General features: G+C 53.7%; 413 protein-coding genes, 3 tRNA genes, 2 pseudogenes and 1 riboswitch (2 of these 419 running past the window's edge). Of the genes and pseudogenes, 206 read left to right on the top strand and 212 right to left on the bottom strand.

Translation table 11 applies throughout. The features are described from left to right. A protein-coding gene (locus tag WJU16_RS14940; protein WP_341834290.1) for an MBL fold metallo-hydrolase crosses the window boundary here: on the bottom strand, positions 1-257 show its start. The gene continues 406 nt to the left of window position 1, outside the view; 257 of the gene's 663 nt are visible here — the first part of the coding sequence; the start codon lies at positions 255-257; its stop codon lies beyond the left edge, outside the window. Between the two features lie 101 nt (positions 258-358). Between WJU16_RS14940 and WJU16_RS14935 the strand changes: the two genes are divergently transcribed. Then, entirely contained in the window at positions 359-3,682 is a 3,324-nt protein-coding gene (locus tag WJU16_RS14935) for a hypothetical protein (RefSeq protein WP_341834289.1), read from the top strand. Positions 3,683-3,737: 55 nt separating this feature from the next. Here the strand turns inward: WJU16_RS14935 and WJU16_RS14930 are convergent, their stop codons facing one another. From WJU16_RS14930 to WJU16_RS14920, 3 genes are read right to left on the bottom strand one after another with little or no spacing between them, the layout of a single operon-like run. Continuing rightward, positions 3,738-4,094, bottom strand: a complete 357-nt coding sequence (locus WJU16_RS14930; protein WP_341834288.1) for a diacylglycerol kinase family protein — start codon at positions 4,092-4,094, stop codon at positions 3,738-3,740. Beyond that, positions 4,094-4,390 carry a transcriptional regulator gene (locus tag WJU16_RS14925; RefSeq protein WP_341834287.1) on the bottom strand — a complete coding sequence of 99 codons (297 nt, stop codon included), beginning with the start codon at positions 4,388-4,390 and terminating at the stop codon, positions 4,094-4,096. The genes WJU16_RS14930 and WJU16_RS14925 overlap by 1 nt, the downstream gene beginning before the upstream one ends. Positions 4,391-4,402: 12 nt before the next feature. Continuing rightward, positions 4,403-5,065 (bottom strand): hypothetical protein, encoded by a 663-nt coding sequence (locus WJU16_RS14920; RefSeq protein WP_341834286.1) that lies wholly within the window; start codon positions 5,063-5,065, stop codon positions 4,403-4,405. 341 nt (positions 5,066-5,406) lie between these two features. Here WJU16_RS14920 and WJU16_RS14915 point away from each other — a divergent pair, with 341 nt between their 5' ends. Continuing rightward, the gene (locus WJU16_RS14915; RefSeq protein WP_341834285.1) at positions 5,407-7,248 is read left to right on the top strand and encodes a DUF5686 family protein; all 1,842 of its coding nucleotides are present in this window, start codon (positions 5,407-5,409) and stop codon (positions 7,246-7,248) included. 2 nt (positions 7,249-7,250) lie between these two features. After that, positions 7,251-7,913 carry a DUF5686 family protein gene (locus WJU16_RS14910; protein ID WP_341834284.1) on the top strand — a complete coding sequence of 221 codons (663 nt, stop codon included), beginning with the start codon at positions 7,251-7,253 and terminating at the stop codon, positions 7,911-7,913. On the opposite strand, the gene WJU16_RS14905 is transcribed toward WJU16_RS14910, so the two are convergent. From WJU16_RS14905 to WJU16_RS14885, 5 genes are all read right to left on the bottom strand, one after another. After that, positions 7,910-8,335: a helix-turn-helix transcriptional regulator gene (locus WJU16_RS14905; protein ID WP_341834283.1), complete on the bottom strand. Its 426-nt coding sequence runs from the start codon at positions 8,333-8,335 to the stop codon at positions 7,910-7,912. The genes WJU16_RS14910 and WJU16_RS14905 overlap by 4 nt on opposite strands. A gap of 211 nt (positions 8,336-8,546) precedes the next feature. After that, a complete protein-coding gene (locus tag WJU16_RS14900) occupies positions 8,547-8,921 on the bottom strand; it encodes a VanZ family protein (RefSeq protein WP_341834282.1) in 375 nt (124 codons plus the stop codon). A 53-nt stretch (positions 8,922-8,974) separates the two neighbouring features. After that, on the bottom strand, positions 8,975-9,355 hold the full coding sequence (gcvH, locus tag WJU16_RS14895; protein ID WP_341834281.1) for a glycine cleavage system protein GcvH: 381 nt from the start codon (positions 9,353-9,355) through the stop codon (positions 8,975-8,977). An 87-nt stretch (positions 9,356-9,442) separates the two neighbouring features. Continuing rightward, entirely contained in the window at positions 9,443-10,111 is a 669-nt protein-coding gene (locus WJU16_RS14890; protein WP_341834280.1) for a peptidylprolyl isomerase, read from the bottom strand. A gap of 80 nt (positions 10,112-10,191) precedes the next feature. Then, positions 10,192-10,527, bottom strand: a complete 336-nt coding sequence (locus tag WJU16_RS14885) for a hypothetical protein (protein WP_341834279.1) — start codon at positions 10,525-10,527, stop codon at positions 10,192-10,194. Between the two features lie 259 nt (positions 10,528-10,786). On the opposite strand from WJU16_RS14885, the gene WJU16_RS14880 reads away from it, so the two are divergent. Genes WJU16_RS14880 through rsgA form a run of 5 tightly spaced genes read left to right on the top strand, consistent with a single transcriptional unit; the run spans position 10,787 to position 15,690 of the window. Beyond that, on the top strand, positions 10,787-11,788 hold the full coding sequence (locus tag WJU16_RS14880) for a MoxR family ATPase (protein ID WP_341834278.1): 1,002 nt from the start codon (positions 10,787-10,789) through the stop codon (positions 11,786-11,788). A 27-nt stretch (positions 11,789-11,815) separates the two neighbouring features. Next, complete coding sequence (locus WJU16_RS14875; protein WP_298715911.1) at positions 11,816-12,682, top strand: DUF58 domain-containing protein; 867 nt, start codon at positions 11,816-11,818, stop codon at positions 12,680-12,682. Between the two features lie 27 nt (positions 12,683-12,709). After that, complete coding sequence (locus WJU16_RS14870; protein WP_341834277.1) at positions 12,710-13,714, top strand: hypothetical protein; 1,005 nt, start codon at positions 12,710-12,712, stop codon at positions 13,712-13,714. Between the two features lie 8 nt (positions 13,715-13,722). After that, the gene (locus WJU16_RS14865; RefSeq protein ID WP_341834276.1) at positions 13,723-14,733 is read left to right on the top strand and encodes a VWA domain-containing protein; all 1,011 of its coding nucleotides are present in this window, start codon (positions 13,723-13,725) and stop codon (positions 14,731-14,733) included. Between the two features lie 24 nt (positions 14,734-14,757). Next, complete coding sequence (rsgA, locus tag WJU16_RS14860) at positions 14,758-15,690, top strand: ribosome small subunit-dependent GTPase A (RefSeq protein ID WP_341834275.1); 933 nt, start codon at positions 14,758-14,760, stop codon at positions 15,688-15,690. On the opposite strand, the gene WJU16_RS14855 is transcribed toward rsgA, so the two are convergent. From WJU16_RS14855 to WJU16_RS14845, 3 genes are read right to left on the bottom strand one after another with little or no spacing between them, the layout of a single operon-like run. Beyond that, positions 15,687-15,857 carry a hypothetical protein gene (locus tag WJU16_RS14855; RefSeq protein ID WP_341834274.1) on the bottom strand — a complete coding sequence of 57 codons (171 nt, stop codon included), beginning with the start codon at positions 15,855-15,857 and terminating at the stop codon, positions 15,687-15,689. The two genes, rsgA and WJU16_RS14855, sit on opposite strands and share 4 nt — an antisense overlap. A 12-nt stretch (positions 15,858-15,869) precedes the next feature. Then, positions 15,870-16,019 carry a hypothetical protein gene (locus WJU16_RS14850; RefSeq protein WP_341834273.1) on the bottom strand — a complete coding sequence of 50 codons (150 nt, stop codon included), beginning with the start codon at positions 16,017-16,019 and terminating at the stop codon, positions 15,870-15,872. 44 nt (positions 16,020-16,063) lie between these two features. Further along, entirely contained in the window at positions 16,064-16,585 is a 522-nt protein-coding gene (locus WJU16_RS14845) for a gamma carbonic anhydrase family protein (RefSeq protein ID WP_341834272.1), read from the bottom strand. Positions 16,586-16,619: 34 nt separating this feature from the next. Between WJU16_RS14845 and WJU16_RS14840 the strand changes: the two genes are divergently transcribed. Further along, positions 16,620-17,801 carry an aspartate aminotransferase family protein gene (locus WJU16_RS14840; RefSeq protein WP_341834271.1) on the top strand — a complete coding sequence of 394 codons (1,182 nt, stop codon included), beginning with the start codon at positions 16,620-16,622 and terminating at the stop codon, positions 17,799-17,801. Between the two features lie 140 nt (positions 17,802-17,941). On the opposite strand, the gene WJU16_RS14835 is transcribed toward WJU16_RS14840, so the two are convergent. From WJU16_RS14835 to prfA, 4 genes are all read right to left on the bottom strand, one after another. Then, positions 17,942-18,625, bottom strand: a complete 684-nt coding sequence (locus tag WJU16_RS14835; protein ID WP_341834270.1) for an OmpA family protein — start codon at positions 18,623-18,625, stop codon at positions 17,942-17,944. Between the two features lie 135 nt (positions 18,626-18,760). Continuing rightward, positions 18,761-19,177 (bottom strand): hypothetical protein, encoded by a 417-nt coding sequence (locus WJU16_RS14830; RefSeq protein WP_341834269.1) that lies wholly within the window; start codon positions 19,175-19,177, stop codon positions 18,761-18,763. Then, positions 19,174-19,326, bottom strand: a complete 153-nt coding sequence (locus WJU16_RS14825; RefSeq protein ID WP_341834268.1) for a hypothetical protein — start codon at positions 19,324-19,326, stop codon at positions 19,174-19,176. The genes WJU16_RS14830 and WJU16_RS14825 overlap by 4 nt, the downstream gene beginning before the upstream one ends. 130 nt (positions 19,327-19,456) lie before the next feature. Then, entirely contained in the window at positions 19,457-20,533 is a 1,077-nt protein-coding gene (gene prfA, locus WJU16_RS14820; RefSeq protein WP_341834267.1) for a peptide chain release factor 1, read from the bottom strand. A gap of 169 nt (positions 20,534-20,702) precedes the next feature. On the opposite strand from prfA, the gene WJU16_RS14815 reads away from it, so the two are divergent. Both WJU16_RS14815 and WJU16_RS14810 read left to right on the top strand, forming a co-directional pair. Beyond that, a complete protein-coding gene (locus WJU16_RS14815) occupies positions 20,703-21,869 on the top strand; it encodes an amidohydrolase family protein (protein WP_341834266.1) in 1,167 nt (388 codons plus the stop codon). Positions 21,870-21,881: 12 nt separating this feature from the next. Beyond that, positions 21,882-22,979: a mechanosensitive ion channel domain-containing protein gene (locus WJU16_RS14810; protein ID WP_341834265.1), complete on the top strand. Its 1,098-nt coding sequence runs from the start codon at positions 21,882-21,884 to the stop codon at positions 22,977-22,979. A 70-nt stretch (positions 22,980-23,049) separates the two neighbouring features. Here the strand turns inward: WJU16_RS14810 and WJU16_RS14805 are convergent, their stop codons facing one another. From WJU16_RS14805 to WJU16_RS14795, 3 genes and pseudogenes are all read right to left on the bottom strand, one after another. Then, entirely contained in the window at positions 23,050-23,538 is a 489-nt protein-coding gene (locus tag WJU16_RS14805; RefSeq protein ID WP_341834264.1) for a hypothetical protein, read from the bottom strand. Between the two features lie 13 nt (positions 23,539-23,551). After that, positions 23,552-23,826 (bottom strand): annotated as a pseudogene (locus WJU16_RS14800) (MerR family transcriptional regulator). A gap of 354 nt (positions 23,827-24,180) precedes the next feature. Then, the gene (locus tag WJU16_RS14795; protein WP_341834263.1) at positions 24,181-25,152 is read right to left on the bottom strand and encodes a M23 family metallopeptidase; all 972 of its coding nucleotides are present in this window, start codon (positions 25,150-25,152) and stop codon (positions 24,181-24,183) included. A gap of 292 nt (positions 25,153-25,444) precedes the next feature. Here WJU16_RS14795 and alaS point away from each other — a divergent pair, with 292 nt between their 5' ends. Then, positions 25,445-28,057: an alanine--tRNA ligase gene (gene alaS / locus WJU16_RS14790; protein WP_341834262.1), complete on the top strand. Its 2,613-nt coding sequence runs from the start codon at positions 25,445-25,447 to the stop codon at positions 28,055-28,057. Between the two features lie 122 nt (positions 28,058-28,179). Further along, positions 28,180-29,142, top strand: a complete 963-nt coding sequence (locus WJU16_RS14785) for a PDZ domain-containing protein (RefSeq protein WP_341834261.1) — start codon at positions 28,180-28,182, stop codon at positions 29,140-29,142. Between the two features lie 83 nt (positions 29,143-29,225). Here the strand turns inward: WJU16_RS14785 and WJU16_RS14780 are convergent, their stop codons facing one another. Then, positions 29,226-29,630: a hypothetical protein gene (locus tag WJU16_RS14780; RefSeq protein ID WP_341834260.1), complete on the bottom strand. Its 405-nt coding sequence runs from the start codon at positions 29,628-29,630 to the stop codon at positions 29,226-29,228. Between the two features lie 343 nt (positions 29,631-29,973). Then, positions 29,974-31,347 carry an aldehyde dehydrogenase gene (locus WJU16_RS14775; RefSeq protein WP_341834259.1) on the bottom strand — a complete coding sequence of 458 codons (1,374 nt, stop codon included), beginning with the start codon at positions 31,345-31,347 and terminating at the stop codon, positions 29,974-29,976. Between the two features lie 90 nt (positions 31,348-31,437). Between WJU16_RS14775 and gatB the strand changes: the two genes are divergently transcribed. Together gatB and WJU16_RS14765 are read left to right on the top strand one after the other, a co-directional pair. Continuing rightward, positions 31,438-32,895 carry an Asp-tRNA(Asn)/Glu-tRNA(Gln) amidotransferase subunit GatB gene (gene gatB, locus WJU16_RS14770; protein WP_341834258.1) on the top strand — a complete coding sequence of 486 codons (1,458 nt, stop codon included), beginning with the start codon at positions 31,438-31,440 and terminating at the stop codon, positions 32,893-32,895. Positions 32,896-33,061: 166 nt separating this feature from the next. After that, on the top strand, positions 33,062-34,213 hold the full coding sequence (locus tag WJU16_RS14765) for a TlpA disulfide reductase family protein (RefSeq protein ID WP_341834257.1): 1,152 nt from the start codon (positions 33,062-33,064) through the stop codon (positions 34,211-34,213). Between the two features lie 81 nt (positions 34,214-34,294). On the opposite strand, the gene WJU16_RS14760 is transcribed toward WJU16_RS14765, so the two are convergent. The 8 genes from WJU16_RS14760 to WJU16_RS14725 all read right to left on the bottom strand — a co-directional run bounded on the left by WJU16_RS14760 (position 34,295) and on the right by WJU16_RS14725 (position 52,287). Continuing rightward, positions 34,295-35,746 carry a RagB/SusD family nutrient uptake outer membrane protein gene (locus WJU16_RS14760; RefSeq protein WP_341834256.1) on the bottom strand — a complete coding sequence of 484 codons (1,452 nt, stop codon included), beginning with the start codon at positions 35,744-35,746 and terminating at the stop codon, positions 34,295-34,297. A gap of 17 nt (positions 35,747-35,763) precedes the next feature. Next, positions 35,764-38,889, bottom strand: coding sequence for a TonB-dependent receptor (locus WJU16_RS14755; protein ID WP_341834255.1), 3,126 nt, complete (start codon positions 38,887-38,889; stop codon positions 35,764-35,766). 371 nt (positions 38,890-39,260) lie between these two features. After that, positions 39,261-40,658, bottom strand: a complete 1,398-nt coding sequence (locus tag WJU16_RS14750; protein WP_341834254.1) for a RagB/SusD family nutrient uptake outer membrane protein — start codon at positions 40,656-40,658, stop codon at positions 39,261-39,263. A 15-nt stretch (positions 40,659-40,673) separates the two neighbouring features. Continuing rightward, the gene (locus WJU16_RS14745) at positions 40,674-43,523 is read right to left on the bottom strand and encodes a SusC/RagA family TonB-linked outer membrane protein (protein ID WP_341834253.1); all 2,850 of its coding nucleotides are present in this window, start codon (positions 43,521-43,523) and stop codon (positions 40,674-40,676) included. 188 nt (positions 43,524-43,711) lie between these two features. Next, entirely contained in the window at positions 43,712-45,145 is a 1,434-nt protein-coding gene (locus tag WJU16_RS14740; protein WP_341834252.1) for a SusD/RagB family nutrient-binding outer membrane lipoprotein, read from the bottom strand. A gap of 45 nt (positions 45,146-45,190) precedes the next feature. Then, positions 45,191-48,421, bottom strand: coding sequence for a SusC/RagA family TonB-linked outer membrane protein (locus WJU16_RS14735; RefSeq protein ID WP_341834251.1), 3,231 nt, complete (start codon positions 48,419-48,421; stop codon positions 45,191-45,193). A gap of 518 nt (positions 48,422-48,939) precedes the next feature. Further along, the gene (locus WJU16_RS14730; RefSeq protein ID WP_341834250.1) at positions 48,940-49,638 is read right to left on the bottom strand and encodes an IS1595 family transposase; all 699 of its coding nucleotides are present in this window, start codon (positions 49,636-49,638) and stop codon (positions 48,940-48,942) included. Positions 49,639-49,884: 246 nt separating this feature from the next. Continuing rightward, complete coding sequence (locus WJU16_RS14725) at positions 49,885-52,287, bottom strand: efflux RND transporter permease subunit (protein ID WP_341834249.1); 2,403 nt, start codon at positions 52,285-52,287, stop codon at positions 49,885-49,887. Between the two features lie 84 nt (positions 52,288-52,371). On the opposite strand from WJU16_RS14725, the gene WJU16_RS14720 reads away from it, so the two are divergent. Both WJU16_RS14720 and recO read left to right on the top strand, forming a co-directional pair. After that, positions 52,372-54,567 carry a two-component regulator propeller domain-containing protein gene (locus WJU16_RS14720; protein WP_341834248.1) on the top strand — a complete coding sequence of 732 codons (2,196 nt, stop codon included), beginning with the start codon at positions 52,372-52,374 and terminating at the stop codon, positions 54,565-54,567. Positions 54,568-54,584: 17 nt separating this feature from the next. After that, positions 54,585-55,319 (top strand): DNA repair protein RecO, encoded by a 735-nt coding sequence (gene recO, locus WJU16_RS14715; protein WP_341834247.1) that lies wholly within the window; start codon positions 54,585-54,587, stop codon positions 55,317-55,319. Here recO and WJU16_RS14710 read toward each other — a convergent pair. The 4 genes from WJU16_RS14710 to rsfS all read right to left on the bottom strand — a co-directional run bounded on the left by WJU16_RS14710 (position 55,316) and on the right by rsfS (position 59,329). Then, positions 55,316-56,089 carry a UDP-2,3-diacylglucosamine diphosphatase gene (locus WJU16_RS14710; protein WP_341834246.1) on the bottom strand — a complete coding sequence of 258 codons (774 nt, stop codon included), beginning with the start codon at positions 56,087-56,089 and terminating at the stop codon, positions 55,316-55,318. The genes recO and WJU16_RS14710 overlap by 4 nt on opposite strands. An 83-nt stretch (positions 56,090-56,172) precedes the next feature. Beyond that, positions 56,173-56,808, bottom strand: a complete 636-nt coding sequence (locus WJU16_RS14705; RefSeq protein WP_341834245.1) for a lactate utilization protein — start codon at positions 56,806-56,808, stop codon at positions 56,173-56,175. A gap of 5 nt (positions 56,809-56,813) precedes the next feature. Then, positions 56,814-58,856 carry an ATP-dependent zinc metalloprotease FtsH gene (gene ftsH / locus WJU16_RS14700; RefSeq protein WP_341834244.1) on the bottom strand — a complete coding sequence of 681 codons (2,043 nt, stop codon included), beginning with the start codon at positions 58,854-58,856 and terminating at the stop codon, positions 56,814-56,816. A 68-nt stretch (positions 58,857-58,924) separates the two neighbouring features. Beyond that, entirely contained in the window at positions 58,925-59,329 is a 405-nt protein-coding gene (gene rsfS / locus WJU16_RS14695) for a ribosome silencing factor (RefSeq protein ID WP_341834243.1), read from the bottom strand. Positions 59,330-59,484: 155 nt separating this feature from the next. On the opposite strand from rsfS, the gene WJU16_RS14690 reads away from it, so the two are divergent. Further along, on the top strand, positions 59,485-60,225 hold the full coding sequence (locus WJU16_RS14690) for a biotin--[acetyl-CoA-carboxylase] ligase (protein ID WP_341834242.1): 741 nt from the start codon (positions 59,485-59,487) through the stop codon (positions 60,223-60,225). A gap of 594 nt (positions 60,226-60,819) precedes the next feature. Further along, complete coding sequence (locus tag WJU16_RS14685; protein WP_341834241.1) at positions 60,820-61,803, top strand: aldo/keto reductase; 984 nt, start codon at positions 60,820-60,822, stop codon at positions 61,801-61,803. Between the two features lie 70 nt (positions 61,804-61,873). Here the strand turns inward: WJU16_RS14685 and WJU16_RS14680 are convergent, their stop codons facing one another. The 4 genes from WJU16_RS14680 to WJU16_RS14665 form a co-directional block, all read right to left on the bottom strand. Next, a complete protein-coding gene (locus WJU16_RS14680) occupies positions 61,874-62,206 on the bottom strand; it encodes a translation initiation factor (protein WP_341834240.1) in 333 nt (110 codons plus the stop codon). Between the two features lie 11 nt (positions 62,207-62,217). Then, on the bottom strand, positions 62,218-63,105 hold the full coding sequence (locus WJU16_RS14675; RefSeq protein ID WP_341834239.1) for a diacylglycerol kinase family protein: 888 nt from the start codon (positions 63,103-63,105) through the stop codon (positions 62,218-62,220). A 16-nt stretch (positions 63,106-63,121) separates the two neighbouring features. Next, on the bottom strand, positions 63,122-63,976 hold the full coding sequence (gene nadC, locus WJU16_RS14670) for a carboxylating nicotinate-nucleotide diphosphorylase (protein WP_341834238.1): 855 nt from the start codon (positions 63,974-63,976) through the stop codon (positions 63,122-63,124). 92 nt (positions 63,977-64,068) lie between these two features. Then, the gene (locus tag WJU16_RS14665; protein WP_298717542.1) at positions 64,069-64,464 is read right to left on the bottom strand and encodes a DUF4783 domain-containing protein; all 396 of its coding nucleotides are present in this window, start codon (positions 64,462-64,464) and stop codon (positions 64,069-64,071) included. 243 nt (positions 64,465-64,707) lie between these two features. Here WJU16_RS14665 and gpmI point away from each other — a divergent pair, with 243 nt between their 5' ends. The 3 genes from gpmI to uvrC all read left to right on the top strand — a co-directional run bounded on the left by gpmI (position 64,708) and on the right by uvrC (position 68,900). Beyond that, the gene (gpmI, locus tag WJU16_RS14660; protein WP_341834237.1) at positions 64,708-66,231 is read left to right on the top strand and encodes a 2,3-bisphosphoglycerate-independent phosphoglycerate mutase; all 1,524 of its coding nucleotides are present in this window, start codon (positions 64,708-64,710) and stop codon (positions 66,229-66,231) included. Positions 66,232-66,480: 249 nt separating this feature from the next. Then, a complete protein-coding gene (locus WJU16_RS14655) occupies positions 66,481-67,071 on the top strand; it encodes a hypothetical protein (RefSeq protein ID WP_341834236.1) in 591 nt (196 codons plus the stop codon). Beyond that, positions 67,068-68,900, top strand: coding sequence for an excinuclease ABC subunit UvrC (gene uvrC, locus WJU16_RS14650; RefSeq protein ID WP_341834235.1), 1,833 nt, complete (start codon positions 67,068-67,070; stop codon positions 68,898-68,900). The genes WJU16_RS14655 and uvrC overlap by 4 nt, the downstream gene beginning before the upstream one ends. A 496-nt stretch (positions 68,901-69,396) precedes the next feature. Here the strand turns inward: uvrC and WJU16_RS14645 are convergent, their stop codons facing one another. The 9 genes from WJU16_RS14645 to WJU16_RS14605 all read right to left on the bottom strand — a co-directional run bounded on the left by WJU16_RS14645 (position 69,397) and on the right by WJU16_RS14605 (position 79,707). Beyond that, on the bottom strand, positions 69,397-70,023 hold the full coding sequence (locus tag WJU16_RS14645) for a DinB family protein (protein ID WP_341834234.1): 627 nt from the start codon (positions 70,021-70,023) through the stop codon (positions 69,397-69,399). A 73-nt stretch (positions 70,024-70,096) separates the two neighbouring features. Then, the gene (locus WJU16_RS14640; protein ID WP_341834233.1) at positions 70,097-70,669 is read right to left on the bottom strand and encodes a Crp/Fnr family transcriptional regulator; all 573 of its coding nucleotides are present in this window, start codon (positions 70,667-70,669) and stop codon (positions 70,097-70,099) included. Between the two features lie 81 nt (positions 70,670-70,750). Further along, positions 70,751-71,785 carry a gliding motility protein GldN gene (gene gldN / locus WJU16_RS14635; protein ID WP_341834232.1) on the bottom strand — a complete coding sequence of 345 codons (1,035 nt, stop codon included), beginning with the start codon at positions 71,783-71,785 and terminating at the stop codon, positions 70,751-70,753. A gap of 22 nt (positions 71,786-71,807) precedes the next feature. Further along, the gene (gene gldM / locus WJU16_RS14630; protein WP_341834231.1) at positions 71,808-73,346 is read right to left on the bottom strand and encodes a gliding motility protein GldM; all 1,539 of its coding nucleotides are present in this window, start codon (positions 73,344-73,346) and stop codon (positions 71,808-71,810) included. A 57-nt stretch (positions 73,347-73,403) separates the two neighbouring features. Next, entirely contained in the window at positions 73,404-74,138 is a 735-nt protein-coding gene (gene gldL, locus WJU16_RS14625) for a gliding motility protein GldL (protein ID WP_298717514.1), read from the bottom strand. A 122-nt stretch (positions 74,139-74,260) separates the two neighbouring features. Further along, positions 74,261-75,364 (bottom strand): SUMF1/EgtB/PvdO family nonheme iron enzyme, encoded by a 1,104-nt coding sequence (locus tag WJU16_RS14620; RefSeq protein WP_341834230.1) that lies wholly within the window; start codon positions 75,362-75,364, stop codon positions 74,261-74,263. 584 nt (positions 75,365-75,948) lie between these two features. Continuing rightward, entirely contained in the window at positions 75,949-77,994 is a 2,046-nt protein-coding gene (locus WJU16_RS14615; RefSeq protein ID WP_341834229.1) for a thioredoxin domain-containing protein, read from the bottom strand. A 79-nt stretch (positions 77,995-78,073) separates the two neighbouring features. Next, positions 78,074-78,853, bottom strand: coding sequence for a uroporphyrinogen-III synthase (locus WJU16_RS14610; RefSeq protein WP_341834228.1), 780 nt, complete (start codon positions 78,851-78,853; stop codon positions 78,074-78,076). A gap of 35 nt (positions 78,854-78,888) precedes the next feature. Next, a complete protein-coding gene (locus WJU16_RS14605; RefSeq protein WP_341834227.1) occupies positions 78,889-79,707 on the bottom strand; it encodes a DUF4271 domain-containing protein in 819 nt (272 codons plus the stop codon). Positions 79,708-79,994: 287 nt separating this feature from the next. Between WJU16_RS14605 and hemW the strand changes: the two genes are divergently transcribed. After that, positions 79,995-81,119, top strand: a complete 1,125-nt coding sequence (hemW, locus tag WJU16_RS14600; protein ID WP_341834226.1) for a radical SAM family heme chaperone HemW — start codon at positions 79,995-79,997, stop codon at positions 81,117-81,119. Here the strand turns inward: hemW and WJU16_RS14595 are convergent. From WJU16_RS14595 to WJU16_RS14550, 10 genes are all read right to left on the bottom strand, one after another. Continuing rightward, positions 81,116-82,135 (bottom strand): NAD(P)H-dependent glycerol-3-phosphate dehydrogenase, encoded by a 1,020-nt coding sequence (locus WJU16_RS14595; protein WP_341834225.1) that lies wholly within the window; start codon positions 82,133-82,135, stop codon positions 81,116-81,118. The two genes, hemW and WJU16_RS14595, sit on opposite strands and share 4 nt — an antisense overlap. 139 nt (positions 82,136-82,274) lie before the next feature. Then, complete coding sequence (locus WJU16_RS14590) at positions 82,275-83,675, bottom strand: efflux RND transporter periplasmic adaptor subunit (RefSeq protein ID WP_341834224.1); 1,401 nt, start codon at positions 83,673-83,675, stop codon at positions 82,275-82,277. Between the two features lie 30 nt (positions 83,676-83,705). Further along, positions 83,706-85,160 (bottom strand): TolC family protein, encoded by a 1,455-nt coding sequence (locus WJU16_RS14585; protein WP_341834223.1) that lies wholly within the window; start codon positions 85,158-85,160, stop codon positions 83,706-83,708. 150 nt (positions 85,161-85,310) lie between these two features. Continuing rightward, on the bottom strand, positions 85,311-85,973 hold the full coding sequence (locus WJU16_RS14580; protein WP_341834222.1) for an ABC transporter ATP-binding protein: 663 nt from the start codon (positions 85,971-85,973) through the stop codon (positions 85,311-85,313). 32 nt (positions 85,974-86,005) lie between these two features. After that, positions 86,006-87,550, bottom strand: a complete 1,545-nt coding sequence (locus WJU16_RS14575) for an FtsX-like permease family protein (protein ID WP_341834221.1) — start codon at positions 87,548-87,550, stop codon at positions 86,006-86,008. Then, positions 87,495-88,418: an ABC transporter permease gene (locus WJU16_RS14570; protein ID WP_341834220.1), complete on the bottom strand. Its 924-nt coding sequence runs from the start codon at positions 88,416-88,418 to the stop codon at positions 87,495-87,497. The genes WJU16_RS14575 and WJU16_RS14570 overlap by 56 nt, the downstream gene beginning before the upstream one ends. 27 nt (positions 88,419-88,445) lie before the next feature. After that, entirely contained in the window at positions 88,446-90,806 is a 2,361-nt protein-coding gene (locus WJU16_RS14565; RefSeq protein ID WP_341834219.1) for an ABC transporter permease, read from the bottom strand. Between the two features lie 28 nt (positions 90,807-90,834). Continuing rightward, the gene (locus WJU16_RS14560) at positions 90,835-91,056 is read right to left on the bottom strand and encodes a hypothetical protein (RefSeq protein ID WP_341834218.1); all 222 of its coding nucleotides are present in this window, start codon (positions 91,054-91,056) and stop codon (positions 90,835-90,837) included. A gap of 20 nt (positions 91,057-91,076) precedes the next feature. After that, positions 91,077-91,766, bottom strand: coding sequence for an ABC transporter ATP-binding protein (locus WJU16_RS14555; RefSeq protein WP_341834217.1), 690 nt, complete (start codon positions 91,764-91,766; stop codon positions 91,077-91,079). Between the two features lie 37 nt (positions 91,767-91,803). Further along, positions 91,804-93,051, bottom strand: coding sequence for an efflux RND transporter periplasmic adaptor subunit (locus WJU16_RS14550; protein WP_341834216.1), 1,248 nt, complete (start codon positions 93,049-93,051; stop codon positions 91,804-91,806). A 314-nt stretch (positions 93,052-93,365) separates the two neighbouring features. Between WJU16_RS14550 and WJU16_RS14545 the strand changes: the two genes are divergently transcribed. Genes WJU16_RS14545 through WJU16_RS14520 form a run of 6 tightly spaced genes read left to right on the top strand, consistent with a single transcriptional unit; the run spans position 93,366 to position 100,907 of the window. After that, positions 93,366-94,712, top strand: a complete 1,347-nt coding sequence (locus tag WJU16_RS14545; RefSeq protein ID WP_341834215.1) for a sigma-54 dependent transcriptional regulator — start codon at positions 93,366-93,368, stop codon at positions 94,710-94,712. A gap of 1 nt (position 94,713) precedes the next feature. Further along, entirely contained in the window at positions 94,714-96,045 is a 1,332-nt protein-coding gene (locus WJU16_RS14540) for an ATP-binding protein (RefSeq protein ID WP_341834214.1), read from the top strand. A gap of 32 nt (positions 96,046-96,077) precedes the next feature. After that, positions 96,078-96,743 (top strand): lysoplasmalogenase, encoded by a 666-nt coding sequence (locus tag WJU16_RS14535; RefSeq protein ID WP_341834213.1) that lies wholly within the window; start codon positions 96,078-96,080, stop codon positions 96,741-96,743. Between the two features lie 6 nt (positions 96,744-96,749). Further along, the gene (locus WJU16_RS14530; protein ID WP_341834212.1) at positions 96,750-98,378 is read left to right on the top strand and encodes a serine hydrolase domain-containing protein; all 1,629 of its coding nucleotides are present in this window, start codon (positions 96,750-96,752) and stop codon (positions 98,376-98,378) included. A 27-nt stretch (positions 98,379-98,405) separates the two neighbouring features. Then, the gene (nadB, locus tag WJU16_RS14525) at positions 98,406-100,007 is read left to right on the top strand and encodes an L-aspartate oxidase (protein ID WP_341834211.1); all 1,602 of its coding nucleotides are present in this window, start codon (positions 98,406-98,408) and stop codon (positions 100,005-100,007) included. Between the two features lie 18 nt (positions 100,008-100,025). Next, positions 100,026-100,907: a lysophospholipid acyltransferase family protein gene (locus tag WJU16_RS14520; RefSeq protein ID WP_341834210.1), complete on the top strand. Its 882-nt coding sequence runs from the start codon at positions 100,026-100,028 to the stop codon at positions 100,905-100,907. 56 nt (positions 100,908-100,963) lie between these two features. On the opposite strand, the gene WJU16_RS14515 is transcribed toward WJU16_RS14520, so the two are convergent. The 7 genes from WJU16_RS14515 to WJU16_RS14485 all read right to left on the bottom strand — a co-directional run bounded on the left by WJU16_RS14515 (position 100,964) and on the right by WJU16_RS14485 (position 106,156). Then, positions 100,964-101,338, bottom strand: a complete 375-nt coding sequence (locus WJU16_RS14515) for a LysM peptidoglycan-binding domain-containing protein (protein WP_341834209.1) — start codon at positions 101,336-101,338, stop codon at positions 100,964-100,966. Positions 101,339-101,377: 39 nt separating this feature from the next. Continuing rightward, the gene (locus WJU16_RS14510; protein ID WP_341834208.1) at positions 101,378-101,869 is read right to left on the bottom strand and encodes a BON domain-containing protein; all 492 of its coding nucleotides are present in this window, start codon (positions 101,867-101,869) and stop codon (positions 101,378-101,380) included. 373 nt (positions 101,870-102,242) lie between these two features. Then, the gene (locus tag WJU16_RS14505; RefSeq protein WP_341834207.1) at positions 102,243-103,646 is read right to left on the bottom strand and encodes a rhodanese-like domain-containing protein; all 1,404 of its coding nucleotides are present in this window, start codon (positions 103,644-103,646) and stop codon (positions 102,243-102,245) included. 122 nt (positions 103,647-103,768) lie between these two features. Then, positions 103,769-104,050 carry a helix-turn-helix transcriptional regulator gene (locus tag WJU16_RS14500; protein WP_209145680.1) on the bottom strand — a complete coding sequence of 94 codons (282 nt, stop codon included), beginning with the start codon at positions 104,048-104,050 and terminating at the stop codon, positions 103,769-103,771. 371 nt (positions 104,051-104,421) lie between these two features. Next, entirely contained in the window at positions 104,422-105,108 is a 687-nt protein-coding gene (gene tsaB, locus WJU16_RS14495; RefSeq protein ID WP_341834206.1) for a tRNA (adenosine(37)-N6)-threonylcarbamoyltransferase complex dimerization subunit type 1 TsaB, read from the bottom strand. Positions 105,109-105,113: 5 nt separating this feature from the next. Further along, positions 105,114-105,770, bottom strand: a complete 657-nt coding sequence (locus WJU16_RS14490) for a 3-hydroxyacyl-CoA dehydrogenase family protein (protein ID WP_341834205.1) — start codon at positions 105,768-105,770, stop codon at positions 105,114-105,116. 5 nt (positions 105,771-105,775) lie between these two features. Next, positions 105,776-106,156: a RidA family protein gene (locus tag WJU16_RS14485; protein WP_341834204.1), complete on the bottom strand. Its 381-nt coding sequence runs from the start codon at positions 106,154-106,156 to the stop codon at positions 105,776-105,778. A 102-nt stretch (positions 106,157-106,258) separates the two neighbouring features. On the opposite strand from WJU16_RS14485, the gene WJU16_RS14480 reads away from it, so the two are divergent. Continuing rightward, complete coding sequence (locus tag WJU16_RS14480; RefSeq protein WP_341834203.1) at positions 106,259-107,077, top strand: type II CAAX endopeptidase family protein; 819 nt, start codon at positions 106,259-106,261, stop codon at positions 107,075-107,077. Here the strand turns inward: WJU16_RS14480 and WJU16_RS14475 are convergent, their stop codons facing one another. From WJU16_RS14475 to WJU16_RS14460, 4 genes are all read right to left on the bottom strand, one after another. Then, positions 107,078-108,559, bottom strand: coding sequence for a L,D-transpeptidase family protein (locus WJU16_RS14475; RefSeq protein ID WP_341834202.1), 1,482 nt, complete (start codon positions 108,557-108,559; stop codon positions 107,078-107,080). Between the two features lie 257 nt (positions 108,560-108,816). After that, a complete protein-coding gene (locus tag WJU16_RS14470) occupies positions 108,817-110,364 on the bottom strand; it encodes an Rne/Rng family ribonuclease (protein ID WP_341834201.1) in 1,548 nt (515 codons plus the stop codon). A gap of 447 nt (positions 110,365-110,811) precedes the next feature. After that, positions 110,812-111,660: a tetratricopeptide repeat protein gene (locus WJU16_RS14465; protein ID WP_298711613.1), complete on the bottom strand. Its 849-nt coding sequence runs from the start codon at positions 111,658-111,660 to the stop codon at positions 110,812-110,814. A gap of 28 nt (positions 111,661-111,688) precedes the next feature. Then, entirely contained in the window at positions 111,689-111,976 is a 288-nt protein-coding gene (locus WJU16_RS14460; RefSeq protein WP_029464490.1) for an HU family DNA-binding protein, read from the bottom strand. Positions 111,977-112,210: 234 nt separating this feature from the next. On the opposite strand from WJU16_RS14460, the gene mutY reads away from it, so the two are divergent. From mutY to WJU16_RS14430, 6 genes are all read left to right on the top strand, one after another. Continuing rightward, a complete protein-coding gene (mutY, locus tag WJU16_RS14455; protein WP_341834200.1) occupies positions 112,211-113,260 on the top strand; it encodes an A/G-specific adenine glycosylase in 1,050 nt (349 codons plus the stop codon). A gap of 165 nt (positions 113,261-113,425) precedes the next feature. Further along, the gene (locus WJU16_RS14450; protein ID WP_341834199.1) at positions 113,426-113,902 is read left to right on the top strand and encodes a single-stranded DNA-binding protein; all 477 of its coding nucleotides are present in this window, start codon (positions 113,426-113,428) and stop codon (positions 113,900-113,902) included. Between the two features lie 155 nt (positions 113,903-114,057). Beyond that, the gene (gldE, locus tag WJU16_RS14445) at positions 114,058-115,392 is read left to right on the top strand and encodes a gliding motility-associated protein GldE (RefSeq protein ID WP_341834198.1); all 1,335 of its coding nucleotides are present in this window, start codon (positions 114,058-114,060) and stop codon (positions 115,390-115,392) included. Further along, a complete protein-coding gene (gldD, locus tag WJU16_RS14440) occupies positions 115,392-115,985 on the top strand; it encodes a gliding motility lipoprotein GldD (protein ID WP_341834197.1) in 594 nt (197 codons plus the stop codon). The genes gldE and gldD overlap by 1 nt, the downstream gene beginning before the upstream one ends. Before the next feature lie 7 nt (positions 115,986-115,992). Beyond that, complete coding sequence (locus WJU16_RS14435) at positions 115,993-116,571, top strand: DUF3109 family protein (protein ID WP_341834196.1); 579 nt, start codon at positions 115,993-115,995, stop codon at positions 116,569-116,571. 92 nt (positions 116,572-116,663) lie between these two features. Further along, entirely contained in the window at positions 116,664-118,043 is a 1,380-nt protein-coding gene (locus WJU16_RS14430) for a LutB/LldF family L-lactate oxidation iron-sulfur protein (protein ID WP_341834195.1), read from the top strand. Positions 118,044-118,095: 52 nt separating this feature from the next. On the opposite strand, the gene WJU16_RS14425 is transcribed toward WJU16_RS14430, so the two are convergent. The 7 genes from WJU16_RS14425 to WJU16_RS14395 form a co-directional block, all read right to left on the bottom strand. Continuing rightward, positions 118,096-119,529, bottom strand: a complete 1,434-nt coding sequence (locus tag WJU16_RS14425) for a carboxypeptidase-like regulatory domain-containing protein (protein WP_341834194.1) — start codon at positions 119,527-119,529, stop codon at positions 118,096-118,098. Beyond that, entirely contained in the window at positions 119,530-120,099 is a 570-nt protein-coding gene (locus tag WJU16_RS14420; RefSeq protein WP_341834193.1) for a sigma-70 family RNA polymerase sigma factor, read from the bottom strand. It lies immediately after the preceding gene. A 416-nt stretch (positions 120,100-120,515) separates the two neighbouring features. Beyond that, positions 120,516-122,033, bottom strand: coding sequence for a bifunctional phosphoribosylaminoimidazolecarboxamide formyltransferase/IMP cyclohydrolase (purH, locus tag WJU16_RS14415; protein ID WP_341834192.1), 1,518 nt, complete (start codon positions 122,031-122,033; stop codon positions 120,516-120,518). Between the two features lie 12 nt (positions 122,034-122,045). Further along, the gene (locus WJU16_RS14410) at positions 122,046-124,085 is read right to left on the bottom strand and encodes a ComEC/Rec2 family competence protein (protein WP_341834191.1); all 2,040 of its coding nucleotides are present in this window, start codon (positions 124,083-124,085) and stop codon (positions 122,046-122,048) included. Between the two features lie 140 nt (positions 124,086-124,225). Continuing rightward, on the bottom strand, positions 124,226-127,042 hold the full coding sequence (gene carB / locus WJU16_RS14405) for a carbamoyl-phosphate synthase large subunit (RefSeq protein WP_341834190.1): 2,817 nt from the start codon (positions 127,040-127,042) through the stop codon (positions 124,226-124,228). Between the two features lie 172 nt (positions 127,043-127,214). Then, entirely contained in the window at positions 127,215-127,646 is a 432-nt protein-coding gene (locus WJU16_RS14400; protein WP_341834189.1) for a hypothetical protein, read from the bottom strand. 241 nt (positions 127,647-127,887) lie between these two features. Next, entirely contained in the window at positions 127,888-128,421 is a 534-nt protein-coding gene (locus tag WJU16_RS14395) for a helix-turn-helix domain-containing protein (protein ID WP_341834188.1), read from the bottom strand. Positions 128,422-128,585: 164 nt separating this feature from the next. Here WJU16_RS14395 and WJU16_RS14390 point away from each other — a divergent pair, with 164 nt between their 5' ends. From WJU16_RS14390 to acs, 5 genes are all read left to right on the top strand, one after another. Then, complete coding sequence (locus WJU16_RS14390; protein ID WP_341834187.1) at positions 128,586-128,831, top strand: hypothetical protein; 246 nt, start codon at positions 128,586-128,588, stop codon at positions 128,829-128,831. Positions 128,832-128,926: 95 nt separating this feature from the next. Then, positions 128,927-129,211, top strand: coding sequence for a hypothetical protein (locus tag WJU16_RS14385; RefSeq protein ID WP_341834186.1), 285 nt, complete (start codon positions 128,927-128,929; stop codon positions 129,209-129,211). Positions 129,212-129,324: 113 nt separating this feature from the next. Further along, positions 129,325-131,742, top strand: coding sequence for a mechanosensitive ion channel domain-containing protein (locus WJU16_RS14380; RefSeq protein WP_341834185.1), 2,418 nt, complete (start codon positions 129,325-129,327; stop codon positions 131,740-131,742). 54 nt (positions 131,743-131,796) lie between these two features. Next, positions 131,797-132,939, top strand: coding sequence for a tetratricopeptide repeat protein (locus WJU16_RS14375; protein ID WP_341834184.1), 1,143 nt, complete (start codon positions 131,797-131,799; stop codon positions 132,937-132,939). A 167-nt stretch (positions 132,940-133,106) separates the two neighbouring features. Beyond that, positions 133,107-135,020: an acetate--CoA ligase gene (gene acs / locus WJU16_RS14370; RefSeq protein WP_341834183.1), complete on the top strand. Its 1,914-nt coding sequence runs from the start codon at positions 133,107-133,109 to the stop codon at positions 135,018-135,020. Positions 135,021-135,098: 78 nt separating this feature from the next. On the opposite strand, the gene WJU16_RS14365 is transcribed toward acs, so the two are convergent. The 5 genes from WJU16_RS14365 to WJU16_RS14345 form a co-directional block, all read right to left on the bottom strand. Continuing rightward, positions 135,099-135,653 carry a L,D-transpeptidase gene (locus tag WJU16_RS14365; protein ID WP_341834182.1) on the bottom strand — a complete coding sequence of 185 codons (555 nt, stop codon included), beginning with the start codon at positions 135,651-135,653 and terminating at the stop codon, positions 135,099-135,101. A 203-nt stretch (positions 135,654-135,856) separates the two neighbouring features. Beyond that, positions 135,857-136,189 carry a hypothetical protein gene (locus WJU16_RS14360; RefSeq protein WP_341834181.1) on the bottom strand — a complete coding sequence of 111 codons (333 nt, stop codon included), beginning with the start codon at positions 136,187-136,189 and terminating at the stop codon, positions 135,857-135,859. 121 nt (positions 136,190-136,310) lie between these two features. After that, positions 136,311-137,246 (bottom strand): outer membrane beta-barrel protein, encoded by a 936-nt coding sequence (locus tag WJU16_RS14355; RefSeq protein WP_341834180.1) that lies wholly within the window; start codon positions 137,244-137,246, stop codon positions 136,311-136,313. Positions 137,247-137,279: 33 nt separating this feature from the next. Then, a complete protein-coding gene (locus tag WJU16_RS14350) occupies positions 137,280-138,317 on the bottom strand; it encodes a hypothetical protein (RefSeq protein ID WP_341834179.1) in 1,038 nt (345 codons plus the stop codon). 25 nt (positions 138,318-138,342) lie between these two features. Next, positions 138,343-138,828, bottom strand: a complete 486-nt coding sequence (locus WJU16_RS14345; protein WP_341834178.1) for an RNA polymerase sigma factor — start codon at positions 138,826-138,828, stop codon at positions 138,343-138,345. Between the two features lie 388 nt (positions 138,829-139,216). Here WJU16_RS14345 and kbl point away from each other — a divergent pair, with 388 nt between their 5' ends. The 5 genes from kbl (at position 139,217) to WJU16_RS14320 (ending at position 144,095) form a co-directional block, all read left to right on the top strand. Next, a complete protein-coding gene (kbl, locus tag WJU16_RS14340; protein ID WP_341834177.1) occupies positions 139,217-140,419 on the top strand; it encodes a glycine C-acetyltransferase in 1,203 nt (400 codons plus the stop codon). A gap of 143 nt (positions 140,420-140,562) precedes the next feature. Continuing rightward, positions 140,563-141,327, top strand: coding sequence for a penicillin-binding transpeptidase domain-containing protein (locus WJU16_RS14335; protein ID WP_341834176.1), 765 nt, complete (start codon positions 140,563-140,565; stop codon positions 141,325-141,327). 108 nt (positions 141,328-141,435) lie between these two features. Beyond that, positions 141,436-142,476, top strand: a complete 1,041-nt coding sequence (locus tag WJU16_RS14330) for a VWA domain-containing protein (RefSeq protein WP_341834175.1) — start codon at positions 141,436-141,438, stop codon at positions 142,474-142,476. Next, entirely contained in the window at positions 142,473-143,231 is a 759-nt protein-coding gene (locus WJU16_RS14325) for a tetratricopeptide repeat protein (RefSeq protein WP_341834174.1), read from the top strand. The genes WJU16_RS14330 and WJU16_RS14325 overlap by 4 nt, the downstream gene beginning before the upstream one ends. A gap of 27 nt (positions 143,232-143,258) precedes the next feature. Beyond that, complete coding sequence (locus WJU16_RS14320) at positions 143,259-144,095, top strand: YitT family protein (RefSeq protein ID WP_341834173.1); 837 nt, start codon at positions 143,259-143,261, stop codon at positions 144,093-144,095. Positions 144,096-144,257: 162 nt separating this feature from the next. On the opposite strand, the gene WJU16_RS14315 is transcribed toward WJU16_RS14320, so the two are convergent. Then, the gene (locus WJU16_RS14315) at positions 144,258-145,118 is read right to left on the bottom strand and encodes a helix-turn-helix domain-containing protein (protein ID WP_341834172.1); all 861 of its coding nucleotides are present in this window, start codon (positions 145,116-145,118) and stop codon (positions 144,258-144,260) included. A 282-nt stretch (positions 145,119-145,400) separates the two neighbouring features. On the opposite strand from WJU16_RS14315, the gene ispG reads away from it, so the two are divergent. Together ispG and WJU16_RS14305 are read left to right on the top strand one after the other, a co-directional pair. After that, entirely contained in the window at positions 145,401-147,338 is a 1,938-nt protein-coding gene (gene ispG / locus WJU16_RS14310) for a (E)-4-hydroxy-3-methylbut-2-enyl-diphosphate synthase (protein ID WP_341834171.1), read from the top strand. Positions 147,339-147,640: 302 nt separating this feature from the next. Continuing rightward, entirely contained in the window at positions 147,641-148,207 is a 567-nt protein-coding gene (locus WJU16_RS14305; RefSeq protein WP_341834170.1) for a hypothetical protein, read from the top strand. Positions 148,208-148,259: 52 nt separating this feature from the next. On the opposite strand, the gene metH is transcribed toward WJU16_RS14305, so the two are convergent. Together metH and WJU16_RS14295 are read right to left on the bottom strand one after the other, a co-directional pair. Beyond that, the gene (gene metH / locus WJU16_RS14300; RefSeq protein WP_341834169.1) at positions 148,260-150,959 is read right to left on the bottom strand and encodes a methionine synthase; all 2,700 of its coding nucleotides are present in this window, start codon (positions 150,957-150,959) and stop codon (positions 148,260-148,262) included. Positions 150,960-150,977: 18 nt separating this feature from the next. After that, on the bottom strand, positions 150,978-151,994 hold the full coding sequence (locus tag WJU16_RS14295; RefSeq protein ID WP_341834168.1) for a homocysteine S-methyltransferase family protein: 1,017 nt from the start codon (positions 151,992-151,994) through the stop codon (positions 150,978-150,980). Between the two features lie 450 nt (positions 151,995-152,444). Between WJU16_RS14295 and WJU16_RS14290 the strand changes: the two genes are divergently transcribed. After that, the gene (locus tag WJU16_RS14290; protein ID WP_341834167.1) at positions 152,445-152,633 is read left to right on the top strand and encodes a hypothetical protein; all 189 of its coding nucleotides are present in this window, start codon (positions 152,445-152,447) and stop codon (positions 152,631-152,633) included. Between the two features lie 248 nt (positions 152,634-152,881). Here the strand turns inward: WJU16_RS14290 and WJU16_RS14285 are convergent, their stop codons facing one another. Continuing rightward, the gene (locus WJU16_RS14285; RefSeq protein WP_341834166.1) at positions 152,882-153,568 is read right to left on the bottom strand and encodes a ComF family protein; all 687 of its coding nucleotides are present in this window, start codon (positions 153,566-153,568) and stop codon (positions 152,882-152,884) included. Positions 153,569-153,609: 41 nt separating this feature from the next. Beyond that, on the bottom strand, positions 153,610-154,977 hold the full coding sequence (radA, locus tag WJU16_RS14280) for a DNA repair protein RadA (protein WP_341834165.1): 1,368 nt from the start codon (positions 154,975-154,977) through the stop codon (positions 153,610-153,612). A gap of 537 nt (positions 154,978-155,514) precedes the next feature. Between radA and WJU16_RS14275 the strand changes: the two genes are divergently transcribed. The 6 genes from WJU16_RS14275 to pyrH all read left to right on the top strand — a co-directional run bounded on the left by WJU16_RS14275 (position 155,515) and on the right by pyrH (position 160,135). Continuing rightward, complete coding sequence (locus WJU16_RS14275; protein ID WP_333862054.1) at positions 155,515-156,204, top strand: zinc metallopeptidase; 690 nt, start codon at positions 155,515-155,517, stop codon at positions 156,202-156,204. 246 nt (positions 156,205-156,450) lie between these two features. After that, entirely contained in the window at positions 156,451-156,894 is a 444-nt protein-coding gene (gene rplM / locus WJU16_RS14270; protein ID WP_298710471.1) for a 50S ribosomal protein L13, read from the top strand. Between the two features lie 13 nt (positions 156,895-156,907). Further along, entirely contained in the window at positions 156,908-157,297 is a 390-nt protein-coding gene (gene rpsI / locus WJU16_RS14265) for a 30S ribosomal protein S9 (RefSeq protein ID WP_298710469.1), read from the top strand. Between the two features lie 45 nt (positions 157,298-157,342). Then, entirely contained in the window at positions 157,343-158,338 is a 996-nt protein-coding gene (gene rpsB, locus WJU16_RS14260; RefSeq protein WP_341834164.1) for a 30S ribosomal protein S2, read from the top strand. A 125-nt stretch (positions 158,339-158,463) separates the two neighbouring features. Continuing rightward, positions 158,464-159,288, top strand: coding sequence for a translation elongation factor Ts (gene tsf / locus WJU16_RS14255; RefSeq protein ID WP_341834163.1), 825 nt, complete (start codon positions 158,464-158,466; stop codon positions 159,286-159,288). A 133-nt stretch (positions 159,289-159,421) separates the two neighbouring features. Continuing rightward, the gene (gene pyrH, locus WJU16_RS14250) at positions 159,422-160,135 is read left to right on the top strand and encodes a UMP kinase (protein WP_341834162.1); all 714 of its coding nucleotides are present in this window, start codon (positions 159,422-159,424) and stop codon (positions 160,133-160,135) included. A gap of 722 nt (positions 160,136-160,857) precedes the next feature. Here the strand turns inward: pyrH and WJU16_RS14245 are convergent. The 3 genes from WJU16_RS14245 to WJU16_RS14235 form a co-directional block, all read right to left on the bottom strand. Further along, positions 160,858-161,451, bottom strand: coding sequence for a hypothetical protein (locus WJU16_RS14245; protein WP_341834161.1), 594 nt, complete (start codon positions 161,449-161,451; stop codon positions 160,858-160,860). A gap of 2,863 nt (positions 161,452-164,314) precedes the next feature. Further along, positions 164,315-164,911, bottom strand: coding sequence for a hypothetical protein (locus WJU16_RS14240; RefSeq protein ID WP_341834160.1), 597 nt, complete (start codon positions 164,909-164,911; stop codon positions 164,315-164,317). Positions 164,912-165,476: 565 nt separating this feature from the next. Further along, positions 165,477-167,231, bottom strand: coding sequence for a HAMP domain-containing sensor histidine kinase (locus WJU16_RS14235; protein WP_341834159.1), 1,755 nt, complete (start codon positions 167,229-167,231; stop codon positions 165,477-165,479). A 584-nt stretch (positions 167,232-167,815) separates the two neighbouring features. Here WJU16_RS14235 and WJU16_RS14230 point away from each other — a divergent pair. From WJU16_RS14230 to WJU16_RS14205, 6 genes are all read left to right on the top strand, one after another. Then, positions 167,816-168,088, top strand: a complete 273-nt coding sequence (locus WJU16_RS14230) for a hypothetical protein (protein WP_341834158.1) — start codon at positions 167,816-167,818, stop codon at positions 168,086-168,088. Between the two features lie 70 nt (positions 168,089-168,158). After that, complete coding sequence (locus WJU16_RS14225) at positions 168,159-168,383, top strand: hypothetical protein (protein WP_341834157.1); 225 nt, start codon at positions 168,159-168,161, stop codon at positions 168,381-168,383. Between the two features lie 149 nt (positions 168,384-168,532). Further along, positions 168,533-169,303: an exodeoxyribonuclease III gene (locus WJU16_RS14220; RefSeq protein WP_341834156.1), complete on the top strand. Its 771-nt coding sequence runs from the start codon at positions 168,533-168,535 to the stop codon at positions 169,301-169,303. Next, positions 169,300-169,602 (top strand): DUF4286 family protein, encoded by a 303-nt coding sequence (locus WJU16_RS14215; RefSeq protein ID WP_341834155.1) that lies wholly within the window; start codon positions 169,300-169,302, stop codon positions 169,600-169,602. The genes WJU16_RS14220 and WJU16_RS14215 overlap by 4 nt, the downstream gene beginning before the upstream one ends. Before the next feature lie 295 nt (positions 169,603-169,897). Beyond that, positions 169,898-170,167 carry an HU family DNA-binding protein gene (locus WJU16_RS14210; protein ID WP_298710446.1) on the top strand — a complete coding sequence of 90 codons (270 nt, stop codon included), beginning with the start codon at positions 169,898-169,900 and terminating at the stop codon, positions 170,165-170,167. Between the two features lie 130 nt (positions 170,168-170,297). Then, positions 170,298-170,417, top strand: coding sequence for a 30S ribosomal protein THX (locus WJU16_RS14205; protein ID WP_341834154.1), 120 nt, complete (start codon positions 170,298-170,300; stop codon positions 170,415-170,417). Between the two features lie 90 nt (positions 170,418-170,507). On the opposite strand, the gene pdxH is transcribed toward WJU16_RS14205, so the two are convergent. Further along, positions 170,508-171,152, bottom strand: coding sequence for a pyridoxamine 5'-phosphate oxidase (pdxH, locus tag WJU16_RS14200; RefSeq protein WP_341834153.1), 645 nt, complete (start codon positions 171,150-171,152; stop codon positions 170,508-170,510). Positions 171,153-171,253: 101 nt separating this feature from the next. Between pdxH and WJU16_RS14195 the strand changes: the two genes are divergently transcribed. The 10 genes from WJU16_RS14195 to WJU16_RS14155 all read left to right on the top strand — a co-directional run bounded on the left by WJU16_RS14195 (position 171,254) and on the right by WJU16_RS14155 (position 184,050). After that, entirely contained in the window at positions 171,254-172,390 is a 1,137-nt protein-coding gene (locus WJU16_RS14195) for a DUF3298 domain-containing protein (RefSeq protein ID WP_341834152.1), read from the top strand. A gap of 52 nt (positions 172,391-172,442) precedes the next feature. Further along, positions 172,443-173,456, top strand: a complete 1,014-nt coding sequence (locus WJU16_RS14190; RefSeq protein ID WP_341834151.1) for a hypothetical protein — start codon at positions 172,443-172,445, stop codon at positions 173,454-173,456. Further along, positions 173,432-173,590 carry an RsiV family protein gene (locus WJU16_RS26115; protein WP_404980203.1) on the top strand — a complete coding sequence of 53 codons (159 nt, stop codon included), beginning with the start codon at positions 173,432-173,434 and terminating at the stop codon, positions 173,588-173,590. The genes WJU16_RS14190 and WJU16_RS26115 overlap by 25 nt, the downstream gene beginning before the upstream one ends. Beyond that, a complete protein-coding gene (locus WJU16_RS14185; protein WP_341834150.1) occupies positions 173,587-176,742 on the top strand; it encodes an ATP-dependent DNA helicase in 3,156 nt (1,051 codons plus the stop codon). The genes WJU16_RS26115 and WJU16_RS14185 overlap by 4 nt, the downstream gene beginning before the upstream one ends. A gap of 55 nt (positions 176,743-176,797) precedes the next feature. Beyond that, the gene (locus tag WJU16_RS14180) at positions 176,798-178,273 is read left to right on the top strand and encodes an Ig-like domain-containing protein (protein WP_341834149.1); all 1,476 of its coding nucleotides are present in this window, start codon (positions 176,798-176,800) and stop codon (positions 178,271-178,273) included. 22 nt (positions 178,274-178,295) lie between these two features. Next, positions 178,296-178,919, top strand: a complete 624-nt coding sequence (gene recR / locus WJU16_RS14175) for a recombination mediator RecR (RefSeq protein ID WP_341834148.1) — start codon at positions 178,296-178,298, stop codon at positions 178,917-178,919. Positions 178,920-178,995: 76 nt separating this feature from the next. After that, positions 178,996-179,520 (top strand): glutathione peroxidase, encoded by a 525-nt coding sequence (locus WJU16_RS14170; RefSeq protein ID WP_341834147.1) that lies wholly within the window; start codon positions 178,996-178,998, stop codon positions 179,518-179,520. Between the two features lie 25 nt (positions 179,521-179,545). Further along, positions 179,546-180,682: a hypothetical protein gene (locus WJU16_RS14165; RefSeq protein WP_341834146.1), complete on the top strand. Its 1,137-nt coding sequence runs from the start codon at positions 179,546-179,548 to the stop codon at positions 180,680-180,682. A 371-nt stretch (positions 180,683-181,053) separates the two neighbouring features. Next, on the top strand, positions 181,054-182,526 hold the full coding sequence (gene ricT / locus WJU16_RS14160; protein ID WP_404980202.1) for a regulatory iron-sulfur-containing complex subunit RicT: 1,473 nt from the start codon (positions 181,054-181,056) through the stop codon (positions 182,524-182,526). A gap of 63 nt (positions 182,527-182,589) precedes the next feature. After that, a complete protein-coding gene (locus tag WJU16_RS14155; protein WP_341834145.1) occupies positions 182,590-184,050 on the top strand; it encodes a rhomboid family intramembrane serine protease in 1,461 nt (486 codons plus the stop codon). Positions 184,051-184,053: 3 nt separating this feature from the next. Here WJU16_RS14155 and WJU16_RS14150 read toward each other — a convergent pair whose 3' ends face one another. Next, positions 184,054-185,106 carry a nucleoid-associated protein gene (locus WJU16_RS14150; RefSeq protein ID WP_341834144.1) on the bottom strand — a complete coding sequence of 351 codons (1,053 nt, stop codon included), beginning with the start codon at positions 185,104-185,106 and terminating at the stop codon, positions 184,054-184,056. A gap of 57 nt (positions 185,107-185,163) precedes the next feature. On the opposite strand from WJU16_RS14150, the pseudogene WJU16_RS14145 reads away from it, so the two are divergent. After that, positions 185,164-185,880 (top strand): annotated as a pseudogene (locus tag WJU16_RS14145) (SMP-30/gluconolactonase/LRE family protein); the annotation flags it as partial. Between the two features lie 155 nt (positions 185,881-186,035). Here WJU16_RS14145 and WJU16_RS14140 read toward each other — a convergent pair. From WJU16_RS14140 to lptB, 4 genes are all read right to left on the bottom strand, one after another. Further along, positions 186,036-187,565 (bottom strand): sulfatase, encoded by a 1,530-nt coding sequence (locus WJU16_RS14140; protein WP_341834143.1) that lies wholly within the window; start codon positions 187,563-187,565, stop codon positions 186,036-186,038. Positions 187,566-187,694: 129 nt separating this feature from the next. Continuing rightward, a complete protein-coding gene (fabG, locus tag WJU16_RS14135; protein WP_298707450.1) occupies positions 187,695-188,444 on the bottom strand; it encodes a 3-oxoacyl-[acyl-carrier-protein] reductase in 750 nt (249 codons plus the stop codon). Positions 188,445-188,504: 60 nt separating this feature from the next. Then, positions 188,505-190,028 (bottom strand): GH3 auxin-responsive promoter family protein, encoded by a 1,524-nt coding sequence (locus tag WJU16_RS14130; protein ID WP_341834142.1) that lies wholly within the window; start codon positions 190,026-190,028, stop codon positions 188,505-188,507. A 29-nt stretch (positions 190,029-190,057) separates the two neighbouring features. After that, a complete protein-coding gene (lptB, locus tag WJU16_RS14125) occupies positions 190,058-190,825 on the bottom strand; it encodes an LPS export ABC transporter ATP-binding protein (RefSeq protein ID WP_341834141.1) in 768 nt (255 codons plus the stop codon). Positions 190,826-190,973: 148 nt separating this feature from the next. Here lptB and metF point away from each other — a divergent pair, with 148 nt between their 5' ends. Next, the gene (gene metF / locus WJU16_RS14120; RefSeq protein WP_298707444.1) at positions 190,974-191,927 is read left to right on the top strand and encodes a methylenetetrahydrofolate reductase [NAD(P)H]; all 954 of its coding nucleotides are present in this window, start codon (positions 190,974-190,976) and stop codon (positions 191,925-191,927) included. Between the two features lie 201 nt (positions 191,928-192,128). Here the strand turns inward: metF and WJU16_RS14115 are convergent, their stop codons facing one another. The 4 genes from WJU16_RS14115 to WJU16_RS14100 all read right to left on the bottom strand — a co-directional run bounded on the left by WJU16_RS14115 (position 192,129) and on the right by WJU16_RS14100 (position 196,031). After that, positions 192,129-192,830, bottom strand: a complete 702-nt coding sequence (locus WJU16_RS14115; RefSeq protein WP_341834140.1) for a porin family protein — start codon at positions 192,828-192,830, stop codon at positions 192,129-192,131. A 308-nt stretch (positions 192,831-193,138) separates the two neighbouring features. Next, a complete protein-coding gene (locus WJU16_RS14110; protein ID WP_341834139.1) occupies positions 193,139-193,753 on the bottom strand; it encodes a porin family protein in 615 nt (204 codons plus the stop codon). Between the two features lie 81 nt (positions 193,754-193,834). Further along, positions 193,835-194,533, bottom strand: a complete 699-nt coding sequence (locus tag WJU16_RS14105) for a porin family protein (protein WP_341834138.1) — start codon at positions 194,531-194,533, stop codon at positions 193,835-193,837. Between the two features lie 97 nt (positions 194,534-194,630). Beyond that, positions 194,631-196,031 carry a redoxin domain-containing protein gene (locus tag WJU16_RS14100; protein WP_341834137.1) on the bottom strand — a complete coding sequence of 467 codons (1,401 nt, stop codon included), beginning with the start codon at positions 196,029-196,031 and terminating at the stop codon, positions 194,631-194,633. 17 nt (positions 196,032-196,048) lie between these two features. On the opposite strand from WJU16_RS14100, the gene rlmD reads away from it, so the two are divergent. The 7 genes from rlmD to WJU16_RS14065 all read left to right on the top strand — a co-directional run bounded on the left by rlmD (position 196,049) and on the right by WJU16_RS14065 (position 203,944). Next, entirely contained in the window at positions 196,049-197,479 is a 1,431-nt protein-coding gene (gene rlmD / locus WJU16_RS14095) for a 23S rRNA (uracil(1939)-C(5))-methyltransferase RlmD (protein WP_341838669.1), read from the top strand. Between the two features lie 61 nt (positions 197,480-197,540). Next, on the top strand, positions 197,541-198,368 hold the full coding sequence (locus WJU16_RS14090) for a rhomboid family intramembrane serine protease (RefSeq protein ID WP_341834136.1): 828 nt from the start codon (positions 197,541-197,543) through the stop codon (positions 198,366-198,368). Between the two features lie 18 nt (positions 198,369-198,386). Then, on the top strand, positions 198,387-199,349 hold the full coding sequence (locus WJU16_RS14085; RefSeq protein WP_341834135.1) for a rhomboid family intramembrane serine protease: 963 nt from the start codon (positions 198,387-198,389) through the stop codon (positions 199,347-199,349). Positions 199,350-199,423: 74 nt separating this feature from the next. Continuing rightward, the gene (locus tag WJU16_RS14080) at positions 199,424-200,494 is read left to right on the top strand and encodes an endonuclease/exonuclease/phosphatase family protein (protein WP_341834134.1); all 1,071 of its coding nucleotides are present in this window, start codon (positions 199,424-199,426) and stop codon (positions 200,492-200,494) included. A 181-nt stretch (positions 200,495-200,675) separates the two neighbouring features. Next, positions 200,676-201,740 (top strand): endonuclease/exonuclease/phosphatase family protein, encoded by a 1,065-nt coding sequence (locus tag WJU16_RS14075; protein WP_341834133.1) that lies wholly within the window; start codon positions 200,676-200,678, stop codon positions 201,738-201,740. A gap of 86 nt (positions 201,741-201,826) precedes the next feature. Further along, entirely contained in the window at positions 201,827-203,323 is a 1,497-nt protein-coding gene (gene cysS, locus WJU16_RS14070) for a cysteine--tRNA ligase (RefSeq protein WP_341834132.1), read from the top strand. Positions 203,324-203,332: 9 nt separating this feature from the next. Then, positions 203,333-203,944, top strand: coding sequence for a DNA-3-methyladenine glycosylase 2 family protein (locus WJU16_RS14065; protein WP_341834131.1), 612 nt, complete (start codon positions 203,333-203,335; stop codon positions 203,942-203,944). 7 nt (positions 203,945-203,951) lie between these two features. Here WJU16_RS14065 and WJU16_RS14060 read toward each other — a convergent pair whose 3' ends face one another. Beyond that, complete coding sequence (locus WJU16_RS14060) at positions 203,952-204,587, bottom strand: hypothetical protein (protein WP_341834130.1); 636 nt, start codon at positions 204,585-204,587, stop codon at positions 203,952-203,954. Between the two features lie 298 nt (positions 204,588-204,885). Between WJU16_RS14060 and WJU16_RS14055 the strand changes: the two genes are divergently transcribed. From WJU16_RS14055 to WJU16_RS14045, 3 genes are all read left to right on the top strand, one after another. Continuing rightward, a complete protein-coding gene (locus WJU16_RS14055; protein WP_341834129.1) occupies positions 204,886-207,978 on the top strand; it encodes a TonB-dependent receptor in 3,093 nt (1,030 codons plus the stop codon). 12 nt (positions 207,979-207,990) lie between these two features. After that, complete coding sequence (locus tag WJU16_RS14050) at positions 207,991-209,769, top strand: RagB/SusD family nutrient uptake outer membrane protein (RefSeq protein WP_341834128.1); 1,779 nt, start codon at positions 207,991-207,993, stop codon at positions 209,767-209,769. Between the two features lie 386 nt (positions 209,770-210,155). Then, complete coding sequence (locus WJU16_RS14045) at positions 210,156-210,626, top strand: hypothetical protein (protein ID WP_341834127.1); 471 nt, start codon at positions 210,156-210,158, stop codon at positions 210,624-210,626. A 134-nt stretch (positions 210,627-210,760) separates the two neighbouring features. On the opposite strand, the gene WJU16_RS14040 is transcribed toward WJU16_RS14045, so the two are convergent. Then, a complete protein-coding gene (locus WJU16_RS14040; RefSeq protein ID WP_341834126.1) occupies positions 210,761-213,754 on the bottom strand; it encodes a glycoside hydrolase family 3 N-terminal domain-containing protein in 2,994 nt (997 codons plus the stop codon). Between the two features lie 362 nt (positions 213,755-214,116). Here WJU16_RS14040 and WJU16_RS14035 point away from each other — a divergent pair, with 362 nt between their 5' ends. From WJU16_RS14035 to WJU16_RS14025, 3 genes are all read left to right on the top strand, one after another. After that, positions 214,117-214,704: an adenylate kinase gene (locus tag WJU16_RS14035; protein WP_341834125.1), complete on the top strand. Its 588-nt coding sequence runs from the start codon at positions 214,117-214,119 to the stop codon at positions 214,702-214,704. A gap of 112 nt (positions 214,705-214,816) precedes the next feature. Next, positions 214,817-215,884, top strand: coding sequence for a GTPase ObgE (obgE, locus tag WJU16_RS14030; RefSeq protein WP_341834124.1), 1,068 nt, complete (start codon positions 214,817-214,819; stop codon positions 215,882-215,884). 62 nt (positions 215,885-215,946) lie between these two features. Then, positions 215,947-216,020: transfer RNA gene (locus WJU16_RS14025), tRNA-Thr, on the top strand. Here the strand turns inward: WJU16_RS14025 and WJU16_RS14020 are convergent. Then, positions 216,020-216,730, bottom strand: coding sequence for a hypothetical protein (locus WJU16_RS14020; protein WP_341834123.1), 711 nt, complete (start codon positions 216,728-216,730; stop codon positions 216,020-216,022). The two genes, WJU16_RS14025 and WJU16_RS14020, sit on opposite strands and share 1 nt — an antisense overlap. Beyond that, positions 216,682-217,152, bottom strand: coding sequence for a J domain-containing protein (locus WJU16_RS14015; protein ID WP_341834122.1), 471 nt, complete (start codon positions 217,150-217,152; stop codon positions 216,682-216,684). The genes WJU16_RS14020 and WJU16_RS14015 overlap by 49 nt, the downstream gene beginning before the upstream one ends. A gap of 87 nt (positions 217,153-217,239) precedes the next feature. Between WJU16_RS14015 and WJU16_RS14010 the strand changes: the two genes are divergently transcribed. Beyond that, the gene (locus WJU16_RS14010) at positions 217,240-217,833 is read left to right on the top strand and encodes a Crp/Fnr family transcriptional regulator (RefSeq protein WP_341834121.1); all 594 of its coding nucleotides are present in this window, start codon (positions 217,240-217,242) and stop codon (positions 217,831-217,833) included. A 229-nt stretch (positions 217,834-218,062) separates the two neighbouring features. Here WJU16_RS14010 and WJU16_RS14005 read toward each other — a convergent pair whose 3' ends face one another. From WJU16_RS14005 to WJU16_RS13980, 6 genes are all read right to left on the bottom strand, one after another. Beyond that, a complete protein-coding gene (locus tag WJU16_RS14005) occupies positions 218,063-218,647 on the bottom strand; it encodes an NAD(P)H-dependent oxidoreductase (RefSeq protein ID WP_341834120.1) in 585 nt (194 codons plus the stop codon). Positions 218,648-219,059: 412 nt separating this feature from the next. Then, complete coding sequence (recA, locus tag WJU16_RS14000) at positions 219,060-220,070, bottom strand: recombinase RecA (protein WP_298707406.1); 1,011 nt, start codon at positions 220,068-220,070, stop codon at positions 219,060-219,062. 301 nt (positions 220,071-220,371) lie between these two features. Continuing rightward, positions 220,372-220,542, bottom strand: a complete 171-nt coding sequence (locus WJU16_RS13995) for a hypothetical protein (protein ID WP_341834119.1) — start codon at positions 220,540-220,542, stop codon at positions 220,372-220,374. Then, a complete protein-coding gene (locus WJU16_RS13990) occupies positions 220,542-221,042 on the bottom strand; it encodes a hypothetical protein (protein ID WP_341834118.1) in 501 nt (166 codons plus the stop codon). Before WJU16_RS13990 ends, WJU16_RS13995 begins: the two co-directional genes overlap by 1 nt. Beyond that, on the bottom strand, positions 221,039-222,466 hold the full coding sequence (gene rpoN / locus WJU16_RS13985) for an RNA polymerase factor sigma-54 (RefSeq protein WP_404980347.1): 1,428 nt from the start codon (positions 222,464-222,466) through the stop codon (positions 221,039-221,041). The genes WJU16_RS13990 and rpoN overlap by 4 nt, the downstream gene beginning before the upstream one ends. 76 nt (positions 222,467-222,542) lie before the next feature. Then, positions 222,543-223,154 carry a ribonuclease HII gene (locus tag WJU16_RS13980; protein ID WP_341834116.1) on the bottom strand — a complete coding sequence of 204 codons (612 nt, stop codon included), beginning with the start codon at positions 223,152-223,154 and terminating at the stop codon, positions 222,543-222,545. 107 nt (positions 223,155-223,261) lie between these two features. Here WJU16_RS13980 and WJU16_RS13975 point away from each other — a divergent pair, with 107 nt between their 5' ends. The 3 genes from WJU16_RS13975 (at position 223,262) to typA (ending at position 228,619) form a co-directional block, all read left to right on the top strand. Next, positions 223,262-224,299, top strand: a complete 1,038-nt coding sequence (locus WJU16_RS13975; protein ID WP_341834115.1) for a COX15/CtaA family protein — start codon at positions 223,262-223,264, stop codon at positions 224,297-224,299. Positions 224,300-224,345: 46 nt separating this feature from the next. Then, complete coding sequence (locus WJU16_RS13970) at positions 224,346-226,595, top strand: patatin-like phospholipase family protein (RefSeq protein WP_341834114.1); 2,250 nt, start codon at positions 224,346-224,348, stop codon at positions 226,593-226,595. 209 nt (positions 226,596-226,804) lie between these two features. Then, entirely contained in the window at positions 226,805-228,619 is a 1,815-nt protein-coding gene (typA, locus tag WJU16_RS13965; RefSeq protein WP_341834113.1) for a translational GTPase TypA, read from the top strand. Between the two features lie 66 nt (positions 228,620-228,685). On the opposite strand, the gene WJU16_RS13960 is transcribed toward typA, so the two are convergent. After that, positions 228,686-229,000: a YbaB/EbfC family nucleoid-associated protein gene (locus WJU16_RS13960; RefSeq protein ID WP_341834112.1), complete on the bottom strand. Its 315-nt coding sequence runs from the start codon at positions 228,998-229,000 to the stop codon at positions 228,686-228,688. A 64-nt stretch (positions 229,001-229,064) separates the two neighbouring features. Between WJU16_RS13960 and WJU16_RS13955 the strand changes: the two genes are divergently transcribed. Next, on the top strand, positions 229,065-230,303 hold the full coding sequence (locus WJU16_RS13955; RefSeq protein WP_341834111.1) for a geranylgeranyl reductase family protein: 1,239 nt from the start codon (positions 229,065-229,067) through the stop codon (positions 230,301-230,303). A gap of 3 nt (positions 230,304-230,306) precedes the next feature. Then, on the top strand, positions 230,307-231,395 hold the full coding sequence (locus WJU16_RS13950) for a DUF2891 domain-containing protein (protein WP_341834110.1): 1,089 nt from the start codon (positions 230,307-230,309) through the stop codon (positions 231,393-231,395). A gap of 183 nt (positions 231,396-231,578) precedes the next feature. Here WJU16_RS13950 and WJU16_RS13945 read toward each other — a convergent pair whose 3' ends face one another. Continuing rightward, complete coding sequence (locus WJU16_RS13945; RefSeq protein WP_341834109.1) at positions 231,579-231,896, bottom strand: hypothetical protein; 318 nt, start codon at positions 231,894-231,896, stop codon at positions 231,579-231,581. Between the two features lie 110 nt (positions 231,897-232,006). Here WJU16_RS13945 and WJU16_RS13940 point away from each other — a divergent pair, with 110 nt between their 5' ends. Continuing rightward, on the top strand, positions 232,007-232,708 hold the full coding sequence (locus WJU16_RS13940) for a DUF2569 family protein (RefSeq protein WP_341834108.1): 702 nt from the start codon (positions 232,007-232,009) through the stop codon (positions 232,706-232,708). Here WJU16_RS13940 and WJU16_RS13935 read toward each other — a convergent pair. The 4 genes from WJU16_RS13935 to WJU16_RS13920 form a co-directional block, all read right to left on the bottom strand. After that, complete coding sequence (locus tag WJU16_RS13935; protein WP_341834107.1) at positions 232,695-233,015, bottom strand: Dabb family protein; 321 nt, start codon at positions 233,013-233,015, stop codon at positions 232,695-232,697. The two genes, WJU16_RS13940 and WJU16_RS13935, sit on opposite strands and share 14 nt — an antisense overlap. 69 nt (positions 233,016-233,084) lie before the next feature. After that, on the bottom strand, positions 233,085-234,275 hold the full coding sequence (locus WJU16_RS13930; RefSeq protein WP_341834106.1) for an ABC transporter permease: 1,191 nt from the start codon (positions 234,273-234,275) through the stop codon (positions 233,085-233,087). A gap of 1 nt (position 234,276) precedes the next feature. Then, positions 234,277-234,927, bottom strand: coding sequence for an ATP-binding cassette domain-containing protein (locus tag WJU16_RS13925; RefSeq protein ID WP_341834105.1), 651 nt, complete (start codon positions 234,925-234,927; stop codon positions 234,277-234,279). Between the two features lie 97 nt (positions 234,928-235,024). After that, positions 235,025-236,743 (bottom strand): DUF4836 family protein, encoded by a 1,719-nt coding sequence (locus WJU16_RS13920; RefSeq protein ID WP_341834104.1) that lies wholly within the window; start codon positions 236,741-236,743, stop codon positions 235,025-235,027. 181 nt (positions 236,744-236,924) lie between these two features. On the opposite strand from WJU16_RS13920, the gene WJU16_RS13915 reads away from it, so the two are divergent. Further along, the gene (locus WJU16_RS13915) at positions 236,925-237,206 is read left to right on the top strand and encodes a YciI family protein (protein ID WP_298711682.1); all 282 of its coding nucleotides are present in this window, start codon (positions 236,925-236,927) and stop codon (positions 237,204-237,206) included. Positions 237,207-237,322: 116 nt separating this feature from the next. On the opposite strand, the gene WJU16_RS13910 is transcribed toward WJU16_RS13915, so the two are convergent. Further along, positions 237,323-237,880 carry an SRPBCC family protein gene (locus WJU16_RS13910; protein ID WP_341834103.1) on the bottom strand — a complete coding sequence of 186 codons (558 nt, stop codon included), beginning with the start codon at positions 237,878-237,880 and terminating at the stop codon, positions 237,323-237,325. Positions 237,881-238,004: 124 nt separating this feature from the next. After that, positions 238,005-238,370 carry a peptide-methionine (R)-S-oxide reductase MsrB gene (gene msrB / locus WJU16_RS13905; RefSeq protein WP_341838668.1) on the bottom strand — a complete coding sequence of 122 codons (366 nt, stop codon included), beginning with the start codon at positions 238,368-238,370 and terminating at the stop codon, positions 238,005-238,007. A gap of 368 nt (positions 238,371-238,738) precedes the next feature. Between msrB and mutL the strand changes: the two genes are divergently transcribed. Then, entirely contained in the window at positions 238,739-240,604 is a 1,866-nt protein-coding gene (gene mutL, locus WJU16_RS13900; RefSeq protein WP_341834102.1) for a DNA mismatch repair endonuclease MutL, read from the top strand. A 312-nt stretch (positions 240,605-240,916) separates the two neighbouring features. Here the strand turns inward: mutL and WJU16_RS13895 are convergent, their stop codons facing one another. Next, positions 240,917-242,401, bottom strand: a complete 1,485-nt coding sequence (locus WJU16_RS13895) for a gluconokinase (protein ID WP_341834101.1) — start codon at positions 242,399-242,401, stop codon at positions 240,917-240,919. Positions 242,402-242,506: 105 nt separating this feature from the next. On the opposite strand from WJU16_RS13895, the gene WJU16_RS13890 reads away from it, so the two are divergent. Both WJU16_RS13890 and WJU16_RS13885 read left to right on the top strand, forming a co-directional pair. Then, positions 242,507-244,240, top strand: coding sequence for a GMC family oxidoreductase (locus tag WJU16_RS13890; RefSeq protein ID WP_341834100.1), 1,734 nt, complete (start codon positions 242,507-242,509; stop codon positions 244,238-244,240). Between the two features lie 5 nt (positions 244,241-244,245). Next, the gene (locus WJU16_RS13885; protein WP_341834099.1) at positions 244,246-244,929 is read left to right on the top strand and encodes a gluconate 2-dehydrogenase subunit 3 family protein; all 684 of its coding nucleotides are present in this window, start codon (positions 244,246-244,248) and stop codon (positions 244,927-244,929) included. A 64-nt stretch (positions 244,930-244,993) separates the two neighbouring features. Here the strand turns inward: WJU16_RS13885 and WJU16_RS13880 are convergent, their stop codons facing one another. Beyond that, on the bottom strand, positions 244,994-246,637 hold the full coding sequence (locus WJU16_RS13880; RefSeq protein WP_341834098.1) for a peptide MFS transporter: 1,644 nt from the start codon (positions 246,635-246,637) through the stop codon (positions 244,994-244,996). 211 nt (positions 246,638-246,848) lie between these two features. Between WJU16_RS13880 and WJU16_RS13875 the strand changes: the two genes are divergently transcribed. Beyond that, positions 246,849-248,291: a Gfo/Idh/MocA family oxidoreductase gene (locus WJU16_RS13875; RefSeq protein ID WP_341834097.1), complete on the top strand. Its 1,443-nt coding sequence runs from the start codon at positions 246,849-246,851 to the stop codon at positions 248,289-248,291. A gap of 161 nt (positions 248,292-248,452) precedes the next feature. Here WJU16_RS13875 and WJU16_RS13870 read toward each other — a convergent pair whose 3' ends face one another. Together WJU16_RS13870 and WJU16_RS13865 are read right to left on the bottom strand one after the other, a co-directional pair. Beyond that, positions 248,453-248,899, bottom strand: a complete 447-nt coding sequence (locus WJU16_RS13870) for a hypothetical protein (protein ID WP_341834096.1) — start codon at positions 248,897-248,899, stop codon at positions 248,453-248,455. A 22-nt stretch (positions 248,900-248,921) separates the two neighbouring features. Then, positions 248,922-249,407, bottom strand: coding sequence for an META domain-containing protein (locus WJU16_RS13865; RefSeq protein ID WP_341834095.1), 486 nt, complete (start codon positions 249,405-249,407; stop codon positions 248,922-248,924). Positions 249,408-249,552: 145 nt separating this feature from the next. On the opposite strand from WJU16_RS13865, the gene WJU16_RS13860 reads away from it, so the two are divergent. After that, complete coding sequence (locus tag WJU16_RS13860; protein WP_341834094.1) at positions 249,553-251,694, top strand: S46 family peptidase; 2,142 nt, start codon at positions 249,553-249,555, stop codon at positions 251,692-251,694. A gap of 74 nt (positions 251,695-251,768) precedes the next feature. Here the strand turns inward: WJU16_RS13860 and WJU16_RS13855 are convergent, their stop codons facing one another. The 3 genes from WJU16_RS13855 to WJU16_RS13845 all read right to left on the bottom strand — a co-directional run bounded on the left by WJU16_RS13855 (position 251,769) and on the right by WJU16_RS13845 (position 255,590). Then, positions 251,769-253,064, bottom strand: a complete 1,296-nt coding sequence (locus tag WJU16_RS13855) for a D-alanyl-D-alanine carboxypeptidase (protein ID WP_341834093.1) — start codon at positions 253,062-253,064, stop codon at positions 251,769-251,771. Between the two features lie 98 nt (positions 253,065-253,162). After that, entirely contained in the window at positions 253,163-254,509 is a 1,347-nt protein-coding gene (locus WJU16_RS13850; RefSeq protein WP_341834092.1) for a Gfo/Idh/MocA family oxidoreductase, read from the bottom strand. Between the two features lie 121 nt (positions 254,510-254,630). Next, on the bottom strand, positions 254,631-255,590 hold the full coding sequence (locus WJU16_RS13845) for an SUMF1/EgtB/PvdO family nonheme iron enzyme (RefSeq protein WP_341834091.1): 960 nt from the start codon (positions 255,588-255,590) through the stop codon (positions 254,631-254,633). A gap of 207 nt (positions 255,591-255,797) precedes the next feature. Here WJU16_RS13845 and WJU16_RS13840 point away from each other — a divergent pair, with 207 nt between their 5' ends. Then, positions 255,798-256,730, top strand: a complete 933-nt coding sequence (locus WJU16_RS13840; RefSeq protein ID WP_341834090.1) for a TIM barrel protein — start codon at positions 255,798-255,800, stop codon at positions 256,728-256,730. Positions 256,731-256,854: 124 nt separating this feature from the next. Here the strand turns inward: WJU16_RS13840 and WJU16_RS13835 are convergent, their stop codons facing one another. From WJU16_RS13835 to WJU16_RS13815, 5 genes are all read right to left on the bottom strand, one after another. Beyond that, complete coding sequence (locus WJU16_RS13835) at positions 256,855-257,739, bottom strand: alpha/beta hydrolase (RefSeq protein ID WP_341834089.1); 885 nt, start codon at positions 257,737-257,739, stop codon at positions 256,855-256,857. Between the two features lie 18 nt (positions 257,740-257,757). Beyond that, a complete protein-coding gene (locus WJU16_RS13830) occupies positions 257,758-258,651 on the bottom strand; it encodes a YitT family protein (RefSeq protein ID WP_341834088.1) in 894 nt (297 codons plus the stop codon). Between the two features lie 35 nt (positions 258,652-258,686). Further along, positions 258,687-259,826: a formimidoylglutamase gene (locus tag WJU16_RS13825; RefSeq protein ID WP_341834087.1), complete on the bottom strand. Its 1,140-nt coding sequence runs from the start codon at positions 259,824-259,826 to the stop codon at positions 258,687-258,689. Between the two features lie 285 nt (positions 259,827-260,111). Next, complete coding sequence (locus tag WJU16_RS13820) at positions 260,112-260,360, bottom strand: hypothetical protein (protein ID WP_298709195.1); 249 nt, start codon at positions 260,358-260,360, stop codon at positions 260,112-260,114. Between the two features lie 5 nt (positions 260,361-260,365). Continuing rightward, entirely contained in the window at positions 260,366-260,578 is a 213-nt protein-coding gene (locus WJU16_RS13815; RefSeq protein ID WP_341834086.1) for a hypothetical protein, read from the bottom strand. Positions 260,579-260,721: 143 nt separating this feature from the next. Here WJU16_RS13815 and WJU16_RS13810 point away from each other — a divergent pair, with 143 nt between their 5' ends. After that, positions 260,722-261,804 (top strand): glycosyltransferase, encoded by a 1,083-nt coding sequence (locus WJU16_RS13810; RefSeq protein ID WP_341834085.1) that lies wholly within the window; start codon positions 260,722-260,724, stop codon positions 261,802-261,804. Between the two features lie 32 nt (positions 261,805-261,836). Here the strand turns inward: WJU16_RS13810 and WJU16_RS13805 are convergent, their stop codons facing one another. Further along, positions 261,837-262,187 carry an ArsC/Spx/MgsR family protein gene (locus WJU16_RS13805; protein ID WP_341834084.1) on the bottom strand — a complete coding sequence of 117 codons (351 nt, stop codon included), beginning with the start codon at positions 262,185-262,187 and terminating at the stop codon, positions 261,837-261,839. A gap of 43 nt (positions 262,188-262,230) precedes the next feature. Between WJU16_RS13805 and polA the strand changes: the two genes are divergently transcribed. The 3 genes from polA (at position 262,231) to WJU16_RS13790 (ending at position 266,968) form a co-directional block, all read left to right on the top strand. Continuing rightward, the gene (gene polA, locus WJU16_RS13800; protein WP_341834083.1) at positions 262,231-265,062 is read left to right on the top strand and encodes a DNA polymerase I; all 2,832 of its coding nucleotides are present in this window, start codon (positions 262,231-262,233) and stop codon (positions 265,060-265,062) included. A gap of 155 nt (positions 265,063-265,217) precedes the next feature. After that, a complete protein-coding gene (locus WJU16_RS13795) occupies positions 265,218-265,742 on the top strand; it encodes a GNAT family N-acetyltransferase (protein WP_341834082.1) in 525 nt (174 codons plus the stop codon). Between the two features lie 71 nt (positions 265,743-265,813). After that, entirely contained in the window at positions 265,814-266,968 is a 1,155-nt protein-coding gene (locus tag WJU16_RS13790; protein ID WP_341834081.1) for a C1 family peptidase, read from the top strand. 456 nt (positions 266,969-267,424) lie between these two features. Here the strand turns inward: WJU16_RS13790 and WJU16_RS13785 are convergent, their stop codons facing one another. Beyond that, entirely contained in the window at positions 267,425-267,946 is a 522-nt protein-coding gene (locus WJU16_RS13785; protein WP_341834080.1) for a DUF6934 family protein, read from the bottom strand. A 38-nt stretch (positions 267,947-267,984) separates the two neighbouring features. Next, positions 267,985-268,602, bottom strand: coding sequence for an L-threonylcarbamoyladenylate synthase (locus WJU16_RS13780; RefSeq protein WP_341834079.1), 618 nt, complete (start codon positions 268,600-268,602; stop codon positions 267,985-267,987). 112 nt (positions 268,603-268,714) lie between these two features. On the opposite strand from WJU16_RS13780, the gene mtgA reads away from it, so the two are divergent. Continuing rightward, positions 268,715-269,422 (top strand): monofunctional biosynthetic peptidoglycan transglycosylase, encoded by a 708-nt coding sequence (mtgA, locus tag WJU16_RS13775; protein WP_341834078.1) that lies wholly within the window; start codon positions 268,715-268,717, stop codon positions 269,420-269,422. A 147-nt stretch (positions 269,423-269,569) separates the two neighbouring features. On the opposite strand, the gene WJU16_RS13770 is transcribed toward mtgA, so the two are convergent. From WJU16_RS13770 to WJU16_RS13755, 4 genes are all read right to left on the bottom strand, one after another. After that, positions 269,570-270,091: an ATP-binding protein gene (locus WJU16_RS13770; RefSeq protein ID WP_341834077.1), complete on the bottom strand. Its 522-nt coding sequence runs from the start codon at positions 270,089-270,091 to the stop codon at positions 269,570-269,572. Next, positions 270,088-270,711 (bottom strand): nicotinamide riboside transporter PnuC, encoded by a 624-nt coding sequence (gene pnuC, locus WJU16_RS13765; RefSeq protein ID WP_341834076.1) that lies wholly within the window; start codon positions 270,709-270,711, stop codon positions 270,088-270,090. The genes WJU16_RS13770 and pnuC overlap by 4 nt, the downstream gene beginning before the upstream one ends. A 45-nt stretch (positions 270,712-270,756) precedes the next feature. Beyond that, positions 270,757-272,427: a PNGase F N-terminal domain-containing protein gene (locus WJU16_RS13760; RefSeq protein WP_341834075.1), complete on the bottom strand. Its 1,671-nt coding sequence runs from the start codon at positions 272,425-272,427 to the stop codon at positions 270,757-270,759. A gap of 102 nt (positions 272,428-272,529) precedes the next feature. Beyond that, complete coding sequence (locus WJU16_RS13755; protein WP_341834074.1) at positions 272,530-273,111, bottom strand: NifU family protein; 582 nt, start codon at positions 273,109-273,111, stop codon at positions 272,530-272,532. 95 nt (positions 273,112-273,206) lie between these two features. On the opposite strand from WJU16_RS13755, the gene WJU16_RS13750 reads away from it, so the two are divergent. After that, positions 273,207-273,659, top strand: a complete 453-nt coding sequence (locus tag WJU16_RS13750) for a methylglyoxal synthase (RefSeq protein ID WP_298713334.1) — start codon at positions 273,207-273,209, stop codon at positions 273,657-273,659. A gap of 64 nt (positions 273,660-273,723) precedes the next feature. Here WJU16_RS13750 and WJU16_RS13745 read toward each other — a convergent pair whose 3' ends face one another. Next, the gene (locus tag WJU16_RS13745) at positions 273,724-274,767 is read right to left on the bottom strand and encodes a DUF3500 domain-containing protein (protein ID WP_341834073.1); all 1,044 of its coding nucleotides are present in this window, start codon (positions 274,765-274,767) and stop codon (positions 273,724-273,726) included. A gap of 99 nt (positions 274,768-274,866) precedes the next feature. On the opposite strand from WJU16_RS13745, the gene WJU16_RS13740 reads away from it, so the two are divergent. The 5 genes from WJU16_RS13740 to WJU16_RS13720 all read left to right on the top strand — a co-directional run bounded on the left by WJU16_RS13740 (position 274,867) and on the right by WJU16_RS13720 (position 284,921). Continuing rightward, positions 274,867-276,408 carry a family 10 glycosylhydrolase gene (locus WJU16_RS13740; protein WP_341834072.1) on the top strand — a complete coding sequence of 514 codons (1,542 nt, stop codon included), beginning with the start codon at positions 274,867-274,869 and terminating at the stop codon, positions 276,406-276,408. A gap of 289 nt (positions 276,409-276,697) precedes the next feature. Further along, a complete protein-coding gene (gltB, locus tag WJU16_RS13735) occupies positions 276,698-281,227 on the top strand; it encodes a glutamate synthase large subunit (protein ID WP_341834071.1) in 4,530 nt (1,509 codons plus the stop codon). A gap of 36 nt (positions 281,228-281,263) precedes the next feature. Further along, positions 281,264-282,739 (top strand): glutamate synthase subunit beta, encoded by a 1,476-nt coding sequence (locus tag WJU16_RS13730; RefSeq protein ID WP_341834070.1) that lies wholly within the window; start codon positions 281,264-281,266, stop codon positions 282,737-282,739. A 773-nt stretch (positions 282,740-283,512) separates the two neighbouring features. After that, on the top strand, positions 283,513-284,361 hold the full coding sequence (locus WJU16_RS13725) for a neutral zinc metallopeptidase (RefSeq protein WP_341834069.1): 849 nt from the start codon (positions 283,513-283,515) through the stop codon (positions 284,359-284,361). Further along, the gene (locus WJU16_RS13720) at positions 284,358-284,921 is read left to right on the top strand and encodes a putative glycolipid-binding domain-containing protein (protein WP_341834068.1); all 564 of its coding nucleotides are present in this window, start codon (positions 284,358-284,360) and stop codon (positions 284,919-284,921) included. The genes WJU16_RS13725 and WJU16_RS13720 overlap by 4 nt, the downstream gene beginning before the upstream one ends. Here the strand turns inward: WJU16_RS13720 and WJU16_RS13715 are convergent. Further along, positions 284,903-285,976: a lipase family protein gene (locus WJU16_RS13715; RefSeq protein WP_341834067.1), complete on the bottom strand. Its 1,074-nt coding sequence runs from the start codon at positions 285,974-285,976 to the stop codon at positions 284,903-284,905. The genes WJU16_RS13720 and WJU16_RS13715 overlap by 19 nt on opposite strands. Positions 285,977-286,059: 83 nt before the next feature. Here WJU16_RS13715 and WJU16_RS13710 point away from each other — a divergent pair, with 83 nt between their 5' ends. The 7 genes from WJU16_RS13710 (at position 286,060) to corA (ending at position 290,853) form a co-directional block, all read left to right on the top strand. After that, complete coding sequence (locus tag WJU16_RS13710; protein ID WP_341834066.1) at positions 286,060-286,557, top strand: GNAT family N-acetyltransferase; 498 nt, start codon at positions 286,060-286,062, stop codon at positions 286,555-286,557. An 8-nt stretch (positions 286,558-286,565) separates the two neighbouring features. Then, positions 286,566-286,940, top strand: a complete 375-nt coding sequence (locus WJU16_RS13705; protein ID WP_341834065.1) for a septal ring lytic transglycosylase RlpA family protein — start codon at positions 286,566-286,568, stop codon at positions 286,938-286,940. 60 nt (positions 286,941-287,000) lie between these two features. Beyond that, positions 287,001-287,531 carry a hypothetical protein gene (locus WJU16_RS13700; RefSeq protein WP_341834064.1) on the top strand — a complete coding sequence of 177 codons (531 nt, stop codon included), beginning with the start codon at positions 287,001-287,003 and terminating at the stop codon, positions 287,529-287,531. An 89-nt stretch (positions 287,532-287,620) separates the two neighbouring features. Beyond that, complete coding sequence (locus WJU16_RS13695; RefSeq protein WP_341834063.1) at positions 287,621-288,877, top strand: DUF3472 domain-containing protein; 1,257 nt, start codon at positions 287,621-287,623, stop codon at positions 288,875-288,877. Positions 288,878-289,019: 142 nt separating this feature from the next. Further along, the gene (locus WJU16_RS13690) at positions 289,020-289,532 is read left to right on the top strand and encodes a hypothetical protein (protein ID WP_341834062.1); all 513 of its coding nucleotides are present in this window, start codon (positions 289,020-289,022) and stop codon (positions 289,530-289,532) included. Continuing rightward, the gene (locus tag WJU16_RS13685) at positions 289,441-289,641 is read left to right on the top strand and encodes a helix-turn-helix transcriptional regulator (protein WP_341834061.1); all 201 of its coding nucleotides are present in this window, start codon (positions 289,441-289,443) and stop codon (positions 289,639-289,641) included. The genes WJU16_RS13690 and WJU16_RS13685 overlap by 92 nt, the downstream gene beginning before the upstream one ends. Positions 289,642-289,824: 183 nt before the next feature. Beyond that, complete coding sequence (gene corA, locus WJU16_RS13680; RefSeq protein ID WP_341834060.1) at positions 289,825-290,853, top strand: magnesium/cobalt transporter CorA; 1,029 nt, start codon at positions 289,825-289,827, stop codon at positions 290,851-290,853. Here corA and WJU16_RS13675 read toward each other — a convergent pair whose 3' ends face one another. Together WJU16_RS13675 and WJU16_RS13670 are read right to left on the bottom strand one after the other, a co-directional pair. Then, positions 290,854-291,357, bottom strand: a complete 504-nt coding sequence (locus WJU16_RS13675) for a DUF2480 family protein (RefSeq protein WP_341834059.1) — start codon at positions 291,355-291,357, stop codon at positions 290,854-290,856. Positions 291,358-291,461: 104 nt separating this feature from the next. Continuing rightward, a complete protein-coding gene (locus tag WJU16_RS13670; protein WP_341834058.1) occupies positions 291,462-293,570 on the bottom strand; it encodes a SurA N-terminal domain-containing protein in 2,109 nt (702 codons plus the stop codon). A gap of 821 nt (positions 293,571-294,391) precedes the next feature. Between WJU16_RS13670 and nadA the strand changes: the two genes are divergently transcribed. Next, a complete protein-coding gene (nadA, locus tag WJU16_RS13665; protein WP_341834057.1) occupies positions 294,392-295,342 on the top strand; it encodes a quinolinate synthase NadA in 951 nt (316 codons plus the stop codon). Positions 295,343-297,110: 1,768 nt separating this feature from the next. Here nadA and WJU16_RS13660 read toward each other — a convergent pair. Next, positions 297,111-297,341, bottom strand: coding sequence for a FeoA family protein (locus WJU16_RS13660; protein WP_341834056.1), 231 nt, complete (start codon positions 297,339-297,341; stop codon positions 297,111-297,113). Between the two features lie 131 nt (positions 297,342-297,472). Here WJU16_RS13660 and ybeY point away from each other — a divergent pair, with 131 nt between their 5' ends. From ybeY to WJU16_RS13640, 4 genes are all read left to right on the top strand, one after another. Then, positions 297,473-297,898, top strand: coding sequence for an rRNA maturation RNase YbeY (gene ybeY, locus WJU16_RS13655; protein ID WP_341834055.1), 426 nt, complete (start codon positions 297,473-297,475; stop codon positions 297,896-297,898). A gap of 3,189 nt (positions 297,899-301,087) precedes the next feature. After that, positions 301,088-302,956, top strand: a complete 1,869-nt coding sequence (gene mnmG / locus WJU16_RS13650) for a tRNA uridine-5-carboxymethylaminomethyl(34) synthesis enzyme MnmG (RefSeq protein WP_341834054.1) — start codon at positions 301,088-301,090, stop codon at positions 302,954-302,956. Positions 302,957-303,337: 381 nt separating this feature from the next. Further along, positions 303,338-303,916, top strand: a complete 579-nt coding sequence (locus WJU16_RS13645; protein WP_341834053.1) for a sigma-70 family RNA polymerase sigma factor — start codon at positions 303,338-303,340, stop codon at positions 303,914-303,916. Continuing rightward, entirely contained in the window at positions 303,913-305,298 is a 1,386-nt protein-coding gene (locus WJU16_RS13640) for a porin family protein (protein ID WP_341834052.1), read from the top strand. Before WJU16_RS13645 ends, WJU16_RS13640 begins: the two co-directional genes overlap by 4 nt. A 6-nt stretch (positions 305,299-305,304) precedes the next feature. On the opposite strand, the gene WJU16_RS13635 is transcribed toward WJU16_RS13640, so the two are convergent. Together WJU16_RS13635 and WJU16_RS13630 are read right to left on the bottom strand one after the other, a co-directional pair. Next, a complete protein-coding gene (locus WJU16_RS13635; RefSeq protein ID WP_341834051.1) occupies positions 305,305-305,838 on the bottom strand; it encodes a CopD family protein in 534 nt (177 codons plus the stop codon). Positions 305,839-305,900: 62 nt separating this feature from the next. Then, positions 305,901-307,202, bottom strand: a complete 1,302-nt coding sequence (locus tag WJU16_RS13630; RefSeq protein ID WP_341834050.1) for an MFS transporter — start codon at positions 307,200-307,202, stop codon at positions 305,901-305,903. 72 nt (positions 307,203-307,274) lie between these two features. Between WJU16_RS13630 and WJU16_RS13625 the strand changes: the two genes are divergently transcribed. Continuing rightward, positions 307,275-307,442: a hypothetical protein gene (locus WJU16_RS13625; protein WP_341834049.1), complete on the top strand. Its 168-nt coding sequence runs from the start codon at positions 307,275-307,277 to the stop codon at positions 307,440-307,442. Positions 307,443-307,464: 22 nt separating this feature from the next. On the opposite strand, the gene WJU16_RS13620 is transcribed toward WJU16_RS13625, so the two are convergent. The 7 genes from WJU16_RS13620 to WJU16_RS13590 all read right to left on the bottom strand — a co-directional run bounded on the left by WJU16_RS13620 (position 307,465) and on the right by WJU16_RS13590 (position 315,865). Beyond that, on the bottom strand, positions 307,465-308,532 hold the full coding sequence (locus WJU16_RS13620) for a winged helix DNA-binding domain-containing protein (RefSeq protein ID WP_341834048.1): 1,068 nt from the start codon (positions 308,530-308,532) through the stop codon (positions 307,465-307,467). 173 nt (positions 308,533-308,705) lie between these two features. Further along, complete coding sequence (locus WJU16_RS13615) at positions 308,706-310,115, bottom strand: Gfo/Idh/MocA family oxidoreductase (RefSeq protein WP_341834047.1); 1,410 nt, start codon at positions 310,113-310,115, stop codon at positions 308,706-308,708. A gap of 21 nt (positions 310,116-310,136) precedes the next feature. After that, positions 310,137-310,892 carry an SDR family NAD(P)-dependent oxidoreductase gene (locus WJU16_RS13610; protein ID WP_341834046.1) on the bottom strand — a complete coding sequence of 252 codons (756 nt, stop codon included), beginning with the start codon at positions 310,890-310,892 and terminating at the stop codon, positions 310,137-310,139. Between the two features lie 5 nt (positions 310,893-310,897). Next, positions 310,898-312,274, bottom strand: coding sequence for a putative oxidoreductase C-terminal domain-containing protein (locus tag WJU16_RS13605; RefSeq protein WP_341834045.1), 1,377 nt, complete (start codon positions 312,272-312,274; stop codon positions 310,898-310,900). A 10-nt stretch (positions 312,275-312,284) separates the two neighbouring features. After that, complete coding sequence (locus tag WJU16_RS13600; RefSeq protein WP_341834044.1) at positions 312,285-313,145, bottom strand: ThuA domain-containing protein; 861 nt, start codon at positions 313,143-313,145, stop codon at positions 312,285-312,287. Between the two features lie 143 nt (positions 313,146-313,288). After that, a complete protein-coding gene (locus tag WJU16_RS13595) occupies positions 313,289-314,413 on the bottom strand; it encodes a hypothetical protein (protein WP_341834043.1) in 1,125 nt (374 codons plus the stop codon). A 12-nt stretch (positions 314,414-314,425) separates the two neighbouring features. After that, a complete protein-coding gene (locus WJU16_RS13590) occupies positions 314,426-315,865 on the bottom strand; it encodes a hypothetical protein (protein ID WP_341834042.1) in 1,440 nt (479 codons plus the stop codon). Positions 315,866-316,082: 217 nt separating this feature from the next. Between WJU16_RS13590 and WJU16_RS13585 the strand changes: the two genes are divergently transcribed. Further along, a complete protein-coding gene (locus tag WJU16_RS13585; RefSeq protein WP_341834041.1) occupies positions 316,083-316,274 on the top strand; it encodes a hypothetical protein in 192 nt (63 codons plus the stop codon). 40 nt (positions 316,275-316,314) lie between these two features. Here WJU16_RS13585 and WJU16_RS13580 read toward each other — a convergent pair. From WJU16_RS13580 to recQ, 3 genes are all read right to left on the bottom strand, one after another. Next, positions 316,315-316,387 (bottom strand) — tRNA-Phe (locus WJU16_RS13580). A 61-nt stretch (positions 316,388-316,448) separates the two neighbouring features. Next, positions 316,449-317,216 carry a DUF3050 domain-containing protein gene (locus WJU16_RS13575; RefSeq protein ID WP_341834040.1) on the bottom strand — a complete coding sequence of 256 codons (768 nt, stop codon included), beginning with the start codon at positions 317,214-317,216 and terminating at the stop codon, positions 316,449-316,451. Then, positions 317,206-319,407 (bottom strand): DNA helicase RecQ, encoded by a 2,202-nt coding sequence (gene recQ / locus WJU16_RS13570; RefSeq protein WP_341834039.1) that lies wholly within the window; start codon positions 319,405-319,407, stop codon positions 317,206-317,208. Before recQ ends, WJU16_RS13575 begins: the two co-directional genes overlap by 11 nt. Before the next feature lie 174 nt (positions 319,408-319,581). Between recQ and WJU16_RS13565 the strand changes: the two genes are divergently transcribed. After that, complete coding sequence (locus WJU16_RS13565) at positions 319,582-320,556, top strand: KpsF/GutQ family sugar-phosphate isomerase (RefSeq protein WP_341834038.1); 975 nt, start codon at positions 319,582-319,584, stop codon at positions 320,554-320,556. 39 nt (positions 320,557-320,595) lie between these two features. Then, positions 320,596-321,651: a mannose-1-phosphate guanylyltransferase gene (locus tag WJU16_RS13560; protein ID WP_341838667.1), complete on the top strand. Its 1,056-nt coding sequence runs from the start codon at positions 320,596-320,598 to the stop codon at positions 321,649-321,651. Positions 321,652-321,724: 73 nt separating this feature from the next. On the opposite strand, the gene WJU16_RS13555 is transcribed toward WJU16_RS13560, so the two are convergent. The 3 genes from WJU16_RS13555 to WJU16_RS13545 form a co-directional block, all read right to left on the bottom strand. Beyond that, positions 321,725-322,396 (bottom strand): carbonic anhydrase family protein, encoded by a 672-nt coding sequence (locus tag WJU16_RS13555; RefSeq protein WP_341834037.1) that lies wholly within the window; start codon positions 322,394-322,396, stop codon positions 321,725-321,727. A 12-nt stretch (positions 322,397-322,408) separates the two neighbouring features. Then, on the bottom strand, positions 322,409-324,055 hold the full coding sequence (locus tag WJU16_RS13550; protein WP_341834036.1) for a SulP family inorganic anion transporter: 1,647 nt from the start codon (positions 324,053-324,055) through the stop codon (positions 322,409-322,411). 263 nt (positions 324,056-324,318) lie between these two features. Continuing rightward, positions 324,319-324,618 carry a hypothetical protein gene (locus WJU16_RS13545; RefSeq protein WP_298707644.1) on the bottom strand — a complete coding sequence of 100 codons (300 nt, stop codon included), beginning with the start codon at positions 324,616-324,618 and terminating at the stop codon, positions 324,319-324,321. A 366-nt stretch (positions 324,619-324,984) separates the two neighbouring features. Here WJU16_RS13545 and WJU16_RS13540 point away from each other — a divergent pair, with 366 nt between their 5' ends. From WJU16_RS13540 to WJU16_RS13525, 4 genes are all read left to right on the top strand, one after another. Next, a complete protein-coding gene (locus WJU16_RS13540; protein WP_341834035.1) occupies positions 324,985-325,326 on the top strand; it encodes a PadR family transcriptional regulator in 342 nt (113 codons plus the stop codon). A gap of 35 nt (positions 325,327-325,361) precedes the next feature. After that, the gene (locus WJU16_RS13535; RefSeq protein WP_341834034.1) at positions 325,362-327,149 is read left to right on the top strand and encodes a PspC domain-containing protein; all 1,788 of its coding nucleotides are present in this window, start codon (positions 325,362-325,364) and stop codon (positions 327,147-327,149) included. A gap of 207 nt (positions 327,150-327,356) precedes the next feature. Continuing rightward, positions 327,357-329,480 (top strand): ferrous iron transport protein B, encoded by a 2,124-nt coding sequence (feoB, locus tag WJU16_RS13530; RefSeq protein ID WP_341834033.1) that lies wholly within the window; start codon positions 327,357-327,359, stop codon positions 329,478-329,480. A 107-nt stretch (positions 329,481-329,587) separates the two neighbouring features. Continuing rightward, complete coding sequence (locus WJU16_RS13525) at positions 329,588-330,478, top strand: M20/M25/M40 family metallo-hydrolase (protein WP_341834032.1); 891 nt, start codon at positions 329,588-329,590, stop codon at positions 330,476-330,478. A 51-nt stretch (positions 330,479-330,529) separates the two neighbouring features. Here the strand turns inward: WJU16_RS13525 and WJU16_RS13520 are convergent, their stop codons facing one another. Together WJU16_RS13520 and WJU16_RS13515 are read right to left on the bottom strand one after the other, a co-directional pair. Next, the gene (locus tag WJU16_RS13520) at positions 330,530-331,963 is read right to left on the bottom strand and encodes a S41 family peptidase (protein ID WP_341834031.1); all 1,434 of its coding nucleotides are present in this window, start codon (positions 331,961-331,963) and stop codon (positions 330,530-330,532) included. Between the two features lie 89 nt (positions 331,964-332,052). After that, the gene (locus WJU16_RS13515) at positions 332,053-332,667 is read right to left on the bottom strand and encodes a hypothetical protein (RefSeq protein ID WP_341834030.1); all 615 of its coding nucleotides are present in this window, start codon (positions 332,665-332,667) and stop codon (positions 332,053-332,055) included. 116 nt (positions 332,668-332,783) lie between these two features. On the opposite strand from WJU16_RS13515, the gene paaA reads away from it, so the two are divergent. Genes paaA through nadD form a run of 5 tightly spaced genes read left to right on the top strand, consistent with a single transcriptional unit; the run spans position 332,784 to position 336,023 of the window. Then, positions 332,784-333,779, top strand: coding sequence for a 1,2-phenylacetyl-CoA epoxidase subunit PaaA (gene paaA / locus WJU16_RS13510; RefSeq protein ID WP_341834029.1), 996 nt, complete (start codon positions 332,784-332,786; stop codon positions 333,777-333,779). Positions 333,780-333,796: 17 nt separating this feature from the next. Continuing rightward, positions 333,797-334,183 carry a hypothetical protein gene (locus WJU16_RS13505; protein ID WP_341834028.1) on the top strand — a complete coding sequence of 129 codons (387 nt, stop codon included), beginning with the start codon at positions 333,797-333,799 and terminating at the stop codon, positions 334,181-334,183. Continuing rightward, positions 334,170-334,934 carry a 1,2-phenylacetyl-CoA epoxidase subunit PaaC gene (paaC, locus tag WJU16_RS13500; protein ID WP_341834027.1) on the top strand — a complete coding sequence of 255 codons (765 nt, stop codon included), beginning with the start codon at positions 334,170-334,172 and terminating at the stop codon, positions 334,932-334,934. Before WJU16_RS13505 ends, paaC begins: the two co-directional genes overlap by 14 nt. 6 nt (positions 334,935-334,940) lie before the next feature. Continuing rightward, positions 334,941-335,426, top strand: a complete 486-nt coding sequence (gene paaD, locus WJU16_RS13495; RefSeq protein WP_341834026.1) for a 1,2-phenylacetyl-CoA epoxidase subunit PaaD — start codon at positions 334,941-334,943, stop codon at positions 335,424-335,426. Between the two features lie 27 nt (positions 335,427-335,453). Continuing rightward, the gene (nadD, locus tag WJU16_RS13490; RefSeq protein WP_341834025.1) at positions 335,454-336,023 is read left to right on the top strand and encodes a nicotinate (nicotinamide) nucleotide adenylyltransferase; all 570 of its coding nucleotides are present in this window, start codon (positions 335,454-335,456) and stop codon (positions 336,021-336,023) included. A 1-nt stretch (position 336,024) separates the two neighbouring features. Here nadD and WJU16_RS13485 read toward each other — a convergent pair whose 3' ends face one another. Further along, positions 336,025-337,098 carry an AI-2E family transporter gene (locus tag WJU16_RS13485; RefSeq protein ID WP_341834024.1) on the bottom strand — a complete coding sequence of 358 codons (1,074 nt, stop codon included), beginning with the start codon at positions 337,096-337,098 and terminating at the stop codon, positions 336,025-336,027. A gap of 213 nt (positions 337,099-337,311) precedes the next feature. On the opposite strand from WJU16_RS13485, the gene WJU16_RS13480 reads away from it, so the two are divergent. The 3 genes from WJU16_RS13480 to WJU16_RS13470 are packed head-to-tail and all read left to right on the top strand — an operon-like array spanning position 337,312 to position 338,326. Beyond that, positions 337,312-337,506, top strand: coding sequence for a hypothetical protein (locus WJU16_RS13480; RefSeq protein ID WP_341834023.1), 195 nt, complete (start codon positions 337,312-337,314; stop codon positions 337,504-337,506). A gap of 23 nt (positions 337,507-337,529) precedes the next feature. Continuing rightward, positions 337,530-337,940 (top strand): hypothetical protein, encoded by a 411-nt coding sequence (locus WJU16_RS13475; protein WP_341834022.1) that lies wholly within the window; start codon positions 337,530-337,532, stop codon positions 337,938-337,940. 17 nt (positions 337,941-337,957) lie between these two features. Then, positions 337,958-338,326: a hypothetical protein gene (locus tag WJU16_RS13470; RefSeq protein ID WP_341834021.1), complete on the top strand. Its 369-nt coding sequence runs from the start codon at positions 337,958-337,960 to the stop codon at positions 338,324-338,326. A 33-nt stretch (positions 338,327-338,359) separates the two neighbouring features. Here the strand turns inward: WJU16_RS13470 and WJU16_RS13465 are convergent, their stop codons facing one another. Further along, on the bottom strand, positions 338,360-339,391 hold the full coding sequence (locus WJU16_RS13465; protein ID WP_341834020.1) for a radical SAM/SPASM domain-containing protein: 1,032 nt from the start codon (positions 339,389-339,391) through the stop codon (positions 338,360-338,362). 121 nt (positions 339,392-339,512) lie between these two features. Between WJU16_RS13465 and WJU16_RS13460 the strand changes: the two genes are divergently transcribed. Next, positions 339,513-340,280, top strand: coding sequence for a GH25 family lysozyme (locus WJU16_RS13460; protein ID WP_341834019.1), 768 nt, complete (start codon positions 339,513-339,515; stop codon positions 340,278-340,280). A 9-nt stretch (positions 340,281-340,289) separates the two neighbouring features. After that, positions 340,290-340,544, top strand: coding sequence for a hypothetical protein (locus WJU16_RS13455; protein ID WP_341834018.1), 255 nt, complete (start codon positions 340,290-340,292; stop codon positions 340,542-340,544). A 4-nt stretch (positions 340,545-340,548) separates the two neighbouring features. On the opposite strand, the gene WJU16_RS13450 is transcribed toward WJU16_RS13455, so the two are convergent. Beyond that, positions 340,549-341,097: a CAP domain-containing protein gene (locus tag WJU16_RS13450; RefSeq protein ID WP_341834017.1), complete on the bottom strand. Its 549-nt coding sequence runs from the start codon at positions 341,095-341,097 to the stop codon at positions 340,549-340,551. 198 nt (positions 341,098-341,295) lie between these two features. Next, positions 341,296-341,847: a CAP domain-containing protein gene (locus WJU16_RS13445; RefSeq protein ID WP_341834016.1), complete on the bottom strand. Its 552-nt coding sequence runs from the start codon at positions 341,845-341,847 to the stop codon at positions 341,296-341,298. Positions 341,848-342,640: 793 nt separating this feature from the next. On the opposite strand from WJU16_RS13445, the gene WJU16_RS13440 reads away from it, so the two are divergent. The 3 genes from WJU16_RS13440 to WJU16_RS13430 all read left to right on the top strand — a co-directional run bounded on the left by WJU16_RS13440 (position 342,641) and on the right by WJU16_RS13430 (position 343,894). Continuing rightward, positions 342,641-342,805 (top strand): hypothetical protein, encoded by a 165-nt coding sequence (locus tag WJU16_RS13440; RefSeq protein WP_341834015.1) that lies wholly within the window; start codon positions 342,641-342,643, stop codon positions 342,803-342,805. A gap of 162 nt (positions 342,806-342,967) precedes the next feature. Next, positions 342,968-343,675 carry a DUF4377 domain-containing protein gene (locus WJU16_RS13435; RefSeq protein WP_341834014.1) on the top strand — a complete coding sequence of 236 codons (708 nt, stop codon included), beginning with the start codon at positions 342,968-342,970 and terminating at the stop codon, positions 343,673-343,675. An 87-nt stretch (positions 343,676-343,762) separates the two neighbouring features. Beyond that, positions 343,763-343,894 (top strand): hypothetical protein, encoded by a 132-nt coding sequence (locus tag WJU16_RS13430; protein WP_262509823.1) that lies wholly within the window; start codon positions 343,763-343,765, stop codon positions 343,892-343,894. 88 nt (positions 343,895-343,982) lie between these two features. Here the strand turns inward: WJU16_RS13430 and WJU16_RS13425 are convergent, their stop codons facing one another. The 8 genes from WJU16_RS13425 to WJU16_RS13390 all read right to left on the bottom strand — a co-directional run bounded on the left by WJU16_RS13425 (position 343,983) and on the right by WJU16_RS13390 (position 350,545). After that, a complete protein-coding gene (locus WJU16_RS13425; protein ID WP_341834013.1) occupies positions 343,983-345,047 on the bottom strand; it encodes a hypothetical protein in 1,065 nt (354 codons plus the stop codon). Positions 345,048-345,170: 123 nt separating this feature from the next. Continuing rightward, complete coding sequence (locus tag WJU16_RS13420; RefSeq protein ID WP_341834012.1) at positions 345,171-345,644, bottom strand: hypothetical protein; 474 nt, start codon at positions 345,642-345,644, stop codon at positions 345,171-345,173. Positions 345,645-345,663: 19 nt separating this feature from the next. After that, positions 345,664-346,197 carry a hypothetical protein gene (locus WJU16_RS13415; RefSeq protein WP_341834011.1) on the bottom strand — a complete coding sequence of 178 codons (534 nt, stop codon included), beginning with the start codon at positions 346,195-346,197 and terminating at the stop codon, positions 345,664-345,666. Positions 346,198-346,330: 133 nt separating this feature from the next. Further along, the gene (locus WJU16_RS13410; protein ID WP_341834010.1) at positions 346,331-346,762 is read right to left on the bottom strand and encodes a hypothetical protein; all 432 of its coding nucleotides are present in this window, start codon (positions 346,760-346,762) and stop codon (positions 346,331-346,333) included. 252 nt (positions 346,763-347,014) lie between these two features. Further along, on the bottom strand, positions 347,015-347,407 hold the full coding sequence (locus WJU16_RS13405) for a hypothetical protein (RefSeq protein ID WP_341834009.1): 393 nt from the start codon (positions 347,405-347,407) through the stop codon (positions 347,015-347,017). A gap of 350 nt (positions 347,408-347,757) precedes the next feature. Continuing rightward, on the bottom strand, positions 347,758-348,444 hold the full coding sequence (locus WJU16_RS13400) for an NrtR DNA-binding winged helix domain-containing protein (protein WP_341834008.1): 687 nt from the start codon (positions 348,442-348,444) through the stop codon (positions 347,758-347,760). Positions 348,445-348,519: 75 nt separating this feature from the next. Beyond that, positions 348,520-348,900, bottom strand: a complete 381-nt coding sequence (locus WJU16_RS13395) for a hypothetical protein (protein WP_341834007.1) — start codon at positions 348,898-348,900, stop codon at positions 348,520-348,522. A 22-nt stretch (positions 348,901-348,922) separates the two neighbouring features. Then, positions 348,923-350,545 carry a M20/M25/M40 family metallo-hydrolase gene (locus WJU16_RS13390; protein ID WP_341834006.1) on the bottom strand — a complete coding sequence of 541 codons (1,623 nt, stop codon included), beginning with the start codon at positions 350,543-350,545 and terminating at the stop codon, positions 348,923-348,925. 160 nt (positions 350,546-350,705) lie between these two features. Between WJU16_RS13390 and gcvT the strand changes: the two genes are divergently transcribed. From gcvT to WJU16_RS13375, 3 genes are all read left to right on the top strand, one after another. After that, a complete protein-coding gene (gcvT, locus tag WJU16_RS13385) occupies positions 350,706-351,794 on the top strand; it encodes a glycine cleavage system aminomethyltransferase GcvT (RefSeq protein ID WP_341834005.1) in 1,089 nt (362 codons plus the stop codon). A gap of 87 nt (positions 351,795-351,881) precedes the next feature. Continuing rightward, a complete protein-coding gene (locus WJU16_RS13380) occupies positions 351,882-352,355 on the top strand; it encodes an SRPBCC family protein (RefSeq protein ID WP_341834004.1) in 474 nt (157 codons plus the stop codon). 13 nt (positions 352,356-352,368) lie between these two features. Further along, positions 352,369-353,094: a 2-phosphosulfolactate phosphatase gene (locus WJU16_RS13375; protein ID WP_341834003.1), complete on the top strand. Its 726-nt coding sequence runs from the start codon at positions 352,369-352,371 to the stop codon at positions 353,092-353,094. Positions 353,095-353,174: 80 nt separating this feature from the next. Here the strand turns inward: WJU16_RS13375 and WJU16_RS13370 are convergent, their stop codons facing one another. Then, positions 353,175-353,621 (bottom strand): DoxX family protein, encoded by a 447-nt coding sequence (locus WJU16_RS13370; protein ID WP_341834002.1) that lies wholly within the window; start codon positions 353,619-353,621, stop codon positions 353,175-353,177. Between the two features lie 273 nt (positions 353,622-353,894). On the opposite strand from WJU16_RS13370, the gene WJU16_RS13365 reads away from it, so the two are divergent. Further along, on the top strand, positions 353,895-357,629 hold the full coding sequence (locus WJU16_RS13365; protein WP_341834001.1) for an SNF2-related protein: 3,735 nt from the start codon (positions 353,895-353,897) through the stop codon (positions 357,627-357,629). Here the strand turns inward: WJU16_RS13365 and WJU16_RS13360 are convergent. Both WJU16_RS13360 and WJU16_RS13355 read right to left on the bottom strand, forming a co-directional pair. Beyond that, a complete protein-coding gene (locus tag WJU16_RS13360; RefSeq protein ID WP_341834000.1) occupies positions 357,622-358,320 on the bottom strand; it encodes a response regulator transcription factor in 699 nt (232 codons plus the stop codon). The two genes, WJU16_RS13365 and WJU16_RS13360, sit on opposite strands and share 8 nt — an antisense overlap. Next, positions 358,317-359,810, bottom strand: a complete 1,494-nt coding sequence (locus WJU16_RS13355; RefSeq protein ID WP_341833999.1) for a HAMP domain-containing sensor histidine kinase — start codon at positions 359,808-359,810, stop codon at positions 358,317-358,319. Before WJU16_RS13355 ends, WJU16_RS13360 begins: the two co-directional genes overlap by 4 nt. Before the next feature lie 118 nt (positions 359,811-359,928). Between WJU16_RS13355 and WJU16_RS13350 the strand changes: the two genes are divergently transcribed. From WJU16_RS13350 to WJU16_RS13340, 3 genes are read left to right on the top strand one after another with little or no spacing between them, the layout of a single operon-like run. After that, positions 359,929-360,774 (top strand): hypothetical protein, encoded by an 846-nt coding sequence (locus tag WJU16_RS13350; protein WP_341833998.1) that lies wholly within the window; start codon positions 359,929-359,931, stop codon positions 360,772-360,774. A 30-nt stretch (positions 360,775-360,804) separates the two neighbouring features. Beyond that, on the top strand, positions 360,805-362,172 hold the full coding sequence (locus WJU16_RS13345; RefSeq protein WP_341833997.1) for a TonB-dependent receptor: 1,368 nt from the start codon (positions 360,805-360,807) through the stop codon (positions 362,170-362,172). Next, a complete protein-coding gene (locus tag WJU16_RS13340; protein ID WP_341833996.1) occupies positions 362,169-363,533 on the top strand; it encodes an outer membrane beta-barrel protein in 1,365 nt (454 codons plus the stop codon). The genes WJU16_RS13345 and WJU16_RS13340 overlap by 4 nt, the downstream gene beginning before the upstream one ends. A 108-nt stretch (positions 363,534-363,641) precedes the next feature. Here the strand turns inward: WJU16_RS13340 and WJU16_RS13335 are convergent, their stop codons facing one another. After that, on the bottom strand, positions 363,642-363,944 hold the full coding sequence (locus tag WJU16_RS13335; RefSeq protein ID WP_341833995.1) for a hypothetical protein: 303 nt from the start codon (positions 363,942-363,944) through the stop codon (positions 363,642-363,644). A 221-nt stretch (positions 363,945-364,165) separates the two neighbouring features. Here WJU16_RS13335 and WJU16_RS13330 point away from each other — a divergent pair, with 221 nt between their 5' ends. Next, complete coding sequence (locus WJU16_RS13330; RefSeq protein WP_341833994.1) at positions 364,166-365,059, top strand: TIM barrel protein; 894 nt, start codon at positions 364,166-364,168, stop codon at positions 365,057-365,059. A gap of 13 nt (positions 365,060-365,072) precedes the next feature. On the opposite strand, the gene WJU16_RS13325 is transcribed toward WJU16_RS13330, so the two are convergent. The 3 genes from WJU16_RS13325 to mqnC form a co-directional block, all read right to left on the bottom strand. Then, the gene (locus WJU16_RS13325; protein ID WP_341833993.1) at positions 365,073-365,624 is read right to left on the bottom strand and encodes a GNAT family protein; all 552 of its coding nucleotides are present in this window, start codon (positions 365,622-365,624) and stop codon (positions 365,073-365,075) included. A gap of 108 nt (positions 365,625-365,732) precedes the next feature. Beyond that, positions 365,733-366,386, bottom strand: coding sequence for a hypothetical protein (locus tag WJU16_RS13320; RefSeq protein WP_341833992.1), 654 nt, complete (start codon positions 366,384-366,386; stop codon positions 365,733-365,735). 220 nt (positions 366,387-366,606) lie between these two features. Further along, complete coding sequence (gene mqnC, locus WJU16_RS13315) at positions 366,607-367,731, bottom strand: cyclic dehypoxanthinyl futalosine synthase (protein WP_341833991.1); 1,125 nt, start codon at positions 367,729-367,731, stop codon at positions 366,607-366,609. A 134-nt stretch (positions 367,732-367,865) separates the two neighbouring features. On the opposite strand from mqnC, the gene WJU16_RS13310 reads away from it, so the two are divergent. The 4 genes from WJU16_RS13310 (at position 367,866) to WJU16_RS13295 (ending at position 372,109) form a co-directional block, all read left to right on the top strand. Then, a complete protein-coding gene (locus WJU16_RS13310) occupies positions 367,866-369,083 on the top strand; it encodes an aspartyl protease family protein (protein ID WP_341833990.1) in 1,218 nt (405 codons plus the stop codon). A gap of 80 nt (positions 369,084-369,163) precedes the next feature. Further along, positions 369,164-370,402 carry a pitrilysin family protein gene (locus WJU16_RS13305; RefSeq protein ID WP_341833989.1) on the top strand — a complete coding sequence of 413 codons (1,239 nt, stop codon included), beginning with the start codon at positions 369,164-369,166 and terminating at the stop codon, positions 370,400-370,402. 4 nt (positions 370,403-370,406) lie between these two features. Continuing rightward, positions 370,407-371,687 carry a pitrilysin family protein gene (locus tag WJU16_RS13300; protein ID WP_341833988.1) on the top strand — a complete coding sequence of 427 codons (1,281 nt, stop codon included), beginning with the start codon at positions 370,407-370,409 and terminating at the stop codon, positions 371,685-371,687. A gap of 68 nt (positions 371,688-371,755) precedes the next feature. Continuing rightward, complete coding sequence (locus WJU16_RS13295) at positions 371,756-372,109, top strand: phage holin family protein (protein ID WP_341833987.1); 354 nt, start codon at positions 371,756-371,758, stop codon at positions 372,107-372,109. 2 nt (positions 372,110-372,111) lie between these two features. On the opposite strand, the gene WJU16_RS13290 is transcribed toward WJU16_RS13295, so the two are convergent. Both WJU16_RS13290 and WJU16_RS13285 read right to left on the bottom strand, forming a co-directional pair. Next, positions 372,112-373,686: a D-aminoacylase gene (locus WJU16_RS13290; protein WP_341833986.1), complete on the bottom strand. Its 1,575-nt coding sequence runs from the start codon at positions 373,684-373,686 to the stop codon at positions 372,112-372,114. 12 nt (positions 373,687-373,698) lie between these two features. Further along, positions 373,699-374,127, bottom strand: coding sequence for a nuclear transport factor 2 family protein (locus WJU16_RS13285; RefSeq protein ID WP_341833985.1), 429 nt, complete (start codon positions 374,125-374,127; stop codon positions 373,699-373,701). A 490-nt stretch (positions 374,128-374,617) separates the two neighbouring features. On the opposite strand from WJU16_RS13285, the gene WJU16_RS13280 reads away from it, so the two are divergent. The 5 genes from WJU16_RS13280 to WJU16_RS13260 all read left to right on the top strand — a co-directional run bounded on the left by WJU16_RS13280 (position 374,618) and on the right by WJU16_RS13260 (position 378,669). Further along, entirely contained in the window at positions 374,618-375,811 is a 1,194-nt protein-coding gene (locus WJU16_RS13280) for a DegT/DnrJ/EryC1/StrS family aminotransferase (RefSeq protein WP_341833984.1), read from the top strand. Between the two features lie 15 nt (positions 375,812-375,826). Beyond that, on the top strand, positions 375,827-376,564 hold the full coding sequence (kdsB, locus tag WJU16_RS13275) for a 3-deoxy-manno-octulosonate cytidylyltransferase (RefSeq protein ID WP_341833983.1): 738 nt from the start codon (positions 375,827-375,829) through the stop codon (positions 376,562-376,564). 23 nt (positions 376,565-376,587) lie between these two features. Next, complete coding sequence (locus WJU16_RS13270; RefSeq protein WP_341833982.1) at positions 376,588-377,664, top strand: iron-containing alcohol dehydrogenase family protein; 1,077 nt, start codon at positions 376,588-376,590, stop codon at positions 377,662-377,664. Between the two features lie 85 nt (positions 377,665-377,749). Next, positions 377,750-378,247, top strand: a complete 498-nt coding sequence (locus tag WJU16_RS13265; RefSeq protein WP_341833981.1) for a hypothetical protein — start codon at positions 377,750-377,752, stop codon at positions 378,245-378,247. 44 nt (positions 378,248-378,291) lie between these two features. After that, positions 378,292-378,669 (top strand): group III truncated hemoglobin, encoded by a 378-nt coding sequence (locus WJU16_RS13260; RefSeq protein ID WP_341833980.1) that lies wholly within the window; start codon positions 378,292-378,294, stop codon positions 378,667-378,669. 111 nt (positions 378,670-378,780) lie between these two features. Here the strand turns inward: WJU16_RS13260 and WJU16_RS13255 are convergent, their stop codons facing one another. Beyond that, positions 378,781-379,992: an MFS transporter gene (locus WJU16_RS13255; RefSeq protein WP_341833979.1), complete on the bottom strand. Its 1,212-nt coding sequence runs from the start codon at positions 379,990-379,992 to the stop codon at positions 378,781-378,783. Positions 379,993-380,124: 132 nt separating this feature from the next. Here WJU16_RS13255 and WJU16_RS13250 point away from each other — a divergent pair, with 132 nt between their 5' ends. Further along, positions 380,125-380,352 (top strand): hypothetical protein, encoded by a 228-nt coding sequence (locus tag WJU16_RS13250; protein WP_341833978.1) that lies wholly within the window; start codon positions 380,125-380,127, stop codon positions 380,350-380,352. Here WJU16_RS13250 and thiH read toward each other — a convergent pair. The 5 genes from thiH to WJU16_RS13225 form a co-directional block, all read right to left on the bottom strand. Then, positions 380,313-381,428, bottom strand: a complete 1,116-nt coding sequence (gene thiH / locus WJU16_RS13245) for a 2-iminoacetate synthase ThiH (protein WP_341833977.1) — start codon at positions 381,426-381,428, stop codon at positions 380,313-380,315. The two genes, WJU16_RS13250 and thiH, sit on opposite strands and share 40 nt — an antisense overlap. Further along, positions 381,425-382,213 (bottom strand): thiazole synthase, encoded by a 789-nt coding sequence (locus tag WJU16_RS13240; protein WP_341833976.1) that lies wholly within the window; start codon positions 382,211-382,213, stop codon positions 381,425-381,427. Before WJU16_RS13240 ends, thiH begins: the two co-directional genes overlap by 4 nt. Next, complete coding sequence (thiE, locus tag WJU16_RS13235; RefSeq protein ID WP_341833975.1) at positions 382,198-382,815, bottom strand: thiamine phosphate synthase; 618 nt, start codon at positions 382,813-382,815, stop codon at positions 382,198-382,200. Before thiE ends, WJU16_RS13240 begins: the two co-directional genes overlap by 16 nt. Before the next feature lie 119 nt (positions 382,816-382,934). Next, positions 382,935-383,702 (bottom strand): hydroxymethylpyrimidine/phosphomethylpyrimidine kinase, encoded by a 768-nt coding sequence (locus tag WJU16_RS13230; RefSeq protein ID WP_341833974.1) that lies wholly within the window; start codon positions 383,700-383,702, stop codon positions 382,935-382,937. A 34-nt stretch (positions 383,703-383,736) separates the two neighbouring features. Beyond that, positions 383,737-384,438 (bottom strand): thiamine phosphate synthase, encoded by a 702-nt coding sequence (locus WJU16_RS13225; RefSeq protein WP_341833973.1) that lies wholly within the window; start codon positions 384,436-384,438, stop codon positions 383,737-383,739. A 232-nt stretch (positions 384,439-384,670) separates the two neighbouring features. On the opposite strand from WJU16_RS13225, the gene WJU16_RS13220 reads away from it, so the two are divergent. Beyond that, positions 384,671-384,799, top strand: a complete 129-nt coding sequence (locus WJU16_RS13220) for a hypothetical protein (protein WP_341833972.1) — start codon at positions 384,671-384,673, stop codon at positions 384,797-384,799. Here WJU16_RS13220 and thiC read toward each other — a convergent pair. The 3 genes from thiC to thiS all read right to left on the bottom strand — a co-directional run bounded on the left by thiC (position 384,768) and on the right by thiS (position 387,660). Next, on the bottom strand, positions 384,768-386,579 hold the full coding sequence (gene thiC, locus WJU16_RS13215) for a phosphomethylpyrimidine synthase ThiC (protein ID WP_341833971.1): 1,812 nt from the start codon (positions 386,577-386,579) through the stop codon (positions 384,768-384,770). The genes WJU16_RS13220 and thiC overlap by 32 nt on opposite strands. Before the next feature lie 231 nt (positions 386,580-386,810). Beyond that, a complete protein-coding gene (locus WJU16_RS13210) occupies positions 386,811-387,179 on the bottom strand; it encodes a hypothetical protein (RefSeq protein WP_341833970.1) in 369 nt (122 codons plus the stop codon). Positions 387,180-387,456: 277 nt separating this feature from the next. Next, positions 387,457-387,660, bottom strand: a complete 204-nt coding sequence (thiS, locus tag WJU16_RS13205; protein ID WP_341833969.1) for a sulfur carrier protein ThiS — start codon at positions 387,658-387,660, stop codon at positions 387,457-387,459. Between the two features lie 51 nt (positions 387,661-387,711). After that, positions 387,712-387,813, bottom strand: a riboswitch (TPP riboswitch). Positions 387,814-387,947: 134 nt separating this feature from the next. On the opposite strand from thiS, the gene WJU16_RS13200 reads away from it, so the two are divergent. Beyond that, positions 387,948-388,433 (top strand): lipocalin family protein, encoded by a 486-nt coding sequence (locus WJU16_RS13200; RefSeq protein WP_341833968.1) that lies wholly within the window; start codon positions 387,948-387,950, stop codon positions 388,431-388,433. Positions 388,434-388,706: 273 nt separating this feature from the next. Here the strand turns inward: WJU16_RS13200 and WJU16_RS13195 are convergent, their stop codons facing one another. The 3 genes from WJU16_RS13195 to dnaN all read right to left on the bottom strand — a co-directional run bounded on the left by WJU16_RS13195 (position 388,707) and on the right by dnaN (position 391,249). Then, positions 388,707-388,961, bottom strand: a complete 255-nt coding sequence (locus WJU16_RS13195; protein ID WP_341833967.1) for a hypothetical protein — start codon at positions 388,959-388,961, stop codon at positions 388,707-388,709. A 33-nt stretch (positions 388,962-388,994) separates the two neighbouring features. Continuing rightward, positions 388,995-389,834 (bottom strand): sterol desaturase family protein, encoded by an 840-nt coding sequence (locus tag WJU16_RS13190; RefSeq protein WP_341833966.1) that lies wholly within the window; start codon positions 389,832-389,834, stop codon positions 388,995-388,997. A gap of 296 nt (positions 389,835-390,130) precedes the next feature. After that, positions 390,131-391,249 (bottom strand): DNA polymerase III subunit beta, encoded by a 1,119-nt coding sequence (gene dnaN, locus WJU16_RS13185; protein WP_341833965.1) that lies wholly within the window; start codon positions 391,247-391,249, stop codon positions 390,131-390,133. A gap of 291 nt (positions 391,250-391,540) precedes the next feature. On the opposite strand from dnaN, the gene WJU16_RS13180 reads away from it, so the two are divergent. The 6 genes from WJU16_RS13180 (at position 391,541) to WJU16_RS13155 (ending at position 400,756) form a co-directional block, all read left to right on the top strand. Further along, entirely contained in the window at positions 391,541-392,800 is a 1,260-nt protein-coding gene (locus WJU16_RS13180; RefSeq protein ID WP_341833964.1) for an aminotransferase class I/II-fold pyridoxal phosphate-dependent enzyme, read from the top strand. Positions 392,801-393,878: 1,078 nt separating this feature from the next. Then, positions 393,879-394,463 (top strand): TetR/AcrR family transcriptional regulator, encoded by a 585-nt coding sequence (locus WJU16_RS13175; RefSeq protein ID WP_341833963.1) that lies wholly within the window; start codon positions 393,879-393,881, stop codon positions 394,461-394,463. Position 394,464: 1 nt separating this feature from the next. After that, positions 394,465-395,073 carry a TetR/AcrR family transcriptional regulator gene (locus WJU16_RS13170; RefSeq protein WP_341833962.1) on the top strand — a complete coding sequence of 203 codons (609 nt, stop codon included), beginning with the start codon at positions 394,465-394,467 and terminating at the stop codon, positions 395,071-395,073. A gap of 21 nt (positions 395,074-395,094) precedes the next feature. Beyond that, the gene (locus WJU16_RS13165) at positions 395,095-396,456 is read left to right on the top strand and encodes a TolC family protein (protein WP_341833961.1); all 1,362 of its coding nucleotides are present in this window, start codon (positions 395,095-395,097) and stop codon (positions 396,454-396,456) included. A gap of 8 nt (positions 396,457-396,464) precedes the next feature. Further along, positions 396,465-397,529: an efflux RND transporter periplasmic adaptor subunit gene (locus WJU16_RS13160; RefSeq protein WP_341833960.1), complete on the top strand. Its 1,065-nt coding sequence runs from the start codon at positions 396,465-396,467 to the stop codon at positions 397,527-397,529. A gap of 32 nt (positions 397,530-397,561) precedes the next feature. After that, positions 397,562-400,756: an efflux RND transporter permease subunit gene (locus WJU16_RS13155; RefSeq protein ID WP_341833959.1), complete on the top strand. Its 3,195-nt coding sequence runs from the start codon at positions 397,562-397,564 to the stop codon at positions 400,754-400,756. Positions 400,757-400,876: 120 nt separating this feature from the next. On the opposite strand, the gene proC is transcribed toward WJU16_RS13155, so the two are convergent. From proC to dusB, 3 genes are all read right to left on the bottom strand, one after another. Then, on the bottom strand, positions 400,877-401,677 hold the full coding sequence (gene proC / locus WJU16_RS13150) for a pyrroline-5-carboxylate reductase (RefSeq protein ID WP_341833958.1): 801 nt from the start codon (positions 401,675-401,677) through the stop codon (positions 400,877-400,879). Positions 401,678-401,814: 137 nt separating this feature from the next. Then, the gene (locus tag WJU16_RS13145) at positions 401,815-402,384 is read right to left on the bottom strand and encodes an HNH endonuclease (protein ID WP_341833957.1); all 570 of its coding nucleotides are present in this window, start codon (positions 402,382-402,384) and stop codon (positions 401,815-401,817) included. A 33-nt stretch (positions 402,385-402,417) separates the two neighbouring features. Continuing rightward, positions 402,418-403,488 carry a tRNA dihydrouridine synthase DusB gene (dusB, locus tag WJU16_RS13140; protein ID WP_341833956.1) on the bottom strand — a complete coding sequence of 357 codons (1,071 nt, stop codon included), beginning with the start codon at positions 403,486-403,488 and terminating at the stop codon, positions 402,418-402,420. Between the two features lie 81 nt (positions 403,489-403,569). Here dusB and WJU16_RS13135 point away from each other — a divergent pair, with 81 nt between their 5' ends. The 5 genes from WJU16_RS13135 (at position 403,570) to WJU16_RS13115 (ending at position 406,653) form a co-directional block, all read left to right on the top strand. Then, the gene (locus WJU16_RS13135) at positions 403,570-404,493 is read left to right on the top strand and encodes a CPBP family intramembrane glutamic endopeptidase (RefSeq protein ID WP_341833955.1); all 924 of its coding nucleotides are present in this window, start codon (positions 403,570-403,572) and stop codon (positions 404,491-404,493) included. 4 nt (positions 404,494-404,497) lie between these two features. Further along, positions 404,498-404,728: a putative signal transducing protein gene (locus WJU16_RS13130; RefSeq protein WP_341833954.1), complete on the top strand. Its 231-nt coding sequence runs from the start codon at positions 404,498-404,500 to the stop codon at positions 404,726-404,728. A 39-nt stretch (positions 404,729-404,767) separates the two neighbouring features. Next, entirely contained in the window at positions 404,768-405,628 is an 861-nt protein-coding gene (locus tag WJU16_RS13125) for a phosphatidate cytidylyltransferase (RefSeq protein WP_341833953.1), read from the top strand. Positions 405,629-405,689: 61 nt separating this feature from the next. After that, the gene (locus WJU16_RS13120) at positions 405,690-406,346 is read left to right on the top strand and encodes a phosphatidylserine decarboxylase family protein (protein WP_341833952.1); all 657 of its coding nucleotides are present in this window, start codon (positions 405,690-405,692) and stop codon (positions 406,344-406,346) included. A gap of 61 nt (positions 406,347-406,407) precedes the next feature. Further along, entirely contained in the window at positions 406,408-406,653 is a 246-nt protein-coding gene (locus WJU16_RS13115; RefSeq protein ID WP_341833951.1) for a hypothetical protein, read from the top strand. A gap of 64 nt (positions 406,654-406,717) precedes the next feature. Here WJU16_RS13115 and WJU16_RS13110 read toward each other — a convergent pair whose 3' ends face one another. Further along, positions 406,718-407,413 (bottom strand): YjjG family noncanonical pyrimidine nucleotidase, encoded by a 696-nt coding sequence (locus WJU16_RS13110; RefSeq protein WP_341833950.1) that lies wholly within the window; start codon positions 407,411-407,413, stop codon positions 406,718-406,720. A gap of 106 nt (positions 407,414-407,519) precedes the next feature. Between WJU16_RS13110 and WJU16_RS13105 the strand changes: the two genes are divergently transcribed. The 4 genes from WJU16_RS13105 to WJU16_RS13090 all read left to right on the top strand — a co-directional run bounded on the left by WJU16_RS13105 (position 407,520) and on the right by WJU16_RS13090 (position 411,047). Next, the gene (locus tag WJU16_RS13105; RefSeq protein ID WP_341833949.1) at positions 407,520-408,227 is read left to right on the top strand and encodes an SDR family oxidoreductase; all 708 of its coding nucleotides are present in this window, start codon (positions 407,520-407,522) and stop codon (positions 408,225-408,227) included. Positions 408,228-408,340: 113 nt separating this feature from the next. After that, the gene (locus WJU16_RS13100) at positions 408,341-410,263 is read left to right on the top strand and encodes a BatD family protein (protein WP_341833948.1); all 1,923 of its coding nucleotides are present in this window, start codon (positions 408,341-408,343) and stop codon (positions 410,261-410,263) included. 20 nt (positions 410,264-410,283) lie between these two features. Further along, positions 410,284-410,874 (top strand): tetratricopeptide repeat protein, encoded by a 591-nt coding sequence (locus tag WJU16_RS13095; protein WP_341833947.1) that lies wholly within the window; start codon positions 410,284-410,286, stop codon positions 410,872-410,874. Continuing rightward, positions 410,787-411,047, top strand: coding sequence for an SH3 domain-containing protein (locus tag WJU16_RS13090; protein ID WP_341833946.1), 261 nt, complete (start codon positions 410,787-410,789; stop codon positions 411,045-411,047). The genes WJU16_RS13095 and WJU16_RS13090 overlap by 88 nt, the downstream gene beginning before the upstream one ends. Here the strand turns inward: WJU16_RS13090 and WJU16_RS13085 are convergent. The 7 genes from WJU16_RS13085 to WJU16_RS13055 form a co-directional block, all read right to left on the bottom strand. Further along, positions 411,042-411,785, bottom strand: coding sequence for a LytTR family DNA-binding domain-containing protein (locus WJU16_RS13085; protein ID WP_341833945.1), 744 nt, complete (start codon positions 411,783-411,785; stop codon positions 411,042-411,044). The genes WJU16_RS13090 and WJU16_RS13085 overlap by 6 nt on opposite strands. A 56-nt stretch (positions 411,786-411,841) precedes the next feature. Continuing rightward, positions 411,842-412,708, bottom strand: a complete 867-nt coding sequence (locus WJU16_RS13080) for a histidine kinase (RefSeq protein WP_341833944.1) — start codon at positions 412,706-412,708, stop codon at positions 411,842-411,844. 121 nt (positions 412,709-412,829) lie between these two features. Continuing rightward, positions 412,830-413,540 carry a response regulator transcription factor gene (locus WJU16_RS13075; protein ID WP_109695708.1) on the bottom strand — a complete coding sequence of 237 codons (711 nt, stop codon included), beginning with the start codon at positions 413,538-413,540 and terminating at the stop codon, positions 412,830-412,832. A 74-nt stretch (positions 413,541-413,614) separates the two neighbouring features. Further along, positions 413,615-414,631 carry an ATP-binding protein gene (locus tag WJU16_RS13070; protein WP_341833943.1) on the bottom strand — a complete coding sequence of 339 codons (1,017 nt, stop codon included), beginning with the start codon at positions 414,629-414,631 and terminating at the stop codon, positions 413,615-413,617. A 2-nt stretch (positions 414,632-414,633) separates the two neighbouring features. Beyond that, entirely contained in the window at positions 414,634-415,131 is a 498-nt protein-coding gene (locus tag WJU16_RS13065; RefSeq protein WP_341833942.1) for a gliding motility lipoprotein GldH, read from the bottom strand. 8 nt (positions 415,132-415,139) lie between these two features. Continuing rightward, positions 415,140-416,015: a YicC/YloC family endoribonuclease gene (locus WJU16_RS13060; protein WP_341833941.1), complete on the bottom strand. Its 876-nt coding sequence runs from the start codon at positions 416,013-416,015 to the stop codon at positions 415,140-415,142. Positions 416,016-416,079: 64 nt separating this feature from the next. Further along, positions 416,080-416,667 carry a pseudouridine synthase gene (locus tag WJU16_RS13055; protein ID WP_341833940.1) on the bottom strand — a complete coding sequence of 196 codons (588 nt, stop codon included), beginning with the start codon at positions 416,665-416,667 and terminating at the stop codon, positions 416,080-416,082. 72 nt (positions 416,668-416,739) lie between these two features. Between WJU16_RS13055 and WJU16_RS13050 the strand changes: the two genes are divergently transcribed. From WJU16_RS13050 to WJU16_RS13040, 3 genes are all read left to right on the top strand, one after another. Further along, entirely contained in the window at positions 416,740-417,444 is a 705-nt protein-coding gene (locus tag WJU16_RS13050; RefSeq protein WP_341833939.1) for a Crp/Fnr family transcriptional regulator, read from the top strand. A gap of 359 nt (positions 417,445-417,803) precedes the next feature. Continuing rightward, on the top strand, positions 417,804-418,745 hold the full coding sequence (locus WJU16_RS13045; protein WP_341833938.1) for a UDP-3-O-(3-hydroxymyristoyl)glucosamine N-acyltransferase: 942 nt from the start codon (positions 417,804-417,806) through the stop codon (positions 418,743-418,745). A 10-nt stretch (positions 418,746-418,755) separates the two neighbouring features. Continuing rightward, entirely contained in the window at positions 418,756-419,451 is a 696-nt protein-coding gene (locus WJU16_RS13040; RefSeq protein WP_341833937.1) for a hypothetical protein, read from the top strand. Positions 419,452-419,461: 10 nt separating this feature from the next. Here the strand turns inward: WJU16_RS13040 and WJU16_RS13035 are convergent, their stop codons facing one another. The 3 genes from WJU16_RS13035 to pheS form a co-directional block, all read right to left on the bottom strand. Then, the gene (locus tag WJU16_RS13035; protein ID WP_341833936.1) at positions 419,462-420,451 is read right to left on the bottom strand and encodes an NAD-dependent epimerase/dehydratase family protein; all 990 of its coding nucleotides are present in this window, start codon (positions 420,449-420,451) and stop codon (positions 419,462-419,464) included. A gap of 34 nt (positions 420,452-420,485) precedes the next feature. Beyond that, entirely contained in the window at positions 420,486-421,346 is an 861-nt protein-coding gene (locus tag WJU16_RS13030; RefSeq protein WP_341833935.1) for a 3-hydroxyacyl-CoA dehydrogenase NAD-binding domain-containing protein, read from the bottom strand. A gap of 76 nt (positions 421,347-421,422) precedes the next feature. Then, positions 421,423-422,451, bottom strand: a complete 1,029-nt coding sequence (gene pheS / locus WJU16_RS13025; RefSeq protein WP_341833934.1) for a phenylalanine--tRNA ligase subunit alpha — start codon at positions 422,449-422,451, stop codon at positions 421,423-421,425. 94 nt (positions 422,452-422,545) lie between these two features. On the opposite strand from pheS, the gene WJU16_RS13020 reads away from it, so the two are divergent. Further along, on the top strand, positions 422,546-423,040 hold the full coding sequence (locus WJU16_RS13020) for a hypothetical protein (protein ID WP_341833933.1): 495 nt from the start codon (positions 422,546-422,548) through the stop codon (positions 423,038-423,040). 478 nt (positions 423,041-423,518) lie between these two features. On the opposite strand, the gene purU is transcribed toward WJU16_RS13020, so the two are convergent. Next, complete coding sequence (purU, locus tag WJU16_RS13015) at positions 423,519-424,346, bottom strand: formyltetrahydrofolate deformylase (protein ID WP_341833932.1); 828 nt, start codon at positions 424,344-424,346, stop codon at positions 423,519-423,521. A gap of 421 nt (positions 424,347-424,767) precedes the next feature. Between purU and WJU16_RS13010 the strand changes: the two genes are divergently transcribed. The 12 genes from WJU16_RS13010 (at position 424,768) to lpdA (ending at position 444,710) form a co-directional block, all read left to right on the top strand. Continuing rightward, positions 424,768-425,229 (top strand): TonB-dependent receptor plug domain-containing protein, encoded by a 462-nt coding sequence (locus WJU16_RS13010; RefSeq protein ID WP_341833931.1) that lies wholly within the window; start codon positions 424,768-424,770, stop codon positions 425,227-425,229. Continuing rightward, positions 425,226-427,511 carry a SusC/RagA family TonB-linked outer membrane protein gene (locus WJU16_RS13005; RefSeq protein ID WP_341833930.1) on the top strand — a complete coding sequence of 762 codons (2,286 nt, stop codon included), beginning with the start codon at positions 425,226-425,228 and terminating at the stop codon, positions 427,509-427,511. Before WJU16_RS13010 ends, WJU16_RS13005 begins: the two co-directional genes overlap by 4 nt. An 18-nt stretch (positions 427,512-427,529) precedes the next feature. After that, on the top strand, positions 427,530-429,176 hold the full coding sequence (locus WJU16_RS13000) for a RagB/SusD family nutrient uptake outer membrane protein (RefSeq protein ID WP_341833929.1): 1,647 nt from the start codon (positions 427,530-427,532) through the stop codon (positions 429,174-429,176). Between the two features lie 21 nt (positions 429,177-429,197). Continuing rightward, entirely contained in the window at positions 429,198-432,251 is a 3,054-nt protein-coding gene (locus tag WJU16_RS12995; protein WP_341833928.1) for a TonB-dependent receptor, read from the top strand. Between the two features lie 18 nt (positions 432,252-432,269). Further along, positions 432,270-434,018 carry a RagB/SusD family nutrient uptake outer membrane protein gene (locus WJU16_RS12990; RefSeq protein WP_341833927.1) on the top strand — a complete coding sequence of 583 codons (1,749 nt, stop codon included), beginning with the start codon at positions 432,270-432,272 and terminating at the stop codon, positions 434,016-434,018. A 26-nt stretch (positions 434,019-434,044) separates the two neighbouring features. Further along, positions 434,045-434,365, top strand: a complete 321-nt coding sequence (locus tag WJU16_RS12985; RefSeq protein ID WP_341833926.1) for a hypothetical protein — start codon at positions 434,045-434,047, stop codon at positions 434,363-434,365. A gap of 109 nt (positions 434,366-434,474) precedes the next feature. Continuing rightward, positions 434,475-435,044 carry an RNA polymerase sigma-70 factor gene (locus tag WJU16_RS12980; protein ID WP_341833925.1) on the top strand — a complete coding sequence of 190 codons (570 nt, stop codon included), beginning with the start codon at positions 434,475-434,477 and terminating at the stop codon, positions 435,042-435,044. A 64-nt stretch (positions 435,045-435,108) separates the two neighbouring features. Beyond that, positions 435,109-436,227 (top strand): FecR domain-containing protein, encoded by a 1,119-nt coding sequence (locus WJU16_RS12975; protein ID WP_341833924.1) that lies wholly within the window; start codon positions 435,109-435,111, stop codon positions 436,225-436,227. A gap of 238 nt (positions 436,228-436,465) precedes the next feature. After that, a complete protein-coding gene (locus WJU16_RS12970) occupies positions 436,466-439,858 on the top strand; it encodes a TonB-dependent receptor (protein WP_341833923.1) in 3,393 nt (1,130 codons plus the stop codon). Positions 439,859-439,875: 17 nt separating this feature from the next. Next, positions 439,876-441,660 (top strand): RagB/SusD family nutrient uptake outer membrane protein, encoded by a 1,785-nt coding sequence (locus tag WJU16_RS12965; RefSeq protein ID WP_341833922.1) that lies wholly within the window; start codon positions 439,876-439,878, stop codon positions 441,658-441,660. Positions 441,661-441,720: 60 nt separating this feature from the next. Next, positions 441,721-443,208, top strand: coding sequence for an arylsulfatase (locus tag WJU16_RS12960; protein WP_341833921.1), 1,488 nt, complete (start codon positions 441,721-441,723; stop codon positions 443,206-443,208). Between the two features lie 95 nt (positions 443,209-443,303). Then, positions 443,304-444,710 (top strand): dihydrolipoyl dehydrogenase, encoded by a 1,407-nt coding sequence (gene lpdA / locus WJU16_RS12955; protein ID WP_341833920.1) that lies wholly within the window; start codon positions 443,304-443,306, stop codon positions 444,708-444,710. Positions 444,711-444,767: 57 nt separating this feature from the next. Here lpdA and WJU16_RS12950 read toward each other — a convergent pair whose 3' ends face one another. After that, positions 444,768-445,004: a hypothetical protein gene (locus WJU16_RS12950; RefSeq protein ID WP_341833919.1), complete on the bottom strand. Its 237-nt coding sequence runs from the start codon at positions 445,002-445,004 to the stop codon at positions 444,768-444,770. Then, entirely contained in the window at positions 444,938-445,834 is an 897-nt protein-coding gene (locus WJU16_RS12945; RefSeq protein ID WP_341833918.1) for a mechanosensitive ion channel family protein, read from the bottom strand. The genes WJU16_RS12950 and WJU16_RS12945 overlap by 67 nt, the downstream gene beginning before the upstream one ends. A 420-nt stretch (positions 445,835-446,254) precedes the next feature. Here WJU16_RS12945 and WJU16_RS12940 point away from each other — a divergent pair, with 420 nt between their 5' ends. Beyond that, complete coding sequence (locus WJU16_RS12940; RefSeq protein WP_341833917.1) at positions 446,255-446,710, top strand: hypothetical protein; 456 nt, start codon at positions 446,255-446,257, stop codon at positions 446,708-446,710. A gap of 56 nt (positions 446,711-446,766) precedes the next feature. Here the strand turns inward: WJU16_RS12940 and WJU16_RS12935 are convergent. Continuing rightward, positions 446,767-446,840: transfer RNA gene (locus tag WJU16_RS12935), tRNA-Ile, on the bottom strand. A 130-nt stretch (positions 446,841-446,970) separates the two neighbouring features. On the opposite strand from WJU16_RS12935, the gene WJU16_RS12930 reads away from it, so the two are divergent. After that, positions 446,971-447,594, top strand: coding sequence for an HAD family phosphatase (locus WJU16_RS12930; protein ID WP_341833916.1), 624 nt, complete (start codon positions 446,971-446,973; stop codon positions 447,592-447,594). A gap of 3 nt (positions 447,595-447,597) precedes the next feature. On the opposite strand, the gene WJU16_RS12925 is transcribed toward WJU16_RS12930, so the two are convergent. The 3 genes from WJU16_RS12925 to WJU16_RS12915 are packed head-to-tail and all read right to left on the bottom strand — an operon-like array spanning position 447,598 to position 448,499. Next, positions 447,598-447,870 (bottom strand): DUF4834 family protein, encoded by a 273-nt coding sequence (locus WJU16_RS12925; protein WP_341833915.1) that lies wholly within the window; start codon positions 447,868-447,870, stop codon positions 447,598-447,600. A 49-nt stretch (positions 447,871-447,919) separates the two neighbouring features. After that, entirely contained in the window at positions 447,920-448,285 is a 366-nt protein-coding gene (locus WJU16_RS12920; RefSeq protein ID WP_341833914.1) for a TM2 domain-containing protein, read from the bottom strand. Next, complete coding sequence (locus tag WJU16_RS12915) at positions 448,278-448,499, bottom strand: DUF2752 domain-containing protein (protein WP_341833913.1); 222 nt, start codon at positions 448,497-448,499, stop codon at positions 448,278-448,280. Before WJU16_RS12915 ends, WJU16_RS12920 begins: the two co-directional genes overlap by 8 nt. A 238-nt stretch (positions 448,500-448,737) precedes the next feature. Between WJU16_RS12915 and rimP the strand changes: the two genes are divergently transcribed. The 8 genes from rimP to WJU16_RS12875 all read left to right on the top strand — a co-directional run bounded on the left by rimP (position 448,738) and on the right by WJU16_RS12875 (position 459,932). Continuing rightward, positions 448,738-449,202 (top strand): ribosome maturation factor, encoded by a 465-nt coding sequence (rimP, locus tag WJU16_RS12910; RefSeq protein ID WP_341833912.1) that lies wholly within the window; start codon positions 448,738-448,740, stop codon positions 449,200-449,202. Positions 449,203-449,215: 13 nt separating this feature from the next. Next, entirely contained in the window at positions 449,216-450,463 is a 1,248-nt protein-coding gene (nusA, locus tag WJU16_RS12905) for a transcription termination factor NusA (protein ID WP_298709093.1), read from the top strand. Positions 450,464-450,590: 127 nt separating this feature from the next. Next, the gene (locus tag WJU16_RS12900; RefSeq protein WP_341833911.1) at positions 450,591-452,225 is read left to right on the top strand and encodes a hypothetical protein; all 1,635 of its coding nucleotides are present in this window, start codon (positions 450,591-450,593) and stop codon (positions 452,223-452,225) included. Next, positions 452,108-453,961 carry a translation initiation factor IF-2 gene (gene infB, locus WJU16_RS12895; RefSeq protein WP_341838666.1) on the top strand — a complete coding sequence of 618 codons (1,854 nt, stop codon included), beginning with the start codon at positions 452,108-452,110 and terminating at the stop codon, positions 453,959-453,961. The genes WJU16_RS12900 and infB overlap by 118 nt, the downstream gene beginning before the upstream one ends. A 119-nt stretch (positions 453,962-454,080) precedes the next feature. Next, a complete protein-coding gene (locus WJU16_RS12890) occupies positions 454,081-455,475 on the top strand; it encodes a peptidylprolyl isomerase (RefSeq protein WP_341833910.1) in 1,395 nt (464 codons plus the stop codon). Between the two features lie 308 nt (positions 455,476-455,783). Further along, positions 455,784-457,511 carry an amidophosphoribosyltransferase gene (locus tag WJU16_RS12885; protein WP_341833909.1) on the top strand — a complete coding sequence of 576 codons (1,728 nt, stop codon included), beginning with the start codon at positions 455,784-455,786 and terminating at the stop codon, positions 457,509-457,511. Positions 457,512-457,694: 183 nt separating this feature from the next. Then, entirely contained in the window at positions 457,695-458,198 is a 504-nt protein-coding gene (locus tag WJU16_RS12880; protein ID WP_341833908.1) for a histidine phosphatase family protein, read from the top strand. A gap of 213 nt (positions 458,199-458,411) precedes the next feature. After that, positions 458,412-459,932 (top strand): serine hydrolase, encoded by a 1,521-nt coding sequence (locus WJU16_RS12875; protein WP_341833907.1) that lies wholly within the window; start codon positions 458,412-458,414, stop codon positions 459,930-459,932. On the opposite strand, the gene WJU16_RS12870 is transcribed toward WJU16_RS12875, so the two are convergent. Next, on the bottom strand, positions 459,929-460,315 hold the full coding sequence (locus WJU16_RS12870) for an acyl-CoA thioesterase (protein WP_341833906.1): 387 nt from the start codon (positions 460,313-460,315) through the stop codon (positions 459,929-459,931). The genes WJU16_RS12875 and WJU16_RS12870 overlap by 4 nt on opposite strands. 522 nt (positions 460,316-460,837) lie before the next feature. On the opposite strand from WJU16_RS12870, the gene WJU16_RS12865 reads away from it, so the two are divergent. Next, positions 460,838-461,326: a hypothetical protein gene (locus WJU16_RS12865; protein WP_341833905.1), complete on the top strand. Its 489-nt coding sequence runs from the start codon at positions 460,838-460,840 to the stop codon at positions 461,324-461,326. Between the two features lie 3 nt (positions 461,327-461,329). Here WJU16_RS12865 and WJU16_RS12860 read toward each other — a convergent pair whose 3' ends face one another. Continuing rightward, positions 461,330-461,373 carry the final stretch of a hypothetical protein gene (locus WJU16_RS12860; protein WP_341833904.1) on the bottom strand. 58 nt of this gene lie beyond the right edge of the window, so the window shows 44 of its 102 coding nt (coding positions 59-102); its start codon lies off the right edge, out of view; the stop codon is at positions 461,330-461,332.

Genomic DNA, 461,373 nt, shown 5'->3' with positions numbered 1-461,373 from the left:
TCGAGCCGGTGGATTTCCGGGGCTTTGCCAAACATTTTCTGTACCAGCCTGTTGCTGAAGATGTGGTCCAGATGGCAGTGGGTATTGAGGAGGCGGGCAACGGTCAACCCGTTGTCGGCCATGAATTTGAGAAACCCGTTCCGTTCTTCTTCATAATAAAATCCCGGGTCTATAATGATACACTGCTTTTTTTCGTTAATTAGTACGTATGTGTTCTCCTGAAAAGGATTGACCGTAAAGCACCTGATTTCGAACATTGTTGACGTTTTTTACTAATTTTAATTCGCAACACAATATTATCAATACTTTCCGTATGAACCGATTTATTACCAGGTCAATTATTCCATGCTTATGCCTATTGATCGGATTTGTTGTTAACGCCCAGGCGCAGGTGAATACCGTGGAATTTGGCCAGAACCGGGTGCAGTACAAGAATTTCAAGTGGCGGTTCTATACGACCCGGCACTTCAATACGTACTTTGCCCAGAACGGCCTCGAGCTTGGCAAGTACGTGGCGCAGGCTGCGGAAAGGGAGCTGCCCCAGCTGGAGGAGTTCATGGAGTTCACCTTCCGTCAGAAAGTGAATATTATTGTGTACAATAACTTCGCGGAGTTCAAGCAATCCAATGTGGGTATCGGGGTAGACTGGCAGAACACCGGCGGGGTGACGAAGCTCGTCGGCAATAAGCTCCTCGTTTATTTCGATGGGGACCATGCCAACCTGCGCCGCCAGATCCGTCAGGGTATCGCCCGGGTGATGCTCGAAACCCTCCTTTTCGGGGAGGATATCGGTGAGTTTGCGGGGAATGCGGTATTGATGGATTTCCCTAACTGGTTCACCGACGGGTTTATCGCATATGCCGCCGAAAACTGGAATCCCCAGCTCGACGACCAGCTGAAGGCCGCCCTCAACTCCGGCAAATACAATACTTTCAACCAGCTTACTTTCGACAAGCCCCTGCTGGCGGGCCAGGCGTTCTGGTATTATGTCGAAAGCAAATACGGGAAAGACGCTGTTCCCTACCTCATGTACATCACCCGCATCAACCGCGGCCTGAAAAAGGGCTTCGAGCAGGTGCTGCATATGAAACCCAAAGCCGCGCAGGCCGATTTCATGCTCTGGTGGCGCAAGCGCTTCCAGGAAGACGGCCGCCGCCGCCGGCAGGTGACCCGCGGCACCGGTGTCATCTCCAACGAAATCGGAAAGAAAGATTACTACCGCTACGCCCCCAATCCCAAGAACAGCATGTACGCCGTGGTGGAATACAGCAAAGGAACGTACAAAGTGAAGATCAACCTGGGCTGGACCACCAATAAAGTGCTCCTCAAATCCGGCGTGAAGCAGCTCACTTCCAAGCTCGACCCCAACTATCCGCTGCTGGCCTGGAACCATAAAGGCAACCGCCTGGCCGTGGTGTACGAGCACGAAGGCAAAACGCGCCTCATGGTCTACGATCTGATTTCCAAGATCACGATCAAACAGGACCTGCCTATGTTCGACCGGATCATCGATATGAAGTTCTTCTTCGAATTCGACAACTCCCTGCTGCTCTCCGCGGTGCGCAACGGTCATACCGATATCTTCACCTACAGCATGACCAACAGCAAGGTGGACCAGATCACGAATGACGTGTGGGACGATCTCGATCCTTCCTTCGCGGCATTCCCCGGCAAGAGCGGGATCATCTATTCATCGAACCGCCCGGGCCCCAAAGCCCGCACGTCCGATACGGCGCTGCCGCATAACCGGTATAATGTTTTCATGGTCGACAACTGGAACAAATCTTCAGAAAAGCAGATTTCCCAGCTGACGGACCTGCCATATGGCAATGCGCGCCTCCCGGTGCAGTACAATACCACGCACTTCACATTCGTGAGCGACGCCAACGGCGTTTCCAACCGCTATGCCGGCTTCTTCCGGGCGGAGCGTGCGGGTGTGGATTCCCTGTACTTCATCGGTGCGGAGATCCTTCACAACCCCGACAAGGAAGAGCTGGATTCGGCGTTGATGGATTATGGCGCTACGGCTCCCGATTCCATCCAGGCTGTGGCCATCACCAACGACTCTACGTACGTTTTCCCCGTAACCAATTACCAGTACGGTATTAAGGAATCCCGGATCGCGGGGGACCAGGGAATGGTATCGGAAGTGGTGCAGATTGGCGACTGGAAGCGGTTGTATAAGTTGAAGGTAGATACGAACACGCTCCGCAGGCGGAATGTTTCGGCCCGTCCCACCAACTACAGGCTGCAGCAGATGCGCGACGACTCCCTCCGCCTGGGGCTGCCGAGTTATTACGCCAAACCGGATACATCGAAACAGGCCAACTTCTTCCAGAACGAGTTCGGCAACGAACCTGCTGAACCTGCCGCACAGGAAGACCAGCCGATGATCGCGGAGCGGAAAGAACCGCCGGTGCTGAAAAGCGCGCGCCTCAGCAATTACAGGCTCAAGTTCAGCTCCGACTACCTCGTAACACAGATCGACAACTCCGTGCTCATGAACCGCTATCAGCCCTACTATGGCTGGCCCCAGGGCCCTATCCGGCTGACGGACCCCGTGAACGGCCTGATCCGTATCGGCGTGAGCGACCTCATGGAAGATGTTAAATTCTCCGGCGCCTTCCGCGTGCCCCTGGCGCTCGACGGTACGGAGTACATGTTCTCCATGACCTATCTCAAAAAACGCTTCGATTATAAACTGACATACTACCGCAGGATGGAAAAGTTGTTGTTCAGGAATGAAAACTCCCTGTTCGCCGGCTATCCGTCCAAAAACATCACCAATATCTACCAGGGCGAGGTGCGCTATCCGTTCGACCAGGTACGCAGCATTCGCCTCTCCGCCGGCCTTCGCCGCGACGAAACGCTGGTACTCGGTAACGACAGCGTATCCATCAAGCAGCCCAATTACAAAGAAAACGCGGTACTGGCGCGCCTGGAATACGTGCACGACAATGTGCTCAATCCCGCCATCAACATCTACAAAGGCACCCGCTTCAAGATTTACGGCGACCTGATCGCCCAGGTATCCAGCAGCGACGCGTTCTTTGACCAGCGGGCCGCGAAGGGCAAGTTTACCTACAACATGGGTATCGACGCGCGCCACTACGTGGAGATCCACCGGAACTTCATCTGGGCTACCCGCATCTCCGCTGACCTCTCGTGGGGCTCGCGCAAGCTGATTTATTTCCTCGGCGGTGTTGATAACTGGATGATCAAACCGGACATTTACTATAACCGCGCGCCGAACCAGAACGAGAACTACGCTTACCAGACGCTGGCGGTGAACATGCGCGGTTACAAACAGAATATCCGCAACGGTAATAACGTGTTGCTGATGAATACGGAACTCCGCCTCCCGGTGTTCACCACTTTCATCGACAAACCGATCAACAGCGCGTTCCTCCGCAACTTCCAGCTCACCACCTTCCTGGACATCGGTACCGCCTGGAACGAGAAATTGAAATTCAAAGACGCCAATTACACGGAATACGTAACGGCGGAAGGTGTGGTCATCCGCATCAAGGAAGGGTTCCTCGGGCCTTTCGTGGGTGGTTACGGCTTCGGCGCCCGCACCACGTTGCTGGGTTACTTCGTCCGCTTCGACGCGGGCTGGCCCATGACCGGTTTCTTCCGCGGCAAGCCGCAGCTGACCTTCGGTTTGGGGGTTGACTTCTAAACGAATAAAAAACTTCGATACACAAAAAAGCCGGCTACACGATAGCCGGCTTTTTTTATAAAATCTTGGGAAGGAAGATGCACCCTGCGGCTACGACCGCCGCGATAGCTGCCAGGAGAACAGCGCCGGCGGCGATGTCTTTAATATTTTTCACGAGGGGGTGATGATCGGGATGGAGCAGGTCCATGGATTTTTCGATGGCGGTATTGAGCAGTTCGGCGGTCCATACGAAGCCGGTGGCGATGGCGATCACGGCCCATTCGCCCGGGGAACACCGGAACCAGTATCCCGCGGCGATAACGGCGCCCGTGGCGGCGAGGTGGATGCGGGCGTTTGGTTCGCTCCGCAGTGCGGTGGCGATGCCACGGAAAGCGTTGCGGAAGCTGCCGGCGAGGCCTGTTCTGCGGTTCATCACTGTGTAAATTTGATCATGGCTTCCAGCGCGGCGAGGTGGCCTTTGAAGGCTTTTTCACCGGCTTTGGTGATGGAATAGGTGGTATTGGTTTTCCGGCCCACAAATCCCTTGTGCACTTTGATGTATGCGTTATCCTCCAGTGTGGAAAGGTGCGAGGCCAGGTTGCCGTCTGTCACGTCCAGCATAGCTTTGAGGTCGTTGAAGCTAACTTCTTCATTGACCATCAGCACGCTCATCACGCCCAGCCGGATGCGGCTTTCAAAAAGTTTATTCAGATGCTCGATCGGATTCATGCAAACCGGGGTTTAAGCTCCCTGTGGGGCGCGTTCGTATTTCCACCACATGATAGTGCCGTAAAGAATATGTACCACCCCAAAACCCAGGGCCCAGAAGAAGAGGCCGTGCCCGAGCCAGAAGGTGGCGAAGATGCCGAGGCCTGTTTCGATGAAGCCGACGTACCGGAGCTCTGGCATGGTAAACTTGCTGGCGTTGATGAGGGCCAGGCCATAAAACACCAGGCAGGCGGGCGATACGAAGCCGTAGAAACCGTTGTAAATCATGCCGAGGATGAAAAAACCGCCGGCGACGAGGGGAACAGCGAGGTTGAAGACAACTTTCCGGGCGGTGGCGTCCCAGATGGGGAGGCCTTGTTGCCGGGCCTTGCGCCAGGTGAAGTAACTCCCGGTGGTGAGGGCGCCCAGCAATACGGCCGCGGCGATGAGCAGTAGTTTAAGGATGAGGACGTTCAGGTTGCCGGTACCGTCGTAGGCGGCGCCATCGTAGGCATCGGCGGGAACCGTGGCTCCATTGCGGTAATCGTCCAGGATGCGCCAGGCGAACCATGCGCCGATGAGGCCGCTCAGCCCCGCGCCCACACCGCCCAGTCCGCTGAGCGACATGAAACGGGTGCTGCGTTCCATGATGCGCTTGATGTCTTTAAGGGTATCGAGATGTTGTTGCTCGTTCATAGAGAAAGCACTTTGTGTATCAAAGCTAGTTATAAATTATGGAAAAAAGGGCATGGAAGGGGGATGTTGAAAATCTGGCATGTTATTCCCTTGTCATAGGGGTAACGGGCATGGACGTGCGTTTATAGGAAGGCAGGGGTTTCCGGGGTTTCCCGGGTGCGGCGGGGCTGGATAAAAGCGGGGAAGGTTTCCGCTGCGGGGGGCTCGTAGCGGGATTCCGGGGGAACCTCCGCCCGGAGGGGCTTCCAGGCTGAACACACGCGCCTCCTGATTGTTATAAAACGGTCCCATTTATCAACGGCCCAAGTAATTCGTCCGAAAATATCTAATTTGCCTCGCAAATGAACGGCTGGAAACGAACCATAGCTTTAGTAATAACGATCATCAGCTTCTTACCCCTCCATGCGCAGCATAAAATAAAGGGAATTGTTAAAGACGCGCACACCCAGGAACTGATCCCATTTGCCACATTGCAATTTGTGGGCACCAATACCGGCATGGTCACCGACGCCGAAGGCGCCTTCCTCTTCGAACTCCCTTCCATCCCTTCAGACTCCCTCCTCGTCCGCGTCATGGGTTACGCCAGAACCGTCCTGTTCGTAGACCGCAAGCTCCCCGAACAAACCCTCATCTTCGAAATCTCCCGCGGCGACGTTTCCCTCAAAACCTACGAGGTAAAAGCGAACGTCAACTTTGCGCTGATACTGCTGCGCAATATCGTCCGCCGGAAACCTTACAATAATTACGACCGCCTCGAAAGCTACAAATACGAAATTTATAACAAGCTCGAACTCGACATCAAAAACCTCAATACCGTTAAACTCGCCAGAAACCGCTTCTCCAAACCTTTCGCCTTTATCCTGAAGAATATTGACAGCACCACGGAAAACCAGCCCTTCCTGCCTGTTTTCCTCACCGAGAGCATTTCCGATTACTATTTCCAGCGGAACCCGAAAAAAACGAAAGAAATCATCAAGGCGTCGCGCACTTCCGGGCTCGACAACGAGAGCGTGACCAAGTTCCTCGGCGGCATGTACCAGAACATCAATGTGTACGACAACTTCATCCCGGTGTTCGACAAAAGTTTCGTGAGCCCCATCGCCAACAACGGCAACCTGTTTTATAATTACCGCATCACCGATACGCAATACATCGCCAATCACCGCTTCATCCGCATGAACTTCGAACCGCGCCGAAAGGGTGAGAACGCTTTCATCGGCGACCTCTGGGTGATGGATTCGACGTTCGCCATCCAGAAGATGAGCATGGCCGTACCGAACGACGCGAATATCAACTTCGTCCGCAAAATCTCGCTGGTGCAGGAGTTCAAACCGTTCCCCGACAGCAGCGGATGGTTCCTGGCGAAAGATAAATTCGTGGTCGACTTCTGGACGCCCAGTCCCAAGCCGACAAAAACCCTCGAGTTCATCGGCCGGAAAACGACGACGTACGAAGACCTCGTGTACAACGACACCGCTGTCACCAACCTGTTCTCCGAAAAGCGGTATCCGCAGAACATCGTGGTGGCCGACAGCGCGCGCGCGCGTACGGATTCGTTCTGGGCCGGGCACCGGCACGAAACGCTGAGCCACAACGAGCAGGCCATTTACAACATGGTGGACACGCTGCAGAAGATGCCCCTGTTCCAGAAGTATTCCAACACCATCCGCTTCCTGGCAACCGGATATAAACCATTCGGACCGATTGAATGGGGACCGTACTGGTACCTCTTTTCCCAGAACCGCCTGGAAGGTTTCAGGGCTCGCCTCGACCTCGGCACCACGCCGCAGTTCCATAAAGACCTTTACCTCAACGGGTACCTGGCCTACGGCTTCGGCGACGACCGTTTCAAAGGAAAAGTGTCGGCGCTCTACCTGCTGAAGCGCCATCCCCGGATGTACGTGTACGGCTCGTTCGTCCGCGACCTGGATAACGGTGCGAGCTATTACGACGAAGTAGGGACGGACAACATCTTTACCCTGGCCATCCGCAAGCCCGGCGTTCCGCAGAAGTTCATGCAGATCGAAGAGAAGCGGGCGGAGTTCTACAAAGAATATTTCAGCGGGTTCTCGCATCACTTTTCGGTGGTGCACAAACAATTCATGCCTTACGATCCCTTGCCCGGGGGGCTACTTTCCCGCACAGCGGCGGCAAAACCGATCCGTACACGAACCTGGAAGTAGCGGTGAAACTGCGTTATGCTTTCCGGGAAGAGTTCCTGGAAGGCAACTATTACCGCTTCAGCCTGGGCAGCAAATATCCCATCGTGGAATTGAAATATGCGCTGGGCGTGAAAGGCATCTGGAAAAGCAATTACAGTTACCACAAAACCTCGTTCACCGTGTCGGATTACCTGAAGGTGGCGCCGTTCGGACAGTTGTACTACAATTTCTTCGGCGGCAAGATCTTCAACACCACGCTGCCTTATCCGCTGCTGGAAATCCATCCCGGCAACGAAATTTATTATTACAACAAGTATGCGTTCAATATGATGAACCGTTACGAGTTCATCAGCGATCAATACGCCGGCTTCAACCTGGAGCATACCCTCGGCAGCGGGATCTTCAATTACATTCCGTTGGTCCGCAAACTGAAGTTCCGCCAGTTCTGGACGGCGAAAGGAGTGATCGGCAGCCTGTCGGACAACAACCGCGCGCTCAATTTCCAATCTACCTATCCGTTCAAAACGCTGGAGGGCAATCCCTACATCGAGCTGGGAACGGGCGTGGAGAATATCCTGAAGTTCATCCGGGTGGACTTTGTATGGCGGGTGGCGCCCAAGCCTTTGCCGGCGGAAGTTAACAACAAGAAGTTCGGCATCTTCGGCAGTTTCCGGTTGCAGTTCTAAGCGTCGGAGGCTTTGGCGCGGCGGGTGGTTTCCCGGGCGAGCGGTTTGAGCACGGTCTGCATGATACGCAGGTGCTCATTCATCATATGGTCGAGCTTCTGCGCGGAGTCCCGCAGCGAAGTGACCATTTCCTTCATCAGCAATTTATCCTGCCGGAAGTACGCAAGGAGATCCTGGAGATCTTTCTCCGGGAGACCTTTCTTCAGCTGCCGCTGCTCCGGCGGCTGCTCGCTGAACAGCTCCGTAAAATGTACGTCCAGCACCTCCGCGATCTGCATCAGCCGCTCGATCGTCAGGCGCTTGGTGTCATTCCGCTCTATGTTGCCATAGGCCGTTGAGCCGATATTCAGCCGTACTGCCATGTATTCCTGCGTCAGGTTGCGGAACTCCCGCAACCGGCGGATCGTTTTACCTACGTTCATATGGAAGGTCTTTGTGTATCGAAGCGGGTTAACAATTTCTTCTCCGCAATATTAACGCGTCGGGGAACACCCACCAAACAATCTCCGGAAATGCAAGAACTTCTCTTCTAACTCGGAGAATATCCCCGAAAATGAAAGATTTCGGGAAATAAAAATGCGCCCGTTTCAAGGCGCATACATTTTCAATCAGTCGCTATTTCCAGCCGGAAATCTACTTGAGGAACCGTTTTCCGATGTACCGGAAAATGAGCGCGCCCACTATAGCGCCCGCCGCATCCGCGGCCACGTCCAACATATCAAAGCTCCGGTTTACCACCAGGTATTTCTGGATAAACTCAATCCCCAGCCCGTAAGCTGTCACGCAAAAAACGATCAGCCACAACATCCCAGCCCCAATATACCCGTGATGCCGGTAATACCCGAACGCCAGCAGCAGCACCATCCCCCCGAAAAGGAAAAAATGCGCCACTTTATCCACGTGCAAAAAATCCAGAAAACCGATCTGGGGAACCGCCTTGCCGGGAAGGGTGCACAAAAATAGTATGAGGAGGATCCATCCCGCTGCGGGCAGATAATAACGGATCATCCTCATACTAAATTTGTCTTTATGCTTGGTTTGCTGTGTCTCTGGCATATTAATTATTCGCCCACCAGCGCTTTGTACTGGTCAGCCGTCAGCAGGTCTTCCACGTCGGCAGGGTTGTTAACGGTGATCGTCACCATCCAGCCTTCACCATAAGGATCCGTATTCACCAGATCGGGGCTGCCGTCCAGCGCGGGATTCACCTCGCCGATGGTACCGGCTACGGGCAGGAACAGATCTGAAACGGTCTTTACCGCCTCTACCGTGCCAAAAACCTCTTCGGCACCCAGCGATTTGCCGGTCGTGGAAATATCCACGAACACGATATCGCCCAATTCACGTTGTGCGAAGTCGGTAATACCGATTTTCGCTGTGTTCCCTTCTAATAATACCCACTCGTGGTCTTTGGTGTAACGCAGTTGCGACGGAAAATTCATGTCAAGTTTGATTTTGAGCGGTAAAAATAAAGATTACCGCCAGAATTATAAAAAGTTTGTCATTTTCTAAACGTTAAAATGACATGCCTAGAAGAAAAAGAACTTCTTTTTCAACCGCATTTTCATGCGGATGTCCTCCACCGGCCGGTCGCCCGGCTTTTTCGTGGGCTGCGCAGCGATGCTGTCGATCACATGGAGCCCCTTCACCACCTGTCCGAAAACGGTATAGCTCTGGTCCAGGTGCGGGGAGCCGCCCCATTCCTTGTACACCTCCCGCTGGTCTACCGGCAGCTTGCGCCCGCCGAGCCGCGTCTGCTCCAGGGTATCCAGCCCGCCGTCGGTCCACTTCTTACCCTGCACGATGTAAAACTGGCTGCCGGAAGATTCTTTCGCCGGGTTATTGTCCCGCGCCGCGCCCAGCGCGCCCCTCCTGTGATACAGATCCAGCTGGAACTCCGCCGGGATGCGGTACTCCGGCCCGCCGTTGCCCAGCGCCACACCGGGCTGCGCCCGCCGGCTGTCGGGGTCGCCGCCCTGGATCATGAAATGTTGGATCACCCGGTGAAACAGCAGGCTGTCGTAATAATGCTGCTTCACGAGCTTGATAAAATTGTCGCGGTGCTTCGGGGTCTGGTCGTACAACCGGATCACCATTTTGCCGTAAGGCGTGTACAGCTTCACTTTTCGGTTGCGCTGCGCCTGCGCGGCCAGGGAGACCAGCAGCAACAGCCATAAAACGGGTAGTTTTCTATGCATGGGCTTGATGATGTATTCGTCTTCCGGTCAGGGCCGGGCCGCCGTTGCGTCGCACACTTCAGCCGCGGTGCGGGGCCGGGCTATTCTTCCTCGAAATAATCGATGATATGCTCTTTGATGAACCGCTCCTGCTCTTCCAGCCCCATTTTGGGCACGGGCTGCATCTCCTTGAAATGCGGCCATCCGTCCTTATCCCGGCCTTCCGGCTCAAAATAACCGCTCCGGCTCAGCAATGCGCACATGGCGATGTGCATGAGGTCCTGCTTCTGCTCTTTCGTGAATTTCTTTTTCGGGCTGTTCAGTTCCTGGATCCCGATAATCATTAACATCGCCTCCATGTTCGGGGTTTTCCCGAATCTTTCGGTCAGCATGTCTTCCACTTGTTTCCAGCGTATATTGAAATCGTCGTTGTTCATTATTATTGGCTTTTATACCGCCAGCCCCTGTCTGGCATTCGTATTGCAGGGCTAACGGACAACAAATGTACGGTTTAGATAAAAAATTGATGTAAATATCATCCCGTATTCTTAAATTGGAAATTTTTATAAACCATATCTGCTTTTGCCAAACAGCTCCCCTGCGCCCGATTTAACAGGTTTTTAACTGCGCAATCCCGCCATGGGAGTAGGTTTAAACAGCAGAATCCTTATTTTAGCAACCTTGAAATAACAATTCATGGAAAATACCTCGTACGACATCCGTCAGATCAATGAAAAGATTCACCAGGCCAGTGCCTTTGTAGACCTCCTGAATTTGGAGATCAACAAAGTGATCGTGGGCCAGAAATACATGGTGGAGCGCCTCATGATCGGCCTGCTGGCCCAGGGCCACGTGCTGCTCGAAGGCGTGCCCGGCCTCGCCAAAACCCTTTCCATCAAATCCCTGTCGAGCGCCATCGATGCCCGGTTCTCCCGCATACAGTTCACGCCCGACCTGCTGCCGGCCGACGTCGTGGGTACCATGATATACAACCAGCAACGCAATGAGTTCATGGTCCGCAAAGGGCCCATCTTCGCCAACTTCATCCTGGCCGATGAGATCAACCGCGCCCCCGCAAAGGTGCAGAGCGCCCTCCTAGAAGCCATGCAGGAAAAACAGGTGACCATCGGCGATACCACCTTCAAACTCGAAGAACCGTTCCTCGTGCTCGCCACGCAGAACCCCATCGAGCAGGAAGGTACCTACACCCTTCCCGAAGCGCAGGTCGACCGTTTCATGCTTAAAGTCGTGATCGGCTACCCCACCAAGGAAGAGGAACGCCACATCATCCGCCAGAACCTCGCACCGGAAGGCCAGGCGAAAATACACCCGGTGGTGCGCCCCGAGGATATCCTCGAAGCCCGCAAACTCGTGCGCCAGGTGTACATGGACGAAAAAATCGAACAATATATCCTGGACGTGGTGTTCGCCACCCGCAACCCGGAAGATTATAAACTCGCCAAGCTGAAACCGCTCATCGCCTACGGCGGATCTCCCCGCGCCTCCATCAACCTGGCCCTCGCTTCCAAAGCGTACGCCTTCATGAAGCGCCGCGGTTACGTGATCCCCGAAGACGTGCGCAGCGTTTGCTTCGACGTCATGCGCCACCGCGTGGGGCTCACCTACGAAGCCGAAGCCGAAAACGTTACCAGCGAAAACATCCTCAGCGAGATCCTCAACGCCGTAGAAGTGCCATAAGATCCTAAACCCGTCCAGCAACAACCGATGGATACAGCAGAAATATTAAAAAAGGTCCGCCAGCTGGAAATCAAAACCAAAGGGCTGACCAACCACATCTTCGCCGGCGAGTACCATAGCGCCTTCAAAGGCCGCGGTATGTCGTTCAGTGAAGTGCGCGACTACCAGTTCGGGGACGACGTAAGGGCTATCGACTGGAACGTGACCGCACGCTTCAACCATCCCTTCATCAAAGTTTTCGAAGAAGAACGCGAACTGACGGTGATGCTGCTGGTAGACGTGAGCGAAAGCGAAACCTTCGGCACCACGCGCCAGACCAAACGCAGCCTTGTTACCGAGCTCTGCGCCGTGCTGGCATTTTCCGCCATCAAGAACAACGATAAAGTAGGCGTCATCTTTTTCAGCGACGGGATGGAGAAATATATCCCGCCCAAGAAAGGGAAGTCGCATATCCTTTTCATCATACGCGAGCTGCTCTCGTTCGAGCCGAAGAAAAAAGGCACCAACATCGCTGAAACGCTCCGGTTCTTCAACAATGCCACCAAGAAGAAAAGCATCGTCTTTTTGCTCAGCGATTTCTTCTCCGGCAATTACCAGGATGCGCTCAACATCGCCGGCAAACGGCACGATGTGGTGGGCGTCCAGGTGTACGACCGGCGCGACAAGGAACTGCCGGACGCAGGGCTCATCCGCATGACCGACGCCGAAACGGGCGTTTCGCAGTGGGTGGATACCAGCGACCGGAAAGTACGTGAGTATTACGACCGCCAGTTCCAGCAACACGCGCAGTACTGCCGCAACGCATTCATGAAGAGCGGCTCCGAACTCATCAGCATCCGCACGGATGAAGATTATGTAAAAGCATTACAGACCTTTTTCCTGAACAGGGTTTAACGAAAAAAGAAGCACGATCAAGACCGGATGAAATTCATCAAGCACATATTCACCACCGCCCTGCTTTGCTGCCTCATGGCCGGCGCCTTTGCGCAGGAGCAGGAGGAAAAGGTGGAATACCAGGATTACTTCAAGGCAACGGCGAAAGCGGATACAACGAGCATCCGCATCGGGGAACCCGTGAAAGTGACCCTCGACGTGAAAGTGATGCTCTATGCACTGAAAGGCGCACAGATCAAAGTCATCTTCCCCAACATCCCCGACTCCGCCAATCACATTGAGCTGGTGAACCGCAGTCCGCTGGATACTACCGGGACCGACGAAAACCAAAAGCTTTGGAAACAGACCGTTACCTTTACCAGCTTCGATTCCGGCCGCTGGGAACTGCCGCCCATGAAGTTTGAAGTGTATTCGATGACCGACGGGTCTTACGATTCCGTGTTCACCGAATCAATCTTCATCGACGTAAATTCCGTGGCCGTGGATACCACCAAAGCTTTCAAGCCCATCAAGCCTTTGCGGGCAGTGAACATCAACTGGCTGGATTACTGGTTCTGGATCCTGGGGAGCTTTTTGCTGATCACGGCGATCGTGTTGTTCCTGACCATGCGCAATAAGAAGAAAGCGCCGAAACCCGTGCCGGCGGTACCTTCCAAACCGCCCTTCGAACGCGCGCTCGAAGCGCTGGACAAGCTGGAGAAAGAACAACCCTGGCATACCGACGTAAAAGGATATTACACACAACTCACGGACGTGCTGCGCTTGTATTTCGAGCAGCAGTTCAATATTCCCGCCATGGAACAGACGACAGCCGAGCTGATGAACGACATCAAGCCGGTGACCATCCTGAACCAGCAACGGAACGAAATTTACAGCATCCTCAGCCTGGCCGACCTCGCCAAGTTCGCCAAGCTCCAGCCCACGCCGCAGGAGCATGAGGACTCGCTGCGCAAGGCCAGGGCAGTAGTGGAATGGACGCGCGCCGCCGCCATGCCTAAAACCGAACAGCCGGCTACCGGCACAAATTCGTAAAACGACACATGAACGCGGAACTCTGGAAAAATATTGAATTCGCACATCCGGCCTTCTTCTGGCTGCTGCTGCTCATCCCCGTCTTAATCTGGTGGAGCGTGAGCGCCGGCCGCAAGTTCCAGGGATCGGTGAAAGTCTCCTCGCTGCAAGGCCTCAAAAGCATCCCCGTATCCTGGAAAATCCGTTTCCGGCCCCTCCTCCCCGCCCTGCGCATCATCGCATTCGCGGCGCTGGTAGTGGCGATGGCCCGGCCGCAAACTTCCAACACCTCCGAAAATATCGACAGCGAAGGCATTGACATCGTGCTGGGGATCGACATCTCGGGGTCCATGCTCGCGGAAGACCTCAAGCCCAACCGCATGGAAGCCGCCAAGAAAACGGCCATGGACTTCGTAGACAGCCGCATCAGCGACCGCATCGGCCTGGTGATTTTCTCCGGCGAAAGCTTCACGCAATGCCCCATCACCACCGACCACGCCGTGCTTAAGCAACAGCTCATGGCCATCCGCAGCGGCATGCTGCAGGACGGGACGGCCATCGGCATGGGGCTCGCCACTTCAGTGGACCGCCTCCGCGAAAGCAAAGCCAAAAGTAAAGTCGTAATCCTGCTGACCGACGGTGTGAACAACACCGGCCTGGTAGATCCGCTCACCGCACTGGAAATCGCCAAAGCGTATAAAGTGAAAGTCTACACGATCGGTGTCGGCACCCAGGGCAAGGCGCCCTCTCCCGCCACCATGCCCGACGGCAGCGTGCAAATGCAGATGGTGGACGTGCAAATTGACGAGCCCCTCATGAAAAAGATCGCCAGCGAAACCGGCGGGCGTTATTTCCGGGCTACCAACAATACTTCCCTGCAAGACATCTACCACGAAATCGATAAGCTGGAGCGCACCAAAGTAGAAATCACTTCCTACAAACGCTTCAAGGAGCATTTCTTCCCTTTCGCTATGATCGCCCTGGCGGCGCTGTTGCTGGAGGTGGTGCTGCGGTACACGCTTTTCAAGCGGTTGCCCTAGCCCGATTTGCTTTATCTTTACACCGTGCAAGCAACGATTTACAAATCCACCGGCAGTTGGTACACCGTGAAAACGGATGACGGCGACCTTTACCAGGCGCGGATCAAAGGCGTATTCAAGATAGATGAGCGCATCACATCCACCAATCCCATCGCCGTGGGCGACCATGTCGAAATCCAGCTGGAAAGCGGGGAGGAGGGCACTGCCGTGATCACCGGCATCAGCGACCGGAAGAATTACATCGTCCGCAGCTCGCCCCAGGGCAAGCACAAAAAGCATATCGTAGCCGCTAATCTCGACCAGGCGGTGCTCGTTGCCACCGTCAGGGAGCCGCGCACCTCGCAGGGCTTTATCGACCGGTTCTTGGTGACGGCGGCAGCATACCACATTCCGGTAATCCTCGTTTTCAATAAAATGGACGTGTACCGCCCCAAAGAAATGGAGCAGTTCGAGCATTGGCAAGCCGTGTATGAAGATATGGGCTACACCGTGTTGCTGACAGCGGCGGCGGAAGGGAAAGGGATCGGGGAACTGGAAGAATTGTTGAAAGATAAGACCACACTCATTTCCGGGCATTCCGGCGTAGGCAAGAGCACCATTATCAATGGACTTATACCGGGATTGCAGTTGAAAACGAAACAGGTGAGCGGATGGAGCGGGAAAGGTTTACACACTACTACTTTCGCGGAGATGTTCGACCTGCCTTTCGGCGGCCGACTCATCGATACGCCAGGCGTTCGGGAATTCGGCATCGTGGATATTCCGAAAACGGAATTATCGCATTACTTCCTGGAAATGCAACCTTACATCCAGCAGTGCCAGTTCAATAACTGCCAGCACCTCGACGAGCCCGGCTGCGCGGTGAAAGCCGCCGTGGAAGCGGGCGACATCGACCTGGACCGTTACGTCAGCTACGCCACGATCCTGGCCACCATCAACGAAAACGATTACGATTAATTCCTTCTCAGGAAACCGAAGACGCCCTTCTTCCTGGGCGCATTCATCTCATCCATCACTTTTTCCGCCCCCAGGTTGCGCGCGGGCGTAGGGCATCCCGTTTTCTGGGACCTGCAGGCCATGAACATTACCGACAAAACAGACAGGCAAACGAATATATTCCGCATAAACAGGGGATTTTAGAAGAGTTTCATTTGCTTGCCGGCTTTGCTGTTTTGCTTCATATTACCGGAATTGTAGAATGTACTGCCGGGGCAGCCTTGTTTTTGGGAGGCGCATCCAATCAGCAGGAACGACGCCCACAATCCAATCATCCATTTTGATTTCATAGGTCCGGGATTAGACCGCAATATAATGATTTTTTATAAGATGTCTATACCTGGTCGCGGAACCAATCCGCGTACATGATGTAATTATTGGCGATGCGGTCGATTTCGCTGGAGATCAGCTCCTGGGAGATGGTTTTGACTTTTTTGGCGGGCACCCCTGCATAGATGCACCCGGCTTCCACCAGCGTATTTTCCAACACCACGGCGCCGGCGGCAATGATCGTATTGGAGCCGATGTGGCAATTATCCATCACGATGGCGCCCATCCCGATAAGCACGTTATCTTCCACCGTACAGCCGTGCACAATAGCGTTATGGCCGATGGAAACATTGTTGCCGATGTTGGTTTTCGTTTTCTGGTAGGTGGCATGGATCACGGCGCCGTCCTGGATATTGACTTTATCGCCCATCCGGATGCTGTTCACATCTCCCCGCACCACGGCATTGAACCATACGCTGCAATCTTTTCCCATCACCACATCGCCCACGATGGTGGCATTTGGCGCAATGAAACAATTGTCGCCCATTTGCGGGTGTACACCCTTTACTGGTAATATTACTGGCATGATACAAATATAGAACTTCACTAACTTCGCCCCAATGAATAACAGGCAGCTTTTTTTACAGCACGTGGCGCAAACCTCAGACGCCCCCCTGGCGCTGGAGATGGTAAAAGCGCAGGGAATGTATATGTGGGACGCCTCCGGCAAGCAATACATCGATATGATCGCGGGCATCAGCGTCTGCAATATAGGGCATTGCCACCCGGCGGTGGTGCAGGCCATCCGCGAGCAGGCTGAAACGTACATGCACCTCATCGTGTACGGCGAATTCGTGCAGTCGCCCCAGGTGCAGTATGCCACTTTTCTCACCCAACATCTTCCCGCATCCCTCAACTCCGTATATTTCACGAATTCCGGCAGCGAAGCCACAGAAGGCGCCATGAAACTGGCCAAACGCCATACCGGGCGCACCGGCATTATCGCGTTTAAAAACAGCTACCACGGCTCCACACAGGGCTCGCTGAGCATCATCGGGGATGAATACTGGCGCAACGCCTACCGCCCGCTCCTCCCCGACGTGTTGCACCTGCAGCACAACGATATGGGCATGCTGGAACAGATCACGGAGCGCACCGCCTGCGTAATCGCGGAAACGGTGCAGGCAGAAGCCGGCGTGCTGGCGCCGTCCGTGGAATGGATGCAGACCCTTCGCGCAAGGTGCACCGAAACGGGCACGCTGCTCGTGCTCGATGAGATCCAGTGCGGGCTGGGGCGCAATGGAACGCTCTGGGCCTTCGAACAATACGGCGTGGTCCCCGACATTCTCCTGGCGGGTAAAGCCCTCGGCGGCGGCATGCCCCTGGGGGCGTTCATCGCCAACCGCGATATCATGTGGAGCCTCACCAACCAACCCGTCCTCGGCCATATCACCACGTTCGGCGGCCATCCCGTGGCCTGCGCCGCGGGGCTCGCAGGCATGAAGGCCCTGCTGTCCGAAAAAATGATGGACGGGATTTCCGAAAAAGAGCAGCTTTTCCGCAGCCTGTTGCAACACCCCAGGATTAAGGCCGTACGGTCGCGGGGGCTGATGCTGGCCGTGGAAGTGGAAGATTTCCCCGCCTGCAAAAAAGTGATCGATTACTGCATCGCCAACGGGCTGATCACCGACTGGTTCCTTTTCGCCTCCAACGCCATCCGGCTGGTCCCGCCGCTGATCATTTCAGAAGAAGAAATCCGCAAAGCCTGCGCCATCCTCCTGGCAGGGCTGGATACGTTGTAAAGTATTATTTATGAACAACGGAAAGCCGCCACGGACAATGTCTATGGCGGTTTTTGACATAACGGCTTGGCAAAAAAAATCCTCCCGGAAAGCCGGGAGGACCGTTTCAAACTGCTTATGAGAAAATTCAACTAAAAAGCTTATTTCTGACCAGCTTCGTTCTTCGCTTCGGATTTCATTTTATCATTAGCGAAGATGGAGAATTCCACACGACGGTTTTTAGCGCGATTGGCTTCGCTGTCGTTGGGGAATTTAGGCTGGGTTTCACCATACCAGAAGGTTTGCAGGCGGTTAGCGGAAACCCCACGGCCAACGAGGTAGTTGGCTACGGATTTTGCCCGGCGTTCGGACAGGCCGTAGTTATACGAATCGGAACCGGTGTCGTCGGTATGGCCTTCCACACGAACGTGGGTGTCCGGGTATTTGTTGAGCACTTGCGCGAGTTCCTGGATGTTGCTTTGCGCGGTGGAAGTGAGGTCGGATTTATCGAATCCGAAAAGCACGCCTGAATCGAAGGTAACGTTGATGCCTTCGCCTACGCGTTCTACGGTGGCGTTGGGCACTTCGTTCTTGATTTCTTCTGCCTGCTTGTCCATTTTCTTACCGATCAGTACACCTGCAGTACCGCCTACGGCTGCGCCAATAATGGCACCCAGGGCAGTGTTACCGGCAGCTTTACCGATCACCGCGCCGGCAGCGGCGCCGCCACCGGTACCGATCACGGCTCCTTTTTTAGTGTTGTCCATGCTCTGCCACGTGCTGCAGGAGCTAAAAACAAGAATACCTGCCATCGCTATCGCCACAAATGCATTCATTCTTTTCATCTTAATAAGTTTTATTGGTTTGAGTGTTCTAGCTAAATCAAAATCTTTGCCAACAATTTTTTACTGCTGGTAAATTTTTGTGTATCAATGCATAAGGGATAACAGTTATATAGATATAGCGTAATTCCCGATTCGTTACTTTCCGAACAAACCGCCCAGCAAACCACCCAGGCCGCCGCTGTTTTGTTGTTGTTTGGCGCCGTTGGAGATCATGGCGGAGAGATCCTGCATGTCTACATCGCCATCGCCGTCTTTATCCAGTCCGAATTTGCCCAGCAGGCCGCCGAGGTTGAATCCGCTGGAGGAACCGCCGGTGAGGGAACCGATGATGCTGTCGAGGGAAAAAGAGCTGTCGCCGGGGTCGTTGGTTTTCTTCACGAGGGAGCCCAGCACGGAAGGGATGAGCGATCCTGCGAGCGAAGCTGCCGCGCCACTGTTGAGGTTGAATTTGTCCATCAGGTTTTTGATGAAGTTACCCTGGATGCCGTTCACCAACGGATTGGCGCCATCCGGAGCACTGCTGCCATTGAAAAGGCTCATTACTTCCTTCACGTTGCCGCTTGCCAGGGCGGATTGCAGGCCGTCTGCGATGGAGTGGCTTCGCCGATCACGGCATCGTTTTGTTCGTTGGGGACGGCAGGGTTGGCAACCACTGTTTCCTGCGCATTTTCGCGGACCAGTTGGACTAATTGATCTAACATTTTGTGAAGTTTAGGGTGGATAAATATTGTAACCCGATAGATTCAGGAAGTGTGCAGGATTAATAACATTTCCCTTCCGCAAATTGTTGCGAAAGGAAAATGCCTTTGCCGGGGGAAGGCAGCCGGGTGATTACATGCCCAACTGGTCGCCGGTCTTCATTTTTTCTGCGTTTTCCGCGAACTGCAGAGCCTGTACCATTTCATCGATGTCGCCGTTCATGAACGCGTCGAGGTTATAGACGGTCATGCCGATGCGGTGATCGGTCACGCGGCCCTGCGGGAAATTGTACGTGCGGATTTTCGCGGAACGGTCACCCGTTGAAACCAGGGATTTCCGTTGGGAGGCGATGGCATCTTCATGCTTGCGCACGGCCGCTTCGTAAATGCGGGTCCGGAGCATGCGCATGGCGATATCGCGGTTAGAGTGCTGGCTGCGGCCTTCCTGGCATTCCACCACCACGCCGGTGGGAACGTGGGTGAGGCGCACGGCGGATTCCGTTTTATTTACGTGCTGGCCACCCGCGCCGGAAGAGCGGAAGGTGTCCATTTTAATATCGGCATCCCGGATTTCCACGTCCACTTCTTCCGCTTCGGGCAATACGGCCACGGTGGCGGCGGAGGTGTGTACACGGCCGGAGGCCTCAGTGGCGGGCACACGTTGTACGCGGTGAACGCCGGATTCGAATTTGAGGGTACCGTAAACATCATCGCCGGAAACTTCCACGACTACTTCCTTGTAGCCGCCCGCGCCACCGGCGTTTTCGTTCATGATAGACGTTTTCCAGCCTTTTACCTCGCAATACCGGAGGTACATGCGGAGGAGATCGCCGGCGAAAAGGGCAGCTTCGTCGCCCCCGGTACCGCCACGGATCTCGAGGATGGCGTTCTTCTCGTCCTGCGGGTCTTTCGGAATCAGGAGGTTCCGGATATCGGCCTCCATCTGCTCCTTTTGTTCCGCCAGGCCTTCGGTTTCTTCCTTGGCCAGTTCGCGCATTTCCTCGTCGCCGCTGTCGAGTACTTCGCGGTTGAATGCGATGGCTTCCAGCAGTTTGCGGTAAGCGTCGTAGGCCTTTACGATCTTTTCGAGCTGGCGGTATTCTTTACTCAGCTTGCTGAATTGTTTGTTATCGCTTACCACTTCGGGGTTGGTCAGCGCCAGGGAAACTTGTTCGTACCGGCCTTTAATGGCGTCGAGTTTATCTATCATATTCGGTTATCCGGATTAATTATCAGCAATTTCGGCGCGGGTTTGGCGTTAATACGCCATTATTATCCCTGCCTGCCTTGCCGGTTCGGGTTGCAAAATTACGTTTTTGCCGGTTATTTTAAACGCGGGAAGGGAGCGCTTCCGGCGAACATTCCCTAAATTCACCCTTATGATCAAGATTACAGCAGACGATATATTTGACGGAAGAAAGTTTCACGGCCCCGACCGGGCGTTGGTGCTGGACGATAACGCCACGGTTTCGGCGCTCGTTCCGCTCTCCTGGGTCGGGGAGGATTTTATCACGGTGGAGGGTATCCTCAGCCCCGGTTTCATCAATACGCATTGTCATCTTGAACTGTCGCACATGAAAGGCGTGATCCCCCCCGGCACCGGCCTCCCCGCTTTCCTGACGGCCGTCATGGAAAACAGGCAGCCCCCCGCCGCGGAAGTCCTCGCTTCAGCGATCGACTCCGCCGCTGAAGACATGCGCATACGCGGCATCGTAGCTGTCGGCGATATCGCCAACACCGCCGCCACCGCAGCCGTCAAAATCCGGACGGCCCCACACCTCGAATGGCGGACTTTCGTGGAATGCATGGGCGTATCCGACCAGTTCGCCCCCCAGCGCCTGGAACACTCCCTGTCTGTACTGGCCCAATTCCGCCAGCACCGCCTCCCCGCCAACCTCGTCCCCCACGCCCCCTATTCCGTTTCTCCGACCCTGTTCCGCCTCATCAACGGCCTCCAGCATAACGATTTCATTTCCATCCACAACCAGGAATCCCAGGCAGAAAACGAACTGTTCCGGCACAAAACCGGTCCGTTCCTGGATTTTTACCGCCATTTCAACATGGACGCTTCCAGCATCGGGGGCGCCGGCGCCAACAGCCTGCCCGCTTACATCGGGTATTTCGACAAAGCGCAAACCGTACTACTCGTCCATAATACTTTCACCATCCGGACCGACGTGGAAGCCGCGCTTTCCCGCACCGGCGATACTTACTGGTGCCTCTGCCCCAACGCGAACCTCTACATCGAAGGCATGTTGCCCGATGTGCCCATGCTCATGGACACGCCCGGCGTTAACATTACACTGGGGACAGACAGCCTCGCATCCAACCACCAGCTTTGCATCTGGAGCGAAATCGCCACCCTCCGCGACAAGTTCCCTGCCATCCCGCTGGAAACCCTGTTGCAATGGGCTACCATCAACGGCGCCGAAGCACTCGGGATAGCAGACCGCTTGGGCAGCTTCGAAAAAGGAAAATCCCCCGGCATTGTACAGATCGTAAATAACGAAGCCAGGTTACTCAACATGCAATCGCTTATTGTGTAGATTTGCACCGTTATGAACGAATTCCTGAACCAACATTTCCTCGAAAATTCCGTCCGCAACTACCTCATCGTGGCGGGCATCATCTTTTTCATTTTCCTCATCCGGCGGTACCTTTCCAAAAGCCTGGCCGCAGGCTTTTACAAACTCATCCGCCACTGGTCGCCCGGCATCCAGCAACAGGCTTTTGTAGCGCTGCTGCTGAAACCGATCGAATATTTCCTGCTGATGACGGCCGTAATCATGGCCAGCAACCACCTCGTGTTCCCCGAAGCGTTGAACATCGTGATATTCAATCGCGCGGTGGAGCCTTTTACGATGAAAATGCTCCTGGCATTTGTGCTGAAGATCGTGCTGAGCATGACTTTCATCATGATCCTGCTGCGCCTGATCGATTTCTTCGCGCTCATCCTCGAACAAAAAGCCGGCCTCACCAGTGATAAAACCGACGACCAGTTCGTCATCTTCTTCCGCGATTTCTTCAAAGCCATCGTGTACATCATCGGGGCCATGATCCTCATTAACATCCTTTTCGGAAAAGAGCTGGTCAATAAGCTGGTGGCGGGCCTTGGCATCGGTGCGGCCGCCCTCGCACTCGCCGCAAAGGAAAGCATTGAGAACCTCATCGGGTCGTTCATCATCTTCTCCGACAAACCTTTCCGTGTAGGCGACAGCGTTAAAGTTGACAATTTTACGGGAACGGTGGAAAAGATCGGGCTGCGCAGCACGCGCATCCGTACGCTGGAGAAAACATTCGTGACCGTGCCGAATAAAAAGATGGTAGACAGCGTGCTGGATAACCTTTCGCTCCGCACGCAGCAGCGCGTGGCACAGAAGCTGGAGCTGTCGGGCGATACGCCCCCTGGCTCCGTACTCGCCGTAGTGAAAGACATTCAGGCTTACCTCGGCAAGCAACGCGAAGTGGAAGCGGGCTTCAACGTGAACCTGCACGATTTTGGAAAAGATTCCCTCATGCTGCAGATCATCTACATGACCAACATCCTCGAAGGCAGTCCGTACCTGGAACTGCGCGAGCGTGTGAACCTGGAGATGCTCGCCATCCTGGAAAAACATAACGTCCGCCTGGCCACCAAAGAAGCCGGCGCCGCCTGATACGTCGGGCTGCAAATAAAAAATCCCCCCATGGTCAGGCCATGGGGGGATTTTCGTTATATGAAAATACTTATTTCGCGTTCATCTTCATCAGAATCTGCGCCAGGTCGTCTTCCACCTTGTTCTGCGCTGCGCCGGAGATACGTCCGGCCTCTTTCCCGTCGCGCACCACGATGATGGCGGGGAATTTCTTCACTTTGTAACCATCGGCTTTGGCATCGCCGGTGGCGCCGGAACCGTCTACCGCGTACATGTGGATGCTTTCTTCGGGAACGCTGGCCAGGATCATCACTTTATAGAATTCGGAAAGCAGCGTGCGGCTGGCTTCTTCGGAAGGGTTTACCAGGGCCACCAGCTGGATTTTGTCCTTATTGGACTTGATATAATTCACCATGGTGGCGTTGGCGTTGTAGCGGTTGATACCGGTATGGAACCAGGCGTAGGAAGAATCGTTGACGAGCTGCTTCATATCGAACTTGCCTTTGAGCGGCTGACTCTGGGCCATGGTCACGGTTGACAGCAACAATCCGCATCCCAGTAAAACTGTTTGTAAACGCATAATGTCCTATATTTTATAATTGATCTTTTAACTCCGTTAAGAACGACCTCACTTTTTCGAGGGATTTCACCATTTCGAAGTTGCGGGAAGCGATGCGTTTATCTTCCCGGAGCTTTTGTTTGGCGCCTTCGATGGTGTACTTCCTTTCGCGCAGGAGGTGGTAGATGAGTTTGAGGTGCTGGATATCTTCTTGTCTGAAGAGGCGGTCTCCTTTCCGGTTTTTTTCGGCTGGAGGATATCGAACTCATTTTCCCAGTAGCGGATGAGCGAGGTATTGACGCGGAACATGCCCGCTACTTCGCTGATGGAATAGTACTGTTTGTCGAGGGTCAGTTTTTCCAGTTCCTGGATGACATGCGGATCGCCGGACAGCTCTTTGAGACTTTTACGCCCCCGTTTTTTGCCTTTAACCGGAGTTTCGCCTGCGGGAAGCGGTGCTCCCGGCGCCGGAGGGGCGCCGTTTTCCAACCCGGGCTCGCCGGGCGCTGGCTGTTTTACGGTCTGGGGCTGCGGCGGGAGGCCGAATAAGTCCAGATTGCTGCATCATAACCGAAACTAATTGATAATGAAAAAGATTACGGATACAATATTACGGAATCCATCCCATGAACTGAACCGCCATTTCCTTCAATAATCATTCCATTAATCGAAAGACTGGTTGCCGGAGCGGGCGATCTTCAACATACGGTCGAACTCCTCGGGCGTAAGATCATTATAAAAGAAGTAGACAGGATCCACTTTCACACCGTTTTTCATCACTTCGTAATGGCAGTGCGGACCGGTAGATTTACCGGTGCTGCCCACCCATCCGAGCACATCGCCGCGTTTGACGGACTGGCCGCGTTTGGCTTTGATGCGCACCATGTGGCCGTAAAGTGATTTGTAACCATATCCGTGGTTCACGACCACATGGTTGCCGTAGCCTACGTCGCTGAGACTGGCGTCTTCGATGACACCGTCACCCGTGGCGTAGATAGGCGTGCCGGAAGGTGCGGTGAAGTCGAGGCCGGAGTGGAATTTTACGGTTTTATAGATAGGGTCGATGCGGTAACCGAATCCGGAAGCGATCCGGTCCAGGTCTTTGTTCGCCACCGGCTGTATGGCCGGGATAGACGCGAGCATTTTTTGTTTGTTCTTGATAAGATCTTCGATCTGGAGGTATGATTTTTCCTGGAGGGCCACGCGGGAGGCGATTTCGCCCAGCATTTTGCGCGTAGCGGCGATGATCTCGCTTTCGGGTTTGGCGGCGAGCGCCAGGTTTTCCTTCGTTTTCTCGTCTTGCCCGGCCCTCACGCTATCAGGGATGGGGGCGGCTTCGAAGATGACGCGGTATATTTCGTTGTCGCGGTGCTGGAGTTCGCCCAGCTGGGATTTGAGTTCCTTCACCTGTTCTTGCAGGTTGCCGTATTCTTCCTGCATATTGTCGAGATCGCGGCGGAGCATGGTTTCTTTGGGGGAATCCAGGAAGCGGTAGGAAACGGTGAGGAACAGAATGCCGGTCACGATGGCGGCCGACAGAAAGCCGAGGATCCGCAGGATTTTTACCTTGACGGACACTACGAGCTTTTCGTATTTCAGCGTTTGAGTATTATAAAAATATTTGACTTTCTTCATGCACCAGTAAGGGTTGATAGCAGCGAACCATAGAACGCCCCCCGTTAAAATTTATTATGAGCCTGACCAGGCCCGGTTTTTCCCCGGAAAATGGCGATTAGCTAGTTATGATTATTTCGATATTTTTGCACCGCATTCCACTTTGCGTTAAAAATTGAAAGGGTTTTTGCCGTGGGTCCGCAAACCTAAGCGAAATAGGCTAAAACGTCAACCTTTTGAACAAATTAACACCAATTTCAGGACGGATGCAATTATAACTATAAAATCAGATATTAATACCGACTAATATTTTATGACCGCAGCCCAGATCAGGCAACAGTTCCTGGATTTTTTCGCCTCCAAGGGGCACCACATCGTCCCTTCGGCGCCCATCGTAGTGAAAAACGACCCCACCCTGCTGTTCACCAACGCGGGGATGAACCAGTTCAAAGACATTTTCCTCGGCAACAAGCCGGCGCAATGGCCCCGTGTGGCGGACACCCAGAAGTGCCTCCGCGTGAGCGGGAAGCATAACGACCTGGAAGAGGTAGGGATCGACACCTACCACCACACCATGTTCGAGATGCTGGGGAACTGGAGCTTTGGGGATTATTTCAAGGAAGAAGCCATCGCCTGGAGCTGGGAGCTGCTGACGGAAGTGTACAAACTTCCGAAAGACCGCCTGTACGTGACCGTTTTCGAGGGCGACGCCTCCGAAAACCTGCCGCCTGATTCGGAAGCCCTGGAATTCTGGAAGCGCCATATCCCGGAGGACCGCATCCTCATGGGCAATAAGAAAGATAACTTCTGGGAGATGGGCGACACCGGTCCCTGCGGCCCCTGCACCGAAATCCACGTCGACTGCCGGACGGACGCTGAAAAGGCCGCCGTTCCCGGAAAAGACCTCGTGAACAACGACCATCCGCAGGTGATCGAGATCTGGAACAACGTATTCATGCAGTTCAACCGCATGAAAGACCGCTCCCTCGTTCCCCTGCCCGCCAAACATGTCGACACCGGTATGGGCTTCGAGCGCCTGGTAAGGGTGCTCCAGAACAAGCAATCCAACTACGACACCGACGTGTTCATGCCCCTTATTCATGCCACGGTGAAACTCTGCGGCAAGAAATACGGTGAAACCGAAAAAACCGACATCGCCTTCCGCGTGATCGCCGACCACATCCGCGCCATCTGCTTCACCATTGCAGACGGCCAGCTGCCTGCCAACAATGGCGCAGGCTATGTGATCCGCCGCATCCTACGCAGGGCCGTGCGTTATTATTTCTCTTTCCTCGACGTGAAGAAACCGCTGCTCCATGAGCTGGTGCCCGCCCTCGCGGAAGAATTCAGGACCGTTTTCCCCGAACTGGCCAACCAGCTGGATTTCGTGAAGAAAGTGGTGTTTGAAGAAGAAAACGGATTCCTCCGCACGCTGGAAAGCGGGCTGGGCCGTCTCGAAACCATTACCGCCAGCGCGGATAAAACCATCGAAGGCGCCGTCGCTTTCGAATTGTACGATACTTACGGCTTCCCGATCGACCTCACCATGCTTATCGCTTCCGAAAAAGGATTCAAAGTGGACGAGGCCGGCTTTACCGCAGAACTGCAAAAACAAAAAGACCGCTCCCGCGCCGCCACCAAGCTCGACATGGGCGACTGGACCATCCTCGACGAGCAGCCTTCCGGCATTTTTATCGGCTACACTGAGCTGGCGGCTGATGCCAAAGTGCTGAAATACCGCAAGATCACGGCAAAAGGCAAAGACCAATACCAGATCGTGCTGGACAAAACCCCCTTCTACGCCGAATCCGGCGGGCAGGTGGGCGACACCGGCATCCTGTACTTCGGCGCGGAAGCCATTGCCGTTACCGATACCAAAAAAGAGAACGACCTCATCGTGCATTTCACCGACGTGCTGCCGGCGAACCCGGAGGCAGCCGTGAAAGCCGAAGTGGATGCTGATAAACGCAGGGATATTGCCCGCCACCATTCCGCCACGCACCTCCTGCATGCGGCGCTTCGTCAGATCCTCGGGACGCACGTAGCGCAGAAGGGCTCGCTGGTAAATGCGGATTACCTCCGCTTCGACTTCTCCCACTTCTCGAAAGTAACCGACGAGGAACTAGCCGCGATCGAAATGATCGTAAACCAAAAGATCCGCGAGAACATCCCCGTCATCATCCGCGAAATGCCCCGCGACGCCGCGATGGAACTCGGCGCAATGGCGCTTTTCGGCGAGAAGTATGGCGAAACCGTTCGCGTGGTGACCATCGATCCGTCTTATTCCCTGGAGCTTTGCGGCGGCACGCACGTGGGACACACCGGCGAGCTCGGCCTCTTCAAATTCCTCTCCGAAGGCGCGGTAGCGGCCGGCGTGAGAAGGGTGGAAGCCGTCACCGGCGCGAAAGCGGAAGCATATATCAACGAACAGATCGCGCAGCTGAAAGAAGTGAAAGCCGCCATCAAGAACCCGAAAGAGCCCGCCAAAGCTGTGGAAACGCTCGTAGCCGAAAAAGCCGCCCTCGAAAAGCAGCTCGCGGCCATCGAGCTGAAGCAAGTGCAGCAGGGCGCGGCAGCGCTCCCGCAGCAGGCGGTTTCCATCAATGGCGTACAATTCCTTGGCACCGAGCTGGAGGTTTCCAGCGGCGACATGCTGCGGCAATACGCCCTCGCGCTGAAAGACCTCCTCACCGCGCCCTTCGCGGCCGTGCTTTGCGCCAATGCCGGCGGTAAAGCGCAGGTGGTAGTGCTCCTCTCCGACGATCTTGCGAAAGACAAGGGCCTCAACGCGCAGAAGATCATTAAAGAACAAGTAGCCGGCCTCATCAAAGGCGGCGGGGGCGGTCAGCCTACGCTGGCAACGGCCGGCGGGCAAGACGCCAGCCAGTTCGCGACGGTGATCGAAAAAGTGAAAAACATCCTCTAGATAAAAAGGCTCCTCCGGGAGCCTTTTTTTAACATTCCCTTATCTACTGCTACCCTTTTTTAACATTTTTTTACCCGCTCCCACGCTTACATTTGCCGTGTCACAAAAAATATAGACGATCTATGCGCAAACTTCTTTTTTCCGGCAGCTCGCTTCTCCTCGCCTTTACCCTGGCTTCGACAGCGGTATCCGCCCAGGACGCCCGTAGCCAGAAGCTGGGAGAATATGATGAAATCATCATCAAGCGTAAAGGCGAAGCAAAAGACGCGAAAGTAACGGTGGAGATCAAAGACGGCGACGTTTTCGTAGACGGCAAGCCCATCCGCGACTACCAGGGAGAAAACATCTCGGTAAAACGCCGCATCATTACACCCCGCAACGGCAATTTCACGGACGAAGCCCCCGCATTTTCTTTTGAAAACGATATTAGGCCTGGTCCGGCGGTGCTAGGTGTCATCACGGAGAAATCTTCCGCAGAAGGCGCTACCATTACGGAAGTGGCGGAAGGCAGTCCGGCGGCCAAAGCGGGCCTCAAAACCGGCGACGTGATCACGAAAATCAACGATACGAATATCACCGAGCCGCAGGAGCTTTTCGAAACCATCGGTAAACTCCAACCCGGCAACGAAGTGACCGTCACCTATTTACGCGATAAAAAGGAACAGAAAGCCAAAGCCACCCTCCAACCGCGCAACACGGCCGAAGACGAAATGAGGGGCCGCCGCTTCCGCACACCCCGTATGCCAGACGAACCCCGGACATTCACCATGCCCCGCGGCTTCGATGAGCTCTTCAACCCGAATGCCCAACCCAAACTGGGCCTCCAGGTGCAGGACCGTGAAGAAAACGACGGCGCTACCGTGCAATCTGTAGAAGCAGGATCAACAGCCGAAAAAGCCGGCTTCAAAAATGGTGACATCATTCTTTCATTAGATGGAAAACCGCTGAAAAACGCCCGCGAAGTTTCCACAGGTTACCGCGAAGCGAAAGATAAAACCACCCTCACTTTCGGCATCCGCCGCAACGGCAAAACCGAAACGCTGACGGTAAAAGTACCGCGCAAACTGCGCTCCGAAAATTTGTAAACAGTAAGGCAGATATAGTTTAAGTGTAAAGCAAAGAGAAGCGGCCCGGGTTCATCCCGGGCCGTTTTAATTGTGTACGAGTGTTAGCGTACATTGTCTTCCGCATTCTTTATTGCTTCTATCTGGGCCAGTTTGTCATCAATAATCGACAACTGGATGGACGTTCGCATTTCCTCCAGAAAGGTCATTACCTCTGCGGAGCCAGGTTCTTCTAACTTTTTGTTTATCCGGGCCACAAGGTTCACTTTTGGTCTATTTACGCGAAAGTGCCGGATATAATTTAGGGCTACCGGCGAGCACATGCCAAAAACGAATTTCAGACCGATAGTAATCGGAGGTGCCAACAAAACCAACCCGGTTTTAAAAGTGTTTCCATCTGCAATGTTCTGGCATAGACTAACTAATACCATCCCGCTTCCCGCTCCCACCAAACTTCCCAGTTCAATGGAAATTATGGTACCGGATGGTATCCGTACTTTCTTATCCATACAACTTTTTTACTTGCGGCCTTCAAGTATATCGCGAAATTCTTCCAATGTTTTGCGATCCTACTTCTTCCTGAAATCAATTTCGATCGTTTCTCCATTCTTCGTGGTGAACGTCTTTACGCTACCATAATAATGTGTTTTAAGTGAACAATTCAATTAAAACAATTCATCAACGAAACTTTTTCATCAACATTTATTCAACTTATCCCCCCGCGCCACAATTTCCTAATATGCTGATAAAAAAAGCGTTTGGCGAATTGTTACATCCAATACTAACAATTCTCCAAACGCAAAACTTTTTCGCCGCCTTTCTTTATGAAATGGTGGAAAGGAAATTCTCACATTATTTCTGCATCATCTTCAACACTTTCAGCTTGTTGCCGAACGGTGGGTATTTCACCGGAACATCCAGCCAGGTGCCGGTTTTCATCACGCCTTTGATGTGCGAGAACTCGTCGAAACTGAAGCGGCCGTGGTAGCGCCCCATACCGCTGGGGCCGATGCCGCCAAATGGTATTTCCAGGTTGGTGAAATGAACCAGCGTGTTGTTGATGCACCCGCCGCCAAATGCTACTTTATCGATGAAGGTTTGCGCGGTGCGCGCGTTTTTGGTGAAGATGTAAAGCGATAAAGGATATGGATTCGATGTTATTATTTTGACGGCTTCCGCGGTGTCGTTATAAGGGATCACAGGCAGGATGGGCCCGAAGATTTCCTCCTGCATCACCTTCGCTCCCGGCTGTATATCCGTGAGGATCGTGGGCGCGATGTATTTATCCGCACGATTGGTTTGCCCGCCGTAGAAAACATTCCCCTCGCCCAGGTACCCCGAAAGGCGATCGAACTGCCGCTCGTTGATGATCCGCGGATAATCGCCGCTCTTCGCGGGATCGTCACCGTAAAACTGCGTCACCGCGTCGCGCATGTGCTCCAGCAGCTCGGGCATGATCTTCTTATCTGCCAGCACATAATCCGGTGCGATACACGTTTGTCCCGCGTTCCAGCATTTTCCCCAAACGATCCTTTTCGCCGCGGTTTTGATATCGGCGCGGGCGTCGACCACGCAGGGGCTTTTACCGCCCAGCTCGAGGGTCACGGGCGTGAGGTGCGGCGCGGCCATTTCCAGGATTTTCCGGCCCACGGGGATGCTGCCGGTGAAAAACACGTGGTCGAAGCGGTGCGCCATGATGGCGGGGACCACCGTGGCCCCGTCGCCTGTAACGGTGGCAACGTGTTCCGGCGCGAAGGCGTCCTCGATCACTTTGGCCACCACCGCTTCCGTGGCGGGCGCCAGCTCGGAGGGCTTCACGATGGCGCAGTTGCCCGCCGCCACCGCCCCGATCAGCGGGTTCACCACCAGCTGGAAAGGGTAATTCCATGGGCCGATGAGGAGCGTCAGCCCCTTCGGTTCCCTGTAAACCGTGCTGGAGGATGGGTAATGCATCAATGGGGAGCTTACGGGCTGGGGGCGCATCCACTGGCGGAGATTGTTGAGCGTATGGTCGATTTCATCGTACAACAGCCCTATTTCGCTCGCGAATGCCTCTACCGGTGCCTTTCGGAGATCAGCGTGCAATGCCGTCAGAATATCCTTTTCATGCCTTTTCAGCGATTTTTTCAGCTTCTTCAGCGCCGATTTACGGAACGACAGGGAACGGGTGGCGCCGGAGTCGAAAAAAGCGCGCTGGGACTGGTGTATGTCTTGAATAGCAGCCATAGGGTGATTGTTGGATATACAATTTCGTGAAAATTCCCTGCTTTTTTGCAGTTTGAATATCTTTGTACGAATCAGCAGTGATATCAACTTATGAGCGCGAGCATCGATTATAACAAATATGAAGCGGTAATTGGCCTGGAAGTGCATGCCCAGCTGCTGACAGCCAGTAAATTATTCAGCAGGGATTCCGCTGCCTTCGGCGGCCAGCCCAACACCCATATCAGTCCCGTTACGCTCGGGCACCCCGGCACCCTGCCCTTCATGAACCGCAAGGCGGTAGAACTGGCCATCAGGCTGGGGTTTGCCTGCCATTGCGCCATCGAGAAAGAGAACTTTTTCGCCCGAAAAAACTATTTCTACCCTGACCTTCCCAAAGGTTACCAGATCAGCCAGCATACCGCGCCTATTTGTGTGGGGGGGCATGTACCGATTTCGGCAGACGGCCAGTCGCGCAATGTGCGGCTCAACCGCATCCACCTGGAGGAAGACGCCGGGAAGTCGCTGCACGACCAGGACCCTTCCAATTCCATGATCGATTATAACCGCGCGGGGGTTCCCCTGGTAGAAATCGTGACGGAACCCGATCTTACTTCGGCCGACGAAGCGTACGCTTACCTCACGGAGCTCCGCCGCCTGGTGCGCTGGCTCGATGTCTGCGACGGCAACATGGAAGAAGGATCGATGCGTTGCGACGCTAACATTTCCATCCGCCCGAAGGGCGACACCACCCTGGGTACCAAGGTGGAAGTGAAAAACATGAACTCCATCCGCAACGTCAAGCGTGCCATAGAAAACGAGATCAAACGCCAGATTGAACTGGTGGAATCCGGTGGTATCATTACCCAGGAAACCCGCAGTTTCGATGCCTCCAACGGCAGCTCGTTTTCCCTCCGTTCGAAGGAAGAGGCCAATGATTACCGGTACTTCCCCGAACCCGACCTGGCGCCGTTCAGGCTGACAGACGGCTTCCTCGACCAGGTGCGCCGTTCGCTGCCGGAGCTGCCGGAAGAAAAAGTGGCCCGTTACACCAGTCAGCTGGGCCTGCGCGAGTACGACGCCCGGGTTATCTGCGACGACCGCGACACCACCGTGTATTTCGAAGCGCTGATGGCCGAAACGCCTCATTCCCAGGCGGCATCCAACTGGATGCTGGGCCCCGTGAAATCGTGGCTTAACGAGCGTAACGCCTCCATCGCCGACTTCCCCGTTTCCCCGGCATCCCTGGCCGCGCTCATCGCGCTGATCCAGGACGGCAAGGTGAACTTTTCCATCGCATCCTCCCGCATCATGCCCGCCATGATCGAGCAACCCGGCAAAACGCCGCTGGAAATAGCCACGGCCCTCAATCTCATCCAGGAAACCGACGCCGGCAGCATTTTACCGGTGATTGATGCGGTTCTGGAGAAATTCCCGGCTAAAGTGGCGGAATTCAGGTCGGGAAAGAAAGGCCTGATCGGCATGTTCGTGGGGGAAGTGATGAAAATGAGCGGCGGAAAAGCAGATCCCAAGCTGACGAACGAACTGCTGCTCAAACGCCTCAACGGGTAACCGCGCCGTTCATCCCTGTCGCCTCCCGCTGGTCCGCATACCGCAGGGAAATGGCCCTTTCAGGGGATGCGTTACTCTTGCCGGCTGCATAATTTTAACATTTACTGCAATCCCTTCCGGGGATTTAGGACTATTTTTGATAGAAATACCAATAAAAGAAAAGCCCATGAAACAATTTGCGATTTGGCTGACGGGAGCGGCCGCCTTATTAATGGCAAGCTGCAACAGTCACACGGAGAAAGGCGCGTTCAAGATCGATGTGCAACTGGCGAATACTCCCCTGGAAAAAGTGTACCTGGAAGAAGTGATGGAAAGCTCCACCAAAATCGTGGATACCGCAGCCGTGAAGGATGCATCCGGCAAGATCACGCTGGAAGGCATGGTGCAGGAACAAGGGCTGTACGCCATCCGGTTCGAAAGCGGTAAATATATCTTCCTCGCCCTAGATGCCGGCGACATGAGCATCACCGGCGATTACAATGACCTCGAAAAGGTACAGGTGAAAGGTTCGGAAGCTACTACGGAAATCCTCCAGCTCCTGAAATACTACAGCGAGAAATCGCAAACCCTCAGCAAGGAAATGCAGGCGATCGACAGCCTCCGTATGGCCCAAACGCCCGACAGCGTGCTGGACGCCCGCAGGCGCGCCATGGAACAGGAAACCAAGAATTTCCGCGAGCACTTCCTGGCAGCCGCCCGTTCTTCCCGCAACCCCGTTCCCGCGGTATTCGCCATGGAACTGGCAGGGTTTGAAGACGCCACCGACCGTATCGCCCACAAAAAGGATTTCCAGGATATCGCCAAACGATTCCCCGATAACGGGTTCGTGAAAAATACCCTCGCAGGCCTTGCCGCCCTCGAGCAAGGCGCCAGTGAAGAAACGAGCGCAGGACCGGCTTCCATGATCGGACAGGTTGCGCCCGACTTCGTGCTGCCCGACCCTTCCGGCAAGCAAATCCACCTCAGTTCCTTCAAAGGAAAATATGTACTGGTGGATTTCTGGGCCAGCTGGTGCGGCCCCTGCCGCCAGGAAAACCCCAATGTGGTAGCGGCTTACAATCAATACAAAAACAAAAACTTCACCATCCTCGGCGTATCGCTCGACAAGGAAAAAGCCAACTGGCAGAAAGCAATCGCCGACGACCAGCTGACCTGGACGCACGTGAGCGACCTGAAGTTCTGGGAATCCGCCGTTGTTCCTTTATACGGCATCAACGCGATCCCGACGAACATCCTGGTTGACCCCGCAGGAAAGATCATCGCAGCCAACCTGCGCGGCAGCGCACTGGAAAGCAAACTGGGGGAAGTATTGAAATAAAATATTTGCAGCATTGCTGAAAAAGAAAGAGGAGCCTCCGCGCGGAGGCTCCTCTTTCTTTTTATACGTTCCTTCCGGCGATCAATTGTAACCGGGGTTCTGCGCGAGGTTCGTGTTTTGCTGGGTTTCCTGGAAGGGAATCGGCCAGGGCGTGAGATTATCGTTCCAATCCTGCTCGGGCTGGTTGGCGCCGCGGGCGGGAATGTTGCGCTTGGTGCGGACGAAATCGATCATCCCGAAACCCTCAAACGCCAGTTCGATCCTCCGCTCGTTCAGGATGAGATCAATGAGCGCCTGTTTGGTAGCGGGCAATGCAAGCGCCGTGGCATTGGAGCGGTCACGGATTTCGTTGATGATATCCAGCGCGTCCTGACTTACGCCGGCATCGATCCGGGCCAGAGCTTCCGCTTTATTGAGCAACACTTCGGCGTACCGGAGGATAGGCACCCAGGAGTCGAAGGGTGTTTCCGCGTACTTGCCTGTGTAATTGGCCGATCCCACTCCCACGATCATGGTGTCGTTCTTCCGTTTGTCTGAGGGTCCGAAATTGGGCAATGTGAGATAATCCGGATTCACCGTAATGTCTCCACGGCCGGAGGGGCTGTAATGCTGCCCGATCGCGTTATTGGTATTGGGGTTATCGCTGTTGTTCATAGCGATGTTGAAGATGATTTCCGAAGAGGTGTTATACGTGGGCCTGTTGAAGCTGGTGTAGGGATCACTATCCAGGTCGTAATCAGCGGGTGATGCGATCACTTTATCGGCAGCGGCGTTGGCTTGCGCCCAGTTGCCTGCGGTCAGATATACGCGCGAAAGCAGCCCGTTAGCCGCACCTTTGGTGGCGCGGGTATGGGTAGCATATCCGCTGCCCCAATCGTCCGGGAGGTCGACCGCAGCTTCTGTCAGATCTTTGATGATCTGGTCATACACTTGCTTAACAGTTGCCCGGGGCATTTTCCATTTGGGATCAAATGCTTCACCCCCCGTCATTGGTGCGGTGGTCATCAGCGGCACACCGGGATGGCTGGCATCTGTCGTGTATACATACGTTTGCGCAAAGATGTTCACGAGATAGTAGTAAGTAACGGCACGGCAGAATTTTGCTTCAGCATAGTATACCGCCGCTGCATCAGCACCGATAACGCTTTCATTTTTCTGAAGGTTGCCCATGAAGTAATTCGCTTCGAATATCGTGCGGTATGCGCCCGTCCATGCCAACAAAGCAGTACCATTATTGGAAAGCATGTTAAACGTCGGAATTTGTCCGAAATAAGACGCAACATTGACATCGTTGCCGCGCTGATCAATATAGATTAGCGCGCGGCCACCCAGGAATTCTGCATTTTGTAATGCATCATACATGCCAATGGCCGCTTTCTCGATCCGCGCGGGAGAATTGAATACATCTTCGGGATTGATGTTTTCGTAGGGTACCTGTTCATTTACCTTTGAGCAGGCGCCCAGCATCAGCATTGCACTTAATCCCAATGCTAAAACCGGCCTGAAACTATTTTTGAGTTGTAATTTCTTCATGATGATTGAGTTTTAGATCAGAAGGATGCATTTAAACCAAGAGAAATCGTCCTGCCGATTGGAACACCGCGGTTGTCTACGCCGAAAGCGATATTGGCGGTGCGGTTTGTATTGATTTCGGGGTCGGCGCCCTTATACCCGGTAATCATGGCCAGGTTGTCGCCGGCAATAAATAGTCGCAGGTTGCTCATCCCCAGCTTCTTGCGAATTTCAGGAAAGGCGTAGCCAAGTGATACTGTTTTCAATCTGAGGTAATCACCCTTTTCCAGCCAACGGGTGGAAGTTTGCGTGGTTACATTATCGCGTAGGAAAATCTTCGGCACATCTGTGTTTTTATTATCCGGCGTCCAGCGATCTTTAATTTCAGCGAGGTTGTTATTCAGGAAGTTCGTCATCAGACCCTGACGGGTTGAGTTCAGTATATAATTACCTCCACTGTACTGAATGGCGATATTGAGCGTAAATCCTTTATAGCTCAGCGTATTTTCCAATCCGCCATACCAGGTCGGATAACCGGTTTTGCCATCCAGGTAGTTCGCATCATTTGCCGTTACGGAAGGTACGACCCTGCTGCCATCCTGGGTGGTCCACCTGTTTGCGGTAGCAATACCGGGTGAAGGGTTGTACATCTTCACCTCACCGTCTTTGGAACGGAACATGCCGTAACCCGTTTCAGGATTCACGCCTACCCAGTCGATCATGTACCACACACCGAGCGGACGGCCCACGCTTGCGCGGTTGGAGCCGCTGGGAATATCGCTTCCATCCACCAGTTTCGTTACCTTGTTTTTCAGGAAAGTAGCGTTGGCGGAAACATTCCATTCCAGTTCTTTGTTAATGATCGGCGTACCGCGCACCGTGATTTCGAAGCCACGGTTCCACATCTCGCCGATATTGGTCGTAACATATGCATTGGGAATACCGGTTGTACGAAGTACCGGTGCATCCAAAACGAGGTCATCGACATCATTCTTGAAAAAATCCACTGTCAGGCCGAGGCGATTGTTGAAGAAGCCGGCATCGATACCGATATCCAGCTTTTTGGCTCTTTCCCAACGAAGATTAGGGTCGCCCAATTGGGCAGTATTCAGCCCGTTATCATCGGCGTATTGGCCACCACCATACATGGTGCGCGAGGCATATGCGGGAATTAGATTATTACCTACAATACCATAACTGGCGCGCAGCTTCAACTCATTGACCCAACTAGCATTGTCCTTAATAAAGCTTTCCTCTGAAAGGCGCCATCCGATGGAACCGCCCGGGAAGAATCCTCTGCGGTTGTCGACACCAAAATCAGAATAGGCATCCGAACGGAATATTGCCTCCACATAGTATTTGCTCGCATAATTGTAAGCAACGCGACCGAGGTAGGAGTCGAAAGCGTTGGCGGATTGCGCACCACCGGTATATGAATTGCCTTCCCCGGCTGAAAGTCCGTCGTAGATATACTTGAAGTAATCATCCGCAATATTGGCCTGCCCCGTATACAACTGGAAATTTCGGCCATATTGATACTCTAACGCTCCGAGTACGGACAGGTTATGTTTTTCAGCAAATGTTCTCGTGTAAGTAGCCATATTCGTCCAGTTCCACAATTGCGTCTGGTAAAGGTTCTCCTGTACCAGTCCGTTCAGGTTGAAGCCATTTCCGGCCTGATTGGGTCCGCCGTATTGATCTTCGAAGTTCTGCAGGTAATCCACACTGAAACGTGAAGTCAGTTTAAGACCGCTGACCGGCGTTAATTCGCCGTATACATTGGCGAGGATACGTCGTGTTTCGTTATCATTTCGGCCCAGGTAAACACTGGCTAACGGGTGGAAGAAGCGATTCTGCCGTTCGCTGACCCTGTTGCCGCCATTGCCGAGATCGCGGTTGGACGGGGAAAGATAGTAACCCTCATAATCCCCGGTGCTGTTGTATACCGGTACATTCGGCGGTGCATTATAGCCTGCGATCGTTGCGCCTGCCAGGTAGCCATCGGAAAGGACACCGTTATTCAATACACGGGAACCGTATACCCCCATACCCATTTTCAACCACGACTTGGGCGTTACATCTGCATTGATTCTGGCGGAGCCCCTGCGCAGGCGGTTTCCAACCAAAAAGCCGTTCATATCGGCATATTCGGCCGAACCATACACCTGGGATTTTTCCGTTCCACCGCTGAATGACAGCTGGTGGCTTTGCTGGAAACCGGTACGGAAAATCACATCCAACCAGTCTGTCCGCTCCGGTCTGCCATCGCCATTCTCGTCAAAATCCGCTGCGATGTCCGGCTGGTTCATATTGCCAGATTTTTCGTTCTGAATACCGGCAAATTCATCTCCGGTCAATAATTTGGGCGCGCGGCGAACACTGGACCACGACAATAAAGTATTGTAGTTGACCGTAATCGCACCGCGTTTACCTTTTTTGGTAGTTATCACGATCACACCATTGGCTGCGCGGGAGCCGTACAATGCTGCCGCGGACGCATCTTTCAACACATCGACACTTTCGATGTCGTTCGGATTGATGTCAGCCATGGGATTATAGCGCGTACCATTACCACTATTGAAAACGTTGGTGTTCCTGGTATTATTAAGCACCACGCCGTCAACCACGATCAATGGCTCGCCGCTGTTCGAAATAGAATTCACCCCGCGGATACGGATCGCCACCCGATCGCCGAGCACGCCCGACTGTACGTTTACATTCACACCCGCAGCCAAACCATCCAGCGCCTGGTCGAAGCTCTGGATAGGCCGGTTGTTGATCTGCGTTGCGTCAATCTTGGAGGTGGAAGCAGTAGCATCCCGCCGGTTGATGTCCACATAACCGGTAACCACCACTTCACTCAACGTTTTGTCGTCGGGGCCCATGGAAACATTCAGCACGCCGCCGCCGGGAACGGGCAGTTCCTGCGTGGCATAGCCAATAAATGAGAATACCAGCACATCGCCGTTCCCCGCTTCGATCCGGTACTCGCCCTGCGTGTTGGTAATCGTTCCTTTTGAAGTGCCTTTAATGGAAATGGTCACGCCAGGTAGTGGTGACCCGTCTGCTTTATCGGTTACCTTGCCCGCGACTGGACGCGTTTGGGCCATAGCATGCCCGCAAAGTACGACCGATAAGAACAAAAGAAGTAACGTTCCTTTCATATCGATAGATTTTTGGTGATGAAGACACGATAAATAAATATGCAGGGAGGTTACAATCCTTCGATTCAGATGCTATGCTGGGCTACAGGGTACTATTTCACTTGGGTTCGGGTTTGCTTGCTGCTTGATTTAGATTTTGGATGCTTCCGCTTGCTGCAACTAAAGGTAAATTACTGAAAAAAGGAATATAACAATCACTGAGAAATAATGTGTACTTACGAATTTATTATAGAATAAATTGAATATCAATTCATAGAATTAAATATTAAATGTGTTTAAGCCAACAGATTAATAAGAAGAAATAGCCCGGAAAAGCGTGTATGCTTCCGGGCTAGTTCGGTTCAGATCCATTATCGTTACCTCAACGGGCTTTATTCATATAAAGGGTGCTGCCGGATATTACGATTCGCCTGCAATTCCGCAAGCGGTATCGGCATATAATAATTTTTTCGTGCAGGCGATAAAGTTAGATCCGTTCCGCCTACCGCTACGATATCCGCCGGCAAGCGCACGATGTCTTTCTTCCACCGGCGAAGGTCGAAATAGCGATGGCCTTCAAACGCCAGCTCACGGAAGCGCTCCTCCTCGATCGCAGCCATCGCCTGCGCAGCATTGCCAAATGCACTGTGCACATAATTATTGATACGCTGGCTGCGCAATGCCTGTAGATCGTTGTTCGCCGCGGCGATATCCGGACCCGCCTTGCGCACCTGCGCTTCCGCATGGATCAGGTACATCTCCGACACACGGAATAATTTAATATCCGTCAGGTTGTAATTCGCGGGCTGCCCGCCTGCATATTTCGTAACCGCCCACCGCGTATCCACAGGCGAAGGATTCAGGTCTGCAATCCAGGAATTAAAACGGACATCGTTCGCGCGATCGAAAACACCGATCAGTTTGAACGAAGGCGCAAACAACACCATACCGCCCGCGAGCCTGTAGAAAGCCCCGAAGCGCTCGTCCACCGGTTCACGTTCCAGCTTCCAGACCACCTCATTATTCCGTACATCCGTCCAGATTTCCGGGAACTGTGCAGCGGTAGCCAACGGCACCGCGTCCATTACCTCCCGGGAAGCGGCGATGGCCGTCGTCCAATCCTGCTGGTACAATGCCGTTCTCGCTTCTATCGCCAGCACCGCCAGCCGCGTAATGCGCCCGGCACTGGTCCAGGAAGCAGGAATGAGTGCCTTGGCGCCGTCCAGATCTTTGCGGATCTGTGCGAATACTTCTCCCACTTTATTCCGCGCGGGCTGACCAGCCTGCGAAACCGTCATAATCGGTACTCCCGCCGAATCCGCGGCATAATCCACCGCGTAATGGCGCAGCAGTTCGAGGTGGCAATATGCGCGAATGGCCAGCAGCTCACCTTTCAAACGATGCTTTCTTTCCACGTCCGGCAATTCAGCATGTACACCGTCGATCACCGCAAGAATGCGGTTCACCCGGTCGATCGCCTGGTAATTGCCCTGCCATGCCGGCACCACGTTCGGCGTGGAAGCATCATGCTGCCATTCAAACACCTTTACGCCATCGTTGCTGGTGTTTTCCATCGGCAACATATTCTCATCGGAAATGAGGGAACTAATTTTAATGGACTGCCCGTTGAGCGCCGCATAAGCACCCAACACGCCTGTATTCACGTCGTCGACATCCTGGAATGCAACAGAAGCGTCTTTCACCCCGGCAGGCTTCACATCGAGGTCCCCCAGACAGGATGCCGCCATCATCCAGGCCGCGAGCAAACTATATCTAAACATTAATTTCATCGGTCATTATTTAAATCAGAACTGGATACGAACGCCCGCTACCAACGTGCGCGGCGATGGATACTCGAAAAATGCATTGGCATTATTATCTTCCGGATCAAATCCGTTCCACTTCGTTAAGGTCAGCAAATTCTGCCCCTGCACATACACCATCGCGCTCTTCACCACTTTCAGCGGCGCGAGGCAATGCTCCGGCAACGAATAGGCGATCTGTGCATTGCGCAAACGCAGGAACGATGCGTCCTGGATGTGGGCAGACGAGAAGGTCCGCGGACTCGTTATCGACGCTTCGTTCGCTACATCCCCCGGCTTACGCCAACGATCCAACCATCTTACCGACTGGTTGCTGAATATGTTCCCGTTATTGTTCAGCGTGTAATAATCCATCGCATTATACCGGTTGTAGCCAGATACGTAGGAGAAGAGCACATCAGCCGTCCAACCCTTGTAACGCAAGCCGGTGGTAATGCCGCCATACATTTTGGGATCGTTGGAACCGAAGTCGGCCACGCTCATGGACATAATATTATAGTTCGCCGTTTTGTTGCCGCTGGCGTCGTAGTATAGCGCCTGCCCTGTCTGCGGATCCACGCCTGCATACTTCACGATGTAATGCGCGTTAACGGGAAGGCCTTCGCGGATGAGAAAGGTGCTTTTCTGATAACCGTTGGCGCCTCCGAGGCTGGTCACACGGTTTCGGTTGTACGTAAAGTTGGCGCCTGCCGTCCAGGTTAGTTTTTTGGTGCGGATGATATCGCCGTTCAGATCCAGCTCCACGCCGCGGTTGCGGATATTGCCGGCATTGATGCTGCGCGAAGTAAACCCGCTCGTCATCGACAGCTGCTCGTCCAGGAAAAAGCCTTTCGTAGTGCGGTTGTAGAAATCGGCCACAAGGCGAAGACGGTTATCAAAAAACGCGAGATCAAGCCCTGCATTCAGCATTTCCGTTTTCTCCCATTCGTAATCCGGGTTGCCGATGGCAGCGGGTGCAATGCCCGGCTGGCCGTCGTATCGCGACGGGCCGTATCCCGAAGCGTAGGCAAAATACTGTGCCGGTGGCGCCGCGGATGTTCCGTAACTGGCGCGAACGCGCAAGGTATTGATCCAGCTGACATGCTCCAACCAGGGCAGGTCGTAACCCGCACCAATTGAGTAAAACGGCTGCCAGCGATTCTGCGAAGGCAGGGTCGAAGAACCGTCGTAACGATAGCTAAGGTTGAGGCTGAAACGCTCGTCCAGCAGGTAGCGCACAAGCCCTACCCAGGAAGCCAGCGCCCTGCCGGTGCGGGTACCGCCCACCTGCGGGATGAACCCGTTGATGGGAGATCCCGGCATGGTGGCGGACAGGGTGCCGTCGAGCCCCGGCGTAAGGCCGAAACCTGTGGCTTTCAGATCCGACCACTTCAGACGGTTGAATTCATAAAACCCGGCTACCACGAGGCGATGGCGCTCATGCAGCAATTTATCGTACGTGATGCCCGCCGAAGACGTGAACTGGAAGAAACGGGACATCGCTTCCGCATGCATCCCCTGCCCGCCCGCGGCTGCTCTCCCGGCATTGGAGCCGGGTGCGGCGGAGCGGATCTCGTTGTTCTCCCTGAAATCCAGTCCCATGTTGAAAGTGGCGTACAGCCAGTCGTTTACCTGGTAGCGGAGCGCGGAACTGAGCAAACCTTTCAGCTGGTTCACGCGGTTGGTCGTGGTTTCCATCCGCTCCAGCGCGTCGGAACCTTCCCGGGTGTCGAACGTGCCGCCGAAATTGGCTTTGTTGCCGCTGTGGACGAGCACACCATTTACATAAGGCTGCTCATAGGGCAGCGCATAATAGACGGAGGCAAACGGATTGGCGACGGAAGACAGGGCTTCGCTTTCGATGAGGTCGCTGCCGGTGTAGCCCACGGCGGTATTGATGGACAGCCTTAATTTGTTGCCCGTAGCGTCGAGGTTGGTGCGGAAAGTGTAACGATCGAGGCCGGAGCGGTAGGCGATGCCCTGCTGCGAAAGGTAGCTGGCGGAGGAATAGAACCGCACTTTATCGGTGCCGCCGCTGGCGGATAATTCGTATTCATGGAAGGGCGCCGCGTCGCGGAGGAAATAGTCCATCCAGTCGGTCTGGATGCGGCCGAGGCTGTCGAGGATCGCTGCGTTGCGGGCTTTGGCGCTGGCGGGCAGACCGGCGTTCGCGGGATTGTCGGCGGAGAAGATCCATCCCGCGCCGATTGTTCTGCCGGTTTCTTTTCCCACTTCTTCTTCAAACTGCAATCTTTCCTTCGTATTCATCATATCGAAGCGGCGGCGCGAAGGTTGGGAAATACCGTGACGGGTGTTGAAGGAGAAGCGCACATCGCCCTGTTGCCCCCTGCGGGTGGTGATGAGCACTACACCGTTGGCGCCACGGGAGCCGTAGAGCGCCGTCGCGTTCGCATCTTTGAGTATGCTGACGGATTCGAAGTCCGCCGGGTTCAGCCCGATGAACACGCCGCTTTCCACGGCGATGCCGTCAACGATGTACAAGGGCGCCGAAGCGTTCATATCGCCGATATCGGCGTTGGTGGCGGTGCCCCTGATCACCATACGGGCGCCTGCGCCGGGTTGCCCGCTGCCTGCGGCCACATACAATCCGGGCGCGCGACCCTGCAGCATTTGGTCGAAGGAGGCCATGGGCGCCTGTTGGAATTTATCCCCTGAAACGGTGGTTACCGCGCCTGTGTATTGCTTACGGGTGGCGGTATTGTAGCCGGAAATAACGACTTCGTCAAGGAGCCGTTTCGATGGAATAGCTGTGTCTGGCCGGTTGTCTGATGTCTGTGCAACGCCGGGAATGCTGATGGCGGAAACCAGCCATAGCGATAGCGTTTTTTTCATGAGATTTGCTTTTGTGTCTAATGCCCCGAGAGGATGTAACAGTTTACAACCACAAGATACTGAAATTCAACTGATATCACAGTACACTTAAATGTGATTGGAAAATTGGCGGGATATTATATGAAAAAGCAAAAAAAGCCGCTCCTTTTCCGGGAGCGGCTTTTTACATAATTATCGTGTTACGAGGCTTAGTCGGCGATGTCCCACCAGAGACGTTCGCTGTTCGGCCTGTGTTTTACGTTAGCGAATTCGCCGTTGGTATTGGCTTCCGTTTCAGGATAAGGAAGACGAACGGGGAACTTTCCGCCAAGGCGCTGTTGTACCGACAGATCGAAGAAGTCGGGGAAACCTGTACGGCGCCATTCGGTCCAGGCTTCGAAGGCCTGCCATCCGTTCATGGCGAAGTATTTCTGGGTGATGATCGCCTGTATCTGGGCGGCCAGCGTTCCGGGCCATTCAGCAGCGTCGGCGCTTGCGATGTACGCAGCGGCTTCTGAGCCAATTTTATTGGCTTCGAAACTGGCAGTGATCCCGTTATTGAAGAGCGTTTGCGCGCTGCCGGTAGTGAACCAACCGCGGGCGCGGGCTTCTGCTTGCAGGAAGTAGCTTTCCGCTTCGGAAATCAGCACAACAGGCGCTAAAGCGGAGTTGTTATCCGCACCGAGGCCGCCGGTTGCTGCGCTAGGGAAGGAATAATCAAAATCAGGCGTGTTCTGGAAGTCGCCCTGAAGCCCACCTACAATGGTGTCCTCAACGCCGTCCCAGGTTACCTTGGTATAGAGTTGCTCCAGACGGGGATCATTATTCTCCTTCATGGCATCCAGGAAAGTGCTGCTGGCCACGAGGTTTTGGGTTCTGCCAAGACCGAGGATTTCGGAGAACAGGGGGTTCTCGTTACCACCGGAGGTAGCATACTGGATCGCAGCGGAAGAGGTCAGCAGCGGTTCATCTTCCAGGCCTTGAATGCCGGCCGCGGCGCGCGTTGGGTCTACCGCGCTGATGCGGAGATAAGCGCGCAGTTTCAGCGTATTGGCGAAACGGATCCACTGGTCGATATCACCATGGAAAACCAGGTCTTCGCTTCCAACTTTGTTGGGGCTGGAAGGATTCAGGATGGCAAGACCACGATCGAGCCAGAGGAAAATGCTGTCGTAAACAACTTTCTGCGACTGATACGGGATGTTCAGGCTGGCACCTTCGTTCAGCGCATCCTTCAAAGGCACGTCTCCCCAGGCGTCAGTGATCATCTGGTAGGTGTAAGCCCTCATGATATGCGCGATGGCAGCGTGCTGGTTGAGGCTGCCCGCATTTTCAATCACACGTTTGTAATCCTGCAATGCACCCGCGTACAAAATAGCCCAAGGGTTATTTGACGTGGAAGGCTGGAGGTTATAACGGTCTTGGCTACGGTACTGGCTTGAAAACGGGTTTTGCGTCCAATATTGTGCCCACATGCCGCCAGTGATACCGAATTGGTTGGAAAGCACGTGCGCCGTAGCCGCCTGCGCGGAAGGCAGTAGCAGCTTCACATCCGCTACTAACGGCTGGTTGGGGCTTTCGTTCACATCCAGGAACTTGCCGCACCCAACCGCTGTTACAGCTATCCCAACAGCTAAAGCCACATTTTTTATATTCAATTTTCTCATTCTTCAATTTTTTAGTAACTGTTAAAAAGTAACTTTCACGTTAAAGCCAATGTTCCGCAGAGAGGGTTGGGCAGAGAAGTCCAGACCTTGCTCGTTGGAAGAACCACCGGAATTCACCTCAGGATCTACATATTGGTTTTCTTTCGGTGTCCACAAGAACAGGTTGTTACCGAACAGTCCTATGGTAACGTCGCTAAAGATGCCTCTGTTCAGCATATTTTTCGGGAAACGGTAGCTCAGGTTAGCCTCGCGCAGTTTAACAAACGAACCATCCAGTACATGCTGGCCCGCAGGTATGGTCGTTGACCAGTAACCTTCCATGTCGTATTCTGTTGTGTTCGGAATGTATTTGCTGGCATCGTTCGGATCTACGACTACAGAATTCGGGAACGGATGGGGAACGCGGCCATTAGCAGCGGTTTCTTTTGCTACGCCAACAAAATCCATCAGGTCTTTCGTTCTGGAATAAAACATACCACCCTGTTTGGTATCAAACAGTACGCCCAGGCTCCAGTTTTTAAACTTGATGTTGGTACCGAGTGATGCCATATAATCCGGGTTGTAGTTTCCGAGGTAAACGGATCCAGATGTTAAAAGCGGATCACCTGTGGAAGGATTTACGATAACTTTTCCGTCAGGCGTTTTCTGGAGATCCTGGGAATAGAAGGTACCATAAGGTTTACCTACTGCCGCAACGATAGACATACCGCCGAAGCCGCCCAGAACGATCTGGTCTACACCAGGCAACAGCGAAAGCACTTCACTCTTATTTTTGGTATAAGTACCATACAGTTCAACGCTCAGACCATAAGAAGTCTGAATAGGCGTGCCGCGCAGGGCAAGTTCAACACCTTTATTCTGAATAGAACCCGCATTTACCACTTTGGTAGTAAAACCGCTGGCTGCAGAAATAGGAATGCTCAGGATCTGGTCTTTGGATTTATTCTGATAGTAGGAGAAATCCAGGCTCAGCCTGTTCTTGAAGAAGCTCATTTCGGTACCCACCTCAAATGCGGTGGTGATCTCCGGTTTCAGGTCGGGGTTCCCGATCCTGTTGGATTGTGCCAAACCAGGAATGCCATTCAGCGGGAAACGGGTGGCGCCGAAAGGCCCGAGGATGTTGGTACGGTCATAGAAAGTATTCAGCAGATAAGGATCCGCATCATTACCCACCTGCGCCCAGCTGGCGCGGATTTTACCATATTCAAACCAGTCGGAAATCGCAGCGTCTTTCATCAGTTCAGTGAATACGAAAGATGCGTTCACACTCGGATAGAAGAAAGAACGGTTGTTTTTCGGCAGGGTCGAAGACCAGTCGTTACGCGCGGTAAGGCCCAGGAAGAGCATGCTGCGGTAAGACATGTTAATGTCTGCGTAAACACCAATGAGGCGGCGGCGGGTGAAAGTGTTCACCGCGTCGATCGGACCATTGGAGTTACCGAAGTTATACCACCCGGGAACCACGAGGCCGCCGGATGGGTTGGTTTCCACATCGGAAACATCGAACTGGCGCTGACGGATATTATGGCCTAACAGGATGCTACCTTTGAAGTCGCTGCTGAATTCATGTTCAGCGGTAATCATCAGGTCGTTTACAATCTCGGCGAGATTGAAAATTTCCTCCTGGTATTTACCTGCAGCCACCTGGGTGTTTGCCGCAACGCTATACTCTCCGGAAGTATTATCAGCGGGAGCAAAGCTGAATTTCGGGTACTTGTACTTACGACGGTCAGCATACACGTCCACACCAAGGCGTTCAACAACGTTCAACCATGACAAGGGTTTCCAACCCACCTGGAAGTTACCGGTAATACGGTCTACCGCATTTTCGTTGCGATAGTTCGCCAGCTGCCAGTAAGGATTCACGGTATAAGCACCATAATAGCCATACAAGGGGTTGCCGGCGGGATCAAAGATGTTACCGAAGCTGTTGTAAGGGTTGCTCATATCTTTCAGCGAAGTCAGGGGGATGTCGCGGGGCATCTGGATAACGGAGTTCCAAACGGAACCGTCGCCCTGGCCACCCTGTACCATGTTCGACTTGATCTTGGCGTAGTTGAAGTTTACGCTCGTAGTGAGGTTATGCGCGAGTTCGGCGGAACCGTTGAAACGCACATTGTACCTGTTGTAGGTGTCGGTATGGCCCGGCATAACACCATCTGAGTTCAGTGAGTTGAGCGACAGGAAGTAAGTCGTTTTGTCGCCTGCACCGGAAAGCGCCAGGTTGTTGTTGGTTGCCATACCCATGTCAAAGAAATCTTTCACGTTGTCCTCAATAGCGGAGTAAGGCTTCTCCTGGCGAACACCGTTGATTTCCTGTCCCCAGGGTTGCATCTGGCCATTAAAGGGCGCACCCCAGCTCCAGTTTTCCTTGGGGTCATTAATGTAACCACCAGCACCGTCAGAATAACCCTGCCCGAATTGGTTCTGGTATTCAGGGATTTTCAGTACGGAAGAGAAAGTGTTCGCCGTGTTGAACGAAACGTTCATTTTGGACTGCCCCTTCTTGCCCGATTTTGTGGTGATGATCAAGGCGCCATTAGACGCGCGTGAGCCGTAGAGCGCAGCTGCCGCGGGGCCTTTCAGGATGTTGATGGACTCGATGTCGTCCGGGGAGATGTCGTTACCACGGTTACCGAAGTCCACGGAAGAACGGCTGTCGCCGCCACCCATCAGGCCGCTGTTGTCGATGGGAACACCATCCACTACCATCAGTGCCTGGTTGTTACCGGAGATGGAAGAACCACCGCGGAGTACGATACGGGTAGAGCTACCGGGAGCGGATGCGGTACCGGAAATGTTCAGGCCGGGAACTTTACCGGTGAGGCCGTTCAGCGCGCTTACGCTCTGGCCTTTGGTCAGCTCTTCCGCCTTAACGGTCGGCGCCGCGAAACCCAGGGAACGTTTTTCCCTCCGGATGGCTTGCGCCGTAACAACTGTTTCTGTGAGATTGGTTACGTCGGTAGTCAGTACGACGTTTACTGTTGGACCGGAGATTCTTGCCTCCTGATCTCTCATACCGATGAATTTAACCACCAGTACGTCTACACCAGACGGGACATTCAGTGAATAATCACCTTCCGCGTTGGTAACGGTTCCGACATTCGTGCCTTTCGCGATAATTGTGGCACCAATGATCGGGGTCCCGTCATCTGCCGCCGTCACCTTTCCTTTAATGGTTCGGCTCTGCGCCATTACCTGTCCCGATATACATACCAGGATCAGGAAAAGTGCGGTTAGACCTTTCCTCATAAGCATAATTTAGTTGTTTAACAGAATTTTAACAGACAAATATAAATTACTTAACTCTTTTGTAACGCAATTGGTTTGTAATTTTTTTGGAGGGGACATACATATTTTTTTGGTGAATACTTTTTTTCATGATAGGTTGAAAGAGTACAATAAGAAGAAAGTATATGGATATGTCGCCTGCATCCCTTGTCCCGGCTGGGTTACGACCAGGTACAAAAAGAAAAAGCAGGCGACAAGATTATCACCCGCTTATCATCAACCAAAATCTAAATCGAGATCTTTAGAATGGTTTTGATGCCCCGCATCGCTGCAGCGCACAATATTTTTTATGGCAGATACACTGTTTGGTAAAGTTTTACATGCAGTATCCCGATAAGACTTTGATCGGCCCATAGCGACGGAATATCCGGACGCCACGCGTTTTGCGAATCCTTTTTTCATAAGCGACAGACTTTGGTACTGTAAAATTACTGGTTTTCCCGTAATCTACATCAAATGTCGCCCCCAACTAATTTGGGTCAAGATAAGTTTAACGGATAAGTCTTGAGAAGATTAAGTAACACTGCGTATAATTCTTCATGTCTGTTGTTGTATCGAAACTCACATTCTTTCAAATGGAGGTATGCTGTATTTCTGTTTAGCCCTTTGAATTTCGCCAGGCGGTGCTTCGTCAGCCCCCAGAACCCGTCCACATCATCCAGCGCATTTTTGCTGTCGGCTTCGTGATGCCCATGGCCCAGGTGGTACAAACGATATTGGCTCAGGTCCACCACGCCGTTGAACCGCCGGATCCGCTCCGCGCTACCCACCGTCTCCAGTACCGACCGTCCGCGGGCTATCGCCTGGATCATCGAACGGCTCATATCCGGAAGAATCTCAGTGAACACCTTGTTGTCGCTCTTGTAAATCCCGAAGATTACGGGCTTCACAATGCGGTCAACATCGGTTTTAACGGCAACGGCTATGTCTTGCTGCTGATGGAGAGAAAGGTTACGGTGACTATAAGAAGCGGCCCCCGCTTGCTTTTCAGGTTGCAAAGACTCGCAGTACTTCACAATCTGCATCCTGATTTTTTTCAGGTAACTGTTGATCGTTACCCGGCTCACACCACTGATATTGGCGATCTGGGTGGCGGTTAAATCTTCGGAGAACAGCTTTAGTATCTCCTTAAATTTACGCTCAGACAAATGAGCGCCCTTTAGGAACTTATTTTTCATGGTACTAAGAGGATTAGAAATGGCACTCTAAACCTCTAACTTTTTCTCCGCTATATATAATGCTTTATTATAAACGGCGAATACCCCGTGATGAACGCCCCCTACTAGATTATTTGGCTACCCCCCAACGAAAAACCCGTGGCAAGCGGCCACGGGTTTAATTCTAATGCTTTACAGATGGAAAATATTTATCTAGTGCGTTAAATCACTTTACTGGTTAAACGGTCTTAAAACAGGATGAGCGTATCAATTTTTCCGCTCATCCAGCCCGATTTCCTTCATTTCCAGGTCCGCCTCATCGTCCAGCGCCTTCCACAACTCCTTCTTCCGCGCCTTCTTCTGCAACGCCTTCTCCATCCACAACAGCATCGCCGGCAGTATCGTCAGGTTCGTGACCATCGCCATCACCAGCGTCAGGCTCGTTAACCAACCCAGCGCCTTCGTTCCCTGGAACTCCGAAAAACTGAAAATCATAAAGCCCGCGAACAGGATCAGGGATGTGTAAATAATACTCAAACCCGTATCGTTGATCGTATGCCTAACGGTGGCGGATATATCATAATTATTCAACGGCAATTCCTGCTTGAAATTCACCAGGAAACGGATGGTAACGTCGATGGCTATACCGAGCGCAATACTAAACACCAGCACGGTCGACGGCTTGATCGCGATATCCATCCAACCCATCACCCCAGCCGTTACCAGCAACGGAATAATATTCGGCACCAGCGAGATCACCAGCATCCGCCAGCTGCGGAACAGGTACAGCATGCAGAAAATGATCAGCACAAACGCCAGCAGAATGCTTTCTGCCAGCCCATTGATGATGAACCGGCTGCCTTCCAGGAAGATGATACTCGTACCGGTAAACGTTACATTATACTGCGCGGTGTCAAAGATCCGGTCAACGTGCGGGCGCAGCGAATCCAGCAGCAGCGGGAGCGCCACGGATCCCACGTCCGCCATATTCACGCTCATGCGCGCCACCTGGCGGGTGCTATCCATAAACGACGAAACGAGTTGCGTAAACACCGATTTGTCGCCGTTGCCTTTCATCCGCAGGTACGGCGCCAAAAAGCCAATGTCGAACTGGTTGGGAACGGTATAGTTGAGGCTGTCGCCATTATAATACGCCTGTTTCGCGAATTTGATCCCTTCGGCGACTGACAGCGGCCGGGCGAAAGCGGGTTGTTCGGCAATAATTTTACCCAGCTCGTCGAGCTTTTCGAGGGTGCGCAGGTTCACGACGCCGTTTTTCTTCTTCGTGTCTACCGCGATTTCCAGCGGCATCACGCCTTTGAAGCGCTGTTCGAAGAACTTCAGGTCGGTATAGAGTTTATCGCTTTTCGGAATATCGTCGACGATGAAGCCCACCGGCCGGAGGCGCATCATCCCCACCCCGGCCAACACCACCATAATCACCGTAAATGCGTATACCCATGGCCGGTAGTTGAACACAAGCCGGTTCAGGAATTCCAGCACCCAACGGCAAGCTTTATTGTCCAGGTAACTGGTATGCTTCGTTTTCGGCGGCGGCAGGTAGCTCAGTACCGAGGGGAGGAAAATGAAGGAGATGAGGAAGATGAGCATGATATTCACGCCGGCAACCACCCCGAACTGCTTCAGGATTTCGGAATTGGTGAAGTAAAACACCCCAAAGCCGATCGCCGCCGTGAGGTTGGTGAACAGCGTAACGATGCCCATTTTTTGCACCATCCGCACGAGCGATTTCATCTTATCGCCATGCAGCGCGTATTCCGTATGGTATTTGTTGAGGAAGTATACGCAGTTGGGGATCCCGATCACCACGATCAACGGCGGAATCAGACCTGTTAACAGCGTGATCTTGTATCCGCACAACACAATCGTCCCCACGCTCCAGATCACCCCGATCGCCACCACGATCATGCTCATGAGCACGGCGCTGAACGACCGGAAGAACAGGAGCAGGATGAGCGCGGTAAGCACGAATGAGATGTACAGGAACATCTTCAGCTCGTCGGCCACCTTGGTCGCCATGATCGTCCGGATCATGGGAAGGCCGCTCAGCTTCACGTCCAGGTTATGCTTTTGCCCGAATGCCTCGGCGATCTTCTGGATATTTTGCACCACCTCGATGCGCCGCTTGGAATTGAGGATTTCCTTGTTGATGTGCACGGCCAGCAGGTAACTGTTGGAATTGGCGCTATAGAGCAGCCCTTTGTAGAAAGGCAGGGAATGGAAAACATCTTTCAGGCTGTCGAGCTCCGCCTGCGTTTGCGGCAGGGGCTGGAACAGGGGCACGGCTTTCAGCTTTTTCGTGCTGTCGTCTTTCACCAGGTTAACGGCAACCGGGATGCTGAGCGTATTTTCCACGGCGGGCACCTTGCGAAGGGCGTCGTTCATGGCGACGTAATCGCGGAAGAAATCCAGCTGGAAAAGGTTATCGGTTTCAATACCAACCACCATCATATTGCCGTCTTCCCCGAACTGTTGCTTGAACTGCTGGTAAACGAGCCATTTCGGGTTATCGCGCGGGATAGCGCCGGTGAACTCGTAGGAGAGCTCCACTTTACTCGCGAAATAAGCCATGATGCCCGTTCCCAGAAACAACAAAGCCAGAAGCCACAAACGGAATTTCAAAACAAAAGCTGCCAGGCGCTGCCACATAGATGAGTCTAGATTTGTTTAAAGGCCATAAAGGTAACTATTCATGTCGATTAATGCATAAGAGATAATTCATAATTGTTACTTTTGAAACATGTTCCGTTACTGGATATTTCTTTTTTAACATTCATTTCCAACGCCTTACGGTCGCAAAACATACCAATCGGCCAATGGCGGGAGCATTTCCCGGCACGCCAGGCCGTTGCCGTTACCGCAGGCGGCGGGGAAATCTTCTGCGCTACGGCGCACGGGCTTTTCTCTGTATCGGCGGACGAGCACGCCATCACCCGCTACGGCAAATCCTCCGGCCTGCACGACGCGGGCATTGCGGCGATGGCCTGGCACGAAGGCACCGGCACTCTCGTGCTGGCATACCGCAACGGCAATATCGACCTCCTGTCCAACGGCAGGGTAACCAACATTCCCGAAGTGCTCCAACGCCCGGGAGCGCCAGACAAAGCCGCCGGCGCCATCCTCATCACGGGCGACAAAGCCCTCCTGCCCCTGCCCTTTGGCATCATCGCCATCGACCTCCGCCGCCGTGAAATCTCCGACACCTGGACGCCCGGCTTCCCCGTTACTTCCGCCGCCATCCTGCAAAACGATATCTACGCCGCCACGCCGCAAGGCGTTTTCCGCGCCCCGCTCAACGCGCCCAACCTGGCAGACCCGGGTTACTGGCAGCCACTGCCCCCGCTTCCCGTCCCCGCGCAACAACTGGCCGCCGGCAGCTACCTGGCCGCCCGTGTCCGGGATACTATTTTCCGTTATGGTAACGGTGCCTGGGAAAAATGGATACATGGCCGCGGGACGATCACCTTCCTCCAATCCGGCGGGAACGTCTTGTTCGCGGGGCTCCCGGGCAGGGTGCTCCGCATCCAGGGTGATACCGAAACCACCTTCGCCCATCCATTACTGTCCGCTCCCGCCGGCGCCGCCGAAACCGGCACTGCGCTTTGGCTGGCCGACCGGCAGAACGGCCTGATCCTTCATCAAAATAACACCTACGCCTCCCTTACGCCCGACGCCCCCGCAGGCACGGGCGCCGGAGCCTTGCTCGCCTACAATGGCGAACTCTGGGCTGCGTCGGGGACGGTCAGCGGTAACGGTTCTCCCTCTGGCAACGCGCTACCGCTTTCCGTTTTCCGGGAAGGCGAATGGTCGCAACCGGGGAATGCGCTGCCCGATGCCGTAGCCCTCGCAGCCGGGAACGGGAATGTGTATGCAGGCTCCTTCGGCGGAGGGGTTTCCACTTTCCGCAACGGCGCCTTCGCCCTGGAAGAAAAACCCCTGGGCCGGGAAAACATCGCGGGACTCGCGGCCGACGCGCAGGGCAACCTCTGGGCTTCCGCCTATGGCGCATCGCAGCAACAGCTGCTGGTAAAACAGTCCACCGGCGGATGGACCGGCCTCAACGTCCCTTTCTTCCTTCCATCCAACGCCCTTTCCCAAATCCTCATCGATAACAGCGATCTTAAATGGATGGTATCGCCGCAGGGCGGAGGTGTGGTGATATTGCATCACGGCGCCAACATCGCCGACGCGCGCGACGACCGCTGGAAGCATCTCCTTTCCGGCACCGGCCGTGGCAATCTTCCTTCTTCGCAGGTCTATTGCCTGGCGCAGGACCGCGACGGCTGGATCTGGATCGGCACCGCACGTGGCATCGGCGTGGTGCAATGCGCGCCGGACATCATGGCCGCCAATGCTTGCGAGGCCTGGCTGCCGGTGGTGCGCACCGATAACTTCGCCGGGTATCTTTTCCAAAACGAACAGGTATTGAGTATAGCCGTCGACGGCGCCAACCGGAAATGGGCGGGCACCCGGAACGGGGCCTGGCTGGTGAGTGCCGACGGGAGCCGGATTTTGCAGCATTTCCATACGGGCAACAGCCCATTGCCGAACAATGCCGTTCAACGCATCGCCATTGATCCCGCCACGGGCGAGGTATTTTTCGCAACGGAGAACGGATTGGTATCCTGGCGCGGCGAAGCAACCGAAGGCAGTGAAACGCAGCAGCCCGGAGCACTCGTCTTCCCCAACCCCGTGCCATCCGGCTACGACGGCCCCATCGCCATCCGCGGCCTCGTGCGCGATGCGTATATAAAAATCACTGATGTAACAGGGAAACTGGTGTTCCAGACGAGGGCGCAGGGCGGCCAGGCTATCTGGAACGGAAAGGATTATACAGGCTTCCGGCCGCAAAGCGGTATCTACCTCATATTGGCCAGTGATGCGGAAGGAAAGGAAAAAATCGTGTCGAAGCTGGTATTTATCCGCTGATAACCGATTTTTGCGGCATGCTGCATAAAACACCGGGCATCGTGCTCCGCACCGTCAAATATGGAGACACCAGCGTGATCCTGAGCATCTTCACGGAACTGTTCGGGATTCAGTCCTATATCGTGAACGGCGTGCGCTCATCCCGCCCGAAAGCGGCCAAGGGCAACATCCTCCAGCCAGGCAACATCCTCGATTTGGTGGTGTATCATCACGAACAGAAAAACATCCAGCGGATTTCAGAATTCAAACCGGGACATATTTACACGACTATGCACGTGAACATCGTGAAAAACACGGTGGCGCTGTATCTCATCGAATTATTGCAGAAATCCCTCAAGCAGCCGGAGCCCGATCCCGAACTGTACCACTTCACCGAAAAGGTATTCCGCGCCCTCGATACCGAGAACACCGCCGTAGCCGCCAACCTCCCGCTTTTCTTCACCTTGCGCTTTGCCGCGCATCTCGGGTTCCACTTCGCGGGGCATTACTCGGAGTACACGCCTTACCTCGACCTCGCGGAAGGTACTTATGTCGACCTTCCCCCGCACCACACCAATTATCTCGACGAAGCCAACAGCCAGCTCACCGACAGGCTACAGAACATCCACCACATCCCCGATCTGGAGCATGTGCTCATGAACAAGGAGCGCCGGCGCAACCTGCTGTACGCGTACCTGGATTTCTACAAGCTGCACCTCCCCGATTTCAAGGAACTGCACAGTCCGCCCATCCTGCACGAAATACTCGGTTAGGCTTCTTCCGTTTTGTAATATTTCAGTTCGGTAGTTGTGCCGTCGAACACGGCGTAGGAATGGTAATTCAGCCAGTCGCCCAGGTTGATGTAGCGCGAATGATCCGCCAGCTTCAGATCGAGCGGCAGGTGGCGGTGGCCGAAGATGAAGTAATCGAAATGCTCTTTTTGTAAAATTTCGCGTGAATAGATCGCCAGCCATTCCTCATTTTCCCCGAGGAAGGTTTCCAGCTTTTCGCCGGTGGCGGCGCGGCTCTTGCGGCTCCAGTAGTTGGCCATGGAGATGCCCCAGTTCGGCGGAATGCACGAAAACAGGAAGCGGCAAACAGGATTGCGGAAGATTTTCTTCAGGAACTTGTACCCGTGATCGCCGGGGCCCAGCCCGTCGCCATGACCGATATAGAATTTCTTGCCGCCGATCTCGTACTGGCGCGGCTCGAAGTAAACAGGAATTTCCAGTTCCTGCTCAAAGTATCCGTCCATCCACATGTCGTGGTTGCCGATGAAGACGGTGATCCCGATGCCTTTGTCGCGCAGTTCGGCGAGCTTGCCGAGGAGGCGGGTGTAACCTTTCGGAACCACATGTTTGTATTCGAACCAGAAATCGAAGATATCGCCGACGAGGAAGATGTGCTGCGCATCGCGGGAAGCGTCGTCGAGCCACTGCACGATCAGCTTTTCCCGCTGGCGGCTGCGGGCCATATCGGGGGCGCCGAGGTGAAAATCAGAGGCGAAGTATACACGTTTGCCGGGCGGCAGATGAATGTTCATGGTTCGGTGTGAAATGTAAAATGCAAAAGTGATGAATTCCTTTTGCATTTTACATGTATCGTTATCTATTGTATGTGAAGTAGTTATTCATCGAGAAGGAAAACATACACTTCCTTCGGCCCATGCACCCCTACTACAAGTGTTTTCTCGATATCGGCGGTACGGCTGGGGCCGGTGGCGAAAGAGATCATGGAGGGAAGATTTCCCTGGTATTTCTCTTTCAGGCGCTGGATGCCATCTTTCACGTCGAACACGAGCTGGTGGGAGAATGCCACCACCAGGTGAACGGGGGCGAACACGGGCAGGGCCCTGCCCGAAGGCTGCGCCGCGCTCATCACGATGGAACCCGTGCGGGCCACGAGCATTTCGCAATCGGTGATGGCCGCGTCCATTTCCGTCATATCGCCTACGTTGAGGTAAGCGGGGTTGAACGGCTGGAGGATGGCTTCCACACCCGGCGTTTTGCAATGAATGTGTTTCCACTCCTTGTTTTCCACGAGCGACTGGAGATTGTCCGCCAGTTCTTCCCGGGAAGAGCAGAAGATGAATTTGCCCTGCAATTTGGAAAACTCTTCCGCGAACTTCAGTTCGAGGCCTTCGTGCTCCGTTTCGAATACGGAATTATTGCCTTCCGCATGAGGGAACGGGAGCTGTACGGGCTGGCTGAGCGCGTTGCGGACCCTTTTCAGGATGTTTTCTTTGGCGGGAGATACTTTCATGGTACTTAGTCCTGGTCTGTTGTTACGTTAGCCGGAGAAGGATTGATGATATCGGAAGGATGAACGCCTTCTACACCAATACCTGCCTTTGTCGGGATATGTTCTTTATGTGCGTCGTACGGCCGTTTGCCGATGAGGCGTTCGAGGTCGTCTTTATACAGCACTTCTTTTTTCAGCAGTTCTTCCGCCAGCAGTTTCACCTGGGGCAGCTTGTCGGTCAGCAGGCCTTTGGTGCGCTGGTACGCTTTGTCGATGAGGATACGTACCTCGTCGTCGATCATTTTCGCGGTTTCCTCGGAGTACGGTTTGGTGAACGACTGTTCGTTGTTCGGATCGTAGAAGGAAACGTTGCCCACCTTGTCGTTCATACCGTAGACGGTCACCATGGCATAAGCCATCCGGGTGATCACCTGCAGGTCGTTTTGCGCGCCGGTGGAGATCTTTCCGAACACGATATCTTCTACCGCGCGGCCGCCGAGGGTCATGCAGATATCGTCCATCAGTTGTTCGGTGTTGTAGAGATATTGTTCTTTCGGGAGATACTGTGCGTATCCGAGGGCGGCAACGCCACGGGGAACGATAGTCACTTTCACGAGCGGGTTGGCGTGTTCGAGGTACCAGCCGCATATGGCATGCCCGGCTTCGTGGTAGGCGATTACTTCTTTCTCTTCCGGAGAGATGATTTTGTTTTTCTTTTCGAGGCCGCCGATCACACGGTCGATGGCATCGTTGAAGTCTTCCATTTCCACTTCGTTCTTCCCTTTACGGGCGGCGATGAGGGCGGCTTCGTTACATACGTTGGCGATGTCCGCACCGGCGAAGCCGGGGGTCATGGAAGCGAGCTTCTTGATGTCGAGGTTGGGCGACGTCTTGATGGGCTTCAGGTGTACGTTGAAGATATGTTCACGGCCGAAGAGATCGGGTTTGTCGATGGAGATCTGGCGGTCGAAACGGCCGGGGCGCAGCAGGGCGCTGTCCAGCACGTCGGGCCGGTTCGTGGCGGCGAGGATGATGATGCCGCTGTCGGTCCCGAAGCCGTCCATTTCCACGAGGAGCTGGTTGAGGGTATTCTCCCGCTCATCGTTGGACATCATGACATTCTTGCCCCGGGCGCGGCCGATGGCGTCGATTTCGTCGATGAAGATGATACAGGGGGCTTTTTCGCGGGCTTGTTTGAAGAGGTCGCGAACGCGGGAAGCGCCTACGCCAACGAACAGTTCCACGAAGTCGGAGCCGGACATGGAGAAGAAGGGCACTTGCGCTTCGCCGGCCATGGCTTTGGCCAGGAGGGTTTTACCTGTACCGGGAGGGCCTACGAGGAGGGCTCCTTTCGGGATTTTACCACCGAGCGCGGTGTACTTCTTCGGGTTCTTGAGGAAATCCACGATTTCCATCACTTCCACTTTGGCTTCGTCGAGGCCGGCAACATCATTGAAGGTGATGTTAACGCGGGTGCCTTTATCGAAGAGGGTGGCTTTGGATTTGCCGATATTGAAAATACCGCCGGGTCCGCCGCTTCCGCCGGAGGGGCCGCCCATTTTACGCATGAGCAGCACCCACATGCCGATAAGCAGGAGGATGGGCAGCAGTATTTGCATGAGAGGTTCGAACCAGGCCGTCCGGGGAACGTAGGATACGTTCATCTGATCGGCCAGCGGCATGCCGTCCTGCGCGCGGTCGAGCTCCTTCTGGAAGCTTTCCACGCTTCCGATGGTGAACTGGTAATGCGGGCCGGGGTTCTGGGCGCCGAGTTTGCCTTTGGCTACTTCAGAGTATTGGGGCTGGCTCAGGCGTTCTTTCTTGATGTATACTTCCACCAGCGCTTTGTTCACCACCACCAGCTTTTCTACGTCGCCGGTGCGGAGAAAGCGTTGCTGGAATTCTTTGAAACCGGACAGTTCTTTGGGTTGACTGGAGAACGGCAGTACAAAATTCATGGCCAGCAGGGCAATGCCGATGAAGGCGTACACCCAGTAGATGTTGAACTTTGGTCCTTTCTTCGGTGTCTTATCCGATCCCTTGCTATAGTTATTGCCTCCTTTTTCCATGATCGTTCGCTCCTTTACGAATGAGAGTTGTCTTTTATAAGTAATTAATACAAAACCGGAGGTTTTGTTCAGTGATCGAGGTGTTCCATGCGTTCCGCATCGCTCCACATTTCTTCCAGGCTGTAGAATTTGCGGGTTTCGGGGATGAAAATATGCACTACTATGTTAACATAATCCACCAGGATCCACTGCTGAGCCGTGAACCCTTCGTGTTTGTACGCGGATTCGTCCGTGTTTTTCTTCACTTCCTCCTCCACAAAATCCGCTATAGCCTTAACTTGGTTACTGGAATTGGCCTCACAAATGATAAAGAAATCAGCTACCGCTTCAGGAATCTTTCTTAGATCAAGGGAAACGATGTTTTCCCCTTTTTTCTCCTGTATGGCCTTTATGATGGAAGTAAAAATCTTGCTGTTTCTGTTAACGCGGGTTACCGCCTTTTTCCTGCTGTTCAGTATGGTCAAGGGTGCCAATAAGTACTGTTTTTGTTAAAAATAGTCTTTAATCTTCAAAATTACTAAACCGGGGCCAAAATATAACGCCGGTCTATATGCTGGAAGACGGATGAGCCGGTAAAATATTGTTAAAATGATGGTAATTTGCTCATTTTACAGTTAAATCAGGATTTGTGATAGGCTTTCCGTTTCACGTGCTCAATACGGTAGACAGCACCAATAACTATGCCATGGCCCGGGTGTCTGAAGGCCCCGTAACCGCGGGTTCCACGTGGTTCGCCATGGAGCAGACCGCAGGGAAAGGGCAGCGCGGCAAACAGTGGCGTTCCGAACCCGGAGAAAACATCATGCTCTCCACCGTCCTCCAACCCGCCCTGGGCCTGCATCAGCAATTCATGCTCAGCGTGGCCGTCGCGCTCGGCGCCTTTGACTTCTTCTGCAAATACGCCGGCGACGAATCCCGCATCAAATGGAGTAATGATATTTACTGGCGTGACAGAAAGGCAGGGGGTATACTTATCGAGAACGTTTTGCGCGGAAGCGTCTGGCAATATGCCATAGTGGGGGTGGGCCTCAACATCAACACGCCCCGCTTCCCCGATGAACTGCAAAACCCCGTTTCCCTCCGCCAGATCACAGGACGCGAATGGGATACCATCGAGCTCGCGCAAGACCTCTGCCGCCATCTCGACAAACGCTATCAGCAACTCAGCCCCGACACCTACCCCGCCATGCTTACGGACTATAAATCGCACCTTTACCGCATGGAAGAACCTGCGCTTTACCGCATCAACGGCGAAGTATTCCAGGGCGTCATCCGCGACGTACTACCCGACGGCCGCCTGTGCCTGGAAAAGAATAAAGAAATACTGGAACTGGGATTCGGGGAAGTGGAATTCGTTTTCACCCGGTAAAACTGGAAAAAGCCAGTAAAAACTGGCTTTTTGGAGAAGTGGAATTTGTAAAGACAAACGCGGTATCTTCTCCAAAAATGCCAGCCACGGGTCTGAGCCCATGATTTTGGTCGATAAATGGAGGTTTACAAGATGGAACTTCTTTTCGGCTTATCCAAATTAAATATTGCAACATTTGCTGCAATTCCTTGCAAACCGATCGCAACAATATTATCAAGGCGCAGCGAACCCGCGCAACCGGAAGCATATCTATTAATGATTATCAACGATGTATAGCGAATTAATGCGCTCCAACAACTGTTGTAAACGGGTTTCCGGAGAAGCGGGCACGCTAAGGATCCGTGTTTGCAAATCGCTATATCAGGGCGAATCCGTATAACCCGCCGCGGGATTTTGTAAAATGTGTATCGCTATTTCAGGACTAGTCATCAGCACAGGCCTAGTAGGGATACAGTAGGGATACCGTACTGTAACCGTACTAAACCTTTCCGCCGCTTCTCCGTTTATTGGATATTTGTAAGGAACCGTTTGATGATTGCAATCTCCCCCGCGTCAGCAACGTAGATTTGTTATCCAATAAAAACCTATTCGAACATGCAATACAGAACTCTGGGCAACACCGGCGAAAAAGTTTCCGCAATCGGCCTCGGTTGCATGGGCATGGCCTTCGCCTACGGCCAGCGCGACGATGCCGAATCCCGCGCCACGCTCGAGCTTTCGCTCGACCTCGGCATCAACTTTTGGGACACCGCCGATATGTACGGCCAGGGCCTCAACGAAAAACAACTCTCGGAAGTACTGGCCACCCGCCGTAAAGACGTTTTCCTCGCCACCAAATTCGGCTTCCGTTACCGCGACGATAACACCACTTACTTCGACGGTTCCCCCGCGTACCTCAAACAAGCCTGCGAAGCTTCGCTGAAACGGCTCGGAACCGACGTAATCGATCTTTACTACGCCCACCGGGTCGACGATAAAGTGCCCATCGAAGAAACCGTTGGCGCCATGGCCGACCTGGTGAAGGAAGGGAAAGTGCGGTACCTCGGCTTGTCGGAGGCCTCCGCTGCTTCCATCCGAAAAGCTGCCGCGGTGCACCCCATTGCTGCGCTGCAAAGCGAATATTCCCTTTTCGTCCGCGACATCGAAGCCGACATCATCCCCGCCTGCCGCGAACTGGGAATCGGCATCGTACCATACAGCCCGCTCGGCCGGGGGGCCCTCACTTCCGACCTGCGCAACGTCGACGAACTCGACGCCACTGACTTCCGCCGCAACCTGCCCCGCTTCCAGCGGGAAGCGTTCGAGCAAAACCTCCGGATTGTCAGCGCCCTGGAAGACATTGCGGCCAGCAAACACGTCACCCTGCCGCAACTCGCCCTGGCCTGGCTCCTCGCCAAAGGCGACGACATCACGCCCATACCCGGCACCAAACGCCGCAAATACCTCCAGGAAAACGCCGCCGCCGCCGACATCGTCCTCACTACCGAGGAAGTCTCCCGTATCGAAGACACCCTTTCCGGCTACCAGGTGTCCGGGGAGCGCTACTCCGAAGGAGCTTTGAAGCTGGTGAACAGATAACACACGACTAAAAAGCAAAAAGGGCTGCTCCATATGGCGCAGCCCTCTCTCCATCCGGTATTTCCGGAAATCATTTCACATTATACCCCCAGCCTTTCAGCCATTGCAGCACTTTATCGCGGTAGTCGCCCTGGATAAGCACCAGGCCGTCTTTCACGGAGCCGCCGGTGCCGCATTTCGTTTTGAGTTCCTTGCCGAGCTTTTCCAGGTCGGCTTCCGTGCCCACAAACCCTTCCACTACAGTCACCGTTTTACCGGCGCGCTGCTTCGTGTCCAGCTTCACGCGGAGCCGTTGTTCGGCCGGCGCCAGCGTGTCCCGCTCCTGCGGGGTTTCTTCGGAATACGAATAGTTGGGATCTGTGGAGTAAACGATCCCGTTGGAGGCGGATTTTTTCTTGCTCATGGCATACAATTTTAGCGGCCTTCGGGCACCACCATGCGGAGCGCCCCGGGCACTACATTAAAAGTAACGGTTTTTCCCTGTGTCAGCGGCACCGCGTCGCCATCTACCTGCAGGCAGGAGAGGTCGGGGCTCGCCACGGTTATTTCTTTCCCGGTGAAATGCTGCATGTACCGGCTCTCCCCGATGTTGCCCCGCAGCGAACTGATGCTCAGCGGCAGCAGGTCCCAGAAACGGAGCGGACGCACCAGGCAAACGTCGAGGGCTCCGTCGAAAAGACTGGCTTGCGGCGCCAGCTTGAAGTCGTACCCGAATTGGTTGCCGTTGGCGACCGTCATGAGGAACGCCGGGGCCTCGGCTTCTTTCCCGTCTGTCCGTATCTTGTAAACAGCGGGTTTGTAGCGGGCGAACCCGCCGATCACGAGTCGGGCGTAATTGACGAGGCCGCGTTTTTTGCTGTGCCGGAAACGGTCGGCGATTACCGCGTCGAATCCTACGCCGGCATTGCTGAGGAACAGGTGCTCGTTGGCATAGCCTGCATCCATGGGCTTTTTGACGCCTGCGGCTACGATGGCGAGGGCTTTTTCAACGTCCAGCGGGATGTGGAGCGCGCGGGCCAGGCCGTTGCCGCTGCCGAGGGGTACAATAGCGAGGGCGGTTTGCGCGCCCAGCAAGCCCTGCGCGATTTCGTTGATGGACCCGTCGCCGCCGACGGCCACCACGGTATCCACGCCGCGTTGCACGGCTTCGCGGGCCAGGTCGGCGCCATGGCCGAGATATTGGAGATAAGCGGTTTCAACCTGGAAGTGGTCGGCCGGCAGCTGCCGTGCGATCGCGGCGCCGAGGGATTTTTCCCTGTCGGTGCCGGCTTTCCGGTTGATGATGATCAGAATTTTCCGCAATGGTATTCGGTTGATGTTAGGGATGGATGACGGCTTTGAGGCTCAGGTCGAGGCTCACGGCGTGGTGGATGATCGCGCCGACAGACACGTAATCCACGCCTGTTTTGGCGTAAGCTTCCACATTCTCCAGCGTGATGCCGCCGGACGCTTCGGTTTCATATTTACCGCCGATCAGCTCCAGCGCGGGAGCGATCTGTTCGGGCGTAAAGTTGTCGAGCATGATGCGGTGCATCTGTCCTACTTTCAACACTTCCTTCACATCTTCGATATTGCGCGTTTCCACTTCGATCTTCAGGTCGAGGTTGTTTGCTTTGAGATAGGCTACCACGCGCTCCACGGCCGGTGTGATGCCGCCGGAGAAGTCGATGTGGTTATCTTTCAACATGATCATATCATACAGCCCGATCCGGTGGTTGACGCCGCCCCCGATACGCACGGCTTCTTTCTCGAGCATGCGGAAGTTGGGGGTGGTTTTGCGGGTATCGAGTACGCGGGTATGGTAGCCTTTGAGGCGGTCGGTGTATTTCCGGGTGAGGGTGGCGATGCCGCTCATGCGCTGCATACAGTTGAGTACCAGCCTTTCCGCGCTGAGCAGGGTGCGTACGCGGGCGGAGACTTCAAACGCGATTTCGCCGGCCTGCATGGGGTCGCCGTCATTTTTGAAAGGGACGAAGCGGGTGGTATCGTCGAGCAGTCGGAAAATTGCTTCCGCTACTTCCATGCCGGCCAGCACGCCGTCTTCCTTGATTTTGAGCCTTGCGGTGCCGGCGGTTTCGGCGGGGATGGAGGCGAGGGTGCTATGGTCGCCGGAGCCGATGTCTTCCGCCAGGGCGGCTTTTATGAATTGTTCCAATGCTTCTTTCTGTAACATGACACGATCGGTAATGAGAAGGCAAGTTACAAACAAAAAGGCCATCCGCCTAGGAGCGGACAGCCTTTCGATACGTTCGTCTTTCGCTGTTGCTATTTATTTTCGAAACGCAGTTCGTTGAGCACGAAAGCATTTCCTTTTTTCTGGAGGAAGAAGGAGGTGCGGTAATTACCGCCACTGGTGGTGAGGTTGCCGACACCGAACTGGGAGCCGCCTTCGGGGCCGCCTTTATGGAGGAGTTCGAAGGTTTTAACGGCATTTTTCCCGAAGAAGTCTTTCAGGATGATTTCCGCCTGGGCTTTGCTGTAGGAATTGGATTTGCCAGCCATGTTGATCTCGACCGTGTTGTCCAGGAGCTTGCTCAGGTTACCGGAATCTCCTTTTTTAAGGGCGTTGACCACGTCATCGAAAGGACCGGCGAACAGCGTAAAAGCTGTCAGCATCCCTCCGGCGAGAAGCACCCCCAACACTACGATTAACTTTTTCATTATCCGTTATTTTGATCGCAATACATTTATCAACCGTAGAAGACGCCAAAACTATGCCAAATTGTTGTGTTTCAATAAATATACCATTATTGTGCTATACTTCGGCGCCTTTTGAATTATACTATTTTAATATACAAAAAACCTTTGTGATATAGCCTTCCGGGAAAAATTTTAGGCACCGGGAAAGATAGTATTATTAATTTCACTGCCCGATTCATTCATAACGCACAACGGAATATAAGTATGGAAACTAAAAGAGCGATCCTGATTATCATGGATGGCTGGGGACAGGGCCAGGTACCTGCCGCCGACGCTATCGCACATGCGAACACCCCTTTCGTGGACAGCCTTTATGAGCAGTACCCCCACAGCACCCTCATCACCTGCGGCGAAGACGTGGGCCTGCCCGAAGGGCAAATGGGCAACTCCGAAGTGGGCCACCTCAACATAGGGGCCGGAAGGATCGTGTACCAGGAGCTCCAGCGCATCAACGTAGCCGTAAGAAGCGGCGAGCTCGCCGCCAGCAAGGTGTTGCAAGACTCCATGGACTACGCCCGCAACAACAATAAAGCCCTCCACCTCATCGGCCTGGTGAGCGATGGCGGCGTCCACTCCCATATCTCCCATCTCAAAGCGCTTGCCACCATCGCGAAAGACCGCGGGCTCAGCAACGTATTCGTGCACGCCTTCACCGACGGGCGCGACACCGATCCCAAAGGTGGCCTCGGCTACCTGGAAGATCTCCAGCAGCACCTCGCCACCACCACCGGGCGCATCGCTTCCGTTACAGGCCGCTATTACGCCATGGACCGCGACAAACGCTGGGAACGCGTGAAACTGGCTTACGACGCCCTCGTCAACGGTACCGGTACACCCACGCAGGACGTGCTTACCGCCGTGAAAGCCTCCTACGCCGAAGGGGTTACCGATGAGTTTATCAAGCCCATCATCGTGACAGACGCGCAGCAGCACCCCATCGGCAACATCCAGCCCGGCGACGCGGTGATCTGCTTCAACTTCCGGACGGACCGCTGCCGCGAGATCTCCGAAGTGCTCACCCAGCAAGCATTCCCCGATTTCGGCATGCAACCGCTGGCCCTGCATTATACCACCATGACCGAATACGACAAAGCCTTCAAAGGCGTGCATGTCATCTTCGAAAACGATAACCTTTCCATGACCCTCGGTGAAGTCCTGGAAAAGAACGGCAAAACCCAGATCCGCATCGCGGAAACGGAAAAGTACCCGCATGTGAGCTTCTTCTTCTCCGGCGGCCGCGAAACGCCCTTTGAGGGCGAAAAGCGCATCCTGGTGCCTTCACCCAAAGTAGCGACCTACGACATGAAACCCGAAATGAGCGCCCCCGAGCTGGCAGACGCTATCCTGCCCGAACTGGAACAACGCACGGCGGATTTCGTAGTACTGAACTTCGCCAATGCCGACATGGTGGGGCACACAGGCGTATGGCCTGCCGCCATCAAAGCCGTGGAAACAGTGGACGCCTGTGTATCCAAGGTTGTTTCGACCGCCCTGCTCAACGACTATACGATCTTCCTCACCGCCGACCACGGCAACGCCGACTTCATGATCAATGAAGACGGTACGCCCAATACGGCCCATACCCTCAACCTGGTGCCTTTATTCATTATCAGCCAGGACTTCAAGGGTGAGATCAAAAACGGTAAGCTCGGCGACCTCGCACCTACCATCCTTCACTTCATGGGCCTGCCCATCCCGAAGGAAATGACCGGCAATATTCTCGTGTAATCCCGACCGGATATATCGGAAAGGGGCTGCTCCTGCGGCCCCTTTTTTATTTTCCTCCCCATGTAACTTTCCGGAGCTCCCGCCCGTTTTACACCTGATAAAGCCGAAAGGCTTTCCCGGAATTGTTATATCTACTATCACCATAAGTTTTTTAGTGCTCTCGACAGATTTGCTCATGCATCAGATGCGCCGTATTCACGGTGCATTTTTTTATAGGCTGATTGGAGCAGCACCGTTAATTTTGCAGGTATGAGAATCGTATTCCGGATCGCAGGGCTTTGGGCGTTGCTGGCCGCAGGATGCAGCCTCCCCGAGCGGGAAGGGCCTCCAGTGGCTGATGAAAAGGATCATAGTTACAGGGCACTGGGCAATTATTGCTGGGACGAAATCGCAAGGATGCGCAAATCGCCGTTCCAGATTACCAAAACCATCCGCCTCAACGGCGAAACAGTTTCCGCGCCCGTGCAAGACAGCGCAGGGCTGGAAGCGCTCTTCCGCCCCCTCATGGACGCAGATATCAGCCGTCCTTCTCTAGCCGACGCCTATGTGACCGATACCATTCCCAACCACTTCACCGGAGACACGACGTTTATCCACCGCAGCCGCGGAAAACAGACCTGGCCGGCGCAACTGATCGTGGAGATCGACAGCAGCCGCCGTATCAGGAACGTCCAGGCTTCTTCCTACACCCAAAACCCCGTGTACGAATACCGCCAGGAGATCGCCTATGAGCGAGACCGGCAGCTCACCGTCACCTCCATGCAGAAAATTGTTTTCATGAAAGCGGAAAACATGGAAATCACCGCGATCTTCCGACCTTTAACAGCACAGCAACCATGACTTCAGCGGAGTTTTCCCAGATATCACATACCATTCCCACCCAGGCCGGCATCTACAAATATTTCGACGCCGGCGGGGAACTGCTGTATATCGGGAAGGCCAAATCCCTCCGCAAACGCGTTTCCTCCTACTTCGCCAAACATCACGACAACTATAAAACCCGCAAGCTGGTGGACAACATCCACCACATCGAGTTCACCATCGTAGATAACGAGAAGGACGCTTTCCTCCTCGAAAACGCCCTCATCAAACAGTTCAGGCCGAAGTACAACATCGATCTGAAAGACGATAAAACCTACCCGTTCATCGTCATCAAACACGAACCTTTTCCGCGCGTGTTCCTCACCCGCCGGGTGATCAAAGACGGCTCGGAATACCTCGGTCCGTTTACCTCCGTGGGCCGCGTCCGGGAAGTGCTGGAAGTGATCCGGTACAACATCCCGCTGCGCACCTGCAACCTCAACCTCACCGAACAGAACATCCGCAAAGGCAAGTTCAAAGTTTGCCTGGAATACCATCTCGGCAACTGCAAGGGCCCTTGCGAAGGCCTTCAATCCGCCGAAGAATACCGCGACGGATTGCAGCAGGTGAAAGAGATCCTGCGCGGCAACCTTTCCCCGGTGCTCAATGTGTTCAAGGCGCGCATGCAGGAGCACGCGATGAATATGGAATTCGAGAAAGCGGAAATCGAGCGGAAGAAAATCGCCAGCCTGCAGGATTACCAGGCGCGCTCCACCATCGTCGGCAGCCGCGTGGGCAACGTGGACGTGTTCACCATTCTTTCCGAAGGCAATTTCGCTTACGTGAATTACCTCCGCGTGCTGAACGGTACCATCGCCGATACCAAAACCGTGACGCTGGAAAAGAAACTGGAAGAAACGGACGAAGAAGTGATGGAATATGCCATTGCTTATCTGCGCGAGGCGTTCCAGAGCCTGGCGCGCGAGATTGTGGTGCCTTTCGAAGTGGAATTCCCGGAAGAGCATGTGGAGATCACCGTGCCGAAGGGCGGCGATAAAAAGAAGCTGCTGGACCTGTCCGCCAAAAACGTGAACTATTTCCGGGAAGAGCTGCACAAGAAAAAAATCCTGCACCTCGAGGGCAAAAGCGATATGGAGAAGAAAAAGGTGCTGTACCAGCTGCAGGCCGACCTGGAGCTGCAGGAGCTGCCCGTGCATATCGAGTGCTTCGATAACTCGAACTTCCAGGGAAGCTATCCCGTTTCGGCCTGCGTGGTGTTTAAGGACGGGGTGGCGTCGAAGAAGGATTACCGGCATTTCAATATCAAAACCGTGGAAGGCATCAACGACTTTGCCTCGATGTCGGAAGTGGTGTACCGCAGGTATAATCGGCTGCTGAACGAAGAACAACCGTTGCCGCAGCTGGTGATCATCGACGGCGGCAAAGGGCAGCTGGGCGCGGCGATGGACAGCATCCGCAAGCTCAACCTTATCGGGAGCATGACGGTGGTGGGTTTGGCGAAGAACGAAGAGGAGATATTCTTCCCGGGCGATAAGGATTCCATCAAACTGCCTTATGACAGCGAGAGCCTGAAGTTGATCCGTCGCATCCGCGACGAGGTGCACCGTTTCGGCATTACGTTCCACCGCCAGAAGCGGAGCAAGGGAACGTTCAAAAATGAGTTGGAGGGAATCAAAGGGATTGGTGAAAGTACGGCTACGCAGTTACTGCAAAACTACCGTTCGGTCAATAAGGTAAAACAGCTGAGCAAGGAAGATTTGGCGAAGGAAGTGGGCCAAAAGAAAGCGCAGTTGATCTGGGAGCATTTCCACGGAGAGGGGAGCGGGCCTGAAATCCAACCGCAATAATGCGCCAGCCAATAACTGTGCTTGCGCTCTTTCCCGCAAATTGCCATTATGAAGAGAGCGGCCCGAAACCAAACTGCAATAACACATCAGCTTATTGCCAAGCTTGCGCTGTTCCCCGCAAAATTCTATTGTAACGGGAACGGCCTGAAATCCAGCTGTAATAATACATTAAATCTATTGCCAAGCTTGCGCTGTTCCCCGCAAATACCAAATCTCACCTGCCACAAAAAAGGTAGCCCGGTTTGAGAACCAGGCCATTTCCCCAAGTTAACCATTAAAAGACACAGATTTATCTTTGATAACCGGCGAATACCGGGAGATCTTCAACGTAAAACCTCACATAATCAGGCAATGCAATGAGTGCATTTTCACATTACTAAAGTAACGCGAATGAGGCTCTGCCGTTGTTAAGTATTTGTTATCGAAGGGAAATTATATTCCGCCACAACCTGCAACAGTATTGAGTTTCAAGCGATTTTTCTGAAATGGTTTTTTGTTAGCGGACCGGCTCGGAAAGGTACTGCAATGTGACCGCAGCCGCATCCCCGCCACGCACTTTTTCCACACTGCGGATCGCCTGCAGCATGTGCCTTTGACTATGCGCAATCAGGAACCGGAACGTATCCCCCGCCTTCAACGCCACCAGCTTCGATAACGTCGTAGGAATGCGGATGCTCCCGATATCTACACGCTTCGCCGCCTGCAATAACGATAACATCCATTCCTGCTGCGCATGGAATTCATCCATGATCTGCGCCGCATCGAGCGTCGGGGATGGACGATGGTTCTTCGGGGATTGCATCTTCATCTTCAGCCCGCCGTCTGCCCTAGGCGCCATCGACTGTGTAAAATAATGACCCAGCCATCCGCTCCGGAAGTTTTCCGGAACAGCACGGTTCCCGGCCAGGAATTTCCGGAAAGATTCGTCGATGGCGGGCAGATAATACCGGCCGTAGCCATTGAGATGCTCCAGGCACTGGATGGCGGACCAGCTGCCGGGTGCAGGTTGCTGCAAAAGTATTTCATGGGATTGGGTCGCCAGGTAGCGGTCTGCCGCCGCAAGGAGGTTGTTGACGTCGCGCTGGAGATCGCCGAGAAGCGTCGCGGAATGGAAGGTAGGCATGTTGCATTTATTTTGTTGATCCGAAGCAAAGGTAAGCCGGTCCTTTTCACGAAATCTTTGCCTGCGCCAAGATTTACAACCGGATGCCGCCCAGCAGCTTGCTGAATGTAGCGGGATCGATGCCGAGGTAGGATGCGAGGTATTTGTGGGGAATCATCTGGAGAACATGCGGGCTCCTGGTCAGGAGGCGCCGGAATTTCTGCTCCGCCCCCAGCGTCTGGATCTCAATCAGCCGTTCCATCACACCGGCCATCGCGGCCATCGTTCCCACATGTATCCACCGGGCGATAACCGGGTATTGCTGCATCAGCCGCTGTATATCGTTAAATGAAATGCGTAAAAAGGCGCTCTGGGTAAGCGTTTCCAGGTAGTACTTCGAAGGCTGCTGCAGGAAAAATGAATCAATAATCCCCGAAAACGATCCCGGATACGAAAACATCAGCGTGGCCTCCTTCTGCCCATCCGCCAGCGCAAAGGCCCGTTGCAATCCCTCCTTGACGTAATAGACGTAACGCTCCGTATCCCCTGCTGCCGTAAGCACCGTTTTCCGCTTGCAGGCCAGTGGATGGAAACAGGACGAGAGATCTTCCCAGGCGTCCTCAGGAAGGGGAATAACGGCTTCTATTGCGGTTCTGAGTTGCTGCATGACTGCAAGATATAAAAAAACCGCCCCCTGTGCAGGAGGCGGCTTTTCATTATCATTCGCAGGATCTGAACGAAAGGGATATTAGTATTCCCACAGGTCCTGCTCCTTGTTGAAGATCTTATCCTTGATCGCCTGGCCTTCCAGCAAACGCATCACACCGTCTTTGATGTAATTGTTGATCTCGCGGTTGTATGCGTTCTTTTCCTTCACAACATAGCTGGTGAAGAAACGCATCTCGAACAAGTCTTCCCAGGTCATGGTAGACGCGTCGTTGTTCTGGTTGTATACGTCGTATTTGGCCAGAACGGGGCGCAAATCGGGATAGTAAAGCCAGAACAAAGGAATGGTGGCGCGCACGGAACCGTCGTCGTTCAGACGGGATACCATCGGCGCGATCCCGAGGATGCGGACCTTCAGCGCGGAGGCTTCCTGGTCAAACACCCAAACTTCCTTGATCTTGTACTGCTTGATCGTTTCAGGATTGAACTCGTCGCGGATCGTCACGTTCTTCTCCTCGCCCGTTACCGGGTCGATGCTGCGGACGGTCCTTTCCTCGCCCGAAAGCTTGGTCATGATCTCGTCGTAAGGCATGAGGGTGCTGAAACGGTCGTCGATCGCGCTGAACGCTTCCACTTCCTTGTTTTTGATCGCAGCAAGCAGGATATTGATGAGGAGCTGGTTCACGCCCGATTCGTCTTCCACGTTGTATTGGAAGGGAAGGTTCATCTTCTCCCGCACATCGATGACCTGCCAGATCTGTTTTTCCCAGAACTTGTCGTCTTCCCGGATGTGGTCGTAGGCAATGGGCACACGGTCGCGGATAGGGCTCTTTTCGGATACCCCGTCCACACGCAGCGACTTGCGCGGCGTGTCTACCGGTGTTCCCACGCCGTCCTGGCGGAGGGATGCGGGCGCCGTCCCGGAGGGGTCTCCGGCGGGAGCCGCGGGCACATTAACAGGGTTGCCGGTAGCCGGGTTGGTTACGGGCGCCTGCTCCTGCGGAGGCGGTGTATCGGTGCCGCCTCTCCTCCGGCGCGACTGCGCGTCGGCGGTAGAAGCGATGAAAACCAATAACATAGCACTCAGGCTGATCCTTTTCAATATTACTGCTTGCATAGCCAGTAACGGTTTTTGTTCGTTAATTGATCTTGAAGTTCACGTTCGGCATGGTGCGCACCCTGCCATCCGGACCTTTCACCTTAATATTGTCGAAATATACGAGGTCGCCGGGTTTGATACCGCGGATAGCGCCTTGAATTTCGGGACTGTTGGGCCAAAGCTCGGAAGTTGCGTCACCTTCCACATAAGGCCTGTTTTTCGCATCGATCGCCATGCGGTAGCCTACCACGGCATAACGCACACCGTCGAACACAAAGTCTTCCAGGTCGGCGCGGAGGCCTTGCTGTACTTTAAACTCGGCCGCTTTCATGGTGGGGCCTTTGGTGAGGCCTACCTTGATGGACGGGTCGGGTACGTTTTTCACGCGGAACTCTTTGGAGCCGAGGTTTTCCACCTTGCCGTCGATTTCAGCGGTAACGTTGATCACGGCCTTACCGGTCGAGCTAACGGTTACCACGAATTCGCCGTTGCCCCTGCTGGAGATCTGGCCTCCGCAACCGGAGATCGTCGCTTTCACCTTGTCGGACGGAACGCCGGCGGCGGTGATGCTGATCGGGTTTTGAAGGGCCACGTACATTACGTTCATTTTATCCGCAGAAATGGAAGTAGCGGCGGAGCTTACTTTGTACGTTTCTTCGAATGGGCTGTTTACCACCTGGCCATTGGGCTTCACGAGCTGAATGGTACCTGCGATTTTATGTTCACCGATGGTATTGACCGGTATTTCGTAAGTGCCTTTACCACCGGACGCCGTAACGGAAGTACCGTTGATAACGATCGTCGGGTTTACGGTGCTGCTATAAGCGCCCATTACCACGGTAGCCCTGAGGGTCTGGCCGGGTGTGAAGTTTTTAGAGTTGAGGGACACGAATGCTTCCAGCTTATCGAAAGCGAGGTCGTTTTCAGAAACTTCCGTCATCAGCTTATCGATGATCATGGCTTCCGAGTTGCGGATATCGTTCTGGAATTTGCTGAGCAGGGTTACCGCCGCGATGGTCGGTACCATGTTAAAGTGATATTCGGTCCAGTTTTTCTTTACTGGCCCTTTTTGCGCCGGTAATTCAATACGGAGCGGGAGCGTGGTATCGAATACGTTTTTATCTCTGGGATTGATCAGGCCGAGCACCTGGTTACGGAAAGATTGCAGCTGCTTTTCGAGGGCAACGCCTTCTTTCTGGTTTTCCATTACGCGCGTGGGAGCGTCGAGGTTGTCTTTGCTCTTGATCTCACCTTCATCGGTCAGTCCTCCGCTTTCACGGATAATTTTTTGCTTGAGCGTATCAAGATAATCATAGGTAATTTGGGAAATCTTACGGACTTCATCGGCCTTCGCTTTCAGCGGGCCCACTTTCCCTTCGTCGTTAGCCATCAGTTTTTCGAACTGGCGGTAAGTTTTGCCGTTCTTGTTGTTGATGGATTCGTTGGACGTTGTGATGGAGTTATTTACTATATCGAATGCGTTCAGGATCTCGGCGGATACGTTCAACGCTAACATTGCAGTAAGTACCAGGTACATGAAGTTGATCATCTTCTGCCTGGGATCTTTTGGTAATGCCATAGTAGTCTACAAGTTTTAGAATTGAATGTCTCTTGTTATCGTCACTATTGCGTTACCTTATTTGCCTTGCATTGCGGTGAGCATATTGCCGTATACGGTATTCAGGTTGCTGAGGTTGCGGGCCAGCAGGGTGATTTGCTCCTGTGTTTTCTTCGCATCGTCAACACTGCCGCTCATGGCTTTGGAAGCGGTGAGCAGGTTTCCGTAGAAGCTGTTCATAGCTTTCAGGTGGTTATTGGTATCCTGCAGTTCCAGTTCGTAGATCGCATTCAGGGATGCCAGGTTTTTGGTCATCGACTGCACCTGCTCATGGAAGTTGCGGGTAGATTCGGAAGCGTTGTTGAAGGTAGACACGGCAGCTGCTGCATTGGTGTAAGCCTGCGTAACAGAACCGATCGCGTTGGCGGCTTCGCGGGTTTTGGCGGTGTAATCGCCCGTTGCGGCTACCACGTCGGAGATGTCGCGCATTTTGTCGACAGTTGTGCCCAGTTTGGAGAAGTTATCGCTCAGGCGGCTGAGATTGGCCGGCGTGATGTCGGCTTCCTCCAGCATTTTGTCCATTTTGGCGAGGGTTGGGCTGCCGGCAACGGCTACGCCGGCTGCGGGAGCGGGTGCGCTGCTATCGGGCACGAATGCGTAAATAAAGAAGATCAGGGCTTCCACGCTCAGACCCACGATCAGGGCAACGTCTGCGCCAGGCCAGTGCTGCAGTTTGAACATAGCCCCGATGATCACCACCGATGCGGCGATACATACGAAGAAATTAAGCCATTTCGCTGTGTTAGGATTCATAGCCATAGGTTAAAATTTAATTTTATGGGTGATTAAAAGGTAAAAAGCTCGATGCATGCTTGCTGTGCTCATAATGATATGATTTTGTGTCAGGTTTATCACCAAGATTCAGCTATTTATTCCTATTTCCTTTTGTTGAAATCGTTTTTGGACCGGCTCAGGAACGCAATGGTGCAACGGAAGCCGATGTAAGACTTCGCGCTGTCCTGGTACTCGTAAGAGCGCGTACCATTCTGCAGGAAGTGCCCGATATCCTTCCAGCTGCCTCCGCGGATGGTTTTCCGTTTCATCTTCGGAGGTGCGTTGTCCGCAACGTCCATCCGCAGATAAGGGTTCATATCGGAGGTGAAGGAATAGGCGTTCTGATAGTAAATATCCATCGTCCATTCCGCTACGTTGCCCGCCATATTGTACAGCCCGTAATCGTTAGGCCAGTAAGCGTCGGCGCGTACGGTATAAAAGCCACCGTCTTCCGGATAGTTACCGCGGCCGGGCTTGAAGTTGGCGAGCAAACAGCCTTTCTTGTTGCGGATGTAATAACCGCCCCAGGGATACGGCGCCTGTTCGCGGCCGCCGCGGGCTGCATATTCCCACTGCGCTTCAGAAGGCAGCTGAAATTTATCCTCGGTGAACTGCTTCTTGGAAGTCCGGTAGTCTTCCCAGAATTTGGAACGCCATTCGCAGAACGTATTCGCCTGGTGCCAGTTTACGCCCACAACCGGATAGTTGTCGAACGCAGGGTGCCAGAAGTACATACGCGTCATCGGCTCGTTATACGCATACGAGAAGTCGCGGATCCAGCAAAGGGTGTCCGGGTAAATGGGCACGTCTTTCCGGTCAATGAACTGCGAACGCGGCTTGTCTTTGTTTTCACGCAGCTTCGCCCTGTCCCAGTTAAACCGCTCTTCGTGGTATTTCAGCTTGCGCACGTCGATCTCCAGACGGCCATACAGCCGGTCTTCCGGAGCGTACATCATCGCGTCCAGCTTTTCGTAAGTCGATTTGTCTTTCCAGTTGATCTTCTGCTTCCAGTCCACATAGTCCACCCCATTGTCATTCTTCACATGCCCCATCAACACGTGCGCCATGGAATCGGTCACCCAGTTCACGAACTGACGATACTCGTTATTCGTGATCTCAGTGGCATCCATGTAAAAACCGGAAATCGAGATAGATTTATTCCTTGCAGTGAAAGAATAATTCACATCCTCGTCATTCGGCCCCATGTGAAAGGTCCCGGAAGGAACATATACCATTCCATAAGGTACGGGGGTGAGTACTTCGGTCTGGGACTAACGCCTATTAACTGACCCTGTGCGTTCTTAGCGGATTTTCCGCCGCCGCAACTGGCCAGCAGCACCGGCAGCAGCATGACCAACAGCCCACTACAATAATTAAGCTTCATAAGGGTGACTTTCATTAGAATACGTTTTTTCTTAAACCCGCCAGATGCTTCTGCCAAACGACAAGTCAACTGCTACAGTCACGCTTTTCACCTGGTTGTATCACAGAAAGATAGCAAATGTATTATTTTTTTAATCCGTAGTATGTTTTCTTCCAACTTTTTCAACCACACATTTCCCGGCCACGCAATATAGTAAAACGGAAGTTTTAACAATTTATTATGTCCTTGTGCCTTTCCGCTGTTAATTTACCACGGCCACATACGGCCTACTGTCCTCCGTAAACCCTTGCCTGTCAAGTCCAAACACGCATTTACAATAAATATAATATTTATTTGGGAATTCTCAATGTCTGAATTTCCTCCGAAACGCTAATTTATCAAAGGGAACGCAATTTACAACAATTCTCATATTAAATTATTGATTTCCGATATATATTCCACCGGGCGTTCACAGCGATATTCCCGGCAAAGGTATATCAATGTCCGGCCTTCCACCCGCCTTTCCTGCAGCAAAGGCAAACCCTCGACATCTCCCTCCGCACCCAACATTACCTTGTAAGGCAGGTACATTCCGTTCAGCTCCCGCATCCGCTCCAGGTACTCCGGCCCCACAACCGCCAGCTCCGGCTCCCCCTGTACCAGGCGCATCACCATCGACGCCCACACCCCGAACGATGTCGGATACCGCATCACCGTCTGCCCCAATCCGGCCGTCATCGCCAAAGCGCGCTCCGCCCATTCCCTGTTATCAAAAACAATGGAAAGATGCCAAAGGTTATGCGCCATCAGCGCATTTCCGCTCGGAACCGCCCCGTCGTACACTTCCTTCTTACGAACGATTACATCGCTTTGTCCGGATGCAGTGTAATAGAAATAACGTCCGTTTTCGTCTCCGAATTGTGCCGTTACGTAGTTTGTCAGCGCCTTTGCTTCGCGGAGCCAGGCAAGATCGCCCGTAACTTCCTGTAAAGCAATGAGCGCGCGGATCAGCGCCGCATAATCATCCAAAAACGCGGGATATCTCGCCTCCCCGTTCTTGTACGTATGCAGCATCGCCTGCGTTTCCCCTGGCTTGCGCATTTTTTCCAGCACCAGCCGCATGGCCCGCTCCGCCATCTGCACATACCGCTCCTCTCCCAGCGCGCCCGCCGCTTTGGACAGCGCATGTATCATCAGGGCGTTCCAGCCCAAAAGGATTTTATCATCCAACCCTGGCCGCACGCGTTTGGCGCGCGCTTCCAGCAATACCGGCCGGCTCCTTTCCAGCAACGCCGCCAGTGCTTCCACGCTCATCTGCTGCTCCTCCGCCACCACGGCAATCGGACGCGGCGCCCAGAGGATGTTCACGTCTTCCCAGTTACCATGCCGGCTCACGTCATAATACGCGCAGAAAGCAGGCCCATCGGCCCCAAGGAGCCCCATCACTTCTTCTTCGCTCCACACATAAAATTTCCCTTCCACCCCTTCGGAATCGGCGTCCAGCGCGGAATAAAACCCGCCTTCGGGCGAAGTCATCTCCCTTTCGATGAACCCCAGCGTTTCCCGCACGGCCACGGCATACTTCGCTTCGCCTGTCAGCTGCCAGGCTTCGCAGAGCACGTCGGTTAGCAGGGCGTTGTCGTACAGCATCTTCTCGAAATGCGGCGCCAGCCATTTCTCGTCGGTCGAATACCGCGCGAATCCCCCGCCCAGCTGGTCGTTGATGCCGCCGTCGATCATCTTGTCGAGCGAAAGCAGCGCCTGCTGCAAAGCGGCTTCGTCTTTCTTCATCCGGTAATAACGCAACAGGTAACCGATCGAAAAGGTGCCCGGAAACTTGGGCGCCCGTCCAAACCCGCCCCATTCCTTATCCGCCTGCCCCAGGATTGCCAGGGCCATGGCGTCGCATTGCTCTGCGGTAAACAGCTCCTCCTTCGGAATCAGGCGGTCAACCGCATCCATCCCGAACTGGTTGCTGTTTTCGAGGTGCTGGGTGAGGTTGGCCGCCTGCTGTTCGATATCGGCGCGCTTGGTCTTGAACGCGTCCGAAACAGCCAGCAGCACTTCCGTCCACGAAGGCCGGTTGTACACTTGCTTCGGCGGAAAGTAAGTACCGCCGTAGAAAGGCTGGCGGTCGGGCAGGAGGAACACGTTCAGGGGCCATCCGCCTTGTCCTGCCATGGCCTGCAGCGCGTCCATGTAGATATGATCGATATCGGGCCGTTCTTCGCGGTCGATTTTGATGTTGACGAAACGTTCGTTCATGAGGCGCGCGGTTTCCTCGTTTTCGAAGCTTTCGCGCTCCATGACGTGGCACCAGTGGCAGGCGGCGTATCCGATGCTCACGAGAATGGGCTTGTCTTCGGTCCGCGCTTTTTCGAATGCCTCTTCTCCCCAGGGGTACCAGTCCACCGGGTTGTGCGCGTGTTGCAGGAGGTAGGGGCTGCTTTCCTTCGCTAATCTGTTTGCCATGCCATTGATTTTAAGCGAAAATAAAAAAGGGGAACATCTTTCGATGATCCCCCTTGATAATTCTTTGTAAAGGTTGTTATTATTTCTTGAGCCCCTGCAGGAATTGTTCGAGTGCGGCCACCATGGAGGGGGCTTGCGGCGCGGGGGCTTTGATGTCGAGTTTCAGGCCGGCTTCTTCCACGGCGGCGGAGGTCGTGGGACCGAAAGCGCCGATGCGGGTGCCGTTTTGTTTGAATTTCGGAACGTTTTCGAAGAGGGATTTCACACCGTAAGGACTGAAGAAAACGATCAGGTCATATTCCGTGTTGGTCATGACATCCTTTACGTCGTTCGAAACGGTTTTGTACAAGGTGGCTGTGGCGTAGTCGCACTTATTGGTTTTCAGCCATTCCTCGATGTCTTTTTTCTGGCTGTCGGCGCTGGGAAAGAGGAACTTCTCGTTTTCCCGGTGCTTGTTCATGACTTCCAGGAGGCTTTTGGTAGAACCATCGGCCCCGTAGAACACTTTACGCTTGCGGTAAAGGATAAATTTTTGGAGATAGAGGGCAACCGCTTCCGTGATGCAAAAATATTTGCATTCCTGCGAAACCTTTACTTTCAGTTCCTCGCAAATACGAAAGAAGTGATCTACTGCATTCCGGCTGGTGAAAATCACTGCGGAATGGTTGACAATATCTATCTTCTGCTTGCGGAACTCCTTACCAGGCACACCTTCTACCCTGATGAACGGAAAGAAGTCCAACCGGACGTTGAATTTCTTAGCGAGGTCGAAATAAGGTGATTTCTCTGTTTCTGGCTTAGGTTGGGAAATTAGGATCGTCAGTTGTTTTTCCTCTTTTTTTGGCCCGCCTTTGATCATACTAATTTGCGCTTGCGTTAACAATAAGGGCAACCCTACGGATTACCAGTTAACCAAAGTAAAAGTACCTTTGTGATTATTAAAACCGGCACTACTTCGAATGCGCAAAGGTAAAGAAAAAAATGCAATTTGCTGAAGGAGAGATATTGACGGACGAGGGAATAGGACCTTACGTACCTATAGACAACAAGTAATACTATAAAGAATATCGATATATACAAGCAAATACTGGCAATTTCCGGCGAACAGAACGCCAAAACGACCAAAAACGGCGCCAGCAGGATCCCCAGCACTTTATTGATCAGGTAGAGGATGAATACATACGCATCGATCAGCTCCTCATTCCCGAAAAGCCACCCGCAAAACCGCAGCACCACGAATTTCACGAGGTAAATAACCCCCACCAGCAGCATCAGCCCGGGAATCAGCATCCAGGCAATGGCATCCGTCGGGTAGTCGAGGCGGTACATCAGCAGGTACAAATACAGGCCCAGACTGATTACGAAGAAGAAATTCAGGAGGAAGTTGGGGAACGGCGACTGCGACAACTGGTCTTTCAACTGCCGCTGGCTCAGCGTGGGGTTGAAGAACGCGCGGAACATGTCGTTGAAATATTTCAGGTAGGAACTTCGGATGATTCCGAGCAAAAGGAGCACACCAGCCACGAGGTACACCAGCCAGTCCTGGTCGTCGGCCTTCCGGGCGGGGTTCACATCCAGCACTACGGGCTTGCCTTTGCGGGTGAGAAAAGTATTCTTGTCGAGCAGCGATTGCATGATGGTGTCATAGGCCGGCACTTTGGGCGTGGCGGCGAGCAGTGAGTCCGCCACACGGGCCTTCACGGAGTCCGCCACATGAAGCGCCGCGGCATGAGCGGAATCTGGCTTACCTTTGTGCGCAGCAGCCGGGACAGTCCTGGCTGCCGGGGGGCTTCACGGCCGCAGGCGTTTTATGCGCGGCAGTATCGGCTTGTGCCTTCGTTTGCAAGGTGCATGCAAGCAGCAGCCATATCGTCATCCAGATTCGCAACGGTCAAAATTTTATGATGCAATTAACTTTTCCAGTTCCAAAAATATCAACAAAACTGACATGTATTATCGAGGTTTGCAAATTAATCTCCTTAAAACTTTTCTAATCGCGCATGGCCGGAATCTATCTGCACATACCGTTTTGTAAAAAGGCTTGCCATTATTGCAATTTTCACTTTTCGACTTCTCCGCAGCTGCGGGGCGAAATGGTGGAGTGCATTGCGGCCGAAGCAGTGCTCCAGCGCGGTTATCTCAACGGCCAGCCCGTGGCCACCATTTATTTCGGCGGCGGCACTCCCAGCCTGGTAGGCCCCGAAGCTATCCAACGCCTCCTCGACATCGTCCGCGCCCATTACGAAGTGCTCCCCGACGCCGAAATCACCCTCGAAGCCAACCCGGACGACCTCACGCCCGATAGCCTCCGCGCCTTCCGCGCCACCGGCGTCAACCGCCTGAGCATAGGGGTACAGTCGTTTTTCGAGGAAGACCTTAAGTGGATGAACCGCGCCCACCATGCCCAGCAGTCCATAGATTGCCTCAAAGAAGCCCGCGAAGCGGGGTTCGGCAATTTCAGCATCGATCTGATCTACGGCGGCCCCACGCTCACCGACGAACGCTGGCTCGCCAACATCCGCCAGGCCATCGATCTCAACATCCCCCACCTTTCCTGCTACGCCCTCACCGTGGAACCGGGCACCGCACTCGATCATTTTATCCAGCACCATAAAATCCCGCCCATCGACCCCGACCGCGCCGCCAAACATTTCGGCATGCTCATGGAAGAACTCGACAAAGCCGGGTATGAACATTACGAAATCTCCAACTTCGCACTACCCGGCAAGCGCTCGCGTCACAACAGCAGTTACTGGCAGGGCAAACATTACCTGGGCCTCGGCCCTTCCGCGCATTCGTTTAACGGCACGTCGCGCCAATGGAACGTGGCGAATAACCCCCTCTACATCCAGAGCATCAAAAAAGAAACGGTGCCTTTCGAGATGGAAATGCTCAGTCCCAGCATGGCGCTCAACGAACACATCATGATCTCGCTGCGCACCGAAGCCGGTTGCGTACTCGATACGGTAGCGGAACGTTTCGGTGCAGACAAGAAGTTGCAACTCCTCACAGCCAGCCGCGAATTCATCCGGAAAGGCTGGATGCGGCAAGACGAGGACCGCCTCACGCTCACGCGCGAGGGGAAATTCTTTGCAGACGGCATCGCCGCCGCGCTTTTCTTTTAAATCAATCCTTTTTCCAGTTCGAGGAAAGCTTCTTCGGGATGCAGCTGCTCCCAGAGGATTGCGAAAATTTTCTGCGCGATGGGCATGTATGCCCCGATGCGCCCGTTAATTTCCGCGATGCAGCGACTGGCGTAATAGCCTTCCGCGATCATGTTCAGCTCAAGCTGCACGGCCTTTACGCTGTAGCCTTTGCCGATCATGTTGCCGAACGTGCGGTTGCGGCTGTGGAGGGAATAGCAGGTAACGAGGAGATCGCCCAGGTAGGCGCTCGCATTATAATTGTGCACCACCGCTTCGCGGCCGCTGCCGGCTTCGTATTTCCCGTATTGTTCGAGGAATTCCTGCATTTCGCGGAAGCAGTTGGTGATGAAGACGCTGAGAAAATTGTCGCCGTATTCGAGCCCGTGCGCAATGCCGGCGCCCATCGCGTAGATGTTTTTCAGCACCGCGGCAAACTGCACGCCGTTCACATCTGTGTTCACGATAGTTTGCAGGTAGCTGTTGTTGAAGAGCGCCGCGATAGCTTCGGCCTCGTCATTATCCGTTCCGGAAAAAGTGAGGTAAGAAAGCTTTTCGTTGGCAACTTCCTCCGCATGGCATGGGCCCGTGATGGTGAAGTAATTTTCCGCAGATACATTGAACCGCTCGGCCAGGTAATCGTTGATGAGTTGATTGGTTACGGGAACCAGGCCTTTGATGGCGGATACCACTTTTTTACCTGCGAAAGCATCCGCAGGAAGTTGGTCCAGTACGGCGGGAAGGAATGCCGACGGGACAGACAGGATCACGATATCGCTGGCTGCCACTACATCTGCCGCGCGGCTGCTGAGGCTGAGCAGGCTGGTGTCGAAATAAACGGAGGTAAGATAATGCTTGTTGTGATGGCGCAACTGCATGTGCCGGATCGTTTCTTCGTTGCGGATCCACCAGTGAATATGGTTATTGTTGTCTGTAAGAATTTTGGCGAGAGCGGTAGACCAGCTGCCGCTTCCAATGATTCCGATATGGTAAGCCATGCGCTTCTGTTTCCTTTTGTTGCCCGCAAAGGTACGTTAATTTAAAGTTACGCCCTGCCGGTGCCTTGTATTGCGATGTATGTTAAACGAAGAGGGGCGGCTCGTGAAAGCCGCCCCTGTATTATATTTCAATAAAAATCTACTTGGTTCCCTCGAATAACTCGGAACGCGGCACCACCTTCACTTTCTTACCGTTCTCCAACGTGCGCGATACAGCGGTATAAGGCCCGCTCACTACCGTTTCACCGGCTTTGAGGCCGGAAGTGATCTGGATGTTGTTATCGTCCTGGATGCCGGTTTTCACTTCGCGGATCTGTACGGTATTGTCGGGCTGGAGCACAAACACCACTTCCTTGAAGTCCTGCCGCTGCTGCTGGGCACTGCCGTCGTTCGGCGTGGCGCCGCTGGCGTTGTTTTCCGCCGGCTTATCCTTTTTGGCGGCGGACTTATCCTTCTTCGCCGTGTCAGACATGTCGCGGGTGGTTACGGCGTTGATGGGGATGGATAAGATGTTCTTTTCCGTCCGCGTCTGGATGTCGACGTTGGCGCTCATACCCGGCCGGAAGGGAAAGCGGCGCGGATTGTCGGGGTCCAGCAGATCGGCGTAGGACGACGACAGGATGCGGATCCTCACCACGTAGTTGGTTACCTGTTCCGCGGAGGAAGTGGAGGTACTGGAAGCCGTGGCGGCGCCTTTGGAGGAGCTGGCGATTTGGGTCACCAGGCCTTTGAACTTGCGGTTCGTATAGGCGTCTACCTCGATGAGGGCGGAATCGTTCACTTTTACTTTCGGGATGTCGTTTTCACCTACATCTACCTGCACTTCCATGGTCGACATATCGGCGATGCGGAGCATTTCCGTACCCGACATCTGCCCTGTCCCCACCACGCGCTCGCCCGCTTCCACGGAAAGCAGGCTCACGGTGCCGCCGGTAGGCGCCACGATGGTGGTACGGCTGAGGTTCTTGTTCGCTTCCGCCAGGTTGGCCTGCGCGCTGGCAACTGCGAATTTATTGGCGTTGATGCGCTGGCTGGCGGCGTTGTAATCCGACAGGGCGGCTTTGTAGGTTGCTTCAGCCGTTTCAAATTCCTGGCGGCTGATGACTTTATCCTTGTACAGTTCGTTGTTTCGGTCGAAGGTCGCTTTGGCCTGGTCGAGGCGCGCTTTGAACGCTGCGAGCGCCGCGGAGGAATTGGCGAGCTCGGCTTCCGTTTGCGACAATGCGGCGATCTGGCGGTCGCGGTTGGAAGCGTAGATGTCTGCGTATATGTGCGCCAACGTCTGCCCCTTCTTTACCGAATCCCCTTCTTTCACCAGCAGCTGCGTGATCTCACCCGAAACATCGGAGCTTACTTTCACTTCGATTTCCGGGTAAATCTTGCCGGATGCAGACACCACTTCGATGATATCCCTGTCAGCAGCCTTGTCTACGGCCACTTTCAGTCCTTCATCCTTCCCGGAACCGCGTACCAGGGCAAAAATGACGATAAGGGCCACGATGAGCCCTATCCATAAAAAAAGCTTTTTTCTTTTCTTCATATACGCTTTGTATTACTGTGTCTTGGAACACTACAGCGTAATTCTCTGATCGCGATAGAATTCCAGTAGTTTAACTTTGAAAATATAATCATACAAGGCCGATACGCGTTCGATCTGCGCCTTGAAAAGATTTGTTTGGGTGGTCACATACTCGACCGTGTTCATAAGGCCGACTTCAAAACGCTTGGTGGCGAAGTCGAACGCTTTCTGGGAAGCCTGTTCCGTGGTGATGGCGGCCTGGTATTTCTGGAAGGCGCCCACGGCATCGGCATGCGCCGTGTATACGTCCTGGCGGAGCTGCAGGCGGTTGATATCCAGCGAGAGCTTCCGGTTTTCCAGTTCTATTTTGGCGCGTTCCACCTGTCCGCGCAGCTGCCATCCGTTGAAGATAGGGAAGCTGAGGGAAACGCCGATGTTCTGGCCGAAGTTGTCGGCCAGCTGGCGGCCGGTGGTATATTTCCGCGTTGCGCGGTTGTTGAACTGATCGTAAGTGAATACAGTGTCGAGGGGATTGGATTTAGGGAAACCGATGCTGGACACATAAGTTACCCAGTTATCCGGCCCGAATTGTTCATACCGGGTACCGCCGGCAAGACGGGTATCCGCGCCTGCATTGGCCCGGAGGCGGGGGTACATGGCGCCTTTGGCGGCGGCCAGCGATTTGTCGGCCGATTTCACGCGCATTTCATCCGAACGGTATTGCGGTTGGATAGACAGTGCCGAGCTGAAGATCATTTCAGGGGAATTTTCCGCCAGGTTGATCACGGGCACCGCGGCTACGTTGTCGGGGATTTTAGTGGCGAAGGGCACCTCAAAGCCCAGATTCAGCAAAGCTTTCATCTGGAGCGTCCGTAAAATGGAGGAATTTTCGGCCGTTACCAATGTGGAGCTGTCTCGCGCAAGCTGGGCTTCCAGGTCGGCCTGGTTGCTTTCCGGAACGGAGCCCGCCAGCACAAGTTTCTTCGTATTATCCAGCTGTGTCTTGCTCAGGTCTACCTGCGCACGGCTGATTTTCACCTGCTCCTGGGCCAGGAGAATCTGGAGAAATGCATTCGCCACGTTCACGCCCATATCGTTCCGCGCCTTTTCCAACAGATAATTCTGCGCGTATACTTCGTATTTGGAAGATGCCACAATATTCCTTTTCGAAAACCACCCAAACAGGTCGGCGCCGGCGGAAAGGCCGATGCTGGCGTTGAACGTAGCTTCGTTATCGAATTGGTTGGTGGTAATGTTGATGGACCGGCCGAAGATATAACCGCCGCTGGCAGAACCCGTCAGCGTTGGCAGCATCGACATGCGGTCTGTTTTCAGCGTCAGCTCCGCCAGCCGTTTGTTCAGCACGCTTTGTTGCAGCGTCAGGTTATTGCGGAGGGCATAGTCGTAGCAACGCTGGTATGTCCAGGCTTCTTCCTGCGCCATTACGGGCTGCACCGAAATAATGAATGCCACCAACAAGGCGGTAAAAGCGGACGTAATTTTCATAGCCGGTCGAAAATATTTGAATTGTTGTGATACCATGCCGGTTTCCTGATTTAAAGGCACAAACATCCTGCGGGCGGCAAGGGGCCACACGAATTTAATGCAAAACATCATATGATGAGTTTTTAACTTCCGGAAAAAATAACGGGCGGCCTATTGCAACCTCCCGTCCTTGATTTGTACAACCCGGTTGCCGTAACCGGCGTTCAGGTCGGAGTGGGTTACCTGGACGATCGTGATGCCGTCCCGCTTATTCAGTTCGGAGAACAATTCCATGATCTGCCGGGCCTGGTCGGAATGCAGGTTGCCCGTGGGCTCGTCGGCAAAAATAACGGCGGGCTCGGCCACTATGGCCCTTGCGATGCCCACCAGCTGCTGCTGCCCGCCCGAAAGCTGCGTGGGGAAAAGATCCTTCTTCGCCACCATGTTGAACCGGTCCAAAATATCGGCCACCCGGCTCTTACGCTCACCCGAAGGCACGTTTTTGTACAACAGCGGCGTTTCAATATTTTCGTATACCGTCAGCTCGTCGATCAGATGATACGCCTGGAATACGAACCCGATCGCGCCGCGGTGCAGCTGCGTTCTTTTCTTGTCGCTCATTTTATGCACGGGCTCTTCCTGGAAAAGATACTCGCCTTCCGAAGCATCTTCCAGCATCCCCAGGATATGCAGCAGCGTCGATTTCCCGGAACCCGAAGGCCCCATGATCGACACAAATTCTCCCTGCTGAATATCCAGGCTCACGTCTCTCAAAATTTCGTGTTTCCCAAATCCCACCGGATAATGCTTTGAAATATTACGCAGTTGTATCATGATTTGAATGTAAAAAATTTAATAGAAGTATGCTATTCCGTCCGTAACGATTTAACGGGATTCATTAATGCCGCCCGTACGCTCTGGAAGCTCACCGTGAGCGCCGCCACCAGCAGGGCCATCCCGCCAGCCAGCAGGAACACGCTCCAATGGATGTCTGTCCGGTAAGCGAATTCCATCAACCATTGCCGCATCAGGAAATACGCCAGCGGCGATGCGATGAGGATCGCGACGCCCACCAGCACCAGGAAGTCCCGGGAAATGAGCGTGGCCACACCCGTTGCGCTGGCGCCAAGTACTTTACGGATCCCGATTTCCCGCGTGCGCTGCCCGATGATGAGCATGGCCATGGCAAACAGTCCCATGCAGGAAATGATGATCGTGAGCACCCCGCCGCTGATGAACACCCTCGTCAGCGTGGCTTCCGTGCGATACTGGCGCTCGGTGTTCTCATTCACGAACGACCCGATGAAGGGCGTTTCCGGCGCCGCGCGCTTCCAGGCGGCGGCGATCCTGTCCATCGACGATGTCAATTCTCCAGGCGTTACGCGCACGAAAATATAGGAAGGCGCTTCATCCGGCCCCATCAAATGCAATATCAGCGGATCGATAGGGTTATGCAGGGATTTGAAATGATAATCCTTCACCACGCCAATCACCGTGTACTCTGTGGGATCTTCATCGTCGAGCCGGAAGCGGTAGCCTACATGCCCTTTGCCGGGGCCAAATTGCCGCGCCATCTGTTCGTTAATGATGAATCCCGACGAATCGGACGCGAGCGCCGCGGAGAAATCGCGGCCGCCGGTCAGCTGCAGGCTCATGGTTTTCACGTAATCCGTGGAAACGCCCTGCCAGTTGGCCCGGAACTCCTTGCCCTCATGGTCCCAGGAAATGATGGAAGTAGAGGAACTGTTATCGAGCCCGCGACCGAAGTTGGTATTGGCGCCTGTGATGGACAGGATGCCTGGCTGTCCTTTCAGGCCGGCCCGGAGGCGCTCAAGTACGGCATTCCCATTTTCCTTTGCGCCCACGGGAACGCTGATGACTTCGGAAGTATTGTAGCCCAGGGGCTTGTTGCGCAGATAGCTCATTTGCCGCCAGGCGATCAGCGTGGCGATAATCAGCAGGCAGGAAAATACGAACTGGGTCACGATGAGCGAATTGCGGAAGTAGTTCTTCCTGCCGGTCGTCATTTTCCCTTTCAGCACGAGCAAGGTCTGCGTCCGCGCCATCAGCAGGGCCGGATATCCGCCCGCGAGCGCGGTCACCACCAACAGCGTCAACAGGATGCCTGCAAGGAATTTGGGCTCCAGCAGGATGGAAAAGCTCACGCCGGATTTGAACAACGAATTGTATCCGGGAAGCAACAGGTAAGCAATCACACCGCCGATCAGCAGCGATATCAGGAACAACAGCACCGCTTCACCCCACAATTGCAGGCTCAGCTGGAGCTTCCCGGCTCCCATCACCTTGCGCATGCCCACTTCACGGGCACGGGTAAACGACCGGGCGAGGGTCAGGTTAACGAAATTGATGCTGGCGATGAACAGCAGGAAACCCGCGATGAAGAGCAACATCAGCACCAGGGGTTTCTTCTCCCCCAAGATTGGAATTCGGGGAAAAATGCACGTCTTTCATCGGAACAAGCCCCAGCAGCTGGTATTCTCCGAGCGGACCTGCCTTCGCGCCGCCTTTCTTTTGCCGTTCGATGTCTTCTCCGTAATATTTCTCCAGCATGGCTTTGCTGGCGCGCTCAACAGTGCGGGGATCGGTGCCCGGCTCCAGTTCCACGAAAGTATCGAGATTGATATTGAACCAATTGCCGTTATTCTGGGGATAGGCGATATGATTTTCCAGCCGCACGAGTGCGGCGAATTCCACGGTGGAGTTTTCGGGGGCGTTTTGCAACACACCGGTTACCGTCAGCGGTTTCCATTGTTCCCCGATCTTTATTTCCAACTGCTTCCCGACAGCATCTTCCGCGCCAAACAGGTTTTCGGCCGTTCTTTCAGACAGCACGATGTCAGTCAGATCCAGTTGTGCCGCGCCTTTAACCAGCGGGAAACTGAAAATCTGCATGAACGAAGGCTCTGTAAACGTTCCCGAAACTGTATGCTGCACGCCGTTTACGCGGACTGCCACGGAATTGCTGAAGAAGCGCACCGCTTCCTTCACGCCGGGCAGCTCCGCCTTCATCGCGGGCCCCATGGGATGCGGCATATTGCGGATCACGTCGGCCTTGTCGGGATAGCGAATATCTTTGTACACACTGAAAATCCGGTCGCCTTTCTCATGGAAATTATCGAAGGAAAACTCCCGGTACACCGTCATGCACAGCAGCATGGCCGCGGCGATGGCTACCGAAAGACCTACTACGTTAACAAAGGTTACCTGCTTGGCTTTCCAGATGTTACGGAAAGCGATTTTGATATAATTTCTCCACATAACTTGCGTGGTTTGTTGGTTCGGAATTTATTCGGCCCGCAGGGATTTAACGGGGTTCATCCGGGCGGTGCGCACCGACTGGTAACTGACCGTCAACATCGCCAGCACGAGCGACAGCAGCGCCGTTCCCGCGAAAATCCACCAGCTGATTTCGATGTGCAGGGAGAACTGATCCAGCCAACCTTTCATGAAATACGCGGCCAGCGGCAATGCGATGGCCACAGCCACCAGCACCAGCCGCAGAAAATCCTTGCTGAGCAGAACGAGGATCTGCCCCACGGTGGCGCCCAGCACTTTCCGGATGCCGATCTCTTTGGTACGTTGCTGCGCCGTGAAGGCCGCCAGCCCGAAGAGGCCCAGGCAGGCGATAAAAATCGCGAGCACGGTGAACACGGTCGATAATCTACCGATCACCGATTCGCTCCGGTAAATCTTCTCGAAAAACACGTCCATGAATTTCAGGTCGAGGGGATATTGCGGGTTGAATTGTTTGTACACTTCGCCGATGCTCGCCATGGCGGCCGCGGCTTCTCCCGGATGGATGCGGACGAGCACTTTCCCGCCCGCTTCGTCGAACGGTGTGATGAGCATGGGCCCGGCTTTCCGCGCAATGTGGTGGCTCGCGAAATCCTTCACTACCCCGATGATGGGGCCTTGCTTTTCCTGGTTTGTGATGATCTGGCCGACCCAGGGTTTTTCCAGTTTCATCAGCCGGACCGCCGTTTCGTTGATCACGAACCCATCTTTGTCCGTGGGGTGATCGTCCGAAAAAGTACGCCCTTCCAGCATTTCGAGCTGCATGGTTTTGTCGAAGCCCGATCCCACTTCCAGCTTATCAAAAAGCACGGTTTCCGTTGCCGCCTTACCCGGCCACGACACGCCCTGGCCGCTGTTCCCCACGTCAATGGGCAGCTGGTTGGTTACGCAGGAAGCCATGATGCCGGGCTTCCCGTCGAGCGCGCGGCGGAAGGCTTCAAAATTTTTCTCTACGCCGCCCTCGTTGGTGAAATATACCACCTGGTCTTTATTCAGGCCAAGGTTGCGGTTTTTAATGAAATGAATCTGCAGATAAACGAGCGCAGCCGCCACGATAAGCACCGTGGAAATCCCGAACTGGAACACCACCAGCCCTTTCCGCAGCCACACGGCCGACGACTTCAGCCGCAGCATGCCGCCTTTAAGCGTAGAGATGGGGTTGAGGGAAGAAAGGTAAAAAGCAGGGTAACTGCCTGCCGCGAAGCCGGTGAAAACCGCCAGGCAAAGGAGCCCCAGCAGATTATACCAGGTGAAAACCGGAACGGCGATCTCTGTATTCACCATCTTTTCAAACATCGGCATCAACAGCCACACCAACATCACCGACAACAGCGACGAAATAAAAACCAGCGCAAACGATTCTCCCAAAAACTGCGACACGAGCGAGAACCTGCCCGCGCCGATACTTTTCCGGACGCCCACTTCCTTGCTGCGCTGCACCGCCCGCGCGGTGGAAAGGTTCATGAAATTGATGCAGGCGATCAACAGCACGAACACCGCCACGATAATGAACAACCGCACATATTCCATTCTGCCGGACTGCTCCTTCCCATCTTTGAAAATGCCTTTCAGGTAAATATCGGAAAAGGGGTACAGGAATAATTCGGTCGTGGAACCTTGTGCGTTGCGCTTCACAATGTCTTTCGCCGCGGCGTTCACTTTCGTAAGATCGGCCTGTTCGCTGAGGAGCACGTAGGTTCGGGGCGCGTTGGCCTCCCAGCTCGAAAGCCATGGATGTTCCGTCTTCAATTCCTGCATGGGCAACAGGAAGGCGAATTTGACGGTGCTCGCCTCGCCAGGCGATTTCACCACGCCGGATACGGTGTAGTCTTTCGCGTTTTCGAGGCGGATCGTTTTGCCGAGGGCTTTTTCGTCGCCGAAGAACGCGCGCGCCGTTTCGTCGGTCAGCACGATATTGCCGGGCTGCGTGAGCGCCCCCGCGGCACTGCCTTCCACGAAGGGAAAGCTGAATATGTTGAAGAAAGGACTCTCGGTATAATGCCCCTGGAATTTAAGGTTCTTATCTCCTACCGACAGCAATTTTTCCGCGTTCCAGCTGATGGAAGCCACCTGGGTGATGCCCGGCACTTCGGTCCGGAGCTTCTCCGCCAGCGGCCCGGGTGTGGCCGTGGTAGTGAGCATTTCGTTGTTGGAATAGTATTGATGCTCATACACCTGGTAAATACGAGGCAGCTTTTCATGGAAACGGTTGAAGCTCCACTCATTGGCCACCCAAAGCAGGATGAACATACAGGCCGTCATCCCGATCGTAAGCCCGGCGATATTGATCACCCCGAACACTTTGTTGTTCCAGAGATTCCTCCAGGCGATCTTGATATGATTTCTGAGCATGTACATATTGAACAAAGGGTTATGCAGGTTAAATATTCTCGGTATTGACAGACCCGGAACCCCGGTTCCGGCGGAACTGGTTGAGCATGCAAAGCCCCGCGAACAGGACCAGCAGCAAGGGAAATAACAGGGACGGCATCACCATCATCGCCTGGAACCCTTCATCGGCGGCGTTCCCGCCGGTAAAGCAGCGCACCAGCGAACCGGGGTCCGGCAAAAGGCTGATATGTCCCGGGCAATGTGGTATCATGATTTTAATTTTTTCTGGTGTTATACGTGAAATTGTTCCTTGATGTTCTCCGTCACCACCTTGCCGTCGAACAGGTTCACGATGCGATGGGCGAAACCCGCGTCGTACGGTGAGTGCGTCACCATGATCAGCGTGGTGCCGGCGTCGTTCAGTTCCTGGAGCAGCTTCATCACTTCTTCGCCGTTGGTGGAATCCAGGTTACCCGTGGGCTCGTCGGCCAGGATCAGTTTCGGTTTGGCGACAACCGCCCTGGCGATGGCCACGCGCTGCTGCTGGCCGCCCGAAAGCTGCTGCGGGAAGTGGTTGCGGCGGTGCATGATGTTCATTCGCTCCAGCACTTGTTCCACCCTCGCCTTCCTTTCGCTGGCGGGCACTTTCAGATACAGCAGCGGCAGTTCCACGTTTTCGAAAACCGTCAGTTCGTCAATCAGGTTGAAGCTCTGGAACACGAACCCGATAGCGCCTTTGCGGAGCTGCGCGCGCTGGCGCTCGCTCATCCGCGCCACTTCCTGCCCCCAGAAATGATACTCGCCGTGGGAAGGATTGTCGAGAAGCCCGAGGATGTTGAGCAAAGTGGATTTGCCGCAGCCGGAAGGGCCCATGATCGCCACGAATTCGCCGTCCTGGATTTCCATGTTGATGCCGTTGAGTGCCGTTGTTTCCACTTCTTCGGTGGTGAATAATTTTTGCAGGTTGACTGTTCTGATCATTGTTGACGATTGAAGATTTTGATAAGATTTGGGTGGGTCAGAATTCCAGGACTTCCTTGTTCCCGAAGTTCTCGTAAGAGGAAGTGATGACCTGGTCACCGGGTTTGAGCCCTTCCAGCACTTCGAAATATACGGGGTTTTTACGACCGAGGGAGATCTTGCGCTTCACGGCCCGCTTGCCGCCGTTTTCCACGACGTACACCCAGTTGCCCCCGGTGTCGGAGAAGAATCCGCCCGCAGGCAAAAGTAAAGCTTCGGACGATTTGCCCAGTTCCAGGCGGATAGGAGAGGATTGCCCGCGGCGGATGCCTTCCGGTGCAGCCTGCACAAAGTTCATGTCTACCTCAAACCGCCCGTTTTTCACTTCCGGATATACTTTGGAGATCACCATTTCATTGGCTTTCCCGTTAAAATCGAAATTGGCTTTCAGCCCCGCGAAAATGCGGGAAATGTAATGCTCGTCGACTTCCGCCCGCATCTTGAACCCGTCCAGGTCGTCGATCTGACCGATGTTCTGCCCCGCCTGGATGCTGGTACCCACTTCCACGTTGATGCTGGACAGCTGGCCGTCTACCGGGGCGCGCACCACGAGGTTGGCCAGGTTTTCCTTCATCATGCTGAGGTTCCGCTGCGTCCGCGCGATGGTGCCTTCCAGCTGCGCGATCTGCGTGGTGGCGTTTTCCAGCTGGTACGACTGCGACTGTATTTCGATCTTGCGCTGTTTGTCGAGGCGCTCGTATTCGCGCTTGGTGCGGAGGTATTCCTGTTCGGCTACCACCTTGTCCTTGAACAGCTTATGATTCCGTTCGAAGAGATCCTTCGCCTGGTCTACCTGGAAATCGAGGTCGCTGAGGGTCTTTTCGAGGGAGAAACGGTCCTGTTTGAGGCGCAGCCTTGTGTTTTGCAGTTCGTTGATGAGACGGTACATTTCGGTTTCCCGGTTCACGAAATCCATCATCAGCCGCTGGTTTTCCAGGCGGAGGATGGAATCGCCGGCTTTCACCATGCTGCCGCCTTCCATGAATTTGCGGGCAACATACCCGCCTTCGATGGCGTCGAGCCGGATGGTTTTGAGGGGATGAACAACGGCGGTGACGGAGATATACTCGTCAAAAGTGCCCTGGGTGACCTTAGAAACGGTGATTTTGTCCTTCTCCACGTTCAGCTTGCTGCGCTTGTCAGCGAAGATGAAGCTCCAGAGCAGGAGGAGCACTACCGTTCCGCCGCCTCCGTAGAGGAACAGGCGTTGTTTGGTCCAATATTTCTTTTTGATCTGTCTGTCCATGACTAAAATTGCTGGACAGGTAAAGTCAATCCATGTGCCAAGCCATGCCAAACCCTGAAACCCAATACCATGGCCAATTTAGATGAAAGCCACCGGGCGGGCGCTGTTCCAAAGCGGACAAAGGGTGTCCGAATCCGGACAGGCGGGCGCCGGAACCGGGGCCGTCAAATTAACCTTACGGGATCCCGAATGTTTGTTTAATATTGCCACAGCAGGGCCGTTCCGGCCAAAAACAGGGCTCCTCCGGCCGGAGGGGCACCCATCCCGGAACACGTTTTGCAGTCATCAGCCAAAAACGCATTAATCCTATATTCATGAGCATCCAGCAAGGTAAAATTCTGATCGTGGACGACGACGTGGACGTGCTCCGCGCCGCAAGGCTCCTCCTTAAAAGGCATTTCGCCCAGGTTGATTTCGAAAAGAACCCGCAGAAAATCCCCTATCTCGTCACCAATTTCGATTACGACGTCATCCTGCTGGACATGAACTTCACCCGCGACCTCTCCAGCGGCAAAGAAGGCTTCGAATGGCTCGACCGCATCCTCGACATCAATCCCAAAGCCACCGTGGTCCTCTTCACCGCCTATGGCGACGTGGAAATGGCCGTGCGCGCCATCAAAGCCGGCGCGGCCGACTTCGTGCTCAAGCCCTGGGAAAACGATAAACTGCTCGCCACCATGCAAACCGCCGTGGCCGCCCACCAGGCAAAGCAAGACAAAAAAGCCGGCGGCGCCACGCTCCACACCGGTAACGTGCTCATCGGCGATAGTCCGGCCATGCAGGAAGTCCTCGAAACCGTGGGCCGCGTCGCCGGAACGGACGCCAATATCCTCATCCTCGGCGAAAACGGGACGGGGAAAGACCTTCTGGCCCGGCACATCCACGCCCTCAGCGCGCGGAAAGAAAAATCCATCGTGCCGGTGGACCTCGGCGCCCTCAGCGAAACCCTTTTCGAAAGCGAACTGTTCGGCCACGTCAAAGGCGCCTTCACCGACGCGAGAGACGACCGCGCCGGCCGGTTCGAAGAAGCCGCGGGCGGCACCATTTTCCTGGACGAGATCGGGAATATTTCCATCCCTTTCCAGGCGAAACTGCTGACCGTTTTGCAGAACCGTCAGGTGACGCGGGTTGGCTCCAACAAACAAATTCCCATCGACGTGCGGCTCATTTCCGCCACCAACAAGAATATCCAGCAGCTGGCGGCTTCGGGGCAATTCCGGCAAGACTTGCTGTACCGCATCAACACCATCGAAGTGCACCTGCCGCCGTTGCGCGAAAGGCGGGAAGACATCGTGCCCCTGGCCGAATATTTCCTCGGGATGTACCGCAAGAAATATAACCGTCCCGTCGCATTTTTACACGAAACCCTCATCACCCAACTGGAGAATTACGACTGGCCGGGCAACATCCGCGAATTGCAGCACGCCATCGAGCGGGCGGTGATTTTGTGCCAGGGCAAAACCCTCATGCCGAAGGACGTATTCGTAAAATCAGCGGCATCGGCGGAGAAGCTGGACACGGGTTTCAACCTGGAAGATATGGAAAGGAATATGATCGCCCAAGCCCTGAAGCAATGCAACGGCAATATCACTGACGCCGCCAAGGAACTGGGTTTGAGCCGCGCCGCGCTGTACCGCCGCATGGAAAAATACAATCTCTGATATGAACCGTTTCAGCGTCATCATCCTGTTGCGCCTTGTGCTGTTCATCGCCACCGTGGCGGCGGGGTTTGCGTTGTGGTCGGCCGGTTACCCGCTGATGATATGGCTCGTGGTCCCTTTCCTTATTGCGCAGGTGGTGTCGTTATATCATTATCTCAACCGCGTTAACCGGAAACTGACGTTGTTCCTGGAGGCCATCCGGTACGAGGATTTTTCCATCCGATTTAGCGCAGACAATAAGCTGGGTAAGAGTTTCAGCGCCCTTAACCACCAGTTCAACGAAGTCCTGGAAGCTTTCCGGCAAACGCGGGCGGAAAGGGAAGCCAATCTTAAATATATCGATACGATCATCCAGCACATCAGCATCGGCGTTTTTTCCTTTGATACGGACGGGAAGATAGAACTCATCAACCCCGCGGCCTTCCGGCTGCTCGGCATTTACCGGCTCCGGTATATCGACGAGCTGAAAAACGTGCACCCCGATCTGGCGGGGCTCCTCATGCAATTGCCCGCCGGTCATAAAACGCTTTACGCCACCCAAAACGGCCAGCAACTTTCGATCCAGGCGGCGAGCGTAAGGCTGCAGGGGCGGTTGGTGAAACTGATTTCGCTGCAGAATATTCACGCGGAACTGCAGCAAAAAGAACTCGAAGCCTGGCAGAATCTTACCAAGATCCTGCGCCACGAAATCATGAATTCGGTGACGCCCATCGTGAGCCTCATCGGCACCATGCAAGACATCGTGCAGTACGACCTCGCCGCTACCGACGAGCAGAACGACGCCGTGGGTGACCTCCGCGAAGCACTCGAAACCATCGAAAGCCGCAGCAAGGGCATCATGAATTTCGTGAACGCCTACCGCGATTACACCACGCTCCCCAAGCCGCAATTCACCACCATCAATCTGAAGCAGCTCATCCACTCGGTGAGCAACCTGCTGCTGGCCGACATGAAAGCCGCGGGCATCCGCTACCGCTCCCACGTTTCACCGGACAACATCGAGATACACGCCGACGAAACACTGCTGCAGATGGTGCTCATCAATCTCATCAAAAATTCCATGGACGCGCTGGACCAAACCGACCAGCCGCTCATTTCCGTGAAAGGCTCGTTCAACGGGCAACAGGTGATCATCGAAATCACCGATAACGGTCCCGGCATCGACCCGGACGCGCAAGAGAAGATTTTCATTCCGTTCTTCACCACCAAAAAAACCGGTTCCGGCATCGGGCTGAGCCTCAGCCAGCAAATTATCCAGATGCATGGCGGGCAGCTGAAACTAAACAGCATCCCCGAAAAGGGTACCACTTTTTATGTATTGCTCAACAGTTAAAAAGAGTGTAAGTTGGGGGATAATTCCACTTCATGAAACCTGCCTATTGGATAGCTGTGTATTTCCTCGCGTTGCTCGCGGATATCGGGATGATCCTTTTCGACGTACCGCAGGCCCGTTTCGTCACCAAACCCTTGCTGATGATACTGTTGGGCGTGTACAGCTGGGCGCTCGCCGCGAAGCTGCAATATTCCTCCCGTAACTTTATTTTCGCCGCCGTTATTTTTTCCTGGTCGGGAGATGTTTTCCTTTTGTTCCCGCAATTTTTTCTGCCGGGGCTGGTGAGTTTCCTCATAGCACATTTGATGTACATCGGCTTTTTCCTTTGGATGAAACCGCGGCCCAGGATCGGGATCGTCGAAAAGATGGCCATGGCCGTGGCGTTGGGATATGCGGCGGTGGTGCTGTCTTTGCTCTACCCGAAAGCCGGAGAGATGCGCATCCCGGTGATCGCATACACCGCGGTGATTACCAGCATGTTCATCCTGTCGGTTCGGGCGTTCGGATTCGGCGCGCCCTGGTATGGGATGCGGGCTATCCTGGGGGCGTTTTTCTTCGTCGTGTCTGACACGGTGCTGGCGTTCCAGCTTTTTTATGCGGACTTCGCCTATAGCGGCATCGTGGTGATGACGACTTACGGCGTTGCGCAGTGGCTTTTGGTGTCGGGGAGTTTATATTATCTCAGGAATAGAATATAACGACATATGCTCCGTAAAATCTCGCTGTCCCTTTCCGCGCTGCTGGTACTTTCCGGCGCGCAGGCGCAAACCTGGCAAGACACACTCGCCCGTATCGAATCCGCATTCGAGCGCTTCAAGCCCGACGGGCCCGGCGCCCAGATGGCCATCAGCCGCAACGGGAAGGTGATTTTTTCCAAGTCCTGGGGGATGGCGGATCTTGAGCGCAACGTACCCATGGCCACCACTTCGCTCATCGAAGCGGGCAGCGTGAGCAAGCAATTCACCGCGGCGTCCATCCTGATCCTGGAGCAACAGGGGAAATTGTCGGTGGCCGATGAAGTGCGGAAGTATGTGCCGGAACTCCCGGAATACGGGCATCCCGTCCGGGTATCGCACCTGCTGCATCATTCGAGCGGGCTGAAGGATTGGGGCTCGGTGGCGGAGCTGACCGGGTGGCCGCGCGGGGAAAGGAATTACACGAACGACGACGCGCTGCGCATCATCTGCCGGCAAAAATCACTCAACAACCCTCCGGGATACGAATACATCTATTCCAACACCAACTACACGCTGATGACGATCATTGTGGAGCGCGTTTCCGGCAAAACGCTGGAAGAATTTACGGATGAGCACATTTTCACACCCGCCGGCATGAACGCATCCCATTGGCGGCAAGACCACCGGCAACTGGTGCCTCACCGCGCCATTGCCTACGGGAAGGACGACCGGTACGGATATCACATCAACATGCCCAACGAAAGCGTGTACGGCCATGCCGCGCTGCTCACCACGGCGGAGGAACTGCTGAAGTGGAATGATTTGTATACTTCGGGAAGATACGGTTCCCCTTCCCTTTATCCCAAACAAACCGAAACGGTGCCCCTCACCTGCGGCCATCCCGCGATGTATGCCGCCGGGCTTATGACGGCGCCCATCAACGGCCGGAAAGCCGTGACCCATTCCGGCGCCACGGCGGGCTACCGCGCCAACCTGGAGTATTTCCCTGAACTGGGCATGTCCTTCGCTTATTTGTGCAACACTTCGCAGTTCGACCGGGCGGCGACGAACGCCGCGGCGGTGGTGCGCAATATCTTCATTCCCGAGCCGCCGAAAACACCGGCCCCGCAAACCGCCGTTCCCGCGATAGCCGTGCCGCCGGAAGCCCTCCGCGCTTTCACAGGCTGGTACCGGAACGTCCGTAGCGACGACGGCATCAAGATCACCGAATCCAACGGTAACCTGTACGAGGGCACGAAGAAGCTGCATCCGGCCGGAGGGGCCACTTTCCGCAACGAAGGCGGCATGCGCTACGCATTTTCAAAAACAGACCTCTTCCTCATCACCCCCCAACAGGATACATTCGCCTTTAAACCTGAAAACTACCCGGACACCGCCGCCAGCAACGCGGAATATGCCGGGGAATACGTTTCTTCCGACGCGGAAGCCCGTTGGAAGGTGACCCTCGACGGTAAAAACCTGGTCGTGAACATCGACAGGCCCGGCTTCAAATCGCCCCTGCAACCGTTGTATAAAGACGCGTTCCAGTCTTATTTCGGGCTCGTCCGCTTCCGCCGCGATGCCCAAAACCGTGTAACCGGCCTCGAAATTACCTCCGGCCGCGCCCGGCGGGTGCCATTTACCCGGGCCAACTAATCCGATTATTGCCTAATTTTGATGCCTATGCATCAAACGGATTTTCTGGTGGTGGGCTCCGGTATAGCCGGGCTTACATATGCGCTGAAAGTGGCCGGCGAATTCCCGGACAAAAAGGTGACCATTATTACCAAAACACGGGAAGACGAGACCAATACCAAGTATGCCCAGGGCGGCGTGGCCGTGGTCAACGACCTGGAAAACGACAGCTTCGAGAAACATATTGAAGATACGCTCATCGCGGGCGACGGCCTTTGTAATGAAAAGATCGTCGAAATCGTGGTGAAGGAAGGCCCCGACCGGGTGAACGAGCTGATCGCCTGGGGCGCCCGGTTCGATAAATCCCCCGACGGCGACCTCGCCCTCGGAAAAGAAGGCGGCCACTCCGAATTCCGCGTTATCCACCATAAAGACGTAACCGGCCGCGAGATCGAACGCGCGCTTCTGGAAGCGGTCCGCCGCAGCAAAAATATCGAAGTCGTTACCCACTGCTTCGTCCTGGACCTCATTACGCAGCACCACCTGGGCTACCTCGTCACCAAATCCACACTCGACATCGAATGCTACGGCATCTACGTCCTCAACCAGAAAACCAATAAGATCGAAAAAATCCTGTCGCGCCTCACGCTCCTGGCTACTGGCGGCAACGGGCAGGTATACCGCACCACCACCAATCCCATCATCGCAACCGGCGACGGCGTGGCGATGGTGTACCGCGCCAAGGGCCGCATCGAGAACATGGAGTTCATCCAGTTCCACCCCACGGCATTGTACCAGGTAGGCGTCAGCGGGCAATCGTTCCTCATCACCGAAGCCGTTCGCGGCGACGGCGGTATACTGCGGAATGCCGACGGGGAAGATTTCATGCATAAATACGACCAGCGGTTGTCGCTCGCTCCGCGCGACATCGTGGCCCGCGCCATCGACAGCGAGATGAAGATCTCCGGTACCGAGCACGTATATCTCGACTGCCGGCATATGGACCTGGAGAAGTTCATCCATCACTTCCCGAATATTTACGAAAAGTGCCGTTCGATCGGGATAGACATCACGAAAGACATGATTCCCGTTGCGCCGGCGGCCCATTACAGCTGCGGCGGCATCAAGACCGACGAATTCGGCCGTACATCGATAAGAAACCTGTATGCCTGCGGGGAGTGCGCCAGCACGGGGCTCCACGGCGCCAACCGCCTGGCTTCCAACTCGCTCCTCGAAGCGATGGTGTTTGCGCACCGCTGCTTCCTCGACGCCAAAACGGCCATCGTAAATAGCACCATCCATTCCGAAGTGCCCGACTGGAACACCCTCGGTACCACGGCGCCCAAGGAAATGATCCTCATCACGCAAAGCCTCAAGGAGCTGAAGCAGATCATGAGTGATTACGTGGGCATCGTGCGCACCAACGTTCGTCTTGAAAGAGCCATGCGCCGGCTCGACATGCTGCACCTCGAAACGGAAGCCCTCTACCGGGAAACCGCCGTTTCACCGCAGCTCTGCGAATTGCGCAACCTCATCACGGCGGGATATCTCATCGTGAAAGGGGCAGTCTTCCGCAAGGAAAGCCGCGGCCTGCACTTCAATACCGATTACCCGGTCAAAAGCGAACTGGTTCAGAATATCATCCTGTAGGAAAAAGCGAGCGAGGACATGTATTATTTTTTACTGGCGTTCTGTTATAGCGTTTCCGTTTTGCCGTTGTGGGTGCTCTATCCCCTCAGCAACCTGCTGTACTGCTTCGTGTACCACATCCTGGGGTACCGCCGCAAAGTGGTGCTGGGCAATTTACGGCAGGCGTTCCCCGATAAAACGGAAAAGGAAATCCGCCGCATGGCGCGCAGGTACTACCGCAACCTGACCGATATGATGGTAGAAACGATCAAGCTGCTCACCATGAGCAAAGCCTCGCTTCAAAAGCGTTTCATCTGCGATTTGTCGCCGCTGCATAAACTGTATGCCGAAGGGCGGAGCTGTCAGCTGCACCTGGGCCATAACTTCAACTGGGAATGGGCGAACCTGTTTTGCATGCAGGGCGTGGATTATCCTTTCCTCGTGGTGTTCATGCCCATCACCAACAAAGCCGTGAACCGGATGTTCCGTCACTTCCGCGAAAAATTCGGAACGATCCTCATTCCCGCAAACGACATGCGCAACGGCATGGCGCCCTGGATGGGCAAGCAATATTTACTGGCATTGGTAGCCGACCAGAACCCCGGCAATCCGCGCCGTTGTTACTGGTACCCGTTCCTCAACAAGATGACGGCGTTTTACAAAGGGCCGGAAATGAGCGCCCGCCGGAACGACATCCCTGTGGTATTCGTCGATATCCGCAAAAAGAAACGCGGTTTCTACGAAGCCAGACTCACCCTCGCGTTCGAGCATCCCGCACAAACAAAAGAGGGTGAAATCACCGAAGCATTCGTCCGGTACCTGGAAAAAAATATCCGCGAACAACCCGAAGTGTGGGTGTGGAGCCACCGCCGCTGGAAGCACGAGTGGAAGCCGGAGTATGCGGAGGGGCATGCAGAATAAAGGCATTAAAAGGGCGCTCCGGATGACCGGAGCGCCCTTTTCTTTTCCGGAAAAGCCTATGCAGAAGGGATTTTCAGCTTCCAGCCCGGCTGGATCTTGTCCGGGTCCGAGATCTGGTCTTTATTCGCTTCAAAAATCTTCTGCCAGGTCATACCCGGATATTTCTTTGCTATTTTGCTAAGGTTGTCGCCCGATTGCACCTCATACACCTGTTCCGCGCCTTCGGCCATGGAGATGTTCAGCACCAGGTCGCCCGCCCGCATTTCGGGGTCGAGTTTTTCATAAATTCCCCAGAGCTGGTCTTTCACGGCGCCCGACGGTGCGGTGCCTGTTACATACAGCACACCGTTCTGTTCTGCCACCTGCAAACCGGATACACCGCCGCTGTTAGCCGCCTGGATCAGTTCCGCATATTTTTCCTGTAATGCCATATTGCAAATTTATTGAGTGATAAATGGATGAACAGCTGCTTATTGAATCGTCAGCTTATTGTTGATTTTCTTCGGCTTCGCTTCCGCTGCCGCCTGCATCACTTTTTTCAGATCCGCTTTCTTGATGGTGCCGGTCAGGGTTACTTCCCCGTTGGCGATGGTAGCGGTAACACCGGAAATGCTATGCGCATTCAACGCGGAGTCAACGCTGGTTTTCAGCATATCGTCCGGGCTCACCACTACCGGAGGAGGCGGCGGAGGAGGCGGGGTCGTCATCACATTATTGACAACCGATTTGATGCCTTTTACTTCTTTGGCGGTGGTTTCGGCGGCGGATTTGGTGGCATCGTCCATCACTTCGCCGCTGAGTGTGGCAACGCCGCCTTTCACTTCAGCGATCACGCCGGGCGTGGTGGTGGCTAGTTTGTCATTTACTTCTTTCTGAAGTTTGGCATCGCTTGGCTTGCAAGCGTACAGGAATACGCCTAAACCGAGAAGGCAGGCGATTAACCAGGAATTGCGTTTTTTCATACGATTAAAATTTAAAAGGAATGTGAAGAATTCCTGTCCGTAAACCGGACATCATCCTCAGTTAAAAATTTGATAACCAATATGATAGGTAAGTTTCGCCCGATGCAAACCGTCCAAGGGACCGACGGATCGCCCTTACTACTGATTTGCCTGGCTGTGGCGGGGATAAACAGGGTATTTAGTTTAACAACGCGGGTGCGGAGATGTTTAGATTGGGGAAATTAATTTGATGGGTTTTATACCAGCAATACCGCCAATCCCGATTTTCCGGAGCGCGCCGTGCGAACGTATCTTCAAACGGCCGCAAATCCCCTGCCACGCATAAAAAAGCCGGGACTGAAAGCCCCGGCCCGTATAAATTTTAACGTTTCCGTTAGTTGAGTACGTTTTTCTCTTTTTCGATCTCGATGCCTTTTTCATCTTTCATTTTCGCATAACCGCCGGTAACATTGCGGAGGTTGTGGATGCCTTCGCGTTTCATGAGGGAGCAGGCGATCACGCTGCGGTAGCCGCCCTGGCAATGCACGTAGAGGTTCAGGTGCTCGTCGAGGTCGGCCATGGTACCGGGGTCGGTCAGTTCGCTGAGCGTCAGGTTGGTGGCGTCTTTCACATGTCCGTCGGCGAATTCGGCAGGCTTGCGGACGTCCACGATGAGCAGGTGCTCGTCGTGCGGGATGTCCATCGCCAGTTCGTCGGGGTCCACGGAAATGATCATGTCGATCTTTTCACCGGCTGCTTTCCACGCGTCGAAACCGCCTTCCAGGTAACCTTCCACTTTATCGAAGCCCACGCGCGCGAGGCGCACGATGGTTTCTTCTTCCTGGCCGGGAGCGGTCACGAGGATCATGGCTTTATCGAAGGGGAGCAGGCTGCCGGCCCATTCCGCGAAGCGGCCTTCCAGCCCGATGCTGATGGAACCGGGCACAAACCCTTCGGTAAAAGTAGTGGCGTGGCGGGTGTCAAGGATCACAGCGCCAAGTTCGGATTTCTCCTTGAAAGCTGCTATGGATAAAGGTTGCAGGCTGCGCTCCATAACTTTGTTCATGGCGTCGTAACCTTCCTTGTTGATTTGCGCGTTGATAGGGAAATACTGCGGCGGCGTGCTCAGCCCGTCGGTCACCTGGCTGATGAAAGCGGCCTTGTCTTCCGCGAGGAGCGCGTAGTTGTCGCGTTTTTGCTCGCCGATGGTGGAGGTGGTGTTGGGACCGAGGTTCTTGCCGCAGGAAGATCCGGGCCCATGCGCGGGGTAAACAATTACGTGATCCGGCAGGGTCTTGATCTTGTTATTCAACGATTCGAACAGCATGCCCGCCAGTTGTTCCTTGGTGAGGTTGCCGCTGAAGAGGTCCGGGCGGCCAACGTCACCCACGAAGAGCGTATCTCCGGTGAAAATGGCGTGCGGCTGGCCGGCATCGTCGAGCAGGAGGTAGCAGGTGCTCTCCAGCGTGTGGCCCGGCGTATGAAGGGCGCGAACGGTCAGTTTACCGATTTTAAACTCCTCCCCGTCTGTCGCGATATGCACCGGGAAGCCGGTCTGCGTTTCCGGACCGTACACGATGGGCGCATGCGTGGCAGCAGCCAGGTCGAGGTGACCGGAAACGAAATCGGCGTGGAAATGGGTTTCGAAAATATATTTGATGGAAGCATTCCGCTCGTGTGCGAGGGTGAGATAGGGCTCAATGTCGCGCAGGGGATCGATAATCGCGGCTTCACCCTCCGACTCGATGTAATAGGCGGCTTCCGATAAGCATCCGGTATACAACTGCTTAATAAACATAATGGTGGTTTGATTTTGGCAAAAATACGGAAAAAACAAAAGACCGTCGGTGGAGACGGTCTTTTGAGTATCGTAGGTGGCCCGAAATGCGGGCACGGTTATGAAAAAGGTAGATACGGGGATTATCCCACCAGTTCTTCGACGAATTTTGCCACTTCGGCAATACGCTGCTTATTGATGGTATAATGGATAAACTTGCCGTCTCTTTCGGTAATCACGATCCCGGCGCGGCGCAGGATGGCGAGGTGCTGGGAGGCTACGGATTGTTCGAGGCGCAGTTTCACATAAATCTCCGTTACGGTCATACGCTTATGGTCCTCCAGCAGCTTGATCATCTGCTGGCGAAGCTTATGGTTGATCGCTCTCAACACCATCGCGGCCTTCTTAACGGCAATGTAATCCAATTTGATCTGATCTTTTTCATTGTTACCTCTAGAAATAATAAGAGTATTAGAAGAGGTGGTTAATAATTGTTTTTCCATCGCAAAATAGTTTTAAAAATAATGAAATGACAGGGATCAACGGACAGTAATAACGAGACTATTAGACAATAATCGCGGATATTGATTATACAAAATTATAATATCTGTCACAATAAAAAAAATTTCTATACCTTCTTTTTTAATATATAGCCCGGAATATCCCGTTTTTCCCACAATTTGACGTTCACATGACAGTTCCGGGTGCTAAAATCCGTTCGCCGGCACCCTTTCAGATATAAACGTGTTTCTATGTGTAATATGATGCCGGGAAATGCTAAAAATCTGCTAAAAAATTAACGGATGTTACTTTTACCCGGGTGGTAGAAGGCTTTCAGATAGTGGGGAGCGAAGTAGGCAACATCCTGGAAATCCTTTTCTGCAAAGGCTTTCGCGGCCAGCGGGATCATATGTTCGGCCGATATTTGGTATGAGGGGAAAAGCGTATTGGTGCGTTCTCCTAACAACATCTGCCATTTGGGGGCGCCGTCGCCAAAGAAAATGACAGTTTTCTGTGCAATAAAGTTGTCGAGCGAACCGGGTTCGAGCACCATTGCCTGGGGGATGAGAAGGGCTTCCAGGTTTTGGTCGTAAATAGCCGTAAACACCTCCATCCGCCGCGCATCGATCATCGGGGCGTACAATACGTCTTCCGCCGGCCGCTGCGCCTGCATGCCCGCCGCCATCATCTGCAGCGTGGAAATGGCGATGAGGGGCTTCTTCCAGGTGTAACAAAGCCCTTTAGCCGTGGCGGTTCCCACGCGCAAACCGGTGTAGGAACCCGGACCGGCGCTGACGGCGATGGCGTCGAGCCCGGCGGGCGTTACACCGTGGCGTTTCATCAGTTCACCAATGTACTGCGTAATAGTCGCGGCGTGATCGCGCTGGTCGGTATTGAGGATCGTCTCCAGGGCCTGCCCGTCGCGGGAAAGGCAAACGGAGCCGATGGAAGTTGCGGTATCTATATGGAGTATCTGTGCCAAGTGGGTCAGTCTGATTGTTGGATAAATGCGTTGTATTCCTTTTCCAGCGTTTCGCAAATACGGTAACGTTCGTTGCCGGTTTCAGCATAAACGGCGCGCAGTACTTCGTACACGTTGCGGATGCCGATGCGGCTGCACCATTCGAAGGGACCCAAAGGATAATTCGTACCCAGCTTCATGGAGATGTCTATATCCTCCCGCGAAGCGGTCCCCTCTTCCGCCGTGAAATAAGCTTCGTTGATGATCATCGCCACCGTACGGGGTGTCACGAGACCGGCGGAGGCTTTGACGGTTTCATACTCCCAGCCCAGTTCCTGCATGACGGATTTCAGCTGGCCGGCGTCGCCCCGTGCCGAAATCCCCACTTCCAGCCGCGGCATCCTGTAAAAACCGGGCAGCCAGTTGGCGGCGTACAGGCTGGGATATTGTTCCCAGGCGGCTGGTGGCGTTTTCACGAGGCAACCGAGGACGGGAAGCCCCGGCTGCAGCGAATATATCATGAGATTTTCAGGCCGCTCGTCGAGCGAAAGGTCGATCACCAGGTCGGCCCCTCCCTTCAGCGGCCGCAGTTCCGGCTCATACAGTACGCGGTGGCTGCCGGTGCCGCGGGATTCGCGAAACGCATCCCACCGCTCCTTTTCGCCGGTTACGAGTATATCCATTCCGGTTATTTTACGGCGATCATCGAAATCTCTACATTCGCGCCTTTCGGTAACGCGGCTACCTGCACGGTTTCGCGGGCAGGGAAGTATCCGGTGAAATACTTGCCGTACACTTCGTTGATCTGCCCGAAATCCCCCATGTTCATGATGAAAATCGTGCTTTTCACCACGTCGGAGAAATCCATCCCGGCTTCCGACAGAATGTTCCGCAGGTTCTGCATCACCCGGTGCGTTTCAGCGATGATGTCGCTCTGTTCCATCTGACCGCTCTCCGGATTCAGCGCGATCTGCCCGGAAATAAACAGCATATTGCCCGCCTGCACGGCCTGGTTGTAAGGACCGATCGGCGCGGGAGCGTTTGTGGAGTTGATGATTTGTTTTTCCATATGCCGCAAAAATAAGGTTTTAAGTAAGCAAATTGCTTATATTAGCATGAACGTACAAGCGAAGACTAGTCAACTACCCGAAGAAAATTTAGCTGCACAAATATGTATGTCAAAACAAGGCATGGCCTGTCGTTGAATGGCGCATGGCAAATGCAGATCGCCCTCTTTGCCGGATGGATCGTTCCGTGCTCGATCGTGTTTCTGATATCCGGCATCAACCTTCTTCAATTCCCCGCATTGCTTTCCTGGCTTTATCTGCTGGGTGGCGTCAGTGTGATCACCTGCGCGCTGGTCCGCAAGCGCGACAACTTCAAATTCATGCCGCGCCTGTACATGACGGCCGAACTTTTCCTTTTGTGTATCACCATGGCCATTGCGTTGGTAATGGTGAAAGACGGTCTGGGCAGCCTGCTGCCGCTCCCCGTCTGGTCCGATATGAGCTTTACATCCATCCGGACCGGCGATCCCTTTGCGGTGGTCTGCACCGTGGTGCTGATGGCGATGATGGAAGAAATCCTGTTCCGGGGCATCATCATGGAAGCCCTTCTCCAACGGTACTCCGCCGGTATTGCGCTCCTTCAGAGCGCGCTGTTGTATATGCTCGCGCACCCGGACCCCGCGCAGATGCCCGGCGCCTTCATGCTGGGGTTCCTCACCGGCGCATTCTACCTCCGTTTCCGCGACCTCTGCCCTTCCATGCTCATCCATATTTCCTACAACGCCGCCGCTGCCCTCATGCTTAACGTCGGCAGCAGACATTTCGCGGAAGATTCCCCCATCCTGTACGTGATGATCGTTACCGGTTGCGCTGGCGCGCTCATGGCCGGTTACTTCCTCATGCAACGCATCCCGCTACCCAAAACGGAAAAAGCGGCCCCCCTCCCGGGAAAGCCGCTTTTACACACGGAACGCTCCGTATAATTATTTGCCGAACATCAGTTTCGCCAGCTTCTTGTCGTGGCCATACACGTCGTCGCGGAAGTTCAGACGCCCGTCACTGTCGACCCAGGCAGTGAAATAACCAATGAACACGGGCAGCTTCTCTTTCACTGTTACATACTTCTCCTTGCCGGCGTTCATGGCCGCGTCAATCTTGGCGGAAGTCCAGCTGGAATCTTTGCGCAGCACCCATTCCGCCAGCTTCTTCGGTTCCGCCACGCGGATGCAGCCGTGCGAGAAGGAACGCTTCGTTTCGTTGAACAAATCTTTCGACGGCGTATCGTGCAGGTAGATGTTGTATTCGTTCGGGAAAAGGAATTTCACTTTGCCCAATGAATTTTTCGGGCCGGGCTTCTGCCGCACCGAAATATTGTTGCCGCTACCGCTCATCTCCATGTTATGCCGCGCCAGGTAAGCGTTGCCGCTTTTGCGGATACCAGGCAGCACTTCTTTTTTCAGGATGCCGGGCGGCACGTTCCAATAAGGACTGAACACGACATATTTCAACTCTTTACTGAAAATTACGGTGCTGTTGCCCTGTGTTCCCACCACCACCTTGCAGCTCCAGGCCAGTTTGCCTTCCTCGTAAGCATGCAGGCGGAACTCGGGGATGTTCACGAGCAGGTAATCCGTCGTCACTTCCACCGGCACCCAGCGGATGCGCTCCATGTTCAGGAGGATTTGGTGCATATAATGCTGGAGTGGACGGTTGAGCGCCGCTACCGTTTGCTCGCGGATAATGCCGTCGTCCTTATGCCCGTGGCGGACCTGGTAATTGCGCAGCGCGCTGTCGAGCATGGGCGTGAAGCGGGACGTGGTATCATCTTCCCTGAAGTCACCGATAAGGTGGAGCCGTTTTTTCACGGCGGCGATCACCTCGGAGGAGTCGCCGGATTTATAGGTTTTCTTTTTTTCAATCCGGATAGAATCCAGCGTGGGATTGTCTTTCGCGAGTTTCGCCAGGCGCTGGATCTCGTCGCGGAGGAGTTTGTATTGCCGGTTCACAGGCTCGTTTGCCGCAATGGCCGTTTTGGGAAAGCGGATCACGGAATCGAGGAGACTTTCGACATTGATTTTTTTACGGGGGATGAACCACTCGAGGTCTTTGGAATTGGCGCTGGTCATACCGCCCCAGACTTTTTCCGCGTAGGTGAAGAATTGTCCGGTGAGGGCGATTTCGGTGAGGCGTACGAGTGAGTCTTTGTGGTTGAATTCGTCACCCTGGGCGCTGAGGGAGTCGAACATGCGCATGGCGGAAGATTTATCAAGCGCGGAGTCGCTGATGCCGGAGGCTTCGTCTTGCCGCATCATGTTCATGAAACCGCCGGCTTGTTCGGTGAGGCCTGCGGAGTCGATCCAGGCGAAGTGGAAGTCGCGTTTGCGGTAGAAGTTGAGGATGGATGCGCGGTAGGGTGCGAATTCCGCATGATGGTCAAGAAACGCCACGACCAGGTTGCTGTCCATGGCTTCGGCGATGTATTCTTCTTTGGTGTAGTGGGTGGTGTCGCGGTTAATGCCTTCGCCTTCGGCGCGTTTCAGGCCTTGCTGGCAGGCGGCAATGGCGAGAAAGAGTAAAGCGGGCAGTAAGTTTTTTTCAACATAGCGAAGTCACATTTAGGAGGTATAACAATATTCCGCCGGGTATGTTGCAAACCTGGGGCCGGAGGGCCGTGGCGGCGGAAAAAAGGGCGCATCCGGTTGGGTGCGCCCTCGTAATTCTATCAGAATTTGATTTCCTCGTCGTTGTCATCGAAGAAGTGGTACTCCGTGAGATGGTAGTTGGAATCTGCGCGGAGTTTGATCCATTTCTTGTACGCGAAATACCATTTCCACTGGCGGCTGCGGAGCCATCCTTTGGTGAGGTATGCGTAGAGGATGGGGTGCACGCGGATGGTGAGGCCCTTGTGCTGATGGTTGAGGAGATACTGGAGGTTCTTTTCGATGTCTTCCACGATGAGCATAGAGGCGCCGATTTTGCCGGTGCCTTTGCAGGTGGGGCAGTCTTCCGCCACGGAAATGGTGATTTCCGGTTTCACGCGCTGGCGGGTGATCTGCATGAGTCCGAACTTGGAGATGGGCAGGATGGTGTGCTTGGCTCTGTCGGGCGCCATGAATTTCTCCATGGCTTCGTATACGTTTTTCTTGTTTTCGGGCAGTTTCATATCGATGAAATCGATGATGATGATGCCGCCGAGGTCGCGGAGGCGCAGCTGCCGGGCGATTTCCGCCGCGGCTTCCAGGTTGGAAGCGAGGGCGTTTTGTTCCTGGTTGTTGCTGGAGCTTTTGTAGCCCGAGTTTACGTCGATGACGTGGAGGGCTTCCGTGGCTTCGATGATGAGATAAACGCCGGAATCGAGGTTGACGGTTTTGCCGAAAGAGGCTTTCACCTGCCGGGTAACCCCGAAGTGGTCGAAGATGGGGGCGCCGTTGTGGTAGTAGGTCACGATGTCCTGCTTTTCGGGCGCGATCTTCTGGATATACGTTTTTGTGTCGGTGTAAATGTTTTTGTCGTTGATGACGATCCGGTTGAAGGATTCGTTCAACAAGTCGCGGAGGATGCTGGTGGTTTTGGTTTGTTCGCTCAGGATCTTCTGCGGGGCTTGTCCGCTGCGCAGGTTTTCCTGGATGGTGTGCCAGGTATTCACCAGGGTGGTCAGGTCTTCATGCAGTTCGGCGGTCTTTTTGCCTTCAGCCGCGGTGCGGACGATGACGCCGAAGTTAGGTGGTTTGATGGCTTCAACGATCTTCTGGAGCCTTTTCCGTTCTTCGGAGGAGTGGATCTTTTTGGAGACGGCCACGATGTTGTTGAACGGGGTGATCACGATGAACCGGCCGGGGAGCGAGATTTCGCAGCTGAGGCGCGGGCCTTTGGAGGAGATGGGCTCTTTGAGAATTTGTACGAGGATGTTGGGCTTTCCACCGAGAACTTCGGTGATTTTTCCGGTTTTGATGATTTCGGGTTCATTTTTGAATTTGCCGAAATCGAAGGCACCGGATTTATCGGAGATGGCCTGGTTGGTGAATTTTAGTATGGAACGGATGTAAGGGCTGAGGTCGGTATAATGGAGGAAGGCGTCTTTTTCGAAACCTACGTCCACGAATGCCGCATTAAGGCCCGGGATCAGTTTTTTTACTTTGCCTAAATAAAGGTCCCCCACCGCAAAATTAGGATTGCCGCTTTCGTGATGCAGCTCTACCAACTTCTTATCTTCCAGCAATGCAATTTCAACACCGGATGGTGCTGCATTTATAATCAATTCCTTATTCAAGCGTCAAAATTTTATCCATAAATACTTCCACTTTAGTGCCACCCTCCTGGTGCTCTGTTTGGGTTGACAAGGGGGTACAGCATTCCCAAGATGTAGCCGTTGGTTAGCGGCGGTTACATGTAGAGAGAGGATTGCAAAGGGTTCAGTGATATACAGGTATCCGTGGTGTCTGCGAGGCCGAACTTACGTAAACAACCTGCATGACACTAGCAATTTAACGATTAATGCTAACATCATGCAGGATTGCATTAAAAAATTTATCGCGCAGCCCCTCCGGCTATCTATATCTGAAGTATAAATGGCGGGGAAACAGGAGAATTATTTCTTGCCTTTCTTGTGGCGGTTCTTTCTCAGTCTTTTTTTACGCTTGTGGGTTGCGATTTTATGTCTCTTTCTTTTCTTTCCGCAGGGCATACGCTTGTAATTTTTTTAATGTTTTATGAAATACTATTTAATACTTTTTATGTATCCGTCGATCTCGGCCGCCAATGCGGGATCCTTGATCAGCTTGCGGCACTGCCGGAGCAGTTCCACGGCTTTGTCGTTTTCGCCCTGGCTCTGATGGGCAACCGCCTTCAGGAAGAGCGCTTTGGGTTCGTCGGGCGTGCGTTCGAGGACTTTATCCATCCGCTCGATCGCTTTATCGAACTGTCCGGATTTGATGGAGAAGTTGGCCAGGGTAAGCTGGGCGTCCAGGAAATCCGGGTTTTTCTCTGCCACTTCGCGGAGGAGGCCGATGCCTTTCATGGGCTCGCCGGTATAATCCACGAGGAGGGCTCCTTTTCTGAGTTTCAGTGTATCGTTGCCGGGTTCCAGGGCTATAGCCCGGTCGAGCAGGTCGATCGCGGATGAAACTTCCCACAACTGTACCGCGGGGTCCTGTGTGTGTGAAAGGTGATCCAAAAATAAATTGGCTGCAAAGGTGAGGTTTTTTCCGGAATTTTCCAACTTGGCTGCTTCTCCGGCATAATGGGCGGCAATGGGGAGTTCGTTGAGGCCGTCCCAGATCAGGTAGAGCTGGCGATATGCGTTGAGCTGCTGCGTCTGCACGTCGCCGCGCACCACAGCATTCTCCAGCCGGGAGATCTCTCCCAGCTTTTCGGCCGGAACACGTTCCTTGGCCTTCAGCAATATGTCCTTGAAATCCGCTGGCTTAGCGGCATTTCCTTGTGGCATCGCCATACCGGTAGCGGCATGGTCGTGATCATGCACTTTCGGCGAAATTCGGCCGAACGCAAATAAAGCGATAACTGCGGCAACACCGAGGCCAATCAGCAATAGTTGATTTCTTTGCACCCTATTCCAATGTTAGTCGGATGCGAAGTTATGAACTTTTAAGCTTCTTTACCTCTGCAACAAATTCTTTCGACGGTTTAAACGCCGGAATGTAATGCTCGGGGATCTCCACGGCCACATTCTTCTTGATGTTGCGCCCGATCTTGGCAGCCCTTTTCTTAGTGATGAAACTGCCAAATCCGCGGATGTAGATATGCTCGCCATTAGCTAACGCCTCCTTCACTTCCTTGAACATGGCTTCGAGTGTTACTAACACATCTACTTTCGGGATGCCGGTTTTTTCAGCAATGTTGTTAATCAAATCAGCTTTTCTCATAATGAAGCGGAGGATTACTTGTTTTCAAAGTTAAATAAAAAATTTTAATCGCTCTATTTTCAAGCAAATAAAATTTAATATTTTTTTATATAGATAGCAGGTTATAAAAATACGTTTATTTGCGTTCTTTTCCAACCCGTAAATCATTGCAATACAATACCGATAAAGGTTTCGGGAAGGCGAATATATACAAACCAATCGACATATATAAATTATTTTGTCCAAATGACCGATATGAAGCAATTTTTTACCGCGGGTATACTTGCCTGGAATGAGCTCCATAACGACCGGTCCATGCCCTGGAAAAAGGAAAAAGACCCCTACCGCATCTGGCTCTCCGAAATCATCCTCCAGCAAACCCGCGTCGAACAAGGCCGCCCTTATTACGAACGCTTCATCGCCGCCTATCCCGCCATCACCGACCTCGCCGCCGCACCCGACGAGGAAGTCTTCCGGCTCTGGCAAGGCCTCGGCTACTACGCCCGCTGCAAAAACATGCTTGCCGCCGCCAGAACCGTAGCGCAACAACACCAGGGCCGCTTCCCCGACACCTACGAAGGCATCACCGCACTCAAAGGCGTTGGCGCATACACCGCCGCCGCCATAGCGTCGTTCGCATACAACCTCCCGCACGCCGTGCTCGACGGCAACGTATACCGCGTTCTGGCGCGGTTCTTCGGTATCGATACACCCACGGATACTACCGCGGGCAAAAAACTTTTCACTCAACTCGCCCAGGATGTACTCCCAGGGCAACAGGCCGGCACTTATAATCAGGCGATCATGGACTTCGGGGCCGTCGTCTGCAAACCTCAGACGCCACTCTGCAAATCTTGCCGGCTCTCTTCTCAATGCGAAGCTTTTCAAAAAGGATTAACAGACCTCGTTCCTGTAAAATCCAAAAAATTACGCATAAAAAAAAGATATTTCTATTATTTATTGTCTGGCAACGGATCGCTGCGGTACGTCCGCAAGCGGACCGGTAAAGATATCTGGCAGAACCTCCACGAGTTCCCCATGATAGAAACCCCAGCCCCCGTAACCGACGCCGAGCTCCTCTCCCTCCCCGCCTTCCGCGCCCTGGCCGGCCCGGGGAACATCCGCATCGAAAGCGCCTCCCCCGAGAAAAAACAGCAGCTCACGCATCAAACCATCCACGCCCGCTTCCTCCGCATCGGCCCCGAAACCGAGGTTTTGCCGCCCGAAGGCTTCCGCGCCGTATCCGCAGCCGAGCTCGACCGCCTCGCTTTCCCCAAGATAATTGTGGACTTTCTCAAAGGGTGATGAGCCACCCCCACTCCGGTACCATTCATTTATAACGACTTATATAATATAATCGTGCGTGCCCGCGAGAAATTTTTGTGTTCCCGATTGGAAAAAACATTAACTTTAATAAGGTTGACCGTGAGATGATTTTTTAAACATAGGACAGAATTAAAACCTACAATTATGAGAGGTGTTAATAAAGTAATCCTGATTGGCAATCTTGGCAGAGACCCCGATGTTCAGTTCCTGGAAGGTAACATAGCAGTGGCAAAATTCTCACTGGCCACTACGGAAACTTTCAAAGACCGCGCCGGCAAGCTGATTTCCCAGACAGAATGGCACACAGTCGTGCTCTGGAGAGGACTGGCAGAGCTGGCCCAAAAATATCTCCACAAAGGTAGCCTCGTCTATATCGAAGGCCGCCTCCGTACCCGCAGCTGGGAAGACAAGGAGGGCAACAAGAAATTCGCCACCGAAGTGGTAGGCGATAACCTCGTGATGCTCGACAAGCGGATGGATGTCGGAAACGGCGACCACGCCGTCCACCACGGCTCCGGATCTTCCACCAGCGGCCAGCAGGGCCCCGGCCACCACGGCGAAGGATACCCCGGCATCGAAATCCCCCCCATGGGCGAAGCCGCGGACGATCTTCCATTCTAGAAAACCCTCCCTGGCAAGGCCCGCTCCTTTTCCTTGCCGTTACGGGACATTCTTTATATTTGCACGCGGGAAAGCGATTCACCTCTCCAAGACCTGAATTACTTTCCCCTTATTTTTGACCAAAGCTCAACATATTGGCTTATTTTTCGGCTAGCATGCTACCGTTACTGAATGTTTTCCTGCAAAACCCGGCGCCGGCCGCCGCCCCTGATGTGAATGTCCTGGTGTTTCTGCTGGTCATTTTCATGCTCCTTCTCCTGACCTTCATCGTGTCCGGAGCCGAAGTAGCGTTCTTTTCGCTGAATTACAAAGACCTCAACGTGCTCAAAACCCGGCAAAACAACGCCGGCCGCATGATCACGCGGTTGCTGGAGAAACCCAAATCCCTGCTGGCATCCCTCCAGATCGCCAACATCCTTTTCAACATCGCCTTCATCTTCATCTCCAATTACCTGATTTACCAGGTGGAGTCGCTCCAGGAACTGGCCGTGGTTTCCTTCGTCGTCCGCATCGCCATCATCACCCTGGTGCTCCTCTTCTTCGGACAGATCCTCCCGCGCGTGTGGGCCACCCAAAACAACATGCGCTTCGCCACCTACTTCGCCTGGCTCGTACATCTCATACACGCCACCCTCGAACCGGTGAGCAATTTCTTCGTCAACCTCAGCGAAAGCATCGAGGCCCGCCTCTTCCACCGCAACTCCCGCCCCATCAACTACCGCGAAATCGATGAAGTGATCGAAATGAGCGTGGAACCCGGCGCTTCCCAGGAAGAAAAAAATATCGTGCGCGGCATCCTCAAATTCGGCAACATCGCTGTCAAACAGATCATGCGCACCCGCCTCGACGTGAACGGCCTCGAATACGACCTCCCCTTCAGCGAAGTCACCAAACACGTCGCCGAACTCCATTACTCCCGGCTCCCGGTGTATAAAAACAACCTCGACACCATCGTGGGCGTCATACATACCAAAGACCTCCTCCAGCACCTCGGGAAAGGCGATAATTTCGACTGGCACGAAGTCATGCGCCAGCCCTTTTTCGTGCACGAGCATAAACTCATCGAAGACCTCCTCAACGAGTTCCAGACCCGCCACATGCACTTCGCCGTAGTAGTCGACGAATTCGGCGGCACCTCCGGCATCGTCACCCTCGAAGACATCATGGAAGAAGTAATCGGGGATATCAAAGACGAGTTCGACGAAGAAGAATTCAACTACAATAAAGTCAACGACCACACCTACGTGTTCGAAGGCAAAACCATGCTGAACGACGTTTGCCGCATCCTCAACATCGCGCCCGACACCTTCGAGCAGGTGAAAGGCGAAAGCGATTCGATCGGCGGCCTCATCCTGGAACTTTCCGGCAAATTCCCGGAAGAAAACTCCGTGATCAGCTACGGCAACTTCGATTTCACCATCCTGGAAGTCACCAAAATGCGCATCCAGAAAGTACAGGTCAGCATCAAATCAGACATCGAAACGGAATAATGAAACGCCTCCTCCCGCTCCTGATCCTCGCTTTCAGCTTCACCGCCTGCCAGCAACAAGGGCATACGCCCAAGCCCAGGGGATACTTCCGGATCGACCTTCCCGAAAAGCAATACCAGCTATTCGACCGCCCCGGCTACCCTTACACCTTCGAATATCCCGTGTACGCCAATGTGGTCAAGGATTCCCTGTTTTTCGGGGAAGACACCGAAAATCCCTGGTGGATCAACCTCGAATTCCCCGAATTCAACGGTAAAATTTACATGAGCTACAAGCAGGTCGGCGGAAAAAACGCCCTCGACAAGCTTGTGAATGACGCATTCAAACTCACCTACAAACATACGTACAAAGCGGAATCCATTGAAGAAGAGGCGATTACGCTGCCAAATGGCGTTTCCGGCCTGTTTTACCAGGTGGCGGGCAATGCCGCTTCCGCCAAACAATTCTTCGTCACCGATTCCAGCAACCATTTTTTGCGCGGAGCGTTGTATTTTTACGCCCAGCCCAATGCCGACTCCCTGGCACCGGTTACCCGGTTCGTGGAGGAAGACATGCGGCATCTCGTAAATACTTTGAAATGGAGACCAAACTGAGCGAAAGATGATAGTGATAGATGACAAATACATCAGCGATGATGTGGTCGAAAAAAATTTTGTATGCAACCTGAACGCCTGTAAAGGCGCATGCTGCGTTGCGGGTGATTGCGGCGCGCCACTCGAGGAATCCGAACTGGAAACCCTCCGCCGCATTTACCCTTCCATCAAACCGTATCTCCGGGAAGAAGGCATCCGCGAGCTCGAAGCCACCGGCCTCCATACCTGGGACGATGAGCACGGCCATGTTACGCCCATCATCAACGGCGCGATCTGCGCCTATGCAGATATCGACGAACACGGCCACGTGGGCTGCGGGATAGAAAAAGCCTGGAAAGCCGGCGCCACCGATTACCGGAAGCCTATCTCCTGCCACCTCTACCCCATCCGCATTACCAAATACGAATCCTTCGAAGCCGTTAATTACGACAAATGGAGCATCTGCAAACCCGCCTGCAAACTGGGCAACCAGCTACAGGTTCCGGTTTACAAATTCCTCAAAGAAGCCATCGTCCGGAAGTATGGAGAAGAATTTTATACCGTCCTGGATACCATCGCAACAGGACAGTACAGGGAAGATGAATGAATATTTGATAGCATCTTTGCAAGGACCTGTACAATAGGCTCAATCTTTGCGTAACCGGTCCATCCGTGGACAATTTGACTATCTTTACAATCATGAATAAAACGGCCAGCACATTTCTCAATGAAAGTGAAGTAAAAGCGGCGGATCTCGGCCACCGCAATACGATCAATTTCAACATCGGCAAATACAACACCGCGGTAAAAAACGGCAAGAAACAGTTTGCCGATATTACCACCGCCCGCGAACGGGCGAAGAACGTGAAATGGCGCGCCATAGAGAATCTTGACAAGTACCTGGAGGAGTTTGAAATGAATTTCATCCGCAGGGGCGGGAAGGTGATCTGGGCGGAAACGGCGGAACAGGCCAGGGAAGAAATCCTCGCCATCTGCAAGGCCAAAAACTGCAGATCCGTGGTGAAGAGCAAATCCATGGCCACGGAAGAAATCCATCTCAACGACTTCCTGCAAGAACATAATATCGAAAGCGTGGAAACGGACCTCGGCGAATACATCCAGCAGCTGGATGAAGAGCCGCCGTACCACATCGTGACGCCCGCCATGCACAAGAGCGCCCAGGATGTGGCGGACCTCTTCCACAACAAGCTTGGCACTCCCACCACGCTGACGCCCGAGCAACTCACGCTCGTGGCCCGCGACAAGCTCCGCCAGAAATACCTCGAAGCGGAAGTAGGCATCACCGGCGCCAATTTCGTAATCGCAGACATCGGCGGCGTAGCCGTTACCGAGAACGAAGGCAACGCCCGCCTCACCACCTCTTTCCCCAAAACGCACATCGTGCTCGTGGGTATCGAGAAAGTACTGCCTTCCATAACCGATCTCGCTCTCTTCTGGCCCCTGCTCGCCACTTACGGCACCGGCCAGCAGATCACTTCCTACAATTCTGTATTTTCCGGCCCGCGCCAGGAAGGGGAAACCGACGGTCCCGACGAGATGTACATCATCTTCCTCGACAATGGCCGCACCAACTTGCTGAAAGACGTGGAAGCCCGCGAGGCGCTCTATTGCATCCGCTGCGGCTCCTGCCTCAACGCCTGCCCGGTGTACAAAAACATCGGCGGCCATACTTACAAAACCACCTACAGCGGCCCTATCGGTTCTGTAATCACCCCGCACCTCAAAGGCGTGGGCGAATACATGCACCTCAGCTACGCTTCCTCGCTGTGCGGCAACTGTACGGAAGTATGCCCCGTGCGCATCAACCTGCACGAACTGCTGCTGCATAACCGGCATAAAGCCGTGGAAGAGCACCATACCGGCGGCGGCGAAAAAATCGGCTGGTTCGGCTGGAAACAGGCCTGTCTCAGCAGAAGGATGATGAACATCGTGGGTGGGAAAACCAAAAACCTCGTTATCGGCAAACTGTTCGGCAGCGCCTGGGGCGACGATGAGCGCGGATTACCCATCTTTGCACCCAAATCTTTCAACCAGCTCTGGAAGGAAAGAAGGAAATAAAGATTTATTGCTTACATGATAGAAGGGAAGGCCGGCAGTTTGCCGGTCTTTTTTATTGCCCGGGGATAAGCTTCACCGGCACCATAATCTCCGCTTTCCCTTTGCGGCCTTTCACCGGCAACCATTTAGGCCCCTGTTCCACGCGCTTCACCGCCGCTTCGCCCGCGGCGGGATGGAAGGGTTTCATGGCTTTGACGTTGTGCAGCGTACTATCCGGGTGCACGGTAAACGTTACGCGCACTTCGCCGGAGCGTTCTTCCCCAAGCCCTGCGACGGGCACAGGGGGCAGGGCTTCCAGGTAATGGCGGTAAGCCGTGTAACCGAGGCCCGGTTGCGGAACAGCACGGCTGCTCCCTCTGGCGACAACGACCGTTTCGGACAACGCGTTGTTATCGGCTGGAAGGTAAATATTGAAGTTGCTTTTATCCAGCGGCACATTCACGACGGTGTGCTGGTAACCGATCATAGACACATCGATGCTCGTGCGGGCGCCGGCGTTAACGGTGATGGCGAACTGGCCGGAGCTATCTGTCACTACGCGTTTATTGGAGGAGCGTTCATGCACGATGGCGCCGCCCATGATTTCGCCGGTAGTGGCGTCAAGCACTTTGCCGCTGATCAGCCGGATATCGTGCGCTTCGTGATGGGAAGCGTATTTCGATTCCACACCGGCGACTTTACCCTGTATCATCGTAGCGGGCTCTTCGCTCCTTTTCGCCAGGGCCGATGGTTTGCGGCCGATGTAGACGGTATCTGCGTTGAAGGGGGCGGATTTATTCTTCGCAATGCCTTCCGTACCGCTAAGTGTTTTTGCGTCCGCGTTGGGTTTCCCGGTTCCGCGGATCATGATTTGTGCAGGAGGCGGCGGAGGTGGTGCGGCAGCGGGCGCGGCGGCTACGACGGCGGGTGCATCGGGTTCGGCAACCGACGTGGTTTCCTCCTTACGCCGTTCTTCCGAACGTGCCAGGTTTGCATTCCCTGATGCGGTCTTGCTTTCCCTCGGTTGGGCGGAAGGTGTTTCCGCTGGAGCGTCGGATTCGGCGCTCATGACGGCCTGGGTGGATTCCGGGGCCTGGGGAGCGGCTGCGGGCATGGGCCGTACAAGCGCGGTGTCCAGCTGTTTCTGCGGGACCGGGAGCTCCTGTGCCACCTCTTTATCGGTAGGTCGGCGGATGAGAAACAGGGCGGATATCGAGATGAGGAGCAATATGCCGGCGGCGGCCAGCCAGCGACGGTCGAGGCGGCGAACCGTACCGGTGCGTAGGGCCGGTTGGGCAGCTCTCTGCTGCAGGCGGGCGCGAAGGTCGGCCAGTTCGGGTTCGCGGGAACGGGGGCTTTTGCCGTATCCTTCCAGCGCTTCGGCCAGGAAGGGGTCTTCCAGGGCCTGGCGCTCGAGGGCGTGCATCGTCTGATCGTCCAGCTCACCCGCCAGGTACCGGCGGATCAGGTCCGCAGTGGGCTCGATATGTTTTCTCGGCGTTGCCATTTATTTTTTCTCCATACAGATCTTCAGATTACGCTTCCCGTTCTGTATGTAGCTCTTTACTTTGTTCATGTCGTAGCCGGTGATTTCGGCTACTTCGCGATAACTTTTTTCCTGCAGATAAAACAGGTCGACGCTTTTCTTCTGTTCGTCGGGCAGTTTTTCCATGCAGCGTTCCATGGCCTGGAGGTTGTCTTCCAGCCCGTTTCCATTATCCGGATGAAAAAAAGGCCCCGATTCCACAAATCCTTCCTCGTCCATCGTCACGATTCTGCCACGGCTGCCCGCCGCGCGGAGCTTCATGAGGCAGTGATTCCTGGCTAAAACGTGCAGCCAGCCCCTAAAGCTTTGAATTTCATGCTGTTTCACTTTAGCAATCAACTCCTCGAATATCTGCATGACGGCGTCTTTGGCGCTGTCGTCGTCCAGGTATTTGAGGCAAATACCGTATACGAGGTCCATATACCGTTCATATAGGGCCGCCAATACCTCCAATTGTCCGGTTTCTTTGTACTCCCGGACCAGTGCGGCGTCATCGGCTTCCTTCCTAGTATGTTGCTGTAAAAAGGGCATTTGCTTGGGGCAATAGTACAAAATTATTGGTGCCCGTGATCATATCCCCCGGGAAATTCCAAGGTTGTTTCGCCGGGAATTCCTTGGTTATGCGATAGTATGATAGTAACCCTGCTGCAGGGATATCTTACCCATATCTTACCCTTGTCCCACCCATATCCCACCCATAAGCTACCCTTATAAGGAGGTAATACATGGGTAAGATATGGGTGGGATAAAGGTGGGATATATGTACATTTTCCCCGCTATATCCTTGCAGGGAGTTAGTATCAGATAGACTGCGGTCTTGGACTTGCCGGGTTTGGCAAGCATGCTTGGGAATAATAAGAGCTTACCCGGATGCGCAAGGGCCGGCAAATAGCAAAGGCCGCCCTGAATAGGCGGCCTTTTGCGTATGAAGATATTTAGCTTCCGGATTAGTGGCGGAAATGGCGCATGCCGGTCACGATCATCACCATGCCATTTTCTTTGGCGAAGTTGATGGAATCGGCGTCGCGGATGGAACCGCCGGGCTGGATAACCGCGTTGATGCCTTCGGCGTGGGCGATGCGCACGCAATCATCGAAGGGGAAGAACGCGTCGGAAGCCATAGCGGCGCCTTGCAGGCTGAAGTTGAATTGCTTCGCTTTTTCGATGGCATGGCGAAGCGCATCGATACGGGAGGTCTGGCCGCAGCCTTTACCTACGAGCTGACGGTCTTTCACCAGTGCGATGGCGTTAGATTTCAGGTGTTTGCAAACGATGTTGGCAAACTCCAGGTCGGCGCGTTGTGCGTCGGTGGCGGGTTGAGCGCCGGTATCGTTCCATTCTTTGTAGCTGCCTGCGTCGTTGTCCTGCACAAGCACACCGCCGAGCACATTTTTGAACATGCTGGGGGTTTTCAGGGGTTGTTTCTGCAGGAGGAGGATGCGGTTCTTCTTGGCCTGGAGGATTTCCAGGGCTGCGGGCTCAAAGCCGGGGGCGATGAGGATTTCGAAGAAGATTTCGTTGATGGATTGCGCCGTAGCGGCGTCTACCACCTTGTTGCAGGCGAGTACGCCGCCGAATGCGGATTCCTTGTCGCCGGCGAGGGCTGCTTCCCATGCTTCCGAAAGGGTGGCCCGGCTGGCGATGCCGCACACGTTGGTGTGTTTGATTACGGCGAAGGTGGTTTCAGTGAATTCGGCGATCAGCTGAACGGCTGCGTCCACGTCTACCAGGTTGTTATAGGAAAGCTCCTTGCCGTGGAGCTTTTCTAACAGATCGTTGAGATTGCCGTAGAAAACGCCCTTCTGGTGGGGGTTTTCGCCGTAGCGGCAAACCTGGCCCAGGGGGGCCGACAGCTGGAAGTAATCCTTCTGCTCTTCGTTACGCATCCACCAGGAAGCGATGGCCACATCGTAATGGGCGCATACTTCGAACGCTTTGGCGGCGAAACCGCGGCGCTGATCGAGCGTGGTGGCGCCTTTGCCTTCCACCAGCACCTGCTCAAGCGCACCATACTGGTCTTTGGATGCCACGATCACCACGTCTTTATAGTTTTTGCCGGCAGCACGGATGAGGGAAACGCCGCCAATATCGATCTTCTCGATGATGGACTGCTCTTCGGTCGTGCTTTTCACGGTTTCTTCGAAGGGGTAGAGATCTACGATTACGAGGTCGATCTCGGGGATCTCGTACTGGGCGAGTTGCTCCAGGTCCTGGGGGTTCTCCCTGCGGGCGAGGATGCCACCAAATACTTTCGGGTGAAGGGTTTTCACGCGGCCGCCGAGGATGGACGGATACGCGGTCAGGTCTTCCACCGCTACGCATTTCACACCGAGATCCTCGATGAACTTCTGCGTTCCGCCGGTGGAATAAATGGTTACGCCCTGCTGGCCCAATGCTTTGACGATACTCTCCAGGTTGTCCTTATAGAACACGGAGATCAAAGCGGATTTGATTTGCTTCTGCATGCACAGTTTTAATTAGAGATTTACAACTAAGGCCCCTTCGTCAGGAACCGAAAAGTTGCGCAAAGTTAGTTCGTTACACGCATTTTTCCATTCCTGTAACCGGAAAGGCGGCAACGAAGCGTCAAAAATCAATAACTCATATGTAAAATATTCCTCCAACCGACTGATATTGACATTCGCTTTATGTGACAATAAAATATAATCGATTTTAATTTTTACGGGAGGCGGCTTAGCGGGGAGCTTGCTGTCGAGGATCAAAAGGCGCTTCCCGCCCAGGCACATCAATCTACGCGGCGGGGTCAACGAAAAGGAGCGCAAATTCCAATACCATTCCGCGCCCTGCAAGGCATTAACGGATGGCACCGTGCTGTCTCCATACCAAAAACTGTCCCTTCCTTCCACATACCCCACCACTGTGGCTTTCGGAACATTCAGGATAACGAAGCGCCGCTGCGCGGAGGACTTTATCTTCTCGAAGGCGTGCATCGCCGACCACGCTGCCATCAATACCCCCATTCCCAGGAACCACCGCCGGCTTTTCAGAAGCCCCGCTGCAACGGCCGCCACGATAACCCCATATAACACGCAGGTTTCCGCGAGCGTGATCCGGATGTGGCTCCAAACTGCGCCCGGCAGATCGCCCAGCCAGGCGATCACGATGTTCATCCCTTCTATCCCCCACCCCAGGGCCCATCCCACCCATTCTGCGCCCGCATCCCACCACGAAACCGCCATGAGCAGCAATTCCCCGTACAGCAACAGCGTGCTCCACGGCACGGCTACCAGGTTGGCCGGCAGGAAGTACACCGGGAACTGACGGAAATAATACAGGCAAACGGGCAACGTGAACGCCTGGGCCGCCAGCGAAACGGCGGCCAGTTGCCAGATTTTGTCGAGCCAGGACCAGGGTGGCGCCCAACAGCAATAAAGCGGACGGTAACAAATTTGTATACCCGCCACTGCGAAAAACGACAACTGAAATCCGGCGTCTCCCAGGAACCGGGGATTTGCCGCCAGCAGTAAAAATGCCGCCGCCGCGAGATTATTGTGAGACGATACATGCCGGCTGATCAGGAAACTCCCCGCCGCGATCGCGGTAAACATCACGGCTGAACGAAGTACAGACGCGGAAGCCCCGGTGAGCAGGGAGAAAAACCACAACACCCCGACCAGCAACAGCGCGCGCAAAACATTGGGCCATCGCCGGTTCGGCAGCCATCGCAACAGCTGAACGCCTCCCAGGTAGATCAATCCCAGGTGGAGGCCGGAGATCGCGATAATGTGGACCACGCCGGTATTCGTATAGTCACGAACAACTTCGGCATCGAGATGCGCGCGATACCCTACCAGCAAGGCTTCCGCAATGCCCGCGCGCTCCTTTCCGGGAATGTGGCGCTGCAGCGTGCGCAACGTATACGCATGCGCATTGTGCAGCCATTGTTCCATGACCGAAAAACCGTTTCCCGGCAGGCGCTGCCATTGGGCATCCGACAGAAACGCGCGGTGAAACAGTCCTTTCCTTTCGCAGTACGCCGTGTAATCGTACGCGCCGGGGTTGCCCGCATTGCGAATCGGTTCCGCCCGGGCGCGGGCGAAGATTCTCTTACCGGCGGCAATTCCCGGGTCCGACGCGAAATACACGATGATATTGCCTTTCGCGGATCTCATTTCACCCGCTTTCCCCACGCTTTCGATCCGGCATTCGGCTTTCCAGGAGCGGCTCCTCGGTTGGGGATCCTCCGTCAGCACCAGCACCATGTTCAACGAGTCGCCGCCCAGATGCCCCACCCACTGCGGGCTCCGGCGAATATCCGTTACGGCGGGCATCATCATTCCCACACAAAAAATCATTCCCGACACGCCCGCTCCCTGCACATGCCGCACCGCGAAACGAGCACGCAACGGCAACACTGCTGGTAGCAACCAGCATGGCAGGCAGATCGTCATGAGCATCCACGGCATCAGCGGGAAGTAAGTTCCGGCGAAAGCGCCTGCAGCCAGGAACGGTAACAGGCGCAGAAAAGGAGCCGCTTTCCAGGTTTGGTTTTTCATTTGGTTACAAACAATGGTCGATGGCAATTTAAACTGTCATGGGGAATCGGACAAATCGGAAATCTCCGAAAACCGGAGATTGCAAGCACAAAAAAACCGCACCATTTGACTGGTGCGGTTGCAGTTATTTTCACATGACCCTATTTGCTGAGGTGCATGCTTCTTTCCTTGTAAAGCGTCCGGAAGTAAGGGTCGCGGAGGTCTTTGATGAAACGGATGGCTTCGCCGGTAGACTTCATCTCGGGGCCCAGTTCCTTGTTCACACCCGGGAACTTGTTAAAGGAGAACACCGGTTCCTTGATCGCGTAACCCGTGAGGTTCTTATTGATCGTGAAGTCGGTGAGCTTGTTCACGCCAAGCATCACTTTGGTGGCGATGTTGAGGTACGGCACCTGGTATGCCTTTGCGATGAATGGCGTGGTGCGGGAAGCGCGGGGATTCGCTTCGATCACGAACACGTTGCCATCTTTAATCGCAAACTGGATGTTGATCAGGCCGCGGATATCGAGCGCGCGGGCGATCTTCTCGGCGTAATATTCCATCGTGGTCACGACCATACCGCTGAGGTTGAACGCAGGCAGCACGGCGTTGGAGTCTCCGGAGTGGATACCGGCGGGCTCGATGTGTTCCATCACGCCCATCACATGGAAATTCTCCCCGTCGAAGATCGCGTCGATCTCGGCTTCCTGGCAGCGGTCCAGGAAGTGGTCGATGAGGATTTTATTGCCGGGCAGGTGTTTCAACAGGCTGAGCACCGATTGCTCCAGTTCTTCTTCGTTGATCACGATCCGCATGCGCTGTCCGCCGAGTACGTACGACGGGCGCACGAGCACGGGGTATCCTACTTCCTTGGCCACGTCGATGGCGTCGTCGGTATTATATGCGGTACCGTATTTGGGATACGGGATGCCGAGATCTTTCAACAGGTCGGAGAAACGGCCGCGGTCCTCAGCGATGTCCATATTGTCGAAAGACGTGCCGATGATGCGGATGCCTTTCTCGGTGAGGCGTTTGGCGAGCTTCAGCGCGGTTTGTCCGCCCAGCTGCACAATTACGCCTTCGGGTTTTTCCAGTTCGATGATTTCCCAGAGGTGCTCCCAGTACACGGGCTCGAAATACAGCTTGTCGGCCATATCGAAGTCGGTGGACACGGTTTCGGGGTTACAGTTCACCATGATGGCTTCGTACCCTGCTTCCTGGATGGCCTGGAGGCCGTGGGTGCAGCAGTAGTCGAACTCGATGCCCTGGCCGATACGGTTGGGGCCGGATCCGAGTACGATCACTTTCTTCCTGTCGGAGGGGATGGATTCGTTTTCGGTATCGAAAGTGGAGTAGAAGTAAGGTGTTTTCGCTTCGAACTCCGCGGCGCAGGTATCCACCATTTTATAGGTGCGGGTGATACCGGCGGCTTTGCGTTTTTCGTACACTTCTTCTTCTTCGCAGTTGGTGAAGATGAGGGCAAGCTGTTTGTCGGAGAAGCCCATTTGTTTGGCTTCGCGCAGCATGTGCAGGGGTACGGAGTCGAGATCGTGTTCGACCAGTTGTTTTTCCAGGGTCACGATGTCGTTGATCTGGTGGAGGAACCAGCGATCGATCTGGGTGGCCTGGTGGATGGATTTTACGGAAACGCCTTCCATGAGGGCGTCTTTGATGCGGAAGATACGGTCCCAGGTAGGGCGCTTCAGTTTTTCCAGCAATGCGTCGCTCTTCATGAGGGATTTGCCGTAGTAGCCGAGGCCGACAGCGTCGTTTTCGAGCGACTGGCAGGCTTTCTGGATGGCTTCGGTGAAGGTGCGGCCGATGGACATTACCTCACCTACGGATTTCATCTGGAGACCGAGGGTATCGTCGGCGCCTTTGAACTTATCGAAGTTCCAGCGCGGCATTTTAACTATGACGTAGTCGAGCGCGGGCTCGAAGTAGGCGGAGGTGGTGCGGGTGATCTGATTTTCCAGTTCGTCGAGTGAGTATCCGATGGCGAGTTTGGAAGCGATCTTCGCGATGGGGTAGCCGGTTGCTTTGGAAGCGAGGGCGGAGGAGCGGGAAACGCGGGGATTGATTTCGATGGCGATGAGCTCTTCGTTCTCGGGGTTCATTGCGAACTGCACGTTACAACCGCCGGCGAAGTTGCCAAGGTCGCGCATCATCATGATGGCTTTATTGCGCATATCCTGGAACGCCGTATCGGAAAGCGTCATGGCCGGGGCCACGGTGATGGAATCGCCGGTATGCACGCCCATGGGGTCGAGGTTCTCTACCGTACAGATGATCACCACGTTATCGTTCATATCACGCAGGAGCTCCAGTTCGTATTCCTTCCAGCCGAGTACTGCTTTTTCCACGAGTACTTCGTGAACGGGGGAGGCTTTCAGGCCGCGGTCGAGCTTTTCGTCGAGCTCGTCCTTATCGTGCACGAAACCGCCGCCGGTGCCACCGAGGGTGAAGCTGGGGCGGATAACGAGGGGGAATCCGATTTCCTGGGCAAATTCCTTGCCTTCAAGGAGGGAGTTGGCGGTGCGGGCGGGCGCCACGGGAATGCCGATCCGGATCATCCACTGGCGGAACTGCTCACGGTCTTCAGCTTTGTCGATTGCTTTGATATCCACCCCGATGAGGCGCACGTTGAACTTCTCCCAGATACCCAGCTCATCCACTTCTTTACAGAGGTTGAGTGCCGTCTGGCCACCCATGGTGGGAAGTACCGCGTCGATATCGTTCTCTTCCAGGATCTGCTCAATACTTTCGACGGTGAGCGGCAACAGATAAACCTTGTCGGCCATCATGGGGTCGGTCATGATCGTGGCCGGATTGGAGTTGATGAGTATTACCTTGATCCCTTCTTCCCGCAGGGAGCGGGCCGCCTGGGAGCCGGAATAGTCAAATTCGCAAGCCTGACCGATAATAATGGGACCGGAACCGATAATGAGGACCGATTTGATTGATGTGTCTTTGGGCATCTTCGTTATTAGCTGTTTTTAATGAAAAACCATCCGACTTTCCATGCGTTTTAAACGCACAAAAAAATCGTGCAAAATTAAGGGAATAATTGTTTTTTCCCTTCAAAAAATATCAGATGCCGCGTAAAATTTCTCGATAGCGATTTATTTTATATGTGAAAAAAGGGAAAGATTACTCCGGCAGCGTGGCATACACGTATACCAGCTTCCACTGCCCGTCGGTTTTCTGGAACTCAAAATCTTCCATGGTGGCTGCATCTTCAGAAATCATGGACTTGTCGTCCTCGCTCAGATCGCGGCGGGATTTCAGAAGTCCGTACTTGTTGATGAAGCTGTCGCGCGCGGGCATGTCGAGGTAATTGCTGAAGAAAACCGCGAATTCCTGGGCGCCAACGGTGGAAACAGCCGTATCCGAGAGGCTTTTTTTAACGACGAGGGGAAATTCAATGTACTTTGATACGGCGGGATAATCTTTCTTCATGATCGCCGCGTGAACTTTTTTCCAGAACATTTCAAATTCTTTCACTTCGGGTGCGGATGCCTGTTGCGCTTTCCCCACCAATAGGATGAGGCACATGGCCAGGACGGATAGGCAGTGTTTCATAGTGCAAGGGATAGGTTCGTTTTATAAATATAGGATTGCTAATATATATAAAACTGACGTTTTTTTCCTCATCGCGGAGAAAAATTTCCCGATTCGCAATATTCAAGTAACACTGCGTCAATACTTTTGCAGGGTAATTAGCTATAGAATTCGTTCTGATTTGTTAACAACAAGCCCTCAAGTTCCTTACCTGTGAAGACCCTGGAGATGCCGTTGCCAATAGCTGCGGCATCCTTTTTTATCAGGAAGCGGCGGAAACGATCTCCCGGAGCCGGGCGATTTCGAGGAGGGCCTGGTTGTAATCTTCCAGCAGTTTGTAGTATTTGTCTTTCCAGGTTTCGGAGTCGGCCAGTTCAGCGCCGCCATCTTCCGCACTGCCGCCGATAAATTCTTTCTGGCTGATTTCCAGCACCTGGCAGACTTTCTTCAATTGATCCGGGGTAAAAACGGGTTTTTCAAGCAGGTTGTAGAGCGCCCTCCTGCTAAGGGCCATCCTGTTGGCGAGGCGCGTCTTGTTCAGGCCTTTTTCCTCGATCATTTCATCGAGCCTGCGGCCGTGGTGAAGATCCTGCGCCGGCAAGGGGAGCGAACGGCGCGGGTGCGTCCATCCGTAAAATTCATCCAAACTAATGCCCAACATTGTGCAGAACTCCAGCAGGGTGGATCGCTTGATGGCCTCCTTTCGGAAATAATAATGCGCGATCTGGTTGCTGAAATCGGCCTGCCTGGCGAAGTCCAGGATCTTCATGCCCTTGTCGCGAACGATCTGCTTCAACCGCGCTCCTTCATGAATTATATTTTTTGAAACCGACTCCAATGTAAATACTTTTTGTTATACTTGTAATCATTGTCAATGTAAAAAGTGATACCAACAATATCAATATAACATTTTTATTGACAATTTGTGCCAAGTTCAGTCAAAATGATAAATTTTTTCGCATGGAAACTACGCCAATTTCATCCCACAACCTGTTGGTATACCTGCACAGCGAGCTGGTGCAGTTGCCAAAAACGTTCCGGGATCACGTTTGTAGAGAATGCGGGTGGAGCAACGCTACCTTTTACCGGAAGGCAAAAGGCGCTTACCCGATCAGCAACGCCGAGAGAGACAAAATCCTATCCGTAGGTGACAAACTGCTGAAAAACGTCTCCAGCGTGAGCAACCGCTTCAAAAGCAGCCGTTAACCACAGGTTACCCGTTTTCCGCCCGGGCCAGGAACCGTCGAGCAATAACCCTCCGCCGCCCGCGGAACCATTGTAAACACCCAAAAAAGAGAGCCATGCCGTTTCAGTTTCAACCAACATGTATTAAAGATCAGCCGATCTATTCCACCATTTCCCGATTCCTGAACGATCTCCACCGCCAGGAAGGCCGGAATATCTCTCACGTGACCGTCACCGTTCACGGCAGCCCGTCGCACTTCGTGCCCGGACGCGATATCCACCAGCTGGAAGTAACCCGCACAAAGGGTTACAACACGCTCGCCTACCAGGAAATGACGCTGGAATCGCCGGTTAACAACATGGTGATGATGATCGCGCATTCACCGGAACCGATCCGCTGATCAACCGTTATCAACGATTTGCACAACTATCAGGGCCTGCGGGCCCTTTTTTATGCCCGGAAATGAACCGTTGCATCAACATTTCAGTTAACTTCCAATAACAACCCTCCGGCATGATCACCCGTATTTACGCGCTTCTCTGCTGCCTGCTGCTCTCCGCCGCAGCCAGCGCCCAATCTTCCAAAACGCCCATCGCCCCCGATGCCCGGCAAAAAACCTCCGACACCGTGGTGACAGACGCCGTGGAGCGCGTGGAAAATATCACCAAAATGCTCAACCGGGTTAACAACACCCTTCGCCGCGGATTCGATACCACCGAAATATCCGCCGAGCTCCCCGAATCAGAACGCCTCGTCAAAAACCTCCACGCCGGCATCCTCGCCAATCCCCGGCTCCTCAACATCCGGTCGCTATATGCTCTTCAGGTCATCCTCCTCGAAATGGAACAGACCCACAACCGCTGGCAACAGTCGCTGTCGACCTACAGCCGCGCTGTCACCGATATGTCCGCCGAAATCAACAACATCCTCCACGACACGGTGCTGGAACGCCTCCCAAAAGATCCCGGTCTGCAATCGCTGTACGTCAACCAGCTGTCGCAACTCAACCGCAAATGGCTCCAGGCCGATACGGCCAACCGCAACAGCCTCCTGCGTATCGGGCTGCTCCAGAACCGCGTGGCCATGAATTACATCGCCATCACCGATATGCTCGACGAAGTGGACTTCAAGCTCAAAAACGCCCAGCAGCATATCTGGGGCCGCGAAGAGAAAAACCTCTGGGACGCCCGGCCGGGAGATTATGAAAACAACTTCCCGCAGGTGTTGGAGGGTTCCATCCAGGCCACGCACCGCGTTTTCCGGTTTTACCTGCGGTACAACTGGGACGTCCATCTCCTCAACCTCGCGCTGTTCGTCGCGTATTTCGGCTGGCTGGTCGCCAGTATTCACCGCATCAAAAAATACCACCACGATAAAAAAGGCATTTTCGGCAATACGCGTTACGCCGCCAGGCAGCCACTCCTCACTTCGCTCATCTTCGTCTTCACGGTGGGGCCTTTCCTGTACACGAACCCGCCGATCATTTTCATGGTGATATTGTGGACCGTGCTGGCCGTGTGCGTGGGCTTGCTGCAAACGCGCGAAATGCCTGTATGGATGCGCTGGCAATGGGGGATCATGTTGTCGGTGTACCTGGGTTACGCACTGCTTAACCTTTTGTTGCAGAATTCTTTCCTGGAAAGATGGGCGCAATTTTTCCTGCAGGTGGCCATGCTGCTGGTGTGCTGGTTTTTCCTCCGGAAACAGGAACAGGAAAGCGCCTATAACTGGCCGAAATATACGCGGCTGGTAGTCTATCTCGCCATGGGGATGTTCATCGCCGCGATGCTGACCAATCTTTTCGGCCGCGTGATGCTCGCCAAGTTCTTCGGTATAAGCGCCGTGTTCGGGCTCATTTCCGCGCAGGCGCTCGTTGTGCTCGTGCAATTGCTTTTCGAAACATTTTACCTTCATCTCGAAGCCAGCAAATCCAACAGCCGCTTCGCCGCCTTCCTCGATTTCAACCGCATCCGCGAAAGCCTCCGCTCCACGCTGTACCTGCTGGCTGCGGTAGCGTGGTTCGTTATTTTGCTGCGCAACCTCAATATCTACAGCATCATCCGCGACGAAGTGTTGCTTTTCCTGGAAGCGGAACGCAAGCTCGGCAACACCACGTTCAGCTTTTCGAGCATTTTTATTTTCGTGGCGGTGATCTGGATCTCGTTCCAGATCAGTAAGGTGATGATGTTCATCTTCGGGCACCAGGACGATTCGGGCTCGGTGAAGAAGAACCGCTGGAACAGCGCGGTTTTGCTCATCCGGCTGGGTGTGCTGGGCGCTGGGATTTTACTGGCGTTCACAGCGTCGGGGATCCCGATGGACAAGCTTACCATCATCATCGGCGCACTGAGCGTGGGCATCGGTTTCGGTTTGCAGAACATTGTGAACAACCTCGTGTCGGGCGTAATACTGGCTTTCGAAAAGCCGGTGGAAATCGGGGATGTGGTGGACATCGGCACGCAGAGCGGTACGGTCAAGGAGATCGGCATCCGCGCCAGCAAGATCGCCACGGTGGAGGGCTCGGTGGTGATCGTTCCGAACGGCGACCTGCTTTCCCAACACATCACCAACTGGACGCTGACTACCCAGCTGAAACGCAGCGAGCTCATCGTGGGCGTGGCTTACGGCTCCGATCTGAAGCAAGCGCAGGCCCTGCTGGAAGCGGCGGTAAAGGCGCAAGAAGCGATTCAGCAATACCCCGCGCCGCTGGTCGTTATTCATTTGCTGAACGACAGCTCCGTGGACTTCCGGGTGTTGTTCTGGACGGATATCAATGTGGGGCTGACGGTGAAATCCGATCTGCTGCGCACGATTTACGATTCGCTCAACAGTCACGGGATCGAAATACCTTTCCCCCAGCAGGACGTGCATATCCGCGGCGAAGCGCCTCCTCCCGCAGATGCCGCATCCCTCCCTCCATCCCAACCCTGAAACTTTAATTTTTAGTTATCAACTAAATTCTTAGTTTTAGCAAAAATCCACGAAATGCGAATCCCACTTATGCTCCTGTTTGTGCTGTTTTGCGGCGGCATATCCGCGCAGGATAAAGTTGACAACGATTTACTGATGGGCTACCTCCAGCACCAGCAATACGAGGAGGTGATCCGGTATATGGAACAAACCGTTAAGCCGCAGCATCCCAACGGGCTGGTGATTCTCGCCAATGCATATTACCAAAATGCGCAGTTGACGGAAGCGGCTCACTTCTACAAAACCATCCTTACTATCGCGCCCGATCATGTTACCGCGCATCAGCAACTGGGAAATATAGCGGTACAGGCGCAGCAATATGCCACTGCGATCGTCCATTTTCAGCGCCTCGTGGAATTGCGGCCGGACAATGCCGCCTGCTGGAAGCAGCTGGCCCGCGCCTGTTCAAATGTGACGGGCATGCAAGACTCTGCCTCGGTTTATATGGAGAAGGCTTACGCCATTCAGCCCAACGATCCGGCCGTGGTGATTTTTCTCGCGGACGATTGCATGGATAAAGAAGCTTACCTCCGGGCCGACAGCCTGTTGAAAAAATACCATCAGACCGACAGCTCGAATATTATTGTCAATACGAAGCTGGTGAAATCCTCGTACCTCCTCAACCGGTTCCCGGAGGCGCTGGTATATGGCCGCCAGATCATGGAACAGCGGGCATTTGCGCCGGTAGCGTACAGTTACCTCGCCGGCACTTATTACCGGATGAAGCTATACGACAGCTGCGTGCGGGTGCATGATTTTATGGTGGAGCTGTTGGGGGAAGCGCCGGAATTCGTAAAGTATTATGCGGCGTTGTCGTATGGAGAGATGAAACAATACGAAAAGAGCAACGCGCTTTTGCAGGAGTGCATTGATATGGCGAAATCCAAATCGCTGGATAACTATTACGCGGCGATGGCGGGAAATTTCGAGAAGATGAAAAATTACCGTGCGGCGATCAGCCACTACGACACGGCGCATTATTTGTTCAAACAGCCGATGCGGCAATATGGGATCGCGGTGATTTACGACCAGCATATGCAGGATCCGCAAAAGGCCCGAAAGCACTACCAGCTTTACCTGAAAAGCGCGAAGCCGGAAACGAAAAACGAAACTGAAATCCACACTTACGTAAAGGAGCGTGTCAAAACCCTTCAGTAGCAAGGGTTCCATGATATTTCAAACGCCCGGTGGTTGCGCCGGGCGTTTGTCGTTATTGAATCAATTCCAATGATATTTAGCCATTATTTGATATTGTTCAAACTTAATTGATTAAATTTAAGGCCCGTTAAAAAAACTGTTATAAACATTTTAATCTATCTGGTATCATGTCGTACCCGTACCAACTCAAGAGTTTTGACGATTATAAGCAGGCCTGGCAGCACAGTGTAACCGATCCTGAAGGATTCTGGGCCAATGTGGCGGATCATTTTTATTGGCGCCGCAAGTGGGATAAAGTGCTGGAATGGGATTTCAAGCAACCGGAAGTAAAATGGTTTACCGGGGCGAAGATGAATATTACGGAGAACTGCCTGGACCGCCACCTCGGCACTTTGGGTAATCAGCCCGCCATCATCTGGGAGCCCAACGATCCGGAAGAGCGCCACCGCGTACTTACTTACCGTGAATTGTACAATAAGGTTTGCCAGTTCGCCAATGTGCTGAAGAATAACGGCGTGAAGAAAGGCGACCGCATTTGTATTTATATGGGGATGATTCCCGAACTGGCCATCGCCGTGCTGGCCTGCGCGCGCATCGGCGCCATCCACTCGGTGGTGTTCGGAGGCTTCAGCGCCCAGTCGATCGCCGACCGTATCCAGGACGCGCAGGCGAGCCTGGTGATCACTTGCGACGGGGCTTTCCGCGGCGCGAAAGACATCCCGCTCAAATCCGTGATCGACGATGCCCTGATGGCATGCCCTTCCGTGAAAAAAGTGATCGTCTGCACCCGCACCCGCACGCCCGTGAGCATGCTCAAAGGCCGCGACGTTTGGTGGGAAGATGAAATCAAAGCCGTGGAAACGCAAGGCAACCCGCCCGTTCCTGCTGAAGAAATGGATGCGGAAGACATGCTCTTCATTCTCTACACCTCCGGCTCCACCGGCAAGCCCAAAGGCGTGGTGCACACCTGCGCCGGCTACATGGTTTATGCGAACTACACATTCATCAATACTTTCCAGTACAAACCCGGCCAGGTATACTTCTGCACGGCCGACATCGGCTGGATCACCGGGCACTCCTACATCGTGTACGGCCCCCTCAGCGCAGGTGCCACTACACTCATGTTCGAAGGCGTTCCCACATATCCCGACGCCGGGCGCTTCTGGGATATCGTGGACAAATTCCGCGTGAACATCCTCTACACCGCTCCCACTGCCATCCGCAGCCTCATGGGCTTTGGCCTGGGACCTGTCAACCACAAAGACCTCAGCTCCCTCACCACCCTCGGAACCGTAGGCGAGCCCATCAACGAAGAAGCATGGCATTGGTATAAAGACCAGATCGGCAAAGGCAGATGCCCCATCACCGATACCTGGTGGCAAACCGAAACCGGTGGTGTGATGATTGCACCCATCGCAGGCATCACCCCCGAAAAACCCGGCTATGCCACGCTTCCGCTGCCCGGCATCCAACCCGTGCTAGTGGACGAAAACGGCCAGGAAATCACCGGTAATGGCGTGAACGGCAACCTCTGCATCAAATTCCCCTGGCCCGGCATGATCCGCACTACTTACGGCGACCATGAACGCTGCCGCACCACTTATTTCTCCACTTACGAAAACCTCTACTTCACCGGCGACGGCTGCCTCCGCGACGAAGACGGATATTACCGCATCACCGGTCGGGTCGACGATGTGCTCAACGTAAGCGGCCACCGCATCGGCACTGCCGAAGTGGAAAACGCGATCAATATGCACGCAGGTGTTGTGGAAAGCGCCGTGGTAGGGTACCCGCACGATATCAAAGGTCAGGGCATCTATGCTTTCGTGATCTCCGAGCTCCATGTCAAAGATCCCGAGCTTACGAAAAAAGATATCATGCAAACCGTGGCCCGCATCATCGGCCCCATCGCCAAACCCGATAAAATCCAGTTCGTTTCCGGCCTGCCGAAAACCCGGTCCGGCAAAATCATGCGCCGCATCCTCCGCAAAATCGCGGAAGGCGAGCTCGACAACCTCGGCGATACCACCACCCTGCTGGATCCTGCCGTGGTGGAGGAAATCAAGCGAAACAGAATTTAATTCTTAACACATACGAATGCAAAGAGGGATACCGTGGTATCCCTCTTCTTTTTTATATGGTCACATTTGGAGACTTGATTATTGCCGGATCACAACCGGCGTTCCTACTTTCACCACATTATAAATCTCATTCACATCGCCATTCTTGAGGCTGACGCAACCTAGCGTCCAGTTAATGCGGCGGTCCACATAAAAATCCCTGATGCCTGCGTTATATTCCACGCCGTGGATACCAATGCCCCCGCCAAGGCTCGCCCCCGAATTCACTTCCCCACGCGCCACACGGCGCTCGTGCTTTTCCACGGATTCGTGGTTGGGATAATCGAGCAGCATAAAACGGCTCCAACGGTTATCCATACGCTTCTGCGAAATGCGGAAAGTACCGTTGGGTGTGCGCTTGTCGCCTTCCACCCGCTTGTCGGACTGGTCGTTGCTGCCGAAAACGACTTTGTAAATTTTAATTAACGTAACATCCTCATACACATACATCCGGTAGTCGCTCTTGTCGATCAGCAGGAAAACTTTGTCCGCATCGATGCGGGAAGGATTCAGCCGAACGCTGTAGAGGTCGGAATTATTGTGCTCAAACGCAAAAAGCGGCAAAAGGACGATCAGACAGCAAATGCGCCACATGGATATACAGTCGGTTATTCAGTTTATGTAAGAAGATTAACGCGGGTATAAACCGAATATTGTGCAAACAAAAAAGAGCGCGGCCGGCGCTCTTGCAAGTGATTTATAATCAAAATCGATAACCCGTCCAGGAATTCCATCGAGATTGCCTGCAGGTTAACCCTGCCGGGGCGGCGGGCGCTTAAGAATTCAGCCGGGAACGATTACTGGAATAAAACGTTGGTTGCCATCACCTTTCGGTGGTTTTCAGGACTTTGCGTAGTGAGGAACACCGTGTCGGTTTTCACATACAGCACATGATAGTGATCTGTGACGAAAAGATTGTGGTCCCGGTACACGTGGAATACGCTATCGGGCATATATACCACTGCTTCCGAAGCGTCGGGGGCCGGCAGCGCTTTCGCACTTCCGGGTATGGCTACGGGGGATTTTTCGCCCTGAAGCGCCGGTTCAGGTGTGTCAGGTAATTTCAGATTACTCGCATGCATGGTCACAATGCCACCAACCACTGCAAGAAACATCAGGATAGAACGCATACTTCTCTACTTTTTGGGAGTTTTACTCGGTTTATAGGATATATCATTCGCCGGGTCGCTTTGCCATCTACCAGACGAAGCCAAGTTTCCGTGATCTAGAAAATCGGATCTAAAGTACAAATTAGAATCCGTTAAACCTAAAACCAACGGAAAATGGATACTGCTCCAGCCCGTAATCGTGAAGTGGGGTCAGGGCGAAATTGCTGTATAATTTGATGGGACCGTAACCAATTTCTCCGGTCAGCCCGAACCGCCATTTGTTCAGGCTAAACTCGTCGGTCAACCGTACCTTGCCTCTCTCTTCGCTCACTTGCTTGGTGCGTGCTTTCAACAGATATCCGCCCATTACGCCCGCGCTGAATTTAAATGAGCGGTTGGGCCGGGCAGGATTGGCTGTATAATTCAGCATCAATGGGACGGACAGATATTGTACAAACAACTTATTCTTGGAAAAGTTCACCGAATCCCGGATGATGGTGGTAGGATAACCCGGTATGTAGCTGATGTTGCGGGCAAACCGGTAATTATTCATTTCCAGGCCGGCAGCGTAAACGAGGTTGAGTTTATGTTTATAAAGATTGAGGCGCTGCATGATGATCCAGAGATTGAAGTTTACCGACTTCCCGGGGATCAGCTTGAATTCGGAGGGCGACAGCGGTTCACTGGCCATGCGGGGAGCGAAGCTGTTAAGTGCAGCGCCGGAGTAGTCGTAGCTTTTTCCGAAAGTTATACTCGCCTGTTTATTGTCCATATACCATCCTGAGGTATTGGCCGGGTGCAGCGACATGATCATTGCGCCGCCGTAATCGCTTTTATCGCGGTAGTTGTTGAATCCCAGGTCGAATACGAACCAGCGGGTATGGAGGTTCTTCTTGAGTTTCTGGCGGGCGTAGGCAGTGTCCTGGTAGGCTCTGAACACATTTTTCCCGTCGGCGTTCCTGCCTTTGATGATCACCAGTCCCTTGATCTGAATGGTGTCGATCGCTGCCGGCTTCTGTGCGAAGACGGCGGCGGAAACGAATACCAGTAAGCAACTGAGTAAAATTTTACATTTCATATTTCTATCCCGTTTTACCGGTTAGTTGGATGATTATTTATTTCTTTTTTTGGCAAAGATGCGCGCAACGTTCGTCACTTTATCGAGCACCTTGCTTTCAATTCCATTGCCCGTTACCGACATGATCAGTTCGCCTGGCGGCTCGGGAGCGGCGGTAGCGAGTGATGCGGTATGTTGCACGTCGATAGACGTTTTCACGGCGGGGGCGGGTTGCTGGCGGATGCCGGCGGGCGTTCCGGAGATGCCGGCGGCGACAGCAGGCGCTTCCTCGCCGGGCGACGGCCGGTCGAGGGTATTCAGCGCCAGGAGGGCTCCGGAGGTGGCCGGAGTTTCGTCTCGCAGGGCGTCCGGGGCGGCGGCATTCGCGGGGGCCTGTGCGACGGGGGGCGGCGCCTGTTTAACGGCAGCGCGCGGTTGCGGTTGCGGCGTGGCGTCTGCCAGCACGGCGGTATTTTCCGTTTCGGTTGTAGCGGCGGGCAGCCGGGTTTCGGCCGGCGGGATAACGGCGGGCGAAGCGGGCTGGCTTACCACTGCTACGGGCGGGGGAATCGCCGCGGTATCATCGGTCCGGAAGGAATTACGCAGCAGGAAAAGAGAACCGGCGAGCATGGCGGCGGCGGCCCACCAGAGGCGGCGGTCCATCCGTACCACGCGTTGCTTTTCAGCATGGCGGTAAAGGGGGGATTTATCGCCGAAGGTTACCGACAGGTCGGGCTGCAGGCGTGCCTTTTCCCAGACCGCCAGTTCGGAGCGCAGGGCGGGATGTTCGTCCATGAAGGCTTCGAGGGCGCGGGCCTCCGCGGGGGCCAGTTCTCCGTCGAGGTACTCGAGGAGTACGGTTTCGTAATTCCTTTCGGGAGCGGCGGCCTGCCGGTATAGGGAAGCCTTATTATCAAATGCGGGGGTATCGGGGGTCAGTTTGACCGCCAGCAATTGGTCGAGCTCCGCTCGCACCTGGGGGTGTGCGGCCACGAAAGCCTCCAGTGCGGTGGCTTCTTCGGGGCTGAGTTCTCCGTCTACATAATTGTAGAGATACTCCTCGTAGTTTGATATGTGAATGTCTACTGACATAAATTTCCGATTTTGAATACCTTAACTAAATCACATTTTCCATTTTCACGAGATATTCCTTGAGGTGCGCCCTGGCCCGGTGGAGGTAAACTTTCACCTGCGAGGCGTTCAGCTTCATGATCTCACCTATTTCTTCGTAACTGTATCCTTCGTAATCCTTCAGCACGATGAGCGATCGCTGGACGTCGCTCAGCCGGTCGAGGGCTTTCTCTATGATACTCCGTGCGTTATGTATCTTCTGTTCTGAAATTTTCGTTTCCTCCCGGAACTCTTCCACCAATGTCACCCGTTTCACCTTACGCACATGATCAATCATATTATGGTAGGCCACCGTGAACAGGTAGCTCTTGGCCTTATCAAAAGGCACATCACTAACGTGTTTCCATAATATTTCGAATGCGTTCTGGACAACATCCCGGGCATCTTCCGAATGGCCCAGGTTCTTCACGATGAACCGGAAGAGATTATCGCTGTACAGGTCGACGCATTTGTTGTACTCCTTTTCCGTCATCCGGCGATAGGTTCTTTAGCGTGCGAAGTTCCGACAAATTGTTGAATAGTGCCTCTTACCGGGTTTTTAGCCCCCGGCAGGCCTCAGCGCTATGACAATTCTCAGGTATGCACATGCCTCCAGACCCGATCGACCGCCTCTACCTGGCACAAATTGCACCATAAGGTAAAAAAACGTCAAAAATCCCGTCGTTAGCACCCGCAAACAGTTCGTCTCGTCATAATCCAACCGTCTGTGATAATTATATGACGCAAACCGTGATTTAAATGTTACACCTCCGTCAAACTTTTTAGCTTTCGCCCGGTTCCCCCTTTCCACCTGCCCTATCCTCAATACATTTATTGCCCTAACTTTGTTGGTTAGATAAGAGCTATTAAAAAGGTGCAACATGAATCAGAACTTCGTAAAACGTTTACAACTCGAACTGGATGAGATCGAAAACGCCGGCTTGTACAAGCGGGAAAGGATCATCACCTCCGAGCAGGGCGCCGAGATCACCGTGGGTGGCAACACCGTCATCAATCTCTGCGCGAACAACTACCTCGGACTTTCGTCTCACCCCAAAGTGATCGCCGCCGCCCGGGAAGCCATCGACACCCACGGCTACGGCATGAGCAGCGTTCGGTTCATCTGCGGCACCCAGGACATCCACCGTGAACTGGAAGAGAAAATCTCCAAATTCCTCGGCATGGAAGACACCATCCTTTACGTAGCGGCTTTCGACGCCAACGGCGGCGTTTTCGAACCCCTCTTCGGCGAGCAGGACGCCATTATCTCCGACGCCCTCAACCACGCTTCCATCATCGACGGCGTGCGCCTCTGCAAAGCACAGCGCTTCCGTTACGAACATAACAACATGGCCGACCTGGAAGCCAAACTCCAGGAAGCCCAGGGCGCCCGCAGCCGCATTATCGTGACCGACGGCTCCTTCTCCATGGACGGCACCATCGCGCAACTCGATAAAATCTGCGACCTGGCCGACAAATACGACGCCATCGTTATGAGCGACGAATCCCACTCCAGCGGCTTCCTTGGCAAAACCGGCCGCGGCACCCACGAATACCGCGGGGTGATGGGCCGCGTCGATATCATCACCGGTACCCTCGGCAAGGCCCTCGGCGGCGCTTCCGGCGGTTTCACCAGTGGCCCGAAAGCCGTGATCGACATCCTGCGCCAGCGCAGCCGTCCGTACCTGTTCTCCAACTCCGTGGCCCCCAGCATCGTAGGCGCGTCCATCGCCGTGCTCGACATGTTAAGCGAAACCACCGAGCTGCGCGACCAGCTGGAATTCAATACCAAGTACTTCCGTGAGAAGATGACCGCCGCCGGGTTCGACATCAAGCCGGGCGACCACCCCATTGTTCCCGTGATGCTGTACGACGCAAAGCTGAGCCAGGAATTCGCCGACAGGCTGCTGAAGGAAGGCATCTATGTGATCGGTTTCTTTTATCCCGTTGTGCCCAAAGGCCAGGCGCGCATCCGCGTGCAGCTGAGCGCAGCACATACGCAGGCGCACCTCGACAAGGCGATCGCCGCTTTCACCAAGATCGGCAAAGAGCTGGGTGTGTTGAAATCAGTCGAAAAGGTATAACCATAGAAATACATATCACCCTCTAAGGCGGCTCTGGCCGCCTTTTTCATGCCCCTTCTCCCGAAAACCTGATTTGCATCATCCCGGCTTTTACTTTTGAAGCCTTACTTTTGCATTCACTGATTAAAAAAATTTACCGCCTGATGAAACGATTCGGCCTGTTACTGATCGCCGTGGCCCTGGGGCTCGGCGCCTGCACTCCCAACAACGTGAAAGATGCGAAAGAGTGGCAGCAACACTTCGCGAAACATAAGCTGGAAGGGAGCTTTATGCTGTTCGACAATGGACAGGGCACCTTCCGCGTATATAATATCGAGCGCGCCAAAGAGCGATTCGTGCCGGCGGGCGTTTTCGAGATTTTCCTGTCTATTACCGGCCTGCAAACAGGCGCCATCAGCGATACCAATATGGTCACCGCCGCCGGTCCTTTCCACCAGGCATTCCGCAACGGATCGGCGATCGCCTTCCAGGAAGTGGCCCGGGCCATCGGGAAAGATACACTCCAGCACTGGCTGGATACCGTAGGCTTCGGGAATAAAAAAATCAGCCGGATAGACACCTTCTGGCTCGATAACTCCCTACAAATCAGCGCCGATGAAGTGCTCGGCTTTACCAAACAACTCTATTTCAACCAACTTCCCTACCAACGCCGCGCCCAGGAACTGACCGCGGGGCTCATGGTCATGGAAAAGACGGATAAATTCATTTTCGCGTGGAAGTCGGGCTACGGCAACATGGGCAGCAAGCGGATCGGCTGGGTAACCGGCTGGATCGAGGAAAACCGCCATCCTTCTTTCTTCGTCCTCAATTTCGAGACGGAAAACCCTTCTGCCGACATGAACGCCCTCGGGATGGAGGTGACACGCGCGATCCTGGGCAGCGAAGGTTTTTACAAAGGGGAGAAATAGGCTGTTAAAAAACTGATAAAACCTTTCCCCCTGCCCTTGTAATACGTTATAAAAAATTTATTTTTGAATCACTTCCCGGCCTTTGCCCGGGAAGTGGCGTTTTACAACATGCTTAGATTCCAACATACTGAATACTTGTGGGCCTTCACGTTGCTCATTGTGCTGGCGCTCGCTTTCACCTGGGTAACGGTGTGGAAGCGGAGGTCTATCCGCCGTATCGGCGACCCCGGGATGGTGGAAAAGCTTTTCAGCGGCTATTCCCGCAGGCTTTTCACCGTTAAGTTCATCCTTATTTTCCTCGCGTTCTTCTTCGGCGTGATCGGTCTGGCAAATCTCCAGAAAGGCAGCCGCGTCGAAAAGATCACCCGCAAAGGCGTGGACGTGATCATCGCGCTGGACGTGAGCAAGAGCATGCTCGCCAACGACGCCAAGCCAGACCGGCTTACGCGCGCCAAGCAGCTAGTGACCAAGCTCATGGAGAAAATGGACAATGACCGTATCGGCATGGTTGTTTTTGCTGGGAACGCGTATCTCCAGATGCCGCTGACCGTCGACTATTCCGCCGCGCGCATGTACCTGGGCAGCATCACGCCCGACCTCATCCCGCGCCAGGGCACCGAAATCGGCGAAGCCATTCGCGTGAGCGATGAGGCGTTCAACAAAAAGGAACGCAAGCATAAGGCGCTCATCATCATTTCTGACGGGGAAGATCACCAGGAAGGCGCAGTTACCGAAGCCAAAAAAGCCCTGGAAAATGGTGTGGTCATCTATACCGTAGGGATCGGATCCCCCACCGGCTCACCGCTCCCCGACCTGGAATCCGGCGGCGTTAAAAAAGACAACGAAGGTAAAACCGTTATATCCAAACTCAATGAAGACGGGCTGAAGAAGCTCGCCTCCACCGGCAAGGGCATGTACCTCCAGCTGCTCAATAATACCGACGAGGTGGTGGAAGCCCTGGCCGACCGCATTGATAAAATGGAACAGAAAGAGTTTGGAGAAAACGTTTTCACCGATTACAACAGTTATTTTCAATACTTCCTTGGCATCTGCCTGGTGCTCATCGTGCTGGAATTCTTCATCCCTGAAGGAACTTCCCGCAAGAAAACCAACATTTTGCCCGGGATTCAAAAAGCGGAGGCCGCATGAAAAACATCTTCCTTCCTGCCGTAACGATCCTCGCTTCGCTCGTGGCGCTGACACTGCCGGCGGCCGCCCAGCAAGGCACGTCCAAATATCTCCGCGAAGGCAACGCCCAATATAAAAAGCAACAATACGCCGACGCGGAAGCCAGCTACAAAAAAGCCCTGGAACGCAACGCCCGCTCCATGGAAGGCAACTTCAACCTCGGCAATTCCCTCTACGAACAAAAACGCTACGAAGCCGCGCGCCAGCAATACGCCAACGCCCTCAAAACACCCTCCAGGAAAGAAAATGCAGCCGACGCCAATTATAACATCGGCAATACTTTCATGGAAGATAAAAAATGGGAAGAAAGCATCGCCGCGTACAAAAAAGCCCTGAAAGCCAATCCAGCCGACGAACAGGCGCGCTACAACCTCGCCTACGCGCAGGAAATGCTGAAGAAACAACAACAGCAAAACAGCGACGGAAAGGATAACAAAGAACAAAAAGACAAAGACAAACAGAAAGATAAACAGGACCAGCAGAACAAAGACAAGCAGGACCAGAAAGATCAGAAAGACCAGCAGGATCAAAAGGACCAGCAGGATCAAAAAGACCAGAAAGATCAAAACCAGCAGCCTAAGCCCAAGCCCAGCAAGCTCACCCAGGAAGAAGCCAAACGCCTGCTCCAGGCCCTGGCACAGCAGGAGAAAAAGCTGCAGGAAGATAAGATGAAGAAGACCAAGGGCACGCCCGTGAGTGTGGAAAAGGACTGGTAATTTCCAGCCTTCCCGTACCTTTGCGGCATGAAACTGCACGCCAGGAACATTTTCCTGATTATTCTCGGGTCTTTCATTTTCGCCATCGGCATTAACTTTCTTGCCATCCCCAGCCAGCTCTCCGAAGGCGGGGTGATCGGTATTTCCATATTGACGCATTACCTTTTCGGATGGTCTGCGGGCGCCGTGAACCTCGCGATAAACGCCGTGCTCATGATCGCGGGATGGCGCCTCCTGAACCGGCGAACTGTCATCTACACCATTATTTCCATCATCTTTTGTTCCTTTTTCCTGTATCTCACGGAAGCCGACCGGGAGCCGCCCACCCATGATCCGTTGCTGGCGGCCATCTTTGCGGGTTTGCTTGTAGGCATCGGCCTGGGGCTCGTTTTCCTGTCCGGCGGCACCACCGGCGGCGCGTCCATCGTGGCGCGGGTATTGAACAAATACTTCGGCTGGAGCCTCGGCAACGCGATCCTCGTGTTTGACGTGGTGGTTATCTCCGGGGGGATTTTCATGATCGGGATCGAGCGCACCATGTACACCTTCATCGCCGTTTACATCGGCGCGAGAATGGTGGATTACATCGTGGAAGGCTTCAACACCAAACGCGCCGTTACCATCATCTCCCCTTTCTCCGCCATCATCGCTGAAAAAATCACCCGCAACATGAACCGCGGCGCCACCGTGCTGCATGGCCACGGCGCTTATACGAAAGATCCCAAAGAAGTGCTTTACGTGATCATCAACAAACAGGAACTGATGGAACTGAAAAGAGTCGTCGCGGAAGTGGATGCCGAAGCGTTTACGGTCATCCATGAAGTGCATGAAGTGTTGGGCCGGGGGTTCTCTATCGGGAAATAAAAAACCGCCCCGGTCGTGGGACGGCTTTTTCGCTTACTTTCCTTTCCAAATGTAAAAAAACGCGCCTGAAACGCGTTATTAAGCATGGTTTCCGTTTATACAAGTGTAAAAGTAACGCTGTAATTCTCCCCGGAGTTTGGACAAAAAGACAATTTCATTGTACTATTTGAACACCGTTTCGCGGAATTCGTGGGGTGAAATACCGGTATGATGCCGGAAGAAACGGCTGAAATACGCCGGGTCCTCGAACCCCAGCTCATAACAGATTTCCTTCACATTCCGGTTGCTGAAAGCCAGTTGCCGCTTGGCTTCGAGAATAAGGCGGTCGTGCACCATGTCGGTCACCGTTTTGTTGATGGCCTCCTTCGCGATTTCATTTAACCGCTTGGCCGTCAATGAGAAGTGTGCGGCATAGAATCCTGCCTGATGCTCCTGGCGGAAGTTCTTCTCTACCAGCCGCCGCAGCTGGATGATCCGGGCGTCGTGGTTGTGCGCGTCCGGACCGTTCACGGGGTTTTGCTTTTTCTCCCGTTCAGACAGCAACAAAAACGCATTCAGGTAATGCTTGATGACACTACTGTTGCTCCCCTCGCGCCAAAGCTCGGCCTGCATGAGGGAAATGATCTTTTGCATGGATTCCGCCGCTTCGTTTCCGATCCGGATCGGCGCATATTCCTGCGAATCATCGAAAAGCGTGGTGAAATCGTATAAGGTTTGACGTTCGTGTTTATTTTCCCAATAAAACTGTTCGGTAAACGTGATGCTAAATCCGAAAAAGCCGGATTTCGGCAACTGGTGAACCTGTCCGGGACGGAGAAGAAAGAGGGTGTTGTCGCCCAGTTCATACTTCACGAAATCCACCACATGATCACCGGCGGCTTTGGTGAACCAGAGAATCTGGAACACGTGATGCCGGTGCGGAATGCCCGCATATTCGGTCTGGAAATTCTCCATTTCGAATACGCTGAACTGTCCGTTTAGCGGTATCTGCTGGTAGGGTATGGTATCCACTATCTTGTTCAAATCGATTGACAGATTATTGATTGTCAGGTTATATGGTGGTACGTGCCTTGTCGGTTACAAACATGGCGCTCTGCATGATTTGCTAAAACTAGTCAAATTATCGGGCGGGAAGTTTACCGCTCATATAAAATAACAAAATATGTAGACGCACCGAACGGTGAATAATTTGCTAATTTTGAAAGAAGAATAGGATAAGACGGCGTCTTATTCAATGCTTTTTGCAACAATACAAATTGAATAATCAATTCAATATCAACGAATTAAAAGAACAGAACAGCATTCATGCAATTATATTGCCCATCACTGACGACATACGAACGACTGGCCACTTTAGAAGTGAAAGTGGGCGACCTCATCATCGGAAACCACCACCCGATCCGGATACAAACGATGACGACCACGGATACCATGGATACAATGGGCACCGTGGAGCAATCGATCCGGTGCATCGAGGCAGGCGCGGAACTCGTGCGGATTACGGCTCCGAGCATTAAGGAAGCGCAGAACCTCCTTCCTATCAAGAATGAGTTGCGCAAACGCGGCTACACCACGCCGCTGGTGGCCGACATTCACTTTACGCCCAACGCCGCCGAAGTGGCGGCGCGCATCGTGGAGAAAGTCCGCATCAACCCCGGCAACTACATCGACAAGAAGAAATTCGAATTGCTCGAATATACCGATGCGGAATACCTGGAAGAAATCGACCGCATCCGCGAACGTTTCACGCCGCTGGTGAAAATTTGTAAAGACCACGGCACCGCCATGCGCATCGGCACCAACCATGGTTCCCTCAGCGACCGCATCATGAGCCGCTACGGCGACACCCCGATGGGAATGGTGGAAAGCGCCATGGAATTCCTCCGCATCGCGGAAGACCTCCAATACCGCAATATCGTGCTCAGCATGAAAGCCAGCAACCCGCAGGTGATGGTGCAGGCTTACCGCCTGCTCGTGAGCACTATGCAGCAGGAACTGGGCCATTGCTATCCGCTCCATCTCGGCGTTACCGAAGCCGGCGACGGGGAAGACGGCCGCATCAAATCAGCCGCAGGCATCGGTACTTTGCTGGAAGACGGCATCGGCGACACTATCCGTGTTTCGCTTACCGAAGATCCCGAGTTTGAGCTGCCCGTTTGCCGCGACCTCGTGCGCCGCTATACCCAACGCGCGGGCCACGCGCCCATCGCGCCGGTGGCCGATCCACAGAAATTGCCGTATTCACCGTTCCAGTTCACCAAACGCGCCACCGACGCCGTTGGCAATATCGGCGGCAAACAGGTGCCCGTGGTGGTGGCGGACTTCCGTCATCTCCCCGCGATTTCTCCGGCCGACCTGCAGGGCATCGGTTATCATTACGACGAAGCTACAGACAAGTGGAACATCAGCGACGCGGCGGCCGACTACATTTACACCGGGAAGCAAATCCTGGAGTTCGCGCTGCCTGGCACTTTGCAAGTGATCGTAGATGCGGAAACCTGGCAACAGACCAACGACAAATCCAAATACCATCCGTATTTCAGCGATTTCCGGCAGTTTTCAAACGCTAGTGACGTGGTAAATTTCGTGCAGCTGAATGCTGAGGCGTTGGACAGCGGTTTGCTGGAAAAACTGGCCGGATTGAAAGGAAACGTTATCCCCGTGATCGCCAGCGGCAACGCACACGCCATGGCATCGGTGCGCCGGATGCTCATCGCGATGATGGAGCAAAAACTCCCCCGTCCCGTGATCCTCCAATGTAACAGCGCCGAACAAAATGCCGACCAGGACCTGATCCATTTCGCCACCGAAACCGGCGCCCTCCTGCTCGACGGCTTCGGCGACGGCCTGTGGCTCACCGCCGCCGGGGAATCATCATCTCCCGCAACCATCAATAACGTGGCATTCGGCATCCTCCAGGCCACCCGTTCCCGCATCTCCAAAACTGAATATATCTCCTGCCCCTCCTGCGGCCGCACCTTGTTCGACCTCCAGGAAACCACCGCCCGCATCCGCGCAGTCACCAACCACCTCAAAGGCGTGAAAATCGCCATTATGGGGTGCATCGTAAACGGTCCGGGGGAAATGGCCGACGCCGATTTCGGATATGTAGGCAGCGGCGTAGGAAAAATTACGCTGTACCGGGGAAAAGAAGTCGTAAAACGTGGCCTCAGCAGCGAAGTAGCCGTTACCGAACTCATCAACCTCATCCGTGACAACGGCATGTGGGTAGATGCAAAATAATCCGCACAAACAACTTTGCAAATAAAAAGGGCCGCCCTTACCGGCGGCCCTAAAACTGTAACTGGGGTTAACTTAACAGGTGTACCTTAACTTTCTGAACTGCTTTTTTGGGGCTAAATGCGATCTAATTGCATAGCACAAAGGTAATACCCTCAAGAGGGTAGAGACAAGCGTAATTCTACGCAATTTCCTGCGTGGTTCCCCTATTTTCCACCGCTCCTGTCATAGAAGTGTTATAGAAATCGGTTTCCCGGTATTGTGTTTGTAGTACCCTTTTATCAGAACATCAAAACCATCGTCCCATGAAACACTTACCCATAGCGGGCTTACTGTTGTTCCTCGCCGCCTGCGGCCCCAACACCTCGCGTTCCGATGAACACTCCGATTCCAAAGACACGACCGGCGCGCCTCCGGCAGAAATAGTCATGCAAAAAGACGTGGTGATCCGCCCCCTCAGCGGTTATTTCGTCAACAACTCCGTTAAACTCACCGACAGCGTGGCCTGCTGGATCATCAACAACCCGGAAGAAATGCGGAAAACCTTCGGCATGGCCAAAACGATGAACAATACGATCGACACCATCGATTTCAGCCATAATCTCCTCGCAGCCGTGGTGCTCCGGCCCAGCGATCTCACGCAAACCATCGAACTGTCGCGCTCTTATGTGCTGGACGGCAATATGGAACTGCATTTCGCCATCAAAGTCGATACGCCTAAAACCACTTACACCAAGGCTATGGCCTGGCTCGGCGCCATTCCGAAAACAGATTCGGTGAAAAATATCCGCTTCTTCCGCGGCGATCGCATGTTGACCACGATCAACGCCTCCGACCTCCGCGAAGCGCAGGACATCGACATGAAGCATTAAAAAAAGCGCAACTCCGGAGAATTGCGCTGCTGCATATGGTTTACGGTTACGCCTAATCGAGGCTCGGGCGCAGCCATTTTTCGGCTGTTTCGAGGTCCCAGCCCTTGCGGGTGGCATAATCCTGTAATTGATCGTGATCGATTTTACCCAGGCCGAAATACTTGCCTTCCGGGTTGGCCATATACCATCCGCTCACGCTCGCCGCCGGGTACATCGCCAGCGATTCGGTGAGGGTGATGCCGGTGGACGCGGTGGCGCTCAGCAGATCGAACAGCTTGTATTTTTCGGTGTGTTCCGGACATGCAGGGTAACCCGGCGCCGGGCGGATACCAAGGAATTCTTCGGCGATCAACTGGTCGTTGGTCAGGTGCTCGTTTGCCGCGTAGCCCCAGAATTCTTTCCGCACTCTTTCGTGTAGCAATTCGGTGAACGCTTCCGCGAGGCGGTCGGCCAGCGCTTTGAGCATGATGCTGGAATAATCGTCGTGTTCCTTCTTGAATTTATCCAGCCACTTTTCGATGCCTTCTCCGGCTGTTACGGCGAAACCGCCGATCCAGTCCTGCTTACCGCTGTCTGCCGGCGCGATGAAATCGGACAGGCACATATTCGGTTGGCCGGGGGCTTTCTTGATCTGTTGGCGAAGGAACTCCAGCGGCACCTGTGCGCCATCCGGCGCGGTAACGTTTACGGTATCCGCACCGTTGGAGTTGGCGGGGAAGAAGCCGATCACGGCGCGGGCGGTCAACCACTTTTCGTCGATGATTTTTTTCAGCATGGCCTGCGCATCGTTGTAAAGATGCGTGGCTTCCTTGCCTACTACTTCATCAGAAAGGATGGCGGGGAATTTCCCGTGCAATTCCCAGGCGATGAAGAAGAATTGCCAGTCGATGTATTTCGCGATTTCGGCGAGGTCGTACGATTGGAATTCATGGATCCCGGGCTGGAGGGGCTTTACGGGGTTGAAGGTATTCCAGTCGATGGGTACCTTGTTTTTCCGCGCGTCTTCCAGTTTGAGGTATTGCTTAACCGGTTTTTTATTCTTGAATTGCTCGTTGAGCTTGTGGTATTCTTCTTTTACGCCGGCCAGGAAGTTTTTGTGCAGCGATTTGTTGAGCAGGTTCCCGGTAACGGTAACGCTGCGCGATGCGTCGAGCACGTGAACCACGCCGTTGTCGTATTCAGGTGCGATCTTCACGGCGGTGTGCGTGCGGGAAGTGGTGGCGCCGCCGATCATCAGCGGAATATCGAAGTTCTGGCGTTTCAGTTCGCGGGCGATGTGGACCATTTCGTCGAGGCTCGGGGTGATGAGCCCGCTGAGGCCGATAATGTCTACTTTTTCTTCGCGCGCCGCCTGCAGGATTTTCTCCGCCGGCACCATTACACCGAGGTCTACGATGTCATATCCGTTACAACCGAGTACTACGCCCACGATGTTCTTCCCGATATCGTGCACGTCGCCTTTCACGGTGGCGAGTAGGATTTTTCCCGCGGATTTGATCTCACCGCCATTTTCCGCGACGAGTCTTGCCTTTTCTTCTTCGATGAAAGGCGTGAGCACGGCCACGGATTTTTTCATCACACGCGCGCTTTTCACAACCTGCGGGAGGAACATTTTACCTGAGCCGAACAGGTCGCCGACGATGTTCATGCCATCCATGAGCGGGCCTTCGATTACTTCGAGGGGGCGGGGATATTTCTGGCGGGCTTCTTCGGTGTCTGCTTCGATGTAGTCGGTGATACCGTTCACGAGTGCGTGGCTGAGCCTTTCTTCTACGGTGCCCTTACGCCAGGTTTCATCTTTCTCGATCACTTTCCCTTTCGCCTTCACGGTTTCGGCGTAGGCGATGAGGCGTTCCGTGGCGTCTTCCCGGCGGTTGAGGATGGCGTCTTCCACAAGCTCGCGCATTTCGGGAGTGATCTCATCATAGATCTGGATCATCCCTGCGTTCACGATGCCCATGTCGAGGCCGGCGCGGATGGCGTGGAAGAGGAACACGGAGTGCATGGCTTCACGCATCACGTCGTTGCCGCGGAAAGAGAAGGAAACGTTGCTGACGCCGCCGCTGATTTTGGCGAGCGGCATGCGCTGCTTGATCTGGCGGCAGGCTTCGATGAAGTCTACCGCATAGTTATTGTGTTCTTCGATACCGGTGGCGATGGCGAAGATGTTCGGGTCGAAGATGATGTCCTGCGGATCGAAACCTACGCGGTCTACCAGGATGTCGTAAGCGCGCTGGCAGATGGTGACGCGTTTCTCGAGGGTGTCGGCCTGGCCGTTTTCATCGAAGGCCATTACCACAACGGACGCGCCGTAGCTCTGGCAGATGATCGCCTGTTCGATGAACTTTTCCTCTCCTTCTTTGAGGGAGATGGAGTTGACGATACATTTTCCCTGGAGGCACTTCAGTCCGGCTTCAATTACGCTGAACTTGCTGGAGTCGATCATCACCGGGATGCGGGAGATGTCGGGCTCGGAGGCAAGGAGATTGAGGAAGGTGGTCATGGCTTTTTCGCCGTCGAGGAGGGCGTCGTCCATATTGACGTCTATGATTTGCGCGCCGCTTTCCACCTGTTGGCGGGCAACGGAGAGCGCTTCTTCGTATAGTCCTTCGCGAATGAGCCGCGCGAATTTTTTGGAGCCGGTAACGTTGGTTCTTTCACCTACGTTCAAAAAGTTGGTTTCGGGCCTCACGACGAGCGGTTCGAGGCCGCTGAGCCGCAGGAACGGCTTGATCGTATGTGTTGTACTCATGATGATATGCTCCCGGGCTTAAGCGAGCGTGGTTTCAACGACGGGCAGGGGCCGCGGGGTGATGTCCTTTACATGTTGAGCAATATGACGGATGTGGTCGGGCGTTGTGCCGCAGCATCCACCAACGATATTTACAAATCCTTCGCGTGCGAAGTCTTCCAGGATGCAAGCCGTTTCGTGCGGCGTTTCGTCGTATTCCCCGAAGGTGTTGGGGAGGCCGGCGTTAGGGTAGCAGGAAACGTAGCAGCTGGCGATCTGGGAGAGTTCTTCCACATACGGGCGCATCTGGTTGCCGCCGAGGGCGCAGTTGAGGCCGATGGAGAAAGGTTTCGCGTGCATGACGGAAATGTAGAAAGCTTCGAGGGTTTGTCCGCTGAGGGTACGGCCCGATGCGTCGGTGATGGTGCCGGAGATCATGACGGGCAGCTGCGGGCGGCCGGATTCGCGGAAATATTTCTTGATCGCGAAAATGGCGCCTTTGGCGTTCAGCGTGTCGAAGATCGTTTCAATAAGCAGAATATCTGCGCCTGCTTCCGCCAATGCCTTGATCTGATCGTAATACGCATCTACCACTTCGTCGAAGGTGACGGAGCGGAAGCCCGGATTGTTCACATCGGGAGAGATGGAAAGCGTTTTGTTGAGGGGGCCGATGGCGCCCGCCACGAAGCGGGGTCTTTCGGGATTGGCAGCATTGTACTCATCTGCCACTTTCCGCGCGATTTTCACCGAAGCGGTGTTCATCTCCGAGGCGAGATGCTGCAAGTCGTAATCGGCCTGCGCAATCACCGTTGCGCTAAAAGTATTGGTTTCGAGAATGTCTGCGCCAGCTTCGAGGTACTCGCGATGGATGGCCTCGATAATATCGGGCCGGGTGATGGACAGCAGTTCGTTATTACCTTTCACGTCTGATGGGTGATCGGCAAAACGCGTTCCGCGGTAATCGGATTCCTCTAATTTATATCGCTGGATCATGGTGCCCATAGCACCGTCGATGATGAGAATGCGCTCTGCGGCGCACTGATGCAAAGATTTCATGGCAATGACGTTTATTAGTTACACTTAAAAGATGAAACCCGGGGCCGAACAATAAACAAATCCACCGTCGGGCATTTGCAAAGATAGAAAACTCCGACATAATAAATGAAAGTATGCAAACAGGTGCCTCTCCTTCTACGCCTTGATAAATTTAAATCAGCATAACGTCATGTTTAACAAATAGTTACATTAAAAAACGCCCCACGGCAAAAAAATAATTTTGCATAGTCTATTTAGTCTACTATATTTGTAGGGTAATACAACAGAATCAAAACAGAGACCAACCATTAAACGAATTGACGATGTTATTATTGGAAAGAACAACGGAACCGGATAGTCGCCCCAGGGCGTTTTCCTACCACTGCCGCCCGGCAGCAGGTTGTGGATATATGTGTGGATGCCTTTAACCTGCATCACTTCACTTATTCAGCAACCGAAAATTCTTGAAAAATGGACAATAATGATATCCGGCAGCTTAGCCGGCATCTCGCAAAGCTGGGCCTTGAACAGGTTGTAGCCGAGCGCACCGCTTCCGGCGGAGGATTCAGGATCGTGTACGTGAACCCGAACGCATCTGCTGCGCAGAAAGCGGGTAAGTTCCGCCAGGAAAAGCACAAAGCGAAGAAATCATCCTCTTAAGCTGTAGTTGACATAATGCAACAATTGCGTATTCATAACGTGGAATAGTTACCAAAGACAGGTGTTTTCGAACACCTGTATTTTTTTGTAGCTGCCCAGCCGCATTCACTGCTGATTCATCAACCAAAATCCTATTACCATGCTTCTCCAACCCGGCGGTTTTATCTCCGCGCTTTAGCCTGGGCCATCCAGGCAATAATTTCCCTTCCCGGATTACGGTCCGGGAGCTCCACATCCACATTCTTTGTTTATCGACCAGCCCAGGCCAGACAACACACGCTCAGCTTTGTTTCAGGAGCAGCCTCCAGCACGGCGCGACCGCAAGCCTCGATGGTGGCCCCGGTCGTCAGCACATCGTCTATCAGCAACAAATGGCTCCCGGCAACCGGCAAAGCGCCTTTCCAGGAATAGCCGGCGGCAACATTATTCCAGCGGTCCACCCGCGACCGTTTCGTTTGTGAACTTCCTGCCGCCTCTTTCCGTACGAGCCCCTTCACCATGTTCGGCATGCCTGGTACCGATGCCATTCCTTCTGCCAGCGCTTCCGCCTGGTTATACCCGCGCGTGCGCAACCGCGATGGGTGCAACGGCACCGGCAACAAACCGCTCCACGCTTCCACCCGGTGCTCCCGCAACTGCAAACCCAGCTGCCGGCCCAGGTGCACCGCCACATCGCGGCGGCCACCGTATTTAAACAAATGGATGAGCGCCTGCAGCCCGGATTGCCGGCCGAACACATATCCGGCGGAAGCAAACGCGAGCGGCAACCGCCCCGTCAGCGCTTTCTCCACCGGGTTGCCCCGGATCGCATGAAAGCCCGACGCCGGCAAACGCAATGAACAACGGACGCACAACAGCCGTTCGGAAGTTGAGAGATCCCGCCCGCAAAGCTCACAGGCGTGAGGATACAGCAGATGCAAAAGCGCATGCAGCATAAAAAGGGAGTTTTGGGTTAACAATACAGCGAAGCCCCCGGTCAGAAAAGCAACCGGTACACTTCGTCCACCCGCCCGAGCGGCACCACTTCGATGTTCATTTTACTGAAATCGAGGCCTTTCTTGTTATATCGGGAGATGAATATTTTTTCGAAACCGAGTTTTTCCGCTTCCGCAATGCGCTGCTCAATCCGGTTTACCGCCCGGATTTCCCCGCTGAGGCCCACTTCGCCGGCGAAGCAGACTTTATGGGAGATGCCCACGTCTTCGTACGACGACAACAACGCGCACAGTACGGCCAGGTCGATAGACGGATCTTCGACGCGCAGGCCGCCGGCGATGTTGAGGAAAACGTCTTTCACACCGAAGTGGAACCCGCCGCGTTTTTCGAGCACGGCGAGCAGCAGCTGGAGGCGGCGCAGGTCGAAGCCGGTGGCAGTACGCTGCGGGGTGCCGTAAACGGATTGCGTCACCAGCGCCTGCACTTCCACGAGCATGGGCCGGAGCCCTTCGATAGTGGCCGCGATGGCCACGCCGCTGAGCATATCGTCGCGCTGGGAGATGAGGATCTCTGACGGATTGCTGACCTGCCGGAGACCCGCGCCGGTCATTTCATAGATCCCGAGCTCGGCGGTGGAGCCGAACCGGTTCTTGATGGTGCGGAGAATGCGGTAGGCATAGTGCTGATCACCTTCGAACTGGAGCACGGTATCCACGATATGTTCGAGGATTTTCGGTCCGGCGATGGAGCCGTCTTTGGTTATGTGCCCGATGAGGAAAACGGGTGTATTGGTTTCCTTGGCGAACCGTTGCATTTCGGCGGCTGTTTCACGGATTTGCGACACGCTGCCGGGCGCGGATTCGATAAGGGGAGATTGTAGTGTTTGAATGGAGTCGATGATGACGAGTTGCGGTTCAAGTTTTTTGATTTCCTGGAAGATCGTTTGCGTGGAAGTTTCCGTCAGCAGGTAAAATTCTTCATTTTGTATCTGCAGCCTGTCTGCCCGCATTTTGATCTGCTGTTCGCTTTCTTCTCCGCTGACATACAATGTTCGTACGCCTTTGAGCAGTAGGGCGACTTGCAGGAACAGCGTGGATTTCCCGATGCCGGGTTCACCGCCTACGAGCACGAGTGATCCGGCAACGATGCCGCCGCCGAGTACGCGGTTAAGTTCGTTATCGGGTGAGAGCAGGCGCTTTTCTTCCATCGTTTCCACATCGGTGAGATGTACCGTTTTTGGCAGTCGCGCGTCTTCCGTTTTCCAACCTTGCTGGCGCAACGGCAATTCTTTTTGCACCTTTTCTTCGACGAACGTGTTCCATTGATTACATGCAGGACATTTTCCGGTCCATTTCGCTGATTCATATCCGCAGTTCTGACAAAAAAAAGCTGTTTTGATTTTGCTCATGGAACAAAATAAAGGGAAAAAAATTGACGGGGGAAAATTGGGTGGATGTAAAAATGAGAAAAGAGCCAACGGAAGATTCCGCTGACTCTTTCTACTTACTAACCCATTAAATTCAGGACTAAATTACTAAATGAGATGAGAATAAAAAAGTTTATTTAATGGATGTTGATAACTTTTAAAGTGTTAATTCTTTTGGCAGTCTGCGGGCTGGAAGCCCCTATTGGTGCCTATTTCGCTTGCAGTTCATTTTCGGGCAACATTCGTAAAACCTTGATAGCGAGGGACGCTAAAGCGGATAAATACATATGATTTTTTGAATATATTATGAATATTATTTAATTTACATATGAGTTCCGGAAAATGTTGAAATCACCGGTTTTTGCGCCAAACTGTCAGTGTTAAATTTCAGAAAACAGGCAAATCCGGACAAATTCATCCACCTTTGGGCCGGCAGGCTGCCAGCGGACCGACTGGCCGGGGATTTGATAGTAAATCAGTACATTTACACTAACAGCATTAAAACAAACCAGGACACAGATGACACCATCAATCATGATAATTTCCCTCATTTTCGTAGGGATCAGTGCTTTGGTCAGCTGGCGCTTGCGGAGCAAGTTCAAGCAATACAGCGAAGTGCCGACATCATCGGGGCTGACCGGACGGGAGATCGCGGAAAAGATGCTCCGCGACAATGGCATCCACGATGTTAAGGTTTTATCCTCCGAAGGCTTCCTCAGCGACCACTATAACCCGGCCAATAAGACCGTAAACCTCAGTCCGGACGTATACAACTCCGCTTCCGTGGCAGCCGCGGCCGTGGCAGCCCACGAATGCGGGCACGCCGTGCAGCACGCAACGGCTTACCCCTGGCTCCAGTTCCGGTCCAAAATGGTACCGGCGGTACAGGTGAGTTCTTACCTCGTCCAGATCGTGCTGATCGCGGGTATTTTGCTCGTTCAGATGTTCCCGAACCTGCTGCTGGTGGGTATCGGCCTGTTCGCGGTGACAACCCTGTTCTCGGTGGTGACGCTACCGGTGGAGTTCGACGCATCGAAGCGGGCGCTGGCTTGGCTGGATACGGCGGGCATTACTTATAAGAAGGAGCACGACCAGGCGAAGGACGCCCTTTGGTGGGCGGCTATGACTTATGTAGTAGCGGCGGTATCTTCTGTGGTGATCTTATTACAATATGTAATGATATATCTGGGTGCGACCCGCCGGGATTAATCGGGAAGACATAATAACCATAACAGGAGGACCGGGCAACCGGTCCTTTTTGCTGCCCATAAAGAATTGAAAATCAATACAAATCTTGGTCAATGAAAATAATTATACAAATTCTTTATTGATTATCAATTACTTGCAATACTCCTTTCAAAAAAAGCCCTTACATTTGCTGGTTATTATCAAAAAGCGACTTAGCTTTGCACTCCCTGTAATGGGGGAGACTTTAAATTTTATTATCAATAAGCAATGAATACTTTAAGTTTCAAAACAAAATCCGCTAACGACGCTTACGTAAAGCGTGACTGGTATGTAATTGACGCTACCAATCAGACTGTGGGCCGGATGAGCGCCAGGATCGCTGCAATCCTGAGAGGCAAGAACAAGCCTTACTACACTCCTCACACCGATTGCGGTGATAACATCATCGTGATCAACGCTGAGAAGGTTGTATTTACAGGTAACAAAATGAACGACAAGGAATACCTGACGTACTCGGGTTATCCCGGTGGCCAGAAAGGTGAAATCGCCAAGGACCTGCTGAAACGTCGTCCGGAAGTGGTGATCGAGCGTGCTGTGAAAGGTATGCTGCCGAAGAACCGCCTGGGTCGTGCCATGTACAAAAAACTCTTCGTTTACGCCGGTGCCGAGCATCCGCATGCCGCTCAGCAACCGAAGTCATTAACTTTCTAATATCGCCTGAATAATGGAAAAACAAAAAAATACTATCGGCCGTCGTAAGGAAGCAGTTGCCCGCGTTTATGTGAGCAAAGGTACCGGCACCATCCTGGTGAACGACAAAGATTATAAAACATACTTCGCGCTGATCTACCTGCAGAACCAGGTGGAAGCGCCTTTCAAGACCATTGACGCGCTGGACAAGTTCGATGTTAAGGTGAATGCACAAGGTGGTGGTATCAAAGGTCAGGCTGAAGCGGTGAAACTGGGTATTGCGCGCGCACTGTGCGAAATCAACCCTGAGTTCCGCCCTGCCCTGAAAGCTGCAGGCCTGCTGAAACGCGACCCGAGAGCAGTTGAACGTAAGAAACCCGGTAAAGCTAAAGCTAGAAGAAGCTTCCAGTTCTCTAAACGTTAATGATTGTATCATTCAATTCTTGACCATCAATTCGACAAAAACAACATGGAAAATAATACTTCATTACAGCAGCAGTTACTGGAAGCCGGTGTACACTTCGGTCACCTGAAGAAGAAGTGGAACCCCAAGATGCTGCCTTATATCTTCGCCGAGAAGAAAGGTATTCACATCATCGACCTGAACAAAACCGTTGAAGGTCTGCAGGAGACAGCCGCTGCGCTGAAATCCATCGCCAAAAGCGGTAAAAAGATCATGTTCGTTGCTACCAAGAAGCAGGCGAAAGAAATCGTAGCCGAAGCTGCCAAGCGCGTGAACATGCCTTACGTTACTGAGCGCTGGCTCGGTGGTATGCTCACCAACTTCGCCACGATCCGCAAGAGCGTGAAGAAGATGCAGAGCATCGAGAAAATGCTGACTGACGGCACTTTCGACAACATTACCAAGAAAGAGCGCCTGACGCTCTCCCGCGATAAGGACAAAATGGAAAAAGTGCTGGGCGGTATCGCTCAACTGGCACGTGTTCCGGCTGCCCTGTTCATCGTAGACATCAGCCACGAGCACATCGCCCTGGCTGAAGCCAAACGCCTCGGCATCTCTACCTTCGGTATGGTGGACACCAACTCCGACCCCACCAAGGTTGATTTCGCTATCCCTGCGAACGACGACGCTACCAAATCCATCGCCATCATCGTTAGCTACATCGCTGCAGCTATCGCAGAAGGCCTGGCTGAGCGCGCCGTTGAAAAAACCGACGAGGTTGAAGAAGAAGAAGCCGACAACAAAGTTCGCAAGTTCGAACTGGAAGGCGGCGACGAGCGCGGTGAAAGAGGTCGCAGACCTGGTGGTCCCGGCGGTCAACGCGGTCCTGGCGGCCCCGGCGGCGGTCGTGGCGGTAACAACAATCGTCCTGGTGGCGGTGGTGGCCGCAGCGGCGGTGGCAATCGCCCTGGTGGCGGTGGCGGCCGTTCCGGTGGCAATCGCCCTGGCGGCGGCGGCGGATTCCGTCCCTCCGGTGCAGGCAGACCTGGTCCTGGCAGATAATCGCTGACTAAGTCAACAATAAAACCGTGAATCGTGAATGACCCAAATCGTTCACGATTCACGGTTATAAGATCTCCCTAAGGAGAATTTTCATCAAACGTTAACATATAAACGAATTATATATAATGGCAACAATTACAGCAGCTGATGTAAATAAACTGCGTCAGCAAACCGGAGCCGGTATGATGGATTGCAGAAAAGCACTCGTGGAAACTGACGGCGATTTCGAAAAAGCAGTAGATTATCTGCGCAAGAAAGGCCAGAAAGTAGCCGCTCTCCGCTCCGACCGCGAAACCAAAGAAGGTGTTGTGATCGCAAAAACCACTGCCGACGGTAAAGCCGGTGTGGTGGTGCTGCTGAGCTGCGAAACCGACTTTGTGGCCAAGAACGAAGATTTCGTGAAATTTGCGCAGTCCATCGCCGACCTGGCGCTGGCTAACAATACCCAGTCTGTTGAAGAGCTGAACGCAGCTCCCCTCGACGGTGCTACCGTTGCCGACAAGGTGAACGACCAGGTAGCTAAAATCGGTGAAAAAATCACCCTGAGCCGCTTCGAAAGAGTGGACGCAGCCAGCGTAACCGCTTACATCCACGGTAACTACCGCATGGGCGTACTGGTTGGTTTCAGCAAGCCTGTTTCCGAAGAAACCGGTAAGGATATCGCTATGCAGATCGCGGCTATGAGCCCCATCGCTATCGACGCCGACGGTATCGCCCCCGAAACCATTGCCCGCGAGAAAGAAATCGCTATTGAGCAGATCAAAGCCGAAGGCAAACCTGCTGAAATGGCGGAAAAAATCGCTGCCGGTAAAATCAACAAATTCCTGAAGGAAAGCACCCTGCTGGGCCAGGCTTTCGTTAAGGACGGCAACAAATCCGTAGCCGACCATCTGAAATCTGTGGATGCAGAACTGAAGGTGTCCAGCTTCAAACGCGTAGCTTTAGGTTAATCGCTTTTAGCAAAATATAGAGGAGAGAATGAAAATTTCTCTCCTTTTTTTGCCTTTACGATAACAGGGGATAATTTTGAGGCAGATTTGTATATTTAACAAAATCTGCGAATTACTCATAATCATAGTTGACATGTTGCCAAAGTACAAACGAATCCTGCTCAAGCTGAGTGGTGAATCTCTGATGGGAGATAGTAATTATGGAATTGACCCGAAGGTAATTTCCCAGTATGCCCACGATATTAAATCGGTTACCGACCTTGGCGTTCAGGTGGCCATCGTGATCGGCGGCGGTAATATTTACCGGGGTATGAATGAAGCGGAAACCGGGATCGAACGTGCGCAGGGCGACTATATGGGTATGCTGGCCACCGTTATTAACGGCATGGCCATGCAGAGCGGCCTGGAGAAGGTGGGCATGTATACCCGCCTGCAATCTGCCATTAAAATGGAGCAAATCGCGGAACCCTACATCCGCCGCCGTGCTATCCGCCACCTTGAAAAAGGGCGTGTCGTGATTTTCGGCGCCGGCACCGGGAACCCGTACTTTACAACGGATACTGCTGCATCGCTCCGGGCAATTGAGATCCAGGCGGATGTGATCCTGAAAGGCACACGGGTAGATGGTATTTATACCGCTGACCCCGAAAAGGATCCGAGTGCAACCAAGTATGAAACGATTACTTTCTCCGAAGTATACCAGAAATCCCTGAATGTTATGGATATGACGGCATTTACCCTCTGCCAGGAGAATAAATTGCCGATCATTGTATTTGACATGAACAGGCCCGGCAACCTTCTCCATGTGATCATGGGCCGAAATGTTGGAACCCTCGTGAAAGGGTAACTTTACATTATATACGGCGGCAAGTCCCACCGGAAAAAAGGTGAGTCAGGGAGCATGCGCTTCCAGACTCACCTTTTTTTGTGGAAAGAATACAAGGTATAGTCGAAATTATCAGTAATGCGGCCGCCTGTTCAGTGGCAAAATGGCAATACACCCTCTGTTCATTCCGTGAACAGCATTATAGAACAGTTTTCGCCGCACATTTTTTCAAAAATGGCAAGCCTGAAACCAATTGTTCGCGGAATGAACAAACTGAACAAAAAGAAGCCCTTTTCAACTCAAAAAGACCGAGATAAGGATCCAGGGCTTCGACATGCACTTACCCCCACCATCCGGAAGTTCAATAACAGGCAGCTAGCAGATGCAAGCCAGCCGTACATTTAGGATGAACAGATATGCCTATGAAAAAAAATTTCACCGATGCGAAACACTTTAACACCAGATTGGCCTCCTCGCCTGAATTTTCTGGAGTCTCCCCGTTCCATCGTTCCTTCCCTATTACACGCGTTTTTTACCAACTGGATGTGAATGAAATAGCATCCCTCAAATAACTTTGCGAAATGGATACGCATTTTACCTTATAGAAAACCCAAAAACAACTGCCTGGGGAAGAATCCCCAAGCTCCATTTACTGTTGCATTTGAATTAAAGCTCTTACGGAATTAGGTGTAAAAGCCAGGAGAAGAATCCCCCAGGCCTATGTTTCGACATTCGACAATTGACTAAGCAGCAAAAAGTTCTGTCACATAGTCAATGCATGGTTGTACTAAAAAAACATTTCCGGGCAGACAGGTTTGTGTTTCACATGGCGGTATTTTGTTGCAAATAGCCTTGCCACAAGTCAATACGCGGTTGTACCAAATAAGAGCGATTCCGGGCAAACGGGCTTGTGTGTTCAGTACTTTGTTGCAGATAGCCTTGCCACAAGTCAATACGCGGTTGTACCAAATAAGAGCGATTCCGGGCAAACGGGCTTGTGTGTTCAGTACTTTGTTGCAGATAGCCTTGCCACAAGTCAATACGCGGTTGTACCAAATAAGAGCGATTCCGGGCAAACGGGCTTGTGTGTTCAGTACTTTGTTGCAGATAGCCTTGCCACAAGTCAATACGCGGTTGTACCAAATAAGAGCGATTCCGGGCAAACGGGCTTGTGTGTTCAGTACTTTGTTGCAGATAGCCTTGCCGCAAGTCAATACGCGGTTGTACCAAATAAGAGCGATTCCGGGCAAACGGGCTTGTGTGTTCAGTACTTTGTTGCAGATAGCCTTGCCACAAGTCAATACGCGGTTGTACCAAATAAGAGCGATTCCGGGCAAACGGGCTTGTGTGTTCAGTACTTTGTTGCAAATAGTCCTGGCAAAGAGACAATGCGTGGGAGTACTAAATAAGTGCGTTGCCGGACAGACATGTTTGTGTGTAAAATGGCAGTACTTTGTTGCAGATATTTCTGTTACCTAGTCAATGCCTGGTTTACTAATGAAATGTATTACCGGCCGACCTGTTTGCATGCAAAACGACAGACCCCGTGGCCAAAACAATCATTTGGCCGGGGAAGAATCCCCGGCCCGAAGTTGCTAGTTTATGTCTAACCCCAGTTTGTAGTATTATTTAGCACGGACTTCGGCATCCATTCGCACACTAACCTCCGTGTATGGCTTTCTGGCTAACCAGACTTTAACTTGCCCGGGGAAGAATCCCTGGGCCACAATACCCATTGGACGAAATCATCTCTTTACAAATCGTTGCCACAAGCCAGCCTCTTGCTTAAAAAGAATTTCTGGCTGAGATTTGCAGGGTCAATTTACTCTGTCACTACACACAGTCACGAATATGCCCAGGGAAGAATCCCCGGAGCCTTTCATATCATCCAAACGATTGAATCAGAATAACTTAAGCGACCATCTGGTATGCGATCCTCAATACAATCCAGATACGATTACCTTTCCTGGCTTGCCATATGTATAACTTAACCCGGAGAAGAATCCCCGGGAATCATTTAAGAAAGTCAAAGAATCAGTATTGCATGCATTCAGATGCATCCTTTGCATACAATGATGTAGGTGCGAGCAATTTGCCGGAGGTAGCCCAGGCGTAATGCTCCCGATTTGTCGACCTCAGGAACTTTACCGGTAATCTCCGGTAGAAACAAGGCCACAATATTCAGCGCTTCAAATAGTTTTCGCTGTGCACATCGTAACGTTTTGGGCCCGGAGCTTAAACGGCCCGAGGAAGAATCCCCCGGCTTTCCATTGTCCGGCATTCGCCTTTTGGATTGCAAAGTATCGTGTCTTCGCCCAATTTCCCGGGATGCATTTTTTACGATAGAATTGCCGGGGAAGATTCCCCAGGCGTTGTTTTGCGTTAACCGATGAGATTCTACAACCCCGTAAAAATCTACCCTCGGTTGATTTGCTTGTGAAATAGAGCCCGGGGAGGAGTCCCCAGACCGGTAATATGGAAAATGTATGTATTTGACCTATCCTAACTATGCTTCAAATTCGTTCGTATGCCTGATTTAAAATGCCCAAAGAAGAGTCCCCAGGCCGGCAACATGAAAAATGAATGTAATTAACCTATCTCAACTGCGTTTCAAATTCGTTTGCATGCCTGGCCTTGATCAGCCTGAAAAAGGATCCCCAGACCGGCGACATGAAAAAGGATTGCACTAACCTTTCCTAACTGAATTTCAAATTCGTCTGCATACCTGATTTTAAACATCCTCAAAAAGAATTGCCGACCGTCAACATGTAAAATGATTGTATTCACTTATCCTAATTGCGTTCAAATTCATTTGCATGGCTGTCTATCAAACTGCCTGAAGAATCATCTCAACAGGCAACACGAAAAATGATTGCATTAACCTTTCCTAACTGAATTTCAATTTCGTCTGCATACCTGATTTTAAACATCCTCAAAAAGAATTGTCGCCCGTCAACATCAAAATGATTGGATTCACTTATCCAAACTGCGTTCAAATTCATTTGCATGGCTGTCTATCAAACTGCCTGACGAATCATCTCAACAAGCAACACGAAAATGATTGCATTTACTGATCCTGACTGCTTTCAAATCCGTATGCATGCCTGGTTTTAAAATTGCCTGGGGAAGAATCCCCTGGCAAGCATTTCTGTTACAGTAAAACTGCATTCATCAGACGTACACCATATAAATAACTTCCTAACCTTCGCCGGTTACCAACTTTCAAAGAACTTTTCGGGCACGAAGGATAACTGCCCGGAGAGGAATCTCCAGGCCATATCATTACCCATTCGCATGGGTTACTAATACCCACATGTAAAACCCAGTTTATCATCCACCTACCTTCCCCTTACCGGCGCTAGCACCCGCAGGAAAGCATAATGATGTTTCGATCACTTGCTGCCATCGCATGTTCATGCTCCTCAACCCGTTAACTCGTCCCGGAACAAACCATAAAACCTGAGGCCTGAGGAAGAGTCCTCACCTCGTTTCTAGCCTTTCAAATGGTCGCATCCGTAATGCGGTAGTTTGTTACAGTCATTTACTTGCCGGAAAGTGTCATTCAACGGATTGTACATGCATATCACCGCCTGCTTTTTGCAGCTTCTCAATTTTCCGGCTCCACTTCTCTGATGCCAACCCGCCATGTCATATGGATTACCCGGTAAATATTACGCACTTACGGACAATGGGTTTCCTTCCCGTTGATAAGCTCAATGGTGTTGGCGCAATTCTATTCGGACATTTACTAAAACAGACCAGACCACAGCCCTGACGATCTATCTGTACATCCCCCAGGCATCCATTCCTGCATGACAATCCCGATCCCGCCGAAAATACAGACGAGTTAGTGCTATGCTGCCGTGATGCTTTGCGACACTGACCAGACAATCCCTGGCGTTGCTACCATTGTTACATGGCTCTGCCGCTAAAATGCTGACAATCCATTCCCATTCCCGTTGAAATACCTCAAACGAGTATGCACAATGATGGCTGGATTACATCCGACACTGCATGAAGTAATTTAAATGCGTGGGCTTACGGGGATAACTCTCCCATTCGCACTAAATTCAAAACGCGCCGGAGCAACTGGTAAGGAGGAAATCCTTTCTACTGTCTTATTTGCACAATGCTTACCCGTTGTCGTTTGTATTCGCAAACGAATTAGCGCGCAGGACTTCCTCCTTGCCTTTTGGAAAATTATTTGGGATCATCTTCCCAGGGAAACCGACGCCGGAACCAGGTTGGGCCTTTAATGATTATCCGGGGTAATTTCCCTTCCTTCTCATCCGGTTCTATGTACCCATTGGGAAATGCCTCCCCGATGTTGGTAAGACCAGGCGCCGGCAAGTTTTCCGGCGGTTCGCCACCCCCATAAAACCAGGCACTGGAATACGAATAAGCATCATGCCTGCTACAGATCCCCGATCGGTACGGCGTTTCATGCATGGCCTTCAACATTTTGATTGCCGTTTCCCGATTCTTGACCTCGATACGAATCTTCTCCTTGGCCCAGAACTGGTAAATCCTGTCCTTCAGCTTGCTCCGATGTAACTCCAGCTGTTTCGCATCCCGCGTCCGAATATCGTACTTGATCAATTTTGAAACATGCCGCAATATGGGCTGGCGGACATTCCTGCCCTCCCATGCCGGCCGCTGCTGGCACATGAGGTGAAATTCCCCATCCAACAACAAGTAACCAAACAACCAGATACGTTCCCGGGCAACCATGAAGGACAAGCCTTCCAATACAAATTGCTTGTAGTGATCATCACTCAGTAAGTTTTTTTGAGGCAACAGGCGGAGATCAATGTCACCTTGCCTGCTACCACAGGGTTTTGTAATTCCATTTGATTATGGGGTTTTAATGATTAGGAAAATCTGTAATCCACGCCGCTATCCTGCTACTGCCATGCAGCAGGCGCCGGCTGTGCGGCAAAGACATTTGCCTCTGCCACACAGTTCCCGTGCACCTCATCGGGATAACAAATCAACTGGTGAAAGGCGGGTCTTTCTTGTTTGTATAATAATCATGACTTCTATATTTAAATATTCAAGAATAACAAACGTGTTTGCATCATGCAGCTGCATATCGATCCTGTGCCACATACGCAGACGTCCGGTAACTCGTGGGCGCACTACGTGTTGGCAGCCCGTTACAGGCCACTGTCTGATTTGAAAAGCTTTGTTGTTTGATCGGGACCGACTTGTTTGCCGGAATAATTCTCCCAGGGGCTAACACACCAACATCCTCATGACTGCACCCTCAATTTGATTTCCCAACACTCACCTTGATACCTGGCGTATCAAACAATGAGTGCAATTTAGGGGGCTTACTTGATAAAAACTCCGTTCATTTTATTCAATTTGTGGTGATGGTATTAATACCATCATTCTCCAACATCAATGTGTATTCGAAGGTGGTATAAGATCTTCCATCGCTGTGAACGGTAATGGATCCTTCCATTTTCTCGATGAAATCTTTACATATTATCAACGCCAAACCCGCTCCCCTTACACCTTCCCGTACATATTTGCCGGGCACTTTATACTCGAATATGTGATATATTTCCACTTCTGAAATCCCGGAACCGCCATTGGTAATGGAAATGACGGCACGTTCCTTATCCCGGGTGGCCCGGATACTCACAGCGCTTGCCTTCAGTGAAAACTTGATGGCATTGTGCATGAGATTGCGATGCACGAACTGCAACATCTCCTTGTCGCCCCTAATCTTCAAACCTTCCGGGATCAACACTTCCAGCTGCAAACCCTTGGCCTGTATATCCGCATCATACAGCTCCAGCACCTCCTCCCACAAACCCGCAAGCGAATAAGGCACCGGCTTGTAATCGAAGCCCGACAATTGCGATCGTATCCAGCTTAAAACGGTTTCAAAAAGCTTCAGCGTGTCTTTGGCCATCGCCGCAATCGTATTGGCGATTTCCTCGTATTGCGCGGGCGACAAATCCTTTTGCCGGAAAAGCTCCGCGACATTGATGATATGGCTTAACGGCAAACGAAAATCGTGTGCCAGTATGGCCAGCAGTTTATTCTTGAAATCATCGTGCCGGTGCAGCAACTGGTTCTTTTCTGTCACCAGCCGGTTAACGCCGATGACGCGATTGCGGATCTTCCTGTTTTCTGCCTTTCCGCGGTACCAGACGTAGAGCAGCAAAGCCGTCAGCGCCACACAAACGAGCAGGAAAAAGATGATGGTTGCGCGGTTGCGGCTCTCCATCCTGTCGAACGATTCTGTTTGCTCGCGCAGCTGGCGGTCGAGCCGGTAATTGTTCAGTTCCTGGTCGCGCAGGAAGGATTCCATGTAATTCTGTTCCTGCCGGGAGCGGAGTTTTTCCTGGTGCATGGCGATTTCCTGGAGCATATCAGCATAGCGTAACGCCTCAGCAGGGTCGTTTTTCTTGTGGAATTCATACAGGTCCACAACCGGTTTGATCATAAGTTTCCTATACCCGCCGGCGGAAGCGGCATCCAGCATGCGTTGCCGGTATTTGATGGAGTCGGGATCCCTGAGGTATGCGGTATAGATCACCATTTGGGCGTTTCCGTAGAGATCCAGGTAGTGCATTTTTTCGGCGGCGGCGTGGGCTGTCAGCATGCGGAGTTGTTCCATGGCGAGGTCCATTCTGTTTTCACCGACTTTCTCGTGTGCGAGGAACAGCCCTGTGTAGGTGATCATGCGGTCGTCGTGATAACGAATAGCGATATCGCGGGCTTTGTGCAGGGCCCAGCGGGCAGAGTCGGCTTTGGCGGAATCGTCGTTGAATACGATGTAATAATTGGCGAGCATGGTGGACCAGACGGAATCTTTCAGGAGCCTGCTACCTACGCCCATGGCCGATTCCATGTATTCCTTCGCCTGTGCCGCGTTGCCTTCGTAGTGATAGTATCCGCCGATGCAATAGAAGGCCGTGCAGATGCCGGCTGAGTCGCCGAGGGTACCGTAGAGGCTGAGGGCTTCCAGATAAAGGCGGTGGGCGACGGCGGAATTGTTCTGGAAGGTGAAACAGGCGCCCAGGTTCACGCTGGCGTCTGCCAGGCCTTTGGCGTAATGTATGCGGCGTGAGAGGTCGCGGGCGCGCTCGGCGTAGCGCATGCAGCTGTCGAGATGTGTAACGAGGTAAAGGGAGCTGATGTTATTGAGCCGGTCTGCATACCCGTTGCTGTCTGCCGCGTGTGCGAGTTCTTTTTTTGTTGCAGGATGAGGGATTGCTGGGCGGCTGCGAAGAGCGGGGTGAGGAGGCAGAAAAGGAGGCACAGGCCCTTGGCGGAGGGACGGTTGGGGGTTGATGGAGGGAATGGGGCGTGGCTGGTCATATTGCTGTGTGTTTCCGGACTGGGGCCCGGCCGGTAATATGGCGCTGCTTCACTATAATTTACGCAAAATCCGGCAATTTCAATATGTGGTAAGACCGGCAGACTACGTGTTAATTGTTTGCTAATATCCATCTGTTCAAAAAATGAACAGAATTCAGCCATACTTGCCTGAAAATGAACAGAAATGAACGATCGTCGATCGATTGCAGTAGTGTAATTTACGGCCGTTAACGGACCAAGCGTTTCCCCGCCCGATGTTTACCAGCCGCTACCGGCGCAGGAGAAGTGAGAAAATTGATTCATCCGGGAGAAGTATTGCCGGTACAAGACTTAACGCGCTTTTTAACCAAACCTCCTATAATCATGGAAAACTTGCAAGTTCAAAATTTCGGTTGCCAGGAACTCGACGCAACTGCTGCCCAGGAAGTGAACGGGGGCTTCCTTTCCCTCGCCCTTAACAATGTAAATGGCAAAATCACTATTGGAGCACAACTTGACACCAACGCATTACTGGGCAGCCTTCCCGGCTTACCCGGCACTGGCGGCGGCGGCCTCGATCTCGGCGGACTTTTGTCCCCGGTGACCAACCTGCTCAACAGCCTCCTCGGCGGTTTGGGCGGTGGCCTCCTGCGCTAGTCGTACCTGAAACCCAGGTGGCGCCCCCGGTACTGGGCGCCACCACTTTTTTAACATAAATCACTTATCCATGGAAAACTTCAAACTCGAAGAACTGGGCTGCGAAGAACTGACCCAGCTCGAAGCCACAGACACCCAGGGCGGCCTCCTCGATATCGGCGGCCTCCTCAATGGTCTCCTCGGCGGAATCCTCGGCGGCGGCGAAGGTAACCCCGTCGGCGGCCTCCTTTCCACCGTGACCAACCTGCTCAACAGCCTCCTCGGCGGCCTCGGCGGCATCGTAAGACCGCTGTAACCCGGGAGCTCTTCAGCACATCCCAACACTAAATGCATCGCAAGCGGCTGCCGCCACACACGCGCAGCCGCTCTTCTTTCCTCCCACCTTCCCACCTTCCCCGCTACCCTTTTCCCCGAATCCTGTATTTTTGCCGCAAACAATATTATATGAGGATCGTCACTTACAACGTCAACGGCCTGCGCTCCGCTATGACCAAAGGATTCACCGAATGGCTCAAATCAGACCCCGCAGATATCATATGTCTCCAGGAAGTCAAAGCCCACCGCGAAAACGTCGACTTCCAGCAATTTGAACAACTCGGCTACCACGATTACTGGCACCCAGCACAGAAAAAAGGATACAGCGGCGTGGCCATCCTCTCCAAATTCAAACCCGATAATGTCCAATACGGCAACGGATACATGCAGAGCGACGCCGAAGGCAGGGTCATCCGCGCCGATTACGGCGATATCACCCTCATCAACGCCTACTTCCCCTCTGGTACCACCGGCGAAGAAAGACAGACTTATAAATACCAATGGCTCGACGAGTTTTACGACTACCTCCAACGCCTCCGGCAGGAAAGGCCTAACCTCGTAGTTGTTGGCGATTACAACATCGCCCACACGCCCATCGATATCCATAACCCCGTCGCTAATAAAGATTCCTCCGGCTTCCTGCCCCAAGAACGCGCCTGGATGACCAAGCTCCTCAGCAACGGGTTCGTGGACTCGTTCCGCAACTTTCACCCCACGCTGGCCGACCAATACTCCTGGTGGAGCTTCCGGGCCAACGCGCGTGGCAATAACAAAGGTTGGCGCATAGACTACATCACCGTTACCGAGCCCCTCCGCCCGCGGCTCGCTGAAGGCGCCATCTGGCCCGACGTCAAACACAGCGACCACTGCCCCGTATACCTCAAACTCAACAATGCATGATTATATATAACGTCACCACCAAGGTAACGCCCGCCATCCATAGCCACTGGCTCCAGTGGATGAAGGAAGAGCATATCCCCGAAATCATCGGAACCGGTTTTTTTCACGATTACCGCATGTGCCGCCTGCTGGAGCAAGATGATTCCGACGGACCTACCTACACCGTGCAGTACTTTACCGACACTCTAGAAAACTATTACACCTACCTCCAGGAGCACGCGCCACGCCTGCGCCAGCTGGCTTTCGACCTGTTCGGGGACCAGTTTGTAGCCTTCCGCACGGTGATGCAGGTGGTATAATCCACATAACTTATCCACAGGAAATCCACTGTTTTCAAGGAGATGCAGGACTGGCACAAAACTTGGTCCTGGCGGGCGTTTCAGGGCAGATAGCATTCAAATTCAATGCAGTAGCGTTTTTCAGCGGAATCATGAACAAGCCCGCTCATCGTTTTTGCATACCTCAATCTGCTGTAAACGTTACCTGTAGGGTTTTTCAGCCCGCGAAAAAAGTTTTGTGAAATTTGGTAATCTTCTAAAAGGCTTTATATTTGCTCACATCAAACATTTTCTCACTAGTTAAATCTTACTAACTATGAACAAAGGCGAACTGATCGAAAGAATTGCCAAAGATGCCGAAATCACCAAAACCCAGGCTAACGACGCGCTGGACGCATTCACCAAAGCCGTTACCGATAGCCTGAAAAAAGGCGGTAAAGTGACCCTGGTAGGCTTCGGCACTTTCTCCGTTTCCAAGCGTGCAGCTCGTAATGGCAGAAACCCCCAGACCGGCCAGATCATCAAGATCAAAGCTAAAAAAGTAGCTAAATTCAAAGCTGGCAAAGCGCTGTCCGACAAGATCTAAGGCTTGCCCACCCAACTTTATTAAGCAAGGAACACCAAAATGTTTCTTGCTTTTTTTATTTTTGCAGCCGGCAGCCTCCTCCGGAGGCTGCTTTCGATTATCATTCATCAATTAAAAAAATCATTCGACCATGGGTAGAGGTGATATCAAAACCAAAAAAGGCAAGATCTCCAACGGATCTTTTGGTAAAAGCCGTCCGGCTAAAACCAAGAAAGCCGCCGCTGCAAAAGCCGCTGCAAAGCAAGCTTAATCTGCCGCAGCCAATAAAGGGGGATCCCGGGCATATGCCATTACGGCAAATGACCGGAATCCCCCTTGTTATTTTTATTCCTCCCCGGCGTCAGGGCGCCAGGCGTTCGATTTTCCAGTTTCCGGCCTCCAGTGTATACCGTAGCCTGTCGTGCAGGCGACTGCTCCGCCCCTGCCAAAACTCCACTTTTTCAGGCACCACCAGGTAACCGCCCCAATGTTCCGGGCGCTGCGGCGCATGCTGCAGATATTGCGCTTCGAGCCGCTTCACCGCGTCTTCCAGCACCTCCCGCCCGGCGATCACCCGGCTTTGCGGGCTCGCGATAGCGCCGATACGGCTGCCTGCAGGGCGTGAATTGAAGTATTCGTCGCTCACCGCGGGCGCCACTTTCACCACTTTTCCTTCCACCCTCACCTGCCGTTCCAGCTCCTTCCAGAAAAAAAGCAACGTGGCCCGGGGATTCTCCGCCAACTCCTGCCCCTTGCGGCTTTCGTAGTTCGTGAAGAACATGAAACCCTGTACGTCAAAGCTCTTCAGCAGTACGATCCGCGCGGATGGCATACCGTTGGCCGTAGCTGTTGCCAACGTCATGGCATTGGGCTCGTCGATCTCGCCCGCCAACACCTCCTGCCACCAATGTTCAAATTGCTGCATGGGATTTGCAGCTACTTCCCGCTCGTTCAGCGTGGCGCGGCGGTAATCCTGCCGCAGGTCCGCTATCTTCTGATTGATCATCTTCCGGCTAATTTTTTACAAAATTACGGGTTATTGAACCTTCTTAGGTTGACGAGTGTCTCTATTACTGGTAATTTCCATCAACCCGACAAAACACCACCATGCATAAACACCTGATTGTTCCCGCCGCGCTCCTCACCCTGGCCGCCTGCCAGCAAAGCCCGAAATCCGCCGGATCGGCCGACAGTACCGTTGCGCCCGCCGACGACGGGGCGCTCACGCCCACCTGGGCCAAACGTTTCACCGGCACGATCGCAGACCAACCCATAACACTGCTCCTGCAGAAAAACGGTCCGGCCACCACCGACCTTCGTGGCTGGTATGCCTACGATCATCACGGCGAACCGATTTCCCTCCGCCCGTTTTATGGCGAAAACCGGACGGACGACAGCATCATCGTGAATGAAGGCTACACCGACGAGGATGGCGTGATTCGCGGGATCGTGAGCCCCGACGGGCATTTCAAGGGAAAATGGATCAACGCTACGCATAATTTTGATTTCGACCTGAAGGAAAACAACGACAGCGCGGTCACCTTCTCCGTGGTGGCATTCTCCGATTCCGCCAAATTATTGCCCGACAACGCCCGATCTCCCGTCGCCACCGCCTCCGCTTACACGATTTGGCCCACAGGCGGAGCCGCCGAGCCGGTGATCACCTTCCTCCGGCAAGCCCTCGCCCCAGGCCTCAAAGCCGGCGAAACACCGGCCTCCCTCCTCAAAAACGGGGCGGATTCCTTCTTTGCCAGCTACAAAAGCAACGCTGCTTCCATAGACTCCGCCAGCATGAACGACGGCCCCTCCTGGCAATGGAGCGCCGAATCCGGCTCGGTGGTAGCCTGGAACAAATGGCCCTATCTCGTCATCGAAGACTGGGTGTATGATTTCACCGGCGGGGCACACGGGAACGGAGGATCGCTCTTCTCCGTGTACGATCTTTCCCAATCCAAAAAACTTACACCCGCGGACGTCTTCAAACCCGGTTACAAACCCACCGTAACCGCCGCCCTGGAAAAATCCTACCGGAAAAAGTATAAAGTCCCGGCCAATCAATCCCTCACCGACGCCGGCCTGCAAGTGAAGAAAATCGAGCCGGGAGACAACTTCTTCCTCACTTCCCACGGCGTTGGTTTCAGCTACACGCCCTACGAAATCGCCGCCTATGCAGCCGGACAGATCACCCTGTTCGTACCCTGGGCCGACATCAAAACCGTAGTGCGCGAGGAGTACTTCCGGTAGCCCCGCAGTTTCGCGGTTTTGTGGTAATTTACGCCCGTAATCTACGGCCATCATGAGAATGTTGATCTGCAAGCTTACGGCGCTGGCCTTTTTCTGTGCCTGCCAGTCCGGGCAAAATAAATCCGCCGCCACCGGCGATAGTAACACCGTTGCCTCCATTGCAGCGGTACCCGTGCCCGTCGCCCCGTCATTTTACATTCAATACACCGGAAAACTGGCCGGCCAGCCGGCTACGATGCAACTCGTGAAATATGCCCCTGGTAAATACGAAGGCTGGTATGTATATGATAAAATAGGCGAACCCATTGGCATCACACTTTCCCGCGAAACGGCCGACAGCTTGTTTTTCGCGGAATATGCCGGCGTGAACAATGAGAACATGTTCAGCGGCGTGTTCAACGGCGGGCAATACCATGGCGTGTGGACGGGTAATGAAGATACTTTCGGCTTCGACCTGGTGAAAGATATGGATAGCATCATCACGTTCGTTGCGTTTATGTTCGAGGATTCGGCGAAACTGCACCCGAACGATCCGGCGTCTCCCGTTGCCCGCTCGAGCGCGGCGATGGTTTGGCCGTTGGGCGGGGCAGACCAGGACGTGATCGAATTCCTCCGAAAATCAATGCAGCCGGAAATGAAACCTGGCGACATGCCCATGCAACAGCTGAAATCTTCGGTATTGGGTTATCTTTCCGCTTACCAGGAAAATGCGAAGATCTCCGATTCGTCGGATCTCGAATTTGGTCCGGGCGCCGCCTGGAACTGGGAGTCGCATGCGACGGAAAGCGTGGTATGGAATAAATACCCTTACCTCACCATCGGGAAAATGGAATATGATTACAGCGGCGGCGCGCACGGGAACTACGGCACTACTTTTGAAGCATACGACCTCGCCGCCAAAAAGAAGCTGAAAGTGACGGACGTGTTCAAACCGGGATATAAATCGGTGCTGGGCGCCGCGCTGGAAAAATCCTATCGCAGGCAGTACAATGTGCCGGCGGGGGAATCGCTGGACAAGGGGGGCTCTTCAACAAAAACATCGTGCCGAACGACAATTTTTATCTGACAAACAAAGGGGCCGTTTTCAGTTTCGTTCCCTATGAAATCGCCGCATACGCAGCCGGACAGATCACTTTATTCGTTCCCTGGAACGAGATCCGGTCCGTCGTGCAGCCGGCATATTTACCAACTAAGCCATGAGCAATCCGCAACAGGAACAATATAACCAACGGTACGAAGAAGTGTATGCCCGCCTTAACAGCGCGCAAAGGGAAGCCGTAGACAATACCGAAGGTCCGGTGATGGTAATCGCCGGTCCGGGTACGGGAAAGACGCAGATCCTGGCGTCGCGCATCGGCAAAATCCTCCGCGACACCGACTTTCTTCCCCACAACATCCTCTGCCTCACCTACACGGACGCCGGTACGGTGGCCATGCGCAAAAGGCTCACCGATTTTATCGGGCCCGATGCGTACCGCGTCAACATCCATACATTCCACTCGTTTTGCAACGAAGTGATCCAGGATAATTTGTCGTTGTTCGAAAAAAATGTACTGGACCCGATCTCCGACCTGGAGAAGATCCAGTTACTCAAAACGCTGATCGACGGTTTCTCTAAAGAAAACCCGCTGAAGCGTTACCGGGGCGATGTGTACTTCGACATGCGCAATCTCGCCAACCTGTTTTCCACCATGAAGCGCGAGGGCTGGACGGTCCCGTTCATCCGCGAACGCGTGGAAGCATACGTAGAAAGCCTGCCTGAGCGGGAAGAATATATTTATAAACGCAACCAGGGCCGGTTCAAAAAAGGAGATCTCAAGCAGGAAAAAATCAACGGCGAAAGGGAGAAAATGACCAGATTGCTGGCGGCAGTTGAGCAGTTCGACATCTTCCAGCAGCTCATGCACAAAGCCAACCGCTATGATTTCGACGACATGATCAACTGGGTGATCCGCGCCTTCAAAGAACATCCCAACCTGCTGCTCGATTACAAGGAAAGATTTCAATATATACTGGTGGACGAATACCAGGACACCAGCGGTACCCAGAACATGCTCATTGGATTGCTCACTTCCGGCGAGGAAAAACCGAACGTGTTCGTTGTGGGGGATGATGACCAGTCGATTTACCGTTTCCAGGGCGCCAATGTGGAAAACATGGAGCAATTCGCCAACGACCATCTCGCGCATGACCTACGGACGGTGGTGCTGACGCAGAATTACCGGTCGGTGCAGAATATCCTGGACGTGTCGATGTCGGTGATCGCGCATAACGAAGGGTCGCGGCTGGTAGATAAGTTGCCGGGGCTGAGCAAGCAGCTGCAAGCTTCCAACGACAAGCTCACACCGCTGAACCTACCGCCGGTGATCCGCCGGTACAACACCCCGCGCGACGAAATGGCGCATATCACCCTCGAAGTGGAGCGTATTCTGGCGAAAGGCGTGATGCCGGGGAAGATCGCCATTATTTATAAAGAAAACCGGTATGGTGAAGAGTTGGCGCAGTATTTCCGGCTGAAGGGCGTGCCTTTCTTCTCGAAACGTAACCAGAACCTGTTCGAGATCCCCTTTGCCAAAAAGGTTTTGCAGATCCTGCGGTACATCGCGCGGGAGCTGGAAACGCCTTACAGCGGCGACGATATCCTTTTCGAGCTGCTGCACTACGATTTTTATAAAGTGCCACCCATCGAAACGGCTCGCATCAGCATAGAAGTGGCGGAAAAAGGCTATGCCGAAAAATCCTCCATCCGCAAATACCTCCAGGAATGGGTGGGCACGCGCAACCCCACGCTGTTCTCGCTCGCACCGCACGACGAAGCCCTGCGGCTGGCGCGACTCCTCGAAAAATGGATCGGCGACGCCCATAACATCACCCTGCAGCAGTTGTTTTCCAACGTCATCAGCGAAGGCGGCATCCTCAATTACATCATGGCCAGCCCGGAAAAAATCTGGCTCATGAAAGTACTACAGGCACTGTTCGATTTCGTGAAGGAAGAAACGCGGCGCCACCCGGAAATGGGCATCGTCAAACTTCTCGAAACCATCGACCTCATGGAAACAAACGGTCTGTCCATCCCGCTGATACAGGTTTCCGGGAACGAAAAAGGCGTGAACCTGCTCACGGCGCATGGTTCCAAAGGACTGGAATTCGAATACGTGTTCCTGGCTGGCGTTACCTCCAGCATCTGGGAAGGCAAGAAAAAGATGAGCGGCGGGTTCTCTTTCCCAGACACCGTTTTTTCCACCGAAGCCATTTCCACCGACCAGCAGGAATTGCGGCGGCTTTTTTACGTAGCCATCACCCGCGCCGAAAAACATCTCTACATCAGCTACCCTGACTTCAAACAGGATGGCAAACCGTTGGTTCCCAGCGTGTTCGTGGCGGAGATTCAGCAGGTGCACCAGTTGCCCGTGGAAACGGTGACCATGCCAGACGAAACGATGTTCGAATTCGAGATCCTGCAGTACGGCAAGGAACAGGCGCCGGAGATCGAGAAAGTGGATCAGCTTTTCATCGACAACCTACTGAGCGGCTTCACCATGAACGTGACGGCGCTCAACAACTACCTGCACTGCCCGCTTTCCTTCTTCTATCAAAATCTTTTGCGCGTGCCTTCCGGCCGCTCGGAGAATACGGAATTCGGGTCGGCGGTGCACTTTGCGCTGGAGAAGCTGTTCCAGAAAATGCAGGAGAAAAACGAGTTTCCGCAGAAGGATGAGTTTATCAAAGATTTCCGATACAGCATGCTCCGCAGCAGGGAAGCCTTTACCAAAGAGGCTTTCAACCGGAGAATGGAATACGGAGAAGACATCCTGACCAATTATTACGACAAATACCTGCCGGTCTGGAACCGCATCGTGAGCATCGAGCGGAACGTCCGCAACGTGGTGGTGAACGGCGTGCCGCTGAAAGGGAAGATCGACAAACTCGAATTCAACGGCAGCGACGTGAACGTGGTGGATTACAAGACCGGGGATTACGAGAAAACGAAGAAAGACTACAAGAAATTCGACCGGCCCAACGATCGCAATCCTAACGGGGGCGACTATTGGCGCCAGGCCGTTTTCTATAAGATCCTGCTCGACAACTACAAGCAGAAGAACTGGCACGTAGTGAGCACGGAATTCGATTTCGTGGAACCGAACAAGCAGAAGGAATATTTTAAGGAGAAGATCGACATCCTTCCGGAAGATATTACCACGGTGAGCCAGCAGATCCGGGATACCTGGGTCCGCATCCAGAACAAGGAGTTTTACACCGGCTGCGGGAAAGACGATTGCCGTTGGTGCAACTTCGTGAAAGACAACAAGCTGGAGGTGGCCCTGCACACCCTGGTGGAGGAGGAAGAATAAATAATGGCCAACAAACTGTAAGTTTGCAAATCATAAAATTCAGCGAATAGGAATTATGAATCATATCATGCGTGGCTGGATCGGCTTTTGGATCGCTGTGGCGGTGTACGGTATCTTTTTTACCAGTTGCGCCAACATCGTGCCGCCCGGGGGCGGTCCGCGGGACACCCTGGCGCCGAGGGTTCTTTCCATCTCCCCGCCCGACTCCACCCTCCATTTCAAGGCCCAGAAGGTGACTTTCCGGTTCGATGAGTACGTGGAGCTGGATAACGTTTTGGAGAAACTGATCGTTTCGCCCACGCTGAAGCGTACGCCCGTGATTTTGGCGAAGCTGCGCACCATCACCATGGAAATCAAGGATTCCCTGCAACCGAATACCACCTATACCTTCAATCTCGGCGACGCGGTGAAGGACGTGAACGAGCGCAACCCGATCGAAGATTTCCAATATGTAGTATCCACAGGCGATTACCTGGATTCCCTCACGCTGACGGGCACCATCCTCATCGCCGAAACCGGCAAACCGGACAGTAACGTGGCCGTGATGCTGTATTCGAATATCACGGAAGATTCCGTGGTGTCGAAGGAAAAACCGCTTTACCTGGCTAAAACCCGCGGCAACGGCAGTTACCGCTTCAAGAATCTGAAACCCGGCACTTACAAGATATTTGCGCTGAAAGAAGAAAACCGCGATTTTCAATACACCGAAGCGACTGAGTTGATCGCCTTCCGCGAAGAACCGCTGGACCTTACCGAAGCCATGACCGACATAAATATGTCGCTGTTCAAGGAGCCGGACTCGTTGCGGCCAAAATACGAAGAGCTGGACGTGCCGGAAGAGCCGCAGCCGCAGGAAGACAAAAAGAAAGACGACAAAAAGAAACCCAAACTGCTGGCCAGCGCCGAACTGAGTGGCGGCCGCCAGGAACTGGGCGACAGCCTGACGCTTTCCTTCAATTTCCCCCTCCGCAGCCTCGATTCTTCCGTGGTATTACTGTTGGAAGACACGACCCGCCGGTCCGTTACCTTCGGCATTTCCCCGGCGGACACGACCGCCAAGCGCTATAAACTCGCCTATGACTGGAAGCCCGGCAAGCCGTATGAGCTTATTCTGCCGGCGGGCTTCGCCACCGATACTACCGGCCTGCAAACCGCCAAGGCGGATACGGTCCGCTTCGAAGCCAAACAGCTCGACGACTACGGTACCGTTACGGTTGACGTGAGCATCGGCGACAGCGCCCGCCTCATCCTCCCCGAAAGCGACACCAGCTACCAGTTTGTGGTACAGCTCGTTAGCGGCGGAAAAGAGGTGAAGTATTCCGGTCCGGCTAAAAACGGGAAATGGCAACGCGGGCTCATCCAGCCCGGGGAGTACGAGATCCGGATTATCGTTGACCGGAACTTCAACGGCGTATGGGACACAGGGATATACTACCGCAACCCGAAAAAGCAGCCGGAGACGGTGTTTACGTTCAAAGATCCCATCAACGTCAAAAAGAACTGGACGGTTCCCACTAACGTCAAACTATAGCCATTATCCGTAATTTTGCTGTATGATCTTCTCTTCCGCATTGATAGAAAATGCCGTCAGCGAGTTTGCGCGGCTGCCGGGCGTGGGCAAGAAAACGGCTTTACGGCTGGTGCTGCACCTGCTGAAGCAGGATACGGCCCAGGTCGAACTGTTCGCGGAGGCCATCGCCAAAATGCGGCGGCAGATCAAATTTTGTAAAACCTGCCATAACGTTTCCGACGAAGATACGTGTACCATTTGCGCCAGCGGTTCGCGCAACCATAAAGTGGTGTGCGTGGTGGAATCGATCCGCGATGTGATCGCCATCGAAAATACCCAGCAGTTCAACGGGGTGTATCATGTGCTGGGGGGGATTATTTCTCCCATCGACGGGATCGGCCCCGACCAGCTGCAGATCCATTCGCTCGTGGAGCGGGTGCAGCAGCTGGGCGTGGAGGAGGTGATTATGGCACTGAGCCCCACTATCGAAGGAGATACGACCATTTATTACCTGTCCAAAAAGCTGAAGGATTACCCTGTGAAAGTGACCACCATCGCGCGGGGGATCGCTTTCGGCGGGGAACTGGAATATGCCGATGAAATGACGCTCGCCCGCTCGCTCACCAACCGCCTGCCGCTCGACAACTACCTCCAGCAAGGCAAATAGGGCTTGATTTTTGGGTGTTGCTCCGTATATTTATATACACGTCTCAGATTTAAACAATTCTCAAAACTGATTGAACATGCTTAAAATATTGCTGCTTTCCGCTTTTTTCCCGTTCCTTTTCGGTAATGTGTACGATTTCAAGGTAGACGCCATCGAAGGCGGGAAGATCGACTTCTCGAAATATAAGGGGAAGAAGATATTGATCGTCAATACCGCATCGCAGTGCGGCAACACCCCGCAGTACGCGGAACTGGAAAAGCTGTATAAGAAATACCAGGGCAAACTGGTGATCGTAGGTTTCCCCGCCAATAACTTCGGCGGACAGGAGCCCGGTTCCAACGCCGACATCAAGGCTTTCTGCTCCAAGGAATACGCGGTGACATTCCCCATGGCCGCGAAAATCTCCGTGAAAGGGGCGGACATCCACCCGATTTATAAATGGCTGGGGGATGAAGCCAAAGCCAAACAGCTCGACGGCGGGGAAGTGACCTGGAACTTCCAGAAATTCCTGCTGAACGAGAAAGGCGAGCTCATCGCCGTTTTCAAACCGCGCACTGCGCCCAACGCGCCTGAAGTGATCGCCGCCATCGAAGGGAAATAGGCAATTATCCCTTACTTTTACGGCCATGTTTTTTGCGGATATCATCGGACAGGAAGCGACGCGCGCTCAGATTTTACATGCGGTAGAGCATAACCGGCTCAGCCACGCCATGATCATGCTGGCCCCCGAAGGCGCCGGCGGGTTGCCTATGGGACTGGCTTTCGCACAATATCTCACCTGTGAAGACCGCCAGGAGAATGATGCCTGCGGCAAATGCCAGGCTTGCGTCAAATCGAGCAAGTACATCCATCCCGATATTCATTTCTCGTACCCCGTTATCCCCCGCAAATCGGGTGACAAACCGGTGAGCACCGATTACATCGCCGAGTGGCGGGAGTTTATCGGCCAGCAGCCGTACGGGAACGCTTACGACTGGCTGCAGTTCATCGGCGCGGAAAACAAGCAGGGTAATATCACGGCCCACGAGTGCCAGGATATCATCCGGAAGCTGAACCTGAAAAGCTTCGAAAGCCAGTATAAAATCCTGCTCATGTGGATGCCGGAATACCTCGGGAACGAGGGCAACAGGTTGCTGAAGCTCATCGAGGAACCACCGCCCAATACGGTTTTTATCCTCGTAGCGGAAAACCAGGAGCAGATCCTGGCCACGATCCTTTCCCGGACGCAGCTCATTAAGATCAACCCGTTGTCGAAAGACGATATCGTAAAGGCCCTCGCGCAAAGGAACGCCGTTCCCGAAACGCGCGCCCGCCAGATCGCCACCATCGCGTCGGGCAACTACCGCGAAGCGCTGCACCTGCTCAACCATTCCGACAACGATTACCACGAACTGTTGCGTAACTGGCTGAATGCCATATTCATGAACAACAGGGCGGGGTTGCAGGAATGGGTGGATCATATCGCCAGCGCTAAAATGGGCCGTGAGAACCAGAAGCAGTTCCTCCGGTACTTTATCAACGTGCTGGAACACAGCCTCCGCGTTCAGTACATGGACCCCGCGCAACTGGCTTTCTCGCAGGAAGAGATCGATTTCGCCGAAAAACTGAAAAAGCTGGCCAACCTGGGACAGATGAGCCTGATCATGGAAGCGCTCGACAACGCATTTTACCATATTGAGCGGAATGCTAACGGAAAAATCCTGTTCCACGCACTCTCCATCAGGCTGCAGTACATCTTTAAGGGGCGGCCGCTGCCTGTTTAGCTGTCAACAAATTAACGTACCTTTGACCGGCTATTTCCCTATACAGCCCTTTTGATATTGAAAGTAAATGCGTACTTTTAGTCACCTGGGTCCCAGGGATCAACATTTTTTAAATTAATAAACAGAATAATATGGCTTGTGCCGGATGTGGTACGGGTGCAGAGGGGAAGCCGTCGGGATGCAAAAGCAATGGAGGCTGCAGCAGTGGCGGATGTAACCGCCTTAATGTCTTCGACTGGCTTTCCAATATTCCCTTGAGTGATAGTTTAGCACCATTCGATATTTTAGAAGTAAGTTTTAATAACGGTAGTCGCAAAGATTTTTTCAGGAATTCCACCAAACAGCAATTTGAAAAAGGCGAAATGGTGGCCGTGGAAGGAATCAGCGGTTTCGACGTTGGCATGGTCAACCTCACCGGCGAGCTGGTGAAGTTGCAGATGAAGAAAAGACGGGTGGAAGATACGCCCGAAGTGAAGAAAGTGCTACGCCGCGCATCGAACGACGACATGCACCGCATGTCGGAGAACAAAAACCGCGAACGCGACGCCCTCATTAAAGCCCGCGCCATCGCCCGTAACCTGGGTCTGGAAATGAAACTCGCAGAAGTGGAAATCCAGGCAGACGGCCGTAAGGCGACTTTCTTCTACACGGCGGATGACCGTGTCGACTTCCGTGAGCTGATCAAAGTTTACGCTTCGGAATTCCGGGTGAAGGTGGAAATGCGCCAGATCGGCGCCCGCCAGGAAGCCGGAAAAGTTGGCGGTATCGGCTCCTGCGGCCGCGAATTGTGCTGCTCCACCTGGCTGACCGATTTCAAATCGGTGAACACGACTGCCGCCCGTTACCAAAACCTCTCCATCAACCAGGCGAAGCTTTCCGGCCAGTGCGGCCGTCTGAAATGCTGCCTGAACTATGAACTGGATACCTATCTTGACGCCCTGAAGGATTTCCCCGACGACTGCGATGTGATCGAAACCTCTACCGGTAAAGCCTCGCTGCAGAAAAGGGATATCTTCAAGAACCTGATGTGGTACTCCTACGACAACAGCAATAAACAATACCCGCTCACCATCTCCCGCGTGAAGGAAATCCGTCAGCTTAACATGCAGGGCATCCGCCCCGATGAGCTGAAAGCGGTGGAAGTGGTGACCTCCAAACCGAATAAGGAAGCCGATCTCGGATTTGCCGACGTAGTTGGCCAGATCAGCCTCCGCTCCCTTGAAAAAGCATCCCAGAAGCGCAAGGCAAAAAACCGCGAAAAGCAGCAGAAGGACCAGCAGCAACAACGGGAGAAAGGCAAAGGTGGCGAACAACAAGCGCGCCCGGGCGGTCAGCAACAGCCCAGGCAAAGCGGACGCCCCGAGCAGAAAGGCCGTGAGCGTGGCGATCAAAAGCCCCGCGAACCCCGTCCCGACAACCGCGGCGGAGAACAAAAACCCAGGGAAAACCGCGGCGACCAAAAGCCGCGCGAGCCCCGTCCCGATAATCGTGGCGGCGAACAGAAACCACGCGAAAACCGTGGCGAGCCCCGTCCGCCCAGGGAACCCCGCGAACCCAGGCCGGACAACCGTGGCGGCGAACAGAAGCCACGCGAAAACCGCCCTCCCCGCGAGCCACGTCCGGATAACCGTGGCGGCGAACAAAAACCGCGCGAGAACCGTGGCGAGCCCCGCCCGCCCAGGGAACCCCGCGAACCGCGCCCGGATAACCGCGGCGGCGAGCAAAAACCACGCGAAAACCGTGGCGAGCCCCGTCCACCCCGCGAACCCCGCGCCGACCAAAAGCCCAGGGAACCGCGTGAGCCCCGCGAACCGCGCGATCCCAAACCGGAAAACAAACAATAATTTTCAAGTACTTTCGTAATATAGCAGAGACGCACAGTGGTGCGTCTCTCTTTTTATGGTATCATGATCGGCTTTCCGCCCCGATATAGCACCTACACTACCCTCTCCCACCGCAACACGGAGGAACGGCTCATCCTTTTCTGGCTCGCCGCCGAAAGCCTCGAATGGGAAGTAGGCACCGCCACACCCGACAGCCTCACCGCATTCACCCCCTTCAGCCTCCGCTCCTGGAACGAACAAGTCAGCATCGACTTCTCCGGCGACGAAATCGAGCTGTTCAGCGTATCCACCGGCGTGCAGATCCTGGATTTCGGGCGCAACCGCCAGAATATTATCCGCCTGCTGCGCGCCCTCCATACCATCGACGCGGCGATTTCCCCGGAAGAACTACAGTCTGCCACCGAAGATCGCCGCCAGTTTATCCGGCCGGAAGGGGAAACAGTCCACCTCACGAGGAGCCGCCGCGTGGTAAACGGATTCACGCAGGTTTTCAAACCCGTGAAAGGCTATTTCGTGACGCCTATTCTTATCGTCCTCAATGCGCTGGTGTTCCTCATCATGACCAACAAATGGCTGTTTCCCGCCAGCAGCGGCTGGACGCCCGCAGGCGACGCACTGGAAACAGTGGGAGCGAATTATAAGCCCCTCACCCTTTTCGGGGAACCCTGGCGGCTGATTACCTCGGGGTTCATGCATGCGAACCTGTTCCATTTATTCTTCAATATGTATGCGGTGATGATGTGCGGCATTTACCTGGAACCCCTGCTCGGAAGGGCCCGGTTCGCCATCGTGTACCTCTTCTGCGGTATCGGCGGCGCGTTGGCCAGTCTCTGGTGGTACGATATTACGCCGTCGCTGGGCGCTTCAGCGTCTGTTTTCGGGTTATTCGGGTTTATTCTCGCCCTGCTGTTCCATCAATTCATCGAGCCGCGCGAACGCAAAGCGCTGCTGGTCAGCATCGGGATTTACCTCGTCATGAACCTCACGTCCATCTTCTTTTCCACGAATTATGACCACGCCGCCCACTTCGGCGGCCTGTTCAGCGGATTGTTGTTGGGATTGCTCTGGCTCCCTTCCCTCCGCCCCAGTGCTACTCCACAACAAAAAACCGGGTCGATCGCACTGGGCCTGATCGTGAGCACCGGGATCTTCACCGCTGCCTTCTTCCTTGCGCCAAGGGATGTGAAGGCTTATCTCGCCAAACGCGACCAGATGGACCAGAATTACCTTTTGGCTTCCGGCGCCTACACTGCGCGCACCAACGAAGAACGCATGAAATGGCTCCAGAATTACGCCATTTACTACATGGACGAAAATCTCCGCATCATGGACCAGGTCGACAGCATGCGGCTGGCGCCCGATTCGAAGCGGCAGAACCGCATCCTCCGTAAAATCTATACCACACAGCGGCAGCTTTTCGACTGGAACTACAAAACGCTGGCCGAAGGGAAAAATCCCTACGATGAACAAATCATCCGCGCCCTGCACGAGCTGGATAAACTGCAGCGGCAGCTCGATGAATAGCCGCTACTTCTCTTCCTCGAAATACAATTTGTAATACTGCATCTGGCGCTCCTCGTCGTATCCGCGCTCGATCAGCTCGCGGTTGCCGTGTACATACACATGGAAATTACGGTCGAGTTTGAGGATGCTTTTGAAGAATTTCTGCCCCTTTTTGAATGCGGGATTGCTGATTTCAAACTCGTCGGGCACGTCGAGTTTGTATTCATTTTTGTAATGTTCGCGGTAGTCGCGGAAAGCGTCCACGGCATCGGGGTGGCCCAGCACTTCTTCAGCGAATTCGTCCATTTTGAATTCTTCCTTTTCCTTGAAGTAAGTGGCCGATTTTTTCAGCAATTCGATTTGGTCGATGCGCGACATTTCGAACTCTTCGGGCAGCTTTTTCTGGATGAATTGCTGGCAGAGGTCCACCATCGTTTCGGTTTGATGGTAGCTGTCTTCCCGGCGCTGCACCTGCAGGAAGGCGTCTTTCCAATACACGGCTTCGTTCTGTTTGCTGATGCTGTCCACGATGCTCACCTTGAATCCTTCTTCCTGTTCCACATTGAAGATCAGACAGCCTTTGTCGAGTTTGTTGATGTTGATACCGTCGTCGTAATTGAGCTGGTAGTTATCATCGTTGAGGAACACTTTCAGGTACGTGTCGCGGTTTTCGGATTTGAAGATGCCGATGGCTTCCACTTCCTCCCCGTCCACCTGGCATTTGCTGAAATGGGTGATGTATAATTCCCCGCCCTTGATTTTGGGGTGGGTGGAATGTTTATAGAGATGCTTGGCGATGTTGACGGACTGATCCTGGAAATTTTCCTTGTTTTCGAAGATGAGGCTGCAATATTTATAGACTTCATTAAGCTGGATATCCGCTTCGTGGGTGAAGCGGAAATATTCCGCCGCGTTGGCGAACGGCTGGATGAAATAGCTGAGGAGCAGGGTGCCGATGGTTTCGTCCTGCAGTTCGAGCGGTTGCTGGGAAAGCACAAGGGGCTCGTCGTTATTACCGTTGCCAACCTTGTGGATGGTGAGCAGTTCCAGGTCTTTGATATCCGATACATGAATCATACGGGCTGCAAATTAGGGGCATTTCCCATTTTACGGCAAAAAAATTAATTTACCGGAATGAAACGCCTTGCAACTGTCCTCCTGTCACTATTCACGATTCCCGTTTTCGCGCAGAACGTACCCTACATTGCCCACGACCTCACAAAGGAAAACATGTTTTCCACCAATATCGAGGGGCCGAATTTCGATAGCCGGGGCCGGCTTTTCGTGGTGAATTTCAAGCACGACGGCACCGTGGGCCTCATCAGTCCGCATACGGGCCGCGGCACCGTGTTCGTAGAGCTGCCAGACAGCAGCATCGCCAACAGCATCGTTTTCGACCGGAAAGGAAATATGTTGCTGGCCGACTTCGTGGGGCATAACATATTGAAAGTGAACATGAAAACCAGAAATATCAGCGTTTTCTGTCATTCCGATCAATTCAACCAGCCCAACGATTTCTGCATCAACGCCCAAGGTCAGCTTTTCGCATCCGATCCCAGCTGGAAGAACGGTACCGGCCAGATCTGGCGGATCGACCCCGACGGCACGCCAACCCTCCTCGACGGCAACATGGGTACCACCAACGGCATCTGCCTGAGCCCCGATGAAAAGATCCTGTACGTGAATGAAAGCGTACAGCGCAAAATCTGGAAATTCGATGTGGATGACTCCGGCAATATCTCCAACAAACGCCTCTTCGCCGAGTTCCCCGATTTCGGCTTCGACGGTATGAAAACCGACCGCGAAGGCAATCTGTACGTAACACGTTACGGCAAAGGGACCATCGCCATGCTTCGGCCCGACGGCGAAGTGTTCCGGGAGATTCCGTTAAAGGGAAATCCTGCAGCAATCTCGTATTCGGCGGGCACGACGGCCGGACGGTTTACGTTACGCTGCAGGATCGCAAATGCATGGAAGTTTTCCGTGCGGAGATTCCCGGTAAGGGTTTATAAATCTTTCGGCATGATGGCCATGGCGTCGGTGTCGCCATATTTGCCGATTTCGGCTTGCAGTTCGGCCATCATTTTATTCTTTATTTTCTCGTGTTTTTTGCTGTTGATGAGGTTCGTCATCTCGGAAGGGTCTTTTTTCAGGTCATACAGCTCCCAGCCGTTTACCCGCGTGTAGAACCGGATGAGTTTATAACGTTCGTTACGCACACCGAAGTGCGGAGAAACTGCGTGTTCCCCGTTTTCGTAGTAGTGGTAATACATGGTTTTGCGCGCTTTTTCCTTTCGGGCGAGTACCGGCAGGAAGGATTTGCCTTGTATGTCTTCCGGGGCTTTTACGCCGGCGGCGTCGAGTAAAGTGGGCGCGATGTCGAGGTTCATGACAAAATCATTGTTGGCCGAATTGGGCTTCACTTTGCCGGGGTAGCGCATGACCATGGGCGTCCGGAAGGATTCTTCGTACATGAAACGTTTGTCGAACCAGCCGTGCTCGCCGAGGTAGAAGCCCTGGTCGGACATATAGATCACGATGGTATTTTCGGAAAGGCCGTGCTGGTCGAGGTAATCGAGGGTACGGCCGATGTTGCGGTCGAGGGAGAGGGCGGTGCTCATGTAGTCGCGCATGTAGCGCTGGAACTTCCATTGGGCGAAGCCTTCGGCGGTAAACCGGACGGTTTTGAGGCCTTCTGCGATGGGGCCGTAGAAAGCGTCGAATTTGGCGCGCTGGGCGGGGTTCATGCGTTTGATGCTACCTTCGCGGTTAGCTTCGGCACTGTCGCCGAACATTTTCAGGTCATATCCCATCCGCATGGATTCGGAGATGCTCATTTCCTGGACTTTGGCGGCTTCTCGGCCGACGTATTTGTCGAAGAAGTTATCCGGCAGTTCGAAGTTCGTGTTTTCGAAGGCGCCCATGTCGGTTGTGTCGGGTATCCAGGTGCGGTGAGTGGCTTTGTGGCCGATGACGAGGCAGAAGGGCTGGGTGGTGTCACGGGCGTTGAGCCATTTTTCGGCTTCATCTTCGATGACGTTGGACACGTACCCGTCGAATTGTTTGCGGGAGCCGTCCATCATGAGGAAGTCGGGGTTATAATATGCGCCCTGGCCGGGGAGGATCTGCCAATAGGAAAACCCTTGTGGCCGGGTTTCCAGGTGCCATTTCCCGACCCATGCGGTATTGTAGCCGGCTTTGCCGAGTTCTTTGATAAAAGTGTTCTGGCTGCCGTCGAAGCGGGAGTGTTCATTATCCTTGAATCCGTTGCGGTGACTGTGTTTCCCGGTGAGGATCACGGCACGGCTGGGGCCGCAGATGGAATTCGTAACGTAGGCTCGGTTGAATTTCACGCCTTCCCGCGCGAGCCGGTCGATGTTGGGCGTTCGGGCGTTCTTGCCGCCATAGGCACCGATGGCCTGGTAGGCATGATCGTCGGAAATGATGAGCACAATATTGGGCTTGCGCTGGGCTTTCAGCGGAAGGGCGCTTGCCAGCAAGGCGCAGGCAACGGCGATGCGGATAATCTTTATCATACACCGCCAATTTAATACGGGATTTAGTTTATTCCAAGAATATGTCTGACATATCCTGACGCCTCTATCATCCCGCACAAAAAAAGCTGACCCAAAGGCCAGCTTTTCCGCTATTCAGATGTGAATTTATCAGGTATTCAGACCGCCGCAAACGCTCAGTGTTTGCCCGGTTACATAGGCGCTCATGTCGGAAGCGAGGAAGAGGCACACGTTGGCGATATCTTCCGGCGAACCGAATTTGCCCAGGGGAATTTTATCGAGGTAGTTTTTCGCGCCTTCACCATCTTTCAGGTAGTGCGTCATATCGGTTTCAACGAATCCCGGCGCCACGGAGTTCACGCGCACATTACGGCTGCCCAGCTCCTGCGCGATCGATTTCGAGAATCCGATTATACCTGCTTTGGATGCCGCGTAGCTGCTCTGGCCCGCATTACCTTTCATTCCGATGATGGAGCTCATGTTGATGATGCTGCCGCTTTTGGCTTTCATCATCGGGCGCACCACCAGTTTCGTCATATTGAAAACGCTTTTCAGGTTGACGTCCATCACATCGTCCCACTGTTCGGGGCTCATGCGGAGGATGAGGTTGTCTTTTGAAATCCCGGCGTTGTTCACACAAATATCAACAGTGCCAAACTCTTTCACCACATCATTCACCAACGCTTCGCACTCTTCGAATACGCCTGCATTGCTCTTATATGCTTTTGCCTTCACGCCCAGGGCCTGTAACCTGGCTTCGAGCGCTTTTGCTTTTTCGTCTGAGCTTACGTACGTAAAAGCAACATTTGCGCCATGTTCTGCAAATTTCAGGGCAATCGCTTCACCGATTCCGCGGCTGGCACCTGTAACGATGGCTACTTTGTTGTCGAGTAATTTCATTGTAACTGTGTAGTTTTAACTTTAGTCTGATGGGCGAAGGTATCTAAATTACGCCTTTCCCTATTGTTTTTCAATAAACCGGAGGATTTCTTCCAGCACGTTTCTTTCATTGTTCAGGCGGGGTACTTTATGCTGGCCGCCCAGCTTTCCCTTGCTTTTAAGCCATTCCGTAAACGTGCCCGGCTGCAGCGGGTGCAAGGTGGGGCGTCGCAGGGCCATATCTTTATGGCGCTTGGCTTCGTAATCGGAATTGATGGTTTTAAGGGAGCGGTCGAGCACGTCGATAAACGCGTCGATGCTGGAAGGCTGCTGCTCGAACTCTACGAGCCACTCGTGCCCGCCGGCTTCGCCTTCGCTGAAATAGATGGGCGCGGCGGTATAATCGTTCACCACGGCTCCTGTGGCCGCACAGGCTTCAGCGATGGCTTTATCGGAATTGTCGACGATCAGTTCTTCCCCGAAGGCATTGATGAAAGACTTCGTGCGCCCGCTCACCCGGATGCGATAGGGCGCAAGCGAAACAAACTGCACCGTATCGCCCAGCAGGTAGCGCCACAAGCCGCCGTTGGTACTGATGATCAGCGCGTAATTCTTGCCCAGCTCCACTTCGTGCAGCTGCAACGTCCGCGGGAACTCTTTCCCCAGCTCTTCCATCGGCATGAATTCATAGAAAATGCCATGCTGGAGGAACAGCAGCAACCCTTCTTCCCCGATCACGTCCTGCGCGGCGAAGAAGCCTTCGGAAGCGTTGTAGGATTCGAGGTAATTCATGTCGGGCTTGCGGATCAGCTTTTTGAACTGTTCGCGGTATGGCGTGAAGCTCACGCCGCCGTGCATGTACACCTCCAGGTTCGGCCACACGTCGGCCAGGTTGTCGGTACCGGTGAGCTCGAAGATGCGCTTGATGAGCACGATCGTCCAGGTGGGGACACCGGCGATGGAGGTCACATTTTCGTGGATCACGGCTTTGGCCATCCGCTCGATTTTTTCTTCCCACTCGTCCATCAGCGCGATGGAGAGGTCGGGCGTACGGAGGAGGTTGCCGTAAAACGGCATATTCTGGAGCATCACAGCGCTCAGGTCGCCGTAATAGCTGTCGGAATCGGGGGAGAGTTTGTTGACCTGGTGGCTTCCGCCGATGACGAGCGATTTGCCGGTAAGCACGTCGGCGTCGGGGAAGTTATTATAGTACAGGGAAAACACGTCGCGGCCGGCGCGGTAGTGGCATTCGTCGAGGCTTTCAACGGATACGGGGATGAACTTGCTTTTGTCGGCCGTGGTTCCGGAAGATTTCGCGAACCATTTGATAGGTGTGTTCCAGATAACGTTTTGCTCGCCTTCCATGACGCGCTGGATATAAGGCTTCATGGTTTCGTAAGTGTGCACGGGCACCCTTTGCTTGAATTCGTCGACCTTATATATTTTGGAGAATCCGAACTGCTTGCCGAACTCGGTGTACTGCGCGGCGCTCAGGAGGTTCTGGAAAACCTGCTGCTGCACCTGCAGGGGGTATTGCATAAAGTGCTCTATGCGCCCCATCCGTAGTCTGGCCAATTGCGACAGCGCTGGACTTAATATCTTCATACCGGTTTATAGCAGGGTTTTGTGATAGGTTATTCTACTTGTTTTGCGGCTTCGTCGAGGTAGTCTTTCCTTCGGAGCACGAAATTCTGGCCAAGATACACTTTTCTCACCTGTTCATCTTCCGCGAGTTCTTCGGCGGACCCGGCTTTGAGGATTTTGCCTTCAAAGAGCAGATAGGCGCGGTCGGTGATGGAAAGTGTCTCCTGTACGTTGTGGTCGGTAATCAGGATGCCGATATTGCGGTATTTGAGTTTAGCTACGATGCCCTGGATGTCTTCCACGGCGATGGGATCGATGCCGGCAAAGGGCTCGTCGAGCAAGATGAACTTGGGGTCCACCGCCAGGGCGCGCGCAATCTCGGTACGCCGGCGCTCTCCGCCGGAAAGTACGTCGCCCGGACTTTTCCTCACGTGTTGCAAACGGAATTCGCTGAGGAGGCTTTCGAGCTTGTCTTTTTGCTCCGCTTTGGTCAGCTTCGTCATTTCCAGCACGGCGGAGATATTGTCTTCCACGCTGAGTTTGCGGAATACGCTGGCTTCCTGGGGAAGGTAGCCAATACCCATCTGCGCCCGTTTGTACATGGGTAGTTTGGTAATATTAATGTCGTTGAGGAACACTTCTCCCTCATCCGGCTTGATCAGCCCCACTACCATGTAAAAAGTAGTGGTCTTACCCGCGCCGTTGGGGCCCAGCAGCCCTACGATCTCGCCCTGCGTCACCTCCACCGAAACGTGGTTCACCACCGTTCTGGTCCGGTAGCGCTTCACCAATTGCTGCGTATGTATCCTTAATGCCATAGTTAGAATCTCGGCAAAAATAATAAAATCGGCGAATGGACAACGGTTTTAGGCAATAGATGAAGTATTTTAACCATTTATTGGCTATTAGTTAATTATTGGGGGATATATTATTTTTGCGGGGCTTTTACAGAAAGCGCTATCTAACATGAAAGTCACCGAACATATCGCCCAGGCGAAAGATACCCTGATCTCTTTCGAAATCCTGCCGCCGCTCAAAGGGAAAAGCATTGATTCCATCTGGGAACATCTGGACCCGCTGATGGAGTTCAACCCGGCATATATCAATGTGACCTACCATCGCAGCGAGCATATGTTCAAGAAGCGGGCCGACGGTTCGTTCGACAAGGTGGAGATCCGCAAGCGCCCCGGCACCGTGGGCATCTGCGCCGCCATCATGAACCATTACAAGGTAGACGCCGTTCCCCACCTCATCTGCGGCGGCTTCTCCAAAGAAGAAACCGAAAACGCCCTCATCGACCTGAACTTTCTCGGGATCGACAATGTGCTGGTACTCCGCGGCGACGCGCCGAAGAACGAAACCTTCTTCGAAGCCCATCCCAACGGCCACCGCTACGCCACCGAGCTGCTCCAGCAGGTGGTGAACATGAACAACGGCATGTATCTGGAAGAAGACCTCCAGGGCGGCATCAAAACCAAATTCTGCATCGGCGTGGCCGGCTATCCCGAAAAGCATTTCGAAGCCCCCAACCTGCAGACCGACATGAATTACCTGAAGAAAAAAGTAGACGGAGGTGCCGATTACATCGTGACCCAGATGTTCTTCGACAATAAAAAATTCTTCGATTTCGTAGCCAAATGCCGCGAAAACGGGATCACCGTCCCCATCATCCCCGGCCTCAAACCCCTCACTTCCAAAAAGCAACTGACCGTTCTGCCGCGCATTTTCCATGTAGACATGCCCGACGAGTTCGCCAACGAGGTGCTCAAATGCAAAACCGACAAGGATGTGGAACTGGTAGGCACCGAATGGCTCATCCAGCAGTCGAAAGAGCTGAAGGCCGCCGGCATACCCGTGCTTCATTATTATACGCTGGGCAAACCCAAAGTGGTGCAGCAGGTGGTATCTTCCATCCTCTAAAAACGGAAAAACCATTGCGTGGATACGCAATGGCTGTGTTTCCCTATAACTGTCACACCTTTGTTTAGAAAACTTATTGGTGATGTATTGCTGGTATTATGACGCCTGCCATTCACCTTACCCCTACCCGGGGATAAAAAATAAAAAAGAGGGACCTCCGCGCGGAGATCCCTCTTTTTTGGCCTAAGCCCAAATGATGTATCAGTAATCTTCCCGGTTGAGCAGGAATCCCATGCTCAGGCCGAGGTACTGGTTACGGCTGCGCCCGTCGTTACCCCGGTCGATATCGGTAAGACCAATATTGCAATTGGCAGCGATCGTGAACGTGCTGAAGAATTCATACCCGATGGACAAATGCGCCCCGGCTTCCCAGGGTTGCATCCGGATCGTGGAGGCGTCGCCCCCGCTATCCGAAAACCGGACCTTCCGCACTTCGCGCGCTTCTTCCACACCGTTGCGCATCAACCTGTAATTATATTTTCCTTTCAGACCATATCCTACGTACGGTCCAACGCCACCCACGAGGTGGCCGCGGCCCACCGGCAATTTATACACCATGTTAACCGGTAATTCGAGGTAATCCAGTTCCATGCTGCTGCCCCAGGTTACCGTCAGACCGGGAATGTCCGGCTTCAGCCAGGGCTGGTCCCGGATGGTTGCGCCCTTGCGGATATAACGTAAATACGGCTGTAAATAGAACCTGCCGGCCACCGGAATGTTGAACATCAGGTCTGCATGCCAACCATATAACGGTTTCATGTAACCTGTTCCGATCGTTTCTCCGGCGCCTCCGCCGAATTCAATATTAGATGCGTTAAAACCTCCCCGTACTCCTATACTCACCTGTCCAAATACTCCCGGGGCCGCGTACAATAGCATACACACGAGTAAAGCTTTTTTCATAGTCAATGGTTTTTAGGGGCGACGAATCGTTCGGGCTGGCATAATCGAAATATATTGGAGGTCTATTCGGTTAGGGGTCCTAATTCGTCTCTCTCTGTCCTCTGTATTGAGGCGCGAAAATAAGGCAAAGAAGATTGAGTCACATTGTATAAACAGCTACAATAACCAATTGTTAACTTAAATCGGCATTTTTTGTGGGTCAACGGTATAAAACAGCTTATCAATTGATAATCAAAAGAAAGGGTCAGATGGGATATGCGTCCGCAACTGACCCTTTATTGTATATCCGGGGTGCGATGATACGGCCGTTAACGGCCAGCGAACTTATAACCCAGCGTTACACCGAAAGAAGTGTTGCGGCGGGAGTTGTCGCTGTTGCCATTTTGACTGATGTTCACGAGGCCAAGGTCGGCATAAAGCCCGAAGTTCAGGCCCTGCGGCAACTCGTAGCCAAACTGGAGATTGGCGCCGGCGTCGAAACGCTTGATGTCATTGTCCCAGTCGATATCGCGGCTGCCCGTGATGCCCCAGGCCTGCCCTTCGATCTTGCCACCCAGGCCCATGGCCAGGTATGGCCCTGCGCCGAGGTAAAGGTTACCCGCCCCAACTTCAGGTTTGAACATGAAGTTCACCGGAAGCTCCAGGTAGTGGATACGCATCTTTCCTTCAAGATTGCCGTTTGTTTCCTTGCCGCCTTTGCCTGAATATAACAGGCTCGGCTGGATAAAGAACTCGTCTGCCAGCGGAAGATCCACGGTAACACCTGCACGCAGGCCCGTTAATAAATCGCTGGTCTCCTTGTTGCCGTTAATTTTATACGTCTGGCTGGAGAATTGCGGTCCCGCCACCACCCCAAATTGTACCTGGGCGAATGTGGCGCCTGCCATCAACATGGCAGCAACGGACAAGAGAACTTTTTTCATGTTATGTTTTTGTTGTTTTAGGAAAATGTTGCGTTACGGATGAAAAGCATTAACTATAAACTGCTGTATGGCTCAAATTGTTTATTTGCTCCGGCCCAGCAGATAGCCTACTGAAAAGCTCCAGACACGGTTCTTGCCTTTATCGTCGGAACTGTTGTCGGTCCCTGAAAGGATTTTACCGAATCCAAGCCCATATTGGGCGGACACCAGGAAGTTTCCGAATTCTACACCCGCCAGCAGGTTGCCGCCGTAATCAAACCTTTTGTACTTGTCATAACCCTGATTAGGGTCGCCGTCGTTGAACGGGGTATCGTCGTCCCACTTGATATTGCTTTCGCCGGTGGTTTTCACGCCCGCCACGGTAGACTCATACTTGTTCTTGCCTCCCACGCCGAATGCCGCGTAAGGACCGGCGCCGAGGAAGATGCGGGTATCCGTACCTACAGGAATTTTACCCACAAAGTTGACGGGGATTTCTATGTAGCTGGGATTAGTGGTCGTTTTGAAGTAGGCCAGGCTGCCCTCTTCTCCCCTTTCGATCTTGGTACCTTTACCAGAATAAAAAACGCCGGGTTGCAAAGCGAGGATGGGAGAAAGCGGAATGTCCGCGATGGCGCCGATGTGGAAAGAATTATATGAGCGGCCTTTATCAACAGAGCCGCTGTTGGCGTCGGAAATGTTGGCCACGTTCCAACCGCCCTTTACACCTACTCTGACCTGGGCCATTGCAGCAACCGACATGCCGATCGCCACACAAGTTAACATCATCTTTTTCGTCATAACCTAAAGTTTTGGTGATGACTGGTGAATTCCAAAGAACGTGCCAAAGCATATCAAAGTCGTTTTAAAGACCTGATGCACAGGCTATTATACGCGGTCATTTTCGGTTAAGGCCCGATTCTTCCCGTTGCAGGAATTCATCTAATTGGGTTACGCCAAGGCGTTTGGCCAGGATTTTTTTCCGCTCATCGAGGAGGTACACAACGGGCGTTGCGTACACGTCGTAGGTTTTACGGTAGTTGGTGGTATAGCCCGGGTCCCAGGCATGGATCCAGCCTGACATGTTGTGGTCGCGGATGAACTTGATCCATTCTTCCTGCGTTCCGTCGGTGCGTACCCCCAGCATGGTGACCCCTTTGTTTTTCCAGCTGGCCTTCCAGGCGGAGTCGAGCTTCGGCACTTCGGTGATGCAATGGCCGCAGGTAGGGTCCCAGAAAACGACGACGGTATATTTGGATTTGATGCCGTACAGCGAAATATTGCGGGCGGCGGTATCTTTCAGTTCCAGGGGCGCGGCCTGCTGCCCGATCAGATTCGGGGCGATCGTATAAGCGCGGCTGATGATCTTTTCTTTATAATCCGGCGTGATCCAGAACGCCTCACCGGTCACGTAATATTTCTCCACCAGGTGCACAAACACCGCGTCCATTCCCATGACCGGCGACGTTTCGTAAGTATGCGTGAGCCACCAGAGCGTAAACTTGAATGATTCCTTGTCCTTCTTCGTTTTGGCGAGAATCTGGTCCGCTTCCACGATGATGGAATCCGGCAGCGGCGCTACCAGTTGCTTGAAATAGCGCTCGAGCCGCGCTTCGAGGATGGGCGTGCGCACCAGGCGGCCGTCGGCCAGGTTGAACTCGTCCCAGTAATGTGCTTTATAATATCTGTAGGGATAGGTGGAATCGGGTTTGCCGTCGGGCCCTATGGGGATGGGCTGTACTTTCGGTTCCTTCATGGCTTTGAAGAGGCTGGCGAGGAGGGATGTCGGGTTTCGCGTGATCACATCCGCCCGGTATTCGTTCAGTTTCTTGCCGAACGCTTCGGACAGGGGCCGGATAGCGGCGGAGTCCTGCGGGGTGCGGGCCGCGGCGGATTTCGCCTGGAGGTCGCGGGTATTGTCGCGGATAAAGGTGTTGTAGTCGCTGAAGAGCGTGTTATCAGGGCTCCCCGTGAAAGTGGCCCCCGACAGGTCTGCCGGATCCGCCTGTATGGCGAAACGCTGCTGCTTGTCCAGCAGCATCTCAAAATATTGCTGCTTGCCGGGCAGCACGATCAGGTAAATGCCGCCGGGAAGTGTTTCCGTGCCTTTCAGCACCGCGGTTCCCTGGGCGTTGATCTGCGCGGAATCCATCACATACGTGGTTTTACCCATGTAATGACCGAGGTAAAGCGTGCCGGACTGCATGTTCCGGAGCGTAACAGAGATCTGGTAACCCTGCGCGGATAGGGACGAAACGCTGCAAAGGCAGCCAAGCAGGAGAGATAGCAGTTTTTGCATAGGAACAATAAAAGTAAATAAAACCGTCCTACCTTTGCACCCGTGAGGAAAAAAATGTAGTACTTGAAAATGTACCCGTAACCGGCTATGCCGCGGAAGGCAAAGCGCTTGCGCGGGTCGACGGTAAGGTCGTATTCCTTGAAGGCGGCGTGGTACCCGGCGATGTGGTGGATGTCCGCCTGTCGAAGAATAAAAAAGACTGGGCCGAAGGCAAGGCCACGCACATCCGCAGCTATTCTCCGCAGCGGACGGAGCCTTTCTGCGAACATTTCGGCCTTTGCGGAGGTTGTAAATGGCAGATGCTGCCTTACGAACAACAAATGGCATACAAGCAACAGCAGGTAGAAGATCATCTCCGCCGGATCGGCCACCTCAGCTTCCCGCCCCTGGAACCCATTCTCGGCGCGGAGCATACCCGCCGTTACCGCAACAAACTGGAGTTTACTTTTTCCAACAAAGCCTACCTGACAGACGCGGAAATGCCGGCCAAAGGGGAAGAAATTCCCCGCCGCAACGCTCTCGGTTTCCACATCCCGCGCCTTTTCGACAAAGTGCTGGATATAAATACCTGCCACCTCATGGAGGAGCCGGCCAATCTCATCAAGAATACCATCCGGGCTTATGCCGAAAAGCATGACCTTTCTTATTACGATATCCGCCAGCAGCAGGGCTGGCTGCGCAACCTCGTGCTGCGCGTCTGCTCCACCGGTGAAGTAATGGCCAATCTCGTTGTCCATCACGAAGACGAAGCGCTGAAAGGCCTGCTGGACCATCTGCTGGAGCAGGTTCCTGCCATCACCACCCTGCTTTACACCATCAATCCGAAAAAGAACGACACGATCTTTGACCTGGAACCGAAAATCTGGTTTGGCAAGGGATATGTAGAGGAAAAACTGGAGGATTTCACGTTCAAAATCGGTCCCAAGTCCTTTTTCCAGACCAATACCTACCAGGGCGAGGCCTTATATAAAGTGACCCGTGAGTTTGCCGGGCTTACCGGTAAGGAAACGGTGTACGATTTGTATTGCGGAACGGGCAGCATCGGGATTTTTGTGTCGCGGCAGGCGAAGAAAGTGGTGGGCATCGAGCTGATTAAGGAAGCGATTGACGACGCGAAGGAAAACGCGGCTGCCAACGGCGTGGCCAATGCGGAATTTTTCGCGGGAGACGTGATCGACATTGCGGATGATGCGTTTTTCGCCGCCCACGGCGCGCCGGACGTCATCATTACCGACCCTCCGCGCGCGGGCATGCACGAAAAACTGACGGCCAAACTGCTGGAAGTGGCGGCGCCCCGGATCGTGTACGTGTCCTGCAACCCCGCCACACAGGCGCGCGACCTCGCATTGCTGAGCGAAAAATACACCATCGAAAGGGTGCGGCCGGTGGACATGTTCCCCCACACCCACCATATCGAGAACGTAGTGCTGCTGCAGCGTAAATATTAATCATTGCAGAAAGAAGCGTGGAAATGAGATTGACAATAATCATCAAGAACAAGTATCGGTCATGAGCGAGTTTAGACCCGGAAGATTCCAGGTATTACCCCTGGTCATCAAGTATTTGTTAATCATTAACGTTGTTGTCTGGCTGGCCCAGGTGGCATTGCAAAGCATGTACGGTTTCAGCCTGAGCGATTTTCTCGGGCTGCGGTACTGGGGTTCCGAGCACTTCCGGCCACACCAGTTCATCACCCACCTGTTCCTGCACGACGAGAGCAATTTCCTGCATGTTTTCTCGAACATGTTCGCCCTTTGGATGTTCGGCTCCACGCTCGAAAACCGCTGGGGACCGAAGCGTTTCCTCAATTTCTACCTGATCTGCGGCCTCGGCGCGGCTCTTTGCCACGAAGCCGTGCTCACGTATGAAAACATGCAGCTGACCAGCCTGGCCCAGCAGTTTTACGATCAACCCACGCTCGATAATTTCCGGGTGATCGTCAGCAAATACAACCTCGACCAGATGCAAAGCTATGTGGAAGCCTGGTCGCAACTGCCGCCGGATTCCGACCAAATGGTGTGGCAGGCCCGGCATTTCGTCTCCGTTTTTGTGGAACAATACAGAAATGTTCCCACGGTAGGCGCTTCCGGTGCGGTTTTTGGGGTGTTGCTCGCTTTCGGGTATTTATACCCCAACCAATATCTGTTCATCATCCCCATCCCCTTCCCGATCAAAGTAAAATATTTCATCGGCGGGTACATATTATGGGAATTGTATGTCGGATTCAAGAATCAGGCAGGCGACAACGTAGCGCATTTTGCGCATCTGGGCGGGGCGCTTTTCGCGTATATCCTGTTGAAAATATGGCGGGAAAGAAGCAGCCCGCGCAGTTATTGACCTTTTAAAATCGTATTTTTGCATACAAACACCAGCGCCATGGAAGTAGCAGAAAAAGAGCGGACCCCGGGACTGTCCCTGGGCGAAGAAAAAAACATGGTAACCCAGCTTCTGCTAGTGAACATTACCGTTTTCATTCTCCTGTACTTCATCAAGATCATTTATCTCATGGAAGAGTACGGCGAGCCCGCCTTCGTGCGCGACATCCTGTCCAACACGATCGTTTCGGCCACGCCTTCCACCCTGTTATCCAAACCGTGGACCTTGCTCACCGCGATGTTCGCGCACATGGATTTCTGGGATATTTTCAGCAATATGGTCTGGCTGTTCGTGTTCGGCACCATTCTCCAGCAGCGCGCGGGTTACAAGCAGATCCCCGTCGTATATGTGCTTGGCAGCTTCGCCGGTTACGCCACTTATATGGCCGCGGTAAACCTGTTGCCGGGGGTATTTCCGGCGGTGACGGCGGGCACCGGGATCATGGGCGCGCACGCCGGCGTGATGGCCATGGCGGCGGGCGTTACATTCCTTTCGCCGGGGCTCCGGGTGTTTCCGCAGCTATGGCGCGGCGGGGTACCAGTGTGGATATTCTTCGGTATTTTCCTCCTATTGCACCTGGCGTCCGTTTCTGTGGGCGACGGCAGCATCAGCCACCTCGCTTTCATGACTGGAGGGGCCATCGCAGGCGCTTTGCTGGCGATCGCGTTTAAAAACGGCAGCCGCTTCGGCGATAAAGCTTTTGATGTATTCTATCACATCACCCATTTCTTCGATCCAAAAAAGTTGAGCGGCAAAGCTAGCACGGAAGCCGCCACCTTCCCCGAGCCACCCTCCCGCAACCCCGTTCCCTTCGTAAAAGTGGGCCATGTGCCGGAGCATCGCGTCAACGAAATCCTCGACAAAATCAACGATCAGGGCATGGAAAGCCTCTCCCCGGAAGACCGTGAAATTCTCATCCGCGCCAGCCGCGAAGACGAATAACAGAGATTTTACGGAAAATCCACGACGGCTGATGTATCTTAGTATGGAAACAATCCCATACCCCGTTACCCGTCATGAAATCATTGCTGCTTCGCCTTCCCCGCATCGGAACTTTTATTTTGGCATTTTTGCTGGTCGCCTCCGCCTGGTTGCCCATGTTCAGACCCGTCGGCTTTCCTCCCATCGGCCTCGCCGGCACCATGTTCCCCGTTTTCTTCGTTATTTCCATCCTCATATTGGCCATCTGGCTGGTGATGAAACGGAAAGAATGGAGAATTCTCCTCGTGGCGGTGCTTATTTCGCTCCGTGGCGTGCTCCCGTACTTCGCCGTAGGCGGCCTCCGCGGCGAGGTGGAACCCGGAGATAAGTCATTCACTGTCATGACGTTCAACTCCAGCAGCATGGGGCTCGTCAATTACAAAAGCGATTCGCTCGTCGTAAATCGCATCTACGCCTCACTCGCCGAAGCTTCCCCTGACATCCTCTGCATCCAGGAATTTTACACCAATACCCGTCCCGACCTCAGTCATCACCTCGAAAAGATCGCCGAAAAAGGGAAATATCCTTACCACTACTTCGCGCCGCATTATATCAACTGGAAAACCTGGTTTTACGGCACTGTCGTTTTCTCCCGCTTTCCCATCATAGATACGGCCCGCATCGAATTCCACGGCGGATTCAGCCGGAAAGAGGACCTCGTGCGGGTGCACCTCCGCATCCATGAAGATACTACGACACTGCTGGTCGCACACTTCGCGTCGTACCAGCTCGACAGCGACCAATACAACATTGGCCGGGCGCTGCTTCCCTTCGGCGGGCGCGGGCAAACCAAACAACTTATCGCCCGGCAGGCGGATATCCTGAATAACGAAATCGACTATGCAAAACACCCCGTGATCGTGGCCGGCGATTTCAACGACGTGCCCCTGTCTTATACCTACCGCACCGTCCGCGGCAACCGCCTGCAAGACGCCTGGCTGCAACGCGGCTTCGGCATCGGCAGAACCTTCGCCGCCATCTCTCCCACCCTGCGCATCGATTATATCCTGCCCGACCAACGCTTCCAGGTGGAATCGGTGAAAGTTTACCCCGCGAAAGAATTGCAACATTTCCCCGTTATGACGCGTCTATCGCTTCGCCCGTAACTGCGTTTGTCACACAATAAAGAGTTTTCACATACGAAACCGACTGTTCCACAACCCGACTTTACAATTATTAACGTATTGTCAATTAATGACTTAAATTTATAGCAGCCAAACATTTGACCTGTTGAAATTTTTACGACTTTTTACAAAAGGATTTTTCCTGACGGTAAATATCCTTGTTGTGGTGTTTTTTCTGCTTGCCTGCCTGGTCCCTTTTATTTCCCCGGAAAGGTTTTGGCCGATCAGTTTCCTCACGCTGGGTTTCCCTTTCCTGCTGGGTATCCTCGTATTGTTTCTCGTTTTCTGGCTGATTTTCCACGCTCGATACGCGCTCATCCCGCTGGTAGCCATGCTGCTGGGCTGGAAGTCGGTTTCGTCGTTCGTGGCATTGCGCTGGCCGCAGAACTGGGATACGGCCGACCGGCCGGACGGGAGCTTCAACGTCATGAGTTTCAACGTGGCTTTATTCGGGTTATATAGTCAAAAGAACAGCAAGCCCGTGCGGGATTCCATTTTCAGACTGATAGAGCGGCATGAGCCGGATGTGCTGTGCCTGCAGGATTTTTACACTTCAGAAAAGAAGAACGATTTCAATAACCGGGAGGATATTTCGCGGGAGCTGAACATGCCGCACCGTTTTTTTTCGAGCGATTTTAACCGTAATGGCACCCAGCACTGGGGGTCCATCATCTTCTCGAAATTCCCCATCATCAAATCCGATAAAGTGAAATTGTCCAGCGGCCCGCTGGGCGAAAGCCTCATTTACGCCGATATCCTGAAGGGAGACGATACCATCCGCATCGTGAACATGCACCTCGAATCCTTCCGATTCAACAAGGAAGATTACCAGTCGATCAACAAAGTGAAAGCCCAGAAAGATACGGGGCTTGTGGCCACGCGCGGTATTATGAACAAGATGCGCGACGCTTATATCCGCCGGAGCCGCCAGGCAAATATCGTAGCCGGTTTCATCCGCAACAGTCCGCACCCGGTGGTGGTTTGCGGTGATTTCAACGACACGCCGGCCAGCTACACCTATTATACCATCCGCGGCAACCTGAACGACGCGTTCCTGCAAAAAGGCAGCGGTATCGGCCGAACATTCTCCGGCATCTCGCCCACGCTCCGCATCGATTACATCTTCGCAGACCCCGCATTTTCCATTCACGGCTTCCGCACCATCCAGACCGATCTCAGCGATCACTACCCCGTGATCACCAACCTGCGGCTCGGGGAGGACGAATAGGCTTCATAAGTTTGTGGGCGCCTTTTGGCTAAAAAATTCGAAATTAGGGTGATAAAATACGAAATTCGCCCCTCGAACCTTTTGATATGTCAGAACAGCTTAAACTACACAATACCCTAAGCCGACAAAAAGAAATTTTCACACCCTTGTACCCCGGTCACGTGGGCATGTATGTGTGCGGGCCCACTGTTTCGGGTGAGTCGCACCTGGGTCATGCGCGCCCCTTCATCACGTTCGACGTGCTGTACCGGTACCTCTTGCACCTGGGCTACAAAGTGAGATACGTCCGCAACATCACCGATGCAGGGCATTTTGAGGAAGAAGGAAGGGATGCGGAAGATAAAATCGCCAAAGGCGCCCTGCTGGAGAAGCTGGAGCCCATGGAACTGGTGCAGAAATATACCAATCTCTACCACTGGGCCATGGAACAATTCAACAACCTCCCGCCCAGCATCGAGCCTACCGCCACCGGCCACATCGTTGAGCAAATCGAAATGATCAAAAAGATCATCGCCGACGGCTATGCTTACGAAGCCAACGGATCGGTGTATTTCGACGTGAAAAAATACTCCGAACAGCACCATTACGGCATCCTCAGCGGCCGCGTCATCGAAGACCAGCTGGAAACCACCCGTGAGCTCGACAACCAGGACGAAAAGCGGAACAAAGTCGACTTCGCGTTATGGAAGAAAGCCCCGGCCGAGCACCTCATGCGCTGGCCCAGCCCCTGGGGCGACGGCTTCCCCGGCTGGCACATCGAGTGTTCCGCCATGAGCGGCAAGTACCTCGGCAAGCAGTTCGATATTCACGGCGGCGGCATGGATCTCCAGTTCCCCCACCACGAATGCGAAATCGCCCAGAGCACTGTGGCGCACGGCGATATGATGGCCCGGTACTGGGTGCATAACAACATGATCACTATCAACGGAAGGAAGATGGGAAAAAGCTATGGCAACGTGATCAAGCTGACGGACCTCTTCGCCGGCACGCACCCGATCCTGGAAAAGGCCTATAGCCCCATGACGATCCGTTTCTTCATCCTGCAAACCCATTACCGCTCCACGCTCGACTTCTCCAACGAAGCGCTGCAGGCCGCGGAAAAAGGGCTCGCACGCCTCTGGGCCGCTTTCGAAACGCTCCAGAAACTGGAATACGCCGGCAACGGAGCCGCCATCAATGAAGAACTCGACAAACAGGTACGCGCCTTCTGCGAGGATTGCACCACCGCCATGAACGACGATATCAGCACCGCGCGCGTGCTCGCTAACCTCTTCGAACTGGCCCCTGTGATCAATTCGCTCCGCGGCGGACAAGTGAAGATGCACGAGATCGCCGAAACCACTTTCGCCCTGCTCAAAGCCACCTGGCACACGTTCCTCGTCGATATCCTGGGGATGCGCTCCGAAGAAACCGCCGACACCGGCAAACTCGACGGCGTGCTGCAGCTCCTGATCGATATCCGGAAAGAAGCCAAAGGCCGGAAAGATTACGCGACTTCCGACAAAATCCGCAACCAGCTGCAGGCGATCGGCATCCAGCTGAAAGACGAGAAAGACGGAACCGTGTCTTACGCTATCGATTAATGACAAAATATGACACCGCACGAAGTTTATATTCAGCATCTTCGTAAGGATAAAAAACTGCAAAAGATCGTCTCCGCCCCGCTGGCCGTGCTGCCGGTGCGGAAAAACGTCGCGCTGAAGCTAATCGGTTCCATCATGAGCCAGCAGCTTTCCACCCGCGTGGCGGAGGTGATCCACGGCAGATTCCTGGCGCTGTACGGCGGCAAGGAACCCAAACCCCAACAAATTCTCGACACACCGCCCGAAACCCTCCGCGCCATCGGCCTTTCCAACGCGAAAGTTTCCTATGTACATAACGTGGCCCGCTTCGTGATCGAAGAAAAACTCACCGATGCACGCCTGCGCAAAATGACAGACGAAGAAGTGATCGCCTACCTCACCCGCATCAAAGGCGTGGGCCGGTGGACGGTCGAAATGCTGCTGATGTTTTACCTCGGCCGCGAAGATATTTTCTCCCCTGACGATCTCGGCATCCAGCAGGCGATGACGCTGCTTTACAAGCTGGACCCCGCCGACAAGAAACAGCACCGCATCCGGTTGCTGGAACTGTCCGCCAAATGGGCGCCCTACCGCACACACGCGTGCCGTTACCTCTGGGCCTGGAAGGATGGTGAAATATGACTTAAAATCAGGGAATATTATAGGTAACGATGTACGTCGTATCCAGCTGCGTATCGGCTTCGATCAGCCCCACGCCTTTCGCGTAAAAGCTGGTAAGGATCGTTTGCGCGGGAACAAGCGGCGGGATCGATACTTCGGTGCGCACACCGATCACATTCTCGAAACGTTGTCCGGCTACCACTTTCATCGTTCCTTTCTGCATTATGGTGTGGGTGAGCGTGGCGTTGACCGGCCCCACGAACGAGATATCCACCAGTACCGTTTCGGTCCAGGAGCCGCCGAGGCTTATATTATCGCGCAGGTAAACGCTGCGGATGGGATCAGCGGTGCCGCCGGCGACGTTGGAGAAGTCGGCGAATTGCTCATAAATACCGTTTCCGCAGCGGAACAGCCCTTCCTTCCCGTCATCGAGATTTTCCATCACCCGCCAAACTTCGCCATTCAGGGTGGAGTCGCCGGTGGCTTTGAGGGAAAAGCGGAGCGTATCGTCGGTTCCGTCGACGGTGTTGTAAGAAAACAGCGCACCGTCGGAGTACGGCGCATAATCGCAGGTATGACCTTTAAACGGATCTTCCGCGCTCTTATCCTTTTTGCAGGAAACGATGGCCAATGCTGCCGCGGCCAATAATAGTCTCACTTTCATGAATATGCAGTAACAGTACTAAGTTACCGGATATTTTCTAAAGTTCATTATGTACTATTTACACTTATTTAGAAAATATTTAAAGAAAAACTTGATAACTTAACGATCGATCTGAATCGAGCTATATATCTGAATCTTTGGAAAAACCTGTGTTGTTTGAAAATCCGTGTAATTGAAAACCTTTATTGTTTAATTAAAAATCTGAATCGAAAATCTGAATCAAACATCTGAATCGAGTGTCTGAATCGTCACCAGACCAGTTACTATTTTTTTGACCCAAACCTAACACGTTACAGTTATGCGAAGAATTCCACGTTATGGCGGAGCCATGCTCATGGCTGTGCTCGCCGTCTTTTCAGGAGACATGCCCGTCTCCCACGCTCAATCCACTTCCCAATCCACCCAGCAACTCACGGTCAGAGGTAAAATCAGGGACGCCAAGAACGTTTCGCTGCCCGGCGTGACGGTTGTCGTGAAGGGAACGACCAAAGGCACGGTTACGGATGAAAAAGGGATTTTCTCGCTGCCCGGCGTGGAGCCCAATGCCGTACTGGTAGTGCAATTCATCGGGTACGAAACGCAGGAGTTCCCTATCCAGGGCGCCACCACGGTCACCATCACGCTCAAAGAGACCGAGAGCCAGCTCGACGAGTACGTGGTAACAGGGTACGGCACGACCAAGAAAGTCACCAAAACCGGATCGGTGAGCACCGTGAAAGGCGACGAAATCAAGCAGGCCCCCACCGTGAACGTTTCCAACGCGCTGGTGGGACGCGTTTCCGGGCTGATGGCCCTCAATAACAGCGGTGAGCCCGGGTACGATGGCTCCCGCATCCTCATCCGCGGCCGCTCTACCTTCAACAACTCTGATCCGCTCGTGGTGATCGACGGTATCCCCCGCGACGGGTTCCAGCGGCTGAACCCGAACGACATCGAGAATATCTCGGTGTTGAAAGACGCTTCGGCGGCGATTTTCGGGTCGCGCGCGGCCAACGGGGTTATCCTCATTACCACCAAACGCGGTAAATCGGGCAAGCCTTCGCTGAGTTACAGCTTCAATCAGGCTTTCACCCAGCCCACGCGTATCCCTGAAATGGCCGATGCGCCAACTTACGCGAAGATCGTGAACGAAATCAACGTCAATTCCGGCGCGGCGGCGCCCTTCAAGGACGAAGACATCCAGAAGTTCGCTTCCGGCTCCGACCCCTGGACGCACCCCAACACCAATTGGGTGGACGCGGTGGTGAAACCCCTCAGCAGCCAGAACCGTCACGACCTCTCGCTACGCGGCGGGTCCGACAAGTTCATTTATTTCATGTCGCTGGGCACGCTTTTCCAGGACGGGATTTTCAAGGAAAGCGCCACCAAATACCGGCAGCATAACGTCCGCATCAACCTGGACGCCAACGTCAACAAGTACTTCACCGTTCGCCTCGACGTGGCGGGCCGGCTCGAAGACAGGAATTTCCCGCCCAGGAGCGCCGGTTCCATCTTCCGCGCGCTGCTCCGCGGGCGCCCGACAGAAGCCGCCATCTGGCCCAACGGGCTCCCAGGACCGGATATAGAGTACGGCGACAATCCGGTGGTAACCAGCACCAACGCCATCGGCTACCAGCGCGATAAAACCTACGTCATCAATTCAAACCTCGGCGCGATCCTGTACATCCCGCAAGTGGAAGGGCTCTTCCTCGACGCCAACTTCGCGCTCGACCAGAGCTTCAACTTCAACAAACGCTTCATCAAACCCTGGACGCTGTATTCCTTTAATGGTTTCGACGGTAACGGACAACCCCAGGTTTCCGGGTCCAGCCGCGGCGTATCCGCGCCCGAGCTCGATGAGTGGTTCAACCAGGGACAGAATATCACGCTCAACGGTAAGATCAACTATCTCCGCGCTTTCGGCAAACACAACGTGGGCGCGATTTTCGCGATTGAGCGCAGTGAGCAGAAAGGCGATGCGGCCTGGCTGAGAAGGAAATACTTTCTTTCCGGCATCGTAGACCAGATCAATGCAGGGTCCAACGATGAGAAAGACAACAGCGGAAGCGGGTTCGAATACGCGCGCCTTAACTACTTCGGCCGTTTTTCCTACAACTTCTCCGAGAAATACCTGTTTGATTTCAACTGGCGGTACGACGGATCGCAGAACTTCCCTGAAGGGCGCAGGTTCGGCTTCTTCCCCGGCGTGTCTGCCGGATGGGTGATGAGCAGTGAGCCTTTCTGGAAATCCACTTTCGGTACCACGATGGATTATTTCAAGATCCGGGCATCGTACGGGCAGATGGGTAACGACCTGATCAACCCGTTCCAGTACCTCCAAACGTACAACCTCATCTCCAACGGGCCCGTATTCGGCGGAACGCCCAACGGCGCGGTGAACCCATCTACCATTCCCAACCGTTACATCACCTGGGAGCGCTCCAACAACACCGACATCGCGCTGGAAACGAAGCTGTTCAACGGACTGATCGGATTGGAAGCGGAATTTTTCTACACGCACCGTAAAGACATCCTCGCGCCCCGCCAGGCTTCCATCCCGCTGTATACCGGCATGACGCTGCCCGACGAAAACATCGGCGAAGTGAAGAACAAAGGCGTGGACATCCACCTTTCGCACAAGCGCACCGTGCGCAAATTCACTTACGAGATCATCGCCAACATTTCCCACGCGAAAAACAAAATCGTAAACTGGGACGAAGCGCCGAACACCCCCGAATGGCAAAAGGTGACCGGTAAGCAGATTGGCGCACCGCTGTATTACAAAGCTATCGGCATTTTCCGGGATGACGCGCATGTGCAAAGCTACCCGCGTGTGGGTGGCGCACGGCCGGGCGACATCATTTTCGAAGACCTTCCGACCAAAGACGGGAAAGGCGACGGTGTGATCAACGACCTCGACCGTATCCGCATCGACCGTTCGGAATACCCAACCTGGAACTATGGGCTGACCCTGGCTGCGAATTACCGGAATTTCGACATTACCATGTTATGGCAGGGCGCCACCGGTTCCAGCCAGTACATCCGCACGGAATCCGGCCTGATCGGTAACTTCCCGATGAAGATCGCCTCCGACCGCTGGACGCCTGAAAATCCCGACGGCAGCATGCCGCGGCCATATGACCGCGATAAAGAATACTGGGTGAGCCGGCCCAATACATTCTGGTTCTGGAACACCGATTATCTGCGTTTGAAAACGGTGGAGATCGGGTACACCATTCCTGAAAGCCTCCGCAAGCGCGTAAACATCGAAGACCTGCGTATTTACGTGAGCGGGCAGAATCTGGTTACGTTTGACAAGGTGAAGATCTTTGACCCGGAGTCTCCCTCCGGCAGCGGACAATTCTATCCGCAAACGCGCATCTTCAACGTTGGCCTGAACCTCACTTTATAAAAAACTAGCGTCATGAAAAGATTAATCCAACACTTTACATATATGTTCCTCGCGGCGATGCTCCTGGTATCCGGCGCGTGCAACAAAGACATACTGAATAAGAAGCCGCTGAACGATTACCGAGACGAGGACGTCTGGAAAGACCCCGCGTTGGTGGTGGCTTACGTTAACAACCTGTATCTCCAGAAGCGGCATGGCTTTACGGAGGTAATGCTCAGTTCCGTTTCAGATGAAAGCCGTTTCATCCATAATTACGGGACGCAGACGGCGGTAACTGAAGCGCTTTCGGCCGACGACCTTGGTGCGTTCAACGACCGATACGGCGAGTGGCAGAAATATTACCGCGCGATCCGCAACTGCAATATTTTCTTCGAGATGGTAGGCCAGGCGCCGTTTACCGACGAAGCGCTGCGGCAGCGGCTGATCGGGGAAGTGCATTATCTGCGCGCATATTTTTATCACACATTGGTGCGCTTCTGGGGTGGGGTTCCCGTCGTGAAAAAACCCTTTTCCCTTGAGAATCGCGATGAAATGATGATCCCCCGCGGTTCCTTCGAGGAGTGCGTGAATTTTATCGTAGAAGATTGCGACAAGGCCGCAGGCATCCTTCCTCCCAAACACGAACAACCCGGTCGCGCCACCAAATACGCCGCCATGGCGCTGAAGTCGCGCATGCTGCTGTTTGCGGCCAGCCCCCTTTTCAGCCAGCAGAACATTACTGCCGCCGAAGCGTATCGCGGTTATGTGAACAGCTCCGACGCACAGAAAGCGGAACGTTACCAAAAAGCGTACGATGCCGCAAAGGCGATCATCGACGAGCACGTTTTCTCCCTTTACAAACCCACGTCCAACGCCACCGACAACTACACCCGTGTGTTTCTGGACAAGGATAATTCGGAGATCATTTTCGCGCGGTATTTCAACCGCCAGTTCCAGGGCACCTCGCACGACTTGTACAATGGTCCGAACGGCTATCACAACTGGGGCGGGAACGTTCCGTTGGAAAATTTCGTGAGCGGCTACCAGATGGCGGACGGTACGCCTTTCAGCTGGGCCAACGCCACGCATGCCGCAAACCCTTACGCCAACCGCGATCCGCGCTTCTACGCAACGATTTTGTATAACGGCGCCAAGTGGAAGAAACGCCCCAGCGACGCGATCGCGCTCGATCCCGTAGGTGAGATCCAGACCGCGCGTTTCGAGAAGAAAAACGCACAAGGCGCCATCACCGTACAAGCCGGCCTCGATACGCGCAGCAGCGCTATCGAAAACTGGAATGGTACCTACACGGGGTATTATATCCGCAAGTTCATGGACATTACACTCGACGCGCAGTTTTTCCGCGGCGACCAGGCCTGGCCCTGGTATCGCTATTCCGAGATCCTGCTGAACGCAGCGGAAGCATTGATCGAGCTGAACCGGCATGATGAAGCGCGCGTTTACATTAACGAGATCCGCACCCGTGGCGGCATGCCCGCATTCGCCAACACGGTGGCGGGTGATGCGCTCCGCGAAGGGCTGCGTTACGAGCGCCGCTACGAGCTGGCTTTCGAGGATCACCGTTATTATGACGCCCGCCGCTGGATGATCGCCGAAACAGTGTTTTCCGGCCCCGCCAATGCGATCGACATCTTCGGCAAACTGAACCCCGACAACACCTACACCTGGACTTACAAAGTGGTGAACAGCGGGCAGGACCGCGTTTTCTCCAACAAGCATTACCTGCTGCCGATCATGGCGGCGGAGATCCGGCGGAACGATTTAATCAAACAAAACCCGGGTTATAATTAACAATCAATTATCAAAATAAGACAATAGCCCACAAAACGCCGCCGCCTTCCCGGGTTGGCGGCGTTTGTGTATTCTATACGCTATCTTATACGAAAAATATTTCAGGCGTTTTGATTTTTGTATAATGTTAAGTTGTACATTCGTCTTCCTGATTAACAGATGATTAACAATTTTAGCCCGTCAGCAGCTTACAGACAGACCGAACCTACCCCAGGCACAGTGATTTCCGTTCGAGCAATTAACTATCGATAACAATAAATCAACGATCTGCTCACATTTACTTAATGTCCACTTAATGTTGGCTTAATGACACTGCTGGACCTTTGTGTCGTCAATGTAAACGCACTTACTGATCCAGAGAAGTTAACTATTAAACATTTAAGACAATGAAAAAGACATTTGTTGCGGCTCCAAAACGATTTTTTACGGCAGCATTACTGGTAATCGGCATTTCGATGCAGGCTTTCGCACAGGATCGCGCCTTCGCCTATGCGACAGAAGAACCCGCCAAACGTGAAACCCGTGGAGAAAAAGCACCCGAAGGCGCCAGCTACATGGCGCAAAGAGGATGCAAAATCGATATCTCCCAGGATGGCGCCCGCGGGCTCAGATTCCTCGTACAGATCGACAATCCCATGCAGGACAAACTCACCCTGTACATTAAAGACACCAACAATAACACGCTCCACAAAGAAGCGCTTGATCTGACTTCACCCAGGTTTGTTGGCCGTTACAACCTCGAAAAGCTGGAAGACGGCGATTATACCTTTGAAATCAGAAATGGAAAAAATAAACTGGAAAAATCCGTTGTTATCAAGACGCAGTACATGGTGAACCGCGCCGTGTCTGTCGAATAACCCCAGGCCTTCCAGCCCTGTCATCCCTCACAGGCAGCCCGTGACTTGTTCTCCGGCTGCCTGTTTTTGTTAACACGAAAAACTAAAAGGCCCGCACATCCGGCGGGCCCTGTCAATTTAGTTCCTTTATGATGCTATAACATCGCCTGGTAAAGGGTTTCCATCATGTTCTCCCGCACTTTCAGCGACGACAATTTGTAGTTCGATCCCCCGTTCGGGCAAACCCTGTTGCTCAGGAAAACGAATGCCAGGCTGGATTGCGGATCTATCCACACGCAGGTGCCGGTAAACCCGGTATGCCCGTACGTTTGCGGCGAGCATGACTTGCAGGGATAAGGGTCTTTCCTTTTCGCATTGTCCTTCTCCGGCTTATCCCACCCCAGCCCCCGGCGGCTGATGCCGGAATGGTATCCCGTAAACATCTGGATGGTTGCGGGGCGGATGTATTGCACGCCGTTGTAAGCACCGCCGTTCATGAGCATCTGCACGAGTTTGCCGAGATCGCCGGCGCTGGAAAATAACCCTGCATGGCCGGCTACCCCGCCGAACATCGCGGCGCCGGGGTCATGTACGTCGCCGCGGATCCATTGCACCCTGAAATTGGATTCAAACTCTGTAGGCACCAGCCGTGTGAGCGCCAGGCGGCTCCGCGGTTCGAAGCCGGTGGTTTCGAGCCCGAGGGGCTCATAGAACGTTTCGCGCACATAGTGGTCCAGCGTTTGACCCGTCAGCGCTTCTACGATCTTGCCGAGGAAAATGAAATCATTGTCGCTGTAAATATATTGGCGGCCGGCAGGCAGCACTTTGCTGTCGAGGATCCGGCGGAACATGGTATCGATATAGCGCTCCTGCATGTAGAGGTTTTCCGCTACGCGGACCGTGTGCATCGAATCCTGGTGGGCGGCAAACAGCAGCGTGTCAGGCCAGCCGTTCGGCATGAGGGTTTCTTTGTAGAAAGGAATATATGATACTAACCCGGCCTGGTGCAGGAGAATGTCGCGGATGGTAAGGCGCGCTTTGTCGGTACCGCGCACCCAGGGCAGGTAAGTGCCGAGCGTGGCGTCGAGCTGGAGCTTGCCTTCGTCATACAACTTCATGACAGACAAAGTGGTAGCGCAGATTTTCGTCACGGAAGCAAGGTCGTATACTGAGCTGTCGGTTACTTTTTCCCGCTGGCTGTAATCATAGAATCCGAAGTTTTTATGATAAACGAGCTTGCCATTTTTCAGCGCCAGGATCTGGCAACCGGGGGCGGCGCCTTGCGCGATCATGTCGTAGGCCAGCGAATCGAGCCTTTGCAGAACGATGCTGCTCATCCCGACACTTTCCGGCTCAACGGTTTGCAAAACAGACACGGCCGGTGTTTCAGGAACGAGACTGCTAAGTCCGGTACCGAATGGGAAATTTTCACAAACGGTGACGGGCAGTTTTCCTTTGGGTGGTAACTTGCCGAAAATCACGTCGGCCGCGGCGCGGTGGGTGATGCTGTCGTCCTCATATGCCGCGATGATGGTGGGCGCTTCGCAGAAATAACGGATGGCGTAAGGATTGCCGAAGGCCACGGTCACGGCGGGCATTTCCTCCTGTATCTGTTTGATGACGGCCCTTTCCGCGCGGGTGATGCCATAATTATTGGCGGGCCGGCGGCTGTAATCCTGCAGCGCCACGATCACGGCGTCGTAGTCGCGTTTCAGCACTTTCACCATCCCGGCGATCTGCGCTTCGGTTTGGCGGGGGCTGAACACATAGCCGGCTACGTCGGGGCGATGGGCGCGCACGGCGTTGAGGAACGTATTATTTCCACCGTCAACCCCAACCGCCACCACGGCGATTTTCTGCCGGCCCGCAACGGGCGACATGGGCAACAGGTGATTATCGTTCCGAAGAACGGTGATAGCAGCTTCCGAGATCCGGCGGCGGAGCGGCAGTACTTCGGCGTTCAGGTCTTTCGCGATGTTAACGGGATCGATCGCTTGCACATTGGCAAGGCCGGTTTCGTACTTGGCGCGGAGGATTTTCTTCACCCGCATATAGACTTCTTCCCGGGAGATCTGACCTTTCCGGATGGCGGCGGCGATGGCCTGCACGCTGCCCTTTGCGGTGGAAGGAAGTTCCATGAGATCGTTACCAGCGAGCAGGCTTTGCAGCGACTCCTGGCCGTTGCTGTAATATTTGCGGATGCCCTGCATCTCCAGTGCGTCGGTCACCACAATGCCGTCGAAACCCATGTCTTTCTTCAGCATGTCGGTAACGGTTTTGTAGGAGATGGATGTAGGCGTATTGGCTTTGTTATCGATGGCTGGAACGTTCAGGTGTGCGATCATCACCGAAGCAACGCCGGCTTCGATGGCGCGGCGGAAGGGATACAGTTCCAGGGAATCGAGGCTGGCTAGCGATTTCCGGATCACGGGGAGATCATGGTGGGAATCTACATCGGTATCGCCATGGCCGGGGAAGTGCTTGGCGCAGGCGAGGATGCCCGCGTCCTGCATGCCTTTGATCATGGCCACGCCAAGGCGCGCCACCTGGTATTTGTCTTCGCCGAAAGAGCGGTCGTTGATGACGGGGTTTTCGGGATTATTGTTGACGTCGAGCACCGGCGCGAAGTTGTATTGGATACCCATGCGGCGGCATTGTTCGCCGATGGCTTTGCCCACTTCGTAGATGAGGGCGCTGTCTTGCACGGCACCCAGCATGAGGTTGCGGGGGAAGGCGATGACGCTGTCGACGAACCGCATGCCCAGGCCCCATTCACCGTCTACCGCCACGAGGAGCGGCGTTTTGCTGGTGGCCTGCAGCCGGTTGACGAGATTAGCCTGCCGGCCGGGGCCGCCCTGGAAGGTAACGATCCCTCCCACTTTCACATTCCTGATATCGTTGAGCACGGCGGCCACGTGGTCGGCGCCAAGATTGGAATGCACGCGGATCATGATCAGCTGGGCGATCCTTTCCTCATGGCTGAGGGAGTTGAAAACGCTGTCGGCCCATCGCTCCGCCGGTCCGGGACCCGGGCGGGCCTGCAGGGTGATTTCCGTATGGGGGAATGATTTCGCATGGATGTTTTCCGGCCGGGCGGAAGCCGCCATAAGCAGTCCGCTTAGCCCTGCTACCGTTATTAATCTCATCATGTCATAAACATAACAAAAATTGTGTGCATGCGCGAGCGGGAATTGACTGACGGCGAACGCATTGCATTAAACAAATATATCTTTGGGACAGGTGGTTCGCCGGTCATTCGCGCGATTTAAACGCCGTCTACGATTTTCCTTGTTTTATTGAATTACGTTTACTAATTTGACTAATACCTTTGTGAGAATTCAGTAATTACAATTTTAATTACCAACTCATTCAATTTCTTATTATATTTGCACCTTACGGTTCGTGGGTAGATGAACCTTTTTAGGGCGCTGTCTGTAAGAAGAAACGTCTTTAAATGAACCTGTAAACAAGCGCAAGTCTATTGCTTGCGGTGAATTTTTATCAGCAACACATGGTCAATTTAATTTTATTTGGCCCTCCCGGCAGCGGGAAAGGAACGCAGAGTGCCAACATTATCGAAAAGTACGGATTGCTTCACCTGTCCACCGGCGACCTGTTGCGCTCCGAGATCGCGGCGAAAACGCCGTTGGGGATCGAGGCGCAGAAAGTGATGGACCAGGGCCTACTGGTGCCTGACGAGGTGGTAATCGGCATGATTTCCTCCAAACTGGACGCCAATCCGGAAGCCCGCGGCTTCATTTTCGACGGTTTTCCGCGCACTACCGCCCAGGCGGAAGCGCTGGATAAGCTGCTCTCCCTCAAGAAAACGGCTATTTCCGCCGTGTTGAGCCTCGAAGTACCTGAAGATGAGCTGGTTCGCCGCCTCCTGGAGCGCGGTCAGACCTCCGGCCGGTCGGACGATGCCAGCGAGGATGTGGTGAAAAAACGCATCGTGGAGTATCATAACAAAACCGCTCCCGTGGCCGATCATTACGCCAAATACGGCAAGCTGAAGAAAATCAAAGGCGAAGGCACGATCGAGAATATTTTCGATTCGCTGAGCAAAGAAATCGACGATCTGGTGGGCGTTCGCGTATAGCACTGCCCGTTTTGCATCATATTTAAACGCAAAGATCAGGTAAAGCCAAACTTTACGATCTTTGCGTTTTGCTTTTTACTGCCGGACCTCCCGGACCGGCAAATGTTGACACATGGAGAATTTTGTAGACTATATCAGGGTATTTTGTAAATCCGGCCACGGCGGCGCGGGCAGCAAGCATTTTATGCGCACCAAATTCAAGGCGCTGGCGGGCCCCGACGGCGGCGACGGCGGGCGCGGCGGCCACCTCATCCTGCGCGGCAACGCCCAGCTGTGGACCTTGCTGCACCTGCGCTGGTATAAAAACGTACTGGCCGAAAACGGCGGAAACGGCAGCGGCGACAACTGCACCGGCCACAATGGGAAAGACATCGTGATTGAAGTGCCCCTCGGCACCATCGTCCGCGACGAGGAAACCGGGGAAGTAGAAGCCGAAGTGCTGCGCGATGGCGAAGAGATCATCTTCATGCCCGGCGGCCAGGGAGGCCGCGGGAACGCTTATTTCAAAAGCCCCACCAACCAGGCGCCCGAATACGCCCAACCCGGCCAACCCGGCCTGGAAGGGTGGAAGGTCCTGGAACTCAAGGTTTTGGCCGACGTTGGATTGGTGGGATTCCCCAATGCCGGAAAGTCTACCCTCCTCTCCAGCATCACCGCCGCCAGGCCTAAAATCGCGAATTACGCCTTTACCACCCTCACGCCACAACTGGGCATGGTACCCTACCGCGACGACCGCTCGTTCTGCATGGCCGACCTCCCCGGCATCATCGAAGGCGCCCACGAAGGGAAAGGCCTCGGCCACCGGTTCCTCCGGCACATCGAACGGAACGCCGTGCTGCTATTCGTAATCCCGGCAGACAGCACCGATCATAAAAAAGAATTCGACATCCTCCTCAACGAGCTAGAACAATTCAACCCCGAGCTCCTCGATAAACAGTTCCTCATCGCCATTTCCAAAAGCGACATGCTCGACGAGGAACTGAAGGAAGCCATTTCCGCTGAGCTCCCGGCAGACGTGCCCCACGTATTCATTTCCGCCGTCACACAAACAGGACTGCAGGAATTGAAAGACATCCTCTGGGATGCGCTCTCCGTGGAGGCTGCGCAAAACCGCGCCCCGATGGATACCAGCGAAGAAGACGATGAGGAAGCATCAGATGAAGATTTCACCGAAGCGTAGGCGAAGATTTTTTTTCGGACGGATGCAGTTTATTTCGTCCCGGACATTATTTTTGCATACCTGCCACCCTAGCTCAGCTGGTTAGAGCGGTTGTTTCGTAAATAACAGGTCGTCGGTTCGATTCCGATGGGTGGCTCAAATAGCCTCCGCGCGTATTGCAACGTCGGAGGCTATTTTATTTTCATATATAGCGATAAATCGCGCAATTTCCTCCCAGCGCAGATCCACATCCGGCTGCATGTAGTATTCCCGGAAAACGGCTTCGGCCGAAAAATCGCCATGATGCAGGAAATGCCAGGTCAGCACCTGGCGGAGAAATTCCCTTGCAAGCGTCTCCCCGTTGATATGACGATTCGCCGCCAGCCATGCGAGGTTGGCACGTATCCTCGTATCATGTTCTGGCGTAGCCATACCAAACCGGTAGCCGTCCTGTGTTTCGCGCAGGTAAATACCGGCAATCCCCGGGTGGGGTAAATTCTCTATTTCGCAGGTGCCGCAACTCTCCGGTTCTACGTCTGTCCCGAAATACAACCGGTTCAGGGTGCCCCTGCGGTAATTGCCACCCTGGTAGCGGAAAACCTGCCGAAGGCTTCCATCCGGCTCCCGCAAAAAAACGTAATCCCTGTAATGCCTGCGGTCGGCAGCCTGGTATAAAGTAACGAACAGTGCCGGCACAGGCTTCGTTCCGAACGACTGCCACGATTCATTGTATTGGAGGTGCGCGAAAGAACTTCGCCAGGCCTGATAGGTAAGCTTGTCGCCGGTGGAAAAATGAATTTCGTCGCCGGGTGAAACATTCAACGGAAGCTCACGGGAAGCAGACGTCGGCCGCTCGTTGTCCGGCAACGGCAAATCCGGTTTGGGGCCAAACAGGTATAGACCAACAAAAAAAGGATTAAGCCAGCGAGGCTGGCTGCCATAAATTTCCAGGGCAACGGGCGCGGCGGAGGCGCGGCGGGCGGAGGCGGATTCGCGGCCGATTGCCGTTGCTGGGTATGATGATGGCGTTGCTGTGACTGGGTTTGTTGATTACTCGCCTGTTGAGGTGGCATGCGGCTCCAGGCGAGCTGACGATCATAGCGCATCCGATCGTCGGGATCGGACAGGATGCGGTATGCCTCCAGCACTTCACGAAACCGTGCCTCCGCGGCGGGATTGCCGGGATTGCGATCCGGATGATATTGCATCGAGAGCTTCCGGAAGGCGGTTTTCATGAATGCGGGCGTCGCATTTTCGGGGACGCCCAGGATTTGGTATAATGTCGGCATACCGGGAATGAAGTTGCTGGTATAAGGTCGATAAATAGCGGCAATAAATGTACGAATCGGCGGCTGATTGGCAAATATGTTACCTTCATGTTGATGGAATCCACATTCTCCTGCTCTCCCGATATTGAACGTGCGCTGGATTATTTCGCGGCGGTGTCTCCCTTGTCTGTTGCGGCGCGGGAAGCGCTCAGCCACTGCCTGTTGCTAGATGCCTTTCCCAAAAAACACCTGCTGCAGCAATCCCGCCGGCCGGCTACGCATCTTTTTATCGTATCGAAAGGATTGGTGCGCAGTTATTTCCAGCAGGCAAACCGGGAAGTTACGTTGTTGCTGGGGATGGAGCGTTGCGTGATTTGCGCGATGGACAGCCTGCTGAGCGGCAAGCCTGCGTATTACAACATCGAAACGCTGGAAGAAAGTGAAATCATCTCCATATCCTACGCAGACCTGGAGCGCCTGTACAGCGAGTTTCATGAGATCGAACGATTGGGGCGGCTGATGATCAGCCAGTATTATTTACAACAGGACCAGGAGCTTCGTTCGATGCGTTTTTTGTCGGCGCGGGAGCGTTACCTGGAGATACTGGAAAAGCAGCCGGAACTATTGCAGCGTGTACCTTTGCAGTATGTGGCTTCTTTCCTGGGTATGTCTGCCGAAACGTTGAGCCGTATCCGTGGTTAGAGGATTTGGGGTTGTGCAAACATTCCTTCCGGAATGCCTGCACAATTTTTTTCATGTCTAATTGACTCTCAAAAGCTTATATCGGGTTTTCTCTTTTCTGGACGCTCGAAAGCACTGTATTAACCTGGTGAACGGGGGGTAACTGGAACAAATCACGTGTATGCATATACTTTTCTTATTACACGGTCCTGAATAATAAACGTAATAATCATCTTTATAGTTTTAGTCCCTACTTGCCAAACCCGCCTAAATTTTCCACTTTGGACAGCATTTTCTCCCGCGCTGGTGTTTGTTGCCAGCGGAGTTTTCCGAAGGCGGTGATTTTCACGGGTTTGACGCCACAAAATTTAAGGGTGGCGTTTTTCATCGCGCGATGGCCGGCGTTGTGGTATATGAGCCAGTTGTACCACAGGGGACTATCCATGGTAGTGATGAGCCGGGCTGATTTTCCTTTCAGGAGTTTATCCCAGAGCGGGGAATTTTCGCGGTATTTGAAAGCTTTTCCGGGGAGGAATACCCGGTCGATAAATCCTTTCATCAGCGCGGGGATCGTTCCCCACCAGGTGGGGTAGATCCAGACCATGTGTTCGCTCCACTGGATATCGGCCCAGGCTGCTTCGAGGGCGGGTTCCCAGGGGGTGCGGGCGCGGTAGCCCTGATGGAGGTCGGGGTTAAACACCATTTCGCCGAGGCGCAGCACGCGAACGGCGTGCCCTGCGGCGGAGGCTCCTTTTATATAGGCGCCGGCGAGCGCGCCGCAGAAGCTTTCGGAATTCGGGTGCCCGAGGATGACGAGGATGTTCTTCGCTTTCATGATACAAAGGTGAAAAACGGAATGGGTGATTCTTTTGATATATATCAATAAAAGGAATGACTGTTTGTGCTGCCGGGTGGTGCGATATCATTGTCTGCGATGACGGCAGGGCAGGGAAGCATAAAAAAGGTCCGTTAGAAAACGGACCTCTTGTTACTTTACTAACCCAAACAAACGTTTAAAAAACGTATGTAAAATCTTTGCTGTTTTATTTAGATGCATCATTGCCGGGGCAAAGCTGCTTCATCGTATTGTTTTTGTGGAAGTCGGTTACTACTCCCTGTCAGCGGCGGCTCTCGTTTGAGCGACTGCGGCTATGGTTATCACTTCCGAACAATTGAGGAGACCATACTTAAGCAACGTTAGTTGTGGTGATCACTTCCGAACAGATGCAGCGGTCCGCCGCGCCGTTTTAAGCGCTAGCCGCGGCTTCGGCGAGTTTCGCTTTGATCTTGGCTTCTACTTCGGTAGCCACTTCAGGATTGTCGAGCAGGAGCTGTTTTACCGCGTCGCGGCCCTGCCCCAGCTTGTTGCCCTCGTAGCTGAACCAGCTACCGCTCTTCTGGATGATACCATACTCCACACCCATATCGATCAGCTCACCGGCTTTCGAGATGCCCAGGCCGAAGATGATATCGAACTCTGCCATCCGGAAGGGAGGTGCTACTTTATTTTTAACCACTTTCACCTTCACACGGTTACCTACCGCCTCGTCGCCGTCTTTGATCTGGCTCATCCGGCGAATGTCCAGGCGGACGGAAGCGTAGAATTTCAGTGCGTTACCCCCGGTCGTGGTTTCCGGATTGCCGAACATCACGCCGATCTTTTCACGCAGCTGGTTGATGAAAATGCAGCAGCAATTCGTTTTAGAAATGGTCGCCGTCAGCTTACGCAGCGCCTGGGACATGAGGCGGGCCTGAAGACCCATCTTGCTCTCGCCCATCTCGCCTTCCAGCTCGCCTTTCGGCACCAGCGCCGCCACCGAGTCAATCACCACTACATCCACCGCGCCGGAAAGAATCAACCGGTCGGCGATTTCCAGGGCCTGCTCACCATGGTCAGGCTGTGAAATCAACAAGGAATCCACATCCACGCCCAGCTTACGGGCATATGAACTATCGAAAGCATGCTCCGCGTCAATAATGGCGCAAATGCCACCTTTCTTCTGCGCCTCTGCAATCGTATGAATTGCGACCGTCGTCTTACCCGAAGATTCAGGCCCGTATATCTCTATGATACGGCCTTTCGGGAACCCGCCAATACCCAGGGCAATATCCAGCCCCAGCGAACCCGTGGAAATAACTTCCATTGGCGCCTCCGCTTTTTCTCCCATCATCATCACGGATCCCTTTCCGAAATCCTTCTCGATTTTGTCCATGGTAAGGCGAAGGGCCTTCAGCTTTTCTGTATTGGCGTTTGACATATCAGTTTGAATTAATGAGTCAGTATTAAGGTTTGTTTGTGTTTGTTTTCGCATTCTCAGCTTGGTACTGCAAGGTAAAACTATTTCCGGATATCTTCCTAAAAAATTTAGCATTTTGTTTTTAATGCTAATTTTAATAGTATGCATCCCGGCGTTGACAATACAAAATTGCAACACCGCTACGCACAGAATCTGCGTAGTGAAAAGAAATTTCCAAAATGCTGAAAAAAGAAGAGAAAATTAAAAGTGTGCGACGCAACGGCGGCTCCATCAAGGCTCTCCCGTCGGCCGCCCCCCCGCACTAGCCTACGATCCAGTAAGCGCCAACCTGCGCAAGGATACCCACGATGAAGCCCGACCAGACCTCCCGCGGCGTATGCGCATCCAGCACCAGGCGCGACGTGCCCGCGATACCGGCCAGCAACACCGCCCCCGCCAGCGGCAAAGACACATTCATGCCCATATCGCCCATCAGGCAAAGCAAATAACCCACAACGCCCCCCAGCCTACAGTGTGCATGCTGATCTTGACGAAACTGTTCGCCACAAAAGAAATCACCACCGCCAAAAACACCCCCAGCCAGAAAGCATTGTAGAAATCAGGGCTAGCTCCCTCGCGCTTGAACGTGTAAAACGCCCAGAAGTAAAATATTATAGAAGCTACATAAGGGATAATCCTGTCTTTCTGGTCGCGCATCGTAATGCTCCCCACAAAACCCAGCGCCTTCGACAACGCCACTACCAGCATCGGGAACAACACGCTCGCCACCGTCACCCGGATGAACAACACGTCGTAATCCCAACGGAAACTATTGCTGCGGAACGCCGTGAAAAACTCCGGCAACGCCGTTACCGATAAAAAAGTCACGAGCAGCGGGATAAATAAAGGATGCAAAACGTAGGAAAATACGTTCGCCACTGCCCTCGTCACGGGCGAAAAATTCGTTTTCTGCTCTTCCATGAATGTCATCATAATTCCTTGCGTAAACGCGCCACCGGGATGTTCAGCTGCTCCCGGTACTTGGCCACGGTGCGCCGCGCGATGTTGTAACCCTTGTCCTGCAGCATCTTCGTGAGATTCTCGTCGCTCAGCGGCTTGCGCTTGTTCTCCCCGCCGATCATGTCGGCCAGGATCTTCTTCACCTCGCGGGTCGATACTTCCTCACCGCTGTCTGTGCTGAGCGATTCGGAGAAAAAGAACTTCAGCTTGAATGTGCCGAATTCCGTTTGTACATATTTACTATTGGCCACGCGGCTCACCGTCGAGATATCGAGCAAGGTAATGTCCGCTATATCCTTGAGGATCATGGGCTTCATCGTGGTTTCGTCGCCCGTCAGGAAAAAATCGTGCTGGTAATTCATGATCGCTTCCATCGTGCTCAGCAAAGTATGCTGCCGCTGCTTGATGGCGTCGATGAACCATTTGGCCGCATCGATCTTCTGCTTGATAAACAAAACCGCCTCCTTCTGGCGCTTGTCTTTCTTGTCGCCCCGGTCGTATTCCTTCAGCATTTCGCGGTAGCCCTCCGAAATCCGGAGGTCGGGCGCGTTTTTGCTGTTGAGCGACAATTCCAGCTTGCCGTTATTATTTAATATGAAGAAGTCGGGGATCACGTAGCTTTCCGCCTTGTTGAGCACGCTGTGGTTGGCGCCCGGTTTGGGGTTCAGCTTGATGATCTGCCCGATGGCCTCGCGGAGGTCGTCGTCCGAAAGGTTCAGCGAACGCTGTATTTTTTCGTAATGCTTCTTGGTGAACTCGTCGAAGTAATCGTCGAGGATGCGGGTGGCGTTGACCACGCCTTCGTCGTCCTGCGGTTTGCGCCGCAGCTGGAGCAAAAGGCATTCTTTCAGGTCGGCGCAGCACACGCCGGGAGGATCGAAAGTCTGGATCAGTTTGATCAACTGGCGGATTTCTTCCTCATCGGTTTCCACATTCTGGGAAAAAGAAAGGTCGTCCACGATGGCGGACGCTTCGCGGCGCAGGTACCCGTCGTCGTCGATCGATCCGATAATCTGCTCGGCGATGCGGCGCTGGCGCTCGTCCAAAGTCTGGAGCCCCAACTGGTCGAGCAGGTGGTCGTGAAAGGTCGTTTCCACGCGGATGGGCATGGTGCGCGACTCGTCGGGATCGGGATAGTTGTCGTCCCTCAGTTTGTAGTCCGCAATTTCATCATCGCCTTCGGAAACATATTCGGAGATATCGATATTATCGTATTCGCTTTCGCTGCCATCGGGTTCAAACTCGTCTTCGGACGAGGATTCGAACTCTTCGGCGGGTTTTTCCATTTCATCGTCGGGAGTGGAGCCGTCTTCGCTGTATTCGAGCGCGGGATTTTCTTCCAGTTCTTCCTTGATTCTCTCTTCCAGATTGGCAGTCGGGACCTGCAGCAGTTTCATGAGCTGAATCTGCTGGGGCGACAGTTTCTGTAATAATTTCTGTTGTTGCGTCTGCTTTAACATGGCTCGTTCCTTTTTACCACTTTTCCTCCCCGTCCAAACTCAGCTGGTCCGGCAACAGGCGGAAGGATCGTCTGTGATAGATCGTGTCGCCGTGGGACCGGATAGCGTCTCTGTGCTGGCGGGTCGGATAACCTTTGTTGTCTTTCCAGCCATAATGCGGGAATTGATTATGCAGGTTTTGCATGTATTCGTCCCGATATGTTTTTGCCAGCACCGATGCTGCAGCTATGGATGCATATTTTCCGTCGCCCTGGATAATGCAGGTATGCGGGATATTGCCATAGGGGGTGAACCGGTTACCATCGATGAGTAACAACTGGGGCTGTAGCGATAATCGTGCCAAAGCGATGTGCATCGCTTTGAATGAGGCTTTCAGGATATTGATCTTATCAATTTCCTCGTTATCGACACTGGCCACGGCGAATGCTACCGCCTGGGTTTCGATGATAGTTCTCAGCGCGTATCTGTCCGCTTCGGTCATTTGTTTGGAATCGTTGAGGAAAGGATGGCTGAAATCCCTCGGCAAAATAACCGCCGCGGCGAACACGGGCCCGGCAAGGCAACCCCTTCCGGCTTCATCGCATCCGGCTTCCGTGAGTTCGTCCTGAAAATAAGGCAGCAGCAAGGTTACTGGTTTTGTTGCCGCTAAAATTACAAAAACCGGCCGAATGATTCCCGAATTGATAAAAATCATCCTCCCCGGATCGAATTTCGGCCTAATATTGCAGATTTATGGACATGCAGCAAACAAAAGGGAACCGTGCCATCGTCATCTGGTTATATACCGGGGTGGCTATGATCATCGTGCAGGTATTGCTGGGGGGCATCACCCGGCTCACGGGCAGCGGCCTGAGCATCACGGAATGGAAGCCCATCCTGGGCGCCCTTCCGCCCATGAACGAAGCCGCCTGGCAGGAGGCTTTCGCCAAATACCAGGAAATCGGCCAGAGTAAATATATCAACAGTCATTTTACATTGACGGACTTCAAATGGATCTATTTCTGGGAATGGCTCCACCGCAACTGGGCGCGCCTGATCGGCGTCGTGTTTTTCGTTCCGTTTATTTACTTCATCGTCAAAAAAACCATCGACCGCAGCATGATCTGGCCCATGGTGGTCCTTTTCATCCTGGGCGGCCTGCAGGGCGGCATCGGCTGGATCATGGTGCAAAGCGGGCTGAACGAGGAAGACCTTTACGTGAGCCACATTCGTTTGGCCGGGCACTTTATCGCCGCGCTGGGATTGCTGTGGTACGTGCTCTGGTTTGCGCTGAAGCTCAGCCTGCCGGCATCGCACCGCGTTGAAGCGCCGGTGTTGCGGAGGCTTTCGGGGTGGGTCCTGGGTATTTTGGTCGTGCAATTGATCTACGGCGCGTTTATGGCCGGCCTCCACGCCGCGCTGGCCGCCAGCACCTGGCCGTCGATCAACGGGTACGCCGTGCCGCCGGGGATGTTTGCACAGGGAGGATTCTGGGCGGATATCACCCACAATCCCATTACCATTCATTTCATCCACCGCGGACTGGCTTACTTATTAATTATACTCATCGCCGTGTGGTACCTGCGTTCCTATAAAGTGCCGCAGCTGCAGGGAGCCCGCGCCGCCGCGTTGTTCACCGTTTTGCTGCAGGTGTTCCTCGGCGTGCTCACCGTGCTCAACGCCAACGTGAAAATCCCGCTGGCCTTTGCACTGGCACACCAGTTCGTAGGCATGGGATTGCTGATGGTGATGGTATGGGCACACTTCCTGACGTTGCCGCTGCGCCGTTGACATATTATTAATTTTCCATTGCCGATTTTCTCCTTAATTTACTGAGGTGAAAAGATTTTGGTCAAGATTCTTCTATTCCTTTCCCATCCAGCTGCTGTTGCTGCATTTCCGCAAGTACCAGGTGCTCCTGATCTTCTGGGCGATCCTGTTCAGCACAATCAATGGCGGCTTCGCGAAAACCTACGGCGGCGACGCGCTGTACCTCGCGCCCGAATACATGGGAAAAGTAAACTTCTACAGCACCACCGTGATGGGTGTGGCCGCGGCCATCTTCACCATGAGCTGGAACATCACCACGTTCATCCTGCACAGCGGCCGATTCAAATTCCTGGCCACCACCTCGCAACCTTTTTCGCGTTACTGCCTCAATAATTCCATCATCCCCGTCGCGTTCCTGCTGATGCTGCTGTGGCGCGGATGGCAGTACCAGCGCTGGCAGGAGCTCAATTCCATCCCGCAGATCCTGCTGCTGGCGGAGGGTTTTATCTGCGGATACCTCGCCATCCTGTTCGTTTCGTTTTTCTATTTCTTCAACGCGGATAAAAATATCGGCCGCCGGCTGATGCGGAAATTCGGGAACCCGCGGAACTTCCTGCGCACGGTGCTCATCCCCAACCAGGAACACGACGAAAACGCGCTCCCGGTACTCAGCTACTTCTCCAGCCCCTGGCGTATCCGCCGGGCCCGGAACGTAGGCCACTACAACAAACATTACCTCGATAACATCTTCCGCCAGCACCATTTCGCGGCTATGATCACGATAGGCCTGGCGCTGGTGTTCCTCGTCATCATGGCTTACCTGATGGATTTCCCCGCGTTCCGCATCCCCGCGGGTGCGAGCGTCCTTATCTTTTTCGCCTTCCTCATCGGCGTGGCCGGCGCTTACGCCTACCTGCTCGAAAGCTGGGCCATCCCGGTCGTGATCGCCATGATCCTCGGCCTCAACTGGATGGTCAAAAACCAATGGCTTGATAACCGCAACAAAGCCTACGGGCTCGATTACACCGATAAGATAAGCCGCCCCGCCTACAGCGTTCCGCACCTGCAGGAATTCTTTACCGCCGCCCGCGCCGAAGCCGACCGGAAACACACCCGCCAGATACTCGAAAACTGGAAAAAACGATTCCCAGCCGGCAGCAAGCCCCCGCTCATCGTTATCAACACCAGCGGCGGCGGCAGCCGTTCCGCCGCGTGGACGATGAACGTATTGCAACGGTACGACAGCCTGCTCAAAGGCCAGTTGATCAACCACACCATGCTCATCACCGGCGCCTCCGGCGGGATGATGGGCGCCACTTATTTCCGCGAGCTGTACCTCCGCCAGCAGGAAGGACGCATGCCAACTGCGCGCAACCTGTACGACAGCTCGTATTGCGAGAAAATTTCAAAAGACCTGCTGAACTCCGTGTTCAGTTCGTTTGCCGTGAACGATTTTATCACGCCATTCCGGCATTTTGACATCGGGAAAAACAGCTACGCCAAAGACCGTGGATATGCATTCGAAATGCAGCTGAACCTGAACACGGATCATATCCTCAATAAGAAACTCGGCGAATACCGCCAGCCGGAGCTGGAGGCGCGGATCCCCATGCTGATCTGGTGCGCGTCGATCAATGCCGACGGGCGCCGGTTGTATATGTCGCCCCAGCCGGTGAGCTACCTCTGCGCGCCGGAGTACCGCTACCCCACGCGGAGCATGCGGGATGTGGACGGGGTGGACTTCGGGCAATTCTTCGCCAACCAGGACGCGAACGAGTTGCGGGTCACGAGCGCCATCCGCATGAGCGCCACTTTCCCATATGTGTTGCCGAACGTATTCCTGCCGAGCAATCCCATCGTGGACGTAATGGATGCCGGCATCAGCGATAATTTCGGGCAGGAAACCAGCTTGCGCTTCCTGTATAATTTCCGGAAATGGATCAATGAAAACACGGGCGGGGTGATCTTCATCCAGCTGCGGGATTCGCGGAAAAACGACGTATCGCCCATTAAACAGAAAAAAGACCTGGGCGACCTGCTCTTCGAGCCCCTGTTTTCCATGCAGCGGCACTGGACGAGCATGCAGGATTTCGACCAGGATCACCTTATTAATTATATGGAAGGGAATTTCCCGGGGAAGTTTACCCGGTTGATTTTCCAGTACGTTCCGCAGCAGGCGGACAAGGCGGCGGCCCTGAGCTGGCACCTGACGCCCAGGGAGAAACTGGACATTGCCCGGGCGCTGGACAACCCCGCCAACCAGCAGTCCTTCCGCCAGCTGGATGCCGCACTGGGCGGGAGTATGACATCAGATTAACCCGCATCCATCATATTTCAAGCATATTCGTATCCTTCTCGCTTATAGCCGTTTGGACAAATGTCCGGATTCTGTTATTTCCGGGTTATTTATGACAGGGTGGCACCAAATTCGCATGTTTATTCGTACCTTTGCGCCTTCTTTCGGGTTTCTCCGGTTAAAACATGATACCGGGTAGGGGTTCGGAAACGGCTAAATTACTCATTGTCATGCAAATCAGAAACATCGCTATCATCGCGCACGTAGACCACGGCAAAACGACCCTGGTAGACAAAATCTTACATTCTACAAACGTTTTCCGTGCCAACCAGGAAACGGGAGACCTGATCATGGATAATAACGACCTGGAAAGGGAACGCGGCATCACGATTCTGTCCAAAAACGTATCTGTTGAATATAAAGGAGTGAAAATCAACGTTATTGACACTCCGGGTCACGCCGACTTCGGTGGTGAGGTAGAGCGCGTATTGAAAATGGCGGACGGTGTGATCCTGCTGGTGGATGCCTTCGAAGGCCCCATGCCACAGACCCGCTTCGTACTGCAGAAAGCGCTGCAGCTCAACCTGAAACCGATCGTTGTAATCAACAAGGTGGACAAACCGAACTGCCGCCCTGACGAAGTACATGACGCCGTTTTTGAACTTTTCTTTAACCTGGACGCAACCGAAGAACAGCTGAACTTCCCGACCTATTACGGTTCCGGTAAAAACGGCTGGTTCAACGATTCGCTGACCGCCCGTGAAGACATCCTTCCCCTCCTCGACGGTATCCTGACCCACGTTCCTCAACCGAAGATCGCGGAAGGTTCCCTCCAGCTTCAAATCACCTCTCTCGATTATAGCACCTTCCTCGGCCGTATCGCCGTAGGTAAAGTGACCCGCGGTACCATCGTTGAAAACCAGCCCATTTCGCTGGTACAGGTAGACGGTACGATCAAGAAATCCCGTGTACGCGAACTGTACATCTTCGAGTCGCTCGGCAAGAAGCGTGTTACAGAAGTATACCCCGGTGATATCTGCGCCGTGGTAGGCCTGGAAGATTTCGGCATCGGCGACACCATCGCTGACTTCGAAAACCCTGAGGCACTGCCCGTTATCAGCGTAGACGAGCCCACCATGAACATGATGTTCTCCATCAACAACTCGCCTTTCTTCGGTAAAGACGGCAAGTTCGTGACTTCCCGTCACCTGCGCGACCGCCTCATCAAAGAAACCGAGAAAAACCTCGCCCTCCGCGTGGTAGACACCGACTCCGCCGACTCTTTCCTGGTTTACGGCCGCGGTATCCTCCACCTGGGCGTACTCGTGGAAACCATGCGCCGTGAAGGCTACGAGCTGACCGTTGGCCAGCCGCAGGTAATCCTCAAGCAAGTTGACGGCAAGAAATGCGAGCCTTATGAAACCCTCGTGGTAGACGTTCCCCAGGAATTCGCTTCCAAAGTGATCGACCTGGTGACCCGCCGCAAAGGTGAAATGCTCATCATGGAAACCAAAGGCGAAATGCAGCATATTGAGTTCGAAATTCCCTCCCGCGGACTTATCGGCCTCCGTACCCAGATGCTGACCAACACTGCCGGCGAAGCCGTAATGGCGCACCGTTTCATGGACTACAAACCCTGGAAAGGCCCCATCCCCGGTCGTAGCAATGGCGTGCTGATCGCGAAAGAAGGTGGTACCACCACCGGTTATTCCCTCGATAAACTGCAGGACCGTGGCTCCTTCTTCGTGGATCCGGGAGAAGAGGTTTACCGTGGCATGATCATCGGCGAAAACAACAAACCCGGTGACCTCGTGGTAAACCCCAACGAAGGCAAGAAACTGACGAACATGCGCGCGAGCGGAAGCGACGCGGCTACCAATATCGCACCCAAGATTCTGATGACATTGGAAGAATGTATGGAGTACATTCAGCAGGACGAATGCATCGAAGTAACTCCGAACCACATCCGTATGCGCAAAACCATCCTTGACGAAGAAGAGCGGAAGAAGTTCCAGAAGATGCTGAAAGCTGAAGAGGTTAACTGATGAATTGTAGAATCACGCAATAAGGATAACGGAACCGGGCCATTACAGCCCGGTTCTTTTTTATCCTTACATCCCGGGAAGGCCCATGCCGCCCAGCATTCCGCCGGCCATGCCTTTCATTTCCGCTTCCCAGGTTTCTTCCGCCTGCTTCAGCGCGCGGTTCAGCGCCGTAATGAGCAGGTCTTCCAGCTCCTCTTTACGCTCCGCCGCCAGCAACGCCGGATCGATTTCCACGCTCCGCACTTCGCGGCCGCCCGTTACAACTACTTTCACCGTGCCGTTGCCGGCTTCGCCGTCGACCAGAACGTGCCGCAGGCGCTCTTTGCTTTCTTGCATTTTCTGCTGCGCTTCCTGCAGCTTTCCTAACAAATCTCCAAACATAAGATCAGGTTTGCCGCAAAGATAAATTTTCCGGGGCGGCGGCAGAATATGTATCTTGCCGGTTATGATAATCACGGATGTATGTATTATCGGAGCCGGCCCTGGCGGCGCGGCCGCGGCGCTCCAGCTCGACAGGCTGGGCATTTCCTGCGTGGTGGTCGATAAAGCGGTGTTCCCCCGCGACAAGGTTTGCGGTGATGGCCTGAGCGGCAAAGTGATCGCGGGGCTGAACCGCATCGATCCCGCCATCGGGCAGCGGTTGCAGGCTTTCGCCGAAAAAGAGAACAGCTGGGGCGTGACGTTCGTGGCCCCCGGCCGCACTGGCATGGACGTTCCCTACAAACCCAATTACAACCCTGCTACAGACGCGCCGATCGGCTTTGTTTGCAAGCGGATTCATTTCGATAACTTTTTGGTGGATGAGCTGCGGCAATGCAAAAATGTGCAGCTGATCGAAGGCAAATCCATCGACAATTATACGCCCACGCCGGAAGGATATGAGTTGTCTGACGCAAAAGAGACGCTGCGCATTTCCGCCAAGATGATCATCGTGGCCAACGGGGCGCATTCCGCTTTTACGAAAGACGTGGCCGGCATCCGCATGGAGCCGAAGCATTACGCTGCGGGCGTGAGGGCTTATTATACCGGGGTAACGGGCATGCACGATCACAGTTACATCGAGCTGCATTTCCTGAAGAATCTCTTGCCGGGGTACCTCTGGATCTTCCCGCTGCCCAACGGCGAAGCCAACGTCGGGATCGATATGCCTTCCGACACGATGCGCCGCCGCAAGGTGAACCTCAAAACCCTCTTGCACGAAACCCTCCAGTCCGACCCGGTATTTTCGGAAAGATTCCGTTCCGCAAAACCCGTGAGCCCCGTGGAAGGGTACGGCCTGCCGCTAGGATCCCGCTCCCGCCGCCTTTCCGGCGAGCGCTGGATGCTGGTGGGCGATGCCGCTTTCCTCATCGATCCATTTACAGGCGAAGGCATCGGCAATGCCATTTATAGCGGGGCGATCGCCGCTAAACAAGCGGTGGAATGTTTGCAGTCCGGGGATTTTTCCGTGGCGAAGTTATTGGCCTACGACGCTTCCATCCAGCGCGTCCTCGGGGCGGAACTGCGGCTCAGCACGAAGCTGCAAAGGCTCGTCCGTTATCCGCGCCTCTTCAACCTGCTCATGAAAGCCGGCACCCGCAACAAACAACTCCGCGACGTGATTTCGAGCATGTTCTACGAAGTGGATCTCCGAAAAAAACTAACCAAACCATCCTTTTACATCAAACTGATTTTGAACCGGTAACCAATGATGAGAATTACTTTTCTGCTGGCCGGACTTTTGGCCTCTACCACCATTAAAGCACAGACGAAATTTTACGACGAACAAAACGGCATCCTGCGCCTCACGCAGGCGGGCGCCGAACATCTTTCCGGGCTCCCGCTGAAATGCATGCAGCATGAGTTCCCTTACAAAACGGGCATCGTTTTCTCCGATTCGGGCCTCATTCAAAAACCCATCGAATACCATCCCGCGTTTTACGGATGTTTCGACTGGCACAGCAGCGTTCATGGCCACTGGATGCTGGTGCGCCTGCTGAAAACGTACCCGAACCTGCCGAATGCCGCGCTGATCCGGGAGAAGCTGTCGCAAAACCTCACGGCAGACAATATCCGCAAAGAGCTGTTGCTTTTCGCCAATAAAGAAAATAAAGGTTTCGAGCGGATTTACGGGTGGAGCTGGCTGCTCCAGCTGCAAAACGAACTGCTGACCTGGAACGACCCCTTCGCCCGGGAGCTTTCCCGCAACATCGCGCCCATGGCCCGGTATTTCAGCGTTTCCTGGCGCGATTTCCTCAAGAAAATCGCTTATCCCATCCGCGTGGGAGAACATACCAACCTCGCTTTCGGCCTCCGCCTCGCCTGGGATTACGCCGCCACCGCCAAAGATACCGCGCTGCAATCTTCCATCCGCACCGCCGCCATGCGGTTCTATGTAAACGACCGCGATTGCCCCGCCAACTGGGAACCAGGCGGCTACGACTTCCTTTCGCCCTGCCTCGAGGAAGCGGATCTCATGTGGCGCATCCTTCCCGCAGCGGAATACAAAGTTTGGCTGAAACGCTTCCTGCCAGGGCTCTTCCAGCAAAAACCGCTATTCCGCATCGCCAGGGTGAACGACCGTTCCGACGGTAAACTGGTGCACCTCGACGGCCTTAATCTCTCCCGCGCCTGGTGCCTCTACGGCATCGCCCGCCACGCCGGCGACCGCGCCCCCGCCATCCGCGAGCTGGCCTCCCAACACCTGCGCGCCGCGCTGCCCCACGTTGCCAGCGGCGATTACGCCGGCGAGCACTGGCTGGCCACCTTCGCCGTATATGCGCTAACGGTAGAATAATCCACCTAAAATCAACGGAAAATTTTATAGATACAGGGTATCTTTCGGCTTATAAACCGAAAATCATACCCTGTATCCTTTGTTCCCTAACGTATTCTGCTCCGTCATGGGCAGCCCCCGGACTCATCTCCGTGCTCCTCATCGCTGTGGCACTCAGCATCATTTGGATGACGATCCAGTTTTTCAGCAGCGAACCCTGGATGGATAACTTCCCGGGGCAAGTGAATTACAATCACAGCATGCACGGAACGCTTCGCGCCCGGCGTCACCCTCATTTACGCGGAGATATTCCATTACGGCGTCAACATCGTGGCGCCCATTTTCGTAACCCATCTTTTCTTCAAACAGCGGGATATTTTTCCGAAAGCCGCGTCCTGGCTTTTCATTGGTTCCGGCATCATTTGGCTGCTCGACACTGGTTTCGCCAACTTCCTCCTCGGCCGCCAGGTTGATCCCAGGTTCTTGATAGGGATCCGGGCTGGGAGGGATTTTAGCGTCCATTTTTCTATATTACATCGACTTCTCTGATCGCTCCCGCGAAACATTTACCGTTCCGCACCATAGCCTGATCATCGAAGAATATCCCGTACCATAATTTGTAATACTTTTACATGGAACCATCTCAAGCCGCTGATTTTCAGTATTTATCCCCGCTCTTACTCCTGCTCGGACTGGTAGTTTGGATAGCCATAGCATCATTTATATACCGCAAATCGCTGACGCCTGTTTACCCCACGCCTTATCCGGAAGCGTTTTCGGGCGGCATGGTGCTGGTAGGTGTTTTTCTGTTTATGCGGCTGATCGGTAGCCTGAGCGAACTGGTCAAATCGGAAATCTGGGGCGAAAACTATTGGGAGCAGATAGGCGCTTCTGTTCAATCCATGCCAGAACTGGTTGTTCCGATTTACGCCATGATTTTCTTTATGGTATTACTGCAAACACTATCCTTCGCCGGGACTGTTTTCTGTATCTTTTTGTACTACCGCAAACGGGATATATTCCCACGGGTGATCACCGGTATGTTTATCGGCGTGGAAGGGCTGGGGTTGATCGTGATACTACTGTCACTGATGTGGGCCGATTTTTCAGAAATCCTTACAGACAGGGAAATTATCCGCGTTATCTACAGCTGGGGAATCATGGGGCTGGTGGCCTGGTACGTGTTGAAGTCGGAAAAATCGAAAGTTACTTTCGTGCTGCCGCATCCCAGCCTGGTCAATCACGAAGCGAATACTATTACTTTTGATTTTGAAGAAGAAGAAAAAAAGGGAGCCATGAGGCTCCCTTCTGTTGCGGGTTTTATTGTGGAATAGTTACAGAGTCGAATATGACAACTTTGTCCCAGAGTGCGTTGCAGCGCTCGATGAACGCGAGGTGCACGGGATGATCCTGGTAAACATCGTGCCCCGCTTCGTCATTGAAGACGGTGAGCAGGCAGTAGCTGTAACTTTTGTCGATCACCGGGCGGTCGGTTTCGGCGGGTTTGCCGACGTTGAACATGATCAGTGTTTCGATTTTCTCAAGCGTGCTCACGCCTTCTTCAAATGTCTTGATTTCCGCTGCGCTCAGGCCGGGTTTAAGATAAAAATTAACAACGTGCACGAATTTGTTTGATGACATGGCCGATTGATTTAGAACAGACAAGTTAGTGGTTCCGTCATTAAAAATCAAGCCGTCTTCATATGTTGGTCAGGTATGCGCCTGGATTTCTTTCCGCACCGTGGTCCAGTTCACGAAATACACCAGCGCCAGGATGCCCAGCGTGGCCGAGAAAGTGAGGACACCAGGCCAGGCCGCCACATACATGCCGTGTTTCTCCAGTACGCCGCTGGCCCAGAATTGCGCCGCCGCCACCACGATCAGCGCAATCAGACCTGTCACGAAGTACACCGGCACCAGCTGGCCCAGCAGGTAACGTTGCAGCCGCCGTGGCGATGCGCCCAGCGTCACCAGCAACCGTATTTCTTTCCTGCACGACGAAATCACCAGCTGGATAAACATGCTGAACACCAGCAAAGCGAACATCAGCAGTACCAATCCGAAGAATCCCACCACGCTCACGATCGTTTGCACGATACCGCGGATCTTGTTGTATTTCGTTTTCTCGGCATCGGTCGAATAGCCGCGCTTTTCCAGGTAATCTTTCAGTTCCAGGCTACTCGGGTCTTTCACGCGGATCACCACCCGCGACGGCAATTTCACTTCCCCCGAACCGAATTTCGCATTGGCCCAGTCCATAAACGACTGCGGCACCAGCACCGTGGAAATCCTGTCCGAAAAGCCTGCGATCTTGCCGATAAATTTCGCCTGTTGCATGCCTTGCGTGATCACCACTTCCGGCGTCAGGTTCTGGATAGAGGTTTCGGAAAACTGCGGAATGCCGTTGCCCAGCGCGAACCCGAAGTTGAACATGTTCACGAAATCGCGGGGCACCACGATGGGCAGCATCTGATCGCCGGCTTTCCATTTCCACTCTTCCGATTTTACATCAAGAAAAGTGTCGGGCACGGCTTCAAAGAAGGCGAGCGTCGAAAAACCAAGCTGGTCGGCCTGCAGCTGCACGTTGAACTGCGCCGCGGTAATGGGCCCAAACGCTTCCACGAATGGCTGTGCGGCGAAATCTTTTTGTTCCTCCGGCGTAAAAACCGTTTGCCCCGGCTTGCCCATCATGTCGTTGGTGATTTTTTTATTCACCACGAGATAGTCGGCCCTTTCGTTTTCGTTGCGGCTACCGTGTAGCAGTTCGTTGAAATCAGTATGTACCTGTACCGCTACCAGGATCAGCAGCATGGCCACGCCGAGGCCGATAATGGCCATCCAGTAGCGGCTTTTGCCTACACCGGTGCGGATGATTTTCTTTAAAATCCGGTTGAATTGCATGCTATAGCTGGTAAGTTACGTCGTAAGGAAAATGCTGGTCGTGGTCGAGATCGGTGAGGATGAAACCGGCGTTGCGCGCGCGGCACTCCTGTTCGATCAGCCGGGCAGCTTTGGCGGTGTTGGCTTCGTCGAGGTGACTGAAAGGCTCGTCCATCATCAGCCACTGGAACGGCTGCATGAGGGAGCGGATGATGGCGATGCGCTGGCGCTCGCCGTACGACAGTGTGGCGGCGCTTTGCTGCAACACATGCGTAACGCCGAGCGTTTCCGCGAATTCACGGATTTTTTCAGGGGAATAAATAGGCTGCGGAATCATCACGCGCTTCAGTTCGATATTTTCTTCGGCCGTCAGCTGGTCGAACAGGCGAAGGTCCTGGAACACGACCGAAATGGTTTGCTGGCGGATGGCGGCGAGCTGGTCGGGGGAATATTGCGCCCAGGGTTTGCCCCCGGCGGTGATGGTGCCGGTATAGTCGTATCGGATATTGTAGAGATAATGTACGAGCGTGGTTTTGCCCGTTCCGGAAGGGGCCTTGATCTTGACGAATTGACCTGGCTGGAAAACCACCTCCCGGTCCCAGATGTCCGAAGGCCGCTGCCGGATCCTGTCGCGCAGGGGAACCGGGACCACGGCAGAAAGCTCGATCTGCATGTTGAAACGGATGTTAGGTTTAAATATAGGCAAAAAAAGGAAGCCGCCTCTTGCGAAAAAGGCGGCTTCGGGAAATATTTGATAAGCTATCCGATCATTATTCCTCGGTAGCGGGCGCTGCAATCGCAGCGTCTGCTGCCATGGAATCGGTGGCTGCCTGTGCTTCTTCAGCATTGTAGTCGCCCCACTGGGCGGCATCCGCTTTGCGTTTTGCATTCGTCCAGTTGTACACTTTGTTGGTGAAGTTGAACAGCTGGGTGAGGGCGTTTTTGGACTGGTCTTTAAACAGCACTACACCGGAAGAATGCGATTTGTCGCCGCTGATCTCGTCGGATTTCGCGGAGATGGATTTCACGAGGGTTTTGATGTCGTTGCTGATGCTGTCCGGCACATCCATTTCCTTGGCGGGGATGGCGGCCATGATCTTTTCAACATCCAGGTAGAAGGCGCCCACACTGCCTTTGGCATTGCTCAGTGCGTCGCCTTCCAGTTTCGCCTTGCCGCTGCCTGCGTCATAAGCTTTGATCAGCTCGGCGTCGGATCCTGCCAGTACGCGTTTGCTGTTGATGGAAACGGACAGTTCGTCGCCGAGGGGCATATTGGGAACGTATTCATCGCCTTGTTTGGTGAGCGACTGCGCCAGCATGGGGGAAGCCATTACTTTTTCGAAGGCGGCTTTGTCGCCAACTTTCAGGCTGAAGATCCATTTCAGCTGGGGCTTGGTGCGGGTGCTGTCCCATTCGGTGGGAGCGGCAACGGTGGAAAAATCGGAACCCACCATGGTGATTTCACCTTTGAATGCGGTCAGCAGGTCGTCGAGGGTGAAGCGGGCTTCAGCGAGGCCCATGTTCACGAGGCCGTCCATACCGATCAGCTTGATCAGCTCGCCAACGATGCGGAGGTCGCAGTTAACTGCGGCATAACCGAAGATATTGTTGGAGGGATATTTTTCGATGTTTTCGAGGTTGATTTTCTCCATCGGGTATTTCTTGATGATGGCCATCATTTCCTTGCTGGCGTAGGAATACATGTCCACATCGATCTTACCGGTTTCGAAGTTGGCGGTGGCGGTGGTGAAAGCGCCTTCGGTGAGCTTCTTCATATTGGATGCCATGAGCGCGCCCATGCCGGAAGCGTTGGCACCGTTGATGTTATACAGGGCTTCGCTGCTCATCCAGAAAAGCATGTCGCCTTTCTCTTTGCTGATATCTTTGAAAGAAGCAACAGAAGCTACGGACTCGTCGGTTTTCAGGGCGAACATTTTTTCGAGGAGCGCGGTACCGGTGGCGGGCTTGCTGGTGTCTTCCGCATCGAAGTAACTGCGGTTCTGGTCGATGGAAGCCACGGCGATCATGGTTTTGCCGGTGAAGCCTACCACGTTTTTATCGTCTTCTACAAATTTGAAATCTTTGCCGGCTTTCACTTCTTTCTTGGATTTCTCCTTGATGAAAGCTTCAAGCTTGGCCGCGTCGGCAACGTCAGCGATCACGGTCATGTACATGCTGCCTGCGGATTCGCCGGGGATCATGGCGAAGAACAGGTCGCCCTGGAGGTCGATACCGGAATTTTTAGCGTCGGCGAGGGCTTTCGCGTAGTTGTTGGAGGTATCGTTTTGCTGGAGGGTTTCGAATACTTTGTCGATGGTGAGGCCGTCTTTCGACAGTTTATCCTGGATTTGTTTGGATTTGAACCCGAAAACGAGTGCTGCGTTCTTAGGAATATGTTTGCCCTGTTCAGGAGCTTTGGAGCACGAGGCTAACAGAAGAACCGCGGCGCCTGTCAGGAACAGGAGCGCATGTTGGATCGATCGTTTCATAAAGAAAGAGATGTTAAGAAAAATGGATTTGAAAATTAGGAACGAAAATACAAGCTTTTTTGCTAATGCGTCTAATTTTGTTCCCCTTCGCCCGTTGGCTCGATTACTTTGTACAATTTACTATACCTTTGGAAGATATTCAGGATTTTAACCATTTTTTGAAAGACCATATCTGACCTTTATGTACCTGATCCTCTTACAGTATATCCGCCCGTTGGCGGCCATAGAGCATTATATCGAAGCGCACAACGCCTTCCTGGAGAAGCAAGTGCGCGACGGGCGCTTTATCCTCACCGGCCGCCGGAAGCCCCGCACGGGTTCCATCATCGTTTGCCGCGCTTCCAGCCGGCGGGAAGTGGAAGCCATCCTGGCCGAAGACCCCATGGATAAGTTCCAGCTCGCCGTATACGACATCATCGAGTTCGAGCCCAACACATTCGAAATGGCCGGCATCAGCTCCTGATCCCTCCATTATATAATATGCTTCACCCCTCCCTGCACGCCGGCATTCGCATGCCGCTCTGTCAATATCATACGCATCCGCGGCGATCGTCGGAATACGATCTATATAATTAAAAATCAATTATTTACTGTTTTTTCCGCCGAAACGGATGCTTCCGCGGCGGATTTCAGGCGCTGCAACCCCTTCCGGAAGTCGGTTACCAGGTTGTCTTTCATGAACATACCCACGATATTCTTGGGCCGGGCATACTCCGCGTCCATACTCCACGTTACGCGGGTGCCACCCGCCGAATCGGCGAATTTGAAACAGATGTCGGAAACAGCGTTGAGGGGCTCGAAAAACTCTAGTTGCTGGCGGATTTCAGTGTGGGGTGTCAGGGAAAGGTGGCGCAAGCGGCCGTAACCTATTTTTTTCCCGGTCCAGGTAGTGGATGCGCCGGCCGTTCCATCTACCCCGTCTATCCTGAATTTGGCGGAAGGCTCCATCTCGCGGAGCGTATTCCATTGATTATAACGGTCAAATCTGGCGGTTTGGTCCCAAACCGCGGATGGCGGTGCATGTATTAATACGGACTGTTCGATGTGCACTTTGGTGGGCGCCACCAGCAAGAGAATCACCAGCAAGGCCACGGCCATGCCAACCACCCAGGCACTGATATGTAGGAATTTTCTCAAAGGGATAGCAGGTTTTTCCACAATTTACCGAAATTTTTCCGGGGCAGGAAACTCATGCATTTCCTACATGCCGGCGCAAATGAGTTTGCACCGGCAGCATACAGTCAGGTTCTTTGGATGGGGGTTATTTTTCGTTGTCGTTGAACTTCTTCTCGGCGTCTTTCGCTTTTTCGAAATCCAGGATCACTGAATTGATGCAATAACGAAGCCCGGTTGGCGGCGGACCGTCGTCGAAAACGTGCCCCAGGTGCGCCTTGCAACGCCCGCATTGCACCTCGGTACGCTGCATCCCGTGAGAATTGTCAGGCGTGTAAATCACGCTCGTCTTGCTTACCGGCTGGTAAAAGCTCGGCCACCCGCAGCCGCTTTCAAACTTGGTGTCCGACACAAATAAAGGATTGCCGCACGCAGCACAATAATAGGTGCCTTTTTCCTTGCTGTCCCAGTATTTACCAGTAAACGCCCACTCCGTGCCCTTGTCGCGGGCAATGTCGTATACGTCTTTCGGCAGGATTTTTTTCCATTCTGTGTCTGTCAGGTTTACTTTACCAGTATCCGAGCGGGAGTATACCGGATTCTTTTTTCCTCCATAGATGATTTTTTAGGCCCGTTTTGCGAGTAGGAGCAATGACTGAATGTCATGCCTGCGACCAATAAAAGATAGGTCCATGTCTTCATGGCTTCAGATTGATATTTTGCATTACTGTCAGAACGTTCGTAGTATATAAATTGTTAATCTGGATATGCGTCGTTCCGTTACGCAATATAAAGGTACGAAACCGGCAACTGTATGGATTGTATGCCTTCATGTATTTAACAATATTTTTTATTCCTAACTTTACGCCAAAAGGCAGGCAAGTGGCGGATATCATCAACTTATTACCGGACAATATTGCGAATCAGATAGCAGCGGGCGAAGTCATCCAGCGGCCGGCATCGGCGGTGAAGGAATTGCTTGAAAATGCGGTGGACGCCGGGGCTACTGAAATCCAACTTATTATAAGAGACGCGGGCAAGGAGCTCGTTCAGGTCATCGACAATGGGAGCGGGATGAGCGACACCGACGCCCGGATGTGTTTCGAGCGGCATGCCACCTCCAAAATAAAATCGATTGACGATCTTTTCCAGATCCGGACCATGGGCTTCCGCGGCGAAGCGCTCGCTTCCATCGCGGCCGTGAGCCAGGTGGAGCTTAAATCCCGCCGCGCGGAAGACGAGTTGGGCACGTTCATCGAGATCGACAACTCCGTGATCCGCCGCCAGGAACCCTGCCAGGCGCCCGTGGGCACCAGCATCGCTATGAAGAACCTCTTCTTCAACGTGCCTGCCCGCCGTAACTTCCTGAAAAGCAATGCCGCCGAGATGCGCCACATCGTGGATGAATTCATCCGCGTAGCGCTCGCCTTCCCCCATCTGCAGTTTTCGCTGAACAGCAACGGGCAGCAGATGTTCCATTTCGAGAAAGGCTCCCTCAAGCAAAGGATCGTCTCTATCCTCGGCCAGCACTACAATTCCAAACTCGTTACCGTTAAGGAAAGCACCGATTATATGAACATCCACGGGTTTGTGGGGAAACCGGAAACGGCAAAGAAAACCCGTGGCGACCAGTTCTTCTTCGTCAACAACCGGTTCATCAAATCCAGCTACCTCAACCACGCGGTGATGAACGCCTTCGCCGAAACCATCCCGCCGGACAGCTTCCCGCTCTATGTGCTTTTCATTGACCTCGACCCCGCGCATGTCGACATCAACGTGCACCCCACCAAGCAGGAAATCAAGTTCGACGACGAGCGCATCCTCTACGCCTTCGTGCAATCGGCCATCAAACACGCGCTGGCGCAATTCAGCGTTACCCCGGCGCTCGACTTCGACCTCGACCCCGGCATCCAGCAGCTCGACGCGCTCACGCAGCCTTTCACCGAGGAAAAGAAAGCGCAATCGGCCGGCACGTCCATCTACAAGACCTTTACCAGCGCCAACCAGGCGCATATCATCGATAAATCAAACAACAGCAACCTCCAGCACTGGAAAGAGCTGTACGGCCCGCCGCCCGCGCGCGACAACGATTTTCCGCCGCCGCCCTCCCCTTCCGACTTCCCGCCCGTGTCCACCGCCTCCGTCATCGACGAGCGCTGGCAGGAAGCGGCGCACGACCAGAAAGGGCCGGTGCAGGTGCACCAGCAATACATCCTGTCGCAGATCAAATCGGGCTTCATCCTGGTGGATCAGCGGTCGGCCCATGAGCGCATCCTGTACGAGCGCTACCTGCGCGCCCTCGCCGAAAAACCCATCGCCACGCAGCAAAGCCTCTTCCCGCAAACGCTGGAACTGCTCCCTGCCGACGCTATCATCGTCCACGAAATGCTCCCCGACCTGCAAGCCCTCGGTTACGACCTGGAGCCCTTCGGCCAGCACACTTTCGTGGTGCGCGGAACGCCCGCCGACATCCAAACCGGTAACGAACAGGCCAGCATTGAAGGGCTGCTCGAGCAATTCAAAAATTTCAGCCACGAACTGAAACACAACCGCAGGGAGCGCCTCGTGCGCAGCATGGCGCGCAACAACGCCATCCCTTCCGGCAAACCGCTCAGCACACGCGAAATGCAAAACATCATCGACGAGCTGTTCGCCTGCTCGATGCCCAACATTTCCCCGGGCGGCAGAGGCACATTTATCTCGTTCAAGCTCAATGACCTCGAAAAAATGTTCGACCGGGGATTCTGATCCGCCGGACCATAAAACCTGCTACCGTCATCCCGGTTACATGCTGCTAACCGGGATGGGACAACCCGCTGATTGATGCTATATTAACCAGCGTTGCTTCCCCATCAAGTCCACCTCAAGGCCACCTTATCTTCACCTTCCCCGTCCTCGCCACGCCAATACCACACTGTCTTTCCGCCCACTTACCAGCCTCGTAGCGCGATCTTCCTTTCGTCATCTCAAGATACCATCATCTTTCTTATTCCTTCTTGCCGATTGGAAGTTCGTAGCCTTTAAAAAAGAAAGCCGCTTCGATTGAAGCGGCTTTCTTTTTTACTTCTCCCTGAGGATTTCGTTCACATCCATCAGTCGTTCGTACAGCATTGAGAATGCGGTGTAATTGCGTTTGTAAACGGCCGAATGTTCTGTATCCGGCTCAAAAACCCGCGCCGCAGCGGCAGCGTTAAACTGCCACGCGTCCACCTGTTCCAGCGCGTGCCAGGCCAGCATGGCGGCTCCCAGGGCGGAGGCGTCTTCGTCCTGGTGCAGGAGCATCGGTTTGCGGAAAATGTCCGCCATCAATTGTATCCAAAGCGGGGATGCGGTGAAACCTCCGCTCACGGTCACTTCGTTGATCCGGCCGGTCACGCTTTCGAGGGCTTCGCCGATGCTGAGCAGGTTGAAGCAAATCCCTTCCACCAGGGCCCGCTGGAAGTGCGGTGAACTGTGGTGCTGGCGCATGCCCACGAACGCGCCGGAAGCGCGGCTGTCCCATACCGGGGCGCGCTCGCCGAGCATGTACGGTAGGCAGAGCAGCCCGTCGGAACCGGGAGGCGCGGTGAAGGCGGTTTTCAGGAAATCGCTGTAGTCGGACCAGGGCAGGAACGCTTTGGAGAACCATTGCAGCGATACGCCGCCATTGTTCATTGCGCCGCCGCAAACGTAATGCTCGGGGGTGAGGACGTAGGAGAAGATCCTGCCGGCGGGGTCGTCGGCCGGCTGGGGAGCCATCACGCGGATGGCGCCGCTCGTACCGATGGTGAGCGCGGCATGCCCTGGCTCTACGGCGCCGGAGCCCAGCTGCGCCAGGCAACCGTCGCTGCTGCCGGCCATGATGAGCGTGCCTTCGGGAACGCCCATGGCTTGTGCCATGGCGGGGTCCATGCCGATGAGGAGGCGCGTGGTTTCTACAGGGATGGGCAGGCGCTCGTCAGTGATGCCGGCGATTTTCAGCGCGGGGGCGTACCAATCGAGCGTGCGGATATCAAACAAGCCAGAGCAGGAAGCCAGGCTGTAGTCGGTGACAAATTCGTGGAAACAGCGGAAAAGGAAGAGGTCCTTGATCCCCACGAAGCAGGCGGCCTGATCGAATATCTCGGGTTGCTGTTCGCGGATCCATTGGATTTTGCAAAGTGGCGACATGGGGTGGATCGGCGTGCCGGTGGCCCGGTGGATGTCGCGGCCTTCTTTGGTATGGCGCAGCGCGGCGGCGTAGGCTTCCGCGCGGCCGTCGGCCCAGGTCATAACGGGCGTGAGCGGTTCGCCGTCGGCATCTACGGCCAGCAGGCTGTGCATGGCGCTGCTCAGTGCAATGGCGGCGGGCGGGTATCCCATTTCCCCGACGGTTTCGCGGATGGTCTTGATGATGGCGGCGAGCACGGTCTCAGGGTCTTGCTCGCTATACCCCGGAACCGGTTCCCGGGTGGGATAGGATTGCTTGCGGGATGCGGGGATTTGCCCCGCGGGTGTCACCGCGATCGTCTTCGCACTCCCCGTTCCGATATCGACGCCGAGGATATATGGTGATTTTGTTGTCATAGAATAGAGGCCGAAAGTAAAAAAACAGCTTTCATTTTCCGTATTTAATTTATAGATTTAAAATCTTTCAGGTCAAATCTTTCCACAAAAATCCACGTACTTACAATGGCATTTGAGATTAAAAAACAGGCGAAAGCGTACGATGTGTGCATCATCGGATCGGGCGCTGGCGGCGGAATGGCGGCCAAGGTGCTGTCTGACGCAGGGCTGAAAGTGGCGCTGCTGGAGGCAGGGCCCAAGTACGACCCGGCCGATCCCGAACAACAAACCCAACTAAAATGGCCTTACGAGTCGCCCCGCAGAGGCGCCTCCACCACCCGGCCCTTCGGCGATTTCGACGCCGCTTATGGCGGTTGGGAAATCGACGGCGAGCCTTACACCCAGAAAAACGGCACGCAGTTCGACTGGTTCCGCTCCCGCATGCTCGGCGGCAGAACCAACCACTGGGGCCGCATTTCCCTCCGTTTCGGACCCAACGACTTCAAACATCATAGCCTCGACGGGCATGGCGACGACTGGCCGATCGGTTACGACGACGTAAAACCCTGGTACGATCAGGTCGACAAAATGATCGGCGTTTTCGGCTCGAAAGAAGGGATTTATAACGAACCGGACGGTTACTTCCTCCCTCCTCCCAAACCGCGCCTCCATGAGCTGATGGTGAAGCAGGCCGGTGATAAACTGGGCATCCCGGTGATCCACTCGCGGCTATCGATCCTCACCCGCTCGGTGAACAAAGACCGCGGCGCGTGCTTCTTCTGCTCGCAATGCAGCCGCGGCTGCACCGTTCATGCCGACTTCTCCTCTTCCACCGTACTCGTAAAGCCCGCCATGAAAAGCGGCAATGTAGACCTGTACGTAGGCGCCATGGCGCGGGAGATCGTCACCGACGCATCCGGCAAGGCCACCGGCGTGAGCTACGTGGATAAAGCCGACATGCAGGAATACCGCATCGACGCGCGCGTGATCGTGCTGGCAGCGAGCGCCTGCGAATCCGCCCGGTTGTTGCTCAACTCCAAATCCCCCATGCACAAAAACGGCCTGGCCAACTCGAGCGGCATGGTCGGAAAATACCTGCACGATTCCACCGGCGCTTCGCGCGGCGCATTCATCCCTTCGCTGATGGAGCGCAAGCGGTACAACGAAGACGGCGTGGGCGGGATGCACATGTACATTCCCTGGTGGCTCGACAATAAAAAACTCGATTTCGCCCGCGGCTACCACATCGAATTCTGGGGCGGCATGGGCATGCCCGCTTACGGTTTCGGTTTCGGGATGGAAGGCATGCATATGATGGACCCCAACCGCAAGGGCACTCCTGCAGGCGGTTACGGTGCCAGCCTTAAAAACGATTACCGCCGCTACTACGGATCTACCGTCGGTTTTGCCGGCCGCGGCGAAGCCATCGCCCTGGAAAGCAACTACTGTGAAATCGACCCTACCGTGGTGGATAAATTCGGCATCCCCGTGCTGCGTTTCAACTACAAATGGAGCGAGCACGAGATCAAACAGGCGCGCCATATGCACGAAACCTTCGAGGAAATTATCCATAAAATGGGCGGCATCCCTCTCGGCACCAAACCCGGCGAAGAAACGAAATACGGCCTCGAAAACCCCGGCAGGATCATCCACGAAGTAGGCACCACCCGCATGGGCGACGATCCCAAACGCTCGGTCCTCAACAAATACAACCAGGCCCACGATGCCAAAAACGTATTTGTGGTAGACGGCGGCGCCTTCGTTTCGCAGGCAGATAAAAATCCCACATGGACCATCCTCGCGCTTTCTCTCCGCGCGTCGAACTACATCGTGGATGAATTGAAAAAACAAAATCTCTGATCAACATGGACAGAAGAGAATCGCTCAAAGCCCTTTTCATAGGTTCCGTATCCACCGGCGTGATCCTCAGCGCCTGCGAAACAGGGACCAAAGACGCCGTAAAGGCGCCCAAAACCGGTAAGTTCTACGGCCGCACGCCCGAAGAAGTGCTGCGCGACGAAGCCCTCACCACCGAAAAATATTTCTCCGACGCGGAAATGAAAACCATCGCCGTACTCGCAGATATCATCATCCCGAAAGACGAAACTTCCGGCTCCGCCACCGACGCGAAAGTGCCGGAGTTCATCGAGTTCATCGTGAAAGACCAGCCGAAGTACAAGCTGCCCATGCGCGGCGGCCTCCGCTGGCTCGATGTACATTCGTTGAAACAATACGACAAGATCTTCACCGACCTGGAGGCCGACAAGCGCCTCGCTATCGTTGACCAGATCGCGTTTCCTGAAAAAGCAGGCCCGGAACAGAGCCAGGGCGTGGCGTTTTTCAGCCTCATGCGCAACCTCACCGCAACGGGATTCTTCACCAGCGAAATGGGCATCAAGGACCTGGGGTACGCCGGCAACCGGCCCAACGAGTGGGACGGCGTTCCGGATGAAGTGCTCAAGCAGTACAATCTTTCGTACGACGAAAAGATGCTGGCCGTTTGCCTGAAGAAGGAAGACCGCACCAAGATCATGACCTGGGAAGATTAGCCCGGATTTACGGCATAAAAAAAAGCGGCATCGTGTTGATGCCGCTTTTTTATTGCTTGTTCGTTTATGCGTGGGTGTGTTCTTTGAACACGCGGTTCAGCCAGCGTAACATTAAAAAGATGGCGCCGGCGGCCAGGCCCAGGAGCAGGAAGTTCACGAGGAAATAATTCACTTTATTGTCGTAGCCGTCCCACAGCGCCGCCAGTACGCCCGACAGTTTATTGCCGATGGAAGTGGCGAGGAACCAGCCGCCCATCATGAGCGAGGTGAGGCGCGCGGGGCTGAGCTTGGAAACGAGGGACAGGCCCATCGGGCTGAGGAGCAATTCTCCCGCGGTGATGATGCCGTAGCTGCCGATCAGCCACCAGGCCGACGCTTTTTCCGCACCATTCCCGCAAACCATTACCGCGCCTACCATACAGAAGGTAGACAGGGACGAGATAAGCAGGCCCCATGCGATTTTGGTCATGGTGGTCGGTTCTTTCTTGCGTTGGCGCAGGAAGGTGAAAAACGCCACTACCAGCGGCGTGAGTATGATCACGAAAAAGGGATTGACGGACTGGAAGAGCTCGGTGTTCACCAGGCTCAGGGATGCACCCTCGGCCGGCATTTTCTCCGGGGCTACGTTTTTGAAATATACGGGCTTGCCCATTTCTTTCACCGGTTGGCCGTTTTCGTCCTTCACTACGCGGAACTCGTCGTCATAAGCTACCACTTCGCCCGTTTCGTTAGTCACGATCTGGACGAGGGAGAGCGCTTTGGCGGGGGTTTCAACGGCTGCGGGGATTTCGCGGTCGGTATAATATTGCGCCCAGGTGGTGAGGGCCGTTCCGTTCTGTTTGAACACCGCCCAGAACATCACGGACACCGCGAAGATGGCTAGCAGGGCTTTCACGGGTTGTTTATCCGTGGCGGAAGCTTTGCGGAGCAGGTTCACGAAGAAGTAGATGATGGGGAGGCAGGCGAAGATGAAAGCGTCGGTAGAGTCGGTGCCGAAAATATTGCCGGGGATGAACCAGCCGATGCAACCCACCACGAGTACAGGAACGAATACCTGCGCGAAGATGGAGCCCAGCGGCATGTCGCCGGGTTGTACGGGTTTGAGGACGTTGGCGTGGCGGTAGTGTTTGAGGCCGGCCACGAAGATGATCACGCCGAGGAACATACCGATCCCGGCGGCGATGAAGGCCGCGCCCCAGTTGATATTATTGCGGAGATAAGCTGCGAAGAACGTACAGATGAAGGCGCCGATATTGATCCCCATGTAGAAGATGTTATAGCCGGTATCCTTGCGCTCCCGGTACCGGGGGTCGTTATACACGTTCCCCAGCAGGGTGGAAATGTTGGGCTTGAAGAAGCCGTTGCCCACACAGATAAGCGCCAGCGACAGGTAAAACACCGTTAAATCCTTGACGGCCAGGCCGCAATACCCGATCCCCATGAGGACGCCCCCGATGATGATGGATTTGGTGTATCCGAGTTTACGGTCGGCCAGGAGCCCCCCGATGAACGGCGTGAGATATACAAATGCGATGAATGTACCGAAGATATCGACCGCGGCATGCCGGTCCATCGCCCAACCGCCTTTCTCAGCGTCTGTCAGATATAATTGCAGAATAGCGAGGAGCAGGTAAAACCCGAATCGCTCCCACATTTCGGAAAAGAATAAAAACGGTAAGGCTACCGGGTGCTTGCGGTTAGTCGACATGTTGTAACAAGATGTTTGATAACGCTAAAAATAGGGGAAAAAGCCAATAGCCCCCAAACTTTCATGATGCGCGGTTGGTCCCGGGAAGCGGTAACGGAAACATAACATTGAAAAAATCGATTTAGCACAGGATAGTACAGGATGCCGCTCGTAGAGAATATTGCTTTTGCTAAATATTTTTCTATTATATTGAACGAAAATTTATCAAATCATGGTTCAGGGAAAAAATAACAAAAGAAACCAGATTTCACGTAGATCATTTCTAACCAACAGCGCAACAGCAGCTGCCGGTTTCATGATCGTTCCACGTCATGTATTGGGAGGACCGGGCTATACCGCCCCTAGCGACAGGCTTCGCGTTGCCGGCATCGGTGTCGGTGGTAAAGGCGAAAGCGACTTGTCTGAAATTTCGAAAGGGCCGGCGGATGTTACCGTGCTCTGCGACGTTCACGATAGCCGCGCCGCAGGCTCCGTTAAACGCTTCCCCAAAGCAAAATACTATCGCGATTACCGCGAAATGCTCGACAAGGAACACAAGAACATCGACGCCGTAACCGTTTCCTCACCCGACCACAACCACGCCGTGCAGGCGATGGCCGCGATGCAGCTGGGTAAACACGTATACGTTCAAAAACCCCTCACGCACGATATCTACGAAGCGCGCATGCTCACGCAGGCCGCGAAAAAATATAAAGTGGTAACCCAGATGGGTAACCAGGGCGCTTCCGGCGACGGCGTTCGCCAGCTCATGGAGTGGTACCAGGCCGGCCTCATCGGCGATGTACATACCGTGTACTGCTGGACCAACCGCCCCGTATGGCCGCAAGGTATCCCCTGGCCCACCACGCCCGGCACCATGCCCGCCGACCTCGACTGGAACCTCTGGCTGGGTACGGCTCCGCAAAAAGATTTCGTTGACAAACTTGTTCCCTTTAACTGGCGCGGCTGGTGGGATTACGGTACCGGCGCCCTGGGCGACATGGGTTGCCACATCGTGGAACCTCCCTTCCGCGTGCTCGACCTTGGCTACCCCGTTTCCGCGGAAGCCAGCGTTGGCAGCGTGTATGTAGACGAGTTCAAACAGGGCTATTTCCCCGAAAGCTGCCCCCCGTCTTCCCACGTTATCATGACCTTCGAAACCAAACGCGGCCCGCTGAAGCTCCACTGGATGGACGGCGGGATCCAACCCGCGCGCCCCGAAGAGCTGGGCCCCAACGAGAGAATGGGCGACGGCGGCAACGGCGCCATCTTCGTAGGTTCGAAAGGCAAAATGATGTGCGGTACTTACGGTATGTATCCTTCCCTCCTGCCCTCAACCCGCAACAAGGAAGTGGACGTGAAGCAAACCATCGCCCGCGTACCCGAAGGCCACTACGTACAGTGGGTGAATGCCTGCATCGCCGGTTACGGTAAGAAACAGCTGAGCGCTCCGTTCGAGATCGCCGGTCCCCTCACCGAAACCATCCTCATGGGTAACCTCGCTATCCGCAGCTACGACGTGCGCAAGCCGAAAGCCGATGGCAAAGGTTTCGATTACCCCGGCCGTTACATCAAACTGCTGTGGGATGGCCCTAACATGAAGATCACTAACTTCGACGAAGCTAACCAGTTCGTTAAGCGTACTTACCGCAACGGCTGGTCGCTCGGCAAATAAGCCAACTCGTCCGGAAAATACAGAAAGGGCTGTCTCGCAAAAACGGGATGGCCCTTTCTCATTATTCCCATGCTGAATGAAAACGGCTGGATAATTGGCGAAAAAAAGAAAGGCCGCCCCATGCAAGACAGCCCTCTTTCGTAAAAAACGCGATTATCTTCCTAGCGGAATAATTCCTTGAAATCTCTCTTGAACTCCTGCCACTCGCTATCGGCTTTCTTTAGCGATTTGTCGATGCCGGCTTTGGTTTTGTCCCAGGCTTCGGCGGTGCTGTTTTTCACGTCCTCGGCGGCACGGGCAAGGTCTTCGCGGGTGTTTTCCAGTTTGGCCTGCGCTCTTTTGCTCCTGGCGCTGCCGTCTTTCTTCAGTTCTTCGATACGCGCGTCAAGCGAATCCATTTTTTCCTTAATAGCGGCGGAAGCTTCGTCGCGCTGGCGGCGGAAATAAGCGCCGGTGGTATCCGCTTTTTGTTCCAGGCCGGATTCAATAGAGTCTACCCCTTCATGGATCCGCGCGTTGGCGGAAGTGTCTTCGCCGGTGGCGGCGGTTTGGTTCTGGCAGGAAGCCAGGATGGCGGAGGCGCCGAGGATTAACATTATTTTGTTCATATGCATTAATTTTTAAAGGTTATCAAGGTCGAACGGCAGCGGCGGAAGCAGTGAACGTCGCTAACACGGTATCTCCGCGCTGGATGCGCAGCACATCTTTTTCGATAGTGTATTTATTTGTGTTTTGCAACGCCTGGCTGAAGGCGTTCTCCACGTTCAGCACCGGGCAGGCCATTTGGGTGGACATGATGTCCGACACGGCGAGGTCGCCGGTGGGTGTAGCGAGGAATTTACCGCCGAAGCCGTTACAGCCAAGGTTGCCGCGGATCTGGGAGGAGGAATCCACGAACTGCATATAGATTTCTTTTTCCCAGTTGCTGGTATCCTTCGGACCGTTTACGATTTCCTTCAACACCCATTTGGTGCCGGAAAGCGGCCAGGTGGGCTGCCCGTCGGTGGTAACGGCCATCGCCGCAGCGGCGGAATCGCTGGCTGCGTTGTTCTGGGAGCTTTGGCAGGCAGCCAGGATGGCAAGTGCGGCAAAGGCGGGAAGCAGTAGCTGTTTCATGATAGTGGTTTTATGGTGTATATGACTTTCTTATCAATCATCAAGCCATTTTAACGCCTGACCGTGTTGAATTGTTGACTTCCATGGATGGTAAAGGCGGTTATGAAAAAATTCGGTAGGTTTGGGCCCTTACAAAATCTAACATATGAAGAAAAATCTATTCCTGTTGTTGCTTTTGCTGTCGGTTAAGATGGTAAAAGCGGACGAGGGCATGTGGCTTCCGTACCTGCTCGGGCAGCAAACTTATGCCGATATGGTGAAGAAAGGATTGAAGTTGTCGAAAGAGCAACTGTACAGCATCAACAAATCATCCATTAAAGACGCGATCATTATTTTCGGCGGAGGCTGCACGGGAGAGATCGTGAGCAATGAAGGATTGATCTTTACCAACCACCACTGCGGATACGGCGCCATCGCCGCGGCCAGTTCCGTTCAGAACAACTACCTGCGCGATGGTTTTTATGCCCGTTCGAAGCAGGAAGAAATCCCTGCGAAAGGGCTCTCCGTGCAATTCCTCGTGCGCGTGGAAGACGTGACCGCCAAAGTGGATGAGGCCATTAAAGGCACCACGCTGGCCGATCGCGCCCCTAAAATGCAGGCTGTTTACGGCGACATTATCAAAGCCGCTACCGAAGGCAATGCATACGAAGCCAAAGTAGTGCCCATGTTCAAGGGGAACCAATTCCTCCTCTTCGTGTACGAGCGCTATACCGACGTTCGCCTCGTGGGCACGCCCCCCGAAAACGTGGGCAAATTCGGCGGCGATACCGACAACTGGGAATGGCCCCGCCACACCGGCGACTTCTCCGTGTTCCGCGTATACGGCAACGCCAGCGGCAAACCCGCTGAGTACGCCGCTTCCAATGTTCCCCTCAAACCAAAACATTTCCTCCCCGTTTCCATCAAAGGCGTAAAAGAAAACGATTACGCCATGATCTTCGGATATCCCGGCGGCACCAACCGTTACGAAACTTCTTATGGCGTGAAACTGAAAACAGACGTGGAAAACCCGTCCATCGTTTCCCTCCGCGACGCCCGCCTCAAATTCATGTTCGAGGAAATGAAAAAAGATCCGGCCGTGAAACTCCAACTCGCGTCTTCCTACGCCGGCATCGCCAACTACTGGAAATTCTTCGGCGGCGAATCCGAACAACTCCTGAAATACCACGTGTTCGAAGAGAAACAAAAGAACGAAGCCGCCTTCCAGCAATGGGCCAAAGGCAAACCCGAGTTCGAAAACGTCTTCTCCCAATACGAGGACATCTATAAGAAATGGTCCCCCTACGCCAAGGTCCGCCTTTACGTAATGGAAGGCATTCTCGGTTCGCCCCTCGCCGCATACGCCAGCTCACTGCAACAGCTCGAAGCCACTATCCTCAAAAATGGTGACGTCAAAGCCGCCGCAGCAGCAGCCGACGCAGCACGCACCAATTTCCTGAAAGACGAGAATAAACCCTCCGATCAGAAAATCCTCGCGGCCATGGCGCAACGCTATTATGAAGACATCCCCAAAGACCAACACCCGATTGGCTTCTACGACGGATTGAAATCCTTCGGCGACCTGAACGACGAGAAAACTTACCGCAACTGGGCGGCAAACGTGTTCAACAACACCATCATCTTCAACGACGCGAAATGGAAAACCTTCATCAGCCAGCCTGATGCCGTGACCCTCCAGGAAGATCCAGCTTTCGCCTACGCTTCCGCTTTCGTGAAGAACTACTCCCAGAAATACGCGCCCATCTACGCGCAATTCACCGCGCAGAACAACGAGCTGGGCCGCCTCTACCTGAAAGGTGAAGCCCTCCGCACCCCGAACGCCAACCGCTACCCGGACGCGAACTTCACCATGCGCCTCTCCTACGGCCAGGTAAAACCCTACAAACCCCGTGACGCCGTGTCTTACGACTACGTTACCACCATCGATGGCGTTATGGAAAAATATAAACCCGGCGACTACGAATTCGATCTCCACCAGAACTTCATCGATCTCGTGAAGAAAAAAGACTTCGGCCAGTATATCGACGCTAAACGCCAAACCCTCGTGGTGGGCTTCATCACGGGCAACGATATCACCGGCGGCAACTCCGGTTCTCCCGTGATCAACGCCAACGGCGAACTGATCGGCCTCGCGTTCGATGGTAACTACGAGGCGCTCAGCCACAAGCTCCAGTTCGATAAAAACTCCAACCGCACCATCAACGTGGATATCCGTTATGTGCTCTGGTGCATCGACAAACTGGGCGGCGCCAAAAACATCATCAACGAACTGAAAATCGTGAAGTAAACTTCCCTTTTTTCGGACATAAAAAAACCCGGCAACGATAGCGTTTGCCGGGTTTTCCTTTTTTATCGCAAGCGTTATCCCGCGTTGGCGGTCCGCACCAGGAAGCGCTCTACCGCCCGGCGGACGTTCGTGGAAGTAGTATTGTGATTATTGACGAGCACGCTGAAGATGAGTGTTTTTCCCGACTTCGTGATCATATAACCGCTGAGTGCCACCACGCCGTTGAGCGTTCCGGTTTTGGCGTAAAGCCGGTTCGGCAGCGACTGGTAATAATTGCGCAGCGTGCCTTTGCCCCCGGAAGGGAACAACGGAAAGAGGCGCTCTTTCGGATAGGTCTTCATCATTTTTCCGAGTACCGACACCATATCGCGGGGCGTAAAGAGATTGAAGCGGGAAAGGCCCGAGCCGTCGACCCAGTTGGGTGGTTGCGGCAAATCGTTCAGCAGGCTGTCGAGCACGTATTTGATCACACGGCGGGAGTCGATTTCGTCGTAGCGTTGCGAGGAAGCCATCATCAATATTTGTTCTGCGAAGAAGTTATCGCTGCGGTGCATCATGGGCTGGTAGAGTGTATCCACCGGCAAGCTTTTCATGACCGTTCCCACTATCGGCCCGGTTGTGCCCAGGACCTTTACCGGCTTGCGCAACGTATCTTGCAGGCGGCGCGCCAGTTGCGCGATGCCACCGGTGATGAAGGGTACTTCGAATGTTTGCTCCGCGTGAATGTCTGACCGGATGTGCAGGGTGAAAAGATTTTCGCGCTCTTCACGGTCGGCCAATTGTTCGTTGGGCGGGCGTTCGTAAATCAGCTCCGTTTCGAATTCGGGCGACATGGAATATTCCGCGCCTTTGATCCGGATGCGGGTGACGTTGCCGTACATGGGCCATTCGTTCAGTTCCGGCTGGTAATAATCCGCGAAATCGCCCCAACCCCATCCCGGGCCGAAGCGTTTATTCTTGATGTTGGCAGGTTGCAGCCAGATGTGCTTCCCGGTTTGTTCCAGTTTTTCGAGGACGCGTTGCGAGGTAAAATCGGGATGAAGGAACGAGGGGTCTGCTGTTCCCTGTACAAACAACGCCGTATCGTTTTCCGCGAACTTCATCCCCGGCAGTGAATCTCCCAGCAAATGCATTCCCGCAAACAGCGTGAAGATCTTGGTATTGGAAGCCGGAACGAAGAACTTATCGTCCTGGTGCTGATACCAGTATTTTTTTGTAGCCGGGTCGTAAATGCTGATGCCGATGTGGGCGTTCCGCAGTTCTTTGGTTTGCAGGATATCCTGTTGCGCCCAGAGGCGGATGTTTTTGGGTTGCGCTGTGGCGGCGGCGCTCAGCAGCAGGGCGATGGCTACCGTTAAGTACGATTTCATGTCCTGAATATAAACATTTTACGGAAGGTTCAGTAACGGGAAAGGCGCACCCGGCCTGGGTGCGCCTTTCCAATATCGCTGCCTTTTCACTTGCGTGATCAGGAGAAGTAGCGGGTGATGCCGGGTTTGGCGTAGGCGTAATTGCCTTGCGCATCCGGAACGATCGGCGGCGGCGCGTCGAACGCATAGCGGGAAGGCTGCAGGTTGATACCCGATTTCAGCGCTTTTTCCCACTCGATCTGCTGGCCTGAATAAGTAGCCATACGGCCGATGATGGCGGAAAGCGTGGCTTCGGCGCCCATCTGCGCGTCCTGGAATTTGTACTGACCGTTGGCAATCGCTTCAAACAGCTCATCGTGCTCCGCCTGGTAAGGACGGTTGTGCTGCTTGCGGTCGAACTGATACAGCACTTTGCCTTTGTGGTCAACGATCTGGGCGCGGTCGCAGAAAATGCGGCCTTTCGTACCCACGATCTCCTCGTCTACCTTGCTCACGGAATCTTTCCAGTGGCGGCATTGGCTATTCATGACAACACCATTGTCGTAACGGTATTCCACGAAGTGGTGGTCGAAAATCTCACCTGCTTCCGGACCAGTACGGATGGCGCGGCCACCCATACCTACTGCGGTTACGGGCGTTTTACCCATGAACCAGTTGCCCACATCGATGTTGTGGATATGCTGTTCCACGATATGGTCGCCGCAGAGCCAGTTGAAATAATACCAGTTGCGCATCTGGTATTCCATTTCAGTATACTCGGGCTTTCGCTCGCGCACCCAAAGGGCGCCCTGATTCCACCAAACCTGGATGGAAGTGATGTCGCCGATCATACCGTCCTGCACGCGTTTGTGCAGTTCGCGGTAAGAAGTCATATAGTGACGTTGGAGGCCAACGACCACGTTCAGTTTTTTGGCTTTCGCCTTTTCCGCGGTTTCGAGCACTTTGGCGATGCCTGCGGGGTCGGTGGCCACGGGTTTTTCCATGAACACGTGCTTACCCTGCGCGATGGCTTCTTCGAAGTGGATAGGGCGGAAGCCCGGAGGTGTGGTGAGGATCACCACGTCGGCTTTGGCGATGGCTTGCTTGTAGCCGTCGAAGCCTACGAATTTATCTGCTTCTGCCACTTTTACGCGCTCAGGCGTTTTTTTCATGGACTCCACAATTTCTTTGTAGCTGCTGTCGAGGCGGTCGGCGAAAGCGTCGGCCATGGCAACGAGCTGAACGTTTTGTTTGGTGCTAAGCGCCTGCACTGCGGCGCCGGTTCCGCGGCCGCCACAGCCTACGAGGGCTATTTTGATCACGCCGGCCGCACCGGAAAAGTAATTGGTTTGTGCTGCCTGCGACAGGTAAGGGGCCGCGAGGGCTGCGCCTGCGAGGATCGAGGTTTTCTTAACGAAGTCTCTGCGACTCTGATCGTGGAATTGAGAGCGTGTTTCCTTTTCCATGTGAGGTATTTTACCGGACGCCAACTGGCGCCGTTGGTGAAAAGTATAATGAAATAGACAATAGCATTAAAAAGTACGGATAATCCGCCGAAAATCCATGCCCTGACAGAGATTTTACGGATTACCGGGATCCCACGAACTGGTCGATCGCGTCGGCGAAAAATTGCTCGGCTTCCGCTTTGGTCGGCTGTTTGAGGGGGCGCACGATGCGGAACCCTACGAAAGGCGCGTCTGCGTTCCACCATTTGCTTTTCGGGATCTGGGGGTCGCGGTCGTTCCAGGCGATGTCCGACATCAGGCGGGAAGCGCTGCGAACGGATGCTGCCGCGTCCATATAATTACCGCCGCGCACGGTGCGGGGCGTTTTATCGGTCGGCTTCAGCCAGGGATTGGTGGCGTCGAGGGTTTTGTAAGCCTCGGCTTCGTACTGGTCCATCGTCCATTCGGCGACGTTGCCGAGCATGTCGTAAAGCCCCCAGGCATTGGGCTTCAGTTCGCCTACTTTGTGGTATTTATCCTCGGAATTCTCTGCCGTCCAGGCGAATTCTTTCAATTTGGAAGCTTCGTTGCCGAAGGGATAAGCGGTTTTGGAGCCGGCGCGGCAGGCGTATTCCCATTCCGCTTCGGTGGGCAGGCGGAAGAAGACGCCCGTCTTGTTATACAACCAGCGGCAATACATCAGTGCGCCGTACTGGCTCATGCTGTTGGCGGGGAAGCCTCCGGATTTGCCCATACCGAGCGTAAGGTCGATGTAAGGCGGGCTGGGGCGGGTCATCCCGTCGGGCAGCGGCGATTTGTCTTTGTCTTTATCGGCGTACAGGTCGTACTGGTCGAATGTAACTTCGTAAGCGCCCATCCAGAAAGCGTCTACTTTCACTTTCTTTTGCGGCCCTTCGTCGGCGGAACGCCCTTTTTCGGCAGCGGGGCTCCCGAGCAGGAATTCACCAGCTTTCACCGGCACCATTTTAATGGTAACATCCGTCCCCTCGATTTTCTGGTCATACGCTTCGAAAGGTGTAGTCTGTGCCTGGGCTGCGGCGGCGCAAAGGCCTCCTAACAGGAATAACGCGGTTCTTCTCATCTTTGTGGTTGTAATAAAAAGCGTGTGAATTTATCCTTTTAAGACTGGGAATCCAATATTTATTTTATGAACGTCAAAAATTGGCGATAGACGTTGCATGAAATCGAGTGAAATGGCCGTTCATCTATTTTTTATTCAATACATATGGATTTCCATATTAAAAACTATAAATTTCGACATTGCTAATGTCATTTTAAAATACACGCTATGGAAAGAAGAAGCTTTCTTCATCAGTCGACCCTCGCCGGCATATCCGCCCTTACTTTCGGCGGCGCCACCGCCCTGGCGGGCTCCGCCAAAGGGACCGACAATACCGCCGCCGCCGGTAAAACCTTCAATCTCGACTACGCCCCGCACCAGGGAATGTTCAAAAACTCCGGCGGGGAAGACTTCCTCGACCAGATCCGGTACATGCACGACCAGGGCTTCCGTTCCATCGAAGACAACGGCATGCTCGGCCGCGATACCGCTCAGCAGAACAAAATCGGCGAACTGCTCGCCAAACTGGGCATGCGCATGGGTGTGTTCGTGATCGACGGCGGCGAAAACTGGAAAGTTTCGCTCACCACCGGTAAAAAAGAACACCTCGACGTTTTCCTCAAAGCCTGCGAGCGCTCCGTAGAGCTGGCCAAACGCGTAAACGCCAAATGGGCCACGGTTGTTCCCGGCTTCTTCGAACGCAACCTGCCCATTGGTATCCAGACCGGCAACGTGATCGACGCGCTGCGTGCCGGCTCCGAAATCCTCGAGAAAGGCGGCCTCACCATGGTGCTGGAGCCCCTCAGCGATACACCCGAGCTGTTCCTCCGCACCTCCGAGCAAACGTACGAGATCTGCCGCGCGGTCAATAGCCCTTCATGCAAGATTCTTTACGATATCTACCACATGCAGAAAAACGAAGGCAACCTCATTACCATGATCGACCGTTGCTGGAGCGAAATCGCGTACATCCAGATCGGCGACAACCCCGGCCGCAAGGAGCCTGGAACCGGTGAGATCAACTATCGTAACGTCTTCAAGCATCTCCATAACAAAGGCTACAAAGGCGTGATGGGCATGGAGCACGGCAACGCCAAACCCGGCAAAGACGGGGAGCAGGCGCTGATCAAAGCATACCGCGACGCCGATAATTTCCTCTGATTTTACCTGGATGGTACCCGATAATATTTCGCGGCCGGAAAAAATTCGATAATTCCGGCTTTGCCCGGCACCCATAAAAAAGCCCCCGAATCTTCCGATCCGGGGCTTTTTTATGTTGGAAAAATTATTTTTTGAAGAGGAGGCCGTCGATCCAGTTCACCACAAGGCCGGGCCAGGTGTTGAGTACGGGATCTTTGGGCGCCATGCCGTAGCCGTGGCCGCCGTGGTCGTAGATGTGCATGGTGGCGGGAACATTGTGCTGCAACAGCGCTTTGTAAAAAACGATGCTGTTTTCCACCGGCACGCCTTTATCGTCGCCGGAGTGGATGAGCATGGTGGGCGGCGTTTGGGCGGTGACGCGGTTTTGGGTGGAAAGTGAGTCCTGCAGCGATTTGGGACCATCCGCGCCGAGCAGGTTGATGGCGCTTCCCTTATGCCGGAAGCCTTCGCTGAGCGAGATCACGGGATATACCAGCACGGAAAATGCGGGCCGAGAGCTGAAGCGCTCGTGCTCGGCCTTCGCCTGCGGGTTGGCCGCCAGGTGCATGGTGGTGAGCATCGATGCGAGGTGCCCGCCTGCCGAAAAGCCCAGTACGCCTACCTTCTCGGGATCGAAGCCCCAGGATTTGGCTTTGCTTTTCACAATCTGCATGGCTTTCGCAACGTCATTGTACTGCGCGGGATAGGTGGAGCCCGGCTGCGGGCCGCCATTCAGGCGGTAGTGCAGCACGATGGCGTCGAATCCATTGGCGTTGAAAAAATCGGCCACGTCTTTGCCTTCGTGCCCCAGCGCGAGGTTGGTGTAACCTCCGCCCGGGCAAACGAGCACGGCGGCGCCGTTCTTTTTATCGCCCGGCGCGGCGTAATATTCGATATGCGGCACATCGTTTATTTCCTTTCCACCCAGGATCTTCCATTCCGGGTGATCGGGGTAGAGATTGATGCGTTCCTGCGCGGTGGCGTTAATGGTAGCGATCGTGAGCATGGCGGCGATGAGTGTCTTTGTCATCCGTGGAATTTTTCGCGTTTAATGAGCGCCCGCGCGGCGTTTGATCATACCGCCGCGGGTGTCGTTGATATTATGCTGCACAATAAACGCTTTTTCGTCGATCTTTTCAATTTCGTCGATCACCTTGTGCACTTCCAGGCGGGTGACGACGGTATAAATGATCTCGATCTCATTGTCCACTTCTCCCCTTTTTCCATAACCACTTTTCCCTTTAAATACCGTAACACCCTTTTTTAACTTGAGTGTCAATGTTTTGCGGATTAATTCCGCTTGGGGGGAAATGACGGTAAGCGCGATATATTCCTCGAACCCCTGGATCACGAAATCCACCGTTTTACTGGCGGAGAAATATGTAAGCATGGCGTACAGCGCGGTCTCCATGTTGATGAGCACGGAAGCCACACCGAAAATTAGCACGTTGAAATACATGATTACCTCCCCGATGGACAGCACGGTTTTGCGGGAGATCCACAAGGCCAGCACTTCCGTGCCATCGAGCACCGCTCCTCCGCGGATCGACATGCCGATGCCCGTGCCCAGGAAAAACCCGCCGAAGATCGCGATCAGCAGCTTGTCTTGCGTAATGACGGGCACTTTGATGAGCGCCAGCGCGAAAGCGAGCCCCACGATGGCGGCGATCGTCTTCAACGTAAACAGCCGCGACAGCTGTTTGTACGCGAGGAGGATGAAGGGCGCGTTGATAATGATGATCAGCACGGAAATCGACCAGCCCGACAAGCGGTTGACGAGCAGCGAAATCCCCGTTACGCCCCCGTCGAGGAAACCGTTGGGCAGCAGAAAAGCTTTGAGGCCGAGTGCGGCCAGCAATACGCCGATAGCGATCAGGACAGCGTCCTGTGCATTCTGGATGATGTTGAGGCGGGCAAGCCTGGCTCTGCGGGGGTGCGTCACGTGATTGGGTTGAGCGTTCCCTTAAAATTACGGAATTACAGGCGTTCCTGGCTACGGAGCCACCGCTCCGGGAGCTCGTTGTTGCTGGCCATCAGGTAATCCGAATAGGCGCAGGGAACGAAATTCTTGTCGGGGAGCTGCATCCACCAGCGGCCGGTTTTCTTGCTTTTCAGGAAAACGGTACTGATATCCGCGCCGGCGATATGGAATTCCAGAAACGATTCGCGCTCGTTGAGCTGGGCTTCTTTGTGGCGGACGGAACGCCCGTCGAGGAAATACCAGAGCATTTGCGAAATCTGTTTGGCAGTCAGGTTGTCGCGGTCTTTGGAGGGATCGTAACCATAGATGCCGTAAGTGGAGAGGTTGTTGCTCATGCCGGCGTACCGCGAAAGGGCGCAGGCTTCCTCCCCGGTGAAACCGTTGGGGGAAAGGGAGTGCGATGGTGCGTCCGTATGTTTGATCATGCAGATGTCGACGGAGAAGAGATCGGTGTTGCGGAGCACGGGCTCGATTTCTTCGATATTCTCGCGCACTTTGCCGAGGCGGTAGCAGTCGAACCGCAGTTTGTCGAGCGTTTCGAGCATGCGGGGTTGTACGAAATAGCTTTGGAAACCGATGTGGTTGTAGTGGCGGATGTAGTTGGGCTGTTCCATGAACATATCGAGCAGGAAGCGTTGCGATTTTTTGGGCGAACCTTCGTTAAGGTCGATGAGGGCATCGGCCACGCTGACTTCGATGATGTATTTTTTGCAGGCGTATGCCTGGTATTGGGCGTAGGTGAGATCGTGGCTACCGCCGAGGATGACGATGGTTTTGCCAGCGTCGATCAGTTCGGTGAGCACTGTTTTGAGGGCGGCGTATGCGTCGGCCTGGGAGCGGCCGGGGAGCAGGTTACCGGCGTCGGCGATGCGGAGATCGCGGTGCCAGAGGAAGAGGCGGTAAAATTCTTTGCGGATGACGTCGGGTGTGGATATTGCGGGATTGCTTCTGCCGTTCCCTCTTTCGTCGCCGGCGCCGAGGAAGATGACATCGGCGTCGTCGAGGTTGGGAATGTGGCCTTGTTCGTAGGTGTCGATGATGTTTCCGACCTGGAGGTCGTCGTATTCTTCATCTTCGTTCAGTTCCGCTTTGGAAACGGGCGACAGGTAATCATGCAGGTGCGAAAAGTCTATCATCACAACGGATATTATTTGTGCGCAAACCTACAACAGAAATTTTATAATTCATGCGGGGGCGCTGTTCAGTTCATGAACGGCATGAGCAGGGCATTGGGCCGCCGGGTTGGGCGGTCCCTAAGATAGAAAATTGCGAGGTGGAAATAGTTACCAGAGACAATGCGCGAAGGCGGATTAAAAAATTGCGTCTGTGTGCGTTTCGCTTACAACGGAACAACGAATGGAGCGGTCGGGTGGTTGGCCGGTTAGGCTTGCCTGGCCGGAATGGTGGGCGGACGGTGCCCTTTAATTTTTGTGGATAATGAACTCAAAGGCCTTAGGCTCTTTGCGGAAGAACGCGCGCTCGAGCACACGGCGTTTGCTGGTAACGCGGTGCTTGTTGCAGTCAGCCACTTCTGTGGCGGCTGCCAGGAAGTCCATGGTCTCAACCAGAGATAGCATATCGCTGATCTGCTTCACTTCCTGCTGGATCTCTTGCTCATTATAGCGGTCTTCGTGCAACAAAATGAGTAAATCCCTCTCTACAGGCTTCATGCTAATTACGTTTGATTGTTTTCGCTGTTGTTGACATCAAATGTTTTCAATAACGTGCGCACATCTTGCGAAGTGCTTTCAGGTATAGGCGGAGATTTTCGTATCAGTGCCGCATCTTTCCTTTTTGCATCGGAGGGCAGCCACAATCGTTTTTCTTCAGCACACTGCAACCTTGCCACGTTAAACTTCCCATTATCAAGAAAACGAAAATCCAGCATATCTTTTTCATGGTCCAATAATAATTATGCTTCTTCAAAATGCTAGTCTGTCGCGCGGGAGTTTACCTTTTCTTAACAATGATCATTTCTAAATTAAACTATTTTCGCAACAAATTCTGAAATATTTGTCCACAAAACCCGCTGTGCAAAAAAAAGTGCTGGTAGTACCCCTCGATTGGGGCCTCGGCCACGCCACGCGCGACATTCCGCTGATCCGCGAACTCTTAAACGCTGGTTGCGTGGTACTTATTGCAGCCGAAGGAAAACACGCCGCCCTCCTCTCCCGCGAGTTTCCGGCCATCACCATCCTCCCGCTGCCGGGATATAACATCACCTACAGCAAAAAAGGCCTCTTTTTCGGCCTCAAAATCCTGAAACAAATCCCCAAAATCTGGAAAGCCGTCCGCCACGAACAAGCCTGGCTGCGCAAAACAGTGCAAGAACATGGCATCAACGCCGTTATTTCCGATAACCGCTTCGGCCTCTACCATCCCGATATCCCCTGCATCTTCATCTCCCATCAATTACTTATCAAGACCCCCTTCGGCGGCGTCACCGAACGTATCCTCCAGCGCATCAATTACAAATACATCAATAAATACTCCGCCTGCTGGGTGCCCGACTTCCCCGGCGAATACAACCTCAGCGGCGTACTCGCCCATCCCGCAGCATTACCCAATAACACCACTTACCTGGGATGCCTCTCCCGTTTTGAGCCACTGCCGGGCGTTTCCCGCAAATACGATGTGCTCGCCCTCATCTCCGGCCCCGAACCGCAACGCACCCGGCTGGAAAACATCCTCAAAGCCCAACTCGCCGAAATACCCGGCATCAAAGCCCTCATCGTCAGCGGAAAACCCGACCAGGCCAGCGAAGCTGCCCCCGCACCAGGGATCACGCAAGTCAGCCACCTCAACGCAGCCGACCTCAACGCAGCCATGCAGGCCAGCGACATCGTCATCTCCCGCTCCGGGTACACCACGCTGATGGACCTCGCCAAACTGGGCAAAAAAGCCATCCTCATTCCCACCCCCGGCCAATCCGAACAGGAATACCTGGGCAAACACCTCATGCAGGAAGGATATTTTATCTCCGTACCGCAACACAAATTCAAACTGCAAAAAGCGCTCGACCAGGCACAAAGCTTCCCGTTCCGCTCTTTCGGCCGGCCCGAAGACATGAACGCCTACAAAATCGTGGTCCGGAAGTTCGCGGAATCACTTTAATGAAATCCCTAATTTGCAATGGATTAACGAAATCAGAGGGCGCCCTTCAGCGCAGCCACCGTTTTCGCGTCATTGCCGATGAATATTCTATCGCCGATGATCGCCACCGGGCGCTTCAGAAACGTATATTCGTCCAGGATCAAATCGTGGTATTCCTGCTCCGTCAACTCCTTCCCTGCCAGGCCCCGCGCTTTGTATTGCATCGACCGTCGGCTGAACAGCGCTTCATAACTTCCGGCCAGCGCATGCATCGCGTCCAGCTGCTCCGGCGTAATTTTTTCCTTCTTGATATCCTGTAATTCCGCTCCTTTCGCCACAGCATCTGTTTCCGCGAGGATTCTGGCGCAGGTGCTGCAAGTCGAGAGATGATAAATCTTCTTCATCCCGTAAAATTATGAATTATGGGTAATTGATTACTTTTGACGCATGAGCAAAAAACTCTTCTTATTGGATGCCATGGCGCTGATTTACCGCGCCTATTACGCTTTGATCCGAAACCCAAGGCTCACCAGCAAGGGAAAGAACACCAACGCACAGTTCGGTTTCACATCCACCCTGCTCGACCTGCTTAACAAAGAAAAACCCACGCACATCGCCGTGGCTTTCGATACGCATGCCCCCACCGAGCGGCATACCGATTTCGCCGACTACAAAGCCAACCGGGAAGACGCGCCCGAAGACCTCCTCGCGGCGCTCCCCGATATCAAGCGCATCATCGAAGGCTTTAACATCCCCGTCCTCGAAATCGACGGGTACGAAGCCGACGATATCATCGGCACCGTTGCGTGGCAGGCCGCCAAAGAAGGGTACACCGTGTACATGGTGACGCCCGACAAGGATTACGGCCAGCTGGTGAAAGACAACATTTACATCTGGAAACCGCCGGCGCTGGGCAATAAGGAAGAAATCATGGGACCCAAAGAGGTTTGTGAGCGCTGGGGCATCAACGACGTGGCCCAGGTGGTGGATATTTTAGGGCTGATGGGCGATGCGGTAGACAACATTCCCGGCATCCCCGGCGTAGGCGAGAAAACCGCCACCAAACTGCTGTCGGAATGGGGAACGCTGGAAAACGTGATCGCCAACGCCGATAAAATCCCCGGTAAGCTCGGCGAGAAAGTGCGCGCAGGCGCGGATTCCGCCATCCTTTCCAAAAAACTGGCCACTATTATCACCGAAGTGCCGGTGCAGTTCCATGAAGAAGATTATTGCTGTACGGAAGTGAATAAAGAAGCATTGTCCGAAGTTTTCTCCGAGCTGGAATTCAAAACCCTCGGCAAAAGGATCCTCGGCGATACTTTCAACGCCCTCGCCGCGGAGCCCGGGAAGCCTGTTCAGCAGGACCTCTTCGGCAATCCCACCGAGGCGCCTTCCGCCGGTAGCGCACTCGCCCAACAGGCGGAAGCCATTGAAACTGTGGGGCTCGTGGCCGACAAAAACATCGACAACACACCCCACAATTATATCCTTGCCGATACGCCTGAAAAGCACGCCGCCCTGGTGGCGGAACTCATGCAGGCGGCCATCGTCAGCTTCGACACAGAAACCACCGGTACCGACGCCAACGCCGCGGATATCGTAGGGATGAGCTTTTCCATCAAACCCACCGAAGGCTGGTACGTTCCCCTGCCGCCGGTGAAGGAAGACGTGCTGCAGATTCTCGAAACCTTCCGCCCGCTTTTTGACCGTACCGACGCGCAATTCATCGGTCAAAACGCCAAGTACGACATGATCGTGCTGAAATGGTACGGCATCGAAGTGAAAGGAAAGATTTTCGACACCATGCTGGCACATTACCTGATCGAGCCGGAAGGCCGTCGCTCGATGGACCTCCTCAGCGCCCAATACCTCCAGTACGCGCCGGTTTCCATCGAAACGCTTATCGGGAAGAAAGGGAAAAACCAGGGCACGATGCGCGACGTCGAGATTGAAAAGATCAAGGAATATGCCGCCGAAGACGCAGACATTACGTTGCAGCTGAAAAGCAAATTCGAGCCTTTGTTGAAAGAACGTGAGGTGGAAAAAGTGTTTTACGACATCGAAGCGCCGCTGGTGCAGGTGTTGACGGATATGGAATTTGAAGGGGTGAAGATTGACACGCAGGCTTTGGCAGATTTTTCCCGCGAACTGGAAACTGAAATCCGGAAGGCGGAAGAAAGCGTTTTCCAACAGGCGGGCGTACGGTTCAACCTCGGCTCGCCCAAGCAACTCGGCGAAGTGCTCTTCGAAAAATTGCAGCTCGATCCCAAAGCCAAGAAAACCCGCACCGGGCAATACGCCACCGGGGAAGACGTGCTGGCAAAGCTTTCCAGCAAACATCCCATCGTGGAAAATATACTCGTGTTCCGCGAGCTGACGAAGTTGAAATCAACTTACGTCGACGCGCTGCCCACGATGATCAACCCGCGCACCAACCGCGTGCACACCTCCTATAACCAGGCGGTGGCGGTGACGGGGCGCCTCAGTTCCAACAATCCCAACCTCCAGAATATCCCCATCCGCACGGAAAGAGGGCGCGAGGTGCGGAAAGCGTTCGTTCCCCGCAACGAGGAATTCACCCTGCTTTCGGCAGACTACTCACAAATCGAATTGCGCATCATTGCTGCCATCAGCGGCGACGAAAACATGAGCGAGGCCTTCCGCAAAGGGCTCGATATCCACACGGCCACGGCGGCAAAAGTGTATGGCGTGGAGTTGGCGGATGTTACGTCCGACATGCGCCGCAACGCAAAGAGCGTGAACTTCGGCATCATTTACGGGCAAAGCGCCTTCGGCCTCAGCGAGAACCTGGGCATCCCGAGAAGTGAAGCCAAAGCATTGATCGACAACTACTTCGCGCAATATCCGGCCATCCGTCAATATATGGAAGACCAGGTGAAATTCGCGCAGAAAACCGGTTACGTGCAAACCGTGATGGGCCGTAAGCGCTGGCTGAAGGATATTAACTCCTCCAACGCCGTGGTACGCGCGTTCGCTGAAAGAAACGCCATCAACATGCCCATCCAAGGAACGGCGGCGGACCTCATTAAACTGGCGATGATTTCGCTGCACAAAACCTTCCGCGAGCATAATTTCCGCTCCCGGATGATCCTGCAGGTGCATGACGAGTTGGTGTTTGATGCGCATAAAGACGAAGTGGATATCATCAAACCGCTCATCATCGAGGGGATGCGCAACGCCATGCCGCCAGACAGGCAGTTTTCGGTACCGATCGAAGCCGAAATCGGGACGGGGGCCAACTGGCTGGAGGCGCACTAGCCACACTAACGAATTAGCAAACCTAACTATAATAATGCCGGTACGGGACTAGGTTCCGTACCGGATTCAGTGAACAATCATCAGCATCGGTATCCTGTTCCTGCATTCAGGCCGCACCCCTTGCATATCCGCAAATCGTTTACTAGTTTTCACTTATGATCCAAACCTCAAGGTTACAATTGGTGCCCTGCACGCTACAATATTTTGAAGCGCTGCTGCAGGGAAATGACGCATTAGCCCAGATTTTGGGAATCGACGTGCCGGAACAATGGACGGAGTACCCGGAAATGGTACTGGTGGCCTACGACAAGTTGCGCAACGACCCCTCCTTGCTCGGTTGGTTCTTTTACCTCGCCATTCATAAAGCCGACAACCGCCTGATCGGCACGGCCGGCTTCAAAGGCAAACCCAATGGCGACGGCTCGGTGGAGATCGGCTACGAAATATCCGCCGGTTACCGGGAACAGGGCTACGCCACGGAAATGGCGGAAACCCTCATCCGTTTTGCTTTCAGTCACCCGTATGTGTCGAAAGTGGTGGCGCATACCGAGGAAGAATATAATGCGGCCGTGAAAGTACTGCAGAAGAACGGGCTCCGGTTCGCCGGCGAGATCAACGGCCGGGAGGCCGGAGAGCTTTGGCGCTGGGAAATCACCCGGGAGGCGTATCTCGCGCGCTGACCGCTCATCCATACGGCCGAGGGCTTTTCCGTCCGATCTCCTACATTTGCCGCCTAAATCTGCAATAAATTATGAGCATGAAGACTTGGATGATAGGGGCGGCCATGCTTGCCGGCAGCTCCGTCATGGCGCAAACGATGCCGCTCACCAACAAGGCGGGCAGCGAGTACAAATTCACCATCCTCAAAAGCCAGGATGCCTTTGCCGTTCAAAACCAGGGTCAAACCGGCACTTGCTGGTCCTTTTCCGGCCTTTCTTTCTTCGAATCCGAACTTCTCCGCACGGGTAAGGGTAAAGACCTGAATCTCAGTGAGATGTTTGTGGTACGTAAGATGTATCCCCTCAAAGCCGCCAACTATGTACGCATGCATGGAAAAGCCAATTTCGGCGAGGGCGGCGGTTTCCCCGACGATCTCCTTTGTCTCAAAAATTACGGTCTTGTTCCGCAGGAAGCTTACGACGGCAACCGCGAGAAAAACTATAACCACGCTGAAATGGTGAGCCTCCTCGATGGCATGCTCAAACCGCTTGGCGACGCCAAAACCATCAACCCCGCCTGGCAGAAAGCCTTCAACGGCGTATTGGACGCTTACATCGGCGCTACGCCGGAGCAATTTCAGTACAAGGGTAAAACCTACACGCCGCAGACTTTCGCCAAAGAACTGGGCCTCAATGCCGACGACTATGTGATCGTGTCTTCCTTCACCCACCATCCGTTCTACGAGCAATTTGTGCTGGAAGTGCCGGACAACTGGAATTGGGAGAAAGTGTATAACGTTCCCCTGAACGAGTTCACCGAGATCGCAGAGAAAGCTGTGCTCAACGGCTACACCCTCGCATGGGCGGCAGATGTGAGCGAAAGGGGCTTCAATTTCAAGGACGGTCTGGCCATCGTTCCCGAAAAAGAATGGGCCGACTATTCTGAAGCTGAGCGCCAGACGCTGTTCACCAAGCCCGCAAAAGAGAAAGCCATCACCCAGGAGAACCGCCAGCTGGCATTCGATAATTTCGAAACGCAGGACGATCACGGTATGCACATTACCGGTATCGCTAAAGACCAGGAAGGCAAGAAATACTTCATCGTGAAGAATTCCTGGGGCGCTGTTAACGGCTGTGGCGGATATTTCTACGCCTCCGTTCCGTATTTCGCCTACAAGACGACTTGCTACATGGTGAACAAAAAAGCCATTCCTGCAGCGATTGCAAAAAAAATGGGTATCAAATAACCTGGTAAAGCAGTAACGTTTTTGACTACAGGGCGCCTCCGCAGGGGGCGCCCTGATTTATTCATGTCGGGCATGCAATTCGGTTTTTACACTTTTCAACTTTGCGAAGCACTTTCATCATAAATGCAATTCTTTTCGAAAAAGCAGATTTGATCCCATTTGCCCGGGGCTAGCGCCACTACTTCTACAGGCGAGGTCTTTCTTTTCTTTGTTTTTCGTCTCATATATTAATTCAATATTCGCTGGCTTCTATATCAAAATCAATAAAAGAAGAGACTAAACAACCAATGCTACGCTAGGCAAAAAGCTCATCCTCCGGATGCTGCCGTTTGTATCTAAAAAATGCCCGCATAGTCAATGCCATCTTCTTTGGGAAACTGGTGTCAATGCCCCTAACACGGGCAAGCGCTACTACCATTCGAGGTAGCCCTTTCTTTTTGTTCCTTTTCCTTCTCATCATGTAGTTTGATTTTTACTTTGAATAACAAATGTTCCCATCAATACCTCTTTTGCAGGATCAAAAGGCACTTTAACATCAACGCCTCCGCAAGTCCATAATACAGAAATCTGAAACTTTTTCCTGAACCTTGCAAAATGCCGATTGAGAATTACGGAATAGATGCGGGTCCGCTGCATCGTACTACCTGTGAAATACAGCGTCGCCTGAGGATGCTTTCGCATAAAATCTTCAATAACCCTTATTATAGTTGAAAAGATCCTCACTATATCGCCATTGTTAGATTCAACGACATCATCTACCCCATAGTTATCCATCAGATCGCCAAACCCGACAATGAAGTGGTTTTCCTGCAATTGCTTAAACTCCACCCGCTTCCGGATGAAACCGTGAACGCCTTCGCTGTCGAAATCGAAACAATTACCGCCGCGCGGTATTATTTTGTATGGGTCAACCGACAATGGAAATCCGTTTCGTGCAATATCTTCATTGCCGAAATACAAAACTTTTTTGGGGCTCAAAATTTTAGTGAGAATATCTCCGGATTTCGGAGATCATTTTAGCTGATTGCATCCCAATCGCCCGCGCCCTCACGCACTACCACCGGCTCAGCGCCCGTGCAGTCAATCACCGTCGACATCTGCACACCGCCTGGCCCGCCATCCACCACGATATCCACCAGCTTCCCGAATTTGTCGTGGATAATCTCGGGATCGGTATATTCTTCCACATATTCATCCACCGGTAATGAAGTGCTCATCACCGGGTTCCCCAACTCTTTCACCAAAGTCCGGCAAATGAGATTGTCCGGCACACGGATCCCTACGGAGTCACGCTTCGTCTTGATCATTTTCGGCACCTGCCGGCTTGCGGGTAAAATAAAGGTATACGGTCCGGGTAACGCCTTTTTCAACATACGGAACAATGGCGTATCCACGCTTTTGGTATAATCCGTCAAATGGCTCAGATCATAGCAAATGAAGGAGAAATGCGATTTTTTCGGGTCGATCCCCTTGATCCGCGCGATCCGCTCCACCGCTTCAGGTTTGAAAATATCGCAACCCATACCGTACACGGTGTCTGTCGGATAAATCACGACGCCGCCGTCGCGGAGGCACTCGATAATTGTTTTCAGATTCCGGGGATTCGGATTCTGCGGATGCAATTCCAGTCTCATAAGCCTTCCTGTTTTTAGTAATAACAATCTTTCACGGAGCAATGTTGGCCGGTAAATTACAACCGTATCCATAATCTTGCTAACTTTCCGCCCTGTTTCGAAATTAAAACGGATGAAATTAAAAGGTATCGTCCCGAGAACGTGGAAAATCATTAAGCGGGTTTTCCTGATTCTCTTTATTGCACAACTGTTATACATCATCCTGCTGCGCTGGGTGAACCCGCCCGTCACCATGACCCAGATCGGCAGTTGGTTCTCCCTTATCGGAACCGGTAAATCCTTTCAGCGCGATTATGTAGACCTCGGCGAAATGTCGCAACATGTCAAACTGGCCGTTATCGCCAGCGAAGATCAACTGTTTCCCGATCATGACGGCTTCGATTTCAAATCCATCGAAAAAGCCCTCAAGCATAACCAGAAAAGCAAAAAAATCCGTGGCGCTTCCACCATCAGCCAGCAGGTCGCCAAAAACGTTTTCCTTTGGCAGGGCCGCAGCTGGATCCGGAAAGGCCTGGAAGTCTATTTCACCTTCATGATCGAACTGGTGTGGAATAAAAAACGCATCCTCGAAGTTTATCTTAACGTCGCCGAAACAGGTGAAGGCATCTTCGGCGTGGAAGCCGCCGCGCAGGCATACTACAAAAAACCGGCGTCCGACCTCAACCGTGAAGAAGCCGCCATGATCGCCGCATGCCTCCCCAACCCGGTGAAGTATTCCGTCAATCCCCCCGCCCGCATCACCGTGTGGCGACAGAAACGTATCCTCCAGCAAATGCGCAACCTCTCCGGAGATCCCGACATCGCCGAACTTGTCAAGTAGTCTTAAATCCTTCCATATTTCGTAATTGTGTATTTCACGCACTAAATCTTTTGCCGGTTTTTTCAAAAAATCCGGAAATTGTGTCAATTCGCGCAAAATCCTGTGGGTAAGGGCTTGGGGATAATGTAGCTCACAACCACATAGCAATTACTTCTTTATCATCTGGCGGACCGCCACGGCGGCAATTTCCAGCCGCTGGTTGTGGTCGCCGCGGATATCGGCCCAGGGAACGCCGGCGTTGATGACGATATCCCTGTATATATTATAGTAATAAGTCCGTTCTTCGGGAAGCGGGTGTTCACGGAGAGGATCGTCTTCCCAGGGGATGTCGATATACGTGAGCAGGTAGCCGTGGTATTGCCGTTGGGCGATGAGGTCGAGTATGCGCGGGTCGCAATCGCCGTATTTCGCCTCACTCCAAACTTTGACGACATACAAATCCGTGTCACAGATGATGAAATCCCTCCCGCGCGCAGCCGCTTCGTCTTCCACCGCCAGCTGCCCCTGCGCGATGTGCCAGAGATCTTCCCTTTCATACGGACGGCCCAGCCCTTCCAGGTAGGCGCGCGCGAACTCGGGGACCCAAGCCGTTCTGTAGAAGGCCGCCAGTTGCTGGCTGAGGGTGCTCTTGCCCGTGGATTCGGGCCCGATAACTACAATTCTCTTCACACGTGTTCGTTTAGCTGTTCACGGTAGATGCGGCGCCATTGGAAATATCCACTGACCGCCACGATGAACAAAATTACGGTTAAAACAGCTGTTGGGGCAAGCCCTTTATACAACAACAGCGGCACCGCGATGAAATTTGACACATTCAGCATCACCCAGTTTTCTATCTTCCGCTTCGCCAGCAGCCACATCCCGCTCCACGCCGTTGCCGACACGAGCGCGTCCAGCACCGGAACCGTACTGTCGGTGTACGATTTCAACACCCACCAGATAAACGCCCATCCGATCACTACAATCCCCAGCGCGATACGCCAGTCGCGGCGGTCCATCCACGAGATCCCTACCGCATCGTGCCCGTCTTTCTGCCGCGTCCAGTTAAACCAGCCGTATATGCTCATAACGAAATAATACGCATTCAGCCCCGCTTCCGCATACAGACCAACATCCGGTTTGGCGAACAGGTACGTGAAAAACCCCGTGCTAACGAGCCCTGTCGGGTACACCCACACGCTATTGGCACGCGAACAGAAAACACTGATGATCCCAAAAATCACGCCCGTGGCTTCCTGCCACGACATCAGACGGAAACCGTCGATCACCTGCTGAAAAAATGATTCCATATAAAAGAAAAAAGGCCGCCAAGCCGGCGGCCTTTCACAAAGTTACTATTCCTGGTCACCGATCAATACTCCGGAAACATTCCAGAAACTGAAACTTCCGCCCTCCGGCTTGCCCTGCGGGATCGCCACCTGGATCGTGTGCTTGCCGGGCGTGAGCTGCGGCATGGGCACATCTACCGGGAGCGTCAGCGTACCGGGGCACCAGTTGGATCGGCTCAGGTCGGAAGACGAAAGCCCGTTGCCGAAGTTCCCCGAAGCCGGGTTTAGCAAGCGATACGTGGCGCAATCTTCTCTCCAGGGGAAGAAGTGATACACGCGCTGGCCGTCTACAAAAATTTCGTTGAGTTTCGGATTGAACTCGTCGCCGCCGCCCCAGCCGCCGTGGCCGGTGGTGATGTAGCGGAGCTTAAGGTTTTTCACGCCCAGGGGAACGTTCACCGTCACCGTCAGCGAGTCTTTATCGAAAAGCGTCGCATATTCCTGCCCGGCCATTTCCATGACGTTAGTGGAATTAAACACCGGCTGCACATATTTCTTCGGCTCCGGACGGCCTTCGCCGCCATCATAACCAGGGTAATATTTGAAGGTCAGACTGGCTTTATGGCCGCCTTTGTCATAGTTGCCGATATAGATCCCGATATACACATCTCCTTGAAGGCGCGGTGCGAGATCGGAAATATCTTGTTTATAAACCGCCGAATCCGCCCAGTTGTAGCCTTCGATCTGCACTTGTTTATTGAAATGGCGGACGCCGAACGGCGTGAAGAAACGCATCACTTCGAGCGGCGCATTGTATTCTTCCGTGGAAACATAGCCCTGGTAAGCTTTTCCGTTGCGGCCGGCGAATGCCGGGAGCACGTTGGCGCCTTTCTCCAATCCTTCCAGGAAACTGCGCGCCTTATCCACCGGCACCACGAATACCGAGCCTGTGCGATCGTATGCATCGCCGTTGGAATATTGTACCAGCTCGGCAAAGAGGCGCTGGCTGGATTTCACGGCGGGAAGATTTACTTTTTTCAAGATCACGGTACCGCCGGCGAAGTGGTAAGTAGCGTTGAGCGGATATCCGGTGGGGTTATCGATTTTGTTGCCCCAGCTGATTTGTTCCTGGTCGAAGATGGAAATAGTGGCGTAACGGCTGTCGATCACCTGGCGCTGGTATGCCGGTTCAGACACCAGTTTGCCCCAGGATGCGGGCCACTTTAGCTCTTCGTTGGTCACTTTGCGGTATTCGATTTTCTTCGCATAGGTTTCGCTGTTGCCGTTGCGGACGATTTTGAGGATCAGTCCCAGTCCCGGAGCGATCGAGATCTGCGGCGTTCCTTTGATGGCCAGTGCATCGGTGTACCAGATTTCGATGGTGTTGGACCGGATAATGGCTTTGGCTTTTTTGCAGGGGATACCGGCAACGGTATCGATTCCAGGCAGCAGTTCGGGTTTAATGTATTCGCCGAAGGGTTTCTTCAGCGTGAAGGCGCCGTTTTTACCGTCGAGCAGCTGGAAAGTTGCCTTGTCGGCGTAGTTAAGGAACTGTTGTTCCGTTTGCCTGCCGGAAGCTCCTACGGCCACCCGTTTCCCTTGTATGAGCAGGGTTTGTTCGCCCCGGGCGTCTTTCCCGTTATTGCGGAAACCGTAGGTGACCACGGCTTCGGTTTGTTGCGCGGTAGCGGACGCCGTGGCGATCGCCATCACGCATCCGATCAGAATTCCTTTCATCGTTCACTGTTTAGTTGCAAAGTTCCAAAGCTACACAACAAAACGAAAAAAGCGCAACCACAAAGGCTGCGCTTTCACACTATCATTCATTTCAACTATGGCTTATTCTGTTTCGGCCACCACTTCCTTTACCTCGGGGATCATGCGTTTCATGATGCCTTCGATGCCGGATTTGAGGGTGATCATGGAAGACGGGCAACCGGAGCAGGAACCCTGCAGGATTACTGTTACCACGCCATCTTCGTAATTTTTGAACTGGATGGCGCCGCCGTCCATTTCCACAGCGGGCTTCACGGCGTTTTCCAACAGGTCTTTGATGCGGGTAACTACGTCGCTTTCGTCGCCGCTCATGATGGGAGCCGCTTTGATTTCATCTTCATTGATCACCGCACGGTTATCTTCCAGGTATTCCTTGAGGAACTGGCGGATGGTGGGGATCACGTCTGCCCAATCGGTATCATTGGTTTTTGTCAGCGTCACGAAGTTGCTGGCGATGAAAACACCACGGATGAAGGGAAAAGTGAAAAGCTCGGCTGCGAGGGGGCTCGGACCGGTGCTGGCCGCATCGGGGAAATCGATGCTTTTATTCGGATACAGGAGCTTGTTCGCCACAAACTTCATCGTTTCCGGATTCGGCGTCATTTCCGTATAGATACTGATGATGGGATTTCCTGTTTTAATCATTATTAGTCCAATTTTATCTCCCGCAAAATTAACAAAATTTGGCGACAATGCCCTTCAGAACTTGGAGTCTCCGTAAACAGGTATATTTTTGCAATATGTTACAGACTAAAACCCTGCATGCCCGCAAACGGATTGCACTGATCGCGCACGACCATAAAAAGGCGGAGCTCATGGAATGGGCCATCTATAATAAGACCGTACTCGCCCGCCACGAGTTGTACGCCACCGGCACCACCGGCAAACTGATCGAAGAAGCGCTCGACGTTTCCGTACGCAAGCTCCTTAGCGGCCCCCTGGGCGGCGACCAGCAGATCGGCGCGGCCGTTGCCGAAGGGCGGATCGATGTGATCATCTTCTTCTGGGACCCCATGGAGGCCCTGCCCCACGACCCGGATATCAAAGCCCTACTTCGTCTCGGCGTTGTCTGGAATATCCCCATGGCCTCCAACCGGGCCTCCGCGGATTTCCTTATGACCTCGCCGCTCATGCATCAGGAATACACCGTCATCCTTCCCGATTACAGCCAGTATCTCGGCCGGAAAGTGTAGCATTCTTCCACTCCGTTCCGTTTTGCAGAACGCTGGGCACTGTGTCGCTATAACCGACTGATAATCATTGGTGTGACGCGTTATAATGCTGTTGCAGCGCATCTTCCCCAAAATCATTCTTCAATTCCCGGAACACCGAATGAACATGATTCGCGTCGTTTTGCGTATTGTCGTATTCGATCAGGAAGGTAGGCCCCTGGATGCGGTAGTAATGCCCTTCCCCCCAAACACGGCCACCTGCCCAGGCAAAATGGATACTGTCGAGCCCCGAAGCCTCGATTTCTTTCCATAAAATATCGTGCATCAGGCGCGTGTACCGGCCAATGTATACGTCGATCAGTGAACGGAGCTGCCGATGCTGCGCGGGTTTCAACGCACTCCACGCGATGCCCGGCGGATCGAGCTGCCAGGCGCGGCGCTTATTGCCCGTGATGATGTCTGACGGCGCCTTATCCGCCACCACAGCGATTTTCCGCTGTTGCTCACTCAGTCCGTTCATGAGCGAAAACGCCAGTTCGGTTTCCTGCTTTAATAATTGATGCCCCATCGCCGGCCCGGAAGGCACCCGCGCGGGGTTGGCGCCGAGGAAGCCTGGCCCAACCGACAAGATGCGGTTATTTAAGATCGTAAAGTTGAGGGAAACGTGATGGCCTTCCATCCGCAGGGCCCAGGGCTTGCCGGCGAAAGGGCTGCCGAAGACGGCGAAGTAAAAATTTCCCGTGTCGCGGTACGTGTCGGTGATGGCGCGTTTTTCCACTTCCCGGAGGATGGCCTCCAGCTCCACCACGCCTTTCGCCTTGCGGGCGCCCTCGTTGCTCAGACAAAGGTTCATCAGCGCAAAGGCCCGCTCCTGCTGCGAAAGTGTCATGTCCTTGAGGCGCAACCCGTATCGCTCCTTCGGCACAAAATGCCAGTCAAACCGCTGATCTCCCTCGAACGGCGCCGTCATCTTTCCCAGCTTTTCCCTCCCCAGATCAAAAAACAACGATTGCGCCGCCTGCTCCAATGTTTGCGGGGCGGCTGTTTTGGCCGGAAGTTTGGACTGGGAAAAAACATCCGGACAAATGCTTGCCAATATCAAACATGCCGGCAGGAAAAGCGTTTTCATATGCGTGGATTCTTTTTACAAAATACAAATCCTGCCCGCATTTGGCATTTGGACGACGGAACTTTATTTTCGCAGTTTACGGAAAACCGATACAAGGAAATGGTGAAGTATATATTGACCGGACTACTACTGTGCGGCAGCCTGATGCATCCCACAAAGGCGCAACTGCCTCCCAAAAGGGAGTTCAGGGCTGTCTGGATCTCCACGATAGCAAACATCGACTGGCCTTCCAGGAAAGGATTGCCGCCGGAGCAACAGCGCGAGGAATTTATCCAGTTGCTGGATTTCCACAAGCGAAACGGCATGAACGCCATCATTTTCCAGGTCCGGCCTGCGGCGGATGCCTTCTATCCGTCTCCCTACGAACCCTGGAGCGAATATCTCACCGGAAGGCAGGGCCAGCCCCCCATCCCGTATTACGACCCGCTCGAGTTCATGGTCACCGAAACGCATAAACGCGGGATGGAATTCCATGCCTGGTTCAACCCCTACCGCGCCGTGGCCAATACCCGCGGCAGCAGCATCGCCGACAATCACATCACCCGCACGCGACCGCAGTGGTTCCTCACTTACGGCGATAAAAAATACTTCGACCCGGGGATCCCGGAAGTCCGCTCCTACGTGACAGAGCTCATCCGCGACGTCGTAAAGCGCTATGATATCGACGCCGTCCATTTCGACGATTACTTTTACCCGTACCGCCTGCCCGGCAAGGATTTCCCCGACCAGGGGTCGTTCCGGCTGTACGGCAAAGGCCGCAGCCTCGACGACTGGCGGCGTTATAATGTGGACACCATCATCCAGATGCTCAGCGGCGCCATCAAGCAAACCAAGCCCTGGGTGAAGTTCGGGATCAGTCCATTCGGCGTATGGCGCAACCAGGACAAGGATTTCAGCGGTTCCCCCACGCGGGCGGGCCTCACCAATTACGACGATCTCTATGCCGACGTCATCAAATGGCAGCGCCTCGGCTGGATCGATTACCTCACGCCGCAGCTGTACTGGGAATTCGGGCACCGGCTGGTGGCTTATGAAGTGCTGGTGGACTGGTGGTCAAAGCACGCTTACGGCCGCCACATGTACATCGGGCATGGCGCGTACCGCATCGGCAGCAGCGCGCCCTGGCGGAATCCGCGGGAGTTGCCGAACCAGATTCTTGCCACGCGGGCATTCCCGACGGTGCAGGGGAGCGTATTTTTCAGCAGCCGTTCTTTCAACGGCAATCCTTTCGGCATCAACGATTCCCTGCAAAATCATCTGTACCGGTATCCGGCGCTGTTGCCCACCATGCCCTGGCTCGACGATAAAGCGCCGCTGGCGCCTTATTTCACGGATGCTTTCGAGAAAAACGGCGGACTGGAGATCCGGTGGGCGGACGACGACACTTCGCACCAGACGCAGCGGTATGTTTTATATCGTTTCGAGGAGGGCCAGGTGATCAATGTGAGCGACCCCACCAAGATCCTGGCGGTGGTGGAGCAGATGCCGGACCCTGTATATATGGACAGGCAATATATTAAAGGGCGCACCTATATTTATATCGTTACCGCTTTGGACCGTATGCATAACGAGAGCATGATCAGCGACCCTTTGCGGGTGGAACATGCGAATGGGACGGTCAAATTCGAATTTGCTCCCTGAAAATGATAGTTTTTTCACAACTTATTCACGGCCGGAAAAATTTCCGGCCTTTTTCATACCCCATCCTGCCCCTACCCGGTGTTCAATTTTTACAATTATCAAATGAAAGAGTAGCCGATTTTAAAATTTTCTAAATTTTAGGGCTTTAATCAAACTTTCAGTAAAATAAACCGCATTCTATTAGTATCTTTAAACCGTTCCCAAAGCAAAATACGGTACCTGAGCCAGGGCTTTGTTGCCTGTGGGCGTAGTGTATCTGATAAAGGATAAAAGGAAAATTTAACAGCCAATGCGAATTGTGAGCCAAGAACAAGGTTTGTATCGTCCGGAATTTGAGCACGATGCGTGTGGTACGGGTTTTACCGCCCACATCAAGGGTCGGAAGTCACACCAGATCATCCGCGATGCATTAACCATGTTGGAAAATATGGAACACCGCGGCGCCTGCGGTTGCGAGCGCACCACCGGCGACGGCGCGGGGATTATGATCCAGATGCCGCATGAATTCTTGTATGCCGAATGTCTGAAAATGGGTATCCGCCTGCCGGATGCCGGAAAATATGGCGTGGGGATGGTCTTCTTTCCCAAAGAACCCCGCTGGCGCGAAGAGTGCCGCGAAATCATCCAACGCTGTGCGGAAAAAGTGGGACTCGAAATCCTCGGGTACCGCAAAGTGCCCGTTCGGCCAGATGGTATCGGTGAAACCGCCCTGTCCGTAGAACCTGAAATCGAACAACTGTTCATCGCCTGCCCGTATCATATTTCCGATCCGGAAGAATTTGAACGTAAACTCTTCGTGCTGCGCAACTATATCACCAAAACAGTGCGCTGCTCCATCCCGAAAGAAAAGGCCGAAATCTATTTCGCGTCCTTCTCCCATAAAACTATCGTATATAAAGGTCAACTCACCACTTACCAGGTGGGCCACTATTACCCCGACCTCCGCGATGAGCGCATGGTGTCGGCCTTCGGTCTTATCCACAGCCGTTTCGCCACCAACACCTTCCCCAGCTGGAAGCTCGCACACCCGTTCCGTTTTATCGCCCACAACGGTGAAATCAACACCCTGAAAGGAAACCTCAACTGGCTCCGCGCCGGCGAAAGCTCTTTCCTGACCAAATATTTCACCAAAGAGGAAATGGAAATGCTCTCCCCCATCGTGGACGAAGGGCAATCCGATTCCGCCTGCCTCGACAATGTGGTGGAGCTGCTCAACCTGACCGGCCGATCGCTCCCCCATGTGATGATGATGCTTATCCCCGAAGCATGGGATGGCAACGAGAGCATGGACCCCGTAAAGAAAGCCTTCTACGAATATCATGCGTCGCTCATGGAACCCTGGGACGGCCCCGCTTCCATCTCTTTCACCGACGGCAAGATTATCGGCGCCACCCTCGACAGGAACGGGCTCCGGCCTTCCCGCTTCGTGGTAACGAAAGACGATCGCGTGATCATGGCTTCCGAAGCCGGCGTTCTGCCCATCGATCCGAAAAATGTAAAAGAAAAAGGCCGCCTGCAACCCGGTAAAATGTTCATCGTGGACATGGACCAGGGCCGCATCATCGGCGACGAAGAGCTGAAGCAGTCTATTTGCTCCGCACAGCCCTACGCCGAGTGGTTAAATAAATACAAGATCCGCCTCGACGAGCTGCCCGAGCCACGCGTAACTTTTACGCACCTCGAGCACGACCAGATTTTCAAGTACCAGCGCGCTTTCGGTTACAGCACCGAAGACCTGGAAACGATTATCTCCCCTATGGCCATCGACGGTAAAGAGCCGGTAGGTTCCATGGGAACCGACGCGCCGCTGGCCGTGCTGAGCGATCAGCCGCAGCACCTGAGCAGCTATTTCAAACAACTGTTTGCCCAGGTAACCAATCCGCCCATCGATCCCATCCGGGAAAGACTGGTGATGTCGCTGGCGACGTTCCTCGGCAACAATGGCAACCTGCTCGACGAGGATCCGCTGCACTGCCATTCCGTAGCGCTGCCGCACCCGGTATTAAACAACTATGAACTGGAAAAAATCCGCAGCATCGACACCGGTATTTTCCAGGCCAAAACATTGCATACTTATTTCAAGGCCGACGGCAAGCCCGGCTCCCTTGAAAAAGGCCTCGCCCGCCTCTGCCGTTATGCGGTAGACGCTGTTGAAGACGGTTTTGAAGTGATCATCCTTTCCGACCGCGCGCTGGATTCCGAGCATGCTGCCATTCCGAGCCTCATGGCCGTTTCGGCTGTGCACCACCACCTGATCCGCAAGGGTTACCGTGGCCAGGTGGGTATCGTTGTGGAAGCCGGCGATGTGTGGGAAGTGCATCATTTCGCAGCGCTTCTCGGCTTCGGCGCCACCGCCATCAACCCGTATCTCGCACTCAGCACCATCCGCGACATGCGGCTGCGCGGCAAACTGCAGACGGAACTGGATGTGGATAAACTGAAAAAGAATTACATCAAAGCGGTTTGTGAAGGATTGCTGAAAGTGTTCTCCAAGATGGGGATATCCACCCTGCAATCTTACCAGGGCGCCCAGATCTTCGAGATCCTCGGCATCAACAAAACCGTTGTAGATAAATATTTCACCGGCGCCGTATCCCGCATTCAAGGGCTGGGGCTGGATGAAATCGCGCAGGAAACGCTTGCGAAGCACTGGATGGGTTACGGCCGTAAGGAAACCCCGGTTCAGCGGCTCACTACTGGCGGTGTATACCAATGGAAACGGAAAGGCGAACATCACCTTTTCAACCCCACCACGATCCACCTGCTGCAGTACTCCACCCGCATGAACGATTACAGCCTTTTCAAAAAATATTCGAAAGCTGTAAACGACCAGAGCGAGAAAGCGGTCACACTCCGGAGCCTGCTGACTTTCAAACGCAACCGCAACCCGGTTCCCATCGAAGAGGTGGAATCCGCGGAAAGCATCTTCAAGCGCTTCGCCACCGGCGCGATGAGCTTCGGCTCCATCAGCCACGAAGCCCACTCCACGCTGGCCGTGGCCATGAACCGCATCGGCGCGAAAAGCAATACCGGTGAGGGCGGTGAAGACGAAATGCGTTATGAGCTACTGCCCAATGGCGACTCCATGCGCTCGGCGATCAAACAGGTGGCGTCTGCACGTTTCGGCGTAACCAGCTACTACCTGACCAATGCCGACGAACTGCAAATCAAAATGGCGCAAGGCGCGAAGCCCGGTGAGGGCGGCCAGCTGCCCGGGCATAAGGTAGACGACTGGATCGGAAAGGTTCGTCACGCTACGCCGGGCGTGGGCCTGATTTCGCCGCCGCCGCACCACGATATTTATTCGATCGAGGATCTGGCGCAGCTGATTTTCGACCTGAAAAACGCGAATCGCGCCGCCCGAATCAGTGTGAAGCTGGTATCCAAAGCTGGTGTGGGAACGATCGCCGCGGGTGTAGCGAAAGCGCATGCCGATGTGATCCTGGTATCCGGCTTCGACGGCGGTACCGGTGCGTCTCCCATCAGCTCCATCAAACACGCAGGGCTTCCCTGGGAGCTGGGCCTGGCCGAAACGCACCAGACGCTCGTGCGCAACAAACTCCGCAGCCGCGTAGTGGTACAGGCCGACGGCCAGATGAAAACCGGCCGCGACATCGCCATCGCCACCCTGCTGGGTGCTGAAGAATGGGGCGTAGCTACCGCCGCACTCGTGGTGGAAGGTTGCATCATGATGCGTAAATGTCATCTGAATACCTGCCCGGTAGGCGTTGCCACCCAGGATCCGGATCTGCGCAAACGCTTCAACGGCACCGCAGACGCCGTGGTGAACTTCTTCCACTTCATCGTGGCTGAATTCCGCGAAATCATGGCCGAGCTCGGTTTCCGTACCGTCCAGGAAATGGTGGGACAGGTTGAAGTGCTGAAAGTGCGCGACAACGTCGACCATTGGAAATTCAAACACCTCGATCTTTCTCCCATACTGTACCGCGAACCGGCTTCCGACGAAACCGGCCTGTACAAACAGGAAGAGCAGGATCACGGTTTGGCAGAAGTGCTGGACTGGCAGCTGCTGAAAGCCGCCAAAGATGCACTGGAAAACAAAACCCGCGTATTCGGCCAGTATAAAGTAAAAAATACCGATCGTACCCTGGGCACGATTTTGTCCAACGAAATTTCCAAGCGCTACAAGAGCGAAGGGCTTCCCGAAGACACGGTGCATTTCAAATTCACGGGTTCCGCCGGCCAGAGCTTCGGCGCCTTCAATACCAAAGGCGTAACGCTCGAACTGGAAGGCGAAGCCAACGACTACTTCGGCAAAGGCCTCTCCGGCGCCAAACTGATCCTCTATCCTTCCACGGAAGCAGGTTTCAAAGCGGAGGAGAACATCATCGCGGGTAACGTGGCCCTGTACGGCGCTACTTCCGGCGAAGCCTTTATCCGCGGGAAAGCCGGCGAACGCTTCTGCGTGCGCAACTCCGGCGCCACCGTGGTAACCGAAGGCACCGGCGACCATGGCTGTGAATACATGACCGGCGGCCGCGCTGTCATCCTCGGAGAAACCGGCCGCAACTTCGGCGCGGGCATGAGCGGCGGTATCGCCTTCGTGTACGACGTAAAAGGCAACTTCGCCGCACAGTGCAACCCGGAAATGATCGACCTGGATCCCCTGGCAGAAGATGACGCCGCTCAGCTGCACGACCTGATCACCAAGCATCATGCGTACACCAACAGCACCGTGGCTAAATTCATCCTCAGCGACTGGGAAAATCAGCTACGCCATTTCGTGAAAGTATTCCCGAAAGAATACAAGGCTGCTCTCAAAGCCGCCGCCACAAAAGGTGTGAAAAGCAAAGCGTAATCAAACATTTATCTAAGCGACCAAGCAGAGACAGATATGGGTAAACCAACAGGATTTATGGAATTTACAAGGGAGTTGCCGAAAAAGGCTGACGTGAAATCCCGTGTAAAACATTATAACGAATTTGTGGAGCGTCTCCCCGAGAACAAGCTCAACGAACAGTCGGCCCGTTGCATGAACTGCGGCGTACCCTTCTGCCACAGCGGATGCCCCCTCGGCAACGTAATCCCCGAATTCAACGACGCGGTATACCGCAAAGACTGGCAGGAAGCGTATGAAGTGCTGACTTCCACCAACAACTTCCCCGAGTTCACCGGCCGTATCTGTCCCGCACCCTGCGAAAGCGCCTGCGTGCTGGGCATCAACCAGCCGCCCGTGGCCATCGAGGAAATCGAAAAACATATCATTGAAATCGCGTTCGATAAAGGACTCGTGAAAGCGAAAGTTCCGCGTGTGCGCACCGGAAAGAAAGTTGCCGTGATCGGCTCCGGCCCCGCCGGCCTCGCCGCCGCCGCGCAGCTCAACTACGCCGGCCACCTGGTAACCGTGTTCGAGCGCGACGATAAACCCGGAGGGCTCCTCCGCTACGGCATCCCCGACTTCAAACTGGAGAAATGGGTGATCGACCGCCGCGTGGCCCTCATGGAAGAAGAAGGTGTCACATTCCAGTGCAACGCGAACGTGGGCGTGAACATCAGCATCAACGACATCCTCCGCGAATTCAACGCGGTAGTGCTAGCCGGTGGTTCCACCATCCCCCGCGACCTTACCATTCCCGGGCGTGAGCTCAAAGGCGTGCATTACGCCATGGACTTCCTCAAACAACAAAACCAACGCGTAGGAAAATCCAAAGTAGAAGGCGAAGACATCCTCGCCACAGGCAAACATGTAGTGGTGATCGGCGGTGGCGACACCGGTTCCGACTGCGTGGGCACCTCCAACCGTCACGGCGCCAAATCCGTGACCCAGCTGGAGCTGATGCCTAAACCCGCGGCAGACCGTACCCCCTTCATGCCCTGGCCTACCTACCCGATGATCCTCAAAACGTCGACCTCCCACGAAGAAGGCGCCGACCGCCACTGGGCGATCGCTACCAAAGAATTCATTGGCGACGATAAAGGAAATCTCAAAGGCCTCAAACTGGTGGACCTTACCTGGTCTTTCGGTGAAGACGGCCGCCCCGGGCGCTTCGTAGAAGTAGCCGGCTCAGAAAGAACCGTGCCCTGCGATCTCGCTTTCCTGGCCATGGGCTTCCTCCACCCCCAGTACAAGGGCATGCTGGAAGACCTCTCCATCGAAACCGACGAACGCGGCAATGTGAAAGCGACCGAAAAAGCATATCAGACTTCCATCCCGAAGGTTTTTGCAGCCGGCGACATGCGCCGCGGTCAATCCCTCGTGGTATGGGCCATTAGTGAGGGACGAGAGTGTGCAAGAAAAGTCGACGAGTTTCTGATGGGTGCTTCCCACCTGGAAAGCAAGGATCATTCCTTGATGTATCTTTCCTATTAATTCTTGAATCTTAAGTCTTCTCATAAGCAGGTTTAGATTTTGTTGTAACCTTCAGCCGGGCCGGGTTTTTACCCGGCCTTTATGTTGCCGCTGAAGTAGGGTTGCGCGTGAGTATTCGTATCTTATATCCAGTCGAAAAGTTAACCATTCATCACTTCACGCCATGTCGCTACCTAATGGTAAAGCATACACGCTGACGAATATCATCCGCCAGAGCGCCGCCATCGTTCGCGGTTAGCTGACGGACTATTTCCGGTCGTCGGCGGTTTGCAAAAAACGGGCGCATGCTTACGACACGCTTTTTCCACAAAGAACAGCGATGCTTTTCCGGCATTTCGATGGGATGGAACGTTGCATGCAAGCCTGTTGGGACTGGCAGGCCCACGCCCTGCATTTTAAATCCCCGGATTCCATCTGGCTGGAAACCGTGTTGCACAACACATAACAATCATGCGGTCCGTTTGTCCGGCAGCAGCAAGTGTATCTCTCGGAAGCGAAGGCGCAGAAGTCGATGTTTTTTCGATGATGGACCTGGCCGCGGCGGGTTTCCAGGAAAACAGAGCCAGTGATGAGGATGATGGAGATATTGCGGGTGGATAGGTGGCGTAAATGTTGAAAAACGAGTGTTTTCGTTCGCTGGGGGGCGAAATGTCAGGGTTGTACCTAAAGGTTGTTAACTTTGATTTTCCAGAACCATGCCGGGCGAATGGCTGAAAAACAGCGGCGCACCCATTTATTTCATAAATTTATAGTACTAACTAAAAGAAAACCATATGCGCTGGCAAGGACGCCGAGAAAGCACAAATGTAGATGACCGCAGAGGCTCCGGCCGCGGAGGCCTCGTAGTAGGCGGCGGCATCGGTACCATCGTGATCGCACTGATCGTTTATTTCCTTGGCGGCGATCCCTCCCAGGTGGTGAACATGCAGCAGCCGTCCGGCACCCAGCAAGGCCAGCTTTCCCCCGAACAGGAAGCCCGTGAAAAAGAAGCTGCTTCCTTCACCAAAGTTGTTTTGGCTGAAACGGAAGACGTTTGGCATAAGATCTTCAACCAAATCGGACAACAATACCAGGAACCCACCCTCGTGATGTTCACCGGCGCCGTACAGAGCGCCTGCGGCGGCGCCTCCTCCGCTTCAGGACCTTTTTATTGCCCGGCGGACCACCAGGTATACATCGACCTGTCTTTTTACGACGAACTGAAAAATAACCTCAACGCCCCGGGCGACATGGCGATGGCCTACGTAATCGCCCATGAAGTAGGGCACCACGTCCAGAACCTCCTCGGTGTTTCGCAAAAGGTTCAGTCCATGCGTGGCCGCCTCAGCGAAGCGGAATACAACAAACTTTCCGTGAAACTGGAACTGCAGGCCGACTTCTACGCCGGCCTCTGGGCGCATTACATGAAAAATACGGCCGATTTCATCGAACCCGGCGATATCGAAGAAGCCCTTAACGCAGCCAACGCCATCGGCGACGACCGGCTGCAACAGCAGTCTGGCGGGCGCGTGGTCCCCGATGCCTTCACGCATGGCACCTCCGCCCAGCGGATGTATTGGTTCAAAAAAGGTTTCGAGACAGGCGATATCCGCCAGGGCGACACTTTTAACAGCACACAATGAAACGACAGATCGTCTGGAAAGGACTTTATTATCAAATGATGGAATATTGTAGCATCGACGCTACAGGAAGCGATATCCGCGTCAACGGAACAATCGTTGGGTTTGGGGAAGACATGCCGTTTTCCGTGTCTTACGATATCGTGGCTGACCGCGCGTGGCAAATGTCTGGCCTCGAAATGGCGATCGAGCGCGACGGCGATTGCTCCTGGATTTCCCTCCACCGCGATCTCAACGGCAAGTGGACGCAAACCGGGCACACACGCGACGAGTGGGATCATTGCATCGATATCGATATTTCCCTCACCCCGTTTACGAACACCCTCCCCATCCGCCGCCTCAACCTCCAACCCGGTCAACGCACACAAATTGATGCGCTGTACATCAACATTTTCAAGAACGAAATCAAACCCGTCACGCAATACTACACCCGCCTCGACGAAAGCCGTTACCTCTACGAAGGCGTCCTGAAAGACTTCAAACGGGAAATCCTCACCGATGCCGACGGCCTGGTGATCGATTATCCCGGCTTGTTTTACGCTGTTCAGTCCGAAACGGAATAGTATTTTTTCAGGAGATAGATGTACTTTTCGGGCATGTGGTGCACGAAAATATTTTTACCGTCGAAAGGAAAATTTTGATGGTAAGCCGCATCTGTCAATAAGATGATGGGGACGCCGCAGGTCATATAGTTATTGCTGAAAACATATTCCGGCTGTTTGAATTGCGGCAGCGTTCTCTTGGTCAGCCGGGACACGCCGTTGCCAAGGGTTTTCCGGAACCGGCGCACACTCCGGTTGGTGGTACGCGTCAGCCGGTTGTATACCATCGTTCCATACAACCGCACGAAAAATTTCTGTTTCTTTAATTCTCCGCGCACATTCATGAAAGGGCTGGGCATGTTGAAATCCTGCACCGTTTGCAGGGATAGCGGCGTTTCCGGCACCCAGTCGTCGCTGTTGACGATGCGGTAGCCCCATCCGTCGCGGGTGATATTATCGAAATCGTATGCGTAGAAGAGATTACCGGGCTTCGGCGCGGCGCTGCAATAGGTTTTGTAAAGGATATCTTTGGGAAGATCGGGGTGGTAATGCAGGTACGAGCGCAGGAGGAATGCGATGGCGCCGCCCTGGCTGTGGCCCATGATAAGGATTTGACGGGTTCCCCTGGCGTAGCGCTCTTTCACATGTTCTACGATATCGGCAGACATGAATCCGACGGCGGCGGTCCATCCCACATGCACAAACGATTTGCCGGAATCAGCCGCCATCTTGTAAGTAAACCGGGTGCTGTCGTTCAGCTGGATTACCCCTTCGGCAGGAACCATCGCCGCATAAAAATTCGCAAGCCAGCTTTCGAGCTTGCCGATCGTGCCACGGATCTGTATTACGTCTACCCCATCACTTCTTTCCCACAATACCCAACGGTTATAAAACCCGACCTCGGGCGAAGTGTAAAGCAATTTATACGCTTCCGGGTGATTTTTGGCGGATGCTGTATCCCCGTTTTGATGGAGGTGTAAAAGATCATTGTATTCGTTGGCATCGAAGCCCGCCTTCAGCTGGGCTTTCACAGGCAGGGCCAACACAGCCATCAGGGCCCAAAAGATAGCGCGCATGTGTTTTTTTCCAAACATAACAAAAATCTGTGGTGTAAGGTGGATATGCGTTAAATTGCAACGTAACCGTTTAACCATTCATCATGATCAGGATTACGCAGGCAGCGGAGCAGCAGCTGGCCATCGTGCAGCAGATCGCTTACGACACCTGGCCGCATACATTTGGGAAAATTCTTACATCCGAACAGATCGATTACATGCTGAACTTGATGTACGACCTCGCAGTGTTGAAAGACCAGGTAGAAAAGAAAGGGTATGTTTATCTGCTGGCTGAAGCAGACGGGAAATTCGGAGGATTCGCAGGATACGAACTGAATTATAAAGACGAACCGGTATCAAAATTGCACAAGATATACGTGCTGCCGCAGATGCAAGGCAAAAACATGGGCCTCGCGCTCATAGCGGAAGTGGAACGCATCGCGCGCAACGCCGGCATGGAAAAGCTGTCGCTCAACGTGAACCGCGACAATAAAGCTACGGGCTTTTACAAACGAAACGGTTTCGTGATTTCCGGAGAGGAAGACATCGACATCGGCCACGGCTTTTTCATGAACGACTATATCATGACCAAGAAACTGTAAAGCGGAATATGATCCAACGAAAACACCTCCTGCCAACCCTCGCCGCGGCCGCATTGCTGTGCTTCAGCTCCTGCGCCCGCCAAATCTCCCAATCCGGAAAAGCCTCATTCTACGCCGACAAATTCCAGGGCCGCAAAACCGCCAACGGCGAAACCTTCCGCCAGGGAAAAATGACCGCCGCCCACAAATCCCTCCCCTTCGGCACTAAAGTCAAAGTCACCAACCTCGACAATGGCAAAACCATTAAAGTCCGCATCAACGACCGCGGCCCCTTCGTTGCCGGCCGCATCATCGACCTTTCTAAAAAAGCCGCCAAAAAACTCGGTATGGTCAACGCCGGCGTCGCCAATGTAAAAATAAAGTATAAAAAGCCCAAAGGCTAAACCGATCCTTTCTTTTAACAATTTTTCGTCATATATTCGGGTAACATCACGTGTTCACCTATGGACTACTGTTTTCCCATACCTACAGTTTCCAATGAACTCCCCGCGATGACCAACCTGCCCGCTTACCCGGATTTTACCGTAACCCTTTCCGGAGAACACTGGCGACAGGCAGAGTTTGTCAATATCTCCAAGCTGAAAATAGTCGGCGCGGAAGTGGACGAAATCAAGGAAATCCATATCAATCACAGCCGCGAACTGGCTGAAGGGATTCGTGCGTTCGGCCAGGTGCATATCCGCAAGGCCATTGGCGCGCCGGAGCTTTTCATCCCCCTTTTCGAAATGCGTTCATTTCTTAATAGTGATTCGCTTGGCGCCATCGCCATCAACGACCAACCAGGGTTTGTGAAAAATGGTTTCGCCATCACTTCACGCGGCGGTTGTTATTACGGTACCGAAGAAAACGGGATCATCAAATCCCTCGCACTCTGCGATCCCAATCCGCGGGCGGAATACGAAGTGCCGCGCATCGTCCGTTATTTTTCCCTGGTTTTCGTGGACTGGTGTGAATGTATCATCCATACACCCTGATTTTTCTTTCCAATCCCCACCACGTCTGTGTTTTGTCAATTTTGACGAACAAACTTGCATCCCGGCTTCGGGAAAGTTTTATTTGTTTTATGAAAATGATACGCTACTCTTTCCTCTGCTGCACCCTTGCCGCAGCCGCGCCTTCCTTCGCGCAAAACACCCCGGTCGTGCTCCCGGGATTTACCGCCTACGCAGATCCCGCCGAAACCGGTGTGGATATCTCCGGCAGAAACGGCGTGGTCCGCTGGACCGACAGCTCCAACGCCGTCCATTTCTATTTCCATGCCGCCAACACCGGCGCCCTCAAACTGGGCCTACAGGCTAAAGCCGACGCACCCGCCACACTGCGCGTCAGCGTCAACGGCGCGGAAAAAACGGTGAACGTCCCCGCCGGCAGCGACTTCGCGGAAATCCCCGTCCTTTCCACCAAACTGAAAAAAACCGGTTTCTACGATATCGCCGTCAAAGGCATCTCCAAACAGGGTAATGTCTACGCGGATATCAAAGGCGTGACCCTCGAAGGCCCCGCGACCAAAGGCATCCAGTTCAATCCCAAATCCTGGCGCCGCTCCGCTTCCGTCCATCTCAACTACACCGCCCCCGAAGGTAAAAGCGTGGAATGGTTCTATGGCGAAATCACTGTCCCGGAAGGCCAGGATAAAATCGGCACCTACTTCATGTCCTGCGGATGGCACCGCGGCTATTTCGGGATGCAGGTCAACGGCCCCTCCGAAAGAAGGATCATCTTCTCCGTCTGGGATTCCGGCAAGGAGCCCGACGACCGCGCCAAAGTCCGCTACGAAGACCAGGTGACGCTCCTCGCCAAAGGCGACTCCGTGGTAGCACACGGTTTCGGTGGCGAAGGCACCGGCGGCCACAGCCATTGGGTTTACGACTGGAAAGCCGGCCAGACTTACAGATTCCTCATGCACGCAGTCCCCAAAGGCACCACCACGCAATATTCCGCGTATTTCTTCGTGCCGGAGCACAACGAATGGAAGCTCATCGCATCCTTTCGCGCACCGAAAGACGGCAAATACATGGGCCATCTTTATTCCTTCCTCGAAAACTTCAGCTTCGAAAACGGCCATATGTACCGCAAAGGTTATTTCGGAAATCACTGGATCAAAACGCCCGAAGGTGAATGGATCGAGCTGACGAAAGCGAAATTCACCAATGATGCTACCGCCCGCGCCAAAGACCGCCTCGACTTCGGCGGCGGCTCCGAAAAGGGCTTGTTCTACCTCTGGACCGCCGGTTTCATCCCCGCCAATGCCAAATTGGGCGATATTTTCGAGCGCCCCGCTATCGGAAAAGCGCCCATGATCGAATTACCGAACTTCTAGATTATAAACGCTTCAGATACGAAAAAGCCCTCGCAGGAGGGCTTTTTTAGTGCTATAAAAAGTAAAATTAACTTGTCTATATGTAAAATGTACTTGACTTTTTGTAAAAAACCCTTAACTTAGTATTATAAAATCGCTATTTATGAAACCTAAGTATCTCTTACCCCATGTCTACAAAAAAATCGGCTGGTTTATCCTCGCACCGTCGATGATTTTGGGAATCATTTGCTTTACACCGATCAACGAAATGTCTTTCCCGCCAAGCGAATGGCTGCAGCAAACTTTCGGTAAAGCCATCGAAGAAATCACGATGTTGCTGTTATTCGCCGGGTTGCTGCTCGTTTCGTACAGCCGCGAAAAAGATGAAGACGAGTACATCGGCCGCCTCAGGCTCGAATCGCTGCAACTCGCCGTCATCGTGAATTACGTGCTGCTCATCATCGCGTCATTTATCTGGCACTGGCTCGATTTTCTCTCCGTCATGATGTACAACATGTTCACGATTCTCATCATTTTTATTGCCCGTTTCCACTTCTTGCTTTACCGACAAAAAAAGCCGCCGCATGAAAAACAATATAAAAATCGAAAGGGCGCGGATGAATCTTACGCAAGACGAACTCGCCCGGCTGACAGGCGTTTCGCGGCAAACCATTAATACGATCGAATCCAACAAATATGTTCCGTCCACCATTCTGGCCCTGAAAATTGCCCGGGTTTTCGAAAAGCCGGTCGAGGAAATTTTCCTGTTGACCGACGAAGATTGATGGTTTCAGCCAGCTTCTCCTTCCGCCATCAGCCGCCGTTGTGTCACTCACTTCGGCGGCTTGTTCTTTTTTCATCCCTTTCAAAAATTGTACATTAGCAGAAATTACCCCGGTATGGCCAAAAACCCGATACAGCCGATTGCTGATGCCATCAACCCTTTCAAAATCCGCAAAAAAAGGTTGATGAACTTTAATCCCGTTACGGCCGTTGCTTCCCGGAAACCGGTGGATCATGTCCGCATTACCGTGTACGAATACGACAGCGGATATTTTCATGAAGAAACCACCGACACCGTGGCCGACTGTTTCCGGTTCGCCGAAACCGACACCAAAAAATGGATCAATGTCGACGGCGTCCGCCGCGAAGAAGTGGAAGCGCTTTGCCGGCATTTCAATATCCACTTCCTCCTCATGGAAGATATCATGAGCGAAGGCCAGCGCGCGAAGATGGACGAGATTGGCGAAAACCTCTTCTGCCTCTTGCCCATGTGCTATTTCAAAATGGAAAGTTCCGCGGTGGATATCGAGCAGGTGAGCCTCGTGCTGGGGAAAAATGTAGTCATCTCTTTCCAGGACGATCCCAACCGCGACGTCTTCAACCCGATCCGCGAGCGCCTGCGCACCGCCGGCACCAAGCTCCGCGTGTCTGGCTCCGATTATTTGCTTTACGCGCTGCTCGATGTTATCGTCGATAATTATTTCATCGTCATGGATCACCTCGGCGACCGCATCGAGCTGATGGAAGACATCATTCCCCGCCAGCCCAACAACCGCACGCTGGCGCGCGTGAATTACCTCCGCCGCGAACTGATGGAATTCAAGCGCGGCATCACGCCCGTCCGCGACCTGATGAGCGGTCTCATGAAATCTGAAAACGTGCTGCTGGAAGAGAATACCGGGAAATATTTCAAGGATGTGTCCGACCATATCATCCAGGCGGTGGACCTAGCAGAAAGTTACCGCGATATCGTCATCAACCTGCAGGAGCTGTACCACGCGCAGATGAACCAAAAGCTGAACGAAGTAATGAAGGTATTAACGGTGGTGACTACACTGTTGGCGCCGTTAACCGTAATCACCGGGATTTATGGGATGAACTTCGATCACATGCCGGAATTAAAAAACCCCAACGGATATTTTATAACCATTGGGGTAATGCTCCTGATTTTCCTGGGAATGATCATTTTCTTCAGGAAACGCGGATGGTTTTAATTACTTCTTTTTATAGACCGGAACGGTGGAACAGGGTTCCCCGTACATGATACTTTTCACTACCGGCCGCAGCTTTCGCGTGATTTCCACATACGCGGCTTCGGGCACGGCTTTATCCGCACATCCTTTAATGATTACGCGCTGGTCGGCGAAAGCATTCGCGTCGATCCCGGCAATTTTTTCCAGGAAAATCGTGTTGCGTAAAGATGTTTCGTCGCCATAACCCACGCGCGACGCAACGGGCTCCAGGTAAGCGGCCGGCAGCATGTAGGCCCAGAAGGGAATGATGGCGTCCGCCGTGCAGGTGATGGTTACGGCTTTTCCACGGTATTGCTCCCAATCGTGCTCCTGCAGGGCCGCCCGAAAGTCTTTTTCCTTCAGGATCAGTTCCATGAAAAGGTAATCTTTCAGGTCAAACACCATGATGGTTTCCTGGGGGTAATATTGTTCGAGATCTATAGTGACGAGCGCGCTCTGCGCTACTTTATTAACAATTTCTTCCATACTGCAAATTTACGGATTTTCCGGCGAAGCCTGTCCCCGGCCGCCGGGCGCAAAAAAAAGCCGGGCGATGCGCCCGGCCTTCTGGATATCAGGATTTTCTAAAATCAGTTGCCTCGGTAGAATTCAGCGCGGTTGTCTTTCACGCTGCTGTTTTTCTTCAGCACGGATTGGAACAACTGCTGCTGTATCAGCTGCTGGATGCCACCTTCGAACGCCTGGCTTTGCTGGGCGTAGTCGAGTGCGGGAACGTCGGCGGTGGTGTAGTTATTCACCTGGATCACGAACACGCCGGCCTGACCCTGGATGGGAGCGGAAACTTTATTGGTTCCCCAGGCTTTGTTGAAAGCTGCGCCGATCACACGGGGTTCGAAGTTGAGCGCCGGAGCGTAGGAAGAGGAGAAGTTAACGCCCTCTGCGGTGAGCACCGGCTGGTTCGTAGCTTTGGCAGCTGCATCCAGGTTGGCGGGCGTACCCAGTTTAGCGATGATCTGCTCGGCTTTCTTCAGTTTACGTACTTCCGCTTCTACGGTCGGGCGAACCTCGTCGAGCGGAGCGGTACCTTTCTCGCGGATGCTGGTGAGCACTGCGATCACGAATCGGTCTTCCAGCGAGAACACGCGGCTTACTTCGTTTTTGCCGGCGCTATAAGCCCAGCTTACGATTTCGCGGGAGGAACCCAGGCCGGGGAGCACGAAGTCCATCGGTTGGATGTTTTCTGCAATCCGTTTGTTGAGGCCTTTTTCCTGAACGGTTTTATCGAAAGCGGTGCGGTTGGTGTTGGCGGCTGCGAATTCGTTGGCTGCGGTCAGCATGTCGTTGCTGGAAGCGGAGCTGGCGTCTACACGTTTGCCGAGGTACGCGATTTTCAACGCGGGGCCGATGTTTTTCTGCTCGGTGATTTTCACTACAGCATAGCCGATGGGAAGTTTCACGGTTTTAACGGCGCCAGTGGCTCCTTCGAAAGCAAAGGTTTTCACTTCTGCCAGTTCAGCGGGAACATCGGTGTGGGGGGCCAGGGTAACTTCACCACCGTTTTCTTTGGCGGCAGGGTCCTGGCTGATCGCTGACGCGATGGCTGCAATGTCGCCGCCGCCGCGTACTACTGCTTCCACGCTGTCAGCTTGTCTTTTGGCGATGGAATCGCTGCCTTGTTGCGCGAAGATCAGCACCTGGCGGATTTTCACGGTGTCGGCCATGTTTTTGCGGTCGAGCATTTTGGCGTATACCAGCATGTTACCATCAATATAAGGACCGAAGGAAGCGCCTTTCGGCAGGTCGATGATCGAATCTTTGTTCGGTACCTGGATGGCGCTGCGGGAAACGTAACCGTCGTACTGGTTGTATTCGGAGTTGAGTTTTACGAATTGGGTAACATCGGGCGTGGTATCCATTTCAGCCTTCAGTTTTTGGATTTCGGCGAAAGCGGCTGCGGAGTCTGCAGCGGTGGGGATCACATCGAAAGAAACGTATTCGATTTTACGGCCTTCCGGAACTTCGAACATGGCTTTGTTATCCGCGATGAATTTGTTGAGTTCGGAATCGGTCGGTTTGATGGTGCTGTCGGCGATGGTAGCGTAGGGCACCTGCACGTAACCGATGTTGGCGTTTTTGGCGGCATCTTCCTGTTGTTGCTTGGCGAGCCACTTAGGATAATAGATACCTTTATTTATTAAGGAGTAATATTTCAGGTTTTGCTGGTATTCGACGATGGATTGTTCGAAAGCCAGGATTTGCGCTTTCATGTTGGGATCCTGCCGGGCAGCCTGGTTGAATTGCTGCAGAAGGGAAGGATCGTAAGCGCCGGTCTCGCGGTTGGAAAATTGCTGGCGAACCATGGGGTGCGGGTTGTTCACACTGTAGGCATCTACCAGTTCGGCGTCGGTAACTACGATACCCAGGGCTTCGTACTGTTTCGCCATGATGTTTTCGCGGAGGAAACCGTTCCAGGCTTCTTCACGGAAATACTGCTGCGCTTCTTCGTCGAAGGTTTGCCCCGGCATGCGCTGGCGCATCTGGTCGGTGGTGAATTCGATCCGGCGCTGATAATCCGCGATGGTCAGCTCTTCTCCGTTCACCTTGCCCACAACATTGGACTGGCTCATACCGGATCTACCGAAAAATACGTCTTGTAATAAAAAGCTCACAATGGCCAGGCAGATCAATACGATGATCCAGACAGCGTATTTGTCCCTGATTTTCTGAATAACTGACATATAATATATAGTCTGATTTTAAGAGGTAGCAAAAATAGAATAATTTAATTGTAACTGCAAAATAGCTTTTATTACCCCAAAAGCCAATACAGTAGAGGGTTTGAGCGATTTAAGGAGGGGTGGTTTTTATCCTTCATTCACACATTATCCACATTTCATAAAGTTTTAATGCACAGGTATTGGTTGTTATCAATCAGGTTTAGACGACCGCCGGTGTACAGTTTCGGGAGATTTTTTTCGCGGAACGGATGTTGCGGTTATCCACAAAATAAGCAATACATCCATATAATCCACAACAAATTGTGTATTAATCGGCCTTAAAAACTGAAAACGCATGAAAATTTCCGGTCTTTTACGATTTCAGAAAAAGGGGGTTGTTTTCCCACAATTGTTGTGGATAAACCTGTTGTTAAGGCTGTTTTTTGTGGGAAAAGCCGCCTTCCGGTGGAGGTAAAACTAAATTTGTTTTTCTGGCCGGATCCGGTCCGGGAATTCCGGCTGTGAAAAACCCGGTTGTTTTAACACTTTCTTAATACCATGCCCACGAAAAAGTTGTTCAGTAAATTTCTTGTCAACACTGTGGATAAAGCGGACGAAAATCAGCAGGGGCGCGGAATACGGTTGTTAATTTCCTGTGGATAGCGCGCAACAAAATAATAACAACTACATTTGTATCAGGAGGAAAAAACAAGTTTCCCCCAAATTCACACCCCTAATAGTAGTGGGCTTTTTCTTCTTTTTAAAAAGAAAATTTAATCTATAGCTATGTTTACGGAGTTAACGGAAGCAAAAAAAATTTGCAGAAAAAGGGATTTCTGGATATGGAGGTGGACGTACGCCTGGATCTCTTTGCTGAAATCGAGCGGCTCAAAAAAGAAAAAAACGCCATCATCCTCGCGCATTATTACCAGGAACCCGATATCCAGGACGTGGCCGATTATATAGGCGACAGCCTCGGGCTTAGCCAGCAGGCCGCCAAAACGGATGCCGACATCATCGTTTTCGCCGGCGTTCACTTCATGGCGGAAACCGCGAAAATCCTCAGCCCGCAGAAAAAAGTGCTCCTCCCCGACCTGAAAGCCGGCTGCTCGCTGGCCGACAGTGCGCCGCCGGAGCTTTTCGCCCGTTTTAAAGCGCAATACCCGGACCACCTGGTGATCTCGTATATCAACTGCTCCGCCGGCATCAAGGCCCTCTCCGACATCATCTGCACCAGCTCCAACGCTGAAAAGATTATCGAAGCCGTGCCGAAAGACCAACCCATCATCTTCGCGCCAGACCGTAACCTGGGCTCCTACCTGGTGAAGAAGACCGGCCGCGACATGGTATTGTGGAACGGCGCCTGCATGGTGCACGAGATTTTCAGCCTGGAAAAGATCACGAAACTCAAAGTGCGGCATCCCAAAGCCAAGATTATCGCGCACCCGGAATGTGAAGCGCCCGTCCTGGCGATCGCGGATTTCATTGGTTCCACGACGGGACTGCTCAAATTCACGCAGCGCGATGATGCGCAGGAATATATCGTGGTAACGGAAACCGGGATTTTGCACCAGATGCAGAAGGAGAACCCGAATAAGACGTTCATTCCCGCGCCACCGAACAATGCCTGTGCTTGCAACGATTGTCCGCACATGAAGCTGAATACGCTCGAGAAACTGTATTTGTGCATGGAGTATGAACAACCGGAAATCACGATGGACGAGGCGCTGCGCGTTGCGGCGAAGCGCCCGATCGACCGGATGCTGGAAATCAGCGCCCAGGCAGGATTGTAAAACTGGATGTTTCCGATATTGAAAACCGTCTCTCGAAAGGGGCGGTTTTTTTGTTGTATAATTCTGAATAGCAAATTGGTACATATTACCAGTACAGTGTGGCATTGACTTTCGGAAGATTAGCTTTTCCGGGAAGCAATTTTACCCTACAATGACGATGGATTTTTCCACATGAATAACTATTTCTTTGGTTCAGGCGAACCATCCGATACATTTGCCGCTTCGATAATCCTGTAATCTCTCTTTTGGGAGCAGGTCTCAGGATAATTGAAGTGGTCTCCCGGATCCGGAGATGGAATTTTTTCTGAAAGATTTTTCGGGATGGAGAAGTTGTGCCTTGTCGGGTCGGTGGAAAATGGATTCCTGCAGTGATAGATGCGGGTATTCGGATTTGTTGACCCGGGGATTTTTCCGCCGGATGTCTTTTAGGGAAGTAGGTTTTTCTGAAATTTTTTTTCGGGGTGAAGAAGGTATGTCTTGTCAGGTAGATAGATGAAGGTGCTTGTAGTGATAGATGCTGCACCGGATAATTTGCCGGAGTATTCTTCGCCGGAGATCTTTTCGGATGCAGTTTTTCTGAAAGTTTTTTCGGAGTGGAGAAGGTATGTTTTGTAGGAAATGTATATGGACTAAGTAGTGATAGATACATTTTCCAGGATTATTTCCTACGGCTTTTTCACCTGGAGATTTTGGAAGAATTTTTATGGGAGATTATTCGGTTTGGAAGTGAAGGCTTTTGGAATTGAAACCCGGTTACTGCAGTGATAGATGCAATTTGACTGGGATGATTTTTTAAGGTGCACAGCAACTGAATAATCGTTTGTTGTTTTGTTTTTCTGAACATTTTTTTCGGACTTGGTAGGCTATGTCTTGTAGTGAAGAATGATTGGTGTCTATAGTGATAGATATGATACCAGGAATCTGCTTCAGGTTATTGGTGATCCTGCCGGGATGTTGGATGAACAAGTTGTGAGAGGATTTTTTCGGGATGGAGATGTAGTGCCTGATTTCTTTACATGGCGTTACACGTAGTGATAGATGCGTGCTGGCGCTTGTTAATAGATGGGCTTTTCCGCTGAGGGAATCTTGTTTTATGGCGTGTCTTTTTCTAAAAATTTTTTCGGGTTGGAGAAGTTATGTCTTTACACGACGTATTGGGAGTGTCGGATGAAGTGATAGATTCGTGCGGCGTTTTATAATGATCGGAAGATTTTTTCCGCCGAAGGAGTATTGGATCAGGACTTTTTTTCTGAATGATTTTCGGACTGGGAAAGTTATGTCTTGTACGATGTGATGCCTGTTTTTATGCTGTGATAGTTGCATGATCCAGGCGGTCGTTACTTGTGATGTTTCCCGCTGTAAATTTTTTAGACGACAGATTTTTTCTGAATGATTTTCAGGATGGAGAAGTGATGTCTTATCGGGAATATCCGGATTCCATACAGCCGGTTTTCAGGTAATGATTTTCTCCGCGAAAGATCATGCGGGCGATTTTTTTCTGAGGATTATCTCGGACAGGGGAAGATATGTCTGTAAGTGAAGGAATACCGGTTTTTGCTTCGTCGATTGTGAATACCGTTTTTTTCATCAGCATAGTTAAATTGTATTTCAGCGAGATTGATGGAGGAAGATGGATTCTGTAATCGTCCTGTGTAATAGTATATGTACGCATTGTGGGATTGCTGGGAGATAGTTCACCTCCTGCCCCAGTCAATAAAAAAGCCATCTCGATGGAGACGGCTGGAAAGTAGAAATTGGGTTATGCTGGTTAGACAGCAACTTCTTCTACCCAGATATGATCGGCTTCGGTTTTGCGGAGAGATAAATTGTATCCGGCTACGATGATGCAAATCGGATCACCCAGCGGAGCGATTTTCTCAATCTTAACTGTTTCCCCCGGAACACATCCCATTTCCATGAGTTTTATATGGAGATCGCTTTTTTCAAATTCCCGGATGACCGCGCTTTTGCCAAGTGTGAGGGAAGAAAGTTTAATCATAACTATTTGTTGAGCGAGTTAAAACCAATCTGTGACTATCGTCCCAGCTATTACGTGGCAAAGGTACCGCTCCACGGTCATAATGCAAAAAAGGGGGATCATGAAACGCTTTTTCACCATAATTTTACACAATGGCAATCAATTTTATAGCACACGAGGTAAAGATCCGGCTGAAGGAGCGTACAAAGCTGAAGGCATTTTTAAAGGATTTGTTCAAACGGGAGGATCGGAGATTGAAGGGACTTCATTATGTTTTTTGTTCGGATGAGTATCTGTTAAAGATCAACCAGGAATTCCTCCAGCATGATACATACACGGATATCGTTACTTTTGAACTTTCGGAGAATCCGGATATTACGGAGGGTGAGATTTACATCAGTATTGATCGGGTGCTGGAGAATGCAAGGGAATTTGGCGTAACGGAAGAATATGAGCTGCACCGCGTAATTTTCCACGGTGCTTTACATTTATGTGGGTATAGGGACAAGTCAAAGCAGGAAGAGATCCTCATGCGTGAAAAGGAGGATGAGAACCTTCGTCTGTATTTCGGACATTAAATTTGACTTACGTTCCACGTGGAACATATTATAAAGATTGAAGCTCCCGGGACTGGGAGCTTTTTTTATATGTATTCCCCGCTATAGCTGTATACTTATATTCGCCTTCTATCTACTCATCTTTAAACCTTGGTGATGCAGGTATTTGGTTATTATGTGTCCTGGGATTTGAAATGGATTTCACCGCGGCTAGTATGTTGGCTTTCTAAGGCAATTCACGGTGCATGACCCGATTTCCTTATCACTTCATCGCTTCTTCAGGAACACACTGATTTACATTTGCGAATGGCTTTCCTGGTCAGATATGTTGTCTTGCATCCCTCTTGGATTTCAGCTACGCAAGTCACTTGGTTTAGATTTGCCGGGTGCGAATTTAGCTTTCATGCCTGGATGCTTTCCTATACTTTTTTATCATGCAGTAGTATCCATATGAATTATGGTTCAAACAAGCCAAGAGGTTTGTTAATTGGGTATGTTGGAAGCCAGAAGCCGAAACGTATTATTGGCGTGACATATTATTGGCCATCAGAGTTTGGATGGCAGAGATGTTATGTTTGTTAAAGCCTAGGCAGAATCAAAGGTATAGGGATGGAATACTCTGGAGACGTTGGCATTTTACTAAGGGTGATGTTAAGTTGCCATCTAATACCAGGCTGAGCATGGCCTTCTCGGGATTTCCTCTGTTGTTTATTTTCTAGTTGTTTGCGATGGATGTTACATATTCTTCTTGCTTCAAACCCAAGGTATTTTGCGCAATTTGTACAGATGTTATGGTGTTAAGATGGGCTATCAGGTCACATTCGGATCAAATTCCCTTAATAAGTGGGTTATTGGGCAACTTTTCGGTTCTTTTGAATATCAGTCAGGGTATTGTTTTTTGAGTTAAGCACCTCCTGATACGGATTTGGAAATGACGTGATTTATTGATTGGCAACATAGGACTGAGCTCACCTACTTGGTAAAGGGCAGTATAAAATCGCGCTTTTTTGCTTTCAATTAGTACTTCCATACTTTGCTTACCCTTCCTGGCGTCAAAGCACCTGAATTTGGTCTATTTCCCTACTTCTTTTCTTATAAATCTGAGGGAAACGGTACAGTTACAGCTGTCTTAAAGATACGAACTCTCCTTATGCTTGCTTTATGGGCTATTGGCATTTCACTTTTCCGGTGATTATATGAGGTAAGCCTTCGGACGGGGCATAGGTTTAAATGTTTAGTTTCTATGGATAAGCGGTTATTAGGAGTAATTAAAGCTAGGATTTCTTTAGAAAAGGATGTTCCACGTGGAACAATGGCAGTTGGCAGATTTTACCAGGGTTTTTAGGGGAATGGTGATGGTCCTTAGAATATTGAATGGTAGTTTTGGCTTTTCTTGTAGTATGTAATAATGGAATTTTGGTTTGTTGTTTTCATTATGAGATTATTGTTGCTCTGGAGTAATGAACAGACGTTCGACACGGATGCATGTGTATGTTATCAGTTGACAATACTTCCTTCAAGTATGGAATTCATCACATTGGAGTAGGATTGCCTTATGACTTCTTCTATGTCGAGGAACTCTGGGATATATCGGGTGTAAAAACAGTTTTATAGTGAATAATGCCCTGCTTTACATTAATATGAGATGTTCCACGTGGAACATCATAGATTAGGATCATGGATTTGCAAGGTTGGAGGCGTTTATGAGCTGTCTACACTAGGCTTATAGGTTAATTTGGGGTGAGATTATACATGTTAAGCCAATGCTACGAGATCGCGGGTATATATGGTTCATGATTATATAGGTAGCAACAAGTGGACGTTAACATGTGTTTGTTGTGGCATGTGACGGCCGGATTCCCGCTGGGCATAGAACATTTGAGTCTAACCTTTCCATAGATGTACCCTAGGGATAAAGTCCAGCCTAAGTTTTTCGGTTTTCAACACAACTTTGAATCAGGTAATTTGAAATAATGTCGTATTAGTATATAGTCAGGGGTGCCAAATTTAGAGTAGATAGACCCCTTGGGAGGGAATCAGATAGATAGTACTGGCTTATGACGTTTATCGTCTGTATTTGCAGATGAGACACCCAATGCTGTTAATGATAATGGCTGCGGGATACTTTAGGTATTAAGATGTAGCGTTCTACGTGGAGCAATGTGGGATAGGAGTGGATTCCGTATAATCGGTGGTCCTTGCCAGTCATTTGAACTGAGATAAGAGTTTATATAGTAGAAAATAGACCAATTTGCAGTTGTTTCTAATAGTATTTATGTTGTGTGTTATAGCTACTGGTGAATTTATTGATCATTCAGAGGGACAATTGTTCCACGTGGAACATTACTATAGTAAATGAATATTTAGCGCTTACTCATATTTACAGTCTTTTTAGCTCTAATTGTTCTGATATAATTGTTTATTGGTTAGTAGTGTGAGCGAATTAGGCGTTTACTAAGATATATTTTATAGGATATGGGTAGATTTAGATGATTCCAATTGCTTACAGTGAGTTTGCCCCAATGCTTGCCTTATTTAATCCTGTTGATATTGCCGGTTTCCTTCAAATTAAGTGTGATTTGTTAAAATAGTTTGCTGTATCACCTACCGTGGGTATTACACATGAATGTTTTTCAGGTGTCGACGAGGGATGTCATATAAGATAAGGGGGCATTCATAAGGAAACAATGAATGGACCAGGTTCCTTTTTGGATTTCAGTTTTAAGAGTGGGGAAGCTTAGGGAAACTAACAACGAAGTATGTAAGTGTTGATAAACTTCGATAAATAAAGGTATTTGTTTAACGGGTTGCTATGGGATAACGTTGCAATTCATCTATCTTAGGCGCTTGCGTCTCGTTCTAAGCGGTTTTAATAGCGCGGGGAGAAGTCCGGCTTCGGGTTCTTTGCAGTTTTAAGGGTAAATCGGATCTATTCATGGGTCGCTCTCGCCTATATGAAATGCATTTTTCTCACCTTCCTCCTATTTGAATCCTGGTATCCTTCTCCTTTTCAGCAGAAAATATTCCTAATATAGACTTGTTCCTTCTATTCAAATATTCCCCTTCAGGGATCAAATATCGTTTGTTTAGGAAGTGACAGCATATTCTTCCTTAAAATACAACGCTTGTGAAATGCTGGCATCTGAATTCCCAACTTATCCCCTGCCCATCAATCTTTTGACTTAACTTTGCACTTTCAAAATTCAAATAATGTTCCCAGTTTACGATGTTATTGTAGTAGGCGCCGGACATGCCGGCTGTGAAGCCGCTGCTGCCGCCGCCAACATGGGCTCCCGGGTACTCCTCGTTACCATGAACATGCAGACGATTGCCCAAATGAGTTGCAATCCCGCCATGGGTGGTATCGCAAAAGGCCAGATCGTTCGTGAGATTGATGCCCTTGGAGGGTACTCCGGCATCGTGACCGACCAATCCATGATCCAGTTCCGCATGCTGAATCGTAGTAAGGGGCCTGCTATGTGGAGCCCCCGCACCCAAAACGACCGCATGCTTTTCGCCGCCAAATGGCGCGAAGCTCTGGAGAATACACCGAACGTAGACTTCTACCAGGATATGGTGAAAGGGCTCATCATCAAAAATGGCGTTTGCCGGGGCGTGATCACCGGTCTCGGACATGAAATTTCTGCCAGGGCTGTTGTACTCACAAACGGCACTTTCCTCAACGGCGTCATTCACATCGGAGATAAACAGTTCGGCGGCGGCCGCGTTGCAGAAAAAGCGGCAACCGGAATCACTGAACAACTCGTTTCCCTCGGCTTCGAAAGCGACCGTCTCAAAACAGGAACACCTCCCCGTATCGATGGCCGCTCCCTCGATTATTCCAAAATGGAAGAACAAAAAGGCGACGATGAAATCGTTGGTTTTAGCTATATGGATGTAGAAAAAATCCGCCCGGAACAACAACGCTCCTGCTGGATCACCTACACCTCCGAACAAGTACACGACATTCTGAAAACCGGATTCGACCGGTCGCCTATGTTCCAGGGAAGAATACAGGGAACCGGACCGAGATATTGCCCTTCGATCGAAGATAAAATCAACCGCTTCGCGGAACGCGAAAGACATCAGCTCTTCGTGGAACCAGAAGGTTTCAATACCGTGGAAATTTATGTGAACGGATTTTCAACCTCCCTCCCCGAAGACGTCCAGCTTAAAGCGCTTCGCCTCGTGCCGGGTTTCGAAAATGTACGCATGTTCCGCCCGGGATATGCGATCGAATATGATTACTTCCCACCAACACAATTGCAATTTTCACTGGAGACGAAGCAAGTGTCTAACCTGTTTTTTGCCGGTCAGATCAACGGAACTACCGGTTACGAAGAAGCTGCTTGCCAGGGTTTGATGGCCGGAATCAACGCACATTTGAAAGTCCGGGCGCAGGCGCCGCTCGTTTTGAAACGCAGCGAAGCTTATATTGGGGTGCTGATCGACGACCTTATCAACAAAGGAACTGACGAACCTTACCGCATGTTCACCTCGCGCGCGGAGTTCAGAACGCTCCTCCGCCAGGATAACGCCGACCTCCGTTTGACCGAACGCAGCCATGCGCTTGGCCTCGCGAGCGACGAGCGCATGACCCGCACCCGCGAAAAATTGGAAGGGGTAGAAAAAATAAAAGCGATTTTGAAAGAGTTACCACTCGAACCAGAGGAGGCTAACTCCTGGTTGCAAGCCAATAACTCCGCATCGCTTACACAAAAACAACGCGCGCACCAGGTCCTCCTCCGCCCCGGCATCGACATTTTCTCGATGTGCGAAAACTTACCTAAAGTCGCTAAAGCACTGGAAAATTATTCAAGAGAAGTGTTGGAGCAAGTGGAAATCCAGGTAAAGTATGATGTGTATATCGAGAAGGAAAATGAACTCGTGCAACGCATGAGCCAACTCGAAGATTTGATGATCCCTGAAGCATTCGATTATTCGAAACTCGTTTCGTTGTCGAACGAAGCGCGCCAGAAATTTACACGCATCAAACCGAGAACACTTGGCCAGGCCAGCCGGATTAGCGGAGTGAATCCGAGCGATGTGCAAATCCTCATGGTCTACATGGGCCGATGATAAAAAAATCATCAAATACAAAATAGAAAGGCGCTCCGAAAAGAGCGCTTTTTTTATGTTTCACATGGAATATGTCACTTTACCATCGAAAATTCATAAATGATTGATTTTCAACTAAATAAAAAAATCCTCAAATTTCGATGATCTCGATGTGCTTCAGGTATATATATCAAAAACCATTATCGTTTAAATTTCGGGCGGAAAAGTGGCTTAAATTTGAAAGGGTTATTTTAGAAGATCAACTGGTAAAAGAAATGAGGATTTTTTGCATGAAGGCAACCCTTGTTTCACGAAAACCGTACATAAGGTAGAAAACGCCCGAAAAAAAATTTTAACCATTCCGTCTTCCCGCGGTTTCGGGAAACCCGAATTAAAAATCTAGTGCAAGACATATCAGCAATTATAGCGGGCTGTAAAAAGTGGGACCGCTCCAGTCAGGAAGCACTTTACCGGCAATTCTTCGGATATGCCATGGCAATCTGTTTGCGATATGCGAATAACAAAGATGAGGCGATTGAAATTTTAAACGACGGGTTCTTGAAAATTTTTCACCACATCGATTCTTACGATTCGTCCCGACCTTTCAAAAGCTGGTTGAGCAAAGTCATGGCGAATACTTCCATCGACCATTTGCGCAGCCGGAAGAAAATTCATTTTACCGAAGACATCACACAAGTCTATGATCTCGGTATGCCCGACGAACATGCGATCAGCAAATTGACGTATGAGGAAATTCTCGGGTTGGTCCAGGTGCTCCCTCCTGCTTACCGGACTGTTTTCAATTTATATGTTGTTGAAGGATTCCAACACCAGGAGATTGCTAAGATGCTTGGCATTTCGGAGGGCACTTCAAAATCCAATTTGTTTAAGGCGAAAAGGATTCTCAAAGAAAAAATCGATGCGTTAACATCCATGAATATTTCCGGCTCCGGCCCGATCGGCGCCACCCAACCGTCATGAGCGAACAGTTTGAACATAATATCCGAAAGAAGCTGCAGGATGCAGAAGTTCCGTTCGAGCCCCAGGCCTGGGACCGGATGGAAAAACTGCTGGACCAACCCCGCAACCGGCGCCCGATGTGGTGGTGGTTCGGCGGCCTCGCCATTATCCTCGGGCTCGGCGGTTGGTGGTGGTTCACACGCCCTGCCAGCTATAATTTTTCATCTTCCCCCAAAACGGAAAATTCCGCCAGTACCACCGTACCGGAAAATGATGTGGAAAATGGATCTCCTGATAAAAATGCAATACCTGAAGAGGACAACAAATTGAATGTGGATAAACCGGATGGTGCGACAATCTCGGAAAGCAACAACACAGAAAAATCTTCCCGCAAAGCGATAATACCGATTTTTAAAGAATCGGATGCGGTGAATAAATCGCCGGCAAATTCTGAAAGGAATAAAGATGTGAACGAACAGGCTAACGCCTCCATTCTTTCTTTTCATAAAACGACTACGAACGAAACGATTAAAACAGGTGTGGACAAACCTATCGCTCCTTCCGTTTTAACTTTCCAAAAATCGAAGTTGGAGGATGAAAGGAGAAAAGATGTGGATAAAACTGTCTCAACAGCTCCCTTATCTTCCCAAAAAGATAAAAATGCTTTACATGTTCCGGCAAGTGTGGATAACCCCTCCCTTCCGCCGGCCACGTCCGATAAAAATCATGCTCCAAACACCAGCGCGCCCACCCCTGTGAACAACTCGGCCAACCCGGCCGTACCAGACACAAATACGGTGAAGGAATTTTCCAATGAAACCTGGAAAGCCCCGCGGAGAAAGGGTTTCGATGGTGGCATCCACCTCGGTCCGGATGTAAATGCCACCGGATCGCTCACAGGTTTACGTGCCGGATTTACCGGAGGCCTCCTGATAAGGTACCATGTGAATAACAAATGGTACCTGAGTACCGGGGCCGCCTACACAAAAAAGTTGTACCAGGCGTCTCCAAAAGAATATAATTCTCCCTACCCCGGAAATTATGTGGATATCGATGCCGATTGCGATGTGATCGATGTGCCGCTGCAAGTGCATTATGTATTTGCTGAAAATCCCTCCGGCCGATGGAACGTGAGCGTTGGCGCTTCCACTTATTTCATGCTCCGCGAAAAATACGACTACTATTATCCCAACAATTATAAACGCACCCGCGTTTTCAGCAACCAGAACCAACACTGGTTTTCTGTGATCAATATCAGCGCGGGCTGGGAAAAAAACACGAAAGGACGACTGAACTGGGGCTTGCACCCCTATCTGAAAATCCCGGCCGGCGGCGTGGGAGAAGGAAAAGTGAAGTTGTATTCTGCCGGCCTTAGCCTGCAGCTGACAATGGGGAAAAAGTAAAACGAGTTATTTATTCTTCTTTTCGCGGACCCGCTTGTACACCTTGATCGCTACCATCAGGCAGGCGGTGAAAATGATGAGGCCCACCATCGACCAGATCATACTTAAAAAACTTTTCAGCACCACCAGGAAAACGATCGCCACCAGGAAGATCGTGGCTACCTCATTCCAGACACGCAATTGCGTAGAGCTGCGTTTCACCACGCCGGCATGGAGATCTTTGTAAATGCCGTGGAGAAAAAAGAAGTAAAAATATAGTCCCAATACAAACGCAAGTTTTATCCACAACCAAACCGGAATGCTTCCCAGCAAAAAAGCCATCCACGGACCGAAGACCAACGTGAGGATTGCCGAGGGCCAGGTAATCCCGAACCAAAGCCGTTTCATCATGATCCGGTATTGATCCTGGAGGATGCTGCGCTGGGGCTCTTCCATCTCCTGCGCTTCCGTGAAATACACAAACAGCCGCACAATGTAGAACAGTCCGGCGAACCAGGTCACGATGAAAATGATATGAAGCGCCTTGATGGTGAGATACATATTCTGCAAAAATAATCAAAATAAACCCTGCGTCCGTTGTTAGCCCGAAACCGGCGCCCGGACTATAATTGCTCCCTGTCCATATACGAACCTTTCCGGCTGTCGGGGGAGAAAACATAAACGAGCAGCGAGATGAAAATGCAGATGGTCACATACCAATAGTACAGCGATTCGTGGCCAACGTCTTTCAACGCAAACGCGATGGTTTCCGCCGTTCCCCCGAAAATGGCGACGGTCAGCGCATACGGAAAACCCACGCCGAGTGCCCGGATTTCCGCCGGAAACATTTCCGCTTTAACAACGGCATTGATCGACGTGTAACCACTTACAATCAAGAGCGCGGCGAGGATCAAAAAGAATGCGCTCCATACCGAAGTGGCCTGGCTGATCGCCGTCAGCAGCGGCACCGTGCACAATGTTCCCAACACGCCGAAGCCGATCAGCAAAGGCTTTCGCCCGATCCGGTCGGACAGTTTACCGAACAGCGGCTGAATACATGCGAAGATCAGCACAAGGAAAAACGAAATCAGCGTGGATTCTTCTTTAGAAAGTTTCACGGTGTTTACGAGAAACTTTTGCATGTAAGTGGTATAAGTGTAGAACGCCAAAGTACCGCCCATAGTAAGTCCCACCACAGTCAGCACGGCGCGCGGGTGATTTCGGAAGAGCGCTTTCACGGAGCCGCGGTCTTTCTTTTTGATATTCACATTCACGGATTCGTGCATGTTGCGGCGGAGATAAAGTGCGGTGATCGCCAGCAGTGCACCGATGACGAATGGGATGCGCCATCCCCATTCCGCGAGTTGTTCGGGTGTAAGGAAAACTCTTTGCAGGAGCATTTGCACCCCGAGTGCGAGGATTTGTCCGCCGATGAGCGTTACGTATTGGAAGCTGGAGAAGAAACCCCGGCGTGAGGAGTCCGCCACTTCACTGAGGTACGTGGCGGAAGTGCCGTATTCGCCGCCGACACTAAGGCCTTGCATGAGTCGCGCGAGCAAAAGCAGCACTGGCGCGGCTACGCCAATGGTGGAAAATGCGGGCGTGCAGGCGATCAGCAACGAACCGAGCGACATCAGGAGTACCGAAAGCGTCATCGCCGTTTTCCGGCCCTGGCGATCGGCGATGGTGCCGAAGAGCCATCCGCCGAGTGGGCGCATAAGAAAACCGACGGCAAATATCGCGGCGGTGTTCAGGAGTTGCGCGGTGGCATTGCCGGAAGGGAAAAAGACCGGCGCGAAATAAATCGCGAAGGCGGAATAGGCGTACCAATCGTACCATTCCACGAGGTTGCCGACGGATCCGGTAAAGATTGCTTTCAGTCGCCACGATGTTGTGGCTGCACGTGGAATGGAATTGGTGGTCATGTCTCAAAAATAAATATTTCCGGCACATCCTTAACAAATGCTTCACGCGTCTCATTCCCCGAAAAACCGATTATGGAGGATGATGAAAAAGAAGAAAAGGAGATACAAATTGAAATGGGTGCGGCAGCAAATGAAAATCCGTTTATTGTCGCAGGAGATCATTCGCTTCCGCCGTCAGTTTTCACAATCGTCGCGGGACAGGAACCGGAAGATGAATTACATCATCGACCGGATGAATAGTCTCTGGCCCGGCGAGTCGGAGTCATAACGCCCACTGCGCAGGCAAACCCATGAATTTGCCGTAGGTCTTCGCGGCGGTTGATAACCGCTCCTCCCCGATCGCTGTTTTGCCAAAAGGTATATATACCATTTCAACCGATTTTTTCCCGATTTCCCGTCGCCAAGTTCCTACGATTTTTCCTTTTGAAACTACCAGATACGGCAAAATACCGTTCGGGGGAGATAATATTCCCGGAGGTACATTTTCCGCTACCAGTGATCGATCGGCATAGCTGATGTAATATTCATCAAACCCTGATAGCAACCGCACTTTCCCGTCTGGCTTGGAAGCGGTTTCACCGTTCGGGAGGAAATACGTCTTCTCGCCGAATACAAACCGTTCCGTAATTCCAGCATCTTCAAAGGCCCGCCGGCAGGCCGTTACGGGGAATCCGCTCCACCACGAAAAATCTTCCGCCGTAGCAGGGGAATGACTTTCCAGGTATCGGATCGCCAATTCCGTCAACGGGTGTTTCGGCATTGGAGCAATGTCGTCCGGCAACCAATCGCGAAGCAGTACGTAAGTGAATTCTTTTCCCCGCCGGGGGCCGCAGCATACCACCTGTTGCAGTCCCGCGAAAGTGAGGAACTGGTTCATGCGATGGTCGGTGGTGTCGATGTGTCTTTTGTCGAGGATGGATTTCAGTTCGGCGCGGGTGAGTGCTTCGTTGTTTTTGAGTGCGTCGTCGATGTGGTGGAGTGCTTTGGACAGGATCGCATCGTCCACCCCCAGTTTTTTCCACAAGCTGGCGGCCTGGAGTTTAATACGCGGTGTTACGAGGGCCGTTATCCAGCGGACGTCTTTCGGGTGCATCAGGTGCAGCGTTCCCCGGAGGCTGGAAATACGGATCAGTTTTTTCTCCGCTAAAAGTTGCTCTGCGCCGGCATCTGTGAGCCCGTAGCAACGCTGGCCCAGCGACCATTTCGCTCCGGCGAAGTCCTGTGCCTGGATAGCGCAAAGGTGTGCGGCCACGTCGGCGGGGGCCAGCTTCGAGGGTTGTGTCAAACGTTGCCGGGTGAGCCGGGTAGCGAGGATGGCGGCGTGATTCATCCTTCGAAAATATGGAATTGGGACCGGGAATCATCCATGTATGCGCTCGTTGGGTTATTAATTTATCTGGTCGAGCCGCCAAATTACCCGAACAACCTGTTAATTTTATAGGTCGGGCTAATAATTTACCTGGCCGAGCCGCAAAAAAAGCGGCCGGAGCCGCTTTCTATTTATTAATCCAGTACATAAGGCCATCTTTGCGGCCGCGTTAGCGTTGCATTGGCGGCATCATCGTTCATGAACCTTTCTTTTACGGGGTCCCAGAAAAGTTTGCGCTTCAGTTTCATGGCCGTGTGGTTGAGGAGGCAAACGGTACAGGCCCGGTGGCCCACTTCAATCGGTGTGATCGGCTGTTGGCGCGTGCGAAGGGATTCGAGCCAGTTGCCGTGGTGGTCTTTGCTGTCGGTCAGCCGGATTTCGTTTTCACCGATTATTGAAGTGAGAATTTTCGGGTCTGATGCGTCGAGGGCTTTACTGTTTTTTGCCAGGCTCGCGGGGTCGTTGGCGGTAGCGGCATAGTTTCCGCGGGAAACGAAGATCCATCCGTCGGAGCCTACGAACTTCACGCCATTGGGATATGTGTTGCTGGCGAGCACCTTCACGCCGTCGGCATAAATATTTTCGGATTGGAACGGCCCGTGCACATCCCAAAGGCTCCCTGCCGCAGGGAACTCCGCCTTGGCGGATACTTCCACCGGACCGGTATATTCGTACCCCAGTCCCCAGTTCACGATATCGAAGTGATGCGCGCCCCAACCGGTGATCATGCCGGCGCCAAACTGCTCACAGCGGAGCCAACCTGGTCGGCTGAAGTCGTTGGTAGGATGAACGCGTTTCAGGGTATAAGGCGCCCAGGGCGTTTCGCCGAGCCAGGCGTCATATTGCAATCCCACCGGAACGGGCATTTCTTTTTCGGGGGTACTTTGAGAGGGATCGTCAATCGGGAGGCCCACATATACGGTGTGTACTTTCCCTATCCTGCCGTTGCGCACCAGCTCGCAGGCTCTTTTGAATTGCGGCATGGATCGTTGCTGGCTTCCGATCTGCAGGATGCGTCCGTTCTTGTGCACTTCATTGCTGAGGTAGCGCCCTTCGGAAATGGTGAGCGAGGCCGGTTTTTGCATGTAGACGTCTTTCCCCGCGCGTACGGCTGCCACGGCGGGAATCACATGCCAGTGGTCGGGCGTGGAGATGATGACGGCGTCGATGTCTTTATCGGCCAGGAGCTCCTGGTAATTTTCGTATGCTTTGGTGCCGTTGTACGCTTTGCCGGTCTTTTTAGAATAGTAATCGTTGACGAGCTTACGTGCGCTTTGCAGGCGGTTGCTGTCGAGGTCGCAGACGGCCATCACGTTGGCCTGTTCGTGTTTCCAGACGCCGGGCATGTCGTGTTCGCGGGAGATGCGCCCGTTGCCGATGGCGCCGACGTTGATACGATTGCTCGGAGCCAGGGGGCCGCTGATAACGTGTGCCGGAACGATCATGGGAATGTGGCTGAGGGCCAGGCTACCGGCGGCTCCGGTAAGGGCGTTCTTGAGGAATGTCCGGCGCGATCCGCCGCCGGTGTTTTTCTTGGGTCGCATGTGGAATATGATTGAAGGTGATCAGAATCCGATTGAATTGCCGCCGTCTACCGCCAGGCTGGTTCCCGTAATGAAACCCGCCGCCGGCGATGCGAGGAACACGGCCGCCAGGGCCACGTCTTCCGGCTTGCCCAATTTTCGCATGGGCGTGCGCCCGAGTACCCGGTTCTTCCGGTCGGGGTCGTTGTTCAGTGCCTTGGCCGACATCTCCGTTTCAATAAAACCCGGTGCGATGCAGTTGACGCGCACGCCATCGGGCGACCACTCCACGGCCATCGCTTTCGTCATCCCTTCCACGGCGGATTTGGCTGCGGTGTACGCGATTACTTTCGGGATGCCGTATTTCGCAGCCATGGAACTGATCATGACGATGCTTCCGGATTTACGCGCCGTCATCCGCCGCGCCACTTCCCGTGATAATGCGAAAACGGCCTGGAGATTGGTACGCAGCACGGATTCGAATTCCGCGTCGCTCACTTCGAGAGCGTCTTTTTTCAGATGGATGCCCGCATTGTTGACGAGCACGTCTATCGGCCCGAAAGCGGATTCAATTCCATCCACCAGCTCGGGAATCATTTCCAGCTGCGAAAGGTCGCAGGCGATGGTCCGGATATTTCCCCCGATGGCCACGGCCGCGGCTTCAAGCACATCGGCCCGCCTGCCGGCAATGATCACGTCGGCGCCGTACCCGGCGAAAGTACGGGCAACGGCCAGCCCGAGGCCCGAGCCGCCGCCCGTTATCAATGCTCTTTTACCCGACAGATCGAAATCGTGCATGACTTTTATTTATTGATCTCTTTAGCCATCGCCTGACCGGCGGTGGTCACGTAATATTTCGCGATCATGTTTTTCACTTCCCAGGCAGGCACCGCGCCGGCTTTCAGGAAGCCGAGATAACGTTGGAGCACTTCAGCGAAATGTGCCTCGTGCCCCGTTTTCAGTTCCTGCGGAATGGAAATGCGGAAACGTTTGCCCTGGGGCTCCACGGAAATCCCGGCATACTTTGCGGACAGGCGCTTCACCGAAGCTTCCAACGCGGAAGTAAATGCCGTATCCGCAGCAACCGGCTCTACAAAAAGTTCAGGCTTCCACGATTCTTCTTTACCCTGGCGGATGACGATGTTGCAACGGCTTCCGCGCGCAATGGCGTAATGCGTGTCTCCCCCGCCGGCCGGCGCTTCGAAATTCCACAAAGCGGACAGCCGCACATGGAATCCTTTCACCTGGTAATCCACCGTTCCATTAGCGGCAATGCCGGCCACAGTGTCTTTTACATACGGCAACAAAAACTCCGGAAACGTTTCAGCGCCGGTGATGGTCGAGAACTGCGACTTCGTGAGCGGCGTTTTCCATTTCACGGCGCTGGTCAATTGAATGTCTTGCTTGTAGTCGAGCTCGGTGGTATCGAACAGCATCCAATGCGTGAGGTCTACCAGGTGCGTGTTCACATCCACGAGCGCATCGCCCTGTTGCGAGGGGTCGAAGAACCAGGTGGGGCGGCGGAGCGGTTTGCCCGACACCATTTTATAGAAATGATGGATGCTTTCGATTTCGATGGCCGGCTGCTGCGGGGTTCCGGGTTGCATCTCCCCGAAAACGGAAGCGTCGCGGAGCAACTCTTTCTGAAGGATGTTGGTAATCTCAGAACGCTCCGTCATAATATCGTACAGGAGCACTTTGGCGGCGTCGGCATCGGCGAAGCTCTTGCGCAGGGAAACAAAATCTTCCTGGGTGATGGCCATCGGCTTGTCGGCCAACACATGCATCCCCGCCTGCACCGCCGCATCGATGTAGCGCGTTTTGTCGTGGTTGTTGCCGGCGAGAACGACTACAGACCCTTTGCGGTCGGATTTCATCTTCTCCAGCCAGTCGCCGCCGGTATATACTTCTTCTTTCCAGCTGGTCGGCTGGTCGGCACGTTCGTTATACTGTTTGATGAGATTGAGGTGTGCATCCAGTTCGGGGCCTTGCGGGGCGTAAACGTGCACCACGCTGTCGATGCCGGGCGTTGCCGTTTTCTGAACGAGCGCGGCGTGAAAATGGCCGGGCGCGAGGGTGATCAGGTGAACCATATCTTGCTCTTCTTTCGGTTGGCCGGGTCCGCAGGCTGCCATCAGCAGCGATGCGCCCAAAAAATAACTGTAACGGTATTGTTGCATGTTGATCATATTAACGTTGATAGTCCACGGGAGTTGAGGGCGTGGTGGCATATGCTTTGGATGGGTTTCTCGCGCCGGTGTGGCCTACGAGCCAGTGAAGCCCCTGGTAAAGGTGATTCACGAAAACGGGATCGGAATAATCGGACTTCCGGTGCCCCAGCGAAGTAAACCAAACAAAACCGCCATCGAAGTGCTGGTACCAGGCGGCGGGATAATAATTACCATACGAACCCTGGTTGCGGAGCAACACCGTGTCGTTAACGTCCGTCAGGCTGGAAACGTCATGGGCCAACAGGGTATGGATGCCGGCGTACATTTCTTTCGAAAAATAACATTCGTCTTCCCGCTCCCATACTTTCGGGACATCTTTCAGCGAAGGGTGCGAAGGGTCGGTTACGACGAGACGGAACTTTTGATATTTGGCATGCCAGGCGAAGGTGCCGCCGATCATCCGTTTAAACCAATCCCATTTCCGTTCCGTACCGATCGCGGAATGCACGCCCATGAACCCGCCGCCCGACTGGATATATCGCATGAGCGCAACTTTCTGCGCGTCGGTGTCGAAAACATCGTTGTTGGTGGAAGTGAAAACAAGCGCATCGTAACGGGCGAGGTTGGATTCGGAAAATACGGCCGCATCGTCTGTCACGTCTACGGCAAAACCATGGTCGGCGCCCATCTTTTTGAATGCGGTTGAGGCTTCGGGGATGTTGTCATGGACAAACCCTTTTCCGTTTTTGGTGAACACCAGGACTTTCTTCTGTTTCCAGTTAACATTGCCTTGCGTACCGCGCTGGGTAGCGCAGGCGTTGAGCAGGAAGAGACAGCTTAACAACAAAATTCCCCGGGCAGGGAAACGCTTATCTATCATAAATGACTGATTGACTGTGGAATTCGAGCAGGGAAATACCCTGTTGCCTAAAAATAGGCATCCCTGCGGGGGATTCCAACCCGCCATCCACAATTAACCCCGGAAAGCCCGTTTACAACGTTTGAAGGAGGGACGAGCGGAAATTATTCCTTATGCCACTTTTTCCGTGAAGCCTTCAGCTCGTTTATCTTTTTTTCCATGACTACGGTGGGTTTGTACGCCTGGTAATAAGTGTAATAGGTGATCACTTCCCGGCAACGGATCACGTCTTTCCGGATGGCTTTCCGGTCGTTTTCCAACAGGTTGGCGGCAGCCAGCAGGGTTGCATAATACTTTTCCTTCATCTCGCGGCTGCAGTGTTTGAGGTATTTGCTGCCTTCCGTGAGGTTGGTGGCGATTTCGGGGTAAGATTTCTTCTTGAAATAACCTTCGGTTTCCTCTTTGTAATAACGGACCAGCGTGGTATGCACCCAATGCGCATACCGGCCGGAGGGATATTTCTCCGCGTAAGCCAGGTAATCTTCGAGGTTGTTGGATTTTTCGGCGGTTCGGTACAGGAATTCCTCTTTCGTTTTGGCGATACGCAGGGCGAGGGTATCGGATTTGATGAATTGATAGCCGGATTCGTAATGATCCAGCGCTTTCCGGTAATTCTTTTCTTCGAGAAATTTGTCGCCGAGAACGATGTGGCGGAGGTATACTTTTTTCTCTTCAAACACTTTGTTGTCGCCGGATTGCCCGAACATATCGGTGTATTCCTTCAGCACCGCGGCATCGCTCGACGCGAGGTAAATGGATTTCAATCTTTTCTCGGAACGGTTGCGGATGGATGTGGACTTCGTGTTGGCGGAAGCATCTTGCAAAGCGGTCACTTTATTCGCCTGTTCCATCCGTTTGTCGTCGATGGTTTTGAAATGGTCTTTGTGGAGCGATTTCATCTTCCCGGTTACTTCCTGCCGGATCGTTTCCAGTTCCTTATGCGCCACGGACCCCGCGTTGGAAGCGGGCGCCATGTTGAAATAGCGGCTGGCGGCGAGGTATGCGTTGCTCCAGTCGCTGGTGGAATAATAGACATGCGTTTTCAGCGATTCTATTTTCGGATTGCTGCGCCCCAACAATTGCTCGCACTGCCGGATGAGCCGGATGGATTCATTGAACCTGCCGTTTTCATAAGCGGTTTTCGCCGCGTCGAAAAGCTCGCGCGCGGATTGCGCGGAAACGGATGTCATGGTGAGAAGAAGGGCGGCGGAGAGATATATTTTCTTCATGATGATAGTCGGTTAACGGATTTTCCACATGGTTTTTGAAGAGAGAACGGTCATTTCCGGCGAAAGAATGATGCGCTGCACCTTGTCCACCGAATAATCCCTTTCCGAACCGTAGAAAGTGCCCTGTCCCGGATCATAGTTCTCAATCACGTTGCGGGCTTCGGCCAGGGTGTTGAAAATGCCTTGCGGCTGACCGCCGCCAAATGTGCGCACTGCGATCTTTTTCTGGAATTCGCCGGGAGACAGCAGTGCGTCTGCCGCGATGGTTCCGTCTTCCAGCTGCTGCACCGATTGGAATTCCGAATGGCCGTTGATGGTTTGCTTCACACCTCTTTTGTTGATGAGGTAGTTCGGGTATTTTTGGGTAGCGCTTTCCCGCGCGATGAGCGCGAAGAACTTGCCGCCGTTATTGAAGCCCTGGATGTTGGCGTATACTTTCCTACTGAAAGTGGCGATGGTGCGGCCGTTGGCTTTGAGGCCGTAGACGTTCCCGTCGCCGAAAGCGGTAACGCCTTTCAGGTCGTCTTCGTAGGCTTCGCTCCATTCGCCCGGGCCGTTGTAGGCGCGGGGGCTTTCGGCGGCCAGGGTGCTATCCGCTTCTTCGAGCGGCGAAGGAGGAACGCCGTTTTCGTATTGCAGGAACAAGTCGTGGATATTATCGATGGCATCGAGCGGCCATTTGAGTTCCAGCCAGATGTTCTGATCGCGGGATGTACCGTTTTTGCGTGCTTGACCTTCCCCAACACGGATCATGGCATGATCGCCGGCGGAGGTGGCCTGTCGGAGCGGGGAGCAGTATTCGGCGGGTTTTTCGACGGGTTTGAAGTCGGCGAAGTTGCTGACGAATGACCACTGGCCCGAGGGAGCCTCCTCCGACCGGGCGATCATTCCCTCCCCTGCGTTGAGCGGGGCGGTGGGGAACGTCATGGGGGATTTTCCGGAAGGATAGATCAGCACATCGTTATCGGAAACTTTAAACCAGGCATAGGCGCCGCCGGCATAGGTGTCGGCCGGGTTGAGCCCCATTCCCACGATGGCCCTGAGGGCGGAAGGGCGGATCGCTTCATACCGTTTGACGAGATCCGGGTATTTGGAGATTTTGGCGTATTCCACGCGGTGCTTCCGGCCGTGAAGGAATTGCTTGTTGATGGTCCAGTAAAGCGTTGGATGGGTAACGAGTTCGCCGAGGATGGTCCAGGCGCGGAACCTCAGCACAACGGTTGATGCGTTGGAGAGGGCGTCTCGGTCGGGGAGGCCGTAATGCCGGTTGTCCGGGTCGCCGAATTTCATCGTGAAAGATTTATCTGCCGGGGCGACAGACGATTTCACATAACAGTAATATACATCCACGAATCCCTTCCGAGAAAGCGGAATGTCTTGCGCGCGGGCGCCGTTCAGCAGGAAAATACAGACAAGAGTTCCCGAAAAAAGTAGCCGGTGGAAAGCGATCATAGGCCGGAGAATGATTTGATGGAAGAATGATCCTCGCCAATGAGGCAGAGGCAAGCAAGGTGTACCGAAGGACAAAGATGCGAAATCCCCGGAGCGAGGGCAATACTTAGAAATGAGTATGCGGAGAATAAAGGACTTAATCTCCACATATTTTGCGGCGATTAAGCCCACCATTTGAAGGAATGTTATGAAAGCAAATTTGCTTATCTTTTGTAAAATGGAAAAAATGATTCAGTTGCATGGTGAGCGTTATCCCTTTGGTCATCATGTGAATGCTGTCTGCGAGGGGTTGAGTAATTTCCAAAATGCAGATGACGATCTGACTCCGATATGCCTGAAAGGGAAGGACTGGGAGCTTATCAAACTCGACATTGCTATTGCTGTTGAATCGTTCGTTAAAACGCAATAAACAAAAAAAGAGACCATCTTCCGATGATCTCTTTTTTTCGTGGTGTGGGCCGGGATCGAACCGGCGACACATGGATTTTCAGTCCATTGCTCTACCAACTGAGCTACCGCACCAAGGCACCCCGTCGTTAAAGGGGAATGCAAAAGTAGGACAATTATTGAAATCTCCAAAACATTATTCGAAAATTTCTGCTTTTGTGATAATTCCGTTCCAGAGATTATTTCTCCACTCCAGCGCTTTCGTAGCATAGGCGGCACTTTCAGCCCATTTGTCCGCATCATTCCCACACAATTCTTCCACCATTTTTTCCGCGAGTTTGCTATGATGATCGCCGTCTACTTCGATATGGCGTTCGAGGTAATAGATGAAAATGTCAAATTTACCGGGGAACTGCTCGTTGAGATCTTTAACAAGCGCGTAGAACATATCGGGAATAAGATCTTCCCTTCCGAAAGTAAAAACCGCCGCCATGATATGCGGCTTGCCCGTTGCGATCACTTCGAATGTAAACTCAAGAAACCCTTTCACCGACGGCGGAAATCCCTCCAGTAAAGCGTCCAACGGCTGCCCGCCGCGGATCCCTGCCAGCAAGTTGTTGATCCTGCGCGTATCCGCTCCGGCCTGCTCCATCGCCAGTATATACAGCTCGAAGTGGCTGCAGTGCATCGTGCCCGTAGCATCCACATCACTCTCTTCCCCCGTTACGATCTCGTTGATGAGGAATCTTGTTTCCGCCGTGCCCACCGGCACCCAGGGCGTCGTCACGCAGGTTAGCGCGCGCTGCAGGCCTTTTAACAAACTCATGAAATCCCATACGGCAAACACATGGTGCTCCATGAACCGGCGGACGTCTTCGACCGACTGCAAATGCCCGTACAATGGGTGATGCACGATTTGCCCGCGGACGCCGGCTATCTCTCTTTTAACATCATTAATTGCCATAAACCACCAAAAACTTGATACGCATTAATTTCAACTGTTCAATCGAGTAATTGCCCTCTTCCAGCTCTTCTTTCGCCAACGCCAGGCTCGATGTTTCGCAGCCTTTGAAATATTCCAGTATCTCGTCCTGCGCGTAATCGTCCAGCTCCTCGTCGATGCAGTAGTCCAGGTTCAGCTTGGTGCCGCTGGCTACGATGGTTTCCATCTCGTCGAGCAGTTGGGAATACGACAGTTCCTTATTGCGGGCAATGGTTTCGAGCGGCATTTTCTTGTCGATGTTCTGAATGATGAACACCTTCAGGCCACTTTTGTTGACAACGGATTTCAGCACGAAGTCGTCGGGCTTCACGATGTCGTTTTCCTCCACGAATTTGGAGATCACGTCGATGAACTGCTTCCCGTATCGGATAGCCTTGCCCTTGCTCACACCCTGGATCTTTTCCAGCTCCTGGGTGGTGGTGGGGAATTGCGTGGCCATATCTTCCAGCGAAGTTTCGAGGAAGATGACGAACGGCGGCAGGTTCTTTTCTTTCGCGACTTTTTTGCGAAGGTCTTTCAGCATTTCGAAAAGCACAGGATCCGCGGTAGGCTGTGCTTCCTGGGCTGCCATTTCCTCTTCTTCCGCCACTTCCTCTTCAAACTGGTGGTTGAGCGCCACATGAATGAGGTAAGGCTTCTTCATGAACTTCCGGCCTTTTTCGGTAATCTTCAGCAGGCCGTATTCTTCGATGTCTTTTTCGATGAGCCCTTCGAGCATCATCTGGCGCAGGAGCGAATTCCAGAAGTGGGCGTCGAACTCCTTCCCTTCCCCGAACACATCCAGCTTATCGTGTCGGAACGTGGTGATCTGGGGATTGGATTTACCGGTGATGATATTCACGACATAATCCGAGCCGAAGCGCTCCTCGAGGGCCGAAATGGCTTTGAGGGCGATCACAACGCGGTTTTTGACTTCGATTTTCTCTTTTGGATTACGGCAGTTATCACATTTGCCGCAATCTTCGGTTTCATATTTTTCGCCGAAGTAATGCAGGATCACTTTGCGGCGACACACGGCGCTTTCGGCGTAGGCTACGGTTTCGTTGATGAGCTGGGCGCCCATTTCCCGTTCCGACAGCGGCTTGTCGCGCATGAGGTGTTCGAGTTTCTGCACATCCTGGTAAGAATAGAAGCAGATACAGTTACCTTCCAGCCCGTCGCGACCGGCGCGACCGGTTTCCTGGTAATAGTTTTCCAGCGATTTGGGAATGTTGTAGTGGATAACGAAGCGCACATCGGGCTTGTCGATCCCCATTCCGAAAGCGATGGTGGCCACGATCACTTCCACTTCCTCGTGGAGGAACATATCCTGGCGCTGGGCGCGGGTGGTGGCGTCGAGGCCGGCATGGTAGGCTACGGCCTTGATGCCGTTGGCCACGAGCATATCGGCCAGCTCTTCCGTGGTTTTACGGTTGAGGGTGTAGATGATGCCGGATTTGCCTTTATGGAGGTGAATGAACTTGACGATTTCCTTGATGGTCTGCTCCTTTTTACGCTTGGGGCGGATCTCATAATAGAGATTCGGGCGGTTAAAGGAGGACATGAAGACTTCGGGGGCGCGCAGCTCCAGGTTCTTCACGATATCGCTCTGTACTTTGGGTGTAGCCGTAGCGGTGAGGGCGATGATGGGCAGATTGGGGCTGATCATATCGATCATTTCTTTCAGCCGGCGGTATTCCGGACGGAAGTCGTGCCCCCATTCGGAGATACAGTGCGCCTCGTCCACGGCGATGAAGGAAATCTCCAGCTCCCGGAAGAAGTCGATATTTTCCTGTTTCGTCAGCGTTTCGGGCGCAACGTAGAGCATTTTTGTTTTGCCGGTCTGCAGGTCTGTACGAACTTTCTTGATTTGCGCTTTCGTCAGGGTCGAGTTCAGGAAGTGGGCCACATTGTCTTTGCTGCTGTAGGAACGGACCAGGTCCACCTGGTTTTTCATCAGCGCGATCAGCGGGCTTACAATGAGCGCTACTCCGGGGCTCATCAGGGCCGGCAGTTGGTAGCAAAGCGATTTGCCGCCGCCGGTTGGCATGATCACAAATGTATCTTTTCCGGAAAGTATGCTTTTAATAATCTTTTCCTGATTCCCTTTGAAAGAATCAAACCCAAAATGTTCGTGTAATGCATCCAACAAACTTACCTTTGCAACAGCCATCACATTTGTTTTAGATCCGTGTAAAATGCAGCGGTATAAACGCCGCCGATAGATGAAATATTATTGATATATAATTTTGGGGGACACGAAATTACTTAAAAAACCCCGTGTTGTCAATGATAATTTACAGGATCGGGAACCTTGGCTAAAAATTGATAAATTTGTGTTTGTCGCATGAAACAGAAGACTTCGGTAAATATCCGGGAAACGGGAATCAGGACGATCAGGCTGGAATCTTCGGCGATCGGGAGCCTGGAACAGTACATCAATGCCGATTTTGAGCGTGTGGTGGAGCTGATGGCGGCCTGTACGGGGCGTGTGGTGATTACGGGTATCGGCAAGAGCGCCATAATCGCCCAGAAGATCGTGGCTACGTTCAATTCCACAGGTACGCCGGCGTTGTTCATGCATGCGGCCGACGCGATCCACGGCGATCTGGGGATGATTACTCCTGACGACGTGGTGGTTTGTATTTCTAAAAGCGGCGAGTCCCCGGAGATTAAGGTGCTGGTACCGCTTGTCCGCAACCTTGGCAACAAGCTGGTGGCGATTGTGGGGAAATCTGACTCTTACCTGGCACAATCGGCACATTTTGTGCTGAATACATATGTACCGCAGGAAGCTTGCCCCAATAACCTGGCCCCTACTTCCAGCACCACGGCTCAGATGGTCATGGGCGATGCCCTCGCCGTTTGTCTTATTGAGATGAAAGGCTTTACCGCCGAAGATTTCGCACGGTTCCACCCGGGCGGCACCCTCGGTAAGAAGCTCTATCTCAAGGTAGGCGACCTCAGCCGCCTGCACCAGGTGCCGAAAGTAAGCCTTGGAAGCAGCCTCCGCGAAGTGATCGTGGAAATCTCGTCCAAAATGCTCGGCGTGACCGGCGTGGTGGACGATCAGGGCCGGCTCCGCGGCATCATTACAGACGGCGACCTGCGCCGGATGCTGGAAAAGAATATGAATGCCGCCGGCGTTTCCGCGGCTGACATCATGAGCAGTAACCCGAAAACAATCGGGGCCGACGAGCTCGCCGTTAACGCGCTCGACATGATGAGGAATAATGACATCACCCAATTACTGGTCATGAAAGGTGATCAGTATCATGGAATTATACATTTACACGACTTAATCCGAGAAGGAATTATCTGAGCGATGACACCGTTGAATAATCACTTTTACGTGGCCATTATGGCCGGCGGAATCGGCAGCCGCTTCTGGCCCTATAGCCGTACAGACTATCCAAAACAATTCCTGGATATCCTGAATACTGGCAAAACCCTCCTGCAATGGACCTACGAAAGGTTCACGCAGTTCATTCCCGAAGAGAATATTTACGTGGTGACGCATCATCATTATGCCGACACCGTGGCCAAGCAACTGCCCAACCTGCCCACAGATAACATCGTGAGCGAGCCGTCGCGGAAAAACACCGCACCTTGTGTGGCGTATATTTCCCACAAAATCCACAAGAAAGATCCCAAGGCCAGCATGATCTGCGCCCCTGCGGACCATCTTATCATGGACGCCACGTCTTTCACCACCACTTGCCTGAACGCCCTGCTGTTCGCGCAGAAACATTCGGCCCTCCTCACACTTGGTATCAAACCTACCCGGCCGGATACCGGTTACGGTTATATCCAGTACGAAACCGAACAGGTAGCGGATAACGTGTACAAGGTGAAAACCTTCACCGAAAAGCCAAACCTGGAATTGGCCAAAACCTTCCTGAAAAGCGGCGACTTCCTTTGGAACGCCGGTATTTTCGTGTGGAACGCCAAATCCATCGTCCAGGCGCTGGCCACTTACCTGCCGGAAATGGATGAGTTGTTCGTGCAATCCAACGCAGCACTCAATACCCCGGCCGAAAAAGAAACCATCGAACGCATCTACTCGCAGTGCACCAATATTTCCATCGACTACGGTATTATGGAAAAGGCCGACAACGTGTACGTGATCCCTTCCAACTTCGGCTGGAGCGACCTCGGCACCTGGGCTTCGGCTTACGAGAACCTGGAAAAGGATTACCTCGGCAACGCCGTTCAGGGGAAAAACGTGATGGTGATCGACGCCACGAAGTGCATGGTGAAAGCGCCGAACGACAAACTTGTGCTGCTGCAGGGACTGGATGACATGATTGTGATCGACACGACCGACGTGCTGCTCATCTGCAAAAAACAAAACGAACAACAGATCAAGGAATACGTAGCCGAAGTGAAGCGCCACAAAGGCGATAAATTCATGTAGGAAAAATCCCTTCACTTTATTGCATAAAAAAAGCCGGAAGCGACTGCTCTTCCAGCTTTTGACTTTTCAGGGGTCAGGCGGTTTCCCCGGCTACTTCCAGCGGTCGTCCGATCCGCAGGGTATGCTCATGGAAAGTTACGACACCTGTTTCGACATCATACATGGCTCCGATGATGCCTACTTCCCCGTTATCGATCATCTCTGCGAGAATGATGCTTTGTTCAAGAATAGCCTGCACCGAGCGGTCGGTGTGGATATTGGTAACTGCTTCCACGAAATCGTGGTTTTTGGAATTCCTGTTTTCGGTGATGGTTTTTTCCTGGAAAACGGCGGGGCGGATTTTGCCGAGCAGGCCGGTGAGGTTGCCCATTTCCACGTGATCGCATGCGCCTTTGATGGCCCCGCAATGGGTGTGCCCCAGTACCACGATGAATTTGGAGCCGGCTACCTTGCAGGCGTATTCGAGGCTGCCCAGCACGTTGTCGCTGATCACGGCGCCGGCGAGGCGGATGCTGAAGATATCACCCAGGCCCTGGTCGAAGATCAGTTCGGCGGAAGTCCGGGAGTCCATGCAGCTTACGATGGCGGCAACGGGCCACTGGCCTTCTTTTGTGTCGTTCACCATGCCCAGCAGGTTGCGGTTGATACGCAGGTTGTTCACGAACCTTGCGTTCCCTTCTTTAAGTATTTCCAGTGCCATTTCAGGCGTAGTGTTGCTTTGGGAGAGTTTGTTGTGTGTTCTCATTTTCCAATGTTTTTAATTGACTGATAATTCTTTTAACAATTCCTTGTGGGTGCCTTGTGAGTTTGGCACCACAACTGGTGATTCTTTCTCTCCGTTCAGGAAGAGATGGTCGGTGTTGTTGATTTTATACGCGTCCTTAAAACCACGCAACACGACTTTAATTTGTTTCTGCGGCGCCTTGATCTGCGTGAACTCGCGGATAATGTCGAGCACGTCCTGATCGATGTACACGGTTTGTGCCGCGTCAATGATCACGGTGCTGTTTTCCGGCATTTTATCGAGCGTGAGCAGGATATTGGCTTTGTTGAGGAAAGACACTTCCTGGGAAAGATCAAGGACGAACATGTCGCCGGTGCGGTAACGCTCCTTGCGGAACATATACGGTGTTTTCATGTTGCCCCAGAGCAGGAACAGCACGCTTACACCCAGACCGATGGCCACGCCCATGAGCAGGTCGGTAAGCACGATCACCACCACGGTCACCACGAAAGGGATCCACTGGTATTTTCCTTTCGCGAACATTTGTTTGAATATGGTAGGCTTGCATAGCTTGTAGCCAGTCACCAGCAGTACAGCCGCTAGGGTTGAGAGCGGGATGAGGTTCAGCATAGTGGGGATAAGCGCTGCGCACACCAACAGCAGGATACCGTGGGAGATGGTCGACATTTTGGTCCGGCCGCCAGCGTTGATGTTGGCGGAGGAACGAACGATCACCGATGTTACGGGCAGGCCGCCGATGAGGCCGCTTAGCATATTGCCGATACCTTGCGCGCGGAGTTCGCGGTTGGGATCGGAGTAGCGTTTCAGCGGGTCGAGCTTGTCGGTTGCCTCGAGGTTCAGCAAAGTCTCGATCGATGCTACCACGGCGATGGTGATCGCAACGGTGATAACGTCGGTGGAGAAAACTTTGCTGAAATCGGGCAGTGTGAACTGGCCGGCGAAGTCGCTGATGGAATCTGCGACGGGGAGCGTTACCAGGTGGCTTTGCTCGAGGGCCAGGGTGGAGCCGGTTGAGATAAAAAGGGCATTGAGACCGATACCGGCGAGAACGGCAACAAGCGGTGCCGGGATGGCTTTCAGTTTCGGAACCTTCTGCCAATACAGCAGGATCAGGATGGAGATCGCGGTGATGATCACGGCGCCCAGCTGTATATGATTAATGGTGCTCAGGATGGAGGTGAAAGTGTTCTCCCCATCGTGTTGGATGAATGCAAGTTCCCCTTCTGCATGCTGGTCGTATCCGAAGGCATGGGGGATCTGTTTTAAGACAATGATGATACCGATGGCAGTGAGCATCCCGGTAATAACATTGGATGGAAAATAATTGGCGATAACCCCTGCGCGGATGAACCCGAGCAGCAGCTGGAAGGCGCCAGCCAGTACAACTGCCATGAGAAACGCTTCAAATGCGCCGAGCTTGCCGATCGCGGTGAGGACGATGGCGGTGAGGCCTGCGGCGGGGCCGCTCACGCTTAGGTTGGAACCGCTGAAGAACCCTACCACGATACCGCCAACGATGCCGGCGATCAGGCCGGAGAATAAAGGCGCGCCTGAAGCCAGGGCAATGCCGAGGCAGAGGGGTACCGCAATGAGAAATACCACCAGACCCGCAGAGAGGTCGCCTTTGATATTGGACGTAGCACTAATTTGCTTGCTCATTTAGCTTGTTTTTATTCGGAAACCCGGCATCGCGCGTACTGGCTGGCCTGCAGTCGTTAAAGGCCATGCCGGAACGTTTGTCGCCAGCACATCGGGCCCGTCGCGATCATCGCCGTGCATTAGCCGCCCGCGGAGCAGCTCATGAACGGGAACATCGAAACAGCCTCAGGACCGGCTTTGCAATGCGTCTTCCGTAGAGAGTAATAGATTAAAAATGAAAAGTCAATGCGCCAGGCCCCGGAGCGGGGTGGCGCGAACGGCTATTAAGCAAGCACGTTCGGAGGAGGGGTTTGGATTTCCTGCACAGGACCGGCAGGAATATCTTCCATTAAACGATAAGTAAGTGTTTTCAGAAACAGGGCCGGGTTCATCTCGGTCTCTTCCTCACCATATTTATGGCAGTTGAGATCGCTCGGCGAAAGCTTGATGCCTTTCGCGCTGCAGTTCCCTTCCACATGCTCTTCTACAATCTGATTATTAAACAGCAATTTCCCTACTTCCTTGATAGGAAGCACCTGAATGCACATCAGGCCGAAAAGGAAAATACTGATTAGCTTTTTCATCAATTGTAAATTACACACTTTCTTGTTGAGCAAAAGTAACCCCCCAAATCCATAAATCATATTTTTCCCGGTCAAAAAAATGTTAAATAACCCTTAAGCCGTTATAAATCCGGTGATTACAATTAAATAACTACCAGAAAGCCCATCATTCCCATTTACCGCTCATCACAATTCAATCGTCGCAATCCTACTCCCTTCTTTCTCCCCAAACTCAATACCAACGGCATTATCGGCATTTTGCCGGTAACATTCTAAACAAGTTATTTTGCATTAAAGGGTATTGTGTATTGCATAGTAGTAAATTGTTTGTATCTTTGAATTGTCAAGCTGAAAGAATCAGCCCAAAATAAAAAAAGCTCACTTGCCATGAATATAGATAACACACAATCACAGATGAGAAAAGGGGTGCTCGAGTTCTGCATCCTTTCCATCATCAAGCAAGGCGAGGCTTACCCTTCAGACATTATTGAAAAAATGAAAGAAGCGAAGCTGGATATCCTGGAAGGGACTTTATATCCGCTTCTGACACGCCTCAAGAACGCGGAGTTCCTCACCTACCGCTGGGTAGAAAGCAGTTCGGGCCCCCCGCGCAAATACTTCTCCATGACGGATAAAGGTGAATCCTTTTACAAAGTCCTGGAGGCCACCTGGAACGAACTCGCCAACGCTGTTCACCAACTCACCCAGCAATCGGAATCTCATCAATAAATACCCATCCAAAACCTAAAAACCAAGATTCAGAGATGAAAAAGATTATCAACATAAACCTCTCCAGCCGCCTGATTCCCATCGAGGATTCGGCATACGAGCTGCTCAGGCAGTATCTGGACAGCCTCAAGCGATATTTCTCGCAGGAAGAGGGCGCCGACGAGATCGTGAGCGATATTGAAAGCCGCATCGCGGAAATCTTCCAGGATAAGATTAAAAAGGGCGCACACTGTATCACCGATGTAGACGTCAACGAGATCAAAGCCGCCATGGGCACGCCCGAACAATTCGGCGACGAACAACCCGCCGGCAACAACGCCAATAATTCCCAATCCCAGCAACAACAACAGCAATACGCTTTCGATCCTTCGTATGTTCGTCCGCGTAAACGCTTTTACCGCGACGGGGATAATAAGGTAATCGGCGGCGTGTGCTCCGGCCTGGCTGCTTACTTCCGCATCGATCCCGTGATCCTGCGCATCCTTTTCGTGATCACAGCCCTCTTCTGGGGCGGCGGTATCCTCGTGTACCTCATCCTCTGGTTTGCCACGCCTGAAGCAGATTCCGCGGCGGAAAAACTGGAAATGCGGGGGGAACGCGTAGACGTAAATAATATCAAAGCAACCGTTCAGGAAGAAATGAACCAGATCCGCGCCCGCATGGAAGGTATGGGGGAGGATGTGCGAAATTTTTCCGCGGGCCGCGGGAAACAGTTCGGTAGAGATGCCGGATCTGCAATAGAGTCTTTCTTCCGGGGACTGGGCAACGCCATCGTGTGGATTGCCAAAGGGTTCTTCCTCTTCTTCGGATTTGTTCTGCTCTTCGTGATGGTAGTGGGTCTGATCGCCGCTGCCTCCTTTTCCGCGGTCCTGGTGCCGATCAAAGACCTCATCTTCGCAGAAGGTACCCAGTCGATGCTCTTCTGGCCTGCCCTTGCCCTGCTGATAGGCGTTCCCATCCTTTCGCTCATACTCTTTCTGGTGCGCAAAATCACCGGCAACCGGATGCCGAATAAATACGCCGGCATGACGCTCGGGTTCTTCTGGATCCTCGGTATCGTGCTCGCCATCGCCCTGGCCGTATCCGTTTCCCGCGACTTCTCAACTGAAAACGGCGTACGGGAACAGCTCACCATCCAGCAGCCCTCCACCGGCCGGCTCATCATTTCAACGGCCGACGAAATGCTGGATATCGATGACCACCCGATGTTCGACGACCATGTACGGATCTCGGAAGATACCATCGTGATAGGGCACATCGTCATCAATATGGAAAAGAGCCTGGACGATAAGTTCAGCATCATGATGGGCAAGAAGTCGAGGGGCCGCTCCAGCGCTGAAGCCCGCGACCTGGCCCGCCAGATCCAGTTCCAGATCAGCCAGCGTGATTCGGTGATTTTCCTGCCCAGCGGTTTCTCCATCCCGCGCGATTCCAAATACCGGCTGCAGCGTGTGTATCTCACGATTTATGTACCGGCCGGCAAAGAGGTGATCGTGGACCGGGAAGCACGCAACCATTTCCACTTCGACGGCTACCGCCGGGGCCGCTGGTGGGATGAAGGGCATAACTGGGATGAACATGATCGCATGGAATTGAAAATGAACGATAACGGTGATTGGGAAAGACGAGATCTGCCGCCCGCACCGGGTTCAGAACGCCACCAGCGCGACTCGCTCGATCGCAACTACCGCTACCGGGGCCCCGACAGGGAAAACCCCGCTCCCGCCAAAACGGACACCGTTCCTGCGGCAGCGGAACCCAAAGCCACGGCAAGCCGACCGTTCGTCGGTTTCCTGTTCAACACACCGGTAGCCTATTCTTAATATATAGCAATTCGTCACAATAAGTTTAGTTTCTAAAACCTGAGGAGCCGCGGTATTCACCGCGGCTTTTTCATTTCCGCGGGGTTTTGCGGGAGATTCCCCGTAAATCGGGCCGCCGCTCCTCCTTTTTTCCCGATCCGATCATTTCCCTCCCTGATTAATTGCTAATTTTGCATATTCAAAAAACCACCGGAGGAACAGATAAGGATGAAGGCACCAATCAATATTGCGCTGGTCGGCAATCCGAACAGCGGCAAAAGCTCGCTCTTTAATGCGCTGACAGGATTAAATCAGAAAGTAGGCAACTTCCCCGGCGTTACGGTAGACAAGAAAACCGGCAGCGCCCGCATCTCGCCGACGCTTGAGGCGAATATCATCGACCTGCCCGGCACATATTCCCTGTACCCGAAAAGCGCGGACGAATTTGTGACGTATGATGTGCTCCTCCATCCCGAAGGGACCGACCGGCCGGATATGATTATCATCATCGCGGACGCTTCCAATCTCAAACGCAACCTGCTCTTCTGCTCGCAGATCATTGATCTGAAAATGCCGGTAATTATCGGTCTTACCATGATGGACCTGGCCAAGAAAAAAGGCATCGAAGTCGATTTGGCAGGGCTGGAACGCGAGCTGGGCGTGCCCGTGGTGGCTATCAATCCGCGTAAGAACAAAGGGCTTCAACCGTTAAAAAAGAATATAGAACTGATCGCGCAGGAGAAATTCCAGTCGCCCGCGCGTGAGTTCATCGACAGCCGTCAGCTCGCGCCCGCGGTGATTGACGGCGTGAAGGCGATCTTCCCCGTGTCGAGCGATTATGCCGCGCTACACGTCGCAGCCAACCACGAGGAGCTGCCTTTCATCCCTGCAAACAAGCAGCACGACATCCGTGAATTACTGAAAGCGCAAAATTTCAATAAGACCAAAGTGCAGGCCGACGAGATCATGCAGCGTTACGCCCGCATCAAGCATATCATGAATGGAACGGTGGTGGAAACCGATCCCCTGCAGCAGCAGCTACAGACGGAACGGATCGACAATATCCTCCTGCACCGCGTCTGGGGATATGTCATCTTGCTGGGCGTTCTTTTCCTCATGTTCCAAAGCATTTTCTGGCTCGCCTCCTACCCGATGGACCTGATCGACGGCGTATTCGGGTCGTTAGGCGGCTGGGTATCGGAAGTGCTGCCCGACAACAGCTGGACCGACCTACTGGTGAACGGTATTATCGCCGGTATCGGGGGGATCGTCATCTTCATTCCCCAGATCGCCATTCTCTTCGGGTTGATCACTATCCTGGAAGATACGGGATATATGGCGCGCATTTCCTTCCTCACCGACCGTCTCATGCGGCAGGTGGGCCTGAACGGGAAATCAGTGATGCCTTTGATTTCCGGTGTAGCCTGCGCTGTGCCCGCCATCATGGCGGCGAGGAACATCGAAAACCGGAAAGAGCGCCTTATTACCATTATGATCACGCCGCTGATGAGCTGCTCCGCCAGGCTGCCCGTTTATACCATCATGATCGCCCTGGTGGTGCCGGACACTCCGGTCTTCGGCGTATTCAATTTGCAGGGGCTCGCCATGATGGTGTTGTACCTGCTTGGTTTTGTGATGGCATTTATCGTGGCCGCGGTGATGAAACTGTTCATCAAGATCAGGGAAAAAAGCTACTTCATCATGGAATTGCCCGTTTACCGCGCACCCCGCTGGAAAAACGTTGGTACCACGATGGTAGAAAAATCGAAGATATTTATCACGGACGCCGGTAAGGTGATCATGGTGATTTCGATCATACTGTGGTTCCTCGCTTCCTACGGCCCGTCTAACCGAATGGAAGCCGTCCACCAGCAGTACGAAACGCAAATGGCGGCTGTTACGGACGAAGAAACGCTTACGCAGCTCGACCGTGAAATGCAATCCGCCAAACTGGCCAACAGTTACGCCGGTATTGTAGGCCACGCTATCGAGCCGGTGGTAAAACCCCTGGGTTACGACTGGAAAATCGGTATCGCGTTGATTACTTCCTTCGCCGCCCGCGAGGTGTTTGTGGGTACGATGGCCACGCTGTACAGTGTGGACGCGGAAGAAAGTGACGCTACGCTGCGGGAGAAAATGGCCGCTGCCAAATGGTCCGACGGGCGGCCGGTGTATACCCTGGCCACGGGGCTGTCGCTCATGATCTTCTACGCTTTTGCCATGCAGTGCATGAGTACGCTCGCCATCGTGAAGCGCGAAACAAAAAGCTGGAAATATCCCATCATCCAGTTCGTGTACATGACCCTCCTCGCTTACGTGTGCAGCTGGGCGGTGTACAATATCTTCCAATAACACGTCATTTATTTACATACAGCCGGCTCCTGACAGGGGCCGGTTTTTTTATGCCGCTGCCGGATTTAGCAGCCGGTATTCGCTACATTTGGGAAAATGCGATCCAGATGAAGAAAATCCTGACCCTGATCTGTTGCGCCTTTGTGGCAAGCGCCACCAGCGCGCAAGTGGATTCCGCGTGGTTGCTGAAAGACGTGGAAACCCTCAGCGCCGACAAGTTCATGGGCCGGCTCACGGGCTCCAAAGGCAACCGGCTGGCGCAATTCTACCTGCTCGACCGCTTCAAACAAGCCGGCATCCAACCCATGTCGGGCACCTTCGAACAATCGTTCTATTTCACCCATGGCACGGAGCGTATCATGGGCACCAATCTGTACGGCTACATCCCCGGCACATCCGACAGCGTGATCGTCATTTCCGCGCATTACGACCACGTGGGCACGCGACATGCGCAGGGCGTTGCGGACAGCATTTACAACGGGGCCGATGATAACGCTTCCGGCGTGGCCGCCATCCTCGGGATCGCCGCATGGTTCGCTAAACACCCGCCGAAATACACGCTCATTTTCGCCGCGTTCGACGCGGAAGAGATGGGGCTCCAGGGCGCGAGGGCATTCGTGGCCCGCCCGCCCGTGCCGATCGGGAAAATCGTTGCCAATATCAACCTTGACATGGTGAGCCGCAATGATAAAAACGAACTTTACGCCTGCGGTACTTTCCATTATCCCCAACTCAAACCTTATATCACCGCTGCCGCCGCCACTTCGAGCATTAAACTACTCACCGGGCACGATAATCCCGGAAGCGGCAGCCAGGACTGGACGTCGCAAAGCGACCAGGGCGCGTTCCATGCCCGAAAGATTCCTTTTATTTATTTTGGAGTAGAGGATCATCCAGATTACCACCGGCCCAGCGACGAGTTTTCACGCATCCAGCCTTCCTTCTTTTACCAGGCGGCGAACACCGTGCTGGAAGTGGTCCGGCAGATGGATAAATAAATTGAAAAAGGCGCCCGGTGAGGCGCCTTTTTTATGGGAAAAAGTATTGAATTACCGGGGGAACTGATCCGTCATCCGGCCGCTGTATGCTTTGAAGCTCCGGCTGGTGCCGATTTTATTCATCATGGTGCGGCTGCCTGCGGGCGCGGCTTTCCGGGCTGCGGGCGCGTGGCCAAGGATGCGGGTCAGCGCTTTGGCGAGCATGGGCTCTTCGATGCTGCCGAGTACGCCGAGATGAAGGGTTTCCTGGTATTTTTCGTTAGGCGCGAAGCCGCCGGAATAATCGCTCTGGTTGAGTTTATTGAACGTCTGCGACACGATCGGCTGCATGCCCCATTTGTTGCGCGCGTCGTTTTCCTCGTAGATCGAGAAAGAACCGAGGTTTTTACCTTCGGTGGTATCGCCGATGAGGTAAACGTTCATATATGGGCGCAGCCCGTTGATGACCAACTCACTCGCGGAAGCCGTTCCGGAAGAGGTCAGGATGATCAGATCGGTGAGCTGGTTGCCGATGTTGTTCGCTTCGGCCGTGAATTTGCTGATCGGGTAATCTGCGCCGTATTCCGCTTTGAGCGCGGCTTCGAACGCGGTGTTGAATTTGCGGTGGAAGAATTCGTCGCCGGCCGCGGCGCCTTTTACGAGGTTACTGCCGATGTTGATGGTAGAACGGCCATCTCCGCCGGGGTTGTAGCGCAGGTCAAGAATGAAATGCTGCACACCGGCGGCTTTCATGCGGCCAAATACTGCGTCTACCTGGTTGTCGTAGGCGAAACTGTCGTCGCCTTTATCCGGCGCGAAAAAGTTATAAACGAAATACCCGATCTTCTTGCCATCGATCGTATACACGGAATCGAGGTACACCGGGTTTTCCGCGAATTCTACTACGGTCAAAGGCACAATGCGCGCGTCGGACATACTGTCGCGGCCATCCGAACCTTTCAGCATCTTGCGGATCCCCAGGCTGTGATTGGCGCCGAGGGCATCCACGAAAGCGTTTACTTCAGCCTGCCGGCCGGTATACGGGAATGTTTTGCCGCTTATCTGGAAAAAGACGTCGCCGCGCACGATGCCCGCGGCTTCTGCCGGACTGCCCTTCTTTACATAACTGATAATGCCTGCGATCAGAGTGCCGCCGTTGCCGGTGATGGGAAACAGGTCGAAATCAATGCCGGACTCTTTCGTCACACCGGAAAGGCTGGCCAGCAGTTCTTCGAAATTATCCTGGATCCAGGAGTAACGGTCTTCCGGTTGCTTCAGCAGCGAACTGAAAAACGCGGGAGGCATTTGGGCGTAGTTGGGGCTGGCGGGCATTTGGTCGTTCCAGTAGTAGACCTCCTTCATGTTTTGGTAAATCCAGTCGTTGACGTGTTTGTACTGGTTGACGTCAGGGTTATCGTCTTTTTTGTTACTTTTTTTACATGCGATCTGGGTGAAGAGGGCGATTCCCGCTGCGAGGCAGGCGCCGAACGTCTGGAGCTTGTTCATAAGGAGGTTTAAGCGTTGGAAATTAAACGTATATCCTGGGTGGGATATTTTATAAAGATAGGAAATCGGCCGGAAGCCGGGCGGCGGAATCAGGGAAGTTCCGGCGGCGTCACGCCTTCTTCCCGGAGGGCGGAGCGGATGCGGCGTATCCAATGTTCCTCGACGACGCCGTTGGCGCCGTGGAGGGCTTCATCGTCGAAGGCTTCCTGGAGGCGGTTCATTTCCCGGAAAGATTCGAGGTATTCGTATTGGATGCGGCTGTCATGATCGTCGATCGTCATGGGCATAGACAGCACTTTTTTCCGGAATCGTTCGGCGACGAGGCGGGTGATGTCGAAGTGAAGTTGTTCGTGGGTGAGGATGTGGCGGGAAGGGGGCATGATGCGGGTCCAGGAGGAGGAGCGCACCCAGAAGACCTGGAGGGTGAGGCGGATTTCGAGCGTGTCGCGGTAGCGGCGGGTGGTGCCGTCGAACCCGAAGCTGGTGAAGCTGACGGCGTCGGAGCGTTTCCCCGTGCCGGGGAGCCCTCTGAAATCGGTTGCGGAGGCATGGCCCTGGTGGTAGAACAGCGTGTCGGAAGTGATGTCGTACGGGCGCAGGTCTTCCGTGAATACGACCTTCAGCACTTCTGTCCGCTCCACCGGCGGCGAAGGCGGCACACCAAAGGGAGCCAGGGACAGGAACATGGTGAAGAAGGAGCGCATATCCTTAAAGTTCGCAAATCAATTTGACTTCAAAAAATCCGGAAAGCCGCCACGGGAAAGGAAATTGGTCGGGTCTGGGGAAATCCGTAATTTACGGTAGACCAAAACAATCACCTATGTACGGTGGAGGATACATTTTCGACGAACCCAATAAACGGCAGTTGAAAGAAGAGCAATTGCACGACGACCCCGTTAAGCTGGCCGAATTCGAAGCCCGCATCGCAAGAGGGGAAAAAATCGAACCGGGCGACTGGATGCCATCGGAATACCGGCGCCAGCTGATCCGGCTCATCGAACAGCACGCCCATTCCGAGATCATCGGGGCATTGCCCGAAGGCACCTGGATCACCCGGGCGCCGGGCTTCAAACGCAAACTGGCGCTCATCGCCAAGGTGCAGGATGAGATCGGGCACGGACAGCTGCTCTACAACGCCGCCGAAACCCTCGGCAAAAGCCGCGAAGCCATGATCAACGATCTCCTCAGCGGCAAATCCAAGTATTCCAATGTGTTCAACTACCCGGCGGAAACCTGGGCGGATGTGACCGTGATCGGTTTTCTCATTGATGCGGCCGCCATTGTGAATCAGGTCGCCAATGCGAAAGGCTCGTACGGGCCTTATTGCCGCGCGCTCGAACGCATCTGCTACGAAGAAAGCTTCCACCTCAAACAGGGGCACGACGCTTTCATTGAACTGGCGACGGGCACCCCCGCGCAGAAACAGATGCTGCAGGATGCGCTCAACCGTTGGTGGCAACCCATTATGCACTTCTTCGGCCCGCCGGATAAAACCTCCGTCCATAGCGAAAAGCTGATGCAATGGAAGGTGAAGATGGCGAGCAACGACGATATGCGCAATCAATTCCTCGACCAGTACGTTCCCAAAATCCGCGAACTGGGCATGACGCTTCCCGACCCCGAGCTGCAGAAAGACGAAACCGGGAAATGGCGCTTCTCCGATCCGGACTGGGACCTGTTTAAAAAAGTCATCAATGGCGGCGGCCCCTGCAACGCAGAGCGTCTGCAGGTGCGCCAATGGGCCGAAGAACACGGAAGATGGGTGCGCAAAGCGCTCATGAACCCCGGCGCCGTAAAAACCGCCCCGGTCGCTTAACACACAATTGATCAAAAATGGACCAACCGCAATACTCCCTTGACCCCCGCGTAAACCGCCTCCAGCTTCGCGAATCCGGCGAGCCGGTAGAAGTGCAGGAAGGCGAAAACTGGAATTCGTTCGAAGTATTCCACCAGGAAAAGCGCGGCGCGCACCACGAGCATGTGGGCTGCGTACATGCCCCCAACGCGCAGCTGGCGCTCGTTTTCGCCAAAGAACAGTTCGCCCGCCGCAAAAAATGCGTCAACCTCTGGGTGGTACGCAGCGCCGATATACTGGCGTTCAATGCGGAAGACGAAGACATGTTCGCCAACAACGCCGAGAAAACATACCGCGACGCCAGCGGCTTCAAGGTGATGGAAAAAATCAACCAGTTCAAAAAATCCACGCATGACAAAAAATGACGCCCTCGCCCGGATGCTCACCGCCATGGCCGACGACGCCCTGATCCAGGGGCACCGGAATTCTGAATGGACCGGCCTCGGCCCCATCATGGAAGAAGACATCGCTTTTTCTTCCATGGCGCAGGATAAAATCGGCCACGCCTGGGCGCTGTACAGAATATTACAGGAAGAGCTGAACGGCGAAGACCCCGATTCTTTCGCCTTCCTCCGGAACGAAAAAGATTACCGCTGCTGCCATTTCGTGGAATATCCCAACGGGGAATACGACTTCAGCCTCATGCGGCATTTCCTGTTCGACCATGCCGAGGCGATCCGTTACCAGCAGCTGCGCGAAAGCACTTTTGCGCCGTTGCGGCCACTGGCCGAAAAGCTGAAAGGCGAGATCAAATACCACACGCTCCACGCCAACGCCTGGATCACGCAGCTTTGCCGCGCGGGCGACGAAAGCTACGCCCGGATGCAATCCGCCCTCAACATCTGCTTCCCGCTCGCGCTCGGCATTTTTGAGCCGGATCAGGAAGCGGGGACGATATTGGAAGCCGAAGGGATTTACCCCGGGGAAACGAAGCTGAAAGAGATGTGGCTCGACAGGGTGTATAACCTCTGTGCCGCCGCGGGGCTCAACCTGCCGGCGGAATCGTCCGTAACGCCGGAGTACGGCGGCCGGAAAGGATATCATACCGAATATCTTCAACCCCTGCTGGAGGAAATGGGCGCGGTGTTCCGCTCCGATCCGCAGGCCACCTGGTAACGCATCATGCCAATCACTGAAAAAGATATTTACAAAGCCCTGGAGCAGGTGATGGACCCGGAAATCCCGGTGCTTTCCGTCATCGACCTGGGTATGATCACGGGCGTGCGTGTGGAGGAGGAAGGGGTTCATGTGAAGATGATCCCTACCTTCTCCGCCTGCCCCGCCGTCGACTACATCAAACAAAACATCCGCAGTACGCTGGAAAAGGAACTGGATGCGAAAGTGATGGTGGAAATCGACAAGGAAGCGACGTGGAACAGCAACCGCATGTCAGCCGAAGCGCACGAGAAGCTGAAGCAGTTCGGCATCGCGCCGCCGCAGGTGCAGCAGGGTGAGGAGCGTGCGGAAATAGAGCTGCATACGGCATGCCCGCATTGCAACAGCGAAAATACTTACCTCCGCTCCCCTTTCGGCTCCACGTTATGCAGGGCCATTCATTATTGCCGCAACTGCGGATATGTTTTCGAGCATTTCAAACCGCTCGGGTAAAGTGGGATTTTCTTGTATATTGCCGTTATGAAAATCGGTTTATATTTCGGATCCTTCAATCCCGTGCACACCGGCCACATGATCATCGCCAATTACATGGCGTACAACACGGACCTGGATAAGGTCTGGCTCATCGTGTCGCCGCACAACCCGTTGAAGGAATCCGCATCGCTGCTGAACGAGCATCACCGCCTGCACCTCACGGAGGTGGCGGTGGACGGCGAGCCGAAGCTCCGTGTCAGCAATATCGAGTTCTCCCTTCCCCGTCCTTCCTTCACCATCGATACGCTCACCTATCTCACAGAAAAATTCCCCACCCAGCAATTCGCCGTGATCATGGGGAGCGATAGTTTCCAGAACATCCCGCGGTGGAAGAATTACCGGCAGCTGCTCGATAACTACGAAATCTATATTTACAACCGCTCGCAGCATCCCGTTACCGACACCTTCGGCGCCAATTGCAGGATCGTGGACGCGCCGCTGCTCGAATTATCCAGCAGCCGCATCCGCCAGCTCATAAAAGAAGGAAAAAGCGCCCGGTACATGGTGCCGGACGCCGTATGGAAGTATATCCAGGAAAATAACTACTACAAATAGCTTACTGGTCTTTCTTCATGACCTTTTCTTTTGAATGGGCCGTTTTCACGACTTTCACTTCGCGCTTCTTGACGAGGTATTCGTTGGAGTAGATACGGATGAGGACGATGAAAAGCGAGATGAGCAGGGGACCGAAGATCAGTCCCACAAACCCGAACAGGCTCACGCCGATAATGACGCCGAAGATGGTGATCAGCGGGTGCACGTCGCCGATTTTCTTGGCCAGCATCATCCGGAAGAGGTTGTCGCAGGTGCCCACCACCCCGAACCCATACACCAGTACGGCAATGCCCTGCCAGGTGTTTCCGATGGCGAGGAGATAAATCCCCATGGGCACGTACACCGCGGCGGCGCCGATCACGGGCAGCATGGCGGTGAAACTTGTCACCACGAACCAGAAAACAGGCTCCGGAACGCCGAAGATCAGGTACCCGATGAGGGAAACAACGCCCTGGATGAGAGCGATCAGCGGAATACCAATGGCGTTGCTCACCACCATATTTTTCATTTCGCTGGCGAGCAGTTCCACGTTTTCATCTTTCAGGGGAATATATTCCCATAATGCTTCTTCCATTTCGCGGGCGTTGACCAGCATGAAATAGAGAATAAAATAAAGCATGGCCACGGCCGTGAGGGTGTTGAACGTGGCACCGAGGAATCCGGGCAGCACATTGGTGATATATTCCTGCAATTTGGCCAGGCGCCCGTCGGCCATAATGTTGATGCCGGTAGCGCTGACGAGCTTTTCGTTCATGCCTTTCAGCCCTTCGATCAGTTCGGACGAGTGGTTGATAGCCCATCCCACTTTGGCGGTGAGCATATTCACGAGGAGGCCGATGGGAAGCAGGAACACGAGGAAAGACAGGATCATGATCACAGCCGCGGCCCGGGGCCTTTTCCATTTGCGGACTTCCACGAGGCGGAACATCCACCGGCGGGAGAGGACGTAAAGGGTTACGGCGCCGAGGAATCCGGGGAAAAATGCATATAATTCCTTGAACAGGATGATGCCCAGGAAGGTGATGATCAACAGGAACGCTATCTGTTTCAGCCGGTCGTTATCGATGTAACTCATATGATTCAGGGGTGTTATTCAAACCTACGGCATTTTGTCAGTTCCGCAAAGAACTGCCGCCGGAAGGATGAAAAGCAATAATAATGCTGATTTAACCAAATCGCAGTTGGATGTGAACAATTATGGAACAAATTTTGTAACCTTAAAGCGAAATGGAGCATTGGCACCCCAGCTCCAGGAAACCCGATTACTTCACTAAAAAACTCTCATACCATGAGCAGAAATTCAAAAGCAGTCGTTTCTTTCATCGTGGGCGCCGCCGTGGGCGTGGCCGTTGGTTATTTTCTGAATTCCGACAAGAAGGAAGAATGGGTAGGTAAACTGAAATACCAGACCGATAAGCTGAAGGATAAATTCCGCAACAAAAAGCAGCAACTGGAAGATGCTATTGAAAACGAATTAACCTAAGCCCCGCGCTAAAAAAACATTGCATGGAAGATAACTTTTCCAATTACTTCTCGGAAACCGGCAAGGTGGCCAAGGAATACCTTGAAACCCGGCTGGACATTATCAAACTGCAGGCCGCAGGAAAGCTGTCGAAAGCGATGGGATTATTCTTTTCGCTGATCATGGCTTTCCTGCTGTTTTTCTTTGTCGTCGTATTTCTTGGGATGGTGCTCGGCTTCTGGATCGGTGAAAAGACTGGCAGCATGACGCTCGGCTTCGGCTGCGCGGCAGGCGTTTTCGTGTTGCTGTTCGTGGTGCTGCTCGTGGGCCGCAAATCCCTCATCCAGCGCCCGCTCGCCAATATGCTGGCGGCCGAACTGGTGGAAGAAATCGAAGAGATGGACGAACGCGCGGAAGAAAGAAGAGAAGCAAGAAAACAGGCTGTGAATGACTAAACACTACTCTCTCCCCCATGGCGAAAATTAAAATCAAAAACATCGAAATGCTCGACCAGGAAGTGGAGCGCCTCCAGCGGAGGCGCCGCCGGCTGGAAGACGAACTAGGCGCGCGGGTGGATCATCTGCGCGACAACTACAAGTCCATGGCCATGAATGCCGTGGTGCCCGGGATCGCCGGCAGCGGAGTCCTCGGCATCGTTGGCGGCCTCGCCAAAACGGCTTTCAAGTCGGGAACGGGCAAATCGATGCTGACCAACATCCTCATCGGCGCGGTGGAATTCCTCGGCGTTAAGCTGGGTGTGAACTTATTCAACAAAATCCGGAACAGAAGACACCGGAGAAAAAGAAACGGCACCGAACCCGATGCCGCCGACGGGGAATAATTTCCCCGCTGCCTATGCCGGACGCTCCGCTCTTTAAGCGCTGCCCCACACCTGGGTGCCTTCGCTACAGTTCGCGCAAATATCAATGTGTTTCCTGCCCTTGATCAGCTGGGTGCGGAAGTTGACGTATTGCTCGTTGTGCCAGAGGGTTTTGAAATCACTCTGCTTCAGGTCGCCCAGCCGGTGCGTGGCGTCCTTGTCAAAACAACACGGCACCACCAACCCGTCCCAGGTGATCACCGGCGAATGCCAGAGGCGCCAGCAATGGTTTTCCATCTTGTTTTTGATGGAATATGTGCCGTCGTCGTTCTTATGATAGCGGGAATATTTATCGATCGTGGGGATAAGGCGGTTGCCTTCTTCGTAATCATATACCTGCGCGGTCTTGAACCGCACTTCGTCGACCCCGATTTCCGCCGCCAGCTTCTTCACATCCTCTATTTGGTGCTCGTTCGGCTTCACCACCAGGAACTGGAAGAACACGAAAGGCTTTTTCGAATTCAGCTCCTTTTTCCATTTCACGATATTCTTAGCCCCGGCGATCACTTTTTCTAGGTGGCCGCCCACACGGTATTGCGTGTACACGTCCTGGGTAGTGCCGTCGATAGAAATGATGAGCCTGTCCAGCCCTGATTCCACTGTTTTCTTCGCATTCGCGTCGGTCAGGTAGTGGGCGTTGGTAGAAGTGGCGGTGTAAATACCTTTGGATGAAGCGTATTGCACCATGTCGAGGAACGCGGTATTGAGGTACGGTTCTCCCTGGAAATAGAAGATCAGGTACATGAGATCCTTGTGCAGCTCGTCGATCGTTTGCCGGAAGAACTGGTTGTCGAGCATCCCGGTGGGGCGGGTAAATGCTCTTAACCCGCTGGGGCATTCCGGGCAGCGGAGGTTGCAGGAAGTGGTGGGCTCGAAGGAGATCGAAATGGGATAACCCCATTGGATGGGTTTCTTGCGCCACTTGCTATAATAAAAGCTGCCCAGCACCTTGCCGGCGTTCCAGGCTCTGCGGAGCGTGAACTTGGAAAGGAAGTTGAGCGCGTCGTTGATATTCGGTTTCGGCATAATAGGGCCTTGTTTGGCCGATAAAAATACAACAACATCCCGGGCTTTCGCGCAAGCTTGCGAAAATTGCCCTATACTTGCTGCTGATTTTTCAAGGACAACCTACAGAATTTCCCAAACAGTGGCTAAAAAGAACCGGAGGCGCCTCCGCGCGTTTTTCCTGATCGTTGTATTGTTGACGCTGGCCGCAATCGCCGGCGTATGGTGGCTCCTGCGGCAACAGGAGCCCGCGAATTTCGTCCGCTACGAAGAATTCGGCATCGATATTCCTGTTAATTATTCCGTGCATGGCATCGATATTTCCAAGTTCCAGGGAAATGTGAACTGGCGCGCGGTGAAACAGATGGAAGTCGACAATATCAAAATTTCCTTCGCCTTCATCAAAGCCACGGAAGGCATTACGCGGCAGGACGCGACCTTCCGCCGCAACTGGGATAAAGCCCGCGACGCGGGGATCATCCGGGGCGCGTATCATTTCTTCTACTCCACCCGCGACCCTCTCAAGCAGGCGATCAACTTTAAAAATGTGGTGCAACTCGAACCGGGGGACCTCCCTCCCGTCCTGGATATCGAAGTCCACAACAACCAAACGCCCGCCGTGATCCGCAGCACCGCGCGCATCTGGCTGGAGGAAATGGAAAAGGCATATGGTGTAAAGCCGATCATCTACACTAATATTCACTTTTACGAAACCTATCTCGGGAAGGAATTCGATGATTACCCGCTCTGGGTGGCGCATTATTATCAGAAGGAAAGGCCCCGCAGCGCCCGCAACTGGGTGTTCTGGCAACATTCGGATATCGGGCGGGTGAATGGTATACGGACGATGGTGGATTTCAACGTTTTTCGGGGCGACAGCGCCGCGCTGCGTAAATTGTGCATTCCGTAACTTTATAGCATGGAACAGGAAGATCCCCGTAAAAATTCAGACTGGCAGATGATGATGTTTCTCATCAAGATCATGCGTACCGTTTTTTACGGGATGTTCTGGCTGATGATCAACATCTTTTTCGGGCTGTACCTGGGGTTCGCGATTCCGGAGGAGTCGACGCCCATGCGCATGGGTGGCTTCTACACCTGGCTGGTGCTCAGTTCCGTGGGGTTCGTGTATTTGTTGTGGCGGATGTGGCGGAGGAAGATGCCGCCGCCGTGAGGGATCAGCGGCCAGCTGGCGCGGCAAACACTTGCGTCCACAGGTTGCCGGTACGGCCTACGCCCATTTCCCGGAAGTTTGCGCTCATGAGGTTTTTACAATGGCCCGGGCTGTTCAGCCAGCCATTTACCACATCGGCCTCGGATTGCGGTCCGGTAGCAATGTTTTCTCCCCACCAGTTATAGTTGTAACCCTCTGCTGTGATGCGTTGCGAAGGCGTGGCGCCGCCGGGGCTGTTATGGGAGAAGTATTTGCGGTCGAGCATATCTTTAGAATGCTTAATGGCAGCGAGTTCGAGCAGTACGTTCCAGGTCACGGGCGAAACGGGTGGCATCCAGGTATCGCCACACTGGCAGCCTTTGGCGCGTGCGTTGTTGACAAGCTGGAGCGCAACGTCTTTATTCGCCTTGTTTTCGATGACAACGGCGGTAGGCGGATCTCCCGGCTTTTCGGCGCCAGCCGCCCGAGGTTGCAGGCGATCATCTTTTGCGCAGGAAGCCATCAGGCATACCGCGGCGAATACAGGTATAAAGCGGACCGTTTTCGGTAACATAATCCCAGTGTTTGAATGTCAGATACTGGGTCTTTGATAGGAGGAGGTTAAGCACGTTGGCTTTTCAGAGGAAGGGCTAAAAACGAAACAGGACTCAAAAATAAGCCGCTGTCCGTAAATCTATGCAAAAATTATGTTAACGAAATTAATAAATTAATAATCAATCCGCTATGATGGAAAACCTGTATGTATAAGCCATTATTTGCCTGATCTGGGTACCGCCAGTTCCTGGCTCCAGAAGTTGCCCACCTTTGCCACACCCATCTCTGTAAAACGGCTGTTCATCAACACTTTACAATGCGTAATGCTATTGAACCAGCCATTCACGACTGTTTTTTCGTTGAGTACGCCCAGCGCGATGTTTTCTCCCCACGCCGCCCAGGTGTAGCCCATGCTGGAAATGCGGAATCCGGCTGATTGCCCGTTGCGGTCTTCGTGGCTGAAGTAATTGAATTCTTTCATATCCAGGCTATGCAGGTACGCGGCCCTTTCCAGTGCTTTGTTCCAGGCGATGGGCGGCGCGGGCGCATAGAAGGAATCTCCGCAGTTGCAGCCTTTGGTGCGGATGTCGTTCACCAGGGTGAGCAGCAGTGCGGCGTTTACCGGGTTGTTCATGGCGAAAGTCGTATCCTGCACCGGTATGGCAGGAGGAGGCGTAATGCTTTCTAATGGTTCCTTGGTGCAGGCTGCCGCTAACAGGCAAAGCGCTGCCATTCCCGCCAATGCGGGACGCATCATATGTCTTGACATAATCAGAAAACTGGTTTAAAGCGTCAAAAAAAGTTGGCTTCTCGGGTGGATGCGGTCAAAAACAAATGGTTTTCCGTGATGCGGTCAAAAATCACCATGAGGTGTACCCGGTTAAAGTGCAGGTATAATTTGGGTTAAAAAGCTGATGCAAAGTTACAGCCGTTCCCCCTTTACTTCCGCATGTTGACCCGTAAAATTTTTGTTAATGAATTGATTGTTAATAAGATGTAAAGCTGATAACGGTGCCTGTAGGGTTTAGGTTCTCCAAAAAATCATTGGTTCATTATTGGTTGCTGCTCATTCTTGAAAATAAACATATAATATAATTATTAAGTGTAGTTGTACGAATGTGAGTAGGGGAAATGTTATTGTGCGGGAAGATGCTGGTGGATCCGGGACAACCATGTATTTTTATTGTGTCGTATATATCGGATCGTCTTAATCTGTATGTGGAAAGGTATGACAGGTAAATGTACACGGGAATATGTTAATGGCATCGAAAGGTAAAATCCGGGGAACCAAAAATCCAAAATGGGTTTCCATAGTGCCCGGCGCAAATGGCCCCTCTCCCCCAATTCGTCTTCACCCTTTTTGTATAATTGCAATCCCTTTTCCATTCAATTCGCCGGCATGTATTTGTTCCGCCTCCTTTCATTTCGCCGCCCTCGTCCCGGGGCTTGCCGACTCCGCACAAAACAATTTCAACGAAGGAGAAATTGGGTTTCAGGTCAGCCAATCCCCGCAATGCGAAGCCATCCGCCGCGCCACGTTTTCCGAATATACCCACTGCGGCATGCGCTACCGCGACGGCAACGGCCGATGGATGGTCCTGGAAGCCGTGCAACCTGTCCGCGTCACCATCCTCGAAGCCTGGCGGCTGCGGAATACCACGCCGCGGGCATCGATATCTGCGCACTCAAACCCCTCCGCTTCCACGACCTTTCACATCCTACCGTGAAAGCCACCCTGCAAAAACGCTAAGGCAAAAACATCCCGGTGCAAGAAAAAATGGTCGCTCCGGGCGACTTTTTAATAGTCCCAGGCTGGAAACCATCCTCCTGCACTAAAAACTTCCTTCAACCCAAACCTTTTTCTGTTGTTATTTGCATAAATCCACTACATGAATACACATACGATGCTATTGCTGGCGGGCGCCCTCACGTTTACCGCCTGTGGTAACAGCAATAAGCCCGGCACAAAGGATTCTACAACCACTGAGGCCACCATCCCCGCGCTGGACGGTTATTACGAGGCCAATATGCCCGCCGCTTCCTCGCCCGGCCGCCTCATCGGCCTCAGCCTGCGTTCCACCAACGATGCGAGAATGTCCACCGATTACCTCAATTCCACCCCGGAAATCATACAAATGGGTAACTGGAGCACGATCGACAGCGGTAAAATCCTCATCACGCTCGTTACCGTCGGCGCTGGCAACCCCGCGAAAGACACGCTCATCTTTCGGCAAGACGGTTCCTCCCTCGTTTACCTCGGCGACGCCTACGGCTCCGACGGCCTCACGCTAACGAAAAAAGACCCGCCCGCACCCGCTGCCAAAGAACTGCTGGTGTGGGTAAGCTCGGAAGAAGAATGCGAAGACGGCCCGGGCTTCGGTAAAGTAAAATGCTATTCCGTTCAATACGGAGACCGTTACGTCGATGATCCTGACTTATGGGAAAAACTTATGGGCGAGATCGAAGGCTTCAAATTCGAAAAAGGAAATATTTACCTGTTGAAAGTGAACCGCATCCCGCACGATCCGCCACGGCAGGACGTAGGCGCGTATGCGTATAAACTGGTGGAAACGGTAAAATCGGAAAAGAAGAAATAGCTGATTGTTGTCATAAACCCGCCGGGAAATTTTTAAAACCGGGGAATATGCGCTAACTTGCCCCCTGAAATCTTAAAACTGTATATCATGTTGATGACTGTTTTCCTTAATTCCTTTTACGAGATCGGTAATAAGATCGGCCACTATGGCTGTTGGTTTTTCATCATCCTGTTTGGTCTGATGTTCCTGTATGCGATGGTGAAATACGTGAAACCGTAATTTCCCCGAAGAATCAAAAGCTTACATACACGGCAGCTTCCCGAAAGGAAGCTGCCTTTTTTATTGCTCCAATAATTTGAAAATCAGCTTAGAATGCCTCCGCGATCGATAGGTAGAAGCCGCCCTGGCGCTTCTCTCCGGCGCGTTGTTCACCAATGCCGTAATCGAGGCGCACGGTAAGGCGGGCGCTCTTATCGTAAAACCAGCGGATACCCGCGCCATAGTTCGGTTTCAGATTAACGTCGATATTGCGGTTGGAAAAAACGCTCCCCGCCCCGGCAAAACCCGCCAGCGCGAAAGTGGGATGTGTGTCGATGAACCAGAATTTGATCCGGATGCCGGGATCCAGGAAATATCGATACTCGGCCTGCGCTGCAACGTAATTTTTGTCGCGGTAACGGCCGGTGTAGTAGCCCCGCATGATGTTATCATTCCCCATCTCCCCCATCATATAAAACGGCACATCTCCCTGGGTAGACACGGCGTAGCCATTCAGCCCCAGCGTGCTTTTCTTCGACAGCGGGATGAAGTGGCTGGCCCTGCCCTCGAGCCGCCACAGCGCCCTGGAGCTGAAGAAGTCCGGCGCCCAGGAAACATTCAGGCGAACGAACGAGCCTTTGGTCGTATAATTCTGGTTGTCGCGGTTGTCGAAAATGCCGGTGGCACCGATGAAGGTGTAATATCCGCCCGATTTATCGATCAGGTTCATGGAGGGATACACGCCCTTGGGGTCTTCTGCATCATATTTGTCGTGCTGGAAAAGCAGGGACATCCCGGCGTAAAAGTGCCGGGACACGCGGCGTTCGGCTTCCGCGGACACCTTGTAGCGGCGGTTGCCCACCAGCGTCCGGTTGTCGTAATGCGTGGTATCGCCAATGCCAAAGAAATATAGCGGGAAGTCGTGGTACCGGAAGTTGGTCCGGATGTGCCAGAGATTGTCGCGGGTCCAGTTTTCGAAGCGGAGGTCGATTTTGAACTGGCTGTTGGTGGTAAATGTGGAAAGTACACTGGCGGAGGAATTGCGCGTCCGCGGGTGAGGGTTCTTTTTATCGCCGTAATAGCTGTAAAGCGCCACCACGCCAAATTCCAGCCCTTTTTCCGGGGAATAGCCCAGCACAGGAACGGGGAGGAACGAGCGTTTTCGTGCGGCCATGAGGGAGTCAATGGAATCCTGGGCCTGGAGGCCCGAAGTAAACAAACACATTGTCAGGACAGAAACAACTTTACGCATAGGCCCGCAAGATGCAAAAAAAACGGACACCGCGGCGCAAATGCGTTATTGTACCGGGCCGGCGCTTTTTTTACCCCGGATGAACCCGATAGCGAGGTTGGCGAGAAACGCGGTTTGGCCGAGGGCGAGGAATAATAACATGACCAACCCTAAGTAAGGCAGATATGTTTTAGGCGTGAAGGAGCCGTTTTGATGCCCGGATAGCACCTCCGGCTGGAAGCCCGGGGAAAGCATCCACGTCAATACCGGTACGACAATAAAGCTCAGCACATGGAAATACTGCAGGGATTGGATTTGGCGGTAGTTGCGCGTTTGCCGGTAAATGAAGGCCAATAGGAGGAGGAGCATGGCGCCGGGCGCAAACCACCAAGGCCACCGGATCAAGTAAAAGGTGTCATGAAAGTGGATGGTGTACCCTTCTTTTCCCGCCATCAGTTGCCGGATGTAGAAGAAAACGGCCATGAGAACCAGGAGCGCTTCCGGTCGGAGGAGTTTTCGGAACATTTGCAGTTTATTCATGATGAAATTTGGGGATTTTTCATGTATCGAATTTAACACCTTTCGTATAAGATGCCGCCAGCCTGGACAGATAAATCGCCTGCCCGGTTCCAAAGGCTCCGAAAACCGCTATCAGCGAGCCATTCAGCATAAATTTCCAAAATGCGGTTCCGGCGATGAAAAATGTGGAATTCCCGGTGAAATACGTGACCCTGTAAATGGAGATGATTTTGTATGCCAATAGCGGGATAGCTAAAACGGTGATGAAACTTACAAACGGGAGCCACTTGCGTTCGGGAAACTTCCGCGCGAGCCAGAAGGCTCCAGCCGTTAAGAGCGCTGTGAGTGCAAATGGGGAATACCAGTTATCGAAAACGATGGTGGTGACGAAATCGGCGGTGTCGCTGCGGAGGCGAAGCCCGTGGCTTTGGAAGCTCCAGTGCCGGATCTGGAATAGCGCTGCTGAAATGGACAATAGCGCTTCCGGCCGGAGGAGCCGGCGAAGGATAGCGGAACGGGGCTGTTGTTTTTGGAAATGAAAGAGGGGTGCCGAAGTAACCAGCAGGTGTTTCATAGGTACGGATTTTTGTTTCGCGCAAGCGGTTTTATATAGCAATTATCAAATCGCTGCGAAGCAAAAATAAAGAAACCGGTCATTTCAACCGGACGGCTGCGCCGCCGAAATATGCACAGTGGAAAAATCCGGATCAGGATCTGGCGGGTATTGTGCGACCAATGATAATACCCGCCGTGATATGTGTAAAAAAGGCCAGGTGCCCCGCCAGCAGGAGGTATTGGACGATGCAAAGAACGGCGAACGAACCCGGTTGCATCGAAGATCCCGGGTGTTGTCCCATGAATTCAAACAGCCACATCACCGCCGCGAACAATAACATCGTGGCAATATGGAAATGCTGCATCCAGGGCCATTGGAGAAAACGCGCCGCCAGCCAATAAATGACCGCTTCGGCCAATAACACTGCCGACATATAGCCGTACACGTTCGGCCAATACCAATGTGTATGCGCATCCGTTATCAATGCTTCCAGCGATGCGAAATTTTCGCCCCAAATGATGCAGGCCAGCGAAAACAAAAGCAATTGAACGTGCGGACGCGTAAAGAAGTGAAGTGTGCTCATGGATAGGGTATTGAGTTCTTTCCACCCAAATTACCGCACCAACGTCACGTTTCCGGTGAGCGCCGTCATCCCTGGTGATGATCGTAACCCGTGATTCGCGGAGAATAATAGTGTTTATCGGAAATGCTTACTGGTAAAGGATTTTAACGTCAATTGCGTTTGGGATACGCAAATGCGCCATTTTTATTGAAAATCAAATATATAATTTGTGCAAAACGCCATTTAAATTGAATTGCAATAAATTATGGAGACTCACGTCTTGATTTGCTTGCCGCGAACAAAACCCGCAACCAGGTTAACGCCAAAAGCCAGATGCCCGATGGAAAGGATACTGATGTATAAATAAATTGGAAGACCGGATGCGAAGCGGTCTGTGATGATCTTACCCCAGATCAGTAATACGGCCAGCCCCCAGCACCCGATATGAATAACAGCCAACCAGGGAATTTGCCGGTAGCTTTTCGTATAGTGGTAGACGAATGCTTCCAGGAAAAGAAGTAATCCGGCAGTTGCAGAAAATAGAAATACGGCGAACCAATATTCTTTTTCGGCAAATGATCGGGTCATGAACAGCGACACGATTCCTCCTGTTACCAGCAGCAACCCCAAAATAGTAAGCGCGGTAAAAGGCTTGATTATTTGCATATGCGAATATGTACTTTCATTTTAGGCAAGCTGTTTCCCACGTATCCATCCCCAAACCAGGTTACAGGCAAACGCCAATTGACTGGCCAGCACCATCCCGGTGAACGGCATGCCGGTTGCCCAAAGCAAAAACGAATGCGGTTTGATTTTTCATCGCGGAGAAGGTTGGATAATGTCAGGCAATCTGCTCCAATTAGGTTATTTCCAGCATTTTGTCGCTTGATATTGCAAACCCTTTGCAGTAAAGGATTTCAATACAATTTATGTTGCTAATACACAAATTGGGTATTTTCTCGAAATCTTTAAAAATCAATTTGTGTAAAAGCCAATAAAAATTGATAATGAATTTATTACGAGAAAATCTCCACCGGTGCCCCGCTTTCCTTCAACTCCAGGAACTTCTCCCGGTTGAAGCTGTATAATTGCGCCGGACGCCCCTGCAAAGGGTGCTTCAACTTCTCCGGACGGGCCGCCAGCAAACCAAGACCGTTGATCTTTTTCTGGAAATTCCGGCGGTCCACTGACCGGTCGTACACCCATTCATACAACTTCTCCAACTCCGAAACCGGGAACTTCTCGTCCAGCATTTCGAAAGCCAGCGGCTCCGTATGCAACCGCACCCGCAGGTGATCGATCGCTGCAGCTACGATCTCCGCATGGTCGAACGCGGTCACCGGCAACTCCCGGACCGGGTACCATTTGGATTCTTTCGTGCCAGCGCCCAGCACGATCTTGCTCGCCGAATGCCGGATGAGCGCCAGGTGCGCCACACACAACACGCGGCCCCGGGGATCCCGGTCGGGATTCCCCCAGGTGCTCATCTGCTCCAGGTAATTGGCCCGAAGGCCTGTTTCGTCTTTCAATTCACGGTGCACGCAGGCCTCGAGGGGCTCGTCGTTATGGACGAATCCTCCCGGAAGGCCCCATTTAAATATATGCGGCGGAATAGTGCGCTTGGTCAGCAACACCATCATGCCTTCTTTGGAAGAGTACCGGAGTACGACGGCTTCCGCCGTCACCCGTATGTGTTGATGCATGGTCAGGGATTAGGATATTCTAAGGGTTTGATGTTGGCTACTGTCTGTTAGTGTCTGCTGTCGGGATAATGTGGCTTACTGTCCGGCGTACTGTCTCACCTGTGCCGTGCCCTTGTGCAGGTTCACGAACAAAGGGTTTTTTTGCGGGTCGAACACGATAATCGCATTCGACTCCCACGCGTTCTGCGCCGTGGGCAATATGATCGCCACCTGCTGGCCGTTGGCCCGCTGGAACATCAGACTATCTTTTTCAATGAATTTGGCGGTGAAACCCTGGCCGTCCAGATACTGCACGATACTGTCTTTCGCGATGCTCACGGCACTGTCTTGCAGCGGATGCTGGCGCAGCACGTAGCACTTCTCTCCTATCACCTGGTAATTCGTGGTATCCGTTTGCTCACGTACCTGGTTGCACGAAAATGCCAGCAGGGCCGCGGCCATATATATATAACGCATGCCGCAAGATAAAAAAATGGGCTTAAAATTGAATGTCAAATACTTTCTCCTCGCTTCCGCGCTTCACTTTCACCGTGGTGCTGTCGCCCGCTTTGAAAGTACCGAGGGCCTTTGTATAGGTCATGGCGTCGGTAACGGGGTATTCGCCCAGTTGCACGATCACGTCTCCCGCGAGGATGCCGGCCGCTTTGGCGGGCTTCCCGTCGCGCACGGCTTCTATTTTGGCGCCACCGTTGTAGGTATAATCGAGCATAATGCCGAGTGTTACGGTGAAACCGTTGCCTGTCATGGGTTGCGGGTCGCGCGTTTTGCTGAAAGCCAGTTTGGGTTTGCCGTTCGTTTTTTCGATAACGCCGTATACGGTTTTTACGATGGTCAGCTGCCCGTCGTAATTAATCTTTTCCGCATCATCGCCGGGTTTATGGTAATCGCCGTGGGTGCCGGTAAAGAAAAACAGCACGGGCACGTTTTTCAGGTAAAACGAAGCATGGTCGGAGGGCCCCAGGCCGGAAGAGTCGTAACTTACCTTCAGCCCTTTCGGCAACGCGGCCGGCACCACCTGGCCCCAGGAAGGGGAAGTGCCATAACCGCCAATCTGCAGCCCTTTCTCGGCCGACAGCCGGCCCACCATGTCCATATTCACCATGTAATTCACCTGCTGCATGGGTACAGGGCCTTTTTCCGCGAAATATTTACTGCCGAACAGTCCCAGTTCTTCGCCGGAAAAGGCGACGATGGCGTAATTGGCGCTCTTGAGTTTGGATTCCTTCAGCAACCGCGCTACTTCCAGGAGGGCGGCGGTGCCGGAAGCATTGTCGTCGGCCCCGTTGTGGATCGATTTTTCATCGGGGGACATGGAGTTTCGGTCTTCACCATAACCCAAATGGTCGTAATGCGCGCCGATGACTACCGTGGCGGGGGCGCCGTTATCGATGTACCCGATTACATTGGTACCCGTGCGCCTGGACGGTACCAGTTCGGCCTGGAGCTCCAGCTGGAAGCCGTTGGCATCGTCGGCCGATAGCGCCTTGCTCCCGTCTGCTCCTACCCAGATGGCGGGGATGGACAGGGTTTCGTGGGGGAGGTCGAGCCACTGGCTGGCGGTTTGGAGGTCTTCCCCGCCGTTGAAGAATACGATGCCGGTGGCATGGCTTTCAATGGCAGCTTTGGTCTTTTTCAGGTAGAATTCCAGTGGTGAGGCGTGGGGATTTATTTCGTCTTTGGATTTTTGTACGTCGATGAGCCAGACGTTGTCGATTTCGTTGACGCCCGGGAGCACGTCGCCTTTGGCGCTTTTACGGGCGCTGAAAGGCAGGGGGAGGAATTGTTCACCTGGCCGGAGGGCATTGCCGTTGATGGAGAAGCGGGCGTTGGGGCCGGCTTCGAGCCCTTCGCGGACGATGAATGTTTGCAGGTACCCGTCGGTCCCTTTGGGCGCCAGGCCGATGATTTTCATCTGCTGGGAGATGTATTCGGCCGCGAGTTGCTCGCCGGCGGTGCCGGTCCGGCGGCCTTCGAGCTTGTCGGATGCGAGATAGGCTACGTGTGCCTGGAGGTTCCCGAGGGTTTTTCGGTCCGCTTTTTTCTGGGGGTAGGCGGTGAGCGCCAAACCAGCCAGGGGCAGGATGAGGTAAAGCTTTTTCACTCCGATGGGTTTTGGGGCAAAAATAAGACGAATAGCCGGGATGAACTCATTATTTATCATGGGATTGTCTGGCCGGAGGCTTCCGGTTGTCCAATCCATAAATTAAATACTAAATTTGCCCCGCTCAGAAAGGGTTACAACAAAAATGAAAATTCAAGACATGAAAAACACGCCATTTACACAAAAACACATTGCGCTGGGGGCCAAAATGGCTCCGTTTGCGGGCTACAACATGCCCATTTCCTATTCGGGTATCAACGACGAACATGCCGCCGTGCGCAATAGTGTAGGGGTATTTGACGTCAGCCACATGGGCGAATTCATGCTCAAAGGCGAACATGCCCTGGATCTCATCCAGCGGGTGACCAGCAACGACGCGTCCAAGCTCACCGCAGGCAAAGCGCAGTATTCCTGCCTGCCGAACAACGAAGGCGGCATTGTAGACGACCTGCTCGTGTATTGCATCGAAGAGAATAAAACCTATATGCTGGTGGTAAACGCCAGCAACATCGAGAAAGACTGGAATTGGATCAGCCAGTTCAATACCAACAATGTCGAAATGCATGACATTTCCGATAAAACCTGCCTGCTCGCCATCCAGGGGCCTAATGCCACCAGCGTGCTGCAGACCCTGACCGACAAAGACATCGTGAACCTGAAATATTACACGTTCGTGAAAGGCACTTTCGCGGGCGTGGAAAACGTGCTGATCAGCGCCACGGGTTATACCGGCGCCGGCGGAGTGGAGATTTATTTTGAAGATAAAGATGGCGCGGCCGACAAGATCTGGGATGCCATTTTTGCGGCGGGCGCTTCCCATAACATCAAGCCCGTTGGCCTCGGCGCGCGCGACACGCTGCGCCTTGAAATGGGTTTCTGCCTCTACGGGAACGATATCGACGACCGTACCAGCCCCATGGAAGCCGGATTGGGTTGGATCACCAAGTTCACCAAAGACTTCCCTTCCCGCGCTATTTTCGAAAAACAGAAAGCCGACGGCCTGCAGCAGAAACTGGTGGGTTTTGAAATGGTGGACAAAGGCATCCCCCGCCACGATTACGAAATCAAGGATGCGGAAGGCAACGTGATCGGACGGGTTACCTCCGGCACCCAGTCCCCTTCCCTCCAGAAAGCGGTAGGGCTAGGGTATGTAAAAACAGCGTTTGCAGCATTGGATTCCGATATCTATATTGCTGTTCGTGACAAACTGCTGAAGGCCAAAGTGGTGAAAGTGCCCTTCCTCGGATAATTTCCCGGAAAGCATACCAATTAAGCCCGGCGCAGCGTTACAGCAGCACAACCGTTGGACCATATCTTTTTAAACCGTAGAACCGCTATGCCAAGTATTCATCTGACCACGGTCATCCATGCCCCGTTGCAAAGGGTGTTCGACCTCAGCCGGAGCATCACGCTTCACAAGCGCAGTATGTCGCACCTGAAAGAGGAGGCCATACGCGGGCGGACCAACGGGCTGATCGAATACGACGAATCCGTGACCTGGCGCGCGAAGCACCTGGGCAAAACCCGGGAGCTGACCACCCGCATCACCGCCATGCAGAAACATGGACATTTTACCGACGAGATGGAAAAAGGCGATTTCAGGCATATGAAGCACGATCATTTTTTCCGGGAAATCGATAACGGAACGGTGATGATCGATGTGCTGGAATTCGGGACGCCATACGGCATTTTCGGAAAATGGTTTGAAAAGATGTACCTGAAACGGTACATGCGCCGCCTGCTGGAATTACGCAATCAAATCATCAAGGACTACGCAGAGAGCGAAAAGTGGCGTGTGATCCTGGATTAATATATAAAGAAGAATGAGCGAGATTATCAAACCCAGGCTGGAAGTATGCCTGTCTCCCGCACTACTGCACCTGTTCGACGTGAAGAACAGCATCGTGGTGATTATCGACGTGCTGCGGGCCACCTCCACCATCTGTACCGCATTGCACAACGGCGCCGCCAAGGTGATCCCCGTGGCTACGGTGGAAGAATGTGTGAACATCGGCCGACAGCTCAACGCCATCACGGCGGGCGAGCGCGACGGCAAGATCGCGGACGGGCTGTTGCACGGTAATTCCCCCTTCGAATACCCGGTGGAGTTCATCGAGGGAAAGGTGCTGGTGCTGACTACCACCAACGGTACCAAATTGTTGCACATGGCGAAAGACGCGGTGCAGATCATCACCGGATCTTTCCCGAACATTTCCTCCGTTTGCGAGTACCTGATTTCGCAGGGGCAGAATGTGATACTCGGGTGTGCGGCGTGGAAAGACAGGGTGAATATGGAAGACACGCTCTTCGCCGGTGCGGTGGTAAGCCGTATCAAGGAGCACTTTGATGTAAACTGCGACTCGGCCCTGGCTGCCGAAACGCTGTACCACAGCGCGAAAAGCGACTTATTCGGATTTATGAAAAAAGCTTCGCACTTCCAGCGCCTGGCCCGTTATGGCCTGGAGGAAGATATCCGTTTCTGCCTTACGCCGGACGGTGCCAATGTGCTGCCGATTCTGCAGAACGGGGAATTGGTGAAAGAGAAATAGTTGCTGGCAAGCATATACGTAAAAGGGTGAGTTTCTTTATGAAAGCTCACCCTTTTTGGTTGGTTTCCGGATGCGTGGCGTTATGCCAGCGCAGCGGAAGATTTCTTTTTAGCCAGCAGGTTATCCAGCGACCATGCGCCCGCGCCGCCCAGCGCGAAAGCGAGGGTAATCAGGAGGGCCAACAACGGCGAGGAAACGTCGGCCATTCCCGTTCCGGTGTTGGCTTTGAGGATCACGGCCACGATCATGGTAGCAACGAGCGATGCGGAAGCCCAGCGGGTGAAGAGGCCCAGGGCCAGGAGCAACCCGCCTGCGAATTCAGCTATGGTAGCGAGCAATCCCCAGAAAGTGGGGGCGAATGATATGCCGAGGAAGTTCATGGCGCCGCCGATCATAGTCCATAATTGCTCGCCGCCGGCCAGTTTCTGCCAGCCGAAGATGAAGAACAATACGCCCACGCCCACGCGGAGAACGGTAAGACCGAGGTTCAGGCCTTTTGATTCATTGATTGAAAAGGTGTTTCCCATAGAAAATTTTTATACAAAAGTACGGTCGCGCCCCCCGGTACTCAATGGATATTTTTCCATTTGAGGTGTACATTTTTTTGCGGGAAGGAGCGCTTTAGGGCCTGTTTCGGCCTTTCAATTCAGATTTTTTTGCTTACTTTTGTGGATTGCCTTTTTATGAGCCGTCATTGTATGGAATAGTGAAGAAAAACAGAAGAATCGAGTGAAGATCCCGGCAGTGCCCGCAGTCATATAACCCCGGCTTATGCAAAAGAAGGCAATCGGAAGAAAAGCATGTCGCTACCCCATTTATTAAAATATGTATATAATAACGGCACCGATGAGGTGATCCGGCGGGGGAAACGCATATTCGCCACCGGCGGCGTTGAGTTGATGGAAGGCGATCCCGTGCTTCGTTCGGCTTCGTTCCGGGTGAAGAGCGACACGCATGCCAATTACTACAAAGTTACCATCAGCAAATACAACGAGCCGGCGACCATGAGCGTGCGGTGCCAGTGCCCCTACAACCTGGGAGACATCTGCCGCCACGAAGCCGCCGCCCTCTTCCAGCTCCAGGAAATGCTGGACAGGAACCATTTCGACGCTTTCGACACGCAATACGACCAGCAACATACTTTGGTGAAAATGAAGTCGATCGACCTCAAAACCATCAAACTGCTGACTTCCAACCACATCCTTTCCGAAGCCGACCGCATCCTGCGCAAAACGCAGGCTGTTATCAAATCCGCGAAAGATGAGAAGGTGGAAGCGGAACTCCGGGCCGACGGGAAGAAATATCCGCTCATCCTGCAACGGAACGAAGAACGGAATTTCGATACCCATTGCACCTGCGACGAGCACGAGCATCCGCTTTGCGTTCACAAGACCGCGCTTTTTTTGCAGCTCCTCAACGCCCACGGGCCTTTCTATTTCGATACGCTCCGCAACTGGGACAAGGAGAAAAACAAACTCCTCTCCTCTTACGGATACTCCCTGAGCGACGACCTCGAAGGCAAGTTCGCGTTCTCGTACCTCAATGGCAAACCCTTCCTCCGCGTGCTCGATCCCACCATCAAGAAAGTCGAATCTACTGTGGCGGCCGCCAAAACGGAAGCCGCCGAGCCGGAAGAAACCCTCACCGTCACGAGGCGCCTGGGCGTGGTGCTCAATGCCAACGACAAACTGTTCCCCTACTTCCAGGCGGAGCTGGTGAGCGGAGACGCCAACGAAGACGAAACCGAATTCGTGTCTCTCGTGAACCGGATCGACCTGGGCAAATACGTCGACTTTTACCTTTTCAAGGAAAAAGACCGCGACCTCATTTCGCCCATCCGCAAACTCCAGCATTCCGAGGTCAACAAGTTCCTTAACAAGAACTCCCCCTTCGCCGGGATTTGGGAAAATATCATGCACGAAAGCGAATCGGGCCTGCCCATGGAAACCATGGAGCTCATCGTGGAGTACCTGCAACCCAAGATCGCCAAGCTGTTTCCGATGCTCGCGGAGCACAAGCTCGTGTTCATCCTGCGCGACGGCCAGCCTTTCAAAACCAAGAACCTCCAGCTGCTGGAGGTGTCCGGCGATCCCCTCAAACCGTATTTCAAAGCCGGCAACGGCGGCGATCATATCGAAGTAACCGCCTGGGTCGATATCGAAGGCGAATCCGTCAACGTTTCGGCCAACCAGTGGGCCAGCCCGTTGTTGTTCCTGTATAACAACGTCCTGTATTACTTCGACAATCCGAAAGATTCCATCCACCTCCTTCAATACCAGGAGCACCATTCCGTCCGCGTACCTACCAACGACTGGCAGGATTTCCTCAAAGAATCCATCCTCCCGCTCGGCAAAGAATACGCCGTGCAGTACGATGCATCGCTGCTGGCGGAAGTGGACGACATCATCCCCGAAAACCGGGTGTACCTGAAGGAAATGGGCGAAACTTTCGTCATCCAGCCCGCATTCTCCTACCACGGCCATGATGTGGAATGGAACGATGAAACACGCATCACCGTCCAGGAAGGCAACAAAGTGCTCGTCATCCACCGGAACAAGGAAGCGGAAGATGCGTTCGTGAACCGCATCCGCGCGCTGCATACCAACTTCTCCGTACACAGCAACTACAACTACTTCTTCCTCCGCGCCAAAGAAGCTCTGAAGAACAACTGGTTCTTCCTTTTCTTTGATGCGCTGAAAGAAATGGACGTGCGCGTTTTCGGGTTCGAGCAGCTGCGGAATTTCCGGTTCTCTGCCTCCAAACCCGTTACCAACCTGCAAATCAGCTCCGGCATCGATTGGTTCGATGCGCAGGTGGAAGTGGTGTATGGCGATCAGAAAGTCGGCATCCGCGATATCAAGCGGGCGCTGGCCAATAAGCAAAACTACGTGCAACTGGCCGACGGTTCGCTGGGCCTGCTGCCGGAAGAATGGCTGAAGAAATATTCCCTCCTCTTTAAAATCGGGGAGGAAAAAGATAAAGGCGCCGGTCTCAAACTGAGCAAATACAACTTCTCGGTGATCGACGAGCTGTATGAATTCATTGACGACGAAGCCATCCTCGTAGAGCTCGACGAAAAGCGGCGCAAGCTGTTGAAATTCGATGAGATCCGCAACGTTCCCCTGCCCGGAAACCTCAACGCCAACCTGCGGCCTTACCAGGAAAGTGGCTTCCAGTGGCTCAATTACCTCGACGAAGTGAAATGGGGCGGGATCCTGGCGGATGATATGGGTCTTGGTAAAACCGTACAGGCCCTTACCTTCATCCAGCATTACAAAAACCGGCACGAACAATGTACCATGCTGGTGGTTTGCCCCACCACGCTGATCTACAACTGGGAAAACGAGATCAAGAAATTCACGCCGGGCATCACCTGGCACATCCATCACGGACCGCAGCGACTCCGTATTTCGGAAGAGCTGGCGAAATTCGACGTCATCATCACCACTTACGGCACCCTGCGCAGCGATGTGCAACTGCTGATGAAGATCGATTTTGACTACGTGATCCTCGATGAATCACAGGCGATCAAAAACCCCCAGTCCAAGGTTACCAAGGCGGCCCAGTTGCTCAACACCCGCAACCGGATCGCGCTGTCCGGTACCCCCATGCAGAACAACACCTTCGATATCTACGCCCAGATGAACTTCCTTAACCCGGGGATGCTCGGCAGCGTAGACTTCTTCCGCAACGAATTCGCCACCCCGATCGATAAGTTCCAGGACGAAGAAAGGAAAGAGCACCTCAAAAAGCTCATCTATCCTTTCATCCTCCGCCGTACCAAAGAACAGGTGGCCAAAGACCTGCCAGAGAAAATCGAAACCGTCATCTTCTGCGAAATGGACCCGGAACAGCGCCACATTTACGACGCTTACCGCAATTCGTACCGCTCCAAAATCCTCGGCGTGATCGAGGACCAGGGCATGGAACGCAGCCAGCTCACGATCCTGCAGGGCCTCATGAAGCTCCGCCAGATCTGCGACTCGCCCGCCATCCTCAACGAAGCGGAAAAATATCCGAACCACTCCGTGAAGCTGCATGAACTGACGCGCGAAATCTCCGAAAACATCAGCAATCACAAAGTGCTGGTGTTCAGCCAGTTCCTTGGGATGCTTGGCCTCATCAAAGACCGTCTCGCTCATCAGAAAATTCCCTACGAATATTTTGACGGCTCCACCAGCACGCAGGACCGCGAAAAAGCCATCCAGAACTTCCAGAACAACGAGGAATGCCGCGTATTTCTCATCTCTCTCAAAGCCGGCGGCGTGGGCCTCAACCTCACCGCGGCCGACTACGTTTACATCGTGGATCCCTGGTGGAACCCCGCCGTGGAACAGCAAGCCATCGACCGGACGCACCGTATCGGGCAAACGAAAAACATTTTCGCCTACCGCATGATCTGTAAAGATACTGTGGAAGAAAAAATCCTGGAACTGCAGGAACGCAAGAAATCACTGGTGAAAGATATCATCGCCGACGATTCCGGTTTCATCAAAAAACTCACGAAAGAAGACGTGCTCTACCTCTTCAGCTAATCAGCTTATATCCCACCCCGCGAATATTGACGATCTGGATCTTCGGATCTTCTTTCAGATACCTGCGCAGTTTCGTGATGAAAACATCCATGCTGCGCGCGTTGAAGAAGTTATCGTCGCCCCAGAGGTCCAGCAGCACGGGGCGGCGCTCCATCACCTGGTTTTTATGCCGGCACAAACGCAGCAGCACTTCTGCCTCGCGGTGCGACAGAAACTCTGTATAGCCGTTACGAGTTAGTGTTTGCTTATGCGGCTGGAAAACAAACTGACCAATCCCGATTTCGTCTTCGGAAGGCGCGGGTGGCGCGGGATGATGGCCGAAACGCGCCAGCAGCGAGCGTATGCGGACGATCAGCTCGTCCATGCTGAAGGGTTTTTTCAGATAGTCGTTCCCCCCCGATTCAAAACCTTTCACCACGTCCGCGGTTTGAGATTTGGCGGTGAGGAAGATGATGGGGATTTGCCTGTCGGTTTTGCGGATTTCGGTGGTGAGGGAGAAGCCGTCGAGGTGGGGCATCATTACGTCCATCACGATCACGTCGGGTTTGTGCTGGCGGAAAAGGCGGAGGCCCTCAACGCCATCGGCCGCGCAGATCATCGTGAAGCCGCGCGTTTCGAGGCTGTCTTTCACGATCTGGGCGAGCTGCCATTCGTCTTCGATGAGTAATATGACGGGTTGTGATGGGTTCATGCTGCGGGGATTTCCAGTTGAAACTCGCTGCCTTTCTCAGGCTCGCTTTTTACCTTGATGGTACCGCCGTGTTTTTCGGCGATCTTCTTCACATAACTCAATCCCAGCCCGAAACCTTTCACATTGTGCAGATTGCCGGAAGGCACGCGGAAGAATTTTTCGAAAATGCTGTTCTGATAATTGTAAGGAATGCCGATCCCGTTATCTTTCACCGAAATGCGCACCCATCCCGGCCTTCGGGCGAGGAGGATGGAAATTTCGGCATGTTCGCCGGAATATTTGATGGCATTATCGACGAGGTTGTTGATAGCGTTGGTGAGATGGGAAGGATCGGCGTGGATGAGCGGATCCGACAGCATCGTATATGTGAAATCCGTTTTCTTGCCGGATTTCAGGCGGTGGTTGGAAATGATTTCGGAGATGATATCGTTGAGGTCGGTGGTTTCAGTTTGGAGGACGAGATCTTCTTTTTCTTCGGCGGCGATGTGGAGCACTTTTTCCACGAGGTCGCCGAGGCGCTGCAGCTCCTGCCGAGAGATGCGGAGGTAATTCGCGGTTTTCTGGGGATCGGCGAGTGCGTTGAAGCGTTCGAGCGCTTCTACAGCCGCGGAAACCGTGGCGATGGGGGTTTTCAGCTCATGCGTCATGTTGTTGATGAAATCGTTGCGGACTTCGGAAAGGCGTTTTTGCCGGAGGATGGTACGGAGCATGTACAGGAACGAGCAGACGGTGAGCAGCAGCAAAACAGCCGTGGCGGTGAGGCTGCCGGTCATGCGGCTCAGAATGTGCGGCATGGGGCTTTCGAAGCGGGCGGAAACGAAAATGTTGTTGGCGGGGTTGAAGGGAATAATGTGGGTGCGGAGGGGCGTTTTCCGGAAGGATTTCAGCGTTTCCGGGCCGGCCACGAGGGTATCGAGTTGGTAAGCGGTGTTGATCCCACGGGTCCCCAGTTCCCCACGGTAAAGGCTGTCCAACTGGCCAATGGTGAGCGCCGTACGGTAAAAATCCCGCCTCACCAGGATATCCGAAATCTGCCGCGAAAGCGTGTCTGTCAACTGCCGGATGTTGGTGTCGCGCTGCACGCGACGGAAACGGATCTCATCGCCGCTGGCTTCCACCACTTCTCCGGCCATCGTCACGGGCTGGCCGGGCGTTGACAGGAAAACGGATTTGCGGAGTACCGCACCCGGCGCTGGTACCGCGGAATCCTCGAGGTGCAGTACCTGGACGTGCGGCTGCGCCGGAACGGCGGGCGCGCTGTCGGAATAAGTGGTGGTATAGGAAAGATTGAATTTCGCCAGTCCCAGTACTTTCCCCGCGTCGCCGAATTGCTTGTGGAAAACGGCGGTCCGCAGCGCGTCGTTGATATCGCGGTCGAATTCCTGCAGACGTAGCTTATACGACTCGTAAAGCCAATACCCCTGCAGGGCGAGGATGCCGAGGATGCAGGCGGTCATCAGGACGAGGATATTTCGGATCCGGTTGCGCATGGATGTAAAGCTATTCAATAAGTACACACGACCGCTTTCCGCTTAACACTAATTAACAGTCGTTATGACTGGTTAACCCTATTCCCGGCACGCCTGGCGGACATTTGCAAAAAAAGTCATGAAAACGTTCGTAATGCTGGCGGCAGGCCTGATGGCAGGCGCCGCCGTACAGGCGCAGCAACCTTCCGGGGTGATCCAATATGAAGTGAACTCAAAGATCGAACTCGGTCAGTTCCGGATGGTGATGCGGGGGGCCGACGGCTCGGTGACCACGAGCAACACACCTCCGCCCGACATGCCCGACCTGGTGACTTTCAACCAGACGTTCACCTTTGCCGGCGGGATGGGAAGGATAGAAACCGAGGGCGGCGGGAATATGATGCGCAGGATGACGCTGGGCACCCCCGCCGCCGGGTTGACTTTTTCCGCGGCGGGCGCGCCTCCCGCCGGTGCGCCATCAGCCGGGACGGTCAGCCGGTCATCATCACTGCGCCCTCCTGTCATCAACACCATGTATATTGACCTTGTAAATAAACGGTACTTATCGGTGCTCACCCGGGAGAAAGACAGCATTATAGACGGCGCCTGGTACAGTGAAGAGGCTTACAAGCCGGCTGCCGAGCTGAAGACTTCCGGGAAAACGAAAACCATCGCGGGTTACCGTTGCCAGCGCGCCACGGCGAACCTGGGCGAGGAGAGCTTCGTGATTTGGTACACGACGGAAATCCCCATGCTCTTCTCCCCTGTTAACGGTGTTTGGCCGCCGCAGGGCGTGGTGCTGGCGCTTGAAAGCTCGAAACGCTCGTATATGGCGAAGAAAGTGGAACTGAGGTCCGTTGCGGATGCGCCGGCGTTGCCGGCAGGCGCGGAAAAGGTGACGGCGGCGGAATTGAAGGAAAAGCAGCGGAGCATTATGGAGGCATTTCACAACGAGCAGCTGAAAAAGTTGCAGGAAGCAGAATAAAAACCCATTTAGCAAGACACAGCGCCCCTCATGAAGAAAATCCTCCAGATAATCGGGTTAGCCATATGGCTGGTGTCCGGGATGGCGATCGCGTCCCGTGCGCAGCTTCGTGAATTCAGGGTGACGGGCAAAATTACCGACCAATCCACCCGCGAAGCGCTCCCCAATGCCCCGGTAGCCTTGCTGGGAAAGGATTCCGTGACGGCAGCGCATGCGGTAACGGATTCCCTCGGCCGGTTTACCCTCACCGCCACGCAACGCGGCCCCCTCCGCCTCGTGATCACCTACATGGGCTACGAAACCTATTCCCGCCACCTGCTCGTTTCCGATACCGCCACCCTCATTTCCGCCGGGAACATCGCCATGCCGCCGAAAGGGATCAACCTGGCCAGGATCGACGTAGAAGGCTACCGCCAGCCCATCACCCTTAAAGAAGACACCGTCGAGTATAACGCGGGTTCGTTCAAAACCCGGGAGAACGCCGTGGCGGAGGAATTACTGAAAAAGCTGCCGGGCATCACCGTGGAGCGCGACGGCACTATCAAAGCCGGCGGCGAAAAGATAACAAAGGTGCTGGTAGACGGTAAGCCCTTCTTTGGCAACGACCCGAAAATGGCCACGCGCAACCTGCCTGCAGATATCCTCGACAAAGTGCAGCTCATCGACCAGAAAAGCGATCAGGCGCAGTTTACCGGGATCCCTGACGGGCAAACGGAAAAAGTGCTCAACTTCACCGTAAAGGAAAACAAGCGCCGGGGCTTCTTCGGCCGCGTGACGGGCGGTTACGGCACCGGCCAGCGCTTTTCCGGGAACGGAAATATCAACGCTTTCCGGAAGGAAAAACAGTTTTCTTTTATCGGGAGCGGCAATAATACCAACGGCACCAGCAACCCTGAGGGAGGGATGGGCAACATGGGCGGGGGAACGGGCATTTCCCGGAACTGGAACGGAGGGCTGCAATTCAATAACAGCACTTCACCGAGGTTTAAACTCAACGGCAGCTATTATGTGAATAACAACCGGATGGAAACGGAAAACACCAGCAGCCGGGAGAATATTTTCCGGAAAGATTCCTCCAGCTACGTGACAGGCGGCGATTTCGGGAACAATGCCGTATCGAGCCACAATATCAATATGCGCATCGAAAGCGAGATCGATTCTTTCCACTCCTTCATTCTTTCCCCTAACCTTTCTTTTTCCAACAGCGACAATTTTTCACAACGCTTATCCACTACCCGTAACAATAACGGCGATACCGTGAACACCAACCGGAGTAATACCCTGGTGGATTCCAAAACGCCGAACATCAACGCCCAGGCACTCCTGCGCCGGAAGTTCAGGAAAAAGGACGAACCCTCAGCGCCAATCTTACTTTCCTGCATAACAGCAGCGACGTGAGCACCTTCAATGAAGCGTATACCCGTTTCAGGGTCAACGATACGCAGTACCGGCTCGATACGATCGACCAGAAAGTGCAATCCGAAAACCTGGCGCGGTCGTTCGGCGTTCGCCTTAGTTACACCGAGCCCGTGTTCCGCGACCGTTACCTGGAAGTCAATTACGGGTATAACAACGCCTTCAATTCCTCCGACCGGTATACCTGGGACCGCAGCAAGCCCGGCGGGGAATACGACCTGCTCAACGACAGCCTGACCAATCATTTCAACAACTTCAACACCCAGCACCAGGTAGGCCTGAATTTGCGGACGGAAAAGCTGAAATACAATTACACCCTGGGTTTCAACGTGCAGCGGAACCAGCTCGAAAGCCGCAACCTCACCAAAGGCGAAAATGTGGAACAGCTTACGACCAATTTTTCGCCTACCGCGCAATTCGCGTATAATTTCTCGCAGAACAAACACTTCAAGATTTCGTACCGCGGCAACACACAACAACCTTCGCTGGAACAGCTGCAACCGGTGCCTGACCTCTCGAACCGGCTGATGATTCGCCTGGGGAACCCCAATCTGAAACCCGCGTTCCAGAACATGGTGAATCTTACCTTCAATACCGTTAACCGCGAAAACTACCGGACTTTCATGGTGGGAATGACGGGCATGCTGCACCTGAACCGGATCGTCAACAGCTCCGTGCTCCGCGAAGACGGGGTGCAGGTAACGCAGCCGGTGAACATGAATGGCGGCCTGAATCTGAATGCCTATTCGGTGATCGGCCTGCCCCTCGACAAATCCCAGAAAGCGGCATTCAACTTCACCACGGAAGCCGGTTTCCGGCGGGATCCCAGTATGGTGAACAATGCGAAGAACCAGACGAGCAACCTGACGTTGGGGCAGGTGGTTAATTTCCATCTGAACGTGAAGGAAACTTTTTTTATGGGAACGGAAGCGCGGGTAACGTTTAACAACGCCAGGTTTTCCGCGAATCCGCAGAACAATGCGAAGTATTTCAATTATGATTTGAACCTGGACGGGAGCGTAAACCTGCCCTGGGATATGACCCTCATGGCGCAAACGCATTTTACCGCCACAACTGGCCGTGGCGAAGGGTTCGACCAGCAATTCACGCGCATCAACGCATCGCTGTCCAAAACATTCCTGCCGCGGCGCCAGGGCATCATGCGGTTCATGGTGTACGACCTGCTGAACCAGAACCTGAGCGTTTCCCGGACGGTGGCGGACAATTACATCGAAGATACGCGGAACATGATGTTGCGCCGGTATTGCATGCTATCATTCACCTGGATCTTCAACCGGTTTGGCGGGCAAAACGCAATGTCGCCGCCTCCGCTGATCCGATGAGGCGGGCGAGGTGTAAAAGGAAAAATTCGCCTGTAATCCCACGGACCTGGGGAAACCTAATGTCCGGGGAGCGGCCCTGGGTTGGGGGGCCAGATGGGTTTTTAGGGGTCAGAGATCGTTAAATACGCGCTTTTTGCTCTGCGCCTGCCAGTAGTTCGAAATGTAAACCACCAGCCGCGCGATGGTGAAGGTAGGGATGAAATCCAGGCCGGGGAAGAGCTCTTCGATGAAGTTGAAGGCGCCGCCGAAAAGGCCTACCGGGCCGCCGAACAGGCGATAGAACACTATCGCGGAAATCGGCGCCCAGATCACATCGCTCACCTCCCCCAGCAATGGCACCGCGTAACTGGCGAGACCGATCAGGTCCATCACCAGGCAAACGAGCAAACTGGGAGTAGATTTTCTTTCCATACACACGGGTTTATATCTATATAATCAAATAGCCCGCCAAAATGTTACAGGGCAAGGCGCGATCATCCCCCGAAATTCCCCCAAACCCTTGCCCCTGCCGGATGTATATACGAATGCGGTTGGTCATTTGGATGCGGCGCCGCGGCTTTTTTGCAGCAGGAACCCGGGCTTGCATTCCGGCGAAAAAAATATACTTTCACTGTCGGTAAAACCGTCACGTTATGAAAACACCCTCATCCCGCAGAGATGCGATCAAAAAAGTAGCGACTATGGCCATGGCAAGCACCGTTTTTTCTTCCCTCAGCGAACGCGTATCCGCCCACGAAAGGGCCGTGGACGCGCCGCTCAAGGGCAAAGTGAACCACTCCGTCTGCGCCTGGTGTTATAATGGCATTCCCCTGGAAACCCTCTGCCAGTCGGCCCGCGACATGGGCATTCGCAGCATCGAGATCATCTCGCCCGAACAGTTCGAAACCATCAAGAAATACGATCTCACCTGCGCCATGGTAGGCGCCCAGCACCGCGACTGGGGCATAACCAAAGGCTGGAACCGGAAAGAGCACCACGCCGGCCTGGGCGCATACTACCGCGACCTGATCGATAAAACCTCAGCGGCGGGGTTCACCAACCTCATCTGCTTCTCCGGCAACCGCAACGGCCTCGACGACGAGCAGGGCATTATCAATTGCGCCGAAGGGCTCAAACAAATCATCGGCTACGCCGAAAAGAAAAAAGTGACGCTGGTGATGGAATTGCTCAACAGCAAGGTGAACCACGCCGATTACCAGTGCGACCGCACGGCATGGGGCGTGGAGCTCTGCAAGGCTGTTGGCTCCGATAATTTCAAGCTGCTGTACGATATTTACCACATGCAGATCATGGAAGGAGACGTGATCCGCACGCTCCAGGATAACCAAAAATACATCGCCCACTACCATACCGGCGGCGTACCGGGCCGTAACGAAATCGACGAAACCCAGGAACTCTACTACCCTGCCATCATCAAGGCCGTGGTGGAAACCGGGTTTAAAGGATTCGTGGCGCAGGAGTTCGTGCCCAAACGGGCCGACAAACTGGCGTCTCTCCGCCAGGGCGTTCAGATTTGTGACGTGTAAAAAAACAACGGGATCAGGTGCGGGCTTTCTGCCAGTCGTAGCGCAGCATGCCCATCACCACCATGTCTACATACTGCCCATGCAGCTTGGCGCTCTCCCGCAGAATGCCTTCGCGCGCAAAGCCCAGTTTAATGGGTATTTGCGCGCTTTTTTCGTTTTGAAGGACAAAGCGGATCTCCACCTTGTTGAGGCGAAGGGAAGCAAACGCATAATCGATCAGGGCGCGGCAGGCTTCCGAAACGATGCCTTTGCCTTGCATCGCGTTCACGATCCAGTAGCCGATCTCGGCTTTCTGGAGAATGTGGTCCCAACCATGCAGGTCGATCACGCCGCAGAGCGTATCCTGGTACCAGATACCGAAAGCCACGGCTTCCTGCTCATCCGCTTTCCGGAGCATCAGCTCAATGAATCGCAGGGAGTGTTCCTCGGAAGTGTTGTAATCGACCCACGGCAGGAAGCGCCGCAGCGTTTTCCGGGAGTCGTGGATCAGCCGGAAGAGGGCCGGAGCATCTTCCGTTTGCAGCTGGCGCAGCCGGATTTCGGTGTTGACTGGAATTTCTAGCATATGGTCAGGCGGGTAAACATAATAAAAAACCGCCTAAAACACCAACAGGCGACCCGCCCGGAGGCAAGTCACCTGTCGACTTTTGATTATGACGGTACTTTACTACACTTAGTTTCTGCTGATCAGTTGCTGCTTCGTCATATCCTTCACCACATGATTCGAATACACCACTGCCATCCGCTCGGCGGACGCGGGGTCGAAGGTTTCCGTCTGGATGGAATACAACAACTGCTGGTCCTGTATGCTGTACAGGTTACTTTCGAGGAAGTAGCGGGTATTGGTGGTGTAATAGCCGGGATCATACACCCTGCCGTACATCCAGTTGTAATACCCCCACCAGCGGCCGTAATAAGGGCCGCCCCACGGGCCGTACATCCTATTGTTGCCGGGAACGTAGCTCTTTTCTTTCGCTTTGTCCAGCATCACGATGGTCAGCACGTTATCGATATCGTCTTTCCGGAGTTTCTTCAACGCCTGTTCTTCCTTCAACCCTTTAAAAGCCTTGGGCCCGAATGCATCGAAGGCGGAGACGGCCTGGTATCCGCGCTGTTTGAGCGCCAGCACCATTTCTTTCTCCATCTGTCCACGCAATCTCCCTTCGCGGTCGTTCACGAGGCCCAGCACCATGATTTTCTTGCCTTTGTCCAGCGAAGTTTCCGGTTCTTTCCACGAAGATGTCACTTTCGTGCTCGAACAGGCGCCGAGGAATAACACCAGTCCGGTCAATATCCCTGCGGTCATGAGTTTCATCTTGGTCTTCATCGTATTGGTGTTTTATATGGGTTAGACGTAGGAATAGAACCAAAAGATACATGGCACCTTGCGGTTTAACATATTTTTCACCGAACTGTTAAGGTATTGTAAAGGATTGTAATGCAATGTGTTACCACACAATAAATAACCGCTGTTTACGTTGCGGGCGCCCACAACGCAAACTGCCGGCGCATTGGCCGGCAGCGTAGTATAATTCGTTGCGAGATGATTAATAATTGATCACCTGCTCCTGTATGGATTCCGGGATATCGCGGAATTCATAGAGCTGGTTGCGGAGCTGGGGTTCGAAGCCCGCTTCGCGGATAGCATCCTGCATGGATTTGTAGGTAAAGCGGTGGGGCGCCCCTGCAGCGGATACTACGTTTTCTTCGATCATGATGGAGCCGAAGTCGTTGGCGCCGGCATGGAGGCAGAGCTGGGCTACTTTTTTACCTACGGTGAGCCAGGAGGCCTGGATGTTTTTGATATTGGGCAGCATGATGCGGCTCATGGCGATCATGCGGACGTATTCTTCGGCGGACGACGTGTTATGCACGCCGCGTACGCGCGCCAGGAGGGTGTCCACGTCCTGGAAGGTCCAGGGAATGAAGGCGGTGAACCCATAATGCCCTTCGGGCTTCTCGGATTGTACCTGCCGGATGTCGACCAGGTGTTCGAAGCGTTCGAGGACGGTTTCCACGTGGCCGAACATCATGGTAGCGGAGGATGCGATATTGAGTTTATGGGCGGCCCTCATTACGTCGAGCCACTCGGCGGCGCCGCATTTGCCTTTGGAGATGAGGCGGCGAACGCGGTCGTTGAGGATTTCGGCGCCTGCGCCGGGCAGAGAGTCCATCCCGGCTTCCTGCAACGCGCGGAGCACTTCAATGTGGGTGCTTTTTTCAAGTTTGGTAATGTGCGCTACTTCCGGAGGGCCGAGGGTGTGGAGGCGGAGCTTGGGATACAGCTGTTTGAGCTGGTGGAAGAGGTTGACATAGAAGCTGAGGCCCAGTTCCGGGTGGTGGCCACCCTGCAGAAGGAGCTGGTCGCCGCCGTATTTGAGCGTCTCTTCTATCTTCACTTTATATTCCTCAATATCAGTAATATAGGCCTCCTTGTGACCGGGGATCCGGTAGAAGTTGCAGAACTTGCAATTGGCCGTGCATACGTTCGTGGTATTGACGTTTCTATCGATCTGCCAGGTCACCTTGCCGGAGGGTACCTGCTGCTTCCTCAGCTCGTTCGCGATTTCCATCAGCTCAGCCAGCGGTGCATGCTCAAACATGTAAACGCCTTCCTCAGCAGTCAGAAACTCGAACCTTTGCGCTTTTCCGTATAAATCCTGTAATTGCATCTTGTCAGCAAAGGTAGGGTATCCCCATAAATTATTTTGCCGCTTGTAAGATTTAAGAACGCGGGGTAACGGAGGAAATGTTAAATTTAAAGTGGAAGCCGCGGGAAAGGTCCCCGCCCCTTCCCCTGAATATTATGGGAGCCAAGTCCATCTTTCACGTTATCATCCTGATCCTGAGCCTGCTGTCTACCCCCTGCCGATCATACGCCCAGGGAACCGAAGACGCCAATCAGCCCGAAGCCCGGCTGATCACCCGTTTTCCCTTCAAACAGTACTATGGCGGCGTAGTCGTGATTTATGCCCGGCTTAACAATCACCCCGACACTTTGCAGTTTCTCCTGGACACCGGCAGCGCAGGCATCTCCCTTGATACCGCCACATGCGTCCGCCTCGGCCTCCAACTCACCCCCTCCGATAAAGTAGTCCGCGGCCTCGCAGCCAGCAAAAACATCTCCTACGCGGCAGACAACACGCTCCATCTCCCCGGCCTCAGCGTCGACAGCCTCGATTTTCATATCAACAACTACGAGCTCATCAGCCAGGTTTACGGCATCCAGATCGACGGCATCATCGGGTACAGCCTGCTGTCCAAATTTATCATGCAGGTGGATTACGATAAGGAAGAAATCCTCATGTGGACCAACGGGGAATTCAAATACCCCCGCGGCGGACAGATGATAAAGCCCAATCTTACGTTCATTCCCGTGATCAGCGCGCCGTTGAAAAGCGGAAAGCGCAACATCAACCACCGGTATTATTTCGATACCGGCGCGGGGATGTGCCTGCTGCTGTCGACCCAGTTCGTGAAAGACAGCTCCCTGCTCGTGAAGCGCAAGGCCAAGGTGATCCCTACCGAAGCGCAGGGCCTGGGCGGGAAGATGCAGATGTACATCACCACCATGACCGAATTCAAGGTCGGGAACTATTCTTTCCGTAACGTGCCCACGTATTTGTTTGACGATATTACGAACATCACCTCCTATCCATCGCTGGCGGGCATGATCGGCAACGACCTGCTGCGGCGCTTCAACCTGACGTTGAATTATTCCAGGAAGGAGATCCACATCATCCCCAACACCCACTTCCGCGATCATTTCGACTATTCCTATACCGGCCTCATCATCTACCTGATCGATAACCGCATCGAGGTAACCGACGTGATCCGCAATTCACCGGCGGAGAAGGCGGGCTTCCAGGTGGGGGATGTTATCCTGGCCATCAACAATAATTTCTCCACGAACCTGCAGCTGTACCGCGACATCCTCAAGAACATCGGCACGCGCCCCAAGCTGTTGCTGATGCGGAACAAGGAACTGATGGTGAAGCAGCTGCCCATCCGCAGCATATTGTAAGGAACGGCTTTTGTCGTAGATTTGCATGTTTCGGTCCGCCAGTCCGGCGGTTGCCGGCAATTATTTTATATATTCGGCATATGGTTCATTTTTCAAAGTTCACGCTGGATAACGGATTGCGTGTGATAGTGCATGAAGACGCCACCACGCCCATGGCGGTAATGAATGTGATGTATGATGTAGGCGCCCGGGACGAGGATCCGGAGCAGACCGGTTTCGCGCACCTCTTCGAGCATCTCATGTTCGGCGGAAGCGTTAATATTCCCGAGTACGACGAGCCGCTGCAGATGGCTGGCGGCGAAAACAACGCGTATACCACCAACGACCTCACCAATTACTACATAGAGTTGCCTGCCGAAAACCTCGAGACGGCTTTCTGGCTGGAAAGCGACCGCATGCTCTCCCTCGCTTTTTCGAAAAAATCGCTGGAAGTGCAGCGGAAAGTAGTGGTGGAAGAATTCAAGGAGCATTATATCAACAAGCCTTACGGCGACGTGTGGCATAAAATGCGGGAGCTCGCCTTTTCGAAACACCCCTACCGCTGGATGACCATCGGCAAGGAGTTGAAGCACATCGAAGACGCGAAGCTGGAAGACGTGAAATCTTTCTTCTTCCGGCACTACCGTCCTGTCAACGCCATTCTCGTGGTGGCGGGAAACGTTACGGAAGCAAGGGTGAAGGAGCTGGCGGAGAAGTGGTTCGGGGATATACCCAGCGGCGAGAAATACGTCCGCAATATACCCCAGGAGCCGGTGCAGGATGCGCCGCACTTCCTGGAGATCAAGGCGAAAGTACCGTTGGATGCCTTGTATAAAACCTGGCACATGCCCTCGCGCATCGATCCGAAATATTATGCGGCGGATCTCGTGAGCGACGTGCTCAGCGGTGGTGGTTCATCGCGCCTGCACCAGGTGCTCGTCAAGGAAAAGAAACTGTTCAGCAATATTGAATGCTACCACTTCGGCAGCCTCGACGCAGGTCTGATGACCATCGAAGGCAAGCTGGTGAAAGGCGTGAAAATGAAAGACGCGGAAAAGGCGATCGAAGAAGAGCTGGACAAGTTGCGGAACGAACTGGTGCCGGAACGCGAGTTGCAGAAAGTAAAGAACCGCGTGGAAAGCATGCTGGCTTTCGAAGACATGGGGCTACTTTCCCGCGCGAACAACCTCGCATTCTATGAGCTGATCGGCGATGCGGCGGAAATGAATACCGAATTCGCGAAGTACGAAGCGGTAACGGTAGCCGATATACAGGAACAGGCGCGGGCGATCTTCTCCCCCAACAACGTCAACACGATCCATTATTACGCAGGAAATTAAATTTATGATCAACAGAAGTCAGGCACCCGCAATAAAAGACGCAGTCAATTTCGATATACAACTCAAGCCGCTGGAGAAGTTCCAGCTGGACAACGGCATTCCCGTTTACGTGGTCCGCTCTTCCGAGCAGGAAACCCTCCAGCTGGAGCTGGTGTTCCCGGCAGGTACATGGTACGAGTCGGAAAACCTCGTGGCCTCCGCCACCAACTTCCTCATGAAGAACGGCACCAGCAAGCATTCCGCACTCGAGATCAATGAAATGACCGAGTATTACGGCGCCTACCTCAACCGGAATTGCTTCCACGAGAACGCTACGTACACCCTTCACTGCCTCAGCCGCCACATCACCGACCTGCTGCCCACGCTGCAGGAAGTGATCCAGGACCCGGCGTTCCCCGAGCAGGAGCTCGCCATCTTCACCCAGAATATGAAACAGAAGCTGGCCGTGAACCTCCAGAAAAGCGAGTTCGTCGCCAACCGGCATATCGATAAATATCTCTTCGGTGAATTCCACCCCTACGGCCGCGTGAGCAGCATGATGGCGTACGACGCCCTGCAAACCGAAAGCCTGCACGGATTCTACAAACAACATTACACGTACAACAATTGCAAAATCTTCCTGGCAGGCAACCTGCCCGATAATATCATCCCGCTCCTTAACCAATATTTCGGACACAAATGGGGCACGGAAACGCATAACCTCCGGCCAGAAATGCCCATCCTCCCGGCGGATGAAAAGAAATACCGCATCTTCAACGATGAAAACGGCGTACAGGGAAGTATCCGCGTAGCGAGGCCTTTCCCGAACCGCTACCACCCCGACTTTCCGAAGATGCTCGTGCTCAATACCATATTCGGCGGGTATTTTGGATCGAGACTCATGAGCAATATCCGGGAAGAGAAAGGATACACTTACGGCATCCACTCCCAGATATACAACTTCCGCCAGGCAGGCGCCATCAATATTCAGAGCGAAGCCGGGCGCGACGTATGCGAAAAAGCGATCGCCGAAATCTACCTGGAAATGAACCGCCTCCGCGACGAACCGATTCCGGAAGAAGAACTGAGCCTGGTAAGGAATTTCATGATCGGATCCATCCTCGGCGACCTCGACGGCGCCTTCCAGGTGATCCAGCGGTGGAAGAACCTTATCCTGAACGATCTCGACGAAAACTATTTCTACAATAATATCCGGACCATCAAAACCATTTCCGCGGAAGAGCTGCAGCAGATGGCGCGTTTGTACCTGGTGCCGGAAGACTTTTATGAACTGATCGTTATCTGATAAGCGGAAACACTAAACATTCTGCATGCTTTTTGTGTATTTTGTATAAAGCACTAACACGTTATCCAATGTTAGGAATTCTTATCCGGCTGCTCGTGACGGCGCTCGCAGCGCTGCTGACGGCCTATTTACTCCCCGGCGTAAAACTCCAGGATTTTACTACCGCACTCGTTCTCGCAATCGTGCTCGGTTTGCTGAACCTGATCGTGAAACCCATCCTCGTGATCCTCACCCTGCCTGTGACCATGGTTACCCTTGGCCTCTTCCTGCTCGTCATCAACGCACTGATCGTATTGTGGGCCAGCAGCCTGGTGAAAGGATTTAAAGTGGACAACTTCTGGTGGGCGCTGCTGTTCAGCGTGGTACTGTCGATCATCAGCAGCTTCATGATGTCGCTCGGACCGGAAGACCGCGTCGACTGACCTTAACGGCCCAGGCGTACGACCTGGCCTTTGCGGGTGCCGTTGTGTTTTCCGTTTTCTATCGTCAGTTGCCCGTTTACCATCACATGGCTGAAGCCGGTGGAATACTGGTGGGGGTGGGTGAAGGTGGACAGGTCTTTTACCGTGGCGGGGTCGAAGATAACGATATCCGCCATATATCCGGGTACGAGCAGGCCGCGTTGTGCCAGCCGGAACTTTTGTGCAGGGAGGGAGGTCATCCTGCGGATGGCTTCTTCCAGCCCCAGCACTTTTTCTTCCCGCACATATTTCCCCAGCACGCGGGCATTGGTGCCGTAGCCGCGCGGATGCGGAACGCCCACGCCGAATTCGCGGATACTCGCGTCAGACGCGAACATGTTGAAAGGATATTGCATGATGCGTTTCACATCTTCCTCGCTCATCCCATGAAACACCATGCCCGCGCTGCCTTGTTGCACCAATTCCAGCACGGTTTCCACTTCGTTGCGGATATTGCTTTTCCTGCCTTTTAACTTATTGATTTCGGAGATATTCTTGCCATTGAGCGTGGTGTCTGCCTCAAAATAAGCCACCACGGCGTAGTCCAGTTTTTTGAGGCGGCGCTTTTTATAAATGCCGCTCATTTCCGACACGATCTTCTTCCGTATATCCGGCGTGGTAAGGCGGTACACTACGGAGTCGTGGCCGCCGGACAGCGCCCAGTCGGGCAGCATAGTGCGGAGGCTGGTGCTGCTGGCGGTGTAGGGATATTGGTCGATGGTGACCTCGAGCCCTTCGCGGCGCGCTTTTTCGATGAGCGCCAGCGTTACAGTGGAGCGGCCCCAGTTTTGTTTGCCGCCGATCTTGAAGTGCGATATTTCCACGGGGATATTTGCCTGACGGCCGATGGTCAAAGCTTCTTCGATAGCTGCTTCCACAGCATCGCCTTCGTTGCGCATATGCGTGGCGTATACGCCGCCGTGCTTCGCGGCGGCTTTGGCGAGCCCTACCACTTCGTTCGTTTGGGCGTAGTTGCCGGGAACGTAAATCAGCCCGGTGCTGAGGCCCACCGCGCCGTCTTCCATCGCTTTTTCGACGAGGTTTTCCATTTTTAGCTGTTCCTCTGCGGTGGGTATGCGGTTGGTGCTGCCCATCACCACCCGGCGCACATCATTGTGGCCAATGAGGGAAGCCACGTTGATGGAGATGGTCATGCTGTCGAGCTGTTGGAAGTACCGCCCGAGGTCGGTGTTGGAAGCGCCGCAGTTGCCCGTGATCACGGTGGTGACGCCATCCATGAGGAAGCTTTCGGCCGTGGGGACTTTAAACTCATCGTCTTCGATATGGGTATGCACGTCGATGAACCCCGGTGCCACGATGCGCCCGCCGGCGTCTATGGTTTTTGCGGCGCGGAGGTTTTGCGGCTGGCGCGTAACGGCGAGGATGCGCCCGTCTTTCACCGACACTTCGCCATAATACCAGGAGTTGCCGGTGCCGTCGGCGATGCGCGCGTTGCGGATGAGGATATCGGCTTCGGATTGCGCGAAACCGGCCATGGCGGCGAGCAATGCGGGGAGAAGGAAGAGCGTTCTTTTCATGGATTTCCGGATTTAGCTGGAGTGGTCGGCCACGATTTTCCATTCCCCGTTAATGCGGCGGAGGAGGATGGAGAAATGTCCGTCGAGATTGCCGATGGTGCGCGTGAGCTTCCACTTGCCTACTACAAAATAAGCATCGCCCGCGAGTTTTTTAAATTCCAGCAGATCGAATGCGAGCTGACCCATGCCTTCTTTGCCGGGATAGGCTTTTTTGTAATTTTCCAGCGTGGCCTGCCATCCGTAGGTCAGCCCTTTTTTGCCGATAAACAGGAGGCTGTCGGATTTCCAGTAAGTGCCCATGAAGCCTTCGATGTCGCCGCGGTTCCAGCATTCGAGCTGGGTTTGCATGAGCTGGCGGATGCGGGTTTCGGCCGGATCCTGGGCGGAAGCGGAAAGGATCACGGAGAAGAAAAAGGCGGCGGACAATAAGAATTTGCGCATAGAATGGTTGTTGATAGCATGAAAATAAGGAAATCCCCGCGCGGGACGTTTCTTTTTCCGGGATGCGGGGTGGAAAAAACGGGTAAAATTGTATGCATGGCAGCGGGGCTGGCGAACCCATACTGTATTGTAAAGTAGGGGTTACTGTATATCAAAAGTGTATATAAAGTATATGAACACCCGTTTTTACTGCGTGGTATCCGTTTTATCTGCATGCTGCATCCTTTCATCATCTCTGCAGTTATACAGAATTAACTATGAAGCAGGCCCACAGGAGAATATAACTATGCGGCCTGCCTGCAGGCGTAATATCCCGGATTTTTGACCTGCGTTTCCGCGGTTTCCGGATTTAAAATCTATATAAATGACTGATTATCACAATTGAATCTATGAAAAAATGCATATTTGACGATGGAAAAGTTTAACGGTTTTTATCGGTTTTCCATTCCGGGATTGTTCTACCTTTGCACCACTACAAAAATTTTGCATTATGCCCGGATTTGAATTATTTGGCGCCGAAGAAAGGAAGGAAGTAAACGACGTCCTCGAGACAGGAATTTACATGCGTTATGGATTCGACGGTCCCCGCAAAGGGATCTGGAAAGCGAAGGAACTGGAGCAGGCGCTTTGCGAGCGTTTCAACGTGGAATACGCGCAGCTGACATCGAGCGGTACTACCGCGCTCACGACCGCTATGGCCGCATTGGGCCTTGGCGCGGGAGACGAGGTCATCATGCCGACTTTTACCTTCGTGGCCAGCTTCGAAGCCGTGTTGTCGGTAGGGGCAACGCCCGTACTGGTGGATGTGGACGATACGATGACGCTGGACCCCGCCGCCGTGCGCGCCGCCATCACCCCCCGCACCAAATGCGTAATGCCCGTACATATGTGCGGCTCCATGGCCGACATGGACGCGCTGATGGAAATCTGCAAAGCGCATAACCTCATCCTGCTGGAAGACGCCTGTCAATCCACCGGGGCTACCCACAAAGGCCGCGCCCTCGGTTCCATCGGGCATGCCGGTACATTCTCCTTCGACTTCGTCAAAACGATCACCTGCGCCGAAGGCGGGGCGATCATCACCAACGATAAAGACGTATACACGAAATGCGACGCTTACTCCGATCATGGTCACGACCATCTCGGCGGGGCGGACCGTGGCGCCGACGGGCATCCGCACCTGGGCTACAACTTCCGCATTTCCGAACTGCACGCCGCGGTAGGCCTTGCGCAGATCCGCAAGCTCGACCGTTTCCTGGCCATTCTCCGCAACAACCACGAGATCGTGAAAGCGGCGCTGGCTACGCTTCCGCAGGTGGAGTTCCGCCGCATCCCCGACCCCTCGGGCGACAGCTGCACCCATCTCTCCTTCTTCCTCCCCGACCTGGAAACGGCCCGCAACGCCGCCAAAGCCATGAAAGCCGCCGGCCTGCCCGCGTTCCATTGGTTCGACAACAACTGGCACTACTTCCGCAAATGGAACCACCTGCAAGAGGGCGCCACCCTCACCCGGTTCCCGGAACAACTCGCCAAAGACCTCGCCGCTTATCAAACCAAACAATTCCCCGCATCCGACGCCATCATCGGCCGCTGCATCTCCTTCCCCATCAGCCTCGCCTGGACTGACGCGGAAGTACGCGAACGCGCCGAAAAACTGACGGCCGCCGTGAAAAGCGCATTGTAATAACAAATTCCCGGCATGAAGAAAATCGCATTGATCCCGGCGCGTTACGCCGCCAGCCGCTTCCCCGGCAAAATGATGGCAGAGCTCGCAGGTAAAACCGTTATCTGGCGAACGTATGAATCCACCCGCGAAACCGGCGTGTTCGACGAAGTCATGGTCGTAACCGACAGCGACGTCATTTTTGAAGAAATCACCCGCAACGGCGGAAAGGCCATCATGAGCAAACGCGAGCACGAAAGCGGGTCGGACCGCATTGCTGAAGCCGTGGAGGACATGACCGACGTCGAGATCGTGGTGAACGTACAGGGCGATACGCCCTTCACCCGGAAAGAACCGCTGGAGAAGCTGTTACAGGTTTTTGAAGGCGAAGCCGGAAAAAAGGTGCAGGTGGCATCGCTCATGCAGGAACTGAAGGATTGGAAAGACATTGAAGACCCTAACTTCGTGAAAGTGGCGGTAGACAAGGATTTCAATTCGCTCATGTTTTCCCGCTCCGTGATTCCCTACCCCCGCGATAAAAACGTGCCCACAGTGTACTACGAGCATATCGGCATCTACGCCTTCCGCCGCGACGCCCTGCTGCAGTTCACGCGCACACCCATGACGCCGCTGGAAGCCGCCGAGAAAGTGGAGTGCCTGCGGTACCTCGAAATGGGAATCCCCCTCAAAATGGTCGTAACCGACTATATGGGCGTGGAAATCGATACGCCGGAAGACCTGGAAAGAGCTTCCAAATTGCTGGATCAACCTTAAACACAAAAAATTCGGGATATAACATGAAATTCAGAAATTTTAAACTGGTAGGATACGTGATTTTCGGACGGGGTGCGTTTAACCAGCTCGACGAGATCATTGCGCCGCGCCGCAAGGGCGATGCGCCGATGATATTTTTTGTGGACCATTTCTTTGAAGGCAACCAGCCGTTCCTTTCCCGCATCCCCCTGCGCGGCAAGGACAAGATCGTTTTCATCGATGTGACCCATGAGCCCAAAACCACTTACGTAGACCGCCTGCGCGACGAGCTGAAGGCTGAGTTCGGCGAAGTGAGCGGGATCATCGGCATCGGCGGCGGGTCCACCATGGACATGGCCAAAGCCGTAGCGCTGATGATGACCAACCCCGGCTCTTCCGCGGATTACCAGGGCTGGGATCTCGTGAAACTGCCGGCCGTATATAAAGCAGGCATCCCCACCCTTTCCGGCACCGGCGCCGAAGTGAGCCGTACTACCGTGCTCACAGGCCCTACCCGAAAGCTGGGCATGAACTCCGACTACACTCCCTTCGACCAGATCGTCCTGGATCCGGAACTGATTTCCAATGCGCCGGTGAACCAGCGGTTTTATACCGCGATGGACTGCTACATCCATTGCATCGAATCCCTGGAAGGTACGTTCCTCAACGCTTTCAGCCGTTCTTACGGCGAAAAGGCGTTGGAGCTCTGCCAGGAAATCTACCTGAAGAAAGACCGCTGGGACGACGACGCCGATGAAAAGCTCATGATGGCTTCCTATGCGGGCGGCATGAGCATCGCGTACTCGCAGGTGGGCGTAGCCCATGCGGTGAGCTACGGGCTGAGCTATCTTTTGGGTACCAAACACGGCGTGGGCAACTGCATCGTGTTCGACAAGCTGGAGGAATTTTACCCTGCCGGTGTGAAGGAATTCAAGCAGATGGTGGACAAACACCAGGTGGAGATTCCGCAGCACATCACCAAAGGCCTGAGCGACGCGGACTTTGAAACAATGATCGACGTATCGATGGGCCTGGCGCCGCTGTGGGAAAACGCCCTCGGTAAAGACTGGCAAACGCTCATGACCCGCGACCGTCTGCGTAAGCTGTACGAAAAACTGTAAAGTCAACGTCAATATAATTATTTCCAAAGAGGCTGTAGGACGCTCCGGCGATGCAGCCTCTTTTGTCTAAACCCATACCAGAACCATGGAACAACTTGGGAAACTCACGGAACACTACACCACCGTACTGCAAAAGGTAAAGGCCCGTCGGGCCGCCTGGCAGCAAACGGCCAAGCCTTTCCTGGTGAAATATCTCGGGGAAGTGACGGCCCGTTTTCCCCTGAACTGGAAAGCCGGCGCCAACGAGATGATGCAGGGGCTGGAAGCCGTTTATCTCCTTTTTGACCATGAGCCCAGCGGCATCGTGGAGCAATCGCCGTTCAGCGTGGTACAGAAGATGAAAATCGGTGGCTTTTTGTCGTTTTCCCAAACCCGCAACGGGCAGATCGTGGTGTGGATCAGCTTCCCGTTTATCGACGGGATGACGGAAGAGAAGCCCAAGAACGAAACCCTCGAAACGGTGGAGCCGGAAGAGCTGGACGGGCCTGCCGTAGACCGGTTTATCGGGAAGTTCCTGGAGGAAATGATCCAGTGGGAAGAGGATTCACGGGGCGAAATAGGGTTTATCCGCCACAGGGATTGACCTTTGTCATCGTTTAATTCAGCCGGTTAACCGAACTTTGTGTTATGAACGACATCAGAGATATTGAGGATATTAAGCTGCTGGTGAACACTTTTTACGATAAAATCCGGCAAGACGAAATGCTGGGGCCGATCTTTAATGAACGCATCGCCCCGGACGCATGGCCCGCACACCTGGAAACGATGTATAAATTCTGGGGTACACAGCTGTTGGGCGAGAAGGATTATTTCGGTGCGCCGTACGTCAAGCACCGGACGTTGCCGGTAGACCAGGTTCATTTCGATCGTTGGGTGCAGTTGTGGCATGCCACGGCTGATACGCTGTTCCAGGGGCCTCGCGTGGCTACGGCGAAAGTGAAAGGCGCTTCCATCGCGCAGATTTTCCTGGGAAAAATCCGCTTCGAACGCGGTCAGTTTCAATAAATTTTTGCATTTTCTCGATGGGAGGATGACAAGGTTGTTTCCCCATTGTTGGTATCAGCGAACACATTCTTATTGCGCATCTTGTGAAGAAACCGTGCTTGCCGTCCGGTTTTAGCGGTTGCGGTAGTGGGATTTGATGGATTTGCGCGCGTAGCGGACGTATTTGTTGCGATACACGAACAGCAGGTAGATGGTTGCCAGAATGGTGACGCCTGCCATAATGAAGAATACTTTGGCGAAATGAGCGGGGTTGTTGCCGTACCATTCTGCGGAGAAGAATGCCCCCAGCCCGATGCCCGCTTCCAGGGCGATGTACATACTGCCCAGCGCACGCCCCCGGTGCTCGGGTAACCCCAGGTCGATGGTCCACGCCGTTACGGCCGGGGAATTCAAACCCAGCGAAACGCCGTACAACAAAGCACCCGCCAGCAATACCGCGGGTGTATGCGCCAGCCCGATCACCACCATGGAAATGGCCATCAGCGTGGCCGCGATCTTCAAAATGGGCACACGGCCGTAGCGGTCGGAGGTTTTGCCGGCCAGCAACCGGATCCCGATGGAGCTGGCGGTGAAGAAAGTAAAAAATAACCCTTTATTCTGCAAACCCAGGTGGGCGCTGAAATCCGGGATGATAGTAAGCAGCGCGCCGTAACTGAAGTAAGTGAGGAACGTAATCACAACGGGCGCCATCACGGCAGGCTCGAATATCTCGTGACGGGAGATTTTCAACAACGCCGGCCGGAACTTCTCCCGGTTGTGCAACGTTTCCTTCATGCCGATGAGAATCACGACAGATAACAAGGCGAATATCGCTGAGATCTGGAACATGGTCACGATGCCCCAGGCATTGGCGATGGAACCGCCGATGGAGGGGCCCAGCGACAGCCCGATCGTACTGGCCAGTCCTACCATCCCCATCGCTTCGCCGCGGCGGTTGAAGGGGACCATATCCGCCACGTAGGCCGAGGTGCCGGTGGGCTTGAAGCCGGTGGAAAACCCATGAAAAAACCGCAGCAGGAGAAACGCGCCAACGCTGCTGACCATAGGGTACAGGAGGCTGCAGATGACGCAGATCACGGAACCGAATACCATCACAGGAATGCGGCCGATGGTGTCTGTCAGTTTTCCGGAAAAAGGCCGGCTCAGGCCGGCCATCAGGGTGAAAAGACCGATGATGTATCCCTTATAGTCGGCGCCGCCCAGGCTGGTGAGGTAAGCAGGCAGCTCGGGGATCATCATGTTAAAACTAGCGGAGAAAAGCAGGTTGCTCAGGCAAAGCAACCCGAACTGAAGCGTATAAATCTTCCCACTCGACTGGTCCATGCTGCAAAGTTAGCCTCCGGAAGTCAATTCCCGCCGATTGTTATAGAAATTTGTCCGCCTGTCCCTTCCTTCCCCGGTTCCTGTACCTGTGTTGTCTTAAAATGTATGCGAACAACCATAATTCTTCCGTTTATGAAACGACATTCCTGCCTCTTTGGGGCCCTTATCTGCATCCTGGCGACATGGCCCCGGTTTGCGGAAGCCGCCCATCCTCCCCTTACCATCCTCCGTGGCGCCATGGAAACTTCCGGCGATAAAATGGAGCGGATGTTCCTGTACGACGCTTCCGAAGTCCAGCATATGGAAATGGCGTTTTTTTACTATCCGAAATCGTCCCAGTCCTTCCATACCGGGCTATAGCCGTGCGCTCTGATCATATCGGCCACTGCAGCGGGGCTCCGTTCATCTGATATCTCGAATTGCTCCAGCGACGTTGGTTCCACGGCATAGCCGCCGGGATTGGTGCGGCTGCCGGCGCTCATGGTGGTAACACCAAGGGGAACGAGGTGGTTGCGGAAACGGGGGCTTTCGCGGGTGGAAAGGCTCAGTTCCACATCGGGGAAGCAGAGGCGGTAAGCGCAAATGAGTTGCAGGAGTTCGCGGTCGTTCATGATGGACTTGGGCGGTAGCCCGCCGGAAAATGGTCGGAGCCGCGGAAAGGAAATACTGTAGCGGGTTTGCCAGTACGTGCGCTGCAGGTAATCGAGGTGCAGGGCGGTGAAGAAGCTGTCGGTCCGCCAGTCTTCCAGTCCTATCAGCACACCCAGCCCGATTTTATGCACGCCCGCGCGCCCAAGCCTGTCGGGCGTTTCGAGGCGCCAGGCGAAGTTGGATTTTCTTCCTTTCGGGTGATGTTTTTTATAATCTTCTTCGTGATAAGTTTCCTGGTACACGAGCACGGAATGGAGGCCCAGGGGTTGCAGTGCACGGTACTCGTCTTCCTCCATCGGCTGCACTTCGATGGAAATTTGCGGAAAATGTTTTTTAAAGATCGGCAGCGCGCGGTTGAAGTAATCCATCCCTACCGTTTGCCAGGCTTCGCCGGTGACGAGCAGCACATGACCGAAGCCCATGGCTTTCACGGCATCGATTTCGCGGAGCATTTCCGCGCCGGTGAGGGTTTTGCGGCGGAGGGGGTTGTTGAGGCTGAAGCCGCAGTACGTGCAAATGTTCTGGCATTCGTTGGACAGGTAAACCGGGGCGTACAGCTGGATGGTTTTGCCGAACCGTTGCTGCGTGAGCTGCCTGCTGAGCGCCGCCATCCTTTCCAGGTAGGGTGCGGCGGCGGGAGAAATGAGGGCCATGAAATCATCCATATTGCGGCGCGGCTTGCGGAGTGCGGCTTCTACATTGGCGGAAGTTTTGGCGTAAATATTTGCTTTCACTTCTTCCCACGCGTGCTTCCGGAAGATATTTTCAAAAGACGGCGTTTTCATGACACATCTGTTTCTGCTTCGTCGAGAAATGCCAGCACCGGGCTGCTGGCGTGAGCCTGGCTGGCGGCGGCGGGGAGCCCGGCGACGTAGGCTTTACGTCCTGCTTCCACGGCGGCGGCGAATGCTTCTGCCATGGCCACGGGATCACCGGCTACGGCGATGGCGGTATTGACCAGCACCGCGTCCGCTCCCAATTCCATCGCCGCGGCGGCGTGGCTGGGCGCACCGATGCCCGCGTCTACCACAACCGGCACGTTGCTTTGTTCAATAATAATTTCCAGGAAATCTTTCGTCCGCAAACCCTTGTTAGACCCGATGGGAGCGCCGAGCGGCATAACGGCCGCGGCGCCTGCGGCTTCCAGTCGTTTGCAAAGCACGGGATCTGCGTGGATGTAGGGCAGTACGATGAAACCCTTTGCAGTCAGGGCTTCCGTGGCAGCGAGGGTTTCCACGGGGTCGGGCAGCAGGTAGCGGGGATCCGGGTGGATTTCGAGTTTCAGCCAGTTGGTTTCCAGTGCTTCGCGGGCGAGTTCTGCTGCATAAACGGCTTCCCGCGCATTCCGTACGCCGGAAGTGTTGGGCAGTAACCGGAATTGCGGGTGGCGGAGATGCGCGAGCAGGTTGTCGGGTTGATGGCCGGCGTCTACACGCTTGAGGGCTACGGTCACCAGCTGCGAACCGGAGGCTATGAGTGCTTTTTCCATGCAGGCGAGGTCGCCGAATTTGCCGGTGCCGGTGAAGAGGCGGCTGGAAAAGGAATGGCCGGCGATTATGAGTTCGTCCATATACTGTCGAGTATTTGTTGCACGATGGATTTTTTGTCCGGTGCATGGGTGATTAATCCGGAAACGGCGATGCCGTACACGCCGGTGTCGAGGATGGCGGGAATATCGTTGAGCAGGATGCCGCCGATGGCGATCACGGGGATGCCGGGTTGCGCGGCCATCAGCCGGTTGTAGCCGGGGATGCCGAGGATGGGACTGAGTTTTTCTTTCGTGGAAGTGAATCGGAAGGGCCCGTAGCCGATGTAATCTGCGCCGGCGGCGGCATGTGCGAGGGCGTCTTCAGGTGTATTGGCGGTTCCGCCGATGAGGGCGCCAGGCCCTGCGATGGCGCGGGCTTCGGCTACGGGCATGTCTTGCAGCCCAACGTGAACGCCTTGCGCGCCAACGGTTTTGGCGATCTCCGGATGGTCGTTGATGGAAAGTGCGGCGCCAAAGGATCGGCAGATGTCCATGGCTTCAAAAGCGGCTGCGGTCGCGTCGCCTTGTTTCACCCGGAGCTGGATCCAGCGGCAGCCGGCTTCGCAGGCGGCGAGGATATTATCGGCATGCGATGCGGTGGGAGTTTGCTGCGAGATGTACAACAGTTTTTGCGGTAATATCATTTTTACGGAGAATTTCTCGGTTTTTGATACCGGCGGAAAAGCGCATTGCTTTTACTGCCGGGGATTGCGTCAATTTTTCGCGATCTCCGGAATTCGGAGATAGCTTCCCGGTTGATTTTTCAATCCGGATTATGGCTATTATGCACAACTTCTTTTTCATGCCAGCCGACCAGCGCGGGGCTGCTCATGAGGTAGCGGTAGGTGTAATCTTTGCCTGCACGGCAGGCGTCTTCCAATTGTAGCCCACTGGCCAGGGCTGCGGTGATGGAAGCGGATAGTACGCAACCTGAGCCGTGTTTGGGGAAAGCCTGGTTCCCAATCGGCGGGAAGTCTGTTTCGGTATGTTGTTGAAACAAGGTGTCGAGGCCCGGGCGGTTGGGCCTGTGCCCGCCTTTGAGTAATACGGCGCAATGTGCTGCCATGCTGCGGGCTCCGGCTTCACCATCCGGCAACCCACTCATGGCGACGGCTTCGTCGTAATTGGGGGTGAGGAGTTTAATGGAAGGGAGGATAGATGCCCACTTCGCATGAATGGCGTTATGGAAGGCGTACCCTGCCGATGCGCGGAGCACTGGGTCGAGCACGAACGTGATGCCGGGGCGGGCGGCCCGGAGGGCGGCGATCACTTCTGCGATGGTTTCCGGGTGGGAAACGATCCCGATTTTACAGAAATCGACCGGGTATTGCTGTACCAATGGCAATGCCTGCGCGATGATGTTATCGGCGCTGATCCATTCGACGCCGAGGAACGCCGTATCTGTCTGGACGGTGAGCGCGGTACAGACGCCGAGCCCGCGGATGTGCCAGGCTTCGAAGGTTTTGATATCTGCCAGGAGGCCAGCCCCTCCTGAGGGGTCGAGGCCTGCGAGGCTCATGGCGTATCGCATGGTGTGATCAATGTGAGGTTAAAGAATGACGTCATCATGTTGTTTGATTCCATCTGTTGATCAATTGCGTAATGGTGCTATTGGCGTTCTCCGGCTGCTGCCAGACCGCGCCGAGCACGGCGGCCCCGCAATACCCCAGTTCCCTCGCCTGCAGGACATTTCCTTCGTGCACGCCTCCCAGGGCAATGGCGTTGGAAGGGATGTGGTGGAATGGCCGGGCGAGGTGGCGGGTTTTGGAAAGGCTGTCGAATACAGGTCCCTGCAATACGAAATCAAATGCGGTGGTATCTGTGGCATCGTCGTGCATGGATGCGCTGACCCATTTACCCGTTTCGCGGAGTTTGCGGATTTCGTAAGGCGCGATTTGCGCGCGGGCCGCTTCGCTGAGGTGAAGGCCTTTCAGCCCGAAGGATTCTACCAGCGCGGGATAGGTGGCAACCATCACGTGTTGGCGGTAGCATTCCGGCAGGAAGCTGAGCCACCGGGCGTAGGCATGTTCGGACCAGCCGGGTTTCCGGAGCAGGAGGGTTTGCAATCCAGCTTCGAATGCGGATAGGATGATGTGGAGTTCCCTTTGCAGAGAGGCGTCGTTTGTTATTCCGGACCGTGTATCGTTCATCGCCGCAACAGCACACTCCTGCTGCCTTTGGCTGCCGGTTACAGTTGTAAAACGTACCTCCTTCGAAGGATCCGGACTGCATTCCAGCTGCCTTTGTCTGCCGGATATCGTGTGCACAAGGCCATGAATAATCAGCTTTCCATCACGCTGCGGACTTTCGGGTGCGTATGTGTGTTTCCCGCTCGCCTTGCAATGGGAAGTCGTGTGCGTGGGGACCACTGCTTTGTTGGATAGCGGCCCTCTGGGAACCGGGTTGTCCCCGGCAACCTGTGCATTGATAAGCGAAGCCCTGCGGTGTGTGGTACGAGGTTCTTTGGGCCTGTATTGCGCTGTGTAATTGGGAATAGGAATGACCTTCGGAGCAGCATGGGAGTGGCAGCACGGTGCCGTTTCCGGTGTAGGGAACGGCTCCGGCAAAGGGAACTCCGGGGCGGTGATCAGCCAGATCATGCGTAAATCTCCCCTCCGCTGGCGGTGAAATCCCTGGCTTTTTCCGCCATGGCGGCTTCCCGGTCAGCCTGGTCCCGTACTTCCTGCGAGATCTTCATGGAGCAGAACTGCGGGCCGCACATGGAACAGAAGTGCGCGATCTTGGCGCCGTCCGCCGGTAGCGTGGCGTCGTGATAACTGCGTGCAGTGTCCGGGTCGAGGGAAAGATTGAACTGGTCTTCCCAGCGAAATTCGAAGCGCGCCTGGCTGAGGGCGTTATCACGATGTTGTGCGCCGGGGTGCCCCTTCGCCAGGTCCGCCGCGTGCGCCGCCAGTTTGTAAGTGATCACGCCCTGCTTCACGTCTTCGCGGTCGGGCAGTCCCAGGTGTTCCTTGGGCGTTACGTAACAAAGCATGGCGGTGCCGAACCATCCGATCATGGCGGCGCCGATGGCGGAGGTGATGTGATCGTAGCCAGGGGCGATGTCGGTAGTGAGGGGACCGAGGGTATAGAACGGCGCTTCGTGGCAATGTTCCAGCTGCTTGTCCATGTTCTCTTTGATGAGGTGCATGGGCACGTGCCCGGGGCCTTCGATCATTACCTGGACGTCCTGCTGCCAGGCGCGTTTAGTGAGTTCGCCAAGAGTTTCCAGCTCACCGAACTGCGCGGCGTCATTGGCATCGGCGATGGAGCCGGGGCGGAGGCCGTCGCCGAGGGAGAAGGCAACGTCATAAGCTTTCATGATCTCGCAGATCTCGTCGAAGTGCGTATAAAGGAAGTTCTCTTTATGATGGGCGAGGCACCATTTGGCCATGATGCTGCCCCCGCGGGAAACGATGCCTGTCATTCTTTTGGCGGTAAGCGGTACATACCGGAGCAGAACGCCGGCGTGGATGGTGAAATAGTCCACGCCCTGTTCGGCCTGTTCGATGAGGGTGTCGCGGAAGATCTCCCAGGTAAGGGCTTCGGCTTTGCCGTTCACTTTCTCGAGCGCCTGGTAGATGGGTACGGTGCCCAGGGGGACGGGACAGTTCCGGATGATCCATTCCCGGGTTTCGTGGATGTTTTTGCCGGTGCTGAGATCCATGATCGTGTCTGCTCCCCAGCGGCAGGCCCACACTGCTTTTTCCACTTCTTCTTCGATGGAAGAGGTAACGGCGGAGTTGCCGATGTTGGCGTTGATCTTCACGAGGAAGTTGCGCCCTATGATCATGGGCTCGCTTTCGGGGTGGTTGATGTTGGCGGGGATGATGGCTCTGCCGGCCGCCACTTCGCTGCGGACGAATTCCGGCGTTATAAGGCGGGGCGCACTGCCGGTGCCGCGATGTTGCTGCCAGAGCGGGTCTCCTTCACGGAAAGCGGCATCGGCACGCTGGTTCTCGCGGATGGCGATATATTCCATCTCAGGCGTGATGATGCCTTTGCGGGCGTAATGCAGTTGTGTAACGTTGGCGCCCTGGCGGGCTTTACGGGGCAGGGGCGGCTGCCCCGTCCGCAAATGGGCAAGCGCTGGATCGGATAACCGGGCGCGGCCATAATCGCTGGTGAGCGCGGGCAAGAGCTGCACGTCTCCCCGTTCATCGATCCAGGACTCCCGCAAGCGCGGCAGGCCTATAGCGGGATCGATGGCGATGGCCGGATCGGTGTACGGACCGCTGGTGTCGTAGACGGTCACGGGGGCGTTGGCGCGAAGCTCGCCGAGGCGGTTATGTACCCGTGTATCTGTCAGGGAAATCTCGCGCATGGCGACCTGGATATCCGGCCGGGACCCCGGGACATAGATCTTCTGCGAAGCAGGAAAAGGAGTGCGTGTGATACGGTTTTGCATATTAAATCGTTAAAAGGTTTACGTATGGGCATGACAGAGCCTGTACGCTGTATAGGCGTAAACAGCCCGTCCGGCGGCAAACATATGAAGGCATGCTAGCCGGGAATCAGTATGTAATTGGCGGCAAGGACATTGGGTAAGATCGGAAAGCGCGGCAAACCATGCCGGGACAGACGGATCCGCGATGACGGGGTGACGAATTCAGGTTTGCAGTTCGTGTTGATAAAGCGTTCAGAACACAAGCGTTAAACGGTTCTTCACCGGCGTTTCGCGCGGGTAGATAACAATTTGCACGTGTTGATCTGAAAGCAACATGCGTTTCAGTTTTAGCGGTTCATTGCTCTGCCCAAACGCCTTCGTCACATTGACGGTGTAGGAACCTCCATCCCCGGAATCCAGGTTGCCAGCAAGTTTCAGCATGCGCCAGGATGGTTCCGAAACTCCTTCATCCATCATGAAAGAGCGGAGACCTCCATCCCCGGAATCCAGGTTGCCAGCAAGTTTCAGCATGCGCCAGGATGGTTCCGAAACTCCTTCATCCATCATGAAAGAGCGGAGACCTCCATCCCCGGAATCCAGGTTGCCAGCAAGTTTCAGCATGCGCCAGGATGGTTCCGAAACTCCTTCATCCATCATGAAAGAGCGGAGACCTCCATCCCCGGAATCCAGGTTGCCAGCAAGATTCCGTCAGCGCTTGAAATCCTCGCCTGGAATGAAATGCGACTACCCGTAAATTGCAATTTGCATGCGTAAACTGCATCGCAAAATAACTTCGGGTTTCGGCGTTTCTTATCCGGTTAGGATACTGCGTGAATACCTGGTGATAATCAGCATCACCATCTCCCGCGAACCCGCTGCATTGCCGCAGCGTCCGCCGTTAGCCGCCTTGCGTGGCCTGGATAATGGTGACCTGATCTTCGGGCATTAAGAGGGTACTGGGCCAGTCGGGCCTGGGTATAACCCTGCGGTTTACCGCAACGGCGATGCCTTTGCCGGAAGAAAGCTGAATAAACTGTAAGAGCGCAGTCACGGAGGTTTCCGGCTGCACCGCATAAAGTTTATTGTTTACATGCACTTCCATGATTACAAGGAATTAAAAGTGAACAATAAACTTTAAGGATGTGATGAGAAGGAGTTCAGTATTACTTTTCCCTACGGCAGTCTGAACTGCATCAGGTACTGAGGGTATCATCTCAGCTTTCCCGTTTCCGGGAAAACACCCCTAAAGTGAAAGCACAAATCTAAGCGTTAGGTTTACAATTTCCAAATAGCGCGGCGGAGCCCATCCCGCACGGATTATTCTCCCGATCGAAGCTGAACCGCATGTTTAGCATTATCTTTGATACAATCCTTTAAACAGCCATGCGTATGACCCGCACCCTCCTGCCAGCGATCCTCCTCCTCGCAGTTGCCTGCAACAACAGTAGCGGCGATGCGCATAAAGACAGTGTAGCCGTCACCGAAGAAGATACCGTTTTCATCGAACGCCCTGTAGAACCGGTAGCCATATTGGATTCTGTGCATATCGACTCCTCCCTGCTCCCCGGCCGCTGGCTCCAGCCCGTCGAAGGCGTCGACACGCTCATGATCGGGTTTCAGATACGGAAAGACGGCAAAGCATCTTCCATCCATCTCGAATCCCTCAAATACCAAAGCTGGCGCCTCCTGCAAGATACCCTCCTGCTCCATGGCCTCGCAGGCTACTCACGCGCAGATACCGTTTTCCTGCAAACCGATACCCTGCTGATTCGCGAACTTTCCGATACCGCCCTGCGCGTTCACCCCGTCAACGCAGCCGAAGGCCATATCGAAACGTTCAAAAGGCAAACCACCTCCGCCAAAAAGAGAAAATAGATCCCCCGCCCGGCGGTCACCCCCGGAAGCCCTCGCGTTGCTCCGTATGTAAAAGAAAATCATCCGCTACTCCCTCAAGGAAGCAGTTTCACGTCAGTGTGTTTCATGGATATCGGGAAATCAGGACAGGTTTTTCCGGGTTACGCACAATTCAGGGAGTTAACAGGATAGCAACGCAAGTTCCCCGATTCAGGATTCGGGAGGTTTATTCATGAGGCGGGTACGGCTATACACCGGCCCCTAAAGAGAGGAACTTGCGATAAGCATCATTGCCTACAGGTTATACATCTGCCAAACGCCGATCCCCGTTGCTACGATGCTCAGGAAAAGTCCGGCTATGGCCATCTGTAACTCATCAATGTTCTTACGGGCAATCACGGAAGATACCAGGCAAAGGATAACGCCCGCGGCTCCCATATATACGGCCGGTTCGGGCGATTTGCTGATAAAGGCAAAAGCGGCGGTAACTACGCCGAAGAAAATGGATGCAAAACCTGCAATCTTGGGCAGACTTGTTGGGTGGTGCATTGTGTACGGATTATAAGTGATCAAAAAAATTGGCTATTGTGATAATCCCCTCTGTTGATGCGGCTGGTCCGGAACCGGCACATCCTCCCACGGTGTCTTCAGCAAAGGCCCGATCTGCTGATATCGTTCATCCAGGTATTCATCCAGCCCGTAACGAAGGCTGGTCGTATCTTTCACGGTCACAAAGGTGCCGAACAGGCGGTCCCAGATAGAAAATATATTGGCATAATTAGAATCCGTCTCCGGTTGATAACGGCTGTGATGCACCTTGTGCATGTCCGGCGAAACGATGATCCAGCTCAATCCCTTGTCCAGCCATCCCGGTAAATGGATATTGGCATGATTGAACTGGCTCATGAAGGCCGATAGCGACTGGTAAAACATCACCATCCAGATGGGAACCCCCATCGCCACAATCGCCAGGAACAAAGCCACCACCCTGAACATGCTTTCCACCGGATGGTGCCGCAACGCCGTAGTCGCATCCACCGCCGTATCTGTATGGTGGATCTTGTGGAAATGCCACATCCAGGCGATCTTATGCTGGATCACATGCACCAGGTACGCGCCGATGAAGTCCATCATGAGGATCGCCAGCAGGCAATGCAGCCAAACCGGCAACTGCGCGAGGTACAACAGCCCGAAACGCTCGGTGCTCGTCCAGTCCGAAGCCTTTACGATCAGGAAAGCGAAACCCAGGTTTACCGCCGCCGTCGTCAAGGTAAAGAACAGGTTCGTTCCGGCATGCCGGAATCGGTTGTTCCTGAACCGGATGCGCGGAATCACCCCTTCAATCAGCCACAAAATCACCAAGCCTCCTACCAGCAATGCGGTACGGTAATGTGAAGGTATATGTTCGAAAAACTCCATCATTTGTATCGGGGTTTTGGGTCGTATACGCGGATCAGTTATGAAAAACCAGGCTCGTTAACACTTAGAAATTACGACATTTTGCCCATTAGTGGCGGGTTTCAGCCCAAATATTTCTTCGACGGGAAGGAAGGTTTTCATTCATAGAATTATTTATATAACAAGAAAAATGAAAGCGTGAGGAGATTGAGGGGTTTTGGGGAAGAATGCGGGAATTGTTTAATATATAGTGATTTTCCATGCGAAATAAAAAAGCCGCCTGTTGAAGGCGGCTTTTTTTATGGAAATTCTTTCGTTGATTAGTTGTTCATCAGCAACGGCATCACCAGCATCAGCAGATCCTCTTCTTCGGCTTTTTCCACCGGACGGAGAATTCCCGCCTTGGTAGGCGCACTCAGGTCGATCGTGATCTCATCCCCTTCCGCCGCGTGCAGCATCTCAATGAGAAACTTGGCGTTGAAGGCGATCTGCATATCCTCGCCGCTGTACTGGCAGCTCATCCGCTCGTTACCCTCGAAGGAGAAATCCACGTCCTGGGCCGACAGCTGCAGCTCGGCGCCGCTGATGCTCAGCGCCACCTGGTTGGTGCTCTTGTTGGCGAAAACGCTTACACGCTTCAGGGCGTTCTGAAAATCGCTCTTCACCAGGGTGAGGCGGTAAGGATTGTCTTTCGGAATCACCACCTTGTAATCCGGGAAACGCGCGTCGATCAGGCGGCAGATCATCTGCGCATTCTGGTGCGACACGAAGAAGTGGTTATTGCTGTAAGCGATGCGAATCTCGCTGTCGTTGTCGGGAATAGCGGATTTCAGCAGGTTGAGGGGCTTCTTCGGAACGATGAAGCTATCGGTCTGCGGGCATTTCACATCGGTACGGATGTATTTCACCAGGCGGTGCGCATCCGTGGCCACGAAAGTGATACTGTCGGGGTGCAGTTCGAAGAACACACCGGTCATCTGCGGACGGAGATCGTCGTTGCTAACCGCAAACAGCGTTTTGTTGATGGCGGTGAGCAGCGCGGAAGAGATCATGGTGAAATTAGTGGCATCTTCCGCGGCGGGTTCTTTCGGGAAGTTCTCCGGATTTTCGCCCATCACCTTGTATTTACCGTTGTCGGAAGTGATTTCAACAGCGAAGGAATTGAGATCGATGTTGAAAGTCAGCGGCTGATCGGGCAGATTCTTCAGCGAATCCATGAGGATCTTCGCCGGAATACAAATGCGGCCGGTTTCTTTGGCCTCTACCTCCAGTTTTACCTTCATGACGGTTTCCAGGTCGGTCGCCACAACGGTCAGCTCATTCTTGTCGATCTGGAAAAGGAAATCTTCCAGGATAGGCAGCACAGTGTTGGAGTTAATCACGCCGCTGATCTGTTGCAATTGTTTCAGTAAAGTGGAGGAAGAAACGATAAACTTCATAAGGTTACTTAATAATTGTTGCAAATGTAAGGCAAACAAAGATAGAAAGTTTCGCCAATGATCAACCCTCACCTTTTCCACATCATCTTATCAACCAACAAATTTGAGAAAGACGAACGCCGGTTGTCAAAAATGCAGTTTGGTCATCATTTATTGAATAATATCGACAAAATCCTTCGTAATATTGAAAATATTGAAAACAATCCGCGGGTTCTTTTAAATTATTGTCAAATCGGTTAGTTTTGCGGGCGCAAAAAACCATCATTTCATAAAAAATAAAAAACAAGGGATATGAAACTGTCTCATTTAGCCGAAACGCTGATAGGTTCCGAAATTATCAAATTAGCAGGAGAGATCAAGGAAAAGCAGGCTAAGGGTGAAAAGATCTACAATTTCACCATTGGCGATTTCGATCCCAAGGTTTTCCCCATCCCCCTGGAGTTTGAAAACGAAATCATTCAGGCTTACCGGGATAAATACACCAACTATCCCCCGGCCGACGGTATCCTGGAGCTGCGTAAAGCGGTAGGCCAGTTTATCAGCGAGCGGGAAGGACTGGATTACGATCCCATGAGCGAGATCGTGATTTCCTGCGGCGGCCGCCCGATCATCTACGCAACTTACCGCACCATCGTTGACCGCGGCGAGAAAGTGATCTACGCTACCCCGTCCTGGAACAACAACCACTACACCCACTTCCTGGAAGGCGAGCACGTAGTACTCGAAACCAAAGTGGAAAACGACTTCATGCCCACGGCGGCCGAGCTGAAGCCCCTCCTCAAAGGCGCTACCCTCCTCGCCCTCTGCTCTCCCCAGAACCCGACCGGCACCACCTTCGCCAAAAAGCAACTGGAAGAGATCTGCGACATGGTCCTCGAAGAAAACGCCAGCCGCGCCGCCGGCGAAAAACCCCTGTACGTACTGTTCGACCAGATGTACTGGGTGCTCACCTTCGGCGATACGCAACACTATAACCCGGTTTCCCTCCGTCCGGCCATGAAAGACTATACCGTATTCATCGACGGTATGTCCAAGGCTTTCGCGGGTACCGGTGTGCGCGTGGGTTGGGCCCTCGGTCCCAAACACGTGATGAGCAAAATGAAATCCATCCTCTCCCACGTAGGCGCCTGGAGCCCTATGGCAGAACAAAAAGCCGCGGCCAAATACCTCGTGCAGAAAGAGAACGTGGATAAATACCTCGCTCATTTCAAAGGAGAAGTGGAAGAACGCCTCGTAAAAATCTATGAAGGCTTCGACGCGCTGAAGAAAGCAGGCCACGCCGTGGACGCCATCGCTCCCCAGGCCGCCATCTACCTGACCATCAAGCTCGACCTGAAAGGCAAGAAAACCGCCGACGGTAAAGTGCTGGAAGACCAGGGCGCCGTTACCACCTACATCCTCGATGAGGCTAAACTGGCGGTGGTGCCGTTCTATGCTTTCGGTTCCGACAGAACTTCTCCCTGGTACCGCCTGAGCGTTGGTACCTGCGTGAAAGAAGAAATCCCCGCGATGCTGAGCGCATTGAAAGCGGCGCTGGAAAAACTGCAATAAGGCATACATTATATATATGACCTCCCCGGCCCCGGTGCGAAAGCGCCGGGGCCGGTTCTTTTTGGGACGATAGGATTCCCTGGCCACAGGGTTCCGGCAAAGCATGCACCAGGATAACCATCACATGAACCTGGAATTAGCTATGTATGAGCTACCTCTTTATGAGGGTGGCTCATATATGGCTTAATGGTAGCGCATAGGTAGCTTACAGGTGGCTCAGTTGACAATAAAATGACGATTACACGGCTGTTGGGGTTGGGTTTGCAACAGGCTGTGGCCGGGGGCGGCGGATTGCACCTATTGTGTGGTCCTCGCGGGAACGGGTCGATATCGGAAGCGGGAATATAGGGACTGATGATGCAACCAGGTTTTGTATGGATGGTAAGCTATAAGCTGGCCGGAAGAATTGTGTAGCCCTTTGAGCGGTCACTTCTAGTTGATAATCAATGTTATACTATAAAACCCAATTGGCAAACCGCATTCGTGTTGCTGGCGGTTAAGCCCTCTATACACGGTGCTAAAGCACTATTATTGATGTTTTTACACAAATAATTTCAATACGTAAATCGACAATTTCCGGCAACGGTAATCCAGGCTTTCTCCGGTGTTGGTTGACCCATGAAGAAAAAGTTGCAGGTGATTACGGCAAATTTCAACTATGCTTCTGTGAAACGCGTCTGAAAATCAGCCGGTTTCAGCCGTTGGAATTTTCTAACGGATACACAGCCCCGAATCGTTATGCAGCCCTTAGAATCGTCTAAAAGGCTATTAATTACGTTTTTACACAAAAGATTTTAATACGTAATTTAAAATGCGCCTTTTGTGTAAAGACCATAATAAATAATCAATGTATTGATAATCAATCCGTATTGATTTTTACCTTCCTTTCCGTACCATTCAATTTCAATCGCTTACGCAACCGATTACCCCGGAAACTCCCTAAACCCTTTTGTGTCATCCAATCGTTAAAAATGCGTTAAATGGTCAACCCTGCTTACTAAATTCAAAAATCCTTTCTAATTTTGACCAAGAAACTAAAAAAGTCAGAAAGTTAATTATGACAGAAAACAGGGATGAAATGAGGGAACGCATCATCGATGCGGCACTGAAACGATTCACGTACTACGGCTCGTCCAAAACGACCATGAACGAAATCGCCGACGACCTCCATTGCTCCAAAGCCTCCCTGTATTATTACTTCCCCGATAAACAGTCGCTGCATGTCGCCGCACTGGAAAAAGCCGGGGAAACCTATTTCCAGGATCTCGAAGAAAAAGCCGAACAGGCCGAAACCGCCCGCCAGGCTTTCATGGAACTCATCGCCACCCGCCATGCGTTCGCCAAAAGATTCTGCCGGCTCGAACTGTTCAAAGTGCTGAAAGACAAACAACTGATGCGCTTCGCCCACGAAGCCTTCCAAAAAGCACGCGAACGCGAGATCCGGATCATCACGAACATCATCGAAAAAGGCGCCGCCCGTGGAGAATTGATTACAGCAGACCCGGAAAAGGTGGCGGCTTTGTATATGCATGCTATGATCGGCTTGCGCCTGTCACTGGTGAGCAAAGACCTAAGTGAAGAGATCAGTGACGAGGAGTTTGAAAGAGTGAGAGAGTGGCAGGTGCAACTGGCCGACATTTTCATCAATTCATTAAAAAAGTAAGATGCGAGACAGGATTTTGGAAACAGCGCTGCGCTTATGCAAAACTTTCGGGGTGAAAAGCATTACCATGCAAGACATCGCCAGGGAGTGCGGCATCTCCAAGAAAACCGTGTATGAACACTTCGCCGACAAAAACGACCTGATCGATGAAGTGACCGCCTATATGACCGGCACCTACGTGGACCGCCTCTCCGAATGCCACGCAGCCGGAAGGGACGCGATCGAAGAACTTGTCATGTCCCTCGGCCACACCGAGCTCATGGCCCGCAGCACCAATCCCGTGCTCCTGTTCGAGCTCGAAAAGTACCACCCCTCCTCCTGGAGAAAGGTGCAGGACTTCAAACAAGAAAAAGTAGCCGGCGCCATCCGCGCCAACCTGGAAAGGGGCATCGAAGAAGGGCTGTACCGCCCCCGCCTCCGGACCGACATCATGGTCCACCTCCGGATGCTGCAAATGGACTCGCTCTTCAACCCGCTCCATTTCCCGGCGGCTACCTTCGAGCTGCACGACGTGATGCATGAGCTGACCATACATTATATAAACGGTATCGCCACGTCGGAAGGGCAGGCGCTATTGGAACAATATCTTCCTTCCGCCATTTCCGCATAACACTATCGCACAATACTCAGCATGAAAAAATGGATCATACCGTTCCTGTTCCTGTCCTCTGCCTGGACCACGAACGTTTACGCACAAACGAAACAGCTGTCGCTGCAGGATGCCCTCCGTTTTGCGCTGGATCATAACCAGCAGCTGGCAGTCAGCCGACTGGAAGAACAGATCGGCAAGCAGAAAACTTCCGAGATCCGCGCCCAGGCGCTTCCGCAGCTCAATGCCACCGGAACCCTCACCGATAACATCAAGAAACAGGTGATGGTGCTCCCCGGCGCCATGAACTCCGCCGAGCCCGGCAAGCCCATGGCCCTCGAAGTAGGTACCACCTGGAACGCCAGCGCCTCCGGCACCGTTACCCAGCAACTCTTCAACCAGAGCGTATTCACCGGCCTCCAGGCCGCCCGCTCCGGGGAAGAATACTACGCCCTGCAAACGCAGCAAACCAAAGAAGACGTGATCTACAACGTGTCCGCCCTCTATTACGGCCTGCTCGTCCGCAAGGAAAAACTCAGCCTCATCCAGAGCAATATCGATAAAATGACCCGGCTCGTGGAAACGACCCAAAGCCAGCTCGACAACGGCCTGGCCAAGCGTATCGACCTCGACCGCATCAAAGTGAACCTCGTGAACTACCAGACGCAGAAAACGCAACTGGAGAACATGCTGAAGATCGATCAGAACACCTTGAAAACACTCATGGGCATGCCTTCTTCCGAAGCCATCGAACTGCCCTCCCTCGCCCTCAGCGAAATCGAACAGAAGGCGGCGGTAACGCAGGACTTCGGAACCTTCGACCTGGAGAACCGCACGGAATATAAAGTGATCAAGAAAACCGAAGAGCTTCAGCAGTTCCAGAAGAAAGCGTATGTGTCCGAATATTTCCCGCAGCTGTCGTTCACCGGCCAGTATTCTTATAACGGCCTCAGCGACAAGTTCGACCTCTTTAAAGGCGGCAACACCACCGCACAGTGGTTCGGCATGGCTAATATCGGCCTCACCCTGAAGATCCCCATCTTCGACGGCTTCGCCCGCCGCAGCCGCGTGAACCAGGCCAACCTGACGCTGCAACAGATCTCCAAACAACTGGAGCTCAACAAACTGAACCTGACCACCTCCTTCGAGAACGCCCGGCTCAGTATCCTCAACAGCCTCAGCACCATCAAAACACAAAAGGAAAACGTAGCCCTCGCCGACGAGGTATACGCCTCCACCCAGAACAACTACAACCTGGGCCTCGCCAACCTGACGGACCTCCTCAACGCGGAGACCTCCCTCACCGAAGCCCAGAACACCTATAACGAAGCACTGCTGCAATACAAAATAGCAGAGCTCGACCTCATCAAATCACACGGAAACCTGCCCTCACTCTTAAACTAATGCAAGCCATGAAGAAAGTTTTAATCTACGGCACTTTAACAATAGCAGCCCTAGCGGCAATCGTCTGGAAACTGAACGCCAACAAAGCCGCCAACGTCGCCAAGACGGAATTCGTGAAACAAAGCAATACCGGCGACATCCCCGTGGTTATCGAAAAGGCCGCCCGCGTGGACTTCGACCAACAATTCGCCGCCAACGGCAACTTCATGCCTTACAAAGAACTCACCTATCTCTCCGAAATCTCCGGCCGCATCAACCAGCTGCTGGTAGACGAAGGGAGCTTCGTAAAGGCAGGGCAAATGCTCGTGCGCATCGATGATGAGATCGTTGGTACCGACCTGGCTTCCGCAAAAGCGAACCTTCAGCAATTGAAAGTAGATAAGGAAAGATATGAATCAGCCTTCAAAACCGGCGGAGTTACCCAGAAGCAAATGGACGACGCCCGCCTGCAATACGACCTGGCCGTTTCCAAATACGAAGCCGCCAGCCGTAAGGTGAACGACACTTACGTAAAAGCCCCCATCTCCGGGTTCATCAACGCCAAATACGTGGAAAAAGGCACCTACCTCTCCCCCGGCACCAAGATGTTCGACATCGTAGACGTGAGCCGCCTCAAACTGCGCGTGACCGTTCCGGAAATGCAGGTGATCAACCTGAAACTGGGCGACAAAGTGAACGTGACCACCAATGTATTCCCTGAAGTGCAATACATCGGCAAAATCACCTTCATCGCCGCGAAAGGCGACCAGACGCTCAGCTACCCCGTAGAAATGGAAGTGACCAACATCACCGGCAAGCAACTGAAAGCAGGCATGTACGGTACCGCCAATTTCGAAATGCCGAAACAGGACCCCACCATGCTCATCTCCCGCAACGCTTTCGTGGGCGGTGTGAACAGCAACCAGATTTATGTGATGGAAGGCAATGTGGCCAAACTGCGTAAAGTAACCGCCGGCCGCATCTTCGGCGATAAAGTCGAAATCCGTGAAGGCCTGCAGGAAGGCGAAACCGTGATCATAAGCGGCCAGATCAACCTGACCGACGGCGCCAAAGTAGCCGCGCAGGCACAATAAGACGATTTGCTTGACTTAACAAACCGAAGAAAATGAAGATTACTGAATTATCGATAAAAAGGCCAACGGTTGTGGTGGTGCTCTTCACCATCCTGACGCTGCTGGGGCTGCTCGCCTACAAGTCGCTGAACTATGAGCTGCTGCCCAAGTTCTCGTCGCCGATCGTGACCATCGCCACCGTATACCCCGGCGCCTCCCCCTCCGAAGTGGAAAGCACCGTGACCAAAAAAATCGAGGACGCCGTTGCCTCGATGGAAAATATCAAGAAACTGACATCCAAGTCTTCCGAAAGCCTTTCATTGGTAACGGTGGAACTGAATAACGACGCGGACGAAGACATCGGCCTGCAAGACGCGCAAAGGAAGGTGAACGCCATCCTGGCCGACCTGCCCGGCGATGCCAAACCGCCGTCCCTCAATAAATTCTCCCTCGACGACCTTCCGATCATGACGCTTTCCGCGACCTCCAAAATGGACGACCGGAAATTCTTCGACCTGATCGACAAGCGCATCCAGCCGATGCTGTCACGCTTGCCCGGTGTGGCCCAGATCTCGATGATCGGCGGCCAGGAAAGGGAAATCCAGATCAACGTAGATCCCAGGAAACTCGAAGCGTACAAGCTGTCGATCATGCAGGTGCGCCAGATCGTAACCAATGCAAACCTCGACTTCCCGACCGGTAAGGTAAAAACCACCGATCAGCAAATCCTCGTCCGCCTCGCGGGTAAATACAAAGATGTGGACCAGCTCCGCGATCTCGTACTCTCCACCACCGCTTCCGGCACCCAGGTGCGCCTCGGCGATGTGGCGGATGTGCAGGATGCTTCGAAAGACGCAGAGCGCCTCGCCCGTGTAGACCGTAACGCGTCTATCGCGCTGCAGGTGCAGAAACAGTCAGACGCCAACGCCGTGACCGTTTCCGAAGAAGTGCAGAAAGCCATCGCGAAGATCGAAGCGGAATACGCAGCTGCGGGATTGAAAATCAAGATCGCGAACGACAACTCCGTCTTCACCCTCGAATCCGCCGACTCCGTGATCCATGACCTGGTGATCGCCGTGGTGCTGGTGGCCGCGGTGATGATGCTGTTCCTGCACTCCATCCGTAACGCCATTTTCGTGATGATCTCCATCCCCGCGTCGCTGATCGCTACGTTCATCGGCATGCAGTTGTTCGGCTTCTCGCTGAACCTCATGTCGCTGCTCGGCCTTTCGCTCGTGGTAGGTATCCTTGTGGATGACGCCATCGTGGTGCTGGAGAATATTTACCGGCACATGGAGATGGGCAAGAACAAAGTGCGCGCAGCGTTTGATGGGGTGAAGGAAATCGGGTTCACCGTAACTTCCATTACCCTCGTAATCGTGGTGGTGTTCCTCCCGATTTCACTGACAAACGAACTGGTGAGCAAGATCCTCCGCGAATTCTGCGTGGTAGTGATGATCTCCACGATGCTGTCGCTGCTGACCTCGTTCACTATCGTGCCTTTGCTGGCTTCCCGCTTCGGTAAGCTCACGCATCTCACCGGCAGGAACTTCTTCGAGAAATTCATTTTATGGTTTGAAAGACAACTCGATAAATTCACTTCCTGGATGACCAACACCCTGAAATGGGCACTGGCGCATAAAACGATCACGCTCGTGGGTTCCCTCGTGCTGTTGATCGCTTCGTTCCAGCTGGTGGGCCGTGGTTATATCGGCGGTGAGTTCATCCCGAAAGGCGACCGCGGTCAGTTTATCGTGATGCTCGAAATGCCGAAAGACGCATCCCTCGAACAAACCAACCAGGCGACCCTCAAAGCGGAAGCTTTCCTCGAGAAGAAAAACGAAGTGGTATCGCTGATCACCACCGTGGGCCAGACGTCGGAAGACGGTTTCGGCACCTCGCAATCTACTGCCTATAAATCGGAAGTAACCGTGCAGCTGGTGGATCTCCACAAACGTGAACCGGCGGACATCCTCGCTTCCAAAATCAAAAAGGAACTGAAAGAAATCCTGCCCGGCGTGAAAGTGAAAACCACTTCCGTGAGCATCATGGGTACCGCTGAGCGTGCCCCGATCGATGTGATCGTGATGGGTACCGATCTCGACAGCGTGTTTAAATTCGCAAAAGCGGGTATGGCAGAGCTGCAGCAAATCGAAGGCGCCACAGAGGTGAAGCTTTCCGTGGAAGAAGGCAACCCCGAAATCAACGTGCAGGTAGACCGTGATAAGATGTCGGCCCTCGGCCTCACCCTCGAAAACGTGGGTGGTACGATGCAGACGGCTTTCAGCGGTACGGCAGACGACTCGAAGGTGAAATTCCGCCAGGGTGAATATGAATACGACATCAACATCCGTTTCGGCGACTTCAACCGCCGCAACATCCAGGACGTTTCCAATATCGATTTCAAGAACGACAAAGGCGAACTGGTGAAACTGGCGCAATTCGCGACCATCACCGAAGGTTCCGGTCCGAGCCGCCTCGAGCGCCGCGACAAGAGCACGTCCGTTTCCATCCAGAGCCAGGTGATGGGTAAACCCGCCGGTACCGTAACGCAGGAGTTCGTGGCCAAGCTGAACCAGCTGGAAAAGCCCATGGGCGTGAGCTTCGTGCTTGGCGGCGATGCGGAGAACCAGGGCGACTCCTTCTCTACCCTCGGCGTAGCGCTGCTCATTTCCATCATCATGGTGTACCTGATCATGGTGGCGCTGTACGACAACTACATCTATCCCTTCGTGGTGATGTTCTCGATCCCGCTGGCGATCATCGGTGCCTTGCTGGCGCTGGCGTTGACCAACAACACGCTGAATATCTTCACCATCCTGGGTATGATCATGCTGATCGGGCTCGTGGCGAAGAACGCGATCATCCTTGTAGACTTCACCAACCAGATGAAGGAAGAAGGCCAGAGCACATACGACGCGCTGATCCACGCCAACCACGCCCGTCTCCGCCCGATTCTCATGACCACCATCGCGATGGTGATCGGTATGTTGCCGATCGCATTGGCGACAGGCGGTGTGGCTTCGACCAAGAACGGTCTGGCCTGGGTAATCATCGGTGGCCTGATCACCTCGATGTTCCTCACGCTGATCGTGGTGCCGGTGATCTACTATGTGGTAGACAAGGTGATGGCGAAGTTTGGCATGGGACGTATTTCCAAGAAGCGTTACATCCGCCAGCGGATGGTGGCGCCTACGGAAACGGAAATGGAAGCGCGGGATTTGCAGTCCGCCTCCATGATGAACTGATAAAATACTTGCATAAGTGATAATAGTGTTACAAACAGTATAACAGTTGTAGGTTTAACTAAATGGCCGGGATATTCTTATCCCGGCCTTTCGTTTTTGGTGCAAGTATGTGGGAGGAAATTATCCTTTGATGATTTTGTTATAGGAGCTGGTGATGCCTTTGATGAGGGAGGAGCTGAAGCCCTGGTGTTCCATTTCGTTGAGTCCGGCGATGGTGCAGCCTTTGGGGGTGGTCACCTTATCGATTTCGGCTTCCGGGTGGCGGTTGCCTTTGATGAGCAGTTCGGCGGCGCCTTTAACGGTTTGGGCGGCGATGAGGTTGGCGGTGGCGGCGTCGAACCCGATTTCGATACCGCCCTGGATGGATGCGCGGATGAAACGGAGGGCGTAGGCGATGCCGCAGGCGCCGAGCACGGTGGCGGCGTCCATGAGCTTTTCGTCGATGGCGACGGTAACGCCCAGCTGGTCGAACATTTCCTTCACGAAAGCGGTTTGTTCTTCGGTGACGTTGCGGCCGCAGATGCAGGTGATGGATTCCTGTATGGCGATGGCGGTGTTGGGCATGGCCCGGAAGATGGGCAGGCCGGGGAGGGTGATTTTTTCGAGGTCATCGAGGAGGACGCCGGTAACTACCGAGATAAGGAGTTGTTTTTCGGCGTCGAAGCTGGCGCGGAGTTCGGTGAGGACTTCTTTAACGTTGTATGGTTTGAGGGCCACTACCACCACGTCTGCTTCGCGGATGGCTTTTGCGTTATCGGATTCAACATGAACGCCCTGCTCGCGCAATGCGGCCAGGGTAGCGACGTTGCGCTTGGTGACGGTGATTTCTCCCGCTTTGGAGAAACCGCTTTTAAGGAGGCCTTCCGCGATGGCGGACCCGAGGTTGCCGCCGCCGATGATGGCGATTTTCTTGCCTGACATAGTCTACTGATTTGGAAGAGTAAGGTACGGTAAAACCCCCGTTCCTGCAAACCCTCCTGAAAATGAGAAGGCCCCCGGTGAAGGGGGCCTTCGTCAGACAACATCAAAAAATATGACCATTCCTGATGACTCAGGCGTTAATCCAATGTTACGTGGCTCCAGTTTTCGCCGCTCTTGATCCGGTACAACTGCATTTCGCTGATGGAAAACTGTTCGGCGATCTGCTTCATCGTTTTGCGCCCCGGCTTATGCAGCAGGCGCTTGATGCTTTTCACCTTGGCGATGTTCAGTTTCAGCCCTTTGGTGCGGTGGCGCTGAAGCTCCTTGTACGCCAGCTTGGCCGGGCTGTTCTGCTGGTGCTGCTCCATTTCCTCCTTGGTGGCCCATCGGAGGTTATTGATTTTATTATTCTTTTTATCGTAGTCGAGATGAATGACGTATTTCTGCGAGCGGCTGGTTTTGGGAATGAACAGGCGCGCCACTTCGCGGTGCAGGTAGAGGGACTGGTACGTGTCTGCAGGCTTGATGTTGAGAACAGTGTAGCCTTCCACGGTGGACCCGTTTAAAAGGCGGCCCTCTTCTTTGCTTTCCTGGTAACTCATTACTCTTCCCATATTGGAAACCGCGTAGCGTTTACGCAGGGCAGATTTGTTTTTAATCTGCAAGTCTTTCCAGACCTCATTTTTCAAATTTTTGATTGTGGCCATTGTGAAAGCAATTTATATGGTTCATTTCTGGGGTCAGTCCGGAACGTCACATGTCAGTTCTCTTTCCGGAAGGTTTGCTGTTGCTTCTATGCCAGCCAATGGGGCCATCGTCCGCTCAAATATATGATCTTTGTACTGATATGCTACGGCATCAAGGACCGCTTCGATCCCTTCCGCTGTATTGCAAGTTACTAATTGTGAACGGAATTCCTTGATATGGGGCAGGCCCTTCAGGTAATTCGTGTAATGCCGTCTCATTTCGAGGATGCCGACTACTTCACCTTTCCATTGGATAGAGCGGCGGAGGTGCTCCTTGCAGACGTCTACCCGCTCGGCAACGGTAGGCGGCGGCAGGTGGCGGCCGGTGCGCATGTAATGTTTGATCTCGTTGAATATCCAGGGGTAACCGATGGCCGCGCGGCCGATCATCACCCCATCTACCCCATATTTCTCCCTGGCGGCAACCGCCTGTTCGGGCGTGCAGATGTCGCCGTTGCCGAAGATGGGGATCTGGATCCGGGGGTTATGCTTGACTTTACCGATAAGCGTCCAGTCGGCATGCCCCTTGTACATCTGCGTACGGGTGCGCCCGTGGATGGTGAGGGCTTTGATGCCGACGTCCTGGAGCCTTTCGGCGACTTCTTCGATGTTTTTGGTGTCGTCGTCCCACCCGAGGCGGGTTTTGACGGTAACGGGTAGTTTTGTGGCCTTTACGACGGCTTCCGTGAGGCGGACCATCTTGGGGATATCTTTGAGGATGCCGGCGCCGGCGCCTTTGCAGGTGACTTTTTTAACGGGGCAGCCGAAATTGATGTCGAGCAGGTCAGGGTTGGCGGCTTCCACGATCTGGGCGGCCATGGCCATGGGCTCTTCGTCGCCCCCGAAAATCTGGATGCCGACGGGGCGCTCGAACTCGAAAATGTCGAGTTTCATGCGGCTTTTAATGGCGTCGCGGATGAGGCCTTCCGAGGAAATGAATTCCGAATACATGAGGTCGGCCCCTTCGCGTTTGCACACCGCCCTGAACGGCGGATCGCTAACATCTTCCATGGGCGCCAGCAAAAGCGGAAATTCACCCAGTTCTATATCTCCAATTTTCACCATATTAAAACAGCCTGTCAGAATTTTATCGGTCAAAACTGACAAATGCCCTGTAAATTTACGCAAATTTAGCACAGCGAAAGTATGATGGACTTTATACGGAAAGCTTCCCCGTTCGGGCAACTGGCGATTTTATTGGGACTGATGTCGGTATGCTTCATGGGATACGGGCTTATCATGACCGGGGTGTTCCCGGCTATCAGCGGAGGCTATACGATGATGCAATCGCAGGACCCCGCCGTGATGGCGATCCCTTCTGTAGCCGCGGCCCTTCGTATATCGCAGTTTTTGTATACGTTCACGGTGTTCCTGCTCCCGGGGGCTTTGTTTGCCCTGGCGATGGAGCGCCCGGCGCATTACCTGGGCCTGAACAAAGGGCTTCCCTTCCTCCAGCTTATTTTGTCGCTGCTCGTGCTCCTTTGCTCCCTGCAACTCGTTGGAGCGTCAGCCGACTGGAACAAAATGGTGGGGCTGCCGCAATCTTTCCACGACATGGAGAAGATGGCGGAAAAGCAGACCAAAGCCCTGTTGCAGATGCCCAACAGCTGGGCCCTGATCCGCAACCTGTTCCTCATGGCGCTCATGCCCGCTATCGCCGAGGAGGTATTTTTCCGGGGATGCCTGCAACGGGTAATACACAAACAAGTGCGCAACGGCTGGGTGGCCGTGATCATCACCGCCCTCATCTTTTCCGCTATCCACCTTCAATTTGTAACCTTCCTGCCCCGTGTGGTGCTGGGCTTCGTGATCGGCGCGGTGTTCCTCGTAACGGGGAACCTCTGGATGGCCATCGCGGCGCATTTCCTGAACAACGGCATGCAGGTGGTATTGTTTTATCTTTACCAGAACAAACTCATCAGCAAAGACCCCGCCGCCGAAGAAGCGGTGCCGTTCTACCTTGCCATATTCAGCGCCGTGATCACGGGGCTCCTCATCTGGAGGCTCGCGCAACGCGCCCGGCAAAACGGCTATAACTGGCGGACGGCGGAGGTCGAGGCAAAAAACTGATACTATGGAAAAAGACTGGGTAAAAGTGTACGCGAGCAACATCGCCTACGAATCCGAAATCATCCGCGGCATGCTCGTGGAAAACGGCATTGAAGCAGTGATCGTTCCGCGGCAAGACTCCTCCTTCGTGACCATGCTGCCGGGTATGGACGAAGTATATGTGCACAATTCCAACGAGGCACAGGCCAAACAGCTCATCGCCGAAAGCCGTCCCGAACCCGGAACAACGGAATAAGCCGGGGTCGGTACACCCGGTTTCACTTTAATTCAACACATGAAGACTTTCATTACGCGGACCATCACCGCCCTGTTTTTCGTGGCCATTATGCTGGGAGGCATTTTATGGACACCCCTATCCTTCTTCCTCCTGTTTTTCCTGGTCAATTTCTTCGCATTGCAGGAGTACGCCAAACTGGTCCGGCATATCGACGCGGACTACACGGAAATTTCTTCCTGGCACCGCTACGGCGCGCTGATCGCCGGATGCGCCATGATGCTGGCGTTCACCGGTTCGAATTTCGAGCGGAACGGGCTGTCGCTCGGGGAAATCGGCTGGGCGATGTCTTTCATATTCATCCTGATATTGCCGTTGGGGGAAATCCTCATGGGCAAAACGTTCTCATTGAAAACGATCGGTTATTCCCTGCTGGGGCTGATGTATGTAACGGTTCCCTTCGGCCTCCTGGCAGATCTGCGCTTTACGGAGGTGCCGGGGTACCACGCGCCGGGATATCTCATTCCGTTGTTGCTCATCTGCTTTATCTGGATCAACGATACCATGGCGTATATCGTGGGCTCCCTCATCGGCCGGACGCCTTTTGCTCCCGCCATTTCTCCCAAGAAGACGATCGAAGGCACCGTGGGCGGGATGATTCTCGCCGTGGCCGCTGCGGGCGTTTTCGGGCATTTCTGGGGGCATCAGTGGTTGCCGCTGCAGCACTGGATCGCGCTGTCGGCCATCGCGGCGGTGTTTGGCACGGCGGGCGATTTGCTGGAGTCGCGGCTGAAAAGGCTGGCCGGAGTGAAAGATTCGGGGAACATCATGCCGGGGCACGGCGGTTTCCTCGACCGCTTCGATTCCCTGCTGGTGGCCGCGCCTTTCGCCTGGATCTACGTCAGCCTCTTTGTCCGATAAACATTTTTCTTCATACCTTCGTACCGCCTTATTAAAGGGCCAGATAAAAATCTACTGAATCATGACGATCCATCGTGAGGGCAAAGCTACCATCGCCCTAACATTCGCCGTACTGGCGCTGCTCAACATCGCAGTGTTTTATTTCCTTTACGATTCGCCGGTAATGTGCTGGACGATTTTGGGAATCTCCCTCGTGTTTTTCCTGTTCATCGTATCGTTTTTCCGCATCCCTTCCCGCGAGATGCAATTCGACGAGAAGCTGGTGATCGCCCCGGCCGACGGCAAGATCGTGGTGATTGAGGAAACCGTGGAAGGGGAATACTTCAAGGATAAGCGCCTCCAGGTGTCCATCTTCATGAGCCCCGCCAACGTCCACGTAAACCGCAACCCCATCAGCGGCAGCGTGAAGCTGAGCCAATACCACGCGGGCAAGTACCTCGTGGCCTGGCACCCTAAAGCATCCACGGAAAACGAACGCCATACGGTTGTTATCGGCAACGGCAAAACCGACATCCTGGTACGCCAGATCGCCGGCGCCCTCGCCCGCCGCATCGTGAATTACCTCAAGCCCGGCATGGAAGTGAAACAGAATATGGAGATGGGTTTCATCAAATTCGGCTCCCGCGTGGACATCTACCTGCCCGTGGGCACCAAAGTGAACGTAAACCTCGAACAGATCGTGCGCGGCGGGCAAACGGTGATAGCGGAACTGGCTTGATAATTTTTTAACGTTTCTTTTCCAAACGGAAAGCGTATCTTCAATTACACAAAAGCACCGCATGAAGCAATTCTTTCTGATGCTGTCCGCCGCAGCGCTCCTCGCCGGCCCCGCCCTCGCCCAGGAAAAGCCTGGGGCAAAAAAGAAGGCTCCCGCCCAAAAGGAAGAAGCCTGCAACAAGGGTAAAGACGCATCCTGCTGCAAACAGGAAACCGCCGCCAAAGGCAAATCCTGCTGCATGCCGATGCCTTCCAGGGCAGAAGCCGCTAAAGCAGCCGCCAAAAAGAAAGCCGCGGAAAAAAGTTAGTAAATTTTGCAGCCATTATATTGGGAAGTCCCGGTAGCATATGTTACCGGGATTTTTTATGGCCCTACAGGATATTCTTCAGCTCCGACAGCGTTTTGATCGTGTAAGTGGGGGTAACGCCCGCCTGCACTTCGCCCGGCGCGAAATACACCTGGTCCATTCCTGCCTGTTGCGCCCCGAGGATATCCACTTCCAGCGTGTCGCCGATCATGATGCTGTCGGCCGCCGTGGTGTTGGACAATTGCATGGCATAATCGAAGATCGCTTTATGCGGCTTCAGCATGCCCGCGCTTTCGGAAGTCACGATATGGGTGAAATAGTGCCCGATCTTTGAATTTTCCAGCTTCAGTTTCTGCGTTTCCTCAAAACCGTTGGTGATCAGGTGGAGCGGGTATTGCCTGTCGCGGAGGTAGTCGAGCACTTCGATGGTATCGGGGAAAAGGGCGGTTTTGGTGGGGAGGATTTCGAGGAACCGGTCGCTGAGGGTTTGGCAAAGGGCGTCGTCGCAGCGTTTGAATTCCAGGAAAGTTTGGGTGAAACGTTTGATGCGGAGCTCGTTACGGTTGATGTAACCTTTGCGGAAGCGGTCCCACAATTTTTCGTTGATACCGGAATACACGGTGAAGAACTCGGTGTACGAGGGGATGCCGATGCCGGCGAGGTCATGCGCGTCGTACAATTCCTGCAAAGTGGCGTTGGAGTTGGCTTCAAAATCCCAGAGCGTATGGTCCAGGTCAAAAAAAATATGTTTATATCTCATGATGGGTCCGTTCGTTGGCTAACTGTAGTGAAGGGCAAAGGTACGACAAATCCATTTTTCCCTTATTTTGGCATATTAAAAGGGTATTAACACTACAACACACGGTATGTTTGCAATCATTACAGGCGCCAGCAAAGGCATCGGGAAAGCGGTAGCGGAGAAGCTGGCGGCGGAGGGATTTGATGTAGCGATCTGTGCACGGAATGTGCAGGCGCTGGACGAAACGGCTGCGGCCATCCGGCAGCAAAGCCCCCGGGCCAAAGTGCTGGCCCTGCCGGTAGATATGGGCGACAAACAAGCGGTGCTCAGCTTCGCGGCAGCCGTTCGCGGGGAATTCGGCGAAGTGCCCGATATATTGGTGAACAATGCGGGGATCTTCGTGCCTGGCGCGGTGCATGAGGAGGAAGACGGGCATCTCGAAAAGATGATGGCCGTGAACCTTTACAGTGCGTACCATCTTACCCGTGCCTTCATCCCCGCCATGAAAGCCGCGAAGAAAGGACATGTATTCAACCTGTGCTCCACGGCCAGCCACAAGGCGTACCCGAACGGGGGATCGTATAGCATCACCAAATTCGCCCTGCTCGGTTTTTCGAAAAACCTGCGGGAAGAAATGAAACCCCACGGCGTGAAAGTCACCTCCATCAGCCCGGGCCCCGTGCTCACTGCCTCCTGGGAAGGGTTCGAGGGCCCGGCGGACCGCCTCATGGAGCCGGCAGATGTAGCGTCTATGCTGTGGGCGGCCTATCATCTCAGCCCCCAGGCGGTGATCGAAGACATTGTGATGCGCCCCCAGCTCGGGGATCTCGGATAGCGGCGGAAGTCACCCCAAAGCCTTTGCTGTAGCCGTTTTCAACCTGTTATTTTAACTTACTTTTAACTTGCCCCCGGAATGCTCCGGCCCGGCATTGGTTAAATTTGTCATAGATGAAGTTTTATACCGCCAGATTGAGAAAACAATTCGTTTTGTTCATCGCCGCGTTGCTGACGGCAGCGGCGGCCCATGCCCAGGAGTTCCGTTTCACCACGCAGGTCAACACCAACGTAGTGGCGCAGGATGAATATTTCCAGGTGCAGTTCACGCTCGTCAACCCCGCCAACCTCAGCGATTTCAGGGCGCCCGCGTTCAACGGTTTTTCCGTAATGCAGGGGCCCGCCGTGCAGCAGGGCATGTCTAACGACAATGGCCGTGTCACCACATACGTGGCGTATTCTTATACCCTGGCCCCAACGGCGCCGGGGAACTTCACCATTCCAGGCGCCACGGCGCGCGTGGATGGGAAAACCGTCCGCAGCAACCCCGTCAACATCGAGGTCACCCGCGCCGGCGCTCCCGTGAAACCGCAACCCCAGCAGGCGCAACCGAATTACCCGCAGCGCCGCTATCCCGGCGAAGCGCAGCCGGGCGTGCTCCGCCCGGGCGATGATCCGAAAGAACAACTGCGGAAGAACGTGTTCGTGCGCGTGGACGTGGATAAAACAAACGTGTATGAAGGTGAACAGATCACCGCCACGTATAAACTGTACACCCGCCTGCCCACGAACTCCAGCGTAACGAAAGTGCCCGCGTTCAAAGGGTTCTCCGCCAAGGATATGGACATTCCCAATCCGCCGCGGCCCACCGAAGAAGTGGTGAACGGCGTTCCCTTTAACGTTTTCATCATCCGCAAAACCCTCCTTTTCCCGCTGCAATCCGGCGAGCTGGAACTGGACCCCGCGGAAGTGGATAACCAGGTTCATTTCGTGAAGATCGGCGGTCAGCGCCGGCGCCCTGCCACCAATGATCCCTTCGGCCGCGATGTGTTCGAAGATTTCTTCGCGGACGATCCCTTGTTCGGCAATACCGAATACGAAGTGGTGCCGTACCGGATCCAGAGCCCCGTGGTGAAAGTGCAGGTAAAACCCCTGCCCGCCGAGGGCCGCCCCGCCAGCTTCAACGGCGCGGTGGGCCGCTTCACCATGAATGCCACACTCGATAAAAATCAACTCAGCACCGACGATGCGCTGTCGCTGAAGGTGGCTATCAGCGGGCAAGGCAACGTAAACCTGCTGAACGCGCCGCCGCTGAACATCCCGCCGGGCTTCGAGAAATACGATCCTTCCGTTACCGACAATATCGAGAAAAACAGCAATCCCCTCAGCGGCAGCCGCACGTTCCAGTACGCGCTTATGCCGCAGGAAAAAGGCGATTACAAATTGCCGCCCGTTGAGTTCTCCTATTTCGATCCTGCCGCGAAAGCTTACAAAACCCTCACTTCCGAGCCCTTCGACGTGCATGTGGTGCAAGGCAAGGAAGTGAAGCGCGAAAAAGCCGACTTCGGCAGCCAGACGGAACTGGCGGGCATCCGCCCGGGAGCCGGCGACTGGAGCAAGCAACGCCCGTTCTTCTTCGGCAAGCCCCTGTTCTGGATACTTTTCCTCCTGCCGGCGCTGGCGATCGCGGGTGTTGCGTACTACCGCCGCCGCGAAAAGTACATCAACTCCAACGCCGCCCTCCTGCGCCACCGCCACGCCAACAAAGTAGCGCTGAAGCGGCTGGAGCTGGCGGCACGATATCTCAAAGAAGGAAAAGACAAAGCATTCTACGAAGAAACTTCCCGCGCGCTGTGGGGATATCTCAGCCATAAGCTCCGCATCCCCATGGCCGAAATTTCCAAACAACGGGTAGAAGACAAGCTGGTAAAGCTGGGCCTCAGCGATTCCGCGAAAGAACAACTCTTTGCGCTGGCCGACCGCTGCGAGCGGGCGCTCTACGCGCCGGGCGATTCCGTGGAATTGCGCCAGGGCGCTTACCAGGAAGCCGTTGAAGTCATCACCAACATCGAAAACGAAATCAAAGGACGGGCGTAAGCCGCCGGAAAAACAGCCATATGCAACCATTCATCTCTTACTGCGCCCGCCTCTTCGTGATATTGATCCTTGCCGGTACTGCCGCCAAAGCGCAGGCCCCCGCGCTCTTCGCCGAAGGCAACCGGCTGTATGAGCAGCAACGCTTTACCGACGCCGCCGCAAAGTACCAGCAACTCATCGACTCGGGGTACCAGGTGGCGGATCTTTACTTCAACGCCGGCAACGCTTACTACAAATCGAACCAAACCGGCATGGCGGTATACAGCTTCGAGAAAGCGCTCCGCCTGCAACCCGGCGACGAAGCCACGGAGCGCAACCTCGCCATCGCCAACCAGAAAGTAGGCAGCAACGTGGAAACGCTTCCCCTGCTCTTCTTCGAACGCTGGTGGCTGCAATGGCAACAACTGCACACGCCCGCCGGGTGGGCCAACTGGAGCATCGCCTGGGGCTGGATATTTTCCGCACTCATCATCGCTTTCTTCTTCTTCCCCGTACCGGGAAAAAATACCTCCGCTGGGCGCTCATGGTGGTGGGTATCATCCTGCTCGGCTACTTCTCCATGGCCGCGTGGACGCACAATCAATCGTTCGACAGTACCGACGCCATCGTAATGCACGACGCCGTGAAAGCCAAAGCCGCGCCCGACGACGGCGCCAAAGACCTCTTCGAACTGAAGGAAGGCATGAAGGTAAAAATACTTGACGCTACAAGCCAGTTCGGTAAAGTGCAGCTGACCGACGGCAAAACCGGCTGGGTGCCGGTGAACGAGATCAGGCGGTTATAACTTCTCTATTTTTTCCAGGAATTCCTGTTTGCGGTTGCGGGCCACAGGCACGCTCCGGCCGTCGGCCATCACGATGTCGCCGCCGTCGCCCTTGATGTATTTGGACATGTGGGCGAGGTTGACGATGAAGCTGTTATGCACGCGGAAGAATCCCTTGTCGCGGAGCGTATCGTCTACGTCTTTGAGCGCCATGCAGATCATGACCGGTTTGGGGGATGGATGGAGGAACACGCGGGTGTGGCTGCCTTCCGATTCGCAATAGAGAATATCTTTTACGGGTATCATGCGGAGGCCGTCGAAAGTAGGCAGGGCGATGCGTTCGAACTGGGGGAGCTGTTCGCGGAGGAGGCGCAGGATGGTGTCTGCCTGCGGGCTGGCAGCAGGGTGGTGCACCACGGCTTTATGGACGGCCTGGATGAGATCTTGTTTGTCGATGGGTTTGAGGAGGAAGTCGAGCGCGCTGTGGCGGATGGCTTTGAGGGCGTAACGGTCGTGCGCGGTGGTGAAGATGACGGAAAAGCGGCGCCATTCGCAGTTTTCGAGGAGGGAGAAGCCGTCTTCCCCCGGCATTTCCACGTCGAGGAAAACGAGGTCGGGCTGATGTTGCAAGATGGCTTCCCGCCCTTCGTCGGCGGAGCCGCAGCAGGCTACCACGCGCAGTTCCGGGCAGTAGTGGTTGAGTTGCATGCGCAGCACATCGCGGCAGTGCGCTTCGTCGTCGATAATGATCGTTTTCATCAGGGTATAGATACGGTGGTTGATATGGTTTTGAAAGCAGTAGGGTATATTCAAATTTACTTAAAAATCCGGGCTTCGGGCGCTACTTCGTCGTACCTGACATCTGGCAGGCGAAAGTGGGTGTAGGTGCCTGTGCGCTGGTGGTGCTCGTCGTATTTGTGCCCGGAGGTGATGTTGGCGTGGGTGTGGTAGCGGTGGTTGATCCAGTGAAGGCGTTCTCCTGCCACGGCGATAGCCGGCGTTTTCTGCTGGTGCTGGTGGAAGGCGTTGTGGCGGGCGATGCCGTTGTCTTCCAGCCTTACGAACATGCCATCATTATCGCGTCCTACTTCGATTTTGATAAACCCTTTGCCCTCTTCGCGTTGCAGCAGGCGGTTCCAGATGGCGTTTTGCACGTAGGGCTGGATGAGGAAGGGCGGGATGAGGACGTTCAGCGGCGGGTGGCCGGGGAGTAATTGGATATCATAATCGAACTGGCCTTCGAAGCGGAGGGTTTCGAGCTGGAGGTAGAGGTCGAGGGTTTCGAGGTCTTCTTCCAGGGTGATCCATTCGCGGCTGCTGTGTTCCAGCGTCATGCGCAGGAGGCGGCTGAAGCGGGTGAGGTACGACGAAGCCAGGTCGGTGCTGGAAGAAAGGATGAAACTATGGATGGCGTTGAGGCTGTTGTAGATGAAATGCGGGTTCATCTGCGTCTGGATCGTTTGCAGTTCCAACGAGGCTTTGCCGCCCTGGAGGCGGTATTGATCCTGCATGCGGCGGCGCATCCGTCTTTCCCGCCACCAGAAAGCACCTGCAACGAGGGCTCCCGTGAGGAAGAAAAGGATGGTCAGCGTTACAGCGGTACCCGGGAAAAACGATGGCGCAGGCGGGAGAACCGTTGGATAAGCATGCGATTGAACCGTGGCATTAGCGGGGTTAAGCATATCTGATTCCTAAACCGCCCAAATATAGGCTGCTGCCCCGCTCCGGAAAAGAGGGAAGTAATAGGCGGCGGCGGCCAACGGAAAATCGGCGTTCTTGCGGGGTTATCTGGCGAAAGGGGGATCAGCCGTCGGTAAACTTGTACCCTACCCCGCGAACGGAATGGAAATAACGGGAATTGCGGCTGTCTTCCTCGAAGTACTTCCTGAAATTGAGGATGAAGTTGTCGATGGTACGGGTCGTAGGATATACGTTGTAACCCCAAACCACCTGCAGGATCTTTTCACGGGTCACCACCTCGCCTTTGTTCTCGATGAGCAGCTTCAGCAGCATGGTCTCCTTTTTAGACAGCTCGTGGTGCTTACCATCTTTCCCCACACATTCCTGCGCGGCGAAATCGATCATATTATTCCCAAAACGGTAAACGTTGGGAACGCTGTCCTTGTCCTGTATCTTCTTGTTTTTGACGATGAGCTTTTCCACGCGGAGGAGCAATTCCTCCAGGTTGAATGGCTTGGTCATATAGTCGTCTCCTCCCTTCTTGAGCCCCAGCACGCGGTCGGCGCTGCTGTTCTTGGCGCTGAGGAAGAGGATAGGCACTTCGTTGTTCTGTATCCGGATATTCTCGCAGACCGCCAGGCCGTCCATCTCGGGCAGCATGATGTCGAGTATGATCAGGTCGAAATACTCGTTTTTGACGGCTTTGAGGGCGCTGGTCCCGTTATCTACCGCTGTAACCTCATAACCCTCCAGCTCCAGGTTGAGTTTTAATGCTTCCTGCAGGTTCTCTTCGTCTTCTACGAGCAAAATTGATGCTTTCGTCGCTTCCTTCATAAATGCATTTGGTGAATGGTGAACGGTAAATGCTTTTCCGGTGATTGCCTAAAATTACGTACAACCGGTTAATTTTATACAGGTTGGGGGGAATAATCCTGCCATCTGATCTCAAAACACGTGCCTTTCGGCAAGTTGTCATCCACAATGATGGTCCCGCCGTGCTGTTCCACGATCTTCCGGGTGAGGTAAAGGCCCAGCCCGGAGCCCTTCGACTTGCGGGTATTCTCGTTCCCGATGCGGTAGAACTTCATGAAAATCTTGCTCCGCTCCGCTGCGGGGATGCCTTCTCCCTCATCACGAACCCGCATCAGCAGGTCGTTCTGTTCGATCCCGAGGCTTACCCTGATCTCCGTCCCCTTTGGCGCATACTTCACCGCATTCTCCACCAGGTTGTTCAGCATCAGGGTTATCATAAACTTGTCCGCCTCCATGCCGATCCCCGGTTCGATGGCTGACACTATGTCGTGACTTTGTATCCGGTCGCGCAGTTCCTGGATGGCCTGTTCCAGCAGCTGGCTCAGGTCCACCGGCTCAAAAAACGGCTGCGACTTCTGGTGCTCAAACTGGGAAGCCAGCAGGATGTTGTTGCACAGCTGGTCGAGCCGGTTTGTTTCCCGGATGGTGGCGCTGAGCATTTTATGCTGCTTCTCTTCGTCGAGTTTATGTTTCCGGAGCGTTTCGAGGTTGAGTTTGACGATGGCGATGGGGCTCTTCAGCTCGTGCGTAACCGCCATCATGAAATTCTGTTGCTGCTGCTGGAGCCGCATCTGCTTCCACACGGCGCGGTACACGATCACGGCGCCGGCGAGGATGACGATGAGGAAGATGGTGCCTTCCCCGATGTACTTCAGCGTCCGCATGCGCTCTTCGTGATGGAGGCGCTGCATTTCGGTCATAAAAGCCGAAGGCTCGCTGAGCTGGTGCATCTGGTGCGTCAGTTCCAGCTGCTCGTAATGTGCGATCTGCCGCGACTGCTGGTGCAGCAGGATGCCCCACCAGAAGAGCTGTACCACGGTGTACACCAGCACGAAAATGTAGATGCCGGTGATCATCTTCTTGCCCGGCAGGGCTGTTGTCGCTTGTTTCATCCCTATTTCCGCGGAGCGGCTTTTTCCATGCGCAGGCCCACGCTGAGCATATCGGGCAATGGGTTCTGGCGCATGTTCTGCTCGAATGTGAAACGATAGGTGCCGGCCCTGGGAAGGATCGCGTGCTGCTGGATGGGAATACGGTGCTCGAAGATATCGTCGAGGCCGCTGCCCAGCCATTTACCGTAGCTGTCGGCCAGGGGCAGTTCCACCCTCCGGGTTTGCGGCAGGCTGTCGCCGGGCATTTGCGTGCTGACGATCAGCCAGAGATTGTTGTACGGATAGGCGTCCGTATGGCGGACGTTAACGTACAGGTTGTAATAGAACGCCGTGTCTTCCGCGGCGAGCGTGACTTCATATTCAGGTTTGAAGGAAGCGTCCCAGTTGGATTGCGGGATGCTCCTGTTTTTCTCGAAGGTATCCAGCTTCGGCGGCGAGCAGGCGAATGCGAGCAGGCTGATGGCGAAGCAGGCGGAGCGAGATATCGTCGTGCGGATCATATGCTTGTTTAGAGTACGTTGAGCACCTGCTCTTTGGCTTTTTCCAGCTCGTCTTTCATCATCACTACCCATTGCTGGATGCCGGCGTCGTTGGCTTTGGAGCCGGTAGTGTTGATTTCGCGGCCGATCTCCTGGAGCACGAAACCCAGTTTCTTGCCCTTGGCGGGCTCGGCTTCGTTGAGGATCTCCTTGAAGTAGCGGCAGTGGTTCTGCAGGCGCACCAGTTCCTCGGAGATGTCGAGCTTCTCCAAATAGAAAATGAGTTCCTGTTCCATGCGGTTGCCGTCGACGTTCTCTTTGCCAACGTATTCGGCCAGGAGGGTTTCGAGCCGGGTGCGTACTTTCTCTTTGCGGAGCGGGTCCAGCTCGCGGACTCTTTCGGTGTAAAGCAGGATGTTATCGATACGAAGCAGGAGGTCTTTCTCCAGCATCAGCCCTTCGTCGACGCGGTGTGCGTCCATTTCCGCGACGGCTTTGCGGACGATGGCGGCTACTTCATTCCATTCGTTTTCGGTGATCTGTTCGGATGCAGGGGATACGACTTCAGGGAGCTTCATGAGCACGTTGAGCATATCTTCCTGCGGGATGGCGAGGTCGCGCGCCATGCCGGAGATGGCTTCGTAATAGTAACGGGCGAGCTCGGTGTTGATAACTACAGGGCGGCTGGCGCCGTTTTGTTTGATGTTGATCGTGGCGTCGAGGGTGCCGCGTTGCAACTCCGATTGAAGGATGTTGCGGATATCGAATTCGTAGGGTTTCAGTAAGGGGGACATTTTGAGATTCACTTCAAATTGTTTCCCATTGAGCGATTTGATTTCGGCCACAATGGTCGTTTCTCCCCGGGTTACCTCCGCACGGCCGAAGCCGGTCATGGATTTCAGCATATTATCTGTTTATGTGACAAACCTAGTCAATTATTGTCATATTTCGGCGCGGGCTACCAGCGTGTTAGCGGAAGAGTGCGGCATCAAACGCTTTCTTGTCGAGAACGGTCATATCGCCCGGCTGCATGCCCCGGATATCGAGGCGGCCGATGCGGTAACGGATGAGCCTCAACGTGGGGAAGCCCACAGCGGCCGTCATCTTCCTCACCTGCCGGTTCTTGCCTTCGGTGAGCACCAGCCGTATCCACGGCGCGGGAATATGCTGGCGGAAACGGATAGGCGGATGGCGGTCGGGTACTTCCGGCGGCGCGTCAAACAAAGAAGCCTTCGCGGGTTTAGTGCGGAATGGCTTCCCGTCGACCGTGATCGTAACACCTGCTTCGAGCCGGCGGATCGCTTCGGGCGTCACCGCGCCGTCGACCTGCACCCAATATTCCCGTTCGTGCGCCTGCGAGGGTTGCAGCAGGCGCTGGTTGACGGATTTGTCGTTGGTGAGGATCAAAAGCCCTTCGCTGTCGTAATCCAGCCTTCCTACCGGGTACACATCCTTCGGCACATCGAAGAAGTCGGATAAAACGGCTTTATCCCCTTCTTTCCCGAACCGGGTTAACACCTGGTATGGCTTGTAAATGGTAAAATAGCGAAGGTTCACGCTCACTGCTTTGGTTAAGGGCCTGTAAATTAGTAATTTTGCCGCATCCTTAGCGATTTTATGGCACCTGACATGTTAAGCGATCCATCTCCCTGCCCGTACTGCGGCAAATACCTGGGCGAAATTTTTTCCGCCGCCACGCCTGAACATGTGGAAGAGATCGCCAACGCCAAAACCTGCAAGGTCTTCCGTAAAGGGCAAGACATTTTCCAGGAAGGCGCACATCCTTACGGCATCTGGTTCGTTAATTCCGGGAAAGTGAAGTTGTCGCACAGCGGCGACGAAGGGCGCGAGCAGATCATCCGCCTCGTGAAGCCCGGCGACCTGATCGGATATAAGGCGCTCATTAGCAACGAGCCATACACCGCAACCGCAACCGTGCTGGAAGACAGTGCGGTTTGTTTCATCCCCCGCGAAGTATTCCTCGGCCTGTTGCAAAAAGATCCCACCCTTGCATTGCGCATGATGCAGATCCTGTCGAGTGAGCTGAGAAGGGCGGAACAGAAGATCACGCACCTGGCGCAGAAGCCTGTCCGCGAGCGCCTCGCCGAAACGTTGCTTACCCTCAAGGAAACTTATGGTCTGGAAGCAGATGAGGAAACGATCAACGTGATGCTTTCCCGGGAGGAGATCGCCAACCTGGTGGGAACGGCGACGGAGTCGGCCATCCGGTTGTTGTCGGAATTCAGGAAAGAGAAAGTGATTGATCTCTTCGGCAAAAAAATCCGCATTCTCCGCCTGCAGCAACTTATCAAAATGGCGAATCTGCAGGATTAAGCCATTTAAAAGCCAAATCCGAACGGAAAACCGTTTGGCCGGCTAACTACCCTCCCCCGACAGATACGCGAAATTCAACGCCTTGCATAACGATGCAGCACGATGCGCGCGAGATGATGAGTATGTTGAAACGTAGTGTTGGAAAGGGTTTGGGCTGGAATTAAAAAAGTCTGACTGCGAGAACAATCAGACTTTCTTAGTATGTGAATGGGTTAGTAAGTACAGGGAAATAAATTTCCCTACACAATATTAAAAAGAATTTCATCACAAAAGAAAAATTTTGCAAGAAATTTTATTCACAAGCAGAAAAAAATTGTGGATAACGCCCCCTAACTTTGCTTCGATTTAACGATGTACATATGAAGTTTGACACACCGATACCGGTTAAGGAAATAGCAGCGCTCACCGGCGCAACGCTGAAAGGCAACGAATCGCTGATGGCGACGGGCATCAACGAGATTCACAAGGTGACGCCCGGCGACATCTCGTTCGTTGATTTCGAGAAGTATTACAACGCCTGCCTGAACTCGGCGGCTACCATCATCATCATCAACAAGGATGTGGAAGTGCCCCCCGGCAAAGCAATCCTCGTTACCGATGATCCGTTCTCCGCTTACGTGGGTTTGGTGAAACGCTTCCGCCCCTATGAATCGCAGAACAAGGCGGTGAGCGACAGCGCGGTGATCGGCGAAGGCACCGTTATTTCCCACGGCGCCGTTGTAGGTCATCACGTTACCATCGGCCGCAACTGCATCATCCATCCCAACGTCGTGATCTACGATCATACCGAGATCGGCGACAACGTTATCATCCACTCCGGCTCCGTGATCGGCGCGGATGCCTTTTACTTCAAAAAACGGGCAAACCGCGAAGTGATGTGGGACAAGCTCGAAAGCTGCGGCCGCGTCATCATCGAAAGCGACGTGGAAATCGGCGCGCTCTGCACCATCGACAAAGGCGTGAGCGGCGATACCATCATCGGGCGCGGCACCAAATTCGATAACATGATCCACATCGGCCACGGCACCGTGATCGGCCGCAACTGCCTCTTCGCCGCACAGGTGGGCGTAGGCGGGAAAGCCATTATCGAAGACAACGTTATCCTCTGGGGACAGGTAGGCGTGAACAAAGACCTCACCATCGGCAAAGGCGCCGTTGTTTTTGCTGGCAGCGGCGTGAAGGATTCCATCGAAGGCGGAAAGAATTACTTCGGCTCACCCGTGGAAGAAGCGCGCACCAAAATGAAAGAACTCGCCTGGATCAAAAGGATCCCCGAGATGTGGAACAAAATCAAAGGTTAATTTACAAGTCATGATAAAATCCCTTTCCGGGTTCGCTGCAGCCTGCCTCCTCGTGGCCGGTTGCGGCGTTTCGAAGAACGCTACCCAAACCGGGCTCTATACCGCCGCCAACGAAATCACCGTGAAAACCGACGACGGATGGTTTTCCGCCAAAACGATCTCACTCGGCGACTACACCACCACTTCCCGCACCAACGGCATCCCTTCCGGCGCGCCCGCGAAGCAATGGAAGAATGTATCCGACGCGTTTAACTTCACCGTGAAAAACGGCGGTTCCCAACTGCCCGTGGTGGTACTCAGCACACCGCGCATTACTTTCTCCGCGCGTACCTTTCCCGGATGGTTCCCCGTGATGGGGAACGATGCGCCGCTCTGGTATGTCCACGCCGGCGCTACCGCCGCGGATCCGCTTAAAAGCTGGGAAATGATCGTGAAAAGAAACATCGCGTTCCTGGAACTGAACGACAATAAAGTCATCGGCATCCTCCGTTCCAATACCGACGAACTGAAGGTAACGGCGCACAACCGCTACGGCGCGGTGAACAGCGCGGACAGGATTTGTTATGAATTCCAGCTGAAGGGTATCCCTGTGGCCGCAGTGCTCACTGGGAAAGACCAGCGCGCCTGGCTGCAAAAAGAACTTGACCCCGCCACGCGCGAAACGTTGGCGGCAGTGATGCTCGGCCTGTTGTTCAGACCGCAGTAAACGATGGGATTCAGGAAGCGCTTTGCTGTTGTTCGCTGAGGAAGTTGCGCGATATTTCGCCGATGGTATCGGCGAGCGGGCGGAACCGGAAACCGGGGAGCGCTTCCAGGATCTTGCCGTTGTTGTAGTAGACTTTCAGCTGTGCGGTGCGGGCCGTTTCGCGGGTGAGCAATGGGCGCTTGCCCGTTATCATGCCGCGGATTTTTTCTATCCGCCATACGATAGCCGCCATCCAGGGTTTGGCGGCGATGTGCGGGGGCTTCTTGCCGAGGTGGCGGGCCATTTCGTTGAACAGCTGGCGATAGGGCCAGTTGTCGCCGTTGAGGATAAAGCGCTCTGCCGAAACGGGGCTTTCCATCAGCCGGATCATCGCTTCCACCACATCTTCCACATCCACGAACCCGTTGACGCCTTCAGTGTAATACGGAAACTCTTTCCAGGCATTCTTCAGCAGCATCCCCGACCCATCGTGCCAGAATCCGCTGCCGAGGATAATGGAGGGATTCACGATCACGGCGTTGAGCCCTTCGGCGACGCCGCGCCAGATTTCCATCTCGCTTAAATGTTTGCTGACGGCATATTGGCTGTTGTTATTACTTTCTTCCCAGGTTGATTTCTCGGAAAGATGATCGTTTTGTTTCGCGCGGCCCAGCGCGGCAACGGAGCTCACGTGCACCAGCTTGCGAATGCCCGCGTCGATCGCCATGTTCACGACGTTGGCGGTGCCTTCGATGTTGATCTTCATCATGGCGTCGCGCGTGTCGGGCTGGAACGAAACAACGGCTGCGCAGTGGTACACTTCGCTCACACCGGTGAACGCTTCTTCGAGGGAAACGACGTCAAGCACGTCGCCCTGCACCCATTCGATCTTGTCGGCCACGTCCTGCACCTGGGCGGGTATGCGGCTGCGATAGAGGGCGCGCACCGGCTTGCCGGCCTTCACCAGCGCCCGCAGCAGATAACTACCCAAAAAACCCGTTCCGCCTGTGACAAGGATCATTGCTAATGAATTGAGATGAAGCCACAAATGTAAATCAATACTTGTAAAAACCTTTGCCGGTTTTGCGGCCCAGATCTCCTTTTTCCACCAGCGCTGCCTGCATGGCGCCGGGCCGGAAACGGGGGGCCTGATCGAAGGCTTCGTAGAGTGAGCGCGTAACGGCGTAGTTCACGTCGTTGCCGATGAGGTCCATCAGCGCGAAGGCCCCCATGCGAAAGCCTGCGGATTCCAGCAGGCGGTCGATCACGGCGGGGTCCGCCACGCCGGAAGCCGCGATCTCCATGGCTTCGAGATAATAATGCCGGGCCACGCGGTTCACGATGAAACCGGGCGCGTCTTTCACATGCACGGGCGTTTTGCCCATGTGCTGCACCACGGCGTACAGCAGTTGCGTAACGCTTTCCGCGGTTTGCGCGCCGCTCACCACTTCCACCAGCGTCATGAGATGCGCGGGGTTGAAGAAATGCATGCCGCCCACCCTTTCAGGATGTGGAATTCCGGCCGCGATGGCGGTAACGGACAACGAAGAAGTATTGGTAGCAAAGATGGTAGTCGCGGGATTGTATTGCGCCAGCTCGCTGAAGAGTGCCGTTTTCACGGGGATTTTTTCCACGATGGCCTCGATCACGAGGCCGGCTTTGCAATCGGACACCTGGTGGCAGGGTTGCAGCCGTTGCAGGGTGGCTTCGCGGTCTTCCGGGCTTATCTTGCCTTTCTCTACCGCCTTGTCGAGGTTTTTACGGATCATAACGATGCCGGCTGCCACGGCTTCGGGCCTTACGTCGAACAGCAGGGTAGGAAATCCCGCGGCGGCGGAAACCTGGGCGATACCGGCGCCCATGGTGCCGGCGCCGCAAACGGCGATCTGTCGGATGTCGGAAACGGATGTTAACATAAGGAAGATCGTTTTGGCGGAGCGTAGTGGGAAAAGAAAAACGGCCGTCCTGGTGAGGACGGCCGTGCGTTATATTTTATCGTGCGCCCTGGAACTGTTTCAGGAAGCGCTGATCGTTTTCGGAGAAAAGGCGAAGATCTTTGATCTGGTACTTCAGCATCGTGAGCCTTTCGATGCCCATGCCGAATGCGAAGCCGGTGTATTTCGAAGCATCGATGCCGCAGTTTTCGAGTACCTGTGGGTGTACCATACCGCAACCAAGGATTTCCACCCAGCCGCTGTGTTTGCACACGTTGCAGCCTTCACCGCCGCAGATGAGGCAGGAGATGTCCATTTCCGCGCTGGGCTCTGTGAACGGGAAGTAGGAAGGGCGGAAGCGGATTTTGAAGTTTTCGCCGAAGAACTCCTGCACGAAGTAGTATAGCGTTTGTTTCAGGTCGGCGAACGAAACGTTTTCCGCCACGTACAGTCCTTCGATCTGATGGAAGAAGCAGTGGGCGCGGGCGCTGATGGTTTCGTTACGGTATACGCGGCCCGGGCAGATGATGCGGATGGGGAGCTTGCCTTCTTCCATCACCCGGACCTGCACGGAAGAGGTGTGGGTGCGCAGCAGCCAGTCGGGGTTGTTGTGCACATAGAAGGTGTCCTGCATATCGCGGGCAGGGTGATTTTCGTCGAGGTTGAGGGCGGTGAAGTTGTGCCAGTCGTTTTCGATTTCCGGACCTTCCGCAATTGTAAAGCCCAGCCGTTCGAAGATACGGATGGCTTTGTTGCGGACGATGCTGATGGGATGGCGGGTACCCAGGCGATGGGGCTCGCCGGGGAGCGTGAGGTCGAGCTGGTCGGCCACATTGCCGCCCGCGTCTTTCAGGTGTTCGAATTCGGCGTATTTTTCTTCAGCCGCCAACTTGAAAGCATTCAAGACCTGCCCGAATTCCTTTTTCTGATCGTTCGGAACATTTTTCATTTCCCCGAAAAGGGCCTTTACGATCCCTTTGGTGCCGAGGAATTTGATGCGGTATTGCTCCAGCTGTTCCGCGTTTTCGGGGCGGAAAGCCGCAATTTCCTGTTTATAAGCTTCTATTTGCTGCACGATTGGCTCCATAGCCGACAAAGATAACGAACGCCGGACAAAAATTACCTGCCGGATTTTATGGAATCCGGGGCCGGGCGCATCTTCTTTTCAAATCGTCCCCGTTATGCAAATACATATTCCCGTGATCCTGGCCGGCATGTGCATCGCATGCGCCCCGGCCTCCCCATCGGAAGATAACCTCGCCGCGCTATCCCGCGACACAAAAATGCGCGAAGTGCGCGTAGCGCAGGTGTCGTCGGCATCCGCTTACCAGGAAAAGAAAACAGCTCCGCTTCCACCCAAATCCGCAACGGAAACCGAGCGCGACAGGCTGGACGGGAAAACGCCGGCGCCTTCCGCAAATCAACAGAAAAAACAACCCATCCGGAAAGTGAAAGTGAACGAAAAGACCGGGGAAGTGCGGTTGTACGATGCCAATAACAAAGACATCACCCGTACGGTATCTCCCAGGACAAATAAAGTGAAAGTGGTAACGGAGCCCTCCGGCAAATGGAAACTGCTGGATGAAAACGGGAAACAAGTGATCGAGGGCCCTGGCGCCCCGCCGCCCCCTCCTCCTCCTCCCCCGCAACCGAATACGAAGAAGGTGAATGCCTGAGGCATCACCTCGCGAGATATCATCCCTTTACAATCCCTGCCCCCGTCCTGCCCGCAGTAGCCGCCATCGCTACGGGTGGGATGGTGAGGCGGGGCATCTTTTAACAGCATTTACGGCGCCCGCCATCGCCGGCAGGCCGGATCGCTCCGGCCTTTTTTGACGGGTCAGGATGTCAACTAATCCCAGGATTTATTCTTAAACCGGTAAACTTTTTTTAGGACGGGTCAGTCACGGGGCCGATTCTTCTGTCATCCTTCTACCATCCTTCTACCATCCTTCACCTAAACACCCTCAAACCTAAGCCCCTGCTGAACACGCTTATAGGATCACTGAAGGATGGCAGGAGGGTGTCAGTAGGTTTTGCAAAACGGTTGTTCCGGTAAAGTGATGAACATCATCGCTTTACAAGAACTCTTGTAGAAAATAGCATGCTATTTGACGCAGCATTCCTGCTTAACATAATGCGGAAATGTTCTGGTTATTCGAACACTACGGTCTTATTCCGGTACACGAACACCCGGTCACTGAACACCAGCTGCAGGGCGCGCGCCAGCACGGAGGTTTCGATTTCCTTCCCGGCCTTCATCATGTCGGTTGCGGTATAAGTGTGGTTGACGGGGATTACCTGTTGGGCGATGATCGGCCCCTCGTCGAGTTCGTTGGTCACGAAATGGGAGGTCGCCCCGATCAGCTTCACGCCCCGCTCGAACGCCTGGCGGTACGGGTGCCCGCCCGCGAACGCCGGCAGGAAGGAATGGTGGATATTGATGATCCGCTCCGGGTATGCCGCCACGAAATCCGGGCTGAGGATGCGCATGAACTTGGCCAGCACAATGTAATCCGGCCCGTTTTCCTCAATCAGCTCCCGGATCCGCCCCTCGAAATAAAATTTATCGCCTTCCTCATGGGAAACGAGGTGGAAAGGAATGTTGAAGCGTTTGCAGATATTCTCCAGGTGAGGGTGGTTGCCGATCACGCATTGCACCGTGGCGCCCAGGGTGTTGAACTGGTTGCGGACGAGGATATCCGCCAGGCAATGGTACTCGCGCGTTACCAGCACCACGATCTTTTTGTCGGGCCGCGGGTTGATGCTCACCAGCGCATCGGGTGGGAGTACTTCCCGGATGGCGGTCTCCAGGGCAATGGGTTCCGTTTCGTTGTCCGCCGCTATCCGCATGAAAAAACGATTGTCGGATTTGTCCACGAATTCGCGGAGCGAAACAATATTCAGCCCCGACTTTGCGAGGATTGCAGACACATCCGCCACCAGGCCAACCCGGTCCACCGATTGAATGAGAATGATCATAGTCCGCCTAAATTAATCATTCGTCCCGCTTGTTCATAGCGCCGCACCGATTTTCACCCAAATCGATACTTTTTTGATAATGAACTGTTTAAATATATGCTTATCAACTTGATAAGGATATGAAGCCCTGCTCATGGGTGGGCGTTTTCACCGGCAAGGAGTTACATTTCCCAGGGTTTTTTGATCATTCCCACCCGTATCCGCCCCATCCTTCCCCGGTAAATTTACCCTCAGCAACCGGACGTATGTAGTCAACCAGCAACGATCATCATTCCACATAAGACAGGGGACAAATCTAATCGCAGTCAACCAAGGCATTCGCTTTTTAGCCGCTACTCTGAAATCGATTGTAATGCAGGGACGACTTCACCAGCATCCGCGCAATTTTAATCCAAGGCAAGAACATTTAACAATGGTAAACATGAAAAGCATTACGTTATGCTGCCTGGCAGGTATGGGCCTGTGCTCTGCCGCCTATGCCTATGATGGCGGGAGAACGGACACGATCTTTCCGCCGGCCGGCGTCATCCATCGCGACACGGCCGACGTTTTGCTCCGGCAGACGGCCACGCTTTCGGGGTATTCCGTTCCTGGTTCCGTGTTGAGCCAGGCGCCGGTGGCAGACGTCACCAATAGTCTTTCCGGCCGTTTTCCCGGACTGTATCTCCTCCAGAGCACCGGCCAGCCGGGCTTCGACGCGGGGATTTTCAGCCTGCGGGGCCAATCGCCCACTATCCTCGTCAACGGCGTGCCGCGGAACTACACCGACATCGACATGAACGACATCGAGTCGGTAACGGTGTTGAAAGACGCGGCGGCCACGGCGCTCTACGGCGCCCGCGCGCAGGGGGATTACTGCTCATCAAGACAAAACGCGGGGTGAACGCTCCCCCGGTGGTTTCATTCACCTCCCAGTACGGCGTGCAGGAGCCCACGCGCCTGCCGAACGTCCTCAACGCCTACGATTATGCTACGCTTTATAATGAAGCCCTGCGCAACGATGGCAGGGCGCCGCTTTACTCGGATACCGAGCTGGAGGCTTACCGCACCCACAGCGATCCGTTCCGCTACCCGGACGTGAACTGGTACGACCAGGCGGTAAAGCGCTCGACCCCGTTCGCCCGCTTCAACCTCAACATGCACGGCGGCACGCAGAAAGCATCATATTTTGCTTCGCTGAGTTACCTCGACCAGGCAGGGATTTTCAAAACCGACGGGTCCAACACCTACAACACCAACGCGAATTTCAGGCGCTTCAACCTCACCGCCGGCCTCGACATCCAACTCGACCGCGACACGGAAGTAGGGCTGAACGTGCTCGGCAACCTCGGCAACACCCAGGAGCCCGGCGCATTAACGAGCATGCTGTTTTCCAACATGGCCGGCACACCACCCAACGCCTACCCGATCTTCAACCCCGACGGTTCGCTCGGCGGCAACAGCGATTACCGGAATAACATCTTCGCGCAACTGAACCGCTCGGGTTACCGCACCGGCAGCACCCGCAACATCGCGGTCGACGGCCGCGTGAAAAGGTATCTGCCCTTCATAACCAAAGGGTTGTATGCCGCGGCGAACGTATCCTTCTTTTCTTCCTATTACGAGAACGTGAACTTCAGCAAAAATTTTCCCGTTTTTAAAATGGATATCGGCAGCGCGGGAGATACCACTTACCAGAAGTTCGGCGACATCTCCGCGCAACAGAAGAACCCGGACGTGACCCTCGTGAACCGCCAGTTCTTCACGCAGTTCATGTTGGGGTACGACAAGACCGTGGGGCATCACAACATCTCCGGCCTGGTGCTCGCTCACCGCGACCAGGTGACCAACGGCATGGAGCTGCCTTCAGAGATGTGGCAATTTGGCGCGCGCGGCGATTATAACTGGAAAGAACAGATCTACGTGCAACTGAATGCCATGTGGGCCAGTTACAATTACCTCCCTGCCGTTACGCGCCGCGTTTTCCTGCCTTCGGCTTCAATTGCCTGGGATGTGATGAAATCGCGATGGGCAGAAAACGGATCGGTGCTCTCACAACTGAAGCCGCGCGTTTCTTATGGCCTGACGGCGAATGCAAACGCGGGATATTTTGCCTACAACCAGTCGTATGTGACGACCGGCGGCTACACGTTCGGTAATTCGCCCGTGGGTTCCGGCGGCGTAACGGAAGGTTCGCTGGCGAATCCCCGCCGCGATTGGGAGATTGGCAGGAAGTTGAATGTGGGGATAGATGGAAGCTTTTTTAATGATCATTTGCAGGTGGGCGGCGATTATTTCGTGCACCGCTTCGTGGACCTGATCCAGTTGCCGGGTACAAGCTCGGGCATGCTGGGCAATACCTGGCCGCCGATGAACCTCGGCCGCAACGAGTACCGCGGATTCGAAGTGTACGCCGGATACCGCAACAAAGTGGGTGCGCTCCATTATAATATTATCGCTAACCTCTACTCCGAACAATCGAAAGTCCTGTTCCAGGACGAGATCGCCCGGCCGCATGCCTGGCTCGAGCGCACCGGCAAGCCCGTGAACGCGATGTTCGGGTACGAGGCGACCGGTTTCATGACGGAAAAAGACATCACGGATAAGACACCTTCCGTAACTGGTTATACACCCGTTCCCGGTGATCTCAAATTCAAGGATCAAAATAACGACGGGCTGATCGATGCCGACGACCAGGTGCAGATCGACCGGTTGAAGCCGGTATATTATTATGGCGTTACACTTGGGCTTGCGTGGAAAGGTTTCGACCTGAACGCCGTGTTGTACGGCACGCAAAACCGCACGCTCAACATGGGGCGCGGCACTTACTGGGAATTCCAGGGACTTGGCTCGCCTGTCTTCGGTCACCACTTCACCCGCTGGACGCCCGCAACCGCCGCAACAGCCGATTATCCCCGTCTTTCCGCCGGCGCCAATCCCAACAATCACACCGCATCTTCTTTCTGGATCAAAAACGGCGATTACATCCGCCTGAAGAACCTCCAGTTCGGATACACCTTCACGCAATCCTGGTTGCAATCCGTGAAGCTGAAGGAAGTACGCCTCTTCGTGACCGGTTACAACCTGCTCACGTCCACGAAGCTGAAAGATTTCGATCCGGAATCGTACGGGATGGGCTATCCCAACATGCGGGTGTTCAATGCCGGTCTCAACATCAAATTCTAACCGCCAAAGCCAACAATCATGATGAAAAGGAACAGTCAATATATATGGATGGGCCTGGCCTGTGTGGCGCTGGGCTTTTCTTCCTGCCAGAAATCGCTGGAAGACGGTCCGCTGGAACTGCTCACGGAAGATTACATTTTCGACCGTACCGACCCCCTCGGCCAGCGCGCTTCTTCTTACCTTTCAGACCTTTACTCCTATCTCCCCAACGGCTACAACCGCATCGGCGGCGATGTGCTGGATGCGGGATCGGATGACGCCATGTCTTCCGAAACGAACGCCTCCGTCGAGTTCTTCAAAACGGGGCGGCTCACCAATAACAACAACCCGGACGACGTCTGGTCGCGCCAATACGGTGTTATCCGTAAAGTGAATATTTTCCTCGCCAACATCGACGTGGTGCCCGTTGCGGATTCGCTGAACCGGTACTGGAAAGCGGAAGCGCGTTTCCACCGCGCGATGAGTTACTTCGAGCTGTATAAAAGATATGGCGGCGCGGTATTGCTGGGCGACCGTGTTTTGCAAACCACGGATAACTTCAATCTTGCGCGCAACCCCGCCGAAGAAGTGGCGGATTACATCGTGAAAGAATGCGACGCCATCAAAGATTTGGTGCGGCCGCAGCTGTATTATGAAGTGGACCTGGGGCGTATCACCAAAGCGGCGGTGCTTTCGCTCAAAGCGCGGACGTTGTTGTATGCCGCGAGCCCGTTCATGAACGCTTCCGCCACTACGGCGCAATGGCAGGCTGCCGCGGATGCGGCGGAACAGGTGCTCGCCATGCCGTTTCATAAGCTGGAAGGATCTTTCGGTAACGTGTTCCTCACGCGCAACAGCGCGGAGATCATCCTGGCGTACCAGCAGGCGGCCAACTCCAACGTGGAGCGCCAGAACGAACCGATCGGTTACCAGCGCGGCGGCCGGGGGATTACCAGCCCCTCCCAGGAACTGGCGGACGCCTTCCCGATGAAAAACGGTTTGCCTATTACGGACCCGGCTTCCACATACGATGCTACCAATCCATACGCCAACCGCGACCCGCGTTTCTACCTCACGGTTTTCCACAACGGGATGAACTGGCTGGGGCGGCCTATCGAAACTTTCGAAGGCGGCCGCGATAAACCGGGCACGGGCATCACGGCCACGCGCACCGGGTATTACATGCGGAAATTCATGACGTTGGCCGGGAGCGCGTCCGCTTATTCCAACGCCAACCACAACTTCCCCATTTTCCGTTACGGGCAGGTGATGCTCGACTGCGCGGAAGCGCTGAACGAGGCCCAGGGCCCCGTTGCCAGGGTAACGCAGCTGCTCGGAGATATCCGCAAGCGCGCGGGAATCGAAGCGGGCGCCAACGGGAAATACGGCATCCCCGATATCACCGACAAAACCGTCATGCGCGCGTTTATCCGTAACGAACGGAGGATCGAAATGGCTTTTGAAGAACAGCGTTTCTGGGACATCCGCCGGTGGAAGATCGCGGAGCAGGTGCTGAACGGACCGTTGCACGGGATGAAGATCACCAAAGCCGCCGATGGCTCGCTCACGTACGAGCGTGTACCCGTCCAAACCGCGTCGTTCGACGCGGACAGGATGTACCGCTATCCCCTGCCGCTGTCGGAAGTACAGAAAACGCCCGCACTCGGACAAAATCCCAACTGGTAATCCACCTAAATTTCGAATGTTATGAAGCGGATCGCTTTAATCATATGTATCCTTTCCATCTGCAGCGCGCGGCTGCTCGCGCAAAGCGGAAAAGTACTGAAAGGAACCGTTGTCAACACCAACAACGAACCGGTGGTAAACGCCACCATCCAGGAAAAAGACACGCAGAACGGAACGGTGACCGACATCACCGGCAAGTTCGAATTGCGGCTGAAAAGCAACGGCGGCATCCTGCTCGTGTCGCACATGAGTTATCTTTCCAACCAGGTGAAAGTGCCTTCCGGCGATGTGCTCAACATCCGCATGGAATCGCGCTCGATCGATATGAACGAAGCCGTGGTAGTGGGTTACGGAAGGCAGTCGAAAAAGAACATGACTTCTTCCGTTTCCAGCGTGAAAGGCACCGAACTGAGCAAAAGCTCGTCGCCCACACTCGGGAACGCGCTCACGGGAAGGCTTTCCGGCGTAACCGTATTGCAAACCAGCGGCCAGCCCGGCGCCGACCTCGGCAACATGTACGTGCGCGGCCAGGGCAGCTTCAACGGCAACAACCGCCCGATGGTGATCATGGATGATATCGAAGTGGGATTTGATGTATTGGGAACGATGGACGTGAACGAAGTGGAATCCATTTCCGTGTTGAAAGATGCGGCATCTACCGCCGTGTACGGCATCAAGGGTGCGAACGGCGTTATCCTCATTACTACAAAACGCGGTAAAGCCGGCCCTCCGAAAGTGAACTTCCTCACGGAGCACGGGACGCTATCGCCCACGGCGCTGCCGAAATTCCTCAACTCCTACGAATCCGCCCTGCTCCGCCGAGAAGCATGGGTAAACGAAGGCAAAGACCCCGCCACCCAGGAGCCCGGCTATCTTTCCGACGAAGCGCTGGAAGCATACCGCACCGGCTCCGATCCGTACCTGTACCCCAGCGTAAACTGGTACGACGAAGTGCTGAAGAAAAGTTCCTATCAAAACCGCAACAAAGTCGATATCTCCGGCGGCACCGAAAGGGTGAAATACTTTACTTCTTTCGGGTACGATTACCAGAACGGCATTTTTAAAGAATTCAGCAAATCGCAGGGATACAATTCGAACTACTACCTGAAACGCTACTCCTTCCGCTCCAACCTCGACCTCAGCCTGACCCAAACCACCCTCGTAAAAGTGAGCGCATCCGGCAACTTCAACGAAGTGAATAGTCCGAACGGCACGAGTGATCTGTATTCCGCCATCAGCGCATTCCAGAACCTCCCGCCCTACGCTTTTCCCATCTTCAACAGGAACGGAACGCTGGGCGCGGGCGGCTCCACGATCTTCCGGAACCCGGTGGGCCTGCTGACCTACATGGGTTACAACCGGGAGTATACGAACAAGCTGTATACGAACCTGAGCGTGAACCAGGACCTGGCTTTCATCACACCGGGATTATCAGCCCGCTTCCTGCTGGGTTACAACAACAATAACCGCCACAACCGCAACCTCACGCGCAGTAACTTCCCTTCATACCGTTATGATGCCGTGAATGATTTGTACGAGCCGCGCGACCAGGGCGTTACCAAGCTCGATCCGCCTTCCCGGGGCGGCTCCCTCGGCCACGTGAACCACGATTTCACCAATATCTTGCAGATCGATTATGCCCGCAACTTCGGCAAACACGGTCTTAACCTCATGGCGCTCCTCAATTCCGCCAGCCACCATCGCGGCACTAACAGCACAGGCGGCGACGAAAAAGTAATTTATGCGGAAAGAGGAATCACCGGTAAAGCAGCCTATAACTTCCATCACAAATACCTCTTCGAAGTGAGCGGCGCCTACAACGGGTCCGACCGCTTCAAGGGCAAACAGCGTTACGCCTGGTTCCCCGCCGCTTCCGCCGGTTGGAACATCAGCGACGAAAACTTCATGAAGAACCGCCTGAAGTTCATCACGGGCCTCAAGCTGAGAGGTTCGATCGGTCTCACCGGCATCGACGACGTGGGCACCAACAGCTACGTGTACGAACAGGTGTACCAGAACAACGGCAACGTATACTTCGGAGAAGTAGCCACGGGCGCGCCAGGTATCATGGAAGGTACGCTGGGCAACGATAACGTGACCTGGGAGAAAGACCGCAAATGGAACATCGGGATGGACGCTTCGTTGTTCGACGGCAGACTGGGCATTACCCTTGAATACTTCGACCGCTTCCGTTACGACATCCTCACCACCCGTTCCGTGCCCACCATCGTAGGCGTAGGCCTGCCGCCGGTGAACCTCGGCAAGGTGCAAACGCGCGGTGTGGAGCTGGAGCTGAGCTTCAACGACCGCAAAGGCGATTGGGGATATGGCGTGAACGGAATCTTCTCGTTCCAGCGCGGAAAAGTAATCGAGCGCGACGAGCCCGAACCCCGCTACCCGCACCTGCGCCGTACCGGCCGCCCCATCGACCAGCCGTTTGGCTACATCTGGGAAGGCTTCTACCAGGACCAGGCCGATATCGACAACAGCGCAAACCCCGCGGGCACCCTTATCCCCGGTTCCCTCAAGTACAAAGACGTGAACGGCGACGGCAAGATCGACAACAACGACCAGGTGCCCATCGGTTACAGCCGTGTTCCCCAGATCCAATATGGCGTTACGCTGTCGCTCAGCTGGAAGCAGTTCGACCTCTCCTGCCTGCTGCAGGGCGCCGCGTTGTTCAGCGTATCGTACGGCGGGCAGTCGGCCGCGCCTTTCAATTCCAACCTGCTGCCCATCCACCAGGAGCGCTGGACGCCAGGCAAGGGCAACGATGCGCAGTTCTATTCGCTGTCGGCCACACTGGGGCAAAGCAATCAGTCGGCCTCCACATTCTGGCAGCGCCGCGGCGATTACCTGCGTGTGAAAAACGTGGAGCTGGCTTACAGGCTGCCGCGGTCTTTCGCGCAGAAATTGCGGCTCGAAGGCGCGCGGATTTACGCCAACACCTACAACCTGTATACCTGGTCAAAGATGCAGAATTTCTATGCGCAATGGGACCCGGAACGGCCCGACGGCAACGCGAATTATCCGTTGCAGCGCATCATCAACGCAGGTGTTCAAATCAATTTTTAACGTGAAATGCTGACAATTATGTTGTTTCGAAAATATGCACTCTTCGCCGCCGCGCTGATCGTTGCCGCAGCGGGTTGTAAGAAATCGTCCGACTTCCTGGACGCCAAGCTGCCGAGCGATCTCAACGAAGAAACCGTGTTCAGCGACAGCGCCCGCACCATGAATTTCCTCAACAGGGTTTACACCCAGGTGCAGCACAGCTCCCTGCCGGTTAACTACATGGGCGTACCCACGGACGTGTGTACAGATAACGGAGAAGTATCCTACACCGGCGCCACGCAGCCCGGCGTATATTACAATAACGGGTCATTCACGCCGGCGAACTGTCCGTTCAACGGCATGTGGAACGATTGCTACGCCAATATCCGCCGCGCCAACCGCTACCTGTCGAAAGTGGGTGTAACGCCGCTGAGCGAGGGGCTGAAAAGCCGCACCACCGGAGAAGCCAAGTTCCTGCGTACCTGGTATTACTTCCTGCTCTGGCGTACGTATGGCGGCGTGCCGATCGTACCGTTATTGCAGATCACGGACGAGCTCAACCTGCCCCGCAATTCTTACCAGGAAACGGTGGACTACATGGTGAAAGAGCTCGACGAAGCCGCGGTGCTCCTGCCGCAGGATCATGAAGCGCAGGACTACGGTCGCGCTACGAAAGGCGCATGCCTCGCCCTCAAGGCGCGCATCCTGTTGTACGCCGCCAGTCCGCTCTACAACGGCGGCGGCCTCACGGAGCTGCAAGGCTTCGATGCGGCGAAGCAGTATGTGCAGGCGGATGCGGACCCTAACCGCTGGACGCTGGCGAAAAACGCCGCACTCGCAGTGATCAGCATGAACAAATACGGTTTGTATACAGATGACCAGCAACCGGGATATGGTTATTACAAAACTTTCCTGACACGTGTCAACAACGAAATGATCTTCTGCTTCATGAACACGCCCGGCCGCACGCTGGAATACCTGTTCCTGCCGAAGTCGCGCGCGCCGCAAAGCAACGTGTCTTACGTTTTTCCGACGCAAACGATGGTGGATGCGTTTCCCATGGCCAACGGACTTCCCATCACCGATCCGGCATCCGGCTACGATCCGCTGCATCCGTATGTGGGAAGAGAGCCCCGGTTCAAATATTCCATCCTCACCAACGGCACCGTCTGGCGTAATAACAGCGGCACCTATTCCGCCATCAACACGTATTTCATGGCGCCCAACGACGGAATGGGCTCCGATCCCAATGGCTACGCCACCCGCTTCGGCACCTACGTCCGCAAGATGCTGGACGAAAACGTGACCGGCAGCCAGGGCAGCACCGAGCATAACTATCCGCTCATCCGCTATGCCGAAATCCTCCTCAACCTGGCGGAAGCGGAAAATGAAATTGGCGGTCCTTCCGAGGCGGTATTCGAACCCCTCCGCGACATCCGCCGCCGCGCCGGCATCCAGCCCGGAGCGGATAACAATTTCGGCATTCCGGTGAATGCGGATAAAAACGCCATGCGCACCTTCATCCTCAACGAACGCCGCATCGAGCTGTGCTTCGAAGGACATCGCTTCTGGGATAACCGCCGGACCAAAACCGCGGCGCAGACAGATGGCAGTCCGGAAGGGAAGCCGTTCTACGGCACTAAAATCACCGGTACCGAAGGCAACTGGGTGTATGAAACGATCGAAGTGGAGAAGCGCTTCTTCCGCCCGGAAATGTACTACGTGCCCATTCCGCAGGGCCAGATGAACGTGGAGCCGAACCTGGTGCAGAACCCGGGTTGGTTCTAGCATCGATAGAAAGTAATCATACATCGATGAATAGACAACGTGTAATGATAACAATGCTCATGGGTTTCGCACCCATGGGCATTGTTGCGCAGCAGCTCCCCGTATTGCCGGCGAAACAGGAAGTGCGTGCCGACTGGATGCCGGCTTCCGGCCAGTATCCGGCGGGTATTTACCGTTCGGTTCCGGGAAAAGATATTGTGTTGACGAACGGCCTCGTTACCCGGACGTTCAGGGTTGGAGCGGGCTGCGCCACGGTGAGCCTGGAGAACGGGATGACAGGGCAGCAGGAATTGCGGGCCGTGCGGCCGGAAGCGGAGCTGCATGTTTGGGCGGGAATCAGGAAATAGCAGATTATTTTCTCTTAACGCATACGTGCGGATCCCCCGGGGCCTTTCGGCTCCGGGGTTTTATTTTCTGCCCGAATGTCCTACTTTCGTAAGCATTGCGTTTGGGGACATGGGAGCAAATTCAACCTACACAGACAGTGAACTGCTGACACTTTTGAGGGCCGGAGACCGCCAGGCCTTCGAAGAAATCTATCGCCGCCACTGGAAAAACATGTACAGGACCGCCTATCTGGTGCTGCACGACGATGCCGCCAGCACAGACATCGTGCAGGATATTTTCGTTTGGTGCTGGGAGAAGCGCGCCATTATGCAGGTGGCATCGCTGGGCGGATACCTATCGATGGCCGTGCGTTACAAAGTCGCCAATTACATCCGCCGCGAAAAGGTGCGGGCAGGATTCTTTGCCGAAGCCGAAAAACTCCGGCTGCCCGAGGGCGCGCATGAATTTACCCTGGAACTGAAGGAGTTGCGGTCCATCATTGCGCAATTCACCGAGGAATTGCCGGGCCGCTGCCGCGATATATTTTACCTGAGCCGTTTCGAATATCTCTCCAATAAAGAAATTGCCGCCCGCCTGGGCATTTCTGAAAAAACCGTCGAGAACCAGCTTACCATCGCCCTGAAACGGTTACGGATGCGTTTGGGTAGCTTTTCCGCCTGGATGGTACTTTTCCTGTAAAAATTTTTTTCTCCGCTTTTGGGGGATGCGGCTTCGCCGGGTGCCTAACGTATAAGGACTTACTATGCACAAGGACGAACTGATAGCACTTTCAGCCAAAATTACCGATGGTACCGCCACGGACGAGGAGATCGTCCGGTTCAACGCGTATTACGATGCCCTGCTGGCCACCGGCGGAGACGTGCCGGGATATCCGGACGAGGAGGCCTTGTTACAGGGGATCCGCGGGAGAACAAAGCCCGCCGGCACGATACGCCTCACCTGGATAAAAGCTGCCGCAGCTGCGGCCGTATTGTTCGGCATCGTCACCGGCGCCTGGATGGTTACCCGGAAGGATGCGCCCTCCATTGCGGAAACGCACCAGCAGCAACCCGACGTGAAGCCGGGAACAAACAGCGCCTTCCTCACGCTCGCCGACGGCCGCCGCATTTCGCTGGACGACGTGCAGCCCGGCGATGTAGCCAGCCAGGGAAATATCAAAATCACCAAAACAGATAAAGGGGAAGTAGTGTATGAAGCGCAGCCTTCGGCGGATGATGCCGGAAAAGCCGCTTCCTGGAACGAGCTGTCGACCCCGCGCGGCGGGCAATTCAGGCTGCTGTTGCCGGATGGTACGAAGGTGTGGCTGAATGCCGCCTCGTCGCTGCGGTTCCCGGCCACGTTCACGGAGCGCGAACGGTTGGTGGTGCTTTCGGGAGAAGGGTATTTTGAAGTGGCGACCGACAAAAAGAAGCCTTTCGTGGTGCAGTCGGCCTCCCAGCGCGTGAAAGTCCTCGGTACGCATTTCAACATCCAGGCTTACACCGAAGAGCCCCTGGCCAAAACTTCCCTGCTGGAAGGCAGCGTGGAAGTAACCGCGGGCGCGGTTTCCACGAAGCTTTCGCCCGGCGAGCAAAGCCGGTACAATAGCAAAACCATGCGCATAGAAGCAGGACCGGCCGACGTTTCCGCCGCCGCCGCATGGAAAAACGGCTACTTTGTTTTCAATGATACTTACCTGTCGGACGTTATCCGGCAGCTGTCGAGGTGGTATGATGTGCAGGCAGATTTTTCGAGCCTTCCGCCCATCCGCTACACCGGAACCATTCCACGGACCGTTCCGCTTTCTTCCGCGCTCAAGATGCTGGAGATTACCGGCAACGTTCAATTTGAAGTCAACCAAAACACCATTTATGCCAGGTAAATAAATATAGTCGCCTATGTAGAAAAACGAATCGACCAAAATGCAAGACCGGCCACGTTGCAGCGTAGCCGGCCGGTGCCAGGTAATATCGTCGTTACCAAATTCACGTTCAGTAAAAACGCTTTCCATCACCTAACAAATCAAATGTATGAATTTAAACATGCATTACGGGGGATTATTATGCCTTCCCGCGAAGCGGCCCCCGTTTTTTTTACGTCAACCAAAACTGATGCTGGTTATGAAACTGACCATCCTGATGCTAACGGTGGTCCTGATGCAGGTTTCGAACGCTGCTTTTTCTCAAAAGATCACCATACGGGCCGAGCAGGTGCCGCTGAAGTCGGTGCTCGCCTCCATCCGGCAACAGTCCGGATACCAGATGTTGTATAGCAACGAAGCGTTGGAGAAAGCCGCCGCAGTGACCATCCACCTGAAGAACGCCACGCTGGAACATGCACTGGCGCAGATTTTCAGTACGCAGCCGCTAACCTACCGCGTTGAGGGCGGGATGATCCTCATCAGCCTCAAACCGCAGGTCTCTGCTATGATCCCCATGCTGCCGCAAGCCAAAGAGGTGACGGCGGCGGGAATAGTGGTAGCTGCAAACGGAGATCCCGTTCCGGGCGCATCCATCCAGGAACGCGGAACAGGCAATGGAACGGTTACCGACGGAACGGGCCGTTTCTCCCTCCGCGTGAAAAGCGATACGGCCACGCTGATCGTTCGCTCGATGGGCTTTACCACGCAGGAAGTGAAAGTGAAGGCCGGCGAAATGCGGATCGTGATGCAAGACGACCAGGCGGCGCTCAGTGAAGTGGTGGTGGTAGGGTTTGGTACGCAGAAGAAAGCCAACCTCACCGGCGCCGTGAGCTCCGTGAATATGGACGAAGTGTTGGGCAACCGGCCGGTAAGCGGAACGGCGCAGGCTTTGCAGGGCGCGGTGCCAGGTTTGCAGATCACCTTCGGATCCGGCCAGCCGGGATCGGGGGCTACCGTCAACCTCCGCGGCTACGCCTCCATCAACGGCGGCGGCCCGCTCGTGCTGGTCGACAACGTGCCTATGGCGCTGGACGACATCAACCCGCGCGATATCGAAAACATCACCGTGCTGAAAGATGCGGCGGCGTCTTCCATCTACGGCGCCCGCGCGGCTTACGGCGTAATTCTCATCACCACAAAGAAAGGCAAGCGCAATTCGCCCACGCGTTTCAATTATTACAACAACTTTACCTGGAGCAAGCCCGCTTCGCTGCCCGAAAAGGCGAATCCCATGGAAATGGTGCAGGCGCTGAAGGATTTCGGGAATACCAGCTACTGGAGCGGCCAGGATGTGGATAAATGGATCGGTTTCCTGCAGGAGTACCAGCAAGACCCGGGGAAATTCCCGAACGGGGAAGCCATGCTCAACGGCTTGCATTATCCGCTGGCAGAACAAGACCTGTACGGGGAACTTTTTAACGGCGGGATGGAGCAACAGCATAACTTCTCGTTCGCGGGAGGCTCCGAAAAATCCACTTACCGCGTATCCGGCGGATATTCCGGGGAAGACGGGATCATGACCTCCGCCAACGACAAGCTCAACCGCTACAACTTCAACGCCAGCCTTAATACCGACCTTACCCCGAATCTCCGTTCCACGGTGAGCATGTTCTACCGCAACGATCACCGCCGGACGCCATCAGCGCTGAACGATTTGTTCTACAACGCCATCACCCTCGCCTCGTTCGTGCCCATCGGGGAATCCACCGCCGCCAACGGGCGGACGTTGCCGTACAGTACGCCCAACAATGTCGCGAGGATCGAAGCTGCGAATGTGGCGAAGAATGAGAATATCCGTTTATTCGGGAAGGTGGAATATACGCCGCTGAAAAATTTCCGGGTGGACGCGGAATACACTTTCTTCAAGAACACTGATAACGCATACAATACCCGCCTGGTGAATGATTACATCGATCCCAGCACCTACGACGTGAAATCCTTCTTTACGCAATCGCGGTATACGCGCGGCCTCGTGCAAAGGAACCACCACGCTTTTAACCTTTACGCTACCTACAACAAAGAACTTCAGGGCGGGCATAACCTGAAAGTCATCGGCGGTACCAACATGGAAATCGAGAAAGGCGACGACCTCAGCACGTACCGCGAAAGCCAGTTGTCCGCCAACATCCCCACGCTCACCGCATCCACCGGACCGGCCGTTTCCTCCGACCTGTACCCGCAGTATGCCGTGCTGGGGTATTTCGGGCGTATCAACTACGATTACAAAGGCAAATACCTGCTGGAAGTGAATGGGCGGTACGACGGTTCTTCCAAATTTCCGCCGGGCGACCGTTTCGGCTTTTTCCCTTCCGTTTCCGCGGGATGGAATGTGATGGAAGAAAAGTTCATGGGCTTTGCGAAGCAAGCCGTGCAGCAGCTGAAGTTCCGCGCTTCGTTCGGCGAAATAGGCAACCAGGCCACCGTCTCCGAGTTCCCCTATTTCCCGGGGATGACGCCGAGCTTGTCGGGATGGGTAGACGAGACGGGCGTGCGCGCCTCCTCGCTGTCGGCCCCCACGCTGCCCAGCGCTACCCTGACCTGGGAGCGCGTGCAGACGCTGAACGGTGGTGTGGACCTCTCGATGCTGAATAGCCGTTTAGCCGTTTCCTTCGACATCTTCAACCGCAAAACCCTCGGCATGCTGGCCCCCGGCGCGGCGTTGCCTGCCGTATTAGGGATTGCAGCTCCGCAGCAGAACGTGGCCGACCTGGCTACGAAAGGCTGGGAACTGGAAATCAGCTGGGGCGACAAAATCGGGGAGTTTACTTATGGCCTCGGCCTCAACCTGTCCGACAACCAGACGCACATCACGCGGTATCACAATCCCGGCGGTTTGCTCGGCAATTGGTATGAAGGGCAGGACGTGTTCGAGATCTGGGGATATGTGACCGATGGATTTTATACCGTTGACGATTTCGAGAAAGGCTCGCTGAACGCCAACCTGATGGGCGGCAAGTTGCTGGCGGGGATCCCCTACTTCAAAAGTACGCCGTCGAACCCGGGAGACGTGCGGTACGCCGATCTCAACGGCGACGGCATCATCTTCTCCGGCAACGGTACTTTGTCCGACCCGGGCGACAGGAAGATCATCGGTTCGAGCGCGCGCCGCTACCAGTTCGGGATGTTCGGCAATGCGTCGTTCAAAAATTTTGACATCAATTTCTTCCTGCAGGGCGTAGGCAAGCGCGACCTGTGGATGGGGAACCGTTTGTTCTGGGGGTACCAGGATCAGTTCAGCACTATCTATAAACATAACCTGGATTACTGGACGCCCGAGCGCACCAACGCCTACTATCCCCGCATGTATGCCAATGGCAGCGGTAATACCGGCACCAGCCGCAACACACAAACGGGCTACCTGCAAAACGGCGCGTATCTGCGCGTGAAGAACGTCACCCTTGCTTACAGCGTTCCCAAACATATCCTCGGTAAGGCAAAGATCGACGGGCTCCGCATTTTCGCTTCCGGCGAAAACCTGTTCCTGTTCGATCATCTGCCCAAAGGCATGGAAGGCGATGCGGTGGTTATCACCGACGGCGGCATTTATCCTTCCCTGAAGAAATACAGCATGGGCCTGAACCTTTCCTTCTGATCTCAAAAAACGACAACATGAACTTTCAACGATATATCATAGCCGGTTGCTTTTCCGCTTTGCTGCTCCAGGGCTGTAAAGATTTCCTGGACCTCAAGCCCAGGGACCAGCTCACCGAGGAATATACTTTCACCAGTTACCAGAATTTCAAAACCTATGCCTGGAATTTCTACGACGTTTTCCCAGGATACAATTCGGACGTGATCAGCAACGAATTCAACAGCGATCTTTTCCTCAACGCCGTTCCCAACGGCATTTCCGACTGGATCTGGCAACGGATGACCATCCCGGCCGAAAGCCCGGTTTATACGCAGTCGTACAGCCGCATCCGTAGCGTCAACATCATGCTGGCCAATATTGACAACGCCGGCACGTTGAGCGAAACCGACAAAAAGCACTGGCGCGCGGTGGGATTGTTTTTCAGGGCGTACAATTATTACCAGCTTGTGTCGCGGTTCGGCGGCGTGCCTTTCATCGAAAAGCCGTTGTCGGATACCGATGCTGAATTCCTGAACGCGCCGCGCACGCCGCGGGCACAGCTGACAGACCGGCTGCTCGAAGATCTGAAATGGGCGGAAGCCAATATCAAAGCGGACGGCGATGGGGAAAACACCATTGATGTGCATGTGGTGCGCGCGTTTATGACGCGGTTTGGCGTGTCGGAAGGCGCCTGGCGGAAATACCACCAGCTTGGTGACCCGAAGCCGTATTACGAAGCCTGCAAATCCGCGGCGGAAAAACTGTCGGCCAGCTTTCCTTCTCCGCTCGCGGACAGTTACGACGATGATTTCAACAGCGAATCGCTGGCCGGCGTTCCGGGGATATTGTTGTATCGCCGTTATGAGATCGGACAGGTGACGCATTCCATCGCTTCGCTCGGAAGGAATTCCTCCGGCCGGTGGGACCTCACCAAAAAAGCGGCGGACATGTACCTGATGCGCGACGGGCAAACCCGCTGGACGAGCCCGCAGTTCCAGGGCGACAAATCCCCCTTCACCGAGTTCCGCTCCCGCGACCGCCGGCTGTATTTCACTACGCCGCCGCCGTATAAAGTGAATACCACGCATCCCAGCTACGACTTCACGCTTACCGCCGACCCGGCCGACCGCGAATACATCGACACGATGGCGAACCTTTCCAGCGACAAGCGCAAAACGCTGCCCACGCTTAACTGGCAGGGCATTGTGCTGCGCCAGGAGCCGCACTACGTGGATTACACGCTGGGCCAGCCTTTCTGTGTGACATATACCGGATACAGGTTTACTAAATTCAGCAACAAGATTGCACGCATCCAGAACCAGGATATCAACGACGCGCCGATTTTCAGGATGGGCGAAGTGTTGGTGAACTACGCCGAGGCGAAATATGAACTGGGCGAATTCAACCAGGCTGTTGCCAACGCCACGATCAACAAGCTCCGTGCGCGGGGCGATGTAGCGCCATTGCAGTTGGGTGCGATTCCGAACGACCCGCAGCGCGATGCCGGCATTACCCCCGAACTCTGGGAGATCCGCCGGGAGCGCGCGATAGAGCTCATGGGCGAAGGTTTCCGCTTCGACGACCTCCGCCGCTGGAAGAAAATGGATTACGCCATGGCGCAGAAACTGGGCCGGTGGATTAAGAAAGGTACGGACGTAGCCGCGGATGCGAAGATTCCCATCCTCAACAACGCCACCGAAGGCTACATCGCCTACGAAGGCGTACCGCCGGGACCCTGGCCGGAATATCAGTACCTCTATCCCATTCCTTCCAACCAACGTGTCCTCAATCCTAAACTGGATCAGAATCCTGACTGGAAATAAAATATTTGATTAATCCATGGCCGGTTACGCGTTTGACCGGCCTTTTCCTATCTTTTCAACATGAAAAAGCACCTCCTGACCGCCGGTTTGCTGCTCATCGCAACCTTCAGCATGGCGCAGCAGCGTAAGCCCAACATCGTTTTCATCCTGGCCGATGATCTTGGCTACGGCGACCTCGGCGCCTACGGTCAACAGAAAATCAAAACCCCGCATATCGACAAAATGGCCAGGAACGGCATGCGTTTCACTTCATTTTATGCCGGCACGTCGGTGTGCGCGCCTTCCCGCTCCAGCCTCATCACGGGGCAGCATACGGGCCATACGTACGTGCGGGGCAACAAGGAAATCCAGCCGGAAGGACAGGAGCCGCTGGCCGACACGGTCCAGAGCATGGCTACGCTTTTGCAGCAGGCCGGCTATGTGACGGGAGCCTTCGGGAAGTGGGGCCTAGGGATGGTAGGTACGTCCGGCGCGCCCGATAAGAAAGGGTTCGACCGTTTTTTCGGCTACAATTGCCAGCGCCAGTCGCACCGCTATTATCCCACCCATCTTTGGGACAACAACCAGAAAGTGATCCTGGAAGGCAACGACCTCAGCCATAAAGTACACTACGCTCCCGAGCTGATCCAGCAGAAGGCGCTGGCTTTTATCGAGGAGAACCAGGACCGGCCGTTTTTCCTGTTCATCCCGGTGGTGTTGCCGCATGCGGAATTGCAGGGGCCGGAGGATGAGTGGTTTAAGATGTACGACGGCAAATTCCCGGAAACGCCGCATAAGGGCAATGATTACGGTCCGGGTGCGTTGGTGCCGGGCTATGCTTCCATCGACAAGCCGCATGCTACTTATGCGGGCATGGTTTCGCGGATGGATGCATACGTAGGGCAGGTTGTTGCCAGGCTCACCGAGCTGAAGCTGATCGACAATACCATCATCATTTTCACGAGCGACAACGGCGCGCATTTCGAAGGCGGGGCCGACCACAAATTTTTTAACAGCAACGGCGGGCTGCGCGGCCTCAAGCGCGACCTGTACGAAGGCGGCATCAAAACGCCTTTCATCGTGCAATGGAACGGAAAGGTAAAAGCGGGTTCCACATCGAACCACCTGGGCGCATTCTGGGATGTACTGCCTACCTTCGTGGAGATTACCGGCGCCCCCGCGCCGCGGTACACCGACGGCATTTCGTTCCTGCCGGTGCTGAAAGGCAAAGGCCGCCAACGCCAGCACCATTACCTGTACTGGGAATTCCACGAAAGCGGCGGCCGCCAGGCGGTGCGGATGGGGAAGTGGAAAGGCGTCCGTTACCAGGTGAAAAAAGATCCCGGTTCAACAGTGGAGCTTTACGACCTGGATAAAGACCCGGCAGAACAGCATAACATCGCCGCGGCGCACCCGGAGATCGCAAAAATGATGAGCGAAAAGATGGCCGAAGCACATGTGGAATCACCCATATTCCCCTGCTGGAAGCGAAAAAATAACCAAACGCTGTTGGAAACGACTGCCGCAGCGTGGGGCGCCCTCCCGGGGGCGCCCTTTTTTTATCCGTGATTTGTACGCTTGTTGCCGGGAGTTGTCCATTGTTGGGGTTGGCGTAAAACAATAGATTCGTTCGTTTGTAATATTTGAACGCAAAACCGAAAACCATGGAGAACAATTTCGATGTTATTGTCATCGGTTCCGGGCCGGGCGGCTATACCGCCGCCATCCGCGCCGCCCAGCTGGGCAGCACATGCGCCATTATTGAGAAGTACCCCGTGCTCGGGGGCACCTGCACCAATGTGGGCTGCATCCCATCAAAAGCCATGCTCGACAGCTCTGAGAACTACGATATCATACTGCACAAAGTAGCCAAACAGGGCATTCACGTAAGCGGAACGGAAATCAATTTCGGGGAGATGGTGACGCGTAACCGCAGCGTGGTGAAGCAGAATAACGACGGGCTTGTCTTCCTCATGAAAAAGAATAAAATCCAGACCTTCTACGGAATGGGAACCCTCGGCAAAGGGAAAAAAGTGACCGTTCAGCAGGCTGATGGCAAAATGGTGGAACTGACTGGCAAGAACATCATCATCGCCACCGGCTCCAAACCCTCCACCCTGCCGGGCATCACGATCGACAAGCAACGGATCATCACTTCCACCGAAGCGCTTTACCTGCAAGAAATGCCCAAAACGATGACCATCATCGGCGGCGGTGTGATCGGGGTGGAAATGGCTTCCATCTTCCATCGCATCGGCGTAAAAGTGACGATCCTCGAGTACGCGAAAAGCCTCATCCCCACGATGGATGGCGAACTGGGTAAGGAACTGCAAAAGATCCTGTCGAAATCGGGCATCGAAATACTGACCGGCTGCGCCGTCAGAGGGGCCGTCAATAACGGGAAAGAAGTAACGACAACCTACACCGACCCCTCCGGCAAAGAAGCTACCGCTACCGCCGAATACTGCCTGGTGGCGGTGGGGCGCCGCCCGTATACCGAAGGCCTCGGGCTGGAAAACACCGGCGTCAAAGCCGACGAGCGCGGCCGCATCCTGACCGACGACCACCTGCAAACCGCCGAGCCCGGCATCTACGCCATCGGCGACGTCGTGAAAGGCGCCATGCTGGCGCATAAAGCGGAAGATGAAGGCGTGATGGCGGCCGAATCCATTCACGGGAAAGCGCATCACATCAACTACAATTGCATTCCTTCCGTGGTGTACACCTGGCCGGAAGTGGCGGGCGTCGGGTACACCGAAGAGCAGCTCAAAGAAAAAAATATTCCCTACAACAAAGGCAGATTCCCGTTTATGGCGAGCGGCAGGGCCCGCGCGTCGGACGATACCGAGGGTTTTTCCAAAGTGCTGTCAGATCCCAAATACGGTGAAATCCTCGGCGTGCATATCATCGGCGCCCGCGCGGCCGATCTCATCGCGCAGGCCGTTACTGCCATGGAATTCGAACTGACGGACATGGAGCTGGGCAAGATTTCCTACGCCCACCCCACGTTCTCCGAAACGCTCAAAGACGCGTACCTGGCTGCATCCGGCCGTGGGGCGATCAACTTCTGATTTTCGCATTTCGATAAAAAGGAAAAAACCGGCCGGTAAGCCGGTTTTTTATGTGCGTTACGACAGCGACGGCGGTGCCGTTTGCCGCAGGTAGAGCGTTTGCGTAGGGTGCGCGAAGTGGATGCCCTCTTTCCGGAAAGCGGCGTAGATATCGAGGTTGATGGCCTGCTGCTTGTCCATGAACAGCACATAATCCGGGCTGAGGATGTAATATACCAGTTCGAAATTCAGGCTCGATTCGCCGAATCCCGCGAAATGGGCGCGGTCGAACTGTACTTCGTCCTGGCTTTCCACGGCGCCGCGAAGGATCGCGGGGATGATGGAGAGGTTTTTTCCGAAGTTTGGTAAGTGACCCGCAGCTGCGCCACCACCCTTCTTCTTTCCATTCTTTTGTAATTGTGAATGCGGGAATTGGTGAGGTCCGTATTGGAGCAAACGAGTTGTTCGCCGTTGAGGGTGCGGATACGGGTGGTTTTGATGCCGATGTATTCGATGACGCCGAGTTTATCGTCGACCAGGATGAAGTCCCCGATTTCGAAGGGGCGGTCGAAAAAGATGACGAAATAGCTGAAGAGGTCGCCCAGGATGGTTTGGGCGGCGAGGGCGATGGCGATACCGCCGATGCCGAGGCCGGCGATGAGTGTGGTGACGTTGTATCCCAGGTTGGAGATGAGGGACAGGATGCCGAGGGTCCAGATGAAGAAATTGACGATCAGGATGAGACCGTTGGCTTGTTTTTCTTTGGTTTCGCTGTTGTCCTGCCGTTTGATGTAGCTGAATACGAACCGGCGGAAGAGGGCGCTGATACCGCGAAGCACGAAGAAGGTCATGGCTGCGAGGAAGGCCACGCGGATGACGTTGCCGAGTTTCTCGTGAAGGGAGAGCGATTGCAGTGCGGACCATACGGCGAGCACGTATAATGCGGGTACGATGGTGCGGCCGGCAAGGTGGATGATGAAATCGTCCCAGGTGCGTTTGGTGTTGGAGGTCCACTGGCGGAGTTTCTTCAGCACGATGGACCGGAGGACGCGGATGGCGAGGAAGGAAACAAGGATGATAACGGATGCGGTGATCCAGGAGGCAATGGAATTGCCTGCCCATGTCTGGTGTAATACATTTTCCATGTCTTTCTTTTTGTGGTGGAAAACCGGTTTACGAATGGCCGCAATAGGAATATTACCGCTTGGTGCGCAGGGGACATTGCTGAAAATATCCGTCCTGCAAATAAGTTATGCCAATCTGATCGATTGAAGCGTATCCGGCAAATATAGGGAAATGAGGGGGAAGGACAAGGGAAAGCGTGTTAAAAAATGATGGCCTTCCCAGGAAGGCCATCAGATATTTAATTCCAGGCATCCCTGATTTCGAGCGAGATCGACGCATCGGCGGGATACGCGGAAACATCGAATGTGAAGCTGGTAGGGTATCCTTCCAGTCCGGCAATGGAAAGGTGATCATCCTGCTGAAATGATTGGCGAAGTGTGGATTTGGAGGTACTGCATGCCGGAATTATTATCTTAGCATACTTAAAAATTCCTTTACCTGTGAACGAACAAGTATCTCAACTCGGCGAAGAGTTTGACGTTCCATCTGTCACCCGCTGGAAGTTGCTCCCGCTTCGGATTAAAATTTTCAGTTGGATATTCGTGTTTATGGGGGCAATGTCGGTGCTGGCATTATTCCTGGCCGCATTGGAAATTCCCGTCAGTCTTGCATTTTTCGGTCTTGAAACAAACGACGGGTTCTCTCTGACAGGTTTGATCATTATTCTCATGTTCATGTTCAAGGGAATAGTAGCGATTGGTTTGTTGGGTATGCAGAAATGGGCGGTGGACCTCGCGATTGCAGACGGGATCCTGGGCATCCTGCTATGCGGAACTGTGATGATAATTATGTTCAATTACGGGAGGATGAGCTTCCGGCTGGAAATCGTGTTGCTGGCGCTGTACCTGTGGAAGATACTGAAGATCAGGAATGACTGGAAGGTGAGTCCGCAGTGATGAAATGGTTTCAAATAAAAAAGCGCCGGCATGCCGGCGCTTTTTTGATGTGGAGGTGGTCCCACCTGGGCTTGAACCAGGGACCCCCTGATTATGAGTCAGATGCTCTAACCAACTGAGCTATAGGACCGGTCCTTTGTCAGGACAAAAATTTATATACAAACTTTATTGGGTACCCGCTTTTCGGGGGATGGCAAAAGTAAATATTTTTTCCGCATTCCGGCACAAATTTTTGGGGTGTCGCGTACATTTGCCCTGCTATGCAAGGAATCAAACATATCATTTTCGACCTTGGCGGGGTGATCCTCAATATCGACATCAGCCGTACCGCGCGCGCATTCGAGGCCCTCGGCGTCGAAGACTTCGGGAAGCATTACTCCCAGGCGCATGTGAGCACGCTGTTTAATGACCTGGAGACAGGCCGCGTCTCCGAAGCGGAGTTCGTCCACAAGATGAAATGCGTACTGCCGGAAGGCGTTACTGACGAACAGGTGATCGGTGCCTGGAACGCTATGCTGCTCGATTACCCGGTGGCGCGGTTGCAGCTGTTGCAGCAGTTGCGGAACCAGTACGACCTGTTCCTGTTGAGCAATACCAACGCAATTCACCTGGCGGCGTTCAACAAGATACTGGAAAAGGAGCGCGGCATTCCCTCACTGGCCGCTTTTTTCGATAAAACGTACTATTCCCATCTCATGGGCTGCCGCAAGCCGGAACCGGAAGCCTGGCAAATGGTGCTGGACCAGAACGGGCTGAAGCCGGAGCATACCTTGTTCATCGACGATACGCTGCCGAATGTGGAAGCGGCGCAAAAGCTGGGGATTAGGTCGATCCACCTGCAGTCGCCCGCCACCATCCTGGATATCTTCAAACCAAAAGGATAAGTATTATTTGATTTCCTCGAAATCGATATAGTCGCCATCGTCGCGCTTACGGACGGCCTCCTGCGGCGGCCGGGGAGGCACCTGTTGCTGGGCGGTCTGTTGTTGCTGCTGCTGTTGGCGTTGCTGCTCGTACTGCTGGCGCATAGCGTCCTGCATGTCTTGCATCTGGCGGCGCACCTGTTTGGTGCCGCGGTATACGGGAATGATAAATTGAAAAATCAGTTTATATAAAAACCATCCCGCGAGGATGTAGAAAATCAACTTTAAAAGAGACATGCTGCAAAGATAGCAGATACCCCCTTTTTTGCCAGTTTTTAGGATTTCTTTAACGATCGGTCCAGGTTCTGCTGAGCATGGCCGCCACTTCCAGGGAAACCTGTTTGTTGTATTCCCAGGTAAGGCGGCGGTAGTTGATGGCGTCGATGATGGTGCCGATAAAACAAAAGCCGAGCGTTACCACGTAAAGGATACCTATCAGGATCTGGTCGAGCAGGAAGCGGTGGATACCGTTGGGGCCGATGAGGCCAAGGAGGCAGGTGATGAGGATGGTTTGCGGGTCTTTTCGGCGCGACTGGTAGAGGAAAAGAAATTTCTTCCGGGTGTCGTCGTCAAATTTTTTGGTAAGCTCTTCCAGCCAGACCATTTCTTCCTGGTCGATGCCCGGCAGGGCGGCATAATAATAATTATCCATGTCTGAAGGCGTGAATTTGAATTTTAGTGAGTTGCCCGATCCGCCAGAGGAGAGCTGCGATGGTCGGGGCGCCGAGTTTGTGCGTCTCCCAGCTTTCCTGCCAGTGGCCGTGGAAGAGATGGGAAACGGAGTGGCCGAGGCCGCAACCGGGACAGCTTTCGAAACCGATCCAGCGCCAGAAGCAAAGGCTGGGAAGGTTTGCGTGCGGGTCCATACAGGCGAGCAAAACTAGGCCGGCGGTCCACATCGCGAGCTCTGGTTGAATCCGGGAGATCATGTGATTTCTAAGATACGTTAAATGCGGCGGACTACCAATTACAAAGTTTGGTAATATGATTGGTATTGGGTTTGCGGGAAAGAAATACTTTTTGAAATGAAAATAAATGCTAATTTTGTAACGGAATAAAGATTCAAATGAAGGGGACGATGGGAGTCCCCTTCTTCTATTTTGTATGGCAAACGAACAAGTGATAGCGCGCATCAGGGAATTTCTCGACGCTCTGCTGGCGGACAAGCCGGAATATTTCGTGGTTGAAATAAAGATTAAGCCTACCAACAATGTGAAGGTTTACGTGGATGCGGATAGCGGCGCGTCGATCTCCAATCTGGTGTCGCTGAACCGCCAGTTGTATCCCCAGCTGGAGGCCGCCGGCCTTTTTCCTGACAACGATTTTTCGCTGGAAGTATCGTCTCCGGGGCTTGATGAGCCTTTGAAGACGCATCGGCAGTTTGTGAAGAACGTGGGCCGGAAAGTGGAGGTGACTTTGCTGGATGGTACCGTGAAGGAAGGCAAGCTGACGGCGGCAACCGAATCGGAGCTGACGCTGGAAGAAACGATCGGTAAGAAAAAGGAAATCAGAATATCTAACATCAATTTAACAGAAATAAAGCACACAAAGGTGTGCATCGTGTTTTAAAATAATATATAACATGGCTAGTATTAACCTGATTGAGTCATTCACCGAGTTTAAGGAGGCCGAGAACATCGACCGGCCCACGCTGATGAAGGTGTTGGAGGACGTGTTTAAGACCCTGTTGCGTAAGAAATATGGCTCAGATGAGAACTTTGACGTGATTGTAAATACTGAGAAAGGTGACCTGGAGATTCTTCGCCGCCGCACCATCGTGGAAGATGGAACGGTAGAGGACGAGAATGCGCAGGTGGCTTATTCCGAAGCCATTCTGATCGAGCCCGACTACCAGGTGGGGGAAGATTTGTATGAAGAAGTGGAAATCCTGGATTTCGGGCGCCGCGCCATCCTGGCAGCGAAGCAAACGCTGACCGCCCGCATCGGCGACCTGAAAAAGAACATCCTGGTGAAGAAATACGGCGACCGCGTAGGCGAGATCGTAACCGGGGAAGTTTACCAGGTGTGGAAAAAAGAAGTTTTATTATTGGATGATGAAGGGAATGAACTAATATTGCCTAAATCCGAGCAGATACCGACGGATTATTTCAAGAAAGGTGAGAACGTGAGAGCAGTCGTGAAGAAAGTGGAGCTGAAAAATAACTCCCCGCTGATCATCCTTTCCAGAACACATCCCTCCTTCCTGGCCAAACTCCTCGAAATCGAGGTGCCGGAAATCTTCGACGGCCTAATCGTGATCAAAAAGATCGTGCGCGAGCCCGGCGAAAGAGCCAAAGTTGCCGTGGAATCCTATGACGACCGTATCGACCCCGTAGGCGCCTGCGTGGGTATGAAAGGAAGCCGGATTCACGGCATCGTACGTGAACTCCGCAACGAGAACATTGACATCATCAACTATACCGCAAACATTCAGCTCCTGATCCAGCGCGCACTCACGCCCGCCCGCATCAGCCGGATGGAAGTGGATAATGATAACAAGTACGCCTCCGTTTACCTCAAACCCGACCAGGTATCACTGGCCATCGGTAAAAAAGGCGTGAACATTAAACTGGCCTGCGAACTGACCGGCTACGAAATCGATGTGTTCCGCGATGAAGAACAGGAACAAACCGAATTCGACATCGACCTGGAAGAATTCGCAGACGAAATCGAAGCCTGGGTAATCGACGAACTGAAAAGAATCGGTTGCGATACAGCCCGCTCCGTCCTGGATCTGACTTCGGAAGAACTGGTACGCCGCTCCGACCTCGAAGAGGAGACCGTAACAGAAGTGAGAAGGATTCTCCAGGAAGAATTTGAAAAAGAATAAGCCTTCCGCTACCCCTTCCCATAGGGTTGGCTTTTTTGATTGCAGAGATATTTGAGTTATTGTTAAAATGTTAAAAGATTTGCTCCGCCGGTTGGTGGGGATTAAACGGGAAGGACGAGAAAACGATATGCCTGAAGTAACAAACAACACACCGAGATTGCTGGCCGCAGCCAAGGAATTCAACATTGGCAAGGAAACGCTGATCGATTTCCTAGCCGGTAAAGGCTATGATATGGATGGATTCGGTTCTCCCAACGCCCGTCTCACTGCCCAGATGTACCATGCGCTCCAGAATGAGTTCCAACAGGATAAGGCCAACAAGCGAAAAAGCGACCAGATCGCTTTGCCGAAAGGAACGGTGTTAGACGCAGCCAAGAAGAAGGAGAAGGAAGAAGCAGAGCTGGCAGCGAAGAAAAAGGAGGAAGCGGATGCCGTAACCAAAAAGAAGGAGGAAGCGCCCGCCGCCAAACCGGAACCTGTCCCCGAGCCGGAACCCGCCCCCAAAGCGGCCCCCCAGCCCGAGGCCCGTACGGAACAGCCTGCGCCACAGCCTGAACCGGCTCCCGCCCCCCAGCCCCAACCGGCCGCCGAAGCCAAACCCGAGCCCAAACCCGAACCGGCCCCCGAGCCGAAAAAGGAGACGGCGCCCGAGCCTAAAGCCGCAGCCAAAGAGGAAGAGGTCGTGAAACCCGAATCCCCCAAGATCAATGGCCCCCGCATCATGGGTACCATCGATCTGGACGCGCTTAATCCCGCCAACCGTAAGAAAACAGCCAAACCCGAAACGGAAGAAGATAAGCCGGCCCCCGCTCCCCAGGAGCCCAAACCTGCCGCAGAAGCCAAACCTGAACCCAAGCCGCAGCCCGCTCCCGAGCCCAAAGCCGAATCCAAAACCGTGAAGGAAGATACCCCGGCGCCACAACCCGCCCCGCAGCCCGAAAAGCCCGCAGCGGAAGTGAAACCGGAACCTAAACCCGAACCTAAACAAGAACCGAAACCGGAACCCAAACCCGCCGCCAAGGAAGAAACCGCAGCCCCCGCCGCGCAGACTCCTGCACCCGCTGCCCCCGAAGCTCCCGCTTCCCCCGCAGCCAGCGACGCTTCCGGCGACGACGCAGGACCCTCCGTGATCGAAAATATTCAGGCTACACGCCTCTCCGGACCTAAAGTGATCGGTAAAATCGATCTCCCCGTGTCCCAGGACCGCCGCGATAACAAAGGCTTCAATAAAGACGAAAAACGTAAACGCAAACGTATCGTCGTAGAAAAGAAACCCGAGCCCATCAAACCCGGCGAATTCGCCCGCGAAGGCGCCCAGGGCAACCGCGGCCCCGGCCAGCACGGCGGCGGCCAACACGGCACCCAGCAAGGTAACCGCGGACCCGGAGGCCCCGGCCAACGCGGCCCCGGACAACACGGCGGCCAGCAAGGCAACCGCGGACCCGGAGGCCCCCAGGGCAACCGTGGACCCGGCGGGCACCAGGGCAACAGAGGGCCCGGAGGCCATCAAGGCAACCGCGGACCCAATAACCGCAACCCCCGCCCCGGCCAGGGCAACTTCGGCCAGGGTGCCCCCGCGGACCGCAAGACCGTGAAATCGATAAAAACGAGATCCAGAATAAAATCAAGGAAACCATGGCCAAACTGGGTGGCAACACCCGCGGTGGGAAATCCACCAAGGCCAGCCGCCGCCGCGACAAACGCCACGAAATGGCCGAACGCGAAGCCCAGAACATGGCCGACGGCAACAAGCTGCAGGTAACCGAATTCCTCTCCGTGAGCGAGCTCGCCAACCTCATGGACGTTTCCTTCGCCGAAGTGATCTCGAAATGTATGGGCCTCGGTATCATGGTGTCCATCAACCAACGCCTCGACGCCGAAGTAATCGAGCTCGTAGCCGGAGAATTCGGTTATGAAGTGGAATTCATCGGTATCGACGACGCAACCGACGACGATGAAGACGAAATCGAAGACGCTCCGGAAGATCTGGAACCCCGCGCGCCCATCGTGACCATCATGGGTCACGTAGACCACGGTAAAACCTCCCTGCTCGACTATATCCGCAACGCCAACGTAGTTGCGGGCGAGGCCGGCGGTATCACCCAGCACATCGGTGCCTACCAGGTAACCACCGCTTCCGGCAAAAAAGTAACTTTCCTCGATACTCCCGGTCACGAAGCGTTTACCGCGATGCGTGCCCGTGGTGCAAAAGTGGCTGACATCGCCGTGATCGTGATCGCGGCAGACGATGCCATCATGCCCCAGACCCGTGAGGCCATCTCCCACTCCCAGGCCGCCGGCCTGCCGATGGTATTCGCCATCAACAAAGTGGATAAAGACGGCGCCAACCCGGAAAAAATCAAGGAACAACTCGCCGGTATGAACCTCCTCGTGGAAGACTGGGGCGGTAAATTCCAAAGCCAGGAAATCTCCGCCAAAAGCGGTATGAATATCGACATCCTGCTGGAGAAAATCCTGCTGGAAGCCGAGCTCCTCGACCTGAAAGCCAACCCGAACCGCGAAGCTTCCGGTACGGTGATCGAAGCCACGCTCGACAAGGGCCGCGGCTACGTAACCACGGTGCTGGTGCAGAACGGTTCCCTCAGCCAGGGCGACACCATCGTGTCCGGCGCGCACTTCGGTAAGATCAAGGCCATGTTCAACGAACGCGGACAACGCGTCGAGAAAGTTGGCCCCTCCGCCCCCGTGCAGCTCCTCGGCCTCAACGGCGCCCCGCAGGCAGGTGAGAAGTTCCGCATGTACGAAGACGAGTCCGAAGCCAAGGATCTGGCCAACCGCAGAGCCCAGATCGTTCGCGAACAGGGCATCCGCACCAAGAAACACATCACCCTCGACGAGATCGGCCGCCGACTTGCCCTTGGCAACTTCAAGCAGCTGAACCTCATCATCAAAGGCGACGTGGACGGTTCCGTGGAAGCGCTCTCCGACTCCCTGCAGAAACTGTCTACAGAAGAAATCGTTGTCAGCGTAGTACTCAAAGGCGTAGGTCAGATCACCGAATCCGACGTACTCCTGGCTACCGCCTCCGACGCTCTCGTGATCGGCTTCCAGGTGCGCCCGTCGCTCAATGCAGCCCGCCTCGCCGAGAAAGAGAATATCGAAATCCGCACGTACTCCATTATCTACGACGCCATCGACGAGCTCAAATCCGCGATGGAAGGGATGCTGGAACCGAAAATCGAGAAGAAGGTTACCGCGAACGTCGAAATCCGCGAAACCTACAAATTCGACAAAGCTACCGTTGCAGGCTGTTTCGTACTCGATGGCAAACTCTTCCGCAATTCGCGCATAAACCTGGTACGCGACGGTATCGTGGTGCACACAGGCGAACTGCAGTCGCTCAAACGTTACAAAGACGATGTGAAAGAAGTCGTTTCCGGCATGGAATGCGGTCTCTCCATCAAAAACTACAGCGACCTCAAAGTCGGCGACATCGTCGAAGGCTTCGAAGAAGTGGAAGTGAAACGTACCCTCTAAAACATCCGTTGCGGCGGGTCTCAACACCCGCCGCAATTCCGAAATTTTTGTTAAATAGATTAGCCGTCTTTGTGCGGCTAATTTTTTATCAGTTACTTTGAGAAGACAGTAGCATTTATATGAAGAAATTTGTCATATCTTCCTTCGCCGCCATGTTCCTTTTCCAGGTAGCCGTGGCGCAGCAGAAAAAGATTATTGCCGACAAGATAGTTGCCAAGGTGGGTGAAAAGATCATCCTTCAGTCCGACATCGAGTCGGCGCTGGTGGATATGCAACAGCAAGCCCTCGAAGGCGTTCCATTACCGGCCAACGCGCCCTGCGCCGCCATCGAGCAGATTATCGCACAGAAAATCCTGGTACTCCAGGCTGAGCGCGACTCGCTTCCCATTTCCGAATCAGACGTGGAAGGCCGTATCGAATCCCAGATCCGTTGGGCCGAACAGCGCTACAACGGCCGCGAGAACATGACGAAAGTGACTGGCTACACCATCTACCAGCTCCGCGAACGCTTCCGCGACGCTATCCGTGAGAACATGCTCGCCAAAGCCATGCGCGACAAGATCGTGAACTCCGTGAAAGTGACACCCACAGAAGTGCGTACCAATTTCGAAAAAATACCGCAAGACAGCCTGCCGTTCTACGAATCCGAACTCGAAATCGGCCAGCTCGTGCTCCTGCCCAAAGCAAGCCGCGAGATGGACAAATACGCGTACGACAGGCTCATGGATATCCGCAGCAAGGTTGAAAAGAAAGAGGGCGAATTCGGCACCTATGCCAGCCTCTACTCCGAAGACCCCGCCGTTCGCGAGAACAATGGCGTTTATCCCCTCAACCGTTACGATAAAAACTGGGATCCGGAATTCCTCTCCGCCAGCTTCCGGCTGCGCGAAGGTGAAATGTCCAACCCTGTGAAGTCGCAGTTTGGCTACCACCTGATCAAGATGCTGAAACGCGCGGGCGACAACGTGACCGTGCAGCACATCCTCCTCAAGCCGAACGTAATGACCAACGAAATCAAGAACGCCATCCAGAAGCTGGACACCATCCGCGCCAACATTATCGCGGGTAAGACCAACTTCGCGGAAGCCGTAGCCAAATACAGCGATGATCCCATGGCGAAGTTCAGCGGCGGTATGCTGACCAACCCGATGACCAACAGTACTTTCATCACCATCGACCAGCTGAACGACCCGTCTACCAAAGACATCGTAATGCTGATCGATTCCCTGAAACCGGGTGGCGTTACCAAACCGATCGAATTTACCGACGAGCAAGGCCGTAAAGGCGTTCGCCTCGTGTACCTGAAAACACGTACCGAGCCGCACCGCGAAAACCTTCGCGACGATTACTCCCGCATCCAGCAGCGCACACTCCAGGAAAAACAGGCAACCGCCCTGGCCAAATGGCTGGTAGACAAAGTGCCGACTTTCTATGTGCATGTGGAAGACGAATACAAACAATGCGAGAACGTGTCCAAATGGTCGGCCGCCAACAATATTATGGCCTCCAATTAAATGGATTTCAGCAAATCATGATACTATCCCGGCACCAACAGTGCCGGGATTTTTTATACCGGCAATCGGCATGGCGCTATCATGGCCCGTTTCCATCCCAATTACCCCGGCGCGCCCGCCGGAAGGGCATTTTGGTGAATGCGGCCGTTTGGAAATTTAAGCGTAACTTTGCGACTTCAATTTACAGCATGAGTGATGCGATTAAGCATGAATGCGGCCTGGCATTCATAAGATTAAGAAAACCATTCAGTTATTATCAACAGAAATACGGAACGGTTTTCTACGGGCTGAATAAGCTGTACCTTCTCATGGAAAAACAGCACAACCGTGGGCAAGACGGCGCAGGCCTGGCCACTGTAAAATTACACACCGAGCCCGGGGTGCCTTTCATGCACCGCATCCGGAGCGCGCAGCCGCAACCCATCGGCGATGTTTTCGGGAAAGTCCGCGACGAAATTGCAGAGATCGAAAAGTACCAGCCTGAGATCACCCGCTACCCGGGCCTCATGAAAGGGCACGTCCGCTTCCTGGGCGAACTGCTGCTGGGGCATCTCCGCTACGCCACCCAGGGCAAAAATGACGTAGAACTTTGCCATCCCTTCGTAAGATATAACACCATCCCCGCCCGAAACCTCACCATGGCTGGTAACTTCAACCTGGTGAATGTGGACGAGCTATTCAGTTTCACAAAAGTTTCTCCTGGCGACAAGCACAAAAACAGCGACCTCGCCGCCATGCTCGAAGTGGTACACCATTTCCTTTGCAAGGAAGACGAAGCGCGGCAAAACGGGCTGGACGTGAAGAATATCCTCAAGCAGGCGTTCTCCATGTTCGACGGCGGTTATCATGTAGGCGGCCTCATCGGCTCCGGCGATTCCTTCGTGATCCGCGATCCCCACGGGATTCGTCCTTCTTATTACTATGTCAACGAAGACGTGATCGTGACCGCCTCTGAGCGCGCGGCCATCCGCACCACCTTCAACGTAGGCGAGAACGAAGTGATGGAGCTCATGCCCGGCAACGCACTGATCGTGAAGGAAAACGGCGAATACTCCATTGAAGAGATCATCCCGGCCCGCGAACGCCGCGCCTGCTCCTTCGAACGGATCTACTTCTCCCGCGGAAACGACGAGAAGATCTACAAAGAGCGCCACGCACTGGGCTACCACCTCTCCGAAACCGTACTCAAAGCCATCGACAACGACCTTCGCAATACCATCTTCTCTTTCATCCCCAACACGGCGGAAGTCGCGTTCTACGGCCTGATCAAAGGGCTGGAAGACTACCTCAACCGCATCAAGGTGGAAAGGATTATGAGCTGGGGCAAAGATTTCGATGAAGAAAAGCTGACCGAAATGGTTAACCGCCGCGTCCGGATCGATAAAATCGCCATCAAAGACGTGAAGATGCGGACCTTCATCACGGAAGATTCCAGCCGCAACGAGATGGTGCAGCACGTTTACGATATCACTTACGGAACCGTCCGCCCCGGCACCGACACGCTGGTAGTGATCGACGACTCCATCGTACGGGGTACCACCCTCCGCGAAAGCATCATCAAAATGCTGGACCGCCTCGGTCCCAAACGCATCATCGTGATGTCGTCCGCCCCGCAAATCCGCTACCCGGACTGCTATGGCATCGATATGAGCAAGATGGGCGAGTTTGTGGCCTTCCAGGCGGCCATCGCGCTGATCCGGGAGCAGGGCAAGGAATACATCCTGCAGGAAGCTTACGGCCTGGCCAAAGAGCTGGAGCGCACCAATACCCTGAACGCGCAGAACGTGGTAAAAAATGTTTACAAACCATTTACGCCCGAGCAGATTTCCGCGAAAATCGCCGAAATCATCACCCCGCCCGGCATTGAAGCGAAAGTGGAAGTGATTTACCAGAACATCGAAAGCCTGCATGCGAGCTGCCCGAGCAACCTCGGCGACTGGTACTTTACCGGCGACTACCCCACTCCCGGTGGTAACCGCGTGGTAAACAAGGCGTTCATGAATTACATGGAAGGCAAGAACGAAAGGGGGTATTAATATTTCCCTCAGCGATACTTCCAACGGGCCGGAACGCATTTCGCGTTCCGGCCCGTTGATTTTCAGGGCATTCGTGTGTCCTTTTCCGTGGGCGCCATTGTTAAATTTCCTTTAAATGGCGTGTTTTGTGCCAAAAACACGTATTTTAGGAAAAGTGTTTGTAGTCAATTACTTACAATGTCAATGAAAACATTGTTATTGATCCGTCACGCGAAATCCAGCTGGAACGACCCGGACCAGGACGATTTTGACCGGCCCCTAAACAAACGCGGCAAACAGAATGCGCCTGAAATGGCGATCAGGCTGTTGGGCCGCGGGTTGTCGCCCGAGCTGGTCATTTCCAGTCCTGCCAAACGGGCGCGCTCCACTGCCCGCATCATGGCTAAAGAGTGGAATTATCCGCGGGAGGCCATCCTGCTCGAAGAAGAGCTGTACCTCTGCTATGCCTCCACTTTTTTGAAGGTCATCACCCGCATCGACGACGATTTCAGTACCGTTGCCATCTTCGCCCACAACCCTGGCATCACAGATTTCGCGAATTATCTCACCGAAGAAATCCGCATTGACAATGTTCCCACGGCAGGAGTTTTTGCTATCTCCGCCAACACCGAAAAGTGGGAGGATTTCGATCGCGCCGACAAAAAATTCCTTTTTTTCGACTATCCCAAAAGCGAGGAAGCGATATAGTACCCCATCCGCTTCCTGCAAAATTGACACATCTTTATTTTCCTAATTTTGTATCAATGCCCGGTTTGGATCGTCTTATCGGTACAAAACGAGTAAAAACGAATTTGTGTAATCCGGCGAATAATGCTGAATCGAGTGATCCGGTGCCGGCTACATATTAAAAATGCTTTACTGCGTGACAGGATTGCAGTACATCCCGAAAATTGAACTTACATGAAACGCATCTTATCCCTGGTCCTGGCGATCACTTTCCTACAGGCAAATGCCCAGCAGCGCGCGGTTACTTTTATGGGTGACAGCCTCGATAATTACGTAATTAAAGCCATGGAGGAATGGCAGATTCCCGGGACGGCGGTGGCGGTGGTGAAGGAGGGAAAGGTGATGTTGATGAAAGCTTATGGGGTAAGGGAAAAGGGGAAGCCCGAGAAAGTGGATACGAATACGGTGTTCATGATCGGGTCTAATACAAAGGCTTTTACGGCGACGGCGCTGGCGCAGCTCCAGGCGGAAGGGAAGCTGCAGCTCGACGATCCCGTGCGCAAGCATCTTCCCGGATTCCGGCTGCGCGACCCCTGGCTGGCGGACCACGCCATCATCCGCGACCTGCTGAGCCACAGACTGGGATTTCATACGTTCCAGGGGGATTTCATGTTTTTCGATTCGGACATGCGCTCCGCGCAGATCCTGGAAAAGCTGGGCCTGATGGAGCCGCCGTTCGGGTTCCGCACGACCTGGGGATATTGCAATGCCGCGTTCCTCGCCGCGGGCGAGATCATTCCGCAAGCAACGGGCAAAACCTGGGCGGAATACTTGAAGGAGAAATTTTTCGGGCCCTTGGGCATGCGCAACACCATCGCCCTGTCGAAAGAAATACCGGCGGTGAAGAACATCGCGGCAGCGCACACCGTGTTTCTCGGTGAGTTGAAGAAGGTTCCTTACGGTAACATCGACAACATGGCGCCAGCCGGGAGCATCGGGTCTTCGGTGGCGGATATGACGCATTGGGTGAAAGCCCTCCTGGCGAACGGGCAATACGAAGGCCGGGAAGTCATTTCCCCGGACGCCATCGCCGAAACGCGGCTGCCGCATTCCAGCCTCGGCGAAGGGGGAGCCCCTTTCAACCGGAAACAGTTCAATCTCTATGGTCTCGGGTGGTTCACTTCATCGTACGAGGGGCGCCTCATCGTGGAACACACCGGCGGCGTAAATGGTTTTGTGACGGCCGTACGGCTCGTCCCTGAAGAGAACCTGGGTATTATCGTGCTCACCAATACCGAAAGTAACAACTTCTATAACGATCTCACCGCCGAACTCACCGACGCCTGCCTTCAGCTGCCCTTTCGCAATTACACCCGTGCTTCGCTCGACGAATACAACGCGGAACAGGCGCAGATCAAACAGGCACTGGAAAAAATAAAGGAGGAAGTGGCTGACAAACCCGCAATGAACGTGCCTTTGCAGGCTTTTACCGGTACCTACGAACATCCCCTTTATGGTAGAATGAACATCCGTTTGGAGAGGGATACGCTCATGATGCGCTTCGAACATCACCGGAACCTCGTGGGCAAGCTCCTTCCCTGGAAGGCGGATAAATTCATCTGTTTCTATAATAATACCATCTACGGCATCAAGGAAACGCTCTTCACGGCGGAAAACGGCAAAGTAACCACGGTGACCACGCGGGTATCGGGTTTTGTAGAGAATACGCCTTACGTATTCCGCAAGGTGGACTAGGCTTCCAACGGTACAGGGCGCTTGTATTCGTCGATGGCTACGAAAGTAAATGTGCCGCTGATCGCGCGGTATCTTTCTTCAGAATACATTTCTTCCACGAAAATTTCCACCAGCACCTGCAGGCTGGTGTTGCCCGTATGCGAAACCCGGCCGATCAATTCCACGATGGTACCTGCGGGGATGGGTTTTTTAAAATCGATTTTGTCAGAAGACACGGTGACCATGCGTTTGCGCGCGTAACGCGTTGCAGTGATGAAAGCGACTTCGTCCATCAGTTGCATGGCGGTGCCGCCGAAAAGTGTGTCGTAGTGGTTGGTCGTATTGGGAAACACGGCCTTGAAAATGCGCGTCTCCGATCGTTGAATCTTTTCTTCGTGTGTCATCCCTGCAAATTACAAAATGCTCCCCCATTCCACCATTAATGGCTACTGACCGCAATGGCAGGAATTTACCCCCGAGGTGCAGGGTTGCCATTTTCGCAGACGATATAATTTTAAATTATTGTATATCAACATAATGCATGCAAATGCGAGGGTGTTTTTTACTGATCATGGTGTTATTTTAGCTTAAAATTTAGTAATTATTCAGATGAAGGTTAAGTAAGTCCTCACACAAAAATGGGAAAATGGCGAAAGTTGAATGACTTACCCTGAATTTCCCTTATTTTCGTTGCCTACGATTGAAGAAACCGTCTGGAGTTTGACGGTGGATTAACTGGTAAGATGCAATCGCCCCTATTATTGAAGAAAGTGGATTTTATTAATTAGTAGGTTTCCGTACAAACAAAGTAGTCCCTGCCGATGTTTTTTGGTTTGAAGTAAACGATCCGTGAGGACTGTTTTGACGTACATATGTGACATGGGAAGAAATCTCTCCGTAAAAAAGAATTGTAATTCTATTCCTGCATGGATATAAGGGAATACATAAAAGACGGTCATGTGGAAAGTTACGTACTCGGACTTTCGTCTCCTGAAGAGAAATCGGAGATGAGGGAGTTGTTACGCGAGTATCCGGAACTGGAAACTGAATTTGAAGAGGTGGAACTGAAGTTTCACAGACTCTTCATTGAGGAAGCCGTTTTGCCTCCCGCCACGCTTCGCGCCCGCACTTTGCAACCGCTTAACTGGGCGGATACCAAAGAGCAGGAGCCCAAGAAGCCGAATTTCACTTTCATCAACATGGCGCCCAACCAGAGCGATTACATCACCGTACATCGTGTCTGGAAATGGATTTTCATCACCTCGTTCCTTTTGTTTAAAGCCTGCCTGTTCATCGCCATTTATTTTTACTTCAAGTATCGCCAGGTAGAAGACCGGCAGCAGGAGCGGGAGAAGATCCGTCAGGAGCAGGTGCTGCAACAACAGCAAAACCGCGCCCCGCAAATCGTTCCCTGACCGTCAGGCATGCCCGATGCGGATGCCTTCATTCAATCCTTCCAACA

The organism is Chitinophaga pollutisoli, from assembly GCF_038396755.1.
Lineage (GTDB): Bacteria > Bacteroidota > Bacteroidia > Chitinophagales > Chitinophagaceae > Chitinophaga > Chitinophaga pollutisoli.
The sequence above is the reverse complement of the archived record's forward strand: the minus strand, read 5'-3'. Positions and strand labels throughout refer to the sequence as shown.

What these genes read in the sequence shown, in the direction of transcription:
- WJU16_RS14930 (WP_341834288.1), bottom strand. Translation starts at nt 4,094, where the DNA reads ATGAACCGCAGAACAGGCCTCGCCGGCAGCTTCCGCAACGCTTTCCGT.
- WJU16_RS14925 (WP_341834287.1), bottom strand. Translation starts at nt 4,390, where the DNA reads ATGAATCCGATCGAGCATCTGAATAAACTTTTTGAAAGCCGCATCCGG.
- WJU16_RS14920 (WP_341834286.1), bottom strand. Translation starts at nt 5,065, where the DNA reads ATGAACGAGCAACAACATCTCGATACCCTTAAAGACATCAAGCGCATC.
- WJU16_RS14915 (WP_341834285.1), top strand. Translation starts at nt 5,407, where the DNA reads ATGAACGGCTGGAAACGAACCATAGCTTTAGTAATAACGATCATCAGC.
- WJU16_RS14905 (WP_341834283.1), bottom strand. Translation starts at nt 8,335, where the DNA reads ATGAACGTAGGTAAAACGATCCGCCGGTTGCGGGAGTTCCGCAACCTG.
- WJU16_RS14900 (WP_341834282.1), bottom strand. Translation starts at nt 8,921, where the DNA reads ATGATCCGTTATTATCTGCCCGCAGCGGGATGGATCCTCCTCATACTA.
- gcvH (WP_341834281.1), bottom strand. Translation starts at nt 9,355, where the DNA reads ATGAATTTTCCGTCGCAACTGCGTTACACCAAAGACCACGAGTGGGTA.
- WJU16_RS14890 (WP_341834280.1), bottom strand. Translation starts at nt 10,111, where the DNA reads ATGCATAGAAAACTACCCGTTTTATGGCTGTTGCTGCTGGTCTCCCTG.
- WJU16_RS14885 (WP_341834279.1), bottom strand. Translation starts at nt 10,527, where the DNA reads ATGAACAACGACGATTTCAATATACGCTGGAAACAAGTGGAAGACATG.
- WJU16_RS14880 (WP_341834278.1), top strand. Translation starts at nt 10,787, where the DNA reads ATGGAAAATACCTCGTACGACATCCGTCAGATCAATGAAAAGATTCAC.
- WJU16_RS14875 (WP_298715911.1), top strand. Translation starts at nt 11,816, where the DNA reads ATGGATACAGCAGAAATATTAAAAAAGGTCCGCCAGCTGGAAATCAAA.
- WJU16_RS14870 (WP_341834277.1), top strand. Translation starts at nt 12,710, where the DNA reads ATGAAATTCATCAAGCACATATTCACCACCGCCCTGCTTTGCTGCCTC.
- WJU16_RS14865 (WP_341834276.1), top strand. Translation starts at nt 13,723, where the DNA reads ATGAACGCGGAACTCTGGAAAAATATTGAATTCGCACATCCGGCCTTC.
- WJU16_RS14855 (WP_341834274.1), bottom strand. Translation starts at nt 15,857, where the DNA reads ATGCGGAATATATTCGTTTGCCTGTCTGTTTTGTCGGTAATGTTCATG.
- WJU16_RS14850 (WP_341834273.1), bottom strand. Translation starts at nt 16,019, where the DNA reads ATGAAATCAAAATGGATGATTGGATTGTGGGCGTCGTTCCTGCTGATT.
- WJU16_RS14845 (WP_341834272.1), bottom strand. Translation starts at nt 16,585, where the DNA reads ATGCCAGTAATATTACCAGTAAAGGGTGTACACCCGCAAATGGGCGAC.
- WJU16_RS14840 (WP_341834271.1), top strand. Translation starts at nt 16,620, where the DNA reads ATGAATAACAGGCAGCTTTTTTTACAGCACGTGGCGCAAACCTCAGAC.
- WJU16_RS14835 (WP_341834270.1), bottom strand. Translation starts at nt 18,625, where the DNA reads ATGAAAAGAATGAATGCATTTGTGGCGATAGCGATGGCAGGTATTCTT.
- WJU16_RS14825 (WP_341834268.1), bottom strand. Translation starts at nt 19,326, where the DNA reads ATGTTAGATCAATTAGTCCAACTGGTCCGCGAAAATGCGCAGGAAACA.
- prfA (WP_341834267.1), bottom strand. Translation starts at nt 20,533, where the DNA reads ATGATAGATAAACTCGACGCCATTAAAGGCCGGTACGAACAAGTTTCC.
- WJU16_RS14815 (WP_341834266.1), top strand. Translation starts at nt 20,703, where the DNA reads ATGATCAAGATTACAGCAGACGATATATTTGACGGAAGAAAGTTTCAC.
- WJU16_RS14810 (WP_341834265.1), top strand. Translation starts at nt 21,882, where the DNA reads ATGAACGAATTCCTGAACCAACATTTCCTCGAAAATTCCGTCCGCAAC.
- WJU16_RS14805 (WP_341834264.1), bottom strand. Translation starts at nt 23,538, where the DNA reads ATGCGTTTACAAACAGTTTTACTGGGATGCGGATTGTTGCTGTCAACC.
- WJU16_RS14795 (WP_341834263.1), bottom strand. Translation starts at nt 25,152, where the DNA reads ATGAAGAAAGTCAAATATTTTTATAATACTCAAACGCTGAAATACGAA.
- alaS (WP_341834262.1), top strand. Translation starts at nt 25,445, where the DNA reads ATGACCGCAGCCCAGATCAGGCAACAGTTCCTGGATTTTTTCGCCTCC.
- WJU16_RS14785 (WP_341834261.1), top strand. Translation starts at nt 28,180, where the DNA reads ATGCGCAAACTTCTTTTTTCCGGCAGCTCGCTTCTCCTCGCCTTTACC.
- WJU16_RS14780 (WP_341834260.1), bottom strand. Translation starts at nt 29,630, where the DNA reads ATGGATAAGAAAGTACGGATACCATCCGGTACCATAATTTCCATTGAA.
- WJU16_RS14775 (WP_341834259.1), bottom strand. Translation starts at nt 31,347, where the DNA reads ATGGCTGCTATTCAAGACATACACCAGTCCCAGCGCGCTTTTTTCGAC.
- gatB (WP_341834258.1), top strand. Translation starts at nt 31,438, where the DNA reads ATGAGCGCGAGCATCGATTATAACAAATATGAAGCGGTAATTGGCCTG.
- WJU16_RS14765 (WP_341834257.1), top strand. Translation starts at nt 33,062, where the DNA reads ATGAAACAATTTGCGATTTGGCTGACGGGAGCGGCCGCCTTATTAATG.
- WJU16_RS14760 (WP_341834256.1), bottom strand. Translation starts at nt 35,746, where the DNA reads ATGAAGAAATTACAACTCAAAAATAGTTTCAGGCCGGTTTTAGCATTG.
- WJU16_RS14755 (WP_341834255.1), bottom strand. Translation starts at nt 38,889, where the DNA reads ATGAAAGGAACGTTACTTCTTTTGTTCTTATCGGTCGTACTTTGCGGG.
- WJU16_RS14750 (WP_341834254.1), bottom strand. Translation starts at nt 40,658, where the DNA reads ATGAAATTAATGTTTAGATATAGTTTGCTCGCGGCCTGGATGATGGCG.
- WJU16_RS14745 (WP_341834253.1), bottom strand. Translation starts at nt 43,523, where the DNA reads ATGAAAAAAACGCTATCGCTATGGCTGGTTTCCGCCATCAGCATTCCC.
- WJU16_RS14735 (WP_341834251.1), bottom strand. Translation starts at nt 48,421, where the DNA reads ATGAGGAAAGGTCTAACCGCACTTTTCCTGATCCTGGTATGTATATCG.
- WJU16_RS14730 (WP_341834250.1), bottom strand. Translation starts at nt 49,638, where the DNA reads ATGAAAAATAAGTTCCTAAAGGGCGCTCATTTGTCTGAGCGTAAATTT.
- WJU16_RS14725 (WP_341834249.1), bottom strand. Translation starts at nt 52,287, where the DNA reads ATGTGGCAGCGCCTGGCAGCTTTTGTTTTGAAATTCCGTTTGTGGCTT.
- recO (WP_341834247.1), top strand. Translation starts at nt 54,585, where the DNA reads ATGCTGCATAAAACACCGGGCATCGTGCTCCGCACCGTCAAATATGGA.
- WJU16_RS14710 (WP_341834246.1), bottom strand. Translation starts at nt 56,089, where the DNA reads ATGAACATTCATCTGCCGCCCGGCAAACGTGTATACTTCGCCTCTGAT.
- WJU16_RS14705 (WP_341834245.1), bottom strand. Translation starts at nt 56,808, where the DNA reads ATGAAAGTATCTCCCGCCAAAGAAAACATCCTGAAAAGGGTCCGCAAC.
- ftsH (WP_341834244.1), bottom strand. Translation starts at nt 58,856, where the DNA reads ATGGAAAAAGGAGGCAATAACTATAGCAAGGGATCGGATAAGACACCG.
- WJU16_RS14685 (WP_341834241.1), top strand. Translation starts at nt 60,820, where the DNA reads ATGCAATACAGAACTCTGGGCAACACCGGCGAAAAAGTTTCCGCAATC.
- WJU16_RS14680 (WP_341834240.1), bottom strand. Translation starts at nt 62,206, where the DNA reads ATGAGCAAGAAAAAATCCGCCTCCAACGGGATCGTTTACTCCACAGAT.
- nadC (WP_341834238.1), bottom strand. Translation starts at nt 63,976, where the DNA reads ATGTTACAGAAAGAAGCATTGGAACAATTCATAAAAGCCGCCCTGGCG.
- WJU16_RS14665 (WP_298717542.1), bottom strand. Translation starts at nt 64,464, where the DNA reads ATGAAAAAGTTAATCGTAGTGTTGGGGGTGCTTCTCGCCGGAGGGATG.
- gpmI (WP_341834237.1), top strand. Translation starts at nt 64,708, where the DNA reads ATGGAAACTAAAAGAGCGATCCTGATTATCATGGATGGCTGGGGACAG.
- WJU16_RS14655 (WP_341834236.1), top strand. Translation starts at nt 66,481, where the DNA reads ATGAGAATCGTATTCCGGATCGCAGGGCTTTGGGCGTTGCTGGCCGCA.
- uvrC (WP_341834235.1), top strand. Translation starts at nt 67,068, where the DNA reads ATGACTTCAGCGGAGTTTTCCCAGATATCACATACCATTCCCACCCAG.
- WJU16_RS14645 (WP_341834234.1), bottom strand. Translation starts at nt 70,023, where the DNA reads ATGCCTACCTTCCATTCCGCGACGCTTCTCGGCGATCTCCAGCGCGAC.
- WJU16_RS14640 (WP_341834233.1), bottom strand. Translation starts at nt 70,669, where the DNA reads ATGCAGCAACTCAGAACCGCAATAGAAGCCGTTATTCCCCTTCCTGAG.
- gldN (WP_341834232.1), bottom strand. Translation starts at nt 71,785, where the DNA reads ATGCAAGCAGTAATATTGAAAAGGATCAGCCTGAGTGCTATGTTATTG.
- gldM (WP_341834231.1), bottom strand. Translation starts at nt 73,346, where the DNA reads ATGGCATTACCAAAAGATCCCAGGCAGAAGATGATCAACTTCATGTAC.
- gldL (WP_298717514.1), bottom strand. Translation starts at nt 74,138, where the DNA reads ATGAATCCTAACACAGCGAAATGGCTTAATTTCTTCGTATGTATCGCC.
- WJU16_RS14620 (WP_341834230.1), bottom strand. Translation starts at nt 75,364, where the DNA reads ATGGGGCCGAATGACGAGGATGTGAATTATTCTTTCACTGCAAGGAAT.
- WJU16_RS14615 (WP_341834229.1), bottom strand. Translation starts at nt 77,994, where the DNA reads ATGGCAAACAGATTAGCGAAGGAAAGCAGCCCCTACCTCCTGCAACAC.
- WJU16_RS14610 (WP_341834228.1), bottom strand. Translation starts at nt 78,853, where the DNA reads ATGATCAAAGGCGGGCCAAAAAAAGAGGAAAAACAACTGACGATCCTA.
- hemW (WP_341834226.1), top strand. Translation starts at nt 79,995, where the DNA reads ATGGCCGGAATCTATCTGCACATACCGTTTTGTAAAAAGGCTTGCCAT.
- WJU16_RS14595 (WP_341834225.1), bottom strand. Translation starts at nt 82,135, where the DNA reads ATGGCTTACCATATCGGAATCATTGGAAGCGGCAGCTGGTCTACCGCT.
- WJU16_RS14590 (WP_341834224.1), bottom strand. Translation starts at nt 83,675, where the DNA reads ATGAAGAAAAGAAAAAAGCTTTTTTTATGGATAGGGCTCATCGTGGCC.
- WJU16_RS14585 (WP_341834223.1), bottom strand. Translation starts at nt 85,160, where the DNA reads ATGAAAATTACGTCCGCTTTTACCGCCTTGTTGGTGGCATTCATTATT.
- WJU16_RS14580 (WP_341834222.1), bottom strand. Translation starts at nt 85,973, where the DNA reads ATGATACAACTGCGTAATATTTCAAAGCATTATCCGGTGGGATTTGGG.
- WJU16_RS14575 (WP_341834221.1), bottom strand. Translation starts at nt 87,550, where the DNA reads ATGTTGCTCTTCATCGCGGGTTTCCTGCTGTTCATCGCCAGCATCAAT.
- WJU16_RS14570 (WP_341834220.1), bottom strand. Translation starts at nt 88,418, where the DNA reads ATGTGGAGAAATTATATCAAAATCGCTTTCCGTAACATCTGGAAAGCC.
- WJU16_RS14565 (WP_341834219.1), bottom strand. Translation starts at nt 90,806, where the DNA reads ATGCTCAGAAATCATATCAAGATCGCCTGGAGGAATCTCTGGAACAAC.
- WJU16_RS14560 (WP_341834218.1), bottom strand. Translation starts at nt 91,056, where the DNA reads ATGATACCACATTGCCCGGGACATATCAGCCTTTTGCCGGACCCCGGT.
- WJU16_RS14555 (WP_341834217.1), bottom strand. Translation starts at nt 91,766, where the DNA reads ATGATCAGAACAGTCAACCTGCAAAAATTATTCACCACCGAAGAAGTG.
- WJU16_RS14550 (WP_341834216.1), bottom strand. Translation starts at nt 93,051, where the DNA reads ATGGACAGACAGATCAAAAAGAAATATTGGACCAAACAACGCCTGTTC.
- WJU16_RS14545 (WP_341834215.1), top strand. Translation starts at nt 93,366, where the DNA reads ATGAGCATCCAGCAAGGTAAAATTCTGATCGTGGACGACGACGTGGAC.
- WJU16_RS14540 (WP_341834214.1), top strand. Translation starts at nt 94,714, where the DNA reads ATGAACCGTTTCAGCGTCATCATCCTGTTGCGCCTTGTGCTGTTCATC.
- WJU16_RS14535 (WP_341834213.1), top strand. Translation starts at nt 96,078, where the DNA reads ATGAAACCTGCCTATTGGATAGCTGTGTATTTCCTCGCGTTGCTCGCG.
- WJU16_RS14530 (WP_341834212.1), top strand. Translation starts at nt 96,750, where the DNA reads ATGCTCCGTAAAATCTCGCTGTCCCTTTCCGCGCTGCTGGTACTTTCC.
- nadB (WP_341834211.1), top strand. Translation starts at nt 98,406, where the DNA reads ATGCATCAAACGGATTTTCTGGTGGTGGGCTCCGGTATAGCCGGGCTT.
- WJU16_RS14520 (WP_341834210.1), top strand. Translation starts at nt 100,026, where the DNA reads ATGTATTATTTTTTACTGGCGTTCTGTTATAGCGTTTCCGTTTTGCCG.
- WJU16_RS14515 (WP_341834209.1), bottom strand. Translation starts at nt 101,338, where the DNA reads ATGGCATTACAGGAAAAATATGCGGAACTGATCCAGGCGGCTAACAGC.
- WJU16_RS14510 (WP_341834208.1), bottom strand. Translation starts at nt 101,869, where the DNA reads ATGAAAAAACGCAATTCCTGGTTAATCGCCTGCCTTCTCGGTTTAGGC.
- WJU16_RS14505 (WP_341834207.1), bottom strand. Translation starts at nt 103,646, where the DNA reads ATGTTTATTAAGCAGTTGTATACCGGATGCTTATCGGAAGCCGCCTAT.
- WJU16_RS14490 (WP_341834205.1), bottom strand. Translation starts at nt 105,770, where the DNA reads ATGGATATACTCGTAACCGGCGAAAAGGAGCGGTGGGATGCGTTTCGC.
- WJU16_RS14485 (WP_341834204.1), bottom strand. Translation starts at nt 106,156, where the DNA reads ATGGAAAAACAAATCATCAACTCCACAAACGCTCCCGCGCCGATCGGT.
- WJU16_RS14480 (WP_341834203.1), top strand. Translation starts at nt 106,259, where the DNA reads ATGTATGTCAAAACAAGGCATGGCCTGTCGTTGAATGGCGCATGGCAA.
- WJU16_RS14475 (WP_341834202.1), bottom strand. Translation starts at nt 108,559, where the DNA reads ATGGACAGCAACCTGGTCGTGGCGTTTCTTGACCATCATGCGGAATTC.
- WJU16_RS14460 (WP_029464490.1), bottom strand. Translation starts at nt 111,976, where the DNA reads ATGAGAAAAGCTGATTTGATTAACAACATTGCTGAAAAAACCGGCATC.
- mutY (WP_341834200.1), top strand. Translation starts at nt 112,211, where the DNA reads ATGAAGCAATTTTTTACCGCGGGTATACTTGCCTGGAATGAGCTCCAT.
- WJU16_RS14450 (WP_341834199.1), top strand. Translation starts at nt 113,426, where the DNA reads ATGAGAGGTGTTAATAAAGTAATCCTGATTGGCAATCTTGGCAGAGAC.
- gldE (WP_341834198.1), top strand. Translation starts at nt 114,058, where the DNA reads ATGCTACCGTTACTGAATGTTTTCCTGCAAAACCCGGCGCCGGCCGCC.
- gldD (WP_341834197.1), top strand. Translation starts at nt 115,392, where the DNA reads ATGAAACGCCTCCTCCCGCTCCTGATCCTCGCTTTCAGCTTCACCGCC.
- WJU16_RS14435 (WP_341834196.1), top strand. Translation starts at nt 115,993, where the DNA reads ATGATAGTGATAGATGACAAATACATCAGCGATGATGTGGTCGAAAAA.
- WJU16_RS14430 (WP_341834195.1), top strand. Translation starts at nt 116,664, where the DNA reads ATGAATAAAACGGCCAGCACATTTCTCAATGAAAGTGAAGTAAAAGCG.
- WJU16_RS14425 (WP_341834194.1), bottom strand. Translation starts at nt 119,529, where the DNA reads ATGGCAACGCCGAGAAAACATATCGAGCCCACTGCGGACCTGATCCGC.
- WJU16_RS14420 (WP_341834193.1), bottom strand. Translation starts at nt 120,099, where the DNA reads ATGCCCTTTTTACAGCAACATACTAGGAAGGAAGCCGATGACGCCGCA.
- purH (WP_341834192.1), bottom strand. Translation starts at nt 122,033, where the DNA reads ATGCAGAAGCAAATCAAATCCGCTTTGATCTCCGTGTTCTATAAGGAC.
- WJU16_RS14410 (WP_341834191.1), bottom strand. Translation starts at nt 124,085, where the DNA reads ATGAAAAACCAAACCTGGAAAGCGGCTCCTTTTCTGCGCCTGTTACCG.
- carB (WP_341834190.1), bottom strand. Translation starts at nt 127,042, where the DNA reads ATGCCCAAAGACACATCAATCAAATCGGTCCTCATTATCGGTTCCGGT.
- WJU16_RS14400 (WP_341834189.1), bottom strand. Translation starts at nt 127,646, where the DNA reads ATGAAACACTGCCTATCCGTCCTGGCCATGTGCCTCATCCTATTGGTG.
- WJU16_RS14390 (WP_341834187.1), top strand. Translation starts at nt 128,586, where the DNA reads ATGGAAACTACGCCAATTTCATCCCACAACCTGTTGGTATACCTGCAC.
- WJU16_RS14385 (WP_341834186.1), top strand. Translation starts at nt 128,927, where the DNA reads ATGCCGTTTCAGTTTCAACCAACATGTATTAAAGATCAGCCGATCTAT.
- WJU16_RS14380 (WP_341834185.1), top strand. Translation starts at nt 129,325, where the DNA reads ATGATCACCCGTATTTACGCGCTTCTCTGCTGCCTGCTGCTCTCCGCC.
- WJU16_RS14375 (WP_341834184.1), top strand. Translation starts at nt 131,797, where the DNA reads ATGCGAATCCCACTTATGCTCCTGTTTGTGCTGTTTTGCGGCGGCATA.
- acs (WP_341834183.1), top strand. Translation starts at nt 133,107, where the DNA reads ATGTCGTACCCGTACCAACTCAAGAGTTTTGACGATTATAAGCAGGCC.
- WJU16_RS14365 (WP_341834182.1), bottom strand. Translation starts at nt 135,653, where the DNA reads ATGTGGCGCATTTGCTGTCTGATCGTCCTTTTGCCGCTTTTTGCGTTT.
- WJU16_RS14360 (WP_341834181.1), bottom strand. Translation starts at nt 136,189, where the DNA reads ATGCGTTCTATCCTGATGTTTCTTGCAGTGGTTGGTGGCATTGTGACC.
- WJU16_RS14355 (WP_341834180.1), bottom strand. Translation starts at nt 137,246, where the DNA reads ATGAAATGTAAAATTTTACTCAGTTGCTTACTGGTATTCGTTTCCGCC.
- WJU16_RS14350 (WP_341834179.1), bottom strand. Translation starts at nt 138,317, where the DNA reads ATGTCAGTAGACATTCACATATCAAACTACGAGGAGTATCTCTACAAT.
- WJU16_RS14345 (WP_341834178.1), bottom strand. Translation starts at nt 138,828, where the DNA reads ATGACGGAAAAGGAGTACAACAAATGCGTCGACCTGTACAGCGATAAT.
- kbl (WP_341834177.1), top strand. Translation starts at nt 139,217, where the DNA reads ATGAATCAGAACTTCGTAAAACGTTTACAACTCGAACTGGATGAGATC.
- WJU16_RS14335 (WP_341834176.1), top strand. Translation starts at nt 140,563, where the DNA reads ATGAAACGATTCGGCCTGTTACTGATCGCCGTGGCCCTGGGGCTCGGC.
- WJU16_RS14330 (WP_341834175.1), top strand. Translation starts at nt 141,436, where the DNA reads ATGCTTAGATTCCAACATACTGAATACTTGTGGGCCTTCACGTTGCTC.
- WJU16_RS14325 (WP_341834174.1), top strand. Translation starts at nt 142,473, where the DNA reads ATGAAAAACATCTTCCTTCCTGCCGTAACGATCCTCGCTTCGCTCGTG.
- WJU16_RS14320 (WP_341834173.1), top strand. Translation starts at nt 143,259, where the DNA reads ATGAAACTGCACGCCAGGAACATTTTCCTGATTATTCTCGGGTCTTTC.
- ispG (WP_341834171.1), top strand. Translation starts at nt 145,401, where the DNA reads ATGCAATTATATTGCCCATCACTGACGACATACGAACGACTGGCCACT.
- WJU16_RS14305 (WP_341834170.1), top strand. Translation starts at nt 147,641, where the DNA reads ATGAAACACTTACCCATAGCGGGCTTACTGTTGTTCCTCGCCGCCTGC.
- metH (WP_341834169.1), bottom strand. Translation starts at nt 150,959, where the DNA reads ATGAGTACAACACATACGATCAAGCCGTTCCTGCGGCTCAGCGGCCTC.
- WJU16_RS14295 (WP_341834168.1), bottom strand. Translation starts at nt 151,994, where the DNA reads ATGAAATCTTTGCATCAGTGCGCCGCAGAGCGCATTCTCATCATCGAC.
- WJU16_RS14290 (WP_341834167.1), top strand. Translation starts at nt 152,445, where the DNA reads ATGGACAATAATGATATCCGGCAGCTTAGCCGGCATCTCGCAAAGCTG.
- WJU16_RS14285 (WP_341834166.1), bottom strand. Translation starts at nt 153,568, where the DNA reads ATGCTGCATGCGCTTTTGCATCTGCTGTATCCTCACGCCTGTGAGCTT.
- radA (WP_341834165.1), bottom strand. Translation starts at nt 154,977, where the DNA reads ATGAGCAAAATCAAAACAGCTTTTTTTTGTCAGAACTGCGGATATGAA.
- WJU16_RS14275 (WP_333862054.1), top strand. Translation starts at nt 155,515, where the DNA reads ATGACACCATCAATCATGATAATTTCCCTCATTTTCGTAGGGATCAGT.
- rplM (WP_298710471.1), top strand. Translation starts at nt 156,451, where the DNA reads ATGAATACTTTAAGTTTCAAAACAAAATCCGCTAACGACGCTTACGTA.
- rpsI (WP_298710469.1), top strand. Translation starts at nt 156,908, where the DNA reads ATGGAAAAACAAAAAAATACTATCGGCCGTCGTAAGGAAGCAGTTGCC.
- rpsB (WP_341834164.1), top strand. Translation starts at nt 157,343, where the DNA reads ATGGAAAATAATACTTCATTACAGCAGCAGTTACTGGAAGCCGGTGTA.
- tsf (WP_341834163.1), top strand. Translation starts at nt 158,464, where the DNA reads ATGGCAACAATTACAGCAGCTGATGTAAATAAACTGCGTCAGCAAACC.
- pyrH (WP_341834162.1), top strand. Translation starts at nt 159,422, where the DNA reads ATGTTGCCAAAGTACAAACGAATCCTGCTCAAGCTGAGTGGTGAATCT.
- WJU16_RS14235 (WP_341834159.1), bottom strand. Translation starts at nt 167,231, where the DNA reads ATGCGCTACGCCGAGCGCGCCCGCGACCTCTCACGCCGCATACATTAC.
- WJU16_RS14230 (WP_341834158.1), top strand. Translation starts at nt 167,816, where the DNA reads ATGGAAAACTTGCAAGTTCAAAATTTCGGTTGCCAGGAACTCGACGCA.
- WJU16_RS14225 (WP_341834157.1), top strand. Translation starts at nt 168,159, where the DNA reads ATGGAAAACTTCAAACTCGAAGAACTGGGCTGCGAAGAACTGACCCAG.
- WJU16_RS14220 (WP_341834156.1), top strand. Translation starts at nt 168,533, where the DNA reads ATGAGGATCGTCACTTACAACGTCAACGGCCTGCGCTCCGCTATGACC.
- WJU16_RS14215 (WP_341834155.1), top strand. Translation starts at nt 169,300, where the DNA reads ATGATTATATATAACGTCACCACCAAGGTAACGCCCGCCATCCATAGC.
- WJU16_RS14210 (WP_298710446.1), top strand. Translation starts at nt 169,898, where the DNA reads ATGAACAAAGGCGAACTGATCGAAAGAATTGCCAAAGATGCCGAAATC.
- WJU16_RS14205 (WP_341834154.1), top strand. Translation starts at nt 170,298, where the DNA reads ATGGGTAGAGGTGATATCAAAACCAAAAAAGGCAAGATCTCCAACGGA.
- pdxH (WP_341834153.1), bottom strand. Translation starts at nt 171,152, where the DNA reads ATGATCAATCAGAAGATAGCGGACCTGCGGCAGGATTACCGCCGCGCC.
- WJU16_RS14195 (WP_341834152.1), top strand. Translation starts at nt 171,254, where the DNA reads ATGCATAAACACCTGATTGTTCCCGCCGCGCTCCTCACCCTGGCCGCC.
- WJU16_RS14190 (WP_341834151.1), top strand. Translation starts at nt 172,443, where the DNA reads ATGAGAATGTTGATCTGCAAGCTTACGGCGCTGGCCTTTTTCTGTGCC.
- WJU16_RS14185 (WP_341834150.1), top strand. Translation starts at nt 173,587, where the DNA reads ATGAGCAATCCGCAACAGGAACAATATAACCAACGGTACGAAGAAGTG.
- WJU16_RS14180 (WP_341834149.1), top strand. Translation starts at nt 176,798, where the DNA reads ATGAATCATATCATGCGTGGCTGGATCGGCTTTTGGATCGCTGTGGCG.
- recR (WP_341834148.1), top strand. Translation starts at nt 178,296, where the DNA reads ATGATCTTCTCTTCCGCATTGATAGAAAATGCCGTCAGCGAGTTTGCG.
- WJU16_RS14170 (WP_341834147.1), top strand. Translation starts at nt 178,996, where the DNA reads ATGCTTAAAATATTGCTGCTTTCCGCTTTTTTCCCGTTCCTTTTCGGT.
- WJU16_RS14165 (WP_341834146.1), top strand. Translation starts at nt 179,546, where the DNA reads ATGTTTTTTGCGGATATCATCGGACAGGAAGCGACGCGCGCTCAGATT.
- WJU16_RS14155 (WP_341834145.1), top strand. Translation starts at nt 182,590, where the DNA reads ATGATCGGCTTTCCGCCCCGATATAGCACCTACACTACCCTCTCCCAC.
- WJU16_RS14150 (WP_341834144.1), bottom strand. Translation starts at nt 185,106, where the DNA reads ATGATTCATGTATCGGATATCAAAGACCTGGAACTGCTCACCATCCAC.
- WJU16_RS14140 (WP_341834143.1), bottom strand. Translation starts at nt 187,565, where the DNA reads ATGATAAAGATTATCCGCATCGCCGTTGCCTGCGCCTTGCTGGCAAGC.
- fabG (WP_298707450.1), bottom strand. Translation starts at nt 188,444, where the DNA reads ATGAAATTACTCGACAACAAAGTAGCCATCGTTACAGGTGCCAGCCGC.
- WJU16_RS14130 (WP_341834142.1), bottom strand. Translation starts at nt 190,028, where the DNA reads ATGAAGATATTAAGTCCAGCGCTGTCGCAATTGGCCAGACTACGGATG.
- lptB (WP_341834141.1), bottom strand. Translation starts at nt 190,825, where the DNA reads ATGGCATTAAGGATACATACGCAGCAATTGGTGAAGCGCTACCGGACC.
- metF (WP_298707444.1), top strand. Translation starts at nt 190,974, where the DNA reads ATGAAAGTCACCGAACATATCGCCCAGGCGAAAGATACCCTGATCTCT.
- WJU16_RS14115 (WP_341834140.1), bottom strand. Translation starts at nt 192,830, where the DNA reads ATGAAAAAAGCTTTACTCGTGTGTATGCTATTGTACGCGGCCCCGGGA.
- WJU16_RS14110 (WP_341834139.1), bottom strand. Translation starts at nt 193,753, where the DNA reads ATGAAAAAAGTTCTCTTGTCCGTTGCTGCCATGTTGATGGCAGGCGCC.
- WJU16_RS14105 (WP_341834138.1), bottom strand. Translation starts at nt 194,533, where the DNA reads ATGACGAAAAAGATGATGTTAACTTGTGTGGCGATCGGCATGTCGGTT.
- WJU16_RS14100 (WP_341834137.1), bottom strand. Translation starts at nt 196,031, where the DNA reads ATGCAAAAACTGCTATCTCTCCTGCTTGGCTGCCTTTGCAGCGTTTCG.
- WJU16_RS14090 (WP_341834136.1), top strand. Translation starts at nt 197,541, where the DNA reads ATGAGCGAGTTTAGACCCGGAAGATTCCAGGTATTACCCCTGGTCATC.
- WJU16_RS14080 (WP_341834134.1), top strand. Translation starts at nt 199,424, where the DNA reads ATGAAATCATTGCTGCTTCGCCTTCCCCGCATCGGAACTTTTATTTTG.
- cysS (WP_341834132.1), top strand. Translation starts at nt 201,827, where the DNA reads ATGTCAGAACAGCTTAAACTACACAATACCCTAAGCCGACAAAAAGAA.
- WJU16_RS14065 (WP_341834131.1), top strand. Translation starts at nt 203,333, where the DNA reads ATGACACCGCACGAAGTTTATATTCAGCATCTTCGTAAGGATAAAAAA.
- WJU16_RS14060 (WP_341834130.1), bottom strand. Translation starts at nt 204,587, where the DNA reads ATGAAAGTGAGACTATTATTGGCCGCGGCAGCATTGGCCATCGTTTCC.
- WJU16_RS14055 (WP_341834129.1), top strand. Translation starts at nt 204,886, where the DNA reads ATGCGAAGAATTCCACGTTATGGCGGAGCCATGCTCATGGCTGTGCTC.
- WJU16_RS14050 (WP_341834128.1), top strand. Translation starts at nt 207,991, where the DNA reads ATGAAAAGATTAATCCAACACTTTACATATATGTTCCTCGCGGCGATG.
- WJU16_RS14045 (WP_341834127.1), top strand. Translation starts at nt 210,156, where the DNA reads ATGAAAAAGACATTTGTTGCGGCTCCAAAACGATTTTTTACGGCAGCA.
- WJU16_RS14040 (WP_341834126.1), bottom strand. Translation starts at nt 213,754, where the DNA reads ATGATGAGATTAATAACGGTAGCAGGGCTAAGCGGACTGCTTATGGCG.
- WJU16_RS14035 (WP_341834125.1), top strand. Translation starts at nt 214,117, where the DNA reads ATGGTCAATTTAATTTTATTTGGCCCTCCCGGCAGCGGGAAAGGAACG.
- obgE (WP_341834124.1), top strand. Translation starts at nt 214,817, where the DNA reads ATGGAGAATTTTGTAGACTATATCAGGGTATTTTGTAAATCCGGCCAC.
- WJU16_RS14015 (WP_341834122.1), bottom strand. Translation starts at nt 217,152, where the DNA reads ATGCCGACATTATACCAAATCCTGGGCGTCCCCGAAAATGCGACGCCC.
- WJU16_RS14010 (WP_341834121.1), top strand. Translation starts at nt 217,240, where the DNA reads ATGTTGATGGAATCCACATTCTCCTGCTCTCCCGATATTGAACGTGCG.
- WJU16_RS14005 (WP_341834120.1), bottom strand. Translation starts at nt 218,647, where the DNA reads ATGAAAGCGAAGAACATCCTCGTCATCCTCGGGCACCCGAATTCCGAA.
- recA (WP_298707406.1), bottom strand. Translation starts at nt 220,070, where the DNA reads ATGTCAAACGCCAATACAGAAAAGCTGAAGGCCCTTCGCCTTACCATG.
- WJU16_RS13995 (WP_341834119.1), bottom strand. Translation starts at nt 220,542, where the DNA reads ATGGGCGATATGGGCATGAATGTGTCTTTGCCGCTGGCGGGGGCGGTG.
- WJU16_RS13990 (WP_341834118.1), bottom strand. Translation starts at nt 221,042, where the DNA reads ATGATGACATTCATGGAAGAGCAGAAAACGAATTTTTCGCCCGTGACG.
- rpoN (WP_404980347.1), bottom strand. Translation starts at nt 222,466, where the DNA reads ATGAAACTGCTGCAGGTCCCGACTGCCAATCTGGAAGAGAGAATCAAG.
- WJU16_RS13975 (WP_341834115.1), top strand. Translation starts at nt 223,262, where the DNA reads ATGGACATGCAGCAAACAAAAGGGAACCGTGCCATCGTCATCTGGTTA.
- typA (WP_341834113.1), top strand. Translation starts at nt 226,805, where the DNA reads ATGCAAATCAGAAACATCGCTATCATCGCGCACGTAGACCACGGCAAA.
- WJU16_RS13960 (WP_341834112.1), bottom strand. Translation starts at nt 229,000, where the DNA reads ATGTTTGGAGATTTGTTAGGAAAGCTGCAGGAAGCGCAGCAGAAAATG.
- WJU16_RS13955 (WP_341834111.1), top strand. Translation starts at nt 229,065, where the DNA reads ATGATAATCACGGATGTATGTATTATCGGAGCCGGCCCTGGCGGCGCG.
- WJU16_RS13950 (WP_341834110.1), top strand. Translation starts at nt 230,307, where the DNA reads ATGATGAGAATTACTTTTCTGCTGGCCGGACTTTTGGCCTCTACCACC.
- WJU16_RS13945 (WP_341834109.1), bottom strand. Translation starts at nt 231,896, where the DNA reads ATGGACGCTAAAATCCCTCCCAGCCCGGATCCCTATCAAGAACCTGGG.
- WJU16_RS13940 (WP_341834108.1), top strand. Translation starts at nt 232,007, where the DNA reads ATGGAACCATCTCAAGCCGCTGATTTTCAGTATTTATCCCCGCTCTTA.
- WJU16_RS13935 (WP_341834107.1), bottom strand. Translation starts at nt 233,015, where the DNA reads ATGTCATCAAACAAATTCGTGCACGTTGTTAATTTTTATCTTAAACCC.
- WJU16_RS13930 (WP_341834106.1), bottom strand. Translation starts at nt 234,275, where the DNA reads ATGCAATTCAACCGGATTTTAAAGAAAATCATCCGCACCGGTGTAGGC.
- WJU16_RS13925 (WP_341834105.1), bottom strand. Translation starts at nt 234,927, where the DNA reads ATGCAGATCGAGCTTTCTGCCGTGGTCCCGGTTCCCCTGCGCGACAGG.
- WJU16_RS13920 (WP_341834104.1), bottom strand. Translation starts at nt 236,743, where the DNA reads ATGAAACGATCGATCCAACATGCGCTCCTGTTCCTGACAGGCGCCGCG.
- WJU16_RS13915 (WP_298711682.1), top strand. Translation starts at nt 236,925, where the DNA reads ATGTACCTGATCCTCTTACAGTATATCCGCCCGTTGGCGGCCATAGAG.
- WJU16_RS13895 (WP_341834101.1), bottom strand. Translation starts at nt 242,401, where the DNA reads ATGACAACAAAATCACCATATATCCTCGGCGTCGATATCGGAACGGGG.
- WJU16_RS13890 (WP_341834100.1), top strand. Translation starts at nt 242,507, where the DNA reads ATGGCATTTGAGATTAAAAAACAGGCGAAAGCGTACGATGTGTGCATC.
- WJU16_RS13885 (WP_341834099.1), top strand. Translation starts at nt 244,246, where the DNA reads ATGGACAGAAGAGAATCGCTCAAAGCCCTTTTCATAGGTTCCGTATCC.
- WJU16_RS13880 (WP_341834098.1), bottom strand. Translation starts at nt 246,637, where the DNA reads ATGTCGACTAACCGCAAGCACCCGGTAGCCTTACCGTTTTTATTCTTT.
- WJU16_RS13875 (WP_341834097.1), top strand. Translation starts at nt 246,849, where the DNA reads ATGGTTCAGGGAAAAAATAACAAAAGAAACCAGATTTCACGTAGATCA.
- WJU16_RS13870 (WP_341834096.1), bottom strand. Translation starts at nt 248,899, where the DNA reads ATGAACAAAATAATGTTAATCCTCGGCGCCTCCGCCATCCTGGCTTCC.
- WJU16_RS13865 (WP_341834095.1), bottom strand. Translation starts at nt 249,407, where the DNA reads ATGAAACAGCTACTGCTTCCCGCCTTTGCCGCACTTGCCATCCTGGCT.
- WJU16_RS13860 (WP_341834094.1), top strand. Translation starts at nt 249,553, where the DNA reads ATGAAGAAAAATCTATTCCTGTTGTTGCTTTTGCTGTCGGTTAAGATG.
- WJU16_RS13855 (WP_341834093.1), bottom strand. Translation starts at nt 253,064, where the DNA reads ATGAAATCGTACTTAACGGTAGCCATCGCCCTGCTGCTGAGCGCCGCC.
- WJU16_RS13850 (WP_341834092.1), bottom strand. Translation starts at nt 254,509, where the DNA reads ATGGAAAAGGAAACACGCTCTCAATTCCACGATCAGAGTCGCAGAGAC.
- WJU16_RS13845 (WP_341834091.1), bottom strand. Translation starts at nt 255,590, where the DNA reads ATGAGAAGAACCGCGTTATTCCTGTTAGGAGGCCTTTGCGCCGCCGCA.
- WJU16_RS13840 (WP_341834090.1), top strand. Translation starts at nt 255,798, where the DNA reads ATGGAAAGAAGAAGCTTTCTTCATCAGTCGACCCTCGCCGGCATATCC.
- WJU16_RS13835 (WP_341834089.1), bottom strand. Translation starts at nt 257,739, where the DNA reads ATGACAAAGACACTCATCGCCGCCATGCTCACGATCGCTACCATTAAC.
- WJU16_RS13825 (WP_341834087.1), bottom strand. Translation starts at nt 259,826, where the DNA reads ATGATAGACTTTTCGCACCTGCATGATTACCTGTCGCCCGTTTCCAAA.
- WJU16_RS13820 (WP_298709195.1), bottom strand. Translation starts at nt 260,360, where the DNA reads ATGAAGCCTGTAGAGAGGGATTTACTCATTTTGTTGCACGAAGACCGC.
- WJU16_RS13815 (WP_341834086.1), bottom strand. Translation starts at nt 260,578, where the DNA reads ATGCTGGATTTTCGTTTTCTTGATAATGGGAAGTTTAACGTGGCAAGG.
- WJU16_RS13805 (WP_341834084.1), bottom strand. Translation starts at nt 262,187, where the DNA reads ATGAAGAAGATTTATCATCTCTCGACTTGCAGCACCTGCGCCAGAATC.
- polA (WP_341834083.1), top strand. Translation starts at nt 262,231, where the DNA reads ATGAGCAAAAAACTCTTCTTATTGGATGCCATGGCGCTGATTTACCGC.
- WJU16_RS13795 (WP_341834082.1), top strand. Translation starts at nt 265,218, where the DNA reads ATGATCCAAACCTCAAGGTTACAATTGGTGCCCTGCACGCTACAATAT.
- WJU16_RS13790 (WP_341834081.1), top strand. Translation starts at nt 265,814, where the DNA reads ATGAGCATGAAGACTTGGATGATAGGGGCGGCCATGCTTGCCGGCAGC.
- WJU16_RS13780 (WP_341834079.1), bottom strand. Translation starts at nt 268,602, where the DNA reads ATGAGACTGGAATTGCATCCGCAGAATCCGAATCCCCGGAATCTGAAA.
- mtgA (WP_341834078.1), top strand. Translation starts at nt 268,715, where the DNA reads ATGAAATTAAAAGGTATCGTCCCGAGAACGTGGAAAATCATTAAGCGG.
- pnuC (WP_341834076.1), bottom strand. Translation starts at nt 270,711, where the DNA reads ATGGAATCATTTTTTCAGCAGGTGATCGACGGTTTCCGTCTGATGTCG.
- WJU16_RS13760 (WP_341834075.1), bottom strand. Translation starts at nt 272,427, where the DNA reads ATGAAAGGAATTCTGATCGGATGCGTGATGGCGATCGCCACGGCGTCC.
- WJU16_RS13755 (WP_341834074.1), bottom strand. Translation starts at nt 273,111, where the DNA reads ATGATTAAAACAGGAAATCCCATCATCAGTATCTATACGGAAATGACG.
- WJU16_RS13750 (WP_298713334.1), top strand. Translation starts at nt 273,207, where the DNA reads ATGTTACAGACTAAAACCCTGCATGCCCGCAAACGGATTGCACTGATC.
- WJU16_RS13745 (WP_341834073.1), bottom strand. Translation starts at nt 274,767, where the DNA reads ATGAAAACGCTTTTCCTGCCGGCATGTTTGATATTGGCAAGCATTTGT.
- WJU16_RS13740 (WP_341834072.1), top strand. Translation starts at nt 274,867, where the DNA reads ATGGTGAAGTATATATTGACCGGACTACTACTGTGCGGCAGCCTGATG.
- gltB (WP_341834071.1), top strand. Translation starts at nt 276,698, where the DNA reads ATGCGAATTGTGAGCCAAGAACAAGGTTTGTATCGTCCGGAATTTGAG.
- WJU16_RS13730 (WP_341834070.1), top strand. Translation starts at nt 281,264, where the DNA reads ATGGGTAAACCAACAGGATTTATGGAATTTACAAGGGAGTTGCCGAAA.
- WJU16_RS13725 (WP_341834069.1), top strand. Translation starts at nt 283,513, where the DNA reads ATGCGCTGGCAAGGACGCCGAGAAAGCACAAATGTAGATGACCGCAGA.
- WJU16_RS13720 (WP_341834068.1), top strand. Translation starts at nt 284,358, where the DNA reads ATGAAACGACAGATCGTCTGGAAAGGACTTTATTATCAAATGATGGAA.
- WJU16_RS13715 (WP_341834067.1), bottom strand. Translation starts at nt 285,976, where the DNA reads ATGCGCGCTATCTTTTGGGCCCTGATGGCTGTGTTGGCCCTGCCTGTG.
- WJU16_RS13710 (WP_341834066.1), top strand. Translation starts at nt 286,060, where the DNA reads ATGATCAGGATTACGCAGGCAGCGGAGCAGCAGCTGGCCATCGTGCAG.
- WJU16_RS13705 (WP_341834065.1), top strand. Translation starts at nt 286,566, where the DNA reads ATGATCCAACGAAAACACCTCCTGCCAACCCTCGCCGCGGCCGCATTG.
- WJU16_RS13700 (WP_341834064.1), top strand. Translation starts at nt 287,001, where the DNA reads ATGGACTACTGTTTTCCCATACCTACAGTTTCCAATGAACTCCCCGCG.
- WJU16_RS13695 (WP_341834063.1), top strand. Translation starts at nt 287,621, where the DNA reads ATGAAAATGATACGCTACTCTTTCCTCTGCTGCACCCTTGCCGCAGCC.
- WJU16_RS13690 (WP_341834062.1), top strand. Translation starts at nt 289,020, where the DNA reads ATGAAACCTAAGTATCTCTTACCCCATGTCTACAAAAAAATCGGCTGG.
- WJU16_RS13685 (WP_341834061.1), top strand. Translation starts at nt 289,441, where the DNA reads ATGAAAAACAATATAAAAATCGAAAGGGCGCGGATGAATCTTACGCAA.
- corA (WP_341834060.1), top strand. Translation starts at nt 289,825, where the DNA reads ATGAACTTTAATCCCGTTACGGCCGTTGCTTCCCGGAAACCGGTGGAT.
- WJU16_RS13675 (WP_341834059.1), bottom strand. Translation starts at nt 291,357, where the DNA reads ATGGAAGAAATTGTTAATAAAGTAGCGCAGAGCGCGCTCGTCACTATA.
- WJU16_RS13670 (WP_341834058.1), bottom strand. Translation starts at nt 293,570, where the DNA reads ATGTCAGTTATTCAGAAAATCAGGGACAAATACGCTGTCTGGATCATC.
- nadA (WP_341834057.1), top strand. Translation starts at nt 294,392, where the DNA reads ATGGAGGTGGACGTACGCCTGGATCTCTTTGCTGAAATCGAGCGGCTC.
- WJU16_RS13660 (WP_341834056.1), bottom strand. Translation starts at nt 297,341, where the DNA reads ATGATTAAACTTTCTTCCCTCACACTTGGCAAAAGCGCGGTCATCCGG.
- ybeY (WP_341834055.1), top strand. Translation starts at nt 297,473, where the DNA reads ATGGCAATCAATTTTATAGCACACGAGGTAAAGATCCGGCTGAAGGAG.
- mnmG (WP_341834054.1), top strand. Translation starts at nt 301,088, where the DNA reads ATGTTCCCAGTTTACGATGTTATTGTAGTAGGCGCCGGACATGCCGGC.
- WJU16_RS13640 (WP_341834052.1), top strand. Translation starts at nt 303,913, where the DNA reads ATGAGCGAACAGTTTGAACATAATATCCGAAAGAAGCTGCAGGATGCA.
- WJU16_RS13635 (WP_341834051.1), bottom strand. Translation starts at nt 305,838, where the DNA reads ATGTATCTCACCATCAAGGCGCTTCATATCATTTTCATCGTGACCTGG.
- WJU16_RS13630 (WP_341834050.1), bottom strand. Translation starts at nt 307,202, where the DNA reads ATGACCACCAATTCCATTCCACGTGCAGCCACAACATCGTGGCGACTG.
- WJU16_RS13625 (WP_341834049.1), top strand. Translation starts at nt 307,275, where the DNA reads ATGGAGGATGATGAAAAAGAAGAAAAGGAGATACAAATTGAAATGGGT.
- WJU16_RS13620 (WP_341834048.1), bottom strand. Translation starts at nt 308,532, where the DNA reads ATGAATCACGCCGCCATCCTCGCTACCCGGCTCACCCGGCAACGTTTG.
- WJU16_RS13615 (WP_341834047.1), bottom strand. Translation starts at nt 310,115, where the DNA reads ATGCGACCCAAGAAAAACACCGGCGGCGGATCGCGCCGGACATTCCTC.
- WJU16_RS13610 (WP_341834046.1), bottom strand. Translation starts at nt 310,892, where the DNA reads ATGCACGATTTCGATCTGTCGGGTAAAAGAGCATTGATAACGGGCGGC.
- WJU16_RS13605 (WP_341834045.1), bottom strand. Translation starts at nt 312,274, where the DNA reads ATGCAACAATACCGTTACAGTTATTTTTTGGGCGCATCGCTGCTGATG.
- WJU16_RS13600 (WP_341834044.1), bottom strand. Translation starts at nt 313,145, where the DNA reads ATGATAGATAAGCGTTTCCCTGCCCGGGGAATTTTGTTGTTAAGCTGT.
- WJU16_RS13595 (WP_341834043.1), bottom strand. Translation starts at nt 314,413, where the DNA reads ATGAAGAAAATATATCTCTCCGCCGCCCTTCTTCTCACCATGACATCC.
- WJU16_RS13590 (WP_341834042.1), bottom strand. Translation starts at nt 315,865, where the DNA reads ATGATCGCTTTCCACCGGCTACTTTTTTCGGGAACTCTTGTCTGTATT.
- WJU16_RS13585 (WP_341834041.1), top strand. Translation starts at nt 316,083, where the DNA reads ATGGAAAAAATGATTCAGTTGCATGGTGAGCGTTATCCCTTTGGTCAT.
- WJU16_RS13575 (WP_341834040.1), bottom strand. Translation starts at nt 317,216, where the DNA reads ATGGCAATTAATGATGTTAAAAGAGAGATAGCCGGCGTCCGCGGGCAA.
- recQ (WP_341834039.1), bottom strand. Translation starts at nt 319,407, where the DNA reads ATGGCTGTTGCAAAGGTAAGTTTGTTGGATGCATTACACGAACATTTT.
- WJU16_RS13565 (WP_341834038.1), top strand. Translation starts at nt 319,582, where the DNA reads ATGAAACAGAAGACTTCGGTAAATATCCGGGAAACGGGAATCAGGACG.
- WJU16_RS13560 (WP_341838667.1), top strand. Translation starts at nt 320,596, where the DNA reads ATGGCCGGCGGAATCGGCAGCCGCTTCTGGCCCTATAGCCGTACAGAC.
- WJU16_RS13555 (WP_341834037.1), bottom strand. Translation starts at nt 322,396, where the DNA reads ATGAGAACACACAACAAACTCTCCCAAAGCAACACTACGCCTGAAATG.
- WJU16_RS13550 (WP_341834036.1), bottom strand. Translation starts at nt 324,055, where the DNA reads ATGAGCAAGCAAATTAGTGCTACGTCCAATATCAAAGGCGACCTCTCT.
- WJU16_RS13545 (WP_298707644.1), bottom strand. Translation starts at nt 324,618, where the DNA reads ATGAAAAAGCTAATCAGTATTTTCCTTTTCGGCCTGATGTGCATTCAG.
- WJU16_RS13540 (WP_341834035.1), top strand. Translation starts at nt 324,985, where the DNA reads ATGAATATAGATAACACACAATCACAGATGAGAAAAGGGGTGCTCGAG.
- WJU16_RS13535 (WP_341834034.1), top strand. Translation starts at nt 325,362, where the DNA reads ATGAAAAAGATTATCAACATAAACCTCTCCAGCCGCCTGATTCCCATC.
- feoB (WP_341834033.1), top strand. Translation starts at nt 327,357, where the DNA reads ATGAAGGCACCAATCAATATTGCGCTGGTCGGCAATCCGAACAGCGGC.
- WJU16_RS13525 (WP_341834032.1), top strand. Translation starts at nt 329,588, where the DNA reads ATGAAGAAAATCCTGACCCTGATCTGTTGCGCCTTTGTGGCAAGCGCC.
- WJU16_RS13520 (WP_341834031.1), bottom strand. Translation starts at nt 331,963, where the DNA reads ATGAACAAGCTCCAGACGTTCGGCGCCTGCCTCGCAGCGGGAATCGCC.
- WJU16_RS13515 (WP_341834030.1), bottom strand. Translation starts at nt 332,667, where the DNA reads ATGCGCTCCTTCTTCACCATGTTCCTGTCCCTGGCTCCCTTTGGTGTG.
- paaA (WP_341834029.1), top strand. Translation starts at nt 332,784, where the DNA reads ATGTACGGTGGAGGATACATTTTCGACGAACCCAATAAACGGCAGTTG.
- WJU16_RS13505 (WP_341834028.1), top strand. Translation starts at nt 333,797, where the DNA reads ATGGACCAACCGCAATACTCCCTTGACCCCCGCGTAAACCGCCTCCAG.
- paaC (WP_341834027.1), top strand. Translation starts at nt 334,170, where the DNA reads ATGACAAAAAATGACGCCCTCGCCCGGATGCTCACCGCCATGGCCGAC.
- paaD (WP_341834026.1), top strand. Translation starts at nt 334,941, where the DNA reads ATGCCAATCACTGAAAAAGATATTTACAAAGCCCTGGAGCAGGTGATG.
- nadD (WP_341834025.1), top strand. Translation starts at nt 335,454, where the DNA reads ATGAAAATCGGTTTATATTTCGGATCCTTCAATCCCGTGCACACCGGC.
- WJU16_RS13485 (WP_341834024.1), bottom strand. Translation starts at nt 337,098, where the DNA reads ATGAGTTACATCGATAACGACCGGCTGAAACAGATAGCGTTCCTGTTG.
- WJU16_RS13480 (WP_341834023.1), top strand. Translation starts at nt 337,312, where the DNA reads ATGAGCAGAAATTCAAAAGCAGTCGTTTCTTTCATCGTGGGCGCCGCC.
- WJU16_RS13475 (WP_341834022.1), top strand. Translation starts at nt 337,530, where the DNA reads ATGGAAGATAACTTTTCCAATTACTTCTCGGAAACCGGCAAGGTGGCC.
- WJU16_RS13470 (WP_341834021.1), top strand. Translation starts at nt 337,958, where the DNA reads ATGGCGAAAATTAAAATCAAAAACATCGAAATGCTCGACCAGGAAGTG.
- WJU16_RS13465 (WP_341834020.1), bottom strand. Translation starts at nt 339,391, where the DNA reads ATGCCGAAACCGAATATCAACGACGCGCTCAACTTCCTTTCCAAGTTC.
- WJU16_RS13455 (WP_341834018.1), top strand. Translation starts at nt 340,290, where the DNA reads ATGGAACAGGAAGATCCCCGTAAAAATTCAGACTGGCAGATGATGATG.
- WJU16_RS13450 (WP_341834017.1), bottom strand. Translation starts at nt 341,097, where the DNA reads ATGTTACCGAAAACGGTCCGCTTTATACCTGTATTCGCCGCGGTATGC.
- WJU16_RS13445 (WP_341834016.1), bottom strand. Translation starts at nt 341,847, where the DNA reads ATGTCAAGACATATGATGCGTCCCGCATTGGCGGGAATGGCAGCGCTT.
- WJU16_RS13440 (WP_341834015.1), top strand. Translation starts at nt 342,641, where the DNA reads ATGCGCTACCGCGACGGCAACGGCCGATGGATGGTCCTGGAAGCCGTG.
- WJU16_RS13435 (WP_341834014.1), top strand. Translation starts at nt 342,968, where the DNA reads ATGAATACACATACGATGCTATTGCTGGCGGGCGCCCTCACGTTTACC.
- WJU16_RS13430 (WP_262509823.1), top strand. Translation starts at nt 343,763, where the DNA reads ATGTTGATGACTGTTTTCCTTAATTCCTTTTACGAGATCGGTAATAAG.
- WJU16_RS13425 (WP_341834013.1), bottom strand. Translation starts at nt 345,047, where the DNA reads ATGGCCGCACGAAAACGCTCGTTCCTCCCCGTTCCTGTGCTGGGCTAT.
- WJU16_RS13420 (WP_341834012.1), bottom strand. Translation starts at nt 345,644, where the DNA reads ATGAATAAACTGCAAATGTTCCGAAAACTCCTCCGACCGGAAGCGCTC.
- WJU16_RS13415 (WP_341834011.1), bottom strand. Translation starts at nt 346,197, where the DNA reads ATGAAACACCTGCTGGTTACTTCGGCACCCCTCTTTCATTTCCAAAAA.
- WJU16_RS13410 (WP_341834010.1), bottom strand. Translation starts at nt 346,762, where the DNA reads ATGAGCACACTTCACTTCTTTACGCGTCCGCACGTTCAATTGCTTTTG.
- WJU16_RS13405 (WP_341834009.1), bottom strand. Translation starts at nt 347,407, where the DNA reads ATGCAAATAATCAAGCCTTTTACCGCGCTTACTATTTTGGGGTTGCTG.
- WJU16_RS13400 (WP_341834008.1), bottom strand. Translation starts at nt 348,444, where the DNA reads ATGCATCAACACATACGGGTGACGGCGGAAGCCGTCGTACTCCGGTAC.
- WJU16_RS13395 (WP_341834007.1), bottom strand. Translation starts at nt 348,900, where the DNA reads ATGCGTTATATATATATGGCCGCGGCCCTGCTGGCATTTTCGTGCAAC.
- gcvT (WP_341834005.1), top strand. Translation starts at nt 350,706, where the DNA reads ATGAAAAACACGCCATTTACACAAAAACACATTGCGCTGGGGGCCAAA.
- WJU16_RS13380 (WP_341834004.1), top strand. Translation starts at nt 351,882, where the DNA reads ATGCCAAGTATTCATCTGACCACGGTCATCCATGCCCCGTTGCAAAGG.
- WJU16_RS13375 (WP_341834003.1), top strand. Translation starts at nt 352,369, where the DNA reads ATGAGCGAGATTATCAAACCCAGGCTGGAAGTATGCCTGTCTCCCGCA.
- WJU16_RS13370 (WP_341834002.1), bottom strand. Translation starts at nt 353,621, where the DNA reads ATGGGAAACACCTTTTCAATCAATGAATCAAAAGGCCTGAACCTCGGT.
- WJU16_RS13365 (WP_341834001.1), top strand. Translation starts at nt 353,895, where the DNA reads ATGTCGCTACCCCATTTATTAAAATATGTATATAATAACGGCACCGAT.
- WJU16_RS13360 (WP_341834000.1), bottom strand. Translation starts at nt 358,320, where the DNA reads ATGAACCCATCACAACCCGTCATATTACTCATCGAAGACGAATGGCAG.
- WJU16_RS13355 (WP_341833999.1), bottom strand. Translation starts at nt 359,810, where the DNA reads ATGCGCAACCGGATCCGAAATATCCTCGTCCTGATGACCGCCTGCATC.
- WJU16_RS13350 (WP_341833998.1), top strand. Translation starts at nt 359,929, where the DNA reads ATGAAAACGTTCGTAATGCTGGCGGCAGGCCTGATGGCAGGCGCCGCC.
- WJU16_RS13345 (WP_341833997.1), top strand. Translation starts at nt 360,805, where the DNA reads ATGAAGAAAATCCTCCAGATAATCGGGTTAGCCATATGGCTGGTGTCC.
- WJU16_RS13335 (WP_341833995.1), bottom strand. Translation starts at nt 363,944, where the DNA reads ATGGAAAGAAAATCTACTCCCAGTTTGCTCGTTTGCCTGGTGATGGAC.
- WJU16_RS13330 (WP_341833994.1), top strand. Translation starts at nt 364,166, where the DNA reads ATGAAAACACCCTCATCCCGCAGAGATGCGATCAAAAAAGTAGCGACT.
- WJU16_RS13325 (WP_341833993.1), bottom strand. Translation starts at nt 365,624, where the DNA reads ATGCTAGAAATTCCAGTCAACACCGAAATCCGGCTGCGCCAGCTGCAA.
- WJU16_RS13320 (WP_341833992.1), bottom strand. Translation starts at nt 366,386, where the DNA reads ATGAAGACCAAGATGAAACTCATGACCGCAGGGATATTGACCGGACTG.
- mqnC (WP_341833991.1), bottom strand. Translation starts at nt 367,731, where the DNA reads ATGCAATTACAGGATTTATACGGAAAAGCGCAAAGGTTCGAGTTTCTG.
- WJU16_RS13310 (WP_341833990.1), top strand. Translation starts at nt 367,866, where the DNA reads ATGGGAGCCAAGTCCATCTTTCACGTTATCATCCTGATCCTGAGCCTG.
- WJU16_RS13305 (WP_341833989.1), top strand. Translation starts at nt 369,164, where the DNA reads ATGGTTCATTTTTCAAAGTTCACGCTGGATAACGGATTGCGTGTGATA.
- WJU16_RS13300 (WP_341833988.1), top strand. Translation starts at nt 370,407, where the DNA reads ATGATCAACAGAAGTCAGGCACCCGCAATAAAAGACGCAGTCAATTTC.
- WJU16_RS13295 (WP_341833987.1), top strand. Translation starts at nt 371,756, where the DNA reads ATGTTAGGAATTCTTATCCGGCTGCTCGTGACGGCGCTCGCAGCGCTG.
- WJU16_RS13290 (WP_341833986.1), bottom strand. Translation starts at nt 373,686, where the DNA reads ATGAAAAGAACGCTCTTCCTTCTCCCCGCATTGCTCGCCGCCATGGCC.
- WJU16_RS13285 (WP_341833985.1), bottom strand. Translation starts at nt 374,127, where the DNA reads ATGCGCAAATTCTTATTGTCCGCCGCCTTTTTCTTCTCCGTGATCCTT.
- WJU16_RS13280 (WP_341833984.1), top strand. Translation starts at nt 374,618, where the DNA reads ATGCCCGGATTTGAATTATTTGGCGCCGAAGAAAGGAAGGAAGTAAAC.
- kdsB (WP_341833983.1), top strand. Translation starts at nt 375,827, where the DNA reads ATGAAGAAAATCGCATTGATCCCGGCGCGTTACGCCGCCAGCCGCTTC.
- WJU16_RS13270 (WP_341833982.1), top strand. Translation starts at nt 376,588, where the DNA reads ATGAAATTCAGAAATTTTAAACTGGTAGGATACGTGATTTTCGGACGG.
- WJU16_RS13265 (WP_341833981.1), top strand. Translation starts at nt 377,750, where the DNA reads ATGGAACAACTTGGGAAACTCACGGAACACTACACCACCGTACTGCAA.
- WJU16_RS13260 (WP_341833980.1), top strand. Translation starts at nt 378,292, where the DNA reads ATGAACGACATCAGAGATATTGAGGATATTAAGCTGCTGGTGAACACT.
- WJU16_RS13255 (WP_341833979.1), bottom strand. Translation starts at nt 379,992, where the DNA reads ATGGACCAGTCGAGTGGGAAGATTTATACGCTTCAGTTCGGGTTGCTT.
- WJU16_RS13250 (WP_341833978.1), top strand. Translation starts at nt 380,125, where the DNA reads ATGAAACGACATTCCTGCCTCTTTGGGGCCCTTATCTGCATCCTGGCG.
- thiH (WP_341833977.1), bottom strand. Translation starts at nt 381,428, where the DNA reads ATGAAAACGCCGTCTTTTGAAAATATCTTCCGGAAGCACGCGTGGGAA.
- WJU16_RS13240 (WP_341833976.1), bottom strand. Translation starts at nt 382,213, where the DNA reads ATGGACGAACTCATAATCGCCGGCCATTCCTTTTCCAGCCGCCTCTTC.
- thiE (WP_341833975.1), bottom strand. Translation starts at nt 382,815, where the DNA reads ATGATATTACCGCAAAAACTGTTGTACATCTCGCAGCAAACTCCCACC.
- WJU16_RS13230 (WP_341833974.1), bottom strand. Translation starts at nt 383,702, where the DNA reads ATGCGATACGCCATGAGCCTCGCAGGCCTCGACCCCTCAGGAGGGGCT.
- WJU16_RS13220 (WP_341833972.1), top strand. Translation starts at nt 384,671, where the DNA reads ATGACCTTCGGAGCAGCATGGGAGTGGCAGCACGGTGCCGTTTCCGGT.
- thiC (WP_341833971.1), bottom strand. Translation starts at nt 386,579, where the DNA reads ATGCAAAACCGTATCACACGCACTCCTTTTCCTGCTTCGCAGAAGATC.
- WJU16_RS13210 (WP_341833970.1), bottom strand. Translation starts at nt 387,179, where the DNA reads ATGCTGAAACTTGCTGGCAACCTGGATTCCGGGGATGGAGGTCTCCGC.
- thiS (WP_341833969.1), bottom strand. Translation starts at nt 387,660, where the DNA reads ATGGAAGTGCATGTAAACAATAAACTTTATGCGGTGCAGCCGGAAACC.
- WJU16_RS13200 (WP_341833968.1), top strand. Translation starts at nt 387,948, where the DNA reads ATGACCCGCACCCTCCTGCCAGCGATCCTCCTCCTCGCAGTTGCCTGC.
- WJU16_RS13195 (WP_341833967.1), bottom strand. Translation starts at nt 388,961, where the DNA reads ATGCACCACCCAACAAGTCTGCCCAAGATTGCAGGTTTTGCATCCATT.
- WJU16_RS13190 (WP_341833966.1), bottom strand. Translation starts at nt 389,834, where the DNA reads ATGATGGAGTTTTTCGAACATATACCTTCACATTACCGTACCGCATTG.
- dnaN (WP_341833965.1), bottom strand. Translation starts at nt 391,249, where the DNA reads ATGAAGTTTATCGTTTCTTCCTCCACTTTACTGAAACAATTGCAACAG.
- WJU16_RS13180 (WP_341833964.1), top strand. Translation starts at nt 391,541, where the DNA reads ATGAAACTGTCTCATTTAGCCGAAACGCTGATAGGTTCCGAAATTATC.
- WJU16_RS13175 (WP_341833963.1), top strand. Translation starts at nt 393,879, where the DNA reads ATGAGGGAACGCATCATCGATGCGGCACTGAAACGATTCACGTACTAC.
- WJU16_RS13170 (WP_341833962.1), top strand. Translation starts at nt 394,465, where the DNA reads ATGCGAGACAGGATTTTGGAAACAGCGCTGCGCTTATGCAAAACTTTC.
- WJU16_RS13165 (WP_341833961.1), top strand. Translation starts at nt 395,095, where the DNA reads ATGAAAAAATGGATCATACCGTTCCTGTTCCTGTCCTCTGCCTGGACC.
- WJU16_RS13160 (WP_341833960.1), top strand. Translation starts at nt 396,465, where the DNA reads ATGAAGAAAGTTTTAATCTACGGCACTTTAACAATAGCAGCCCTAGCG.
- WJU16_RS13155 (WP_341833959.1), top strand. Translation starts at nt 397,562, where the DNA reads ATGAAGATTACTGAATTATCGATAAAAAGGCCAACGGTTGTGGTGGTG.
- proC (WP_341833958.1), bottom strand. Translation starts at nt 401,677, where the DNA reads ATGTCAGGCAAGAAAATCGCCATCATCGGCGGCGGCAACCTCGGGTCC.
- WJU16_RS13145 (WP_341833957.1), bottom strand. Translation starts at nt 402,384, where the DNA reads ATGGCCACAATCAAAAATTTGAAAAATGAGGTCTGGAAAGACTTGCAG.
- dusB (WP_341833956.1), bottom strand. Translation starts at nt 403,488, where the DNA reads ATGGTGAAAATTGGAGATATAGAACTGGGTGAATTTCCGCTTTTGCTG.
- WJU16_RS13135 (WP_341833955.1), top strand. Translation starts at nt 403,570, where the DNA reads ATGATGGACTTTATACGGAAAGCTTCCCCGTTCGGGCAACTGGCGATT.
- WJU16_RS13130 (WP_341833954.1), top strand. Translation starts at nt 404,498, where the DNA reads ATGGAAAAAGACTGGGTAAAAGTGTACGCGAGCAACATCGCCTACGAA.
- WJU16_RS13125 (WP_341833953.1), top strand. Translation starts at nt 404,768, where the DNA reads ATGAAGACTTTCATTACGCGGACCATCACCGCCCTGTTTTTCGTGGCC.
- WJU16_RS13120 (WP_341833952.1), top strand. Translation starts at nt 405,690, where the DNA reads ATGACGATCCATCGTGAGGGCAAAGCTACCATCGCCCTAACATTCGCC.
- WJU16_RS13115 (WP_341833951.1), top strand. Translation starts at nt 406,408, where the DNA reads ATGAAGCAATTCTTTCTGATGCTGTCCGCCGCAGCGCTCCTCGCCGGC.
- WJU16_RS13110 (WP_341833950.1), bottom strand. Translation starts at nt 407,413, where the DNA reads ATGAGATATAAACATATTTTTTTTGACCTGGACCATACGCTCTGGGAT.
- WJU16_RS13105 (WP_341833949.1), top strand. Translation starts at nt 407,520, where the DNA reads ATGTTTGCAATCATTACAGGCGCCAGCAAAGGCATCGGGAAAGCGGTA.
- WJU16_RS13100 (WP_341833948.1), top strand. Translation starts at nt 408,341, where the DNA reads ATGAAGTTTTATACCGCCAGATTGAGAAAACAATTCGTTTTGTTCATC.
- WJU16_RS13095 (WP_341833947.1), top strand. Translation starts at nt 410,284, where the DNA reads ATGCAACCATTCATCTCTTACTGCGCCCGCCTCTTCGTGATATTGATC.
- WJU16_RS13090 (WP_341833946.1), top strand. Translation starts at nt 410,787, where the DNA reads ATGGTGGTGGGTATCATCCTGCTCGGCTACTTCTCCATGGCCGCGTGG.
- WJU16_RS13085 (WP_341833945.1), bottom strand. Translation starts at nt 411,785, where the DNA reads ATGAAAACGATCATTATCGACGACGAAGCGCACTGCCGCGATGTGCTG.
- WJU16_RS13080 (WP_341833944.1), bottom strand. Translation starts at nt 412,708, where the DNA reads ATGCTTAACCCCGCTAATGCCACGGTTCAATCGCATGCTTATCCAACG.
- WJU16_RS13075 (WP_109695708.1), bottom strand. Translation starts at nt 413,540, where the DNA reads ATGAAGGAAGCGACGAAAGCATCAATTTTGCTCGTAGAAGACGAAGAG.
- WJU16_RS13070 (WP_341833943.1), bottom strand. Translation starts at nt 414,631, where the DNA reads ATGAAACAAGCGACAACAGCCCTGCCGGGCAAGAAGATGATCACCGGC.
- WJU16_RS13065 (WP_341833942.1), bottom strand. Translation starts at nt 415,131, where the DNA reads ATGATCCGCACGACGATATCTCGCTCCGCCTGCTTCGCCATCAGCCTG.
- WJU16_RS13060 (WP_341833941.1), bottom strand. Translation starts at nt 416,015, where the DNA reads ATGCTGAAATCCATGACCGGCTTCGGCCGTGCGGAGGTAACCCGGGGA.
- WJU16_RS13050 (WP_341833939.1), top strand. Translation starts at nt 416,740, where the DNA reads ATGTTAAGCGATCCATCTCCCTGCCCGTACTGCGGCAAATACCTGGGC.
- WJU16_RS13045 (WP_341833938.1), top strand. Translation starts at nt 417,804, where the DNA reads ATGAAGTTTGACACACCGATACCGGTTAAGGAAATAGCAGCGCTCACC.
- WJU16_RS13040 (WP_341833937.1), top strand. Translation starts at nt 418,756, where the DNA reads ATGATAAAATCCCTTTCCGGGTTCGCTGCAGCCTGCCTCCTCGTGGCC.
- WJU16_RS13035 (WP_341833936.1), bottom strand. Translation starts at nt 420,451, where the DNA reads ATGATCCTTGTCACAGGCGGAACGGGTTTTTTGGGTAGTTATCTGCTG.
- WJU16_RS13030 (WP_341833935.1), bottom strand. Translation starts at nt 421,346, where the DNA reads ATGTTAACATCCGTTTCCGACATCCGACAGATCGCCGTTTGCGGCGCC.
- pheS (WP_341833934.1), bottom strand. Translation starts at nt 422,451, where the DNA reads ATGGAGCCAATCGTGCAGCAAATAGAAGCTTATAAACAGGAAATTGCG.
- WJU16_RS13020 (WP_341833933.1), top strand. Translation starts at nt 422,546, where the DNA reads ATGCAAATACATATTCCCGTGATCCTGGCCGGCATGTGCATCGCATGC.
- purU (WP_341833932.1), bottom strand. Translation starts at nt 424,346, where the DNA reads ATGATCATTCTCATTCAATCGGTGGACCGGGTTGGCCTGGTGGCGGAT.
- WJU16_RS13010 (WP_341833931.1), top strand. Translation starts at nt 424,768, where the DNA reads ATGAAAAGCATTACGTTATGCTGCCTGGCAGGTATGGGCCTGTGCTCT.
- WJU16_RS13000 (WP_341833929.1), top strand. Translation starts at nt 427,530, where the DNA reads ATGATGAAAAGGAACAGTCAATATATATGGATGGGCCTGGCCTGTGTG.
- WJU16_RS12995 (WP_341833928.1), top strand. Translation starts at nt 429,198, where the DNA reads ATGAAGCGGATCGCTTTAATCATATGTATCCTTTCCATCTGCAGCGCG.
- WJU16_RS12990 (WP_341833927.1), top strand. Translation starts at nt 432,270, where the DNA reads ATGTTGTTTCGAAAATATGCACTCTTCGCCGCCGCGCTGATCGTTGCC.
- WJU16_RS12985 (WP_341833926.1), top strand. Translation starts at nt 434,045, where the DNA reads ATGAATAGACAACGTGTAATGATAACAATGCTCATGGGTTTCGCACCC.
- WJU16_RS12980 (WP_341833925.1), top strand. Translation starts at nt 434,475, where the DNA reads ATGGGAGCAAATTCAACCTACACAGACAGTGAACTGCTGACACTTTTG.
- WJU16_RS12975 (WP_341833924.1), top strand. Translation starts at nt 435,109, where the DNA reads ATGCACAAGGACGAACTGATAGCACTTTCAGCCAAAATTACCGATGGT.
- WJU16_RS12970 (WP_341833923.1), top strand. Translation starts at nt 436,466, where the DNA reads ATGAAACTGACCATCCTGATGCTAACGGTGGTCCTGATGCAGGTTTCG.
- WJU16_RS12965 (WP_341833922.1), top strand. Translation starts at nt 439,876, where the DNA reads ATGAACTTTCAACGATATATCATAGCCGGTTGCTTTTCCGCTTTGCTG.
- WJU16_RS12960 (WP_341833921.1), top strand. Translation starts at nt 441,721, where the DNA reads ATGAAAAAGCACCTCCTGACCGCCGGTTTGCTGCTCATCGCAACCTTC.
- lpdA (WP_341833920.1), top strand. Translation starts at nt 443,304, where the DNA reads ATGGAGAACAATTTCGATGTTATTGTCATCGGTTCCGGGCCGGGCGGC.
- WJU16_RS12945 (WP_341833918.1), bottom strand. Translation starts at nt 445,834, where the DNA reads ATGGAAAATGTATTACACCAGACATGGGCAGGCAATTCCATTGCCTCC.
- WJU16_RS12930 (WP_341833916.1), top strand. Translation starts at nt 446,971, where the DNA reads ATGCAAGGAATCAAACATATCATTTTCGACCTTGGCGGGGTGATCCTC.
- WJU16_RS12925 (WP_341833915.1), bottom strand. Translation starts at nt 447,870, where the DNA reads ATGTCTCTTTTAAAGTTGATTTTCTACATCCTCGCGGGATGGTTTTTA.
- WJU16_RS12920 (WP_341833914.1), bottom strand. Translation starts at nt 448,285, where the DNA reads ATGGATAATTATTATTATGCCGCCCTGCCGGGCATCGACCAGGAAGAA.
- WJU16_RS12915 (WP_341833913.1), bottom strand. Translation starts at nt 448,499, where the DNA reads ATGGACCCGCACGCAAACCTTCCCAGCCTTTGCTTCTGGCGCTGGATC.
- rimP (WP_341833912.1), top strand. Translation starts at nt 448,738, where the DNA reads ATGGCAAACGAACAAGTGATAGCGCGCATCAGGGAATTTCTCGACGCT.
- nusA (WP_298709093.1), top strand. Translation starts at nt 449,216, where the DNA reads ATGGCTAGTATTAACCTGATTGAGTCATTCACCGAGTTTAAGGAGGCC.
- WJU16_RS12900 (WP_341833911.1), top strand. Translation starts at nt 450,591, where the DNA reads ATGCCTGAAGTAACAAACAACACACCGAGATTGCTGGCCGCAGCCAAG.
- WJU16_RS12890 (WP_341833910.1), top strand. Translation starts at nt 454,081, where the DNA reads ATGAAGAAATTTGTCATATCTTCCTTCGCCGCCATGTTCCTTTTCCAG.
- WJU16_RS12885 (WP_341833909.1), top strand. Translation starts at nt 455,784, where the DNA reads ATGGAAAAACAGCACAACCGTGGGCAAGACGGCGCAGGCCTGGCCACT.
- WJU16_RS12880 (WP_341833908.1), top strand. Translation starts at nt 457,695, where the DNA reads ATGAAAACATTGTTATTGATCCGTCACGCGAAATCCAGCTGGAACGAC.
- WJU16_RS12875 (WP_341833907.1), top strand. Translation starts at nt 458,412, where the DNA reads ATGAAACGCATCTTATCCCTGGTCCTGGCGATCACTTTCCTACAGGCA.
- WJU16_RS12870 (WP_341833906.1), bottom strand. Translation starts at nt 460,315, where the DNA reads ATGACACACGAAGAAAAGATTCAACGATCGGAGACGCGCATTTTCAAG.
- WJU16_RS12865 (WP_341833905.1), top strand. Translation starts at nt 460,838, where the DNA reads ATGGATATAAGGGAATACATAAAAGACGGTCATGTGGAAAGTTACGTA.